The sequence below is a fragment of the Bacillus sp. EKM206B genome (assembly GCF_011066015.1).
GTDB classification, from domain to species: Bacteria; Bacillota; Bacilli; order Bacillales; family Bacillaceae; genus Bacillus; species Bacillus velezensis.
The window spans coordinates 227,944-559,347 of the sequence record NZ_JAAMNL010000003.1 but is presented as its reverse complement, the minus strand read 5'-3'; the positions used below and the strand labels follow the sequence as shown (position 1 = coordinate 559,347).

Here is a 331,404-nt window from a genome sequence, read left to right as displayed (position 1 = left end):
GTCTAATTTCGGATAACATTCATCCGTATTCAAACTTGAAGGTGTTTTTATTTGTCTCATCTTATGGGGTCAGTCCCGAAATACCGGGCTTTTTTATGCATTATGCTTTTTTGACGCGGGGACTTCTCGGTTTTTGGTATTTCTCCGCTTGTTTGATTCCTTTTCTTTCGCTCGCTAATGACTTGTACAGAGACACGATCATCAGAAGGATCACGACTGAAAACGGAACCGCGGCGAGAATGGCCGTGTTTTGCAGTGCGGCCAGACCGCCGGAATATAATAATACAGCTGCCACGGCGGACTGGATGACGCCCCAGATGATTTTCACCCGGTTTGACGGGTCCAAAGAGCCGTAAGACGTTTGCATTCCAAGCACAAATGTCGCTGAATCCGCTGATGTAATAAAGAATACAGCGATCAGAACAAGCGTTAATACGGATGTCACCATTGTCAGCGGATAGTGGCTGAGTGCGCCGAACAGCATCGTATCCGTTGACATACCCGCGACATTGAATACGCCTTTCTGCTGAAGATCCATCGCGGATACACCGAAAATCGCAAACCATAAGAAAGCCAATATACAAGGTGTCACCAACACCCCGATTAAAAATTCCCGGATCGTCCGGCCCCTTGATACACGGGCGATAAAAATGCCGACAAACGGCGACCAGGATATCCACCAGGCCCAATAGAAAATGGTCCAGCTGTTAATCCATTCGCGTTTTTGGGGATCATTCGGAGACAAGCGAAAGCTCATCTGCACGATATTTTGGATGTATTGGCCGATAGAATCGGTAAATGAGTTCATAATCAGCACCGTCGGGCCTGCAATGAGCATAAAGATCATTAAAATAGCCGCGAGCGCCATGTTGGTATTGCTTAAGTATTTAATCCCTTTGCCGATTCCGCTCCACGCAGAAATCAAAAATAACACGGTCACGACAGCGATCAGGATCAGCTGAATGGAAAATGTTTTCGGAATGCCGAATAAATAATGCAGACCGCCGTTGATCTGAGTCGCTCCGAGCCCTAAGCTTGTCGCCACACCGACAACGGTCGCAAACACCGCGATACAGTCAATTGCTTTGCCGATCGGCCCGTTTACTTTATCGCCCAAAAGCGGTGTCAGTGTGCTGCTGATCAAACCGGGCGCGTCTTTTCTGAATTGAAAATAAGCGATACATAAAGCGACGACCGCATAGATGGCCCAAGCGTGCAGCCCCCAGTGGAAAAACGTGTACCGGAGCGCATCACGAAATGCTTGGGGTGTTTCTGTTTCACCTGAGGGAGAGCTGATGGCGTAATGGCTGATCGGTTCCGCAGCCCCGTAAAATACCAAACCGATTCCCATGCCCGCGCTGAAAAGCATGGCAAACCATGATAATAAGCCGAATTCCGGTTTTTCCCCGGGTTTTCCGAGTTTTATTGTGCCGATCGGACTCACAATGAGAAAGAGACAGAAACCGACAAATATAGAAACGACCAGCAGATAATACCAGCCGAAAGAATCCGTAATAAATTTTTGTGCCGTATCAGTGACTTGCTGCAGGCTGTCAGGAGAAATGGCCCCCCATAAAACCGCAGCGGCTGTGATGACAATCACAATCCAAAAAACACTGGAGATGTTCTTCTTCAAACGTTCTCACCCTCTGACTATTTTTTTCAATACGCCACTTTTTAGTATGGTCGCACGATTGCAGATCATTCCTTTCTTCCTGTTCCCTCAATCAGGTGAAACAAAACGCAGAAAACTGTATCATGTTTTTGGTCAATTATCAACGGGGACGCTCAGGTAAATGCGCTTTAAACCATTTACAGCGAGCGTGAGAAACGTCCTGCATTCAAACCGGCGAGACGCCCCGTGACAAAGGCTGAAGTGATATTGTAGCCCCCGGTATAGCCGTGAATGTCGAGTATTTCTCCGCAAAAATATAAGCCTTCCATTTTTTTAGACGCCATTTGTTTCGGCTCAATCTCTTTTACGGAAACACCTCCGCCTGTGACAAACGCTTTGTCCAAAGAAAGCGTTCCGTCAGCGGCAACCGTAAATTGTTTGCAGTCTTTGACAAAAGCCCTGAATTGATCCTTCGGCAGTTCCGTAAAGCTTGTCTGCGGATCAAGACCGTTCCGTTCCAGAAGAAAAAGCAGATACCGTTCCTGCATCCACGGCTTCAGCGCGTTTTTGAGCGCTTTTTTCGGTGCGTCTTTCAGTTCCTTGTGCATCTTTTGAAATAACTCTTCCTCGTTGATGCCGGGAAACAGATCGATGCGTAATTTGACATCGGGCTGCTTTTTCAGTTCTTTGACGACAAACTGGCTGCAGCGGAGAATGGCGGGGCCTGACAAGCCGAAATGGGTAAACAGCATGTCCATCACGTGTGTGACGATAGGTTTGCCTTTTTTATTCAGGACGCTGACGGCCGTGTTTCTAAGGGACAGCCCCTGAAGTGTTTTTTGTTTAATAAACGGTTCTGACGACGTAACCGGCACTTCCGTCGGAAAGAGTTCGGTCACGGTATGACCGGCCGCTTCCGCCCATGCATAGCCGTCTCCGGTGCTGCCGGTATGCGGGACTGATTTTCCGCCGACCGCGATAATGACGGCGTCTGCGTTAATGTGTTCGTCATTGTTTGTCGTAATGCCCGCTGTCCTGCCGTTCTCGTACCGCACCTCTTTGATTTTTTCATTTGTGCGGATGGTGACATTCAGTTGTTTTAATCGGTTCAAAAGCGCATCGACAACGCTTTGCGCTTTGTCCGTCACCGGGAACATGCGCCCGTGGTCTTCTTCTTTCAGCTGAATGCCGAGTTTTTCAAAAAAGGCGATGATATCTTCATTATTAAATTCGGAAAACGCGCTGTATAAAAAGCGGCCGTTGCCGGGGATGTGTTTGATGATTTCTTCAACGGGGAGGCGGTTGGTCACGTTGCAGCGTCCGCCGCCGGAAATCGCCAGCTTCCGTCCCAGCTTGTTTCCTTTATCGATTAATAATACGTCCGCCCCTTCTTCGCCTGCGGCAATCGCAGCCATTAAACCGGAGGGACCGCCGCCGATCACAATGACGTCATAATGTTTCATATTTCATCAACAACTTTCTTTTTCACGTATAATAGGCGGAAATGTCCGCTTTCTGCTATTATAGCGAAAGAAAGGGAATCCTTAAACGTATTTTGTTTTTTAAAGAGCTTTCCCAAAAAGTTTCCCGCTGTAATTATTACCGTCTAATTGCCCAGTTGTGTTAAAATAGAAAAGTTGAATCTTCGTAGAAAATGGTGATGAGGAAACATGTCAAGCAAATTGTTAAGGGGCACGTTCGTGCTGACGCTCGGCACCTATATATCGCGGATTTTAGGGATGATTTATCTGATCCCGTTCGGAGCGATGGTCGGAGCGACGGGCGGAGCTTTGTTTCAATACGGATATAATCAATATACACTGTTTTTAAACATTGCCACGATGGGATTTCCCGCCGCGGTTTCAAAATTTGTCTCGAAATATAACTCCAAAGGAGACTATGAGACGAGCAGGCGGATGCTGAGAGCGGGAATGTCGGTTATGCTCGTAACCGGGATGATCGCTTTTTCAATTCTTTATATTTCGGCGCCGTTTTTTGCGGAAACATCTCTCGGCGGCACGAGTAACAACGGACTTACGATTGACCACGTCGTTTATGTCATCCGGATGGTCAGTCTGGCACTTTTGGTCGTGCCGATTATGAGTCTTGTGCGCGGTTTTTTCCAAGGTCATCAGATGATGGGGCCGACAGCCGTTTCACAGGTTGTGGAGCAGCTTGCCCGGATCATCTTTTTATTGGGCGCAACGTATTTGATTTTAAGAGTGATCAACGGCGGCCTTGTCATCGCAGTCGGATACGCGACTTTCGCGGCGCTGATCGGATCATTCGGAGGGCTTGTCGTCCTTTATATTTACTGGAATAAGCGGAAGGGCGATCTTCTGGCGATGAAGCCGAATCTCGTCCCGTCTGCGAACTTAAGTTATAAAAAAATGTTCATTGAGCTTTTCAGTTATGCCGCTCCTTACGTATTTGTCGGACTGGCGATTCCTTTGTATTCATATATCGATACGAATACGTTTAATAAAGCGATGATTGCGGCGGGCCATAAGGATATCAGCCAGGACATGCTTGCGATTGTCACCCTTTATGTGCCGAAGCTTGTGATGATCCCGGTTTCTCTGGCGACCGCTTTCGGTCTGACGCTGATTCCGACGATTACTGAATCGTTTACGAGCAGGAATTATAAGCTTTTGAACCAGCAGATTAACCAGACGATGCAAATTATTCTGTTTTTGGTTATTCCCGCCGTTGTCGGGATGTCCGTGTTATCGGGTCCGGCCTATACGTTCTTCTACGGCTCTGAAAGTCTTCGCCCGGATATCGGACAGGATATATTGTTCTGGTACGCGCCTGTCGCGATTCTGTTTTCTCTGTTTACCGTAAACGCCGCGATCCTGCAAGGGATTAATAAGCAGAAATTTGCTGTCGTGAGCCTTTTCATCGGCGTCATTATAAAAGTGGTGCTGAACGTGCCGCTGATCAAGCTGTTTCAGGGAGACGGGGCCATCTTGGCAACGGCGCTCGGTTATATCGCTTCTCTTCTGTACGGTTTTATCATGATTAAGCGCCATGCGGGCTATTCGTATACGGTACTTATAAAACGGGTCATTTTAATCGCAGTCCTGTCCGTCGTGATGGGAGTCGCGGTCAAGCTGACTCAATGGCTGCTCAGCTTCTTTGTAACATACCAAAGCGGCCAGGTGCATGCGGCGATTGTCGTCTTTGTCTGCGCCGCTGTCGGCGGTGCGGTGTACATGTTTGCCGCATACCGAATCGGATTTTTACAGAAAATGTTTGGAAACCGTCTGCCCCGCGTTTTGAGGAGAGGCAGGCATTCCGCCCATTGAGAAATAATGAATAGTCCGCTTATCGCGGGCTTTTCTTTTTAAAGGAGAGGATCAGGATGAGACTTGATAAGCTGCTTGCCAACAGCGGATTCGGCTCAAGAAAAGATGTGAAAAAAATCGTCAAGGCCGGGGCTGTCATGATTGACGGAGAGCCGGCGAAAGATGTGAAAACCCATGTCGATCCGGAAAAACAGGACATCACGGTATACGGAGAGCCGGCAGACTATCGTGAATTTATTTATGTCATGATGAATAAGCCGCAAGGAGTGCTGTCCGCTACAGAAGACAGCCGCCAGCAAACGGTGGTTGATCTGCTGACGCCTGAAGAACAGCGATTTGAACCGTTTCCGGCGGGACGTCTTGATAAGGATACGGAAGGCTTTTTGCTTCTCACCAATGACGGGCAGCTCGCTCATCGCCTGCTTTCTCCGAAAAAGCATGTGCCTAAAACATATGAGGTCCGGTTAACTTCACCTCTGTCACCGGAAGACATCGTTCATCTGGAAAGAGGCGTCGTCATTGAAGGAGGCTATAAGACGAAGCCGGCAGCCGTTGAAATTATTACAGAAAGCCCGGATGAAACGCTGATTCACTTGACCATTACAGAAGGCAAATATCACCAGGTGAAGCTGATGGCAAAGGCTGTCGGAAATGAAGTGGCTTATTTGAAGCGGCTTTCGATGGGGGCTGTTTCACTTGACCCGGATCTTAAACCGGGAGAATTCCGCGAGCTGACTGAAGAGGAGCTCGAAACGCTGAGAGGCGCAGAAGTGTAATCGATATCAGAAAAGCCCAAAACAGATTTGTTTTGGGCTTTTTATATAGAGGAACAAAAAACAAGGCAAAGACGCTGCTTTGCCTTGCAGCATGTCAGGCCGAAAAGGGCCTTATGTAATTGTTCGCTTAAGATGTAATTTTCACTTTTTTTCGTGTTGTCTCCCACTTGCCTCGGCTAGGACTATGAACAAGATCATTGTATGCTAACACATTTAAGTCTCGCTGAATGGTTCTAGGTGTAATGCCGAATTCATCAACCAGTTCCTGTGTTGTCACAAGGCCTTTTTCCTGGATGAACATGTAAACTGATTTAATCCGAGTCAGCATACGATTTGTTGAAGGTTTCAAAAAACCACTCCCTATCATAAGATCGGATGGACTTGATATACCACAACTTTCGACTCTAAAACTTCGTACGAATAAGCAACAAAGGATGACATTCTGTTTTTTCTCTTTTAACTGCCTCCATTATACACGATATGGACGACATGAATCTAGGAATAAGCGCAGGTAATTTTTTCAAATGGGTACAGCCTTGGTGCATTACTATGTCCGGCCCGCTTTTATTATTATGGAAACTGAAACTTTTTTTATACATGTCCGTATGAAAACGGGGGAGTGAGAAGTTTGGGAGAATTATTGAATGCAAACATTGTCTGCGCCGGTTATGCTGACAGGCCGAAGGTGATTTCGAATGTATCTCTGTCAGTCAACGCTGGTGAAATTTCCGGTTTAATCGGAGCGAACGGCGCGGGGAAAAGTACAGTGATAAAGGCGGTTCTCGGGCTGTCCCGGGATATAGAAGGCGGTATTGAGTGGAATGATTCATCTTATGCTTACATACCGGAGCGTCCGAGTTTTTACGATGAACTGACGCTTTGGGAGCACCTCGAGCTGACCGGGTCATTGCGGGGTATAGAAGGGGAAGAGTGCCGTGAGCGGGCAGGGCGGCTGCTTGAAGAGTTTTCGCTGACGTCTGTAAAACATGATTTGCCTTCCGGTTTTTCAAAAGGGATGCAGCAAAAGCTGATGCTCATACAGGCATTTTTGGCGAAGCCGGATATTTACATCATTGATGAGCCTTTTATCGGACTTGATCCGATCTCAACAAAGCTGTTTACCGACATGCTGATTGCTGAGAAAGAAAGGGGCGCGGGGATTTTGATGTGCACGCATGTTCTGGATACGGCGGAAAAAATCTGCGACCGATTTTATTTGCTGGATCAGGGCGCTCTGCTTCTTCAAGGCACGTTAGAGGAGCTTCAGGAAAAAACGGGGAGCCGTTCACTGCTGGATTGCTTTTATTCAGCGGTTCGGAGCAGTCAGCGATGACCGGGCGGGCTTTGTTTTTTCAAAGGCTGTTTCATTATTGGCGGTATCAATGGAAGGTGTTTCAGACGGTCATTGATTGGACGGTCGCGCTGTATATCGTTCTTCCCGCTGCCGCATTTGCTGTTTATCAATATGCTGAATGGCTGAACGGCAGGGGGCTTCTTAGTGGAGCGGCAGGAGTATTGGGATGGGGCTGGCTGTATGTATTCAGTGCCCTGCTGTTGTGCACGGGTTTTATTCATACCTTTTTGCTGGAAGCGGATCACGTGTTTTTGGTGCATGCAAAACATCTGATGCAAAAGCTGAAACGGTACGCGCTTTTGTATTCGATGTTCCTTTCCCTTATCAAATGGGGTGCGCTTGCCGTATTATTATTTCCCTTATGGCGCCAGTACGGTGACTGTACCTTACCGGCATATTCAGGTATGTTTTGCTGTCTGTTCGGCTTCCATACCGCGATATTAGCGGTGCACCGGCACAGAAAAAACAGCAGGCGGACATTCGGGAATCAGGCGGCGGGCTGGCTGAAAGTGATGGTTCTGACGGCGGGTGCGTTTTTTATGATCACCTTTGCCGCCGAATGGTATTGGCTTTGGCCGGCGGGATGTATATTGTTCATCTGTTCCGCTTTTTTGACTTGGAAAGGGACGGAGACATTATCAGCCTTTGAGGAAGAAGTGCTTGAGGAGAACAGGCGGAAGCTTTCACTCGCCGCCTCTGTTTTGATGCTCAGCCATGATGTGCAGCTCCCGAATGGTAAAAATAAAGGGCGGAACAAGCCGTTTTTATATCCCGGCTCAAAGCACATCTTTACAAAACGGTCGGCGTATACGGCGTGGAAAGAATTGTTTTTTAAAGTGCTGATCCGAAACGGCGGGTATCTCCGGCAGCTTTACCTTTTAACCGCGGCTTTTACGGCTCTTATTCTCGTTCTTCCGCTCTTAGTGAAGCCGGCAGTCCTTATTTTATTTGCGATCGTCAGCCGCTATGCCGCGTCACTTTTATTTGACCGGATCACGGATAAACCGGTTTTAAGCGGTATCAAGAGAGACAGTGATGACTATTTCCGGGCGCGAAACAGCGCATTAACCGTCATTCAAATCATCTGTTCCGCCTGGTGTCTCATTGCCGCGATTCTTTCCGTTCTTTATATGTAAAAATCCCTTTCCGAAAAGGAAAGGGATTTTTCTTAATGTCCGTTCAAAATAAAAAGCTGAATAAAAAACAGCACGGCGAAGATGATGACTAAAGGATGGATTTCGCGCCATTTTTTCTTAGCTGCTTTAACAAGCGGATATGAAATGAAGCCGAGTGCGATTCCGGTTGAAATACTGGACGTTAAAGGCATCGCCAAAATGACGAGAAAGGCCGGGAACGCTTCATCAAGCTCATTCCAGCGGATATTCGACACAGCACCCATCATCAGGCTGCCGACAATAATCAGAGCCGGTGACGTAATCGCGGACACTTCCGATAAGACGCTGACAAGCGGGCTGAAAAACATGGAAACGGCAAACATAACGGCAATCGTCAGCGCCGTCAGACCCGTTCTTCCGCCGGCCGCCACACCTGCTGAAGATTCAACGAACGCGGTCGTCGGGCTGGTGCCGAAGATGCTTCCCACCGTCGTAGCGGTCGAATCAGCCAACAGCGCTCTTCTGGCATTCGGCAGCTGATTGTTTTTGATCAGTCCCGCTTGTTCGGCGACACCGATCATGGTGCCGGTCGTGTCAAAAATCGTAACGAGAAGAAAAGAAAACACAACAGCGTACAGACCGTGATGCACGACATCCCCGAGGGCACCGAACGGATTTGTGATCAAAAGCCCCTCCGGCAGGTGCGGGAAGGACATGAATCCTTTCGCGAAATGGATCTGTCCGGTCAAAAAGGCAATGATAGCGGTCAGCGCCATTCCGATGAACAGAGCCCCGTTAACATTCAGCACCATCAGTACAATACTGATGATAAGTCCGATAAGCGTTAAAATGACGGCGGGCGAATGAAGATCGCCGAGTGCGACCAGATTAGATTTATCAGCCGTGATGATTCCGGATTGGCGTAAGCCGATAAAAGCGATAAATAAGCCGATGCCGGTCGTAATTCCGTATTTTAAATTGTCCGGAATCGCTTCTATAAGTTGTTTTCTTAAAGGCGTTAACGATAAAATAATAAAGATGACTCCCGCGATAAAAACGGCGCTGAAAGCCGTCTGATACGTAATGCCGCTGCCTGTGCCGACAACGTGAAAGGCAAGATACGCGTTTAAGCCCATGCCGGGGGCAATGGCGATCGGATAATTCGCAGCGAGAGCCATCCATAAAGTTCCGACAATGGAAGCGATAATCGTCGCGGTGAATACCTGGTCAAACGGAATTCCCGCATTGGAAAGGATCACCGGATTGACGACAATGATATACACCATTGTGAAAAAGGTGGTCAATCCCGCGGTAATTTCTCTTTTTATTGTCGTTTGATGCTTGTCGAGATGAAACATAAGTACCTCCAATGACGAACATTTTTTCAAAACATCATCTATATTATTCGTTTTATCGACATTTTGCAAGTCTTTATCAAGAAAGGGGATTTGTGATGAACTGGGAAGTTGAAGTCATCAGAAATAAAGAAGATCTGATCCGTGACACGCAGAAGTTTTTGCAGATCAACAGCGTAATGGACGAATCAACAGCCGGTCCCGGCCGGCCGTTTGGAGAAGGCGTCAATGCCAGCCTGACGTCACTGCTGGAATTCGGTAAAAAAGAAGGCTTCACCGTAAAGAATCTTGACGGCTATGCGGGCCATATTGAATGGGGAACGGGTGACGAAATCGTCGGCGTTTTGTGCCACGTCGATGTCGTTCCGCCCGGAGACGGCTGGACGAGCGATCCGTTTTCAGCCGATATCAGGGATGGCCGGATATATGCCAGAGGCGCCATTGATGATAAAGGGCCGACAATGGCGGCGTTTTATGCGCTGAAAATCGTCAAAGACATGCAGCTCCCTTTATCCAAACGCGTGAGAATCATCATCGGAACGGATGAAGAAAGTGATTGGAGATGCGTGGATCACTACTTCAAACACGAAAAAATGCCTGACATCGGCTTTGCTCCTGACGCAGATTTTCCGATCATTAACGCGGAAAAAGGAATTATAGATGCGTCACTGCGCATTGTAAAAAGCGCTTCTGACAAAGACGCAAAAAACGTGCTTCTGTCATTCCGTTCAGGACTGCGTTTGAACATGGTGCCGGATGCGGCTGAAGCGGTTATTGAAGGGAACGGTCTTGATGCCGTGCACGCGTATTTCAGCAAATGGCTTGAGCAGTCAAAAACACAAGGTGAAGCAGTTTCGGAAAATGGAAAACTGACGCTTCGGGTGTACGGAAAATCATGCCACGCGATGGAACCGGATAATGGTGTCAATGCCGGCTTAAAGCTTGCTGAATGCCTTAACGGAACAGAGCTGGATGGAGTCGGAAAGCACTTTGTCAAAACCATCAGTGACTATTTTTCAAATGATACACGAGGCAAAAAGCTGAAAATTGATTGCAGGGATGACATCAGCGGAGAGCTGACATTGAATGTCGGCACCTTTACATACAGAAAGGGTGAGGAAGGAGAACTCGGCATCAACATCCGTTATCCCGTCACTTCAGACAGCAAAGTCATCCGTGATGCTTTTACGTCTGCTGAAGAATTCCGGCTTGAAGAATTTAAAGACAGCAAACCGCACCACGTTTCTGCTGATCATCCGCTCGTAAAGACGCTTCAAAAGGTTTACGAAGGACAAACGGGAAAGAAAGCGGATCTGATTTCAATCGGCGGAGGAACGTATGCGAGATCCCTTTCGGCGGGCGTCGCGTTCGGGCCGCTGTTCCCCGGCCGGCCTGACAGCGCGCATCAAAAGGATGAGTACATTGAAATCGATGACCTTCTCAGGTCAACGGCTTTATATGCCGAAGCCATTTATGAGCTTGCCAAGTGATAATAAAAAGGGACGCCGAAAGCGGCATCCCTTTTTATCATTCAAATGACCATAAATCCGTTGATAAATAACGTTCTCCCGTATCGGCCGTCATACAGATGACGATCTGTTCGGAAGGGAGGCGTTTGGCGGTTTCAATGGCGGCGAAGCAGGCGGCGCCTGAAGACGGGCCGACGAGTATGCCTTCTTCCCGGGCCAGACGCCGTGTTGTCGTATACGCATCTTCATCAGATATTTTCATGATTTCATCGTAAACGTCCTGATTCAGTATGCCGGGAATAAATCCGGGGCTTGTCCCGACAAGCTTATGAGCGCCGGGTTTTCCGCCAGACAGGACGGGGGATCCCGCAGGCTCGGCGACATGAACAAGCATATCCGGAAAAAGCTCTTTAAGCGTTTCTCCGGTTCCGGTAATGGTTCCGCCCGTTCCCGCCGTTGCCACAAAAGCACCGAGCGGTCTGTTGAGCTGCTGAACGGCCTGATAGATTTCAATGGCGGTCGTTTTTCGGTGGGCATCTGGATTTGCGCCGTTATCGAATTGCATCGGGATAAAACTTCCCGGAATCTGTTCGGCGAGTTCTTTCGCTTTTTTGATGCTGCCGGGCATTCTTTCCGCCCCCGGTGTTAACACAACCTCCGCGCCGTACGCTTTCAGGAGGTTGATGCGTTCTTTCGTCATCGTGTCAGGCATGACGAGAATTGCCTTGTAGCCGCGCGCCGCCGCGTTCATCGCCAGGCCGATGCCTGTGTTGCCGCTTGTCGGTTCGATGATGACAGAGCCGGGTTTTAAATGCCCGCTGTTTTCCGCTTCAATGATCATATTGAAAGCCGCTCTGTCTTTGACACTGCCGCTCGGGTTAAACGATTCTAATTTTAAATAGACCTGTGCTGCATGTTCTGGCTGAAGGCGATTGAGCTTTACGATCGGTGTGCCGCCGATCAGCTCCGCCGTGCTGTTTGCGATTTTCAAGGCCGGCTCATTCCTTTCTGTATAAAACGTTCGGTACATAATATCCTATCATAATGAGCGGACAGGGTTCTCCTCTCCGCTTATCCGTTTTATAATAACACCATAACCAAAGAGGGAGAGATCCTCGTATGAAAGCTTCATTGCCGCATTATTTTATCGGCATTCCGATTCCGGCTGACATTGCTGAACCGATTTGGGAAGCAGCCAAAAAGGAGCCGGCGTTATCATTCAAAAAATGGGTGCACCCGCATGACTATCATATTACACTCATTTTTCTCGGAGCCGCGGATGAAGAACGGCTTGCGAAATTATCGTCTCTGCTCGCAGATGCTGCATCGGCAGCGCAGCCGTTTACCGTACAGTTTCAGCATCTGGATATTTTCGGCGACCGCAGACAGCCGAGAGTGCTTCACCTTGAGCCCGAACGGAATGAACTGCTCTTTGATTTGCGGGAAAAAACAAAACAGGCTGTTTTGAAAGCCGGTTTTCAAGTGGAAAAACGGCCGTATCACCCTCATATGACGATGGCGCGGAAGTGGGCGGGAGACCGGCCGTTTCCTGACGATGTGCCGTTTGAAAGCGGCAGGGTGCAAAGTGCCGTCAGCCGGTTTTCCCTGTTTCAGACCCATCTTGACCGGTCGCCTAAATACGAAGAAATCGCACAGTTTCAATTGACATAAACAAATATTCGGAGTGGAGAAATCACATGGCACAGATCATCAAAATTCACGACTGCATATCCAGATATGAACTTGATCCATACCATTATATGAACCAGTTTATCCGGCTGAAGAAAGAACGCTGGGAGGCGCTTCTTGAAGCGTTTGACCGGATGACGGAAGAAACGGAAACGGAAACGGCTGCCGGCGGGGAAACCGATCAAGCGCCGGCCAGGAAAAAATTTTCCTTAAAAAAGAGAAAAGAAGAAAATACGGCCGATATAAATGAAAAGAGGCACCAATGGTTTGATGAACCGGAGGGAGAAGAGGCGCTGTTCGGGAATCTTCCGTCTCAAAAGTCTGAGCTCGCGCCTTTTTTCAAAGATCAGCTGTATGACTTTCAATTAAAATGGGCGAGCTCCACGCTTTCTCAAAAGTCTGAGCTTTCGCAGGCGGTCAAAAGGGACAGGATGTTAAAAATGCTGGCTCAAAAGCTGCCCGATTCCTATTTTGTGATGTATCATCCGGTTCTGCAAATTCAGCAGGCGTCCGTCGAACTGAGCATTATCATCATCTCGCCGCTGGAGATTTTCTGCGCCGCTTTTATGGAAGCGGAAGAGGACAGCGTATATATCGGATCAAAACACCGTTTTTGGGAAGAAAGAGGCTCCGGCAGCACGCGCCAAGTATTGAATCCGTCTCTCAGCCTGCACCGGACGGGCTCGGTCGTTTCGCAAATCATAAAAGAAAAGCAGGCCGACATTCCCGTGCGGAAGCTTTTGCTCAGCAGAACGTCTTATATTGATTACCCGGAGCCGCCGTACGGGCTGGAAATAGCTGATAAACGGACTGCCGCAGGGTGGCTGGAAAAGCAGCAGAAAAATACGGCGCCGATCAAGCACCACCAGCTGAAGGCGGCGAAGGCTCTTTTGTCTTACGGCTTGAGCGATTCAAGCCGGAGACAGGAATGGCTTGATTAAAGCGGACGTTTGCCGGCTGTCTCTTCATCTATGAAGCAGGTGAGAACAAACGATGAGTCAATGGTTTTTTATTATTAATCCGGTCTCAGGAGGCGGGCGGGGACGGCGTGTCTGGAAATCAGTTCAAAAAGAGCTGACCAGGCGCGGGGTCAGCCACCGCTCTTTTTTGACCGGGCATCCCGGACATGCGGAGGTGCTGGCGAGACAGATTTCAATGATGCAGGATCATAAGCTTAAGCGGCTGTTCGTCATCGGCGGTGACGGGACGATGCATGAAGTCATTAACGGACTGAAAGGAACGGATCAGATTGAGCTGACCTTTGTGCCCGCCGGTTCGTACAATGACTTTTCCAAAGGGCTCGGTATTAAGAAGTCGGCGCTCCTCCAAGAAATCAAAAGTCTGCACCGCCCGCTCACACGGAAATTTTTTGCGGGAAACATCAACTTTTTTCATGACAAAGCGCAATCACTTTATTTTATTAACCACCTGTCTGTCGGTTTCGATGCCTCAGTTTTGAAGGCAGCCGTGAATTTTCCGTTATCGCGCATTCTTCGGTTTTTGCGTCTCGGTTTTGTGATTTACCCGCTCGCGCATTTACATACGGCCTCGGGGTTTCAGCCGTTCAGATTTGTTTGCACGGCAGACGGCCAGAGGCGTGAATTCCGCAATGTCTGGTTTGTCATTGCGGCTAATCATCCTTATTACGGAGGCGGCATGAAAGCGGCGCCTTCAGCAAATCCCCGTCAAAACCATTTTGATATTGTCATTGCAGAAAACCTGTCCTTTTTCTCGCTGTATCGTTTTTTATGGGCGATGAGCTTCGGCCGGCATATCAAAATGGACGGAGTGACGATGATAAAGGGGAAGGAATTCGTTTTTGAAACAGATGGGAAAATTCCGTTTCACGCTGACGGCGAGCTGATCGGAACGACGCCGTTTCGGCTTATGCCGGGCGACGCACCGTTGAAAATAAAAACATAATAAACAAATGAAACCCGTCAAATGATTCACGGCAAAGAGCGGTTCGCGGCATAAATCTTCAGAATTCACAGGTGTTCTTGCTAGTTTTGCTTGACGAAGTTTGTGCTGTAGCGCTAAAATTTATAGGACGGCTATTGATTAGCATATGAGACTCTCAATAGCTGTCTTTTTTATTCTCATGAAATTGTTTATGACAGGCCGCTCCGCCAATAGAGAAAGGCTGGAGGCCTATTCTAAAATATTTTAAGAAATGATGGGTTGAACATTGATATGAACTGGTTGGGACAATTACTAGGTAGCGATTGGGAGATCTTCCCCGCCGGAGGAGCTACAGGAGATGCATATTATGCGAAACATAACGGCCAACAGCTTTTTTTAAAACGTAATAGCTCGCCCTTTTTAGCCGTGTTATCCGCTGAAGGCATTGTTCCGAAGCTGGTTTGGACAAAACGGATGGAAAACGGAGACGTCATTACGGCTCAGCATTGGATGGCGGGCAGGGAGCTGAAGGCAAAGGATATGAGCGGACGCCCGGTGGCTGAGCTGCTCCGCAAAATCCACACATCAAAAGCTTTGCTCGACATGCTGAAAAGATTGGGAAAAGAACCGCTTGATCCGGGCGCCCTTTTGACGCAGCTGAAGCAGGCCGTCTTTGCCGTGCGGCAATTTTCGCCGCTTATTCAGGAAGGCCTTGCTTATTTGGAAGCTCATGTGGATCAGGTGCAATTCGGTGAAAAAGTCGTTTGCCATTGTGATGTGAATCATAATAACTGGCTTCTGTCAGAAGACAACCAGCTGTATTTAATAGATTGGGACGGCGCCATGATAGCCGATCCGGCCATGGATCTCGGCCCTTTATTGTATCATTACGTCGAAGAGCCAGCGTGGGACAGCTGGCTTGGGATGTACGGCATGAAGCTCACGGAAGGGCTTCGGCTGCGGATGGCGTGGTACATGTTATCGGAGACCATCACCTTCATCGCCTGGCACAAATCAAAAGGAAACGACAAAGCGTATCATGATGCCATGGAAGAGCTTCATGCCCTGATGAAGCGGATTGTCAAGTAGTCAGGAGTACGAATCCATCTGCTCCACCCATTGGGACAAATGGTTTTGGTGCTCCTGAATATGCGTGTCGATGGAATCGGCCGTGATGCCGGACTGGCTGTAGCGGTAGACGTCCTCGAGCACGTTTTTTATATTTGAATCAAGCCCGGTGTTGGCCATCAGTGATTTGATGACGCGCTCCAGCTGTTCATACTCGGCAACCGTGCCGCAGCAATCCAATTGATGGTCGGCCAATATGTCCTTTAATAACCGGACCTGATGTTCGCTTGTTAAGCCCATGATTCATATACACATCCTTTCTGTGTCATACATTGTGCAAAGCGGTGCGGTTTTATGCATCACATGAGTGTTCCGGACCGGGGGAGCCTCTTTTTTTATGCAGCCGGCGCCTTTAAAAGGCGCTTGCGGCTCTTTATGTTTCATGGTATGTTGTTACTCGAAATTATAGATAGAGGTGTCAATCATATGAGAATGCGCCATAAACCTTGGGCGAATGATTTTCTGGCAGAAAACGCTGACATCGCCATCAGTGATCCGGCCCAGTATAAAGGGCGGTGGAACACGGTCTTTGGCAATGACAACCCGATCCATATTGAAGTCGGTACGGGAAAAGGGCAGTTCATTTCAGGAATGGCCAAGCAGAATCCGGATATCAACTATATCGGGATCGAACTGTTTAAAAGCGTCATCGTCACTGCCGTCCAAAAAGTAAAGGACAGCGGGGCTCACAATGTCCGTTTGTTAAATATAGACGCGGAAACACTGAATGACGTATTTGAACGGGGCGAAATCAAGCGCGTATATTTAAACTTTTCTGACCCGTGGCCGAAAAACCGTCACGAAAAGCGCCGTTTAACATTTAAAACGTTCTTGAAAAAATACGAAGAAGTGATGGGCGAAACAGGTGAGATTCATTTTAAAACCGATAACCGCGATTTATTCGAATACTCTCTGAAAAGCTTTTCCGAATACGGCCTGCTTCTGACGGAAGTCAGTCTTGATCTGCACAACAGCGATCCGAAGGGCAATATTATGACAGAATACGAAGAAAAATTCTCCGCGCTCGGCCAGCCGATTTACCGGGCCGAAGTTGAATGGAGAACAAAAGACAGACTCTGATGCGGGAGTCTGTTTTTTTATGCCGCCATTTGCTACCATTACATCAGGAGGGATCAAGATGGAGACATTGAATATTGGGAATATTTCATTAACATGGCTGGACGGCGGTGTAACGCATATGGACGGCGGAGCGATGTTCGGCGTTGTCCCGAAGCCTTTATGGTCGAGAAAATACCCCGTAAATGACAAAAACCAGATTGAATTAAGAACAGACCCGATTCTGATCAGAACAAACGGCCTGAATCTATTGGTTGACGCGGGTATCGGCAGAGGGAAATTTTCTGATAAACAAAAAAGGAATTACGGTGTAACACAGGAATCCAATTTAAAACACTCTCTTCGTGAACTCGGGCTTTCCTGTGAGGACATTCATATTGCGGCGATGACCCATCTTCATTTTGACCATGCATGCGGCTTGACGGAATACAGCGGAGAGGAGCTTGTCTCTGTTTTCCCGAATGCCCGCATTATCACTTCTGCAACAGAGTGGCGCGAAATGAGAAACCCTAATATCAGATCGAAAAATACATATTGGAGAGAAAATTGGGAGGCGGTACAAGATCAGGTCGAAACCTTTGAGAACGAGTATCAGCTGACAGAAGGCATTACGATGCACCACACCGGCGGCCATAGCGACGGCCACAGCGTCATCGTCTTAGAAGACGGCGGGGAGACGGCTGTGCATTTTGCCGACCTGATGCCGACGAATGCGCATAAAAATCCGCTATGGGTGCTGGCATATGATGATTATCCGATGACCTCCATTCCGCAAAAGCAGAAATGGCAGACGTTCGCGGCAGAAAAAGACGCCTGGCTGATCTTCTATCACGATGCGATTTACAGAGCGGTAAAATGGGGAGAAGACGGCGAAGTGGCTGCATCTGTCAGACGGGAGAAAAAATAGGCGGATCGATGATTTACCTGTATGAATTTCGGGAATAAAAGCAAACCTAAGACAAATTGCTTTGAAAGGAAGAGACAGGTGAATCAATTTCAAGTGACGAAAGATGGAGAAATCAAAACAACTCTGCGCGGATTAGAAGTGCTTTCTACGCCTTTTTTAAATAAAGGGGTGGCCTTTACACAGGAGGAAAGAAAGGAACTCGGGCTCGAGGGATTTCTGCCGCCGAAAGTATTGACAATCGAAGAGCAGGCGAGGCGGGCCTACGAACAATTCAGTTCGCAGCCTGATGAGCTGAGCAAAAATGTGTACTTGACCGCTCTCCATGATCGGAATGAAACGTTATTTTACAGGCTGTTAAATGATCATTTAGGCGAAATGCTGCCGATCGTATATACGCCGACCGTCGGCACCGCGATCCAGCGTTACAGCCACGAGTACAGAAAACCCCGCGGTCTGTATTTGTCAATAGATGATCCTGAAGGAATGCGCGCCGCATTTCAGCAGTTCGGAAAAAATGAAAACATTGACTTAATCGTTGCCACAGATGCGGAGGGTATTCTGGGAATCGGTGACTGGGGCGTCGGCGGCATCGCCATTTCTGTCGGAAAACTCGCGGTGTATACGGCGGCGGCCGGAATTGATCCGTCACGAGTGCTTGCGGTCGTATTAGATGCCGGGACAAATCAAGAAAGCCTCTTAAATGACCCGCTGTACGTCGGAAACCAGCATTCAAGAGTGCGCGGCGAGAAATATGACCGCTTTATTGATGAGTATGTCTCGCTTGCCCGGGAAACATTCCCGAATGCGCTGCTTCATTGGGAGGATTTCGGTACGGCTAACGCCCGCGGCATATTAAAACGGTATAAAGATAAAGTCTGTACGTTTAACGATGACATTCAAGGAACGGGCGCGGTGTCGCTTGCAGCTGTTTTAGCGTGTGCGAAAGCATCAAAAGTGCCTTTAAAAGAGCATAAAGTCGTCGTCTTCGGCGCGGGAACGGCCGGTATCGGAATTGCTGAGCAGCTGCGCGAAGCCATGGTGCATGACGGATTAAGCGAAGAAGAATCATACAGCCGCTTTTGGTGTATCGACAGAAACGGATTGTTAACGGATGATATGAAGGACCTGCGTGATTTTCAGGTTCCGTACGCCCGCCCTGCTGATGAAGTGAAAGAGTACGGCCGCAGCGGTGAAGGCGGATCAATTGATCTGGCGGAGACGGTGCGTCAGGCCAAGCCGACGATCCTGATCGGCACATCCACCGTCTCAGGCGCATTTACGGAAGAAATCGTTAAAGAAATGGCCTCACATGTCAAACGGCCGGCTATTTTGCCGATGTCAAATCCGACGACATTATCAGAAGCAAAACCTGAAGATTTAATTAAATGGACGGAAGGCCGCGCGCTTGTCACAACGGGAAGTCCGTTCCCGCCTGTTGCGTATAACGGCGTTACCTACCATATCGGACAGGCGAACAACGCGCTCGTATTCCCGGGACTCGGGCTCGGCACGATTGTGACAAAAGCAAGGCTCATTACGGACAATATGTTCGTTGCCTGCGCGAATGCCATCGCCGGTATGGTGGACGTCGGCAAGCCGGGGGCGCCGATGCTTCCGAAAGTGGAGGATCTCAGGACGGTATCGGCAACAGTGGCGGTAGCCGTAGCTAAAGCTGCGATTCAGGACGGTGTAGCGGAAACGGAACCCGAGGATCTGATCCAAGCGGTGCAGGACGCGATGTGGAACCCCGTATATAAACGAATTCGGCCGATGTAACCGAATAAAGCCCAAAACGCTGATGGTTTTGGGCTTTATTTTTTGCTTGTCCGAATTATGAGGCGACAGAATCAATGACATCGACAATCTGGCCTGTTTTTGCATTGACCATAACTTCATATTGCTCCAGTTCGCCGAATGCCGAACGTGTCACGCCGGTTTTGTATACCTGGATGGTTTCTCCGTTTACCTGGTAGGGCTCGGGCTCTGTGTAAATCCATGATCCGTCTATCGGCCCGCGCTGTTTAAAAGCCGCTTTCACGATACGGAGCGCTTTTTCTGAAGAGATATAAGGTTTCATCGCATACTTTTTCACTGCGATGGCAGCGCATAATCCGACTCCTGCACCTAAGAGAAAATGACGTAATTTCAATATGAAGCACCTCCAATTATGTCGTAGTTTTTATTATACAGAAGATGCCAGACGGTGTTAAGTAAAGCGGCGGTTTTACAGCCCATTCAATCTGAGCGCTTGGAAAACAGTTGTTTTTCTAATAAAATAAAAGCATTACATAGAAATGAGGGGAAAATATGAATGAGGAAACGAAAACGCTTTTCCGGACGCTGACGCAGCTTCCCGGCGCACCGGGGAATGAACATCAGGTCCGCTCCTTTATGAAACGGGAGCTTGCGAAATATGCGGATGACATCGTGCAGGACAGACTCGGAAGTGTTTTCGGAGTAAGGCGCGGCGCTGAAGATGCGCCGACCGTTATGGTAGCCGGGCATATGGACGAAGTCGGGTTTATGGTGACACAGATTACGGATAACGGCATGCTGAGATTTCAGACGCTCGGCGGCTGGTGGAGCCAGGTGCTGCTTGCCCAGCGCGTCGAGGTGCAGACGGATAACGGACCGATTATCGGCGTCATCTCAAGCATCCCGCCCCACATTTTAACGGATGCCCAGCGCGCAAAGCCGATGGAGATCAAAAATATGATGATTGATATTGGTGCCGATGACAGAGAGGACGCGGTCAAAATGGGGATCAGACCGGGACAGCAGGTCGTGCCTGTCTGCCCGTTCACCCCGATGGCCAACGAGAAGAAAATATTGTCCAAAGCGTGGGATAACCGCTACGGCTGCGGGTTAAGCATTGAACTATTAAAAGAGCTGCACGGAAAAGACCTGCCGAACAATCTGTACGCCGGGGCCACCGTTCAGGAGGAAGTCGGCTTGAGAGGGGCGCAGACAGCGGCCAACATGACTCAGCCTGATCTCTTTTTCGCGCTTGATGCTAGCCCGGCAAATGATATGAGCGGCGATAAGGAGCTGTTCGGCCGTCTCGGCGAGGGGGTGCTGCTCCGCATTCTCGACAGAACGACGGTCATGCACCGCGGGATGAGAGAGTTCGTCCTTGATATGGCGGAAACGCACGATATCCCTTATCAATATTTCGCTTCAGGCGGGGGAACGGATGCCGGACGGGTCCACATATCAAACAGCGGGGTTCCGTCTGCCGTCATCGGCATTTGTTCAAGATACATTCATACAAATGCCGCTATCATCCATGTCGATGATTATGCCGCGGCGAAAGAAATGCTCATTAAGCTGGTCATGGCGAGTGACAAACAGACGGTCGAAACGATCAGAGAAAATGTGTAAAAAAATAAGCAGGACCGCATAAAGGCGGCCTGCTTATTCTGTTTCAAATAAATAAGAGAGTGCTTTCATCGCTTGATTGACGGTTTCGACCGTGATATTCGCTTTTCCGGAAAGCTCTTTCAGCGGATGATGAAGTTCTTTCGGACGGATGAGAATGAGCGGCTTTCCTTTTGCGATGGCATAAGAAGCATCCATCGCGGTATTCCACTGCTTATATTTCTCGCCAAACAGGGCGATCACAAAATCGGCTTTTTCCATCAGCACCTCTGTACGGAAATTGTTGATATCAGAAGCTCTGGCGTCTTTTAAAACAGAATCGGGCTGCACGCCCATAATCTCTTCTCCGATATTGTCTGAGCGTTCATGGTTTTCCATCGGGCCGACAAACGTAATCGGCAGGTCCAGCGATGTTGCTTTTTGTTTGATCTCGTCCCGCCAATTACTGTGGATTTCACCCGCTAAATACACGACAAACTGCATCTTTTGCCCCTCCTTATGTACATATTCAGATTTTCGTACGGCTACAAGCAAAATGGTAAACGAAACTTGCTTGATAATGCAAATGAAATATGATAATGATATTGCATATAGTTGGTCTTGCTGTAAACAGTCTGGTATGATCCAATTGGACAAACATCAGCATATAAAAAACTCATAATCCAGATGGAGGAATGACAATGAAAAAGATTGAAAGCACGGAAGAATTGCAAAAAGCGGTACAAGACGATTGGGCGGTATTTATGTTTTCAGCGGATTGGTGCCCGGACTGCCGCTTTGTGGAGCCGTTTCTCCCTGAGCTGGAAGCGGACTTTCCTGAATTCACTTATTACTACGTAGACCGCGATCAATTTATTGATACATGCGCGGAATGGGAAATTTACGGCATTCCGAGCTTTGTTGTGTTTAACGGAGGAAAAGAAGTGAACCGCTTCGTCAGCAAAGACCGTAAAACAAAAGAAGAAATTGAGCAATTTTTAACCGATTCCCTTGCTAAAGCATAAAGGAGGCCACGGGCTTTGAAAATGACGTCAAGGAAGCTGGCGGATTTATTAAAACAGCGCCTGCAGCACGAGAACCGATCCTTCTTTTTTGACAGAGAAAAAGACACCCTCCGTGTTGAGGATCAAACGACCAAAAAAGGCATCACATTGGAGCTCCCGCCTATCATTGCGAAGTGGGAGACGAAAAAAGAAGAAGCGATCGACGAAATCGTCTACTATGTGTCAGAAGCAATGGAGGCGATGGAAGGCAGCGGACAGGAGATGTCCGGAAAGGAAGCCGGAATCTATCCGGTCATCCGCTCCACATCATTTCCCGATCAAACGAGCGACGGCATTCCGCTCGTGTATGATGACCATACGGCCGAAACGAGAATCTACTACGCGCTTGACCTCGGCAAGACGTACCGCTTAATTGACAGCCGTATGCTCGAGAAAGAAAACTGGACAAAAGAACGGATCAGGGAGACGGCGTCATTCAATCTCCGCTCTCTTCCTTCAGTTGTGAAACAGGATACGGTTGCGGACAATTATTTTTATTTTTTCAGGGCGAATGACGGCTATGACGCCAGCCGGATTCTCAATGACTCGATTCTTCATGAATACAAGCAGGCCGCTGAAGGCGAATTGGCGATTTCCGTCCCGCATCAGGATGTATTAATACTTGCTGACATTCGAAATGAATCGGGTTATGATATTTTAGGGCAAATGTCCATGAGCTTCTTTGCAAGCGGCACGGTGCCGATTACGGCCCTTTCATTTCTGTATAATGAAGGCAGACTGGAACCTGTGTTTATCATGGCGAAAAGCCGGCCGAAAAAGGATTAGAAAGGATTTTTCTTATGAACGCTTTTTACAATAAAGAAGGTGTGGGAGATACGCTTCTGATCTCTCTTAAAGATGCGGCACGCGAAGAAATCGGCTATGAAAGAGAAGGCGATGTCGTCAGAATCTTTAACAAAGAAACAAAAGAAACGACGGGCTTTAACATTTTTAACGTGTCTTCTTACTTACAGATTGAGGACAACGGCCCCGTCGCTTTGTCTGAGACATTCGTTCAGGATGTGAATGAAATACTGAACAGAAACGGTGTTTCAGAAACGCTGACAGTTGACCTTTCTCCGAAATTTGTTGTCGGTCACGTTGAATCGAAAGAAAAACATCCGAATGCGGATAAACTGAATATCTGCCAAGTGAATGTGGGAGAGGAAACCCTTCAAATCGTTTGCGGCGCGCCGAACGTGGACAAAGGGCAAAAAGTCGTCGTCGCTAAAGTCGGCGCGGTGATGCCGAGCGGGCTTGTGATTAAAGACGCTGAATTAAGAGGCGTTCCGTCAAGCGGCATGATCTGCTCCGCGAAAGAACTCGCTTTGCCGGATGCGCCGGCGGAAAAAGGGATTCTTGTTCTTGAAGACAGCCGCGAGGCCGGCGAAGCATTTCAATTCTAACTCCCATAAATAAGCGCACAGAATCGAATGATGTGAGAGAAAGCCGTTAAGCAGGTCTGCTTAACGGCTTTCTTCAGTTGGGAGCTTAATCTTTTCTGAGCCGCCCGGCAATGGTATACTAAATATCGTCCCAGACTACTAAAAAGGGAGTTAGAGAGTGATTAAACATGAGTTGGCTGAATAAATTTTTCGACTTATTTTTAGGTGAAAAAGAAGAAGAGCATGAACGTGAACCAAACACGCATGCCCAAATCCCGAAACAGCAGATACCGGATCAGCCAGAAGGCAAATTCACGCGCATGGAAGATCCTAAAATATATTACGAATATCCGAAAGGGAATTTCCGCTTCCCTGTCGTTCCGGACGGCTATAAGCGAACGGAGCAAAACCAAAGACAGCGGGAAAGGCACGAACGCCGCCAGCCGTCCCGGGATTATGCCGCCGGGAAGGAGCAAACCGAGCGGAAACAGCATACACATAAAGAGCCTGATACGGTGAAAAAGCCCTTTAAACCGTCATCCATTCCTTCACCGGTTTACGGCTTTCAATCTCAGCACAGCATAAAAAAAGCGCCTATATCCGAAAAGCGGCGTGAAGAGAACGTAACACTGCTGTCAGAGGAGGAATTTGTTCCGCCAAAAGCCGGTCAGGAAACGGAAAAAGAGCCCGTCTTCACAACATCCGGCATAACAAAACAGACGAATGACCGGCCAGAACAGTTTACGAAACAAGAAACGGAAGAAATCCCGGCCGTTAAAAAAGAGGAGCTTCACACCGAGGCTGAGAATGCAAAAGAGCAAGTGTTTGCAGCAGCAGAACCGCAGCAGACTGAAGAGCGGGAGCACACGGAAAGCGCGGAGTCTGCCGGCTTTACAGAAGAACAAGAGCATGAACAAACCCGCCCGCAGCCTATTAAAGAGCCTGAGTATGAAGCATCCCGAACGGCTGAAAACACAGAGGAACAAGCGGCGCCGCAGGAGGAATATCAGGAGCCTGAGCCGGAAAAAGCACCGCCTTTTGAAACCGCAGAAGAAACGGTGTATACATACACAGAACCCGGATACGATGAGGAAGTTCAGCCGCAGTCTGAAGACAAGCCCGAATCAGCTGAAACCGACGCGGAACAGGAAGCAGACTCTCAGCCTGAGTACAATGCAGTCACGCGGCATTCAGACCCCGAGCCTGAACCTGCAAGCATCGAGACGGCCGATGCCCCGTCCCGGCCTGCCGAAGAAAAAACGGAGCATCACGGACAGCCTCAGACTGTGAGAAAAGCGGAGCGGCCGAAAGAGCGCAATGTACCGTTTAACGTCATGATGCTTAAAAGCGATAAACACAAGCAGGCGAAGACGCCAGAGGGCGGAGCGAGCTATGTCTTTCCGAATCTGTCGCTTCTGGACGTCCCGCCGGCGCAAAGACATGACGACCAATCGTGGATTGAAGAACAGCGCGAGCTTTTAAACGTTACACTGAAAAACTTTAATGTGCGCGCCCAAGTCGTTCATGTCACACAAGGCCCGTCCGTCACACGTTTTGAAGTGCATCCTGAGCCCGGAGTTAAAGTAAACAAAATTACAAACTTAGCAGATGATATTAAACTGAGCCTGTCTGCCAAGGATATTCGGATTGAGGCGCCGATCCCCGGTAAAAACACGATCGGCATTGAAGTTCCGAACCGCGTAAGCAAAGTCGTTGATTTAAGGCAGATGATCAGAAGCGCCGCTTTCAGGACGAATCCGTCTCCGCTTACAGCCGCGCTCGGTGTCGATATTTCCGGAAACCCGGTCGTCATTGATTTGAAAAAGATGCCGCACGGGTTGATAGCGGGTGCGACAGGATCGGGAAAAAGCGTCTGCATCAATACCATTTTGGTCAGTCTGCTTTATAAGGCGGATCCGAGTGATGTCAAAATGCTTCTGATTGATCCGAAAATGGTCGAGCTTGCGCCTTATAACCAAATTCCGCATTTGGTCAGCCCCGTCATCACGGACGCCAAAGCCGCGACCGCCGCGTTAAAATGGGTTGTGGAAGAGATGGAACGGCGATATGAACTGTTTGCCCATTCGGGTGTGAGAGATATCGGCCGCTTTAATGAATTAACCGCCGATCATAAGACAGGCGAAAAGCTTCCGTACCTCGTAGTGGTCATTGATGAGCTTGCCGATTTAATGATGGTCGCGCCGAACGATGTGGAAGAAAGCATTGCCAGAATCGCGCAGAAAGCGAGAGCCTGCGGCATTCATCTGCTTGTCGCGACACAGCGTCCGTCTGTCGATGTCATTACCGGAATGATCAAGGCAAACATACCGACGAGGATTGCATTCTCCGTCTCAAGCCAGGTAGATTCCAGAACAATCATCGACATGGCGGGAGCGGAAAAGCTGCTCGGAAAAGGCGACATGCTGTACTGGGAAAACGGTACCGGAAAACCGGTGCGCCTGCAGGGCAACTTTGTATCCGACAGAGAAATTGACCGCGTCGTCTCTCATGTCAGAAAGCAGCTGCCGCCTTCTTATTTGTTTGAACAGGAAGAACTGATCAGGCAGGGAACCGCCCTCAAGGAAGAAGACGAACTGTTTCCTGAGGCGTGCCAATTCGTCGTGGAGCAAAACAGCGCCAGCACCTCAAGCCTTCAAAGAAGGTTCAGAATCGGTTATAACCGCGCCGCGAGGCTGATTGACATGATGGAAGCCGAAGGCATGATCTCAGAAGCGAAGGGCAGCAAACCCCGTGAAGTGCTGATTACGGCCGCTGACATTGCTCAAGAATAAGAATATCGTTCATTTTTCTCACAAACATGGTATGATAGTGGATGGACCATCAAAACTGCATCACTGTCACGCGCTGAAATATCATGCGGCAGGTTTAATCAAAAAGAAAGTTACAGATACTGACGATAACGTAAAAATAAATGGAAGCGCCGCTGTGCGGGCTTTTTGCCCGCGGCGGTCGCAAAATGAAATGAGCGTCATATACTGGGGAACAGATAGACGTTTGTTGGAGGTACGATTATGACTGTTTATCATTTTGTTGGAATAAAAGGGACAGGTATGAGCCCGCTTGCTCAAATCCTGCATGATACAGGGTATCAGGTGCAGGGATCGGATATCGAGAAGCAGATTTTCACTCAGGCTGCCCTTGAAAAAAGAAATATCCCGATCTATCCGTTCAGCGCCGATAATATCAAACCGGGCTTAACGGTAATCGCCGGAAACGCATTCCCTGATTCTCATCCGGAAATCGCAAAGGCGCTCGCTGAAGGGATTCCTGTCATCAGATATCATAAATTTTTAGCTGAATATATGAAAAAATACACAAGTGTCGCGGTAACGGGCGCACACGGCAAGACGTCCACAACGGGCCTCTTGGCACACGTGATGCAGCAGGCGAAGCCGACTTCGTTTCTTATCGGGGACGGAACGGGCAGAGGAAATGAAAGCAGCGAATACTTTGTATTTGAAGCCTGCGAGTACCGCCGTCATTTCTTGAGCTATCAGCCTGATTATGCGATTATGACGAATATTGATTTTGACCACCCTGATTATTTCGCCAACATTGACGATGTGTTTGATGCTTTCCAAAACATGGCGCTTCAAGTCAACAAAGGCATCATTGCCTGCGGTGATGACGAGTACCTGCCGAAAATTCACGCCAATGTGCCTGTCGTGTATTACGGCACGGGAGAAGAAAATGATTTTCAAGCGAGAAACATCGTGAAAAATACGGAAGGCACGACATTTGACGTCTTTGTCCGCAATACGTTTTACGATACGTTCTACATCCCGGCATACGGGCATCACAATGTCCTCAATTCCTTAGCGGTTATTGCGCTCTGCCACTATGAAGAGATAGACGTGAACATGATTAAGCGCGGACTTGAATCATTCGGCGGCGTCAAACGCAGATTCAATGAAAAAGTGATCGGCAGCCAGGTACTGATCGACGACTACGCCCACCATCCGACTGAAATCAAAGTCACGATTGAGGCGGCGTGCCAAAAATATCCCGAACGTGAAATCATCGCGGTATTTCAGCCGCATACGTTTACACGGACGCAATCATTCCTTGATGAATTCGCAGAAAGTTTAAGCGCGGCCGATCGCGTGTATCTGTGCGACATTTTCGGCTCTGCCCGCGAGAACGTCGGCAAGCTCACGATCACGGATCTTCAGGAAAAAATCGCTAACGCAGAACTCATTGAAGAAAATGACACATCCGTGTTAAAAGCGCATGAAGGCGCAGTGCTGATCTTCATGGGCGCCGGAGACATTCAAAAATATATGAGAGCCTATGAAAACGTCATAGCGTAACGAAAAAGCAGTGGGGCTCTCACTGCTTTTTTGCGCGTGCTGCAAAGGGATTTACCGAGAAACGGAGAAATAGTATACATACAGATCTTTCATATATGTTTATCATTTTAAGAATTGGGTATATACCACTATATCCTGCATTAAGGAGGTATTAGATGATCATCATTCTTTACTTAAGCGTCGCACTCATTGCCGTTGCATTTCTCATCCTCGTCATCTATCTGTCCAAAACATTAAAGTCCGTGCAGATGACTTTAACAAACGTTGCCTCGACTTTAGACGGCCTTGAAGGGCAGATGAAAGGCATTACCGCAGAGACAACCGAGCTGTTACATAAGACAAACCGTCTCGCGGAAGACATTCAGGAAAAATCAGAGAAATTAAATACGGTTGTCCATGCTGTCCAGGAAGTGGGAACTTCCGTCCAGCAGTTTAATACATCCATAAAGCAGGCAGCAGGTTCCGTTACGGCCTCTGTAAGAGAGAATCAGGATAAGATCAGTCAGGTTGTCACCTGGAGCCAGGCCGCTATGGAAATATGGGACAAGTGGAAGCAAAAGAAAAAAACATCGCTTTAATCATAAGAAAAATCCACTAAGGAGGAATCATAATGAGCAAAGATGGAATCAATAGTAAGGATTTTTTAATCGGAACGCTGATCGGGGGAATTATCGGCGCGACAACGGCGTTGTTTCTGGCGCCTAAATCAGGTAAGGAGCTGCGCGACGATCTCGGCAGTCAGGCTTCTGCGTTAAAGGATAAGACGGACAGAATGACGGCCGACGCGAAAGAAAAAGGCTCTCAATATGTCAGCATCGCCAAAGACAAAACATCTAATATCACCCAGCTGGTAGCTGATCAGTCAGGCCAGATTATGAATAAAGTGAAGGATTTAAAAGACCGTTCTAAGAGCACACTAACCGAGAAAGCCGAAGAGACGAGAAGCGAAATGCAGGACACGGCCCAAAGCATCAAGGCCGAAGCGGAAAAAGCCGGTCAGGCAAATCGCTGATCCTCAATAAGGAGAGATAACCGACATGACAAAACAGCTGATATCGTCTGAAGAAGAGTTCAAAAATGCCGCTGAGAAAGAAAACACGCTCGTGTTTTTGAAACACAGCACAACCTGCCCGATCAGCCAAGCCGCGTTTCAGGAGTTTGACGCCTTTGCATCGGCGCATTCGGAAGTGCCTTCTTATTACCTGCAGGTGCAGGACAGCCGGCCGCTTTCAAACTATATCGCCGAGACATACGGCGTGAAACATGAAAGCCCGCAAGTATTCGTCATTGCAAACGGCGAAGTGAAATGGCACGCGTCTCATTCACAAATCACAAAAAACGCAATAGAGGAGCACCTTTCATAATTGCTGGCCGCCGGTTGATACCGGCGGTTTTTTTTTTGAAAAAAACTATTGATCATTTCAGCCGGATCATGTAGGATATCAATATATACTGCTTCAACGCATAAAAGCTTAAAAGCGTTTTGGTGATAAAGACGAATGTGAAAAAATTTATTATTTCATATTCCTATTTTCGCATAACTGTAGTAAGATGCATGTTAACCATTAAAATAAAACATAGCATAGAAGGGATGAAAAAGATGAGCAACAAGGAATTAGAGAGCCTAAGACAGCAGGCAGACGCACTAAACTTAGAAATCCTTAAATTAATCAATGAACGCGGAGCCGTTGTAAAAGAAATCGGTAAAGCAAAGGAAGCACAGGGTGTCAACCGATTTGACCCTGTCAGAGAGCGTACAATGCTTAACCGCATTATTGAAAGCAATGACGGCCCATTTGAAAACTCAACGATCCAGCATATTTTCAAAGAAATTTTCAAAGCCGGACTTGAACTTCAAGAAGAGGATCACAGCAAAGCGTTGCTCGTCTCCCGGAAGAAAAAAGCAGAAGATACGATCGTTGATATTAAAGGTGAAAAAATCGGTGACGGCGATCAGAGATTCATCGTCGGACCTTGTGCCGTAGAAAGCTATGAGCAGGTTGCCGAAGTAGCGGCCGCAGCGAAAAAACAAGGCATTAAAATCCTGCGCGGGGGTGCGTTTAAACCCCGCACAAGTCCGTATGATTTCCAAGGTCTCGGCGTAGAAGGCCTGCAAATTCTTAAACGCGTCGCTGATGAATATGACCTCGCGGTGATCAGTGAAATCGTAACGCCCGCCCACATTGAGCAAGCGATTGATTACATTGACGTCATTCAGATCGGCGCGCGGAACATGCAAAACTTTGAATTGCTGAAAGCCGCCGGTTCCGTTAAAAAGCCGGTATTGTTAAAACGCGGTCTTGCCGCAACAATTTCAGAGTTCATCAATGCAGCTGAATACATCATGTCACAAGGAAACGACCAAATCATTCTTTGTGAGCGCGGAATCAGAACGTACGAAACGGCAACGAGAAACACACTCGACATTTCTGCCGTGCCGATTTTGAAACAGGAAACTCACTTGCCGGTGTTTGTTGACGTCACACACTCAACAGGCCGCCGCGATCTCCTGCTTCCGACAGCAAAAGCGGCGCTTGCGATCGGCGCTGACGGCGTGATGGCCGAAGTTCACCCTGATCCTTCCGTTGCCCTTTCAGACTCTGCGCAGCAGATGGATATACCTGAATTCGAGAAATGGCTGAACGAATTAAAGCCAATGCTGAAAGTAAAAGCATAATACAACGTTCCGCTCTTTAAAGGCCGCCTCGCGCGGCTTTTTTTTCGTATCTTCATTTTATTTAATTATAAAATGAAAGTGAACGTTTTCATCACTGGGAAAAACGTGTATAATTTCATGAGAGATATTTAAATTTGATGAATAATGAAAAATAATGTACACTACTGACTTACGCTTACAATCATAAACGACAGAATGCGAAATCGTACGACATTTCTTTACATAAAGTGTTTATGCTATAGATAAGGATAAGTGTATCCAGTAAAAGGAGTGGTTTCAGTGAGCAACATTACGATATACGATGTGGCCAGAGAAGCAAATGTCAGTATGGCGACTGTTTCCCGCGTCGTGAACGGCAACCCGAATGTAAAACCGACGACCAGAAAAAAAGTATTGGAAGCCATTGACCGGCTCGGCTATCGCCCGAACGCGGTGGCAAGAGGGCTTGCAAGCAAAAAAACGACTACGGTCGGCGTCATCATCCCTGATATCTCAAGCATTTTCTACTCTGAACTTGCGCGTGGAATTGAAGATATCGCGACGATGTACAAATATAATATTATTTTAAGCAACTCGGACCAAAATCTTGAGAAAGAACTGCATCTGTTAAATACGATGCTCGGCAAACAAGTGGACGGTATCGTATTTATGGGCGGCAACATTACGGACGAGCATGTCGAAGAATTTAAGCGCTCTCCTGTGCCGATCGTCTTGGCGGCATCAGTGGAAGAACAGGGCGAGACGCCTTCTGTCGCCATTGATTATGAACAGGCGATTTATGATGCCGTTAAGCTTTTCATTGATAAAGGGCATCGGGATATTGCATTCGTCTCCGGACCGATGCAAGAGCCGATCAACCGTTCGAAAAAACTGCAAGGGTACAAACGGGCGCTTGAAGAAGCGGCGATTCCGTTTAACGAGCAATTCGTAGCGGAAGGCGATTACACCTATGATTCCGGTATGGAGGCGCTTCAAAGCTTGATGGGCCTTGACCGGAAACCGACGGCGATTCTTTCTGCGACGGATGAAATGGCCCTCGGCATTATCCATGCGGCCCAAGATCAAGGTCTTTCGATACCTGATGATCTTGATATTATCGGTTTTGACAATACGAGATTGAGCCTGATGGTCCGCCCTCAGCTTTCAACAGTCGTGCAGCCTACGTACGATATCGGCGCCGTGGCGATGAGACTTTTGACAAAACTGATGAACAAAGAGCCGGTTGAAGAGCAGGTCGTCGAATTGCCTCACCGCATCGAATTAAGACAATCAACCAAGTCATAAAAAAACGGAAAAGCAAGCTTCACTCTGAGGGGTGGAATCTTGCTTTTTTACTTGAGTAAGGAGAAGATATGAAACGTTTTGATTATCTGACGCCCGTTGGCTTTATGTTAGGCTGTATTATTGTCGCAATCGGTATTCTGTCAGGGACGGGACTGGCGGGAATCAGTTCATTTTTAGATCTGACTTCTTTTTTAATCGTCACAGGCGGCCTTGCTGCGGCGATCTTTATCAGCTTTCCGCCGAGGGATTTAAAGAAAATCCCTTCTGTTCTGAAACAGGTATTCTCCCGTCAGGATGACAATGTGAAAGAGCTTGTCAGAGTATTTGTCAGCCTTTCGGAGCAGGCGCGCAGGCAGGGGCTTCTGTCTCTGGATGACCAGGCGCGTGAGATCAAGGATCCGTTTTTAAAAAAAGGGCTTTTGCTTGCGATTGACGGCTGGGACGAGGAAACGATCCGGCTGGTGATGGATTCTGAGATCGCCGCGATGGAAGAAAGACACAGAAAAGGTAGACGCGTTTTTGAAAAAGCCGGTGATTTCGCACCCGCCTGGGGAATGATCGGGACGCTCGTCGGACTCGTTCTCATGCTCAAAAACTTAAATGACCCGCATACCCTCGGACCGAACATGGCTGTTGCGCTATTGACGACGCTGTACGGAGCGCTGCTTGCCAACTTGGTATTTATCCCAATCGCGGCAAAGCTTGAAGAAAAAACGGAAAGTGAAATTTTCATCAAACAGGTCATGATCGAAGGGGTTGTCGGCATCCAATCGGGCAAAAATCCCCGCAACCTCGAAAGTCAGCTCGTCGTCTTCAGCTCAAGAGAAGACTGGCGTAAAGGACAGCCTGCGAACAAGAAAAAGGGCGCTGTCCATGAAGCTTAGAAAAGAGCGTTTTGAAAGAAGAAACAAACCGGAACATTCCGGCGGTTCACCGAGATGGATGGTGACGTTCGCTGACTTGATCACGCTCATTCTCGTGTTCTTTATATTGCTTTTTTCGATGTCGCAAATAGACGCGGAAAAATTTCAATCTGCCGTTTCATCGATTCATACAAACGGCAGCGGGGGTGAACCGGCGTCATCAGACAAAGCAAACGAAAATAAAGAACAGGATTTGCTCCTGCAAAACGTGAAGACATACATAAAAGCGCATCATTTGAGTTCGAAATTGACGGCGAAGCGCGATGAGCGCGGAGTGGTTCTGGTGCTTCAGGAGGCCGTTCTGTTTCAGACAGGAAAAGCGGATGTGCTGAAAAACGCCGAGCCGGTTCTGCATCAGATCGCGGTGCTTTTAAAAACAATTCCGAATGACATACAGGTAGAAGGCCATACGGACAGCCGCCGGATTTCCACCTATCAATTTCCGTCAAATTGGGAGCTGTCGTCTGCAAGAGCGGCGAGTGTGATCCGGTATTTTACCGCGAATGAAGACTTTTCCGCCAAACGGTTTATCTCTGCCGGGTATGCGGATACGAAACCTGTGAAGGACAACAAAAGTCCCGGACATATGAAAGAAAACCGCCGTGTAGAAATTGTGATCAAAAAAACGACCTCCTCATAAGGTCGTTTTTTATTTAGTTTTATACCGCTGCTCAGACCGGATGGCAAAAAGTGCTTTTTCCACGGTTTGGGCATTTTTTTCTGAAATTTCTTCTTTGCGGGGAATCGGAGGATATAATTGTTCAGGATCACTCCAAAAAGCGGGCAACGTGCAGGGGGAGTGCTTCTGCCATTTATCAATCCATTTCTGCGGTATGCGCTCCCCGGGATCAATCCCTTTCATCTCAAGCCAAATACGGCTCCATGCTCTCGGGACGACTCTCCAAATATCGTATCCGCCGCCGCCGACCGCGATCCATCTGCCGCTGCAAAATTGATGGGCTAATGAATGAGCGAGCCGCGGGATCTCCTGATAAATGGAGATTGTATTGGACAGGTGTGTCAATGGGTCGTAATAATGGGCGTCCGCACCGTTTTGGGTAAGAATCACATCCGGCTTAAAAAAAGCCGCGATTTCTGAGGCGGCCGTATTGTAAGCGTGAAGAAAGGAATCGTCCTCTGTGAAAGCGTCCAGCGGAATGTTAAAAGAATAGCCGTAGCCCTGCCCGCTTCCTTTTTCCAGTACCTGTCCCGTCCCGGGAAATAAATAACGCCCGGTCTCGTGAAAAGAAACAGTGCAGACATCAGACCTGTCGTAAAACGTAAATTGAACGCCGTCGCCGTGATGGGCGTCTGTATCAATGTATAACACTTTTGCCCCGTAGTTCTTCTGGATGTATTGGATGGCCACGGCGCTGTCATTATAGATACAAAAGCCTGAGGCCCTGCCGCGGAAGCCGTGGTGAAGGCCGCCTCCTAAATTGCAGGCGTGGCTAGCTTGTCCCGTCATGACATAATCAGCCGCCGTTAAGGTGCCGCCCACCAGAAGTGACGCGGCTTCATGCATGCCGGCAAAAACGGGGGTGTCTTCCGTTCCGAGACCGTAGCTTTCTCCTTCTGCGGCAGGGAGCCGGCCCGCACCCGCTAGTTCCACCGCCTGTATATAATCCTCCGTATGAACGAGAGCCAGCTCTTCTTTAGCGGCCGTGCGCGGTGTGACGATATCTCCTTCGTCAAACGCACCCGCCGCCTGAAGCAGATCGTATGTTAAAAGCACACGACGCTGATTGAACGGATGTTCCTGATGAAATTGATACGTCTGATAAGAAGGCGAGTAAACAAAAACGCTGTCTCTCATGGCTGATCCCTCAAATGTTTCGGCCATAAGACATTGTATCCGGCTTCTTGAACGGAACGGATAAAAGGGAGCGGATTCATCGTCTTCACCCGGAAGACGAGAATGTTTGACCCGGCGGAATCATGGGGATAGACGAGCACACTCAGGATTTGCAGCTGAAGATCACGGCACATGCAGCTGAGATCAGCAAGACTTTTTGTCATATCCGTCACCAGGATTTCCACCTGTGATCCCGGCTGGGCCGCGCCTGTCAGGCTGACGAAAGTCCGGAGCACGTCGGTTTTCGTTAAAATGCCCGTCAGCTTATGGTTTACCGTAATCGGCAGACAGCCGATGCCGTGCTCATAAAAGGAAGCGGATATTTCTTCCACAAAGTCAAGCGGATGAGCGCAGATGACATTCCGCTTCATAATGGTCTCCACTTTGTTTGTCAGAAATGCGCCGCGTTCCTTTTGTTCGAAGCTGCCGGGGCCGGCCTGTTTAATGTCTCTGTCTGTGACAATACCGATGACGTGCAGCTCGTCGTCGATGACAGGGAGATGGCGGATATGATATATCTTCATTTTACGGACGGCTGTTTCAATGGAGTCGTGTTTTGAGACGGTGATGACGTCCCGTTTCATGATTTGTTCTGCAATCATCTTTTTATCCCCTTTGTATGTCAGTCAATACATAAATCGCTGATAAAAACGAAGCCTGTCGAACTGTTCAATTGACTCCTGACTGACGTGCCTGCCGATGCGGGCCATCAGACAATTGGCCGGATGAGAGCTGATTTCGGGTTCATCCGTTGCGAACCAGACAAGACCCCCGGCATTCATCATCTTTTCCATGATCTTTCTGTATTCCCACACATCTTTTTTCATTCCTTTTAAATCCCAATGCCAGTAATATTCCGTCGTCATGATGATGTACCGTTCCATCTGTTCATCCATCATGCTGACTGTCAGCAAAGTTTTTCCGACAGAACAGCCCCTGTAGCCGGGAGCGACCTCGATCGCCCCGAGTTCAAGGAGGTCTTCCATATTTCCGTCAGACCACCGTTCAAGCGGATCAGGATATAAATACGTCACATAGCCGATAATCGTCTGTCCGTCCCTGGCAATAATGATCCGACCTTCAGGAAGCCCGGCGATCTCGATTAACGCTTTGTGCTGTTCATGAGGAAGGCGAAAGGCTGTCAGGCCTTCATGAAACTCATACTGTGCTAGGTCCTCTGGAGGAACGGGCCCTTCTACCAAAAGAGGGCCGGCTGCTGTCTGAATTGATGAAGAATGATACGTTTTATGATGTTTCACTGATTCACCGCCTGTCGGTTCTTAATAAAAACACATCTCTTTTAAGCATAACAAAATATAAAGCGTTTTCAATAGTGTTGTAATTTATATTTTAAAAATTGAGAAAACTGTGAACATCTACTATAATTAGTCTATAGATAAGCAAAGGGGGATGTTGCATGAATTTGAAAGCGTTGCCGGCGGAAAAGGGGAATTATCATCTGCGAAATTATGAGGAAACGTACCGCAGCTTCGATTGGAAAGAGGTCGAAGCTGCATTTTCCTGGCATCAGACGGGGAAGCTGAATGCGGCGTACGAAGCGATTGACCGTCATGCCGAATCATTTCGAAAAAACAAAGTAGCGCTGTATTACAAGGACGCAAACCGGGATGAAAAATACACATTTAAAGAAATGATGGAGGAATCGAACCGGGCGGGAAATGTACTGAGACGGTATGGAAACGTGGAAAAAGGGGACCGCGTTTTTATTTTCATGCCGCGTTCGCCGGAGCTTTACTTTATCATGCTCGGCGCAATTAAAATCGGTGCGATCGCCGGTCCTTTATTTGAAGCGTTTATGGAAGGCGCCGTCAAAGACCGCCTCTTGAACAGCCAGGCAAAGGTTGTCGTGACAACACCTGAACTGGCCGAACGGATTCCGGCGGACAGCCTGCCCGACCTCGAGCATATTTTCATTGTCGGCGGCAGCAAAGAAGCGGGAGATAAAATCATTCATTATGATAAAGCGGCTGAGGGAGAAAGCACGAAACTTGATATTGAATGGATGGACAGAAGAGACGGCTACCTGCTTCACTACACATCAGGGTCTACCGGAACGCCTAAAGGTGTGCTCCACGTTCATGAAGCCATGATTCAGCAATACCAGACCGGCAAGTGGGTGCTTGATCTTAAAGAAGACGATATTTACTGGTGCACTGCGGACCCGGGCTGGGTGACCGGGACGGTGTACGGGATATTTGCGCCGTGGCTGAACGGAGCGGCGAATGTGATCGTCGGCGGCAGATTCAGTCCGGAAAACTGGTACGGCACGATTGAGAAGCTCGGTGTCAGCGTCTGGTACAGCGCTCCAACGGCTTTCAGAATGCTTATGGGCGCCGGAGATGAAATGGCATCCAGATTTGACCTTACTTCACTTCGTCACGTCCTGAGTGTCGGAGAACCTTTGAACCCCGAGGTCATCAAGTGGGGACATAAAGTATTCGGCAAGCGCATCCACGACACGTGGTGGATGACAGAAACAGGCGGACAGCTCATTTGCAATTATCCTTGCATGGAGATCAAGCCGGGTTCAATGGGGAAACCGATTCCGGGAGTGGAAGCGGCGATCGTTGACAATCAGGGAAATGAGCTTCCGCCGTACCGAATGGGAAATCTCGCCATTAAAAAGGGCTGGCCGTCGATGATGGATTCCATTTGGAACAACAAAGAGAAATATGATTCTTATTTCATGCCGGGCGGCTGGTATGTTTCCGGAGATTCTGCTTATATGGATGAAGATGGTTATTTCTGGTTCCAAGGCAGAGTCGATGATGTCATCATGACATCCGGCGAGCGTGTCGGCCCGTTTGAAGTCGAAAGCAAACTTGTTGAACATCCGGCGATTGCCGAAGCCGGCGTCATCGGAAAGCCGGACCCTGTCCGGGGAGAAATTATTAAAGCGTTTATCGCGCTCAGAGAAGGGCATGAGCCATCCGATCAGCTGAAGGAGGACATTCGCCTCTTTGTAAAACAGGGGCTTGCCGCGCATGCCGCACCGCGGGAAATTGAATTCAAAGATAAACTTCCGAAAACACGGAGCGGAAAAATCATGAGACGTGTGCTGAAGGCGTGGGAGCTGAACCTGCCGGCAGGCGACCTGTCCACAATGGAAGATTAAAGCCGGCGTTGACATCGTATCTTATTTATGTTAAAAATGAGTAAGCTTCATACGAAAAGGTTTTGATTGAGACAAGTAGGGTATCTGATTGTTCAAGAGAGCTGATGGCCGGTGAAAATCAGCACATAAGATATGCCGAATACACTCATGAACCGCTTTTGCGAACAAAGCCATTCCAAGGCTTTCAGTAGTGAAAGAACGGACACGGTCCGTTATCAAAAAGAGTGATAAAAGCTTTTTTATGCTTTTATTAGTAGGGTGGTACCGCGATTATATCGTCCCTTCGTTTTAAACGAAGGGGCGTTTTTTATTTTCATAAACAAAGGAGCAGACAAAATGACTAACTTATTAGAGGATTTATCATTCCGCGGCTTAATCCAGCAAATGACGGATGAAGAAGGACTGAATAAACAGCTGAACGAAGAAAAAATCCGTTTATACTCAGGGTTTGACCCGACGGCTGACAGCCTGCACATCGGACACCTTCTGCCGATATTGACACTGCGCCGTTTCCAGCTTGCAGGCCATCATCCGATTGCGCTTGTAGGCGGCGCGACGGGACTGATTGGCGATCCGAGCGGCAAAAAAGCGGAACGTACGTTAAATACTCAGGATATCGTTGTCGAATGGTCGCAAAAAATTAAAAATCAGCTTTCCCGATTTTTAGATTTCGAGGCCGGAGAAAACCCCGCTGTCATAGCGAACAACTTTGACTGGATCGGAAAGCTGAGCATCATTGAATTTCTCCGCGACGTCGGAAAGAACTTCGGAATTAACTACATGCTTGCGAAAGATACTGTAAGCTCAAGAATTGAAACCGGAATTTCTTACACGGAATTCAGCTACATGATCCTGCAATCCTACGATTTTCTGAATCTGTACAGAGAAAAGAACTGCAAACTCCAAATCGGAGGCAGTGACCAGTGGGGCAACATCACGGCCGGTCTTGAACTGATCAGAAAATCAGAAGAAGATGGGGCGAAAGCTTTCGGTCTTACCATTCCGCTCGTCACAAAAGCTGACGGCACGAAATTCGGCAAAACGGAAGGCGGCGCCATTTGGCTTGATAAAGAAAAAACATCGCCGTACGAATTCTACCAGTTCTGGATCAATACAGATGACCGCGACGTCGTCAAATACTTAAAATACTTTACTTTCTTATCAAAAGAGGAAATTGAAGCTTATGCTGAAAAAACGGAGACGGCTCCTGAGAAAAGAGAAGCGCAGAAACGTCTCGCTGAAGAGGTGACTGTTCTTGTACACGGCCGCGAAGCGCTTGAGCAGGCGGTTCATATCTCCCAGGCGCTGTTCAGCGGCAATATTAAAGAGCTCTCCGCTCAAGACGTCAAGGTAGGATTTAAAGATGTACCTTCGTTTGAAAAAGACCGCTCTGAAGAACTGTCTTTAGTAGACGTGCTTGTGGAATCTAAATTGTCGCCTTCAAAACGGCAGGCCCGCGAAGACATTCAAAACGGAGCTGTTTACATTAACGGCGAGCGCCAGACGGACATCGGGCATCTTCTGACTGCGGAAGACCGCATTGAAGATCAATTTACCGTACTGCGCCGCGGAAAGAAAAAATACTTCCTGATCACGTACTGAAAATAAAAAGCAGTCCGGCCGCTCAATGCGGCAGGCTGCTTTTTTATGTTTTGTGAATACTGCACGGGGAAATGAGTACAGTACATAGTATAAGCAAAACAGGGAAGGGGTGCTGCGCCGTGAATTTCATGTTTACCATCGCAAAAGAAAGATTGCAGCGGGATCATTGGGAACAGCAGCAAAGCATAAACGCCGAAGCCAAAGCCGAGGAATCAGAGACGGAAGAAGAAAATCCGACATCATAAAGGTAAAGCCTCCATTCTGCGGAATGGAGGCTTTTGATTGTCACCATATCAGCCTGACGGCGGCCATCAGCACGACTCCTGTGATGACCGTGATGGATAAGCTTTTTGTCCGCATCGCGCAAAGCAATGTCGGGATAAGAACGATCATTGCTTTCCAATCAAAGGTCAAAGCGCTGTTTGTTTTCACAATCATGCTTTCCGTTACCAGAGCCGTCAAAATGCAAAGCGGAATAAAGGAGAGCCATTTTAAAGCCAACTCAGGCATCTGAATGTTCCGGACAAATATAAACGGAACAATGCGCGGCACAAGTGTAACAATCATGCAGCCGAGTATAATCCAGATCATTTGTGTGCTGATGCTCATTTGTCCGTCACCACCCCGATCGTTGCCACAATCACGGTTGAGGCGATAACCGCGATGTGTGACGGGACGAAATACGATAACAAGACCATAAAAATGATCATATAGAGAATTAAGGAGAGGCTGTGCTTCAGCTTTTCCGAAGCGGACGACTGCAATTGCAGCACAAGCAGCGCCGCAAACATAGCGGGCAAAGCAAAGTCCAGGCCGAGCGCGTAAGGATCAGATATCCATTGTCCGAGAAGCCCGCCCATTACGCAGGAAATAACCCAGCACATGTAAGCGGTTATATTGAGGCCGTTCATCCACTTATCGTATAACCTGCCGTTCTGAGCCGCTTTGTTCACCGCTACCCCGAAAGATTCGTCAGTAAGCAAAGCCCCGAAGCCGATATTTTTCGCCAAAGAGTATTTCGTGAAATACGGCGCGATGGTCAGGCTCAGCAGAAGGTGCCGCAGATTGACGATAAACGTCGTTAAAATAATGGCGGAAATCGGACTCCCGGAAACAAGGAGCGAGCAAATAATAAATTGGGCGGCGCCGGCATAGACACACAAAGATAACAAACAAATTTCAAGAATGCTTAGATGAGAGGCAACGCCAACGATGCCGAAAGCAAAACCGATGCTCATATAGCCCAGCAGCGTAGGCACACAATCCCGCACCCCCTGTAAAAACGTATCGTTCATTTCCCGGGAAACGGCGGTTTTTTGCACTTCTGTGTTAATCATTTTTTATACTCCTTTCATAGAGATTATAATGATAACGACTAATGAAAAAATCAAAGAAAATACGGTTCACATTTATATGAACCGATTTCCGGTGACGACATGAAATAACGAATGGTTTTGTTTCATCAGGCCCTCAACTTTTTCAGCCCCTACTTCTTTCACAAGCTCCGCGAACATCAGATCGTGCCTCATATATTCCATGGCCACGAGAACGAGAGCGGGATCTTCTGATTTAATGGCCCAGGCATTCGTCTGCGGGGAAAAATTGGCGATTAAGACTTCTTTATTATCGCGGGCAGCTATCGTTAATCTCCCGCCCATCCGTTTCTCCGCCACTTCAGGAGACATATTATGATTTGTCGTATTTCCAAGCTTCACTTCTGGAGGGCCGAACACAATCGAAAAGACGGGCAATTGTTCGGCGGCGCGTTTGTTAGCGGCTTCTTGAATAAAGGGAATCTGCTGTTCCCAGACAGACAGCCACAACTCTTCCTCGGCTTTTTCAATCATATCCTTCATCTCATTGATGACATGATCATTCGTGCTGATGCGGCGGATGACATTCATCTCCTGCTCGCTTTCCAGAGCCAATAACTTTTCCTCAAGGTAGCCGAATGAGCTCTCGAAATCGTGCCGGAGCCGGTCGATTAATTCCTTTCCGGCCAGCGGGGCATATGTAACCGGATCAGACGGCACAATATGGACAGCGCCTTTATCAACTAATTTCCCCAATACTTCATAGATCATTGAGCGGGGGACGCCTGACCTTTTGCTGATTTCATATCCGGTAACAGGCGAGTGTTTCAACAAGCCGATATATGCTTTACATTCATATTGAGAAAATCCAAACTTCTGTAATTCTTTCAGAACATCCTCCATAAACATCCTCCGTAGTGGTTATTCATGAAACTACTATAATGTAAGCGATTATATCTTGTCAATGGGACTTGAGTGCTGAAAGAAAGGTGCGCCTGTTTTGTCGCTTTCCAACTTAGTTTATGGTGAGTTACATGTATGGCTTTTGTGAAAAACGTTGCCGTAGACCCACACGAATGCCGTTTGATACGATAAATTCAAGAAGTTAAAAAGAGGAGGATCACGGTGGAAAACACCTCTAAAATCGCTTTTTTATCGGTTATAAGCAATTCCCTGGTCGTCATGCTCAAAATAGTGGTGGGGATAATAACCGGATCTGTCGCGATACTTTCTGAAGCCATTCATTCTTTTTTAGATTTGATCGCCGCCTTCATCGCCTTTATCTCCGTCAGAATTTCAAAAAAGCCGGCTGATACAGGGCATCCGTACGGTCATGGAAAAGTCGAGAATCTGTCGGGGACTATCGAGACGATTCTGATTTTTGCGGCAGGGATTTGGATGATATATGAATGCGTTCAAAAACTGGTCAACCCGGCGCCGGTTCATCTGCCCGTATTGGGCATTGTTGTGATGCTTGCGGGGGCTCTCATTAATTTGATCGTTTCGAAGTTCGTAAAAAGAGAAGCCGAAAAGGTTAATTCCGTGGCAATGAAATCAAATGCCCTGCATTTACTGACTGACGTGTACACATCATTAGGTGTAGCGGCAAGCCTTTTGGTCGTTACCGTAACGGAGTGGTACATACTTGATCCCGTTATAGGTATGGTGCTGGCGATGTATATCATATATGAAGCGTTTAAGTTAATGAAAGAAGCATTCCCGCCGCTGATTGATACCCGTTTGTCGGAAGAGGAAGAAAAAACAATTTTAAAGATTATTGAAACATTTCAACAGGAATTTATTGAAATTCACGATTTTCGTACAAGACGCTCCGGCCCGCAGGAGTATATTGATTTTCACCTGGTCGTAGCCTCTCACGTGACGATTAAAGACGTGCACGACCTGTGTGACCGCATTGAAAGAGATATTACGAATGAATTCAAACAAGCACAGGTAATGATTCACCCCGAGCCGGAGAGCGAGAGGAAGAAATAAATCGATCTTATGTTTGCGTTTGTTCCCGGCAAAAGGCCCGTTCCCACGGGTCTTTTTGTTGTATAAATGACTATTTCTCGCTCATATGAGAGAGAAGCTTATACACGTGAGGGGTTCATTTCATACGTTATGTTGTAAAGAAAAAGGGAGGTGAACAGAATTGAACGCTATTTCTGTTAAAGAAATTGAACATGGAGTTGCCGTTGCGGAAAGAGAAGGTTTAGGGGAGTATTTATACCAAGAACCGGTTTCTAAAAAATGTTCGCGCCGTTCCCGCAGCAGAAAACGGACACACCGTTCCCGCAGCAGAAGACGGACGCATCACCGGACACACCGCTCCCGCAGCAGAAGACGGACGCATCACCGGACACACCGCTCCCGCAGCAGAAGACGGACGCATCGCCGGACACACCGTTCCCGCAGCAGACGGTCTCATCAAAAACGCACCCGCAAACGCTGTTTTAAATGCTGACTGCAGACTCTATTACAAGTAACGGGGATCTGCTATAATGGCAAGAGAACTGCATAAAAGATCCGGTATCATCATCCGCGGACACTGAACTGACAACATGGCGCTGTTTGTTCGTGTCCGTTTTTTATGTCAAAAAAGATGCCGGAGGATAAAAAGGAAGGGATGACGCCGAATGAAGCTGAATGAGGATTTTTATAACTCTGAAGGAAAGACAGTCTCTTTGCCAAACATAAGCAGCAAGCTTTTGCATATCACGGACAGCGGGCATATCAGCATTGACTTCATCAGCATAAGCAGGCTGCGGAAGGCTTCAAAAATCGCGATCTTAGGTGACAGCGTCGCCCGGGGGCTGCGTGCGGAATACGGCTTTGGTGACATTCTGAAAGACCGGACAAACGCTGAAATAACCAATCTGTCTGTCAGCGGCGTTAACATGAGCAACAACGGAAGCGGTAACATTTATCAGCAGGCGCTTAAAACAAAGGGACATGATGTCATCATTGTTCAGGGAACAGATGATGATTGGTGCAACCACATTCCCATCGGTACAGATGAAAAGGATATCACCACATTTTACGGAGGCTTCTGCCAAGTGATCCAGCAGTTGCGAAGCGGAAATAAAGGCGCGAGCATCATTGTGGTGACCCCAACGAGACAAGCAAAAATATCAAAAGGAAAAATCGTCCGCCGTGATACTGATAAAAATAAACTGGGTCTGAAGCTGGCTGACTATGTGAAAGCCCAAAAAGAAGCCTGCACACTCCTCTCTGTACCGTATGCCGATCTGTTTGATACTGATCTTATCGACCCGTATAATCCCGCTTTCCGCAGCATGTGCATGTCAGAAGGTCTTCATCCGAACGAGAAAGGGCATCAAATCATATTTCAGGAAATCTGCCGGAATTATTATTACTATTATGGGTAACACAGCGCTAACAGATTATTTTCGGCTTTGCTTTTCTAAAAGCTCAATTATTCTTTGAGATGCGTGTTTTTGCGCTCTCAAAAGCGAGACGATATTACCGGTAAAACCGACTAAAATGATAAGCAGCAAAATGATCATCCACATAAGTGAACCTCCCGTCGAGTGTTGAAAAACCCACTCTTTATTTTACTTATTATGGATGGGGGAGAGAATAGGTCTAACTATTGGTGTTTCTTTATAAATCCATAAAAAAAAGCACAGACTGAACGGGTCTGCGCTTTTTTCTCTTATTTCAGCAGGTTCAATGATTCGCGATTAAAGGCTTCCAAATCGTCAGGTGTTCTGCTCGTTACGATGTTATGGCTCACGACGACTTCTTCATCTTTATAATGTGCGCCGGCATTGATTAAGTCTTTGCGGATGCTGCGGAATCCCGTGATATCTTTTCCTTTAAGAAGGTCGGTATCAATCAGCAGCTGCGGGCCGTGGCAGATGGCGAAAACGGGTTTCTGATTTTCCACGAATGCTTTAGTGAATTCACCCGGGCGGTCATCTCCGCGCAGAAGATCCGGTGAAAAGCCTCCGGGAATCAATAACGCATCGAATTCCTTGGGGTCTGCGTCTGAGATCGCTTGATCGATCTTTACTTTCTCACCGTGCTTGCCCGTCACTTCTTTCCCTGCTTCCAAATCTATTGTCACCACACTGTGGCCCGCTTCTTTAAATGCTTCCGCCGGGCTTGTATATTCAATATCCTCAAATTGATCTGTCATCAGAACTGCGATTTTTTTGCTCATACATCATGCCTCCTGTGAATTTGTATATGACAAGAATATCAGGCGGATTCCCGCCTCACAACGTATTTGCTTATGAAAAAAGACCCCTCTGAAAAAGAGGAGCCAAAAGGTACGGAGGTTTGCTGAAACTTACGTGTTTAACTTGAGATAAGGCAAGAAATCGAACCAATTACTTTTTGCGTCTTTTTTTCTGCTTTTTACACCCGCATTTCCCCGGATCGCCCGGATCAATGACTTCGTGAATTGTTTCTTCCTTATAAACGTGGCGGGGAACATAACGGATATGCTCTCTGTTAATGTGTTTGATGGGATGGACGTAAACCACTTCTTTGTCAGTATACTTGTCAGTCACAATATACTTAGGGTCACAGTAATACACTTTCGATTTTTTACCCATTCATCTCACCTCCCGTACTTTATTAAATGCTGACAAGGAGGGTTTTGCATCGGACAAGTACACCATGGCAAGTCCACAATTTTTCAGCTGCAATTTCGTTTTTCTGATTTTTCCTGAATCCGCCTCAAATTGGAACGGCTAACCCTTTTTGAGCGGGGAAATCTATAAAAAAGAATTCAAAAACGATTATTTTCTCAGGTCAATCGAGATGCATACATCTTTAGGGGGATTTTTAGAATGCTCGATGAAAAAACGATTGAAATCATTAAAAGCACAGTGCCGGTCTTAGAAGAGCATGGTGAAGAAATCACAGGCCGATTTTATGACCTGCTGTTTCAGCATCACCCTGAGCTGCTGAATATCTTTAATCAGACAAATCAAAAGAAAAAAACACAGCGTACGGCCTTGTCGAATGCTGTGATTGCAGCCGCAGCCAATATTGACCGGCTGGAAAACATAGTCCCCGTCGTCAAACAAATCAGCCATAAACACCGGAGTATCGGTGTTAAGCCCGAGCATTACCCAATCGTTGGGAAGTACTTGTTAATCGCGATAAAGGATGTGCTAAAAGACGGGGCTGCTCCTGAGGTCATTCAGGCATGGGAAAAAGCATACGGCGTCATTGCAGACGCTTTTATCGGAATTGAGAAGGACATGTATGAACAAGCGGAAACGCAAAAAGGCGGCTGGAAAGACTATAAGGCGTTTCAAATTGATAAAAAGGTAAAAGAAAGCAAAGAGATAACGTCGTTTTATTTAAAACCGGAAGACGGACAAGTTCTCCCCGAATTCAAAGCGGGGCAGTATATCAGTGTAAAAGTATACATTCCGGACACGGGCTATACGCATATCCGCCAGTACAGTTTGTCGGATGTATCCAGTAAGGATTATTACAGGATTTCCGTGAAAAAAGACGGAATTGTTTCTTCATATCTGAATGACCAATTACACGAAAAGGATTCAATTGAGATCAGCGCTCCGGCCGGGGATTTCGTACTAGACTCTGATTCTAAAAAGAATCTGGTTCTCATCAGTGCCGGTGTCGGAATTACCCCGATGATCAGCATGTTAAAGACGGTTGCCAAAACCCAGCCGCAGCGAAACGTTCTCTTTATCCATGCGGCAAGGAGCGGAGAGTATCATGCGTTGCGGCATGAAGCTGAAGAAGCCGCGGAACACTCATCCGTTGACACCCTCTTTATTTACAGCGAGCCGTCCGAACAAGACCGTTCAGAAAACATTCGTTTTCGGGAAGGCCGGATTGACAAACAGCTGTTAGAAGAAGTGATGACAGATAAAGATGCTGATTTTTACCTGTGCGGATCACCGTCGTTCATTAAAGAAATGAAAAAGCTGATTTCTGAATTCAATACACCGCCGGAATCCATTCACTATGAATTATTTGAACCGCAGCTGAGTATGGTGTGATTGGAGAAGGAAGGGCGATGATTTTAATGCATCAAGCACCCGGGTTGGGTGCTTTTTTTATTCTCTTGCAAGGAAGGGCTGAATTAAGTGCCATATTGGTGTTATTGCACTCAGTCAGCTTTCACGGGGCGGTGAACAGCGGCAGGATAAACGACCGATGATGTCAGACATAAGAGAATCGGGACAAATTGAACAGGACGCGGATGTCATTGGGTTTCTTTATCGAGATGATTATTACGACAAAGAAAGCGAAAGCAAAAATATTATTGAGATCATTATAGGCAAGCAGCGAAACGGCCCGGTCGGAACTGTTTCACTGGCGTTCATCAAAGAATACGGGCTTTTTGTCAACCTGGAGCGGCGTTTTGACGATTAGAGATTGGTATGAGGCAGCGCTTCGACACAATTATTACTCACTTATCCTGCTGATCGAAATTTTTGGTGTACGAGAAAAAAACGGTACGGCTGCAGGATTCGGAAGAGGCGCTGAATTTTTATTTGCAAGAGAAATTTAAAGACAGGATGAACGCTTATTTGCTTGAATACGAGAAACTAAAGATCAGGTTAGGATAAAGACTTTTATTGCCGTAAGCGGTAACGACCGGATATTTAAAAGAAATTGATAGCCATTCCGCTTCCGGAAAGCTAAATGATTCAAAAGGAGGGCAACTATTTGAGACTAATAAAATTAGATTCTATAATAGAGAAGGATAAACTTATAATTGACATGGCAAAGTATGAAAATTTTGCTGTCATTGTTTCAAATGGAGAAGCAAAAATGACGCCGCTCCCTGAGCATGGAGAAACAAAAATTGTCACGAGTAAAGGAAAAGTAACCCGTGTTAAGTGGGATGAAGGCGAATTGTTTAGATAACTCAATAGGTTTAACTTAATTTTGAATATTTTCTATTTTATGAGAGGTTGATCTGCTATAATAATCCTAAAAACAATGGGGATTATTATTTTGTTGAATTTTTTATACCAAGTATTATTAATAATTATTACATCCATAGTCACAGCTTATTTTTCCAATAGAGGTCAATATAAAAGAGAGAAGAAATTACGTGATGGGCGATATTTAGAGGAGGCACTCAATAAAGTTTATTCGCCTTTATATAATATAATTATGACAGATGCTTATACACCAAAAGGATATGATGGTCTCTCACACGAACAGATTACAAAAATTAAAGGCATTATTGAAAGTTTTGTGACATTTTGTCCCATTGAGTTAGAAGTTATGGTAAATGATCTCTATGATACTTCAATTAGAATAAATGAAATGGCTAGGATGAATAACTACGAAAGTTCAAAAGTAGACGATGATAAAAGGCTTTATGATTATGTAACAAAAAAATTCACAGAAAAACGGAAGGAATTAGGAATTATTTAATATCTACGTCCAAGACGGAAAGCCTGCGGACACTGATCATTGTACGGATGAAAATCTGTACTTTGGTTGGTGTCCGTTTTTTGTGTTTTGGGAGAGAGCTGGAAAAGTATGCTGATAAAACCGCATAGGATTCATTCCAGAGCGTTTTTCCCCACTTTTGGGGATTAAAGGGTTACAAGACCGAAACGATCCGGGAGCGGCTTAAGGGGAAATAACAGCATATGCAAGATTTAATCATTGAATATAAAAACGCATTGAAAGATGTCAAAAAGACGTACCGGCAGTTATCGCAGGTTGCTGACAGTCTCTTAACCGCTGAACAAAAAAGCGATAAAAAGATCATTGGTGGCATGATTAGCGACCTTGAATATACAATTGAATGGCTGCAGAATGGGAGACAACCCGGTGCCCGCCGTGGTGCTGATCGTAGGGATGTGTATAAAAGGACAATCCTATCTGATCCTCGTTTAATTGATGCACTTCCGGAAGAGTATGCCATCATTCAGGAGCCTGATGGAGAGGTGAGTGATTGGGATAGGGAAAGAATAGAGGATGCTTTATCTGTACTGACAGACCGGGAGAAAGATATTTTTATCATGCACGCTGTGCAAAATTTGTCTTTTGAAGAAATAGCCGCTTTACTCAATATAAAAAAAGGAACCGTTCAAAAAAATATTGAACGATCCCGCTTAAAAATGAAAAATAGAGCAAATGCCAGCCTTTTTTGTTTAGCTTAAACAGGCTGTATTTTTTGATCTTTTATTAATGCCAAGCCGCTCACGTAATGCAAATTGAAGAAGCTGCGAAAAGTTTACACCTTCTTTTTCTGCTGCTTCCGCCAGCCATTTAGGTACAGTTAGTGTTTTTTCACCGCATTTATTTTGAAAAAAATCATTTTGTCTTACGGTTGAGATTAATTTATGAAAGGAACTTTTGTTCGACAAATTTCGCAAATGGCTCCATTATCACGTTCTTTTGCCGATAATAAGGTGGGAGGTGAAACTATTGACTTTTAATGTTGTTTTTAGTTTTGATAATGAAAATTCTAGATCAACTAGAATTGAAGCTGAATCTGCAAGAGCACTGATCGACGAAATTAAGGCATGTAAAGATTGGTACGAATATGAACATAATGGATCAGCCGTTGTAATAAATATGCAGCAGGTCACTTCTTTTAAAGTTAAAAAGAGATAAGTTGTTTTTTTGCACCCTACTGGGTGTTTTTTTATATTCTCTGTAAACTACTTCCGGTAAAATCGTTCGACAAATTTTGCAAACTGTTTCTTTGCTACTATCATTCACCGATAATAATCTGGGAGGTGAATGACATAGACATTATTTCATGGATTCCAGAAAATCTTAGACCAGCTACTTTAACTGCAACTACCACATTATTAGGTGGATTTGTGGGAGCCTGTGTTGCTCAATTTTTTTCACACCGTCTGACATTAAAAAGAGAAAGAAAGAATAGTGAAAGAGTAGTTTATAATGAATTGTTTGCTCCAATTTTATTGGAGATATATATGTATTATGACTATCAAACAGCTTTTAGAAAAGATCATTTTAAAGGTGAAGTAATACAAATATGGGAGAAAGAGAATCAATTAGATAAAATAAATGATCATATAGGAAATAATCTTAAATTTGCTTCTCCAAAGATTATAAGAGCATACAACGCTGTATTGAGATATGAAGCTATGGAGGATATAGCTGGTATTGGTAAAGATCAAGAACAACTAGCTCTTATAGAAGAATTATTGAATGAATTATTGAGAATTTCACCATTTGATAACGAATCTAAAAAAGAACTTTCTAAATATAGGACATATTATTTTTTATTTAGAATGTTAACAAGTTATTTTCATAGTATCGAAGATGCTAAAACGATTTTGACGAATGATTTTTATTTCCAAAACAGCAAATTATCAAGTAACAGAATATATAATAGACTTTTATCAAATACGAATCTGAGATACAAAAAGAGATATGTCCAAACCTTGTTCAGATACAAGAACGAGGAGGATTACTTTATAAAAGTTCTAGCACAAAAAAAGGATCGTAAACCACTTCAAACATTAATGAAGAGGGTACAAGAAGAGAAATGAAGGAGCAAGAGGATTAACCGTTTCAGAGGAAACGTTAAACTATTTCGCCAATGTTTTTTTGTTGAATTATCTCTCCAATTTTAGAAGTTGATTTGTAGGAGGACACAGTGAGAATCTTAAAGAAAATAATTTCTATCTTATGGGTTGGGATGAAAAAGATTTTTAAATTTTTGTTTATACCATCTCGGAATTATTCAGTTAAATATGCTCAATATCTTTTATGGGAATTTGCAATAGGAATAGGTTTAGCTATTATATTTAAACAAAACACGGAATTAATAATACAATATACAGTATTTTTATTCATGAATTTATTAATATTTTCATGTTTATTTTGGTGCCTTACTTTTTTGTATAAATTGCGATATAGAAAAAGCAGGGCTTTTGAAAGAGATCTAAAATATGAAGGATTTTTACATGATTGTTCTGATATAGATGATGTTATATCAGAAGTTGATAATCTCAAAGAATCAATTAATGATTGGGCTGGAACCGACAAGCACACAGCCTTACAAAAAGTTAAAACATTAAGAATATATTATAAGTCTAGTACTACCAAAAAAGCAGAAGACTTTTTAACTAACACATCCATTGGAGTGATTTTAGGATTAATATCGGGTTTAATTCTGAAACCAGAGGTAATGGATACTATAAAAAGTGTATATGGGAATACATTCAACCTTATTAGTAATGCTATGATTAATTACATTAACGCAATAACTCTACTCATGATGGGTCTGATGATAGCAAGTAAGATATTAATAGAAACTCACAGATTAACGAGATCTGCCCAACTGTACGAGGAAGTGTTGGAAAGTGTGGTGGCAGAACTTGAAGAAAAAATAAAAAATGAAAATAGTCTTGGCGCCTAAACTGCGCTGAGGCTATTCACTTTAGGCCGGGCATCTATCTTAGATGCCTTTTTATATTCTCTGTAAACTGAACCCGGTAAATCTCAGGGAGAACTATTGGCGGTTAACGGCTTGAGTGCGGGGGCAGTTTAGAAAGAATATGATTGGAGGGATTACATGAAAACAATTAGTCAAGCCTTTGAGGAATTAGGAAAGAATCTGAGGTGTGCGGCTGAAAGGATGCCAACGCCCAAGCCGCTTTCCACTGAAGCTTTTATTATGTTGAGTAAAGGAGATAGAGCATGGAAACAATTTATTCGCATCCATTGAGACGTTATGGGTTATTTCGCTCACGTTCTTATGCTTGTCGTGTGTAGTCTGTTCAGATAAATCAGAAAAGGAATAAGCATGGCAAGGCAACGTGACGAATTAGACAAAATCTATAATACAGCAAGCTGGAAGCGGGTAAGAAAAGCCGTTCTAATTAGGGACGGCTATTTGTGTTGTGAGTGACGTCGTCGTGGATTAATAGGAGGCAAATACGGTCCACAATCTCATCACATTAAGAGATGATCCAAATCATAAAACGATCTGTTTAAAGTGCCACAACAGGAGGAACCCGGAAAGAAGAGGTGGGGAGAAGGAAAAAACGATTATATGAAAGTAACACTTATAGCGGAAAATATGGAAGGGTTTTTCTCCATAATAGAGAATTTTTAGGGAAGGATATTAAAGCAGGTAAATCATATTCAAAGTCGTATTATCCTAAAAAGACAAAGTTTTTTATGTCCCAACATACTTCGGTAGCCGGCTGGAAAGGTTCACTTCCTGATACTTCAACTGGAACATTGGCTCCTGCTCTTGCGAATAAAATAGCAATGCTGTATCCAGAGATAATAAATACTCACAGCAAAAAAACAATGCCTTTACTGGCTAAAGCAAATTTCCCGGTTGTATCTGTCGATAAAAGAGCAAATGGGATAGCAGAACGGATCGAGGTACACCAAAATTTATTAAATCCTTGGTGGGATAAATATTAATAAGTAAGAGGTGGCTTAATGGCGGTTTTTGTTGAAAAAACGATCCAGGGTCTAAAAGAATTAATTGATGAAAAAGGCCGCTTGAAAATTTCAGGGAATGAAGGAACTCTTTTAGAAACAGAATGTACTTTTTCTAAAGGTGCAACAGATCTGGAGATTGAGAGTTTTGAGAAGAAAATAAAAGTCTCACTTCCTGAAGATTATAAAACCTTTTTAAAATTGCATAACGGAGCCAGAATATTTGATTTGTTGATTTACGGTGAGAATGTAGGTGGGGGGTTGCATATTCTTAATTTAGAAGAGATTGAAAAGTATATGCAAAATGGTTTTTTAAAGCCTCAGTTTATTCCCGTCGCACATCTGTTAGACGGATGTTATTTGTTAATTGACAAAACCAAAATATCCACAGATCCAAACTATTTATGGTTCCACGGATTTGTCGAGTATGAACCAATGCAACTTAATTTTGAGATATTTTTAGATAGGTATATTTTATCTCAGGGATCAAGTTTTTGGGAATGGAATATCTACACTGCTGAGAATTATTATAGGACTCACCAGGGTGATGAGGATTAACCTTTCCTACAGTTGGGTTGGTTCATTTTTACTATTAGACTTCGATTTGAACTTTTAAAAATAGGTTTAATTTAAGAGACGAACCGATTAATTGGTGTATAGAGGATTTATAAAAAGCGCAGATACTCTGCGCTTTTTTATTTAAGTATTTTCCTAATCATTCGCAGCCCGTTTTTGGAAGAAGGATAACGGAAAGCGAAGTCGAAGCGGTTCGTTTGTTTGACGACGCTTTTTTTGTGCGTAAACGTGTTAAAGCTGTCAAATCCGTGATAGCTGCCGATGCCGCTTTCCCCGACGCCGCCGAATGGCAAATACGGCGTCGCAACATGCATTAACGTATCATTGACACAGCCTCCGCCAAACGACAGATTCTCTAAAACAGCGCGCTCAGTTTCTTTGTTTGTGGTGAAGAGATACAGGGCGAGCGGCTTTGGGCGTGATTGGACTTTCTCAATGACTTCCCCGATATCACGGTATGTAAAGAGCGGAAGAATCGGCCCGAAAATCTCCTCCTGCATCACTGGAGAGTCATCCCTCACTTGTTCGAGAATGGTCGGCGCAATTTTATGATGAGCGGGATCAGATTGTCCGCCTGTGAGCGGGATGCCATCATGCAGAAAGCTGAGCAGCCGCTGATAGTGGCGTTCACTGACGATTTTGCCGTACTGCGGATTTTGTTCAGGCTGAGGGCCGTAAAATTCGCTGATCGAACGCTTCATTTCTTCTGTGAGCTTCGTTTTGATATCTTGGTGGACAAATAAATAATCCGGTGCGATGCAGGTTTGCCCTGCATTTGTAAATTTCCCGAAGACGATGCGTTTGGCGGCAAGCTGTATATCAGCATCCTTATGGACAATGCAGGGACTTTTGCCGCCGAGCTCCAAGGTAACGGGAATTAATTGTTTGGCGGCGGCCTCCATGACGATTTTTCCCACGGCAACGCTTCCGGTGAAGAAAATATAGTCAAAGGGCTGCTGTAATAACACAGTGCTGACGTCGGGTCCGCCCTCCGCCATAGCGACATAGTCACTCGGAAAAACGATGCTGATGAGTTTGGAAAGAACAGCGGAAACCGCCGGCGTATATTCTGACGGTTTAAGAACGACTGTGTTTCCGGCCGCAATGGCTCCAATCAAGGGTGAAAGCGCCAGCTGCAAGGGATAGTTCCAAGGCGCAATCACCAAAACGGTTCCATACGGCTCAGGGATGATGATGCTCTTGGAGCCTAGGTGAGTCAGAGGCGTTTTGGCTCGTTTCGGTTTGATCCATTTCCCAAGCCGCTTCATCACAAAACTGATTTCCTCCAGTACAATTCCGATTTCTGTTGTGTACGACTCCTGTTCGGATTTGTGGAGATCCTGATAGAGAGCGGCTGTTATATCGGCTTCTTGTGTTTTGATGGCTTGTTTCAGCTTTTGCAGCATGTTCAGTCTCGATTCTAGCTGTCTCGTATGCCCCGCCGCAAAATAGGCTTTGTGCTTGCTGACGATAGAGGGGATGCTGTTCATTCCGTCTCTCCTTTTTGTAAGGTATGATGATTCATTATGTAAAAAATCGCTTCTGCTTGTCAAATTGGGATTTTTCTAATGTACATGTAGCTGAAAAGCCAGTAGGCACATAAAAAAAGCCCCGGACAGGGGCTTTTTTAATAAAGAGAGGGAGCATCTGCCCATTATTCTGACAGCCCAAAAGAAAAACCCCGGAAACATTGTCATTACAACATGTCCAGGGTTTAATCCAATGCTCTTTAAAGAGCGTTTTACTTAACGAGAGTAGAACTCAACGATAAGCGCTTCGTTAATTTCCGGAGCAAGCTCAGAGCGCTCTGGAAGACGAGTGAATGTACCTTCAAGCTTTTCAGCGTCGAAAGTAAGGTACTCAGGAACGAAGTTGTTTACTTCTACAGATTCTTTGATGATAGAAAGGTTTCTTGATTTTTCGCGAACACCGATTGTTTGACCAGGTTTTACTTGGTAAGACGGAATGTCAACGCGGCTTCCGTCAACAAGGATGTGACCGTGGTTAACTAATTGGCGTGCTTGACGGCGAGTGCGTGCAAGACCGAGCTTGTACACAACGTTATCAAGACGTGCATCTAAAAGAATCATGAAGTTTTCGCCGTGTTTACCAGTCATTTTTGCAGCTTTGTCAAACAATGTGCGGAATTGACGTTCGTTTACACCGTACATGTGACGAAGTTTTTGCTTTTCTTGCAATTGCAAACCGTATTCTGATAGTTTTTTACGCTGTCCCGGACCGTGGGGACCTGGTGCGTAAGGGCGTTTTTCTAATTCTTTACCTGTACCGCTAAGAGAGATTCCTAAACGGCGAGACAGTTTCCAAGATGGACCTGTATAGCGAGCCATAATGTGACTCCTCCTTTGGTTTTATTTTGTGGAAAATAAAAACCGTCTGTTCGATCCGACCGTGCACATTTTGTTTTCATGTATCCTCGCTCCAGCAGCAGAGAGTTACACGATACACCTTACAGCTAAGGAACAAAATGCAAACACAGAAGCTGAACAAAAAGGCTGCAATATTTCACACAAAGAACATTATATGATTTTTCTCCGCCGCCGTCAACCATTTCTCCATGAAGAGTGCCGGTTTATGATATAATGTACAAAAATGAGTAGTACATGTTTAGGTGATAAAAATGAAAAAACAAACAATTGATGAAGTGACGGCCTTTCATCAGAAAATGCTTTCTTTTTTCTTAACGAAATCTGAATCCGTCTCATTATCCGACTCGCTGTTATGGCTGGCCTCAGCTCTAGAATCCTGCTTTACATCTCTTTCATTGACCCTTTCACCGGCAGAATCAACACGTTTCACCATAAAAACAGAAGATGAACCGCATTATGCTCCGCTGAAAGAGAGTGACGGCCGTTTTATGATCAGGAATCAGACCTCCGGCAGATCCTTTTATCTGTGCTCGGAAGGCGGGCTGCCGATCCCGGAATCATTGCCTGAGATCGTTACTCAGTTTATTAATCAATCTGTGAGACAAAGCGGGCTGTTTGACAAAACGAAGCATCAGCGGAAAATTCACAGAATGACAGAAATGTTCCATTCGCTTTTGGACCAAAATGAGGTTTTGGAAAAACTGCAGGCAAGTTTGAGTACGGCTTTCCGGTCTTTCCGCTTTTCACTGTTTATCACGCAGGATCAGGATACGGACAGACAGCTTCCCGCAAAAGAATTACATATGGACGGAAAAGATGCCGATCCGTCTGCCCTGAAGGTTTATTTATCGGGGAGACTGCTCAGAAAAGGCAGGTCATCTGCTTATCTGCCGATCAAAGGCCAGCAGGGGACTTACGGGGTTCTGAAGACGGAGGGGCTGCAGGATGCCGTTCTTTCGTGCAGTACTCTCAGTGAAATGCTGCTGCTTGCGGGCGCAGCGGGAAAAGCATTTGAAAATGCGCAGCTCTATGAGCAATCGAAAAAAAGCATTGCGAATCTGGAGCTCATTAATGAAACATCGCGCCAGCTGAATCAGCGCCTCAGACTCACTGATACGATGCGGGAGCTCGCCGCCATTATGACCCAATCGTTTCATGCGGAAGAAGTGGCTTTTTTTCATATTGATCATTTTGAGACGCAAAATCTGCTTCCGGGACATACCGCTTTTTTTAAGACAGAACGTGCGAACCCCTATATCAGCATTGTGAAAGAAAAGCTGTTCGAGGGAGAAAAGGGCGTGTTTATCGGCAGCGGAAAGACTGTATTCGGCGAAAACGGTTTCGGCTCGCTGATGGCGGTGCCGATGATCGAAAATGACACCGTCTTCGGGTTCGCGATTTTATTGAAAAAGGATTTGTATGCTTTTACGTTTGAAATGTATAAGCTTTTTCAAGCGCTCATTCACCATGCGACATTGGCGGTCACGAACTCCATGCTGCGCGACAGGCTTGAGCATCTTGTTCAGACAGACCAGCTGACGGAGCTGTATTCAAGAACCTATTTGGATGAGAAAATTCAATACAGCATGAAAATTCATAAACGGGGTGTATTCATCCTCGTTGATATCGATAATTTCAAAAATATTAATGATACATACGGTCATCAAACGGGAGATTCGATCCTGATTCAGGTGGCCTCCGTTATGAAGAACCATATTCGTGAGCATGATGTCGCTGCGAGGTGGGGGGGCGAGGAGCTGGCTGTCTATCTGCCGAATATCAACGTGTCATCCGGAGAACGCATCGCTAAAAGGCTGGTTCGCGCCATCCGGGAAAACACCGAGCCGCGCGTGACGATTTCCTGCGGCGTTTCCTGCTGGTCAAAGACCGGCCCGATGCCGTTGAAATTGCTCGTTCAGCAAGCGGATGAGGCGCTTTATATCGCCAAACGGAGCGGCAAAAACCGGCTGATCATCCATCAAAACAGCACGACGACATAAAAAAGGAGCCGGCCTGCCGGCCGGGCTCCTTTTTTTATCCTAATCGTTTTTCAAGCGTTTCAACAAACTTTGCTAAATAAGTTTCATCCGTTTCATCAAAACGGTTTTTCACGGGGCTGTCAATGTCCAGCACACCGATCACTTCACCGTTTACGCGGATCGGGAGGACGATTTCTGACTGGGAAGCCGCGTCACAGGCGATATGTCCCGGGAACGCATTCACATCGGCAATCCGCTGCACGTCGCCATTAGAGTAGGCAGTGCCGCATACGCCTCTGCCGAACGGAATGCGCACACAGGCAGGAAGTCCTTGAAACGGTCCGAGCACGAGCTCGCCCTCTTTAGCGAAGTAAAACCCCGCCCAGTTGACTTCATGTAATGAATGGTATAAAAGCGCTGACGCATTCGCGTAATTTGCGATCGCATCCGTTTCATCTTCTGTCATGGCTTCGAGCTGTTTAAGCAGAAGCTGATAACTTTTTTCTTTATCTCCGGATTGTTTTTCGACATGAAACATGGAAAACCCTCACTTTTTCTATAATATCAAACAAAGTTCCGGCCGTTCTGCCGGCATTTGTCGAGAAGTTCTTACAGGAACGGCGCCTTTCTGCTTGAATTGTTACACATAAAGGGGTGAGCCGTATGAAAGTAAGCACCAAAGACAAAATTATTAACGCCGCTGTCCAGCTGTTTAACCAAAAAGGTTATTCCGGCACGTCCGTCCGTGAAATCGCAAAGTCAGCTGATGTAAATGTTGCGCACATCTCCTACTATTTTAAAGGGAAAGGCGGATTAATGGAACATTTAGTTTCCGAGTTTTACGAAGGCTATACTGAAGCGCTGGAAAAAGCCGCCGTCAGTATGAACGGTGAAGACGCGCAGGAACGCATCCTGCGGGTGATTTTCGATATTTTATCCTATCAGCACGATAACCGTCAATTAACGCGGTTTGTATACCGGGAAGTGACGATTGATTCCGTGCTTATCAGGGAAATTATGTCTACTTACTTAATGAAAGAAAAATATATTTTCCAGCTGGTGATTGAAGAAGGGCAGTCACGCCATAGACGGCTGACGCTGCCCGTGCCGCATTTTATTCTGCAATTGAAATCCCTCTTGATGATGCCGTATCTCCAGCCTCAATATATTACGGAGGTGCTCTATATGCAGCCTCATGAGCCGTACTTTTATAAAAGGTATTTTGAAGAGGTGAAGATCTGGATCGAAAGCGTGTTCCGACGGCCTGATGCGGCGCTTATGAAGTAATGATGTTTTTGTACGTGTCGTAGGAACTGCCGACATCTTCCGCTTGATGGGCGTCCGACCCGAATATGAGCGGGATTTTTTTTTGCTTCGCCGTCTCAGCCATCCAATCCTCCATGTATACTTCCCCGGCAAACTTCTTTCTGAGCCCGGATGTATTCACATCCAGCTCCATTCCGTGTTCTTTCACGGCGTCAAGACAGCGGGCCGCAAGCTCTCTTATTTGAGGTGACATGCTGTAAGGGAAAAGGCGCGCGAATTTTTTGACGAGCGTGATATGGCCGACCCGTTTTGGCTTAAAGGGGCCGAGCGGTGTTACAATGGAAGAATACACAGTTTCATAGTATTGTTCATATACGGCTTCAACGCTTCCGAAGCGGTCGGCAAGCTGCTGAAAGGCGTGCTCGTCAAAATCTAGGCATATATAAGACGGGCCGGTTTTCAAAAAATGAACGGATAAAATGCCGTCATCCAGTGAGGGGCCGTACGTGTTCAGAAACGCCGCGGTTTCCTCTTCATACCCTGTGATAAAATCGGTTTCTAGCCCAGTCAGAATGCTGATTTGTCCATCGTATTCCTTTTTCAGCTGTGACAGCCGCTCCAAATAAACCTCCATCTGTCTGAGATCCATCGCGCTGTCCTGAAGCGGTACGGGATCTTGAAATGACGGAGGAAGGGGGGCGTGCTCTGTAAATGTGATCGAGTCAAAGCCTCTTTCCAGGGCCTTTTCGACATATTGTTTCAGCGCATCCTTCGAGCCGTGAGGGCAAAAAGGCGTGTGGATATGAGCGTCTCGTTTTTCCATTTGTGTCACTCCATTAAAAAATTGCAGAATCCTGCCGAAATTATGCAAAAAGTTTTTGATTTCTGGTCAAAAAATGTTGGTTACATGGTATCATAATAACAATGAAAACGACAGATTTTCTCAATACATATATTGAAATCTTTCTGAATACATAAAACACCCTGACAGATTAAGAGAACAACAAGGGGGCTCATTATGGAGTTAGTCATCGGATTATTGGTTATACTGCTCGCGCTCTTTGCGGCGGGCTACTTTTTCAGGAAAAAAATTTATACGGAAATTGACCGGCTGGAGTCATGGAAGATTGAAATTTTAAACCGTTCGATAGTGGAAGAAATGTCCAAGATCAAACATCTGAAAATGACCGGAGAGACGGAAGAGTTCTTTGAAAGATGGCGCGAGGAGTGGGATGAAATTGTCACAGCCCATCTGCCGAAAGTAGAAGAGCTCCTTTATGATGCCGAAGAGAACGCCGACAAATATCGGTTTAAAAAAGCGAATCAGGTGCTTGTCCACATCGACGACCTCCTCACTGCAGCCGAATCAAATATAGAAGGCATACTGCGTGAGATCAGCGACCTTGTGACGAGCGAGGAAAAAAGCCGCGGAGAGATTGAACAGGTGCGTGAGCGGTATTCAAAAGCGCGGAAAAACCTTCTGGCGTACAGCCATCTCTACGGAGAGCTTTATAACAGCCTGGAGACGGATCTCGACGAAATCTGGAGCGGCATAAAAGAGTTCGAAGAAGAGACGGAAAGCGGCAATTACATCAAAGCGAGAAAAGTGCTGCTTGAACAGGACCGCAGACTGGATCAGCTTCAGACATACATAGATGACGTTCCGAAACTGCTTGCGGACTGTAAACAGACCGTGCCGAACCAAATTGCCAAGCTGAAAGACGGCTACCGGGAAATGACGGAAAAAGGCTACAAATTGGAGCATATTCAAATCGAAAAAGAGCTGGAGACCCTCACAAATCAAGTGAAACGGGCCGAAAACGCGCTTTTGGAAGATTTGGATGTCGACGAAGCGTCCGCCATCCTTCAGCTGATTGATGAAACCATTCAATCGATGTATGAACAGCTGGAAGGCGAAGTGGAAGCCGGACAGTCCGTATTAAGCAAAATGCCTGAGCTGATCATCGCGTATGAGAAGCTTGAGGAAGAAAAAGACCGCACAAAAACCGAAACGGAGCTCGTCAAGGAAAGCTATCAGCTGACGGCGGGAGAAATCGGCAGACAGCATGCCTTCGAAAAACAGCTGGAAACGATCGGCCGGCTCCTTGAGCAGGCGAGAGAAAAGCTTGACGGTGAGCATGTCGCTTACTCGCTGCTGATTGAAGAAGTCGAGGCCATCGAAAAGCAGATGGAAGAGGCTCAGAAAGAACATGCCGAATACCGTGAAAATCTGCAGGCGCTCAGAAAAGAAGAACTGCAGGCGCGGGAAACGCTGATGAATCTTCGGAAAACCATTTCTGACACGGCCCGAATGCTGCAAAAAAGCAACGTGCCGGGAATTCCTGAACAAGTCAAGGACAAGCTCGAGACGGCAAATCATCATATAGAAGAAACCGTCAGCCAATTGGAAGAGCTGCCGCTGAACATGGAGGAAGCCGCCAAACATCTGGCTGAAGCCGAAAAGGTGGTTGAGGAAGTCAGCGAAGAGGCGGAAGATCTTGTGATTCAGGTGAAGCTGATTGAGCGGATCATCCAGTACGGCAACCGCTTCCGAAGCCAGAATCATATTTTATCCGAACAGCTGAAAGAAGCGGAACGGCTGTTTTATGCTTACAGCTATAATGAAGCTTATGAGATGGCGGCAGATGCTGTTGAAAAAGCAGCTCCCGGCGCCGTGAAAAAAATTAAAGCTGATCAATCTGCTTCATAGACGCATAAGCAAAAACTGCACCCTGATGGAAATCAGAGGTGCAGTTTTTTAGTTTCTCACGGAATATAAAAAGCGCCTGCGGCTGATATACATCAAACCGCAGGCGCTGAATGTTACGATTTTGCTTTATTTAATTCGATGGGCGGGCTGGTAAAAAACGTGATAATGCAGCCGATGATCGCTCCGGCAATGCCCGGAAGCACCCAGCCGATTCCCATGCTGTAAAGCGGAAGATTTGCGTTTAAGAATGAATCTAATGATCCGAGCGGAATGCCGGCTGCCTTCAAACCGTCCAGGATACTGAACAGCCCCGTTCCGATCAGGCAGGCGATATAGACTTCGCGTCTTTCCTTAAAGATTTTATCAATAAAGGAAAGGACGATAATGACAATCGCCAGCGGGTAAATGGCTGATAAAATAGGAACTGAAAATGCAATAATCTCGGCAAGTCCGAAATTTGAAATCGCCAGACTGAACAGCGTGACAATCGTAACCACCATTTTGTATGATAAAGCTGGAATCAATTTTGAAAAATATTCGCCGCAAGATGTGACAAGCCCGATGCTTGTCGTTAAACACGCAACGGTGATGGCGGCGCCGAGAACGATGTTTCCCAGTGAACCGAACAGGTAATCAGATGAAGCTGATAAAATCTTTGCGCCTTCGCCGAGCGGCCCCACAGCGTCCGTGCTTGTCGCTCCCAAATAGGCCAAAGATAAATAAATGAATGTCAAACCTGCCGCTGCAATCAGACCCGCTTTAATACAAGCGGCGGCGAGCGCTTTACGCTGGGTGACGCCCCTGCTTTTAACAGCGTTGACGACAACGACGCCGAAGACGATCGAGGCGAGCGCATCCATTGTTTTATAGCCTTCCAAAAACCCTTTGAACACCGGTGTTCCGGAATATGCCTGATGTACGGCGCCCAGCCCGCCCATCGGAGTGACAATCGCTTTTACGACGATGATTAAAATAATACCGAATTTAATAGGAGTCAAAATCTTTCCGACTCTGTCCACGATTTTGGAAGGATTAAGAGCTAAATAATACGTAATAGAAAAAAAGATCAACGTGAAAACAAATAAAGATAATCTTTCCGGAATGCCGCTTAAAAACGGAACTGCACCGATTTCATATGAAACGGTTCCGGTTCTCGGAATCGCGAAAAGCGGCCCGATTGATAAATAAAGCACAACGGTGAAAATAGTCCCGAATACCGGATGAGCTTTATCGGCAAGCCCTTTCGCGTCTTTGCCCGTTAATGCGATGGCGATAATACCCAAAAGCGGCAGACCAACGCCGGTCAGTAAGAAACCGCCCATCGCTTTCCAGACATTATGCCCCGCCGCTTGCCCGAGCTCCGGCGGATATATCATATTTCCTGCCCCGAAAAAAAGTGCGAAAAGCATGAAACCGATAATAACGGTATCTTTGACAGGTAGTGAGTGTTTCATAAAAATCCTCCTAAATACTATGTTGAAATATTCTGTCAATTAATTGTCAGATAATATAACAAAACGAACATTACTTATTATATGGCAATGTACAGAGAAGTCAATACTCGATTTATTGCGAATTTATATTTACTTTTGTTATGGTAGCATAAATATCATACGATGTACCGTTTTCATTAAAGGAGTAAAAAAATGATATATTTAGACAACAGCTCAACGACCGAGCCGTATGAAGAGGTTTTGGAAGTGTATAAACAGACGAGCAGCCGTTATTTCGGCAATCCTTCGTCTCTGCACCGGTTAGGAACTGAGACGGAACAGCTCCTTGAAGCGGCCGCTCAGCAAATAAAAAAAACCTTGCGTTTAAAAAATTATGATATTGTATTTACATCAGGCGCGACTGAGGCGAATAACGCGGCGTTAAAGGGAGCGGCCTGGGCAAACATGAGTAAAGGAAGACATATCATTGCTTCGGCGATTGAGCATCCTTCTGTGACGGAGACGCTTGATCAGCTGACAGAGCTGTTCGGCTTTGAAGTCACATATCTTCCGGCCGATCAAAACGGCTTCGTCTCTTTGAAAGACGTCAAATCGGCTATCAGGCCGGATACGATAATCGTCAGCGTCATGCATGTCAATAACGAAGTCGGCTCCATTCAGCCCGTAAAGGAAATCGGCGGGTTTTTGAAGCAGCACCGGAATATTCTGTTTCATGTTGATCATGTGCAGGGCATTCATAAAGTTCCGCTGTCTATAGAAGAAGCGGGCATTGACCTTTGCACCGTTTCAGGGCATAAGTTTCACGGCTTAAAAGGGACCGGAGCGCTTATCGTCAAAAAAGGAACGCGGCTCATTCCGCTTATCACGGGCGGCTCGCAGCAAAAAGGTGTCCGCGCCGGAACGGAACACACGGCAGGCGCCGTTTCCCTTGCGAAAGCGATCAATCTTTCCGCGCGTGATATGAATGAGCGGCTTTCTTCCGTGGAGGCTGCCAAGAATGCGCTCATGGAAAGGCTGAGCGGGACGGACGGGGTCGTTATCAACACCCCCGCTGAAAACAGCGCGCCGCATATCATTAATTTTTCCGTTCCGGGCGTGAAGGCGGAAGTGCTGCTGCACATGCTTGAGGAAAAAGGAATATATGTTTCCACAACCGCGGCATGTTCGGCAAGAGAGCACAAACCGAGCCGTGTTCTTCTGCAGATGAATAAAGGCGAACAGATTGCATCAAGCAGCATCAGAGTCAGCCTGAACTTCAGCCATACGGCTGACATCACAGAGCCGTTTATGGCCGCGCTGGCGCCGGCTGTTCAAAAACTAAAAAAAATGATGAGGTAGCATATGAATTACGATCATATTTTAATCCGTTTTGGTGAAATATCCACAAAAGGAAAAAACAGACGCAGTTTTATTGAAAGATTAAAACAGAATATCCGCCTGGTATTAAAGGATTATAAAAAAGTAAAATACTTTTCAAACCGGGACCGGATGTCAATTACACTTAATGGAGAAAACCCGGAGGAAATTTGTTCCTTATTAAAGAATATATTCGGCATTCAAAGCTTTAGTCTCGCAATTAAATGCGAAAGCAAGCTGGAAGACATTAAAAAAACGGCTTTAGCCGCGATAGAAGGCGAATATAAACCGGGGAATACGTTTAAGGTCGAGACCAAACGGGCTTACAAACAGTTTGAATTAGATACGAATGCGATGAACGCTGAAATCGGCGGCCACATTTTGAAAAACACGGATGGATTAACCGTCGATGTGAAACATCCCGATATTCCGCTTCGGATTGAAATCAGAGAGGAAGCGACGTTCCTGACCATTCGTAACGAAAAAGGCGCCGGAGGCCTTCCTGTCGGTTCCGCGGGTAAAGCGATGCTGATGCTTTCCGGCGGTTTTGACAGTCCGGTCGCCGGTTTTTACGCGATGAAACGGGGATTATCAGTTGAAGCCGTACATTTTTTCAGTCCGCCGTATACGAGTGAACGGGCAAAGCAGAAAGTCATGGATCTCGCGGGATGCCTCGCGAAGTTCGGCGGCAGTATGACACTTCATATTGTGCCGTTTACAAAGACGCAGGAACTCATCCAAAAACAAATCCCGGAGAACTATACGATGACGGCGACGCGGCGTCTTATGCTGCAAATCGCGGACAGAATCAGAGAAGAACGGAAAGCGCTCGCGATCATTACGGGAGAAAGCCTCGGGCAGGTAGCGAGCCAGACGCTTGAAAGCATGTATGCGATCAATGCGGTGACGGCAACGCCGATTTTACGCCCTTTAATCGGAATGGACAAAACAGAAATCATCGAGAAATCAAAAGAAATCGGCACTTATGAAACAAGCATTCAGCCGTTTGAGGACTGCTGCACCATCTTTACGCCGCCAAGTCCGAAAACACGCCCGAAAAAAGAAAAAATCGAGCACTTCGAAAGCTTCGTTGATTTTGAACCGCTGATTGCAGAGGCCGCTGCCGGCATCGAAACCATCACTGTTTACTCGGAGCAGGAAGCTCACGATAAGTTTGCCGGCCTGTTTTAAAACTGTATACAATTACCAAAGTTTTTTTGAATGAAGACATGTGTTTTATCACATTCTATACTCACAAGGAGGTGATACACATGTCACAACAATCAAACAGCGGAAACAGCAACCAGCTTTTAGTGCCAGGCGCTGCTCAAGCTATCGACCAAATGAAGTATGAAATCGCTTCTGAATTCGGTGTAAACCTTGGACCGGAAACAACTTCTCGCGCTAACGGTTCTGTCGGTGGAGAAATCACAAAACGTCTTGTCTCTTTTGCTCAGCAAAGCATGGGCGGAAGCAGCCAGCAGCAGTTTTAATCACAACTTCACATAATGGCTAAGAGAGCGGGGAATTCCCCGCTCTTTTTTCATGAGTATAGATAGAAGGCGGGAAGCAATTTATGCATATTTTTATTGTAATGGCCTATGTTTATGTATAATGGGGAAAGAAAGTGAGGAGTTGTTCGTGTTAAAACGAGAAGATTTAATCGCCCCAAAGAACTATAACCTTGTAAATGAAATCGAAAAGTTCAGCCGTTCCAAAGAGAAGAACGCGCTTATTTGGGAAGATCAAACAGGCGGCAAGAAAGTCTGGACGTATGAAAAATTGATGGAAGAAACGAATAAAATCGGAGCCCGCCTGAAAGGTCTCGGATTTGAAAAAGGCGATAAGCTGATTGTTATGGTTCCGAGAGTGCTTGAAGCGTATGCCGTTTATTTAGCGATCTTAAAAGCGGGGATGGTCGTCATTCCTTGCTCGGAAATGCTGCGCGCCAAAGACCTTGAATACCGGATCAAACACGCCGAAGTGAAAGGCGCTATCGTTTATCCTTCATTTATAAACGCGTTTGACGAGGTGAATACCGAGCAGCTGGTGACATTGTCAATCGGTGAAAATGATGCCGGCTGGAAAAACCTCCTAACGATTGAAGCGGACAGAGACAGTTTTCAAACAGCTGATACAACAAGAGAAGACATGGCGTTTTTGTCCTATACTTCAGGCACGACCGGCCAGCCTAAAGGCGTTGTACATACACACGGCTGGGCCTTTGCCCATTTAAAAACATCAGCCGGTGCATGGCTGGATATTTCTGAAGACGATACAGTGTGGGCCACCGCGGCGCCCGGCTGGCAGAAATGGGTGTGGAGCCCGCTGCTCGCAATTCTGGGAAGCGGCGCGACAGGAGTCATTTATCACGGCAGATTCAACGCCAAGACGTATTTAGAGCTGCTGGAGCGCCATCAAGTAAATGTCTTCTGCTGTACCCCGACGGAATACCGCCTGATGGCAAAAGTGGAGGAGTTGGACAAATATGATCTTTCTGCCCTTCACAGCGCAGTTTCTGCGGGTGAGCCATTAAACCGGGAAGTCATTGACGTATTCCGGAAGCATTTCGGCATTAAAGTGAGAGACGGATACGGCCAAACGGAGAGCACCCTGTTAGTCGGCGTCCTGAAGGACATGGATATTAAGCCGGGAAGCATGGGCAAACCGACCCCTGGAAATCAAGTGGAGATTATAAACGATAAAGGCGAAATATGTGAAACAGGCGAAACGGGCGATATTGCCGTGCATTTGAGCACACCGGCCTTATTCAAGGAATATTATAAAGATCCCGAAAGAACGAAAAAGCAGATTCGCGGAGATTACTTTCTTACAGGAGACCGCGCGAAAAAAGACGAGGACGGCTACTTTTGGTTTGAGAGCCGCAATGATGACATCATCGTCAGCTCCGGATATACAATCGGGCCTTTTGAAGTAGAGGACGCGCTCGTGAAGCATCCGGAAGTGAAAGAATGTGCCGTCGTGGCGAGCCCGGATGAAATCAGAGGTTCAATCGTAAAAGCTTATGTCGTTTTACAAGACGATGAAAAGCGCAGTGACGAACTTGTCAAAGAACTGCAAAACCACGTAAAAACGATTACGGCTCCTTACAAATATCCGAGAGAAATTGAATTTGTCGAAAGCCTGCCGAAAACGGCTTCCGCAAAAATCAGACGTGTGGAGCTGAGACAGCGTGAAGAACGGCTGAAGGCTGATAAAAAAGCATAATACAGGATAAAGGGTGAGCGGGGATGAAAGCGATTTGGCACGGCGGCACTATCTATACAATGCTGGGCAAGAATCATGTCACTGAAGCCATTTATACCGAAGAAGGCGTCGTCAGGCAGACGGGCAGCTTCCGGGAGCTCCAAGGAACATACGGTTCGCCTGATACGGAGGAAATCGATTTACATGGGGCTGTCATGTTCCCGGGGTTTACGGACAGTCATATGCATTTAATCGGACACGGGGAAAAACAGCTTCGCCTCGATTTGTCGCAGCTGACGTCAAAAGAAGCGATACTGCGGGCCGCAAAAGAAGCAGAGCGTGAATTGGAAGATGGCGAATGGCTGATCGGCGAAGGCTGGGATGAAAATCTGTTTGAACAGCCGGATTACGTCACGAAGCATGACCTTGACCCGCTCTTTCCCGACCGGCCCGTCCTGCTGAAGAGGGTATGCCGGCACGCCGCAGCGGTTAATTCGGCCGCATTGCGCGCGGCGGGAATTACAACCGAAACACCCGATCCAAACGGCGGAATTATCGTCCGGGACGGCACCGGTCCGACAGGCCTCCTGCTGGATAAAGCCCAAGAGCTTGTGACACAGGCCCTGCCGCCCGTCTCACTTCACTATGTCAAACGCGCGCTTCAAACGGCGATTACGGACTGCTGGTCAAAAGGCCTGACCGGCGGGCATTCAGAAGATCTGGCATACTACGGAGACGCGTCCGTTCCCGTTGCCGCGTACGAGTCATTAACCGGCAGCGGCCTTTATCCTTTTCGCGCCCATCTGCTCGTTCATCACGAAGCCGTCGACAGCTGGAGCGCTCTGGATAAATCGACCGGACCTTATCTGGAATACGGAGCGATGAAAATTTTTGCTGACGGCGCGCTCGGCGGCAGAACCGCTCTATTGAAAAAGCCTTACCATGATGATCCGTCTGTTTCCGGCGTTCAGGTGCATGATGACGAAACCCTTGCCGCTCTTGTTTATAAAGCGAGAGAGAAAGGGATGGAGATTGCCGTGCACGCGATTGGCGACCTTGCATTTGAAAAGGTGCTGGATGTTATCGAGAGATACCCGGCAAAGCCCGGACAGCTAGACAGGCTCATTCATGCGCAAGTATTAGATGACGGATTGATTGAAAGAGCCGCCCGGCTGCCGATCGGACTTGATCTTCAGCCGCATTTTGTGGCCAGTGATTTTCCGTGGGTGATTGACCGGCTCGGAGAAGAGCGGATGAAAACGGCTTTCGCCTGGAAAACACTGCTGTCAAAAGGGCTGCTGTGCGCCGGAGGTTCAGATGCCCCGATAGAACCGGCCGATCCGCTTCTGGGCATTCAATCGGCTGTGCTCCGTACGAGCAAACAGCACCCGGAAGGTCCGGCCTATTATGAAAAAGAGTGCCTGACCGTGTACGAAGCCATTCAGCTTTACACGGAGGGAAGCGCGGCCATCATCCATAAAGAACATAGCCGCGGCCGTATCGCCCCCGGCTATGATGCCGACTTTACCGTACTCAGCGGTGATCCGTTCAGGACGGACCCGAAAAAGCTTCATGAATTGGAAGCTGTCAAAACCGTCGTCGGCGGCCGTATCGTATATGAAAAAGAGGACAGGCAGTGATGCCCGTCCTCTTTTTTTATGATAAAAATGATCGTTTTACTTTTTCCCAGAAAGAATTGTCTTTCAGTTTCACCGTTTTGATTTTTTTATCGGATAGTGTAATCTCAACCTTTTTGACATTCCGCGTGCTGAGCGCTTCATTATCAAGCCCGATAATCGGATGCTCATTGCCGTCTTGCACCACCTGCAGTGTCAGCTTCCGGTCTGAGCTTAAAATAAACGAAGATCCGAGTGTACGGTATGTGTTGTTGTTCAACGACGCCAGTTCGGATACCTGCATGCAGGAAATCAAAGGATCAACAACGGCGCCTGAAACAGATTTATTGTAGGCAGTGCTGCCCGTCGGGGTGGAAATGATCATCCCGTCTCCTCTGAACGTCTCAAAATGAAGATCATCAATTAACACATCCATCACAAACGTTTTAATAATGCTTGAACGGATGGAAACCTCGTTTAAACAGTGAAAATGATTGCTGCCGTCCACCGTTACGTGAATGAGCGGGTATTTTCTGACCTCAAGCTGTTCCGCGGTCATGCTGGCCGCCATTTTTTCAGGTTCATCGCTGTGAAAATCACAGTACAAATGGGCTTTCCCTTTTTTAGCGATGCCGACATACAGGCAGTCATCACGGAATCCGGTTTTTCTGACGGCTTGCAGAAATGAGCCGTCGCTGCCGATGCTGGCGATAATTCCGGCATCCTCCGGTTGAGCCGCAACTGTAAAACCGTGCGATTCAGCAAGCTGCTTCAAAGAGCTGACTTGTTCTTTTGTTTCGTTGTTTTGTTTGTGAAAAAAATAAACATTGCGGCGAAGATCGGTCATATCCCCATTCCCCTTTGCTGTCATATTTACGTTTTTCTCCCAGCAGGTATTGTGTTAAAATACCTGTGGCAATAGTGTAACATGTTTCCTGTTTATCCGTTAAGGGAAAGCGCTTCATGAAAAAAATGAATCTTTTTTTACGGGGGAACGTACGAATATTGACAGAAAAGGAGGAGAACAAATGAATGCAAAAAGATGGATTGCGCTCGTCATCGCGCTCGGCATTTTCGGCGTATCAGTCATTGCAAGTGTGACCGTCGGGGTGCTGAAGAATATCGGAGATACAGGGTCTGACTTTGCATCACTGACAGATGACACAGAGGAAGTGACGCTGGATAAGGGCAGCCCCGGCAGTAAAATCGCCGTGCTTGAAGTGGACGGCACGATTGAGGATAACGGCGGGTCCGCTGGCCTGCTCAGCTCAGGCGGGTATGATCACAGATCATTTTTAAAACAGGTTGAGCGTGCGAAAGAAGACAAAAGCGTCAAAGGAATTGTGCTGAAAATCAATTCCCCTGGCGGAGGCGTGTACGAAAGCGCGGAAATACATAAAAAACTGGAAGAACTAAAGAAAGAAACGAAGAAACCGATTTATGTATCCATGGGCTCCATGGCGGCATCGGGTGGCTATTATATTTCAACGGCCGCCGATAAAATCTATGCTTCACCGGAAACGCTCACGGGTTCACTGGGCGTCATCATGGAAAGCGTCAATTATTCCAAGCTCGCCGATGAACTCGGCATCAAGTTTGAAACCATTAAAAGCGGCGCGCATAAAGACATCATGTCCCCGACCCGCGACATGACGAAGGAAGAAAGAAAGATCATGCAGACAATGGTCAACGATTCTTATGAAGGATTTGTCAATGTCATTTCAAAAGGCCGGCACATGTCAAAAGCGGATGTGAAAAAAATTGCCGACGGCCGTGTTTACGACGGCAGACAAGCGAAAAAAATCGGCCTCGTTGATGAGCTCGGTTTTTACGATGATACGATCAGCGCGATGAAAAAGGACCATAAAAATATGAAAAACGCTTCAGTCATCACATACGAGGAAGGATTCGGATTAGGCTCGCTCTTTTCCATGAGCGCAGCGAAAATGTTTAAAAGCGAAATTGATTTTCTGAATATGAAAGAACTCATTTCGCAATCCGGTTCGCCGCGGATGATGTATCTCTATGCAAAGTAGGGGGGAAGAAAGAATGGACGCGACTTACGAAGGCTTGCACGGCAAAGAAGAGGAAGCCGAACAACAGAGGGCGCCCGAGCAGGCATATGCGGGCTTTTGGATCAGGTTTTGGGCGTTTCTTCTTGATTGGCTGGTGGTCTGGGGACTTAACCATCTCATCGTTTCACCGATTTTCACGCTGATGAAGCTCCCGGCAACAAGCGGAATGTTTACAATCTCAGCTTATTCCGTCACAACCCTGATCGTCTACCTCGCCTATTTTGTGTTCATGACGAAATGGTTTCATCAGACACTCGGCAAGATGGTCTTCGGGTTAAAGGTCACTTCTTTGACGCCCGGAAAGCCGCTGACTTGGAGCACCGTCATTTTCAGAGAAGCGGTGGGGCGTTATATCGATAAAATCTGGATTCTCTATATCGTCATTGCGTTTACGCCCAAAAAACAGGGCATTCATGATCTGATCGCCGACACAACGGTGATTCACGAAGCGCTGTACCGCAAATAAAAGCAGTAAACCCGGAATAAACGTCCGGGTTTATTTTTTTTGATTTTGGCGATAATGCTGCTAAGGAAGTGAAGCTTATGGGATATGCCGCAGCAGCTGTTATTCTCATTCTCATTTTGGCCTGGCTGCTCATGAGGATGAAAATCCACCTGACTTTCGAATATCTTCACGATAAAGATAACGACAAACTGACGTTTAAAATCTCGGCCTTATACGGGCTGATCCGTATTAAAAAAACGCTGCCCGTCATTAAAGTAAACAGCGAAGACGCGTCAATTGATGTCAAACAGGACACAAAATCAGAAATGAAAGGTCAGAAAAAAGAGAAGAAAAAAATCACATATGAAGATGTCAAACAGAGCATTCACAGAATAGAAATGATTCTGCACCAAGTCTTTCAGATGCGCCAAATCGCCGCTTCATTTCTTGCGGGAGTCCGTGTTACGAAGTTCGAATGGGTGACGGTTATCGGAATAAAGGACGCCGCCGTTACGGGAATCGCCGCCGGCGGATTGTGGGCCGTAAAGGGAGGCCTTACGGCGATGCTGTATGATCATCTGCGTTTCATACATAAACCGGTGTGCGAAGTCATTCCGTCTTTTCAAGTGCCTGCATCCAAGACGCATTTGCAGTGTATATTCTTTTTTCGTTTTGGACATCTTATAGGTGCAGCTTTCAAATTGCTCAAATACGGGCGGAACGGACTTTCTATCATACGAAAGAAACAGCCGGTTCCGGTTGCTTCAAAGAATGATTCATCAGTTTAAGGAGGAGCGCATATGGCAGACCATCCCATTCAAGGTTTAATGAAAACCGCTATGGAAAATTTAAAAGAAATGATTGACGTGAATACAATCATCGGCGATCCTGTTGAAACGCCTGACGGCAGCGTAATCTTAACGGTTTCAAAGGTCGGCTTCGGATTTGCGGCGGGCGGAAGCGAGTTTGGAGGAAAGCCGGCTGAAAAAAGAACCGATGATGATGAAAGAAAAGAGCAGAAGCTCCCGTTCGGCGGCGGAAGCGGCGGCGGAGTATCCATTACGCCGATTGCGTTTCTGATTGTCGGAACAAACGGCGTGCGCATGCTTCATTTAGACGAAAACACCCATCTGATTGATAAACTGTTAGACTCCGCGCCTCAAACGATTGAACGCATCCAGCATATGTTTAAAAAGAATGAAAAAGGCCGGAACCAAAAAAGAACGGATATCGATTTATAACAGAAAAGTTAACTGCCGCCCGCAGTTAGCTTTTTTTACGATGCGGCATAACCTTTGCAGTTTGCATAAAACTCGACTATGATAGAGCTATACATAGATAAAGGGAGGAATCAGAATGGCTGAAATTACATTTAAAGGCGGAGCCGTGACGCTGATCGGACAAGAAGTGAAACCGGGTGACCAAGCTCCTGACTTCACGGTTCTGACAAACGGATTAGAAGAGAAGACATTAGCAGATATGAAAGGGAAAGTAACGATCATATCCGTTATTCCTTCCATTGACACAGGCGTATGTGACGCGCAGACACGCCGCTTCAACGAAGAAGCCGCAAAACTCGGTGATGTGAACGTTTATACAATCAGCGCCGACCTTCCGTTTGCACAAGCGCGCTGGTGCGGAGCGAACGGAATTGATAAAGTTGAAACATTATCGGATCATAAAGAGATGTCATTTGGTGAAGCATTCGGTGTTCACATCAAAGAACTTCGTCTTTTGGCGCGTTCCGTATTCGTCCTTGATCAGGACGGAAAAGTCGTTTACGCGGAATACGTAAGCGAAGCGACAAACCACCCGAATTATGAAAAGCCTATCGAAGCTGCAAAAGCGTTAATCAAGTAAAGAGAGAAAAAGAGCTCCGGGTGCTGCCGCGGAGCTCTTTTCATGGCAAGGAGGAAACAGCATGCAACACGACCATGTCGGTCAGATTTATGAACTTTTAGATGAAGCCGCCCAAGTGATAGCAGAAGGCCTTCAGATTTCTTATATTGAGGGGCTTGCGGAAGCGGGAGAAATGTATTTTCTTGAAAAGGCCGACCAGCTTCCGCTTCAGGAAAAGCAAACCGGCGAGCTTAACAGCCTGCTCGCGAAAGCAGACTTCAGAAAATGGGAGCATGAATGGATCCGCAAGGCGTTCCAGCTCGCCATTTTAAAAGGGCTGAAAGATAAGTCCCATCCGAACAGACAGATGACGCCTGATACGATCGGCATTTTCATCAGTTACCTCGTGAATAAATTTACGGGCGGCCGAAAAGGCCTGACATTGCTGGACCCCGCCTGCGGCACCGGAAATCTTCTGCTGACCGCGGCAAACCAGCTTTCTGACAAAGCGGCAAAAAGCTTCGGCATTGAAATCGACGATGTCCTTCTGAAGATCGCTTATGCTCAGGCGAATCTGCAGGAAAAAGAAATGGAGCTGTTCTGCCAGGACAGTCTTCAGCCGTTATTTATCGAACCGGCCGATGCGGTCATCTGCGATTTGCCGGTCGGCTACTATCCGAATGACGAAGGCGCTGAAGCGTTTGAGCTGAAAGCGGATGAAGGCCACTCTTTTGCTCACCACTTATTTATTGAGCAGAGCGTCAAACATACAAAACCGGGCGGATACTTATTTTTTATGATTCCGAACCATCTGTTTGACAGCGCGCAAAGCGATAAACTGAAGCGGTTTTTTGCGGAAAAAGTGTATATCAACGCCCTTCTTCAGCTGCCGGCTACTATGTTTAAAGACGAAGCGCAGGCAAAGAGCATTTTAATCTTGCAGAAAAAAGGCGAAGACGCAAAGCCGCCGAAACAAGCGCTTTTGGCGAATCTTCCTTCTTTTGCGAACCAGCAGGCGATGCGGGAGATGATGGCAAAATTGGATCAATGGATTCAAAAAGAAAAATAATGGCGAAAAAGCAGTGTGAGGTGCAAAATCCCGCGCTGCTTTTGCTTTTTAAAATGAATGGAAATCAGGACGATAACACAAATTAAGGAAAGAAAATAACATTCCGTAAGGCCGTGCCGTCCATTTGGCACAAATGAAATTTATCAGAAAATATCGACTTCATATTGTAAGCGGTACCAATGTGGATGTTGACTTGAAATGCTGAGTTGACAATGTTTAAATGGAAAAGTCAGATATTTTTTGGACTGCAGTTATGGTCTGGGAAAAAAGAACGAACAAACGAAGAAGAATTTTGATAGGAGCGTCATTTATGTCTAAAATTATTGCAATTAACGCAGGAAGCTCATCTTTAAAATTTCAGTTATTCGAAATGCCTTCAGAAAAGGTGCTAACAAAAGGTTTAGTAGAACGGATCGGTATCGCCGATAGCGTTTTCACAATCTCTGTTAACGGCGAAAAAAATACAGAAGTGACAGATATTCCGGATCATGCGGTTGCGGTGAAGATGCTGCTTCACAAGCTGACTGAATTCGGTATTATAAAGGATTTAAATGAAATTGACGGAATCGGCCACCGTGTGGTTCACGGCGGAGAAAAATTCAGCGATTCTGTTTTGCTTACGGATGAAACAATCCGTGAGATTGAAGAGATTTCAGAACTAGCGCCGCTTCACAACCCGGCTAACATCGTCGGCATTAAAGCCTTTAAAGAAGTGCTTCCGAATGTGCCTGCGGTTGCAGTGTTTGATACGGCGTTCCACCAAACGATGCCTGAACAATCTTACCTGTACAGCCTACCGTACGAATACTACGAGAAATACGGCATTCGCAAATACGGTTTCCACGGCACATCTCATAAATACGTGACACAGCGCGCAGCTGAGCTTCTCGGCCGCCCGCTTGAAGATTTGCGTCTGATTTCCTGCCACCTCGGTAACGGCGCAAGTATCGCGGCGGTAGAAGGCGGAAAATCCATTGATACGTCAATGGGCTTCACACCGCTTGCGGGTGTTGCGATGGGAACACGTTCAGGAAACATCGACCCTGCATTGATTCCGTACATTATGGAAAAAACGGATCAGACGGCAGATGAAGTATTAAATACGTTAAATAAAAAGAGCGGACTGCTTGGCGTATCCGGTTTCTCCAGCGACCTACGCGATATCGTAGAAGCTTCAAAAGAAGGAAACGAAAGAGCGGAAACGGCTCTTGAAGTGTTTGCAAGCAGAATCCATAAATATATCGGTTCTTACGCTGCGAGAATGAGCGGCGTTGACGCGATTATTTTCACTGCGGGTATCGGTGAAAACAGCGTTGAAGTCAGAGAACGCGTGCTTCGCGGCTTAGAATTCATGGGTGTATATTGGGATCCTGCGCTGAACAACGTGCGCGGCGAGGAAGCGTTTATCAGCTACCCTCACTCTCCTGTCAAAGTCATGATCATTCCGACTGACGAAGAGGTCATGATCGCACGCGACGTTGTCCGCCTTGCACAGTAATGATCGAAAAAAGCACATCCTTTAGGGTGTGCTTTTTTATTGAATGCCCCAGAATCAAACGTTACGATATGTTTAATACATAAACGATGAGGTGAAGCAATGAGTGTGCATGAACATAAACAAGAAGCCCCGTCAGCCGTGCGCTGCAAGGTGATTACAGTCAGCGACACGAGAACGAAAGAAACCGACAAAAGCGGGCGCGTCATGATGGACTTCCTCAGGGAAGCGGGATTTGAAACGGTCGCTTATGACATTGTTAAAGATGAAAAAGATGAATTGCAGAAAGCCGTTTTATCCGGCTGTATGGATGAATATACAGATGCGGTGCTGTTAAACGGAGGGACGGGCATTGCCGAAAGGGATGTCACAATTGAAGCGGTCGCGCCGCTGTTTTCAAAAGAACTCCCGGGATTCGGCGAGCTGTTCCGCATGCTGAGCTATACGGAGGACATCGGTTCCGCCGCCATTTTGTCCAGAGCGGCAGCGGGTGTGATCCAAAATACCGCAGTCTTCTGCACGCCCGGCTCCTCAGGCGCCGTAAAGCTTGCAATGAGTAAACTGATTATTCCTGAACTGCCCCATGTGCTCCGGGAAATCCGAAAAGATTTATAAATGTATAAAAAGGTTCTGCTCCGCTCAAAAAATTGGGTGGGGTTTTTTTTATAAAAGGCTTGAAAAAACAGAATTTACTTGTTACAGTGTATACATACAAAATGCATTTTTATTAATTAAAACTAATTTTTATACAAAAGGGAGCTTTTAACATGGCAAAACAAAAAAAGGTTGTATTGGCATACTCAGGAGGTCTTGATACTTCTGTAGCGATAAAATGGCTGCAAGAACAGGGATACGATGTTGTTGCCTGCTGCTTAGACGTAGGGGAAGGAAAGGATTTGGCATTCGTTCAGCAAAAAGCGCTGGAAGTAGGCGCTGTAAATTCCTATGTGATTGATGCGAAAGAAGAATTCGCCCGGGAGTACGCGCTCATTTCTATGCAGGCCCATACAATGTATGAAGGCAAGTATCCGCTCGTATCTGCATTATCCCGTCCATTGATCGCGAAAAAACTCGTTGAAGTCGCGGAAAAGGAAAACGCGGTGGCCGTAGCGCACGGCTGCACGGGAAAAGGCAACGATCAGGTGCGTTTCGAAGTATCCATTAAATCATTAAATCCTGATCTGGAGGTCATTGCTCCGGTCCGTGAGTGGCAATGGTCGCGTGAAGAAGAAATTGAATATGCTGCAAGCCGCGGCATACCGATTCCGATCAATCTTGACAGCCCGTATTCCATCGACCAGAACCTATGGGGACGCGCCAATGAATGCGGTATATTAGAAGATCCGTGGGCGGCGCCGCCTGAAGGGGCATATGACCTGACAGCATCTCTTGAAAACACGCCGGACGTTCCGGAAATCATCGAAATCGCATTTGAAGCCGGTGTTCCGGTTTCAATCGACGGCGTAACCTACCCGCTCGCTGATTTAATTCTCAAGCTGAACGAGACTGCCGGAAAACACGGCATCGGCCGGATTGACCATGTGGAAAACCGCCTGGTCGGCATTAAGTCCCGTGAAGTTTATGAGTGCCCGGGTGCCATGACTTTGATTACGGCTCACAAAGAGCTTGAGGATCTGACTTTAGTGAAAGAAGTGGCCCATTTCAAACCGGCAATTGAACAAAAACTGTCTGAAATCATCTATAACGGTTTATGGTTCTCGCCGTTAAAAGACGCGCTGCTTGCATTCTTGAAAGAAACCCAAAAACACGTCACCGGCGTCGTGCGCGTCAAGCTGTTTAAAGGCCATGCCATTGTAGAAGGACGTAAGTCGGAATATTCACTCTACGACGAAAAACTTGCGACATATACAAAAGACGATGCTTTTGACCATCACGCGGCAATCGGTTTCATTGAGCTTTGGGGGCTGCCGACAAAAGTAAACAGCATTGTGAAAAAGAAGGAGCAGATTGAAGCATGAAGAAGCTTTGGGGAGGCCGTTTTCAAAAAACACCGGAAAAGTGGGTCGATGAGTTCGGCGCATCCATCACATTCGACCAAAACTTAGTCAAAGAGGATATTACAGGGTCTCTCGCTCATGCGGCAATGCTGAAAAAATGCGGCATTCTGACGGAAGAGGAAGAAGGCGCCATCCGACAGGGGCTGCAGACCCTCCTGCAAAAAGCAGAGGAAGGGACGCTTGAATTCTCTGTTGATTATGAAGATATCCATTTGAATATTGAAAAAATGCTGATCGAAGAAATCGGCCCGTTAGGCGGCAAGCTCCATACCGGCAGAAGCCGGAATGACCAGGTGGCGACCGACATGCATTTGTATTTGAAAGATCATGTCTCACATATCATCGTGCTGATTGAACAGTTCCAAAAAGCGCTGATCGAAAAAGCGGAGGCCAATGTCGAGACCATCCTGCCGGGGTACACCCATTTGCAGCGGGCTCAGCCGATTTCTTTCGCCCACCATCTGCTTGCTTATTTTTGGATGCTTGAACGGGATAAAGAGCGTTTTCGCGATGCTATGAAACGGATTAACATATCGCCGCTCGGATGCGGGGCGCTTGCCGGAACCACGTTTCCGATAGACCGTAACTATTCGGCGGAGCTGCTCGGTTTTGACTCCATTTATGAGAACAGTCTTGACGGAGTCAGCGACAGAGATTTTATTCTCGAGTTTTTAAGCGGCAGCAGCATGCTGATGATGCACCTTTCGCGTTTATCAGAAGAAATCATTCTATGGTGCTCGCAGGAATTCAGATTCATTGAACTGGATGATACGTATGCGACGGGAAGCAGCATGATGCCGCAGAAGAAAAACCCCGACATGGCGGAGCTGATCCGCGGTAAAACCGGACGCGTATACGGTGATATGATGGGGCTTTTCACGATTATGAAAGGGCTCCCGCTCGCTTACAACAAAGACCTGCAGGAAGATAAAGAAGGCATGTTTGACACGGTGAAAACCGTTGAAGGAAGCCTTCAGATTTTCACGGGCATGATTGAAACGATGAAAGTAAACAAGGACATCATGAAACAAGCGACAAAACAAGATTTTTCAAACGCGACGGAACTTGCCGATTATTTAGCTAAAAAAGGCATGCCGTTCAGAGAAGCGCATGAAGTGGTCGGCAAGCTTGTGTACAGCTGCATTGAAAAAGGAATCTATTTAAGTGATATGGCATTTGAAGAATTCCTTCAAGCCAGCAGTCTCTTTGAAGAAGACATCTATACCGTGCTCGATCCGCATCATGCGGTTGAAAAAAGAATGAGCGCCGGCGGAACGGGTTTTCAGCAGGTAGAACAGGCGCTCGTAAAAGCAAAAGCCTGCGCCGGCATTTAATTTGCTGAAATTTCCTTCATATTTTCCCGTCATATCAGACACCCTACATCTATAAAGATGGGAGGTAGAAGGAATGCGCAAAGAACAAGACCGTTACATCTATGATGAAAAAGAAAGTGAAGAAACGGCCAGGCTCATCTCAGAGGCATACGAAAGCGGTTATGTCGGCATGGAGGAAGCCTCTGCTCCTTCAGAAAATTAAGCTGTCTGTAAAGACGGCTTTTTTTTCGTGCGGACGAAGTGCAAAAAAGTGATATTGCCGTTTGTTTATAGTAAAGTAGAGGGAGAAACGTCTTGATTTTATTGAAGCGGCAACGTTGCCTGGGGAGGGTATTCAATGTGCGACATGCTCTAATCACTGCCGGTACAAAGGGATTGGGCCGAAAAGTGACTGAAATGCTTCTGGAAAAAGGCTTTTCTGTCACAGTGAATTACAGACAAGACGAAGAAGCGGTCGCCTGTCTGAAGGCGGATTATCCCGGGTGCCATGACAGATTGCAATTCGTTAAGGGCGATGTAACCCGGAAAGAAGATCTCAAGCGGATCGCCGATGCAGCCCTTCAGCGGTTTGGAAGGATTGACATACTGATTAACAATGCCGGACCGTACATATTTGAGCGCAAAAAGCTTGCCGATTACTCCGATGACGAATGGTATGACATGCTTGAAGGGAATTTAAGCGCCGTTTTCCATCTGTTTAAAGCGGTTATCCCGGTCATGAGACAGCAGCGGTTCGGCCGGATTATTACATACGGTTTTCAAGGAGCGGACCATGCCCCCGGCTGGCTTCACCGTTCCGCTTTCGGAGCGGCTAAAGTCGGGTTGGCTTCGTTAACGAAAACCATTGCGATTGAAGAAGCTGAATCAGGCATTACGGCCAATATGGTCTGCCCGGGTGATATTGTAGGAGATATGAAAGAAGCGTCTATAGAGGACGCAAGACGGAAAATCGGCAAAGAAAAGACGCCGATCGGCAGGTCCGGAACCGGAGAGGACATTGCGAGAATCATCGCCTTTTTATGTGAAGATGATTCCGATCTTGTAACCGGAACGGTCATTGAAGCAACAGGCGGGCTGAATGTGATTAACAGGCATCAATCCCTGTAAGTTTTTTCGTTTGTCAAAAAGGGAACTTGATAAATATTAATTTTTTATGAGGTGAAAACGATGAAAGTGACTTATCACGGACATTCTGTCATTCAAGTGGAAACGAAAACCCATAACATTATTTTTGATCCGTTTCTGACCGGAAACAGTCTGACAAATTTGAAACCGGAAGAAGTGAAAGCGGATGTCATTCTGCTTACTCACGGACACAATGACCATGTCGGAGATACAGAGCAGATCGCTAAACAAAACGATGCGCTCGTTATTGCCCCGAATGAGCTGGCCGTTTATCTCGGCTTTAAAGGTTTAAAGGTCCACCCGATGCATATCGGAGGGGCGCGCCAATTTGATTTCGGTAAAGTGAAACTGACACAGGCATTCCACGGATCGGCGGTCACTGATGAAGAAAACAAAACCATTACGTACACGGGGATGCCGGCCGGGATTTTATTGACGATTGACGGCAAAACGATTTTCCACGCCGGGGACACGGCGCTGTTCTCTGATATGAAACTGATCGGGGAACTGAATCACATTGACCTGGCGTTTCTGCCGATCGGTGATAACTTCACCATGGGCCCTGAAGATGCGAAACTCGCGGCTGAGTGGCTGAGAGCGAAACAGGTCGTTCCCGTTCATTACAATACATTTCCTGTCATTGAACAGGACCCTGACGCTTTCGCCGAAAGTCTGCCCGGAGGCGTCGGCAAAGTCATGGCGGTCGGCGAGACCATTGAGCTTGCCTGACATATGTGTCAAAGACCTTCTGAATCAAGCATTCAGAAGGTCTTTTTGTGATGCCGCCTTTTTTCGGCGTCTCATTGCGAATGAATCCCCCGTACCCTTATAATAAAAGCAGAAGACTGTCCTTAGAGGTGAAACGCTTGGCAACAAAGCATGAACAAATCCTATCATACATAGATTCGCTTCCTGTCGGTGAAAAAATTTCGGTCAGAAGAATTGCGAAAGAAATGAAAGTCAGTGAAGGAACGGCTTACAGAGCCATTAAGGAAGCCGAAAACAAAGGATTCGTTTCCACTATTGAACGTGTGGGGACCATCCGGATTGAACAGAAGAAAAAAGAAAATATTGAAAAGCTGACATACGCCGAGGTCGTCAATGTGATAGACGGCCAGGTGCTCGGCGGAAAAGCCGGTCTGCATAAAACGTTGAATAAGTTTGTGATCGGCGCGATGGAGCTTGACGCGATGATGCGTTATACGGCGGCGGGGAACCTGTTAATCGTCGGGAACCGAATCAACGCCCACCGCCAGGCGCTTGAAGCGGGCGCGGCTGTTTTGGTAACGGGAGGGTTTAATACCGACGACAGCATTATCGAGCTGGCCGATATGCTTGAGCTTCCGATTCTCTCCACGAGCTACGATACCTTTACGGTAGCCGCGATGATCAACCGGGCGATCTATGATCAGCTCATAAAAAAAGAGATTGTGCTCGTGGAAGACATTTTGACGCCCGCAGATCGGACAGTGACGCTGTCCCCTAAGGATAAGCTGGAGAAATGGTACGAAAAAAACTATGAAACCGGACACGGCCGCTTCCCGGTGATCGATCAGCAGATGAAAATCCACGGAATCCTCACATCGAAAGATATCGCGGGGCATGACCGGTCAGTTCCGATTGAAAAAGTAATGACCAAAAACCCTGTCACGGTGATCGGGAAAACATCTGTCGCCTCAGCGGCTCAAATGATGGTTTGGGAAGGAATTGAAGTGCTTCCGGTGACAGACGGGCATCACAAACTGATCGGAATGATCAGCCGCCAGGATGTCTTAAAAGCGCTTCAAATGGTTCAAAAGCAGCCTCAGGTCGGGGAAAAGCTGGATGATATTGTTTCAAGGGGATTTAAAGAAGACGAAGATGACAAAACGCCGGCCGTTTATCAATATGAAGTCACGCCGCAAATGACCAATCAGCTCGGCACGATTTCTTACGGGGTGTTTACGACGATTTTAACCCAGGCTGCCAGCCGATTTTTACGCTCCCGCAAACGCGGCGAGCTGGTCATTGAAAGCATTACGATTTTCTTCCTGAAGCCCGTACAGATGGAGTCGGTCATTGAAGTGAAACCGCGCATTTTAGAGGCGGGCCGGAAATTCGGGAAAATGGAAGTGGAAGTGTCAAGCCAAAGCGGCATCGTTTCAAAAGCGATGCTCATGGTGCAGCTGATGGAGAGAAGTTAAGGGACGCACCCGGGTCCCTTGGCATTCATTATGCGTGGTCCCTCTCCGCTTCCTTTGCATGGATGGGCTCATAATGCTTATATGCTTTATACCCGGCCCATGCGCTGCCTGCTCCGATTAAAATGAAGACGCCGCCGATGACCAGGGTCAGGACGGAGTGAAACAGAATCATTTGGTTTACTCCGTACAAAAACACCAGCGCGCCTAATGCCATACTTGATTTAGCCGAAAAACATTCCTTCTCCAGCGCCCGTTTCGTCTGGATTCCTTTTACTTTGTAATACACGTAAAAGCAGGCAGAAAGCCCGATGAGAAAAACAAAAACCAGCATAAATGAAATCCTCCATTATATGAGTTTGCAAAACCGTTTATACCGTTGCTGAAAGATTTTCCTTTTCCATGGATAAAGAGTATGATTAAATGAATAAAAACGAAAAGGAGAAAGCGATGAAATCCGAACTGATCAGAACCATATCATTATATGACACCATTATCTTACATAGACATGTGAGGCCTGACCCGGACGCCTACGGTTCACAGTGCGGCCTTACGGAAATCCTGCGGGAAACGTATCCCGAAAAAAATATTTTTGCCGTCGGACAGCCTGAGCCGTCCTTGTCTTTTTTATATTCCCTCGATGAGGTGGATGACGAAACCTATAAAGATGCTCTTGTCATCGTGTGCGACACCGCAAACCAAGGCAGGGTCGACGATCAGCGCTACCATTCCGGCGCAAAGCTCATGAAAATAGACCACCATCCAAATGAAGATCCGTATGGCGATCTGTTATGGGTCGATACGAATGCAAGCTCCGTAAGCGAAATGATCTATGAGCTGTACCTGGAAGGAAAGCAGCACGGCTGGAAACTGAATACGAAAGCAGCTGAGCTGATCTACGCGGGTATCGTCGGTGATACGGGGCGCTTCTTATTCCCGAACACCACAAAAAAGACATTAAAATACGCGGGAGAGCTCATTGAGTTCCCATTTTCATCGTCAGAGCTGTTCAATCAATTGTATGAAACAAAATTAAATGTGGTGAAGCTTAACGGCTTTATTTATCAAAATGTGTCACTGTCTGAAAACGGCGTCGCTTCCGTTTTCATTAAAAAAGACATTTTGGAGACATATGGAACCACCGCTTCTGAAGCGTCGCAGCTTGTCGGAACACTCGGAAATATTTCGGGTATCCGCGCTTGGGTGTTTTTCGTAGAAGAAGACGATCAAATCAGAGTCCGGTTCCGTTCAAAAGGTCCGGTCATCAACGGAATTGCCCGGAAATACAATGGCGGCGGACATCCGCTTGCGGCCGGCGCATCCATCTTCAGCTGGGATGAAACCGATCAGATTCTTGCTGATCTGGAAGAGATATGTAACGAACACAAGTAGAGGGGAGACCCTCTTTCTTAGTGTTCATCTGTCACGGGGATGAACCAGCAGCCGAATTCAGTCAGGTCTTCGTAGACGCGGAGATTACAGATTTGGAGTTCTTTTTTTATGAGGGAAGCGAGTGTGTTTGTTTCTGCATATGCGGAATAGCCTTGTCTGATTCGGGCTGCATGATCTTTTGCCAAGCGTCGTTCACTAAAAACCTCCATTTTCCCTTCCTCCCTTCAGAATCATTGAAAATGTCTCATCTACAGTTTATAAAAAAGCGGAGAAAAAAGCGACAGATCTATGGAAAATTTTTAAAAATGACATAATTACGTCGCAAAAGAAATATGAATTTCGACAGACAATCTCGTATAAATCGTCAGTTCCTTTACTTCAGCTTTAAATTCCTTCTCATTTATGGTGTATATTTTGTTTTCGATCGTCCGTTTTAAAAGCTCCTTTGTTTTATACACGCTTTCAATATCCTTTGTGATGACTTCAGAAATATTATCTTTCACTTGTTCCTCAAATTTCATCTTGTCAGGCTGGGCGATTCTGTATTTTTCCCCATTGATCAGCTTCACATCAACACTTTGGATGAGCAGCCTTTGCTTATTATCCTCATTTAATTTATGAAGATCTTTCTGATAGATGGAGATTTGGTTTTTTAAATCCCGCGCGTGCTCCCGCTGCTTTTCAATTAACGTCACCTGTTCTTCCTGAAACGTTCCGTATGTAAACAGAAAGAACAGCCAGCTGACGATGGCTCCGCACATCATTCCCGCAAAAAAACGCTGCCATCCCGGTTTTTTATAATACTCGGGAATTCTCATGATGACATATTCTCCTGGGTCAGCCATGAAATAATCAGCCAGCCGGTCTGCGCGCCGCCCATTGCTGAAATAATTAAAAAAAGCTGTTTGAAGATGTCGCGCGTGTTGCCTTCCCACAGCCCCCGCTCGAAACTGTATACCGCGTCAAATGTTCCCCCGATGGCCGCGACAAGCGCCCAGATCTTCAGCCTGTTCGCCAATTTTGTGATCGCCGTCAGCGGAGGCTCGCCTGATAAATAAGCTCCGAGGCCGCCGATCAGCGCGCCGCCGAGCAACACACCGAGGGCGATAAAATAACTGCTGATGAAATTCGCCATAAATCCGGCTTCTTGATCCATATATACACCACCTCACTTTTCTATCATATTGAGCGAAACGGACAAGTATGATGATGAGTCAAAAAAGAACATTTGTTTCTTAAGAAAACCCGTCTTATAATGTAGAAAGGCAAAATGAACGTATGGGAAAGGAGTGGCGGCATTGTCTTTTGTTCACCTGCAAGTACATAGCGGCTACAGTCTGTTAAACAGCGCCGCTTCTGTAAAAGAGCTTGTTACACAAGCGAAGGAACTCGGATATTCATCATTGGCGCTGACGGACGAAAATGTGATGTACGGCGCCATTGAGTTTTATAAAGCATGCAAATCAAACGGAATTAAGCCGATTATCGGTCTGACGGCTTCTATATACACGGACGATACGGAGCTTGAAGCACACCCGCTCATTCTTTTAGCAGAGACAAACATCGGATATCAGAACCTGGTGAAAATCTCAAGTGCGCTGCAATCCATGGCAAAGGGCGGCATGAAGCGAAAATGGATGAAGAGCTATCATGAGGGGCTGATCGCCATTACGCCCGGTGAAAACGGCTACATTGAAAGCCTGCTTAAAGCCGGGAAGTTTGAAGAAGCGGTCTGGGCTGCCGAAGGATTCCGGGAGCTGTTCGGAGAGGGCCGTTTTTATTTAGGGTACCAGCCGTTTAAAGGACGTGAGACGTTATCAGAAGAGATTCTCCGCCTGTCAGCCGAGACGGAAATCGCTGTCTGCGCTGCGGGGGATGTCCGTTATATCAAGAAAGAAGATCAAGATGCGTACCGCTGTCTGTGCGCTATTAAAGCCGGAGAGAAGTGGGAGGATCAGAGCGGGGATCTGCCGGACTTATACTTGAGGGCGCCTGAAGAAATGGCAGAGCTTTACAAGCGGCATCCGGAAGCGATTGAAGCAGCCGCGCGTATCGCCCGGCAATGCCGGGTCGATGTCAGCCTCGGACAGACACAGCTTCCGTCTTTTCCGGCGCCGGACGGCAAATCAGCCGATGACTATTTGGCGGAGATCTGTCATGAGGGGCTGCGCCTCCGTTTCGGCACTCCTGATGAGCGCGCTGTCCGCCGGCTTGAATATGAGCTGGACGTCATCAGGCGCATGAAATTCAGTGATTATTTTCTCATCGTATGGGACTTTATGAAGTACGCGCATGAAAAGGGCATTGTGACAGGCCCGGGAAGGGGGTCCGCGGCAGGCTCGCTTGTCGCTTACTCCCTTTTCATTACCGACGTGGATCCGCTTAAACATTCTCTGCTGTTTGAGAGATTTCTTAATCCCGAGCGGATCAGCATGCCGGATATTGATATCGATTTCCCTGATACGAGAAGGGATGAGGTCATTCAGTATGTACAAAATAAGTACGGGGCCATGCACGTCGCCCAGATTATCACCTTCGGGACATTGGCCGCAAAGGCGGCGTTAAGGGATACCGGGAGAGTGTTCGGAATCAGCCCGAAAGAAGCCGACCAGCTTGCCCGCCTGATTCCGTCAAAACCGGGAATGACGCTTGAGGAAGCGAGGCGGCAGTCCGCTCAGCTGAACAGGCGGCTGTCCGAATCCGCCGTTCTTCATAAAGTGTTTCAGATCGCAAGGAAAATTGAAGGTCTTCCGCGGCACACATCAACACACGCGGCGGGGGTCGTTCTCAGTAAAGAGCCGCTTTCGGAAGTTGTCCCTCTTCAAGAGGGGCATGACGGCGTGTATTTAACGCAGTATGCGATGGATCACTTGGAAGATCTCGGTCTTTTAAAAATGGACTTTTTAGGTTTGCGCAACTTGACGCTTATTGAATCCATTAAAACGATGATTGAAAAAGAGACGAATACGAAAATTGATTTTTCCGAGATTTCTTATCAGGATGAAAAAACGTTCTCGCTATTGTCAAACGGTGATACGACGGGTATTTTCCAACTGGAATCATCAGGAATGAGAAACGTGCTGAAGCGCCTGAAGCCGTCAAGACTGGAAGACATTGTCGCGGTTAACGCGCTTTACAGGCCGGGACCGATGGAAAATATTCCGTTATTTATCGACCGGAAGCACGGGCGGGCGCGTGTGGAAGTGCCGCACGAGGACGTACGAAATATTCTCAGTGACACTTACGGCGTCATCGTCTATCAAGAGCAGATAATGATGATCGCCTCGCGCATGGCAGGGTTTTCATTAGGTGAAGCGGATCTGCTCAGACGGGCTGTCAGCAAAAAGCAAAAGGACATTCTGGACAGAGAGCGAAGCCATTTTGTTGAAGGGTGCTTAAAAAAGGAGTATTCTGTAGTCACTGCAAACGAGGTCTACGATCTGATTGTAAAATTCGCTAACTACGGATTCAACAGAAGCCATGCTGTCGCATACAGCATGATCGGCTATCAGCTCGCCTATTTAAAAGCGCATTATCCGTTATATTTTATGTGCGGGCTGTTGACGAGCGTCATCGGCAATGAGGACAAAATATCGCAATATCTGCATGAAGCGAAGGGGAGCGGGATTCAAGTCCTTCCGCCGTCAATAAACAAAAGCGGTTTTCCGTTTGCGCCGGAAAACGGAGCCGTCAGATACAGTTTGCGGGCCGTTAAAAACGTAGGCGTCTCGGCAGTGAAAGATATTTATAAAGCAAGAACACATAAACCGTTCGAGGATCTTTTCGATTTCTGCTTTCGTGTACCTGCAAAAAGCGTGAATCGGAAAACCATCGAAGCCCTTATATTTTCTGGCGCCATGGACGAATTCAATCAAAATCGCGCCGCCTTGCTGGCCTCCGTTGATGTGGCTTTAGAGCACGCTGAACTTTTTCGTGCAGACGATGACCAAATGGGATTGTTTTTGGAAGAATCGTTCTCCATTAAGCCAAAATATGTAGAGGCTGAGGAATTTCCGCTCGTGGACAAGCTTCGGTTCGAAAAAGAAGCTCTCGGTGTTTATTTCTCAAGCCATCCTTTGTCTGCTTTCAGGGATCTCCTGAAAAAACGGGGGGCGAAAGCGATCACAGCAGCGCGGCAGATGCCGAAGGGGCAGCTGTCAATCGGCGCTTTGCTCGCGGGCATTAAAACGATTCGGACAAAGACAGGTCAGCATATGGCGTTTCTCACATTAAGCGATGAAACGGGAGAAATGGAAGCCGTCGTGTTTCCTGACCAATATAGAAGGCTGTCTCCGCTGTTAGAAGAAGGCGCGCTTTTATTCGCCGCCGGAAAAATGGAAGAGCGTCAGGAGAAGACACAATTCATCATGTCATCCGCCTCTCTTCTTGAGCAGACGGAGGCAGACAGAGCGCCGTCTGTTTACATCAAAATCGAAGGCAGCCGGCACAATCAGGAGTTTTTGGAAAAGATGAAGCGTATTTTACTGGAGCATAAAGGGGAAACCGGCGTTTATCTTTATTATGAAAAAGACAAGCAGACGATCAGGCTGCCGGATACTTTTCATATTCAGGCGGACCATCAGGCGTTATACCGTTTAAAAGAGCTGCTGGGCCGCGAAAACGTCGTGTTAAAATAGTGGTAACAACAATCGTTTTGTTATACAATTGAAACAATTGTGCTATCTTATTTAAAGATTCTGAAATTTTTCACCTCCAGCGATTGTACCAGTCTATGCGGCAGAATATGTAACAAAGTACTTAAAAGGAGTGTTTAGAATGTCATTAAGAGAAGAAGCGTTACATTTACACAAAGTAAATCAAGGAAAGCTGGAATCAAAAGCAAAGGTAGAAGTCAGAAACGCGGACGACTTAAGCCTTGCCTACTCTCCCGGAGTAGCTGAGCCTTGTAAAGAGATTTATGACGATAAAAACAAAGTATATGATTATACAATGAAGGGGAACATGGTAGCAGTCGTAACAGACGGATCAGCCGTTCTCGGTCTCGGTAATATCGGGCCTGAAGCTTCACTTCCGGTCATGGAAGGGAAAGCGGTGCTGTTCAAAAGTTTCGCGGGCGTGGATGCATTCCCGATCGCGCTTGACACAAACGATGTGGACAAAATCATTGACACTGTAAAGCTGCTTGCACCGACATTCGGCGGTGTCAACCTTGAAGATATTGCGGCGCCGAACTGCTTCATTATCGAAGAGCGCCTGAAAAAAGAAACAAACATTCCGGTTTTCCACGATGATCAGCACGGCACTGCCATCGTAACCGTTGCCGGACTTGTAAACGCGCTGAAATTATCAGGTAAATCCATGTCATCCATTAAAGTTGTGGCAAACGGAGCGGGAGCGGCAGGCATCGCGATCATCAAGCTTCTTTACCATTTCGGCGTACGCAACATCGTAATGTGCGACTCTAAAGGGGCGATTTACGAAGGGCGTCCGGCCGGCATGAACGCAGTGAAAAACGAAGTGGCGAAGTTTACAAACCAAGACCGCAACGACGGTTCGCTTCAGGATGTCATTAAAGATGCAGACGTCTTTATCGGCGTATCAGTCGAAGGCGCGCTGACGAAAGAAATGGTGGAAAGCATGGCGAAAGATCCGATTATCTTCGCAATGGCCAACCCGAATCCGGAAATCATGCCTGAAGACGCGCGCGCAGCCGGCGCAAGCGTAATCGGAACAGGCCGTTCTGATTTCCCGAACCAGGTTAACAACGTTCTGGCATTCCCTGGAATTTTCCGCGGGGCGCTTGACGTTCGCGCGACTCACATCAACGAAGAAATGAAAATAGCTGCGGTTGAAGCGATTGCTTCCCTTGTTACAGAGGAAGAATTAAGCGCTGATTATGTCATCCCGGCTCCATTTGACAAACGTGTGGCTCCTGCCGTTGCGAAAGCTGTTGCGAAAGCAGCGATGGAAACGGGCGTCGCCAGAATTACGGTCGATCCTGAGGAAGTGGCTGAAAAAACAAGACAGCTAACAATCATCGGCGAATAATAACACAAAAATGAAATGGCAGCGCGTTGGAAAAAAACAACGCGCTGCTGTTCAATATACGGACTGCTGGCATTTTTTTAAGGGCAGGTCTTAAAAAAATTTCAGCAGAATCCTTATTTCTTTTGAAAACGCTGACAGATAAGGCTGAACAACGCTTTTTACGGTATGAAATCCGTCCGTTTCCGTCTGTTTTGCAGCAAAAAATGTCGAATGGAGGATGACACCGTTTGACAAAAAAAGTACAATAGTTTCGGTAAAGTTATTATTAAGTCTATCTAATCGGAAGACATGCAGTGAAGAGAACCCTTCACAAAAGGGAGGTAATCATTTGTTAAAGGATATATTCACAAAAAAGAAAAAATATGCTTCCGTGCCGTCTGAGCAGGCAAAACATGATGTTCCGGAAGGCATTATGACAAAGTGCCCCAAATGTAAAAAAATCATGCTTACAAAAGAGTTAGATAAAAACCTGCGCGTCTGCATGAACTGCGGGCACCATTTCCCGATGAATGCAAAGCAGCGCATTGAAAGCCTCCTGGATGAAGATTCATTCGAAGAATTCAACCAGGGAATGATATCTGAAAACCCGCTCGGTTTCCCGGAATACTTAGAAAAAATCGAAAAAGACCGTGAGAAAACATCGCTGAATGAAGCGGTGGTTACCGGAAAAGGAACCATCAGCGGATTCCCTGCCGTGATCGCGATCATGGATTCAACATTCCGAATGGGCAGCATGGGTTCGGTTGTCGGCGAAAAAATCACGCTTGCAATTGAAAAAGCAAAAGAGGAAAAAGTCCCGTTTATCATCTTTACCGCTTCCGGCGGCGCACGTATGCAGGAGGGGGTCTTAAGCCTTATGCAAATGGCAAAGACAAGCTCTGCATTAAAACTGTTCAGTGAGGAGCAGGGATTGATTATTTCTGTCATGACCCATCCGACGACAGGCGGCGTATCGGCCAGTTTCGCGTCTCTCGGTGATTATAATTTCGCTGAACCGGGCGCCTTGATCGGATTTGCCGGAAGACGTATTATTGAACAGACGATCGGGGAAAAACTGCCGGAAGATTTCCAGACGGCGGAATTTTTATTAAAGCACGGCCAGCTTGATGCGGTGATTCACCGAAACGACATGAAAGACAAACTCGCATTTCTGCTGGACATGCACCAAACAGGAGGTGAGCATGAGTGGCTGCAAGATTAGAATTTGAAAAACCAGTGATTGAACTGCAGACGAAAATCGCCGAACTGAAAAAATTCACCCAAGATTCGGAGATGGATTTAAGCGCTGAAATCGCAAGGCTTGAAGACCGGCTCAGCAAGCTTCAGGATGAGATTTATAAAAACCTGAAGCCGTGGGACAGAGTGCAGATCGCACGCCTTCCCGACCGGCCGACGACGCTTGATTACATTCAATACCTGTTTACCGACTTTTTTGAGTGCCACGGAGACAGAACATACGGAGATGATGCGGCGATTGTCGGCGGAGTCGCCAAATATCACGGCATGCCGGTCACCGTTATCGGACATCAGCGCGGAAAAGACACGAAAGAAAACCTTGTCCGCAATTTCGGGATGCCTCACCCTGAGGGCTACCGCAAAGCGCTTCGTCTCATGAAGCAGGCGGATAAATTCAACCGCCCGATTATCTGCTTCATCGACACGAAGGGAGCGTACCCGGGTAAAGCGGCGGAGGAACGGGGACAAAGTGAAGCCATCGCCAAGAACCTGTTCGAGATGGCCGGCCTGACAGTGCCTGTCGTTTGTATCGTCATCGGGGAAGGCGGCAGCGGAGGCGCGCTTGCGTTAGGTGTGGGCAACCGCATGCTGATGCTTGAGAACTCGACGTATTCCGTTATTTCTCCTGAAGGAGCCGCGTCCATTTTGTGGAAGGACTCCAGCCTTGCGAAAAAAGCGGCCGAATCCATGAAGATTACTGCGCCCGATTTATTAGAATTAGGAATTATTGACGATATGATTAAAGAAGTGAAGGGCGGAGCTCACCACGATATCAAGCAGCAGGCGGGCTACATTGACGGTATACTTAAAGAAACGTTAAAATCTCTTCTTCAATTGAACGCCGAAGAATTGATCTCACAGCGCTATGAAAAATATAAAGCAATCGGGAAAGTTTCGGTTGAAGATCAATATATCGGGGTAAACTGAATAGACGTGAAGCCTATGGCTCACGTTTATTTTTTGTGATTTTTGTGATATTCCTTAAATTTTATTTAAAAACAATTTATTTAATTGTATAATAGGTAAGGTTTCATGGGAGCTCAGGCGTCCCTTTTCATTGTTTTAGGGCAATGATCATGATATGTTTAACATATATATGTTGCTGAGGTGAATAGGAAATGAAGCGTATAGGAGTTTTAACGAGCGGCGGGGATTCCCCGGGTATGAACGCTGCGGTGCGCGCGGTTGTGCGGAAAGCTATCTACCACGACGTCGAAGTGTACGGAATTTATAACGGTTATTCAGGATTAATCAGCGGAAAAATAGAGAAACTGGAGCTTGGTTCGGTCGGTGACATCATCCACCGCGGCGGAACAAAGCTGTATACGGCCAGATGTCCTGAATTCAAAACAGTTGAAGGCCGTGAAAAAGGAATCGAAAATTTAAAGAAACTCGGCATTGAAGGTCTTGTCGTCATCGGCGGAGACGGTTCATACATGGGTGCGAAAAAATTAACGGAACACGGGTTTCCGTGTGTAGGTGTACCGGGTACGATAGATAATGACATCCCGGGAACTGATTTTACGATCGGATTTGATACGGCGTTAAACACCGTAATTGATGCGATTGATAAAATCCGTGACACCGCTACGTCTCATGAGCGTACATACGTTATTGAAGTGATGGGGCGCCATGCGGGCGACATTGCTTTATGGGCAGGTCTTGCAGGCGGAGCGGAATCAATTTTAATTCCTGAAGCGGACTACGATATGCAGGAAATTATCGGCCGTTTGAAGAGAGGGCACGACCGCGGCAAAAAACACAGTATCATCATCGTTGCAGAAGGGGTAGGCAGCGGGGTTGAATTCGGAAAACGCATCGAAGAAGAAACGAACCTTGAAACACGGGTATCCGTTTTAGGGCACATCCAGCGCGGCGGATCTCCAAGCGCTTCTGACCGGGTTCTTGCAAGCCGCCTCGGCGCTTACGCGGTTGAGCTTCTGCTTAAAGGAAAAGGCGGACGCTGCGTAGGTATACAAAACAACAAGCTTGTAGACCATGATATTATAGAAATTTTAGAATCAAAACATACTGTTGAACCAAACATGTATCAGCTTTCAAAAGAACTGTCTATTTAAGGCGGAAGAAGCTGAAGATTTCAGAAGGAAGTGAACGAGTTGAAAAAAACAAAAATCGTTTGTACAATCGGTCCGGCCAGTGAAAGTGTAGAAATGCTGACAAAATTGATGGAAGCGGGTATGAACGTTGCTCGTCTGAATTTTTCACACGGTGATTTCGAAGAGCACGGCGCAAGAATCAAAAACATCAGAGAAGCAAGCAAAAAGCTCGGCAAAAACGTGGGGATTCTCCTCGATACGAAAGGTCCGGAAATCCGCACGCACGATATGGAAAACGGCGCGCTTGAGCTTCAGGCGGGAAATGAAATTATCGTTTCTACGAAACAGGTGCTGGGAACGCTTGAAAAATTCTCAGTTTCTTATGAAGGCCTGGCAGACGACGTGTCAGCAGGGTCTATCATCCTGTTGGATGACGGTTTAATCGGATTGGAAGTGCTAGAATCAAATCCGGAAAAACACGAAATCAAAACAAAAATCTTAAACAGCGGCACGCTGAAAAATAAAAAAGGCGTAAACGTTCCCGGCGTCAGCGTCAACCTTCCCGGAATTACTGAAAAAGACGCCAAAGACATCGTATTCGGTATCGAGCAAGGCGTTGATTTCATCGCTGCGTCATTTGTACGCCGTTCTACGGATGTCCTGGAAATCCGCGAACTGCTTGAAGAGCATAACGCGTCTGACATTCAAATCATTCCTAAGATCGAGAACCAGGAAGGCGTGGACAACCTGGATGCGATCCTGGAAGTATCTGACGGCTTAATGGTAGCGCGCGGAGACCTCGGCGTAGAGATTCCGGCCGAAGAAGTGCCGCTCGTGCAAAAAGAAATGATCAAAAAATGCAACGCGCTCGGCAAACCGGTTATTACTGCGACACAAATGCTTGACAGCATGCAGCGCAACCCTCGCCCGACACGCGCTGAAGCAAGTGACGTTGCCAACGCCATTTTCGACGGCACAGATGCTATCATGCTTTCCGGTGAGACGGCTGCGGGACAATATCCTGTCGAGGCGGTTCAAACAATGTTTAACATCGCCACACGCACGGAAGAATCTCTGAACTACAAAGAAATTCTGTCTAAACGCAGAGATCAGGTCGGCATGACGATTACCGATGCGATCGGCCAATCAGTTGCGCACACGGCGATCAATCTGAGTGCGGCAGCTATCGTTACCCCTACAGAAAGCGGCCATACGGCGCGTATGATCGCGAAATACCGTCCGCAGGCTCCGATTGTAGCCGTTACGGTTAATGAGTCTGTATCACGCAAACTCGGCCTTGTATTCGGCGTATTTCCGGCAAGCGGCCAAAACGCGAATTCAACCGATGAAATGCTTGAAGACGCGGTTCAAAAATCACTTGACAGCGGCATCGTGAAACGCGGTGATCTGATTGTCATTACAGCAGGTTCTGTCGGTGAATCAGGCACGACGAATCTGATGAAAGTCCACACTGTCGGAAGCGTTATCGCGAAAGGGCAAGGCATCGGACGCAAATCTGCATTCGGTCCGGTCGTTGTTGCAAAAAATGCGAAAGAAGCTGAACAAAAAATGACAGACGGCGCAGTATTGGTTGCTTCAAGCACTGACCGCGACATGATCGCTTCACTTGAAAAAGCATCAGCGCTCATCACTGAAGAAGGCGGTCTGACAAGCCATGCAGCCGTTGTCGGTTTAAGCTTGGGCATTCCGGTTATCGTCGGTCTGGAGAACGCGACTTCAGTTTTAACAGAAGGACAGGTTATCACAGTTGACGCTGCCCGCGGCGCTGTGTATGAAGGCCGCGCAAGCGTTCTTTAAACAGCTTTAAAAAAGAGAGGGGGGTTCTCCCTTCTCTTTTGTCTTTAGGTTGATTTTCCTATTCCCATGCCGGCGGTGACGCGCTTTTAGAAGGGCAGGAGGGCAGAAAAATGAGAGTGTTATTCTTACTGTTTATCGTGTGTCCGGCAATTGAAATCGGTTTGTTTCTGCTGGCGGGAAAATGGCTCGGTATTTTTCCGACCTTCCTTCTCATCATTTTGACAGGCGTGTTAGGCGCCTTGGTGGCAAAAAGACAGGGAACCGATGTGTATCATCGGGTGATGCGCGACCTGCAGCACGGCAAAATGCCGGGGGAAGCGCTTCTTGACGGAATATGCGTCTTTTTCGGAGGCCTGCTTTTGATGCTTCCGGGTTTTCTGTCCGATATTGCAGGGGCCTGTCTTCTGATTCCGTTCACTCGGAACCGCATGAAGCCGCTTTTGTTCAAATGGCTGAGAGGAATGTCAAAAAACAAGCGGATCATTATCAAATAAAAACGGCAGCCTTCTTACAGGGCTGCTGTTTTTATTTGGGCTGAACAGTAATATAGGCCCATATTTCTTTTAAAGCGCCCGTTGTGATAAAGGCCTGAATGAAAACGAGCAGCGCGGGCCCCGCAGCCAGTCCTAAAATTCCGAACAATTTAAAGCCGGCAAACAGGGCGATTAAGGTCGCAAGCGGATCAAGTCCGATTGACTTGCTTAAAATTTTCGGCTCCGTCAGCTGGCGCTGAATGAGAACCACAATATATAAAACACCGAGACCGATCGCTTGAGGAAGCTGACCGGCAATGGCCAAATACATAATCCAGGGAACAAAGACCGACCCGGCGCCGAGATACGGGAGAAGGTCCACCAGGCCGATAAAAAAGGCGATGGTTGCCGCATGCTCAATCCCTAAAAGAAAAAGTCCGATAAAGACAATGATCATCGTGAAAAGTATGAGCACGGCCTGCGCCTTAATGAAACCTGCCATCGCTTTTTTCAGCTCTCCCGATACGGCCTTGGCGTTTGCCGAAACCCGTTCCGGAAGAATGGAATAAAGCAGCGCCTTCAGCTTATGCCAGTCCTTTGTCATAAAAAAAGTCGCCAGCATTGCGAAAATGAAGACGGCAGCTGTATTGGGAAGGAAGGCAATCCATTTCGGCACCAGCTCCAAAAGATGTGAAAGCATCAGCCCCGCATTTTTAGCGGCTGTATCACCGAGGGTCTGAATATGCGTCACGATGGATGCCTGCTGATTGGTTTCCAGCCCGTTAAATAGGACGGTCAGCTCGTGGTACAATGGCTGAATGCGGGAAGTGAACAGCTCTTCACAATACGTCATAAAGGCGCTGATATGAGGAGGGAGCGTTTTGGCCAGATAGGCGGTTCCCGAAATGATTTCCGCAACGAGAAATGTCGCCGCGCCGAGAAGAATAAGCAAAAAGAAGACCAGGACAATGACTGTATTGACTGACCGGGGCAGCCCCGTCAGTTTGTCCAGCCAGTCAACTACGGGAATGATCGCTGATGACAGAATAAGGGCGATCAGAAACGGATAAGTTAACGGAAATGAGGCGTAACCGGCCGCTAAAGCGCCGCCGGCCGCAGCGAGTACAAACAGCGCGCGGAAAAAAACAGTTGCATAGTGCGGATTCACATCGATCCTCCTCTCGGTCGGCACGTCCTATTACATTAGTTTATTCGTCAAAAAAAAGGATATGAATACAGATATGATGAAAGAAGGTGCTTTCAGGGTGTTTACACAAGCGAATTTATTTTTACTATTATTGCTGGCCATCGCATTGGTAGCCAAAAATCAGTCATTGCTTTTTGCCGTCGGCTTTCTCATTGTGATAAAAGCTGTCGGTCTTGATCAGAAACTATTTCCGGTTATTCAGTCAAAAGGCATCAACTGGGGGGTCACCGTCATTACAATCGCCGTTTTAGTGCCGATTGCCACAGGTGATATCGGTTTTAAACAGCTCGGAGAAGCGATGAAATCATATTATGCGTGGATCGCTCTCGGTGCCGGGATCGCGGTTGCCTTAATCGCCAAAAACGGTCTCACCTTATTGGAAAACGACCCTCATATTACAACGGCGCTGGTCATCGGCACGATACTTGCCGTCGCGCTTTTCGGAGGCGTCGCCGTCGGCCCGTTAATCGGCGCCGGAATCGCCTACTTGGCCATGCAAATCGTTAAAATATTCACCTCGTAAAGTAAAAAAAGCGGCGTAAAGCTGCTTTTTTTGTGGAGAAAATTAGAGTTTGCACTTGCGCATTTTGTAGTTCAGACAAATGCCATTTGCAATATTCCGATGAATGAAGCGGCTTACCATGTAACAAAGAACTTCGGGATTGACGGCGCACATGGAGCGAAAACAGCGATTGCAGTAATTCCAATGATGAATGGATGAAAAGCTGATGGAATTTATGCGCTGATACCAAAGCAAAACTTGAAGTGTTGTTAAAATAAGCAGAGACCCTTTCCTTCAATTTGAAAGTTTGTTAAATTTATAATGAGAATGAAAAAACACAATTCGGTTGGTAGTCCGGATGCATGATTTAAAATGTCAGTAACCTTCCCCTCCTCGGGATGTCCATCATTCTTCAGTAAATTTAGGAGGAGGGAATCGTTATGAAATTAACGGTTTACTACGATGGTCAGTTTTGGGTAGGAGTCATTGAAGTTGTGAATGATGGGAAATTAAGAGCAATTCGTCATTTGTTTGGACAAGAGCCAAAGGATTCAGAAATAATGCATTTTGTTAATAATCAACTTTTACAGACTCTCTCCCACACTGAACAAGAAGGGGTTTGTGTTAAAGCAAAATCTAAGAAATTAAACCCAAAAAGATTGCAACGACAAGCTTCTAAAGAAATGAAAAATATCGGGATATCAACTAAGGCACAAAAAGCGATAAAACAGGAGCTTGAAGCAAGAAAAGAAAAGAAAAAACAACTGAATAGAAAACAAAGAGAAAAAATAAAGGAACAAAAATATTTAATCAGAAAACAAAAAGCAAAAGAAAAGCATAGGGGAAAATAGTTGGAGAGCCCGATGAAGCCCTTCGATTGAAAAGTTGAGCGGCATCAGTTTGTTTCTTCGGAATGATTTAGAGAAAAAGAAGTATAAGTCAGAGCCCTTCTCGAGATGAGGAGGGTTTTTCTGCCATTTATTTAAATTCACTTATATCAGTAAATGAGTCAGTTTCAATTGATGAACGGTTTGATGAGGATATTTACAGCCCGAAAACAGCGCAAATGCAGTCAAACGATTCCAGTCCATGTGCGGCATGACTGCTGACGGCATTTATTGGCCAAAGACAAAGATGAAAATCAGCGTTAAAGAAACAGGAAAAATTAGATAAAGAACGAAAAAAATTTCTAAATATAGTTGGATTGGTATATTATTGAACCCTGCATATGTGCTAACAATAGCAGCTTTAAATAGGTGTAACAGGAGGTAAATTACTAAAGAATCTAAGGTTAGTATTTGGGTTCTAATATTTGGGTAGGGGGAAATAATGCTATCACTTAATAGAGCTTTAAAATTACGTGATTTAGAAGTTTTTCGTGTGCTGAAAGATGGTAACATTTTATCTTACGTAATAATTGAAGATACTCGAAAGCCATTTACAGAAGAAGACAAAAAATTAGAACCACTGTGTTATATGGACGAAGAAGATATTAATGCGATTTTAAACGTTTTTAAGATTTCAATTGTTAATGATGAAAAATTAAATGAAGATGATTCAATTTTTATAAGATCTTACTTTTCTGAATTTGTTAATCATACAAATTTAACGAATTTTATTATTAAAGAATATGTTCAAAAGAATTTATATGATTACGATGATGAAGATGACATCATTTTTTTTAATAGAATTTTACGTAGTATAGGATCAGATTATGTTATCAAAGAATTTGACGATATAAATTGGATTTATTTATCTCAAGATTGATTTCTTATTTAGATTTTGAAGGAGTACAGAAGATAATTTCTGTACTCCTTTTTAAGGCGAAAAGTAGACTTCTAGTTTCTCTTATAGCATAAATACACTTGACAAAATCGTAAGTTCAGCACGCGCAAGGGGTGTATATAAGTGCTTTATTGTCATGGATGTTCTATTTCCAAAATCGCTATCAATTTTTTGTTATTTTCGGTTAATTAGGAAAATTGCGGTATTTTTTCGTTTACAGAAAATAAGAAATTAGTGGAAAATAAATCAAAAGAGGAGGAGGGGAATGCATGGGGAGTCTCAACTTCAAATACAGCGGGGGGATTGTTTGTATGAATATTAAAAAAGCAATTTGTTTCTCTGTCTCTGCTTTCGCTATTACGTTCGGTGTAATTGCTTTTGTAGGAAACACGACTCACCTTCATCATAATGCAGCCAAAACTGATAACGAGGTAATACAACTAGCTGCGCGACTGCAAACATGATTTCGAAACAAAAAAGATGTGGCCTTTTTAGGGCTGCATCTTTTTTTGTCATGTATTTTCGTTTTTTCTCTTTTTAGGCGGGGCTGCGGCTGCTGCATTTATAAGCATGGTAACAGGTTATGTGAAGTCCGCAGAAAAATACAAATGGATCGTTATATACACAAAAGCGAAATACGAAGTAACAACAAAGATAAAAGATATATATAAGAAAATTTGAGCCAACTAAAACCAAGACATGGATTTCTGAAGCTGATCCGAACATTGATTCAGTCGAGTAAACAAAATAACCCTCTTCTCCGGTAAAGAAGGGGATTAAATTTGCGGTGAAGTTGTCGCGCCTGTCCTTTTAAAGTCTCCTCCAAAACTCCCCCAATTGAAAACATGAGAATACATGGTTTTACAAAGCGCCTGAAAGCTAGCGATTAAATTTATCAACGCAAAACCTTGATATATAGGGCTTTTAAAACATTTTTAGTTAAAAGTCTACAAATTAATCAGATTATTGTTTATAATAAGAATAGGCTTAAACTTAAATAAGCTTATAAGAATTTGTTATGTTCCTCTATAAGCATATCGGTTATGTAACCGCAATCAGTGAAATGTAAGCATTTTCTTAAAGGGGAAAGGGATTGTTTGCATGACTCATTTTAAGTAAGCCGTATGTTTTATATACTCTTTAAAGGGGAATTTTGATTGAAAAGGAGAGGTTGAATATGACAGCAACACGCGGTCTTGAAGGGGTTGTAGCAACAACATCATCTGTAAGCTCTATTATCGACGATACCCTTACATATGTAGGGTACGATATTGACGACTTGACAGAGAATGCAAGTTTTGAAGAAATCATTTATTTGCTGTGGCATCTGCGCCTGCCGAATAAAACGGAACTTGCTGAACTGAAAAAACAGCTTGCGAAAGAAGCTGCCGTTCCACAAGAAATCATTGAGCACTTCAAATCCTATCCCCTCAATAACGTACATCCAATGGCTGCGCTCCGGACGGCGATTTCATTACTCGGTCTGACTGACAGTGAAGCCGATGTTATGAATCCGGAAGCGAACTACAGAAAAGCCATCCGTCTGCAGGCGAAAGTGCCGGGCATTGTCGCCGCTTTCTCAAGAATCCGCAAAGGACTTGATCCTGTTGAACCGAAGGAAGAGTACGGAATCGCGGAGAACTTCCTTTACACCTTAAACGGTGAAGAGCCTTCTCCGATCGAAGTGGAAGCGTTTAACAAAGCGCTCATTCTTCATGCGGATCATGAGCTGAACGCATCAACATTTACGGCGAGAGTATGTGTCGCCACCTTATCCGATATTTACTCAGGCATCACTGCCGCCATCGGCGCTTTAAAAGGACCGCTTCACGGCGGAGCCAATGAAGCCGTCATGAAAATGCTGACAGAAATCGGCGAAGTGGAAAACGCCGAGCCTTATATCCGCAGCAAAATGGAGAAAAAGGAAAAAGTAATGGGCTTCGGACACCGTGTGTATAAGCATGGAGACCCGCGCGCCAAACACTTAAAAGAAATGAGCAAACGCCTGACGAATCTGACGGGTGAAAGCAAATGGTACGACATGTCAATCCGTGTCGAAGAAATCGTGACGTCGGAGAAAAAACTCCCGCCTAACGTTGATTTCTATTCCGCATCTGTATACCACAGTCTCGGCATTGATCACGATCTGTTCACGCCGATCTTTGCGATCAGCAGAATGTCAGGATGGATCGCCCATATTCTTGAACAGTACGATAACAACCGCCTCATCCGCCCGCGCGCTGATTACACGGGTCCGGATAAGCAGACTTTTGTTCCGATTGATGAAAGAGCCTGATCAAACGGGAGGCTGGTGATTTTCATGTCGTTAGCCTCTTGTTAATCAAGCCCGGATTGGTTTACAATTTTGATAGAATCTTGAGAAAAGTCATTTTATTTTCTATACAAGAAAAATAAAATGTTTTCTAAATATGAATTACATACTGGGAGGTAATATTGTGTCACAAGGTGAAAAAATTACAGTCTCTAATGGAGTATTAAACGTACCAAATAATCCGATTATCCCGTTTATTGAAGGTGACGGCACAGGCCCTGATATTTGGAACGCCGCTTCTAAAGTATTGGAAGCCGCTGTTGAAAAAGCATATAAAGGCGAGAAAAAAATCACGTGGAAAGAAGTTTATGCCGGTGAAAAGGCTTATAATAAAACAGGTGAGTGGCTTCCTGCCGAAACGCTGGAAGACATCAGAGAGTACTTCATCGCCATCAAAGGTCCTCTGACGACACCGGTCGGCGGCGGTATCCGTTCTCTGAACGTGGCGCTGAGACAGGAGCTTGATTTGTTTACGTGCCTGCGCCCTGTCAGATATTTCACGGGAGTGCCTTCTCCGGTCAAACGTCCTGAAGATACGGATATGGTCATTTTTCGCGAGAATACGGAAGATATTTATGCCGGAATTGAGTATGCGAAAGGTTCTGAAGAGGTTGAAAAGCTGATCAGCTTCCTGCAAAATGAAATGGGTGTTAACAAAATCCGTTTCCCTGAAACGTCAGGAATCGGCATCAAACCTGTTTCTGAAGAAGGCACAAGCCGCTTAGTCAGAGCTGCCATTGAGTATGCGATCGAAAACGGCCGTAAGTCTGTCACGCTTGTCCACAAAGGAAACATCATGAAGTTCACTGAAGGGGCATTTAAAAACTGGGGCTACGAGCTTGCCGAAAGAGAATACGGAGATAAAGTATTCACTTGGGCTGAATATGACCGCATTGTCGAAAAAGACGGAAAAGAAGCGGCTGATAAAGCGCAGAGCGACGCGGAAGCGGCAGGGAAAATCATCGTTAAAGACAGCATCGCTGATATTTTCCTTCAGCAGATCTTAACCCGTCCGAGCGAATTCGACGTCGTGGCGACAATGAACTTAAACGGAGACTATATCTCTGATGCGCTTGCCGCTCAGGTAGGCGGAATCGGAATCGCGCCGGGAGCGAACATCAACTATGAAACAGGGCATGCGATTTTCGAAGCGACTCACGGAACGGCTCCTAAATATGCCGGCCTTGACAAAGTCAACCCGTCATCCGTCATCCTTTCAGGAGTGCTTCTTCTTGAACACCTGAACTGGAATGAGGCTGCTGACTTGATCATTAAATCTATGGAAAAAACGATTGCTTCAAAAGTAGTAACGTACGATTTTGCTAGATTAATGGACGGTGCAACTGAAGTGAAATGTTCAGAGTTTGGTGAAGAGCTAATCAAAAACATGGACTGAACCTAAAGCAGACTTCTAATGAAGCCAAAAAAGGAGAAGAGAATCATGGGAAAAACACGCAGTAAAGTTTCTGTTATCGGAGCAGGATTTACGGGAGCGACAACAGCCTTTCTTACAGCTCAAAAAGAGCTTGCAGACGTTGTGCTCGTTGATATTCCGCAATTAGAAAACCCGACAAAAGGAAAAGCGCTAGACATGCTCGAAGCAAGTCCGGTTCAAGGATTTGACGCGAAAATCACAGGCACGTCCAACTACGAGGACACAGCCGGTTCTGATATCGTCGTCATCACAGCCGGAATTGCGAGAAAACCGGGCATGAGCCGTGATGATCTCGTATCTACAAACGAAAAAATCATGAGAAGCGTCACACGTGAGATCGTGAAATATTCTCCTGACTGCATTATCGTTGTATTGACAAACCCTGTTGATGCGATGACATATGCGGTGTACAAAGAATCAGGCTTCCCGAAAGAACGCGTCATCGGACAATCCGGAGTGCTTGACACTGCGCGATTCAGAACATTCGTCGCTGAAGAATTAAACCTGTCTGTAAAAGATGTGACCGGTTTTGTTCTTGGCGGACACGGTGACGACATGGTTCCTCTCGTCCGTTATTCCTATGCGGGCGGCATTCCGCTTGAAACGCTTATCCCGAAAGACCGTCTTGATGCGATAGTAGAACGCACAAGAAAAGGCGGTGGGGAAATCGTCAACCTTCTCGGCAACGGAAGCGCCTACTACGCGCCTGCTGCATCACTGACTGAAATGGTAGAAGCCATTTTGAAAGATCAGCGCCGCGTGCTTCCGACCATCGCTTACTTAGAAGGCGAATACGGTCATGAAGGCATTTACTTAGGCGTACCGACAATTATCGGAGGAAACGGCCTAGAGCAAATCATCGAGCTTGAACTGACAGACTATGAAAAAGCGCAGCTGAGTAAATCAGTTGAATCTGTCAAAAACGTGATGAAAGTATTGTCATAAGAAAAAAGGGAAGGCTTCCGAATCAGAAGCCTTCCTCTTTTTACAATTAATGAAAGCGTTTTCTTTTTCCCTGAGCGATCCTTTCTCTGAAAATGATCAAAAAGGCGAATTGTCTGAACGGGCAGTATTGGATAAAATGAAATCATAAAGTGATATGCAGCACATAAAATAGAGAAAATTGGATGTCGGGGAAAATAGACAGCGGAGGGCGCAGCATGAACAAAAAAATTTTAGTTGTAGATGATGAACAATCTATCGTTACTCTTTTACAGTATAATCTGGAACGGTCCGGCTATGATGTCATTACCGCATCAGACGGTGAAGAGGCTCTGGAGCTGGCAGAGAATGAAAATCCGGATTTAATCGTACTGGATGTCATGCTGCCGAAAGTGGACGGAATCGACGTCTGTAAACAGCTCAGACAGCAGAAAATGATGGTTCCGATCTTGATGCTGACAGCAAAAGATGAGGAGTTTGATAAGGTGCTGGGACTGGAGCTCGGAGCGGATGATTACATGACAAAGCCGTTCAGTCCGCGGGAAGTCACTGCGCGGGTGAAAGCCATTTTAAGAAGGGCTGACATTTCTTCGCTGTCACAAGGCAGAGAAGAGGAAAAGGACGGGCAGATCCTCATCGGCGAGCTGAAAATTCTTCCGGAGCATTACGAAGCGTACTTCAAGTCAGAACAGCTGGAATTGACGCCTAAAGAATTTGAACTGCTTCTGTATTTGGGAAAACATAAGGGAAGAGTGCTGACGAGAGATCTTCTGCTGAGCGCGGTCTGGAACTATGATTTTGCCGGGGATACCCGGATTGTTGACGTTCATATCAGTCATCTGCGCGACAAAATCGAATCAAATACCAAAAAACCCATCTATATTAAAACAATCAGAGGTTTGGGGTATAAACTGGAGGAGCCAAAAATGAATGAATAAAGTCCGTGTGCGTCTGTTCGCTTTACTCGTTGTATGTATCATATTGGTTTTCAGTGTTCTCGGCCTTTTTTTACAGCAGCTTATTTCTTCATCCGCTGAAGAAAGAACGGCGGATCAGCTGAAAAAGGAATCGGTATACATAGCGGGCCTTCTTGACACCGGCCGAATCGGCAATAAAAGCAATGAAACGGTAATCCGTGATGCCGGCCGCACCCTCGGTATAAACGTCGCCGTGCTCAACGAGAAGGGTGACGCCGTATATCATTCCGGCAGTCATGCTGATGATTCAGCCGTAAAGGAGTTCATTTCTCACAATAAAAGCGAGGAAGCCGTACAGTCGAAAAGCAAAGTCATCCGCGGCACTGCCGTAAAAAATGACGCCGGGAAAATTGCGGGGTATGTACTTGTTTCCTCTGAGATCAACGGCGGTTCAAGCGTTACCGGAGAAATGTGGGGCATGCTGGCAGCAAGTCTTTGTACCGCTTTTATCATTATCGTTTTCTTTTATACAAACATGACGTCCCGTTACAAAAAATCCATCGACGCCGCGACAAAGGTGGCGACGGAGCTGTCCAAAGGGAATTATGACGCCCGCTCCTACAGCGGTTACGCAAGGCGGTCGGACCGTCTCGGGCGTGCGATGAACAGCCTGGCGGTCGATTTAATGGAAATGACGAGAACGCAGGATATGCAGCGCGATCGTCTGTTAACCGTCATTGAAAATATCGGATCCGGTTTGATTTTAATAGACGGGCGAGGTTTTATCAATCTCGTGAACCGGTCATACACGAAGCAGTTTCATACAAAGCCTGAACGTCTGCTTCGGCGCCTTTACCATGATGCGTTTGAACATGAGGAGATCATTCGGCTTGTCGAAGACATTTTTATGACGGAGACGAAAAAATGCCAGCTGCTCAGACTTCCCATCAATATTGAGCGGCGCTACTTTGAAGTTGACGGCGTTCCGATCATGGGCCCTGACGATGAATGGAAGGGCATCGTCCTCGTCTTTCACGATATGACGGAAATTAAAAAATTGGAGCAGATGAGAAAGGACTTCGTCGCCAATGTCTCCCATGAACTGAAAACACCGATCACCTCGATTAAAGGATTTACGGAAACACTGTTAGACGGAGCGATGAAAGACGAAAAGGCGCTTTCAGACTTTCTGTCTATCATTCTGAAAGAAAGTGAGCGGCTCCAATCTCTCGTGCAGGATTTACTGGATTTATCCAAGATGGAGCAGCAAAACTTTACGATGCGCGTAGAGTCCTTTGACGCCGCAAAAATTCTGCATGAAATTGAGGCGCTTTTGCAGCATAAGGCTGCGGAAAAAGGCATCAGCTTTCAGCTCGATCTCCCGGAAGAGCCGATTTTTGTGACGGGTGATGCGCACAGGCTGAAGCAGGTATTTTTGAATCTGGCGAACAATGCCCTGACCTACACGCCTGAAAAAGGGACGGTGGGGATTTCGGTACATGTGAAAGAAACCGTTGTCGATATCAAAGTGTCCGATACGGGAATCGGCATTCAGAAGGAAGAGATCCCGCGGATATTTGAGAGATTCTACCGCGTGGATAAAGACAGAAGCCGCAACTCGGGAGGAACCGGGCTCGGCCTCGCCATCGTGAAGCACTTAATAGAAGCCCATGAAGGTAAAATCGAGGTCACAAGCGAGCCGGGACAGGGGACTGTATTTACCGTGACGCTGAAGCGGCAGCCGGAAGCGTGATCAGCTTTACAAAGGATTAACAATTTCTTCATGACCTGTTAAACCTATCTTGTTAGGATGTAACAGAACCCCTTCATCCAAGGAGCCAATTTTGACGGCGGGAACGTGTTTTCTTGTTCCCGTCCTTTTTTGCGTTTTCGCAGGGTTCGCTCATTTTCCTTTCAAATTGAACTTTGTTAAAATAAGAGAAGCTGTGAGATTAAAAAATAGAGGAATGACGAGCTTTTGCTCTTAGGAGGATATTGAATGACGGAACGAAAAAAATTAGTGCTTGTCGACGGAAACAGTCTGGCGTACCGGGCGTTTTTTGCATTGCCGCTTTTAAGCAATGAAAAAGGCATCCATACAAATGCCGTATACGGGTTTGCGATGATTTTAATGAAAATGCTGGAAGATGAAAAGCCGACCCACATGCTGGTAGCTTTTGATGCGGGAAAAACCACTTTCCGCCACAGCACGTTTAAAGAATATAAAGGCGGAAGACAAAAAACGCCGCCGGAGCTTTCAGAACAGATGCCGTTCATCCGCGAGCTCCTTGATGCCTACAAAATCAGCCGCTACGAGCTTCCTGAATATGAAGCGGACGATATTATCGGCACCCTTGCCGTATCTGCTGAAAAAGAAGGCTTCGAAGTAAAGGTAGTGTCGGGGGACAAGGACTTAACCCAGCTTGCAACCGGGAAAACGACCGTTGCCATTACGAGAAAAGGCATTACCGACGTGGAAGATTACACGCCGGAGCACGTGCAAGAAAAGTACGGTCTGACCCCTTTGCAAATCATTGATATGAAGGGATTAATGGGGGATTCATCCGATAACATACCGGGCGTCCCCGGCGTCGGAGAAAAAACCGCGATTAAGCTCTTAAAGCAGTTCCATTCGGTTGAGAAACTGCTTGATTCCATTGATGAAGTCAGCGGAAAAAAATTAAAAGAAAAGCTTGAAGAATATAAGGAACAAGCCCTGATGAGCAAAGAGCTGGCGACGATTATGACAAATGCGCCGATTGAAGTCAAGCCCGAAGATTTAGATTACAAAGGGTTTGACCGTGAACAAGTTGTTGCCATTTTTAAAGACCTCGGTTTTAATACGCTGCTTGAGCGGCTTGGTGAAGAAAGCGGCGAAACGGCGGAAGAAAATTTTGAAGACATCAATGTTGAAACGGCAGAAGAAATCACCGAAGATATGCTCGTTTCGCCGTCCGCTTTGGTCGTCGAACAAATCGGTGATAACTATCACGAAGAACCGATCCTCGGCTTTTCCATCGTGAATGAAACAGGTCTTTATTATATTCCGAAAGAAATCGCCATTCAGTCTGAAGCGTTTAAATCTTGGGCTGAAGATGAATCGATGAAAAAGTGGGTGTTCGACAGCAAACGTTCCGTCGTCGCTTTGCGCTGGCAGGGAATTGAGCTGAAGGGAACGGAATTTGACGCGCTTCTTGCTGCCTACATTATAAACCCGGGCAACTCGTACGACGATGTCGCGAGCGTAGCGAAAGAATACGGGCTGAATATCGTTTCAAAAGATGAAGCGGTATACGGAAAAGGCGCAAAGCGCGCCGTTCCGGCTGAAAAAGAGCTTGCCGATCATCTCGCGCGGAAAGCGTCTGCCGTTAACAGCCTCCGTGACAAACTGCTGCACGCGCTGGAAGAAAATAATCAGCTTGAATTATATGAAGATCTCGAACTTCCGCTTGCGCTTATTCTCGGAGAAATGGAATCAATGGGCGTCAAAGTGGATGTTGAAAGACTGAAGCGAATGGGCGAAGAGCTTAAGGCGAAGCTGAAGGAATATGAAGAAAAAATCCATGACATCGCCGGTGAGCCGTTTAACATCAATTCACCAAAACAGCTCGGCGTCATTCTGTTTGAAAAGCTCGGCCTGCCGCCAGTAAAGAAAACAAAAACAGGCTATTCCACTTCAGCCGATGTCCTGGAAAAGCTCGCAGACAAACATGATATCGTCGCTTACATTCTGCAATACAGACAAATCGGCAAGCTTCAATCGACTTATATAGAAGGGCTGCTGAAAGTCACGCGCAAGGATTCTCATAAGGTGCATACACGGTTCAATCAGGCGTTGACTCAAACCGGACGCCTCAGCTCAACGGATCCGAACCTGCAAAATATTCCGATCCGGCTGGAGGAAGGGCGGAAAATCCGTCAGGCTTTCGTACCGTCCGAACCGGACTGGCTTATTTTCGCCGCCGATTATTCACAAATTGAATTAAGGGTGCTTGCGCATATTTCAAAAGATGAAAATCTGATCGAAGCGTTTACGAATGACATGGACATTCACACAAAAACCGCCATGGACGTGTTTCATGTCAGTGAAGATGAAGTGACACAAGCGATGCGCCGCCAGGCAAAGGCCGTCAATTTCGGCATTGTTTACGGCATCAGTGATTACGGGCTGTCGCAAAACCTCGGCATCACCCGGAAAGAAGCGGGCGCTTTTATTGACCGCTATTTGGAGAGCTTCCCGGGCGTCAAGGCATATATGGAAGAGTCGGTGCAGGAAGCGAAGCAAAAAGGATATGTCACGACACTTATGCAGCGCCGCCGCTATATTCCTGAGCTGACCAGCCGCAACTTCAACCTGCGGAGCTTTGCGGAACGGACGGCCATGAATACGCCGATTCAGGGAAGCGCCGCCGATATTATTAAAAAAGCCATGATTGACATGGCAGCTGAGCTGAAAGAAAAAAACCTGAAGGCGCGATTGCTGCTTCAGGTGCACGATGAATTGATTTTTGAAGCGCCTAAGGAAGAAATTGAAATATTAGAGAAGCTGGTTCCTGAAGTGATGGAGCATGCTTTGGCATTAGACGTGCCTCTGAAGGCGGATTATGCTTCAGGGCCGTCTTGGTACGATGCAAAATAAACAGAGAAAAAGGAAGTGATGATTGTGCCGGAATTACCAGAAGTTGAAACGGTCCGGCGCACTCTGACCGGTCTTGTGAAGGGGAAAACGATTGAATCGGCGCATATCAGATGGCCGAATATCATCAAAAAACCCGCCGAGCCGGAGGAATTCGCGCGGCAGATTGCAGGAGAAACGATCCGATCCATCGGAAGAAGAGGAAAGTTTTTGCTTTTCCATCTGGATCATTATGTCATGGTGTCCCACCTTCGGATGGAGGGGAAATACGGTCTTCATCAGGCCGATGAGCCTGACGATAAACATGTGCACGTCGTGTTTCACATGACGGACGGAACACAGCTCCGCTACCGGGATGTCCGGAAATTCGGCACGATGCATTTGTTTGCGCCGGGAGAGGAACAGAATGCATTACCGCTTTCACAGCTCGGGCCCGAACCCGATGATGAAGCATTTACCGCTGCTTATTTAAAAGAGCGGCTTGCAAAAACGAACCGCGCGGTGAAAACAGCCCTGCTCGACCAAAAAGCGGTCGTCGGCCTCGGCAATATTTATGTCGATGAAGCTTTATTCCGGGCGCGTATTCATCCTGAGACAAAAGCGAACAGTCTGTCAGACGGGCAGATAAAAACGCTTCATACAGAAATTAAAGACACCCTTCAGGAAGCGATTGACGCGGGCGGGAGCACCGTCCGGTCTTATATCAATTCTCAAGGGGAGATCGGAATGTTTCAGCTCAAACATTACGTATACGGCAAAAAGGATGAACCGTGCAAATCGTGCGGCACGATGATTTCTAAAATCGTGGTCGGCGGAAGGGGTACGCATTTTTGCGCCCGCTGCCAAAAAAAATCATAAACTGAAGCGGTTCAAGAGGCGGCAGCAGAATGACTTTTTTCTAACACAGTTGATGACCTTTCTCCATATATATATTGTGATTCACCCAATAGGCATATGTCACAATTGCCGATCAAGAGAAAGGGAGAAACGGATATGGAGATTGTTTCTTTGCTGCTTTTGGCTTTTGCTGTCAGCTTGGACAGTTTTTCAGTCGGGTTTACGTATGGTTTGAGAAAAATGAAAATCCCGTTCAAAGCGATTGCCGTGATCGCTTGCTGTTCAGCCTCTGTGATGTTTATATCCATGCTGATCGGCCATTTTCTGACAAAGATTTTTCCCGTATCCGTCACGGAAAAACTGGGCGGACTGATCTTAATCGGAATCGGGTCATGGGTCATCTGGCAATTTTTCAAACCGGCTAAAGAGCCGGACTACTTATTGCATGAAAAAACGTTACTTAATCTTGAAGTGAAATCGCTCGGCATCGTCATTCATATTTTGAAAAAACCGACCAGCGCCGATATTGATCAATCCGGAACCATTAATGGAGTTGAGGCGCTTCTGCTCGGTATCGCCTTATCCATTGACGCGTTTGGCGCCGGGCTGGGAGCGGCCATTCTCGGCTTTTCTCCGGTTATGATGAGCGTGACTGTCGGGCTGATGAGCTCGCTGTTTGTTTCACTCGGCATAAACGCGGGGCATTTGCTTTCAAGATGGAATTGGATAGATAAAATGACATTTTTGCCGGGAGTCCTGCTGATTATCATCGGGATTTGGAAAATGTAAGAAGGAGTGGGCTTTTTGAGCTTGGTCATCGGTTTAACGGGAGGCATCGCAAGCGGCAAAAGCACGGTAGCGCGTATGCTGATCGACAAAAAAATAACAGTCATTGATGCGGATGTCATCGCAAAACAGGCGGTGGAAAAAGGAATGCCGGCTTACGGACAAATTGTGGAGGCATTCGGAAAAGACATCCTGCTGGAAAATGGCGGTATTGACAGAAAAAAACTCGGTTCTATCGTTTTCACTGACGAACAGAAGCGTCTGAAGCTGAATCAGATCGTTCATCCGGCAGTACGTGCGGAAATGCTGAAACAGCGGGATGAAGCCGTTGCGCGAAAAGAGCAGTTCGTCGTTTTGGATATACCACTTTTGTATGAAAGCGGGCTTGATTATCTTGTCGGCAAGGTGCTCGTCGTCACCGTACCGGCAGACATTCAGCTTAAACGGCTGATGAAGCGGAATTCCCTTACAGAAGAAGAAGCGATGAGCCGGATAACGTCGCAAATGCCTTTAGCGGATAAAACAAAAAAAGCTGACGCCGTCATTGATAACAGCGGCAGTCTTGAATATACAAAGCACCAGCTTGAGGAAGTATTGAGCGGCTGGGCATAAACAAACACCGTTCGGAAAGCCGAACGGTGTTTTTCTGGTTAAAAATCAAAATTGTCAGGGTCCGGACCGACACGGAGGTTTTCGTTCAGATCATCAATCCGCTTCATATCGTCAGCTGACAGTTCGAAATCAAAGACATTTGCATTTTCTTCAATACGGTGTTTTTTCGTTGATTTCGGAATGGTGATGACACCGTTTTGCAAATCCCAGCGCAAAATCACTTGAGCGGCTGATTTGCCGTACTTCTCAGCGATTTCCTGTAAGACGGTGTGATCAAGCAGCTGACCTTGCATCAATGGCGACCACGCTTCAAGCTGAATGCCTTGTTCAGTGCAGAAAGCAAGCAGTTCTTTCTGTGTCAGACGAGGATGGTACTCCACCTGGTTGATCATCGGCTTGATTTCCGTCTCTTTCATGAGATGTTTCAGATGGTGAATTTGGAAATTGCTGACCCCGATCGCCTTAATGCGTCCATCCCGGTAGAGGGTTTCGAGCGCCCGCCACGCATCGATGTACTTTCCTTCGACAGGCCAATGGATCAAATATAAATCCAAATAATCTAAACCGAGTTTTTCTAAGCTTGTGTCAAACGCTTTTAACGTTTCTTCATATCCTAAATCGGCATTCCATACTTTTGACGTGACAAAAATGTCTTCACGTTTTAATCCCGCTTCTTGCAGTCCTTGGCGGATGCCTTCGCCGACACCTTCTTCATTTCCGTAAATCGCGGCGGTATCAACGCTGCGATAGCCGTGCACCAATGCCGTTTTCACCGCGTTGACGAGTTCCGCGCCTTCCTCTACTTTGAAAACTCCGATGCCGAACCAAGGCATCTCTACTCCGTTATGCAATGTTGCTTTTGCTTGTAAATGTGTTGTCATGTATATATTCCTCCTATTAGTTGTCTGTTGAAACAATCAAAATGCGCTGAAGAAAAACTCACCTCCTTTCAAGGGCAGTGCGATCCCGCTTTTCAAGCTTCCTGCTCCATCCGGTTAATACGACCGCGCTGAGCACCATCAGCGCCCCGATCCAAGCGGTATGAATGATTCCGATTGAGTCTGTAATGATTCCGCCGGCAAATGAGCCGATCGCGATTCCGGCATTAAATGCCGCGATATTTAAGGCTGATGCTGTATCAACGGCGCTTGGCGCAAAACGTTCACTCAGCATCACAACATATACCTGAAGCCCCGGCACATTCATAAACGCCAACAGCCCCATGAAAATAATGGTGATCAGCCCGGCTGTTTTAAACGGTGCGGTAAAAGTCAGAACAAACAGCACAGCAGCCTGGACAATGAACATATAAAACAAGGCTTTCAGCGGATTTCGGTTTGATAAACGGCCGCCAATCATGTTTCCGATGGCAATCGCAATTCCGTAAACGAGCAGGATGGCCGCGACGGTTTCTTTCTGAAAACCGGTTACCTCCTGAAGAAGCGGAGATAAATACGTAAACACGACAAACGTTCCCCCGTAGCCTAACGCGGTAATGATAAATAAAAGCAATAACCGGCCGTTTGTGACGAGTTTGACCTGCTCGGAAAATGCGGTTTTCGTCCCTTTGCGCAAATGCGACGGAACGAGGAGCGCGTTTGTGAGGAATGCGATGATTCCTACCGCCACAATGACGGTAAATGCGATTCTCCATCCGAATTGCTGGCCGAGATAGGTGCCGAACGGAACGCCGGTCACCGTAGCCACCGTCAGCCCCGTAAACATAATAGAAATCGCGCTTGCTCTTTTATGCTCCGGCACGATATTGGCGGCGATTGTTGCCCCGATTGACATGAAAATGCCGTGGGAAAAAGCCGAAATAACCCGTGCCGCCAGTAAGACGCCGATTGAGGAAGCGCTCGCTGCGAGTGTATTTCCGGCGATAAAAATTAACATCACCCAGAGCAGCAGCGTTTTCCGCGACATGCCGGATGTGAGAGACGTTAAAACCGGCGCGCCGAATGTCACGCCCAGAGCATACATGGAAACGGTAAGTCCCGCCGTTGTCACAGGTATATGCAGATCTTGAGATATAAGCGGCAGCAGCCCGACGCTGATAAATTCGGTTGTGCCGATCGCAAAAGCGCTGACGGCTAATGCCAGCAGCGCTGGTAAATAGCTTTGGCGATGTGAAGACATCTGTTTTCCTCCTTGAACGATAATGTATGGTTGAAATGATGCCGGGTAAACGATATAAGTATAAGAGTACATTCCTTTTCAGCCGGCAAATGTCATTATGATCGATAGAAGTGTCATTGAAAAGAACGTACTTTTAAGTGCCATAGGCACTTTTTAGTTCCTATAGATGAGGAGGAATTACCGTTGCTGAAGAAAAAATACAATATATCCGTAGAGGCGGCGCTTGAAGTGATCGGCGGAAAATGGAAGTGTGTGATCCTCTGCCACCTCATGCGCGGGAAAAAACGGACAAGCGAATTGAAGCGGCTTATGCCGGACATCACCCAGAAGATGCTGACACAGCAATTGCGGGAGCTGGAAGCTGACGGCGTCATCAACCGGATCGTGTACAATCAGGTGCCGCCGAAAGTGGAATACGAGCTGAGTGAATACGGGCACAGTCTGGAAAGAATTTTAAACGCGCTGTGCGACTGGGGCGCGATGCATATTGCTAAACGGTACGGCGAGGTGTCTTCCGTTTTAGAGGACAGCATTTTAAATGACAAATTTAAAGAACCGGGACAAATATAAGAAAAAAGCAGGCAGCCTGAGACGCTGATCCTGCTTTTTTTATGGAAGAAAGATCATTTTATATGCAAAAAAACCGATTGAACAACATATTGATCGGTATAAGGGTGGATTTTTATCAAGTTGTACTGGCGGATTTCTTTTAATGTGTTATACTATATATAAATAAAGGTAAACTAGAGTGGCATATTAAAAAGGGGTGACCTGAGCATGAAGGTAAAAGTAGCAATCAACGGGTTTGGAAGAATCGGAAGAATGGTGTTCAGAAAAGCAATGGAAGATGATCAAATTCAAATAACAGCCATTAATGCAAGCTATCCCCCGGAAACGCTTGCTCATTTGATAAAGTATGACACAATTCACGGCAAATACGATCAAGAAGTTGAGACCTCCGACGACAGTCTGATCGTCAACGGAAAACATATTATGCTGTTCAATCGCCGGGATCCGAGAGAGCTTCCGTGGAAAGAATGCGGAATAGACATCGTCGTAGAGGCAACGGGGAAATTTAATTCAAAAGAAAAAGCGATGAGCCATATTGAAGCAGGGGCGAAAAAAGTTATTTTAACGGCTCCGGGCAAAAATGAAGACGTTACCATTGTCATGGGAGTAAATGAAGAGCAGTTCAATCCCGATGAACATGTCATTATTTCAAATGCATCCTGCACGACAAACTGTCTTGCGCCGGTCGTCAAAGTGCTTGATCAGGAATTCGGGATTGAAAGCGGCCTGATGACGACTGTTCACGCTTACACGAATGATCAAAAAAATATCGACAATCCGCATAAAGATCTGCGGAGGGCGAGAGCGTGCGGAGAATCCATCATCCCGACTTCTACTGGCGCCGCCAAAGCGCTGTCGCTCGTGCTGCCTCATTTGAAAGGAAAACTTCACGGTCTCGCTTTGCGTGTTCCCGTTCCGAATGTGTCTTTAGTGGACCTTGTCTGCGATCTGAAAACAGATGTGTCGGCCGAGCAAGTGAACGCCGCTTTCCAAAGAGCCGCAAAAACGTCGATGTACGGAATTCTTGATTATTCGGATGAGCCGCTCGTTTCTTCGGATTATAATACGAATTCACACTCTGCGATCATCGACGGTCTGACAACGATGGTGATGGAAGACCGAAAAGTAAAGGTGCTCGCCTGGTATGACAATGAATGGGGATATTCCTGCCGGGTCGTTGATCTTATCCGTCATGTCGCCGCGCGAATGAAACACCCGTCAGCTGTGTAGACTAAAGATCATGGACATTTGTTAGAAAAAAACCCTTAACGGCATATTCGCAAAAAACACACCTTGCAAAATAAACTTAAACACAGTATACTATCTTTCGTGAACTTCTTGCTCGTGACTGCTTCGGAATTACTTAAAGGGTTAGGACCTCTCCGGACTAACTTTCCCCCGTGGTAAATGGCCGGGTCAGTTCTCGGAAATTCACTTTTTTAATTCTTGTTAAGGGGGGTCCATGATTATGGAAACAATGGGGCGTCACGTCATCTCCGAGCTGTGGGGATGCGATTTTGATAAGCTCAATGACATGGATTTTATTGAAAAAACGTTTGTAAATGCTGCTTTGAAATCAGGAGCTGAAGTGCGCGAGGTCGCATTTCACAAATTTGCACCGCAAGGCGTAAGCGGAGTCGTTATTATCTCTGAGTCACATTTAACGATTCACAGTTTTCCTGAACACGGATATGCAAGCATTGATGTTTATACTTGTGGAGACCTGGATCCTAATGTGGCTGCGGATTACATTGCGGACGCATTACATGCAGATACAAGAGAAAACATTGAAATACCGAGAGGAATGGGGCCTGTACAGATTAAACAGGCACAAGCGAAAGTACTGTAATTTTCAAAACGCAAACACAAGGGAGCTAAGCTGAAAAAGCCATTACGCGCTTTGAAGCTGATGCTCCTTTTCTAATGTAAAAAAACAGCATTGCTTTTTCTTTAAGCATTTTTTTTGTAAAATAGAAAAGATAAGGCCGGTCTATCGGCTCTCCCAACAAATAGGCTCATCCTAGAAACGTTGGCGGGCATTTACCGGAAGCTTGCGAACCGCATTACAGCAACGAAACAGATGGGAGCTGATCCAATTTGAAATGTCCTTCATGCCAGCATAACGGTTCCCGCGTACTTGATTCACGGCCTGCGGACGAAGGGAAATCAATCCGCAGAAGGCGGGAATGCGAAGCCTGCCATTACCGCTTCACTACATTTGAGAAGTTTGAAGAGATGCCTCTGATCGTCGTGAAAAAAGAAGGCGTCCGGGAAGAATTCAGCCGTGAAAAAATGCTGCGCGGGTTAATTAAAGCTTGTGAAAAAAGGCCCGTTCCTTTAAAAACATTGGAAGACATGTGCTTTGATATTGAAAAAGAGCTGAGAAACCAAGGTGTATCTGAAGTCAAAAGCGAGCTTGTCGGAGAAATGGTAATGGACCGTCTGGCGAAAATCGATGAGGTGTCTTATGTCCGCTTTGCCTCCGTCTACCGGCAGTTTAAGGATATAAACGTGTTTATCGATGAATTGAAAGATTTAATAAAGAAAGAACGCTGAGAGAGCTAAGAGATTGTGTCTGGCTCTTTTCTCATGAGCAAAATTGGCATTTGATAGATCGCAGAAACGGTGTAAAATGAGAGTAGAAACATATCGGAAGGTTTGAGAATCATGGCTGACTATTGGAATGACGTATTGCCTGTAGATCCTTATACGGTCAAAAGCCGTTCGCTTCTTCAGGATGTCGACAGACAGGTTTTGACACATCTGTACCAGCCGCTGATCGGTTCTTTTGCATTCTCCCTTTATATGACCTTATGGGGGGAGCTTGAGCAGAACCGCTTGTGGGGAGCGGAATCCACGCACAGGCAGCTGATGGGCATGATGCAGTCAAATTTAAAAAAGATTCATCATGAACAGGGAAAGCTTGAAGGAATCGGGCTGCTGAAAGTGTATATCCGGGAGTCCGAGCAAAAAGAGCGGATGTTTATTTATGAGCTGCTGCCCCCGCTCAGACCGAATGATTTTTTTGAAGACGGCATGCTGAATGTCTTTCTTTATAACAGAGTCGGTAAAACGAAATACCAGCAGCTGAGACAATTTTACACGCACCCTTCCGTCGGCGCGGGCGCAAGGGAAATTACCCGTCCGTTTAATCACGCCTTTGCCTCTTTTCAGCCGAGTGAATGGAAAATGACGCCTGATATGGAAGAGGCGATGAAGCTCCCCGAGGACTATGAGACGGCGTCTGTCGGACAAGCGCCTTCCTATACGGTGACGGAGGAAGTATTTGATTTTGAGCTTTTCATGGCGGGACTGTCAGAAACGATGATACCGCGTAAATCAATCACGCAGGACGTGCGGGAGAGCATTAAAAAGCTTTCATATTTATACGGAATAGATCCTATCTCCATGCAGCACGTCGTCATGACCGCAATTAATGAACAGGATACGATAACGGCCGAAGCGCTGAGGAAAGCGGCCAGCGACTGGTACCAAATTGAAAGAAGCGGTAAGCTTCCGGAACTGATTGATAAAACACAGCCTGTCACCTTGAGAGAAAACCGGACGGAAAAGGACGATTCATTGAACGGCGAACTCATTGCACAGCTTGAGACCATATCACCGAGAAAGCTTCTTCAGGACATTGCGGACGGCACCGAGCCGTCAAAAGCCGACTTGCAGATTATCGCCGATATTATGTTCGAACAAAAGCTTGAGCCCGGCGTCACCAATGTGCTGATTTATTATGTCATGCTGAAAACGGATATGAAGCTGTCCAAAAACTATATCCAAAAAATCGCCGCCCACTGGGCCAGAAAGAAAGTCAAAACGGTACGGGAAGCAATGAAGCTCGCAATAGAAGAGCACAGGCAATATCTTGATTGGGCGGACGGCAAAACAAACGGCGCGGCGCGCGGCAAAAAAACCGTCCGGGAAGAAAAGCGCCCTGATTGGATGAAAGAAGAAGAAACCGGGAAGAAACAAGAACAGCCGGCTCTTTCCGCGCAGGATCTTGAAGAACAGAAGAAAAAAATGATGGAAGAAATGAAAAAACTGAAAAAATACTCTGCCTATTGAGACAGAGAAGCGGGGTGATATTGAATGGAACCGATCAGCCGATCATTAGAAGGCGTGACGAAAAGACCTGACTTTCAAAAACGCCTGGAACGAATGCAGCAGCAAGTCATGGCCGACGAAGACGTCCAGGCTTTTTTGAAGGAACAGAAAGATGTAATCAATCAAAGCATGATTGACAGAGGGTTAAATAAACTGTACGAATTCGTTCAGCAAAGCAAACAGTGCGCCTTCTGTTCGAAAGACAGCCGGACGAACAGCCTGCTTGAAGGCTATCATCCGAAGCTTGTGATCAACGGGCGTTCCATCGATATTGAATATTACGAATGTCCGGAAAAGAGAAAGCTCGACCGCCAGAAAAGGCAAAAGTCCCTGATGAAGAGCATGTATATCCAGCAGGATCTTCTCGGCGCGACGTTTCAGCAGATCGACATTACCGATCCGAGCAGAGTCGGCATTTTCCAGCATGTGACGGATTTTCTGAAGAGCTATAATGAAACGGGAAAAGGCAAAGGGCTGTATCTGTACGGAAAATTCGGAATCGGAAAGACATTTATTTTAGCCGCCATTGCCAATGAGCTGGCGGAAAAAGAGTATTCATCAATGATCGTATATGTTCCCGAATTTGTCAGAGAGCTGAAAAACTCGCTCCAGGATCAGTCGTTGGAGGCGAAACTGAATATGGTGAAAACGACGCCCGTACTGATGCTTGATGACATCGGAGCGGAGTCAATGACAAGCTGGGTCAGAGATGAGGTCATCGGCACCGTGCTTCAGCACAGAATGAGCCAGCAGCTTCCCACTTTCTTCTCGTCTAATTTCTCACCTGACGAGCTGAAGCATCATTTTACGTATTCACAGCGGGGAGAAAAGGAAGAAGTAAAAGCGGCAAGACTGATGGAGCGGATTTTATATTTGGCTTCGCCCGTCCGTCTTGACGGGGAAAACCGCCGCCGTTCATGATGCCGGCGTCCAATGGGAAGGATTTGAGGGAATGAGGAATAAGAAGGCTGTCACTTGGGCTGCGGCTGCGGCGGGAGCGGGCCTTTTGCTGTGGGCAAACCGCAAATATCTGAATCTGTCGCCTAAGGAGATCCGGCTGTGGGTGTTATCGTTCGGTGTTTTTGCGCCGCTTGTGTTTATCGGAATTTCCATCGTCAGGCCTTTTGTGCTGTTTCCCGTATCAATCGTTTCCGTCGCCGGAGGATTGGCGTTCGGCCCGTTTTTCGGCACCGTGTATACGCTGGCGGGCTCAATGGGCGCTGCCGCCGCGTCTTTTTTTGCGGCGGGGCTGTTTGCCTTTAATGAGAAAAGCCGTCATGGAAAAATGGAAGCCATTCAAAAGCAGATGAAAACCAATGGCTTCTTTTATATTTTTATCCTGCGTATTCTGCCTGTTAACTTTGATGTGATCAGCTATGCCGCGGGCCTATCGAAAGTCAGGCCGATGACGTATTTTTTGGCGACCGCAGCGGGCATCATCCCGGGGACGATCGTCCTGAATGTGCTCGGCGCGAGCTTTATGTCCGGCAATGTGCTGACCGTACTCGGCGTGATCTGTCTTTACATCGTATTTTTATCGCTTCCCGTTATATTTAAAAAGAAGGTGCGCCATTTGTTCGGCGGTGAAAGCTAACCTTTACGTCTATTTTAAAAACATCCCCCATATACTTGTAACAGATGCCGTAAGGGGGGACAAATATGCTTGAAGTGATCTTTGAAGATGACCACGATACCGCCGCTTTTTTACATCTCATTCAGCAATCGGACGACCGGAGACATTTTATTGTCCGTGAAGGCATAAAAAAAGTCGGAATCGCAAGGTCTGAAACGGCTTTTTGCGTTCAGCGCTTTATTGAGCCGATACTTGTCAGGTTTTTTTTGGAATGCAAAGAAGACGAGCATATGCTTTCGCTTATTGAGGATGCATACTGCTTCACCGATCAGGATGAACAGCAGCAAATCCTTCAGCTTGCACACAGCATTATGGAAGGAGAGCTTGATGATCATCCGTTCGAGCCGAAGAAAGAGCCGCGCACACAGTTTATTTCAGATGCGCTCCGGACGATTTCACTTGATGCGGGTGTTTTTTCCGTGCGTTCGTTTCAGACGTTCCGGCTCGGCAGATATTATGAGCGGCTCAGAGAATACGCGGAGGCCGCGATAGATGAATACCGGATGGAACAGGAATATCAAAACTTTATCCAGTCTCTGAGAGATTATGTGACATCCAATCCGCCGCGGATGAAGAAAGTCCGCATCGTACATGACCGGGCTTTTACGCTGTGGGAGCTGCGCTATTTGTCAGAACGGGAACAGAAAAAATACATAGACAGACGGTTTGTGCGGGAGCACCCGATGTATATAGATTCCCATCTCCTTGCGCCGCTGATCTCCATTGCGCCTGAGACGGTAGAACTGTATACGGACAAACCGGAGCATATGATGTCCAGAACGATTCAAAACGTGTTTCAGGAGAGGGTGCGCCTTTTTCCGCTGGGCGCGTTTGCAGCCGAGAAGACGGAAGGATAGCCGCACGGACGGCCTTGTGTAAGCGGCAGGGCTGTCTGTGCGAAATCAGACGGAAAACTGAGTTGCATTTTTCTCACAGACATTTTATAATACATAAAAGATTAATGATTGCTACACGTATTGATAAGGACATGAAGCATTGATACCGGCTTTATAAGAGAGGAGAGCCCAGGCTGAAAGCTTTCCAGCTATGGATCATTGTCTTTACCGCCTTTGAACTTCAGCTGTGAACGCCGGAAGAAGCGCCAGTAATAGCTGACGGGAACTCCCGTTACAGAGTTTAGAGCCGCAGGTGCCGAAACAATCGGCCGCGCGGAAAAAAGGGTGGAACCACGATTCCGTTTATTTAACCTCGTCCCTTTCATAGGGGGCGGGGTTTTTGATTTGCATAAAAAAAGGAGTGACGAAGATGTCAGATATGATCAACATCACATTTCCGGACGGAGCGGTAAAGGAATTTCCGAAAGGAACAACAACAGAAGATATCGCGGCATCCATCAGTCCGGGATTAAAGAAAAAGTCTTTAGCCGGAAAACTGAACGGACAGGAAATTGATTTAAGAACGCCGATTCAAGAGGATGGTGCCGTAGAAATCATTACAGAAGGCACAGAAGAAGGTTTGAACATCATGCGGCACAGCACGGCGCATTTATTGGCCCAGGCGATTAAACGCATTTATAAAGATGTGAAATTCGGAGTCGGTCCCGTCATTGAAAACGGGTTCTATTATGACGTTGAAATGGAGCAGGCGCTGACGCCGGATGACCTTCCGAAGATTGAAAAAGAAATGAAACGCATCGTCGGTGAAAATCTGCCGATTATCCGAAAAGAAGTGAGCCGTGATGAAGCAAAAGCCATGTTTGCGGAAATCGGCGATAATCTGAAGCTTGAACTGCTGGATGCCATCCCTGAAGACGAAACGGTCTCCATTTATGAGCAGGGCGAATTTTTTGACCTGTGCCGCGGCGTGCACGTGCCGTCTACAGGCAAAATTAAAGAATTTAAGCTGCTGAGCCTTGCGGGCGCATACTGGCGCGGCGACAGCAAAAACCAAATGCTTCAGCGCATTTACGGCACGGCCTTCTTTAAAAAGGATGACTTGAAAGAGCATTTGCGGATGCTTGAAGAAGCGAAAGAGCGTGACCACCGAAAACTGGGCAAAGAATTAAAATTGTTTGCCAACTCTCAAAAAGTCGGACAAGGCCTGCCGCTCTGGCTGCCGAAAGGCGCAACCATCCGCCGCGTGATCGAGCGCTACATTGTGGATAAAGAGCTGAGCCTCGGTTATGAGCACGTCTATACGCCTGTTCTCGGAAGCAAAGACCTGTACGAAACATCAGGGCACTGGGATCATTATCAGGATACGATGTTCCCGCCGATGGAAATGGACAATGAAACACTCGTGCTCCGTCCGATGAACTGTCCTCACCATATGATGATTTACAAACAGGACATTCACAGCTACCGCGAGCTCCCGATCCGCATCGCCGAGCTCGGAACGATGCATCGTTATGAAATGTCCGGGGCGCTTTCAGGTCTTCAGCGCGTACGCGGCATGACGTTAAATGACGCGCACATTTTCGTCCGCCCTGACCAGATTAAAGAAGAATTCATCCGCACGGTCCGTTTGATTCAAGACGTATACGAAGACTTCGGCCTGAATGATTACACATTCCGCCTGTCTTACCGCGATCCTGAAGATACGGAAAAATATTTTGATGATGATGAGATGTGGAACAAAGCGCAGTCCATGCTGAAAGCGGCAATGGATGAGATGGGGCACGACTACTATGAAGCGGAAGGCGAAGCGGCGTTTTACGGCCCTAAGCTTGACGTACAGGTGAAAACGGCGATCGGCAAAGAAGAGACATTGTCAACTGTACAGCTTGACTTCCTTCTTCCGGAACGCTTTGATCTCACTTACGTCGGAGAAGACGGCAAACAGCACCGTCCTGTCGTTATTCACCGCGGCGTCGTGTCAACGATGGAGCGTTTCGTTGCTTTCTTAATCGAAGAGCACAAAGGCGCCCTTCCGACATGGCTTGCGCCGGTGCAATTCCAAGTCATTCCTGTATCACCGTCCGTGCATCTTGACTATGCGAAAAAAGTGCAGGAGCGCCTGCAGCGTGAAGGCCTGCGTGTCGAGCTTGACAGCCGGGATGAGAAAATCGGCTATAAAATCCGTGAGGCGCAAATGCAAAAAATCCCGTACATGCTTGTGGTCGGTGACCAAGAAGCGGAAAACGGCGCGGTAAACGTCCGGAAATACGGCGAGCAGAAATCAGAAACCGTCTCATTGGACGATTTTGTGAAAAAGGCTGTAGCCGAAGCGAAAAAATAACCGGAAATACAAAAACCCCGTTCATTCAGAATGGGGTTTTTTTGCGTATAACATTATCTTTCTTTTTGTTTCTCTATAATCGCAAACAGCTCGTGAAGATCGCTGATCACGTAATCAGGCGCAATGTCCGTATCATTTTTCTTTTGCGTCCGGTTTACCCAGACTGTCGTAATGCCTGCCCGTTTCGCTCCCAATATATCAGTATTGAGGTTATCTCCGACCATAATGGCGTCTTCTTTTTTCAGGTTCAGGAGGCCGAGGCAATGTTCGAATATAAAGGCGTCGGGTTTCCCTTTTCCGAAAGCGCCTGAGATGACGATTTCATTAAAATAAGGCGCAAGCTCAGGAACGCCGGCGAGTTTTTCTTTCTGCAGGCTGGGATCGCCGTTTGTCAGCAGAAGCAATTCATAAACACCTTTCAGCTTATCAAGCACCGCAAACGTTTCGTCATACACGTACGGACGCTGTCTGCGTTCCGCCGCGAAAAACTCCGCCAAATATTCGCCGTAAGCCGCATCGTCTATACCGACGCTTTTTAAGCCGTTCGTCCAGGCGTTTCGTCTGTATTCCGGCGCAATCCGATTCAGCTGTTTAAATCCTTCGCTGACCGGCTCGGAAAAATTCGCCCACAATCCTTCAAACGGATTAATGCCGATCATGACCGTATAAGGATAGGTTTCGTATGACATATACAATTCCCGTGCCGCTTTCCGAACCGCATCTTCAAATGTATGCGGGTCAAGGCCATATTTTTTTTCCGCTTGTAAACATGTTTCCCTGAATGTTGTTCTGACGCTTTTTTCATCCCATAACAGTGTATCGTCCAAATCAAAAAATACGGCTTTCATGATCTTCTCCTCTTTGTTATATTCTGAAACTCTCTGCCGCAAGGCTCCCGTTTATTCTACAATAGATATATAGACTGTGAAAGATTTGTTTTCAGATGATTTGAAAAAAACAGGCAGGTTTGTGTCAGATTCTGTCTCAGGCTCTAAAACGTGATAAAATTAAATTTGAAAGAACAGGTGAAAAGTATGCTGCATTTGATCATCATGATGCTGGAAAGAGTCGGAATTATCGTCATATTGGGATTTGTTCTGGCTCATACCAGATTGTTCAGACAGGCGCTCCAGCAGCCTGAGAGCTATAAAGGCAAAGCGGTGCTGATTTCAATTTTCTCGCTGTTCAGTATCATCAGCAACTATACGGGAATAGAAATTCAGCGGAATACAATCATGAATAATGACTGGGTGTTTCAAATTAATCCGTCCGGTTCAATTGCCAATACAAGAATTATGGGCGTTGAAATCGGCGGACTCTTAGGCGGCCCGTATGTGGGGATCGGCGTCGGCATACTGGCCGGCCTGCATCGTTTATCACTCGGCGGCGCGACCGCAGTCAGCTGTGCCGTCTCATCCGTTTTAGCGGGCATTTTGTCCGGATGGATCGGACGGTATTTCAGAAAACGCTATGCGATGCCGACACCGCGGGTGGCCGCGCTTGTCGGACTCGGAATGGAATCGCTGCAAATGCTGCTCATCCTCTTGATGGCCAAGCCGTTTTCTGATGCTTGGACGCTTGTGAGCATCATCGGCATCCCGATGATATTGGTAAACGGGTCAGGGACTTTTATTTTTCTTTCGATCATTCAGTCGATTATCCGGAAGGAAGAACGGGCGAGAGCCCTTGAAACCCATAGGGTGCTGATGATTGCCGATCAGACGCTTCCGTTTTTCCGCCAGGGGCTGAATGAAAGCTCATGCAAAAGCGTCGCCGCCATCATTCACAGGCAAACAGGAACGGACGCGGTATCGCTTACGGATAACGAAAAGATTTTGGCGCACGTCGGCGCGGGTGCCGACCATCATATTCCGTCTGAAAGCCTGATCACCGGATTGTCAAAACGCGTCATTAAAACGGGTCATATTATGAAAGCGACATCAAAGGAAGAAATTGAATGCACGCACGATCCCTGTCCGCTGCATGCGGCGATCGTATTGCCGCTGACGTCAAACGGCAAAACGATCGGGACGCTGAAAATGTACTTTAAAAGCCCGTCAGGTTTAAGCCGGGTTGAAGAAGAGCTTGCAGAAGGACTCGCCATGCTGTTTTCCACCCAGCTTGAACTCGGCGAGGCGGAACTGCAGAGCAAATTGCTGAAAGACGCAGAAATAAAGGCGCTTCAGGCACAGGTCAATCCGCATTTTCTGTTTAATGCGATCAATACGATTTCTGCTCTTTGCCGTACGGATGTGGAAAAAACCCGAAAGCTTCTGCTGCAGCTCAGCGTCTATTTCCGTTCCAATCTGCAGGGGGCAAGGCAGCTGCTCATCCCGCTTTCTAAAGAACTGAACCATCTGCAGGCGTATTTATCATTGGAGCAGGCCCGTTTTCCCGGGAAATATAAAATCAGTCTTGAAATCGAACGCGGTTTGGAGGACATCGAAATTCCTCCTTTTGTGCTGCAGATTCTCGTCGAAAATGCGCTCCGCCATGCATTTTCAAGAAAGCAGGACAGCTGTGCCGTCAATGTCAGCGTGGTATCCTCCGGTCAGTCGGTTTTAATGCGGGTTGGAGATAACGGGCGGGGAATTGATCCGGAATTGCTGTCCGTGCTCGGAAACCGTCCGCTGCCGTCTAAAGAAGGGACGGGAACCGCGCTTTACAATTTAAATCAGCGGCTGATCGGGCTGTTCGGCCCCAAAGCAGCCCTGCGATTGGAAAGTGAGGCCGGCAAAGGTACGGACGTATCATTTGAGCTGCCTTTGAAACTGATGACTAAAGGAGAAGAACATGCTGAAGGTGTTAATCGTTGATGATGAAATGCTGGCAAGAGATGAATTAGCTTATTTGCTGAAACGGACGAATGAAGTAAGTGACATAAACGAAGCTGAAAATATTGAATCCGCTTTTGACAGTATGATGGATCAAAAACCGGATCTGCTGTTTTTGGACGTTGATTTGTCAGGAGAAAACGGATTTGACATTGCCAAACGGCTGAAAAACATGAAAAATCCGCCGGCCGTCGTTTTTGCGACGGCGTATGACCAATTTGCTTTAAAAGCCTTTGAAGTCGACGCGCTCGATTATTTAACGAAGCCTTTTGATGAAGAAAGAGTGCGCCAGACGATCAGAAAGTTTAAAAGAGTGAAGCGGGACAGGGCAGGAGCCGTCTCAGAGCAGCCGTCCGCAGCCGGAGCGCATAAACTGGCTGTATCAGCCGGTGAATCTATTGTCATTTTAGATACGAAGGACATTATTTTCGCCGGCATGGAGGACGGACACGTTTCCGTTAAAACGTTTGCCGCGTCTTATTCCGTTCACGAAACTTTGGCGGTCATTGAGAAAAAACTGCCTGATACGGGTTTCTTGAGAGTGCACCGCGCGTTCATCGTGAATACGGAGCATATTACAGAAATTCATCCGTGGTTTAATTCGACGTACAATCTTATCTTAAAAGACGGCTCTAAAATTCCCGTCAGCCGTACATACGCCAAGGACTTAAAAAAGCTGCTTCATATTATATGAGGCGGCTTTTGCATTTCAGCAGCCGTTTTTTGCATTTCAGAATGAATATTCAGCCGTTTGTTATGAAAGCGCTTTAAAAGGCGATTTCTCTTTTATAATGGACCTAACAAAGAGAAAGAGGTGAAGAAAATGAGTGCGAAAAAAGTGTACGGATTTCTGACACAAGCATTTATTTTTGCCGTAATTATGCTCATATCTAATGGGATTGCAGCGATTGTCCCCATTCCTATACCCGCTTCCGTAGTAGGTTTGGTGTTATTATTTGTCCTCTTATGCCTGAAAGTGATTAAGCTTGAACAAGTAGAAACGCTGGGAACATCATTAACGTCACTGATCGGATTTTTATTTGTCCCGTCGGGCATCTCCGTGATGAATTCACTTGGCGTCATGCAGCAGTACGGCGTGCAGATCGCACTCGTCATTTTACTCGCCACCATCATTCTGTTAGGGGCGACGGGCCTTTTTTCTCAGCTGATCTTGTCTGTCAGCCAAAAACGTCAGAAGGCAGCCCCTGAAAAACAAACGGTGCGCCGTTCCAATCAGGAAAAAGAACTTGTGCAGCATTAGGAGGGAAATCGGATGAGTCCATATTTCGGTATTGTCGTTTCACTTGCGGCCTTTGGCATCGGCACGTATTTATTTAAAAAAACGAGAGGCTTTTTCCTCTTCACCCCGCTGTTTGTCGCGATGGTGCTTGGAATCCTTTTTCTGAAGCTCGGCGGTTTTTCATATGAAGATTATAAAAGCGGGGGAGACATTATTAAATTCTTCCTGGAGCCCGCGACGATCGCTTTTGCGATCCCTTTATACAAACAGCGTGACAAACTGAAAAAATACTGGTGGCAGATCATGTCTTCTATCATTGTCGGCTCTATCTGCTCAGTCACGATTGTCTATTTGATCGCAAAAGGCATTCATCTTGACGCAGCCGTTATGAAAAGCATGCTTCCGCAGGCGGCGACAACGGCAATTGCCCTTCCGCTGTCAAAAGGAATCGGCGGCATCACCGACATCACCGCTTTCGCCGTTATTTTCAACGCCGTTATCGTCTATGCTCTGGGCGCTCTATTCTTAAAATTGTTTAAAGTGAAACACCCGATCTCTAAGGGACTGGCTCTCGGCACATCAGGACACGCACTCGGTGTTGCGGTCGGTATTGAGATGGGGGAAGTAGAAGCGGCAATGGCAAGTATCGCGGTTGTCGTCGTAGGAGTGGTGACGGTGCTGGTCATTCCGGTATTCGTTCAGCTTATCGGAGGATAAACCCGGCCATAGACCCGGGTTTTTTTATTGTGTTGGCACGTCCGCGTGCGGCAAAGAACGAAATTTCACATTTTTCCTTGCGCTCGCCCCGGCATCGTGTTAAAATGAAAAAGTTGATCCGGAGAAGTCATTCTTGACTAATGATCCGGTATTGTGTAGAATAGTTATTGAATTGAATATAAATCACAAGCAGAGGCACCCGCTTCTCACCTGATTGACACATTCATGTAGTTGGCAGGTTGACCGTACATTTTTATTTATGCAGATGTTCGTAGTGTGGGTGTGTTGTCATGCCCGCACTTTTTGTTTGCCTGCAGAATGCAGTCAACAAGCGTTGTGAATCAATTCGAAGAAACTATGGAGGTGGCTCATTATTAGCAAAGATCAATTGGTTAATGAGGGTATCCGTGCACGTGAAGTTCGTCTGATCGGACAAAATGGCGATCAGCTCGGCATCAAGTCCCGTCAGGAAGCACTTGAAATCGCCGGCCGCGCAAATCTTGACCTTGTGTTAGTTGCAGCAAATGCAAAACCGCCTGTCTGCCGCATCATGGACTACGGTAAGTTCAGATTCGAGCAGCAGAAAAAGGACAAAGAAGCACGCAAAAATCAAAAAATCATTAACTTAAAAGAAGTTAGATTAAGTCCGACGATCGATGAGCATGACTTTAACACGAAATTGCGCAATGCGATTAAATTCCTTGAAAAAGGCGATAAAGTGAAAGCTTCTATCCGCTTTAAAGGGCGCGCAATCACTCATAAAGAAATCGGCCAGCGCGTATTGGACCGTTTCTCTGAAGCATGTGCGGAAGTTGCGACAGTCGAAACAAAACCAAAAATGGACGGCCGCAGCATGTTCTTAATGCTCGCGCCGAAAAACGAAAAGCAATAAGGAGGAAATCCCATGCCAAAAATGAAAACTCACCGCGGATCTGCTAAACGTTTTAAAAAGACAGGTTCTGGGAAGTTAAAACGTTCTCATGCATACACAAGTCACTTATTCGCCAACAAATCCCAAAAGCAAAAGCGTAAGCTTCGCAAGGGTGCTATTGTGAGCGCAGGAGACTTCAAACGCATCAAACAACAGCTTGCTAACATCAAGTAATCGGACAAGGAACAATTAGGAGGGAAATATAATGCCAAGAGTAAAAGGCGGAACTGTGTCGCGTCAGCGTCGTAAAAAGGTTCTTAAATTAGCAAAAGGTTATTTCGGTTCAAAACATAGATTATACAAAGTAGCAAACCAGCAGGTCATGAAATCAGGAAACTATGCATTCCGTGACCGCCGTCAGAAAAAACGTGATTTCCGTAAGCTTTGGATCACTCGTATCAACGCTGCTGCACGTATGAACGGTCTTTCTTACAGCCGTTTAATGCACGGTCTTAAGCTTTCAGGCATCGAAGTAAACCGCAAAATGCTTGCTGATCTTGCTGTAAACGATCTTACTGCTTTCAATCAGCTTGCTGATGCTGCTAAAGCTCAGTTAGACAAGTAAGTTGAAAAAGCCGCTCTCTTTCCGGGAGCGGTTTTTTTACGTAAAGGGTGACAATCAATGGCTCTCTTCATTTACGCCGTATTGATAAACGGATACGGCTTTTGGATCATGGGCGCTGATAAAAGAAGAGCAAAGGCGCACAGGTGGAGAATATCAGAGAAACGAATATGGCTCACAGCCGCCATGTTCGGCTCACTCGGCGTATGGATCGGCATGCGCACCTTCAGGCATAAGACGAAACACAAATCCTTTTTATACGGGGTGCCGCTGCTTTTTCTCACTGAAGCCGCCCTTGTGCTGATGTATTTGGTGTATAAAACATAAAAAGCAGGAGAGCTTATCGCTCGCCTGCTTTTTTCGCTTTTTTGATGGGCTGGTCCCAATCAATCTTGCAATTCGGATACCGCTCCAATACCTTTTTTTCGACTTCTTCAAAATCACCTGCAGAAAAGCGGTTCAGCTTTTCCGGATTTTCGGTCCATACAAATATCGTATGAATAAACAGCGGATGATCTTTGGAAGGGATATGCTTTTCTCCTTCAAAGAGCACTCCTTTATAAGTAAGCTGGAGATTTTTTCGCGTGTTTTTCTGTTCGTCAATAAAATAAAAATTCTCTTTTGATTGCGCCAGTCTGAGCCTTCTTTTCGGGTTTGCGTAGAATTTGACGCCCATGTAAATAAAATAAATAAGAAGTGCAAGCAAGACAATCCTCAATACTGTAATGGCCATATGTGTGAAGGCACCTCCTCACCTTTGTCATGATCTGATGTAATACGAAAAACAAAACAAAAGGTTTCATTTTTTTAAAAGAAATAGATAAAAACATTTACCCGTTTTTCAGGCGAATTAATCGTATGCTTCAGCATTGGTTTTGTATAATAAGAAGGGTAGTGAAAAAAAGGAGGTTTATTGATGACAAAATTAGATGAAACGCTCACCATGCTGAAAGCGTTAACGGATGCAAAAGGGATACCGGGAAATGAGAGAGAAGTAAGACAAGTGATGAAATCATACATAGAACCATTTGCTGATGATGTCACAACAGACCGGCTGGGAAGCTTAATCGCCAAAAAAACCGGCAAAGAAAACGGTCCGAAAATCATGATCTCAGGGCATTTAGACGAAGTCGGTTTTATGGTGACGCAAATCACTGATAAAGGCTTTCTCCGCTTTCAAACCGTCGGCGGCTGGTGGTCTCAGGTCATGCTGGCCCAGCGCGTCACCGTCGTGACAAAAAAAGGGGACATCACGGGGATCATCGGTTCGAAACCGCCTCACATTCTGCCTCCTGACGCCAGAAAAAAAGCCGCCGATATTAAAGAGATGTTCATCGATATCGGGGCGTCCAGCCGTGAAGAAGCAATGGAATGGGGCGTTCTTCCGGGTGACCAGATTGTGCCGTATTTTGAATTTACAGTGATGAACAATGAAAAACATTTATTGGCGAAGGCATGGGACAACCGTATCGGCTGCGCGATTGCCATCGATGTATTAAAAAATCTGAAAAACAGCGATCATCCGAATGAAGTATACGGGGTCGGAACGGTTCAGGAAGAAGTCGGGCTTCGCGGGGCGAAAACAGCGGCACATACGATTCAGCCTGATATCGCGTTCGGTGTGGATGTCGGAATTGCCGGAGATACACCGGGAATTTCTGAAAAAGAGGCACAAAGCAAAATCGGTGAAGGGCCGCAAATTATTCTGTATGACGCGTCAATGGTATCTCACAAAGGGCTGCGCGACCTTGTCGTGAACACGGCGGAAGAAGCGGGAATTCCGTATCAATTCGATTCCATTGCCGGAGGGGGCACGGATTCAGGTTCCATTCATTTAACCGCAAACGGAGTGCCGGCGCTGTCCATTACGATTGCGACGCGCTACATTCACACTCATGCCGCTATTTTGCATCGGGATGATTATGAGAATACGGTAAAATTGATCACAGAAGTGATTAAAAAATTAGACCGGGAAACGGTTGACCGTATTACTTATCAATAAAGATACGGAAGAATCTGCTTTTTTAAGCAGATTCTTTTTTTTGTCTGTACAAATATGAGCCCTGCGTCTACAATAAGAGAAGACATAGAAAAATCTTACAACACGTTTTTGAAAGCGCTTTAAAAAAGGGGAGGGTTTACAAATGAAAAACAGATTCAGACGCATGATCCGCTTTTCATGCGCAGCCGTTACAGCCGGTCTGCTGCTGATGTCTTCATCTCCGGCATCTGCCGCGTTTTGGGGGGCATCAAATGAATTGCTGCACGATCCGACAATGGCGAAGGAAGGAAACACGTGGTACGCTTTCGGAACCGGTTTGGAAGGGGAGAGGGGGCTTCGCGTCTTAAAGGCGGGCAGCGGCGGCGTATGGACCGTTCAGAAATCAATCTTTACTTCCCCGCTGTCATGGTGGGGCAATTATGTGCCGAATTACGGGCTGAATCAATGGGCCCCCGATGTTCAATATTTTAACGGAAAGTATTGGCTGTATTATGCCGTTTCTTCATTCGGCAAAAATACCTCCGCGATCGGTCTTGCATCATCTACAAGCCTCAGTTCGGGAAACTGGAAGGACGAAGGGCTCGTCATCCGTTCAACAAGCGCCGATAACTACAATGCAATTGATCCGGAGCTGACAATTGATAAAGACGGAAACCCTTGGCTTGCCTTCGGTTCTTTTTGGAGCGGCATTAAGCTGACAAAGCTTGATAAAAATACAATGAAACCGACGGGATCACTTTATTCCATCGCTGCCAGACCGAATAACGGCGGAGCTCTGGAAGCGCCGGCCATCACCTACCAGAACGGCTACTATTACTTAATGGTGTCGTTTGATAAATGCTGTTCAGGCGTGAATAGTACGTACAAAATCGCTTATGGAAGATCCAAAAGCATCACCGGCCCATATCTCGATAAAAGCGGGAAAAGCATGTCAGAAGGCGGAGGAACGATTCTTGACTCCGGCAATGACCGCTGGAAAGGCCCGGGCGGCCAAGACATTGTGAACGGGAATATTTTAGTGCGTCATGCGTATGATGCCGAAAACAGCGGAATTCCGAAGATGCTCATCAATGATATTGATTGGAGTTCAGGCTGGCCTTCCTATTAATTGATCAGCCGGGCATGTGTGTCCGGCTTTTTACTTGCAATAAAAGATTGACAGTTTGATTCCTCCTTAACTATAATAAAATTGTTCGTACAAATAAAAGGATAAAAGTTTTATATTTTATATTCGTACGTATATTTTTAAAAATGCAAGCGCTTTATTTTGATGGGAAGGGGAAATGAATGTGCTTCAGAACAAAGAATATGAATTTTGGTTTGTAACGGGAAGCCAGCACTTATACGGAGAGGAAACGCTGCAGCTTGTCGATAAACACGCAAAGGGGATATGTGACGGCCTCAGCGGGGTGTCATCAAGATACAAGATCAGGCATAAACCGGTTGTCACGTCATCTGAAACGATCAGAGAGGTTTTGCGGGAAGCGCAGTATCAAGAAAACTGTGCCGGGGTCGTGACATGGATGCATACATTTTCCCCTGCGAAAATGTGGATTGAAGGTCTTTCCGCTTTTCAAAAGCCGATGCTTCATCTGCATACTCAATATCATCGCGACATCCCGTGGGAAACGATTGATATGGACTTTATGAACAGCAACCAATCCGCTCATGGAGACCGGGAATACGGGTATATCCAGTCAAGAATGGGGCAGACGAGAAAAGTCATCGCAGGCTATTGGGATGATGAGGAAGTCAAACATGACATTTCGCAATGGATGAACACTTCTGCCGCCTGGAATGAAAGCAGGAATATTAAAGTAGCCCGGTTCGGCGATAATATGCGGAATGTGGCGGTTACTGACGGAGACAAAGTCGGCGCCCACATCCAATTCGGCTGGCAGGTTGACGGGTACGGAATCGGCGATCTTACCGAGGTGATGAACAACGTCACCGACGCAGAAATTGAGGCGCTTTATGAGGAATACGACAAATTGTATGTCATCAGCGGCGAATCAAAACGGGATGAAGCAAAAGTTGCTTCCATTAAAGAACAGGCGAAAATTGAACTCGGATTAACGGCCTTTCTCGAACGGGGCGGATATACAGCGTTTTCGACCTCCTTTGAAGTTTTGCACGGAATGAAGCAGCTTCCGGGTCTTGCCGTTCAGCGTCTCATGGAAAAAGGGTACGGATTTGCCGGTGAAGGCGATTGGAAAACGGCTGCCCTTGTGCGAATGATGAAAATAATGGCGGACGGAGAACAAACCTCCTTCATGGAAGATTATACGTACCATTTTGAACCGGGGCGTGCGATGATTCTCGGATCACATATGCTTGAAGTATGTCCGACGATCGCCCTTGATCAGCCGAAAATCGAAGTCCATCCTCTCTCAATCGGAGGGAAGGAAGATCCGGCCCGGTTGGTCTTTAACGGAATCGGCGGTTCAGCCATCATCGCCAGCATCATTGATATCGGCGGGCGATTCCGTCTCATTCTGAATGAAGCGGAAGGCAGGGAAATTGATCATGATATGCCGAATCTCCCTGTGGCGCGGGTGCTATGGAAGCCGGAGCCATCGCTGAAAACAGCTGCGGAAGCATGGATTTTGGCGGGAGGCGCCCATCATACTTGTATGTCTTTCCGGCTTACGGCTGAACAGATGCTTGACTGGGCTGAGATGGCAGGCATTGAAAGCATCTTTATTTCCCGCAATACCGAAATACATGAGCTGAAAAAAGAGCTGAAATGGAATGACGTATTATACCGGTTGGGAGGGAATTGATATGGCGTATACGATTGGTGTTGATTTCGGCACATTGTCCGGCCGGGCGGTGCTTGTCAATGTCCGCACGGGCGAAGAAATCGCGTCTGCGGTAAAAGAATACACTCATGCCGTCATCGACCGCACGCTGCCGAAGACGGGTGAAAAACTCCCTCGGGACTGGGCGCTTCAGCATCCTGCCGATTATATCGAAGTTCTGGAAACGGCGATTCCGAACCTGCTTCAAGAGGCGGGCGCTGATCCAAAAGACGTGATCGGCATAGGAATTGATTTTACCGCCTGCACGATTTTGCCGATAGACGTCGCGGGGCAGCCGCTTTGTATGCTGCCGGAATTTGAACGGGAGCCCCACAGTTATGTGAAGCTGTGGAAGCATCATGCGGCTCAAAAACATGCAGACCGTTTGAACACGATTGCCGAAGACACAAAAGAAACATTCCTTAAAAGATACGGCGGTAAAATTTCTTCTGAATGGATGATCCCGAAAATCATGCAAATCGCGGAAGAAGCGCCGCATATATACGAGGCGGCAGATCGGATTGTGGAAGCGGCAGACTGGATCGTCTATCAATTGTGCGGTTCATTGAAGCGAAGCAACTGCACGGCCGGCTACAAAGCAATCTGGAATGAGGAGACGGGGTATCCGCCGGATCATTTTTTTGAAAAGCTCAACCCGTTAATGAAAACGATTACAAAAGATAAATTAAGCGGCACCATTTATTCAGTCGGGGGAAAGGCAGGAGGTTTGACCGAAAAAATGGCGGAGCTGACCGGGCTTCTGCCGGGGACGGCCGTTGCCGTCGCCAATGTCGACGCCCACGTGTCAGTGCCCGCGGTCGGTATTACAGAGCCGGGGAAAATGCTGATGATTATGGGAACGTCTACCTGCCATGTGCTGCTCGGCGAGGAAGAACATATCGTCCCCGGTATGTGCGGGGTCGTCAATAACGGCATCTTGCCCGGATATGCGGGATATGAAGCGGGACAGTCCTGTGTCGGCGACCACTTTGAATGGTTCGTCAAAACGTGCGTTCCGAGAGACTATGAGAAGGAAGCTGAGGATAAACACATAGACATTCACGAGCTGCTCAGCAAAAAAGCAGCTGTACTTGTTCCGGGGGAAAGCGGCCTTCTCGCGCTTGACTGGTGGAACGGAAACCGGTCAACCTTGGTGGACGCCGATTTGACAGGCATGATGCTCGGCATGACGCTGCACTCGAAGCCGGAAGAAATCTACAGGGCATTGATTGAAGCGACGGCGTTCGGAACGAGGATGATTATCGAAACGTTTCGGGAAAACGGCGTTCCGGTCGAGGAGCTTTACGCAGCCGGAGGAATCGCCGAAAAAAATCCGTTTGTCATGCAGATTTATGCAGACGTCACAAATATGGACATTAAATTATCCGGGTCTCCGCAGGCGCCGGCACTGGGCTCCGCGATTTTCGGAGCGCTCGCCGCGGGACGGGAAAACGGGGGATTCTCCAATATTGCTGAAGCATGTGCGCATATGGGGAAATTAAAAGACGGCTTTTATGCCCCGAACCGGGAAAGAGCTGAGATTTATGACAGCTTATATGCGGAATATAAAGAGCTCGTACACTACTTCGGCAAAGAAAACAATGTCATGAAACGCCTGAAAGCCATTAAAAACCGTGATTTTGCGAAAGGGGGGAGCCGCCATGCTTGAAGCGTTAAAAGAAGAAGTGCTCGCCGCCAATCTGAAGCTTGAGGAACATAACCTTGTCACGTTTACATGGGGGAATGTCAGCGGCATTGACAGAGAGAGCGGGAGAATCGTCATTAAACCGAGCGGTGTCGATTACAGTGAGCTGACCGCTGACAAACTGGTCGTCCTGAATGAGGACGGAGACATTCTCGAAGGCTCGCTGAAACCGTCTTCTGACACGCCGACCCATCTTTATCTGTATAAAGCGTTTCCGGCTATCGGCGGAATCGTTCATACGCACTCCCGCTGGGCGACGAGCTGGGCGCAGTCCGGAAGAGACATACCCGCTCTCGGAACGACTCACGCGGATTACTTTGAAAGCGCTATACCCTGCACGAGGGAAATGTATGAAGAAGAAATTGTGAAAGATTACGAATATCATACAGGCAAAGTCATAGCCGAAACTTTTCAAAACGAACCGTATGAACAAAATCCGGGTGTCCTCGTCCACAGCCACGGCCCGTTCTGCTGGGGAACGGACGCGCTGAATGCCCTGCATAACGCCGTTGTGCTCGAAACGGTAGCGGAAATGGCCTACCATTCGCTTATGCTGAACAAACAGCTCAGTCCGATCGACAGAGTGCTGCATGATAAGCATTTTTACAGAAAACACGGGGCGAATGCTTATTATGGCCAAACTTGACGCAGCCGGGTTTCTGATTGATTTAGACGGAACCGTATTCAGGGGGCGGGAGCTGATTGACGGCGCAAAAGAAGCCGTTCATACCCTTCAGTCACTGGGCAAAGCCGTTGTCTTTTTAAGCAACCGCGGCAATCTATCAAGAGCAATGTGCCGAAAGAAACTGCTGGGTGCCGGTATCCGCACGGATGAACGGAGCATCGTGCTGTCCTCCAGTGTGACGGCATCATTTTTAAAGAAGCATTATCCTTTGTCAAAGGTGTGGGTGTTAGGAGAGAAAGGGCTGACTGATGAACTCGCTTTAGCGGGTGTCGCCCTGGCGCAAAACCCGCAGGCGGCAGACTGGCTTGTCATCTCCCTGCATGAAACCGTCACCTATGAGGATCTGAATCTCGCTTTTAAGGCGGCTTCCTCCGGCGCGCGCATCATCGCCACGAACCGGGACCGCTCCTTTCCGAATGAAGGCGGCCATGCCATGGACGTCGCGGGAATGATCGGGGCTATTGAAGCATCCGCCGGAGCAAAAACGGAGCTTGTCATCGGCAAACCGTCTTGGCTGATGGCTGAGGCGGCATGTGAAGCGCTCGGACTTCCCCCTGAGGAATGCGCCATTATCGGAGACAGCCTCGAATCAGACATCGCAATGGGCAGCCTGTATGGGATGAAAAGCGTATTGGTTCTGACGGGGTCGGCCAAACTTGGGGAGCCCCGTCTATATGAACCTGACATCGTCCTTGATTCTATTAAAGACCTGACAGAATTAGCGAAGGAGGGAACCCTTTTATGAAACGTTCTCCTGAGGACATTCAATCCGAGTTTGACAAGGAAGGGGCCAGCCGCTCACCGATTCAAATAGAAGATATCGTGATCGGGGCGAATGCAAAAGAAGAGCTTCTCAGATTTCTGCAAAAAAAATGCTGGAATCATCCGGTCATCGTCTGTGACCGGAACACGTACGAGGCGGCGGGGCGTCTGCTTGCGGACGAATTGAGGGCAGGCGGGATCAAAGCGTCAAAAGTCATCATTCCGGAGCATGAAGCCGGGGCCGCCGCGGCTGATGAGAGGACATTGGTCTATACGCTGATCAATCTCGCGGAAGAGACGGATGTCATCATTGCGGCCGGTTCAGGAACGATTCACGACATTACGCGGTTTGCCGCCTACCAGCGCGGATTGCCGTTTATCTCATTCCCCACCGCTCCGTCAGTCGACGGTTTTACGTCGGCGGGAGCGCCGCTCATATTAAACGGAATCAAAACGACGATTCAAACGAAAGCGCCGATCGCCTTATTTGCGGATACGAATGTATTAAAAGAAGCGCCCCGTTCAATGACAGCCGCGGGCTTCGGAGACATGCTCGGAAAAATAACATCGCTGGCAGATTGGGAGATTTCCCGCAGGCTTGCGGGTGAGCCGTACTCAGAAGCCGGGGCGAAGCTTGTGAAAGACGCGCTTTGGCAGTGCATTGATCACCGCGCTGACATTGCCATGGGAACGGAGGCCGGCATTCAGATACTGATGGAAGCGCTGATCGTTTCGGGTCTTGTCATGCTTGCGCTTGACCACTCCCGCCCCGCCTCAGGAGGAGAACATCACATCTCGCATTGGATTGAGATGGAAATGCTGAAGGCAAAACAGCCTCCGATTCTCCATGGTGCGAAGGTCGGCTGTGCGTGCGCGGTGCTGAGTGATATTTACAAAGAACTGGCTTGTCACGAAAAGCTTGCTGAACTGCCGCCGCACTTTCGCGAGGCGATTCAATCTGCATATGAAGGGCTTCCCGACGGCAAGACAATTGCCGGGTGGCTCGCATCTGCGGGAGGTCCCGCCTGTTTCGATGAGATCGGTGTAAAACAGGACCTTGTCAGCGATGCGCTTAAGCATGCGCACACACTGCGAGACCGTTATACCGGTTTAACCATCATAAATGAAAATGCAGCGCTCTTTGCACATCATTTGCATCAATAGCCGCACGGCCTAAAGTGGAAGGGGTAATGACATGAAAAAAACGACCGCTGTATGTTTGGTGCTGATGATGCTCTTCTTGTTTACCGCCGGCTGTTCACAAGAACGGACTGCCGGCCGGCCGGGAGAAACAGAGCTGACGTTTTGGACGTTTAACGGTCTGCACGAACAGTTTTATCAGGAAATGGTCAAAGAATGGAATCAGAAATATCCGGATCGCAAAATCAAGCTGAATACCGTTGTTTATCCTTATGGACAAATGCATGATAATTTATCGGTTTCGCTGATCGCGGGTGAGGGGCTTCCCGATATAGCCGACGTGGAATTAAGCCGGTTCTCGAACTTTCTGAAGGGGAAGGATATCCCGCTTGCCGATCTGACGCCGCTGATTGAAAAAGACCGCGATAAGTTTGTGGAAGCGCGTCTGGCCTTATACAGCAAAAACGGAAAATTGTACGGCCTTGATACACATGTGGGGACGACCGTCATGTTTTACAACATGGATATCATGAAAAAAGCGGGCGTTGATCCCGCCTCCATTAAGACATGGGAAGATTACCGGCGGGCAGGGAAAAAAGTGCGTGAGACCGCTGGGAAACCGATGGGAACGGTTGAAACAAACGACTCCGCCACATTCCTATCCATGATTTCGCAGCAAGGGTCAGGCTACTACAGCAAAAACGGAAAATTGATTCTGAACAGCAAGACGAATACAGACACACTGAATTATGTAAAGGACATGGTAAATGATAAAACCCTTCTGCCGGCTCCCGGCGGCGGCCATCACAGCGAAGAATACTACGGTTTTATGAATCAGGGCGGGGCAGCCTCAGTGCTGATGCCCATTTGGTACATGGGACGGTTTATCGATTATATGCCTGATTTAAAAGGAAAAATGGCGATTTACCCTATGCCGGCCTGGAAAGAAGGCGGTGACAGATCAGCGGGTTTAGGCGGAACAGCCACCGTCGTGCCGAAGCAGGCTGAACATCTGAAGCTCGCGAAAGAATTTCTCGGTTTTGCGAAAGGTTCGAAGGAAGGGAATATAAAGCTTTGGACGGTGCTCGGCTTTGACCCGCTCCGCTGGGACGTGTGGGATTCAAAAGAATTGAAGAAGAAAAACAAGTACACGGATTTCTTCCGGAACGGTACGTCAATTTTTTCCTCGCTCCTTGAAATAAAAGATGAGATCAATCCGATTTATCTGCATGAAGACTTCTCTAAAGCGGCTGATCTCGTTGTCAGACAAGTGCTGTTCGATGCGCTGAAGACGCAGGAAAAAACACCTAAGGAAGCCTTGGACGAGGCGGCAGAGCAATTAGAGAAATAGGAGAAGCCGCCCTATTTAACAGTGAAAGCGGGGGAGCTTTTATGAGACCTGTAAAGACAGAGACAGCGCAAACCGTTTCTGCAGTCCGGAAGAAGCCGCGCCGGCGCAATGTGCTGTATTCAAAAAAAGCGGCGCCTTATCTTTTTACGGCGCCATTTATCATTTCGTTTCTCGTTTTCTTTTTGTATCCGATTATCAGCGTGTTTATCATGAGCTTTCAACGGATACTGCCGGAAGAAATTACATTTGTCGGGTTTTCCAATTATACCGCTCTTCTTAATCCAACCTTTTATACGGCATTATTTAACACATTGGAATATACCTTCTGGACGCTGATTGTGCTGATTCCGGTGCCGCTTCTTTTGGCGGTGATTCTGAATTCGAAGCTCGTCAGGTTCAGAAATGTGTTTAAATCGGCTCTGTTTGTACCGGCTTTAACATCGACGATCGTAGCGGGGATTATTTTCCGTCTGATGTTCGGAGAAATGAATACGTCGCTTGCAAACGAGCTGATGATGAAGCTTGGCGCATCACCCCAAAACTGGCTCAACAACAAAGGCACCGGCATGTTTTTAATGGTGCTGCTTGCGTCATGGAGGTGGATGGGGATTAACATTCTTTACTTTCTGGCGGGATTGCAAAACGTGCCGAAAGAATTGTATGAAGCGGCTGAAATTGACGGGGCGAGTACGTGGAAAAAGTTCCGGCATATTACCCTTCCATTTTTAAAGCCGGTGTCCGTTTATGTGTTAACGATCAGTATTATCGGCGGTTTCAGAATGTTTGAGGAAAGCTATGTGCTTTGGCAGAATAATTCCCCGGGCAATATCGGCCTCACGCTTGTCGGTTATTTATATCAGCAGGGGCTTGCATACAACGAAATGGGGTACGGGGCCGCAATCGGAATTGTCCTTTTGCTTGTCATCTTACTAGTCAGTCTTGTTTCACTGAAACTGTCCGGTTCGTTTAAAGGGGAGGGATAAGCGTTGCGTAACAATCACATGTCTTCCGTGTACAGAGTTGCGTTTACCTTGTTTTTTATCATGCTGAGCCTGTTGTATATCTTTCCGATGATCTGTCTATTGCTCGGTTCTTTAAAGCCGTCATCTGAGCTGATGCGTATCGGGCTGAATCTGCGTCTTGATCCGGATGTGATGAGCCTTGATAACTACACCTATTTGTTCAACGGGGGGAGCATTTATTTCAAATGGTTTTTTAACAGCCTGCTGCTCGGCGTTCTCACCACGGTTCTCACGCTGTTTTTTTCCTCTTTGATCGGCTACGGACTTGGTGTCTACGAATTTAAAGGCAGAAATATTATTTTCGTTCTTGTGCTGATCATTATGATGGTGCCTCTTGAAGTGATGATGCTTCCGTTGTTCAAATTGACGGTGGGTCTTCATTTGATCGATTCTTATACTGGGGTGATTCTGCCGTTTATTGTGTCGCCTGTCGCCGTGTTCTTTTTCCGGCAATATGCGCTCGGACTTCCGAAGGATCTGCTTGATTCAGCGAGAATGGACGGCTGCACCGAATTCGGCATTTTTTTCAGAATTATGGCGCCGCTCATGAAACCGGCATTCGGGGCAATGATCATTCTTCAATCTTTAAACAGCTGGAATAACTTTTTATGGCCGCTGATCGTGCTTCGGTCGAAAGAAATGTTTACGCTTCCAATCGGACTTTCAGGGCTGCTGAGTCCGTACGGCAACAACTATGACATGCTGATTTCCGGGTCCGTTTTTGCGATACTGCCGGTGATCATCATATTCTTGTTTTTCCAAAAATACTTCATTTCCGGACTCACAGTAGGCGGAGTGAAGGGATAGAGAGAGGGAGGAAATATAATGAAAAAAGCGGGGATTACAGCAGATAAAGAATATATCATCGGTGAAGTGGACAAACGGATGTACGGATCATTTATAGAACATATGGGCCGGGCGGTGTATGAAGGCATTTATGAGCCCGGACACCCGAAAGCCGACAAGGACGGTTTCAGAACAGACGTGCAGGAGTTAATCAAGGAGTTGCAAGTGCCGTTCATCCGCTATCCGGGAGGGAATTTTCTCTCGGGATACAATTGGGAAGACGGCGTCGGGCCGGTGAAGGACCGCCCGCGGAGGCTAGATTTGGCATGGCAGACGACAGAAACGAACGAAGTAGGGACGAATGAATTTTTAACGTGGGCGAAAAAAGTGAACGCCGAAGTGAATATGGCGGTCAATCTCGGGACGAGAGGGATCGATGCCGCCCGGAACCTCGTCGAATACTGCAACCATCCTGAAGGATCATACTGGAGCGACTTACGAAAATCGCACGGATATGAAAAACCTTACGGCATCAAAACATGGTGCTTAGGAAATGAGATGGACGGCCCTTGGCAGATCGGTCATAAAACGGCGCATGAATACGGACGGCTCGCCGCTGAAACGGCAAAGGTGATGAAATGGACGGACCCGACGATCGAATTGGTGGCTTGCGGAAGCTCAAACAGCGGCATGCCGTCCTTCATCGAGTGGGAGGCCGAGGTGCTTGAGCATACGTACGAGCATGTGGATTACATCTCACTGCATACGTATTACGGCAACCATGAAAATGATCTTGAGAACTATTTGGCGAAGTCGATGGATTTAGACCATTTTATTAAATCCGTCACAGCCGTATGTGATTATATGAAAGCGAAAAAACGCAGCAAAAAAACGATTCACCTTTCTTTAGATGAATGGAATGTGTGGTATCACTCAAATGAAGCGGATAAAAAAGTGGAGCCATGGATTACGGCCCGGCCGATTCTTGAAGACATCTACAATTTTGAAGATGCGCTGTTGATCGGTTCACTGCTGATTACGATGCTGCAGCATGCGGACAGACTAAAGATCGCCTGTCTCGCCCAGCTTGTCAACGTAATTGCGCCTATCATGACCGAAAAGGGCGGAGAAGCATGGAGACAGCCGATCTTTTACCCTTACATGCACGCCTCTGTATACGGGAGAGGGACTTCAATGAAGCTGCTGATCACCTCCCCGAAATACGACTCGGCGGACTTTACGGATGTGCCGTATGTTGATGCCGCGGCCGTTTACCATGAAGAGGATGAAGCACTGACCATTTTTGCCGTCAACAAAAGCAAGGAACTGATGGAAACGGAGATCAAACTGAGGGGGTTTGAAGATTACCGCATCATTGAGCATATCGTGCTGGAGCATCAGGATATGAAAGCGACCAATCAAAAAAACAGAAATGAAGTCACGCCTCACTCAAACGGAACGTCTTCGGCAAATGCTGAAGGGATAACGGCTCATTTTACTCCGCTGTCCTGGAATGTCATCCGTTTATCAGGCAAATAATGTTCCGAAAAGCCGGGCTGCGCCGCCGGCTTTTTTTTACGCAAAAATCATCTCCCGTTATCTGATAATTGTGATAATATTTAGAAAAAGAGAAAAGGGGCTGGGATTAAATGAATGCGATTACAATCGTCATAGCGTCTATATGTATTCTGGCGATCGCCTATCGGCTTTACGGTACCTTTATGATGGTCAAAGTATTAAAAATCAATGATCAGACACCGACTCCGGCCCATGTGCTTGAGGATGGGAAAGATTATGTGCCAACGAATAAGTGGGTGTCATTCGGCCACCACTTCGCGGCAATCGCCGCTGCCGGCCCGCTTGTCGGACCGATTCTGGCAGCTCAGTTCGGCTATCTGCCCGGGCTTTTATGGCTGTTAATCGGGGCGGTGATCGGAGGAGCCGTGCACGATATTGTCGTATTGTTTGCATCAATGCGGAAAAACGGGAAAACGCTTTCTGAAGTCGCCAAAGAAGAGCTCGGCCCGGTGGCGGGTTTTTGCACGGGTCTCTCGATGCTGTTTATCATTACGATCACGATGGCGGGGCTGTCCATGGTTGTGCTGCACGCGCTTGAGAAAAACCCGTGGGGAACGTTTGCGGTGGGGATTACGATTCCGATCGCGATGGGGGTCGGCCTCTACTATAAAAAAACGGGCAATCTCAAACTCGCATCAACTGTCGGGTTTCTTTTGTTAATGGCCGGTGTTGTCATCGGGCCGCGGCTGCAGACAACGGCTCTCGGGGACATGCTGACACTGGATGCGAAAACGCTTGCAGTGGCGCTTCCTGTCTATGCATTTTTCGCCGCGGCGCTTCCGGTTTGGCTTTTGCTGGCTCCGCGTGACTATTTAAGCAGTTTTATGAAAATCGGGGTTTTTGCCGCTTTGATCGCGGGCGTCTTTTTCGTCAATCCCGCCATTAAATTTCCGGCCGTAACGGAGTTTATTCACGGCGGAGGGCCGGTGATCGCGGGTCCTGTCTGGCCGTTTATTTCAATAACGATTGCCTGCGGCGCCATTTCGGGTTTTCATGCATTTGTCGGTTCCGGCACAACACCGAAAATGCTGGATAAATGGAGTGATATAAAGCCGGTTGCTTTCGGAGCGATGCTTGTGGAATGTCTCGTCGGAATTATGGCGCTCATTGCAGCTGCCGCTCTCGAGCCCGCCGACTATTTTGCTATTAACAGCACGCCTGAAATATTCCGCACCCTCGGGATGAATGTCGTCCATCTGCCTGAATTGAGTAAAGAAATCGGGCTCAGTCTGGAAGGAAGAACGGGCGGCGCTGTTACGCTTGCTGTCGGAATGACGTATATCTTTACGGAGATTCCGTTTTTCAGTCATTTGGCTTCATACTTTTTTCAATTCGTCATTATGTTTGAAGCGGTGTTTATTTTAACGGCGATTGATGCGGGAACCCGTGTCGCCCGGTACTTGATTCAAGAGTTTTTCGGAGAGGTCTATAAGCCGCTGAAAAAAACAGACTGGCTGCCGGGCTCGATTTTCTCAAGCGCGCTCGCCTGCCTGCTGTGGGGCTATCTTCTGTATTCGGGCGACATCAGCTCCATTTGGGCGCTGTTCGGCGTATCCAATCAGCTTATGGCGTCTGTCGGCTTAATTATCGGTGCGACCGTCGTATTAAAAATAGCGGATAAGCGGCGCTATATGCTGACATGCCTGATTCCTCTCGCTTATTTGTACGTGACCGTCAACTATGCGGGTTATTGGATGGTGCGGTATGTGTATTTGAACCCCGAAGCGGCGGGATACAACGTGCTGAATGGCGTTTTATCCATTATCATGCTCATTCTTGGGCTTGTGATTATCATTGCGGCTGTGAAAAAATGGGCGAATGTATGGCGTGATCCGAGTGCCAGACTGGAAGCTTCAATACCCGGATAAATCCGCGGCCGTCCGAACATTGCAGCATCATAAAAAAGCAGAGAGCCGATCGGTCTCTCTGCTTTCATCTTATGACAAATCCGCCGCTTCCAAAAGGTAATCCGCCAAATGAACCGCGCGGACACGGCCTGTTAATCCTTCGCGTAAAATGCCGAGTTGCATTTGCAGAAGGCATCCGGGATTGGCTGTCACGATGACGGCCGCCTCCGTTTTTCCGGCGGCTTTCATCTTACTGTCTAATATTTTCATAGACATCTCTGACTCTGTTATATTATAAATTCCCGCCGACCCGCAGCAACTGTCGGCCTTTTCCATTTCTCTGTACTCAGCCCCTTTAATGCTTTTCAAAAGCGTGCGCGGTTCCTCGGACGTATGCATCACATTGCGAAGATGGCAGGAGTCCTGATATGTGACGATATGAGGAGACTGCGCCCGCAGGTTTTTTTGATGGAACTTCAGATCAACCAGTACGGATGAAAAGTCTTTGAGCTTCCGGACGAATTGTTCGGCACGTTCCGCCCATCCAGGTTCATCTTTCAGTAAATGCGGATATTCCTGAAGAAAGGCGCCGCATCCGCCGGCGTTTGTAATGATATAATCAGCGTCAAGCGCCTCAAAAGCCGCGATATTCCGCTTGGCCAGTTCTTTTCCCATCTCTTTTTCTCCGCTGTGCCCGTGAAGCGCGCCGCAGCACGCCTGGCCGTCCGGAACCGCGATTTCACACCCGGCCGCCTGTAAAAGCGCCGTTGTCGCATGATTTGTCGCTAAAAACATCGTATCCATTAAGCAGCCCGAGAAAAAAGCGGCCCGTTTTTGGACGAGACCCGCGGCAGGAAGAAAACGCGGCCTTTCCTTCATGTCTTTCCGTTTCGGGGCGGGCGGGAGCACTTGTTCCATTGTGCGCAGATGTTCAGGCAAAACGCGCAGCATACCGGTTTTTCTGACGGCGGTCTGCAGTCCCGATCTTTGGTATATTCCGAGAAGATTCACGGCTGTCTGCATGCGGTTTTGATGAGGGAAAAGCCCGGTGAAGGCGGCTTTCCGCAAGAGGCGCACGCCCGGCTTATGTTTTTTATTTTGATGAATGATATCCCTCGCTTCTTCAAGCAGCTGTCCGTAATTGACCCCTGCCGGACAAACGGGCTCGCATGCCCGGCATCCGAGACACAGCGAAAGTGAGCGCTCGACATCTTCATCCGGCTCGATCAGTCCGTCAGTGACGGCTTTCATCAGGGCGATCCGGCCGCGCGGCGAATGGGATTCTTGAAATCCCGATTCAATATAGGTCGGACAGGAAGGAAGGCAGAAGCCGCAGCGCATACAGTTCAGCAATTCACCTTCATCCATGCGGTTTTTGAATTCTGTTTGAATTTGTTGCTGCTCTTTAGCCGTTGTCATTTCATCACCACCACGCGTTTCCTTGATGAATTGGCGAATATTTTTCCCGGATTCAGCAGATTTTGGGGATCAAGCGCTTGTTTGATCGCTTTCATGGCGGTGATGCCTTCTGTTTTCAGTTTCATTTCTAAATACGGCGCTTTTACGATGCCGACCCCGTGTTCACCTGTTATCGTCCCGCCCAGCTCAATCGCTTTTTCAAAAATGGCGGCAAAAGCTTTTTCGACACGTTCCATTTCCTCTGTATTTCGGATATCGGTGGTGCACGTCGGATGGAGGTTGCCGTCTCCGGCATGGCCGAATGTGCAGATGGACAGGCCGTATGTTTCTGCAATCTCGTTAATGGCTTTGACCATGCTCGCAATTTGTGATCTCGGCACGGTCGCATCTTCCAGAATCGTTGTCGGTTTCAGCCGGGCAAGGGCTGATAATGCGGACCGTCTGGCCTCTGTAAGCGCGAATGCCTCTTCCTCGGTTTCAGCCGTTTGGACGGATACGGCGGCTCCGTTTTTACAAATCGCTTCGATTTTTTCCATATCTCGTCTGACCGTGTCGATGTCACCGTCCTGTTCGATCAGCAGCACCGCTTTTGCGTCGGTCGGAAGCCCGATCTTGGCGTAATCTTCAATGACCTGCAGTGTCGGCTGATCCAGAAATTCGAGTGTCGCCGGAATGATTTTTTCAGCGATGATGGCAGAAACCGATTCCGCAGCCGCTTCAATATGTTCATAGAGTGCAAGCAGCGTTTTTTTCGTTTCCGGCTTCGGAACCAGCTTTAAAGTCGCTTCCGTCACAACGCCGAGCGTCCCTTCTGATCCGACGAAAAGCCGGGTCAGATCATAACCGGCGACATCCTTTGTCAGCTTTCCTCCTGTGCGGATGATATCGCCTGAAGCCAATACGGCTTCAAGGCCGAGGACATAATCCCGGGTGACGCCGTACTTCAAACCGCGCAGCCCGCCGGAATTTTCATTAATATTCCCGCCGATTGTCGATATTTTCATGCTGCTCGGATCAGGCGGATAAAATAAACCTTTTTGTTCAACCGCACGGATCATATCTTGCGTAATCACGCCCGGCTGGACGGTTGCCGTCAAATTTTCTTCATCGATTTCTAGAATGCGGTTCATATGTTTGAATAAAAGCACAAGCCCGCCTTCAGACGGACATGTGCCGCCGCATAAGTTTGTGCCTGAACCCCTCGGCACGATCGGAATGTCATGCCTGCTGCAAATCGTTAATATACGGGACACGTCATCCGCGCTGCGGGGGGCGATTACCGCATCCGGCATGGCTTGCAGCTGAGGAGCCGCATCATAAGAATACACAAGACGGCCCGCCGCCGAATCATCATAATTCTCCTTCCCGACCGTCCGGATGAACGCTTCTTTTGCCTCTCGTGAAATCATGTTCTCCCAACCTCCCTGATAAGAAAAGCGTTTTCATTTAATTGTAAAGAAAAACGATTCCGCATACTATGGAGAAACATATGAAAAATGATGATATGATTACGTGCTTTTTGTATGTTGATCTAAAAAGCGCAGCGCCAAATAAAAAGCCGTTATGTCTTCAGGGCGGTCCAGCTTCATATTTGTCAGTGATTCCAGTTTGGAAAGACGGTAGCGCAATGTGTTGATATGAATATGCATATCGTCGGCGGTGCGCTTTAACGATAATTGCCGGCCGAAAAAGGCGCGCAGCGTATCCAGAAGTTCTTCCCGGCCGAGTACATGCTCGAGAACCCGCCGTGAAAATTCCGACCTCGTGCGGGGTGTGATATCGGCAAGACACATATCCAGTTTTAAATCTTCTTCAAAGACGGCCTGCTTGTCACCGATTCCGGCTGAAAGTGCTTTATCTGCCTGTTCGTATGATTCCGTGAGGCGCTCTCCCGGAACGATCCGTCCGATGCCGGCGGTGACAGGCTGCCCAAAAACGGCGCCGATCTTTTTAATGAGCTGTGTTTTGGAAGCCGAATTTGCTTCATGATTAATGAGAATGCGTTCATTTCCCCAGCGGACAAACAGGTCTTCAGGGCATTCGTACTGCCAGAGCCGCCCGAGCTCCTCCGCTTTATATTGCTCATAACGGCCTTGAATGAGTATGATCCGGCGGTATGCATGAAGGTCTGCGCCGATGAGCTTTGCTTTTTCTAAAAAGCCCGGAGACCATTCTTTCAGCTGCAGCCAATCAACCATAAAGGATTCAAGCATTCTCGCACGCCACTGCGCTTCTTCCATATGGCGCGTTTCTTTAATAAACAGCTCCGTCATTTTTCTGAGCAATTCTCCGAAAGGCAGGATATCGTCAGGGTCTCCTGTCAGGCCGAATACTCCGATCACTTCATGGCCTGAAAAAACGGGGAGGTTCAGTCCTGCTTTTACGCCCTCGAGCCGTTTTTCATCTTCTTTCGTAATGATGACATTCCGTTTTTCGCGCGCGCAGATCAGTGCGCCTTCATGAAACCATCCGGCGCGCGCCTCGTTGGTGCCCGCGATGATCATGCCTTTTGTATCGGCAATAATCACTTCGCGGCTGTACATATGTTTGACTTCGGCAATCAATTTCTTTGCCAGTTCCGGCTGTAACTGCATGGCGATCCCCCTCGCCATTATTATACAAAAAAAACCGGGTGTCCCATCACCCGGTTCATGCTTATTGCGCAGGTTTTAATCCGCCTTCAAGTGTTTTGAGCATTTCATTTTTTTCTGAGTCCGACGCATGCTGCCAAAGAACTTCGAATAAGACGCCGAGGCCCGGAAGCATTTTTTCTTCACCGCTTTGGATGGCGTCAACGATAGTATGCTCCAGCTGATCCTGGTTATTGCCGGTTACATTGGCAATAACGGCGTTGCGTAAATTTAGATCCATTACAACCGCTCCTTTTTCTGAATGTGATACGCATATTCTTACCGCGCACGCGGTTTATTATGTGCTGTTCTTAAGATATAATAACAACATGCATGAAAAAAGGAGAGCACAGACATAAAGTGAAACGAATCGACTCTGCAAAAAACCAAAAAGTGAAGGACTGGAAAAAACTTCACACAAAAAAAGAGAGACTTAAAACGAATACATTTCTGATAGAAGGAGAGCATCTGGCAGAAGAAGCACTCAAATCAAAGGGAACGGTAAAAGAAATTCTCGTAAACGATGAGAGCGCCATCCCGGCCGATCTGGACATGAGCATTCCGTGCTACGTGCTGAGCGAAGACGCGTTTTCAGCCGTGACGGAAACAGAAACGCCGCAGCGGATCGCCGCGGTCTGCCATATGCCGGATAAGCAGCCTGATCAGCTGAAGCGGCTGCTTCTGATTGATGCCGTGCAGGACCCGGGGAATTTAGGAACAATGATCAGAACGGCAGATGCGGCGGGAATCGACGCCGTTGTCCTTGGTGAGGGAACAGCAGACCCGTACAATGGAAAAACGCTGCGTTCAGCACAAGGTTCTCATTTTCATATTCCCATTTTGAAACGTCCGCTTGATGAGTTTACCGCTGAGCTGAAATCACAAGGCGTCGCGATCTACGGCACGGCGCTTGAAAACGGTGCGGCTTATCAAAGCGTGAAGCCTGAAGAATCGTTCGCGTTAATCGTCGGGAACGAGGGGGCGGGAGTGGACGCCGGCCTTCTGCAAAAAACGGATCTCAACCTGTACGTTCCGCTGTATGGACAGGCGGAATCGCTGAATGTAGCGGTAGCGGCCGCCATCCTCGTTTATCATCTCAGAGGATAGGTTGCGAAAAGCCTTGGATTTCACTATAATAGATAGCAATAATGTAAAAACCGTGACAGAGGACGTCAATTTTTGCACACACTGCCTTCCAGGGAGAAAATGCCGCTGACTGAAAGCATTTTTATCGCAGCACAAAAATTGATTTTCACCTCTCGAGTTGTCACCGGGACCGCGCCAAACGCGCGTAAAGGTGAACCGGAACGATCGTTTCCGTTATGTCAATGAAGCTGTCGGCAGATGAAGTCTGCCTTAAAAAGGGTGGTACCGCGGCCACAACTCGTCCCTTCTCTCAAGGGGCGGGTTTTTTTGTTTTCTGAAAAAGGCATAGAACGGTTTGGTTTACATAAAAGGAGGATGCATGATGGAAGAGAAGCTTAAACAGCTTGAACTGGAAGCTGCAGAAAAAGTAGAAGCGGCGGGTTCATTAAAAGAAGTTAACGACATTCGGGTGCAATATCTCGGAAAAAAAGGGCCGATTACAGAAGTTCTCCGCGGCATGGGCAAACTGTCCGCCGAAGAGCGCCCGAAAATGGGAGCGCTCGCCAATGAAGTGAGAGAGCGCATTGCAGCAGCCATTACGGCGAAAAATGAACAGCTTGAACAAGAAGAGATGAATAAAAAACTCAGCAGCCAGACGATTGACGTCACATTGCCGGGCAGTCAGGTAAACATCGGCGGGCGCCATCCGCTGACGGTCGTTATTGAAGAAATTGAAGATTTATTTATCGGCATGGGATATACCGTCGAAGAAGGCCCTGAAGTGGAAACGGATTATTACAACTTTGAGGCGCTGAACCTGCCGAAGGAACATCCGGCCCGCGACATGCAGGACAGCTTTTACATTACAGAAGAAATGCTGATGAGAACGCAGACGTCACCGGTGCAGACGCGCACGATGGAAAAGCATAAAGGAAAAGGCCCCGTCAAAATCATTTGTCCCGGTAAAGTGTATCGCCGCGACAACGATGACGCGACACATTCCCATCAGTTCATGCAGATCGAGGGTCTCGTCGTGGACCGCAAAATCAGCATGAGCGACCTGAAAGGCACGCTTGAATTGGTCGCCAAAAAAATGTTCGGCCAAGACCGTGAAATCAGGCTCCGTCCGAGCTTTTTCCCATTCACAGAGCCTTCTGTCGAGGTGGATGTGACCTGCTTTAAGTGCGGCGGACAAGGCTGCTCCGTCTGCAAAAAAACAGGCTGGATCGAAATTCTCGGCGCCGGCATGGTTCACCCGAACGTGCTGAAGATGGCTGGATTCAATCCTGAGGAATACCAGGGTTTTGCTTTCGGAATGGGTGTGGAACGTATCGCGATGCTGAAATACGGCATTGAAGATATCCGCCATTTCTATACCAATGATGTCAGATTCATTTCGCAGTTTAAACAGGCGTAAGAGGAGGATACACATGTTTGTTTCTTATAAATGGTTAGAAGATTACGTTGACTTGCAGGGAATCGACCCGGCCGTGCTTGCAGAAAAAATTACGAGAGCCGGTATTGAAGTTGAGGGTATCGAGTATAAAGGGGAGGGCGTAAAAGGCGTTGTCATCGGACACGTGCTTGAGCGCGAACAGCACCCGAATGCCGACAAACTCAACAAATGCCTTGTTGATATCGGTGCGGAGGAACCCGTGCAGATTATCTGCGGCGCCCCGAATGTTGATAAAGGACAGAAGGTTGCCGTTGCAACGGTCGGAGCCGTGCTTCCCGGCAATTTCAAGATTAAAAAAGCCAAGCTGCGCGGCGAAGCGTCTCACGGCATGATCTGTTCCCTTCAGGAGCTCGGCATTGAAAGCAAGCTCGTGGCGAAAGAATATGCGGAAGGCATTTTCGTTTTTCCGAATGATGCTGAAACGGGAGCTGACGCAATGGCGGCCCTTCAGCTTGATGATGCGATTTTAGAATTGGGCTTAACGCCGAACCGCGCCGACGCGATGAACATGCTTGGCGTGGCTTATGAAGTTGCGGCTATCCTCGGCGCAGAGGTAAAGCTTCCGGAGGCTTCATATGAAAAAGCGGCAGAAAAAGCGGCGGATGCTGTTTCCGTTAAGGTTGAAGATACGCAGGCCAATCCGCATTATGCCGCAAAAATCATTAAAAACGTCAAAATCGGCCCGTCTCCGCTATGGATGCAGACGAAGCTGATGAATGCAGGCATCCGCCCGCATAATAACGTCGTGGACATTACAAACTTCGTCCTCCTTGAGTACGGACAGCCGCTTCACGCTTTCGATTACGACCGGTTCGGTTCAAAAGAGGTCGTCGTCAGAAAAGCGGCGGAAAACGAAACCATCGTAACGCTGGATGAACAAGAGCGCAAGCTGTCAAGCAGCCATTTGGTCATCACAAACGGAAAAAAAGCGCAAGCCGTTGCGGGAGTCATGGGCGGAGCTGAGTCTGAAGTCCGTGAAGACACCACTGCGATTTTACTGGAGGCCGCTTATTTCGACGGACAGACCGTCCGCAAAGCGTCGAGAGACCTCGGATTGAGAAGCGAAGCGAGCGCCAGATATGAAAAAGGCATTGATCCGGCACGCGTTTTGCTGGCGGCTGAACGGGCCTGCAGTCTCATTCAGGCATATGCCGGCGGAGAAGTGCTCTCAGGCACGGTTGAAGAAAACCATCTGAAAATCGAAGCAAACAATATTCACGTGTCTGTTGAAAAAGTGAACGCCGTGCTCGGCATGACAATCGCTAAAGAAGAAATCATCAGCATTTACAAGCGCCTCGGGTTTGCAGTCGGTGAAGCTGAAGACGTTCTCGTCGTAACGGTGCCGTCGCGCCGCGGAGATATTAGAATAGAAGAAGACCTGATTGAAGAAGCGGCGAGATTGTACGGGTATGACAATATTCCGTCCACGCTTCCGGAAACGGCCGGCACGACAGGCGGCTTGACACCGTATCAGGCAAAACGCCGGAAAGTGAGACGTTTCCTTGAAGGAGCGGGTCTTTCACAAGCGACCACTTATTCATTAACGAATGATAAAAAAGCGGCCGCTTTTGCGATCGAAAAATCATTCAACACGATGCTTGCTCTGCCGATGAGCGAAGAAAGAAGCATTCTCAGACACAGCCTCGTGCCGAATCTTCTTGAAGCCGTTTCATACAATCTGGCCAGACAGACTGATTCCGTTGCTTTATATGAAACGGGTTCTGTATTTCTGACGAAAGAAGAAAACACAAAACCGGTTGAAAAAGAACGGGTTGCCGGAGCTGTAACCGGATTGTGGCGCAAAAATTTATGGCAGGGTGAGAAAAAGCCGGTTGATTTCTTCGTCGCCAAAGGAATCGTTGAAGGCCTGCTGCATCAATTGAATGTGTCAGACCGTGTTGAATTTGTCCAGTCAGAACGCAAAAACATGCATCCCGGCCGGACGGCAAACATTCTATTGAACGGTTCGCTTGCCGGATTTATCGGCCAGGTGCATCCGGCAATGGAAAAAGAGCTGGATATCAAAGAAACGTATGTGTTCGAGCTTGATCTGCACGCGCTTCTGACCGAGGAAACAGAACCTGTCGTGTATACGCCGATTCCGAAGTACCCGTCCGTCACGCGCGATATTGCGCTTGTGGCAGATAAAACCGTTACAAGCGGACAGCTCGAAGCCGTGATCAAAGAAGCCGGCGGCGCGCTGCTGAAAGAAGTCACCGTATTTGATGTGTACGAAGGTGAGCATATGGAAGAAGGCAAAAAATCCGTCGCCTTCTCGCTCCAATATGTTAACCCTGAACAAACATTGACAGAAGAAGAAGTGACAAAAGTACATGAAAACGTGCTGAAAGCGCTGGAAGAAACGTATCAGGCCGTATTAAGAGGATAAAGAAAAAGCTTGCAGATCACTCTGCAAGCTTTTTTATTATGACCGCTTCCGTTCAACAAGGCGTTTCGCTTTTTGCGTATTGGCAAAATGAAGTTTGGTGAACGTTCTGAGCGCACCTTCTCCCTTATTGATGATCAGCTTGGCGGCAGCTTCATCGACGTGGGGCCCCGCGCCTTTCGGAATCGTCATCCCAGCCTCTCGGGAAAGCTTATCCATTTCAATTAAGAAAGAATATCGCGCAATAATAGAGGCTGCGGCGACGGAAAGATGTATGCTTTCCGCTTTCGTGCTGAAAAACGTTTTTTCTTTTACGATATCCCGTCCGGAAAGATGCTTAAAATAAATGCCGGGCTCTGCGAATTGGTCAATCAGAATCGCTTCCGGTTTAACGCCGTTCATTTTTCTCAGCAGATTGGAAATCGCCTGATTATGAAGGAGCGCCTTCATTTTTCCTTGGCTCATGCCTTTTTCCTGCATCTGATTGTATTTTTCGTTTTTTAACACAAGCAGGCTGTAAGGAATAGTTTTAATTAACAGTTTGGCGATTTCAATAATCTGCGGATCTTTTAAATCCTTCGAATCCTTCACACCGAGTTCTTTCATTAAAGAAAGCTTTGTTTTGTCGGCGTAGGCGCAGGCAACCGTTATCGGCCCGAAGTAATCGCCTGTTCCGACTTCATCAGAGCCGATTACTGACATGGAGGCAATGCCCGCCGGGGGAGCGTAGAGCGGATCGGCCGCTTTTTTGACGGTTTTCTTTGCTTTCGGCGCCTCAGCCGTTCCCCAGCGGGCCGCTTCTGTGCCGGCGTTTTTTCCTTGAAAGAGAACCTTGCCCGAGCGGTAGGCTGTAATGGTACAGCCCAGAGGCTTGGCCTGGAAGACGGCGCCCTGCGGAACGGCGGGAGTAAGGGAGCCGGCATAGGATTGTTTCATTTGTTCCATAGCGGAAGCGGATACTTTTATAACAGAATGGGACACGATATAATCTCCTTTTTTGGCACTTTTCACTGTATATACCAGTGTATCATAACAGCCCGAGGCTCGTCTTTCCATTCAAACGATAATCGTGGTATGATAGGAACTAGGATTCTCACGGAATGGAGGAGAAACGTTGTCTGACGGCAAAAAAACCAAAACGACAGTAAACATTTACGGCCAGCACTTCACCATTATCGGGGAAGAAAGCAAAGCGCACATGCGCCATGTGGCCGGAGTGGTTGATGATAAAATGAGAGAAATCAACGAGAAAAATCCATATCTTGATATAAATAAGCTCGCTGTATTGACTGCGGTCAATGTCGTGCATGATTATATGAAACTGCAAGAAAAATATGAAATACTGGAGCGGCAGCTTAAAGAAAAGGAATGAACACCATATGATAGATATCATCATCTTAGTTTTGCTCTTAATGGGCACATTGCTTGGATTAAAAAGAGGATTTATCCTCCAATTTATATATTTAACGAGTTTCATCCTCTCGATTGCGTTTGCGGCGCTTTTTTACAAAAATCTGGCCCCGCATCTGAGCTTTATACCCGCGCCTGATTTTTCCGGCGGGCAGGCGGCTCTGTCTTTTATTAAAGGAAACGTAGAGACGGCTTATTACAACGCGATCGCGTTTGTCATTTTGTTTATCATTGCAAAGATTCTGCTCCGGATTATCGGAGCGGCGCTTAATATCATCGCCAGCATTCCGGTCATTAAACAGATCAACAAACTGCTGGGCGGGGTGCTTGGGTTTCTGGAAGTCTATTTATTTGCGTTTATCCTGTTATACGTCGCATCCGTACTGCCAGTAAGCGCGCTTCAGGATATGCTCGCACAATCGACGCTTGCAAATATCATCACACATCATACGCCGTATCTGTCAGGGCTCCTGCAAGAACTGTGGGCCCAGTACGGGGCATAAAAAACTTCTCTTGACCGGAGAAGTTTTTTTCAAGCTCTGCGTCAGTTGTGCCGGAGGAGAAAAATTTGTATGATGAAAAGCAGGAAACGACTGGGGGTTAACAGTATGCATAAAAAAGATATCATCAGGCTGCTTGAAACGATTGCGGTCTATATGGAACTGAAAGGGGACAACCCGTTTAAAATATCAGCCTTCCGAAAAGCGGCAGCGGCGCTTGAGCAGGATGACCGCAGCCTGTCGGAAATCGACGACATGATGTCTTTATCCGGAATCGGAAAAGGCACCTACGGCGTCATTCGTGAATATATGCAGGAAGGTGTGTCCGGCACGCTTCTCCAATTGCAGAAAGAAGTTCCGGAAGGCTTGGTTCCTCTTTTGAAGCTTCCGGGCCTCGGCGGCAAAAAAATCGCCAAGCTGTATCAGGAACTGGGCGTTCATGACGCGGAATCGCTGAAAGAAGCATGCGAGCAGCAAAAAGTACAGGGGCTCGCCGGTTTCGGCAAAAAAACGGAGGAGAAAATCCTCCAGGCTCTCGGAGAAGCCGGAAAACAGCCGGAACGGTTTCCGATCGGCTATGCGCTCAGCATTGCTTCAGTAATTGAAGAACATTTGGCCCGGCTGACGGATATTCAGAAATATTCCCGGGCCGGCAGTCTTAGAAGAGCGCGGGAGACTGTAAAAGATCTCGATTACATTATCGCTACAGATCATCCGGAGGCTGTCAGAGAACAGCTTCTTTCCCTCCCGAACGTAAAAGACGTGATAGCGAGCGGGGATACAAAAGTATCAGTCATCCTGACCTTTGAATATGAGACGAGTGTGGATTTCCGGCTTGTGACAGAGGAACAGTTTGCCACCACACTGCATCATTTTACCGGTTCTAAAGATCACAACATTAAAATGCGCCAGCTGGCGAAAGAGCGCGGTGAACGGATCAGTGAATACGGAGTAGAAACCATAGAAACGGGAGACGTTAAAACATTCCCGAGCGAAGAAGCGTTTTACGCCCACTTCGGTCTGCCGTTTATTCCTCCTGAGCTCAGAGAAACCGGGCAGGAGGTCGACACGTACCGGGAAGAAACGGATCTTGTGGAGCATAAAGCGATAAAAGGCGATCTCCACATGCACTCAGCCTGGAGTGACGGCGCTTTTTCCATCAGAGAAATGGCAGAAGCGTGTATGGCAAAAGGCTATCAATACATGGCGATCACCGACCATTCCCAATATTTAAAGGTAGCCAACGGGTTAACGGCCGAACGGCTCAAAAAACAAGCGGAAGAAATTGACGCGTTAAATGCTGAATTTGAAAATTTTCATATTTTTAAAGGCGTAGAAATGGACATTCTCCCCGACGGTTCGCTCGATTATGATGACAGTGTTCTGTCGGAAATGGATCTTGTCATCGCGTCTATTCATTCAAGCTTCAGCCAGCCGGAGCATGTCATTATGAAACGGCTTGAACAGGCGCTGACGAATAAGCACGTGGACATTATCGCCCACCCGACGGGACGCCTGATCGGCAGACGGGCCGGCTATGAAGTCGACATCGACATGCTGATTGAACTCGCCGCTAAAACAAATACGGCGCTTGAACTGAATGCAAACCCCGCGCGCCTCGATTTACGGACTGAGCATCTGATCAAAGCAAATGAAAAAGGTGTGACTTTGGTCATTAATACCGATGCCCATAATATCGAGATGCTCGATGATATGAAAACGGGCGTGACCGCTGCGCGCAAAGGGTGGACGGAGACAAAACATGTGTTAAACGCCCGGCCGCTACACGAGGTCAAAGCATTTCTGACGCGCAATGATTAAGTAAGGAGGATCACAAAACCGTGCAGCAAAAAGTGTTATCATCACTTGAATTTCATAAAGTAAAAGAACAGATTACCGCACATGCCGCCTCATCGCTCGGCCGGGAGAAGCTTCTACAGCTGAAACCTTTGACGGATCTCTCAGACATCCAAAAACAGCTGGATGAAGTCGAAGAAGCATCCGCGGTCATGCGCTTGAGAGGCCATGCTCCGTTCGGCGGCCTGACCGACATAAGATCCGCTTTACGGCGGGCGGAAATTGGCAGTGTGCTGACGCCCGCGGAATTCACCGAATTGTCCGGGCTGCTGTATGCCGTTAAACAAATGAAGCACTTTATCAGCCAAATGACAGAAGACGGCGTCAGCATTCCGCTGATACAGGCCCATGCAGAAGAACTGATTACATTGGGCGATTTGGAAAGGGAGATTAACTCCTGCATTGATGATCACGGCGAAGTGCTTGATCATGCATCCCCCGCTTTAAGGGGAATCCGCACGCAGCTCAGGACGCTTGAATCAAGAGTCAGAGACCGGCTTGAATCGATGCTGCGTTCATCTTCCGCTTCTAAAATGCTGTCTGACACCATCGTTACGATTCGGAATGACCGCTTTGTCATCCCGGTCAAACAGGAATACAGATCAAGCTACGGCGGAATTGTCCACGATACATCTTCATCCGGTGCGACACTGTTTATTGAACCGCAGGCGATCGTAGATATGAACAACTCGCTTCAGCAGGCGAAAGTAAAAGAAAAACAGGAAATCGAACGGATTCTCCGGATGCTGACGGAGCATACGGCTGAACACACACAAGAAATCGCTCAAAATGTGGAAGTGCTGCAGACACTGGATTTCATTTTCGCCAAAGCGAGATACGCAAAAGCAATGAAGGCGACAAAACCACTTATGAACGGAGACGGCTTTATCCGTCTTAAAAAAGCGCGCCATCCGCTGCTGCCCCAAGATCAAGTCGTGGCCAACGATATTGAACTGGGCGGAGATTATTCAACGATCGTTATCACGGGACCGAATACGGGCGGTAAAACCGTTACGTTAAAAACACTCGGGCTGCTGACGATAATGGCGCAGGCGGGATTGCACATACCGGCTGATGAGGGATCGGAAGCAGCCGTATTTGACAATGTGTTTGCCGATATCGGCGATGAACAGTCGATCGAACAAAGTCTGAGTACGTTCTCATCCCACATGGTCAATATCGTCAATATTTTAAAAGACGTGTCTGAAAACAGTCTTGTGCTGTTTGATGAACTCGGTGCCGGAACAGATCCGCAGGAAGGAGCGGCGCTTGCCATGAGCATCCTTGACGAAGTTCACCGGACAAACGCCAGAGTGCTTGCGACAACCCATTATCCGGAACTGAAAGCATACGGATATAACAGACAAGGCGTCATGAATGCCAGCGTTGAATTTGACATTGAAACGCTTTCGCCTACCTATAAGCTTCTGATCGGAGTGCCGGGCCGAAGCAACGCATTTGAAATCTCAAGACGCCTTGGGCTTCCGGAGCATATCATCGGCCAGGCGAAGTCAGAAATGACCGCCGAACATAACGAAGTCGATCTGATGATCGCATCGCTTGAAAAAAGCAAAAAAAGAGCGGATGAAGAGCTTTCTGAAACCGAATCAATCAGAAAAGAAGCAGAAAAACTGCACAAAGATCTTCAGCAGCAAATCATTGAGCTGAACGCCCAAAAAGATAAAATGATGGAAGAAGCCGAGCAGAAAGCTGCGGAAAAACTGGAAGCCGCCGCAAATGAAGCAGAACAGATTATCCGCGAGCTCAGGTCCATCAAGCAAGAACACAGATCCTTTAAGGAACACGAGCTGATTGACGCCAAAAAACGTCTCGGAGACGCGATGCCGGCTTTTGAAAAATCAAAGCAGCCGGAAAGAAAAACAGAGAAAAAACGCGAGCTGAAGCCGGGCGATGAAGTAAAGGTGCTCACATTCGGACAAAAAGGGGCGCTGCTTGAGAAAACCGGCGAGAAAGAATGGAACGTCCAAATCGGCATCCTCAAAATGAAGGTGAAGGAAAAAGATCTTGAGTTTCTCAAATCGGCTCCTGAACCGAAAAAAGAAAAAGCAATCACCGCCGTAAAAGGGAAGGATTATCACGTATCCCTTGAACTTGACCTCAGGGGAGAGCGTTACGAAAACGCCCTCAGCCGCGTCGAAAAATATTTAGATGACGCGGTGCTTGCCGGCCATCCGAGAGTGTCCATCATTCACGGAAAAGGCACGGGCGCCCTCCGAAAAGGGGTGCAGGATCTTCTGAAAAACCACCGCAGCGTGAAAAGCTCGCGGTTCGGGGAAGCGGGAGAAGGAGGATCAGGCGTAACGATTGTCGAACTAAAATAAAAAGGGAGTAAACGTCATGAATGCTTTTTGGGAAAATGAGCTTGTTGAAATCGCGGCTTATTACAGTGTAGCCGTCTTGTGTCTCGTCATTTTTCTGACCGTGTTTGAATTGGTGACATCCTATAAGAACTGGGTGGAAATCCAAAAAGGCAATCTTGCGGTGGCAATGGCGACCGGAGGGAAAATTCTCGGTATCGCAAATGTCTTTCAGCACAGCATCGCCCAGCATAATTCGCTTTTGCAAATGATCGGCTGGGGCGTATACGGATTTATTATGCTTTTAATCAGCTATTTTATCTTTGAATTTCTGACGCCCCGGTTTAAAATTGATAAAGAAATTGAAAAAGATAACAGAGCTGTCGGCTTTATTTCATTTGTCATCTCAGTCGGCCTGTCATTTGTGGTGGCCGCCGGGATTTAAGGGGACGGGGAAAAATGGAGAAGCTTGCGAAAGTGCTGCTGTCGGCAGCGGGAATTTTTCTGTTCATCGGACTTATTTATCTGGTCATGACATCTTAATACTGAAAAAAGGCTGCCGAACTAAAATCGGCGGCCTTTTTTATTGAGAATACCAGTTTATGCAGGCCCTATCAGAGCAAATGCCGGCTTCCCAACTCATGGCGCGGATGACAGACGGCATGTCTTGATCTTCCATAAGAAAGAGTGTCGTAAAAGAATCATATATGCTCATAAAAGCGGCGCGCCGTTTTTCGTCAACATTGATCATGTCAGCCCGCAGCAGTCCGCATACGTCCGAAGCCGCCGTTTGATTGAGTGAAAATATGCCTTTCTCTTCGACCGGCTCATAATAAGTGCAGCGCTTTATGCCTTTTGAACGGAACACATCCAAAAGTCCCGGTATTAAAAATGGTGAAGTGACATCGTCGCTCGGCAAGTACAGATCGGGATGAAGCCGATTAAACAGCCTGGCGGATTCAGGATGTGCATATTCATCCCGAAGTGCCGTGGCAGCAGTCATAAGCGCAAGCGCTGTCTCTTTTTCAGAGCGCAATCCGCAAACGGTCATGACGGATTGCCAGGAAACGGGTCTGCCCATCGCGATGATCTCCTCATCACTCGGATACATATGTTCATAAGGCCGTTTGCGCTTTTGCTCTTTCCACCCATCCGGCATCCGGACAAAGGGATGGAGCAAAAAGGCGGCCGACGTAAACGGCTTCGGCAGCTGGCGCAGGATAGGAACTCCCTCTTCAAAATGCAGCGTTTCCAGCAAGCTCAACACCTCCTGAAACTCGAAATTTCACATGAAACGCTTTCCAATTCCAATCACCCTTCTGCTATAATAATAGCGTATAGGAAAACAGAAGGGAGAGGTATTATGCAGTCTGAAAAGCCATGGCTTTCTCAATATCCCGAAGAGATTCCGCATGAGCTTGAATTTACCGATCAAACCCTGCCATCCAATCTGACAAACTCCGCAGCTCAATTCCCGAACCATACCGCCATTTATTTTCTCGGAAAAAAACTCACATTCCAGGACGTTCTCACAGATTCGTTAAAGCTAGCCGCTTTTTTACGCAAAACAGGCCTGAAAAAAGGTGACAGAGCCGCCATTATGCTGCCCAATTGTCCGCAGTCGGTCATCGCTTTTTACGGTGTATTGTTTGCCGGCGGCATTGTCGTTCAGACCAATCCTCTCTACACGGAACACGAGCTTGAGTATCAGCTGAAAGACAGTGCGCCGCGCGTGATCATCACCCTTGATATGCTGTTTCCGAAGGTGATAAAAATGAAAACGTTATCACTCGTCGAACGCATTATTACAACGAGTATAAAAGATTTTTTGCCGTTTCCGAAAAATATGCTGTATACGCTCACGCAAAAACAACAGGTTCATATTGATTATGACGGATGCGAACAAATTCACAAATTAGCGGATATTTTAAAAAACGAAAAAGCGGAGGAAGCGGAGCCATTTGATATTGACCCTGTGCATGACATCGCCGTGCTTCAATACACGGGCGGAACAACCGGCTATCCGAAAGGCGTCATGCTCACACACCGGAACATTCAGGCCAATACAGAAATGTGCGCCGCCTGGATGTACAAAATGAAAAAGGGAGCCGAAAAGGTGCTCGGCATCGTGCCTTTTTTTCATGTGTACGGATTGACCGCCGTGCTCAATTTTTCCATTATGCAGGGATGTGAAATGATCCTTCTTCCCAAATTCAATCCTTTGGATACCCTGAAAACAATCGACAGGCTGAAGCCGACGGTTTTTCCCGGGGCGCCGACGATTTACATCGGGCTGTTGCATCACCCGGAGCTGAATAAATATGATCTGTCCTCCATTGAAAACTGTCCGAGCGGTTCAGCGCCGCTGCCGGTTGAGGTCAAACAGAAATTTGAAAAAGTGACCGGAGGAAAGCTTGTGGAAGGCTACGGATTATCCGAAGCATCACCGGTTACCCATTCAAACTTCATTTGGGGAAAAAATAAACCCGGCAGCATCGGCTGTCCCTGGCCCAATACCGATGCCGGAATCTATTCAGAAGAAAAAGGCGGGCTTGCGGGGCCGTATGAGCACGGCGAGCTGATCGTAAAAGGCCCTCAGATCATGAAAGGATACTGGAATAAGCAGGAGGAGACGGCGCGTGTCATCAGAGACGGCTGGCTGTTTACCGGAGATATGGGATATATGGATGAGGAAGGATTTTTCTACATCGCCGACAGGAAAAAAGACATCATCATTGCCGGCGGATACAACATTTACCCCCGGGAGGTGGAGGAGGCGCTTTATGAGCATGAAGCCGTTCAGGAAATCGTCGTAGCGGGCGTCCCTGATTCCTACAGAGGGGAAACGGTGAAAGCATTTATCGTTTTGAAAAAAGGCGCCGAGGCAGATGCCGATGAGCTTGATGCGTTTGCAAGAGAGCGGCTTGCGCCGTACAAAGTCCCGAAGCTTTACGAATTCAGAAAAGAGCTTCCGAAAACGGCCGTCGGAAAAATATTAAGAAGGCGTTTAGTCGAAGAGGAAGATGCTTCCCGTGAAAACAAGGTGCCTTAAAAGAAAAACTTGACAAAATCCGGATTCCTTTTTATCATGAAGTTATGAATGAATAGTCATTCATTTATCGAAGGAAGGAACGATGACATTGAACCAAAAACGGCCAAAGTATATGCAGATTATTGATGCAGCAGTAGAAGTCATAGCGGAAAACGGCTATCACCAATCACAGGTGTCCAAAATCGCCAAGCAGGCCGGCGTTGCGGACGGCACCATCTATTTATATTTCAAAAACAAAGAGGATATACTCATTTCTCTTTTTAAAGAAAAGATGGGCCAGTTCATTGAACGCATGGAAGAAGAAGTGAAAGAAAAAACGACGGCAAAAGAAAAACTCGCCCTCGTTATTAAGCAGCATTTCACACTGCTCGGCAACGACCGCCACCTCGCGATTGTGACGCAGCTTGAGCTCAGACAGTCAAATATCAAGCTGCGCCTGAAAATCAATGATATTTTAAAAGGTTATTTAAACATGCTGGACACCATTTTGACCGAAGGAATCAAGTCGGGGGAATGGAAAGACAATCTCGACGTCCGCCTCGCCCGGCAGATGATATTCGGGACGATAGATGAAACAGTGACAACATGGGTGATGAACGATCAGAAATATGATCTTCCGGATTTGTCAGACAAGGTATTGGAGCTGTTGGTGTCAGGAATTCATCAAAACTAAAGGGGGGTTGACGGATGAACAGCCTTTCGATGGCGGTAGAACAATCTGTTGCGGTGATCACCATTAATCATCAGCCGGCCAACGCGCTGTCCGGTGCGGTTTTAGACGAGTTGTCCGGTCTGTTCGACCGGTGTGAAACAGATGACAGCGTCAGAAGCATCATCATTCGCGGTGAGGGGAAATTTTTCTCGGCGGGCGCCGATATAAAGGAATTTACGTCGCTTGAAAATCTTGAGCAATCTTCTGCCATGGCGGATAAAGGCCAGCAGCTGATGGAAAGAATTGAAGGGTTTCCGAAGCCCGTTATCGCAGCGATTCACGGCGCTGCGCTCGGAGGCGGTCTTGAGCTAGCCATGGCCTGCCATATCAGAATCGCTACATTAGATGCAAAGCTCGGCCTGCCCGAGCTGAATCTCGGCATTATTCCGGGCTTTGCCGGGACGCAGCGGCTTCCCCGGTACGTCGGTACGGCGAAAGCGCTTGAAATGATCGGCACTTCAGAACCTGTGTCCGGAGAAGAAGCGCTCAGCCTCGGGCTTGTCACGATAGGCGCCGAACATGAGGAAGAGCTGCTGAAAAAGGCGAAAACGCTCGCGGGCAAGTTTGCGGAAAAAAGCCCGCAGTCGATGGCTTCTCTGCTTGAGCTCCTTTATTCAAATAAGATCTATTCTTATGACGGCGGCTTAAAGCTTGAAGCAAAGCGTTTTGGGGAAGCATTTGCAACAGATGACGCAAAAGAAGGCATTCAGGCATTTCTCGAAAAAAGAAAGCCTCAATTCGGTGGGCGAAGATAAAGGGGATAAGATTATGAATCTATTTGTACTGATGAAACGGACGTTTGACACAGAAGAGAAAATCGTCATTGAAGCAGGAAAGATTCAGGAGGACGGGGCCGAATTTATCATTAATCCGTATGATGAATACGCCATTGAAGAAGCCATTCAGCTGAAGGAAGAGCACGGCGGAACCGTTACCGCCGTAACCGTCGGCGGAGAAGATGCGGAGAAAGAACTGAGAACCGCCCTTGCGATGGGCTGTGACCAGGCGGTGTTAATCAATATTGAAGATGATCTGAGCGATCCTGACCAATACTCCATTTCAACTATCTTATATCATTATTTCAAGGACCGGGAATATGATCTGATTCTCGGCGGAAATGTCGCGATTGACGGCGGTTCAGGCCAAGTGGCTCCAAGGCTTGCCGAACTGCTGAACATTCCTTGCGTCACAACGATCACAAAACTGACAATCAGCGGCGATGAAGCTGTGGCAGAGAAAGACAATGAAGGGGATACCGAAATCATTAAAACCTCACTTCCTTTAGTCATCACGGCACAGCAAGGCTTAAACGAGCCGCGCTATCCGTCGCTTCCGGGCATTATGAAGGCGAAGAAAAAACCGCTGGAAGAACTTGAGCTCGATGACCTCGACATTGATGAAGATGATGCCGCACCGAAGCTCAAAACGATCGAACGTTTTCTGCCGCCGCAAAAAGAAGCGGGCAGACTGATCGAAGGAGAAGCCGCTGAGCAGGCGAAAGAGCTTGTGTCACTGCTGAGAAAAGAAGCCAAAGTCGTATAAACCGATATTAAAGAAACTGGGGGATGTCAGAATGGGAAAAAAAGTGATCGTACTCGGAGAAATTCGTGACGGCGCCTTACGGAACGTCACCTTTGAAGCCATAGCCGCAGGCAAAACCATTTCCGGCGGAGGAAATGTCATCGGCGTGCTGATGGGAAAAGGCACAGCTGATGCAGCACCAGAACTCATTCAGTACGGTGCCGACAAAGTATTTACGGCCGATTCGCCGGGGCTTTCTCAGTATACGGCGGACGGATATGCCGCGGTTCTCGGGGATTTGATCGAAAATGAAAAGCCTGATGCGGTTATTTTCGGCCACACTTCTATGGGAAAAGATTTGTCACCTAAGCTTGCGGCCCGGTTTGAAACGGGGCTGATTTCAGACAGCACGGATGTAAGCGTTACCGGAGACAACATCGTTTTTACAAGACCGATCTATTCCGGCAAAGCCTTTGAACAGGTGATTTCAACCGATCCTTTCATTTTGGCGACAATTCGTCCGAATAATATTCAGGCATTAGAAAAAGACGCGAACCGGACGGGTGATATTGAAGAGCTTGCGGCGCCTCCGGCAGATTTGCGGACGGTCATTGAAGAAGTAGTCAAAAAAACGGCGGACGGCGTGGATTTATCAGAAGCGAAAATTATCGTAGCAGGCGGCCGCGGTGTAAAAAGCAAAGATGGATTTGAACCGTTAAAAGAACTTGCCGACGTGCTCGGAGCAGCGGTGGGCGCTTCACGCGGCGCGTGTGACGCGGACTATTGCGATTATTCCCTTCAAATCGGCCAGACGGGAAAAGTCGTCACGCCGGATTTGTATATCGCCTGCGGCATTTCCGGAGCGATTCAGCACTTGGCGGGCATGTCAAACAGTAAGGTCATTGTTGCCATTAACAAAGACCCGGAAGCGGAAATATTTAAAATAGCGGACTACGGAATTGTCGGCGATTTGTTCGAAGTGGTTCCGCTTCTGACCCAAGAATTTAAAAATGCCAATATTCATTCATAATCATAAACCCTCTGGCTGATTTGTCAGAGGGTTTTGATTTGCGTTAATTGGTTCGTACAAATTAAAGGTTGATAAAATAAGAGATTGACATGTACGAACCAATATAATAAGCTTTTGTAAAGCGCTTACAAACTTATCCATTCAGCATACATCCCAGATACATAGATCGGCTGTAGTGCTTTCATTCTTATTAAGGGAAAGGAATGATCAAGTTTGTCTCACAATACGGCAGTCATTCAAACTGATATCACACGGGGAACCATTAATAAAAACATATACGGACATTTCGCGGAACACCTGGGAAGAGGCATATATGAGGGCATCTGGGTCGGAAAAGATTCCGATATTCCGAATACCGGCGGGGTCAGGACGGATGTCGCCGCCGCCCTCAAACAGCTTCAGATTCCCGTCCTCAGATGGCCGGGCGGCTGTTTTGCTGATGAATACCATTGGGCAAACGGCGTAGGGAAACGCAAAACCATGCTGAATACCCATTGGGGCGGGACAATTGATTCCAATGAATTCGGCACGCACGAGTTTATGATGCTTTGTGAACTGCTCGGCTGCGAACCGTACATCGCCGGAAACGTCGGCAGCGGAACGATTAAAGAAATGGCTGAGTGGATTGAATACATGACGTTTGAAGCGGGCACGCCGATGTCCGACTGGAGAAAAGAAAACGGGCGGGAAAAACCGTGGAAGCTGACATATTTCGGAATAGGAAATGAGAACTGGGGCTGCGGCGGAAACATGCATCCTGAGTATTATGCCGACCTTTACAGAAACTTTCAAACCTATGTCCGCAATTACAGCGGTAATGAAATCTATAAAATTGCCGGCGGCGCGAATGTCGATGATTACCGCTGGACTGAAACTTTAATGAAAAAAGCCGCTGATCTCATGGACGGGCTGAGCCTTCATTATTACACAATACCGGGCGATTTCTGGAAGGGGAAAGGATCTGCGACGGAGTTTACGGAAGATGAATGGTTCATCACGATGAAAAAAGCGGCGCATATGGATGAATTGATCACAAGGCACAGCGCCATCATGGATCAGTACGATCCCGAAAAAAGAGTCGGGCTGATCATTGATGAATGGGGCACGTGGCTTGATCCTGAGCCAGGCACGAATCCGGGCTTTCTGTATCAGCAGAATACGATCCGCGACGCCCTTGTCGCAGCCACGCATTTTCACATTTTTCATCAGCATGCAGACCGCATACAGATGGCCAATATCGCGCAAACCGTCAACGTGCTTCAGGCAATGATCCTGACAGAAGGGAAAGACATGCTGCTGACGCCGACGTATCATGTGTTTGATATGTTTAAGGTGCATCAGGACGCTTCTCTTTTGGCGACAGAAACAAAAGCAGCCGGGTACGAATGGAATGACGGCCGGCTCCCGCAAGTCAGCATTTCAGCGTCCAAACAGCAAAACGGAGACATACATATCAGCCTTTGCAATATCGATCATCTGCACAAAGCTGATGTGAAGATTGAACTGCGGGGCATGAAAAAGACAGGGAAGCCTTCGGGAACGATTCTGCACGCGGAAAAAATGAATGCCCATAATACATTCAGCAGTCCGGAAAACGTCAAACCGAAGCCGTTTTCCGGGTTTGCTCAAAAGGGCGGAAAACTTGAGGCGGAGCTTCCTCCGATGGCGGTTGTACTAATCACGCTGCCTGCGAATCCATCTTAAGTTTTGAACGCCTGCCGCCCGGTTATAATACACTGTATAAATAAGATTATTTCCGGCGGGTTCGGGAGAAAATAATATAAGCATTAAATTAGCATGAACGAATGGGAGATGCTATACTAAAAATCATCATTTGACAATTGGAGGAATAACAAATGGCTATCGTAAAAGCAACTGATCAATCGTTCTCAGCTGAAACAAGTGAAGGTGTCGTATTGGCTGATTTCTGGGCTCCTTGGTGCGGACCTTGTAAAATGATCGCGCCCGTTCTTGAAGAGCTTGATCAAGAAATGGGAGACAAACTGAAAATCGTCAAAATCGACGTGGATGAAAACCAAGAAACTGCCGGTAAATACGGCGTCATGAGCATCCCGACACTTCTCGTGCTAAAAGACGGAGAAGTCGTTGAAACATCTGTCGGTTTCAAACCGAAAGAAGCTCTTGAAGAGCTTGTAAACAAACATCTGTAAGCCGAAAGCTTCCGTTACGGCAGGGCGATTCCTTTGAAAGGGAATCGCCTTTTTTGATCTTCCAAAAGCTGAGAATGGAGAAAAACAAATGTTCGTGATACACTGAATGGACACGAGAAATGAATGTAAGGAAGGGTAACGTATGAATAAACAACTGAAAGAAAAACTGGCCCTCCTTCCCGATCAGCCGGGCTGTTATTTAATGAAAGACCGCCAAAAAACAGTCATCTACGTGGGGAAAGCGAAAGTCTTGAAAAACAGGGTGCGGTCTTATTTCACCGGTTCTCACGACGCAAAAACCCAACGGCTTGTGACGGAGATTGAGGACTTTGAATATATCGTGACTTCCTCCAATCTTGAAGCGCTTATTTTGGAAATGAATCTGATTAAAAAATACGATCCGAAATACAATGTCATGCTGAAAGATGATAAAACCTATCCCTTTATTAAAATCACCCATGAACGCCATCCGCGGCTGATTGTCACCCGGAATGTCAAAAAAGACAAAGGACGCTATTTCGGCCCGTATCCGAATGTGCAGGCGGCGCGGGAAACGAAAAAACTGCTGGACCGCCTTTACCCGCTCAGGAAATGCTCAAAGCTTCCGGACCGCGTCTGTCTCTATTATCATCTCGGACAATGCCTTGCTCCATGTGTAAAGGATATATCTGAGGAGACAAACCGCGAGATTGTTGAAGACATTACCCGTTTTTTAAAGGGAGGGCATAACGAAATCAAAAAAGAGCTCGAAGCGAAAATGGCAGAAGCGGCGGAAAAGCTTGAATTTGAACGGGCTAAAGAATTCCGCGACCAGCTTGCTCACATCGAATCGACGATGGAGAAGCAAAAAATGACCATGAATGACCTTCTGGACCGCGATGTGTTTGCATATGCCTACGATAAAGGCTGGATGTGCGTCCAAGTCTTTTTCATACGCCAAGGAAAACTGATCGAACGCGACGTCAGCATGTTTCCGATGTATCAGGAAGCGGATGAAGAATTTCTGACCTTCATCGGCCAGTTCTACTCTAAAAACAATCACTTTCTGCCTAAGGAAATTCTGGTGCCTGACAGCGTTGACAGGGACATGATCACCGAGCTGTTGGAAACCGCCGTGCATCAGCCGAAAAAAGGCCCGAAAAAAGAGCTGCTTTTGCTTGCGCACAAAAATGCGAAAATCGCTCTGCGGGAAAAATTCTCGTTAATCGAGCGGGATGAGGAACGGTCAATCGGTGCAGCCGAACGGCTCGGCGAAGCGCTGAATATTTATACGCCGCATCGGATTGAAGCGTTTGACAACTCCAATATTCAAGGCACAAACCCCGTATCGGCCATGATTGTCTTTATTGACGGAAAACCGAATAAAAAGGAATACCGCAAATATAAAATTAAAACCGTAACAGGGCCGGATGATTACGGCTCAATGAGGGAAGTCGTCAGAAGAAGGTACACGAGGGTGCTCCGCGAAAATCTTCCGCTGCCGGATTTAATCATCATTGACGGCGGAAAAGGGCAGATTAACGCGGCGCGCGACGTGCTTGAGAATGAGCTCGGCCTTGATGTCCCGGTAGCGGGATTGGCGAAAGATGATAAACACCGAACATCCAACCTTTTGATCGGCGACCCGCTTGAACCGGTGTTTCTGGAGCGGAACAGCCAAGAGTTTTACCTGCTTCAGCGCATTCAGGACGAAGTTCACCGTTTTGCGATCAGCTTTCACAGACAGATCCGGGGAAAAAGCGTCTTTCAATCCGTTCTGGACGATATCCCCGGAATCGGCGAAAAACGCAAAAAAATGCTCTTAAAACATTTCGGATCTGTCAAAAAGATGAAGGAAGCAAGCCTTGACGATATCAAAAAAGCGGGTGTGCCGGCCGCGGCGGCCCAGCTGCTGTTTGAAAAATTAAAAAAATAGTATTGTGCTTTTCTGAAAAATCTGCTAGAATGTGAACTAATTTCATAAGATCGTGTTATATGGTGAAGATAGAGGTGCGAACTTCAATAGTAAGCCTTTGGAGAATGATGGATTCTGCGAAAAAGGCTGAAAGGGGAGCGTCGCCGAAGTGTATCACATCCCATCGGTGTGATTCGCTGGCCTTGCATTAAATAAATGTAAGGCTGTCAAGAATTCATTTTCTTGGAGGGCTATCTCGTTGTTCATAATCAATCGTAATGATATGAAAAAGCAATGAGAGCTATTCCTCTCATTGCTTTTTTTATTGTGGACAAAACGCTCTTTTCTCCTCACCCGCACGAACCAAAATGTAAAGGGTGGTCTAGTATGGGTCTTATCGTACAAAAATTCGGAGGCACTTCCGTCGGCTCTGCCGAAAAAATTCAAAATGCCGCAAATCGCGCTATTGCTGAAAAGCAAAAAGGCCATGACGTCGTAGTCGTCGTTTCGGCAATGGGAAAATCAACCGACGCGCTCGTTAACCTCGCGGCTGAAATCACATCTGAACCAAGCAGACGCGAGATGGATATGCTTTTGTCTACGGGAGAGCAGGTCACGATTTCGCTTTTGGCCATGGCGCTTCAGGAAAAAGGATATGACGCCGTCTCTTATACGGGCTGGCAGGCGGGTGTCCGCACGGAAGCCGTTCACGGCAATGCGAGAATTACGGATATTGATATCACGGCGATTCGTTCGCAGCTTGCAGAAGGCAGGATTACAGTCGTTGCCGGTTTTCAGGGCGTAACGGAAGACGGCGGCATCACGACGCTCGGACGGGGCGGTTCCGATACGACGGCGGTCGCTCTTGCCGCAGCGCTGGAAGCGGATAAATGCGACATTTATACAGATGTTCCGGGCGTATTTACGACAGATCCGCGGTATGTCCGGTCAGCGAGAAAACTGGCGGGAATTTCTTATGATGAAATGCTGGAGCTTGCAAATCTGGGAGCGGGTGTTCTTCACCCGCGGGCGGTTGAGTTCGCGAAAAACTACCAAGTGCCTTTAGAAGTGCGGTCAAGTACGGAACATGAAGCGGGAACATTAATTGAGGAGGAATCATCAATGGAGCAGAATTTAATCGTCAGAGGAATTGCATTTGAAGACCAGATCACGAGGGTGTCCGTTACGGGCCTGACAAGCGGACTGACTACTCTTTCAACAATCTTCACCGCGCTGGCAAAACGGAACATCAACGTTGACATTATTATTCAGACACAGTCGGACGATGGGGAAGCGGATATTTCTTTCTCAGTGAAAACGGAAGATGCCGCGCAAACGGTCGCCGTGCTTGAAGAATATAAAAACGCGCTTGACTATGAAAAAATTGAAACCGAAAGAAAACTGGCGAAAGTCTCTATTGTCGGGTCGGGCATGGTTTCAAATCCCGGCGTCGCCGCGGACATGTTTGCCGTACTGGCGGAAAAAAATGTACAAGTCAAAATGGTGAGCACATCTGAAATAAAAGTATCAGCGGTTGTCAGCGAAAATGATATGGTGAAAGCGGTCGAAGCGCTTCATGATGCGTTTGAGCTTTCTAAACAGCCGTCTGCCGTATAAACGGGCAGGCAAAAAGGCGGGACTTGGAGTCACCGCCTTTTTTCAATTATACAGGGTCCTTCATATCCCATTTTACAGTCAGGACGACTTTATCCGCTCTCTTTTTTACCTGTTCATAAGATTCTGCGATCTGATCGTTCATCAATTGAATCTGTTCGGCTATAAAACCGGCTTCAAGCTGGAAACAAGGCTCTTTCTGATGTTTGAGCCTGCTGGATACGAGCGGTCCTTCCAGTTCAAATTCCAGTTCTTGTTTTTTTGATCCTGCGTTTGTCAAAGTTCCCCAGCCGGCTTTTTCAAAAAAGGCGGGGATTTCTTCCCACGATTGAAGAGGAAATTTGCGGGCGAGGCGTTTTCCCGCCCAATACATCATCGATGAATGTTCCGGGCCGAGGATATCCGGAAGTACGATTTCCCGGATTAATTCGTAGCCGTATGCGCTGACGTCGAGTTCAGTTAAAGGTTCTAAAGCTGCTTCATAATTATTCTTCATATTATGTATTCCCCTCTCTCCTTCGTTTATTATAGCTTAAACAGGGGGGAGGATTACAGGATGATCCTATAAAACACGCGAAAAAATGTGAGAAAGATATCGCAGGAAAATAAAATTTTCCCTCCAGATAATCAATTCCGAAAATTATAATTTATGTACACGTTTTCTTGACGCCCTTTTGAGGGAGGAGTAAAATGAAATTGTCAATAAATTTTAATAAAGTGCTTACAATTGAAACGAAGTGGGGGCAGAGATTTTAGTACATTTCGCACTTAAATCAAACAGGGGGTAAAGTAATGTCTGGGAACAGAGAGTTTTATTTTCGAAGATTGCATTCCTTGCTCGGTGTTATTCCGGTCGGCATCTTTTTGATCCAGCATTTAGTCGTCAACCAATTTGCCGCAAGGGGAGCGGATGCGTTTAACAAGGCGGCCGGCTTTATGGACAGTCTGCCGTTCAGGTATGCGTTAGAAATTTTTATTATTTTCTTACCTTTAATTTATCATGCGGTTTACGGTGTGTACATAGCATTTACTGCGAAAAACAACGCTGGCCACTACAGTTATTTCAGAAACTGGATGTTTGTGCTTCAGCGTGTCACTGGTATTCTCACCCTTATTTTCGTCAGCTGGCATGTATGGCAGACGCGGATTGCCGCGCAGATGGGCGCTGAAGTCAACTTCGATATGATGGCGAATATTTTGAGCTCGCCGTTTATGCTCGGTTTTTACATTGTAGGCGTTTTATCGGTCATTTTTCACTTTTCAAACGGCTTATGGTCTTTTGCGGTCACATGGGGGATCACGGTCACGCCGCGTTCTCAAAGAATTTCGACTTACGTGACGCTGATTATATTTTTAGCGCTTTCATACGTAGGTTTAAAAGCGATTTTTGCGTTTGTGTAAGAGAACTAGATTACTAGAGGGAGAGGGGCTATCATGAGTCAATCAAGCATTATCGTAGTCGGCGGGGGTCTTGCCGGCCTCATGGCGACAATTAAAGCAGCGGAATCAGGCACGGCCGTTAAATTGTTTTCCATCGTTCCGGTCAAACGCTCTCACTCGGTCTGCGCGCAGGGCGGGATAAACGGAGCTGTCAACACAAAAGGGGAAGGAGACTCTCCGTTTGAGCATTTTGATGACACGGTATACGGAGGCGACTTTTTGGCAAACCAGCCTCCTGTAAAAGCGATGTGTGAAGCGGCGCCGTCCATTATCCACTTATTGGACCGCATGGGGGTTATGTTTAACAGAACACCGGAAGGGCTCTTGGACTTCCGCCGTTTCGGGGGTACACAGCATCACAGAACCGCATACGCGGGAGCGACGACGGGTCAGCAGCTTCTTTACGCACTGGACGAGCAGGTGCGCAGATATGAAGTGGCGGGTCTCGTCACAAAATACGAAGGCTGGGAATTCCTCGGCGCCGTTCTTGACGATGAGCGCACGTGCCGCGGTATCGTAGCCCAAAATCTGACCAATATGCAAATCGAGTCATTCCGTTCTGACGCCGTTATTATGGCGACGGGAGGTCCCGGAATCGTATTCGGAAAATCAACAAACAGCATGATCAACACGGGATCTGCAGCATCAATCGTCTATCAGCAGGGCGCTTATTATGCAAACGGCGAATTTATCCAAATTCACCCGACAGCAATCCCGGGGGACGATAAACTGCGTCTGATGAGTGAATCGGCGCGCGGAGAGGGCGGAAGAGTCTGGACGTACAAAGACGGAAAACCTTGGTACTTCCTTGAGGAAAAATATCCGGCTTACGGAAACCTCGTGCCGCGGGATATTGCGACACGTGAAATCTTTGACGTGTGCGTGAATCAGAAACTCGGCATCAACGGTGAAAACATGGTGTATCTCGATCTGTCGCACAAAGATCCGAAAGAGCTTGACGTTAAGCTTGGCGGCATTATCGAAATCTATGAAAAATTCATGGGCGATGACCCGCGCAAGCTTCCGATGAAAATTTTCCCTGCCGTTCACTATTCAATGGGCGGACTGTGGGTTGATTATGATCAGATGACAAGCATCCGCGGACTGTTCGCAGCGGGAGAATGTGATTATTCAATGCACGGAGGAAACCGTTTAGGGGCGAATTCTCTGCTTTCCGCCATCTACGGAGGAATGGTGGCCGGACCGAATGCGGTGAAATATGTTTCCGGACTTGAAACATCAGCGGAAGACCTGTCTTCTTCATTATTTGATTCCTATGTGAAAAAAGAAGAAGAAAAATGGGCCGATATTATGAAGATGGACGGCGACGAAAATGCCTACGTGCTTCACCGTGAGCTCGGAGAATGGATGACGGCCAACGTCACGGTGGTCCGCCACAACGACAAGCTTTTGAAAACGGATGACAAAATCCAAGAGCTGATGGAGCGCTTTAAGAAAATCAATATCAACGATACGACAAAATGGAGCAACCAAGGGGCGATGTTCACCCGCCAGTTCTCCAATATGCTTCAGCTTGCCAGAGTCATCACGCTCGGCGCATATAACCGAAATGAAAGCCGGGGAGCGCACTATAAACCGGATTTCCCTGAAAGAAATGACGATGAGTGGCTCAAAACGACGATGGCGAAACATGCCGGTCCGTTTGAAGCTCCGGAATTTGAATATCAGGATGTCGATGTATCACTGATTGCGCCCCGTAAACGCGACTACTCGAAGAAGAAGGTGGCGAAATAATCATGAGTGAGAAAAAGATACGGTTTATCATTACACGTCAGGATACGCCCGAAAGCGCGCCATACGATGAAGAATTCGAAATCAATTACCGCCCGAATCTGAACGTGATTTCCGCCCTGATGGAAATCCGCAGAAATCCCGTGAATGCAAAAGGAGAGAAAACCACTCCGGTCGCATGGGACATGAACTGTCTTGAAGAAGTATGCGGCGCTTGCTCCATGGTCATCAACGGAAGACCGCGCCAGTCATGTACGGCGCTGATTGATAAGCTGGAACAGCCGATCCGTCTGAAGCCGATGAAAACATTCCCGGTTGTCCGTGACCTTCAGGTTGACCGCAGCAGAATGTTTGATTCACTGAAAAAAGTGAAAGCATGGGTGCCGATTGACGGAACTTACGATTTGGGGCCGGGGCCGAGAATGCCGGAAAAACGCCGCCAGTGGGCATATGAATTGTCTAAATGCATGACATGCGGCGTCTGCCTCGAAGCCTGCCCGAACGTCAACAGCAAGTCGAAATTCATGGGGCCTGCCCCGATGTCGCAAGTGCGTCTGTTTAACGCCCACCCGACGGGCGCGATGAACAAAGCAGAACGTTTAGAAGCGTTAATGACAGACGGCGGCCTCGGAGATTGCGGGAATTCACAAAACTGTGTTCAATCCTGCCCGAAAGGCATTCCGCTTACGACTTCAATCGCCGCTTTGAACAGAGATACCAATTTACAAGCATTCCGTAATTTCTTCGGAAGCGACAGAGTATAAGAAAGAGAAAAAGAGCCTCTTCCGCACGGGAGAGGTTTTTTTATAAGGAGCTGAAGGTGATGAAACAACCGCAATATATTGATATCCCGTTTGAAGAATGGAGACAGTCGTTTTCTTTTTTTACTGAAGTATCGGTTCGTTTTTCAGAAACGGATATGTTCGGCCATATGAATAATGTAACCCCTTTCATCTATTTTGAAGAAGCGCGGATCGCTTATTTCAAACAGCGAGGCATAACGGCGCAAAACTCGGAAACGATGACGGTCGTCGCAAGCCAGCAGTGCGACTATATGCGTCAGGTAATGCCGTATGAAAATCTGCGGATTTATGTGAAAGCAAGCGCTGCCGGAAATGCGTCCGTCACCCTTCATTACCTTGGAGAAAATGAGTCGGGCCTGCCGTGCTTTACAGGTTCCGTCGTTATGGTTCAAGTGTCGAAGAAAAGCGGCAAAGCGGTCAGCTGGACGGAGCGGGAGAAAGGCATTCTGCTCGCCTGAACGGATAACTATTTCTCTAAGAGACGTCACCTCCGAAGCGCCCTTTACATATGATATCTTGACTATATAAACCCATTCGTTTCAGATTCGCTCTCACCTTAGCAAGGAGGGTTACAATACTTGAAGGAGAAAGATTTTCAATCAAAGCCGCTGCTGACCAAAAGAGAAAGAGAAGTATTCGAATTGCTCGTTCAAGACAAGACAACAAAGGAAATTGCAAGCGAGCTATTTATCAGTGAAAAAACTGTACGGAATCACATTTCAAATGCCATGCAGAAGTTAGGTGTGAAAGGGCGTTCGCAAGCTGTTGTCGAGCTTCTTAGAATGGGTGAGCTAGAGCTCTGATTCTTGCCGGTTTTCCTTCTTTTCAAGAAGGAGCCGGTTATTTGCGTTGGCGCCCGGGCTGATGGGCATGCGGTGAAAATCCCGGTTTTTCCTTTTTCTCCGTCAGTCTTGCATTTTCTTAAAAAAAGAAGGAAAATAGACACGGAGCGCATAGCCCAGAAAGATCCTTGAGTGAGGGATGGACAAATGACATCAAAATCTGTAGAGCATGTTGCGGATATCGAAAAATCACTCCGCCATATCGCTGCGATCATTAAACAAAAAGGAAGAGAAATCCTTAACCAATATGCAATTACACCGCCGCAATTCGTGGGGCTTCAATGGCTTTATGAATTGGGGGATATGACAATAGGCGAATTATCAGGCAAAATGTATTTGGCTTGCAGCACGACGACGGATCTGATAGACCGCATGGAAAAAAATGAGCTTGTCGAGCGGGTGAAAGACCCGGCTGACAGACGGGTCGTCAGAATTCATCTTCTCGCTGAAGGAGAGCGCATTATCCAAGAAGTGATTTTGAAAAGACAGGCTTATTTGCGGGATATGTTTGCGACATTTTCCGAAGAAGAAACAGCCGCTTTCGAAAAATCATTATTGAAACTGCAGCATGAAATGAAAAGAAAATGAGGCGATTTTGTTGGAACAGCCGATAGGAGTCATTGATTCCGGGGTTGGCGGGTTAACCGTTGCTAAGGAAATCATGAGACAGCTACCGAAGGAAAATATCATCTATGTGGGAGATACAAAACGCTGCCCGTACGGCCCGCGTCCTGAAGAAGAAGTTCTTCAATACACGTGGGAAATGACCGATTACCTGCTGGAAAACCACCATATCAAAATGCTCGTGATCGCCTGCAATACGGCCACGGCCATTGCCTTGGAGGATATTCAGCGCAAAACGGATATTCCGGTTGTCGGCGTCATTCAGCCGGGTGCAAGAACGGCGATAAAGGTCACGAAAAACCAGCATATCGGCGTCATCGGCACGGTCAATACCATTAAAAGCAGAGCGTATGAGCAGGCGCTGCTCGGGTTAAACGCAGAACTTCAAGTTGAGAACACGGCTTGTCCGCTGCTCGTACCGTTTGTGGAAAGCGGACGGTTTCTTCAGGAATCAGCGGAGGAAGCGGTTGAAGCATCGCTTGAGCCTTTAAAAGGTACATCAATTGACACCTTGATTTTAGGATGTACGCATTATCCGATTTTAAAGGATCCGATTCAGAACTATATGGGAGAGCATGTGAAAATCATTTCCTCCGGAGACGAGACGGCGAGAGAGGTGAGCACCATCTTGTCTTATAAAGGTTTGTTAAACCAATCGAAACATGCACCGGAGCATCAATTTCTTACAACGGGAGAGCGGAACGGTTTCGCAAAAATTGCCGAAGACTGGTTCGGCCACGAAATCGGCCATGTCGAGTGCATCTCCCTTCAAGAGCCGGTCAGAAAATAAATCAAAAAAACCCGCTGTTTACGGCGGGTTTTTTTGCGCTTCCCGGTCTATTTCCCGGACAGGGCTCGTATACATCATAGTACAAACAGCCTTAGGAGGGAAAAGTATGCTGAAAAAAGGACCTGCAGTCATTGCTGCAACATGTCTTACTTCGGCTTTTGTGTTATCTGGATGCGGTTTGTTTCAATCCGATAAAACAGCCGGGGAAATTGACCCGCCTCAAGACATTTCATATGTAAAGGATGAAGCGGGAATTCAGGCAAAACCAAAGCAGTCAGAGAAAAACGGCACTTCTAAAGCCGACCAGCCGGCCAATACAGTCATGAGAGAGCTGTATCTGATTGATAAAAACGGCTATGTCGCAGCACAGACACTGCCTCTTCCGAACAGTGAGGGAACCGCAAAGCAGGCCCTTGAGTATTTGGTTCAGGGAGGGCCTGTGTCAGAAATCCTGCCGAACGGCTTCAGAGCGGTGCTTCCTGTTGATACGACGGTAAATGTCGATATTAAAAAAGACGGCACTGCCGTCGCTGATTTTTCGAAGGAATTTAAAAACTATAAAAAAGAAGACGAACAAAAAATCCTGCAATCGATTACATGGACGCTTACCCAATTCAGCTCAATAGATAAAGTCAAAATCAGAATCAACGGGCACGAGCTGAAAGAAATGCCTGTGGGCGGCACGCCGATTACGGGCGACTTAAGCAGAAAAGACGGGATTAATATTGAAACGGCCGGAGTGAATGATCTGACAGACACCCATCCGCTGACTGTCTATTATCTGGCGGAAACAGAGACGAGCGAATACTACGTGCCTGTCACAAAGCGGATTGACAATTCGGAAACAAATGACATCACCGCTGCCGTTGAACAGCTCGCCGACGGACCGGGCAAAGCAAGCGGGCTTTTGACGGACTTTAATAACGATGTTAAGCTTCTCAGCAAGCCGAAAGTAAAAGACGGCCAAGTTACACTGGACTTTAACAGCTCCATTTACGGAAGCGCCGACGAAAAAACAAAAATGGTATCATCGGGCGTACTGGACAGCATCGTTCTCACATTAACCGAACAGCCGTCGATTAAAAGTGTTTCTATAAAAGTAAACGGAAAATCAGAACTGGTGAATGAAAAAGGAGAATCCCTTTCAAAACCTGTTTCGAGGCCGTCACAAGTGAATACGGGTAGTTTTTAATTTGCGATTTTTGATATACTAATAAAAAAGAGGTTAGCGTTCCGGCTGCCTCTTTCTTTATTCACAATCCGGAACAAAAGGTTTATGTACATATAATCGGAGGTAAAATATGAGACACGACGGAAGACAGCACGATGAGCTGCGCCCTATCACATTTGATTTGGATTTTATCACTCACCCGGAAGGCTCTGTTTTAATTACAGCGGGAAATACGAAGGTCATCTGTAATGCATCTGTGGAAGACCGGGTGCCGCCATTTTTACGCGGCGGAGGAAAAGGCTGGATCACAGCGGAATACAGCATGCTTCCCCGCGCGACGAATCAAAGAACGATAAGAGAATCTTCAAAAGGAAAGGTCTCCGGCAGAACGATGGAAATTCAGCGGCTGATCGGGCGCGCGCTCCGGGCCGTCGTTGATTTGGAGAAGCTCGGCGAACGGACGATCTGGATCGACTGTGACGTCATTCAAGCTGACGGCGGAACAAGAACGGCTTCCATTACGGGCGCCTTCTTGGCAATGGCCATTGCGGCCGGCAAACTCGTAAAAAGCGGCGTTATCAAAACCTCTCCTGTGACAGATTATCTCGCGGCTATTTCTGTCGGGATGGATAAAGAAGAAGGCCTTCTTTTGGATCTGAATTATGAAGAGGATTCGGCGGCTGAAGTCGACATGAATATCATCATGACGGGAAGCGGACGTTTTGTAGAGCTTCAAGGGACGGGCGAAGAAGCCACATTCTCCCGTGAAGATTTAAACGGACTGTTAAGCCTTGCCGAAAAAGGAATCCAGACGCTTATTCAAAAGCAAAAAGAAGTGCTGGGAGAAACATTGCCTGAACTGAAATAAGAAAGAGAGGCCTGATCACCGTGAAAGAAGCCATTATTGCGACACACAATCAGGGAAAAGTGAAAGAATTCAAGGAAATACTCGAACCGAAAGGCTACAGCGTCTCTTCTTTGGCGGAAATCGGATTTACGGAAGAAATTGAAGAAACCGGACATACTTTTGAAGAAAACGCCATCTTAAAAGCGGAAGCCGTGGCAAAAGCCGTAAACAAAATGGTCATTGCAGACGACTCCGGTTTATCGGTGGACAACCTTGGAGGCAGACCGGGCGTTTATTCAGCCCGTTATGCCGGAGAAGCAAAAGATGATAAAGCGAATATGGACAAGGTGCTGTCAGAATTAAAAGGCATCGAAAAAGAGCAGCGCACGGCCCGTTTCCGCTGCGCCCTTGCCGTCAGCATGCCGGGGCGGGAAACAAAAACGGTCGAAGGTCATGTTGAAGGGTATATTGCGGAAGGACCCGAGGGGGATAACGGGTTCGGCTATGATCCCATTTTTATTGTAAAAGATAAAGATAAAACCATGGCCCAGCTGACAAGCGCTGAGAAAAACAAAATCAGCCACAGGGCTGAGGCGCTCAAGAAACTGTCAAAGCTGCTTGATTCATAAGGGGGAGCGTATGCAATGAAAGTGCTGATAATAAGTGACAGTCACGGCCTTGAAGACGAGCTGGAGACGATTGCAAAGCGGCACGAAGACGAAGCGGATCTGATGATTCATTGCGGTGATTCAGAGCTTGACGCCGCACATCCGGCGCTCACGCCGTATCACACGGTAAAAGGCAATTGCGACTTTGGCGGCGGGTTTCAGGATGAACTCCTTCTGGACGCCGGCTCAAAGAAAATTCTGGCCGTTCACGGGCATCTTCACGGCATTAAACAGTCACTTTTAACTGTTTTTTACCGGGCGGAAGAGCTTGGGGCGGATGTCGTCTGCTTCGGCCATTCACATATTGCCGGGAGTGAAGTGCTTCGGGGCAAGCTTTTGATTAACCCGGGCAGCATCCGCCTTCCGAGAGTCCGCAATGTGAAAAGCTATGCCATTCTTACTCTTACAGAAAGAGAAGGCGCCGTGACATTTTACGACGAAACGGGTCGGGAATTGAAGGACTTTGGGAATACAATCAGTTTTTAACAAGTGATGGGGGAGATTTCATTCTTCCCCATCAAAAGTTTTTAAAAAAATATTGACTTATGATTTGAACCTGTATATAATAAATCTTGTCGCTGATACATAAAGCAAAAGCTGTCCCAGTAGCTCAGCTGGATAGAGCAACGGCCTTCTAAGCCGTCGGTCGGGAGTTCGAATCTCTCCTGGGACGTACAAAAAAAGAGCTGGTGACATCAGAGTGAAAACTGATGCCGCTGGCCTTTTTTATCGGATGACTATATTGTCAATTCGCTGATATCATGGTAAAATGATCAGCAGAACAATTTGATTTTCATGTCCCAGTAGCTCAGCCGGATAGAGCAACGGCCTTCTAAGCCGTCGGTCGGGAGTTCGAATCTCTCCTGGGACGTTAATAAGTCGGGTGCTAAAGCCCGTCAAATCAACCTCTTATATCGTTTAGTGAAACGGTCAGTATAACGGTCACGCAAGAAATTACACCTGTTATTGGCTTATATCACTTTCGGTATAGGAGGTTTTTTGTTGTGACCAAGAAAAGGATTATTAGATATTGATGTAAAGTGATTATTAAATGGATTAACCATTACTAGTTCCACGGCTTCAAAAGAAAAAATAAAACAGTTTGAGGTCTTGGATAACTCAGTGTTGATTTCTGATGCTCTCGAAACCATCACTAGGCAAATGAAGGTGAACGGGAATAGAAGCCGTACAATAAGCGATTATGTCCTCCATGTAGAGCATTTTCAGAGTGTAACAAACGTGAACCATGTTGGGGATATTACAGCCGATACGGTCTATAAGTGGCTAGACGGTATGAATGTTAGCAATCAAACCAAATTAACACGATTGAAATGCCTAAAAGCCTTCCTCTCCCGCTGTTTTGATAACGGTTGGATTAAAATAAAGTTTTGGAAAACCATTAACATTAAAGTTGACCAAAAGGTTAAAGAAGGTGCTACAGAGCGTGATGTTAACATATTGCTCTTTTTACTGGACTTAAGCAACTTCATTCAGCTGAGGGATGCTACAGCTTTCCTTTCATAAATGAGAATGAAGCTGACTATGTGCTAAAACGCAAGGTGAATATCATGAAAAAGGCTGAGAAACGTCACACGCAAAGGCTTCAGGAATACAGGAACAGAAGATTGGATTTGCCACTGAGGAAGAGGAAATATTTATTAGACTTTTCTACACGCAGCAAGTACTTGAAGATATCTTTGCTGGCTATGACTTGGGAGTTAAGAGGTTACACTTGCAGAATCTATATATGGAGCGGATGCGGCAATTATTCGATTTATATAACCTAAAAGGCACAAACTTTGTAGGAGTCTCTTAATTGAGGCTCTTCTTTTTATCGATCAAATCTGATGTCGCAGCTCCGATATTTAAACAATAACTAATAAAACCCGTCTTTTATTCACTTGGTTAAAGAATGAACCTAAACTAAGGAGCAGAGTAGAAAAAAGAGCAATACATATTATTCCTAATTTTTGCATGATTATAGTATAATAGACACAAACAACCTTTTAGGAAAACGGTGATAACAATGAGTGGCAACTTTTCATTTTTTCAAGGGAAATGGGATGTACTTGCTAACTTGGGAGAGACAGCTGAGAGAAATGTATATCATGACCCCCATACAACAGTAATGAAACTGCGATTGTTCGCTGAAACACTAACTAAATTTATTCTTGCCGCTGAAAATATTAAAGAGGCATATGGTACAACACAAGTGGATCGCATTAACACTTTGCGTCGGGAAAGGTTACTTGAGCCTGAATTAATTGATATATTAGAGGCTCTTCGTCGCAAAGGGAATGTAGCGATGCATGAAGCGGATTATGGAAAAGCAGAAGAAGCAAAGGCTTTGTTGCAATTAACGTTCCGCTTGTCCATTTGGTTCATGGAGGTATATGGTGATTGGGATTTTCAAGCACCAGAGTATACAGAACTTCAAGAACAAGTAGAACAGAGTACAGAAACACTTCAGCGAGAATATGAGGAGAAAGTCAAAAAGCTTGAAGAAGAATTAGAGGCAATTCGTCGACAGGCGGAAGTGGAACAAGAAGAGGTAAAAATCGAGCGTAAAAAAATATCCAAAAACTTTATGCGTCGACAACAATTAACTGAAGCTGAAACGCGTACGATTATTGATGGAAAACTACGTGCTGTTGGATGGGAAGTAGACACAACTGTACTAAATCATCAAAAGAACGGAACGCTGCCAGAGAAAAATCGAAACATGGCAATTGCTGAATGGAAGGTCAATGGCGGCAGGATTGACTATGCGTTATTTATTGGCTTAAAGCTTGTTGGCTTTATTGAAGCTAAGGCAAAAAAGAAAACGATTCCTGGCGCATTAGAAAGTCAAACAAAAGTGTATGCAAAAAATGTGGCACAAGTCGAAGATGAAGTCATCACACCTACAACAGGTGAATATAAGGTGCCGTTCTTATACGCAACGAACGGCCGACCATACTTGAAACAACTTCAAGAAGAGTCGGGCATCTGGTTTTGGGATTCACGTAAACCGTTAGAACATGCTCGCCCATTAGAAGGCTGGCATTCACCTGACGACTTGCAGCTTCTTCTTAGTCAAGATGATAAGGATGCGAATAAACGGTTAGAAGAAGAGGATATTACGAAGTTTGGTTTGCGTCATTATCAGCAAAGAGCGGTACTTTCCGCTGAAGAGGGATTAAAAGAAGGGCAACGAAGAATGCTTATTGCGATGGCAACTGGAACTGGGAAAACTCGTACAGCTATCGCCCTCATGTATCGCTTAATTAAGTCCAAAAAATGTCGTCGTATTCTTTTTCTTGTAGACCGTAATTCGTTAGGAAAACAGACAGAGGATGCACTTAAGGATACAAAAATTGAAGGCTACTCATTTGCTGATATATACGATGTAAAGTCTTTAGAAGACATGTCTCCAGAAGTTGAAACGAAGGTGCAAATTGCGACGGTGCAGGGAATGGTTAGAAGACTTTTCTATAGCGATAACGAAAAGCTTCCAAGTGTCGGGCAGTATGATTTCATCATTGTAGATGAAGCACATCGTGGCTATACAAGTGACAAAGAAATGTCAGAGGAAGAATTGGAATTCGGTGACCAAAATGATTATATTAGCCAATATCGACGTGTAATTGATTATTTTGATGCGGCGTGTTTAGGACTTACTGCAACACCAGCTCTTCATACAACAGAGATTTTTGGTATGCCTATTTTTAAGTATTCTTATAGTGAAGCGGTTCTGGATGGCTACTTAGTTGACCATGAACCACCATATCTGTTTAAGACAGAACTTTCACAAGTCGGCATTACTCTTGAAAAAGACGAAGAAGTTGAAGTGTATGATGTTGATAAAGGCGAGATTCAACTAGAAAAAATGGAAGATACCATTCATTTTGAGGTTGAGCAGTTTAATAAACGGGTAATTACTGAACCTTTTAATCGGGCGGTTCTAAACAAACTGGTTGAATACATTGATCCGACAGGAAAAGAGAAAACTCTTATCTTTGCAGCCACTGACCAACACGCAGATTTGGTTGTTCGGTTATTAAAGGAAGCCTTTAAAGAACGTGGCGATGAAATTGAAGATGATGCTATTATGAAAATTACTGGCTATATCTATAAGCCATTAGACGCCATTAAAAGGTTTAAGAACGAGCGGCTGCCAAATGTCGTTGTAACGGTTGATTTACTCACCACAGGCATTGACGTTCCTCCAATAACAAATCTAGTATTCTTACGGCGTATACAGTCTCGTATTCTTTATGACCAAATGCTTGGACGTGCAACCCGTCTTTGTCCCGACATTGGAAAAACACACTTTAACATTTACGATGCAGTGGGCATCTACGATAAATTGCAAAGCTATACGGAGATGAAACCTGTTGTAAAGAAACAAAATTACAGTATCGGTGAACTATATGAATCACTTGCCAATGCTACTGCAGAAGATGAAGCTTCGTTTTATCGTGACCAATTGGCAGCGAAAATTCAGCGTCGCAAGCAAAGGCTGAATGAAGAAGGAAAACAAAAGTTTGAAGAATTGTCGAATGGAAAAAATGTGGATGAGTGGGCGAAAGAAATTCAAACGTATACGCCACAAGAAGCAAAACAGCACAACATGTTATTTGAATATATGGAAGCCTATCGGGTAAAAGGCGAGAAACGATATATCTCCAACAAAGAGGATGAAGTAACAGATGTGGTTCGGGGATATGGTGAAGGAAACAAGAGACCAGAAGATTATTTAGAAGGTTTCGTTCGTTTTATCCAAGAAAATATTAATGAAATTCCCGCTCTTCATCTTATTTGCACACGACCGAAAGATTTAACAAGGCAGGATTTACGAGAACTTATTACCATTCTAGAAACGAAAGGCTTTAAGCAATCGCATTTGCAGACAGCTTGGAAGCAGACAAAAAATGAAGACATTGCAGCAGACATTATTAGCTTTATTCGCCAAGCTGCATTAGGTGAAGCGCTAGTTGCCCATGAAGCACGTATTAAACAGGCGATGCAAAAAGTGTATTCACTGCATGATTGGACGCCAAGACAGAAGAAATGGTTAGAGAGAATAGAAAAGCAATTACTTAAAGTGCCTGTATTAGCACCGACTGCAGAAGAGGCATTCTCGGAAGAACCATTTAAAACTCCGGGCGGCTATAAATTGCTGAAGCGGGAGTTCGGTGACTATATTGATACGGTTGTTACCACTATAAATGAGAACCTTTATATTAGTTAACAATGTGCCTCTTCATAGGGGCACTTTTTAAGTTATAATAGATAAGTTACTTTATCTTTGATTTTCACTTTAATGAGGTTTGAATGAGAATCCAACATTAAAATATACTCGGAGTTAGCAGGAGGCTGAAAAATGAACAACCAAGAAATCGTTCAAAAACTATGGAATTTATGTAATGTGTTACGTGATGATGGGATTACCTATCAGCAATATGTAACAGAGTTAACCTACTTATTATTCCTCAAAATGATGAAGGAGCAGGAAACAGAAGGTGTGATTCCAGAAGGATATCGATGGGATGATTTGTTAGATAAAGAAGGTTTGGAATTAAAGACATTTTATCAGCGATTATTACTTGAATTAGGAAGCAGTGAAAATGAGCGGCTGCGTCTAATATACAGTGATGCTTCTACAAGTATTGCTGAGCCGAAAAACTTAGAGAAGATTATTAAATCGATTGATGCCCTTGATTGGTACAATGCAAAAGAAGAAGGACTGGGCAATCTTTATGAAGGATTGTTAGAGAAGAATGCCAGTGAAAAGAAATCGGGAGCGGGGCAATACTTCACACCTCGTGTATTAATTGATGTGATGGTTCAATTAATTGACCCGAAAATTGGTGAGCGGTGTGCTGACCCTGCAGCTGGAACATTCGGTTTCATGATTGCTGCAGACCAATATTTAAAGAATCAAACAGATGATTACTTTGATATAGAACCACAAGAAGCCGAGTTCCAAAAGAAATAAGCCTTTGTAGGGATGGAACTTGTTAAAGATACGCATCGTCTGGCACTCATGAATGCGTTGCTTCATAATATCGAAGGACGGTTGGAACAAGGCGATACTTTATCGGGCAACGGGAAATGGATGAAGAACTTTGATGTTATTTTAACAAATCCGCCGTTCGGTACAAAAAAAGGCGGGGAACGGGTATCCCGTGACGATTTAACGTTTGAAACATCGAATAAACAGTTGAATTTCCTGCAGTTGATTTATAACGCTTTAAAAGATGATGGAAATGCAAGAGCAGCGGTTGTCTTGCCCGACAACGTGTTGTTCGAAAGTGGTATTGGCGCACAAATTCGTCGTGACTTGATGAACAAGTGTAATCTACACACGATTTTACGCTTACCAACAGGAATTTTTTATGCGCAAGGTGTAAAAACGAATGTCTTATTCTTTACAAGGGGAACAACAGACCAAGATAACACGAAAGATGTTTGGGTCTATGACCTTCGTACAAATATGACTTCATTTGGAAAACGTAATCAGCTAACAATGGCTCATTTTGAAAACTTCATGAAGGCTTATGTAGCTGAAGACCGTTCTAAGATAGAAGATGAGCGTTGGAATGTGTTTACACGAGAAGATATCGCAAAAAAAGATGATAGTTTAGATATTGGATTAATTGCAGATGAATCATTATCTTCATACGACAACTTGCCAGACCCAATTGCATCAGCAGAAGAAGCGATAGTGAAACTTCAGCAAGCAATGGATTTATTAGGTGAAGTAGTTGAGGAGTTACGTGCTGTTGAAGAGGATGGGGTGGTCAGAAAATGAGTAAGACACAAAAGACCATCGAAGAGTTGATGGAAGAAGTGGTAGTGCCACAAGAGGAACAACCTTATCAAGTGCCAGAGAATTGGATGTGGGTTAATTCAGGACACATATTGAACTTCATAGGTGGGGGTACACCTTCGAAGAGTAATAGTGATTATTGGAATGGAGATATTCCGTGGGCTACAGTAAAAGATATTAAGAATGGGTATTTATCATCTACAATAGATTATATTACGGTTGAAGGTTTGGAAAACAGTTCGGCTACTATGGCATCACCAAATGAACTCTTATTAATTACAAGAATGTCTCCTGGTAAGAGTGCAATAACAAAGATATCGACAACCATTAATCAAGATTTAAAAATAGTCAGACCAAAAATTGAAATACTGCCTTATTTTTTGTGGTTATTTTTTACAATGAATACCCCGTTAATTGAATCGATGTCAACAGGCTCTACTGTTAAAGGTATACAAGTAGAGAAACTTAAAAAAATCACTTTCCCACTGCCACCATTTAATGAACAAAAACGGATTGCTGAGAAAGTGGAGCGGCTTTTAAGTAAAGTTGAAGAAGCAAAGCAGTTGATTGAGGAAGCGAAGGAAACGTTTGACCTTCGTCGAGCGGCTATTTTGGATAAGGCGTTTCGTGGAGAGTTGACGAGGAAGTGGCGAGAAAAAAATGCTGATATTGATATTTTTGAGGTACAAGAACATTTAGATAGGTTAAGGGCCGATAAAGAATCAAGTCCGATTAAATCCAATACTTTGAATGTTAAGTCTGTTAATGAGGTTGATGAACCTTTTAATTTACCTAGAGGATGGAAATGGGCTAGATTAGGTGAACTATCGTACTATGTAACGAGTGGTTCTAGAGATTGGTCTAAATACTATGCTGATAACGGTTCGTATTTTATCAGAACCCAAGATATTAATAAAAATAAATTAAATTTAACAAATGTTGCGTATGTACTTCTTCCAGAGAAGGTAGAAGGTAAACGAAGCCTAGTAGAACCTTTTGATTTACTAACAACTATTACAGGAGCAAATGTCGGGAAATGTGCAATCGTTGAAGAAACAATTCCAGAAGCTTATGTTAGTCAATCAGTTGCACTTACTAAGTTAATAGATAAAAGCATGGCTAAATATGTTCACTTAAGCTTATTATCGACCTGTGGAGGTGGAGGTGAACTAGAAAACAGAGCATATGGAATTGGAAGACCAGTCTTAAGTTTAGAGGATGTTAAAAATATTAGATTACCAATTGCTCCATACAGAGAAAGACAGGTTATGGTTAATATGGTGAAGAAATTATTAGATATGGAAGAAACAACAGGAAATTTGCTTTTGATTGAGGAGAAATTAGACCAATTAAAAAATTCTATTTTATCTAAAGCTTTTCGTGGTAAACTTGGAACAAATGACCCAACTGAGGAAAATGCGATTGAATTACTAAAAGAAGTGCTACAAGAACAAGTGAAATAGTTGTAAGAGGGCATCCAAATTAATTGGATGTCTTTTATGGTTACATACATTCACAAACTGACAATCGGTAAATTTCCGACACGACCGATTTAGCATAGTAAAGTAATAAGAATTGCAGTGAAACCCTATATTAAGTTCGACAATGGTATTGATATCAAAGGAAAGATACTGCAGCCTTTATTATGTTGTTTTCGATAGGTTGTGTGTGTCAGAAGGTTACACTTTTTGTAACGTATTCTGTGAAACGGTAGAATAAGGCTTCAGAGAGTCTCATATGGTATATGATTTGTTTTTGATACGTATCATAACCGTGATTGACCTTTTGATACAACGGCGTTGCGATTAGAGTATCAAATAACAAGGTGGAATCAATTATGGACAACAAAGAATTTGGATACGTTAGAGTAAGCAGCAAAGACCAAAATGAAGCACGACAACTGAATAGTGTGTATGCTCCTGGAATTGATGAGCGTGATATTCATATCGATAAGCAAAGCGTGTAAGACTTCAATAGACCTCAATACCAAGCTTTGAAATTGCGTTTGCGAAAAGGAGATACGTTATACATCCATCCATCCATTAGATAGGCTAGGTCGTAACAAAGAGATGATTTTAAACGAGTGGAAAGATATCACACAGAACATCAAAGCACATATTGTTGTAGTTAATATGCCATTGTTGGATACACGGAAATACAATGACTCCATCGGTTCTTTCGTGGCTGACTTGGTGTTACAGGTATTATCGTGGGTTGCATCAGCATCGCAATAGGGACAGCATTCTTTGTTATCTCTCATGAAACCACTTCTTTAAATAAATACCTATACCTTTTAACATAGCAGATTTAAGTACAACTGTATTACCTCTTCAATAGGGTTTTTTTCTACTATATGAATGCTTGAACTGTACAGTATAAGCAAATATAATAGAAAGTAAGTCAATCGGTCAAAGTTCGGAAAGTGACCGTTATACATGAACGTAACGATAGCGATATATAAAGGATGGAGGCCGGATAGAGCAACGGCCTTCTAAGCCGTCGGTCGGGAGTTCGAATCTCTCCTGGGACGTATAAAAAACCTCAAGCCCTGACAATGGGTTTGAGGTTTTTTTGTATTTATTTTTTTATTTTACGAAACAAAAGTTCCGTATTTGATGAAAAATTGTAAAGTAATTTTAATATAAATGAAACTTAATGTAATATTTACCGTAATAAATATATGTATAAAGATACTTAAGGCGCCCTTGAGTGATAAATTATCTAATTTCTATCATGCATTTTGTCAATGAATGATAGAAAGACAGCAGGAGGAATTAGCTTTTGAAGTACGCATTTGCATATAAAAATCACAATATAGAAACGATCTTTTGCGGAAAAGACGAGCTGTTTGAGGAACTGAAACAATTTTTAATCACTCAATGCGGTTTAATCATTGTTGAGGTTTCAAGGGCTGATTACTATATGGAGCAGGAAATGAATCAGTGGAATGACCGTTATACCCTGTGAATAAGAAAAGAAACCGGCCGTGGGAGGCCGGTTTTTGTATCATCTGAATCCGCTCGGAGCGCTGAAGCCCCCGGCATGGCCGCTGAAACCGCCCCCGAGCGCGCCGGGATGCGCCCCGGCGCCGAGGCTTCCGCCGACGTCACTGAAGGATTGGCCGTAGTACCCGGTTGTATAAGGGTACGGAACGAATTGCTGCCCGGCGAATGACAGCGTGCTTTGCGGGGTCTGCTGTCCGTAGCCGGATGACGGGAATCCCTGCTGAAAAGAAGGGCCGCCTTGATATGGTGCTGTATGCATCGGGGCCGGAGGATAGTAAGACTGCGGCGGTAAGACCGGTAAAGGCGGAAATCCAGGAGGCAGGCCCTGCATGCCTGATAACATCTTATTCATGACATCACTCATTTCTTACGAGATAAGAACAGTGTATGCGTATGTCTGTATAAAGAGCCTGTTCAATCGAACGGAATATCTGACAAGCATGCCGGAAGGACAGAGAAAAATCGTGTAATAAAATGTGACATATTCGTATATGAACGGAAAAATTTCATGTAATCTTGAGAGATTAATAAAAAAATGATAAAAACTTTTAATATTTACAGATCCCTTTGTACCAGTAATGAAAGCGTATACAAAGTAGATTGATTAATCTAAATTGTCTAATAATTATAAAAATGCTGTTGACACTGTCTGCAAACGGGCGTAATATGAGTTCAAACAAAAATAAATAAATGATTCACGCTAAAAAGAAAAATCATAAAACACTGAAAAAACAAACAAATGAAGGTTCTTTTTTAATAAAAGAGCTGCCATAATAAAAAGCGCAGAAGAGGATAAGTAGCTTTGCTGAAGTTTTTCACAGAGAGCCGGTAACGCTGAGAGCCGGTAAAACAAATCAAAGTGAACTCCCCTCAGAGTGCCGGTCTGAAATGTAAAGAGTAGGACTCGGCCGAGTGAACGCAATGTTTACTCGTTATCAAAACGGATAATCATTATCCATGAGACGGTCTGCATATGACCGTAAACAAGGGTGGTACCGCGGAGAGCAAAGCCTTTTCGCCCCTTTTGGCTATCGCATGAAATGCTTGGCTGAATGTGGGTGGGAAGGCTTTTTTATTTGCGTCAGCCGGCGCTGCGTTTTATGAATTGGATTTTAGAAGGGAACATTGAAAAGGAGGAACTGAAAATGGGCACAAATGTACAGGCGGATTCTTTGTCTGCCGATTGTACAAAAACAATGAACGGGGCTCTGATGCTGATTGAATCATTAAAGAAAGAAAATGTCGAGATGATCTTCGGCTATCCGGGGGGAGCCGTCCTTCCGATTTACGATAAACTGTATCAATCAGGATTGGTTCACATCCTGCCCCGCCACGAGCAAGGCGCGATTCATGCGGCAGAAGGGTATGCGAGAGTCTCCGGAAAGCCGGGGGTTGTGATTGCTACCTCCGGACCCGGAGCGACAAATTTAGTTACCGGTCTTGCGGATGCGATGATTGATTCACTGCCGCTCGTAGTGTTTACCGGTCAGGTGGCCACTTCGGTCATCGGCAGCGACGCTTTCCAGGAAGCCGACATTTTAGGAATTACGATGCCGATTACGAAACACAGCTACCAAGTCCGCCGTCCGGAAGATCTCCCCCGTGTGATTAAAGAGGCGTTCCATATCGCCACGACGGGAAGACCGGGCCCGGTATTAATTGATATACCGAAGGATGTCGCAGCATTTGAAGGAGAATTCAGATATGATCACGAGATCAATCTTCCGGGTTATCAGCCGGTAAAAGAGCCTAACTATCTGCAGATCCGAAAGCTCGTGGAAGCTGTCAGCAGTGCGAAAAAGCCGGTTATTTTAGCCGGAGCGGGTGTTTTGCACGGTAAAGCTTCAGAAGATTTAAAAAATTATGCCGAACAGCAGCAAATTCCGGTAGCGCACACGCTTCTCGGTCTGGGCGGTTTCCCGGCAGACCATCCTCTTTTTCTGGGAATGGCGGGGATGCACGGCACATACACAGCGAATATGGCGCTTTACCACTGTGACTTGCTGATCAGCATCGGAGCGCGGTTTGATGACCGCGTGACCGGAAATCTGAAGCATTTTGCAAAATCGGCCAAAGTAGCGCATATCGATATTGATCCTGCTGAAATCGGAAAAATTATTGAAACGCAAATTCCGGTGGTCGGCGACAGTAAAATCGTCCTTCAGGAATTATTGAAGCAAAACGGAAAACAGGGACAGACAGAGGAATGGAAACAGCAGCTTTCAGAATGGAAAGAAGAATATCCGCTTTGGTATACAGACAACAGAGAAGAGGGCTTGAAACCTCAAAAGCTGATTGAGTATATTCACCAATTCACAAACGGTGAGGCGATTGTGGCGACGGATGTCGGCCAGCACCAGATGTGGGCGGCTCAGTTTTATCCTTTCCGAAAGGCTGATAAGTGGGTTACCTCGGGGGGACTCGGCACAATGGGCTTCGGCCTTCCGGCGGCTATCGGAGCGCAGCTGGCCGATCGTAACGCCACGGTCGTTGCCATCCTCGGAGACGGCGGTTTTCAGATGACCCTTCAGGAATTAGATGTCATCCGGCAGCTGAATCTTCCTGTCAAAGTGGTTATCTTGAACAACGAATGTCTGGGCATGGTCAGACAGTGGCAGGAAATCTTCTATGAAGAGCGCTATTCTGAATCCAAATTCTCGGCGCAGCCTGACTTTGTCAAATTGTCAGAAGCCTACGGCATTAAAGGCGTCCGGATTTCATCGGAGGAAGAGGCGGAAGAAGAGCTTAAAAAGGTGCTTTCATCAAAAGAACCGGCCGTTATTGACGTCCGGGTCGCCAAAAGCGAGAAAGTATTCCCGATGATTGCGCCGGGTAAAGGACTTCATGAAATGGTGGGGGTGAAACCTTGAAACGCATTATCACATTAACGGTGGTCAACCGCTCGGGAGTATTAAACCGGATCACCGGCCTGTTTACAAAAAGACACTATAATATCGAAAGCATCACTGTAGGCCACACGGAAACAAGCGGTGTTTCAAGGATTACATTCGTCGTCCATGTGGAAGGCGAAAATGACGTAGAGCAGCTGACAAAGCAGCTTAACAAACAAATTGACGTCCTGAAAGTGACGGATATTACAAACCAATCGATTGTACAGCGTGAGCTGGCATTAATCAAAGTTGTTTCCGCACCGTCGGCCAGAACGGAAATCAATGGAATCATTGAGCCGTTCAGAGCTTCCGTCGTTGATGTCTCAAGAGACAGCGTCGTCGTTCAGGTTACCGGCGAATCTAATAAAATCGAAGCGCTCATAGAGCTTCTCAAACCTTACGGCATTAAAGAAATCGCGAGAACGGGCACAACGGCTTTTGCGAGGGGAACCCAGCAGAAGACGTCATCCAATAAAACAATTTCAATTGTATAACACAAAAAAGGGAGAGATTAAAATGGTAAAAGTATATTATAACGGTGATATCAAAGAGAACGTATTGGCAGGTAAAAAAGTAGCGATTATCGGTTACGGTTCACAAGGTCACGCACATGCGCTGAACTTAAAAGAAAGCGGAATTGATGTCATTGTCGGCGTCAGACAAGGAAAATCATTTACACAGGCCCAAGAAGACGGTCATAAAGTCTTTTCAGTAAGAGAAGCGGCTGCCCAGGCTGATATCATTATGGTTCTTCTTCCGGATGAACAGCAGCAAAAAGTATATGAAGCTGAAATCAAAGATGAATTGACGGCGGGCAAGTCATTAGTATTCGCACACGGATTTAACGTCCATTTCCATCAGATCGTGCCTCCTGCTGATGTGGATGTATTCCTTGTCGCCCCTAAAGGACCGGGACACCTTGTCAGAAGAACATATGAACAAGGCGCGGGCGTACCGGCATTGTTTGCCATCTACCAGGATGTATCAGGCGAAGCGAAAGATACGGCTCTTGCTTATGCAAAAGGAATCGGCGGAGCGCGTGCGGGGGTTCTTGAAACAACATTTAAGGAAGAAACGGAAACGGATTTGTTCGGTGAGCAGGCTGTTCTGTGCGGAGGTTTAACGGCGCTTGTCAAAGCGGGTTTTGAAACGCTGACAGAAGCCGGCTACCAGCCTGAACTCGCATACTTCGAGTGTCTGCACGAACTGAAGCTGATCGTAGACTTGATGTATGAAGAAGGATTGGCGGGCATGAGATACTCTATCTCCGATACGGCTCAATGGGGAGATTTTGTCTCAGGGCCGCGCGTAGTCGATGCGAAGGTAAAAGAATCGATGAAACAAGTATTAACGGATATTCAAAACGGTACATTCGCGAAAGAATGGATCGTGGAAAACCAAGTGAACCGTCCTCGTTTCAATGCGATCAATGCAAGTGAAAACGAGCATCAGATTGAAAAGGTCGGCAGACAGCTTCGTGAAATGATGCCGTTTGTCAAACAAGGCAAAAAGAAGGAAGCGGTGGTCTCCGTTGCGCAAAATTAATGTTTTCGACACGACCCTTCGTGACGGTGAACAATCCCCCGGGGTCAACCTCAATTCCCGGGAGAAACTGGCGATAGCCAAGCAGCTTGAAAGACTCGGGGTGGACATTATTGAAGCGGGATTTCCCGCTTCATCCCGAGGTGATTTTTTAGCCGTGCAGGAAATCGCAAGAACGATTAAAAATTGTTCGGTAACAGGGCTTGCCCGATCTGTCAAAAGTGACATCGACGCAGCCTGGGAAGCGCTGAAAGACGGGGCCAGCCCGCGGATTCACATCTTTATCGCCACTTCTGACATTCATCTGAAGCATAAGCTGAAAATGACGCGGGAAGAGGTTAAGGAAAAAGCGGTTGAAATGGTGAAGTATGCAAAAGAACGCTTTCCGATCGTTCAATGGTCAGCAGAAGACGCATGCCGCACCGAACTTCCGTTTCTGGCTGAAATCGTTGAAGAAGTGATTGATGCCGGCGCGAGCGTCATCAACCTGCCGGACACTGTAGGTTACCTGACGCCGGCTGAATACGGAAACATCTTTAAATATATGAAGGAACACGTTCCGAATATCAACCGGGTAAAGCTTTCAGCCCATTGCCACGATGATCTCGGAATGGCGGTTGCCAACTCACTTTCGGCAATTGAGAACGGCGCTGATCAAATTGAATGCGCCATTAACGGCATAGGAGAAAGAGCCGGGAACGCCGCGCTAGAGGAAATCGCCGTTGCGCTTCATGTCAGAAATGACGCGCATCAAGCCGATTCATCTCTTAATCTTCATGAATTGAAGCGGACGAGTGATCTTGTCAGCAAACTGACGGGCATGGCCGTTCCCCGCAATAAAGCAATCGTCGGAGATAACGCTTTCGCACATGAGTCCGGCATTCACCAAGACGGTTTCCTGAAAGAAAAATCAACATATGAAATCATTTCACCGGAACTTGTCGGCGTGACTGCTGATGCGCTGGTACTCGGAAAGCATTCCGGGCGCCACGCGTTCAAAGACCGCCTGAATACGCTTGGATTCCAGTTTGATAGTGATGAAATCAATAAATATTTTACGATGTTTAAAGAACTGACCGAAAAGAAAAAAGAAATCACCGATGATGACTTGATTTCTCTTATTTTAGAAGAAAAAGTGACAGACAAAAAAATCGGCTATGAATTTTTGTCTCTGCAAGTGCATTACGGGACGTCTCAGGTGCCGACTGCAACAGTCTCTTTGAAAAATCAGGAAAACGAACAGCTGATTCAAGAGGCGGCAACGGGGGCGGGCAGCGTAGAAGCCGTTTATAATACGCTCGGGCGCTGCATCGATAAAAATATTGAACTGACAGACTACCGCATCCAATCCAACCGGAAAGGCGAAGACGCGCTGGCTCAAGTTTTTGTCAGAGTGACCGTGAACGGAAAAGAAACATCAGGGCGGGGAATCGCGCAGGATGTTCTGGAAGCTTCTGCTAAAGCTTATCTGAACGCCGTGAACCGGCAGCTGGTGCTGGATTGCAATTTAGACGGATTAAAGAGACAGACTGCGGTCGGCTCGTAATAGAAAGGAGAACGTTTGATTTGAAAAAACGCATTGCTTTGCTGCCCGGTGACGGAATCGGACCGGAAGTGGCGGAATCAGCGGCAGATGTATTGAAAAGCGTTGCCGAACAATTCGGACATGAATTTGAATTTGAAAACGGACTGATCGGGGGAGCGGCCATTGACGCCCATCAAAACCCCCTTCCTGAGGAGACGGTGGCTCTTTGTGAAAGATCCGACGCCATCCTGCTCGGGGCAGTCGGCGGGCCGAAATGGGACCAAAATCCTCCGGATCTCAGACCGGAAAAAGGCCTGCTCGGCATCAGAAAAAAACTCGGCCTGTTTGCCAATCTGCGTCCCGTGACCGTATTTGAAAGCTTGTCTGAGGCGTCTCCGCTGAAAAAAGAATATATCAGCGGCGTCGACTTTGTAATCGTCAGGGAACTGACGGGCGGCCTCTACTTCGGAGAACCGAGCAGACAGTATGTCAATGAAGCGGGAGAAAAGGAAGCGGTCGATACCCTTTTTTATAAGAAAGAAGAAATCGCACGCGTTGTCAGAGAAGCCTTTAAGATGGCTGCCGGCAGAAAAGGAAAAGTGACGTCCGTTGATAAGGCGAATGTGCTTTCTTCAAGCAGGCTGTGGCGTGAAACAGCGGATGAAATCGCAAAAGAATTTCCTGATGTGACGCTTGAACATATGCTTGTCGATAATGCCGCGATGCAGCTCATCTACGCTCCGAGCCAGTTTGACGTCATCGTAACTGAGAATATGTTCGGCGATATTTTAAGCGATGAAGCCTCCATGCTGACAGGCTCGCTCGGCATGCTGCCGTCAGCCAGTTTATCAAGTTCAGGTCTTCACTTGTTTGAACCCGTGCATGGATCTGCGCCTGACATCGCCGGTAAAGGGATGGCCAATCCGTTTGCGGCGATTTTATCAGCGGCGATGCTTTTGAGAACATCTTTCGGGCTTGAAAACGAAGCGCAGGCGGTGGAAAAAGCGGTCGCAAAGGTGCTTGCAGATGGCAGCCGTACACGTGATATCGCCCGGGACGGCCAATATGCCGGAACGCATGACATTACTGAAAAAGTAAAAGCCGCATTAGCCGGCTCGAATACAAAATCTATAGTGTGACGCTTTAAAGAAAGCGGTCTTAGTTCATAGGTAGAGGGAGGAAACAAAGATGATGCCTCGAACAATCATCGAAAAGATTTGGGATCGGCATATTGTAAAAAGCGGTGAAGGAAAACCCGACCTTCTCTATATTGATCTGCACCTCATTCATGAGGTGACGTCTCCTCAGGCGTTTGAAGGGTTAAGGCAGAAGGGGAGAAAGGTCAGACGGCCGCAGAACACATTCGCGACGATGGACCACAATATTCCGACCGTCAACCGTTTTGACATTAAAGATGAAGTCGCAAAGCGCCAAGTAACCGCGCTTGAACGGAATTGTGAGGAGTTCGGCGTCCGTCTTGCGGATCTTCACAGCGCAGACCAGGGAATCGTTCACGTGGTCGGGCCTGAGCTTGGTCTGACACTGCCGGGAAAAACGATCGTTTGCGGAGACAGCCATACATCGACTCACGGCGCATTCGGAGCGCTTGCCTTCGGTATCGGCACAAGTGAGGTGGAACATGTTCTTTCCACTCAGACATTATGGCAGCAGCGGCCGAAAACGCTGGAAATCCGCGTTGACGGAACGCTCCAAAAAGGAGTGACCGCGAAGGATGTCATCTTGTCGGTCATCGGAAAATACGGGGTGAAATTCGGTACCGGATATGTCATTGAATACACCGGGGAAGTATTCAGAAACATGTCTATGGACGAACGCATGACGGTCTGCAATATGTCAATAGAAGCGGGAGCCCGGGCGGGACTGATCGCTCCGGATGACACGACGATTGAATATTGTAAAAACCGTAAATACGCGCCAAAAGGCGAGGAATTTGAAAAAGCCGCCGCAGAATGGAAAGCGTTAAAAACCGATCCGGGCGCCGTATACGATCATTCCATCGTACTAGACGGCAGCGAGATTTCTCCAATGGTAACATGGGGCGTCAATCCCGGCATGGTTCTTCCGGTCGATGCCCAAATACCGGCGCCGGAAACGATTGATTCTGAAGACGGTAAAAAAGAAGCCATCCGCGCGTACGAATACATGGGAATCGCACCGAATCAAAAAATTGAAGATATTAAAGTCGAGCATGTGTTTATCGGCTCCTGTACAAATTCGCGGATGACCGATCTTCGCCAGGCTGCGGATATGATCAAAGGCCGAAAAGTCGCTGACAGCGTCAGAGCCATTGTGGTGCCGGGTTCTCAAAGCGTGAAACAGCAGGCTGAAGAAGAAGGGCTGCACCGCGTGTTTCTCGAGGCCGGATTTGAATGGAGAGAATCAGGCTGCAGCATGTGCCTCAGTATGAACAATGATGTCGTGCCTGAAGGGGAACGATGCGCTTCCACTTCCAACCGCAACTTCGAAGGCAGACAGGGAAAAGGCGCGAGAACACACCTTGTCAGTCCGGCGATGGCGGCAATGGCAGCCATTCACGGGCATTTCGTCGATGTAAGAAAGTTTTATCAAGAAAAAACAGTTGTGTAAGGAGTGCGCGAAAAGATGGAACCTTTAAAAACACATACGGGAAAAGCGGCCGTCTTAAACCGGATCAACGTCGATACGGACCAGATTATTCCGAAACAGTTTTTGAAAAGAATTGAAAGAACAGGATACGGCAGATTCGCGTTTTTTGATTGGAGATACCTTGAGAACGGTGAGCCTGATCCTGAATTTGAATTAAACCGCAAAGTCTATGAAGGCGCGTCCATATTAATTGCCGGAGAGAATTTCGGCTGCGGATCATCCCGTGAGCACGCTCCTTGGGCGCTGGATGATTACGGCTTCAAAATCATCATTGCTCCGTCATTTGCCGATATTTTTCATCAAAACTGTTTTAAAAATGGTATGCTTCCCATCCGTATGCCGTATGATCAGTGGAAAAAACTCGCCGGTCAATATGAAAATCAGTCTCTTAACATGACGGTTGATTTGGAAAACCAGCTCATTCACGACAGTGAAGGCAAAGAGATTTCATTTGAAGTCGATCCGCACTGGAAGGAAATGCTGATAAACGGCTATGATGAAATTTCATTAACGCTTCTGCTGGAAGACGACATACAGCAGTTTGAATCGAAAAGAAGTTCATGGCTTCAAGCCTGAAAAAAGCCGCCCGGCATCTGTCCGGCGGCTTTTTGTACCGTGCGCACCATCCTTTCTTGTGTTTCATGACGCGTGTTGATACACTTGAACAAAATAGCGCCTGAAAGGAAATAAAGTATGACGCATGACAAGAAAAAAGCTGATATCATTCCTTTCCCCCGTCTGAAAGAACGCTTGGTTGATAAAGGGATGGCCGCCATGAAGGACAAACAGTATGAGGAGGCCCTCGAACTGTTTTCAGAGGCGGTAAGCCATGGCGATACCGAGTCCGACGTACATTTAGGCATGGCGATTTGTTTTCTGGAACTCGGGGAATTGGAAGAAGCAAAACAAGTTTGCGAGAAAATGCTGAATGAAGGGTACGGCCATTATTTCACCGTGCTGCAGGTGTACATGACCATTTTAATTCAGCTGAAACAATATGAAGAAGTCAAAAGCACAATTGAAGCTGTGCTGGAAGAAAACCAGCTGCCCGCAGAAAGTGCGGAGCAATTCTACCGGCTGCTCGAATTCAGCCGCAAAATGACCGATCCCGACCAGCAGGATGAAGCGTGGGAGGAGGAATACGAGGACATTCTTGATGCGGAAAAAGTGCTGAACAGCCCCGCTGAACAAATGAATCTGATTCATTCTCTCAAAGACCGCAATATTGCAAAATACACGGGTCTCTTAAAAACGATTCTTCAAGATCCGGGCGCGCATCCTCTTATCAAGACGATGATTTTGACGCTGATGGCGGACCATGACTACAGCAAGCCGGTCCATATTACAAAATTCGGCGATTCAATGACCGCGGTTCCGAGTGAAACGGTTCAGCCTGATGCGGCTCCGATTTTGCATCGCGTTCTCCGGGTGCTTGATGAAACGCTCGGCAATGAAAACCCTACATTATACGCTGCCGTCGAGGAGCTGTGGAGAAGGCATCTGTACGTCCTGCACCCTTTTATGCCGAAGTTTTTGAACGCAGATTTATGGGCGGCGGCGCTTCATAAGGTCGGTTACGAGATGCACGGCATTGACATTGAGCCGGAGGAACTTCATATGATGTACGAGTTTGACAGCCGCGAACTCGAAGAAGCCTGCACGATGATTAAGGATATTGAAGAAATTTCTTATTTGTAAATCACGCCATATAGTTGAAAGCGGTAGGCGTTATGTTATAATATAGTGGTTGTATTTATGTATAGCGGTTTAACTGAAATGAGAATTACGGTTGGACAGGCTGCCAGTTCATTACATAATGATTCTGATTCAAAGCGGTTTTTTCTTTGACAAAGCCGCGGATTGCTTTAGAATGGAAGACCGACACAACCTGAATAGATTTTTGGAGGGAAACACATGTCTGTAAAATGGGAAAAACAAGAAGGCAACGAAGGCGTATTAACGGTTGAAGTTGATGCCGATACGTTCAAAACAGCTCTTGATGATGCATTTAAAAAAGTAGTAAAACAGGTTTCTATTCCTGGATTCCGCAAAGGGAAAGTTCCCCGCGGTTTATTCGAACAGCGTTTCGGCGTTGAAGCTCTTTACCAGGATGCTTTAGATATTTTACTTCCTGTAGAATACCCTAAAGCGGTTGAAGAAGCCGGCATTGAGCCTGTAGACCGCCCTGAAATCGATGTTGAAAAAATCGAAAAAGGCGAAAGCTTGATTTTCACTGCAAAAGTGACTGTAAAACCGGAAGTGAAACTTGGCGACTACAAAGGCTTAGGAATCGAAAAAGATGACACTGCCGTTACTGACGAAGATGTACAAAACGAACTTAAAGCGCTTCAAGAGCGTCAGGCTGAGCTTGTCGTGAAAGAAGAAGGCGCTGTTGAAAACGGCGATACAGTCGTTCTTGACTTCGAAGGTTTCGTTGACGGCGAAGCGTTTGAAGGCGGAAAAGCTGAGAACTACTCACTTGAAGTAGGATCAGGTTCATTCATCCCGGGCTTCGAAGAGCAGTTAACAGGCCTTGAAGCAGGCGCTGAAAAGGATGTTGAAGTAACATTCCCTGAAGAGTACCACGCTGAAGAGCTTGCCGGAAAACCAGCTGTTTTCAAAGTGAAAATTCATGAAATCAAAGCGAAAGAGCTTCCTGAGCTTAACGACGAATTCGCAAAAGACATTGACGAAGAAGTTGAAACGCTTGCTGAATTAACTGAGAAAACAAAAAAACGCCTTGAAGAAGCAAAAGAAAACGAAGCTGACGCTAAATTGCGTGAAGAGCTTGTTCTGAAAGCATCTGAAAACGCTGAAGCTGATGTTCCTCAAGCGATGATCGACACTGAGCTTGACCGCATGCTGAAAGAATTCGAACAGCGTCTGCAAATGCAAGGCATGAACCTTGAGCTTTACACTCAATTCTCAGGCCAAGACGAAAACGCGTTAAAAGAGCAAATGAAAGAAGATGCCGCAAAACGCGTAAAATCAAACCTGACTCTTGAAGCGATCGCTCAAGCAGAAAACCTTGAAGTAACGGACGAAGAAGTTGAAGCTGAGCTGACTAAAATGGCTGAAGCTTACAACATGCCGGTTGAAAACATCAAGCAGGCAATCGGTTCAACTGACGCGATGAAAGAAGATTTAAAAGTTCGAAAAGCAATTGATTTTCTTGTAGAAAACCGTTAATATGGTTCATAATAATAGACATAATAAAACAGGGCGCGATTAATTCGTGCCTTGTTTTGTACAATTATGATATAACTCTTTTTCTTGGGGCAAGATAGTCATTGCCGGGCTGTTTTTCGTCATACATATAGAATGTGCAAGTGCGAAACACATTGTTACCGTCTTACTGGAAAGTATGGTAAAATGCAATACATACTCGATCGTAGCAAGAACCGTTTTCTTTTGCCCTTCAGGTAAAAGAAAAAGTGAGACAAGATTAAGGGGTGAAAGAATGTTTAAATTCAACGAGGAAAAAGGACAATTGAAATGCTCGTTCTGCGGAAAAACGCAAGATCAGGTTCGTAAGCTGGTTGCAGGACCGGGTGTATATATATGCGACGAATGTATTGAGCTCTGTACAGAAATCGTAGAAGAAGAGCTTGGTACAGAAGAAGAAGTCGAATTTAAAGACGTTCCGAAGCCGCAGGAAATCCGTGAGATTCTGAATGAATATGTCATCGGACAGGATCAGGCGAAGAAATCACTTGCGGTTGCGGTATACAACCATTACAAACGCATCAACTCCAACAGTAAAGTGGATGATGTCGAGCTTTCTAAAAGTAATATTTCTTTAATCGGACCGACTGGAAGCGGGAAAACACTTCTTGCCCAGACGCTTGCGCGTATTCTGAACGTGCCGTTTGCGATTGCGGACGCTACATCTCTGACTGAAGCCGGATATGTCGGTGAGGACGTAGAAAACATCCTCCTCAAGCTGATTCAGGCAGCAGACTATGATGTGGAAAAAGCAGAAAAAGGCATTATTTATATCGATGAAATCGATAAAGTAGCGCGAAAATCTGAAAACCCGTCCATTACACGCGACGTATCAGGCGAAGGCGTTCAGCAGGCGCTGCTGAAAATTCTTGAAGGAACGGTTGCAAGCGTGCCGCCTCAAGGAGGACGCAAACATCCTCATCAGGAATTCATCCAGATCGATACGACGAACATCCTGTTCATTTGCGGCGGTGCATTTGACGGCATCGAACAAATCATCAAACGCCGTCTCGGACAAAAAGTCATCGGCTTCGGCTCTGATAATAAAGCGGCAGACCTGGAAAAAGAAGAACTGCTTTCTAAAGTGCTTCCGGAAGACTTGCTCCGTTTCGGTCTGATTCCTGAATTCATCGGCCGTCTTCCTGTCATTGCAAGCCTTGAGCAGCTTGACGAAACGGCACTGGTTGAAATTCTGACTAAACCGAAAAACGCACTCGTCAAACAATACAAGAAAATGTTAGAACTTGATGATGTCGAGCTTGAATTTGAAGACGAGGCATTATCTGAAATTGCGAAAAAAGCGATCGAGCGTAAAACAGGCGCACGCGGCCTGCGTTCTATCATTGAAGGCATCATGCTTGACGTCATGTTTGATCTGCCGTCCCGCGATGATATTGAAAAATGTGTCATTACCGGAGCGACAGTCGCAGACGGTGAAGCACCGCGTCTTGTATTAAAAGACGGCACAGTTGTCGGCCAAGATAAAACATCAGCATAACATGACAAAACCTCCTGACTCGAATTGATCAGGAGGTTTTTTTTCTTGTCCTGACCCTTCTGAAAATGTTTATTCCGGGCTTTGCTGGGAGATACTAGCGGACAGAGGAATGAATTGGATACATAAATCGTTTTTTCAGGAGGGACCAGTATGAGTTGGACAGGGATCGCATTATTTGTACAGCTGTTTTTCGGGATAGTCATCGGATTATATTTTTGGAATCTGCTCAAAAACCAGCGTACACAAAAAGTGACGATAGATAAAGAATCAAAAAAAGAAATGGAACAGCTGCGCAAAATGCGCGCCATCAGTTTATCAGAACCTTTATCAGAAAAGGTGCGGCCGAAAAGCTTTCAGGACATTGTCGGCCAGGAAGACGGAATTAAAGCGTTAAAAGCAGCGCTTTGCGGACCGAACCCGCAGCACGTCATTATTTACGGTCCTCCGGGAGTCGGTAAAACGGCTGCGGCGCGGCTGGTATTGGAAGAAGCGAAAAAACATAAACAGTCACCGTTTCAAAAGCAGGCTGTATTTGTTGAACTTGATGCGACGACCGCGCGGTTTGATGAACGGGGGATTGCCGATCCGCTTATCGGTTCAGTGCATGATCCGATTTATCAGGGAGCGGGTGCGATGGGCCAAGCAGGCATTCCGCAGCCGAAACAGGGGGCTGTGACCCATGCTCACGGCGGGGTATTGTTTATTGATGAAATCGGCGAGCTTCACCCGATTCAGATGAATAAAATGCTGAAGGTGCTTGAAGATCGAAAAGTATTTTTAGACAGTGCGTATTACAGTGAAGAAAATACGCAAATACCGAATCACATTCATGATATTTTTCAAAATGGGCTTCCGGCAGATTTCCGTTTGATCGGAGCGACAACGAGAATGCCGAATGAAATTCCGCCGGCCATCCGTTCGCGCTGTCTTGAAGTATTTTTCCGCGAGCTGGAAAAGGATGAACTTAAAATCGTTGCGAAAAAAGCAGCCGACAAAATTCAGAAAGAGATTTCTGACGAAGCTCTCAGTGTGCTGACCACATATACGAGAAACGGACGTGAAGCCGTCAATATGATCCAGATCGCCGCCGGCATGGCGGTGACTGAGGACAGAAAAGAAATTACGACAGAAGATATAGAATGGGTTGTTCATTCCAGTCAGCTTACACCTAAAAATGAGCAGAAAATCGCCGATGAACCGCAAGTCGGCATCGTGAACGGACTTGCCGTCTACGGGCCGAACAGCGGCGCATTGCTGGAAATCGAAGTGAATGTCACACCTGCGCAGGACAAAGGAAGCCTGAATATCACGGGAATTGCAGAGGAAGAAAGCATCGGCAGCCAATCGAAGTCGATCCGCCGCAAAAGCATGGCGAAGGGATCTGTGGAAAATGTTCTGACGGTTCTCCGCACAATGGGCATCAAACCTTCAGACTATGATATTCACGTCAATTTTCCGGGCGGAGGCCCGATTGACGGACCTTCAGCAGGTATCGCGATGGCTGCGGGGATTTTTTCCGCGATTCACCGCATCCCGATCGACCATACGGTGGCGATGACGGGAGAAATCAGCCTGACGGGGCTTGTCAAACCGATCGGCGGCGTCATTCCGAAAATTAAAGCCGCAAAACAGGCCGGAGCAAAAACGGTCATTATCCCATATGAAAATCAGCAGTCCATTCTGAAACGAATAGACGGAATCACCATTAAAGCGGTAAAAACGTTCCAGGAAGTGCTGGACGTCATATTGGTTGACCCTCCTTCAGAACAAAAACCGTTTGATATCCAAATGAATAAAGAATCCGTATAAACCCCATTTTTATAATGGGGTTTTTTTATGGAGGACATCTTTTCCTTTTTCAGAACAGAAAGAAAGGGTATACTACGAAGAGACTGTTTTATATACAGGGCAGGCGGATAAGCCGATTTGCCCGATCCCGGAATTGTACAACGATGAAAAAGTTGTATTATAATGGTTCATACTAAAGTCACGGAGGTGTCAGTCACATGGCAGAAGATACAAAACGCAGCATCCCGCTCCTCCCTTTAAGAGGCTTATTGGTATACCCGACAATGGTTTTACATTTAGATGTAGGCCGTGACAAGTCGGTTCAGGCTCTTGAACAGGCAATGATGCATGATCATATGATTTTTTTAGCCACTCAGCAGGATATTTCGATAGACGAACCGGGTGAAGAGGATATTTTCGCCGTCGGCACTTATACAAAAATTAAACAGATGCTGAAGCTGCCCAACGGTACGATCAGAGTGCTTGTAGAAGGAATTCAGCGGGCGCAGATCCTTGAATACACCGAACTCGAAGATTATACTTCGGTCGATATACAGCTGATGCATGAGGATGATTCAAAAGACGTGGAAGACGAAGCGCTTATGCGGACGCTGCTGGACCATTTTGACCAGTACATAAAAATTTCTAAAAAAATCTCCGCAGAAACGTATGCGGCTGTGACTGATATTGAAGAGCCCGGCAGAATGGCGGATATCGTCGCTTCTCATCTCCCGCTAAAATTAAAGGACAAGCAGGACATTTTAGAAACGGCGGATATTAAAGAACGTCTGAATAAGGTCATCCGTTCCATTCATAATGAAAAAGAAGTGCTGGAGATTGAGAAAAAAATCGGTCAGCGCGTCAAACGTTCGATGGAACGCACTCAAAAGGAATACTACTTGCGTGAACAGATGAAAGCCATTCAGAAGGAGCTTGGCGACAAAGAAGGAAAAACCGGCGAAGTTCAGTCGCTCACGGAAAAGATAGAAGAAGCAGGCATGCCTGAGCGTGTCAAAGAAACGGCGCTTAAGGAATTAAGCCGTTACGAAAAAGTGCCGTCAAGCTCAGCGGAAAGCTCTGTTATCCGCAACTATATTGACTGGCTCATCGCCCTTCCGTGGTCGGATGAAACAGAAGATAAACTTGATATTAAAAAAGCCGGGGAAATCTTAGATAAAGAGCACCACGGCTTAGAGAAAGTGAAAGAGCGGATTTTGGAGTATTTGGCCGTGAAACAGCTGACGAAAACGCTGAAAGGGCCGATTCTTTGTCTGGCCGGACCTCCGGGAGTCGGTAAAACATCTCTTGCAAAATCAATCAGTACGAGCATGGGGCGCCGTTTTGTGAGAATTTCACTGGGCGGAGTGCGCGATGAGTCTGAAATCCGCGGGCACCGGCGTACATACGTCGGAGCGATGCCGGGCCGTATTATACAGGGGATGAAAAAAGCCGGTAAACAAAATCCGGTCTTTCTCCTGGATGAGATCGACAAAATGTCGTCTGATTTCAGAGGCGATCCGTCTTCGGCGATGCTTGAGGTGCTGGATCCGGAACAAAACAGCACATTCAGCGACCACTATATTGAAGAGACGTTCGATTTATCGAAAGTGCTGTTTATCGCGACTGCGAATAACCTTGCTTCCATCCCGGGCCCTCTCAGAGACAGAATGGAGATTATCAGCCTGTCAGGCTATACTGAAAACGAAAAGCTGGAGATCGTGAAGGACCACCTGCTTCCGAAACAAATCAAAGAGCACGGGCTCACAAAGAGCAACCTGCAGATTCGGGACCAGGCGATTACGGACATCATCCGCTACTACACGAGGGAAGCCGGCGTGAGAACGCTTGAACGCCAGATTGCTGCCATTTGCCGAAAGGCTGCAAAAGCCATTGTGTCTGAGGAGAGAAAACGCATTACCGTTACAGAGAAAAATCTGGCCGACTATCTCGGAAAACGGATATTCAGATACGGACAGGCGGAAACCGAAGATCAAATCGGGGTTGTCACGGGGCTCGCGTATACGACGGTCGGCGGAGATACGCTGTCAATCGAAGTGTCATTGTCACCGGGAAAAGGAAAGCTGATTCTGACCGGGAAGCTTGGAGATGTCATGCGGGAATCAGCGCAGGCCGCTTTCAGTTATGTCCGCTCGAAAGCGGAACAGTTCGGAATCGACCCGAAATTCCATGAGAAGTATGACATTCATATCCATGTCCCTGAAGGAGCGGTGCCGAAAGACGGCCCTTCTGCCGGAATTACGATGGCCACGGCGCTCGTTTCAGCATTAACGGACCGTGCGGTAAAACGCGAAGTCGGTATGACGGGAGAAATCACGCTGCGGGGCCGCGTGCTTCCGATCGGCGGACTGAAAGAAAAGGCGCTCGGCGCGCACAGAGCGGGCCTGACCACTATTATTGCGCCTAAAGATAACGAAAAAGATATAGAGGATATTCCAGAAAGCGTCAGAGAAGGACTGAAGTTTATATTCGTTTCTCACCTGGATGACGTTTTGGAACATGCCTTAGTAGGAGAGAAGAAATGAAAGTCACAAAGTCAGAAATCGTGATCAGCGCGGTCAAACCCGAACAGTACCCTGATGGGGGGCTTCCGGAAATCGCGCTGGCGGGAAGATCAAATGTAGGAAAGTCATCTTTTATCAATTCATTAATCAATCGGAAAAACTTGGCCAGAACGTCATCAAAACCGGGGAAAACACAGACCCTAAACTTTTACATCATCAATGATGAATTGCATTTTGTCGACGTTCCCGGGTACGGATTTGCGAAAGTTTCCAAAAGCGAGCGGGAAGCATGGGGGAGAATGATTGAAACCTATATGACGACCCGCGAAGAGCTGAAAGCCTGCGTGCAGATTGTCGACCTCAGGCACGCGCCGTCTGCTGAAGACGTGAACATGTATGAATTCCTGAAGTATTACGGCATTCCCGTCATCGTTATCGCGACAAAAGCGGATAAGATCCCAAAAGGAAAATGGGACAAGCACTTAAAGGTTGTCAAACAGACGCTTGATATGGATCCTGAAGATGAGCTGATTTTATTTTCCTCTGAAACGAAAAAAGGCAAAGATGAAGCATGGGGAGCCATTAAAAAAATGATCAGCCGGTAATGAAAAACCCAAAACGCAGTGCGTTTTGGGTTTTATCGTATAGTTTTGTTCCGCTTGATAAACAATAATAAAAGGCTGATTCCGATGAAAACATACGGCCAGTATGTTTTGAAGTGTTCCGTCGGAATATGGACGGACTCCAGCCACGCCGTAATTTGTTTAAAGAAGTATAAAAAGAGGGAAAAACCAATCATGGCAACCGCTTCGTATACATATTCTTTTCTGGCTGCCGCAAATAAGGAGAATCCGAAGACGAAGAGAATCATTTCAAAATCTCCCGGCCACCATGAGAGCTCAGGTTTGGCGAAAAAGTGTAAACCTATGCCGAAAAGAAGCATGCCGATCAGGACGTGAGGCCCGGCCGCTTCCTTTTTGCCCTGATACAAGAGCACAGCGCCCAAAAGCATAAGGAGCACCGGCCATTCCCCCTGATTCGCAAACAGGTGAACCTGTCCGCTCTGAAGCCATGCGAATAATGAAGCGGCAAGCAGAAGTCCCGGTAATAAAATTGATGTTTTTTTCATCCTGTCACCTACCCGCAGTAAAGGATTTTTAGTATGATGATTACAGTGGAAACGAGCTTTTTATACTATAGCATAACATTTTTGAAATCTGTTCACATTTTCCCGAAGAAACTATGTTATAATTATTATAAATAATAAATTCTATGTTAGAATGATTATAAATAAATTGCGATGTACGGGGGTGCATGAAAGCGATGCATATTCTTGTTGTGGGAGTAGATTATAAATCCGCCCCTATTGAAATACGCGAAAAAATAAGTTTTCAGCCGGATGAGCTTGCAGAAGCGATGCTTCGTTTAAAAGAAGAAAAAAGCGTTCTTGAAAACATTATCGTGTCAACCTGCAACCGCACCGAAATATATGCGGTGGTCGACCAGCTTCATACCGGCCGTTATTATATAAAAACATTTTTATCCGAATGGTTCTCGCTGCCGAAAGAAGAGCTGTCTCCGTTTCTGAAATTTTATGAGAGCGACGCGGCGATCGAGCATTTATTCCGTGTGGTGTGCGGCTTGGATTCCATGGTCATCGGAGAAACGCAAATACTCGGCCAGGTCCGCTCAAGCTTTAAAACGGCGCAGGCAGAAAAGACGATCGGCACCATTTTCAATGAGCTGTTTAAACAGGCGGTGACCGTCGGCAAACGCACGCATGCTGAAACCGATATCGGCGCCAATGCCGTTTCCGTCAGTTACGCCGCCGTTGAACTCGCGAAAAAAATCTTCGGCTCATTGTCAAATAAGCACATTTTGATTCTCGGTGCGGGAAAAATGGGCGAGCTCGCCGCAGAAAACCTGCACGATCAGGGCATCGGCAAAGTAACGGTCATCAACAGAACGTTTTTGAAGGCAAAAGCGCTTGCTGACCGTTTCTCCGGAGAAGCGCGCAGCTTAAACCAGCTTGAACATGCACTTGCTGAAGCTGATATTTTAATCAGTTCGACAGGCGCAAGTGATTTCGTCGTGTCTAAAGAAATGATGGAGAGAGCGGGCAGACAGCGGAAAGGCCGCCCGTTATTTATGGTGGATATCGCTGTGCCGAGGGACCTCGATCCGGCGCTGAACGATCTTGAAGGTGTTTTTCTGTACGATATTGATGACCTTGAAGGAATCGTTGAAGCCAACTTACAAGAACGCCGTGAAACCGCTGAAAAAGTCGAGCTGTTTATTGAAGCGGCAATTGTTGAGTTTAAGCAGTGGCTTAATACGCTCGGCGTCGTGCCGGTCATTTCGGCGCTGCGTGAAAAGGCGCTGTCCATCCAGTCTGATACGATGCAGAGCATTGAGCGCAAGCTGCCTCATCTGACGGTAAGAGAGAAAAAACTTCTCAGCAAACATACGAAAAGCATCATTAACCAAATGCTGCGCGACCCGATTCTGAAAGCGAAAGAGCTTGCGGCTGAAGCGGATTCAGATGAAAAGCTGAAGCTGTTTATGCAGATATTCGATATTGAGGAAGAGGCCGGCCGCCAGCTGGACAAAAGCCTGGATAACCGCCAGACGGTTCATTCGTTTCAAAAGGCAGAAGCAAAAACGGGCTTACGTCCGCTTGTAAGTGAGTGAGGGCTGTATGATTGATACAGCAATGGCAAGACTTAATGAAGCGACAATTGTTATTTATGCAGTAAGCGTCCTTTTTTACTTTATAGATTTTCTTCAACACAACCGGAAGGCTGGGAAAATGGCCTTCTGGTTGCTTTCTATTGTCTGGACTCTGCAAACTGTCTATCTTTCTTATTTCATGTGGCAGACGGGCAGATTTCCGGTCTTGAATATTACGGAGGCCCTTTACTTTTATGCGTGGGTGCTTGTCACGCTCTCACTTGTGGTCACGCAGATTCTGCGCGTTGATTTTATCGTGTTTTTCACGAATGTCATCGGTTTCTCGATGATTGCGATCCATACGTTTTCACCGACGGATCAGCATTCGGCCGCTTTTTCCGGCCAGCTGGTCTCGGAGCTTTTGGTCATTCATATTACAATGGCGATTCTGTCTTACGGCGCTTTTTCCCTTTCTTTTGTCTTTTCGCTTCTTTATCAGTTTCAATATTCTTTATTAAAGAAGAAAAAGTGGGGAAAATGGCTGTTGAGAATTGAAGATTTGTCAAAACTTGATTATATGGCTTACGTTTTAAATGTCATCGGGGTTCCGATGCTGCTGTTGAGCCTGATATTAGGCGTGATCTGGGCGTATGTGTCGCTGGAAACGCTGTACTGGTTTGATTCAAAAGTGCTCGGCTCGTTTATTGTGCTGCTTTTATACAGCTACTATTTATATATCAGAATGATTAAGGAACTGCAGGGAAAAGTGGCGGCGTTATGGAATTCAGCATGTTTTCTCGTGCTGATGATTAATTACTTCCTGCTCGGAAGCCTGTCGCAATTCCATTGGTTCAGTTAACGCACGCGCCCAAACAGATTCGGGAGGAAAGAAAATGAGAACGATTAAGGTAGGTTCCAGACGGAGCAAACTGGCTATGACCCAGACAAAATGGGTGATTAACAAATTGAAGGAATTGAACCCTTCCTATAACTTTGAAATCCGGGAGATTGTCACAAAAGGCGACCGCATCCTCGATGTTACGCTGTCAAAAGTGGGCGGCAAAGGTTTGTTTGTCAAAGAGATTGAACAGGCGCTGCTGCATCAGGAGATTGATATGGCGGTTCACAGCATGAAAGACATGCCCGCCGTTTTGCCTGAGGGTCTTGTCATAGGCTGCATACCGAAACGTGAGGATCCGCGTGATGCGCTGATTTCAAAGGGGCATCAAAAGCTGGACGACATAAAAGAAGGGGGCATCATCGGCACCAGCAGTTTAAGAAGAAGCGCCCAGATTCTTGCTGAACGCCCTGATCTTACAATTAAGTGGATCAGAGGCAATATCGATACGAGACTTCAAAAGCTTGAAACGGAAGATTACGATGCTATTATTTTAGCGGCTGCGGGACTTTCAAGAATGGGCTGGAAAGATGATGTCGTATCTGAATTTCTCGAACCGGACCGCTGTCTGCCTGCGGTCGGCCAAGGCGCTCTTGCCATTGAATGCAGAGAGTCGGATGAGGAGCTTTTGAAGCTGTTTGCGCAATTTACCGATGAGTATACGCAGCGCACGGTGGCAGCCGAACGGGCTTTCTTACACGCGATGGAAGGCGGCTGCCAAGTGCCGATAGCCGGGTATGCGTCCGTCAATGACCGGGATGAGGTTGAATTGGTCGGTCTTGTCGCGTCTCCGGACGGAAAGACGATTTATAAAGAAACAGCGGCGGGACATGATCCGGAAGAAATCGGAAAACGCTGTGCGGCGATGATGTCTGAAAAAGGAGCCAAAGCGTTAATCGACAGCGTGAAACAGGAGCTCGATCAGGATGGCAAATGACCTTCCTTTACAAGGAAAGACCGTGCTTGTCACTCGGAACAAAAGACAGGCCGCACCGTTCCGAAAAAAAGTGGAGGCGCTCGGCGGAACGGCTGTTTCCGCTTCTCTGATCGCTTTTCAGGAAGCGCTCCCGGATGAATGTGCGGACAGTCTCCGGGAAGACCTTTCTGAGCCGGGATGGCTTGTGTTTACAAGCGTAAACGGTGTCCGGTTCTTTTTTTCCTATCTTGATCGTCACGGTCTTGCGCTTTCGGGACGGAAAAAAATCGCAGCCGTCGGTGAAAAGACTGCGCGCGCCCTGAAAGAGCGGGGAGCCCGGACGGATGCGATGCCTGACGAGTATGTGGCGGAATGTCTGGCTGATACTTTAAAACGGCACGCATCAGCTGCCGAACCCATTTCAGTGATAAAGGGCAATTTATCACGCGATGTCATAAAAGCGGAGCTTGAGCCGCTTGGCTATCAAATAAGGGAATGGGTGTTATACAATACCATTCAGGATGAAAAAGGCATGGACGAGCTGAGACGGGCTGCATCCCGCTCTCATTTTGATTTTATTACGTTTACCAGCTCATCGGCGGTGCATACGTTTATGAACGCGGTCGGAGACGGAGAAAAAGCGTGGGAAAACAGCGGTGCGAGCTATATCAGCATCGGCCCTTTGACAGAGAAAGCGCTCTTGGAATACGGGATCTCATCCCATGTGCCTGACACTTATACGATTGAAGGCATGCTGGACGTCATGTGCAGCATGTCGGGAAAGGATTGATAATGATGAATCAAACATTTAACAGACACCGCCGTTTGCGCGCGAACGCTGCGATGAGAGATTTAGTAAAAGAAACACGTCTTCACCCCTCAGATTTTATTTACCCGTTATTTGTCGTTGAAGGACTCGAAGGAAAAAAAGAAGTTCCTTCCATGCCGGGGGTTTATCATGTATCACTTGATTTGTTAAAGGATGAAATGGCTGAGCTGATATCGCTCGGCATTAAGTCGGTCATCGTTTTCGGCGTGCCGGAAGAAAAAGACGCCTGCGGAACCCAGGCTTTTCACGATCACGGCATTGTGCAGAAAGGGATTGCTGAAATTAAAAAGCATTATCCTGAAATGATCGTAATCGCTGATACGTGTCTCTGTGAATACACGGATCACGGCCATTGCGGCGTCGTGAAAGACGGAGAAATCCTCAATGACGAGTCGCTTGAACTGCTGGCTCAGACAGCCGTCAGCCAGGCCAAAGCCGGCGCTGATATCATCGCTCCTTCAAATATGATGGACGGTTTTGTCACAGTGATCAGGGAAGCGCTCGACAAAGAAGGATTCACGAATATTCCGATCATGTCTTATGCCGTGAAATATTCAAGTGAATTTTACGGTCCGTTCCGCGACGCCGCTGACAGCACGCCGCAGTTCGGAGACCGAAAAACATATCAGATGGATCCGGCCAACCGCTTGGAAGCGCTCCGTGAGGCTGAATCAGACGCGGCAGAAGGCGCTGACTTTTTAATCGTCAAACCGTCTATGTCATACTTAGATATTATGCGTGATGTGAAAAACCGCCATCACCTGCCGCTAGTCGCATATAATGTGAGCGGGGAGTATTCCATGGTGAAAGCGGCAGCCCAAAACGGCTGGATTAAAGAAAAAGAAATGGTGCTGGAAATTTTAACGAGCATGAAACGTGCAGGAGCCGATCTGATTATGACGTATCATGCAAAAGATGCAGCAAGATGGCTTGCTGAGTAACGATTTCATTTGACGGGAGCTGAGGCAGATGAGAAGCTATGAAAAATCAAAAGCCGCTTTTAAAGAAGCGCAGAAACTGATGCCGGGCGGAGTGAACAGCCCGGTGCGCGCGTTTAAATCAGTCGATATGGACCCGATCTTTATGCAGCGCGGAAAAGGATCGAAAATTTTTGATATTGACGGCAATGAATATATCGACTACGTCCTGAGCTGGGGGCCGCTCATTTTGGGCCACACGAACGACCGGGTCGTTGAAAGCCTGAAAAAAGTAGCCGAGAACGGGACAAGTTTCGGGGCATCTACTGAAGTGGAAAACGAACTGGCCAAATTGGTCATTGACCGTGTGCCGTCTGTTGAAATCGTAAGGATGGTCAGCTCCGGCACAGAGGCGACAATGAGCGCCCTGCGTCTGGCAAGAGGATATACCGGCCGAAACAAAATTTTGAAATTCGAAGGCTGTTACCACGGCCATGGTGATTCACTGCTGATCAAAGCGGGATCCGGAGTGGCGACACTCGGCCTTCCGGACAGCCCGGGCGTGCCGGAAGGAATAGCAATGAATACGATTACCGTTCCATACAACGACTTGGAAAGCGTTGCACTCGCATTCCGTGAGTACGGTGAAGATATTGCCGGGGTCATTGTTGAACCGGTAGCAGGCAATATGGGCGTTGTTCCGCCGCAGGAAGGCTTTTTACAAGGACTTCGCGACATGACGGAACAGTATGGCGCGCTGCTCATTTTTGATGAGGTCATGACCGGTTTTCGCGTGGATTATAACTGTGCGCAAGGGTATTTCGGCGTGACGCCTGACTTAACGTGTCTCGGCAAAGTCATCGGCGGCGGTCTTCCTGTCGGTGCGTATGGCGGAAAAGCTGACATTATGGAACGAATCGCGCCGAGCGGTCCGATCTACCAGGCGGGAACATTGTCAGGAAATCCGCTTGCCATGACAGCGGGACTTGAGACGCTACAGCAGCTCACACCTGAATCTTACCAAGAATTTGTGAAAAAAGGCGATATGCTTGAAGAAGGCATTTCAAAAGCAGCTGAAGCACATGGCATTCCGCACACGTTTAACCGGGCGGGTTCAATGATCGGCTTCTTTTTCACAAATGAGCCTGTCATTAACTATGAAGCAGCCAAATCATCTGATTTAAAGCTGTTTGCTAAATATTATAAAGGGATGGCTGATGCAGGCGTATTTCTGCCGCCGTCTCAATTTGAAGGATTGTTTCTCTCCACTGCGCATACAATGGAGGATATTGAAAAAACCATTCAAGCCGCTGAGAAAGTGTTCCAGGCGATCAGCCGCTGATACAGAAAAGCCGATGCAAGCAAGACTTGTATCGGCTTTTTTCAATGCCTCCATTATCATATTTTTCCGGATTGCGGCATACACCTTTAGTGACATCTAATTGTATGGATTAGATGAAAGGAGGATATGAACTTGCCGCATAATCACCGATTGCAATTTTCTGTTGAAGAATCAATCTGTTTCCAAAAAGGACAGGAAGTTTCTGAATTACTTTCGATTTCATTAGACCCTGACATCAGGGTGCAGGAAGTAAATGATTATGTCTCAATTAAAGGATCATTAGAACTTACTGGCGAGTACAACATAGATCACAGCAGTCATTTTGAAGAGCTTAATAGGGAGCTGAGGCATGTAGAGGAAGTGAGGGCGAGGGAGGATGGCACGGCCGAGCTCATTCATTGTTTCCCGGTGGACATTACGATTCCGAAAAATAAAGTGAGCCACCTCAATGATGTTTTCGTATTTATCGATGCCTTTGATTATCAGCTGACGGATTCAAGGATCTTAACCATTCAGGCTGATTTGGCAATTGAAGGGCTGCTTGAGGAATCCGAGCCAAAAGAGCCGGAGATCCCTCTGTACGTGGCGCCTGAATTTGCCAGAGAAGAAATGATCAATCTTGCCGGACATCATTCGGAGGACGAAAACGAACCAGAATTAATGATACGCCATCAGCCTGAAATACCTTTGAGTGTATCAAAAGAAGCAGCACAAGAAACCGAGAAGAACGAGGAAGAAACCCCGCCTTTACTCAGGCAGGAGGAAGAAGAGCAGGAAACTGCCCCGATTCTGAGGGAACGGGAAGAAGAAGAGCAGGAAGCTGAACCGATTCTGAGGGAGCGGGAAGAAGAAGAGCAGGAAGCTGAACCGATTCTGAGGGAGCGGGAAGAAGAAGAGCAGGAAGCTGCCCCGATTCTGAGAGAGCAGGAAGAAGAAGAGCAGGAAGCTGCCCCGATTCTGAGGGAGCACAAAGAAGAAGAGGAAGAAACTGCCCCGATTCTGAGGGAGCACAAAGAAGAAGAGGAAGAAACTGCCCCGATTTTGAGGGAGCGGGAAGAAGAAGAGCAGGAGACCGCCCCGGTTCTGAGGGAGCATGAAGAGGTGCCGAAACCTGTTTCCTTTACTGAGCCTCCTCCTCCCGTTTCCTTCCAACACGAAGAAAAGCCGGAAGAAGCTGAGGAGCCTGCAATCATGTCGGCTGTGAGGAATGAACCTGTATTTGAGGATGATTCAGCAGAAGTGCAGGAAGAGCCGAAAGATGATAACGAGCCGGTTTTCCCTGCGTTCACTCTGACTCCGCATGCAGAAAAGCCAAAAATTGCGGAACAGCCCTTCCTTCAAAAAGAAGAGCAGCCAGAGGCCGAGCCGCTTCTCCGTCAGAGCGATCATGAGGCGGCAGAAGACGAAGATGAGCCTGCGGTTTTTCAAGAAGAGCAGGCGCCCGTTTATCGCGAGTTCGTTCCGGAACGGCAGGAAGAGGAGTTTTACAGCGCTCCTAAGCTGCTTGAAGAAGAGGCTCATGATGAAGAAGGGTTTGAAATTGAGGTAAGGAAGATGGCGCAGCCGGAGGAGGAAACCGGAAAGCCTCTCGATTTGTCTTTTCAGTTTTCCAAACTGTCGCCTGAGGAGCCGGCGCAAGCTGAACCGCCTGAGCCGCTTAAGTCTGAAAGAAAGAATGAAGAAGCGGCACCGGGAACCGAGCAGAAGGAAAATGACAACTCTCATTACTTGACAAAATTATTTACAAGGGAAGAAGAAAAGTTTTCAAGAATGAAAATTTGTATCGTACAGCAGCAAGATACTATCGACCGGGTGTGTGAACGATATGACATAACATCCCAGCAGCTCATCAGAACGAATGCTTTATCGTTTGATGACGAGCTTGAAGAAGGTCAGCTTCTGTATATACCTGAATATAATAACAGCCATGCGTAAGCACAAAGAGGCCGTAAAAATGTGGTGAATGGAATGGAAGCAGTCCAATCAGTGCTTCAGGAATACGGGCTGGCGGCTGAGTATATTGAGCCTGTCAGCCCGCATGTTTGGAAGGTCTACTCAAACTACGGCATTTTTGCTTTGAAACAGCTCAAGCCGGCCCGCAGCAGTGAATTTACGGATCTTATGATTGAGATTGAGGAGAAAGGCTACCGATCATTTGTGCCGATCTGCCGCACGTATGCCGGCGATTTTTTTGCGGGAAGACAGACGGAGAATTCTTATTATTTAATGCCTTGGCTTCAGTACGATCAGGAAGAGGAACGGGATCAAAAACATGTTTACCTTTTTAAAGAGGTCGCGAAGCTCCATTCTGCGACTGTGCGGGACATCCAAATCCGGACTGAAGATATCAGCGGCTTTTATGAAGCAACGAAAAGAGATTGGGAAAATGATAAGCTTGTCTATGAACAATTCGCCGACCGGGCGGAAAAAGAGTGGTATCTTTCACCTTTTGAACTGCAGGCTGTTACGTATCTTACAGAAACGGTTTCTGCCGTCAATTTTGCTCTGGAACGTCTGGAAGAATGGTTTGACGCGGCAAAGGATCATGACAAGACGAGAGCGGTGATCAACCACGGCAGCTTATCGAGCCGCCACTTTCTGTATAATGATGCGGGATCGGGCTTTTTCACGAATTTCGAGAAAGCTGCGCTGGGCCCTCCGCAAAACGACCTGCTCGGCTTTTACTCCAGAATGTTCAGAAGCTATCCGAAAGCATGCCCGGAGTGTCTGGACTGGTTTTATACGTATCACAAATCATTCCCGCTCCGTGAAGCGGAAATCAGTCTGTTTCTCAGCTATATGGCTTATCCGTCCGCCATGTACAAAGTGCTGAAACGGTATCAGACCGGCCAAAGGGGCTCTGAAAAAGAAGAGTGCACGCAATTATTAAGAGCGTTTTGGCAGATGAAAAATGTTGAGCCTTTTCTCATGAAGGTTCATCAGATTGAGCGGGAGAAAAAAATAAAAGCGGAAAACGAGTCCTCTTCATAACGGGACTCGTTTTTTTATATCCATTCCAAATGCAGGGCGCACGCTAAAAACAGCAGGATGGCAAGCAGCAGGACATCAAAAGTCGTCGGAAAGAAAATCGTCCTGATCCCCTGAAAGATCGTAATCGGGATAATGACTTGCACGGATACAAGGCGGACCTGTCTGGCCCACTGGGGGAGCGAATAAGAATTGAATTTTTTTCTCACGGGCAATTCCTCCTCACATTCGCCTTTCTATTTATCGTATGTAAGGGAAAGGGCGGGGTGCATGCCCATTTATGTATGACGGCAGCGGTTTTTGGAAAAGATGATTGACGAATCAAAAACACTTTTACTATAATAAAGAACATAATAAATAAGATCATGAGCTGATATAAATACACCTGCTTTGAACGGGAAGAGTACAAGAAAGACGCATGAAGAGAGAGAAGCTACTGTGCTGAAAGGCTTCTTATGCTGTCTCATTGGAAGGTCGCCCGGGAGCATAATTTCTTGAACATACAGTAGAGAAATTCGGGCCGCACCCGTTATCCGTTTAAGTGCATGAACAAATCTGTTCATGAAAAAAGGTGGTACCGCGAAAGAGCTTTTCGTCCTTTATCAGGATGAAGGCTCTTTTTTAGTTGCTCAGCCATTTCTAAACATGCTGGAGGGTTATCATGGATACAAATGAACAAACAATGCCGACAAAATATGATCCGTCTGCGATTGAAAAAGGCCGCTATGATTTTTGGCTGAAAGGAAAATATTTTGAAGCGGGCGGCGATCAAACGAAACAGCCATATTCTGTCGTTATTCCGCCGCCGAACGTGACGGGCAGGCTGCACCTCGGACATGCGTGGGATACGACGCTGCAAGATATCGTTACGCGTATGAAACGCATGCAGGGCTATGACGTGCTCTGGCTTCCGGGCATGGACCACGCCGGCATCGCCACTCAGGCAAAAGTCGAAGCGAAACTCCGCGAACAGGGCACGAGCCGTTATGACCTCGGCCGTGAAAAGTTTTTGGAAGAAACATGGAAGTGGAAAGAAGAGTATGCTGATTTCATCCGCAGCCAATGGGCCAAGATGGGACTCGGACTCGATTATTCGCGCGAACGTTTTACTCTTGATGAAGGGCTGAACAAAGCCGTGCGGGAAGTATTCGTCAAGCTGTACAAAAAAGGCTTGATTTACAGAGGCGAATATATCATCAACTGGGACCCTGCCACAAAAACGGCTTTATCCGATATTGAAGTAATTTACAAAGACGTACAGGGCGCGTTTTATCATTTGCGCTATCCGTTAGCAGACGGTTCAGGCTCAATTGAAATCGCGACCACCCGCCCGGAAACGATGCTTGGCGACACGGCTGTCGCGGTTCATCCTGAAGATGAGCGCTACAAGCACTTAATCGGCAAAACGGTGATTCTGCCGATTACAAACCGTGAAATTCCGATTGTCGGCGATGATTATGTTGATATGGAATTCGGATCAGGCGCCGTTAAAATCACGCCTGCCCATGACCCGAATGACTTTGAACTCGGAAACCGGCACAATTTAGAGCGGATTCTCGTCATGAATGAAGACGGAACAATGAATGAAAAAGCGCTGCAATATAACGGCATGGACCGCTTTGAATGCCGCAAAAAACTCGTCAAAGATCTTCAGGAATCCGGCGTTCTCTTTAAAATCGAAGACCATATGCATTCTGTCGGACATAGTGAGAGAAGCGGCGCCGTTGTTGAGCCGTACCTGTCCACACAATGGTTTGTCAAAATGCAGCCGCTGGCCGATGCTGCGGTTGACCTTCAGTCAAAAGAAGAGAAAGTTCACTTCGTTCCTGACCGGTTCGAGAAAACGTACCTGCACTGGATGGAAAATATCCGTGATTGGTGTATTTCCCGTCAGCTGTGGTGGGGCCACCGCATCCCGGCTTGGTATCATAAAGAAACAAAAGAAGTGTACGTCGGCCTTGAGGCGCCTGAGGACAGTGAAAATTGGGAACAGGATTCAGACGTGCTTGATACATGGTTCAGCTCCGCGCTTTGGCCGTTTTCTACAATGGGCTGGCCTGATGAAAACGCTGAAGACTTTAAGCGGTATTACTCAACCGATGTTCTTGTAACGGGATATGACATCATTTTCTTCTGGGTATCCCGGATGATTTTCCAAGGTCTTGAGTTTACCGGCGAGCGTCCGTTCAAAGACGTGCTGATTCACGGCTTAATCCGTGACGAGCAGGGCAGAAAAATGAGTAAATCCCTTGGGAACGGGGTGGACCCGATGGATGTCATCGACAAGTACGGAGCGGATTCACTGCGCTATTTCCTGGCAACCGGAAGTTCACCGGGACAGGATCTCCGTTTCAGCTATGAAAAAGTGGAATCCACATGGAACTTCGCAAATAAAATTTGGAACGCCTCCCGTTTTGCATTAATGAACATGGACGGCATGACGTATGACGAGCTTGATCTGTCCGGTGAAAAATCAGTTGCTGATAAGTGGATCCTCACAAGACTGAATGAAACGATAGAAGACGTAACACAGCTTGCGGATCGTTATGAATTCGGTGAAGTCGGACGCCACCTGTACAACTTTATCTGGGACGATGTGTGCGACTGGTATATCGAAATGGCGAAGCTTCCGCTGTACGGGGAAGATGAAGCGGCGAAGAAAACAACCCGTTCTGTTCTGGCATACGTGCTTGACCAGACGATGCGTCTTCTTCACCCGTTTATGCCATTCTTAACGGAAGAAATCTGGCAGCACCTTCCTCATGAAGGCGAGTCAATCACGATCAGCTCTTGGCCGGTTCCGGTGCCGGAGCATACGGATAAAGAGGCAGCGGCGGATATGAAACTGCTCGTTGAATTAATCCGTTCTGTCCGCAATATCCGGAGCGAAGTCAACACGCCGATGAGCAAGCAGGTTGAGCTTTATATTAAAACAGCTACCGAAGACATTGCCGGCCGCCTTGAGAAGAACCGTTCTTACGTTGAACGCTTTACGAATCCGAGCACGCTGAAAATCGGGACGGATATCACTGCGGCAGACAAAGCGATGACAGCGGTCGTCACCGGAGCGGAAGTCATTCTGCCGCTTGAAGGGCTGATTAACATTGATGAGGAGATCGCCCGTCTGCAAAAAGAATTCGACAAGCTGACAAAAGAGGTCGAACGCGTTCAGAAAAAACTCGGCAACGAAGGATTCATTAAAAAAGCTCCTGAGCATGTCATTGAAGAAGAACGCGGAAAAGAGAAAGACTACACGGCAAAACGCGAAGCTGTCCGGCAGCGGATTGCAGAGCTGAAAGGCTGATAAAACAGCGGGGCGGTTTCCTAAGAAACCGCCTTGTCGTATAAAAGAGGGGATTTCATTGTTTAATACGTACAAAGAAGCGATCAGCTGGATTCATGGCAGACTCAAGTTCGGCGTTAAGCCGGGCCTTCTCCGTATGGAAAAGCTGATGGAAAAACTGGAACACCCGGAAAAGAACATTCGCGCCATTCATGTGGCGGGCACAAACGGCAAAGGATCAACCGTCGCTTTTATCCGTTCCGTGCTTCAAGAAGCCGGTTATAAAGTCGGCACGTTCACATCGCCTTACATCATTACGTTTAATGAGCGTATCAGCGTCAACGGCACGCCGATTTCTGATGAGGAATGGAGAACGCTCGTTAATGACATAAAACCGATAGTCGATGAGCTTGATAAGACCGATGCCGGAACGGTGACAGAATTTGAAATCATTACAGCGTGTGCATTTTTATATTTTGCGAAGCGGGCTGATATCGATTTTGTCATTTTTGAAGCGGGGCTCGGCGGCACATTTGATTCAACCAATATTGTGAATCCGCTCCTGTCGGTCATTACAAGTATCGGACATGACCATATGGCGATTTTAGGCAATACCATCGAGGAGATCGCCGGGCAGAAAGCCGGTATCATTAAAAATTCCATTCCGGTCATTACGGGCGTCAATCAGCCGGAAGCACTCGGCGTTATTGAAGCGGAAGCCGAAAAAAAGCAGGCTCCGTATCAGTCACTATATAAAACGTGCAGACTGTTTAATGAAGCGGCGCTTCCGTCCGGTGAAAGCTTTTCGCTGGAAACGGAAACGAAATGCTATGAAAACATTCAAACGTCGCTGCTCGGCATTCACCAAAGGCAGAATGCGGCATTGGCGATATTGGCCGCTGAATGGATGAATCGTCTGGAAGCCGCAGCCATTTCTGAAGAAGCGATGCGAAACGGCCTGAAAAAAGCATCGTGGCCGGGCCGGTTTGAACGTCTTCAAAGCCGCCCTTTAGTGTTTGCGGACGGCGCACATAACGAAGAAGGCGTTGACACACTGACAGAAACGATCAGGCAGCGCTTTGCCGATAAAAACGTCCATGTCGTATTCAGCGCATTAAAAGACAAACCGTATCAGGAAATGATTAAAAAGCTTGAAGCCGAAGCGGACTCCATTCACTTTGTATCATTTGACTTTCCGCGTGCTTCAAGCGCCGAAGCCCTTTACAATGCAAGCAGTCTTGCGGCTAAGAGCTTCGATGAGAACCCGGACAGTGTGAAAGAATGGATAGAACAAAAAGACGGGGCGGATGATGTCATCATCATTACCGGCTCCTTATATTTTATTTCAGAAATGAGAAAGCGGCTTATCTGACAGCCCCTCGGATGCCCGGCGGACCATTTTACGGTTTTGCCGGGTGTTTTTATGCTGAAAATATATTTTCAGCCATTTCAGCCAAGGTGTTTTTCTTTGCTATAATCTGAGCCAGATTGATAGTAAAGGTGTGGTCTGAGTGCTTTTGATTCTGTTTTTTCTCGGTTTGATTTTCGGTTCTTTTTTTTATACAGCAGCGTGCCGTATCCCGTTTCGAATCTCGGTTATTTCGCCGCGTTCAGCCTGTTCGTTTTGCCGCTTGCCGCTCTCCTGGGGGGAGCTTGTGCCCGTCGTTTCCTATATTCTGCAAAGAGGCAGATGCAGAAACTGCCGTGCAAAGCTGTCGGTTATGTATCCGGCGGCGGAATGCTGGACGGCATGTTTATTCACGGCTGCAGGCATTCATTTCGGTTTCTCAAAAGAACTGTTAGTCGCGCTGTTATTTCTGTCTCTGCTCATGATTGTTACTATGACGGATCTGCAATATATGCTGATTCCTGACAAGGTTCTGCTGTTTTTTCTTCCGCTTTTTATCGCCGGCCGTATGTTTTCTCCGCTGGATTCATGGTATGCAGGGTTTGCCGGAGCCGTTTGCGGATTTTTTCTGCTTGTTTTTATCATGTTTGTCAGTAAAGGAGGCATCGGCGCAGGTGATGTGAAACTGTTTGGGGTGATCGGCCTGACGCTCGGCGTGAAGCTCGTGCTCATTGCATTCTTTCTTTCCGTTATGATCGGAGCCGTATACGGTATGTGCGCCGCAGCCCGGGGCAGGCTTGGTAAAAAGCAGCCATTTCCGTTTGCGCCGGCCATCTCAGCCGGGAGCGCTTTGAGTTATTTATACGGTGAAGAGCTGTTTTCGTTTTACATCAAGCTCGCTTCAGGCGGGGCTTGAAAAATTTGGCGAACGTTTTTTGGACAAGACGACAAAAGTCTTGTTCTTTTTTTTTTCGCCTATGCTAAAGTGTGAACCATGATCAGTTCAAGGTACGGCCAAGACGAATGCAAGGGGGAAGAGACGTTGAAAAAAAGGAAGAGCAAAAAGCACAGCAACGCAAAAAACAATGCCCTTAAAGTAACCATTAACGGACAAGAAGAAACGATGTATGGACAAGAAGATGTGAAAGAAGGCGGGGAGAAAACCGTCACATTTTCAAATTGGGAAGAAACAAAAAAGGCGGAGCAGGAGACCGCTGCATCCCATGAAGATCCGAAAGAAGAAGATTTCAATTGGGATCATGAGAAGAATTCTGAGGTATTTGAAGATGACCCGAAAGTCGTTCAGAAGAAAAAAAACGGCCCTCATTTTCCGAAAAAAAAGCAGCCGTCTTCTCCAGTTAAAAAAGCGGTTACGACAATTGCCGTTGCGGCTGTTTTAGGCACCGGGCTCGGCCTTGTCGCCTTAAATATGTCGGGAAGTAAAGAAGCCTCCGCTCCAGCATCAGCTGACAAAGGTTCACAAGGGCAGACGGCGAAAGCGGGAGATGTTTCTAAAGACAAATCTGAAACAGCCGGCACAGGAGATGCGGAATCTTCAGAGGGAAACTATAAAACATATGCGGTGCAGGCCGGAAAATTTTCATCAGAAAAAGGAGCGCAAACCCTTGTTGACCAGCTGACTGAAAAAGGATACTCGGCCGTCTCTCTGGCTAAAGAAGACGGATACACATACGTGATCGCCGGGCTTGCAGCGGAAAAAAGCCTATCACAGCAATTGGGTCAGACACTGATAGACCATGATTTTGAGGCTTGGGGCGGAAAAGAGCTCAGCTTTGCGGTCGATTCAGGGCTGAAAGATTCTTTTAAACAAGCATCTGAGCTCTCCGCCAAAGCGATTACCGGCAAAGATCTTTCAAAAACGGAAGTGGCTGAAGCGGCAAAAGCGGCAGACGGTGCAGACGCCGCTGACAAAAAGCAGAAAGAGGCCGTGCTTCAAGCGCTGAAAGAACTGGAAACGTCGGGTTCAGAATCCGGCTGGAAAGCCCAAAAAGAGCTTTTAAGTGTTGTAAAATAGTATCTCATTTCCCGTCATCCGGCGGGATTTTTTATTTTGTCATCAAAAAGTTATTTTTCTGAAATTGTGGTTGCCCGTTTGATTTGGTAGGATAGACAAGTATCTTTTTTTCTTAAGCAAACCCTGAAAGGATGACAATCATGACAAAACGCTTAATACTCGCATCACAATCTCCGCGAAGAAAAGAACTCCTTACTCTTCTTCAGATTCCTTACAGCATTATTGCAAGCCGCACAGAAGAAAAATTAAATCGAAACCTTTCGCCGGAAGAAAACGTCCAATGTTTGGCCGAGCAAAAAGCCGGAGCTGTATTGGCCGAAAATCCCGATGCAGTCGTTATCGGGGCTGACACGATGGTGTGCATAGACGGCGAGTGCCTCGGCAAACCGCATGACAGAGAAGAAGCGGCACACATGCTGCGGAGGCTTTCCGGCCGAAGCCATCAAGTCATTACGGCGGTCAGCATTCAGACGCATGACCGGAAAGAAACGTTCTGTGACACGACGGAAGTGACGTTTTGGCCGCTCAGTGAAGACGACATACAGCTCTACATTGAAACAAAAGAACCGATGGATAAAGCAGGTGCATACGGCATCCAAGGAAAAGGCGCGCTTTTAGTGAAAAAAATAGACGGTGATTTTTATTCTGTCGTCGGGCTTCCTGTCGCTAAAACAATGAGAGCCTTGAAAGAATTTAATATAAAAGCTTGATGTTCAAACCGGGAAGGGGAACAAGGAGGGGTTGATCATCCGTGATCTGCCGTTAAAATTAAGAGATTTCCCCGAAAAAGAAAAACCGAGAGAGCGGCTTCTGCACTTCGGAGCCGAACATCTGTCTAACAATGAATTGCTCGCCATCCTGCTGCGGACGGGAACGAAACATGAGTCCGTCATGAACCTCGCTCACCGGCTGCTGCGGACGTTTGACGGGCTGCGACTGTTAAAAGGCGCCTCTGCCCAGGAGCTTTCCAGCATTCCGGGAATCGGCACGGTGAAAGCCGTTCAGATTCTTGCCGCAATTGAGCTGGGGAGCCGCATTCATAAGACATCCGCCGGGGAGCATTGCGTCATCCGCTCTCCGGAAGACGGAGCGAAGTATGTGATGGAGGATATGCGCTTTTTATCCCAGGAGCATTTTGTCTGTTTATATTTAAATACCAAAAATCAAGTCATTCATAAACGCACCGTTTTTATCGGAAGTCTGAATTCATCTATTGTCCACCCGCGGGAGGTGTTTAAAGAAGCTTTCAAACGATCCGCCGCGTCCTTCATTTGTGTTCACAATCATCCTTCAGGAGATCCTACACCGAGCAGGGAAGATATAGAGGTAACCAGGCGGCTTTTTGAGTGCGGAAATTTAATCGGCATCGAGCTGCTGGATCATTTGGTCATTGGTGACAAAAAATTTGTGAGTTTAAAGGAAAAAGGATATTTGTAACACTTTTTTTTTCGTTGATTTAAGATATAATAGATTTTATGAGTTTTTCCCTTTAGGGTATTTTTGCTTTAAGAAAGGAAGATACATACATATGTTCGGAATTGGTACAAGAGACCTTGGTATAGATTTGGGAACCGCGAATACGCTTGTGTTTGTTAAAGGAAAAGGAATCGTAGTGAGAGAGCCGTCTGTCGTTGCTCTGCAAACGGATACGAAGTCCATCGTTGCGGTCGGTAACGATGCGAAAAACATGATCGGAAGAACTCCGGGCAACGTGGTTGCGCTCCGTCCGATGAAAGACGGCGTTATCGCTGACTATGAAACAACTGCGACAATGATGAAATACTACATTAATCAGGCTGTGAAAAATAAAGGATTGTTTGCGAGAAAGCCTTACGTTATGGTGTGTGTGCCGTCAGGTATTACGGCCGTTGAAGAACGGGCGGTCATCGACGCGACAAGACAAGCGGGCGCACGTGACGCTTATCCGATTGAAGAACCGTTTGCAGCAGCAATCGGCGCGAATCTTCCGGTATGGGAGCCGACGGGCAGCATGGTCGTTGATATCGGCGGCGGAACAACTGAAGTGGCGATCATTTCTTTAGGCGGCATTGTCACGTCTCAGTCAATCCGCGTAGCCGGTGACGAAATGGACGACTCAATCATCAGCTATATCAGAAAAACATATAATCTGATGATCGGTGACCGTACGGCGGAAGCTATTAAAATGGAGATCGGTTCAGCAGAAACCGGTGAAGAAAATGCGTCAATGGAAATCCGCGGCCGCGATCTTCTGACAGGTCTGCCGAAAACGATCGAAATCACGGGAACGGAAATTGCAAATGCACTGCGTGATACAGTTCTCTCAATCGTTGACGCGGTGAAGAGCACGCTTGAAAAAACACCGCCTGAGCTGGCCGCTGATATTATGGACAGAGGTATTGTATTAACAGGGGGAGGCGCCCTGCTCCGCAATCTCGACAAAGTCATCAGCGACGAAACGAAAATGCCTGTTCTTATCGCTGAAGATCCGCTGGATTGTGTTGCGATCGGCACTGGAAAAGCACTGGAGCACATCCATCTTTTCAAAGGAAAAACAAGATAATCAGGAGTTAAATAGAAGAGGTGTATCACGATGCCGAACAAACGGTTAATGCTATTACTTCTGTGTATTATCATATTGGTGGCTATGATTGGATTCTCGCTGAAGAACGGCCGTAATACCACCTGGCCTGAAAAGCTGATCGGTGATACGACGGGAGTATTTCAAAACATTTTTCACACGCCTGCCGAATATTTTGCAGGGTTCTTCGGGGACATAAAAGACCTGAAAAACACGTACAAGGAAAACGAACGCTTAAGACAAAAGCTGGACGGACAGACACAATATGAAGCGAAGCTCCAAGAACTCAAAGATGAAAACAAGAAGCTGCGTGATGAACTCGGGCATGTCAAATCAATTTCCGACTATGATCCGATTTTAGCAACCGTTATCGCCAGAAACCCTGATCAATGGTACAAGCAGATCATGATCAATAAGGGAACGAAGCAGAAAGTGGCCAAAGACATGGCTGTCACGAACGAAAAGGGTGCGCTGGTCGGGAAGATCAAAAGCAGCGGACTCAACAGTTTCACATCCGCCGTTCAGCTGCTGAGCGATGTTGACCGCAATAACAGAGTGGCCACCAAAATCTCCGGCAAAAAGGGAAGCAAAGGCTACGGTTTAATTGAAGGGTATGATAAAAAGAAACAGACCCTGAAAATGACCATCCTTGAACCGGATGAAAAACGTGAAGTGAAAAAAGGCGACCTCGTGGAGACCTCCGGAACGGGCGGCGTATTTCCTCAAGGGCTGACGGTCGGCGAAGTGACCGATGTAGAATCAGATGCTTACGGCCTGACGAAAATCGCTTACGTGAAACCGGCTGCCGACTTGTACGATCTTGACCATGTCATCGTCGTGAACCGAAGCGTAGCAACAGGGGAGGAAGGATCGTGAAACGTTTCCTTCTCCCTTTGATTATGATTTTGGTCTTTTGTGCGGAAAGCATCTATACCGATCTGGTGCGTTTTCCTTTCGTTTCCGTCGAGCAGCAGGTCGTTCCGCATTTTCTTTTGCTTGCGCTGATTTTTATGTCGGCTTATATCAACCAAAAGCATGCGGTGATCTACGGTTTCATTTTCGGATTTCTTTATGACATCAATTATACGGGTGTTTTAGGCGTTTATATGTTTGGTTTTGCCGGATTATGCTATCTGGCGGCCAAAGCGTTTAAAGTGCTGCAGACAAACGCCCTGATGGTTATTCTGGTCGCGGTGCTGAGCGTATGTGTGCTTGAATTTTACGTCTACGGCATTCAGACGTTAATCCGCAGCGGCACTATGACGTTTAACGATTTTGTCATTCAGCGGTTCTTGCCGACCGCTTTGCTGAATATCGCGGGAGCCGTTATATTAGTCCTGCCCTTCAGGCTGTTTTATATAAGTCTGAAGAAAGAATTAAGAGATGAGTAAAAAGGATTTTATCTTTTTTTGACGAAAAGAGTATGTTGTTGAGGTGAACATTGATGAAGACCAAAAAGCAGCAATATGTAACAATAAAAGGAACAAAAAACGGCTTAACATTGCATCTGGATGATGCGTGTTCTTTTGATGAGCTTCTCGATGGTCTTCAAAACATGCTGTCGATTGAACAATATACTGATGGCAAAGGCCAAAAAATCAGTGTTCATATTAAACTCGGGCATCGGTATCTGTATCAGGAACAGGCAGAGCAGCTGACTGATCTGATCGCGTCAAAGAAAGATTTAGTCGTGCATTCAATTGACAGTGAAGTCATCGCCAAAGAAGAAGCGCAGCGGATGAAAGAGGAGCAGGAAATTGTTTCGGTTTCCAAAATCGTCCGTTCGGGCCAGGTGCTTCACGTGACGGGAGATTTGCTTTTAATCGGAGATGTGAATCCCGGCGGTACGATCAGAGCCGGAGGAAATATATTTGTTCTCGGTTCATTAAAAGGGATTGCCCACGCGGGTTATAACGGAAATAACCGGGCTGTGATCGCCGCATCCGAAATGATGCCGACACAATTGAGGATCAATCACGTGTTAAATCGCTCCCCAGACCACATTCAAAAAGGGAACGACATGGAATGTGCTTATTTAGATACTGACGGAAATATGGTCATTGAACGCCTTCAGCAATTGGCTCATTTAAGACCTGATCTAACAAGGCTTGAGGGAGGAATGTGAAATTGGGTGAGGCTATCGTAATAACTTCGGGAAAAGGCGGAGTAGGTAAAACAACAACATCTGCAAACCTCGGTACCGCCTTAGCCATTTTAGGGAAGCGCGTCTGTTTGGTAGACACAGATATCGGACTGCGCAACCTTGATGTCGTAATGGGTCTTGAAAACAGAATTATTTACGACTTAGTAGATGTAATTGAAGGCAGATGCAAGACGCATCAGGCGCTTGTCAAAGACAAACGTTTTGATGATCTGCTTCATTTAATGCCGGCTGCCCAGACAAGCGACAAGACGGCTGTTGTCCCTGAGCAGATCAAATCGCTTGTGCAGGAGCTTAAGCAGGAATTTGATTATGTCATTATTGATTGTCCGGCCGGAATTGAACAAGGCTATAAAAATGCCGTCTCCGGAGCTGATAAGGCGATTGTTGTGACGACGCCGGAAATATCAGCGGTGCGGGACGCTGACCGCATTATCGGACTTTTGGAGCAGGAAGATATCGAACCGCCGCGCCTTATCGTGAACCGCATCAGAAATCACCTGGTGAAAAACGGTGACACGATGGATGTGGATGAAGTTGTTCATCATCTGTCTATTGATCTCCTCGGAATCGTTGCTGACGATGATGAAGTGATCAGGGCTTCAAATATCGGCGAACCGATTGCCATGAATTCCAAAAACCGCGCCAGCATTGCGTACCGCAATATCGCCCGGCGCATTTTAGGAGAATCCGTTCCTTTGCAGGTGCTTGAAGAGCAGCAAAAAGGGATGATGGCGAAAATCAAGTCATTTTTCGGCGTGCGTTCATAATATATACCAGAATACAAAGATCTGATGAAGCCCAGCTTATCAGGTCTTTTTTGTTTTTTAAGAGCGCATATTTGCAATGGACAAGACATAGGATGTACAAACCCAACGATTGCAAAGGATGATGGCGATGAGTCACAGAGCTGATGAAATTAGAAAAAGACTGGCCAAAAGAAGAAAACAGCGGCCTGAATCAAAACGGACTTTCGTTCAAAACGCTCAAATGCAGAATTTTCCCGCGTGGCAGACGGTCAAGGAGCAGGAAAAGCACAAGCTTCTTCCGGACTACGAATATCAAACGGAACACCCGCCCGAATTTAACGGGCGGCATCCATTGATCAGCGCTCATTCTATTATTTTAAAATGCCTGCTGGCCGCCTGTCTCGTACTGATCTCCGCTATTGCCTATAAAACTGACAAACAGCCGCTGAGTCAGATCAAACCGGCGATCGCACAAACCTTTCAAAAAGAATTTCAGTTTGCTGCCGTAAGCAATTGGTTCGTATCTTCCTTCGGAAACCCGCTCGCTTTTCTTACGCCGGGAACGAAAAAGAAGGACGGTCAGGTGGCGGTCAGTCAGGATATGGCCGTTCCTGCCGCGGGGAAAATCCAGCAGGACTTTCAAAATAACGGAGAGGGCGTCGTCGTCGAAACCGCCAGTGAAGCCATTGACAGCGTAAAAGAAGGCTACATTATGGAAGTGAGCAAAGATAAAAAAACAGGGCTGACGGTGAAGGTGCAGCACGCCGACAATACAAGCAGCATTTACGGCCGGCTAAAAGATGTTAACGTTTCATTGTACGACTTTGTCGATAAAGGGAAAAAGATCGGTTCGATCAAGCTTAACGATAAAAGTAAAGGCCAGTACTATTTCGCGATCCAGGATGGCGATAAATTCATAGATCCGATCCAGGTGATCACTTTTGATGAATAAATGGCTCATCCTCCTTTTTAAAATTCATGTCCATCCTTTTCTTTGGATTATTATGGGGCTCGGTCTTATGACGGGGCACATCAAAGCGCTGCTGTGTCTTTTGCTGGTCGTATCCGTTCATGAGCTGGGGCATGCTGCTCTGGCTGTGTTTTTTTCGTGGCGCATTAAACGCATCTTTCTGCTCCCTTTCGGCGGGACGGTTGAGGTGGAGGAGCACGGAAACCGGCCGCTAAAAGAGGAATTCGCGGTCATTTTGGCGGGCCCGCTTCAGCATGTGTGGCTTCAGGCGGCAGCCTGGCTCTTTTTCATGTCAGGCTTTGCAAGTGAGCAGACATTTGAGATGTTTACCTTTTATAATCTCTCCATTCTTTTCATCAATCTTTTGCCGATCTGGCCGCTTGACGGCGGCAAGTTCGTGTTTTTATACTTCTCTAAACAAATGGCTTTTCAAAAAGCGCATCTCCTCAGCCTGCAGACATCGGCCGTTTCCGCTCTTTTGCTCTGCTGCTGGATTGTGCTGGCCGTCCCCCTTCAGGTCAGCGCATGGGTGCTGTTCGTCTTTCTCGCCGCTTCTTTATGGGATGAATACCGGAAGCGGCATTATATTCAGCTGAGGTTTCTTTTGGAGAGATACTACGGCAAAAACCGCGATGTCGCCATGCTGCATCCTTTGACGGTCGCGGCCGATGCCAAAGTAAAGCATGTCATGGCCGAATTCAAACGGGGATGCAAGCACCCCATTATCATTGAAAAAGCCGGAGAAAAGCTCAGCCAGCTCGATGAAAATGAAGTGCTTCATGCGTATTTTGCCGATAAACGGACAGATTCCTCTATGGAAGACCTGCTGCTGCCTTACTAGAAATAGATTGACATATCCTTTTGGTTCTGATATATTTTTTAATGTTATGGATGTAGCACCAATGCTACAACCGCTCGGGACAGGTGATAAGAGCTTTAAAGCCCCCTGTTGCTGGCGAGTCTTAGTCTAATAGGAGGTGCAGAGAATGTACGCAATCATTAAAACAGGCGGAAAACAAATCAAAGTTGAAGAAGGTCAAACTGTTTACATCGAAAAACTTGCTGCTGAAGCAGGTGAAACAGTGACGTTTGAAGACGTATTGTTTGTTGGCGGAGACAGCGTGAAAGTCGGCAACCCAACAGTTGCAGGCGCGACAGTTACAGCTAAAGTTGAAAAACAAGGCCGTGCGAAAAAAATCACTGTTTTCCGTTACAAGCCAAAGAAAAATGTTCATAAAAAACAAGGTCATCGTCAGCCTTATACTAAATTGACAATCGAAAAAATCAACGCGTAAGCATGATTGAGGCAACAATTCGAAGATCCCGGGATGACGGGGGCATTTTGTCCTTTGAAATGACGGGACATGCCGATTTTGCTGAACATGGACGAGATCTCGTTTGCGCCGGGGTCACGGCTGTCGTTTTCGGAGCGGTCAATGCGGTTATCGCGCTGGCTCCTCTCGAACCGATTCTTGATATAGGCGAGGACGGGGGTTATTTCTACTTTGAATTCCCTGAAGCCGCTGATCAGGAAGCTTTGCAAAAAGCGCAGCTGCTGATTGAAGGCATGATTGTTTCTCTTGAAACGATCGAGCGGGATTACAGTGAACACTTACGGTTGAGTGCAAACCAAATATAGGAGGTGAGTTACATGCTTAGATTAGATCTTCAGTTTTTCGCTTCTAAAAAAGGTGTAGGTTCTACAAAGAACGGACGTGACTCTGAATCTAAACGTTTAGGCGCTAAACGTGCAGACGGTCAATTCGTAACAGGCGGATCTATCCTTTACCGTCAACGCGGAACGAAAATCTACCCAGGTGAAAACGTGGGCCGCGGAGGAGATGACACTCTTTTTGCTAAAATCGACGGAACTGTTAAATTCGAACGTTTCGGCCGTGACCGCAAAAAAGTGAGCGTATATCCTGTAGCTCAATAATGACACAAAAAACTCCGGTCGTTGACTGGAGTTTTTTTTGCAGTAAGCGGAGTAACATCAAGAATGAAAAGCAGAGGATGCGTGAGTGAACCCCGCCTTGAATGAGGACATCAGCTTCTCATACCCACTGGATATGTTCCCCAAGCAGTGATACCAAAAATGTTTCTGCCTGGCATCCGCATTGTATGCGATCCGAAAAAGGAACATGATGAACCAGGAAAAACAAGTGTTTTTTTAACAAAGCCTTCTCTGTTATAATTCATAGTACACACTTATCAAGACTCCTAAAAAGAAATTAAACGATTGGGAGTGCGAAAATGAAGGATGTATCGAAGAAACAAGAAGAACCTGTAAGCGATGCGGCTCTGATCAATGAACTGATCCAATTAATGGGCCATTTCCGTCATGATTGGATGAATAAGCTGCAGCTGATAAAAGGAAACTTAAGTTTGCAGAAGTATGACAGGGTCGTTGAAATAATCGACGAAATGGTCATAGATGCAAAACACGAGTCAAAGCTCTCAAACCTGAAAACCCCGCACTTGGCGTTTGACTTTCTGACATTTAATTGGAAGTCCCGTTATATGAGGCTCGAATACGAAGTGCTCGGAGAAATTAAAGATTTATCGGCATATGATCAAAAGCTGTCGAACCTGATGAGAAAACTGTTTCATCTGTTCGGTCTGGCGGTAAGCAATGAAAGTGAAAATCATCTGACCGTATCGCTGCAGACAGATCACCCTGACAGACAGCTTATTGTATATCTCGATTTTCATGGAACGATTGCAAATGCAGATGTGTTTGATGAATTTCGCAAATCGCGGTATGAGGACTTTGATGTCATGCAATTTGAGCTGACCGGCCATGAATGTGTGGCCGAAATTGGAATGAACTAGCGGTTTTTTACGGTTTAGAACGGAGGATATTATGTTTGTAGATCAGGTGAAAGTATATGTAAAAGGCGGCGACGGCGGTAACGGAATGGTTGCGTTCCGCCGTGAAAAATATGTGCCGAAAGGCGGGCCTGCCGGCGGTGACGGAGGTAATGGAGGCGACGTCGTTTTTGAGGTTGATGAAGGACTGCGCACGCTTATGGACTTCCGGTACCAGCGCCATTTCAAAGCGATACGCGGCGAGCACGGCATGTCTAAAAACCAGCACGGCAGAAATGCGGACGATATGGTTGTTAAAGTTCCGCCCGGCACAGTCGTAACGGATGACGATACAAAACAGGTCATTGCCGATCTGACAGAGCACGGGCAGCGCGCCGTCATCGCAAAAGGCGGACGCGGCGGACGCGGAAATACCCGCTTTGCGACCCCGGCCAACCCGGCACCGCAGCTGTCAGAGCACGGAGAGCCCGGAAAAGAGCGCTATATCGTGCTTGAACTGAAAGTGCTTGCAGACGTAGGTCTCGTCGGCTTCCCGAGCGTCGGAAAATCTACGCTTCTGTCTGTCGTTTCATCGGCAAAGCCGAAAATCGCCGATTATCATTTTACGACGCTTGTTCCGAATCTGGGCATGGTGGAAACGGATGACGGAAGAAGCTTCGTCATGGCGGATCTGCCCGGTTTGATTGAAGGAGCGCACGAAGGAGTCGGCTTAGGCCACCAATTTCTCCGCCATATCGAACGGACGCGCGTCATCGTTCACGTTATTGACATGTCAGCGATGGAAGGCCGTGATCCGTATGAGGATTATGTGACCATTAATCAGGAGCTCAGTGAATATAATCTGCGGCTGACGGAGCGTCCGCAAATTATCGTTGCGAATAAAATGGACATGCCCGAAGCGGCTGAAAATCTTAAAGCGTTTAAAGAAAAGCTTCAGGATGACCATCCTGTCTTCCCGATCAGCGCGGTGACGAGAGAAGGGCTCCGCGATCTTCTGTTTGAAGTCGCCAACCAGCTGGAAACAACGCCTGAATTCCCGCTGTATGATGAAGAAGAACTGGCGGAAAACCGCGTAATGTACACGATGGAAGATGAAGAAATTCCATTTGACATTACCCGTGATCCGGACGGCGCGTTTGTGCTTTCAGGTGACAGTCTGGAACGTCTCTTTAAAATGACTGACTTCTCCCGTGACGAATCCGTCAAGCGTTTTGCAAGACAGATGCGCGGTATGGGCGTTGATGAAGCGCTCAGAGAACGCGGTGCTAAAGACGGCGATATCATCCGGCTGCTGGAATTTGAATTTGAATTTATTGATTAAAAAGACGGAGAGCTTGCAATGCAGGCTCTCTGATGTAAAAGGGAGGGGTGCAGGTGAAAGAAGAGACATTTTATTTAGTGCGTGAAGACGTTCTGCCTGATGCGATGCGGAAAACCCTTGAAGTCAAAAAACTGCTGGACAGAAAAAAGGCTGAATCGGTAGCAGATGCCGTGCAGAAAGTTGATTTAAGCAGAAGCGCTTTTTATAAATACCGAGATGCGGTTTTCCCTTTTTACACGATGGTTAAAGAACAAATAATCACACTTTTCTTTCATTTGGAGGATCGGTCAGGCGCGTTATCCCAGCTTTTGCAGGCGGTGGCTGACTCAGGAAGCAACGTGCTTTCCATTCACCAGACGATTCCGCTTCAGGGCAGGGCGAATGTCACGCTCTCAATCAGTACGTCCGCAATGGAAGAAAACATTCATACGTTAATGAATAAACTGAGAAAATTTGATTTTATAGAAAAAGTTGAGATCTTAGGGTCAGGCGCGTAAGGAGAGAAGAGACATGAAAGTCGGTTATTTAGGGCCAGAAGCCACATTTACACATCTAGCAGTCAGTTCCTGCTTTCAAAACAGCGTGACACAAGCACCTTATCAAACAATACCGGCATGCATGGATGCGGCGGTTGCGGGAGAAGTTGATCTTGCATTTGTTCCTTTGGAAAACGCGCTGGAGGGCTCGGTTAACTTAACGATTGACTACTTGATTCATGAGCAGCCTCTTGCGATCGTGGGGGAAATGACGCTGCCAATTCACCAGCATCTGCTCGTTCACCCTTCGAGAGAAAATGAGTGGAAAAAGCTTGAGAAAATTTATTCTCATTCCCATGCGATTGCGCAATGCCACAAATTTCTTCACCGGCATTTTTCGTCCGTTCCTTATGAGTATGCGAAGTCAACAGGTGCGGCTGCCAAGTATGTCAGTGAGCATTCGGACCTTCCGATCGGCGTGATTGCAAATGAAATGGCGGCCGCTACATACGGATTGAGCATCGTGAAGCGGGATATTCAGGATTATCAGGACAACCACACGAGATTTGTCATTCTTTCGCCTGAAAAAGACGTCTCATTCGAAGTGAATGCGAAACTGTCTTCACGGCCGAAAACGACGATGATGGTAACGCTTCCCCAAGATGACCAATCAGGCGCGCTGCACAGGGTGCTGTCCGCTTTTTCATGGAGAAACCTGAATTTATCAAAGATTGAATCGCGCCCGACAAAAACGGGTCTCGGCAACTATTTCTTTATTATTGATATTGAACAGGCGATGGATCAGGTTCTCATTCCCGGTGCCGTTCAAGAGATGGAAGCCCTCGGCTGCCGGGTCAAGCTTCTGGGAACATATCAATCCTATTCGATATAAAAAAAGCCCTTCAGGGGGCTTTTTTTTTAATCTTTTATTAAAATACCCGCGTCGTCCAGCGCTTGGCAGGCTTGGTCAATCCGCTCTTCTGTCGGGGCGCTTAACGTATGGAGATGCACGCCTCCGGTCAGCTGTGAAAGGTAAGCGGCATTTGTCGAGTTAATGTGATCCATGAATTGTTTGACTTCTTTCCGTGTGCTGACTCTTATGGCGGCGGTTAAATCGCCGTATACGGGGTGTTCAATAATGACGTCCTTTATGGTGACGCCTTCATCGACAATGAGTTCAAGCTCTTCTTCCGTCCGCTCCGGGCCGTGCAGGCAGGCGATAATCCGTTCGGCGTTTTTTTCGCCGCCGGCATTCATGCTGATGTATAAATAGCCTTGGCTCGTCGCGATAATCGGTTCGCTTTTTGCTTTCAAGAGCGATATGTCCTGCACGATCACCTGTCTTGAAACATTTGCTTTTTTGGCCAATTCGCCTCCTGTTAATGGCGAGCCGGCTTCTTTCAGCCAATGAAGCAGCATGTCGCGTCTTTTCGCCCCAGTAAGCTTCGTTCCTTCTGTCAAATTGCTGATTCTCCTTTCTTTTGCTCCCATAGCGCCGTAAATGTATGTATCAGCATATCGAGCTGTTCACATGTTGTTTCGTTTCCGAATGAGATCCGGAAAAACTGCCGCGCTTCCCGTTCGGTTTTTCTCAGCGCCTTCATAGCTGAAGAAGGGCCGTGGCTGCCGGCGGAACATGCGCTCCCGGTTGAGATGCAAATATCGTTACGATTACATTCTAACATAATATATTGTCCTTCAAAGGAGGGAAAAAAACACCCGACAATGTGGGGCAGGCATTCACCGTCGGTTTCTTCCTCTGAAAATGAAATGGGGAGGCCTTGACGCCGAATTTGGTCATACAAATAATTCCTCAGCCTGTCAGCATGCTCACGGTGTTCCTCCATATGTTTCACTGCGTACTCTGCAGCAGCGGTAAAAGCGCCGATGGCCGGCACATTCACCGTACCGGGCCTGAACCCGTTTTCATGCACGGTATGCGGATAAACCGGATTCCAGCTGACACCGGGCCGAATGTAAACAGCCCCGGTGCCTTTCGGGCCGTATACTTTATGACCGGAGACGGAAAGGGCGTCGATTCCCGCCTGATCCGCATCAATCGGCAGTTTGCCGAAACTTTGAACACAATCGCAATGCAGCAAAATGTTTCTCTGGTGAAGAAAAGCGGCCAGACGATTCACAGGCTGGATGAGGCCGGTTTCTGAATTGGCGTGCTGTATGGATACGAGCCCCGTGTCAGGACGGATATGAGCCGCCAGTATGTCCTCGGTTATAAGGCCGTTTTCGTCGGGATATATGATGGTGACATCAATTCCCCGGTCAGCTAAAAACGCCGCGGCATTATGGATCGAGTGGTGTTCCATTGCGGTCGTAATAAAATGTTTTTTGTGGTCGGGCAGACCGTGCAGCAACGATTGGACGGCCAAGATGTTCGCTTCCGTTCCGCCGCTTGTAAAGTAAATGCCGTCTGCCGCTCCGCCGATCAATTTTCCTGCAGAATGTCTGCAATATTCCAGCACGTCCGCCGCTCTTCCTCCGGCGTCATGAAGGCTGCTTGCATTGCCGTATACCTCTGTGCTGAGATGCTGAAAGACTTTCGCGGCTTCTTTGCTTAAAGGCGTTCCCGCCGCGTAATCAAGATAAATCATACAGCCCGTCTCCTATCCGTTTATGTTAAAAAAAGCTTGAGTTTATTTTATCGTTGTGTAAATATAGGTGTCAAGACAGGTGTAAATATAACAGGAGGGTGATGTATGTCTGAAAAAACAATTATCGTCATTGGTTCGGGGACGGCGGCCCTTGCCTGTGCTTCCTCATTTCCTCCGTCATACCAAGTAACCGTCATCACAAAGAGAAACGTAACGAACAGCAATTCGCATTATGCTCAAGGCGGGATTGCTGTTTCATACGCAAAAGATGACTCGATAGAATCCCATGTGAACGATACACTGTATGCGGGATGCGGACACAATGACGTGACAGCCGTGCGGCATTTGCTGCAAAGCGGACAGAGCATGATAAAGAGGCTGATAGAAGGCCATTTCCCTTTTGATACGAAGTCGGACGGAACGTTTTGTCTCGGCAGGGAAGGCGCTCATTCCAAAAGGAGGATTCTGCACGCCGGGGGAGATGCGACCGGACGGATGCTGGTTGAGTTTCTGGTTCGGCAGCTGAGGGACGGCATTCGGATCATTGAACACGAGACGGTTGTCGATCTGCTGATTGAACAAGGGCGATGCGCAGGCGTTGCCGTAAAGGATGCTTCAGGCGCCGTTTCTTACAGAAGGGCGGATTGTGTAGTGCTTGCTTCAGGCGGCTGCGGCAGTCTGTACCAATATCACACAAATGATTCCGCCATAACGGGAGACGGCATCGCTCTTGCCTTCCGTGCGGGAGCTGAGATCACGGATATGGAGTTCACCCAGTTCCACCCGACCCTCCTTGTGAAAAACGGGACTGTGTACGGTCTGATTTCTGAAGCAGTGAGAGGAGAAGGCGGATATTTAGCGGATCGCTTCGGGCGCAGGATCATGGCTGACAGACACGCGCTTGAAGATTTGGCGCCCCGGGATGTGGTTTCACGGGCGATTTATGAAGAAATGATGAAAGAAAATCCTGTTTTTATAAATTGCAGCCGAATAGCCGATTTTAACAAACGTTTTCCGACCATAACAGAAATTTGTCAAACAGCCGGCGTTGATCTTGAAAGCGGGATCCCCATAGCACCCGGAATGCATTTTTTAATGGGCGGAGTAAAAGCCGATACATGGGGGAAAACGTCCGTGCCTGATTTGTACGCTATAGGCGAGACCGCCTGCACAGGCTTGCACGGGGCGAACCGCCTTGCGAGCAACTCACTGCTGGAAGCGCTGGCAAGCGGGCAACGATGTGCTGAACATATCATTCAAACACCGTTAAACGGAAGATATAAAAAAACCCCGAAGAAAACTGATGTCATCTTACAAGTGCCGGACACAACGCTTCATGTGCTTCAAGCCAAAATGACAACCGGAGCGGGTATCGTCAGGGAAAAAGAAAACCTGCAGGCGCTGGCATCCTGGCTTAACAACGTATCTGTGCGTCATATAAATGTGAAGGATATCACAATGGAACAAGCCGAGCTATCCTGCCTATGGAAGACTGCGCAACTTGTTGTCACCTCAGCCCTTATTCGGGAAGAAAGCAGAGGCGCTCATTTTCGCACTGATTTTCCCGGGACGGAGAAAGAGTGGCACGGAAAACAAATCATTCATTCAACATCTGGAACAGTTATCAGAAAAAACGAAAGGATTGGGGAACTATGGACATTCTGCAGCTGAAACAAATGCTGACTCATTTTTTTCAGGAAGATATCGGAACGGGTGATGCGACGTCACAAGCGATTTTTTCTGATCAGCAATGTAAAGCGCGAATCATCGCAAAAACAGACGGCGTGTTTGCCGGAGAAGCCGTTATCCGTGAAGGATGGAAGCTTTTACACGATGATATCCGCATCCGCTCCCTGAAAAAAGACGGAGAACGGATGAAAAAAGGAGACGTGCTCGCGAAAATGGAAGGCCAGGCGGCGGCACTTCTTACGGGGGAGCGGGTCATTCTGAATCTCATACAAAGAATGTCAGGCATTGCGACAATGACGGATGAGGCCAAAAGGCGTCTTGATGATCCGACTATCAAGCTTTGTGATACGAGAAAAACGACACCCGGGCTCAGAATGCTGGAAAAATACGCCGTTCGGGTCGGAGGCGGCTTTAATCATCGTTTCGGCTTATATGACGGCATCATGATAAAAGATAATCATATTGCCGCCTGCGGATCGATAAGGGCGGCCATGGAGCGGGCAAGAAAAACGGCGGGGCAGATGCTTGCGGTGGAAGTCGAAATCGAATCCGAACAGCAGCTGCTCGAGGCAATAGAAGCGGGTGCAGACGTTATTATGTTTGACAACTGTCCGCCTGAGTCCGTCCGGCGTTTTGCAGGCATGACACCGGGCCATATCAAAACGGAAGCATCCGGAGGCATAACGCTCGGCACGTTGCCCGCTTATAAAGGAACGGGGGTCCAATATATTTCACTCGGATTTCTGACTCATTCAGTAAAAAGCGCCGACATCAGCATGGATGTTGAGGCAGCGGAACAGGGGGATTTTTAAGATGTCTATTTTTGACGTGCTAACTGCATCAGCCGAAATGATGCCGAGCCATTATAAAGACATGAGCACAGGAGAAATGGAAAAGCGGGTCGCCGCCATTAAACGGGCTTTCGGAAAGCGCCTGTTCATTCCGGGGCATCACTATCAAAAAGACGAAGTGATACAATTCGCCGATACGGCAGGTGACTCCCTGCAGCTTGCTCAAGTGGCAGAAAAAAATAAAGAGGCGGAATATATTGTGTTTTGCGGCGTGCATTTTATGGCGGAAACCGCTGATATGCTGACTGATGATAACCAAACCGTCATTTTGCCCGACATGCGCGCCGGATGCTCGATGGCTGATATGGCAGATATTCAGCAGACGGACAAAGCATGGCAAGAGCTTCAAGAACTGTACGGTAACACCATCATTCCGTTAACATATGTTAACTCGACGGCGGAAATTAAAGCATTCGTCGGACGGCACGGAGGAGCGACCGTCACCTCTTCGAATGCCCGGAGTGTGCTGAAATGGGCTTTTAAACAAAAAGAGAGAATTTTATTTTTGCCGGATCAGCATTTAGGCAGAAATACGGCCTATGACCTCGGCATTCCGCTGACAGAAATGGCTGTATGGGACCCGGGACAGAACCGATTGCTTACTGACCATCCGGAAAACATTAAGGTTATCCTTTGGAAAGGGCATTGCTCCGTACACGAAAAGTTTACAGCGGAAAATATTTCTCAGCTGCGGCAGCGGGATTCCGGCATCCGCATTATCGTTCATCCGGAATGTTCGCGGGAAGTGGTCTCGCTCAGTGACGACAGCGGGTCTACCAAATACATTATTGATACGATCGAACAGGCTGAACCGGGAAGCAAATGGGCGATCGGCACGGAAATGAATCTTGTCCAGCGCCTTATTCACTCGCATCCGGATAAACAGATTGAATCATTGAATCCCGATATGTGTCCGTGTCTGACTATGAACAGAATCGACCTGCCGCATTTATTGTGGTCGCTTGAGCAGCTTGAAAAAGGCGAGCCGAAGGGTGTCATTAAAGTTCCGGAAGCGGTTCGGACAGAAGCGCTTCGTGCTTTGAACAGAATGCTGAGTCATACGTAATTATAAAAAATTCCCCTCCTTCCCAAATTTTTTATCATCATGCCCAGTCCATCGGCATATAGTGTGAAGAAACGTATTGTAATGACAAATGTACCGTTCACGTTTTGTGCATAGGAGGGGAAAACGTTGAAAATTCATATCGTTCAAAAAGGCGATTCGCTCTGGAAAATAGCTGAAAAATACGGAGTTGATCTTGAAGAGTTAAAAAAACTGAATCATCAGCTTAGCAATCCAGACTTAATTATGCCTGGAATGAAGATAAAGGTGCCTTCCGAAGCCGTTCCGGTCAGAAAAGAACCTAAGGCCGGCTTCGGAACGTCTGCGCATAAGCATGAGCATCCATATGCCAAAGAAAAACCGAAATCAGTTGTGGACATTGAAGACACCATACCAGAAGAACCAAAGCCGTCAATTCCGTATGTGCCGCCAATCCCTGAAAAGCATGAAAATGTGCTGCCGGAAGCTGATATGAACCAATATTACCCGTCCAATCAGCTGTTTCAGCCGTGGTCGCCTCCTAAGCCGGAGGAACCGGTGACACATTTTGTCGAGCCGAAAGAAAAAGAGCATGACAATAACATTCCACAACAGGAGGAAATGATCAACATGGAAAACGCGAATTACCCGAATATGCCAAAGGCGCCTGAAGCCGGAAAGATGGAAGAAGAAAACGCCGCTTATCATCTGCCGAATATGCCAAACATTCCGAATGTCCCGTTTCCGAATATGCCGGCCGTTGAACCGCCTTTTATGCATTACCCGATGCCGTGCATGCCTTGTCCTTGTCCGGTTCCGGTGACACCGATGCTGCCGGGTTCGGGACTATGCCATCCGTGCTTCCCGGTAGGCGGAGGTTTCGGCGGTTTTGGAGGAGGTTTTGGAGGCTTTCCGGTCATGCCGATGCCGTTACCGTACGGATTCCATCATCCGGGATTTGGGCCGCATGCGGGTTACGGTGAATTTGAAAACCAGGCCCATGAAAATGCAGAGCATTATGATGGTTCTGCATCTGGTTTCGGCGGTGCTCCGTACGGTCAAATGCCGTATTACGGCGGATATTCGTCACATTACGCAAACGCGCCTCATCATGATGGGAAATATAAGGATGATGATTGCGGCTGCCATGATTCACATCATCACCACCACCATCACCACGGTTCACATCACCATCACGCAAATATACCTGTGCAGCCGTATCCGAATATGGGTGCAAACGCCGGATATTTTATGCCTTACGGCGGAGCAAATCCTAATGCCGCGCCGAATCAGCCGAGTCCAAATCAAGTATTCGGACGGCCGGAGGAAGAAGAAGATTAATGTTTCGGGACGATGTATGTCGTTCCTTTTTTTATGTCCAACTGAGGAATGGACATAACTGACAAGCTTAAACCCGCCGCCCGCCGCGCATCCTAAACATGAGCGGAAAACGCTCAAAACAGCGATGAATCCACGGGGGGTTTTTCCATTGGGTAAAAAACTGATGACGATCGCGGGCGTTTTAGCCGTGACGGCAAGCTTAACGGCATGCGGAGCAAATAATGCCATGAATGACGGACGCTACAACCAGTCAACACGTCCGGTCGGATATTATTCGAATGATAATGGTAACGGCAGAGGCCAGTACGGCATGGACCATCAAGGACCCGTTTCTGAAATGATGGAAAACCGAAACGGCCGTCATAATACGACAAACGTGTCCGATCAGTACGCGCCTAATGACGGGGTTCCGTTAACGACGGACGGCACATATAATGGCCGAAATGCCAATACGCCGCCGACAGCAATGTCTTATAATGGGTATGACAACGCCGAAAACATCAGGTTGGCGGCAAAAGTTGCAAACCGCGTGAAAAAAGTAAAAGGCGTACAGGATAGTCAGGTTATCGTGACTGACACGAGAGTCGTCATTGCCGTCAGAACAAATCATCCTTTTACGAAAACTGATGATAAACATGTCAAACATGCGGCCAAAAAATTCGCGGACGGCCGTACAATTCAAGTGTTTACCGACAACGCTACTTTTACAAAGCTGCAAGACATGAACAGAAACAGCCGTTAAACGGGACTGCCGGATGATTTCATCCGGCAGTATTTTTATGAATAAAGCTTCATCATTTCTTTACATATTCTTAAAACGCTCTTTATATTGCGGTGTTAACATAAAAGTAATAAAACGTAACGGAGGGGCCGGAATGAAAAAAACGGAGCATGACAAAAGCCGCGGAGCAAAAACTGTGTATCTGACCGTAAGGGGATACCGGCTCAAACTGACGCCCGGACAAATGAAACTGATTTCAGCCGGCCGGGCATAATCATCGCAGCAGCCCTCATTTAGAGAGCTGCTTTTTTTTCGGCTGAAACAGACAAATGAAAGAAAACGATTAAGCACCGGCATCTTTGGTCAAACTAGCATCAAGAGTTTGATTGAATAAAGAGGTGTTATTGGTGAAACGAATTTGCGGTGCTCGTCTATTGTTTATGCTTGTCTTATCGGCTGCAGTCCTGATTTGCGGAGGAAAAGGCGCATACGGGGCGGAGGTTGAGCATTACGGGCCGCTTCGGGTGCACGTCCAGCTGGAAAAGGTCTATCTTGACGGTGATGTCGGCATTGAACATACGGATGAAACCGTTTTAGCGATGGAGGATTTTTGGGCCGCATATGCCGGCTGGACGCTCGTTGAGCAGAAAAAAGGCTTCGTCCTTTTCCGTAAGCATGTTGATGACATTTCTCCGCTCAGTAAGGTTAACGGTTATATCGGGGTCACGGACGGGGGCGTCATCTCCACTTTTCACGGCCGTCCCGGATCGCTGGCCGAGCCGATTCAGTCTTTCTTCCAGATTGATATAGAAAGGCTGGAAAGCCGATTGCAAAAGCACTTGGAACACGGCATACCGTACAGGACAAAAGCGGAGTTTGAGAGCGTGATCGATCATATTAAGACTTACAGCGGCTGACTTTGACGCAAGACATGTGACACATGTCTTTTTTTTTCTGAATGGAAGGTGTCAAAGCGAACATACGTTAACTTTTCTATAAGACTTTGGCTGTTTTTGTGTTACAATGATAAGCAGTCAAAGAGGTGAATAGGTGTGATTGAATTCGTGAAGGGGACGATTGATTATGTATCTCCCCAATACATCGTGATTGAAAACGGCGGAATCGGCTATCAGGTCTTCACTCCGAATCCGTTTATTTATAAGGTAAGCAATCAAGAGACCATTTTTACGTATCATCATATAAAAGAAGATGCCTTTTCTTTGTACGGTTTTTCAACCCGGGAAGAAAAAGCGCTTTTCACAAAGCTGCTGAACGTCACCGGCATCGGGCCGAAAGGGGCGCTCGCCATCCTCGGTTCCGGTGATCCCGGAGCCGTCATCGAAGCGATCGAACAGGAAGATGAAGCCTTTTTGGTGAAATTTCCGGGTGTGGGCAAAAAAACGGCGCGGCAGATTATTCTTGATTTGAAAGGCAAACTGGCCGACGTCGTGCCTGAAATGATTGACAACCTGTTCAATCATGAAGCGCGCATTGAAAAACAAGAGGCTGAAACGGCGCTTGACGAGGCGCTTGAAGCGCTCCGGGTTCTCGGCTACGCCGAAAAAGAAATTAAAAAAGTGCTTCCTCACTTAAAAGAGGAAACGGCGCTTTCAACAGATCAATATGTGAAAAAAGCATTGCAAAAATTATTAAAGTAAGGTGATGTTCATGGATGAACGGCTCGTTTCAAGTGAAGCAGACAGCCATGAATCAATAATCGAGCAAAGCCTCAGGCCGCAGAATCTCGCCCAGTATATCGGCCAAAAGAAAGTGAAAGAAAATCTGCGCGTGTTTATCGATGCGGCGAAAATGAGGCAGGAAACGCTGGACCACGTTCTTTTATACGGGCCTCCGGGTCTCGGGAAAACAACGCTTGCGTCTATCGTGGCCAATGAGATGGGTGTGGAGATGCGGACGACGTCAGGTCCCGCCATCGAAAGACCGGGGGATTTGGCAGCCATTTTGACGGCGCTCGAACCAGGGGATGTGCTGTTTATAGACGAAATTCACAGGCTGAACCGCTCAATTGAGGAAGTGCTGTACCCGGCGATGGAGGATTTCTGCCTTGATATCGTCATTGGAAAAGGCCCGTCCGCCCGCTCCGTCCGTCTCGACCTTCCCCCTTTTACGCTTGTAGGAGCGACGACAAGGGTCGGATTATTGACCGCACCGCTCAGAGACCGGTTCGGGGTGCTGTCGCGCCTTGAATACTATACGCAGGAAGAGCTGACAGATATCGTGTCAAGAACGGCTGACGTTTTTGAAGTGGATATCGAAAAAGCCCCGGCTCTGGAAATCGCCAGACGGTCAAGGGGAACGCCGCGGGTTGCAAACCGTCTGCTCAGAAGGGTGAGAGATTTTGCCCAGGTGCTCGGCGACAGCCGCATCACGGAAGAAATCGCTCACGACGCGCTCGAACGTCTTCAAGTCGATGCGCTCGGCCTTGACCATATCGACCATAAGCTGCTGATGGGCATGATCGAAAAATTCAGCGGCGGTCCTGTCGGCCTTGATACGATTTCCGCGACAATCGGCGAAGAACCGCATACAATAGAGGATGTGTACGAACCGTATCTGCTGCAGATCGGATTTCTCCAGAGGACGCCGAGGGGACGGGTCGTGACTCCGGCTGTGTATGAACATTTTCGATTGGAGGCGCCCGCCCGTGACTGACTTTCCGAAGGTTCTCATGGTTCTCGGTGCCGTTTTGCTTATTGCCGGCGCAGTCTGGCACTTTGTCGGAAGGCTGCCCGGAGATATTTTCGTTAAGAAGGGAAATGTTACATTTTTCTTTCCCGTTGTTACTTGTATTGTGATCAGTGTGATACTATCCATTCTGCTTAATTTTTTCGGCAGAATGAAATAACAATAGACAGAATTAAGGTGAAATGATGAAAGTCGATTTATTTGATTTTGAACTGCCTGAACGCCTCATTGCCCAAGTGCCGCTTAAAGAGCGTGACGCATCGCGGCTGATGGTGCTCGACAAACAGACGGGCGGGCTGACGGACAGTTCATTTAAAGAGATTGTAAGCTTTTTTAATGAAGGGGATTGCCTCGTCTTGAACAATACCCGTGTGCTGCCTGCAAGATTATTCGGCACAAAAGAAGATACGGGAGCGAAAGTGGAGCTTCTGTTATTAAAACAGGAAGAAAATGATACATGGGAAACGCTCGTAAAGCCGGCGAAACGCGTAAAAAAAGGAACGGTCCTGACATTTGGCGACGGCCGGCTGACAGCGGTCTGCACGGAGGAGCTTGATCACGGAGGCAGAAAAATAGAATTCCGGTATGACGGGATTTTTTACGAAGTGCTTGAATCACTCGGTGAAATGCCGCTGCCTCCTTATATTAAAGAGCAGCTTGATGATAAAGAACGGTATCAGACCGTCTTTTCAAAAGAAATCGGATCTGCCGCAGCTCCGACGGCCGGACTTCATTTTACGGAAGAGATTCTGGACGAGCTGAAGCAAAAAGGTGTGCGGATTGAATTTATCACACTTCATGTGGGACTCGGCACATTCCGCCCGGTCAGTGCGGATGATGTGGAAGAGCATAACATGCACGCGGAATTTTATGAAATGACGGAAGAAACCGCCGCCTCTTTAAACGAGGTCAGAAAGGCGGGAGGGCGTATCGTGTCGGTCGGGACGACATCAACGCGCACCCTGGAAACCATTGCCGGCGAGCATGACGGCGTATTTACCGCTTCAAGCGGCTGGACGTCCATCTTCATTTATCCGGGATATGAATTTAAAGCGATTGACGGCATGATCACCAATTTTCATCTGCCGAAATCTTCCCTTATTATGCTCGTTTCTGCGCTTGCCGGCAGAGAGCATGTTCTTTCCGCCTACCGTCATGCGGTAGAAGAGGAATATCGTTTCTTCAGCTTTGGCGACGCCATGCTGATTATCTAATTTGAATGACAGGAGGCCTCATACAAAGTGGCTGAACAACCGATACGTTATGAATTTATAAAGGAATGCAAACAAACGGGAGCGCGCCTGGGCAGAGTCCATACGCCCCACGGCTCCTTTGAAACGCCTGTATTTATGCCGGTCGGCACGCTTGCTACGGTAAAGACGATGTCTCCGGACGAGCTGAAATCTATGGATGCGGGCATTATTTTAAGCAATACGTACCATTTATGGCTCCGCCCGGGACATGACATTGTAAAAGAAGCGGGCGGGCTTCATAAGTTTATGAACTGGGACCGCGCGATTTTAACGGATTCCGGCGGTTTTCAGGTCTTTTCATTGAGCAAGTTTCGTAATATAGAAGAAGAAGGCGTTCATTTCCGCAATCACTTAAACGGAGACAAGCTGTTTTTATCTCCGGAAAAAGCGATGGAAATTCAAAACGCCCTCGGCTCTGATATCATGATGGCGTTTGATGAGTGTCCGCCGTATCCGGCAGAGTATGATTACATGAAACGCTCTGTGGAACGGACCAGCCGCTGGGCGGAACGCTGCCTGGAGGCGCACGGGCGCTCAGATGAGCAGGGGCTGTTCGGAATCGTACAGGGCGGAGAATACGAAGACCTGCGGACACAAAGTGCAAAAGACTTGGTTTCGCTTGATTTTCCGGGTTATGCCATAGGCGGGTTATCTGTCGGCGAGCCGAAGCACGTCATGAACCGAGTGCTTGAGTTTACAACTCCGCTTTTACCGAAGGACAAGCCGAGATATTTAATGGGTGTGGGTTCACCGGATGCCTTAATTGACGGCGCCATTCGCGGCGTGGATATGTTTGACTGCGTACTGCCGACCCGGATTGCCCGAAACGGCACGGTGTTTACGAATGAAGGGCGTCTGAATATGAAAAACGCCAAATATGAGCGTGATTTCCGTCCGATTGATGAAGAGTGCAGCTGCCATACATGCAAAAATTACTCCCGCGCTTACATCAGACATTTGATCCGCTGTAATGAAACGTTTGGAATTCGATTAACAACTTACCATAACCTTCATTTTCTGTTACACTTAATGGAGCAGGTCAGACAAGCCATCCGGGAGGATCGTCTTGGTGATTTCCGAGAAGAGTTCTTTGAGCGTTACGGCTATAATAAGCCAAATGCGAAAAGCTTCTAAATAAAACCATTCTTGAAGGGAGGGAAACAGATGGGTACTTTAGGTACAATCGTTCCTATTATTTTAATGTTTGCAGTGCTTTATTTCCTGCTCATCCGTCCGCAGCAAAAGCAGCAGAAGGCCGTACGCCAGATGCAGGAAGAGCTGAAAAAAGGGGATACAGTGGTGACAATCGGAGGATTGCACGGCACTGTTGATTCAATTGATGAAAGCAAGGTCGTCATTAAAACAGGTGATAACACCCGTTTAACATTTGACCGCCGCGCAATCAGAGAAGCTTCCGCTGAATAACAGCGAAGCTCATACATACAAAAAAAGAGCGGAGAATCCGCTCTTTTTTTATTACGCTGATCTGCTTCCTTTCAAATTCACTCCGAAAATGCCGCCCAGCATACTGACTCCCAAAAAGCCGAGATGAAACAAAAGCTGACCGGATGTAAACGTTTTTCCGAACCCTAAATATTGAAACAGCAAGATGATTAATGAAAAACAGACGGCGGTTAACGCTCCGATCATCCAGCCTTTTTCTTTCGCTTTGCCGCCCGATATAAAACCGCCCGCAAATAAAGAAAGAAAGGAAAGCGCGGTGATCAGCCAGCTGAAAGATGACTCTTCCATTGAGGTAACCGTCAGTAAAAGCGAAATCGCCAAACTCGTAAGAAGCATCACCGCAAAGATAGCCACTAAGCCGTACAAGACGCCTCTTCCCACTTGTTTCGTTTCTTCCATTTTTATCTCCTCTCCGCTCTGCGGCCTGATATATGACAAGCCGGAGCCTGTCTTTTTCTAAATGTATTCTCTGAATGTTCGAATTAGACGTAAATGCATGATGTTCAGCCCGTTTCTTACATAATTCAGAGCCGATGGCAAATGCTATGACCGTTGGAGGTGCGATATGGAAGATATTTTCATTATTACGTTTCGTACGATTGTGCTTTATTTTATCATTCTTGTGATTTTCAGACTGATGGGAAAACGGGAAATCGGAGAACTGAGCATTTTAGACCTTGTCGTCTCCATTATGATTGCCGAGATTGCCGTATTGGCAATTGAAAATGTAAAAGATAAGCTTTTGCATACAATTGTGCCGATTGTCGTTTTAATGATTATTCAAGTAAGCCTTGCTTTTATTTCGCTCAAAAGCCAAAAAATACGGCAGCTGCTTGACGGAAAACCCACCATTATTATCAAACAGGGAAAAATTGATGAACGGGCGATGAGATCGCAGCGCTACAATTTTGACGATCTTCTTATGCAGCTGAGGGAGAATAACATCGATAGAATCTCTGACGTGTCATACGCCATTCTGGAGTCTTCAGGCAAACTGTCGATCGTCAAAAAGAAAAACAATAAGGATAAGCAGATGGAAACATCGCTTATCGTTGACGGGGTCATTCAGAACGAGCATCTGGACAGAATCGGGAAAGATAAACACTGGCTCGAAAAAAATTTAGCAAAAAGAGGATATCGCGATCTTTCGGTTATATCATTCTGCACGTTTACGGACGGCGCTTTTTTTATTGATCTTAAAGATGAAAAAGGGGAGCCATGAATCGGTTTCACCGCGTCACGAACTTGCCGATGACCGGAATCCGGATCAGCTCTTCCCTTTTAATCAGCCTGAATAACAGAAGAAGCGCTATATACAAAATCGCGGTCATTGCAATCCAGCCTGTGAGATTAACAGCCTCTGACCCTGAAAAATGAACGGCGTGCTTGATGATGCGGCTGACATAGCCGCAAATGAATATGACGGCAAAACAGAGCGCGTATTCTTTTATTTTAATGCTGATCGGAAGCACCTTGCTTACGGTGGCTGCATGCAGCAGGGTGACAAGGACCATCCCCGTTACAATCGCAAGTGCGGCGCCCATGATGCCCAAGGAAGGCCTGGTCGCCAAAACAAAAATTAGACCAGTTTTGACAGCGGCGCCGATAAAACTGTTCATCATGGCGGCTCCGGCTAAATTGAGAGCCTGCAGCACCGCCTGAAGGGGCCCCTGAAAATAGTAAAGCAGAAAAAACGGCGCCATCACTTTAACAAATACCGCCGCATTCGTTGATCCGTACATGACGGACATCAGTTCATCAGCGAAAGAGAATAAAATAACCACCGAAATGCCTCCGCTTAAAAGACACAGCCGCATCGCCTGTTCCAGACGGTATTCGACAACTTGCAGCTTTTTTTGCTCCATTCCTTCACTGATCGCAGGAACAAGTGCCGTTGACAGAGAATAGGTTATAAAGCTGGGCAGCGTCAAGACCGTCATGGCAAATCCGGTCAGCTCCCCGTACTGGCTGGTGGCGGCAGCGGTGGCCACTCCTGCAATCGCAAGGCTTTGCGCGACGACAATAGGTTCAAAAAACCAAGATAAATTTCCGATGAAGCGGCTTCCGGTTGTCGGGAGCGACACGCTCATCAGCTGGCGGAATGTTTCTTTTCCATTTGCGATCGACTTGAAAAATTGTTTTCTGATTCTGATTGTTTTATTTGCTTTAAAACAAATGAATAAATAAATAAGAGAGGCAAGCTCCCCGATGACAGACGAAATCATGGCTCCGGCTGCGGCATATTCAATCCCGTACGGCAGAAACACCGTCGTGCAGACCGCGACAAGTGAAATCCGCACGATCTGCTCAAGTACTTGGGAAAACGCCAGCGGGTTCATATTCTGCCTGCCCTGAAAGTAACCGCGCAGCACGCTGGAGATCGCGATAATCGGCACGACGGGCGTAATCGCCAGAAGCGGGTAAACCGTGCGCTGATCCGTCAGCATCGTTTCGGACATAATCGGCGCAAAGCATAAAAACAGTGGCGTGAAGATGAGACTTAATATCCCGGTGACGGTAAGCGACATCACTAAAATATGTTTCATTTTCTGCCGGTCCCCCCGCGCGCTCGATTCAGCGACAAGTTTGCTGATGGCAACGGGGAGGCCGAATTGAGTCAAAGTGGTGGCCAAGAAAAATGTCGGGGCAGCCATCATGTATAAACCGACCCCTTCTTCACCGATAAACCGGGCGATAACCACCCGGTTGACAAAGCCGAGCATTCTCGTAATCATCCCGGCTGCGATGAGAATAAGAGTGCCCCTTAAAAAAGTCTGTTTTGCCATTTTATAAACCCCTGCCTTCTCAAACTACCTGGAATCATATACAATAAAGATATGCGCCGATGTCGTCCGAGCATGACAAGTCTTCGAGAAAAATGGAAAAAGGAGCGAGCGCCCAGTGGAGAAACATCCCGCCGAAATGTACAAAGATCATTTGCGGCCTTTCTTGTACAGTAAACTTGAAGAGTTCAAAATCCTCGGATACGATGATGTTGAGCACGAGAGTTTATGGTCATACTTAATACATAAAAAGTGGAAACAGAAAAAGGAACTGCCGCTGCATGAATTGGCCGGTCATATTTTATCAGTTAAAATTGGCGATTTTATGAACTATGCAACCGTTGAAGCTTTTAAGTCGTCTAATTGGCTGGAAAGCGATGAGGGTCAGGAAGCTTTAGATGAACTGCTGAGATAATGATTTGACGGCATAGGTTTAAGGAGGAAATACATAATGAAAAAAGGACGCTTGATTGCGTTTTTCCTGATTGTATTATTGATCGGCACAGGGCTGGGGTATTTTACAAAACCGGCTGCCAATAATATTACGTTAGGATTGGATTTACGCGGCGGGTTTGAAGTTCTGTACGATGTGCAGCCCGTCAAAAAAGGCGATAAAATCACAAAAGACGTGCTCGTCAGCACGGTGCAGGCGCTGAACCGCCGGGCTAACGTTCTCGGCGTAAGCGAGCCGAACATTCAGATTGAAGGAAATAACCGCATCCGCGTACAGCTGGCGGGCGTCACGAATCAGAACAGGGCGCGCGAAATTCTGTCAACGGAAGCGCAGCTCTCGTTCAGGGATACGAATGATAAAGAGCTGTTAAACGGCTCTGATCTCGTGGAAAACGGCGCGAAGCAAACCTTTGATCCGACGACGAACGAACCGATTGTCAGCGTTAAGCTGAAGGATGCGGATAAGTTCGGCGAAGTGACGAAAAAAGTCAAGAAAATGGCGCCTAATAATCAGCTTGTGATCTGGCTTGATTACCAAAAAGGCGATTCATTTAAAAAAGAAGTCGGCAAAAAACATCCGAAATATGTATCCGCTCCGAATGTGAGCCAGGAATTAAACACGAAGGATGTCACGATTGAAGGCCAGTTTACCGTTCAAAAAGCGAAGGATTTGGCCAATATTTTAAACGCGGGCGCGCTGCCTGTGAAACTGACCGAAAAATACTCTACTTCAGTAGGGGCGCAATTCGGACAGCAGGCTTTGCATGATACGGTAGAGGCCGGCATCATCGGTATTGCAATTGTTTTCTTATTTATGCTGCTTTATTACAGACTGCCTGGACTCATAGCGGTAATTACGCTTTCTGTATACGTGTATATTACGCTTCAAGTGTTTGACTGGATGCAGGCGGTGCTGACGCTTCCGGGTATTGCGGCGCTCATTTTGGGTGTCGGGATGGCGGTTGACGCCAACATCATCACCTATGAACGGATAAAAGAAGAACTGAAACTCGGCAAATCCGTCCGCTCAGCTTTCCGTTCAGGGAACAGACGGTCATTCGCGACGATCTTTGATGCGAACATCACAACGATCATCGCAGCGGTCGTGCTCTTTATTTTCGGGTCAAGCTCTGTAAAAGGGTTTGCGACGATGCTGATTTTGTCAATTCTGACAAGCTTTATTACAGCTGTCTTCCTTTCAAGATTCCTGCTCTCCCTTCTCGTGGAAAGCAGATGGCTTGACCGGAAAAAAGGCTGGTTCGGCGTCAAGAAAAAACACATTATGGATATTCAGAAGACCGACGAAAATACTGAACCGCATACGGCATTCCAAAAATGGGATTTCACGAGCAAGCGAAAATATTTCTTTATTTTCTCAAGCGCTGTAACCGTTGCGGGAATTATCATCTTACTGGTCTTTAAACTCAACCTGGGAATCGATTTTGCAAGCGGCGCGCGGATTGACGTGCAGAGCAATCATTCTTTGACGGCGCATCAGGTTGAAAAAGATTTTGATTCTCTCGGCATGGAGCCGGAAAACATCGTGCTTTCTGGTAAAGAGAACCATGTTGCCGCGGCCCGGTTTGTCGGAGAGCCATCTAAAGAAAAAATCGCTGAAATCAAAACGTACTTTAAGGACAAATACGGATCTGAACCGAACGTCAGCACGGTATCGCCGACAGTCGGAAAAGAACTGGCCCGTAATGCTTTATATGCTGTCGCCATTGCATCAATCGGCATCATTATTTACGTATCAATACGTTTCGAGTACAGAATGGCTATCGCCGCGATTGTATCCCTGCTGTATGACGCTTTCTTTATCGTCGCGTTTTTCAGCATTACAAGGCTGGAGGTTGACGTAACCTTTATCGCCGCTATTCTCACCATAATCGGTTACTCGATAAATGATACGATCGTTACATTTGACCGGATACGCGAGCAGATGAAAAAACGCAAGCCGAAGTCATTTGCCGATCTGGAACATATCGTGAATCTGAGCTTGCAGCAAACCTTTACACGTTCGATCAATACGGTCTTGACCGTTGTGATTGTTGTCGTCGTGCTGCTCATTTTGGGCTCATCGTCAATTACAAACTTCTCCGTCGCCTTATTGGTCGGTTTATTGACGGGCGTTTATTCCTCTCTTTACATCGCCGCGCAGCTGTGGCTTGTATGGAAAGGTAAAGAATTTAAAGGGAAAAAATCAATCGAAGAGTAAAATGGGAACAGGCTGTCTTGCAGAAGGCAGCCTGTTTTTTTAGGCCGCATTGAACTTAAAACCTGCATTTGCTATAATGACATACGCTTACATAATCAATCATCATTGTAAAAACATGTAGGAGGGTTCTTATGAACGTTCGTGAGTCGGAGCTTCCGGGCATCGGCCAGAAAGTAGAAGTCATTACGAAAAATCACGATAAAATCAGTATTATTCTTCATGATGACGGCAGAAAAGAGCTCTATTACTTCGATGAGAATGATCATGACGAATGCTTGGCATCCGTTGAATTTAACGACGAAGAGGCGAGGCAGATTTCCGCTATTTTAGGCGGGATGATGTATAAGCCGAAAGCGCTGGAATCTGTGGAAGTCGCGCTTGATGACCTCGTCATTGAGTGGTTTAAAGCCGAATCTCATGCACCGGCTGTCAGCCGTACAATCGGAGATTTGGAGATCAAGAAACATTACAACGTCCAGATTATTGCGATCGTAAAGAAAAACCGGCAAAAACAGCTGAGCCCCGGCATTGATACCGTAATTGAAGAAGGGGACACCCTCGTCATATCGGGAGAAAGAAGCGGACTGAAAAAGCTGGTCCGCGAGCAGTTGACGGCCCGGATTTCCTGAGGGCCGGGGTTTACTCCCGGGAAAATGGGGGAAAAGATAAGAAAATAATTGGGGGCAGACGCATGAATAAACAATGGACTATTATATTCGCTTTACTATTTACTCTGATTGTCGCCATCTTTGCTGTCATTAACGTGCGGGCGGTTGAGGTTGATTATCTGTTCGGAACCGCTGAATGGCCGCTGATTTTAGTCATTTTAGGCTCTGTGTTAATGGGAGCGCTGATCGTGTTTTCAGCCGGTATCTTTCAAGTGATGAAACTGAAGCGCGAAATTAAAATGCTGCGGAAAGAAAACAGATCCGCAGGTGAATTGACGGCTGATTCGGACGGCAAAAAAACAGCCGCGCCGCCGGAAGAAATGCTTGAAGAGAAAAAAGGATCAGAATAACATTTGAAACCCCTCAGTCCGCTCTAGTATAATAGGGTGGTTGAGGGGTGAATTTATGTTAGCGTCAAAAATGCGCTGGGAAATCCAGCAGCCGGATCAGGAAAAAGTCAAATCACTCACAGAACAATTGGACATAACACCTCTTGTGGCATCACTGCTTGTAAAAAGAGGTTTTGATACTGCCGAAAGCGCAAGGCTGTTTTTACATACAAAGGATGCAGACTTTTATGACCCGTATGAATTAAAGGGAATGCGGGAAGCAGTTGATCGGATAAAACTGGCGGTTTCTCAAGGGGAACCGATTATGATTTACGGAGATTACGATGCAGACGGCGTTACAAGCACGTCAGTGATGCTGACGGCACTCAGACAGCTGTCGGCGGACGTTGACTTTTATATTCCCGACCGTTTTACAGAAGGCTACGGCCCGAATGAACAAGCTTTCCGCTCCATAAAAGAGCGGGGATTTTCGCTGATCATTACAGTGGATACGGGAATCGCCGCCGTCCATGAAGCTGAAGTCGCAAAAGAGCTGGGCTTAGACGTCATTATTACCGACCACCATGAGCCGGGACCCGAGCTTCCTGACGTATTTGCGATCATCCACCCGAAGCAGCCGGGATGCGGCTATCCGTTTAAAGAATTGGCCGGCGTCGGTGTGGCGTTTAAGCTTGCCCACGCGCTTACGGGTTCTTTGCCGGAAGCTATGCTGGACTTGGCGGCAATCGGTACGGTTGCAGATCTGGTGCCTCTTCATGATGAAAACAGATTAATTGCGTCACTCGGAATTGAAAGGCTTCGGACGACAAATCGGCCGGGCCTCAAAGCTCTGATTAAGCTTTCCGGCGGAGATATCGGACAAGCTGATGAGGAAACGATCGGATTTCAGGTCGCACCGAGGCTCAATGCCGTCGGAAGAATAGAACAGGCCGATCCCGCCGTTCACCTGCTGATGACCGAAGATCAGTTTGAAGCGGAGGAACTGGCTTCGGATATTGACCGGCTGAATAAAGAGCGGCAGAAAATGGTGAAAACCATGACCGAAGAGGCTGTTGAAATGGTTCAGCAGCAAGGCGGAAACCCGTCTGCCATTGTAGTGGCAAAAGCCGGCTGGAATCCGGGAGTCGTCGGTATTGTCGCATCTAAGCTGGCTGAACGTTTTTACCGTCCCGCTGTTGTGCTTGGAATAGATGAGGAGCAGGGAATCGCTAAAGGGTCGGCGCGAAGCATCAGGGGCTTCAACCTTTTTACGAGCCTTTCACAGTGCAGAGACATTCTTCCTCATTTTGGCGGGCATCCGATGGCGGCCGGAATGACGTTGAAGGCTGAAGATGTGGCGGAATTAAGGGACAGGCTGAATCAAATGGCTGAAGAAACCCTGACGGAAGAGGATTTTATTCCCGTTCAGGAGGTTGATCTTGTCTGCGGCGTTGAAGACATAACCGTTGAAAGCATTACAGAATTGAATATGCTGTCGCCGTTCGGCATGCTTAACCCTAAACCGCATGTGATGGTGAAAAATGCCGTGCTTGATGATGTGCGCCTGATCGGAGCGAATAAAAACCACGTAAAAATGACGGTGAAAAGTGATTCCGCCGTCCTTGACTGCGTCGGCTTTAACAAAGGAGAGCTGGAAGCCGGAGTTGTTCCCGGATCAACGATTTCCATTGTCGGCGAGATGTCCATTAATGAATGGAACAACAGAAAGAAGCCCCAGCTGATGATTAAAGACGCTGCGGTGCCGGAATGGCAGCTTTTTGATATCAGGGGCAAGCGGACGTGGGAAGACACGGTCACCGCGCTGCCGAAGGAAAAACGGGTGCTCATCAGCTTTAACGAAAAAACCGCTCAGAAGCTCCGTGCAAAAGAGCTGTCGGGCGAGCTGGCCGGGATCACATCGGAATCCGAGGCGGAAGCTCTCCAGCTTGACGGAAAATATGCCGTTTTTCTGGATGTGCCGCCGTCAGCGGATCGCCTGCAGCATTTGCTTGACGGAAAGAAGCCGGAACGGATTTATTTTGTTTTTATCAATCATGAAGAACATTTCCTGTCCTCATTTCCATCGCGGAATGATTTCAAGTGGTTTTACGCATTTCTCTTGAAAAGGGGCGCTTTTGACTTCGGCAAGCATGGTTCAGAGCTTGCGAGACACAGAGGATGGTCAATTGACACAATCAATTTCATGACAAAGGTGTTTTTTGATCTCGGTTTTGTTAAAATAGAAGATGGTGTGCTGTCTGTCGTGAGCGGCGCGAAAAAACGCGACCTGGCAGATTCGCAAACCTATCAGGTAAAACAGCAGCTGATGGAATTAGACCAGAAGCTCAATTATTCCGCAGCCCATGAGCTGAAGGAATGGCTGAATAAGCTGATGAACCAAGGTTCAGAAGCTTATGAAAGTACGAGGAGGACATAGAACAGATGGATCTTAAAAAATACGTAACAATTGTGCCCGATTACCCGAAAGAAGGCGTACAATTTAAAGATATTACGACATTGATGGACAAAGGCGATGTATACCGTTACGCCACTGACCAAATTGTTGAATATGCAAAAGAAAAAGAAATTGATTTAGTTGTCGGGCCTGAAGCGCGCGGCTTTATTATCGGCTGTCCGGTTGCATACGCTCTCGGAGTGGGCTTTGCGCCGGTTCGGAAAGAAGGAAAACTTCCGCGTGAGGTCATTAAAGTCGATTACGGTTTGGAGTACGGAAAAGACGTACTGACGATTCATAAAGATGCAATTCTGCCGGGACAGCGCGTGCTGATTACTGATGACTTGCTTGCAACAGGCGGCACGATCGAAGCAACAATTAAGCTGGTCGAAGAACTGGGCGGCGTCGTAGCCGGTATTGCGTTCTTAATCGAGCTTTCTTACCTTGACGGCAGAGACAAGCTTGACGATTACGATATTTTAACATTAATGAAATATTAACCGCATATGGAAAAAAGCACTCGTGTCAGGGTGCTTTTTTCCTATTATTTCATCATCCTGACAGATTCTTTAGGTGTTTTGAACTTCTGCCCTTTACATCTCTCGTTTTTTTCTTGATAATAAACTAATACAGTTTACATTTAAAAAAGGTGATTCCATGGCGAACGAACAAGTATTGACTGCCGAGCAAGTAATAGATAAAGCGCGCACTTATCTGCCGGAGGAGCAGATTGCGTTTGTTGAGAAAGCTTACCTGTATGCGCAAAACGCGCATCGCGAACAGTACCGCAAATCAGGTGAGCCGTACATCATTCATCCGATTCAGGTGGCGGGGATCCTCGTCGATCTGGAAATGGACTCTTCCACAATTGCGGGCGGATTTCTGCATGACGTGGTAGAGGACACGGATGTCACCCTCGACGACCTGAAGGAAGCATTTTCTGAAGAAGTGGCGATGCTTGTCGACGGCGTGACGAAGCTCGGTAAAATTAAGTATAAATCTCAAGAGGAGCAGCAGGCGGAAAACCATCGAAAAATGTTTGTCGCTATGGCTCAAGATATCAGAGTCATATTGATCAAGCTGGCGGATCGCCTTCACAATATGCGGACGTTAAAGCATCTTCCGCAGGAAAAGCAGCGGAGAATTTCAAATGAGACGCTGGAAATTTTCGCTCCGCTGGCCCATCGGCTCGGGATTTCAAAAATCAAATGGGAGCTGGAAGACACCGCTCTCCGTTATTTGAATCCTCAGCAATATTACAGAATCGTCAATCTCATGAAGAAAAAGCGCGCGGAACGCGAACTTTATGTCGAAGAGGTTGTCAATGAAGTGAAAAAACGCGTCGAAGAAGTGAATATCAAAGCGGACTTTTCAGGACGTCCGAAGCACATCTACAGCATTTACCGCAAGATGGCGCTGCAAAATAAACAGTTTAATGAAATATATGATCTGCTCGCCGTCCGTATTCTTGTCGGAAGCATTAAAGACTGCTACGCCGTCCTCGGCATTATTCATACGTGCTGGAAGCCGATGCCGGGCAGATTCAAAGATTATATTGCGATGCCTAAGCCGAATATGTATCAGTCGCTGCATACGACCGTAATCGGGCCTAAAGGCGATCCGCTGGAAGTGCAGATCAGAACGTTTGAGATGCATGAGATCGCTGAATACGGGGTGGCCGCACACTGGGCATATAAAGAAGGCAAGGCTGCAAACGAAGAAGCGACATTTGAGAAAAAACTGTCCTGGTTCCGTGAAATTCTGGAATTCCAAAACGAGTCTACCGATGCGGAAGAATTTATGGAATCGCTGAAAATCGATCTGTTTTCTGACATGGTATACGTATTTACGCCAAAAGGCGATGTCATTGAACTGCCATCAGGCTCTGTGCCGATTGATTTTTCCTACAGGATCCACTCGGAGATCGGCAACAAAACAATCGGGGCGAAAGTGAACGGAAAAATGGTGACGCTTGACCATAAGCTCCGGACGGGCGACATCGTCGAGATTCTGACGTCCAAGCATTCATACGGTCCGAGTCAAGACTGGGTCAAACTGGCGCAGACGTCCCAGGCGAAACACAAAATCCGCCAATTCTTTAAGAAACAGCGCCGTGAAGAAAACGTCGAAAAAGGCCGTGAACTTGTCGAGAAAGAAATTAAAAATCTTGATTTTGAAGTGAAAGATGTTTTAACACTCGAAAATCTTCAAAAAGTTGCCGACAAGTTCAATTTCTCAAATGAAGAGGATATGTACGCGGCGGTCGGGTATAACGGCATTACCGCTCTTCAGGTGGCCAACAGGCTCACCGAAAAAGAACGGAAGCTGCGTGACCAGGAAGAGCAGGAAAAAATCGTTCAGGAAGTCACTTCCGAGCCAAAACATTATCTGCAAGGGAGAAAACGGGAAGCGGGTGTGCGCGTAAAAGGCATTGACAACCTTCTCGTCCGCTTGTCGAAATGCTGCAACCCGGTGCCGGGCGACCATATCGTCGGTTTTATTACAAAAGGGCGCGGTGTATCCGTTCACCGGGATGACTGTCCGAACGTCAAAACGAATGAAGCGCAGGAACGTCTGATCCCCGTTGAGTGGGAGCATGAATCACAGGTTCAAAGACGCAAAGAATATAACGTTGAGATTGAGATTTTGGGGTATGACCGTCTCGGGCTTTTAAATGAGGTGCTCCAAGCCGTAAATGAGACGAAAACCAACATCTCCTCTGTCTCCGGCAAATCCGACCGCAATAAAGTCGCTACGATTCATATGGCGATTTTTATTCAAAACATCAATCATCTGCACAAAGTGGTCGAGCGGATTAAGCAGATCAGAGACATCTATTCAGTCCGCCGGGTAATGAACTAAAAGGAGCTTGCTATGAAGTTAGTTGTTCAGCGTGTAACAGAAGCGAGTGTGACGGTTGACGGCGCTGTCGCCGGCCGGATCGGACCCGGTATTATGGCGCTTGTCGGCATCACTCATGAAGATACAGAAGAAGATGCCGCTTACTTGGCGGATAAAATCGTGAATCTTCGGATTTTTGATGATGAAAGCGGCAAGATGAATTTATCGCTTTTGGATACGGGCGGGGAGATTTTATCCGTTTCCCAGTTTACGCTTTACGGCGAAACGAAGAAAGGGAGACGCCCGAATTTTATGAATGCGGCTAAACCGGATCAGGCTGTGCTCCTTTATGAAAAGTGGAACGAACTCCTTCGGGAAAAAGGAGTCAAAGTGGAAACCGGAATATTCGGAGCCATGATGGATGTTCAGCTGACGAATTCCGGGCCGATTACATTGATTATGGATTCTAAACAATAAAAAAGCTGCCGTTCGGCAGCTTTTTTTTATGATTGAAAATAATGTTCCAATCCGCTTTCAATTCCGTCTGTCACTTTTTCCTGATACGAGCCGCTATGTATGATTGTTTCTTCTTGCGGTTGACTGAGATAGCCGAGCTCATACAGCATGGCAGGCCGTTTATTTTCCCTCAGGACGTAATAATCGCCAAACAGAACGCCGCGATCCGGGATAGGGGAACGCTTCACTACTTCAGAATGGACGTCTGAGGCAAGCTGGCGATCCTTAGACGGGCTGTAATAATAAGCCGTGCTTCCCCGTGTTGACGTATCGGCATAGCTGTCATAGTGAATGCTGATAAAGGCATCCGCATTCCGGTAATGAGAGGTTGAAACCCTAGCCTGCAGGCTGATAAAAGTATCATCCTGTCTGGTGATATACACGTTTGCACCGGCCGCTCTCAATTTTCCGGCTAACAGCTTAGCTGTTTTAATCGTTACGTTTTTTTCAAACTTTCCGGAGTAGCCGATCGTTCCGCTGTCTTTTCCTCCGTGTCCGGGATCAACGACGATCGTTTTGTTTTTAAGTGAGCCGCTGCCGCCTGACGTGTTGGGAGAAGGTGCTTCGCCTGTTTCCTCACCGCTTTTTGACGTTTGTACGACCCAGTCTGCCACATATGCGGTTTGTCCGTTCTCAAGCCGGACTTCATACCATTTGCCGCTTGAGCGGACAATCGGGTAGGCTGCGCCTTTATCTGCTCTTTTTACGATAGAAGCGGAAGTCGAGGCCGAGCTCCTTAAGTTGGTGCCGCCGTAAACAATATACGCTTTTTTCGAGGAGCCTGAGCCCGCAGAACCGTCTCCCGAGCCGGATGCGCTGTCCGATGAGTCAGAATCCTTTATGATGTAGTGGCTTGCTGCCCAGCCTTTTTGCCCGTTTGCTTCAATTTTCAGCCAGCCGTGGTCTTCACTTAAGATGGAAACCTTTGTTCCGCGTGATAATTTAGTCATAATCGCTGAATCATGTGACGCTGCACTTCTGACATTCAATGAAGAAACGCCGACAGTCCCGTTTTTTGACCCGCTTCGGGCCGAAGTTGCTTTCGTATCCGATCCGCCGCTGTCCGCGGTGACGTATTCGGAAGAAACCCATCCGGTTGTGCCTTGATAAGAAATGTTCACCCATCCGCTGTTCTTGTCCAGCACGGATGCATGTGCGCCTTGCGGAAGTTTGCCGATGACTTCATATGATGTCCCCGGGCCTTTTCTGATGCGGAGGTCAGGATCGGTGGAAGTGACCGTTCCGCTTGTTGCGGATGAATGGTCTGCTCCTCCGGCTGTTTTTGATATCAGCCAGGAAACGACCCATCCGGTTTTACCGGGGCTCAGCTGAAGCTGCACCCAGTCTCCCTCTTCTTTAGCGATCGGGTATCTTTCCCCTTTTTTTACTTCAGCCTTAATTCCATAGCTCAGGCCGGGACCGCCTCTGACATTGATCTTGTCTGTCGCGATGACCGCTTCTCCCTCTGCGGCGATTGCGGTGTGGAATGACGGAAGAAGCGCTGTGATGATGACGCCGCATAAAATAAGAGCAAGAGTTCTCTTCTTCATGGCTGTCCTCCTTTCTGAACTAACTAAAATACATTCTTGTATAATATCGTATTTTCCTTGCTGAATGTTAAATAAAAATAAAATGGTTTGTTTATACTAGTCATAAATACAGCGAAAAGGTGTGCAAATCATGAAATATCAACCAAAAATGGGACGCGCGCTGCACGATGCGGAAGGAAATCTGCACTTCAGTGATCAGAGCGATAGAGAAAAGGCGGGTTTTCTTGAAGAGACGGCGACGGAGTTCGGTCTTTTATCGAAAGATGCGGTCGCAAGGAAAAACAGACGGAATAAAACTTGACAGGGGAGTGCAATCCCATTATTATAATAGAAATTGATGTACATAAGTCATGATAACGATTTTGAACCGATAATGGAGAAGAGTAGGTCAGAATGCATGGAGAAGAGAGGAACCGTCCCGGGCTGAAAGCGGATCCGCACTGCATCTTTCTCGAAACAACACTCCGGAGGTTCCCTGCTGAACGCTTTTGCAAGTCATTAGGCAGCGGACGTGAACCTGCGTTAAAGGTCAGAGCGGGGATGCTTCGGCATTCCAACTAGGGTGGCACCACGGGTATAACTCTCGTCCCTACTATACATGTATAGTAGGAGCGGGAGTTTTTTTATTTGAAGAAAGACATTAAGGAGGCCTGTAACATGGCATATCACATTCCAAGAGGCACACAGGACATACTGCCGGGTGAATCAGACAGATGGCAGTTCGTCGAACAAATTATGAGGGAGACGTGCCGCACTTATCAATATAAAGAAATCCGCACGCCGATTTTCGAGCATACGGAATTGTTCGCAAGAGGCGTCGGTGAGTCTACAGATATCGTGCAGAAAGAAATGTACACGTTTGAAGACCGTAAAGGGAGAAGCCTGACGCTTCGGCCGGAAGGAACAGCCGCCGCGGTCCGCGCGTTCAATGAAAATAAATTATTTGCGAACCCGGTGCAGCCGACGAAGCTTTATTATGTCGGACCGATGTTCCGTTACGAACGTCCGCAGACAGGGCGTTTCCGCCAATTCTATCAATTCGGAATCGAAGCGATCGGCTCCAAAGATCCGGCCGTGGATGCAGAAGTCATTGCGCTTGCGATGAGTATTTACCGTAAAGCCGGTTTGAAACATGTCAAGCTTGTGCTGAACAGCCTTGGTGACCAGGAGAGCCGCAAATCCTACCGGGAAGCGCTCGTCAAACATTTTGAACCGCGCATCGGAGAGTTTTGCTCAGACTGCCAGTCGCGCCTGCACACAAACCCGCTCAGAATTCTTGACTGCAAGAAAGACAGAGAGCATGAACTGATGAAAACGGCTCCGTCCATTCTTGATTACTTAAATGAAGAATCAGCCGCTTATTTTGAGAAAGTAAAACAATACTTAAACGATCTCGGCATCCCGTTCGAAATAGATCCGAACCTTGTCAGAGGGCTTGATTATTATAACCATACCGCTTTTGAAATTATGAGCAATGCCGAAGGATTCGGAGCGATTACAACCCTTGCCGGCGGGGGCCGCTATGACGGGCTTGTTGAACAGATCGGCGGACCTGAAGCGCCGGGTATCGGATTTGCGATGAGCATCGAACGTCTGCTGGCAGCCATTGACGCTGAGAAAACAGAGCTTCCCGTCAATCAGGGGATTGACTGCTACATCGTGACGCTCGGAGAAAAAGCGAAGGATTATTCCGTTTCCCTCGTGTACAAACTGAGAGAAGCGGGCATTTCAAGTGAAATCGATTATGAAAATAAAAAGATGAAGGGCCAATTTAAAACAGCTGACCGTCTCGGCGCACGTTTTATTGCGATTTTAGGGGAAGATGAGCTTGCCCAAAATAAAATCAATGTAAAAGACGCGGAAACAGGAGAGCAGCGTGAAGTGGTGTTAGACGAGCTGATACAAGTGTTAAAGGCAGATCAAAAGCAGTGAAGGAGAGGAACGCTATGTTTGGAAGAACATATTATTGTGGCGAGATAACTGAAAAAGCGATTGGCGAAACCGTCAAACTGAAAGGGTGGGTGCAGAAGCGGCGCGATCTCGGCGGCTTGATTTTCATTGATTTGCGCGACCGCTCGGGTATTGTGCAAGTTGTGTTCAACCCTGACGTATCGAAGGAAGCCCTTGCCGCAGCGGAAGCAATCAGAAACGAATATGTGCTTGATATCGAAGGCACGGTTTCTGCCCGTGAAGAAGGCACGGTGAATCCCAACCTGAAAACCGGTAAAATTGAAATCAAAGCTGAAGCGGTGACGGTGCTCAGTACGGCGAAAACGCCTCCGTTTCCGATCAGTGACCAGGCGGCTGACGTTTCTGAAGACGTCCGGTTAAAACACCGCTATTTGGATTTGCGCCGCCCGGCGATGTTTCAAACATTGCAAATGCGCCACCAAGTCACAAAATCCATCCGCCATTTCTTGGATGAAAACGGATTTCTTGATATTGAAACACCGATTTTAACAAAAAGCTCTCCCGAAGGCGCCCGTGATTACTTAGTGCCGAGCCGGGTGCATGAAGGAGAATTTTACGCCCTTCCGCAATCCCCGCAGATTTTTAAACAGCTTCTGATGGTGTCGGGCTTTGAACGGTATTATCAAGTGGCCCGCTGCTTCCGCGATGAAGACTTGCGTGCCGACCGCCAGCCGGAATTTACGCAGATTGATATCGAAATGTCCTTTATGAGTCAAGAGGACATCATGGCTCTGGCGGAAGAGATGATGGCGAAAGTCATGCTTGAAACAAAAGGTGTTGAAGTACCGCTGCCGCTTCCGCGAATGACATATGAAGAAGCGATGAACAGCTACGGTTCCGATAAGCCTGACACCCGCTTCGGCATGCTGCTGACGGACGTGTCAGACATAGTGAAAGATACTGAATTTAAGGTGTTCTCATCAGCCGTGGCAAACGGCGGCGTTGTAAAAGCGATCAATGTCAAAGGCGCTGCCGGCGACTATTCCAGAAAAGATATCGATGCGCTCGGCGTTTTTGCCGGAAATTACGGCGCGAAAGGTCTCGCTTGGGTGAAAGTTGAAGCTGACGGCGTAAAAGGCCCGATTGCGAAATTCTTTGATGAAGAGAAGCAGGCAAAACTGGCTGAAGCGCTTGATGCTTCTGAAGGCGATCTGCTCCTGTTCGGCGCTGATAAGTTTGAGGTTGTGGCTCAATCCCTCGGCGCGCTTCGCTTAAAGCTCGGCAAAGAACGCGGCCTGATTGACGAAAGCCTCTTCAACTTCCTGTGGGTTGTGGACTGGCCGTTACTGGAGCATGACGAGGAAGAAGGCCGTTTCTATGCGGCTCACCATCCGTTTACAATGCCTGTCCGTGAAGATCTTGACCTGATTGAAACGGCGCCTGAAGATATGAAAGCGCAGGCTTACGACCTTGTCTTAAACGGCTATGAACTCGGCGGAGGCTCAATCCGTATTTTTGAAAAAGACGTTCAGGAAAAAATGTTCGGGCTTCTCGGCTTTACAAAAGAAGAAGCGGAGGAGGAGTTCGGATACCTTCTTGAAGCCTTTGAATACGGCGCCCCTCCGCACGGCGGAATCGCGCTCGGCTTAGACCGGTTGGTTATGCTTCTTGCAGGCCGCACAAACTTAAGAGATACGATCGCTTTCCCGAAAACGGCAAGCGCAAGCTGCCTTCTTACGGAAGCGCCCGGCGAAGTGAGCGATGCCCAGCTTGAAGAACTTCACCTTTCTGTCAAAAGAAAAGTGAAACAGTAAAGATCAGCAGTTTGTTTCTTGAAAATCAAAATCTGCTGTGATATGATTTTGACAAGTTAAATAAAGTCCTGATGTGTTAGTTGTACACCTAGTTTTGACCGAACATTTTTTTGATTTGGGAGCCCGCATTTTTAAATGGCGTACATGCCTCTTTTCATTCGTTAAGAGGACTTACAAGATTTAAAAAAGGGCACCCACCTGCTGAGAGCGGGTTCAAAACGAAGGAAAGCTGCAACGGCACAATTGGGACTTTATTTTTTGTGCGCTAAAACCAGCGGCTTTTTGACAAGCCGAGTTTATAAAACCAGAATGTGGAGTGAGGTTCTTGTTACATCAGTTTTCCAGAAATGAGCTAGCGATTGGAAAAGAAGGGCTGGACACGTTAAAAAACAGCACGGTGGCCGTTCTCGGCGTCGGCGGCGTCGGTTCATTCGCAGCCGAAGCATTGGCGAGGTCCGGAGTGGGGCGGATCGTGCTTGTCGATAAAGATGATGTTGACATTACAAACGTAAACCGCCAGCTGCATGCGCTCTTGTCGACGGTGGGACAGCCGAAAACAGACTTGATGAAAGCGCGGATCGCGGATATTAATCCGGATTGCGATGTCGTCGCCTTAAAAATGTTTTATACAGAAGAGACATATGAGCAGTTCTTTGAGCATCCGCTTGATTACGTCATTGACGCGTCGGATACGATTCATTATAAAATTCATCTGATGAAAGAATGTCTGAAACGGAATGTTCCGCTGATTTCAAGCATGGGAGCGGCGAATAAAACAGACCCGACACGCTTTCAGATTGCTGATATTTCAAAAACCCATACCGATCCGATTGCCAAAGTCGTCCGCACAAGGCTTCGCAAAGAGGGCATTAAAAAAGGCGTACAGGTCATTTTTTCTGATGAAAGCCCGATCGTCATCCGTGAGGACGTCAGAAAAGAAGTCGGGAATGATGAAGCGAAAATCCGCAAAGCGCAAATGCCGCCGTCTTCCAACGCCTGGGTTCCGTCAGTGGCCGGTCTGATTATGGGCGGACATGTTGTCATGGAGCTCTTAAAGGACATCGACATTAAACGGGTTAAAGATAAATAAAAAGAAAAACAGCCTTCTTCAGGAAAGGCTGTTTTTTTATTTGAATCCTCCGTTTACACGAAAGATCTTGGTCGGTATCAAAAAAGACAAGCACACATAGGGTGTCCTTGTCCGGTTATTTTTTCTGCTTCATCAGTTTTTCATACACTTGCTTTATGGCGGCTTCAAATTTCCCAGTTTGTTTCGGTTTATAGTATTGCTTGTTTTTTAACGGATCAGGCAAATATTGCTGTTCGACCCATCCGTTCTCGAAATCGTGAGGATATTGATAGCCGATCCCGCGTCCGAGCTCTTGGGCCCCTTTATAGTGGGCGTCTTTTAAATGTTTCGGTACATCGCCGATTTTACCCGTCCTGATGTCTTTGAGCGCCTCATCAACGGCTGAGATGGCGGAGTTTGATTTTGGCGAGAGGCATAATTCGATTACTGCATTGGCCAGCGGAATTCTCGCTTCCGGAAAGCCGATCCGTTCTGCGGTCTGAATCGCGCTCAGCACCCGGGGGCCTGCCTGCGGGCTTGCGAGGCCGATATCTTCATAGGCGATCACGAGAAGCCTTCTTGATATGCTTTCAAGGTCTCCGGCTTCGATCAGACGGGCCAGATAATGAAGGGCGGCGTTTACGTCCGAGCCTCGGATCGATTTTTGGAAGGCAGATAAGACGTCATAATGCGCATCGCCGTTTTTATCATGAGTATAGCTTTTTTTCTGCAGACATTCTTCCGCCGTCTCCCGTGTAATCCGGATCGTGCCGTCGCTTGATTCCTTTGTGGAGAGCACGGCAAGCTCAAGTGCGTTCAAAGCGGAGCGGACGTCTCCTCCGCACCCTTGCGCGAAATGATCCATCGCGTCGTCGTCCACCGAAACGCTGTAGGAACCGAGCCCCCGGTGTTCATCTGTGAGCGCTCTTTTCAATGCCTGCTTGATCAGATCGGGTGTTAACGGTTCAAGCTCAAATATCTGGGTCCGGCTTCTGATGGCCGGGTTAATGGCATGATAAGGGTTGGCGGTCGTCGCGCCGATTAAAATAATCATGCCGTTTTCTAAATAGGGCAGCAGAAAATCCTGCTTTCCCTTATCAAGCCTGTGCACTTCGTCAAGGATTAAAATGACCTGGCCTGACATTTTCGCTTCCTGTACGACAATCTCCATGTCTTTTTTATTATGAATGACGGCATTCAATTTCCTGAATGCGATGCTTGTCGATCCTGCGATCGCTGTGGCGATGGACGTTTTTCCGATGCCCGGCGGTCCGTACAGGATCATGGATGATAAGTGCTTTGCACGCACCATTCTGCCGATGATTTTATCCTCTTTGACCAAATGTTCCTGGCCGATAATGTCTTCGATATTGGCAGGCCGCATCCGATACGCCAATGGTTTCATGAACATCTCTCCTTACATATACAGGGTAACGGAAAACGGACGATTAGAAAAGCGAATTGCGGCGGGCCCCGTGTTTCAATGAAAATTAGGATAAGTTATGTTATAATAACAGTTGGTCTATAAGATACTAAACAGATTATTCATATCCATTTACTTGTATAAATTAACAATTAGAATTGACTGGGGTGTTCATATTGAAAATATCGACAAAGGGAAGATACGGGCTCACCATTATGATTGAATTGGCGAAAAAGCACGGAGACGGTCCGACGTCGCTCAAAAGCATCGCCCAAACAAACAGCCTTTCTGAGCATTACTTGGAACAGCTTGTATCACCGCTCAGAAACGCCGGACTCGTAAAAAGCATCAGAGGCGCTTACGGGGGGTACGTACTCGGGGGCCAGCCTGAAGAGATAACGGCCGGAGATATTATCAGAGTGCTGGAAGGGCCGATCAGCCCGGTAGAAGTGCTTGAGGATGAAGAGCCTGCCAAGCGGGAGTTATGGATCCGCATCCGCGACGCTGTAAAAGACGTGCTGGACAGCACGACGTTAGAAGACCTTGCGAGCTACACGGACGGCGAGCAGGAAGCTTATATGTTCTATATTTAAACCAGAGGTGTACAGACAATGGAACGGATTTATTTAGATCATGCCGCGACTTCCCCGATGGATGAGCGTGTGCTCGAAGAGATGAAGCCCCATTTCTTCGGCAGTTTCGGCAACCCGTCAAGCATTCATTCATTCGGGAGAGAATCCCGGAAATGGGTCGATGAAGCGAGAGCGGACATCGCGCGCGAAATCAGTGCGAAAGAACAGGAAATTATTTTCACAAGCGGCGGCACAGAGGCTGATAATTTAGCGATTTTCGGAACGGCTGCCGCCCGGAAGAATGAAGGAAAGCATATCATTACGACCGCTATTGAGCATCATGCTGTATTGCACGCCTGCGAAAAGCTGGAAGAAGACGGCTTTGAGGTGACATACCTCATCCCCGGCCCTTCAGGACGGATCAGTGCAAATCAGGTGAAAGAAGCGCTCCGTGATGATACAATCCTTGTTACCGTCATGTATGGCAATAACGAAGTCGGTACCATTCAGTCGATTGACGAAATCGGAGAGCTGTTAAGCGGGCATCAGGCCTATTTTCACACAGATGCCGTCCAGGCATTCGGTTATATGCCGATTGACGTGAAAAAAAGCAGAATTGACATGCTGTCTGTTTCCGGTCACAAGCTTAACGGGCCTAAAGGGACAGGCTTTTTATATGTAAATCAAGAGGTGAAGCTGTCACCGATTCTTCTCGGGGGAGAGCAGGAACGAAAGCGCCGCGCGGGGACGGAAAATGTACCGGGCATCGCCGGCTTAAGAGAAGCGGTCGTCCTTTCAAACCGTGAGAGGGAAGAGAAAACAGCGAAGTATAAGGAGTTTAAGAACATCATCATGACAACGCTGGAAAAATCCGGCGTCACAGCGGAGGTGAACGGAGATGCCGAGAAATGCCTGCCTCATATTTTAAACCTTTACTTTCCCGGCGTGCCGGTGGAAGCGCTGCTGGTCAATCTTGACATGGAAGGCATTGCCGTCTCCAGCGGATCTGCTTGTACAGCGGGATCCGTTCTTCCGTCCCATGTGCTTACGGCCATGTTCGGAAGTGAGAGCGGCAGGCTGACTTCGTCAATCCGCCTCAGCTTCGGCCTCGGCAATACGGCGGAACAAATCGAAACAGCCGCCGAAAAGCTTGCCGCCGTCGTTAAACGGCTTGCTTAAAACGGCGGACTTACGTTTTTAATGGAGTGAATGCAAATGGAAAAACGGCCGGAGGATACAAGAGTCGTAGTCGGCATGTCCGGCGGCGTGGACTCTTCCGTGGCGGCCCTTCTGCTGAAGGAGCAGGGCTACGATGTAATCGGAATCTTTATGAAAAACTGGGATGATACGGACGAAAACGGTTTTTGCACGGCGACGGAAGATTATGAAGACGTCATCCGGGTCTGCAACCAGATCGGAATTCCGTATTATGCCGTCAATTTTGAGAAGCAATATTGGGAAAAGGTATTTCAATATTTCCTTGATGAATATAAAGCCGGAAGAACCCCCAATCCGGATGTCATGTGCAATAAAGAAATTAAGTTTAAGGCTTTCTTGGATCATGCTCTGTCACTCGGCGCGGATTATCTTGCGACGGGCCATTACGCCCGCGTGGACAGAAGCGCAGGTACAGTGCGCATGCTCCGCGGTCTGGATGAAAACAAGGACCAGACTTATTTTCTGAATCAGCTCAATCAGGAACAGCTCAGCAAAGTCATGTTCCCGATCGGTGATCTGCAAAAAAGCCGCGTGCGGGAAATCGCCAAAGAAGCGGAACTTGCGACAGCTGCGAAAAAAGACAGCACGGGAATCTGCTTTATCGGCGAACGCAACTTCAAAACGTTTCTCAGCCAATATCTCCCCGCTCAGCCGGGCGATATGATGACAATGGACGGAGAAGTAAAAGGGCGTCATGACGGTCTGATGTATTATACAATCGGACAGCGCCACGGTCTTGGAATCGGCGGAAGCGGCGAGCCGTGGTTCGCCGTCGGTAAAGATCTTGAAAAAAACATTCTGTATGTTGATCAAGGATTCCATAATCCGCTTCTGTATTCTGATAAGATCACGGCGACAAATGTCAGCTGGACGCGTCCCGGTCTGATGGACGGCGGCGAAATGACATGCACGGCGAAATTCCGCTACCGTCAGGAAGATCACAAAGTAACGGTGAAAATGACGGGTGATGATGAAGCGGAAGTCATTTTTGACGGGCAGGTACGCGCCGTTACGCCGGGACAAGCCGTCGTTTTTTATGACGGAGAAGAGTGCCTCGGCGGCGGAACGATAGATGACGTTTATAAAGACGGAACAAAACTGTGGTACGTATAACACATGTAAAAAACCTCAACTCGCATGTTGGGGTTTTTTAGCGAAAGGAAGTTAAAAATGGATTATAATAAAATCGGGATTGACGCCATGCAGGAGGGCGATTTTGAAAAAGCGGCAGAGGCTTTTACGAAAGCGATTGAGGAAAACGGGCAAGATCCGGTGCCATATATCAACTTCGCAAATCTGCTTTCTTCTGTGAACGAACTCGAACGGGCGCTTGCATTCTATAACAGAGCGCTCGAATTGGACAATTCGGCGGCAGCCGCTTATTACGGTGCGGGAAACGTATATGTGATGAAAGAATCGTTTTCCGAAGCGAAGGATATGTTTGAAAAAGCGCTTCGCTCCGGAATGGAAAACGGAGATTTGTTTTATATGCTGGGGACCGTTCTCGTTAAATTAGAGCGGCCGAAGCTTGCACTGCCATATTTGCAGCGTGCCGTTGAATTAAACGAAAATGACACGGAAGCACGCTTCCAGTTCGGAATGTGCCTCGCAAACGAAGAAATGCTGGATGAAGCTCTGGCGCAGTTTGAGACGGTGATCGAGCAGGACCCAAGCCACGCGGACGCATTTTATAATGCCGGGGTCGCTTACGCGTACAAAGAAAATCGTGAAAAGGCGCTTGAGATGCTGGAAGGCGCAATCGGCATACAGCCTGATCATATGCTTGCGCTTCATGCGAAACAGCTTATCACCCAGTCATAACAAAAGGAGGGAAGGCTCGTGGATCAGCTGAACATCGAAGAACAGCCGTATGTAAAAGGCGTCATTCATACGGTCATTTATCATAATGACACCAACCTGTATACAGTGCTGAAAGTCAAGGTTGCAGAAACGTCTGAGGCGATCGAAGACAAGGTCGTATCCGTAACGGGCTACTTCCCTCTGCTGCAAGAAGATGAGACCTACACATTTTACGGAAAAACCGCCACGCATCCTAAGTTCGGCCTGCAATTTCAGGCTGAACACTTTAAAAAAGAAATTCCGACCACAAAAGAAGGGATCATTCACTATTTATCAAGTGATCTGTTTGAAGGAATCGGAAAAAAAACAGCGGAAGAAATCGTCAAAAAGCTCGGAGACGGCGCGCTCAATAAAATTCTGACGGATGCGTCGGTGCTTTACGATGTGCCGAAAATGTCGAAAAAGAAAGCGGATAAGCTTGCCGGAGAGCTGCAGCGGCATCAGGGGCTTGAGCAGATTATGATCTCTCTGAACCAATACGGTTTCGGGCCCCAGCTATCCATGAAAATATATCAGGCCTACGAAACGGAAACACTGGAGAAAATTCAGGAAAATCCTTATCAGCTTGTAAAAGACGTTGAAGGCATAGGCTTTGTGAAAGCTGACGAGCTGGGCGGAAAAATGGGTCTGTCAGGAAACCACCCGGAGCGGATCAAAGCGGCTATCTTATATACAATTGAATCGACCTGTCTTTCAGAGGGCCATACGTACATAGAAACAAAGCAGCTGATAATCAATACGCAAACGCTCCTGAATCAGTCAGCTGAAGGCGGCCGCGTCACGGAAATGGATACGGCTGACGGCATCATCGCCCTCGGGGAGAGTAAGGATATCGTCATAGAAGGAGAACGCTGCTATTTTCCGTCCTTGTTTTACGCGGAACAAAACGTCGCAAAACGCGTGCTCGACATTGCGGCTCAGACGGAGTATGCCGATCAATTTCCTGAATCGGAATTTCTGCTTGCACTCGGTGAACTGGAAGAACGGATGAATGTTCAATACGCACCAAGCCAAAAGGATGCCATTCAAAAAGCGCTGTCTTCACCGATGCTTTTACTGACCGGAGGACCCGGGACGGGGAAAACGACCGTTATTAAAGGAATCGTGGAATTATACAGTGAACTGCACGGAGTATCGCTTGACCCCGGTGATTATAAAAAAGACGAGGCGTTCCCGGTGCTGCTTGCCGCGCCGACGGGAAGAGCCGCAAAACGGATGAGCGAATCTACGGGTCTGCCGGCTGTTACGATACACAGGCTGCTCGGCTGGAATGGCGCTGAAGGCTTTACCTACAATGAAGATCAGCCGATAGAAGGGAAACTGATCATTATAGACGAAGCGAGTATGCTCGATATCTGGCTCGCCAGCCATTTGTTTAAGGCGCTTCCTAAGCACATTCAGCTCATTGTCGTCGGTGATGAAGACCAGCTTCCTTCAGTAGGACCGGGGCAGGTGCTCAGAGACCTTTTGGCTTCTGAGGTGCTGCCGACCGTGCGCCTGACAGATATTTACCGTCAGGCTGAAGGATCATCCATTGTGGAACTTGCGCATGATATGAAAAAAGGACTGCTTCCAAAGGGGCTGACCGCGCCGACAAAGGACCGCTCATTTATCCGCTGTAATTCTTCACAGATTAAAGAAGTCGTGGATCAGGTCGTCTCGAACGCGTTAAAAAAGGGGTATACCTCCAGGGATATTCAAGTGCTGGCCCCGATGTACAGGGGAAAAGCGGGAATTAACGAGCTGAATATGCTTCTTCAAGACATCATGAATCCGCCGAAAGAAAAAAGGCGGGAGCTGAAATTCGGAGATGTCGTCTACAGGACGGGCGATAAAATATTGCAGCTTGTCAACCAGCCGGAAAACAATGTGTTTAACGGCGATATTGGCGAAATCGTATCCATTTTTTATGCCAAAGAAAATACGGAAAAAGAAGACATGGTCGTCGTCTCATTTGACGGCAACGAAATCACCTTTACGAAAAAGGATTTCAGCCAGTTTACCCACGCTTACTGCTGTTCGATTCATAAGTCGCAGGGAAGCGAATTCCCTATTGTCGTCCTGCCTGTCGTCAAAGGCTACTATCGAATGCTCAGGAGAAATCTGCTTTATACCGCCATAACAAGGGCGAAAAAATTTCTGATTCTTTGCGGAGAAGAAGAAGCGCTTGAATGGGGCGTCAAAAACAATGATGCCACCGTCAGACAGACGTCGCTTAAAAACAGGCTCACAGAGCAGACTGAAGAGATGGATGCAGAACTGGCCGCCCTGCAAAAAGAGCTGCCGTTCAGTGTATATGATGCGAACATCGGAATGGAAGGCATCACGCCGTTTGACTTTATGGAAGAAAAAGCGTAAATAAAACCCGGAGCATAAACATGCGCCGGGTTTTCGCCTGTGGAAGTCATTTCAAAGTATGCTGCCCGGCTTCTTGGCAAAACCTATACGTGTTCAACAAAAGGTGGTTGATCACACTTTGAGAACATGCCATGCAGCTGAAGGACGAACAGTATATGACGAAAACACCGGGCGCAGTCTCGGGATGATATCGGATGTATGTTTCTCTCTGGACGGCCGGTTTCTCGGTTTCGTGCTGGAGCAGAAACGCCTGTTTCATAACCGCCATCTTTTTTTAGAGGCAAGTGATATAAAAGAGATGGATCAAGAAGCCGTAGCTGCCGGTCATGCTCATTTGCAGCCTTTGCCGAAGAGCTGTTTCACCTTTGAACAGATTAAGATGCAGCCGGTGAAATCGCCTGATGGTGAAATGTTCGGTTTGCTGGAAGATGTATACTTTTGTTTGGACAGGGGCATAATCGTAGCATATGAACTCTCGGACGGCTTCTTTTCAGATCTGGCTGGCAGACGCCAAGTGCGCCGCGCCGCCGATACGCTTATTGAAGCGGGGAAAGAAGGCATCGTCCTGAACGGATAAGAGGTGTAGTCTGTGCTTGTATGTCCGAACTGCAAAAGTAAAGATATCGGCAAAATCGGCGTAAACCAATACTATTGCTGGGGCTGCTTCATTGAGCTGACGGTAGCCAAAGGCAAAATTGCGACACATCAAGTAGAGGAAGACGGCACGTTAAGCAGTCTTGATGATTTGTTTTCTGAAGACGAACGCAGTATCAATTTTTAAAGTTGAAAGGAGATACGCGCGATGGGCAGAACAATGACCTCTCTGTTGGCTTTAGGAGCTGGAGCCGTTATGTATCGTATGGCTTCTCAGTCCGATATGCTGAATAAAAAAGGTATGAAACGGATGAGAAGACGAGTCATGAAAATGTTTTAAGCAGAAAAAAGGATACTTCTCCGGAAGTATCCTTTTTACGTTTGTCTCGCTTCCAGCCGTCTGGCTGCGAGAGACAGGCAGTAATTGACCGCGAAATACATCAGGGCCGCCAGCAGAAAGATCGGGAAAAAATATCCCCCGTCAGCGCTTTGTCCGTTTAAAATCTGCGCGTTATGAATCAGTTCGGGCAGAGCGATGACGACCGCAAGTGACGTATCCTTTAATAAGGAGATAAACTGGCTCACAATCGGAGGAACCATACGCCTGAGCGCCTGCGGCATGACGACGAGAAAAAGAGTCTGCGTGTACGTCAGTCCTGAAGAACGCGCCGCTTCAATCTGTCCTTTGTCAACGGATTGCAAACCGCTTCTGATGATTTCTGACAGCATGGCCGATTCAAAAATCGTCAGCGCCGTGATGGCGGCCGCGGTAATTTCCAGTTTGATCCCGATTTCCGGTAGGGCAAAAAACGTAAAGAAAATGATTAATAACAGCGGCAGGTTGCGGATGGTTTCCACAATGGCCGCTATAATGCCCGAGACGATAGGAATTTTCGCATAGCGCAAAGTGCCGGCGGCAAGCCCGAAAATAAAACTCAGGACAATGGAGATCAGCGCAACATAAAGTGTGACCAAAAAGCCGTCCCATAAAAACAGCAGATGGTCAGGTGTATAGGCGCCGCTAAAATCCATGTTTTTCACTCTCCTTCTCTAATAACTCTTTCCGAGACGTCTTTCCAAATAGTGAACCCCGATGCTGAGCGGGATCGTTACTATCAAATAAAAAAGCGCGACGAAAATATAGACATCAAACACGACAAGAGTGCTTGAGGAAACGAGATCCGCCTGATACATCAAATCGAGTCCCGCCACCACTCCGAGTATTGATGAGTTTTTGACAAGGTTGAGAAATTGGTTTCCGAGCGGTGGAATCACGATTTTTACGGCCTGAGGAAGAATGACGTATCTCATCGCCTGACTGTAGGTGAAGCCTGACGATCTGGCCGCTTCCATCTGCCCTTTGGAGACAGTCTGAATTCCGGCTCTGATGGCTTCTGCGATAAAGGCCGACGTGTATATCGTCAGCGCAATCGTTCCCGCCTGAAAGCCGTCCAGTCTCAGCCCGGCGTTCGGAAGTCCGAAATAAAAAACGAATGTGATGAGGAGAAGCGGGATGTTGCGGATAAATTCCACATACGCAGTGCCGATCCATTGAAGGGGTTTGAAAGCCATGATTCTCATGACTGCGATCAGAACGCCCAGCGCAAAGCTGCCTGCCAGCGCGATGAAGCTCGCAAGCAATGTGTGCAGGAAACCGTCCATATACATATCGAAGTTTTCCGTTAAAATTGAAAAGTTCATCTATGTCACTCCTTATAAAACGGGGATGAGCATGCCTGCTCATCCCGCGGTCCTTTCTATTTTGCCGGTTCTTCTTTAATCCATTTTTTATAGATTTTTTCGTACCTGCCGTCGGCTTTCATTTTTTTCAAAGAGGCGTTGATTTCCTTGATGAGTCCGGATTGGCCTTTTTTGACGGCGATTCCGTAAGGTTCATCGGTGAAGGTTTCGCCTGTCAGCTGATATTGTTTATTTTCATCTGCCATGCCGTATAAAATCGCATTATCGGTTGTGAGCGCATCTCCCTGTCCTGCTTTAAGCGCAGTGAACGCTTCGGCGTAATTTTCAAATTCCAGCACTGAGGCGTCAGGCGCTTTTTCTCTGATGTTTTGTGAGGAAGTAGAGCCTTTTACCGCCAATACTTTTGAGCCTTTTCCCAGGTCTTCGGTGCTTTTGATGCTGCTTCCTTTTTTGACGAGCAGGGATTGCCCCGCTTCAAAATAAACATCTGAGAAATCAACTTCTTTTTTCCGCTCATCCGTTATCGTCATCGTGGCGGTGATGGCATCGATATCGCCGTTTTGCAGCATCGGAATTCTCGTTTTTGACGTCACTTCTTTAAATTCCGCTTTCTTCTCATCCCCCAGAATATCTTTTGCGAGCTGTTTTGAGATATCAATATCGAAGCCTTCAATATCACCGGAGCTTGGGTTTTTCAGCCCGAATAACCTCGTGTCGGTTTTGACGCCGAAGATGATTTTGTCTCTGTCTTTAATAGAGGCTAACGTGTCTTTTCCCGTTCCTTTTGAATCTCCGGACGTTTCTTTCCCTCCGCAGGCGGCCAGCATAAAGACGGCCAGCAGTGATATCAATCCGAATGACAGCCATTTTGTTACGCGTGACATAAGCGCTCCTCCGTTTCTTTTCAGTGATTTAAAATACGGCTTAAGAATAAACGCGCCCTCTCTTCACAGGGGCTTTCGTAAAATTCAGCCGGTGCAGCTTCTTCTAAGATGGCTCCGCCGTCGATAAACACGATGCGGTCCGCCACTTCTTTTGCGAATCCCATTTCATGTGTGACGACTGCCATGGTCATGCCTTCCTTTGCGAGTGTTTTCATGACATCCAGCACTTCCCCGATCATTTCCGGGTCAAGCGCGGATGTGGGTTCATCAAACAGCATAATTTCGGGCTTCATCGCAAGCCCCCTGGCGATGGCGACACGCTGCTGCTGGCCGCCCGAAAGCTGTGAAGGATAAGCGTCCGCTTTTTCCGGTATACCGACTTTTTTCAAATAGTATAAGGCCGTTTCTTTTGCTTCTTCTTTTGATTGCTTAAGCACTTTGATCGGTGCGAGCATGATGTTTTGCAGAACGGTTTTGTGCGGGTACAGATGAAAATGCTGGAACACCATGCCGATATTGCGGCGGACCTTATTTATATCCGTTTTCTTGTCATGGATGGAGACGCCGTTTACCGTTAAGGCGCCTCCATCAACTGTTTCCAGCTGATTAATGCAGCGGAGAAGCGTGCTTTTTCCCGATCCTGAAGGTCCGATGATAACGACGACTTCCCCTTTTTTAATGTGCAGATTAATGTTTTTCAGCACGTGGAAATGTCCGTAGTGCTTATTTACATCCTGAAATGAAATCATGGCCATCCTCCTTAAAAAACATGAGTCATATTGACTGGACAGTTTTTGAAATCCTTTAACACATTACGATGGTTATACAGATTTTTATGAATATTATTTAGATTATTTCGTAATTTCTGATAATTATTTCCGTCAAGAGGTCTGCGTCATAAGGCGGAGTTTATGAAACGGGAATAATTCCGGCTTTCTGTCAAAAGATAAAGCAAGAGGTGAAACGTCATGCTTCAAAAACCGCTGCAGCTCTTAATGTGGACGGCTGTATGTCTGCTCGTTTTGTTAACAGTGTATGTCTTTTGCATGCTCGATATGTTATGGTCTCCCATTTGGCTTGTTATAAAATCTCTCTTTATTCCTATATTCATCGCAGTATTTATTGCTTATCTTTTACTTCCGATTACTGAATGGCTTCATAGAAAAGGGATGCCTAGAACTTTAAGCCTGCTTCTGATTTATTGCCTGTTTTTCGGCGGAATCGGCTGGGGGGTTTATAAAGGGGTTCCTGTTTTAATTGAACAGCTGCAGGATCTGTCTGAGAGCATTCCCGGTCTTGCCAAAAACTACAACAGCATGCTGAAGCACCTGCATAATCACACGGATCATTGGCCTGACGGCATGCACCACCGAATGGACAAAATGATTCAGCAGACAGAAACGTTTCTTGCCGGCACGATTGAAAGCACGATCAGAAGCATCCGTTTCGTGCTTGATTATATCCTGATCGCGGCGACGATTCCTTTTCTCGTGTTCTATATGGTGAAGGATATAGACGTCATGAAAAAGACAGTCTGGTATTTGACGCCGAAGTCCTGGAGAAAAAGGGGGAGTGAATTTCTGCGGGATGTGGACGACTCTCTCGGTGATTACATCCGCGGTCAGCTTCTCGTTTGTTTTTTGCTCGGGCTAATAGCCGGCGTTTCATTTTGGCTGTTCGGGCTTCCTTACCCGCTGATTTTGGGCCTTGCCATCGGGATTACGAATGTCATCCCGTATTTCGGTCCGTTTATCGGCGCTGTACCGGCGCTGCTCCTTTCGCTGGCGATTTCTGCTAAAGCTGTGATCATCGTAATCGTCACGATTTTTATTCTGCAATTTATAGAAGGAAACATTTTGAGCCCGCTTATTGTCGGGCGCAGTCTCAGAATGCACCCCGTCGTGATCATGCTGGCGCTCCTTGCCGGCGGAGAGCTCGCGGGCATTCCCGGCATGATTCTCGCTGTTCCGGCGGCAGCCGTTTTAAAAGTGACGGCCATACACTTTTTGCGGATCAGGACGGAACATTGACATTCGGGTTCTGCTTGTCTATAATTTCGAGTAGAATACATACGAATCTCGAGTGACGGATATGAGTACGCCGAAGCCCTGTTTAAGAGAGAAGCTCCGATACGCTGAAAGGAGCTTCAGCAGAAGATCGGCGGAAGCTAATCCTGAGTGCAGTTAAAGGCTGCCGCAGTCCTGCGTTACGGGATGAAAGGTGACAGGCCTTTTTCGGCCTGTAATCAGGGTGGTACCGCGAGACAGCTCTCGTCCCTGTGTGAACGCATGGTTTGCATAGGGAGAGAGCTTTTTTGCTGTCGCAAAAGAGAATTTCGGGTAGTGATAAGGAGGAATATAGATGAAACACTTAACTTCTGCTGAAGTGCGTCAAATGTTTTTAGATTTCTTTAAAGAAAAAGGCCATGCCGTTGAACCGAGCGCCTCATTGGTTCCGCATGAAGATCCGTCTTTATTATGGATCAACAGCGGCGTTGCGACGCTGAAAAAATACTTTGACGGCCGCGTTGTGCCGGAGAATCCGAGAATTGTAAACGCGCAAAAATCAATCCGAACAAATGATATTGAAAATGTGGGGAAAACGGCGCGCCACCACACGTTCTTTGAGATGCTCGGAAACTTTTCCATCGGTGATTATTTTAAAGAAGAAGCGATCACGTGGGCATGGGAATTTTTAACGAGCGAAAAGTGGATCGGCTTTGATCCGGAGCTGCTGTCTGTAACGGTTCACCCTGAGGATGAAGAAGCTTATACGCTATGGGCGGAAAAAATCGGCGTTCCGGAAGAAAGAATCATCCGTCTGGAAGGGAACTTCTGGGATATCGGCGAAGGCCCGAGCGGACCGAATACGGAAATTTTCTATGACCGCGGCGAGAAATACGGCAATGACCCGTCAGATTCTGAATTGTATCCGGGCGGCGAAAATGATCGCTATCTTGAAGTGTGGAACCTGGTATTCTCAGAGTTCAACCACAACCCGGACGGCACATACACACCGCTTCCGAAGAAAAACATTGATACGGGCATGGGGCTTGAACGGATGGTCTCCGTGATTCAGGATGTCCCGACAAACTTTGACACTGATTTGTTTATGCCGATTATTGAAGCAACAGAGCGCATTTCCGGAGATGCTTACGGAAAGGATGCAGTGAAGGATACGGCCTTTAAAGTGATCGCCGATCATATCAGAACGGTCGCATTTGCGGTAAGCGACGGGGCGCTGCCTTCGAACGAAGGGCGCGGGTATGTACTGAGACGCCTCTTGCGCCGGGCAGTGCGATACGCGAAAACCATCGGTATCAGCCGTCCGTTTATGTACGAGCTAGTACCGACTGTTGCAGGAATTATGGACGCTTTCTATCCGGAGGTGAAAGAAAAGCAAGAGTTTATCGCCAAAGTCATCAAAACGGAGGAAGAGCGCTTCCACGAAACATTAAACGAAGGTCTGGCCATTTTATCCGACGTGATAAAGAAAGAGAAGGAGAAAGGCAGCGGCATCATCTCCGGAAAAGACGTATTCAAACTGTACGATACGTACGGATTCCCGGTTGAATTGACGGAGGAATACGCGGAAGATGAGCAAATGACGGTTGACCATAAAGGCTTTGAAGCCGAAATGGAAAAACAGCGTGAACGGGCGAGAAATGCGCGCCAAGATGTAGGAAGCATGCAGGTTCAGGGCGGCGCATTGCGCGATATTACCGCAGAAAGCACATTTGTCGGCTACAGTGCCGTAAAAGCTGAAGCGAAGGTAATCGAGCTTCTTCATGACGGGCAATTAATCAGTGAGGCGCATGAAGGGGATACCGTCCAAATCCTTCTTGACAAAACGCCTTTCTATGCTGAAAGCGGCGGACAGATCGGTGACAGAGGAGTGCTGAGAAGCGAGCAGGCTGTCGTAACCATTAAAGACGTGAAAAAAGCTCCGAACGGTCAGCATGTACACGAAGGCACGGTGGATAGCGGCACGATTCAAAAAGGTGCAAGCGTGACGGCTGAAGTTGAAGATCAAATGAGAAGCGGCGTGGTGAAAAACCATACGGCTACCCACCTTCTGCACCAAGCGCTGAAAGACGTTCTCGGCACACATGTCAACCAAGCGGGTTCACTCGTTACCGAAAACCGTCTGCGTTTTGACTTCTCTCATTTCGGTCAAGTGACGAAAGAAGAACTTGAACGCATTGAAGGAATCGTCAACGAAAAAATCTGGGAGAGCATTCCGGTAGCGATTGATTTGAAACCGATCAATGAAGCGAAAGAAATGGGCGCGATGGCCCTGTTCGGCGAGAAATACGGCGATATCGTCCGCGTCGTACAAGTCGGAGATTACAGCCTTGAGCTTTGCGGCGGATGCCATGTCACGAATACGGCAGAAATCGGCCTGTTTAAAATCGTATCCGAATCAGGGATCGGCGCAGGGACGCGAAGAATTGAAGCCGTAACAGGAAAAGGCGCTTATCAGGAAATGAACAGCCAGCTCAGCCTTCTGCAGCACGCTGCGGACGAGCTGAAATCAAACGTAAAAGACGTACCGAAGCGAATTCAGTCTCTTCAAGCGGAGCTGAAGGAAGCGCAAAGAGAAAATGAATCATTGCTCAGCAAACTCGGCAATGTGGAAGCCGGAGCCATTCTGTCTAAAGTAAAAGACATCGGCGGCGTAAAAGTGCTGGCTGAAAAAGTAAATGCGAAAGACATGAACCACCTTCGCACTATGGTGGATGATCTGAAAGCGAAGCTCGGTTCTGCGGTCATCATTCTCGGCGCCGTGCAAAATGAGAAAGTCAACCTTTCAGCAGGCGTGACGAAAGACCTGATCGAAAAAGGCCTTCATGCCGGCAAAATGGTCAAACAAGCGGCTGAAGTCTGCGGAGGCGGAGGCGGAGGCCGTCCGGACATGGCGCAGGCCGGCGGAAAGCAGCCTGAAAAATTGGAAGAGGCGCTCGCATCTGCGGAAGATTGGATAAAATCCGTTTTATAATCCTTTCAAGTAGTGTAGAATGATGATAAGATGAGGACCTCAGGCTGAACTTTGCCTGCGAATTTGGGAAAGAGGTGCAAAACGGTGAGCTCGTTTGATAAAACGATGAAATTTAATTTCTCCGATGATTCTGCTGAAACAAACGTCGAAGAAGTGCTGATTACGGTATATGATGCGCTTCAGGAAAAGGGGTACAATCCTATCAACCAGATTGTCGGATACTTGCTGTCTGGAGATCCTGCATACATTCCTAGGCATCGCGACGCCCGGAACTTAATTCGCAAACTGGAACGTGACGAATTAATCGAGGAATTGGTAAAATCCTATCTAGAACAGCATAAAGAGGCGTAAATACATTCATGAGAATATTGGGACTTGATCTTGGAACGAAAACACTCGGCGTAGCTTTAAGCGATGAAATGGGCTGGACCGCTCAAGGCATTGAGACGATAAAAATAAACGAGGCTGAAGGAGATTACGGTCTGGACCGTTTATCCGAGCTGATGAAAGACTATAATGTAGAGAAGATCGTGCTCGGTTTTCCGAAAAACATGAACGGGACGATCGGTCCGAGAGGCGAAGCCAGCCAAACATTTGCGAAACTGCTTGAAACAGCGTACAATGTCCCTGTTGTGCTGTGGGACGAGCGTCTGACGACGATGGCGGCTGAAAAAATGCTGATCGCGGCTGACGTCAGCAGGCAAAAACGAAAAAAAGTCATTGATAAAATGGCGGCTGTCATGATCCTTCAAGGATATCTGGACAGTTTAAACTAAGAGGTGAAAAAAATGGAACACGGCGAAAAACACATTACAATTGTCGATGATCAAGGCAACGAACAGCTTTGCGAAGTGCTGTTCACATTTGAAAACGACACATTCAACAAATCTTACGTACTTTATTATCCGATTGATGCTCAAGACGATGATGAAATCGAAATTCACGCTTCAAGCTTCGAACCGAACGAAAATGGTGAAGACGGCGAACTGATGCCGATTGAAACCGATGAAGAGTGGGAAATGATCGAAGAAACGCTGAACACGTTTTTAGCGGAAGAAGACGAAGAATAAAATGAACGGAAAAAGCCGGAGCGCATATGCGCTTCGGCTTTTTTTTGTAATAAATTGCCGAATGGACATGAATCATGTAGTATAAGAGCTGTTGGGAGGAAAATACTTGTATGAATATCAATCAGACTAAACATTCATTTCCGCGTAAAAACAAAAAAACGACGATAATACTGTCCTCCGTGATCGCTCTGCTTATCATCATTTGCGGTGCTTTTTTCTATGGAAAATCTTTGCTGTCTCCGGTTGACAAAGGCAGCAAAACGGCAGTCAATATTAATATTCCGAGCGGTTCTTCCGTTTCGGCAATCGCTGAAATTCTTGAGGATCAGCATGTCATCAAAAGCAAAAAAGCATTTCAGCTGTATGTGAAGTATAAAGGCGCTTCCGGGTTTCAGGCGGGATTTTACCACCTGAATAAAGGAATGGATGCGGATGCGATTATCAAAAAACTGACCGCGGGATCAACGGGATATGCCTTTCAGATCTCCGTTCCTGAAGGAAAACAGCTTACACAGATTGCGGATGCGATCGCAAAAGAAACATCATATTCAAAAGAAGAGATCATGGCGAAACTGGATGACAAAACATTCATCGGCAAACTGAAGAAACAGTTTCCTGATACGATAACGGACGCACTTTCAAACAAGAAGCTCAAGCATCCGCTCGAAGGCTATCTGTATCCGGCCACATATCCGTTTAATGATCCGGATGCATCGCTTGACACGATTTTGACGGCAATGGTTCAGGAAACAAACACCCGTATCGAAACGTATAAATCTGAACTGGAAAAAAAGAAACTTTCCGTCCATAACGCGCTGACAATGGCATCGCTAATTGAAGAAGAAGCCACCGCCAAAGCCGACCGTCACAAAATCGCCAGCGTTTTTTACAACAGGCTCGAAGAAAAAATGCCGCTGCAGACTGACCCGACGGTATTATATGCGGCCGGTAAGCATAAAAGCCGGGTCTACTACAAAGACCTGAAAATTGATTCTCCGTTTAATACGTATAAACATAAGGGGCTGCCGCCGGGACCGATTGCAAATGCCGGTGATTCATCATGGGAAGCGGCTCTCCGCCCTGACAAAACGGATTATCTCTATTTCCTTGCAAAATCAAACGGCGAGGTTGTTTTCACCAAAACATTAAAAGACCATAATAAAGCGAAGGAAAAGTATATTTCCAAAAAAGACAGCGAATAAAAGGAGGGCAAAAGCTCTCCTTTTATTCCATTCTGAAAGGTTTTATGATAAAATATATCGGGTTGTTTACTTATGGATAAAGAAGTGTCTTAAGAGAGTGTCCCCGCGGATTCGTCAGGGGCACTCCTTTTTAGAACGGAGGCTGTTTGCCGTGAATGATCGGTATGAACAAATAAACGAGTATATAAACGCGATGCTGAAGCCTCGGCCTGATAAAGTGAAAAAGCTTGAAGCCTATGCAAAAGAGCACCATGTTCCGATTATGGAAGAAGCGGGCATTGAAGTGCTGCTTCAAATGCTGTCGATTCAACAGGCGAAAAACATTTTGGAAATCGGCGCGGCAATCGGATATTCCGCCATACGGATGGCGCTTGAGCTTCCGGATGCGAATATTTACACGATTGAACGGGACGACAAACGCTATGAAGAAGCTGTGAACAATATAAAAGACTTTGAAATGGAAAACCGGATTCACGTAATGCACGGGGATGCGCTGGAACTTTCTGAGTCTGTCCGTGTCACGGCTCCTTATGATGCCATTTTTATCGACGCGGCCAAAGGCCAGTACACGAACTTTTTTGAGCTCTATGAACCGATGCTTGCGCCGGATGGAGTCATTTTTACGGACAATGTTCTGTTTAAAGGGCTGGTGGCACAAAATCACTCGGACATTGAGCCGAAAAGAAGACGGAAGCTTGTTGAAAAAATTGATCAATATAACCAATGGCTGATGGACCGGCCTGACTATCAAACGGTCATACTGCCGGTCGGAGACGGCATCGCCATCAGTAAAAAGAAGAGGTGAAGGATCATGAAAAAACCTGAACTTTTGGTGACTCCGACTTCTGTACAGGATATTCTTCCGCTCATTCAAGCGGGCGCAACGGCCCTGTTAGTCGGAGAACAGAGATACGGCCTGAGACTGGCCGGTGAATTTTCAAGAGAAGATATAAAAGAAGCCGTAAAGACAGCTCATCAGGAAGGCGCGAAAGTGTACGCCGCCGTCAATGCTATTTTTCACAACGAAAAAGTGGACGAGCTGAACGGCTATCTTGCCTTTTTGCAGGAGGCCGGCGTTGATGCGGCTGTTTTCGGTGATCCGGCCGTTTTAATGGCGGCGCGTGAAGCGGCTCCCGAGCTTAAGCTGCATTGGAGCACGGAAACAACGGGAACCAACTACTATTCCTGCAATTACTGGGGACGCAAAGGCGCACGGCGGGCAGTGCTGGCTAAGGAATTAAATATGGATAGCATCATTGACATAAAAGAAAACGCCGAAGTGGAAATTGAAATTCAAATCCACGGCATGACGTGCATGTTCCAATCGAAGCGTTCTTTAGTGGGCCATTACTTCGAATACCAGGGTAAAGTCATGGACATCGAACAGAAGAAAAAAGAAGCGGGGATGTTTCTGCATGACAAGGAACGGGGCAATAAATACCCGATTTTTGAAGATGAAAACGGCACGCACATCATGAGCCCGAACGATGTGTGCATGATTGATGAATTAGAGGACCTGATGGACGCCGGCATCGATTCTTTCAAAATCGACGGAGTTTTGAAGTCTCCTGAATACTTAACTGAAGTGACCCGCATGTACAGAGAAGCAATCGATTTGTGCTTCGAAAGCCGAGAGACATACGAAGAGAAAAAAGAGAGCTGGATAGAGCGGATTGAAAGCATTCAGCCTGTGAACAGAAGCATCGACACAGGATTCTTCTTTAAAGAAACGGTCTATTAAAAAGGAGGGTGCAACGGATGACAGCCGTAAATCAAACCATTTCCAAAGTCGTAAACGGAAAACGCGTCATTACGAAAAAACCTGAACTCCTTGCTCCGGCAGGAAACCTTGAAAAATTAAAAATTGCCGTTCATTACGGAGCGGACGCGGTTTTTATCGGAGGACAGGAATACGGACTCCGCTCAAATGCGGATAACTTTTCAATAGAAGAAATCGCAGAGGGCGTAGAATTTGCCAAAAAATACGGGGCAAAAATATATGTGACAACAAACATTTTCGCCCATAATGAAAATATGGACGGTCTGGAAGAATACTTAAAAGCGTTGGGAGACGCAAAAGTTGCCGGAATTATCGTCGCTGATCCGCTGATTATTGAAACATGCCGGAGAGTGGCCCCGGACGTAGAAATTCACCTCAGCACACAGCAGTCCCTTTCCAACTGGAAAGCGGTGCAGTTCTGGAAAGAAGAAGGGCTTGACCGCGTGGTGCTTGCCCGTGAAACGAGCGGACTGGAAATTAAAGAAATGAAGGAAAAGGTGGATATTGAAATCGAAACCTTTATCCACGGCGCCATGTGTATCGCTTATTCAGGCCGATGCGTGCTGAGCAATCACATGACGGCCCGGGATTCCAACCGCGGCGGCTGCTGTCAGTCCTGCCGCTGGGATTATGATCTGTATCAGACAGACGGTGCAAACGCGGTCGCGCTCTATGACGAAGAAGACGCTCCGTTTGCGATGAGCCCGAAAGATTTAAAATTGATTGAATCCATTCCGCAAATGATCGAGATGGGCATCGACAGCCTGAAAATTGAAGGCCGGATGAAATCAATTCATTACGTTGCGACGGTTGTCAGCGTGTATCGCAAAGTCATCGACGCATACTGCGCTGATCCTGAAAACTTTGTCATTCAAAAAGAATGGCTGGATGAGCTGGACAAATGTGCAAACCGGGATACCGCGCCTGCTTTCTTTGAAGGCACGCCCGGGTATGAAGAGCAGATGTTCGGTGAACACGGAAAGAAAACAACATTTGATTTTGCCGGTCTCGTGCTCGCGTATAACGAGGAAACTCAAATGGTGACGCTCCAGCAGCGCAATTTCTTTAAACAAGGTGACGAAGTGGAATTTTTCGGTCCTGAAATCGACAATTTCACATTCACAATCGGCACTATTTGGGACGAAGACGGAAACGAGCTTGATGCTGCCCGCCATCCCCTGCAAATCGTTACATTTAAAGTAGACAAAAAGATTTATCCGAGCAACATGATGAGAAAGGGGAAGTAATCACCAATGGGTAAGAGTCCTGTAGTTATAGGCATCGCAGGAGGTTCCGGATCAGGAAAAACAAGCGTCACCCGTTCCATCTATGAACAGTTTAAAGGACACTCGATTTTAATGATCCAGCAAGACCTTTATTATAAAGACCAAAGCCATCTTCCGTTTGAAGAAAGGCTGAACACAAACTATGATCACCCGCTCGCATTTGATAATGACTATTTAATCGAGCATATTCAGGAGCTTTTGAATTACCGGCCGATAGAAAAGCCGATTTATGATTATAAACTGCATACGCGTTCTGAGGAAACCATTCCGGTTGAGCCGAAGGATGTCATTATTCTGGAAGGCATTCTCGTTCTCGAAGATAAAAGACTTCGCGACCTCATGGATATGAAACTTTATGTCGACACGGACGCTGATCTCCGTATCATCAGACGGATTATGAGGGATATTAACGAAAGAGGCCGCTCGATCGATTCTGTCATTGAGCAGTATGTGTCCGTCGTGAGACCGATGCACAATCAGTTTGTTGAACCGACGAAACGCTACGCGGACATCATTATTCCGGAAGGCGGGCAAAACCACGTCGCAATTGATCTGATGGTCACGAAGATTCAAACGATCCTTGAACAAAGCTTGATATAAAAGGGTTGTGGGCATGCGTATCAGCTTTATAAAATGCGCATGCCCACAATTTGCCCACGTTTTTTTAAAAGATTTCATTCGCCATAGCGTTAAATTGGACGATAGATGCAGTTTTTTTATCTTTCATGATATGCGAATAAATGTCGAGCGTTGTTTTTGCAGAGGAATGTCCTAGGCGTCTTTGAGCTTCTTTAATATCAATCCCAGCATCAATCATCAAAGCTGTATATGTGTGTCTTAAATTATGCGGAGTGATTTTTTTCACTCCTGCTTTTTTTATATAAGTGGCCATTCGATAATTGAAGTTTCTTGCCGGTTCGGGCTGACCTGTATGATCAGCGAAAACAAAGTCTTCATCAACGTAATTGCCTCGTTTCTCCTCTTTTATTCGTTCTTGTACATGCTTCAAAACACGTAATTGATTAATGACTTGAGGCGGAACCGGTACGTTACGGATAGATGATTGAGTTTTAGGCGGCATCATTTTATATTTCCCTCTTAACCCATTCTTTTGGAACAAAGTGAATCTGACCCGGATAATAGACTCTTCAAAGTCAATTTTGTCCCATTTGAGGGCCACAGCTTCGCCTATACGCAAACCGGAATACACCAGTAGCAAAAACATCGCTAAATCTTGAGGCCTCCCTTTCCGTTTTACAGCGTTCAGATATGCTGTTATCTCCTCCTTTTCCCAAAATTTTATATCTGCAAGATCTTCATCAACTTGTTTTGAAGAGGTGTCTTTTGTGGTTTTAGGAATTTTCACTTCTTTAATTGGGTTATATCTGAAGTAGGAGTCTTTAACAGCTTGATCCATAACCATCTTAATTACGTGATGAACCCCAATAAGTGTGTTCTTTGCATATTGCGGCGCTATATCATTCAGAAAATTACGGTATATTTTTTCATTGACGCTCTTTAATTTATAAGCCCCTAAGTGCTTCTTTAAAATGATTAAACTATCATGTCTTGTTTTCCAAGAGCTTTCTTTGACGGTGGGCTTATAATCTTCAAACCATTTATCAAGGTAAGTGGCCAGTCTAATATTATCATCCTTTTCAAAAAAATCTTGATCAATGTTGATTTCAGCTTGAGCGGCTGCAACCATAGCTTCTTTTTTAGTCCTGAAGCCTTTCTTTGTTTTTTCGCGTCTTTTGTTCGTGATGGGATCATAGTATGTAATTCTGTATTCCCAATTGTCTCCGCGTTTTCTATAACTCGCCATTGATCCTATCCTCCATTTTTACTTAAATTCACTTTATTAATATTATTATGCAACTCAATCGGATATTTTTGTAGAGTAAAGTTATTTTCACTCGTGATTAGTTCAATTAAATTAAAAGCTTGTTGCCATGTGATAACCTGTAAAAATTCTTACTGAATATATAACTTTAGTAAGAATTATGGTATAATAGAGAAAAATATGAATATTATTCTTATTCGAAATTATCGTTCTTTTTTTGATGCTTTCGTCAATTATCGACAATGTTTTTCTTCTGGACGTGATATATTAATTTGAAGTGGTGATTAATATGAATAGATATAAATTTGATGTTAGAGGGCATTTGAAGAATATAATTGAGTCAAAGGAAGAACCGCAAAAACAAATTGCTGATAAAATTGGAATCAGCGCTTCGCATCTCAGTAAATTCCTTAATGGGCAAGAAATCGCCTTGTGGATGGTACTGGAAATCGTTCGCTATCTTGATAAGGATAATGAAATTGAAATAATGCGCCAGTGCTGCTATGAAGCAACAAAAAAGAATATAAAAACTGCATTTGAATATGCACACTCAAAAAAACTCGATTCGATGACTACTCATTTGATAGGGGAAACAATTAATGGTAGCAATCGAGAGCTGAGGGAATGGGCTTTAGTTTATGGCTGGCAGCTTGAGTCAAAGTATTCCCGTGTCTATAGTGAAGTTGAATATCTTGAGAAGTTAAAACCATTGAAGCCTAGTTCACAAGATTTAAAAACCCTCTTGTTAATTTTAGAAATGCTATGTTTTTATTATAGTGGAAAATTTGATCTTTCTTTGCATTATGTCGAGAAGATTCACGATATGCTGCCAGAAATAAAAGACCCTTTTATTCAAAAGGCATTTTTAAGTAGGACGGATGAAGCTCTTGCTAACATGTATCTTAAATTTAGAAATAATAAAGAACAGGCCCGGGAAAGAGCCGCGAAATTAATCGAAAGAAACTTCAGTGTGAATTCAGTAACAAATGGATTTTTCATTTCAGGGTTATCGTACTTCTATGAGTCTTATGACAATGCAGCTTATTATTTTAAAAGAGGGATAGAACTTAATAACTCTCGAGATAGGTATTTTGTTGCCAATGATCTAAGAGAGCAACTGGCGATTTTAAACATGTTTTGGGAAAGACCTGTGTCAAAAAAGCTTATCGTATCTGAATTCATAAAAAATGTAGTTAGACAGAATAACTTGGAACAATATTATGATTATGAGGTATACTCTGCATTAGCTTTTTACTTTGATGGAAAGAAAGAGAAGAGCATAGAGAAATTGCTCCTCTCATTACATATATTCTGTGATAAAAAAGACTACTTCAGAGCAAATTTACCAAAAATAGAGTTGCTAAAATTGGGGGTTGATTATAATATTATAAAGAGGGAGGTGAATATTAGTGAAAAAGACTGTCATAGGGATAGCAATAACATTAGTGATAGTATTAGCCTTTGCTTTTAGTACAGCAAATTCTAATACTGAACACAATGAACCACAACCTTTGCAGAATCCTGGAAACACCAAACAGTTAGCTGATCCACCGGTGGGCATGAGTTACAAAGTTGTAGAGCCGAAAATCACAAAAACTGAAAAAACTATATTTTATTAAAAAAGACGTTGCCAAAATTATAGGCATCGTCTTTCGTGTTTTTAAGAAGGATTTCCTGTTTTCAAAAAATGAAAAACAGGAAATCCTTAGTTGCCGATTTATTTTTAATCATCAATGCATTATAATAGAACAAAAGTTCGCATAAAGGGGATTGCATAAAATGAAGACAGATATTTCACTCGATGAATTTTTGGAGAAAATAAAGCAATTAGCCGACCAAGAATCAATCAGTATCAGAACTGCCCTTTGATTTTCTGTATGCTTTTAGGACTTCTAACATCACATTTATTTCGTCGTCGGAAACTTCTTTGCCATCAAGAGTTATATTATAATTTTTCCTAAGGTTTTCAATTGACAAGTCTTTTTCAAACGCTAATTGTTTTTCTTCTTCCGAGAAATGTTCTATATTATCTAAGTCTGTAAAAAAATAAGAGCGATCAACAGAAAAAAAGTCTGCAATTATATCCAGCTTTTTCATTGAGGGGTCTTGCAATCCTCTTTCGAGTTTGGATAGATAGCTTTTAGAGATACCTATTGCTTCAGCGGCTTCAACTAATCCAAGACCTTTTTTTTCACGCAAGATTTTTATATTTTTTCCTATGTTTTTATTCAAAAAATCACCTTATTTCTCCCGTTTATTAACGTATAATCACTATAGTCATTATACCATCGAGAGTTGACAAATAATACACAAAAAACTATAAAGGGGGTTGCAAAGGAGAAAACAAGATGTTATATTTTATTTAGTTTCCTGACGGGAAACCAAGAGAGAGGTGAAGAAAATGAATTTCTCTAAATTTAGAAGTAAGATTAAAAGCATCAGAGGTGAACAGACTGTAAGGGAGTTTGCTTCTCATTTGGGTTTTTCTCCATCTTTCATATCTAAAATCGAAAATGGGAAAGTTAATCCAAGTCTTAATAGCATTGAAAAAATTTCTAAAAAGCTCGACATTCCAATGAGCGATTTTTTTTGAAATTAGGTTTCCTGAAAGGAAACTAGAGGAGGTATAAACATTGAAAATCGAACTTGAACAATCAGATATCGACACAATTACAAGCGAAGTAATCACAAATGTCAGCGCAGCGCTGGTTCCTAAAATTCAAGAAATGATCATGGTACTGTCTGCACAGGATCAGTTGCTAACAAAGAAGGAGGTTTACGAAGGGATACTTAAATGTACTGCTGCTACCGCGGAAGAGTTGTATTTCAGTAGGCCGGACTTTCCTTCGTTTGAACCACCTCAGCGCCCAGGCGGGGCAAAAACCCAGCGAAGATTTTCGCGACGTGCTGTTGAGGCTTGGATCGCAAAGAACTGCATTTCGAACGCATAAGGAGGGGGAGCAAATGGCTAATTTCCGACAAGTTTATGTGGAATTTTGGCAAGACCCAAAAGTATTAGAAGAATTAACACCGGAGGATAAATACTTTTATTTGTATCTTTTAACTAACCCAAACACCACCCAAATAGGTGTTTACCGTATTACCAAAAAGCGAATGGCTTTTGATATGGGGTATTCACCCGAATCAGTAAACAGTCTTTTGGACCGGTTTCAACATCATCATAAGTTAGTCGTTTATAACTCAGAAACCAGAGAAATAGCGATTATCAAATGGGGAAAATACAACCTCAAGAAAGCCGGAAAGCCCATGATGGACTGCATCGAAAAAGAGTTAAAACAGATCGAGGATAAAACATTGCTTGAATTGATTTTTCCTCACATTCCTAATGACGCTATCAGAGAAGCATTTTCACGTTACGTGAACGATACGTACGACGATACGTCGTCGTGTAGTGGACAAGAAAAAGAAAAAGAAGAAGAAGAAGAAAAAGAATTAAAAGATATATTGTCGGGTAAACCCGACGACGCATCTTCTTCCAAAAACGAAAAGGACGAGATTCCTTACAAACTGATCATTGATTTGCTGAACAAAGTAGCAGGTACACGATACCGATCTAACACAGAGAAAACAAAAAAAGACATCAAAGCACGCTGGAACGAAGGTTTTCGTTTTGAAGATTTTAAACATGTCATTCTTGTAAAAACAGAGGAATGGCTCAATGATCCTGCTATGAATAAGTTTCTACGTCCTCAAACATTGTTCGGTACAAAATTTGAATCTTACCTAAACCAAAAAGGAGGATCGGCGCATGGAGGATTTTACAAAGGAGCGAGCAGCCGCAGTCCAGGGCGAAATATCTCGCAGGATGACATTCCATACTGATGAGCACGGTAACCCTGTTTACTGCGACAAACACACCCGGATAATCGGCGGAGAGGAAAAACCGTATCCAGTTCAGCTCATGGAACTTCGGGACGGCTCTGTAAAGTGTCCTATGTGCGAAAGGGAACAGCGCAACAAGGAGATTGAGCAAGAAGCTGAGGTTTGGCGCCGTCAGGTAGAGAGAAGGGTTCTTTCTACACACTCACTCATTGCCGATCCAACTCTGGAAAAGGCAACGTTTGAAACATATCACTGTTACAACCAAGAGGATGAACAGAACAAACGCCGGATGCTTGAACTGGTTGATCAGATCAAAGCGGGCGTAATCATGAACATATTTATAACCGGTGCGTCCAATGCCGGCAAAAGTCATCTGGCAATATCAGCGCTTAAAGAACTGAACAAAAAGAGTCAAGAAGCATATGCAAAATCAGCCCTTTTTGTTAATAGTGACGCGCTCATGCGGCGCATAAAAAATTCTTTCAACGATGATTCTGAAAAGCTTACGGAGTCCAAGGCAATCGAACTGCTTACACGAGTCGATTATCTCGTCATCGACGACTTGGGGAGCGAAGTGGGCGACACAGATAACGAGAAAAGGACAGCGCCTGATTTCATTCAGAGGGTCTGGTATGGGATCTCTACTGGCAGGCAAGGCAAGGTGACGATTGTAACAACAAACCTTACCGGATTGGCTTTAGCAAAGCTTTATGACAAAAAGACCGTCAACCGCCTTACAGCCCATCTTGAACAAATTGAGTTTGAAGAGGCGCAAAAAGGCAAAGGGCGCAAAACACCGGCTTCGCTGGTTTAAGGAGGTGAAAATAGTTGATACAGGCAATCATGCCCGGCGTGCTGCAGATCGTCCCTGAACGCAAATTAACGGATGATCAGCGTAAAAAAGAAATAGACGAGCTTATCAGGGTTCTTGATCAAAAAATAGCCGACTATCAGAACTTTAGGGGGAATGCAGTATGAAACGAGGTAAATCTCCGACTCGTGCGCAAAAAGCAATCATTAAGGCAAACGGCCTGACCATTGAGAACTGGCTCGTCTTGGAGCATCTACAGCACGATCATCGTCTCATATTGGTTCACCGCTATATGAATTATAAAAGGGAGTGTTTAGCATGAGTCAGGCGGTCAATGCCGAACCGTTCGAACTGGCTTTGGAGGATATGAATTATGAATGGTCAATGGTCCAGCTGAAAAAGGTCGTTCAATACTGGCATGATGGAAAATCAATTCTTGATATGTCGGAATTATTAAACAGGGATTCGGACGAAATCATTTTGCTGGTCATGGACTTTGCAAGAAAAAATATCCTACCCGCCCGTAAAAACGGTTTACGCGCTAACAAAAGAATAAAAATATCTGAGAAAACTATGAAAGATAAAATGTATCGACTGCGCTATTTGTTTGAAGAAAGCCCGGTGTATATCCCATTTCAGGAGCTAAACTTCATGTTTTATGACAGCGAAATCAGGCGTTTCCGGGAGCTATGGGCGGCAAATGAGTCATATCTCAACATAGCAAAAGAGCTGAAACGAAATGAAGACGAAACGTTATTCCTTATCATCGACCAGGCAAAGAAAGACCTCATAGAGCCTCGGGAATCCGGATTGCTCGGAAAGGAAGCGTCAGAAGATGAACGCAACAAGCAAAAGCTTCCGTTTTGAAAAAGCAACGGTCCAGCAACTTATGGTCATCGTGCGTTATGAAGACTGCGCCCCGGAGGTACGGAACGCGGCTTTACAAATGCTGATTATGAAGGGAGTGGCAGACGTTTTGGGACAGGCAGAACGAAAGCATTTAATGGAATGGCTTTTGCTTATCGGCTCCTATGGCAGAGATTTTTTAAACCGCCAGACAGATGAAGAGCTTGAGCGCTTATATAATCTTCAAATCAAAGGCATGAACAAAGAATAGGAGGACAGCACCATGACAGAAAACAAAAACTTGCGTCGGCACGGCGAAGTCACAACGCGGGTGATGAGCGAAGAAGAACGCCTTGAGTATATAAAAAAACACCCAATTATTTCGACGGAAAAACCAAAGGTTGGCATACAGCTATTCCCGTCAAACTATTGGATGTAAGGACGGCCGCTAAAGCAACCGCCACCGTATAGAAAATAAAAACTAGACACTTTTATTATACCATACGGAGGCTTTGAACATGCAGCCAAAACATATATCCATCAATCAAAATACAAGTGTTTCTCAATTTATTGAGCCGGGAAAGGTGTCCGTCATCGTGTTAGACGGCAACCAAAACGCCGCGTATGTCGTTGAGGCTCCCGAACACGGTAAAACAATCATTCAAACAGTAAAAGGCGGCCTGGCTCGTTGTGATTACGAGATCGGCCATAAATTCAATTAGCAGGGGTTTTCCCCTGCGGGGGAGGAACGGAAAATGTATCAAAACGAAATTGCCCGCAAGTGTGAACGCTGCGGAAAAATATATTATTCAGCTCTATGGGTTGTATGCAAAACATGTCTTTTAGACCGGGAGGCCCGGGCATGAAAGAATTCAAAATCAACTTATCACAAGGTGAGGTTTTATATACCGGTTCTTACATTTGCACCCTTTCAAAAACGGCGGACAGTACACCGGAGCCAATTTCTTTGGAAGCAGCAGCCGAAAAGCTCGCGGAAGAGTTAATCATGCAGCAGGCTATGAATCGGGAGCACCAGCGGCAGCAGGATATTGCGGCCAATCAATTCCGGCAGGCACAGAAAGATATTAAGTTGCTGCAGGCGGAGAACAAGCGTTATAGAAACGCATTAGAATTTTACGCTGATGACACGACATACACAAATGAATTTGAAGACTGTCCGCCCGCTATTGATATGGATTGGGGCGCCGTTGCCAAAACAGCATTGGAGGGGGCTGCGGAATGAAAGTGAAACATGTTGATCAAGGTGGTTTGAAAAGTAACTGGCGGGAATTTGTTGATTTTGTTAAAGCCAATGGCTTTGACATTTGGGAAGATTATTTCTTTGTCTTTCATGAGAATGAATGTGATGAGGCTTATATTTTTGATGGGAATACAGAATTAGATGAATGGTTAGAACAAGAATTTTGGGAGGGTTGCCATTACGAGAACAGCGACCTGGAAGACTCAATGAATGAGTGGAAAGTCTGGAGACTTGTTTCGGCTTCTGATGTCGAGAGTTATCCTAGCCTTCACGAGAAATCAAAGAAAACTTCGATTGTTATTGATGGCGAGACACTTTATAGAGAACCGGTATTCATAAGCGTCGAGCAGACAATTTCAGTATCGGCTTCAGTCGTGTAGGAGGGAAGAAAAATGATGCCATTACAAGTAGAACTGCAACGGAATGTGAAGGCCACGAAGGACGAAGCAATGACCGTCGAGCAGGCGGCCGAGCTTTTGAAGGTTCACCCGGACTACATCCCGACGCTTGTCGCTCGGTCTGACGATCTGAAAATGATCGGCGATACCATTATCGCTAAACGGGATAAAACAAATATCTGGCTGGTCGGGGCATGCGTGGGGCTTTTCTTCTTCGCTGTCGCTGTCCTGCCGGGTTTGATGGGGTGACGGGATGATCAAGCAACAACTGGGACTTTTCAGAGAAATCATTGTCGATAACTTCGCAGGTGGAGGCGGGGCCAGTACCGGAATTGAACTGGCTACCGGGCTATCGGTGGACATAGCGATTAACCATGATCCGGCGGCCATCGCCATGCATCAGGTAAACCACCCTGATACAGAACATTATTGTGAGTCTGTTTGGGAAGTAGACCCGAGGGAAGCAGCCAAGGGGCGGCCGATTGGTTTAGCCTGGTTCTCCCCGGACTGCAAGCATTTTTCAAAAGCCAAGGGCGGCAAACCCGTCGAGAAGAGCATCCGGGGGCTTGCATGGGTAGCGGTCAGGTGGGCGGCAACGGTAAGCCCGCGGGTCATCATTCTTGAAAACGTGGAGGAATTTCAGACGTGGGGGCCTCTTGGGAAAGACGGAAGACCGGACCCGGACAAAAAAGGATATACGTTCCGTTCTTTTGTCAGAGCGTTAAACAGACACGGATATAAAGTTGAATGGAAAGAGCTGAAGGCTTGCGACTACGGCGCCCCAACAATACGGAAAAGGCTGTTCTTAATCGCCCGACGGGACGGGCGGCCGATCATATGGCCCGAGCCGACACATGGCGATCCAAAAAGCGCAGCAGTGAAATCAGGAAAGCTTAAACCGTGGCGGACTGCCTCCGAGATCATGGACTGGTCATTGGAAACACCGTCGATTTTCAACAGGAAAAAGCCTCTTTCTGAAAATACAATGCGGCGCATCGCTCGAGGCATACAACGTTTTGTCATTGACAGTAAAAAACCTTTTGTAATAGGGGAGCGCGGTAATTCACTCATTCAAATGGGATACGGCGATCCGGAAGGCCGACGGGTGCTCGATCTGAAAAAACCACTCGGCACCATAACGGCCGGCGGCAATAAATTCGCTATTGCCACAAGTCACCTGATCAAGCTCCGCGGCACATGCAGAGACGGCCAAACGGTGACGAACCCAATGCCTACAATAACGGCGGGCGGCCTGCACGTTGGCGAAGTCAGGGCTTTCCTGACGAAATATTACGGATCAGATACGGGGCAGGCTCTCAGTGATCCTCTGCATACAGTCACCACAAAAGACAGATTCGGCCTGGTCACGATTAAAGGCGAAAACTATCAGATCGCTGACATTGGGATGCGGATGCTTCAGCCTCATGAATTATTTGCGGCTCAGGGATTCCCAACTAATTACGTGATTGATAGGGATATAAACGGCGTAGCGTATTCGAAAAAGAAACAGATTGAGCGATGTGGCAACGCAGTTCCGCCGCCATTCGCCGAGCAGCTTGTCAGGGCAAACCTTCCTGAATTCTGCGTAAGTGAACATATGACCAAGTTTACAAGGCTAAAGGCTAATTAGGAGGGAATCTCATGCCAACAGCAGAGCAATTGAAACGAATGAACGACATAAACGACTTGATCAAGCTTATCGCAAGCATTGATAGACGTACTTTCTACCGCAAGTCAAAGGATCGTATAGCGTATTTCAGATTTAAGAAAAAACTGTTCTTCGTTGATGATTACACGGGCGCTGACGTTTACCCGTATGAATTGGGATACGGGCGTGCAAACGGCTTTTCGCATGGAGGCAACATGTGGCAACTGGTCAACAGCTTCAGAAAATTCATCATAACAGGGAAATCTGGCGAGCTGAGGGATTATAAAGAAATATGGGCTTACAGCTATGAAGGATGTATGAAAATCCGTCAGAAGGCGAAGGAGATCGGTTTCATTGAAAGTGTTGATTACCCCTACAGCTTTGATGAATGGGCGAAATAGTAAATGATCGAATACCATTGCCCGGACTGCGATTATAAAAAACTTGATTTAGAAATCCGCGCAGGTGCACGTACCCGCATTGCGGGCGTGTCATGGGCGCCGAGGAGGAAATAGTGTGAAAGATAAAAGAGAAATTGACCGATTGATTGCTGAAAAGGTGATGGGTTGGCAGACTCAAACGTTTCCAAACATCGGTGTTACATCTGCCTACACAGAGGCTGGAGAATTGACCATTCCGGAGCAATTTTCTCCGACTAAAAACCTTGATCAAGCTTGGTCGGTAGTGGAGAAATTCAAACTTATGAAAATTGAAAGAGATTCAAATAGAAGTTACGCCCCATACCTCGCAGTAATACCAACAGAGAAACACGTTTTCACAGCTATTGCCGAAACGCCTCAGATGGCAATTTGTATAGTGGCTTTAGAGGCCTGCGGCACCGAGGTAAAACAGTGAAACAGGATTACAGGCAGGCTTTCGAACAAGCATTGGCTGTCTTCCGTGAAAAGCACGGACCGGAAACAGGCGGCATGCTGCTTATGTGTCATGTGCATGAATTTCTACAAAATACCGTCGGCGGGCGGAAATAAGGGAGCGGAAACAATGAATCTACAAAAAATGTTTGAAATGCAAAAGGTGCTTGATGATCGGATCATCAAAGAAAAGGGGCTTGAGGGACAGGACTTGCTGCCGAACCTCATCCTTGCTCTACAGGTCGAGCTTGCCGAGTGTGCGAATGAATGGCGCGGCTTTAAGCATTGGAGTAATAATCAAAAGCCAAGAACAAAATTATCAACAACTGTTGGCGCAACTCCTGAAAATGCATCCTTTTTCCGATGTGAAAATCACTATTGCGGAGAATATTTAAACAAAGATGATTTTAAACACTTATTAGATCCGGATTATGAAATATGTCCTGTTTGCAACGCGGGTTATGTAACGGCTTTTCGTGATACAAACCCACTGCTTGAGGAATACGTGGACTGCCTGCATTTTATCTTGAGCATTGGCAATAGAATTGGATTTGATAATGGCGCTACGATTCAGCAGATCATGAGACGGGCAGAAGAAAGGGAATTAGAAACAAATATCGGTATTGTAAAAGCATTTTCACGTTTAATGTCACTTGTGTTCGGTTTCTATTTTTGGATTGAGAATCCGGGAACTTATGTAAGGTTTTTTGAACGCTTTTTGAATTTGGGAGAAGCTCTAGGCTTCACGCCCGACCAAATCGAAGCTGCTTACATGGACAAGAACGCCGTCAATCACCAGCGGCAGCAGGAGGGGTATTGATGAACCACACTGATAACCCGATCATTTCAGCCGTCATAAGCAAACTAAACGCACAACAGGAAAAGGGGCTTGCCAAGTACGGCCAGCCCGTCCAAGTTAATGCGTATGATCTGCGCGGCTGGTTGCAACATGCACTTGAGGAAACTCTTGATCATGCAGTCTATCTGGAGGCGGCTATCCAAACGATCCAAACGCTGGACGACAATCCAAATATCAAAGAAGTCATCAAAGGGTTCAATGAAATGGAAGCAGGTAGGGAAGACATCAAGAGGCTAAATCGTCCCTGTCATTACGACGGTTGGGACCATGCAATGTCACATTTTAAACAGATTCTCAAATCAGCTCAATTATTGAAGGGGGAACAATCATGAAAGCATACAAATTTGAAGGTAAAGTGACTGCGGATGTAATGTTTCAAACGGTGGCATCGTCGGCAGTTGAAGCATACGAGCAATTTAACAAGCATCTCGTTCTCTGGTCGGAAGGCAAGCGGCACGGATTTGTTATCAGTCAGGATGTCGCTGGTGAACCAAAAGCAACAAGCAGACTACTGCCAGCTCATCTTACAGCGGATCATTTGGAACTCATCCAATTTGGATATGACATAGACGAGGTATTGAGATATTCCGCCGAGGACGCAGAAGCAGAAATTGATGCTATCAGATCGGGGGCTGCAGAGTGAACGAATATACCGAATGCCCGGAATGCGGGAACAGCAGCATTAAAATAAGGACTCAAGAAGCGTGGATAGCTGAATTTTCCGTGAAGACGAGGAAGTGCCTAAATAGGAGGTATCTTGAACCGACCTTATTTCAATATTTCTGTAAATGCGGATGGTTAAGCGGAAGTAATATCAATGATTTTGAGGACGAAGAGGGGAATGAACAATCATGAAAAATGAAAAACCTAAATTCCAAGTTATTAGCGGGAAAATGAGTTTCCCTAAATTAACTATGAAGCTTTACAAAGATGATCCAGCTCAATACAGCATGAGAATTGCTAACGTATGGATGAACATGTTGAACGAGTTAAAGCGGCCAAGCAAGTTTTTAAAACCGACGCGCCGCGGAACCCAAGTTGAATACGATTATATTCGGGAGCAAAAAGATTACGATAGCGGACTCAAAATGTTAACGGAATATGTGGATGAAATTAACCGAACATTCGATCTAGGAATTAAAATCGGGACAAAGGAAGAGGTCGAAGAATTTAAGGCGAACAGACAAAAAACAGAAAAGGGGAATGGCGATGAAAAAGCTATTTAAATCAATTATTCTATCGGCAGTATTACTTACGGGAGCCGCGGCCGTTGCGCCGTCTGCTTCCGCAGCATGGTCCGGCTGGCAAAACGAATCCGGTTACAGCGGGCGGGTGTTTACGGATGCCGCGACATACACGGCCGGCGCCTCAACAGTGGACTGGAAAGCCGAGAAGAAAGGCTCAAGCACTCTTTATTACACGGCTGGCGTATACAAAAAGCGCAGCGGCGGCGGGCTGACTGATACGAATCTGGTACAGCGGGGCAGCTTCAAAACGGCAACGCCTCTGAAATCATTCAACGTGAAAACGATCCGGAATAAGACCGGGAAAGGAACCTACGTCATCCAGCTGGACTGCTATTCTGATTCCAGCAAGCGGAACTACATCGGAACATTTGAATCAGCTAAATTTCAAATCAAATAAGGGGGATTCGATGGCGCTGAGAATAGTTTTTATGCTGATGGGGTTAGGTTTCTGGTTTTATTTCCAGTACGAATACAGGCCGGACATGAAAGCAAACATCACGTTAATAGGGGCAATCATCGCATTCACGGCCGCGGCGTTTTTTCAAGATATTGATAAGTATAGAGAGAAGAGGGAAGACGAGTGTTAATAGCTTTTAAAATAGTCCTGCTGCTGGTCCTGATAGTCTCTCTTATGGGAGTTATAGGAGAGGATAAGGATTCACAGCTGAGAAATCACTTAACTGCAATTTGTATAGCGGCGATCATCGGGAACATTGCTACATATGTGCTGCTTTAACTGAATAAGTCCAAGACGGAAAGCCTGCGGACACTGATCATTGCACAGAATCACTGTGCTCTGATTGGTGTCCGTTTTTATTTGAATGGAGGTTAAAGGATGAAAACAATGCAACGGGCGTGTGAAGAACTAGGGGAAAACCTAAGAAAATTCGGAACGCGTTTACCCAAACCTAAGCCGATTGTTAATAAAGAACGTTGTTTAAAGCCATCTAAAAAGTCTCAGAAGCTCAGTAAGCGCGATTTAGAAGACCTAATGGGGGTAAACAGACCGACATACAAAAGAGGCCGTGGCGGAGCTTTTAGACAGAAATAATAACAGGAGGGATTTTTGATGAATCAAATGACACTGAACATACCTCAAATTGACGAAGAAGCAACGAAAACGAAGGCAGAAGAGCTGCTCGAAAAATATCGCATGTACTTGCTACAAGTGCCGGAAGATTTTTTGCCGAAAGTGACCGCAACATATAGCCTTGTCCCTCCCAGCTTTTCGAATGAATTTCATTCCTCCACAGAAGACGCAGCATTAAAACGCATGGATTGGGGGATTGAAAGAGAACGGTTTTTAAAGAGAATGCAAAGAGCGGTTAACCGGCTTTCTCAAAAGGAGCGGCAAATTCTTGTCATGCTCTACATGCAGAATGAAGAGATGTATGATTATGAAGTCTATGCAGAAATGAGAATCAGCCAGCGCAGCTACTACCGGACGAAAGCAAAAGCGTTTTACCGGTTGGCCTTTGCCCTTCGTGCGGAAGTCTATAAGGATGGGGGCGCGTCGTAATGAATTTTGTTCAACCTATAAGGGATTTAGATCAGATTTATTATATTAAAAAGTACCTGAAAGAACGGAGCGAACGGAATCACCTTCTTTTTGTGGCCGGAATTAATTCAGGTCTGCGTATATCAGACTTGCGGCTTTTAAGGGTTAGGGACGTGAAGCGCATGTATATCGACCTGCGGGAGCAAAAGACCAGTAAACAAAAGCGAATCAAAATCAATAAAGCATTAAGGAAGGCTTTTGCCGATTATATCAAGGACAAGGATGATCAAGAATTCTTATTCAAAAGCCGCGAAGGACTAAATAAACCGATAAGCCGCAGTATGGCATATAATATTTTAAGGGAAGCGGCTGATTATGTTGGTCTTGATGGTATCGGGACTCATACAATGAGAAAAACCTTCGGATACTGGCACTATAAGAAATTCAAAGACGTTGCCTTGCTGCAGGAGATATTTAATCATTCAAGCCCTGACATTACGCTCAGATACATCGGAATTACTCAAGACACCATGGATCAAACAATGGATGCATTCAGCTTATAAGCTCATCTGTTTAAAAAACAGACGGGCTTTTTTTATGTCTTTTCCTATGAATAAACCATATTGAGAAAATGTCAAACTCATTTTAGAGAAATGAATTAAACATAGCGGTGGCAAAGGATTCAGCGATTCGGGGAATTGGACACAATATAAGTTATGATTAATTGGGTTATGTGGAAAATCTTGTCCGTTTCCGTGGTATCATTAATAAGAAATGAGGGAGGTTGTTGCGAAGTGAAACATTGTCCGGAGTGCAACCCAATTACTGAAATGAAGCTGCTCGTTGCACATGAAGAAATGAGATATAGTCTTTATCGCTATGTATGTCCAGTATGCAAAACGACTGACAATGAAAAAGGCCTAATTAGAATCGAACATGATCATTTGTAAATTGTGGGATAAATAGAAAAATTCGAAGTTTCTCGCGGTATCAATTTTTAGGAGGTGAGCGGGATGACTGCGGTAGAGCAAAAAGGAATGTACTAAAAAGATTTTGGCAGAAAGATGGCACGATAACGGCACACCATTTTGTTTTAGATAAGGTATTATGGTAATAGGTAATAAATCAAAGGAAGCGGCACTGCTGATGAGCGGGGTCGCTTTTTTATGTTCTCTGTAAACTGTGTCCGGTAAATCTCAGGGAGAACAATTGGCGGTTAACGGCTTGAGTGCGGGGACAGTTTAGAAAGAATATACCAAGCGCTTTCCCAATCGGGAGGGCGCTTTTTCTATTGGAGGGATTAACCATGACCGAAGATAATTTATATGTCGATCAATTTAAAGCGTGGCGCACTGAACAAGAGCTTCTTTTGAAACAGATTAATTATGACATTGAAATCAGTCAAAGGAAAATCGAATTGAACGAGAAACAAAAGCAGTTGCACCTGCAACGCGTCAATATAGGAATTCAGGAGTTTAATAATTGGGCAGAAACTTCTAATCGTGACGAAAGACTGGAACTATTAAAGGGGGATCAAATAGATGGCATTTGACTTGAACCTTGCACATATGAGTATTTCTGATTTGTTGGAAAAAGCAGCAGAAAGCAATGAGGTCATTCATGTCAAACCAGGTCGGCAAAGGTGTATAGGGAAAACATCTGCACTAATTGATTTTGCACGAAAAAACAAAGCTCCTGTCCTTACGAATCGAGCAATGGCAGATCACTATAAAAAGATCCATCCAGACTTAATCTTTATTGGGTATTGGGATGGAAAGGACCTATCAGAATATGAAAGCATTGTGTGTGACGAACTCATTCCTTTAGAGGTTGCAGAGGAATTACATAAGGACGGAAAATTATTAACCGGCTTTGTGAATCTAGGAAACCATATGAGCACCCAATTTTAAGGAATAGAGGGATAAATCATGAAACCTTTTAGCAAATGCGAACAATGCGGAGCAAATCACGAGATCGAATTATTTGAGTGTAAAGAAGCAAATAGTGTCGTTGTGGGGTTCATTCAATGCCCAGCTTGCCATCATAAAACGGTTTACTCTGTAACAAATCCTCATATCAGATCTCTTCTAAAGAGGATAAGAACAATAAGAAACCAATACAGAAAAGCAAAAAGAGTAAAGAAAGCTGCCAGTCTTCTTACTGAATATGAAAAGGTGAAGGCGCAGATTGAAGTTCTTATGAAACCGTTAATTGATCAAAAGAATAAAAGCATTAATCAGTAGCGCCTTTCTGCTCTTTGGAAAGGTGTTTTATTTTTTTAGGAGGTCACCATGCAATTTGATGAGGATTTACGCGTGCAAGCTTATAACACTGCCACAAAGCACAATATAACTACAGCAATGATACATGAGGGTTTATACCAATTGCGTGTCTCAGGTTGCCCTTGGCAGGATGCTGATGTCGTAGAGGCTTTAGGGTACCTTGGTGACTATGGATTGCATAACCTATTAGCAGTTGAACGTATTGCACGTATAAGCGAAATGCATCCATACAGTAAGGTTAAAGGATTATTGCATCTTCCATATGAGAGTTTAGGGGTTAAAGATAGGGATGAGAAAGGGGAATTCATACCACCGAGGCTATTGTGGAAAGAGAACTTTTATAACAGGAATGAGCGAGGTGGAAGGGATGCCCCTTAAACCTCTAAGGATATGCGCTGCTCGCGGATGCTCCAGTCTCACCCGTGACCGGTACTGTGATACACACAAGACACAACAACAGGAAGAAATAAAACATTACAACAAACATTCAAGAAACAAAACAATAACAAGTTTTTATAAATCAACTGAATGGAAACGAACAAGACAACTTGCTTTGATACGAGACAATTATCTCTGTCAGCATTGTTTGAAAGACCATTGCTTCACTCCGGCTGACATGGTGCATCATATTGTGGAAGTAAAGCAAGATTGGTCGAAACGGTTGGACATAAAGAACCTTGAAAGCTTGTGTAACGCCTGTCACAACAAGGCTCACGGCAGTAAGGGCAAGTGACCCTCCCCCCTAACAAATCTCTGGAAGGGAAACGAACGGAGAACGGCGATCCCTCTTCTGCAAACAAACACCGCTTTTCAAAGTTCCGGAAAAACAAAATACCCTCCCGGCGAAATTGCCGAGAGGGCTTGGTACGACTGGTTTTGTTGTTAATTCCATCGTATCACGATTGGTGAAAAAAACAAGTGAAAAATGCAACTTTTTTAAAGAGAAATGAGGTGAGAACATGCCGAGACCTGCAAAATCCGCGACGCTTCAATTGATACAGGGCAACCCAAATAAAAAGAATACGGAAGAGCTGGCCGCCCGGGCAGAGCACGAGAAAAAGCTGAAAATGCGATCCGATAATATAAAACCGCCAACGTGGTTGGATAAGGTCGGAAAAAAAGAATTCAAGCGGGTTGCTGCTTTATTAACAGAAGTCGAAATCATAACGGAAGCGGACATCAGCATGTTGGCTGCCTATTGTAATGCCTACTCTCAGTATATCTCTATATCAAAAGTGATTGAAGAAGACGGGATTATGGTTCATACAGAAGGCAAGGATGAAGAGGGCAATCCTATCAAGTTAATAGGGGAAGAACATCCTTTATTAAAGCGGCAAAAAAACTATTATGATCAGATGAAATCGGCTGCTAATGACTTCGGCCTGACTCCGTCTGCCCGGGCAAAGCTTGCTATCACTCGTACACAGGAAGAACGGGAGAAAACAGCTGCAGAAAAGGAGTTTAAAAATGTATGAAGACAATCAAACAGTTTCTACTTGATTACTCGCGCGATGTGATATCGGGTGAGATTGTGGCATGCGAAAAACACATATGGGCTTGCCAGCGCTTTTTAAATGATGTGAGTAGGGAAGGTACAAGAGAATTCCCATATGTGTTTGATGACGAAAAAGCTCGTCGGTTCCTTTACTGGATGACACAATTTAAACATACGAAAGGGCCATTACAGGGTGAAAATATTGTTCCTGAGCCTATTCAAATTTTCATCTTTGGTAATGTGTACGGCTGGGTGCATAAGGATACCGGCTACCGCCGATTTAAAAAGGTATATTGGCAGGTCGGCCGTAAAAACACCAAAACCCAGAGCCTGGCCTGTGTTGGTTCCTATGAGACAATGGCCAACGATGAGTATATGTCCGAGGTATACATTGGGGCTACAAAAACTGAACAAGCAAAAATCTGTTGGAATGAAATTAAGGCGCAGATCATGCAAAGCGACCTTTTGAACAAGCCGGAAAAGAAATATCGGATTGCTTATGGGAAAATTGAGCATCCCAAAACACAGTCGAAAATTGAGGCGCTTTCTAAAGATGCCGGGAAGACCGGAGACGGATTCAACCCGCAATGCGGCATCATCGACGAATATCATGCCCATAAAACCTCAGAAATTTATGACGTCCTGGCCTCTGGTATGGCCGCCCGCGCCCAGCCATTAATGTTAATTATTACGACGGCCGGCTTTGAATTAAATAATCCTGCTTATCGTGTGGAATATGACTACGTGTCTCGTATACTGGACCCGAATAAGGTCGAACAGAACGAGCAATATTTTGTAATGGTCAATGAGCTTGATAAAGGCGATGACGTCAAAGATGAAAAGAACTGGATTAAAGCTAATCCGATTGTTGCTGCCAATGAGCACGGTTTGAATTATTTACGTGGGGAATTGGAGGTCGCGCTTGCTGTCCCGGAGAAAATGAGAAATTTCATGACAAAAAACATGAACATCTGGGTAAACATGCGAGAAAACGGCTATATGGATATGCAGGCCTGGGCTGACTGCGGTTCTGACAAAATTCCGGATCTGAAAAACAGGGAGTGTTACGTCGGAATTGACTTGTCAAAAACAATTGACTTAACCGCAGCATCTTTCGTTTTTCCTTTGGATGATGGGCGGTTTGCTGTGGAAAGCCACGGTTTTATGCCGGAGGATACTTTTTTTGAGCGAATGAAAACCGACAACGTCCCGTATGACACATGGAAAGATAGGGGATGGCTTACGACAACTGACGGCGCTGTTGTTGATTATGATTACATCAGGGCTTACATCAAAAAGATGGAGCAGGAAAATGGCTGGTGTATCAAAGAAATTGGATATGATCCATACAATGCGACGCAGTTTGCTCAGCAGATGGAGGCGGACGGATATGTAATGATTGAAATTCGTCAGGGTGTTGCTACTCTATCGGAACCGACTAAAGGCTTCAGAGCTAAGGTGAAATCAAAAAAAGTCATTCATCCGAAAAATTCACTGCTAACCTGGGCGATGGGGAACGCAGTAACCAAAGTAGATGCTCAAGAGAATATCATGCTGGATAAATCCAAATCAACACAACGGATTGATCCTGTAGCCGCATTGATTAATGCTTATGTACGAGCTTCTCAAACTGATAATGAAGTAGACCTGAACTCATATATCAAATCAGCGTCATTCTCTTTCTAAGGGCGGTGTAATCGTGAAAAAAATATTCGCATTCATGCTGCTTCTGTTAAACGATTTTCTTTTTATCACAGGTGCAGCATTTATAGCGTGCGCCGCATATCGCTTGCATACAAACATCGGTCTTTTGACGACGGGTGTCTTTTTTATATTTTATGCGGTGTTAATTAGCAAAAAAAGGGGGTGATTGATTGTTTTTGGAAGGGCTGTTTTCAAAAAGATCAAATGAATCAGAGACTTGGAACCTTGCGAACCCTCCTGACTGGATCATTGATATGTTCGGCGGCTCAAAGACGGCCAGCGGTGAACGTGTGAGCGAATCAACCGCCTTAATTCATCCTGATGTCTATTCATGTGTGAATGTATTGTCTGATGACATTGCTAAGCTTTCAGTCCATACGTTCAAAAGTCGCCAAGGTGATATTATCAGCAGCATGAAACATCCTGTTGCTCAATTACTCTATTTGAAGCCTAATCGTTACATGACGGCTTTCACATGGAAAAAGCTAATGATGATTCACGTCTGTCTTTGGGGAAATGCCTACTCTTATATCAAAGTAGATAAAACAGGTAAAATCATAGCATTATTACCGTTAAATCCAGCCAATACACAGGCCTATGTAAATCCGAACAACGGTCTACTGTGGTATGAAACGGTCATTAATTCAAAAAGTGTTGAATTATATGCGGATGAGGTCCTGCATTTCAAGGGTATGACAGAAGACGGGATTAACGGGAAAAGTCCGATAGGCGTCATAAGGGAACATATCGGTGCTCAGTCTGCTGCAACCAAATTTAATGCGAAATTGTATAAAAATGATGCTACTCCCCGGGGAATATTGAAAGTCCCAACCTTAATTGATGAAGACGCAAAAAATCGGGCTAGAGATGAATGGGAAAAAGTCAATGCGGGCCGCAACATCGCAATTATTGATGCCGGTCTTTCATATGAATCAATTTCAATGCCTTTACAAGAAGCGCAATTTGTGGAGTCGATGAAATTCAACAAAGCACAAATTGCGTCTATCTATAAAGTCCCTCTGCACAAAATTAATGAACTGGATCGTGCTACTTTCAACAATATTGAGCACCAGTCCATTGAGTATGTGAAAAATACGCTGCATCCTTGGCTGGTATCCTTTGAACAGGAAATCATCACAAAGCTTTTTACTGATGGTGAAATAAATGAAGGATTTTACATCAAATTCAATGTAAACAGCGAGCTGCGCGGTGATGCAAAATCAAGGGCCGAGTATTACGAAATTATGGAACGGATCGGCGCCTTAAATATCAATGAAATTCGTGCACTGGAAGAGAAAAATGCGATTGAACACGGTGATAGGCACCTTGTGTCGCTTAACTATACCTTCCTTGACTCATTGGAGCAGTATCAAATGAACAAAGCTGGCTCAAGTAAAGGAGGTGATGGCAAACATGAGCAAGGAAGTACGTCATCTGACAACGAAAATTGAGTTGCGCTCTGCCGGTGAAGGCGAAGAAAAAAGGCATTTTATTGAGGGGTACGCTTTGAAATTCGAAAAATGGTCCGAGCCGTTGGGAGGATGGTTTAAAGAAATCATCAGCCGGAATGCCCTGGATTCCGCAGACCTTTCTAACGTAGTCGCTCTTTTTAACCACCGTCAGGATTATCCCTTAGCGAGAAATACCGTTTCTGAGGACGTAGGGAGGCTGGAGCTAGAAACAGACGCAATAGGTCTCAAGTTCCGTTTTATCCCTACAGACACGTCATACGCGAAAGATTTAATGGTGAATGTTAGAAGCGGAGTCGTTAATCAGTGTTCTTTTGCTTTTTCTTTGGATTACAGTCAAGGAGATCCGGACGAATGGCGACATAATGATGAAGAGGACATTTATGAACGCCGCATCAATAATATCGAACGTATCTTTGACATTTCTCTCGTAACGACGCCTGCTTATAGCGATACGGAGGCAGTGATTGGTGAACGCAGTTTAGAAAAAGTGGAGCAGTTAAAAGAAATGCGGACTGCCCCAATTGAAAAATTGAAAATGGAACTTGAGCTTTTAGACCTCACATTGTAGGTCTATTTTTATGTTCAAATATAAGGAGGATACCTGAATGCCAGTAGCAATGACAAAAAAAGAACGTGAATTAAGACAAAAATTCACACAGAAAAAACAAGAGGCATCCAATCTTTTGGATGAAGGAAAGTCCGAAGAAGCCCGCAGCATGCTTGATGAAGCGAAGGCGCTGCAAAGACAAATCGAACTGATGTCAGAAGAACGCGACTTGGAACTGCCGGCTTTGGATGAAGAGCGAAACTTTGTACCGGAACTTGAACGAAAACCTGATGAGGAACCGGAACAGCGCGACATCTTAACAGCCACAAATGAGTACCGGGATGCTTGGTTTAAAGTGTTAACCGGACGCAGTCATGACCTCGGAGAAGAAGAAAGAAGTATGATGCAGCGTGTTCTGAAGGAAAATCGCTCGTTGTCTTCTGGAAGTGATAAAGATGGGGGATACACTGTACCGGATGACATTTCAAAAGAAATCTTGAAGTCCATTCAGGAGCTAAACTCTGTTCGTAATCTGGTTCGTGTTGTGCCTAAAACAGCTCCGTCGGGGAGTTATACAGTTCGAAAGGGTGTAGCTGGAAAACTCTATAATACAGCCGAAAAAGAACAAATTAAAGAATTGAAAAACATGGAATTCGATCAAGTCTGGTACAACGTCAAAAAATTCGCCGGATTTATGCCTGCTCCCAGCGAGCTATTAAATGATTCATTTGTAAACTTCGTTCGTGAGATTGTAGACTGGCTCTCTGAATCTGCCATCGTAACAGAAAACGATGAAGTCTTTTATGGAAAAGGCGGGGAGACGAATGTTGAAGGCATCATTACCAGCGGAAAATACAAAACGCTTAAAGCGCCATCTGTAATTACGATTAAATTTCTACGCAAGGTTAAAAACCAAATTAACCGCGGTTATCGCCGCAGCGCAGTTTGGGTGATGAATACGGAGGCTTTTGAAACGCTGGCTAATATTGAAGATAAAAACGGTCGTGGCATTTTAGCAGAAGATCCGAGAAACGAGGACAACTTTTTGCTCTTCGGCCGTCCTGTTGAAGTCTATGACGAAATCCTTACGGATGATAAAACCCAGAAAACGCACATTCTATTTGGTGATTTTAAGCGCGGCTATTTCATGTTTGACCGTCAAAAATTCGAAATCAAATCAACTGACGTAGGCGGAGACGCTTTTCTTACGGATCAGACATATTTCCGTGGTATTGAACGTTTCGACGGAAAAGTAGTAGATCCGGAGGCAGCCGTCATTGTCACTGATCTTGTCGTCGGGGAAGACGCAAAGGTAGAAACGCCTGAACAGTCTGCTGATCTTGGAAAATAAAAATAAAAATTGAAATTGAAAGGATTGATCGACATGGCGAAATTAGACAATATTCTGAACGAAAGTAACGGTGTATTAACTTCTGCGAGGGACAACGGTAAAGGAGTGCCGATCACTGACATTTCGGTTGCTGATAACAGCGAAGAAAATCCTCTCTACGTAAAAGGCCTAAAGGGTGATCCGGGTGAACCAGGACCTCAAGGTGAACCGGGACCTCCAGGACCCCAAGGCGAGCCAGGCGAACCAGGCCCCAAAGGCGAACCGGGCGAGCCGGCAGTCATTGAAGAGGGGAGTATTGCACATGAAATGCTGGCCGAAAAATCAGTTCGCAGCAAAAATGTTGGGTCTGGCAGCATCATGTTGGATCATCTGAACAGTGAAGTGAAGGCTGTGCTTGATGGTATGCAAAAACAAATTGATGAACTGAAATCCGCCACTCCTGCAGAATGAAAGGCAGGTGATGCCAGATGACAGAAGCAGAAAAAATAGAATTAGAGAAAGTGAAAAAATTCCTCCGGGTCGATGGTGATCTGGAGGATGATTTGATTTTAGACTTTATCGCATCAGCAAAAGAACATATAACAGGTGCTACTGGCCTTACATTTCCGAATAACTCAGCACGAGCAGCTATGTGTGTAAAAGCTTTTGTGACGCATTGGTATGAAAACCGGGAGATTGCCGGCACGACATCCAATCTTGATGGGGTGCTGACTATGATGATCAATCAGTTGAAATATGTAGTTCCAGAGGTGAAGGCTAATGCTGAATGATATGCGGTATCGCATTCAATTTCAAAAAAAGAAGCCCGGCGGCCGTCTGCCTGTGGAGGGAAATGATAGCTGGGAAACAGTTATTGAATGCTGGGCAAAGGCGGAAGGCTTAAAAGGCCGGGAATATTATGCTGCAGCGGCCATACAAAAAGAAAAAACAGTTCAATTTACAATCCGGCACCGGGAAGATATCAATGAACATATGCGAATCGTCTTTCAGGGCGATTCATATGAAATTGAGGCTATCTTGCCGAATTATTCGCGGCGGCATTTCATTACGATTAAAGCGAATGTGGTGAGCCGATGAACTTTGAACTGGAATTGAAAGGGTTTAGAGAGCTTGAATCTACTTTCGCTGATCTGGCCCGTAAGGATGAAAAGATTCATAAAGCAGCAGTGAAAGCCGGAGGGGCTGTTTTGGCTGCGGAAATTAACGAGGAAGCTCCACGCTCTTCCATTGGCGGAAGTCATCCGCACATTGACGATGATATTATAGTCGGCAGCCGTATCAGGCGGGATGAAGACGGAGAGATATACGCAGTTGTAGGCCCTACAAAAGATACAAAATTCCGTGTTCACTTGCCGGAATTCGGCACGCTCCATCAAGCTGCCAATCCATTTATTCACCGGAGTATGGTAAAGGCGAATGGCAAGATGCTTGATGCTATGGAAAAAGTCATAAAGGCGGGATACAAGCTGTGAATCTTATCGAACGAGCTGAACAATTGAAAAACAGTTTAATTGAAGCGCTGGAAGCCCATCCGGCGCTTTTATCATTGGTTGACCCCGGCAATATCTATGAATTGGCAGTGCCGGAAGGGATAAAAAGCCAGCCGCCTTATATTGTCGTACAAGAATTAGATTATCGAACAACCAAATGGGCAGACGGTAAGCCTATCCAGGACAGCACGCTATATCAGATTGATGCGTACCACAATCAGTCTTGTGAATCCGTAATGGCTGCTGTCGTTGATGTAATGGGAAGTTTTGATTTCCAGACTTATGGTCCTATTAATGAGTTTTTACAATCTGAGCGCCTCATTCGAAAAGGTTATCGGTTTGAGGCCAATATTTTATTATAATTGGAGGTTTTATCATGCCCGAATACAGTTCTATGGTGGGATTGGAAGGCGTTAAGTATTCACCATTAATCAAAAAAGAAGGCTTGTGGATCGCCAGCAAGATCATTGATTATCCACATGCTATCAACGCAAAGATGGCAACCGATTCATCTACAGAAAAACAGTACGCAGATAACAAAGTAGCTGATTTAGCTGTCTCGACTGGCTCAACGAAACTCGACTTAGAAATGCGAGACGTACCGCCGGAACACCTTGTCAATTTATTTGGGATAGAGGAAACCAAAGACGGTCTATATCTTTTCAAGAAAAACGTTACTCCGCCGTGGATCGCGATTACCTTCTTTGGTGTCAAAGCAAACGGAAAAAAACGTCATGTAGGCTTAGTTCAAGGTCGATTTACTTTGCCGGATGATGACTGGAGTACAAAAAAAGAAAAAATAGACTTCCAGACCTCTAAATTGTCCGCGGAGTTTCTTGAAAGAGAGCAGGATGACGTGTATAAAATCATCGCAGATGAAGACGCGCCTAATTTCGATTTAGACAAGTTTTATGAAAAGGTATACGGCAACGCCTACACTTCATCTAAAGATGAACCCAAAGCAAGTAAAAGCACTGATCTTGGCGCTTAAAAAGGGAAGCAGAGTGCTTCCTTTTTAATTTCTATAACAATTAAAAGGAGGAGTCGACATGGCTCAAAAACATATTTCAATCAAACTATGGTTCGAAGATGAAAAGAAATTGAAAACATTTATTGCACCTCGGACAAATACGAAAACACTTATTGAAGCATTACGGTTGAACGCAGAAGCTGAAAAAACAGCAGAAAATTTGGAGAAAAGCATCAAGATTCTTGAAAAACAGCTGCAATTTATTGTTGGGCTATTCCGGAACCAATTTACTTACGATCAATTATTTGAGGGGCTGGAATCTTTTGAAGTGACTAAGGAAATAAGCCGCATTCTCTCGGAAGTTGCCGGCTATAAAAAAATTGAGGATGCTGATCAGGATTTTTTGCCGGAACAGACGGAGAAGAATACACCTACGAGCGCGGAATAGAGCAGATAAATGAAATTTACGCCACTCTCCTACAACAAGGGTGGAGTATGAGTGCAATTGACGAGATGGACATATATCACTATTTAGAGATATTGACCGAAACTAATAAACCAGAAGAAGTGAAATTTGAAGATGTCTTCTTTTAGACGGGCTTTTAGCCTGTCTTTTTTTGTTGAATCTTTGCCAGGAAAGCGGGGTGGATACATATGGCTCAACCAATAGGAAATATGGTCGTTAAGGTCGGCCTTGATGATACAGGATTTAACCGGGGTATTGAAGGCTTAAAAAGGCAGATGCGTCTGGCCAATTCAGAAATGAAGGCAGCCGGAAGCATCTATAAAAATGCTGGTGATCAATCAAAGCTCCTGCAATCGCAGATGGAGGGCTTGAGTAATAAGTATAAGATTCAAGGCCGGTTGGTCCAAGAGCACCGTCAGCGGTATGAAGAACTGGTCAGACAAAAAGGAAAAGACAACCGAGAGACACAGATTCAGGCGCGGCGTTTGAATGATGCTATTGCGGTTCATGAGAATCTCGGCAAAGAGCTGAATAAAGTCAGCAAAGAGTTTCAGACCATGTCAGACAGCAGCGGTCGGGCTGCAGGAATTTTTTCTGTTTTTAAAAAGGATTCAAAGGATGTATCAAAAGAGCTGAACGCTGTTTATAAATCTGCAAAAGCCACAGGAAAGGCATTAGCGGGAATTGGTGCCGCCGGAGCGCTTGGGATCGGTGCAACCGTTAAGGCCGCAGCGAGCTTCGAGAAAGATATGAGCCGTGTCGCCGCCTTGGCGAACGCAACAAACGATCAATTGGCATCATTAACAGAAACAGCCCGTCATCTTGGCGCCGTCACACAGTATACGGATGGGCAAGTAGCCGAAGGCATGCAGTATTTAGCGATGGCCGGCTATAAGACGAACCAAATTATCGGCGCTATGCCCGGCTTGCTTGCGACGGCAGCCGCCGGACAAACCGACCTCGGCGTAACGGCTGATATCGTTTCTGACATCTTAACCGAATTTCATATAAAGGCAGAGGACACAAACCGTGTTGCCGATGCAATGACGTATACGTTCACGAACTCCAATGCCACTTTGCAGGAGATTGGCCAAACGATGAAATATGCGGCTCCGGCTGCTAAAACAGCAGGTCTCAGTATGGAAGAATTGGCCGCGGCAACCGGTATTCTTGCAAACAGCGGAATAAAGGCAGACATGGCGGGTACAGCACTTCGATCGACGCTTACTCGTTTAGCGGCTCCGCCTAAACCTGCGGCTTCGGCTATTGAAGAATTAGGTTTAAAAGTGACAGACTCTACCGGAAAGATGCGCCCGCTGGCCGACATCATGGGGCAGATCACAGAGAAAACAAAAAATTATACTGAAACAGAACAGATCCGGATCGCTAAACAGCTGGCCGGACAACATGCTATATCTGGATTTATCACGCTCATGCATGCAGGTAAAGATAAGCTGGAAGAATTCACAAAGGAAATAGAAAACAGCGGCGGTATTGCTGAAAAAGTGGCTGACACGCAGATGGACAACCTGGCCGGATCTGTAGAATATCTGAAATCTGCAACAAACAATGCCGTCATCACCATGGGAAACCAGTTTATACCGATCATCAGAGCTGCTACTGACGGCCTGACTTCATTAGTGACATGGTTCGACGCCTTACCGAAATCCGTCGCAAGCACAATTGCTATTACGGCCGGAGCTGTAACAGTATTTTCTCTTTTTGGCGGGGCTGCCTTGCTGTTAATCGGGGCATTACCGAAGATCGCAGCAGGATGGAACATGCTCCGTACGGCGGGGGGATATTTAACCGGTAACGTCAATCGGGCATCAACAAGTCTCGGCGTTTATACGACTGAAGCCGTTGCGGCAGGCGCCGCATCCCGAACAGCGGCAGCTGGTATTGCGACAACTTCCACTGCCGCAACGGTAGCAGCTACCCGAATGGAAAGGCTCAACCAAACAAACACCGTGGCAACGACACGAGTTGGCCGGCTGGAGCAATCGGCAAATAAAAGCTCGAAAGCGATGCGCGGGCTTGGCGGCGCCTCTCGTGTGGCCGGTACTGGGCTTACTCTTTTCGGCGGTCCAATCGGGACAATTGCCGGCCTCGTTCTCACCTTTGCCCCTGAACTGTTAAAGTTCGGCGCCGGAATTATCAAAACAGGATTAAGTGCAGTAAAAGGAGCGGGCGGATTTACGAAGCTTGCAAAAAGCGGTTTCGGCCTGTTTAACATACTTAAAAAAGGCACTGCTGTTGTCGGTCTTTTACGTGGCGGACTTGGATTGTTAGGCGGACCAGTCGGCGCGCTCATTACGGGTGTGACCCTTTTAGCTGATGCAGGATTTAAGTATTATGACAATTTAAAGAAACGAGTGCTTCCGGCGACAATTGATTTTGGAGACGGTGTATCAAAATCCACAGCAAAAGCCGTCAATGCCTATGAAGACATGAACATTGAGGTTACGGCCAAGCTGAACACCCTGAAAGCGACCAATGCTACCATCACGAACGATATCGCAGATGACATGTCAAAGCGCTTTAAAGACATGGGAGATTCTTTGAAAAACGGATACAAAACCAGCGCGACCAATGCAACTAAAGTGCTAAAAGAATTTTATGCTTCTAATAAAGGGATGTCTGATAAAGAAGAAAATAAAATCATTGGCAAAATTGATGCTTATAACGAGAAAAAACAAAAGAAGATCCAAAAGTATGTTGATCGAGTAGATGAAATTTATAGGACTGCCGCCCGTGAAAATCGAAAAACCACGGAAAAAGAAAATAAAGAAATAGCTAAAATTCAAGGCAAAATGCTTGCTGAAATGGAGACTGCACTCTCACGTAGCAAGGACGAGCAAACCAAAATCTCCAAAAAATTAAAAGAAGAAACGTCTAATCTTTCTGCAAAGCAAGCGGCGGCCGTAGTAAAAGACAGTAACAATGCAAAAGAGAAAACGATTAAAGCAGCTAAGAAACAACGTGATGCCGTTATTGATGCCGCTGATGAACAGTATTATGTGAAAGGTTCAATTTCTAAGAAAGAACACGATAAAACCGTTAAAAATGCAAAGAGTCAGGCTAAAAAGACAATTAGTGAAGCGGAGAAAACTCATAAAGGTGTCGTAGAAGAGGCAAAAAAACAAGCTGAAGGCCATATCAGTCAAGTTGATTGGGAAAAAGGTGAAGTGCTTGGTGTCTGGGATCAGTTAAAAGTAGATTTAGCAACCAAAGTAAACGCTATAACTGACGGTATAAATACAGTTTTGGAATTTATGCACATTCCTACAATTCCCCAGTGGAAGCCGGCAGGTTACGACAGTCGCCAGTCTTCTACAATGCAAATCGCACCGGGGTTAGCCTATGCCAAAGGAACAGACTTCCACCCCGGCGGCCGGGCATTAGTCGGAGAGGAAGGATGGGAGCTTGCTCACACGCCCGGTATCGGCACTTACATTGTCGGAATGGGCGGCCCACAAGTGTGGGATCTTCCGCGCGGCACGTCTGTTCTTCCGCACGCTCAGTCGAAAGAAGCAACTGCCACAGGGCTTCCCGGTTATGCAAATGGGGTCGGAAACTTCTTCAAAAATGCGTTTGAGGGATCAAAAAAGCTGGTGAAAGGCGCTGTCTCTGTCGGGAAGAATGTCATTGGCAAAACGAAGGATGTCGCTTCTAACGTTATGGAAATGATTATGAAAGGGCCGCAAAAGATAATCAGCAGCATTTTCAAAGGCATGATCCCGTTTAAAACAGGAACCGGAATTGACGGGTTAGGGACTGGTATTCTCAAAACGCTAAAAAGCGGTGCCCTTCAATTCTTAAAAGGGGTCTTGCCGGATGTGGGATTTTTTACGGCAGATGCCTATAAAGGCGCAACCGGATCTGCCCAGGTCCAAAAATGGGTAACAGAAGCCGTCGGCATCGCTGGCGTCCCGTTTTCATGGGTTCCCGGCTTGATCACGATTGCCATGAAAGAGTCAGGAGGGAATCCAAATGTCGTCAACAGGTGGGACTCTAACTGGAAGGCAGGTAATCCTTCACAGGGACTAATGCAGACGATTCCAAGTACGTTTGCCTCAAATGCATTTCCGGGTCACAACAACATTTTGAATCCCGTAGATAGTGTTTTGGCTGCTATTAATTACATTAAGGGGCGATATGGAGACATATCAAATCATCCCGGCTTGAAATCAATGGCGCGTGGCGGCCCGTACGTAGGGTATGCAAAGGGAGGTACTTCTCCGGGGCGTGGCGGCTCCAAGCTCGCCGTTCTCAACGAACGAGGATACGATGAAACCACCATTACGAAAGATCCGGCATACCGCGAAAGGAATATCGGATTATGGGCGCGGGTTGGGCGTGAGCTTGGCGTCTTGCCTTCTCTGCAGGAAGGGATGATCTCGAAGGCTTTACTATTGCTTCAAAAAGCATCCGCGGCACAGCCTGAAAATGATAAAAGCGTCAATATTGATATGACTCGGGTCGTGGAAAATCAAGAAAGGCAAATCAGTATGATGGGGCAGCAGATCGACGCTCTCCAGCAGAACATTCAGCTACTGCAACAGCTGGTCTTAAAAGATAACAACACCTATATTGATGGTGCCCGAGTAGATCAAACGAGTGCTGACCGATATAAAAGAAAACAATATAGAAACGGGGGTAAGCCGGCTTGGTAAAGCTATTTTTGGATTTTAATAACGGCTTGGGGGAGCAGAGCCTTGACAGCTTGCTCCCTCAATTTGAAGTGTTGAGTTTTTTGGCGGAAGCGCCGATTATCAATCGGGAAACGATCACGATCCCGCGGCGACATGGTGTTATCTCAGCACAGCACCCACGTGACGTGACCTATTCATCAAGAAAGGTTACTGTAGAAATATATTTGAATTCGAAAATTCACAATAATTTTTACATGCTTAGGCATCAGCTTTATGCTTTATTGGTGAAGCCATTTGCCTATTATATTTCCACTGACTTATGGCCGAATCGCCGTTTCCTTGTTATGTGTGATGGGAATTTCAGCATTTCCAAAGAAAAGGAGAAAACACATGCTGTTTTTTCGGTCGAGTTTACTAATATTACTGGGATTGCAGAATCTAAACATTCAACCAAAACAGCGCAAACTCAGTCAGGAGAGAACTGGAACATTGGTATGAACCTGCAATCGAATGACAACCTGTCCTATTATTTTAGGAATCAGAAACGTTTCTCTGTCTTTAATTCCGGAGACGTCCAAATCAATCCACTTGATCATGCGTATAACGTCCTGTTGAACGCCAAGGGGAAGAATGTAACGCTAATCAATCATACCAATGGCGAGAAATTAACGATTGAACAAGAATTGAAGAAGTCACAGCAGGTATCATTTTTAAAGCAGTACGCGCTGCTCAATAATAAACCAATAAAAACATCTGGACGTCTGCCGAATCTCGAAATTGGCTGGAATGAGTTTGAAATTCAAAATGCTGATGATTTTGTCATAGAATTTGACACACGGTTCTACTACTTGTAAGGCAGGCGGATTATATGGCGAATACAGATTTTATTAAAGAGATTGCCGGAGAGGCCCAGCAAATATATAAAAAACACCGTATTCTCGCATCACTAATCATTGCGCAAGGGTGCTTAGAAAGCGCGTGGGGCACAAGTGAATTGGCGACAAAAGGGCATAATCTTTTCGGTATGAAGGGCGAATACAACGGCCAATATGTCATTATGCAAACATGGGAAGTTATCAACGGAGAAAACGTACAAGTTCCGGCTAAATTCAGGAAGTACCCTTCATGGAAAGAATCTATACAAGACCTAGCAAACCTGTACTTGAATGGCCTCAGCTGGGACAAAAACCATTATAAAGCTGTCGTCGGGGAAACAGATTATCAGAAAGCAACTGCGGCTCTCGTCAAAGCCGGGTATGCTACCGACCCAAATTACGCAACAAAATTGAACAGCCTCATTTTCACCTATAAATTAACGAAATATGATACAACCGAGGGAGTACCAGACGAACCGAGTAATCCGAGTACACCAGATCCTGAGCCGGACATACCAAGTAAGGAATATAACGGTAAAGACATTACGCTGAATCAAAACTTGCCAAAAGACGTTTATTTCCCTCAACTGCATGTTTCCAGTCAAGACGGAAATCAAGTTGTCGAAGTCATTGGTGCCGATCCGGATCTGCTAGATGACACCACTGGAAAAAAAGATATTGAGTTTACGATCACTCGAACTGCTGATAATGGCATTGAATATGACTTGCTTATAAATGACAATATTCTTTACCTGGATGAAAAGAAATTTAACCATCAAAAATACTTTATCACGATGATCGAAGTCGATCAGGAAAAGACACTCAGCAAGAAAGTTTCTGCAAGCCATGTTTTCGTTGCCGTTTTGAATAACCATTATGTAGAAGAGACAATCAGCGGTACACTGACTGTACGAAAAATGCTTGATTTCACATTGAAGGGGACGAAATTCTCTTATATTTTCAAAGACAAGGAAAGTGAATTTGAAAGTGTAGAGCAGGAGAATTTTGGTGACAAGTTTGCGAACGAGCTGATAAGCGAAATTGTGGAAGACTACGGTTTAGAACTGGATGTAGATAATTACAAGATTTACATCTATAAAAAGATGGGAAAGCGTATCAATCACACTCTCGACTCTCGTTATAATATGCCTGGTATTAAAATTAAAACATCGACAGAAGGCTGCTCTACCCGGGCGCGGGGGTTCGGTGCGATTAAGGAAAACAGCAGCACAGACAGCAAAAAAACGGAGTACGTTTTTGATCCAGTCCTTTACAAGCACCCTGACGAAGATAAGTTCCTGCTTGATGGCATGCCGCGGTGGGCTGAGCCACTGCGCAACGAGCGTTATAAAAAAGAGTCCAGCATGATGACGGCGCTTAAAAAATACGTGAATCCTTACCCGAAGATGGAGATCGAAGTGGATTATGAATACATCTATGAGCCGAAGCTTCTTGAAATACAAGATGATTTTTGGAAGGGAGACACACTTCATGTGTTGGCTGATACAGCATACGGTGTGACTTATGAAGACGATGTCAGGCTGCTTTCCATTCAATACAAGCCCTTAAATCCATATGCAAAGCCAACATTGAACTTTGCTAATTTCCGTAAAGATATCCAGGATATCCGCATGGAGCAAGAAAAACGATTGAAAGATCAAAAACGTTATGTTCAGAAATTAAGAATGATGATTTAAAGCACCTCTATTGGGGTGCTTTTCGTTTTAGTTGAAAGGAGCGTTCTAAATTGGTCAGGCTTACCAAAGACTATGATACCACCCGAAATGCCCGGTATACATCTCAAATAAGGGATGACATGGAAACTATAGAAAATGGAATAAATAAAATTGATGATGATCTTAAAAGGCACCGAGCAGGAATTGCCGTTCATGATTCTTCACAGATTACACATGATGGGTACACCGTCGAAAACCGTTTAAAAAATCTGTTTGCGCGATTTACTAACCTTGTACTGAATCATGATGGTAAAGACGTGAAAGAAGTCGTGGATTCCCGCGTAACGACGGATGGGGAGATTGCCGCAACATTGAAAGACAGGCTTGATAGGGAATTCAGCAAGCTTGACAGGAAAATCAAACGCGTTGTAAACGTTGATGACTTCGGGGCTGACCCGACGGGAAAAACGGACAGCACGGAAGCATTTAAGAAGGCATTCGGAACCGGTAAGGTGCAGGTGGTTATGTCAGCTGGCATTTACGTCGTGAAAGGTTTGAAAATCCCTTCCTGGGTTCGTCTCGTCGGTCAGGGAATCGGCGTTACATTCTTAATTTTGAATGATGAGACACCCGCCTCAGAATGGGTCATTACGAATGCGGACTACGAAAAAGGGAATCGAAATATTCACATTGAAGGATTCTCAACAGACTGGAATCAAGAACGGCAGGGTGGTTTAAGGGCGACAGGCGGGCAGCATTCCACATGCGTTGCCTTTGCGAATTCAAAATTCATCTGGATTAAAAATATAGAAAACATTAACCCCGCACTTCACGGCATTGATATAACAGCGCCAACGTATGACCATCTGCCAGATACCGAGTATACAAAAGATGGCTGCAGATATGTATGGATTGACGGCTGCGTTAACTCAGGGTATGGGGATGACGGGATAACAACCCATTACAGTGAGTATATTTTCATATCAAACTGCCATTGCACAAACCCGACAGGCATCGCACATGCCGCGGGAAAGGCTAACTCTAACGGCATTGAGATTGATGACGGTTCTAAACATGTATGGCTGCTCAACAACTATACAGAAGGAAACATCCGAGGCGTTGAAGTTAAGGCGCATACCGAATGGCCGGCTTCCCAAAATGTTCATATCCTCGGCCACGTTTCATATCGGGACGTGCGGGCTTATGATTTGCGGCATATCGGCCACCATAAAGCAAATGATCCTGAGAGTACCACAGCTTATGATGTGACGTTAACGGACTGCACTGCAATAGAACCGGTTTTTAATGATCTGTATGAGGAAATTACCCCACGTGCTCTTGTTGTATCCGCATATAAGAACGTGCAGATTGTCAATTTTACCGCAATCGGAAATCCCAATTACGATTATAAAAACAGTCCGGTGGTTGCTTTTCAGTATCGCTGCAGAAATATCACCGTAAACGGTATTAAAATGAGAGGGTTCAGAAAGGCTTCTCATGATATTCGAGTGTACGGAGGCCCACAAAAAGCTGATTACGTGAAGATCTCAAATTTTGATATTTACAACTCGGCTCCTGCAGCTTTCGGTTTAGGCGGCGGGGTTTATCATTCAAGCATTATGAATGGAACGATTATAGGTAAAAACGGAACTGTCGGAATTGGTTCGCCGAATAATCAAACAACTATTGTAGGTGTAGAAGCAGCCGGGTATAAGATATCTGCTCAATTGGCCGGGAGAGAGTACAGCACTATCCCGACAAGAGTAAAAGGCGGCTTTATGGGCGGTAACACTTCCGGATCTGCACTGCATGAAGCAAGTGCCATTTTAGGCAGTACAGGTGACAACATCGCAAAAGGCCCGGCCAATGTTCTGCTGGGTGTCCGGGGCGGCTCAACAACTGAGGGGTCGCGTCAAGCGCTAATAGCCGTCAATAACTGCCACACAAAAGGTGACGGCAACTCAAGGGCTATTCTTGCAGCTCAGGGGGTTATCAACGATAACGGATACAGCGTTAGAGGCGGTTACGGGACAGGAACTGCCTCAACAAAAAATACGAGATGGGAGTTGGATTCGACTGGCGGTCATATTCGCGGCACAGGGCGAGTCGAGAGCGTCTCAGATTTCAAAGACTTCGCTGAGTATTTTGAGTCTGCTGACGGCAAGAAAATTGATTCTAGTTATCTCGTTGCACTAGAAGGCGAAAAGATTCGAAAAGCGGAAAAAGAGGACAAGATTCTCGGAGTTGTTTCGGAAACTGCGGGCGTGGTGCTCGGCGGTGCTGCGTTCTATTGGAACGAGCAGTACGAAAGAAATGAATTCGGCGGGTTGGTCTACGAGACAGTTTCCCGCGGCGGCGAAGAAATCCGTCTCCCCAAACTTAATCCAGACTACGACCCTTCTCTCGAATATGTGCCGCGTGACTCTCGGGAAGAATGGCATGTCATCGGCCTGATCGGTCAAGTCTTTGTCAGGATTGACGAAACAGTGGCCGTAGGGGATAGCGTATCAGCAATTGGCGGAATCGCGACTAAAGCGGAAAGCGGAGGCTATGGAACTGTTATGAGAATCAAGTCTCCGTATGATGCGGAAAAAGGATACGGTGTAGCTCAAATGATTGTTACGCCGCAGCACTAAGGAGGAAAAGGAATGTACAAAACGGGGGGCGTCGCATTTGACATCAATGCGAACCGGACAAACGGGCGAACCACGAACATCCAATTCATGACGCAGGACACGGGCAGCGCGAAGCTGTCTTTTTCTTTTACAAAGGATGGCACGCCGTTGCCTCTGTCTGCTGTAGACGCGAAAATCGTTCTATTGTATGAAGATGGGTCATTTTACAAAAAGAGCCTTGCCATCACCGACAAGGTGAACGGAAATGCGGAATATATGCTTTCAGATGAAGAGCTTAAGCACTATGGAACGGTAAAGGCTGAAATCAAACTTTACTATTCAAACGGGCAGGCGCTGGCGACTTCATTTTTTGCCTTCTCTATCGCCAAAACGTTAGAAGATCAGAACATCATTCCGACAGCTGACTATTACATTGACGATTTTGAAACGCTGAGAGACGGGGTAAACCACATTGTCGAAGAAATCAGCCAGACCGTCGAGGAATTACAGAAGAAATTCGCCGATCTGGAAGCTATTGAAACAAAAGAGGGCGCGCAGCAGAAGGCGGATGATGCAGAGGAAAAGGCCAGAGCTTATACGGATGAACATGCGAATGACGAAGAAAAGCACATTACAGTTGCCGAAAGAAAGGCGTGGAATGCCAAGGAAACTCCCTCCGGCGCGCAAAAGAAAGTAGACGCCCATGCGAACGATCAAGAAAAGCATGTTTCTTCAGCAGATCGGAAGGCTTGGGACAGTAAAGAAACAGAAAGCGGGGCGCAAGAGAAGGTAAATACTCACGCCAATAATACGGACATTCATGTTACCAAACCTTTCAAAGATACATTAGAAGAATTATCAAAGCTATTCACAGCGGGTTTTAAAGATGAGCTGGAAGAATTATTACGTCAGTTCACGGCCCATAATTACAACCAAGAACGGCATATTTCTAAAGCTGAACGGAAGACATGGAACGGAGCTGCCACCTATGCCAACATCATGCTGAAGAATGGAGCCGCTGCAGGGACGCGGACACCGATGTACGCAAAGTGGGGGGCGTTTTTAATCTTACGGGGGCATGTGAAAACAGACGCCGAAATTATATTTGGCTCCGTCCCCGCGGAATACGCACCTGCTGGCGGTTCCGTTATAACAGTTCCGTTAAGTGGTACAGGCGGCACAGCCAATTTGATCATTTATGATAATGGGGATTTAAAAATAAAATACCCGGACCCGGCGGACTCAAGTAAGATGGGCGGAGGCTACTATCTGGATGTGGTCGTCGGCTTTCAGGAAGGAGGGACAGCATGATTCAGGTTTATGAATATGATGAAAATTTCATTTTGACCAAACCCATTCCGATTGAGCCTGACGAAGAAGGTAACTATACAATCCCTGAGAATTGTACAACCGTTCAGCCTCCATCTTTCATAAAGGCGATGTATCATCCCGCTGAGAAGACATGGACGGAGGCGGCCACCCAAGAAGAAAAAGAAGCCCTGGAAAAGCAAATTGAAAGTGGACGGGTACCTTCTCCCGTCGATGAATTGAAAGCTCAGAACGCGGCCATTACAACACAGCTTGCGGAAGCGCAGAGCCTGGCCGAGTCACAAGCGCAAATGATAGCCAATCTTTATCTAGTGCTGGCGGAGGGAGGGAAAGGGGTATGATGGATTGGTTTAAAAGCGTTAAAACCATCTACGGATGGGGGCCGCAGTATTACAGTAATGCAGACGTGGCCCATTTTGTTGAGTGGGGAAGAATTACAGAAGACGAATACAAACAAATAACCGGCTTGACCTATCCGATGACAAAACAGCCTGTCAGTGTGGATTTAGGCGGCGCCGCAAACTGATCAACACCCGGAGAGGTGTTTTTTATTTTGCCTCGAAGGAGGTGATAACAATTGGAGGGAATATACGTGTGGATGAATTTTGAAACATTGGATTTAGCGAGAGTTTACCTGTTTGGGGGTGTGAAGTACCTTGATTTACTGCTAGTTTTCAGCATTATTGACGTCCTGACAGGCGTAATTAAGGCATGGAAATTTAAGAATCTACGAAGCCGTAGTGCTTGGTTTGGTTACGTCCGGAAAATGCTCAGCTTCCTTGTGATCATTGTGGCCAACATTGTAGATAAAATTCTCAATCTGAACGGCGTCCTGACATTTGGAACCGTTCTTTTTTATATCGCCAATGAGGGGCTTTCCATTACGGAGAACCTTGCACAGATCGGCGTTAAGATTCCGGGATTTATCACAGACCGTTTACACGTAATTGAAAATGAAAGCGAAAAAACAACCAATAAAGACGATCAAGCAGCTGGCTAATCCGGCTGCTTTTTTTATTACTCAAAAGGAGACGATGAAACATGGTGAAAATCACTAAAGACTTTATTCCAGTGGGGCACAATAACAGACCGGGATACGCAATGAACCCGACATACATCACAGTTCATAACACGTCAAACACGACACAAGGGGCAAGCGCAGCCATGCACGCCCGTTATGAGAAAAATCCGGAAACACCCACCAGCTGGCACTTTACAGTAGACGACAAAGAGATTTATCAACACCTACCCTTGAATGAAAGCGGTTGGCACGCGGGCGACGGAAACGGCACCGGCAACCGGAAATCTATCGGCATTGAAATTTGTGAGAATAGTGATGGGGATTTTGAAAAAGCCGTGGCAAATGCGCAATGGCTGATCAAAAAGCTCATGAAGGATCAGGGTATTTCCCTTGCAAACGTGGTCCCTCACCAGCACTGGTCCGGCAAGTATTGTCCGCGCAAGCTGCTTGATCGATGGGACTCCTTTAAAGCCGGTATCAGCGGCGCCCCGTCTAAAACGGTAAATTCTCCTGTTGATAAAACAAAAGAATCTTATATTAAAAATACAGTTGTTGCTGACAGCCTTAATGTGAGAACTCAGCGCAATGCCAACTCGTCTATTGTGCTTGCTCTTCCTAAAGGTTCGACTGTCCAATATAAAAAAGGATCGACTCAAAATGGTTGGGGTTACATTAAATATACCAATTCTAAAGGAGCCACATACAGCGGTTACGTTAACGTAAGATATATCAAGAGCGATGCAGAGTTAGGGAAAACCCCTTCAAAATCTGCTCCTGCTAAATCTTCAAACAAGACTAGCGGGGGGATTAAGTCTGTAGGCAAAATTAAAATTGTTGGTGTTAAAAGTGCAGCCATTATTATGGACAAACCAGACCGTAAAAACGCCAAGAATGTGGATACAATTGGTCTCGGCAAGACAATTAACATCTCAGGTTCTGTTAAAGGTTCAAACAACTCTAAGGGCTATTGGGAAGTCATCCACGACGGCAAACGGCGGTATGTGTCTGGACAATATGGAAAAATGGTTTAAGTAAGTTGTCCCTTGTCAAAGGGGAAAAAAGCCCCTCTGATCATGAGGGGCTTTTTTTAATTGCTGCGCGAACCGATAACGGCCCTTCCCGCCAATTCAATTAATACGTAAACCACGAAGAAAATGACGAGCCAGCTAAAAAAATCAGCCCACACATTTTTCAAGTTCAATACTCCGACATTGTCTAATCCCGTTTGTATAAACATAGAAATCACAGTTGCAATCAATACATAAAGAAACCACAGTTTCATTTAATCACTCCTAGATGTCATCCTATGAATTTGCAAACATATTTCGTGACACTGTTATAGTTTTTCCATCTCTTACAGAACTCATATCCGCCCATATCCAATAACTTTTTAGCCGCCCACCCAAGGCCGGCCGTCGCCAATATTCTTGCGGCCCATAAAATAATCGGTAAAACTTGCGGTTGGTTCTCCCCGTCCTTTACTGCAGCCATTTGCTGATCATGAATGTCTTTCGCTTGAGCTGGTGAAAGGGATTCAAGGTAATTCTTCATTTGGACAGCATCACTTAAAGTAACCCCCGCCGCGATAGCTTTATCAACATCAAATGAATATCTGTTATTCTCGATGTCATAATTTGATGCTTCATAAAGGGCGATAGCAAGACGTTCAGCTTCTCTTTTGTCTTGGTACTTATCCTGCTGTGCAGCTTGAGCGGATGGCGTTCCGAAAACAGACGAAAAGCCCAGAGCCAAAACTAAAGCAAAGACAATTGACATTCTTTTTTTGAAGCTCCCTAATACACTATTCATTTAGTTTCTCCCTTCATGGAATCATACTTATAACAATTCGAGCGTAACACGCAAACAATAACGTTTCCATAAAAATGGTAAAAATAGTTAAGAAGTTGGATGGAAGGCTTTTGTGAGCAGAGTCTTTAGTTTCAGACGTGTCAGTTGGATTGTTATATCTGTCGCAGAAAGAAGAAACGAAACACACAAAAAGCCCTGTGTAATCAGCAGGGCCTTTGAAGATAATTTTATCTAAACAAACCTTCTTGCAATCAATCATAAATCTAATGTGATTTCTTTTCCATACGCAATAAAATCACTCTTTGAATTATCATCTTTTAAAACATCAGCAGCTTTAAGTCGTATTCTCTTTTCATTTTTGTCAATGGGTACCCACACCATATTATTATCTAATTTCGATTTGGACATCATTTTGATTGATGATGGGTTTGGCAAACCTAAATCCAAATTGAAATCCAAATCAACTTGTTGTTTTTTTTCATTTACTGCCTGGAGAAACCCTCTCCAAGAAATATCATCGTTACTGGTATTTGCAGTCTTGTATTTAATCTGGGCATATGTAAATTCTTTTGGTTGAACACCAAAAACTTGTTCTAATTTTTCTTTAAAGACAACCGAGATATTAGTGACAGTTATCACTTTAGCGTCAACGAATGTTATACTTAAGTCTCCAATTGTTAATTTCTTTTCTCTTAGATCTTTGCTTGAATTTAAAGTGACAGTGCCTGTGTTTGGATCGTATAAGTTATCCCCGACAGAATCCAGCGTCTTTTTGTTTGATT

The 331,404-nt window shown here is 46.5% G+C and carries 342 protein-coding genes, 2 tRNA genes, 1 other RNA gene, 6 pseudogenes, 1 riboswitch and 7 other annotated features (1 of these 359 only partly in view); of the genes and pseudogenes, 292 read left to right on the top strand and 59 right to left on the bottom strand.

Annotated features, from left to right (window positions below):
• Nucleotides 1–100: 100 nt before the first annotated feature.
• Nucleotides 101–1,636: a glycine betaine transporter OpuD gene (gene opuD, locus G9F50_RS08840; RefSeq protein ID WP_012118228.1), complete on the bottom strand. Its 1,536-nt coding sequence runs from the start codon at nucleotides 1,634–1,636 to the stop codon at nucleotides 101–103.
• A 176-nt stretch (nucleotides 1,637–1,812) separates the two neighbouring features.
• Complete coding sequence (locus G9F50_RS08835) at nucleotides 1,813–3,078, bottom strand: BaiN/RdsA family NAD(P)/FAD-dependent oxidoreductase (RefSeq protein ID WP_060562756.1); 1,266 nt, start codon at nucleotides 3,076–3,078, stop codon at nucleotides 1,813–1,815.
• Nucleotides 3,079–3,285: 207 nt separating this feature from the next.
• On the opposite strand from G9F50_RS08835, the gene G9F50_RS08830 reads away from it, so the two are divergent.
• Nucleotides 3,286–4,923, top strand: a complete 1,638-nt coding sequence (locus G9F50_RS08830) for a putative polysaccharide biosynthesis protein (protein ID WP_003152313.1) — start codon at nucleotides 3,286–3,288, stop codon at nucleotides 4,921–4,923.
• A gap of 56 nt (nucleotides 4,924–4,979) precedes the next feature.
• Nucleotides 4,980–5,699: a pseudouridine synthase gene (locus G9F50_RS08825; RefSeq protein ID WP_060562755.1), complete on the top strand. Its 720-nt coding sequence runs from the start codon at nucleotides 4,980–4,982 to the stop codon at nucleotides 5,697–5,699.
• A 127-nt stretch (nucleotides 5,700–5,826) separates the two neighbouring features.
• Here the strand turns inward: G9F50_RS08825 and G9F50_RS08820 are convergent, their stop codons facing one another.
• Entirely contained in the window at nucleotides 5,827–6,048 is a 222-nt protein-coding gene (locus tag G9F50_RS08820; protein ID WP_003152337.1) for a DeoR family transcriptional regulator, read from the bottom strand.
• A 279-nt stretch (nucleotides 6,049–6,327) separates the two neighbouring features.
• Between G9F50_RS08820 and G9F50_RS08815 the strand changes: the two genes are divergently transcribed.
• Complete coding sequence (locus G9F50_RS08815) at nucleotides 6,328–7,032, top strand: ABC transporter ATP-binding protein (RefSeq protein ID WP_003152339.1); 705 nt, start codon at nucleotides 6,328–6,330, stop codon at nucleotides 7,030–7,032.
• Nucleotides 7,029–8,189 (top strand): ABC transporter permease, encoded by a 1,161-nt coding sequence (locus G9F50_RS08810; protein ID WP_060562754.1) that lies wholly within the window; start codon nucleotides 7,029–7,031, stop codon nucleotides 8,187–8,189. The genes G9F50_RS08815 and G9F50_RS08810 overlap by 4 nt, the downstream gene beginning before the upstream one ends.
• Nucleotides 8,190–8,221: 32 nt before the next feature.
• Here the strand turns inward: G9F50_RS08810 and G9F50_RS08805 are convergent, their stop codons facing one another.
• On the bottom strand, nucleotides 8,222–9,526 hold the full coding sequence (locus G9F50_RS08805; RefSeq protein ID WP_060562753.1) for an NCS2 family permease: 1,305 nt from the start codon (nucleotides 9,524–9,526) through the stop codon (nucleotides 8,222–8,224).
• 95 nt (nucleotides 9,527–9,621) lie between these two features.
• Between G9F50_RS08805 and pepV the strand changes: the two genes are divergently transcribed.
• The gene (gene pepV / locus G9F50_RS08800) at nucleotides 9,622–11,013 is read left to right on the top strand and encodes a dipeptidase PepV (RefSeq protein WP_060562752.1); all 1,392 of its coding nucleotides are present in this window, start codon (nucleotides 9,622–9,624) and stop codon (nucleotides 11,011–11,013) included.
• A gap of 37 nt (nucleotides 11,014–11,050) precedes the next feature.
• On the opposite strand, the gene cysK is transcribed toward pepV, so the two are convergent.
• Nucleotides 11,051–12,022, bottom strand: a complete 972-nt coding sequence (gene cysK, locus G9F50_RS08795; RefSeq protein WP_101536299.1) for a cysteine synthase A — start codon at nucleotides 12,020–12,022, stop codon at nucleotides 11,051–11,053.
• 89 nt (nucleotides 12,023–12,111) lie between these two features.
• On the opposite strand from cysK, the gene thpR reads away from it, so the two are divergent.
• From thpR to G9F50_RS08775, 4 genes are all read left to right on the top strand, one after another.
• Nucleotides 12,112–12,663, top strand: coding sequence for an RNA 2',3'-cyclic phosphodiesterase (thpR, locus tag G9F50_RS08790; RefSeq protein ID WP_012118221.1), 552 nt, complete (start codon nucleotides 12,112–12,114; stop codon nucleotides 12,661–12,663).
• A 26-nt stretch (nucleotides 12,664–12,689) separates the two neighbouring features.
• Nucleotides 12,690–13,622: a hypothetical protein gene (locus tag G9F50_RS08785; protein ID WP_060562751.1), complete on the top strand. Its 933-nt coding sequence runs from the start codon at nucleotides 12,690–12,692 to the stop codon at nucleotides 13,620–13,622.
• A 52-nt stretch (nucleotides 13,623–13,674) separates the two neighbouring features.
• Nucleotides 13,675–14,604 carry a YegS/Rv2252/BmrU family lipid kinase gene (locus G9F50_RS08780; RefSeq protein WP_060562750.1) on the top strand — a complete coding sequence of 310 codons (930 nt, stop codon included), beginning with the start codon at nucleotides 13,675–13,677 and terminating at the stop codon, nucleotides 14,602–14,604.
• Between the two features lie 270 nt (nucleotides 14,605–14,874).
• A complete protein-coding gene (locus G9F50_RS08775) occupies nucleotides 14,875–15,672 on the top strand; it encodes a phosphotransferase family protein (protein WP_060562763.1) in 798 nt (265 codons plus the stop codon).
• On the opposite strand, the gene G9F50_RS08770 is transcribed toward G9F50_RS08775, so the two are convergent.
• On the bottom strand, nucleotides 15,673–15,951 hold the full coding sequence (locus tag G9F50_RS08770) for a YtzH-like family protein (RefSeq protein ID WP_003152357.1): 279 nt from the start codon (nucleotides 15,949–15,951) through the stop codon (nucleotides 15,673–15,675). It lies immediately after the preceding gene.
• 186 nt (nucleotides 15,952–16,137) lie between these two features.
• Here G9F50_RS08770 and trmB point away from each other — a divergent pair, with 186 nt between their 5' ends.
• The 3 genes from trmB to G9F50_RS08755 all read left to right on the top strand — a co-directional run bounded on the left by trmB (nucleotide 16,138) and on the right by G9F50_RS08755 (nucleotide 19,471).
• Nucleotides 16,138–16,791, top strand: coding sequence for a tRNA (guanosine(46)-N7)-methyltransferase TrmB (gene trmB, locus G9F50_RS08765; RefSeq protein ID WP_060562749.1), 654 nt, complete (start codon nucleotides 16,138–16,140; stop codon nucleotides 16,789–16,791).
• Between the two features lie 58 nt (nucleotides 16,792–16,849).
• Nucleotides 16,850–17,695: a YtnP family quorum-quenching lactonase gene (locus G9F50_RS08760; protein ID WP_060562748.1), complete on the top strand. Its 846-nt coding sequence runs from the start codon at nucleotides 16,850–16,852 to the stop codon at nucleotides 17,693–17,695.
• 78 nt (nucleotides 17,696–17,773) lie between these two features.
• Nucleotides 17,774–19,471, top strand: coding sequence for an NAD-dependent malic enzyme (locus G9F50_RS08755; protein WP_024085698.1), 1,698 nt, complete (start codon nucleotides 17,774–17,776; stop codon nucleotides 19,469–19,471).
• A 55-nt stretch (nucleotides 19,472–19,526) separates the two neighbouring features.
• On the opposite strand, the gene G9F50_RS08750 is transcribed toward G9F50_RS08755, so the two are convergent.
• The gene (locus G9F50_RS08750; RefSeq protein WP_003152366.1) at nucleotides 19,527–19,844 is read right to left on the bottom strand and encodes a PepSY domain-containing protein; all 318 of its coding nucleotides are present in this window, start codon (nucleotides 19,842–19,844) and stop codon (nucleotides 19,527–19,529) included.
• A 158-nt stretch (nucleotides 19,845–20,002) separates the two neighbouring features.
• Between G9F50_RS08750 and G9F50_RS08745 the strand changes: the two genes are divergently transcribed.
• A complete protein-coding gene (locus G9F50_RS08745; RefSeq protein ID WP_060562747.1) occupies nucleotides 20,003–21,076 on the top strand; it encodes a M42 family metallopeptidase in 1,074 nt (357 codons plus the stop codon).
• 33 nt (nucleotides 21,077–21,109) lie between these two features.
• On the opposite strand, the gene G9F50_RS08740 is transcribed toward G9F50_RS08745, so the two are convergent.
• The gene (locus tag G9F50_RS08740) at nucleotides 21,110–21,556 is read right to left on the bottom strand and encodes a YtoQ family protein (protein WP_012118214.1); all 447 of its coding nucleotides are present in this window, start codon (nucleotides 21,554–21,556) and stop codon (nucleotides 21,110–21,112) included.
• A 197-nt stretch (nucleotides 21,557–21,753) separates the two neighbouring features.
• Here G9F50_RS08740 and G9F50_RS08735 point away from each other — a divergent pair, with 197 nt between their 5' ends.
• From G9F50_RS08735 to motS, 12 genes are all read left to right on the top strand, one after another.
• Complete coding sequence (locus G9F50_RS08735) at nucleotides 21,754–22,077, top strand: thioredoxin family protein (RefSeq protein WP_003152373.1); 324 nt, start codon at nucleotides 21,754–21,756, stop codon at nucleotides 22,075–22,077.
• A gap of 15 nt (nucleotides 22,078–22,092) precedes the next feature.
• The gene (locus tag G9F50_RS08730; RefSeq protein ID WP_012118213.1) at nucleotides 22,093–22,902 is read left to right on the top strand and encodes a DUF1444 domain-containing protein; all 810 of its coding nucleotides are present in this window, start codon (nucleotides 22,093–22,095) and stop codon (nucleotides 22,900–22,902) included.
• A gap of 14 nt (nucleotides 22,903–22,916) precedes the next feature.
• The gene (gene ytpR, locus G9F50_RS08725; protein WP_003152375.1) at nucleotides 22,917–23,522 is read left to right on the top strand and encodes a YtpR family tRNA-binding protein; all 606 of its coding nucleotides are present in this window, start codon (nucleotides 22,917–22,919) and stop codon (nucleotides 23,520–23,522) included.
• A 167-nt stretch (nucleotides 23,523–23,689) separates the two neighbouring features.
• Nucleotides 23,690–26,293, top strand: a complete 2,604-nt coding sequence (locus G9F50_RS08720; protein WP_060562746.1) for a DNA translocase FtsK — start codon at nucleotides 23,690–23,692, stop codon at nucleotides 26,291–26,293.
• Nucleotides 26,294–26,533: 240 nt separating this feature from the next.
• Nucleotides 26,534–27,832, top strand: a complete 1,299-nt coding sequence (gene murC / locus G9F50_RS08715; protein WP_165406538.1) for a UDP-N-acetylmuramate--L-alanine ligase — start codon at nucleotides 26,534–26,536, stop codon at nucleotides 27,830–27,832.
• A gap of 155 nt (nucleotides 27,833–27,987) precedes the next feature.
• Entirely contained in the window at nucleotides 27,988–28,410 is a 423-nt protein-coding gene (locus tag G9F50_RS08710) for a DUF948 domain-containing protein (protein WP_007408777.1), read from the top strand.
• Nucleotides 28,411–28,442: 32 nt separating this feature from the next.
• Nucleotides 28,443–28,844, top strand: a complete 402-nt coding sequence (locus tag G9F50_RS08705) for a YtxH domain-containing protein (protein ID WP_060562745.1) — start codon at nucleotides 28,443–28,445, stop codon at nucleotides 28,842–28,844.
• 25 nt (nucleotides 28,845–28,869) lie between these two features.
• Nucleotides 28,870–29,196 (top strand): bacillithiol system redox-active protein YtxJ, encoded by a 327-nt coding sequence (gene ytxJ / locus G9F50_RS08700; RefSeq protein WP_060562744.1) that lies wholly within the window; start codon nucleotides 28,870–28,872, stop codon nucleotides 29,194–29,196.
• 236 nt (nucleotides 29,197–29,432) lie between these two features.
• The gene (locus tag G9F50_RS08695; RefSeq protein WP_003152383.1) at nucleotides 29,433–30,509 is read left to right on the top strand and encodes a bifunctional 3-deoxy-7-phosphoheptulonate synthase/chorismate mutase; all 1,077 of its coding nucleotides are present in this window, start codon (nucleotides 29,433–29,435) and stop codon (nucleotides 30,507–30,509) included.
• Between the two features lie 279 nt (nucleotides 30,510–30,788).
• Nucleotides 30,789–31,793 carry a catabolite control protein A gene (ccpA, locus tag G9F50_RS08690; RefSeq protein ID WP_060562743.1) on the top strand — a complete coding sequence of 335 codons (1,005 nt, stop codon included), beginning with the start codon at nucleotides 30,789–30,791 and terminating at the stop codon, nucleotides 31,791–31,793.
• 68 nt (nucleotides 31,794–31,861) lie between these two features.
• Nucleotides 31,862–32,677 (top strand): flagellar motor protein MotP, encoded by an 816-nt coding sequence (gene motP, locus G9F50_RS08685; RefSeq protein WP_052827732.1) that lies wholly within the window; start codon nucleotides 31,862–31,864, stop codon nucleotides 32,675–32,677.
• A complete protein-coding gene (gene motS, locus G9F50_RS08680; protein ID WP_003152387.1) occupies nucleotides 32,667–33,356 on the top strand; it encodes a flagellar motor protein MotS in 690 nt (229 codons plus the stop codon). The genes motP and motS overlap by 11 nt, the downstream gene beginning before the upstream one ends.
• Before the next feature lie 9 nt (nucleotides 33,357–33,365).
• Here the strand turns inward: motS and G9F50_RS08675 are convergent, their stop codons facing one another.
• The 3 genes from G9F50_RS08675 to G9F50_RS08665 are packed head-to-tail and all read right to left on the bottom strand — an operon-like array spanning nucleotide 33,366 to nucleotide 35,830.
• Nucleotides 33,366–34,532 (bottom strand): acetoin utilization protein AcuC, encoded by a 1,167-nt coding sequence (locus G9F50_RS08675; RefSeq protein ID WP_060562742.1) that lies wholly within the window; start codon nucleotides 34,530–34,532, stop codon nucleotides 33,366–33,368.
• Nucleotides 34,529–35,173 (bottom strand): acetoin utilization AcuB family protein, encoded by a 645-nt coding sequence (locus tag G9F50_RS08670; protein WP_060562741.1) that lies wholly within the window; start codon nucleotides 35,171–35,173, stop codon nucleotides 34,529–34,531. Before G9F50_RS08670 ends, G9F50_RS08675 begins: the two co-directional genes overlap by 4 nt.
• 24 nt (nucleotides 35,174–35,197) lie before the next feature.
• Entirely contained in the window at nucleotides 35,198–35,830 is a 633-nt protein-coding gene (locus tag G9F50_RS08665; protein WP_015240397.1) for a GNAT family N-acetyltransferase, read from the bottom strand.
• Nucleotides 35,831–35,988: 158 nt separating this feature from the next.
• Between G9F50_RS08665 and acsA the strand changes: the two genes are divergently transcribed.
• From acsA to sr7p, 3 genes are all read left to right on the top strand, one after another.
• Nucleotides 35,989–37,707, top strand: a complete 1,719-nt coding sequence (gene acsA / locus G9F50_RS08660) for an acetate--CoA ligase (RefSeq protein WP_060562740.1) — start codon at nucleotides 35,989–35,991, stop codon at nucleotides 37,705–37,707.
• Nucleotides 37,708–37,760: 53 nt separating this feature from the next.
• Nucleotides 37,761–37,993, top strand: a binding site (T-box leader).
• A 50-nt stretch (nucleotides 37,994–38,043) separates the two neighbouring features.
• Nucleotides 38,044–39,309, top strand: coding sequence for a tyrosine--tRNA ligase (gene tyrS, locus G9F50_RS08655; RefSeq protein WP_060562739.1), 1,266 nt, complete (start codon nucleotides 38,044–38,046; stop codon nucleotides 39,307–39,309).
• Nucleotides 39,310–39,428: 119 nt separating this feature from the next.
• Complete coding sequence (gene sr7p / locus G9F50_RS20570) at nucleotides 39,429–39,554, top strand: small protein SR7P (protein ID WP_007408768.1); 126 nt, start codon at nucleotides 39,429–39,431, stop codon at nucleotides 39,552–39,554.
• 40 nt (nucleotides 39,555–39,594) lie between these two features.
• Here sr7p and G9F50_RS08650 read toward each other — a convergent pair whose 3' ends face one another.
• The 3 genes from G9F50_RS08650 to G9F50_RS08640 form a co-directional block, all read right to left on the bottom strand.
• A complete protein-coding gene (locus tag G9F50_RS08650) occupies nucleotides 39,595–39,918 on the bottom strand; it encodes an AzlD domain-containing protein (protein ID WP_007408767.1) in 324 nt (107 codons plus the stop codon).
• On the bottom strand, nucleotides 39,915–40,646 hold the full coding sequence (locus G9F50_RS08645) for an AzlC family ABC transporter permease (protein WP_038464177.1): 732 nt from the start codon (nucleotides 40,644–40,646) through the stop codon (nucleotides 39,915–39,917). The genes G9F50_RS08650 and G9F50_RS08645 overlap by 4 nt, the downstream gene beginning before the upstream one ends.
• Nucleotides 40,647–40,718: 72 nt before the next feature.
• The gene (locus G9F50_RS08640; protein ID WP_007408765.1) at nucleotides 40,719–41,525 is read right to left on the bottom strand and encodes a TrmB family transcriptional regulator; all 807 of its coding nucleotides are present in this window, start codon (nucleotides 41,523–41,525) and stop codon (nucleotides 40,719–40,721) included.
• Between the two features lie 222 nt (nucleotides 41,526–41,747).
• Here G9F50_RS08640 and G9F50_RS08635 point away from each other — a divergent pair, with 222 nt between their 5' ends.
• From G9F50_RS08635 to G9F50_RS08625, 4 genes and pseudogenes are all read left to right on the top strand, one after another.
• Nucleotides 41,748–42,617, top strand: coding sequence for a cation diffusion facilitator family transporter (locus G9F50_RS08635; protein ID WP_021494460.1), 870 nt, complete (start codon nucleotides 41,748–41,750; stop codon nucleotides 42,615–42,617).
• 160 nt (nucleotides 42,618–42,777) lie between these two features.
• Nucleotides 42,778–42,828, top strand: a pseudogene (locus G9F50_RS20770) (hypothetical protein); the annotation flags it as partial.
• Nucleotides 42,829–42,875: 47 nt separating this feature from the next.
• Nucleotides 42,876–43,082, top strand: a complete 207-nt coding sequence (locus G9F50_RS08630) for a hypothetical protein (RefSeq protein WP_165417727.1) — start codon at nucleotides 42,876–42,878, stop codon at nucleotides 43,080–43,082.
• Nucleotides 43,083–43,261: 179 nt separating this feature from the next.
• Nucleotides 43,262–44,014 carry an SGNH/GDSL hydrolase family protein gene (locus tag G9F50_RS08625; RefSeq protein ID WP_014418647.1) on the top strand — a complete coding sequence of 251 codons (753 nt, stop codon included), beginning with the start codon at nucleotides 43,262–43,264 and terminating at the stop codon, nucleotides 44,012–44,014.
• 15 nt (nucleotides 44,015–44,029) lie between these two features.
• On the opposite strand, the gene G9F50_RS20565 is transcribed toward G9F50_RS08625, so the two are convergent.
• The 4 genes from G9F50_RS20565 to G9F50_RS20765 form a co-directional block, all read right to left on the bottom strand.
• The gene (locus tag G9F50_RS20565) at nucleotides 44,030–44,158 is read right to left on the bottom strand and encodes a hypothetical protein (protein WP_256683608.1); all 129 of its coding nucleotides are present in this window, start codon (nucleotides 44,156–44,158) and stop codon (nucleotides 44,030–44,032) included.
• A 143-nt stretch (nucleotides 44,159–44,301) separates the two neighbouring features.
• Nucleotides 44,302–44,811 carry a type 1 glutamine amidotransferase domain-containing protein gene (locus tag G9F50_RS08620; RefSeq protein WP_025285115.1) on the bottom strand — a complete coding sequence of 170 codons (510 nt, stop codon included), beginning with the start codon at nucleotides 44,809–44,811 and terminating at the stop codon, nucleotides 44,302–44,304.
• Nucleotides 44,812–44,980: 169 nt separating this feature from the next.
• Entirely contained in the window at nucleotides 44,981–45,208 is a 228-nt protein-coding gene (locus tag G9F50_RS08615; protein ID WP_007408759.1) for a hypothetical protein, read from the bottom strand.
• Between the two features lie 5 nt (nucleotides 45,209–45,213).
• Complete coding sequence (locus tag G9F50_RS20765; protein ID WP_141137932.1) at nucleotides 45,214–45,285, bottom strand: SWIM zinc finger family protein; 72 nt, start codon at nucleotides 45,283–45,285, stop codon at nucleotides 45,214–45,216.
• A gap of 160 nt (nucleotides 45,286–45,445) precedes the next feature.
• Between G9F50_RS20765 and hmpA the strand changes: the two genes are divergently transcribed.
• The 6 genes and pseudogenes from hmpA to G9F50_RS08585 all read left to right on the top strand — a co-directional run bounded on the left by hmpA (nucleotide 45,446) and on the right by G9F50_RS08585 (nucleotide 48,766).
• Nucleotides 45,446–46,636: an NO-inducible flavohemoprotein gene (hmpA, locus tag G9F50_RS08605; protein ID WP_060562738.1), complete on the top strand. Its 1,191-nt coding sequence runs from the start codon at nucleotides 45,446–45,448 to the stop codon at nucleotides 46,634–46,636.
• A gap of 94 nt (nucleotides 46,637–46,730) precedes the next feature.
• Nucleotides 46,731–47,012: pseudogene (locus G9F50_RS08600) on the top strand (DnaB-like helicase C-terminal domain-containing protein); the annotation flags it as partial.
• Nucleotides 47,002–47,151 (top strand): hypothetical protein, encoded by a 150-nt coding sequence (locus G9F50_RS20465; RefSeq protein WP_231945404.1) that lies wholly within the window; start codon nucleotides 47,002–47,004, stop codon nucleotides 47,149–47,151. The pseudogene G9F50_RS08600 and the gene G9F50_RS20465, both read left to right, overlap by 11 nt.
• A gap of 158 nt (nucleotides 47,152–47,309) precedes the next feature.
• Nucleotides 47,310–47,510, top strand: coding sequence for an XtrA/YqaO family protein (locus G9F50_RS08595; RefSeq protein WP_012118197.1), 201 nt, complete (start codon nucleotides 47,310–47,312; stop codon nucleotides 47,508–47,510).
• Nucleotides 47,511–47,600: 90 nt separating this feature from the next.
• A complete protein-coding gene (locus G9F50_RS20560) occupies nucleotides 47,601–48,029 on the top strand; it encodes a hypothetical protein (RefSeq protein WP_012118196.1) in 429 nt (142 codons plus the stop codon).
• A gap of 221 nt (nucleotides 48,030–48,250) precedes the next feature.
• Complete coding sequence (locus tag G9F50_RS08585) at nucleotides 48,251–48,766, top strand: sigma-70 family RNA polymerase sigma factor (protein WP_060562737.1); 516 nt, start codon at nucleotides 48,251–48,253, stop codon at nucleotides 48,764–48,766.
• Here the strand turns inward: G9F50_RS08585 and G9F50_RS20760 are convergent.
• Nucleotides 48,758–48,910: pseudogene (locus G9F50_RS20760) on the bottom strand (type II toxin-antitoxin system HicB family antitoxin); the annotation flags it as partial. The gene G9F50_RS08585 and the pseudogene G9F50_RS20760 sit on opposite strands and share 9 nt — an antisense overlap.
• A 124-nt stretch (nucleotides 48,911–49,034) precedes the next feature.
• Here G9F50_RS20760 and G9F50_RS08580 point away from each other — a divergent pair.
• From G9F50_RS08580 to G9F50_RS08555, 6 genes are all read left to right on the top strand, one after another.
• On the top strand, nucleotides 49,035–49,223 hold the full coding sequence (locus G9F50_RS08580; protein ID WP_023357081.1) for a hypothetical protein: 189 nt from the start codon (nucleotides 49,035–49,037) through the stop codon (nucleotides 49,221–49,223).
• 125 nt (nucleotides 49,224–49,348) lie between these two features.
• Nucleotides 49,349–50,134, top strand: a complete 786-nt coding sequence (locus G9F50_RS08575; protein WP_012118193.1) for a hypothetical protein — start codon at nucleotides 49,349–49,351, stop codon at nucleotides 50,132–50,134.
• A 107-nt stretch (nucleotides 50,135–50,241) separates the two neighbouring features.
• Nucleotides 50,242–51,006: a hypothetical protein gene (locus G9F50_RS08570; RefSeq protein WP_012118192.1), complete on the top strand. Its 765-nt coding sequence runs from the start codon at nucleotides 50,242–50,244 to the stop codon at nucleotides 51,004–51,006.
• A 156-nt stretch (nucleotides 51,007–51,162) separates the two neighbouring features.
• The gene (locus G9F50_RS08565; RefSeq protein ID WP_163094420.1) at nucleotides 51,163–51,315 is read left to right on the top strand and encodes a hypothetical protein; all 153 of its coding nucleotides are present in this window, start codon (nucleotides 51,163–51,165) and stop codon (nucleotides 51,313–51,315) included.
• Nucleotides 51,316–51,617: 302 nt separating this feature from the next.
• Nucleotides 51,618–52,025, top strand: coding sequence for an HNH endonuclease (locus G9F50_RS08560; protein ID WP_076983735.1), 408 nt, complete (start codon nucleotides 51,618–51,620; stop codon nucleotides 52,023–52,025).
• Nucleotides 52,026–52,043: 18 nt separating this feature from the next.
• Nucleotides 52,044–52,601, top strand: coding sequence for an SMI1/KNR4 family protein (locus tag G9F50_RS08555; RefSeq protein ID WP_163094419.1), 558 nt, complete (start codon nucleotides 52,044–52,046; stop codon nucleotides 52,599–52,601).
• A gap of 137 nt (nucleotides 52,602–52,738) precedes the next feature.
• On the opposite strand, the gene G9F50_RS08550 is transcribed toward G9F50_RS08555, so the two are convergent.
• The gene (locus tag G9F50_RS08550) at nucleotides 52,739–54,109 is read right to left on the bottom strand and encodes an aldehyde dehydrogenase (protein ID WP_165406536.1); all 1,371 of its coding nucleotides are present in this window, start codon (nucleotides 54,107–54,109) and stop codon (nucleotides 52,739–52,741) included.
• Between the two features lie 255 nt (nucleotides 54,110–54,364).
• Nucleotides 54,365–54,967: a 30S ribosomal protein S4 gene (rpsD, locus tag G9F50_RS08545; RefSeq protein WP_003152406.1), complete on the bottom strand. Its 603-nt coding sequence runs from the start codon at nucleotides 54,965–54,967 to the stop codon at nucleotides 54,365–54,367.
• Between the two features lie 290 nt (nucleotides 54,968–55,257).
• Here rpsD and G9F50_RS08535 point away from each other — a divergent pair, with 290 nt between their 5' ends.
• Nucleotides 55,258–57,006 carry a sensor domain-containing diguanylate cyclase gene (locus G9F50_RS08535; protein WP_165406535.1) on the top strand — a complete coding sequence of 583 codons (1,749 nt, stop codon included), beginning with the start codon at nucleotides 55,258–55,260 and terminating at the stop codon, nucleotides 57,004–57,006.
• Between the two features lie 34 nt (nucleotides 57,007–57,040).
• Here the strand turns inward: G9F50_RS08535 and G9F50_RS08530 are convergent, their stop codons facing one another.
• On the bottom strand, nucleotides 57,041–57,523 hold the full coding sequence (locus G9F50_RS08530; RefSeq protein WP_007408037.1) for a GAF domain-containing protein: 483 nt from the start codon (nucleotides 57,521–57,523) through the stop codon (nucleotides 57,041–57,043).
• A 125-nt stretch (nucleotides 57,524–57,648) separates the two neighbouring features.
• Here G9F50_RS08530 and refZ point away from each other — a divergent pair, with 125 nt between their 5' ends.
• Nucleotides 57,649–58,272 (top strand): forespore capture DNA-binding protein RefZ, encoded by a 624-nt coding sequence (refZ, locus tag G9F50_RS08525; RefSeq protein ID WP_007408038.1) that lies wholly within the window; start codon nucleotides 57,649–57,651, stop codon nucleotides 58,270–58,272.
• On the opposite strand, the gene hisJ is transcribed toward refZ, so the two are convergent.
• On the bottom strand, nucleotides 58,262–59,074 hold the full coding sequence (gene hisJ, locus G9F50_RS08520) for a histidinol-phosphatase HisJ (RefSeq protein WP_060562734.1): 813 nt from the start codon (nucleotides 59,072–59,074) through the stop codon (nucleotides 58,262–58,264). The genes refZ and hisJ overlap by 11 nt on opposite strands.
• A gap of 195 nt (nucleotides 59,075–59,269) precedes the next feature.
• Here hisJ and ezrA point away from each other — a divergent pair, with 195 nt between their 5' ends.
• Nucleotides 59,270–60,961 carry a septation ring formation regulator EzrA gene (gene ezrA, locus G9F50_RS08515; RefSeq protein ID WP_165406534.1) on the top strand — a complete coding sequence of 564 codons (1,692 nt, stop codon included), beginning with the start codon at nucleotides 59,270–59,272 and terminating at the stop codon, nucleotides 60,959–60,961.
• Nucleotides 60,962–61,074: 113 nt separating this feature from the next.
• Here the strand turns inward: ezrA and brnQ are convergent, their stop codons facing one another.
• Nucleotides 61,075–62,415, bottom strand: coding sequence for a branched-chain amino acid transport system II carrier protein (brnQ, locus tag G9F50_RS08510; RefSeq protein ID WP_015240382.1), 1,341 nt, complete (start codon nucleotides 62,413–62,415; stop codon nucleotides 61,075–61,077).
• A 192-nt stretch (nucleotides 62,416–62,607) separates the two neighbouring features.
• On the opposite strand from brnQ, the gene G9F50_RS08505 reads away from it, so the two are divergent.
• From G9F50_RS08505 to G9F50_RS08485, 5 genes are all read left to right on the top strand, one after another.
• The gene (locus tag G9F50_RS08505) at nucleotides 62,608–63,753 is read left to right on the top strand and encodes a cysteine desulfurase family protein (protein WP_061046562.1); all 1,146 of its coding nucleotides are present in this window, start codon (nucleotides 62,608–62,610) and stop codon (nucleotides 63,751–63,753) included.
• 3 nt (nucleotides 63,754–63,756) lie between these two features.
• Nucleotides 63,757–64,962, top strand: coding sequence for a tRNA uracil 4-sulfurtransferase ThiI (thiI, locus tag G9F50_RS08500; RefSeq protein WP_007408042.1), 1,206 nt, complete (start codon nucleotides 63,757–63,759; stop codon nucleotides 64,960–64,962).
• Between the two features lie 80 nt (nucleotides 64,963–65,042).
• Nucleotides 65,043–65,264 (top strand): alpha/beta-type small acid-soluble spore protein, encoded by a 222-nt coding sequence (locus G9F50_RS08495; RefSeq protein ID WP_007408043.1) that lies wholly within the window; start codon nucleotides 65,043–65,045, stop codon nucleotides 65,262–65,264.
• A gap of 148 nt (nucleotides 65,265–65,412) precedes the next feature.
• Nucleotides 65,413–66,999: an acyl-CoA synthetase MbcS gene (gene mbcS / locus G9F50_RS08490; protein ID WP_060562731.1), complete on the top strand. Its 1,587-nt coding sequence runs from the start codon at nucleotides 65,413–65,415 to the stop codon at nucleotides 66,997–66,999.
• A 23-nt stretch (nucleotides 67,000–67,022) separates the two neighbouring features.
• The gene (locus G9F50_RS08485; RefSeq protein ID WP_060562730.1) at nucleotides 67,023–68,618 is read left to right on the top strand and encodes an amidohydrolase; all 1,596 of its coding nucleotides are present in this window, start codon (nucleotides 67,023–67,025) and stop codon (nucleotides 68,616–68,618) included.
• Nucleotides 68,619–68,634: 16 nt separating this feature from the next.
• Here G9F50_RS08485 and G9F50_RS08480 read toward each other — a convergent pair whose 3' ends face one another.
• Nucleotides 68,635–69,441 (bottom strand): NAD kinase, encoded by an 807-nt coding sequence (locus tag G9F50_RS08480; RefSeq protein ID WP_015240378.1) that lies wholly within the window; start codon nucleotides 69,439–69,441, stop codon nucleotides 68,635–68,637.
• Nucleotides 69,442–69,622: 181 nt separating this feature from the next.
• Between G9F50_RS08480 and sppA the strand changes: the two genes are divergently transcribed.
• The 14 genes from sppA to G9F50_RS08415 all read left to right on the top strand — a co-directional run bounded on the left by sppA (nucleotide 69,623) and on the right by G9F50_RS08415 (nucleotide 82,177).
• A complete protein-coding gene (gene sppA / locus G9F50_RS08475) occupies nucleotides 69,623–70,630 on the top strand; it encodes a signal peptide peptidase SppA (protein ID WP_003152419.1) in 1,008 nt (335 codons plus the stop codon).
• Nucleotides 70,631–70,643: 13 nt separating this feature from the next.
• A complete protein-coding gene (locus G9F50_RS08470) occupies nucleotides 70,644–71,135 on the top strand; it encodes an RDD family protein (RefSeq protein ID WP_060562729.1) in 492 nt (163 codons plus the stop codon).
• A gap of 77 nt (nucleotides 71,136–71,212) precedes the next feature.
• Nucleotides 71,213–71,902: a DUF2953 domain-containing protein gene (locus G9F50_RS08465; RefSeq protein ID WP_007408049.1), complete on the top strand. Its 690-nt coding sequence runs from the start codon at nucleotides 71,213–71,215 to the stop codon at nucleotides 71,900–71,902.
• A 12-nt stretch (nucleotides 71,903–71,914) separates the two neighbouring features.
• Nucleotides 71,915–72,355 (top strand): GerW family sporulation protein, encoded by a 441-nt coding sequence (ytfJ, locus tag G9F50_RS08460; protein WP_003152423.1) that lies wholly within the window; start codon nucleotides 71,915–71,917, stop codon nucleotides 72,353–72,355.
• Nucleotides 72,356–72,470: 115 nt separating this feature from the next.
• A complete protein-coding gene (gene tpx, locus G9F50_RS08455; protein ID WP_007613091.1) occupies nucleotides 72,471–72,974 on the top strand; it encodes a thiol peroxidase in 504 nt (167 codons plus the stop codon).
• Between the two features lie 61 nt (nucleotides 72,975–73,035).
• The gene (locus G9F50_RS08450) at nucleotides 73,036–74,022 is read left to right on the top strand and encodes a class I SAM-dependent methyltransferase (protein ID WP_015240376.1); all 987 of its coding nucleotides are present in this window, start codon (nucleotides 73,036–73,038) and stop codon (nucleotides 74,020–74,022) included.
• Nucleotides 74,023–74,332: 310 nt separating this feature from the next.
• Nucleotides 74,333–75,520: an acetate kinase gene (locus G9F50_RS08445; RefSeq protein WP_007408053.1), complete on the top strand. Its 1,188-nt coding sequence runs from the start codon at nucleotides 74,333–74,335 to the stop codon at nucleotides 75,518–75,520.
• A 99-nt stretch (nucleotides 75,521–75,619) separates the two neighbouring features.
• Nucleotides 75,620–76,132: a MogA/MoaB family molybdenum cofactor biosynthesis protein gene (locus G9F50_RS08440; RefSeq protein WP_060562728.1), complete on the top strand. Its 513-nt coding sequence runs from the start codon at nucleotides 75,620–75,622 to the stop codon at nucleotides 76,130–76,132.
• 152 nt (nucleotides 76,133–76,284) lie between these two features.
• Nucleotides 76,285–77,496, top strand: a complete 1,212-nt coding sequence (locus G9F50_RS08435; protein WP_043021559.1) for an argininosuccinate synthase — start codon at nucleotides 76,285–76,287, stop codon at nucleotides 77,494–77,496.
• Entirely contained in the window at nucleotides 77,493–78,869 is a 1,377-nt protein-coding gene (argH, locus tag G9F50_RS08430; RefSeq protein WP_003152429.1) for an argininosuccinate lyase, read from the top strand. Before G9F50_RS08435 ends, argH begins: the two co-directional genes overlap by 4 nt.
• 73 nt (nucleotides 78,870–78,942) lie before the next feature.
• Nucleotides 78,943–79,071 carry a hypothetical protein gene (locus tag G9F50_RS20555; protein ID WP_007408056.1) on the top strand — a complete coding sequence of 43 codons (129 nt, stop codon included), beginning with the start codon at nucleotides 78,943–78,945 and terminating at the stop codon, nucleotides 79,069–79,071.
• Between the two features lie 137 nt (nucleotides 79,072–79,208).
• A complete protein-coding gene (locus G9F50_RS08425) occupies nucleotides 79,209–79,976 on the top strand; it encodes an SDR family oxidoreductase (RefSeq protein WP_060562727.1) in 768 nt (255 codons plus the stop codon).
• A gap of 60 nt (nucleotides 79,977–80,036) precedes the next feature.
• The gene (locus G9F50_RS08420; RefSeq protein WP_007408057.1) at nucleotides 80,037–80,723 is read left to right on the top strand and encodes a metal-dependent hydrolase; all 687 of its coding nucleotides are present in this window, start codon (nucleotides 80,037–80,039) and stop codon (nucleotides 80,721–80,723) included.
• Nucleotides 80,724–80,860: 137 nt separating this feature from the next.
• Nucleotides 80,861–82,177 carry a CBS domain-containing protein gene (locus tag G9F50_RS08415; protein WP_012118175.1) on the top strand — a complete coding sequence of 439 codons (1,317 nt, stop codon included), beginning with the start codon at nucleotides 80,861–80,863 and terminating at the stop codon, nucleotides 82,175–82,177.
• Nucleotides 82,178–82,205: 28 nt separating this feature from the next.
• Here G9F50_RS08415 and G9F50_RS08410 read toward each other — a convergent pair whose 3' ends face one another.
• Nucleotides 82,206–82,508, bottom strand: coding sequence for a YtpI family protein (locus G9F50_RS08410; RefSeq protein ID WP_007408059.1), 303 nt, complete (start codon nucleotides 82,506–82,508; stop codon nucleotides 82,206–82,208).
• A gap of 116 nt (nucleotides 82,509–82,624) precedes the next feature.
• On the opposite strand from G9F50_RS08410, the gene G9F50_RS08405 reads away from it, so the two are divergent.
• Nucleotides 82,625–83,566, top strand: a complete 942-nt coding sequence (locus tag G9F50_RS08405) for a DHH family phosphoesterase (RefSeq protein WP_014418624.1) — start codon at nucleotides 82,625–82,627, stop codon at nucleotides 83,564–83,566.
• Between the two features lie 17 nt (nucleotides 83,567–83,583).
• Here the strand turns inward: G9F50_RS08405 and G9F50_RS08400 are convergent, their stop codons facing one another.
• The 3 genes from G9F50_RS08400 to ytrH form a co-directional block, all read right to left on the bottom strand.
• Entirely contained in the window at nucleotides 83,584–83,775 is a 192-nt protein-coding gene (locus G9F50_RS08400; protein ID WP_017418354.1) for a YtzJ family protein, read from the bottom strand.
• 105 nt (nucleotides 83,776–83,880) lie between these two features.
• Entirely contained in the window at nucleotides 83,881–84,384 is a 504-nt protein-coding gene (ytrI, locus tag G9F50_RS08395; RefSeq protein ID WP_007408062.1) for a sporulation membrane protein YtrI, read from the bottom strand.
• Nucleotides 84,381–84,722, bottom strand: a complete 342-nt coding sequence (ytrH, locus tag G9F50_RS08390; RefSeq protein ID WP_165406533.1) for a sporulation membrane protein YtrH — start codon at nucleotides 84,720–84,722, stop codon at nucleotides 84,381–84,383. The genes ytrI and ytrH overlap by 4 nt, the downstream gene beginning before the upstream one ends.
• A 142-nt stretch (nucleotides 84,723–84,864) precedes the next feature.
• Between ytrH and dnaE the strand changes: the two genes are divergently transcribed.
• The 7 genes from dnaE (at nucleotide 84,865) to G9F50_RS08355 (ending at nucleotide 95,180) form a co-directional block, all read left to right on the top strand.
• Nucleotides 84,865–88,203, top strand: a complete 3,339-nt coding sequence (dnaE, locus tag G9F50_RS08385) for a DNA polymerase III subunit alpha (RefSeq protein WP_060562725.1) — start codon at nucleotides 84,865–84,867, stop codon at nucleotides 88,201–88,203.
• 139 nt (nucleotides 88,204–88,342) lie between these two features.
• A complete protein-coding gene (gene ystJ, locus G9F50_RS08380; protein WP_060562724.1) occupies nucleotides 88,343–89,575 on the top strand; it encodes an NADP-dependent malic enzyme in 1,233 nt (410 codons plus the stop codon).
• A gap of 328 nt (nucleotides 89,576–89,903) precedes the next feature.
• Nucleotides 89,904–90,776 (top strand): acetyl-CoA carboxylase, carboxyltransferase subunit beta, encoded by an 873-nt coding sequence (accD, locus tag G9F50_RS08375; RefSeq protein WP_003152441.1) that lies wholly within the window; start codon nucleotides 89,904–89,906, stop codon nucleotides 90,774–90,776.
• Nucleotides 90,761–91,738 (top strand): acetyl-CoA carboxylase carboxyl transferase subunit alpha, encoded by a 978-nt coding sequence (gene accA / locus G9F50_RS08370; protein ID WP_025285100.1) that lies wholly within the window; start codon nucleotides 90,761–90,763, stop codon nucleotides 91,736–91,738. Before accD ends, accA begins: the two co-directional genes overlap by 16 nt.
• Before the next feature lie 191 nt (nucleotides 91,739–91,929).
• Nucleotides 91,930–92,889 (top strand): 6-phosphofructokinase, encoded by a 960-nt coding sequence (pfkA, locus tag G9F50_RS08365; RefSeq protein WP_007408068.1) that lies wholly within the window; start codon nucleotides 91,930–91,932, stop codon nucleotides 92,887–92,889.
• A 39-nt stretch (nucleotides 92,890–92,928) separates the two neighbouring features.
• Entirely contained in the window at nucleotides 92,929–94,686 is a 1,758-nt protein-coding gene (gene pyk, locus G9F50_RS08360; protein ID WP_007408069.1) for a pyruvate kinase, read from the top strand.
• A 110-nt stretch (nucleotides 94,687–94,796) separates the two neighbouring features.
• Nucleotides 94,797–95,180, top strand: a complete 384-nt coding sequence (locus G9F50_RS08355; protein ID WP_012118168.1) for an FxsA family protein — start codon at nucleotides 94,797–94,799, stop codon at nucleotides 95,178–95,180.
• Nucleotides 95,181–95,211: 31 nt separating this feature from the next.
• On the opposite strand, the gene ytvI is transcribed toward G9F50_RS08355, so the two are convergent.
• A complete protein-coding gene (ytvI, locus tag G9F50_RS08350) occupies nucleotides 95,212–96,327 on the bottom strand; it encodes a sporulation integral membrane protein YtvI (RefSeq protein ID WP_060562723.1) in 1,116 nt (371 codons plus the stop codon).
• Between the two features lie 97 nt (nucleotides 96,328–96,424).
• Here ytvI and G9F50_RS08345 point away from each other — a divergent pair, with 97 nt between their 5' ends.
• From G9F50_RS08345 to coaE, 14 genes and pseudogenes are all read left to right on the top strand, one after another.
• Nucleotides 96,425–96,889 carry a DUF441 domain-containing protein gene (locus tag G9F50_RS08345; RefSeq protein WP_003152447.1) on the top strand — a complete coding sequence of 155 codons (465 nt, stop codon included), beginning with the start codon at nucleotides 96,425–96,427 and terminating at the stop codon, nucleotides 96,887–96,889.
• Nucleotides 96,890–97,308: 419 nt separating this feature from the next.
• Nucleotides 97,309–97,719 carry a YjdF family protein gene (locus G9F50_RS08340; protein ID WP_015240369.1) on the top strand — a complete coding sequence of 137 codons (411 nt, stop codon included), beginning with the start codon at nucleotides 97,309–97,311 and terminating at the stop codon, nucleotides 97,717–97,719.
• 185 nt (nucleotides 97,720–97,904) lie between these two features.
• A pseudogene (locus tag G9F50_RS20460) lies at nucleotides 97,905–98,041 on the top strand (peptidoglycan-binding domain-containing protein); the annotation flags it as partial.
• Between the two features lie 156 nt (nucleotides 98,042–98,197).
• The gene (locus G9F50_RS08335; protein ID WP_015240368.1) at nucleotides 98,198–98,635 is read left to right on the top strand and encodes a hypothetical protein; all 438 of its coding nucleotides are present in this window, start codon (nucleotides 98,198–98,200) and stop codon (nucleotides 98,633–98,635) included.
• Between the two features lie 287 nt (nucleotides 98,636–98,922).
• Entirely contained in the window at nucleotides 98,923–99,117 is a 195-nt protein-coding gene (locus G9F50_RS08330; protein ID WP_060562722.1) for a hypothetical protein, read from the top strand.
• Between the two features lie 713 nt (nucleotides 99,118–99,830).
• Entirely contained in the window at nucleotides 99,831–100,949 is a 1,119-nt protein-coding gene (gene citZ, locus G9F50_RS08325) for a citrate synthase (protein WP_060562721.1), read from the top strand.
• A gap of 160 nt (nucleotides 100,950–101,109) precedes the next feature.
• The gene (gene icd / locus G9F50_RS08320; protein WP_007408075.1) at nucleotides 101,110–102,381 is read left to right on the top strand and encodes an NADP-dependent isocitrate dehydrogenase; all 1,272 of its coding nucleotides are present in this window, start codon (nucleotides 101,110–101,112) and stop codon (nucleotides 102,379–102,381) included.
• A 45-nt stretch (nucleotides 102,382–102,426) separates the two neighbouring features.
• Complete coding sequence (gene mdh / locus G9F50_RS08315; RefSeq protein ID WP_003152455.1) at nucleotides 102,427–103,365, top strand: malate dehydrogenase; 939 nt, start codon at nucleotides 102,427–102,429, stop codon at nucleotides 103,363–103,365.
• Nucleotides 103,366–103,580: 215 nt separating this feature from the next.
• Nucleotides 103,581–104,300, top strand: coding sequence for a response regulator transcription factor (locus G9F50_RS08310; protein WP_003152457.1), 720 nt, complete (start codon nucleotides 103,581–103,583; stop codon nucleotides 104,298–104,300).
• Entirely contained in the window at nucleotides 104,293–106,032 is a 1,740-nt protein-coding gene (gene pnpS, locus G9F50_RS08305; protein ID WP_021494433.1) for a two-component system histidine kinase PnpS, read from the top strand. The genes G9F50_RS08310 and pnpS overlap by 8 nt, the downstream gene beginning before the upstream one ends.
• Nucleotides 106,033–106,278: 246 nt before the next feature.
• Nucleotides 106,279–108,918, top strand: a complete 2,640-nt coding sequence (gene polA / locus G9F50_RS08300; RefSeq protein WP_060562720.1) for a DNA polymerase I — start codon at nucleotides 106,279–106,281, stop codon at nucleotides 108,916–108,918.
• Between the two features lie 24 nt (nucleotides 108,919–108,942).
• A complete protein-coding gene (mutM, locus tag G9F50_RS08295) occupies nucleotides 108,943–109,773 on the top strand; it encodes a DNA-formamidopyrimidine glycosylase (protein ID WP_101287783.1) in 831 nt (276 codons plus the stop codon).
• 135 nt (nucleotides 109,774–109,908) lie between these two features.
• Nucleotides 109,909–110,541 (top strand): sporulation membrane protein YtaF, encoded by a 633-nt coding sequence (gene ytaF, locus G9F50_RS08290; protein ID WP_060562719.1) that lies wholly within the window; start codon nucleotides 109,909–109,911, stop codon nucleotides 110,539–110,541.
• Between the two features lie 15 nt (nucleotides 110,542–110,556).
• Nucleotides 110,557–111,150 carry a dephospho-CoA kinase gene (coaE, locus tag G9F50_RS08285; protein ID WP_060562718.1) on the top strand — a complete coding sequence of 198 codons (594 nt, stop codon included), beginning with the start codon at nucleotides 110,557–110,559 and terminating at the stop codon, nucleotides 111,148–111,150.
• 38 nt (nucleotides 111,151–111,188) lie between these two features.
• On the opposite strand, the gene G9F50_RS08280 is transcribed toward coaE, so the two are convergent.
• Both G9F50_RS08280 and G9F50_RS08275 read right to left on the bottom strand, forming a co-directional pair.
• Nucleotides 111,189–112,031: an aldo/keto reductase gene (locus G9F50_RS08280; RefSeq protein ID WP_007408081.1), complete on the bottom strand. Its 843-nt coding sequence runs from the start codon at nucleotides 112,029–112,031 to the stop codon at nucleotides 111,189–111,191.
• Between the two features lie 58 nt (nucleotides 112,032–112,089).
• Nucleotides 112,090–113,289 (bottom strand): MFS transporter, encoded by a 1,200-nt coding sequence (locus G9F50_RS08275; RefSeq protein WP_060562717.1) that lies wholly within the window; start codon nucleotides 113,287–113,289, stop codon nucleotides 112,090–112,092.
• Between the two features lie 183 nt (nucleotides 113,290–113,472).
• Here G9F50_RS08275 and G9F50_RS08270 point away from each other — a divergent pair, with 183 nt between their 5' ends.
• The 9 genes from G9F50_RS08270 to thrS all read left to right on the top strand — a co-directional run bounded on the left by G9F50_RS08270 (nucleotide 113,473) and on the right by thrS (nucleotide 122,806).
• Nucleotides 113,473–113,859, top strand: coding sequence for a winged helix-turn-helix transcriptional regulator (locus tag G9F50_RS08270; RefSeq protein ID WP_003152469.1), 387 nt, complete (start codon nucleotides 113,473–113,475; stop codon nucleotides 113,857–113,859).
• A 207-nt stretch (nucleotides 113,860–114,066) separates the two neighbouring features.
• Nucleotides 114,067–115,089, top strand: coding sequence for a glyceraldehyde-3-phosphate dehydrogenase (locus G9F50_RS08265; protein ID WP_007408083.1), 1,023 nt, complete (start codon nucleotides 114,067–114,069; stop codon nucleotides 115,087–115,089).
• Nucleotides 115,090–115,327: 238 nt separating this feature from the next.
• Nucleotides 115,328–115,708 (top strand): adenosylmethionine decarboxylase, encoded by a 381-nt coding sequence (gene speD / locus G9F50_RS08260; protein ID WP_003152471.1) that lies wholly within the window; start codon nucleotides 115,328–115,330, stop codon nucleotides 115,706–115,708.
• 248 nt (nucleotides 115,709–115,956) lie between these two features.
• The gene (gene nrdR, locus G9F50_RS08255; RefSeq protein ID WP_003152473.1) at nucleotides 115,957–116,415 is read left to right on the top strand and encodes a transcriptional regulator NrdR; all 459 of its coding nucleotides are present in this window, start codon (nucleotides 115,957–115,959) and stop codon (nucleotides 116,413–116,415) included.
• Between the two features lie 111 nt (nucleotides 116,416–116,526).
• On the top strand, nucleotides 116,527–117,936 hold the full coding sequence (dnaB, locus tag G9F50_RS08250) for a replicative helicase loading/DNA remodeling protein DnaB (protein WP_012118158.1): 1,410 nt from the start codon (nucleotides 116,527–116,529) through the stop codon (nucleotides 117,934–117,936).
• A gap of 24 nt (nucleotides 117,937–117,960) precedes the next feature.
• Entirely contained in the window at nucleotides 117,961–118,896 is a 936-nt protein-coding gene (gene dnaI, locus G9F50_RS08245) for a primosomal protein DnaI (protein WP_012118157.1), read from the top strand.
• 31 nt (nucleotides 118,897–118,927) lie between these two features.
• On the top strand, nucleotides 118,928–119,569 hold the full coding sequence (locus G9F50_RS08240; protein WP_007408086.1) for a TVP38/TMEM64 family protein: 642 nt from the start codon (nucleotides 118,928–118,930) through the stop codon (nucleotides 119,567–119,569).
• 65 nt (nucleotides 119,570–119,634) lie between these two features.
• On the top strand, nucleotides 119,635–120,465 hold the full coding sequence (ytxC, locus tag G9F50_RS08235; RefSeq protein ID WP_015240356.1) for a putative sporulation protein YtxC: 831 nt from the start codon (nucleotides 119,635–119,637) through the stop codon (nucleotides 120,463–120,465).
• Between the two features lie 409 nt (nucleotides 120,466–120,874).
• A complete protein-coding gene (thrS, locus tag G9F50_RS08230; RefSeq protein ID WP_012118154.1) occupies nucleotides 120,875–122,806 on the top strand; it encodes a threonine--tRNA ligase in 1,932 nt (643 codons plus the stop codon).
• Nucleotides 122,807–122,859: 53 nt separating this feature from the next.
• On the opposite strand, the gene G9F50_RS08225 is transcribed toward thrS, so the two are convergent.
• On the bottom strand, nucleotides 122,860–123,654 hold the full coding sequence (locus tag G9F50_RS08225) for an HAD family hydrolase (RefSeq protein WP_165406532.1): 795 nt from the start codon (nucleotides 123,652–123,654) through the stop codon (nucleotides 122,860–122,862).
• Between the two features lie 186 nt (nucleotides 123,655–123,840).
• On the opposite strand from G9F50_RS08225, the gene G9F50_RS08220 reads away from it, so the two are divergent.
• The 8 genes from G9F50_RS08220 (at nucleotide 123,841) to G9F50_RS08185 (ending at nucleotide 129,417) form a co-directional block, all read left to right on the top strand.
• Nucleotides 123,841–125,622 (top strand): sensor histidine kinase, encoded by a 1,782-nt coding sequence (locus G9F50_RS08220; RefSeq protein ID WP_060562716.1) that lies wholly within the window; start codon nucleotides 123,841–123,843, stop codon nucleotides 125,620–125,622.
• Nucleotides 125,600–126,334, top strand: coding sequence for a LytR/AlgR family response regulator transcription factor (locus G9F50_RS08215; protein WP_007408091.1), 735 nt, complete (start codon nucleotides 125,600–125,602; stop codon nucleotides 126,332–126,334). Before G9F50_RS08220 ends, G9F50_RS08215 begins: the two co-directional genes overlap by 23 nt.
• A gap of 129 nt (nucleotides 126,335–126,463) precedes the next feature.
• A complete protein-coding gene (gene lrgA, locus G9F50_RS08210) occupies nucleotides 126,464–126,901 on the top strand; it encodes an antiholin-like murein hydrolase modulator LrgA (RefSeq protein ID WP_007408092.1) in 438 nt (145 codons plus the stop codon).
• A 12-nt stretch (nucleotides 126,902–126,913) separates the two neighbouring features.
• The gene (gene lrgB, locus G9F50_RS08205) at nucleotides 126,914–127,597 is read left to right on the top strand and encodes an antiholin-like protein LrgB (RefSeq protein ID WP_007408093.1); all 684 of its coding nucleotides are present in this window, start codon (nucleotides 126,914–126,916) and stop codon (nucleotides 127,595–127,597) included.
• A 181-nt stretch (nucleotides 127,598–127,778) separates the two neighbouring features.
• Nucleotides 127,779–127,909, top strand: a sequence feature (ribosomal protein L20 leader region).
• A gap of 58 nt (nucleotides 127,910–127,967) precedes the next feature.
• On the top strand, nucleotides 127,968–128,489 hold the full coding sequence (gene infC / locus G9F50_RS08200) for a translation initiation factor IF-3 (RefSeq protein WP_071543361.1): 522 nt from the start codon (nucleotides 127,968–127,970) through the stop codon (nucleotides 128,487–128,489).
• Between the two features lie 12 nt (nucleotides 128,490–128,501).
• Nucleotides 128,502–128,702 carry a 50S ribosomal protein L35 gene (gene rpmI, locus G9F50_RS08195; protein WP_003152493.1) on the top strand — a complete coding sequence of 67 codons (201 nt, stop codon included), beginning with the start codon at nucleotides 128,502–128,504 and terminating at the stop codon, nucleotides 128,700–128,702.
• Between the two features lie 31 nt (nucleotides 128,703–128,733).
• Entirely contained in the window at nucleotides 128,734–129,093 is a 360-nt protein-coding gene (gene rplT / locus G9F50_RS08190; protein ID WP_007613019.1) for a 50S ribosomal protein L20, read from the top strand.
• A 57-nt stretch (nucleotides 129,094–129,150) separates the two neighbouring features.
• On the top strand, nucleotides 129,151–129,417 hold the full coding sequence (locus tag G9F50_RS08185; protein WP_060562715.1) for a DUF1294 domain-containing protein: 267 nt from the start codon (nucleotides 129,151–129,153) through the stop codon (nucleotides 129,415–129,417).
• A gap of 13 nt (nucleotides 129,418–129,430) precedes the next feature.
• Here the strand turns inward: G9F50_RS08185 and G9F50_RS08180 are convergent, their stop codons facing one another.
• On the bottom strand, nucleotides 129,431–129,823 hold the full coding sequence (locus tag G9F50_RS08180) for a hypothetical protein (RefSeq protein WP_007408095.1): 393 nt from the start codon (nucleotides 129,821–129,823) through the stop codon (nucleotides 129,431–129,433).
• A 183-nt stretch (nucleotides 129,824–130,006) separates the two neighbouring features.
• Between G9F50_RS08180 and G9F50_RS08175 the strand changes: the two genes are divergently transcribed.
• From G9F50_RS08175 to cstA, 12 genes are all read left to right on the top strand, one after another.
• Complete coding sequence (locus G9F50_RS08175) at nucleotides 130,007–131,092, top strand: M42 family metallopeptidase (protein ID WP_007408096.1); 1,086 nt, start codon at nucleotides 130,007–130,009, stop codon at nucleotides 131,090–131,092.
• Nucleotides 131,093–131,234: 142 nt separating this feature from the next.
• Complete coding sequence (gene abnA, locus G9F50_RS08170) at nucleotides 131,235–132,200, top strand: arabinan endo-1,5-alpha-L-arabinosidase AbnA (protein WP_012118149.1); 966 nt, start codon at nucleotides 131,235–131,237, stop codon at nucleotides 132,198–132,200.
• Between the two features lie 181 nt (nucleotides 132,201–132,381).
• On the top strand, nucleotides 132,382–133,875 hold the full coding sequence (gene araA, locus G9F50_RS08165; protein WP_165417726.1) for an L-arabinose isomerase: 1,494 nt from the start codon (nucleotides 132,382–132,384) through the stop codon (nucleotides 133,873–133,875).
• 1 nt (nucleotide 133,876) lies between these two features.
• Complete coding sequence (gene araB, locus G9F50_RS08160; protein ID WP_060562713.1) at nucleotides 133,877–135,562, top strand: ribulokinase; 1,686 nt, start codon at nucleotides 133,877–133,879, stop codon at nucleotides 135,560–135,562.
• Nucleotides 135,555–136,244, top strand: a complete 690-nt coding sequence (gene araD / locus G9F50_RS08155; protein ID WP_003152509.1) for an L-ribulose-5-phosphate 4-epimerase — start codon at nucleotides 135,555–135,557, stop codon at nucleotides 136,242–136,244. Before araB ends, araD begins: the two co-directional genes overlap by 8 nt.
• Nucleotides 136,222–137,028 (top strand): sugar-phosphatase AraL, encoded by an 807-nt coding sequence (locus tag G9F50_RS08150; protein ID WP_373859655.1) that lies wholly within the window; start codon nucleotides 136,222–136,224, stop codon nucleotides 137,026–137,028. The genes araD and G9F50_RS08150 overlap by 23 nt, the downstream gene beginning before the upstream one ends.
• Nucleotides 137,025–138,209, top strand: a complete 1,185-nt coding sequence (locus G9F50_RS08145; protein ID WP_060562711.1) for a sn-glycerol-1-phosphate dehydrogenase — start codon at nucleotides 137,025–137,027, stop codon at nucleotides 138,207–138,209. Before G9F50_RS08150 ends, G9F50_RS08145 begins: the two co-directional genes overlap by 4 nt.
• A 31-nt stretch (nucleotides 138,210–138,240) precedes the next feature.
• Entirely contained in the window at nucleotides 138,241–139,536 is a 1,296-nt protein-coding gene (araN, locus tag G9F50_RS08140) for an arabinooligosaccharides ABC transporter substrate-binding protein AraN (RefSeq protein ID WP_060562710.1), read from the top strand.
• Nucleotides 139,537–139,577: 41 nt separating this feature from the next.
• Nucleotides 139,578–140,519 (top strand): arabinooligosaccharides ABC transporter permease AraP, encoded by a 942-nt coding sequence (araP, locus tag G9F50_RS08135; RefSeq protein WP_060562709.1) that lies wholly within the window; start codon nucleotides 139,578–139,580, stop codon nucleotides 140,517–140,519.
• 18 nt (nucleotides 140,520–140,537) lie between these two features.
• On the top strand, nucleotides 140,538–141,365 hold the full coding sequence (araQ, locus tag G9F50_RS08130) for an arabinooligosaccharides ABC transporter permease AraQ (protein ID WP_032871724.1): 828 nt from the start codon (nucleotides 140,538–140,540) through the stop codon (nucleotides 141,363–141,365).
• 18 nt (nucleotides 141,366–141,383) lie between these two features.
• A complete protein-coding gene (arfA, locus tag G9F50_RS08125; RefSeq protein ID WP_060562708.1) occupies nucleotides 141,384–142,883 on the top strand; it encodes an arabinosylfuranosidase ArfA in 1,500 nt (499 codons plus the stop codon).
• A gap of 110 nt (nucleotides 142,884–142,993) precedes the next feature.
• Complete coding sequence (gene cstA, locus G9F50_RS08120; protein ID WP_012118141.1) at nucleotides 142,994–144,790, top strand: carbon starvation protein CstA; 1,797 nt, start codon at nucleotides 142,994–142,996, stop codon at nucleotides 144,788–144,790.
• A gap of 69 nt (nucleotides 144,791–144,859) precedes the next feature.
• On the opposite strand, the gene G9F50_RS08115 is transcribed toward cstA, so the two are convergent.
• From G9F50_RS08115 to sspI, 4 genes are all read right to left on the bottom strand, one after another.
• Nucleotides 144,860–146,188 (bottom strand): (Fe-S)-binding protein, encoded by a 1,329-nt coding sequence (locus G9F50_RS08115; protein ID WP_060562707.1) that lies wholly within the window; start codon nucleotides 146,186–146,188, stop codon nucleotides 144,860–144,862.
• Complete coding sequence (gene glcD / locus G9F50_RS08110) at nucleotides 146,185–147,597, bottom strand: glycolate oxidase subunit GlcD (RefSeq protein ID WP_015417962.1); 1,413 nt, start codon at nucleotides 147,595–147,597, stop codon at nucleotides 146,185–146,187. Before glcD ends, G9F50_RS08115 begins: the two co-directional genes overlap by 4 nt.
• Nucleotides 147,598–147,696: 99 nt before the next feature.
• Nucleotides 147,697–148,782 (bottom strand): CdaR family transcriptional regulator, encoded by a 1,086-nt coding sequence (locus tag G9F50_RS08105; protein WP_060562706.1) that lies wholly within the window; start codon nucleotides 148,780–148,782, stop codon nucleotides 147,697–147,699.
• A 61-nt stretch (nucleotides 148,783–148,843) separates the two neighbouring features.
• Nucleotides 148,844–149,059: a small acid-soluble spore protein SspI gene (gene sspI / locus G9F50_RS08100; RefSeq protein WP_003152527.1), complete on the bottom strand. Its 216-nt coding sequence runs from the start codon at nucleotides 149,057–149,059 to the stop codon at nucleotides 148,844–148,846.
• Nucleotides 149,060–149,178: 119 nt separating this feature from the next.
• Between sspI and G9F50_RS08095 the strand changes: the two genes are divergently transcribed.
• The 3 genes from G9F50_RS08095 to pheT all read left to right on the top strand — a co-directional run bounded on the left by G9F50_RS08095 (nucleotide 149,179) and on the right by pheT (nucleotide 153,749).
• Entirely contained in the window at nucleotides 149,179–149,925 is a 747-nt protein-coding gene (locus tag G9F50_RS08095; protein ID WP_007408111.1) for a TrmH family RNA methyltransferase, read from the top strand.
• A gap of 361 nt (nucleotides 149,926–150,286) precedes the next feature.
• Entirely contained in the window at nucleotides 150,287–151,321 is a 1,035-nt protein-coding gene (gene pheS / locus G9F50_RS08090; RefSeq protein ID WP_003152530.1) for a phenylalanine--tRNA ligase subunit alpha, read from the top strand.
• 13 nt (nucleotides 151,322–151,334) lie between these two features.
• Entirely contained in the window at nucleotides 151,335–153,749 is a 2,415-nt protein-coding gene (gene pheT, locus G9F50_RS08085; protein ID WP_012118137.1) for a phenylalanine--tRNA ligase subunit beta, read from the top strand.
• A gap of 36 nt (nucleotides 153,750–153,785) precedes the next feature.
• On the opposite strand, the gene rnhC is transcribed toward pheT, so the two are convergent.
• A complete protein-coding gene (rnhC, locus tag G9F50_RS08080) occupies nucleotides 153,786–154,727 on the bottom strand; it encodes a ribonuclease HIII (RefSeq protein ID WP_060562705.1) in 942 nt (313 codons plus the stop codon).
• A 133-nt stretch (nucleotides 154,728–154,860) separates the two neighbouring features.
• Here rnhC and zapA point away from each other — a divergent pair, with 133 nt between their 5' ends.
• From zapA to G9F50_RS08055, 5 genes are all read left to right on the top strand, one after another.
• Nucleotides 154,861–155,118, top strand: coding sequence for a cell division protein ZapA (zapA, locus tag G9F50_RS08075; RefSeq protein WP_007408114.1), 258 nt, complete (start codon nucleotides 154,861–154,863; stop codon nucleotides 155,116–155,118).
• Between the two features lie 7 nt (nucleotides 155,119–155,125).
• The gene (locus tag G9F50_RS08070) at nucleotides 155,126–155,659 is read left to right on the top strand and encodes a CvpA family protein (protein WP_007612958.1); all 534 of its coding nucleotides are present in this window, start codon (nucleotides 155,126–155,128) and stop codon (nucleotides 155,657–155,659) included.
• Between the two features lie 105 nt (nucleotides 155,660–155,764).
• On the top strand, nucleotides 155,765–157,477 hold the full coding sequence (polX, locus tag G9F50_RS08065; protein WP_043021588.1) for a DNA polymerase/3'-5' exonuclease PolX: 1,713 nt from the start codon (nucleotides 155,765–155,767) through the stop codon (nucleotides 157,475–157,477).
• Nucleotides 157,478–157,497: 20 nt separating this feature from the next.
• Complete coding sequence (locus G9F50_RS08060; RefSeq protein ID WP_060562704.1) at nucleotides 157,498–159,855, top strand: endonuclease MutS2; 2,358 nt, start codon at nucleotides 157,498–157,500, stop codon at nucleotides 159,853–159,855.
• A 16-nt stretch (nucleotides 159,856–159,871) separates the two neighbouring features.
• Entirely contained in the window at nucleotides 159,872–160,276 is a 405-nt protein-coding gene (locus tag G9F50_RS08055) for a DUF350 domain-containing protein (RefSeq protein WP_003152541.1), read from the top strand.
• 138 nt (nucleotides 160,277–160,414) lie between these two features.
• Here the strand turns inward: G9F50_RS08055 and G9F50_RS08050 are convergent, their stop codons facing one another.
• Nucleotides 160,415–161,089, bottom strand: coding sequence for a DUF2711 family protein (locus G9F50_RS08050; RefSeq protein WP_060562703.1), 675 nt, complete (start codon nucleotides 161,087–161,089; stop codon nucleotides 160,415–160,417).
• A 105-nt stretch (nucleotides 161,090–161,194) separates the two neighbouring features.
• On the opposite strand from G9F50_RS08050, the gene G9F50_RS08045 reads away from it, so the two are divergent.
• The 9 genes from G9F50_RS08045 (at nucleotide 161,195) to G9F50_RS08005 (ending at nucleotide 171,828) form a co-directional block, all read left to right on the top strand.
• Nucleotides 161,195–162,883 (top strand): AMP-binding protein, encoded by a 1,689-nt coding sequence (locus G9F50_RS08045; RefSeq protein ID WP_060562702.1) that lies wholly within the window; start codon nucleotides 161,195–161,197, stop codon nucleotides 162,881–162,883.
• A gap of 88 nt (nucleotides 162,884–162,971) precedes the next feature.
• Nucleotides 162,972–163,556, top strand: coding sequence for a fatty acid metabolism transcriptional regulator FadR (locus G9F50_RS08040; RefSeq protein ID WP_007408119.1), 585 nt, complete (start codon nucleotides 162,972–162,974; stop codon nucleotides 163,554–163,556).
• A 14-nt stretch (nucleotides 163,557–163,570) separates the two neighbouring features.
• Complete coding sequence (locus G9F50_RS08035) at nucleotides 163,571–164,350, top strand: enoyl-CoA hydratase (protein ID WP_060562701.1); 780 nt, start codon at nucleotides 163,571–163,573, stop codon at nucleotides 164,348–164,350.
• Between the two features lie 13 nt (nucleotides 164,351–164,363).
• Nucleotides 164,364–165,137, top strand: coding sequence for an electron transfer flavoprotein subunit beta/FixA family protein (locus tag G9F50_RS08030; protein WP_007408121.1), 774 nt, complete (start codon nucleotides 164,364–164,366; stop codon nucleotides 165,135–165,137).
• Between the two features lie 31 nt (nucleotides 165,138–165,168).
• Nucleotides 165,169–166,146, top strand: a complete 978-nt coding sequence (locus G9F50_RS08025) for an electron transfer flavoprotein subunit alpha/FixB family protein (protein ID WP_060562700.1) — start codon at nucleotides 165,169–165,171, stop codon at nucleotides 166,144–166,146.
• A gap of 213 nt (nucleotides 166,147–166,359) precedes the next feature.
• Complete coding sequence (locus tag G9F50_RS08020) at nucleotides 166,360–167,850, top strand: alpha-N-arabinofuranosidase (RefSeq protein WP_060562699.1); 1,491 nt, start codon at nucleotides 166,360–166,362, stop codon at nucleotides 167,848–167,850.
• A 152-nt stretch (nucleotides 167,851–168,002) separates the two neighbouring features.
• A complete protein-coding gene (trxA, locus tag G9F50_RS08015; RefSeq protein WP_003152560.1) occupies nucleotides 168,003–168,317 on the top strand; it encodes a thioredoxin in 315 nt (104 codons plus the stop codon).
• Nucleotides 168,318–168,459: 142 nt separating this feature from the next.
• Nucleotides 168,460–170,232, top strand: a complete 1,773-nt coding sequence (gene uvrC, locus G9F50_RS08010; protein ID WP_025285072.1) for an excinuclease ABC subunit UvrC — start codon at nucleotides 168,460–168,462, stop codon at nucleotides 170,230–170,232.
• Between the two features lie 61 nt (nucleotides 170,233–170,293).
• Nucleotides 170,294–170,473, top strand: a riboswitch (Lysine riboswitch).
• A 125-nt stretch (nucleotides 170,474–170,598) separates the two neighbouring features.
• Complete coding sequence (locus tag G9F50_RS08005; RefSeq protein WP_007408127.1) at nucleotides 170,599–171,828, top strand: aspartate kinase; 1,230 nt, start codon at nucleotides 170,599–170,601, stop codon at nucleotides 171,826–171,828.
• A gap of 46 nt (nucleotides 171,829–171,874) precedes the next feature.
• Here the strand turns inward: G9F50_RS08005 and G9F50_RS08000 are convergent, their stop codons facing one another.
• Nucleotides 171,875–172,321, bottom strand: coding sequence for a YslB family protein (locus G9F50_RS08000; RefSeq protein WP_007612940.1), 447 nt, complete (start codon nucleotides 172,319–172,321; stop codon nucleotides 171,875–171,877).
• A 296-nt stretch (nucleotides 172,322–172,617) separates the two neighbouring features.
• Between G9F50_RS08000 and sdhC the strand changes: the two genes are divergently transcribed.
• The 19 genes and pseudogenes from sdhC to G9F50_RS07905 all read left to right on the top strand — a co-directional run bounded on the left by sdhC (nucleotide 172,618) and on the right by G9F50_RS07905 (nucleotide 190,543).
• Entirely contained in the window at nucleotides 172,618–173,226 is a 609-nt protein-coding gene (gene sdhC / locus G9F50_RS07995) for a succinate dehydrogenase cytochrome B558 (RefSeq protein ID WP_003152571.1), read from the top strand.
• Nucleotides 173,227–173,259: 33 nt separating this feature from the next.
• Nucleotides 173,260–175,020, top strand: coding sequence for a succinate dehydrogenase flavoprotein subunit (gene sdhA, locus G9F50_RS07990; RefSeq protein WP_003152573.1), 1,761 nt, complete (start codon nucleotides 173,260–173,262; stop codon nucleotides 175,018–175,020).
• Nucleotides 175,021–175,022: 2 nt separating this feature from the next.
• Nucleotides 175,023–175,781, top strand: coding sequence for a succinate dehydrogenase iron-sulfur subunit (gene sdhB, locus G9F50_RS07985; protein ID WP_003152575.1), 759 nt, complete (start codon nucleotides 175,023–175,025; stop codon nucleotides 175,779–175,781).
• 59 nt (nucleotides 175,782–175,840) lie between these two features.
• A complete protein-coding gene (locus G9F50_RS07980; RefSeq protein WP_012118126.1) occupies nucleotides 175,841–176,278 on the top strand; it encodes an acyl-CoA thioesterase in 438 nt (145 codons plus the stop codon).
• A 120-nt stretch (nucleotides 176,279–176,398) separates the two neighbouring features.
• On the top strand, nucleotides 176,399–176,623 hold the full coding sequence (gerE, locus tag G9F50_RS07975) for a spore germination transcription factor GerE (protein ID WP_003152579.1): 225 nt from the start codon (nucleotides 176,399–176,401) through the stop codon (nucleotides 176,621–176,623).
• 186 nt (nucleotides 176,624–176,809) lie between these two features.
• Nucleotides 176,810–177,250, top strand: a complete 441-nt coding sequence (locus G9F50_RS07970) for a MarR family winged helix-turn-helix transcriptional regulator (RefSeq protein WP_060562698.1) — start codon at nucleotides 176,810–176,812, stop codon at nucleotides 177,248–177,250.
• Nucleotides 177,251–177,257: 7 nt separating this feature from the next.
• Nucleotides 177,258–178,076: a glutamate racemase gene (gene racE / locus G9F50_RS07965; RefSeq protein WP_012118125.1), complete on the top strand. Its 819-nt coding sequence runs from the start codon at nucleotides 177,258–177,260 to the stop codon at nucleotides 178,074–178,076.
• A gap of 106 nt (nucleotides 178,077–178,182) precedes the next feature.
• The gene (locus tag G9F50_RS07960; RefSeq protein WP_007612936.1) at nucleotides 178,183–179,268 is read left to right on the top strand and encodes a GerMN domain-containing protein; all 1,086 of its coding nucleotides are present in this window, start codon (nucleotides 178,183–178,185) and stop codon (nucleotides 179,266–179,268) included.
• 109 nt (nucleotides 179,269–179,377) lie between these two features.
• Nucleotides 179,378–180,115: a ribonuclease PH gene (rph, locus tag G9F50_RS07955; protein WP_060562697.1), complete on the top strand. Its 738-nt coding sequence runs from the start codon at nucleotides 179,378–179,380 to the stop codon at nucleotides 180,113–180,115.
• A gap of 11 nt (nucleotides 180,116–180,126) precedes the next feature.
• Complete coding sequence (locus G9F50_RS07950) at nucleotides 180,127–180,723, top strand: XTP/dITP diphosphatase (protein WP_101536298.1); 597 nt, start codon at nucleotides 180,127–180,129, stop codon at nucleotides 180,721–180,723.
• Between the two features lie 15 nt (nucleotides 180,724–180,738).
• Nucleotides 180,739–181,248 carry a YfcE family phosphodiesterase gene (locus G9F50_RS07945; RefSeq protein ID WP_060562696.1) on the top strand — a complete coding sequence of 170 codons (510 nt, stop codon included), beginning with the start codon at nucleotides 180,739–180,741 and terminating at the stop codon, nucleotides 181,246–181,248.
• 113 nt (nucleotides 181,249–181,361) lie between these two features.
• Nucleotides 181,362–181,435, top strand: a tRNA-Arg gene (locus G9F50_RS07940).
• 124 nt (nucleotides 181,436–181,559) lie between these two features.
• Nucleotides 181,560–181,633: transfer RNA gene (locus tag G9F50_RS07935), tRNA-Arg, on the top strand.
• Between the two features lie 368 nt (nucleotides 181,634–182,001).
• The gene (locus G9F50_RS20455; RefSeq protein ID WP_220086944.1) at nucleotides 182,002–182,286 is read left to right on the top strand and encodes a hypothetical protein; all 285 of its coding nucleotides are present in this window, start codon (nucleotides 182,002–182,004) and stop codon (nucleotides 182,284–182,286) included.
• A gap of 502 nt (nucleotides 182,287–182,788) precedes the next feature.
• The gene (gene hsdR / locus G9F50_RS07925) at nucleotides 182,789–185,995 is read left to right on the top strand and encodes a type I restriction-modification system endonuclease (protein ID WP_060562694.1); all 3,207 of its coding nucleotides are present in this window, start codon (nucleotides 182,789–182,791) and stop codon (nucleotides 185,993–185,995) included.
• A 132-nt stretch (nucleotides 185,996–186,127) separates the two neighbouring features.
• Nucleotides 186,128–187,558 (top strand): annotated as a pseudogene (locus tag G9F50_RS07920) (class I SAM-dependent DNA methyltransferase).
• On the top strand, nucleotides 187,555–189,039 hold the full coding sequence (locus G9F50_RS07915; RefSeq protein ID WP_060562692.1) for a restriction endonuclease subunit S: 1,485 nt from the start codon (nucleotides 187,555–187,557) through the stop codon (nucleotides 189,037–189,039). Before G9F50_RS07920 ends, G9F50_RS07915 begins: the two are co-directional and overlap by 4 nt.
• A 374-nt stretch (nucleotides 189,040–189,413) precedes the next feature.
• Nucleotides 189,414–189,795: pseudogene (locus tag G9F50_RS07910) on the top strand (recombinase family protein); the annotation flags it as partial.
• 562 nt (nucleotides 189,796–190,357) lie between these two features.
• A complete protein-coding gene (locus G9F50_RS07905) occupies nucleotides 190,358–190,543 on the top strand; it encodes a hypothetical protein (RefSeq protein WP_060562691.1) in 186 nt (61 codons plus the stop codon).
• A 39-nt stretch (nucleotides 190,544–190,582) separates the two neighbouring features.
• Here the strand turns inward: G9F50_RS07905 and G9F50_RS07900 are convergent, their stop codons facing one another.
• Nucleotides 190,583–190,933: a hypothetical protein gene (locus G9F50_RS07900; RefSeq protein WP_015417942.1), complete on the bottom strand. Its 351-nt coding sequence runs from the start codon at nucleotides 190,931–190,933 to the stop codon at nucleotides 190,583–190,585.
• A gap of 422 nt (nucleotides 190,934–191,355) precedes the next feature.
• Nucleotides 191,356–191,607: a binding site (T-box leader), on the top strand.
• A gap of 119 nt (nucleotides 191,608–191,726) precedes the next feature.
• Between G9F50_RS07900 and ilvB the strand changes: the two genes are divergently transcribed.
• From ilvB to yihA, 13 genes are all read left to right on the top strand, one after another.
• Nucleotides 191,727–193,451 carry an acetolactate synthase large subunit gene (ilvB, locus tag G9F50_RS07895; protein WP_060562761.1) on the top strand — a complete coding sequence of 575 codons (1,725 nt, stop codon included), beginning with the start codon at nucleotides 191,727–191,729 and terminating at the stop codon, nucleotides 193,449–193,451.
• The gene (gene ilvN, locus G9F50_RS07890) at nucleotides 193,448–193,966 is read left to right on the top strand and encodes an acetolactate synthase small subunit (RefSeq protein ID WP_012118120.1); all 519 of its coding nucleotides are present in this window, start codon (nucleotides 193,448–193,450) and stop codon (nucleotides 193,964–193,966) included. Before ilvB ends, ilvN begins: the two co-directional genes overlap by 4 nt.
• Nucleotides 193,967–193,988: 22 nt before the next feature.
• The gene (ilvC, locus tag G9F50_RS07885) at nucleotides 193,989–195,017 is read left to right on the top strand and encodes a ketol-acid reductoisomerase (protein WP_003152600.1); all 1,029 of its coding nucleotides are present in this window, start codon (nucleotides 193,989–193,991) and stop codon (nucleotides 195,015–195,017) included.
• On the top strand, nucleotides 195,004–196,560 hold the full coding sequence (locus tag G9F50_RS07880) for a 2-isopropylmalate synthase (RefSeq protein WP_060562690.1): 1,557 nt from the start codon (nucleotides 195,004–195,006) through the stop codon (nucleotides 196,558–196,560). Before ilvC ends, G9F50_RS07880 begins: the two co-directional genes overlap by 14 nt.
• Before the next feature lie 20 nt (nucleotides 196,561–196,580).
• On the top strand, nucleotides 196,581–197,678 hold the full coding sequence (gene leuB / locus G9F50_RS07875) for a 3-isopropylmalate dehydrogenase (protein WP_060562689.1): 1,098 nt from the start codon (nucleotides 196,581–196,583) through the stop codon (nucleotides 197,676–197,678).
• Between the two features lie 49 nt (nucleotides 197,679–197,727).
• Complete coding sequence (leuC, locus tag G9F50_RS07870) at nucleotides 197,728–199,146, top strand: 3-isopropylmalate dehydratase large subunit (protein WP_017418294.1); 1,419 nt, start codon at nucleotides 197,728–197,730, stop codon at nucleotides 199,144–199,146.
• 15 nt (nucleotides 199,147–199,161) lie between these two features.
• Complete coding sequence (gene leuD, locus G9F50_RS07865) at nucleotides 199,162–199,761, top strand: 3-isopropylmalate dehydratase small subunit (RefSeq protein WP_007408146.1); 600 nt, start codon at nucleotides 199,162–199,164, stop codon at nucleotides 199,759–199,761.
• Between the two features lie 117 nt (nucleotides 199,762–199,878).
• A complete protein-coding gene (gene ddcA, locus G9F50_RS07860) occupies nucleotides 199,879–200,883 on the top strand; it encodes a DNA damage checkpoint antagonist DdcA (protein ID WP_014305521.1) in 1,005 nt (334 codons plus the stop codon).
• 216 nt (nucleotides 200,884–201,099) lie between these two features.
• Nucleotides 201,100–202,374, top strand: a complete 1,275-nt coding sequence (tig, locus tag G9F50_RS07855; RefSeq protein ID WP_003152618.1) for a trigger factor — start codon at nucleotides 201,100–201,102, stop codon at nucleotides 202,372–202,374.
• Between the two features lie 271 nt (nucleotides 202,375–202,645).
• Complete coding sequence (gene clpX / locus G9F50_RS07850) at nucleotides 202,646–203,908, top strand: ATP-dependent protease ATP-binding subunit ClpX (protein WP_007408149.1); 1,263 nt, start codon at nucleotides 202,646–202,648, stop codon at nucleotides 203,906–203,908.
• 150 nt (nucleotides 203,909–204,058) lie between these two features.
• Nucleotides 204,059–205,717 carry an ATP-dependent protease LonB gene (gene lonB, locus G9F50_RS07845; RefSeq protein ID WP_012118116.1) on the top strand — a complete coding sequence of 553 codons (1,659 nt, stop codon included), beginning with the start codon at nucleotides 204,059–204,061 and terminating at the stop codon, nucleotides 205,715–205,717.
• A 197-nt stretch (nucleotides 205,718–205,914) separates the two neighbouring features.
• The gene (lon, locus tag G9F50_RS07840; RefSeq protein ID WP_007612896.1) at nucleotides 205,915–208,239 is read left to right on the top strand and encodes an endopeptidase La; all 2,325 of its coding nucleotides are present in this window, start codon (nucleotides 205,915–205,917) and stop codon (nucleotides 208,237–208,239) included.
• A complete protein-coding gene (yihA, locus tag G9F50_RS07835) occupies nucleotides 208,236–208,823 on the top strand; it encodes a ribosome biogenesis GTP-binding protein YihA/YsxC (protein ID WP_003152626.1) in 588 nt (195 codons plus the stop codon). The genes lon and yihA overlap by 4 nt, the downstream gene beginning before the upstream one ends.
• A gap of 32 nt (nucleotides 208,824–208,855) precedes the next feature.
• On the opposite strand, the gene G9F50_RS07830 is transcribed toward yihA, so the two are convergent.
• On the bottom strand, nucleotides 208,856–209,347 hold the full coding sequence (locus G9F50_RS07830; RefSeq protein WP_015240316.1) for a hypothetical protein: 492 nt from the start codon (nucleotides 209,345–209,347) through the stop codon (nucleotides 208,856–208,858).
• Between the two features lie 194 nt (nucleotides 209,348–209,541).
• Between G9F50_RS07830 and hemA the strand changes: the two genes are divergently transcribed.
• The 8 genes from hemA (at nucleotide 209,542) to ysxE (ending at nucleotide 218,781) form a co-directional block, all read left to right on the top strand.
• On the top strand, nucleotides 209,542–210,909 hold the full coding sequence (gene hemA, locus G9F50_RS07825) for a glutamyl-tRNA reductase (protein WP_165417729.1): 1,368 nt from the start codon (nucleotides 209,542–209,544) through the stop codon (nucleotides 210,907–210,909).
• Between the two features lie 7 nt (nucleotides 210,910–210,916).
• The gene (locus tag G9F50_RS07820; protein ID WP_007408154.1) at nucleotides 210,917–211,747 is read left to right on the top strand and encodes a cytochrome c biogenesis protein; all 831 of its coding nucleotides are present in this window, start codon (nucleotides 210,917–210,919) and stop codon (nucleotides 211,745–211,747) included.
• Between the two features lie 34 nt (nucleotides 211,748–211,781).
• Nucleotides 211,782–212,723: a hydroxymethylbilane synthase gene (hemC, locus tag G9F50_RS07815; RefSeq protein ID WP_007408155.1), complete on the top strand. Its 942-nt coding sequence runs from the start codon at nucleotides 211,782–211,784 to the stop codon at nucleotides 212,721–212,723.
• Nucleotides 212,713–213,492, top strand: a complete 780-nt coding sequence (locus G9F50_RS07810) for a uroporphyrinogen-III synthase (protein WP_060562688.1) — start codon at nucleotides 212,713–212,715, stop codon at nucleotides 213,490–213,492. The genes hemC and G9F50_RS07810 overlap by 11 nt, the downstream gene beginning before the upstream one ends.
• Before the next feature lie 5 nt (nucleotides 213,493–213,497).
• Complete coding sequence (hemB, locus tag G9F50_RS07805) at nucleotides 213,498–214,472, top strand: porphobilinogen synthase (protein ID WP_095352892.1); 975 nt, start codon at nucleotides 213,498–213,500, stop codon at nucleotides 214,470–214,472.
• Between the two features lie 28 nt (nucleotides 214,473–214,500).
• Nucleotides 214,501–215,790, top strand: coding sequence for a glutamate-1-semialdehyde 2,1-aminomutase (gene hemL / locus G9F50_RS07800; RefSeq protein WP_060562686.1), 1,290 nt, complete (start codon nucleotides 214,501–214,503; stop codon nucleotides 215,788–215,790).
• A gap of 132 nt (nucleotides 215,791–215,922) precedes the next feature.
• Nucleotides 215,923–217,725 (top strand): LysM peptidoglycan-binding domain-containing protein, encoded by a 1,803-nt coding sequence (locus G9F50_RS07795; RefSeq protein ID WP_165406530.1) that lies wholly within the window; start codon nucleotides 215,923–215,925, stop codon nucleotides 217,723–217,725.
• A 33-nt stretch (nucleotides 217,726–217,758) separates the two neighbouring features.
• Complete coding sequence (ysxE, locus tag G9F50_RS07790) at nucleotides 217,759–218,781, top strand: spore coat protein YsxE (protein ID WP_012118110.1); 1,023 nt, start codon at nucleotides 217,759–217,761, stop codon at nucleotides 218,779–218,781.
• Between the two features lie 14 nt (nucleotides 218,782–218,795).
• Here ysxE and G9F50_RS07785 read toward each other — a convergent pair whose 3' ends face one another.
• Nucleotides 218,796–218,987: a hypothetical protein gene (locus G9F50_RS07785; protein ID WP_003152639.1), complete on the bottom strand. Its 192-nt coding sequence runs from the start codon at nucleotides 218,985–218,987 to the stop codon at nucleotides 218,796–218,798.
• A gap of 172 nt (nucleotides 218,988–219,159) precedes the next feature.
• Nucleotides 219,160–219,381 (top strand) — a binding site (T-box leader).
• A 58-nt stretch (nucleotides 219,382–219,439) separates the two neighbouring features.
• Between G9F50_RS07785 and G9F50_RS07780 the strand changes: the two genes are divergently transcribed.
• The 20 genes from G9F50_RS07780 to pheA all read left to right on the top strand — a co-directional run bounded on the left by G9F50_RS07780 (nucleotide 219,440) and on the right by pheA (nucleotide 237,402).
• On the top strand, nucleotides 219,440–222,082 hold the full coding sequence (locus tag G9F50_RS07780) for a valine--tRNA ligase (protein ID WP_020956152.1): 2,643 nt from the start codon (nucleotides 219,440–219,442) through the stop codon (nucleotides 222,080–222,082).
• A 58-nt stretch (nucleotides 222,083–222,140) separates the two neighbouring features.
• Nucleotides 222,141–223,433, top strand: a complete 1,293-nt coding sequence (locus G9F50_RS07775) for a bifunctional folylpolyglutamate synthase/dihydrofolate synthase (protein ID WP_060562684.1) — start codon at nucleotides 222,141–222,143, stop codon at nucleotides 223,431–223,433.
• Between the two features lie 139 nt (nucleotides 223,434–223,572).
• On the top strand, nucleotides 223,573–224,325 hold the full coding sequence (locus tag G9F50_RS07770) for a prepilin peptidase (protein ID WP_060562683.1): 753 nt from the start codon (nucleotides 223,573–223,575) through the stop codon (nucleotides 224,323–224,325).
• 126 nt (nucleotides 224,326–224,451) lie between these two features.
• Nucleotides 224,452–225,444: an SPOR domain-containing protein gene (locus G9F50_RS07765; RefSeq protein ID WP_060562682.1), complete on the top strand. Its 993-nt coding sequence runs from the start codon at nucleotides 224,452–224,454 to the stop codon at nucleotides 225,442–225,444.
• 140 nt (nucleotides 225,445–225,584) lie between these two features.
• On the top strand, nucleotides 225,585–226,154 hold the full coding sequence (locus G9F50_RS07760) for a Maf family protein (RefSeq protein ID WP_007408164.1): 570 nt from the start codon (nucleotides 225,585–225,587) through the stop codon (nucleotides 226,152–226,154).
• Nucleotides 226,155–226,185: 31 nt separating this feature from the next.
• A complete protein-coding gene (radC, locus tag G9F50_RS07755; protein WP_007408165.1) occupies nucleotides 226,186–226,881 on the top strand; it encodes a RadC family protein in 696 nt (231 codons plus the stop codon).
• Between the two features lie 91 nt (nucleotides 226,882–226,972).
• Nucleotides 226,973–227,986, top strand: a complete 1,014-nt coding sequence (gene mreB, locus G9F50_RS07750) for a cell shape-determining protein MreB (RefSeq protein WP_003152647.1) — start codon at nucleotides 226,973–226,975, stop codon at nucleotides 227,984–227,986.
• 30 nt (nucleotides 227,987–228,016) lie between these two features.
• Nucleotides 228,017–228,880, top strand: coding sequence for a rod shape-determining protein MreC (mreC, locus tag G9F50_RS07745; protein ID WP_007408166.1), 864 nt, complete (start codon nucleotides 228,017–228,019; stop codon nucleotides 228,878–228,880).
• Nucleotides 228,877–229,395 carry a rod shape-determining protein MreD gene (mreD, locus tag G9F50_RS07740; RefSeq protein WP_003152650.1) on the top strand — a complete coding sequence of 173 codons (519 nt, stop codon included), beginning with the start codon at nucleotides 228,877–228,879 and terminating at the stop codon, nucleotides 229,393–229,395. The genes mreC and mreD overlap by 4 nt, the downstream gene beginning before the upstream one ends.
• Nucleotides 229,396–229,448: 53 nt before the next feature.
• Nucleotides 229,449–230,129: a septum site-determining protein MinC gene (gene minC / locus G9F50_RS07735; RefSeq protein WP_003152653.1), complete on the top strand. Its 681-nt coding sequence runs from the start codon at nucleotides 229,449–229,451 to the stop codon at nucleotides 230,127–230,129.
• A gap of 2 nt (nucleotides 230,130–230,131) precedes the next feature.
• The gene (minD, locus tag G9F50_RS07730; protein ID WP_003152655.1) at nucleotides 230,132–230,935 is read left to right on the top strand and encodes a septum site-determining protein MinD; all 804 of its coding nucleotides are present in this window, start codon (nucleotides 230,132–230,134) and stop codon (nucleotides 230,933–230,935) included.
• Nucleotides 230,936–231,062: 127 nt separating this feature from the next.
• Nucleotides 231,063–231,866: a M23 family metallopeptidase gene (locus tag G9F50_RS07725; RefSeq protein WP_060562681.1), complete on the top strand. Its 804-nt coding sequence runs from the start codon at nucleotides 231,063–231,065 to the stop codon at nucleotides 231,864–231,866.
• Nucleotides 231,859–232,725 (top strand): M50 family metallopeptidase, encoded by an 867-nt coding sequence (locus G9F50_RS07720; protein ID WP_003152659.1) that lies wholly within the window; start codon nucleotides 231,859–231,861, stop codon nucleotides 232,723–232,725. Before G9F50_RS07725 ends, G9F50_RS07720 begins: the two co-directional genes overlap by 8 nt.
• Before the next feature lie 58 nt (nucleotides 232,726–232,783).
• Nucleotides 232,784–232,857 (top strand) — a sequence feature (ribosomal protein L21 leader region).
• Nucleotides 232,858–232,870: 13 nt separating this feature from the next.
• Nucleotides 232,871–233,179 carry a 50S ribosomal protein L21 gene (gene rplU / locus G9F50_RS07715; protein ID WP_003152660.1) on the top strand — a complete coding sequence of 103 codons (309 nt, stop codon included), beginning with the start codon at nucleotides 232,871–232,873 and terminating at the stop codon, nucleotides 233,177–233,179.
• A 2-nt stretch (nucleotides 233,180–233,181) separates the two neighbouring features.
• Nucleotides 233,182–233,523: a ribosomal-processing cysteine protease Prp gene (locus G9F50_RS07710; RefSeq protein ID WP_060562680.1), complete on the top strand. Its 342-nt coding sequence runs from the start codon at nucleotides 233,182–233,184 to the stop codon at nucleotides 233,521–233,523.
• Between the two features lie 12 nt (nucleotides 233,524–233,535).
• Nucleotides 233,536–233,820 (top strand): 50S ribosomal protein L27, encoded by a 285-nt coding sequence (gene rpmA, locus G9F50_RS07705; RefSeq protein WP_003152662.1) that lies wholly within the window; start codon nucleotides 233,536–233,538, stop codon nucleotides 233,818–233,820.
• A 317-nt stretch (nucleotides 233,821–234,137) separates the two neighbouring features.
• Nucleotides 234,138–234,716: a sporulation initiation phosphotransferase B gene (locus G9F50_RS07700; RefSeq protein WP_003152664.1), complete on the top strand. Its 579-nt coding sequence runs from the start codon at nucleotides 234,138–234,140 to the stop codon at nucleotides 234,714–234,716.
• A gap of 31 nt (nucleotides 234,717–234,747) precedes the next feature.
• Nucleotides 234,748–236,034, top strand: a complete 1,287-nt coding sequence (obgE, locus tag G9F50_RS07695; protein WP_003152665.1) for a GTPase ObgE — start codon at nucleotides 234,748–234,750, stop codon at nucleotides 236,032–236,034.
• Between the two features lie 53 nt (nucleotides 236,035–236,087).
• Nucleotides 236,088–236,531: a transcriptional regulator ThrR gene (gene thrR / locus G9F50_RS07690; RefSeq protein ID WP_007408173.1), complete on the top strand. Its 444-nt coding sequence runs from the start codon at nucleotides 236,088–236,090 to the stop codon at nucleotides 236,529–236,531.
• Nucleotides 236,532–236,544: 13 nt separating this feature from the next.
• Nucleotides 236,545–237,402, top strand: a complete 858-nt coding sequence (gene pheA / locus G9F50_RS07685) for a prephenate dehydratase (RefSeq protein WP_003152668.1) — start codon at nucleotides 236,545–236,547, stop codon at nucleotides 237,400–237,402.
• A gap of 26 nt (nucleotides 237,403–237,428) precedes the next feature.
• On the opposite strand, the gene G9F50_RS07680 is transcribed toward pheA, so the two are convergent.
• Nucleotides 237,429–237,971: a transcription repressor NadR gene (locus G9F50_RS07680; RefSeq protein ID WP_060562679.1), complete on the bottom strand. Its 543-nt coding sequence runs from the start codon at nucleotides 237,969–237,971 to the stop codon at nucleotides 237,429–237,431.
• A complete protein-coding gene (locus tag G9F50_RS07675; protein WP_060562678.1) occupies nucleotides 237,968–239,119 on the bottom strand; it encodes an IscS subfamily cysteine desulfurase in 1,152 nt (383 codons plus the stop codon). The genes G9F50_RS07680 and G9F50_RS07675 overlap by 4 nt, the downstream gene beginning before the upstream one ends.
• Nucleotides 239,120–239,224: 105 nt before the next feature.
• Here G9F50_RS07675 and nadB point away from each other — a divergent pair, with 105 nt between their 5' ends.
• The 13 genes from nadB to yajC all read left to right on the top strand — a co-directional run bounded on the left by nadB (nucleotide 239,225) and on the right by yajC (nucleotide 250,147).
• Nucleotides 239,225–240,790: an L-aspartate oxidase gene (gene nadB / locus G9F50_RS07670; protein ID WP_060562677.1), complete on the top strand. Its 1,566-nt coding sequence runs from the start codon at nucleotides 239,225–239,227 to the stop codon at nucleotides 240,788–240,790.
• Nucleotides 240,772–241,620 carry a carboxylating nicotinate-nucleotide diphosphorylase gene (nadC, locus tag G9F50_RS07665; RefSeq protein ID WP_060562676.1) on the top strand — a complete coding sequence of 283 codons (849 nt, stop codon included), beginning with the start codon at nucleotides 240,772–240,774 and terminating at the stop codon, nucleotides 241,618–241,620. The genes nadB and nadC overlap by 19 nt, the downstream gene beginning before the upstream one ends.
• Nucleotide 241,621: 1 nt before the next feature.
• On the top strand, nucleotides 241,622–242,725 hold the full coding sequence (nadA, locus tag G9F50_RS07660) for a quinolinate synthase NadA (RefSeq protein ID WP_025649684.1): 1,104 nt from the start codon (nucleotides 241,622–241,624) through the stop codon (nucleotides 242,723–242,725).
• 126 nt (nucleotides 242,726–242,851) lie between these two features.
• On the top strand, nucleotides 242,852–244,042 hold the full coding sequence (gene safA / locus G9F50_RS07655) for a SafA/ExsA family spore coat assembly protein (RefSeq protein WP_060562675.1): 1,191 nt from the start codon (nucleotides 242,852–242,854) through the stop codon (nucleotides 244,040–244,042).
• Between the two features lie 148 nt (nucleotides 244,043–244,190).
• Nucleotides 244,191–244,784 carry a YhcN/YlaJ family sporulation lipoprotein gene (locus tag G9F50_RS07650; protein WP_060562674.1) on the top strand — a complete coding sequence of 198 codons (594 nt, stop codon included), beginning with the start codon at nucleotides 244,191–244,193 and terminating at the stop codon, nucleotides 244,782–244,784.
• A gap of 133 nt (nucleotides 244,785–244,917) precedes the next feature.
• The gene (locus tag G9F50_RS20755; RefSeq protein ID WP_007612850.1) at nucleotides 244,918–245,037 is read left to right on the top strand and encodes a hypothetical protein; all 120 of its coding nucleotides are present in this window, start codon (nucleotides 244,918–244,920) and stop codon (nucleotides 245,035–245,037) included.
• 133 nt (nucleotides 245,038–245,170) lie between these two features.
• Nucleotides 245,171–245,680: an intercompartmental signaling factor BofC gene (locus G9F50_RS07645; protein WP_025285052.1), complete on the top strand. Its 510-nt coding sequence runs from the start codon at nucleotides 245,171–245,173 to the stop codon at nucleotides 245,678–245,680.
• Nucleotides 245,681–245,815: 135 nt separating this feature from the next.
• Nucleotides 245,816–246,421 carry a Holliday junction branch migration protein RuvA gene (gene ruvA, locus G9F50_RS07640; RefSeq protein WP_003152683.1) on the top strand — a complete coding sequence of 202 codons (606 nt, stop codon included), beginning with the start codon at nucleotides 245,816–245,818 and terminating at the stop codon, nucleotides 246,419–246,421.
• 10 nt (nucleotides 246,422–246,431) lie between these two features.
• Nucleotides 246,432–247,436, top strand: coding sequence for a Holliday junction branch migration DNA helicase RuvB (gene ruvB, locus G9F50_RS07635; protein ID WP_007408185.1), 1,005 nt, complete (start codon nucleotides 246,432–246,434; stop codon nucleotides 247,434–247,436).
• The gene (locus G9F50_RS07630) at nucleotides 247,429–247,629 is read left to right on the top strand and encodes a DUF2905 domain-containing protein (RefSeq protein WP_003152687.1); all 201 of its coding nucleotides are present in this window, start codon (nucleotides 247,429–247,431) and stop codon (nucleotides 247,627–247,629) included. The genes ruvB and G9F50_RS07630 overlap by 8 nt, the downstream gene beginning before the upstream one ends.
• Before the next feature lie 25 nt (nucleotides 247,630–247,654).
• Nucleotides 247,655–248,683 (top strand): tRNA preQ1(34) S-adenosylmethionine ribosyltransferase-isomerase QueA, encoded by a 1,029-nt coding sequence (gene queA, locus G9F50_RS07625; protein WP_003152692.1) that lies wholly within the window; start codon nucleotides 247,655–247,657, stop codon nucleotides 248,681–248,683.
• Nucleotides 248,684–248,710: 27 nt separating this feature from the next.
• On the top strand, nucleotides 248,711–249,856 hold the full coding sequence (gene tgt, locus G9F50_RS07620) for a tRNA guanosine(34) transglycosylase Tgt (protein ID WP_007408186.1): 1,146 nt from the start codon (nucleotides 248,711–248,713) through the stop codon (nucleotides 249,854–249,856).
• Nucleotides 249,857–249,886: 30 nt separating this feature from the next.
• Entirely contained in the window at nucleotides 249,887–250,147 is a 261-nt protein-coding gene (gene yajC / locus G9F50_RS07615) for a preprotein translocase subunit YajC (RefSeq protein WP_007408187.1), read from the top strand.
• Nucleotides 250,148–250,198: 51 nt separating this feature from the next.
• On the opposite strand, the gene G9F50_RS07610 is transcribed toward yajC, so the two are convergent.
• Nucleotides 250,199–250,585 (bottom strand): TIGR04086 family membrane protein, encoded by a 387-nt coding sequence (locus tag G9F50_RS07610; RefSeq protein WP_003152697.1) that lies wholly within the window; start codon nucleotides 250,583–250,585, stop codon nucleotides 250,199–250,201.
• Nucleotides 250,586–250,751: 166 nt separating this feature from the next.
• Between G9F50_RS07610 and G9F50_RS07605 the strand changes: the two genes are divergently transcribed.
• Complete coding sequence (locus G9F50_RS07605; protein ID WP_003152699.1) at nucleotides 250,752–251,408, top strand: DUF421 domain-containing protein; 657 nt, start codon at nucleotides 250,752–250,754, stop codon at nucleotides 251,406–251,408.
• Between the two features lie 7 nt (nucleotides 251,409–251,415).
• Here the strand turns inward: G9F50_RS07605 and spoVB are convergent, their stop codons facing one another.
• Entirely contained in the window at nucleotides 251,416–252,972 is a 1,557-nt protein-coding gene (gene spoVB, locus G9F50_RS07600; protein ID WP_165417725.1) for a stage V sporulation protein B, read from the bottom strand.
• 115 nt (nucleotides 252,973–253,087) lie between these two features.
• Here spoVB and G9F50_RS07595 point away from each other — a divergent pair, with 115 nt between their 5' ends.
• From G9F50_RS07595 to dtd, 8 genes are all read left to right on the top strand, one after another.
• Complete coding sequence (locus tag G9F50_RS07595) at nucleotides 253,088–253,384, top strand: post-transcriptional regulator (RefSeq protein WP_007408189.1); 297 nt, start codon at nucleotides 253,088–253,090, stop codon at nucleotides 253,382–253,384.
• Nucleotides 253,385–253,420: 36 nt separating this feature from the next.
• Nucleotides 253,421–255,640, top strand: coding sequence for a protein translocase subunit SecDF (gene secDF / locus G9F50_RS07590; RefSeq protein ID WP_060562673.1), 2,220 nt, complete (start codon nucleotides 253,421–253,423; stop codon nucleotides 255,638–255,640).
• Nucleotides 255,641–255,771: 131 nt separating this feature from the next.
• Nucleotides 255,772–256,269: a cation:proton antiporter regulatory subunit gene (locus G9F50_RS07585; RefSeq protein WP_165406529.1), complete on the top strand. Its 498-nt coding sequence runs from the start codon at nucleotides 255,772–255,774 to the stop codon at nucleotides 256,267–256,269.
• 62 nt (nucleotides 256,270–256,331) lie between these two features.
• A complete protein-coding gene (locus G9F50_RS07580; RefSeq protein ID WP_003152709.1) occupies nucleotides 256,332–256,658 on the top strand; it encodes a LapA family protein in 327 nt (108 codons plus the stop codon).
• Nucleotides 256,659–256,713: 55 nt separating this feature from the next.
• Nucleotides 256,714–259,074 carry a single-stranded-DNA-specific exonuclease RecJ gene (gene recJ, locus G9F50_RS07575; protein WP_031378915.1) on the top strand — a complete coding sequence of 787 codons (2,361 nt, stop codon included), beginning with the start codon at nucleotides 256,714–256,716 and terminating at the stop codon, nucleotides 259,072–259,074.
• Between the two features lie 5 nt (nucleotides 259,075–259,079).
• On the top strand, nucleotides 259,080–259,592 hold the full coding sequence (locus G9F50_RS07570) for an adenine phosphoribosyltransferase (protein ID WP_003152714.1): 513 nt from the start codon (nucleotides 259,080–259,082) through the stop codon (nucleotides 259,590–259,592).
• A 157-nt stretch (nucleotides 259,593–259,749) separates the two neighbouring features.
• Nucleotides 259,750–261,954: a GTP diphosphokinase gene (gene relA / locus G9F50_RS07565; RefSeq protein ID WP_060562669.1), complete on the top strand. Its 2,205-nt coding sequence runs from the start codon at nucleotides 259,750–259,752 to the stop codon at nucleotides 261,952–261,954.
• Between the two features lie 12 nt (nucleotides 261,955–261,966).
• Complete coding sequence (gene dtd / locus G9F50_RS07560) at nucleotides 261,967–262,410, top strand: D-aminoacyl-tRNA deacylase (protein ID WP_007408194.1); 444 nt, start codon at nucleotides 261,967–261,969, stop codon at nucleotides 262,408–262,410.
• A gap of 26 nt (nucleotides 262,411–262,436) precedes the next feature.
• Here the strand turns inward: dtd and G9F50_RS07555 are convergent, their stop codons facing one another.
• Nucleotides 262,437–263,999: an N-acetylmuramoyl-L-alanine amidase family protein gene (locus tag G9F50_RS07555; protein WP_060562668.1), complete on the bottom strand. Its 1,563-nt coding sequence runs from the start codon at nucleotides 263,997–263,999 to the stop codon at nucleotides 262,437–262,439.
• Between the two features lie 130 nt (nucleotides 264,000–264,129).
• Here G9F50_RS07555 and G9F50_RS07550 point away from each other — a divergent pair, with 130 nt between their 5' ends.
• The 5 genes from G9F50_RS07550 (at nucleotide 264,130) to G9F50_RS07530 (ending at nucleotide 268,814) form a co-directional block, all read left to right on the top strand.
• Nucleotides 264,130–264,300, top strand: a complete 171-nt coding sequence (locus G9F50_RS07550; protein WP_020956141.1) for a YrzK family protein — start codon at nucleotides 264,130–264,132, stop codon at nucleotides 264,298–264,300.
• 60 nt (nucleotides 264,301–264,360) lie between these two features.
• Nucleotides 264,361–264,593: a binding site (T-box leader), on the top strand.
• Nucleotides 264,594–264,656: 63 nt separating this feature from the next.
• The gene (hisS, locus tag G9F50_RS07545; RefSeq protein WP_007612829.1) at nucleotides 264,657–265,931 is read left to right on the top strand and encodes a histidine--tRNA ligase; all 1,275 of its coding nucleotides are present in this window, start codon (nucleotides 264,657–264,659) and stop codon (nucleotides 265,929–265,931) included.
• A 14-nt stretch (nucleotides 265,932–265,945) separates the two neighbouring features.
• Nucleotides 265,946–267,724 (top strand): aspartate--tRNA ligase, encoded by a 1,779-nt coding sequence (gene aspS, locus G9F50_RS07540; protein ID WP_007408199.1) that lies wholly within the window; start codon nucleotides 265,946–265,948, stop codon nucleotides 267,722–267,724.
• 62 nt (nucleotides 267,725–267,786) lie between these two features.
• Nucleotides 267,787–267,978, top strand: a non-coding RNA gene (gene ssrS, locus G9F50_RS07535) — 6S RNA.
• Nucleotides 267,979–268,049: 71 nt separating this feature from the next.
• Nucleotides 268,050–268,814, top strand: coding sequence for a tRNA threonylcarbamoyladenosine dehydratase (locus G9F50_RS07530; protein ID WP_015240289.1), 765 nt, complete (start codon nucleotides 268,050–268,052; stop codon nucleotides 268,812–268,814).
• Between the two features lie 115 nt (nucleotides 268,815–268,929).
• Here the strand turns inward: G9F50_RS07530 and G9F50_RS07525 are convergent, their stop codons facing one another.
• Nucleotides 268,930–270,198, bottom strand: coding sequence for a replication-associated recombination protein A (locus tag G9F50_RS07525; protein WP_060562667.1), 1,269 nt, complete (start codon nucleotides 270,196–270,198; stop codon nucleotides 268,930–268,932).
• A 194-nt stretch (nucleotides 270,199–270,392) separates the two neighbouring features.
• Here G9F50_RS07525 and cymR point away from each other — a divergent pair, with 194 nt between their 5' ends.
• The 8 genes from cymR to G9F50_RS07485 all read left to right on the top strand — a co-directional run bounded on the left by cymR (nucleotide 270,393) and on the right by G9F50_RS07485 (nucleotide 277,158).
• Nucleotides 270,393–270,809 (top strand): cysteine metabolism transcriptional regulator CymR, encoded by a 417-nt coding sequence (gene cymR, locus G9F50_RS07520; protein WP_003152730.1) that lies wholly within the window; start codon nucleotides 270,393–270,395, stop codon nucleotides 270,807–270,809.
• Nucleotides 270,810–270,827: 18 nt separating this feature from the next.
• Nucleotides 270,828–271,967 (top strand): cysteine desulfurase family protein, encoded by a 1,140-nt coding sequence (locus tag G9F50_RS07515; protein ID WP_060562666.1) that lies wholly within the window; start codon nucleotides 270,828–270,830, stop codon nucleotides 271,965–271,967.
• 36 nt (nucleotides 271,968–272,003) lie between these two features.
• A complete protein-coding gene (gene mnmA, locus G9F50_RS07510; protein WP_012118077.1) occupies nucleotides 272,004–273,119 on the top strand; it encodes a tRNA 2-thiouridine(34) synthase MnmA in 1,116 nt (371 codons plus the stop codon).
• A gap of 87 nt (nucleotides 273,120–273,206) precedes the next feature.
• Nucleotides 273,207–273,827 carry a tetratricopeptide repeat protein gene (locus G9F50_RS07505; RefSeq protein WP_088461189.1) on the top strand — a complete coding sequence of 207 codons (621 nt, stop codon included), beginning with the start codon at nucleotides 273,207–273,209 and terminating at the stop codon, nucleotides 273,825–273,827.
• An 18-nt stretch (nucleotides 273,828–273,845) separates the two neighbouring features.
• Complete coding sequence (gene recD2 / locus G9F50_RS07500) at nucleotides 273,846–276,224, top strand: SF1B family DNA helicase RecD2 (RefSeq protein WP_060562665.1); 2,379 nt, start codon at nucleotides 273,846–273,848, stop codon at nucleotides 276,222–276,224.
• Between the two features lie 118 nt (nucleotides 276,225–276,342).
• Nucleotides 276,343–276,801 carry a PRC-barrel domain-containing protein gene (locus tag G9F50_RS07495; RefSeq protein ID WP_007408205.1) on the top strand — a complete coding sequence of 153 codons (459 nt, stop codon included), beginning with the start codon at nucleotides 276,343–276,345 and terminating at the stop codon, nucleotides 276,799–276,801.
• A 12-nt stretch (nucleotides 276,802–276,813) separates the two neighbouring features.
• Nucleotides 276,814–277,005 carry a hypothetical protein gene (locus G9F50_RS07490; RefSeq protein ID WP_003152738.1) on the top strand — a complete coding sequence of 64 codons (192 nt, stop codon included), beginning with the start codon at nucleotides 276,814–276,816 and terminating at the stop codon, nucleotides 277,003–277,005.
• Between the two features lie 21 nt (nucleotides 277,006–277,026).
• The gene (locus G9F50_RS07485) at nucleotides 277,027–277,158 is read left to right on the top strand and encodes a YrzQ family protein (RefSeq protein ID WP_003152741.1); all 132 of its coding nucleotides are present in this window, start codon (nucleotides 277,027–277,029) and stop codon (nucleotides 277,156–277,158) included.
• A gap of 35 nt (nucleotides 277,159–277,193) precedes the next feature.
• On the opposite strand, the gene G9F50_RS07480 is transcribed toward G9F50_RS07485, so the two are convergent.
• Genes G9F50_RS07480 through G9F50_RS07465 form a run of 4 tightly spaced genes read right to left on the bottom strand, consistent with a single transcriptional unit; the run spans nucleotide 277,194 to nucleotide 280,152 of the window.
• Complete coding sequence (locus G9F50_RS07480; RefSeq protein ID WP_012118075.1) at nucleotides 277,194–277,850, bottom strand: amino acid ABC transporter permease; 657 nt, start codon at nucleotides 277,848–277,850, stop codon at nucleotides 277,194–277,196.
• Between the two features lie 18 nt (nucleotides 277,851–277,868).
• Nucleotides 277,869–278,519, bottom strand: coding sequence for an amino acid ABC transporter permease (locus G9F50_RS07475; RefSeq protein WP_032866635.1), 651 nt, complete (start codon nucleotides 278,517–278,519; stop codon nucleotides 277,869–277,871).
• A gap of 56 nt (nucleotides 278,520–278,575) precedes the next feature.
• Entirely contained in the window at nucleotides 278,576–279,403 is an 828-nt protein-coding gene (locus G9F50_RS07470; RefSeq protein WP_007408208.1) for a transporter substrate-binding domain-containing protein, read from the bottom strand.
• A gap of 20 nt (nucleotides 279,404–279,423) precedes the next feature.
• The gene (locus G9F50_RS07465; RefSeq protein ID WP_060562664.1) at nucleotides 279,424–280,152 is read right to left on the bottom strand and encodes an amino acid ABC transporter ATP-binding protein; all 729 of its coding nucleotides are present in this window, start codon (nucleotides 280,150–280,152) and stop codon (nucleotides 279,424–279,426) included.
• Between the two features lie 219 nt (nucleotides 280,153–280,371).
• On the opposite strand from G9F50_RS07465, the gene G9F50_RS07460 reads away from it, so the two are divergent.
• The 10 genes from G9F50_RS07460 (at nucleotide 280,372) to udk (ending at nucleotide 290,339) form a co-directional block, all read left to right on the top strand.
• Nucleotides 280,372–281,433 carry an AI-2E family transporter gene (locus G9F50_RS07460; protein WP_007612803.1) on the top strand — a complete coding sequence of 354 codons (1,062 nt, stop codon included), beginning with the start codon at nucleotides 280,372–280,374 and terminating at the stop codon, nucleotides 281,431–281,433.
• 43 nt (nucleotides 281,434–281,476) lie between these two features.
• Nucleotides 281,477–281,684, top strand: a binding site (T-box leader).
• 80 nt (nucleotides 281,685–281,764) lie between these two features.
• Nucleotides 281,765–284,401 carry an alanine--tRNA ligase gene (alaS, locus tag G9F50_RS07455; RefSeq protein ID WP_060562663.1) on the top strand — a complete coding sequence of 879 codons (2,637 nt, stop codon included), beginning with the start codon at nucleotides 281,765–281,767 and terminating at the stop codon, nucleotides 284,399–284,401.
• An 84-nt stretch (nucleotides 284,402–284,485) separates the two neighbouring features.
• Complete coding sequence (locus tag G9F50_RS07450) at nucleotides 284,486–284,752, top strand: IreB family regulatory phosphoprotein (protein WP_003152749.1); 267 nt, start codon at nucleotides 284,486–284,488, stop codon at nucleotides 284,750–284,752.
• An 8-nt stretch (nucleotides 284,753–284,760) separates the two neighbouring features.
• Nucleotides 284,761–285,177, top strand: coding sequence for a Holliday junction resolvase RuvX (gene ruvX / locus G9F50_RS07445; protein ID WP_003152750.1), 417 nt, complete (start codon nucleotides 284,761–284,763; stop codon nucleotides 285,175–285,177).
• Nucleotides 285,178–285,189: 12 nt separating this feature from the next.
• Nucleotides 285,190–285,471, top strand: coding sequence for a DUF1292 domain-containing protein (locus G9F50_RS07440; protein WP_003152751.1), 282 nt, complete (start codon nucleotides 285,190–285,192; stop codon nucleotides 285,469–285,471).
• Nucleotides 285,472–285,581: 110 nt separating this feature from the next.
• Nucleotides 285,582–286,673: an endolytic transglycosylase MltG gene (mltG, locus tag G9F50_RS07435; RefSeq protein WP_007408212.1), complete on the top strand. Its 1,092-nt coding sequence runs from the start codon at nucleotides 285,582–285,584 to the stop codon at nucleotides 286,671–286,673.
• Between the two features lie 151 nt (nucleotides 286,674–286,824).
• A complete protein-coding gene (locus G9F50_RS07430; RefSeq protein ID WP_007612793.1) occupies nucleotides 286,825–287,478 on the top strand; it encodes an O-methyltransferase in 654 nt (217 codons plus the stop codon).
• A 6-nt stretch (nucleotides 287,479–287,484) separates the two neighbouring features.
• Nucleotides 287,485–288,414 carry a peptidase U32 family protein gene (locus G9F50_RS07425; RefSeq protein WP_007408214.1) on the top strand — a complete coding sequence of 310 codons (930 nt, stop codon included), beginning with the start codon at nucleotides 287,485–287,487 and terminating at the stop codon, nucleotides 288,412–288,414.
• 17 nt (nucleotides 288,415–288,431) lie between these two features.
• Nucleotides 288,432–289,700 (top strand): peptidase U32 family protein, encoded by a 1,269-nt coding sequence (locus tag G9F50_RS07420; protein ID WP_003152759.1) that lies wholly within the window; start codon nucleotides 288,432–288,434, stop codon nucleotides 289,698–289,700.
• A 6-nt stretch (nucleotides 289,701–289,706) separates the two neighbouring features.
• The gene (udk, locus tag G9F50_RS07415) at nucleotides 289,707–290,339 is read left to right on the top strand and encodes a uridine kinase (RefSeq protein WP_099566984.1); all 633 of its coding nucleotides are present in this window, start codon (nucleotides 289,707–289,709) and stop codon (nucleotides 290,337–290,339) included.
• 64 nt (nucleotides 290,340–290,403) lie between these two features.
• On the opposite strand, the gene G9F50_RS07410 is transcribed toward udk, so the two are convergent.
• A complete protein-coding gene (locus tag G9F50_RS07410; RefSeq protein WP_053574415.1) occupies nucleotides 290,404–291,564 on the bottom strand; it encodes a site-specific integrase in 1,161 nt (386 codons plus the stop codon).
• 307 nt (nucleotides 291,565–291,871) lie between these two features.
• On the opposite strand from G9F50_RS07410, the gene G9F50_RS07405 reads away from it, so the two are divergent.
• Nucleotides 291,872–293,053, top strand: coding sequence for an AimR family lysis-lysogeny pheromone receptor (locus G9F50_RS07405; RefSeq protein ID WP_165417724.1), 1,182 nt, complete (start codon nucleotides 291,872–291,874; stop codon nucleotides 293,051–293,053).
• A gap of 371 nt (nucleotides 293,054–293,424) precedes the next feature.
• Here G9F50_RS07405 and G9F50_RS07400 read toward each other — a convergent pair whose 3' ends face one another.
• The gene (locus G9F50_RS07400; protein ID WP_015387909.1) at nucleotides 293,425–293,814 is read right to left on the bottom strand and encodes a helix-turn-helix domain-containing protein; all 390 of its coding nucleotides are present in this window, start codon (nucleotides 293,812–293,814) and stop codon (nucleotides 293,425–293,427) included.
• A 169-nt stretch (nucleotides 293,815–293,983) separates the two neighbouring features.
• Between G9F50_RS07400 and G9F50_RS07395 the strand changes: the two genes are divergently transcribed.
• The 52 genes from G9F50_RS07395 (at nucleotide 293,984) to G9F50_RS07140 (ending at nucleotide 329,844) form a co-directional block, all read left to right on the top strand.
• Nucleotides 293,984–294,175: a helix-turn-helix domain-containing protein gene (locus G9F50_RS07395; protein ID WP_041481796.1), complete on the top strand. Its 192-nt coding sequence runs from the start codon at nucleotides 293,984–293,986 to the stop codon at nucleotides 294,173–294,175.
• Nucleotides 294,176–294,215: 40 nt separating this feature from the next.
• Nucleotides 294,216–294,533 (top strand): hypothetical protein, encoded by a 318-nt coding sequence (locus G9F50_RS07390; protein WP_041481795.1) that lies wholly within the window; start codon nucleotides 294,216–294,218, stop codon nucleotides 294,531–294,533.
• 13 nt (nucleotides 294,534–294,546) lie between these two features.
• Complete coding sequence (locus G9F50_RS07385; RefSeq protein WP_165417723.1) at nucleotides 294,547–295,425, top strand: conserved phage C-terminal domain-containing protein; 879 nt, start codon at nucleotides 294,547–294,549, stop codon at nucleotides 295,423–295,425.
• Nucleotides 295,409–296,239: an ATP-binding protein gene (locus tag G9F50_RS07380; RefSeq protein ID WP_165417728.1), complete on the top strand. Its 831-nt coding sequence runs from the start codon at nucleotides 295,409–295,411 to the stop codon at nucleotides 296,237–296,239. Before G9F50_RS07385 ends, G9F50_RS07380 begins: the two co-directional genes overlap by 17 nt.
• Before the next feature lie 14 nt (nucleotides 296,240–296,253).
• Nucleotides 296,254–296,403 carry a type VI secretion system contractile sheath protein TssC gene (locus tag G9F50_RS07375; protein ID WP_165417722.1) on the top strand — a complete coding sequence of 50 codons (150 nt, stop codon included), beginning with the start codon at nucleotides 296,254–296,256 and terminating at the stop codon, nucleotides 296,401–296,403.
• Complete coding sequence (locus G9F50_RS07370; RefSeq protein WP_165417721.1) at nucleotides 296,400–296,558, top strand: DUF6906 family protein; 159 nt, start codon at nucleotides 296,400–296,402, stop codon at nucleotides 296,556–296,558. Before G9F50_RS07375 ends, G9F50_RS07370 begins: the two co-directional genes overlap by 4 nt.
• Complete coding sequence (locus tag G9F50_RS07365; RefSeq protein ID WP_151280832.1) at nucleotides 296,555–297,103, top strand: hypothetical protein; 549 nt, start codon at nucleotides 296,555–296,557, stop codon at nucleotides 297,101–297,103. Before G9F50_RS07370 ends, G9F50_RS07365 begins: the two co-directional genes overlap by 4 nt.
• Entirely contained in the window at nucleotides 297,072–297,353 is a 282-nt protein-coding gene (locus G9F50_RS20550; protein WP_044801653.1) for a BH0509 family protein, read from the top strand. Before G9F50_RS07365 ends, G9F50_RS20550 begins: the two co-directional genes overlap by 32 nt.
• A 12-nt stretch (nucleotides 297,354–297,365) precedes the next feature.
• On the top strand, nucleotides 297,366–297,521 hold the full coding sequence (locus tag G9F50_RS07355) for a hypothetical protein (RefSeq protein WP_014721585.1): 156 nt from the start codon (nucleotides 297,366–297,368) through the stop codon (nucleotides 297,519–297,521).
• A 79-nt stretch (nucleotides 297,522–297,600) separates the two neighbouring features.
• On the top strand, nucleotides 297,601–297,804 hold the full coding sequence (locus tag G9F50_RS07350; RefSeq protein WP_032859650.1) for an XtrA/YqaO family protein: 204 nt from the start codon (nucleotides 297,601–297,603) through the stop codon (nucleotides 297,802–297,804).
• A gap of 140 nt (nucleotides 297,805–297,944) precedes the next feature.
• Nucleotides 297,945–298,325, top strand: coding sequence for a hypothetical protein (locus G9F50_RS07345; protein ID WP_165417720.1), 381 nt, complete (start codon nucleotides 297,945–297,947; stop codon nucleotides 298,323–298,325).
• Nucleotides 298,322–298,723, top strand: coding sequence for a hypothetical protein (locus G9F50_RS07340; RefSeq protein WP_099566820.1), 402 nt, complete (start codon nucleotides 298,322–298,324; stop codon nucleotides 298,721–298,723). The genes G9F50_RS07345 and G9F50_RS07340 overlap by 4 nt, the downstream gene beginning before the upstream one ends.
• Before the next feature lie 12 nt (nucleotides 298,724–298,735).
• Nucleotides 298,736–298,990, top strand: coding sequence for a hypothetical protein (locus G9F50_RS07335; RefSeq protein ID WP_063095655.1), 255 nt, complete (start codon nucleotides 298,736–298,738; stop codon nucleotides 298,988–298,990).
• Between the two features lie 4 nt (nucleotides 298,991–298,994).
• Nucleotides 298,995–300,371 (top strand): DNA cytosine methyltransferase, encoded by a 1,377-nt coding sequence (locus tag G9F50_RS07330; protein ID WP_139885672.1) that lies wholly within the window; start codon nucleotides 298,995–298,997, stop codon nucleotides 300,369–300,371.
• An 11-nt stretch (nucleotides 300,372–300,382) separates the two neighbouring features.
• Entirely contained in the window at nucleotides 300,383–300,790 is a 408-nt protein-coding gene (locus tag G9F50_RS07325) for a hypothetical protein (protein WP_165417719.1), read from the top strand.
• 115 nt (nucleotides 300,791–300,905) lie between these two features.
• Nucleotides 300,906–301,244, top strand: a complete 339-nt coding sequence (locus tag G9F50_RS07320) for a BC1872 family protein (RefSeq protein ID WP_165417718.1) — start codon at nucleotides 300,906–300,908, stop codon at nucleotides 301,242–301,244.
• The gene (locus G9F50_RS07315) at nucleotides 301,241–301,378 is read left to right on the top strand and encodes a hypothetical protein (protein WP_016938691.1); all 138 of its coding nucleotides are present in this window, start codon (nucleotides 301,241–301,243) and stop codon (nucleotides 301,376–301,378) included. The genes G9F50_RS07320 and G9F50_RS07315 overlap by 4 nt, the downstream gene beginning before the upstream one ends.
• Before the next feature lie 13 nt (nucleotides 301,379–301,391).
• Nucleotides 301,392–302,081 carry a dUTP diphosphatase gene (locus tag G9F50_RS07310; protein ID WP_165417717.1) on the top strand — a complete coding sequence of 230 codons (690 nt, stop codon included), beginning with the start codon at nucleotides 301,392–301,394 and terminating at the stop codon, nucleotides 302,079–302,081.
• Nucleotides 302,081–302,452, top strand: a complete 372-nt coding sequence (locus G9F50_RS07305) for a hypothetical protein (protein WP_165417716.1) — start codon at nucleotides 302,081–302,083, stop codon at nucleotides 302,450–302,452. Before G9F50_RS07310 ends, G9F50_RS07305 begins: the two co-directional genes overlap by 1 nt.
• Nucleotides 302,449–302,763, top strand: coding sequence for a hypothetical protein (locus tag G9F50_RS07300; RefSeq protein WP_165417715.1), 315 nt, complete (start codon nucleotides 302,449–302,451; stop codon nucleotides 302,761–302,763). Before G9F50_RS07305 ends, G9F50_RS07300 begins: the two co-directional genes overlap by 4 nt.
• A gap of 208 nt (nucleotides 302,764–302,971) precedes the next feature.
• Complete coding sequence (locus G9F50_RS07295) at nucleotides 302,972–303,346, top strand: hypothetical protein (protein ID WP_165417714.1); 375 nt, start codon at nucleotides 302,972–302,974, stop codon at nucleotides 303,344–303,346.
• Nucleotides 303,330–303,764: a hypothetical protein gene (locus G9F50_RS07290; protein WP_165417713.1), complete on the top strand. Its 435-nt coding sequence runs from the start codon at nucleotides 303,330–303,332 to the stop codon at nucleotides 303,762–303,764. The genes G9F50_RS07295 and G9F50_RS07290 overlap by 17 nt, the downstream gene beginning before the upstream one ends.
• A 10-nt stretch (nucleotides 303,765–303,774) precedes the next feature.
• Nucleotides 303,775–303,954, top strand: coding sequence for a hypothetical protein (locus tag G9F50_RS07285; RefSeq protein WP_044802090.1), 180 nt, complete (start codon nucleotides 303,775–303,777; stop codon nucleotides 303,952–303,954).
• 248 nt (nucleotides 303,955–304,202) lie between these two features.
• The gene (locus G9F50_RS07280) at nucleotides 304,203–304,418 is read left to right on the top strand and encodes a hypothetical protein (protein WP_099566814.1); all 216 of its coding nucleotides are present in this window, start codon (nucleotides 304,203–304,205) and stop codon (nucleotides 304,416–304,418) included.
• A gap of 18 nt (nucleotides 304,419–304,436) precedes the next feature.
• Nucleotides 304,437–304,886, top strand: a complete 450-nt coding sequence (locus tag G9F50_RS07275; protein ID WP_165417712.1) for an ArpU family phage packaging/lysis transcriptional regulator — start codon at nucleotides 304,437–304,439, stop codon at nucleotides 304,884–304,886.
• Nucleotides 304,886–305,428: a site-specific integrase gene (locus G9F50_RS07270; RefSeq protein WP_017417279.1), complete on the top strand. Its 543-nt coding sequence runs from the start codon at nucleotides 304,886–304,888 to the stop codon at nucleotides 305,426–305,428. The genes G9F50_RS07275 and G9F50_RS07270 overlap by 1 nt, the downstream gene beginning before the upstream one ends.
• 743 nt (nucleotides 305,429–306,171) lie before the next feature.
• A complete protein-coding gene (locus tag G9F50_RS07265) occupies nucleotides 306,172–306,417 on the top strand; it encodes a hypothetical protein (protein WP_069007366.1) in 246 nt (81 codons plus the stop codon).
• Nucleotides 306,407–306,775, top strand: a complete 369-nt coding sequence (locus G9F50_RS07260) for a hypothetical protein (protein ID WP_069007365.1) — start codon at nucleotides 306,407–306,409, stop codon at nucleotides 306,773–306,775. The genes G9F50_RS07265 and G9F50_RS07260 overlap by 11 nt, the downstream gene beginning before the upstream one ends.
• Nucleotides 306,776–306,793: 18 nt before the next feature.
• The gene (locus G9F50_RS07255) at nucleotides 306,794–307,108 is read left to right on the top strand and encodes a hypothetical protein (protein WP_069007364.1); all 315 of its coding nucleotides are present in this window, start codon (nucleotides 306,794–306,796) and stop codon (nucleotides 307,106–307,108) included.
• 48 nt (nucleotides 307,109–307,156) lie between these two features.
• Nucleotides 307,157–307,525, top strand: coding sequence for a hypothetical protein (locus tag G9F50_RS07250; protein WP_069007363.1), 369 nt, complete (start codon nucleotides 307,157–307,159; stop codon nucleotides 307,523–307,525).
• The gene (locus G9F50_RS07245; protein WP_165417711.1) at nucleotides 307,515–307,880 is read left to right on the top strand and encodes an HNH endonuclease; all 366 of its coding nucleotides are present in this window, start codon (nucleotides 307,515–307,517) and stop codon (nucleotides 307,878–307,880) included. The genes G9F50_RS07250 and G9F50_RS07245 overlap by 11 nt, the downstream gene beginning before the upstream one ends.
• 226 nt (nucleotides 307,881–308,106) lie before the next feature.
• Nucleotides 308,107–308,622: a phage terminase small subunit P27 family gene (locus tag G9F50_RS07240; RefSeq protein ID WP_071181895.1), complete on the top strand. Its 516-nt coding sequence runs from the start codon at nucleotides 308,107–308,109 to the stop codon at nucleotides 308,620–308,622.
• Nucleotides 308,619–310,328 carry a terminase large subunit gene (locus tag G9F50_RS07235; RefSeq protein WP_071181894.1) on the top strand — a complete coding sequence of 570 codons (1,710 nt, stop codon included), beginning with the start codon at nucleotides 308,619–308,621 and terminating at the stop codon, nucleotides 310,326–310,328. Before G9F50_RS07240 ends, G9F50_RS07235 begins: the two co-directional genes overlap by 4 nt.
• A 188-nt stretch (nucleotides 310,329–310,516) precedes the next feature.
• Nucleotides 310,517–311,797: a phage portal protein gene (locus G9F50_RS07230; protein ID WP_015387940.1), complete on the top strand. Its 1,281-nt coding sequence runs from the start codon at nucleotides 310,517–310,519 to the stop codon at nucleotides 311,795–311,797.
• Entirely contained in the window at nucleotides 311,760–312,386 is a 627-nt protein-coding gene (locus G9F50_RS07225) for an HK97 family phage prohead protease (RefSeq protein WP_015387941.1), read from the top strand. Before G9F50_RS07230 ends, G9F50_RS07225 begins: the two co-directional genes overlap by 38 nt.
• A 37-nt stretch (nucleotides 312,387–312,423) precedes the next feature.
• Nucleotides 312,424–313,716 carry a phage major capsid protein gene (locus G9F50_RS07220; RefSeq protein WP_165417710.1) on the top strand — a complete coding sequence of 431 codons (1,293 nt, stop codon included), beginning with the start codon at nucleotides 312,424–312,426 and terminating at the stop codon, nucleotides 313,714–313,716.
• Nucleotides 313,717–313,749: 33 nt separating this feature from the next.
• Nucleotides 313,750–314,166: a phage protein gene (locus tag G9F50_RS07215; protein WP_043867125.1), complete on the top strand. Its 417-nt coding sequence runs from the start codon at nucleotides 313,750–313,752 to the stop codon at nucleotides 314,164–314,166.
• Between the two features lie 17 nt (nucleotides 314,167–314,183).
• Entirely contained in the window at nucleotides 314,184–314,486 is a 303-nt protein-coding gene (locus G9F50_RS07210; protein WP_100001500.1) for a head-tail connector protein, read from the top strand.
• A complete protein-coding gene (locus G9F50_RS07205) occupies nucleotides 314,476–314,793 on the top strand; it encodes a phage head closure protein (RefSeq protein WP_025852580.1) in 318 nt (105 codons plus the stop codon). Before G9F50_RS07210 ends, G9F50_RS07205 begins: the two co-directional genes overlap by 11 nt.
• Nucleotides 314,790–315,188, top strand: a complete 399-nt coding sequence (locus tag G9F50_RS07200; RefSeq protein WP_014305139.1) for an HK97-gp10 family putative phage morphogenesis protein — start codon at nucleotides 314,790–314,792, stop codon at nucleotides 315,186–315,188. The genes G9F50_RS07205 and G9F50_RS07200 overlap by 4 nt, the downstream gene beginning before the upstream one ends.
• Nucleotides 315,185–315,568, top strand: coding sequence for a DUF3168 domain-containing protein (locus G9F50_RS07195; RefSeq protein ID WP_165417709.1), 384 nt, complete (start codon nucleotides 315,185–315,187; stop codon nucleotides 315,566–315,568). The genes G9F50_RS07200 and G9F50_RS07195 overlap by 4 nt, the downstream gene beginning before the upstream one ends.
• A gap of 14 nt (nucleotides 315,569–315,582) precedes the next feature.
• The gene (locus tag G9F50_RS07190) at nucleotides 315,583–316,197 is read left to right on the top strand and encodes a major tail protein (protein WP_014305137.1); all 615 of its coding nucleotides are present in this window, start codon (nucleotides 315,583–315,585) and stop codon (nucleotides 316,195–316,197) included.
• A 58-nt stretch (nucleotides 316,198–316,255) separates the two neighbouring features.
• Entirely contained in the window at nucleotides 316,256–316,624 is a 369-nt protein-coding gene (gene gpG, locus G9F50_RS07185; RefSeq protein WP_061890675.1) for a phage tail assembly chaperone G, read from the top strand.
• 206 nt (nucleotides 316,625–316,830) lie between these two features.
• On the top strand, nucleotides 316,831–321,318 hold the full coding sequence (locus tag G9F50_RS07180) for a phage tail tape measure protein (RefSeq protein WP_165417708.1): 4,488 nt from the start codon (nucleotides 316,831–316,833) through the stop codon (nucleotides 321,316–321,318).
• Nucleotides 321,312–322,151: a phage tail domain-containing protein gene (locus tag G9F50_RS07175; RefSeq protein WP_165417707.1), complete on the top strand. Its 840-nt coding sequence runs from the start codon at nucleotides 321,312–321,314 to the stop codon at nucleotides 322,149–322,151. Before G9F50_RS07180 ends, G9F50_RS07175 begins: the two co-directional genes overlap by 7 nt.
• A gap of 14 nt (nucleotides 322,152–322,165) precedes the next feature.
• A complete protein-coding gene (locus G9F50_RS07170; protein ID WP_165417706.1) occupies nucleotides 322,166–323,869 on the top strand; it encodes a phage tail spike protein in 1,704 nt (567 codons plus the stop codon).
• A 119-nt stretch (nucleotides 323,870–323,988) separates the two neighbouring features.
• Nucleotides 323,989–326,484: a peptidase G2 autoproteolytic cleavage domain-containing protein gene (locus G9F50_RS07165; RefSeq protein WP_260399191.1), complete on the top strand. Its 2,496-nt coding sequence runs from the start codon at nucleotides 323,989–323,991 to the stop codon at nucleotides 326,482–326,484.
• Between the two features lie 12 nt (nucleotides 326,485–326,496).
• A complete protein-coding gene (locus G9F50_RS07160; protein WP_165417704.1) occupies nucleotides 326,497–327,774 on the top strand; it encodes a phage baseplate upper protein in 1,278 nt (425 codons plus the stop codon).
• Entirely contained in the window at nucleotides 327,771–328,133 is a 363-nt protein-coding gene (locus G9F50_RS07155; RefSeq protein ID WP_165417703.1) for a hypothetical protein, read from the top strand. Before G9F50_RS07160 ends, G9F50_RS07155 begins: the two co-directional genes overlap by 4 nt.
• Nucleotides 328,130–328,318 (top strand): XkdX family protein, encoded by a 189-nt coding sequence (locus tag G9F50_RS07150; protein ID WP_044802499.1) that lies wholly within the window; start codon nucleotides 328,130–328,132, stop codon nucleotides 328,316–328,318. Before G9F50_RS07155 ends, G9F50_RS07150 begins: the two co-directional genes overlap by 4 nt.
• Nucleotides 328,319–328,369: 51 nt before the next feature.
• Nucleotides 328,370–328,792, top strand: coding sequence for a phage holin family protein (locus G9F50_RS07145; protein WP_154303293.1), 423 nt, complete (start codon nucleotides 328,370–328,372; stop codon nucleotides 328,790–328,792).
• Between the two features lie 41 nt (nucleotides 328,793–328,833).
• The gene (locus G9F50_RS07140; RefSeq protein WP_165417702.1) at nucleotides 328,834–329,844 is read left to right on the top strand and encodes an N-acetylmuramoyl-L-alanine amidase; all 1,011 of its coding nucleotides are present in this window, start codon (nucleotides 328,834–328,836) and stop codon (nucleotides 329,842–329,844) included.
• A 56-nt stretch (nucleotides 329,845–329,900) separates the two neighbouring features.
• On the opposite strand, the gene G9F50_RS07135 is transcribed toward G9F50_RS07140, so the two are convergent.
• The 3 genes from G9F50_RS07135 to G9F50_RS07125 all read right to left on the bottom strand — a co-directional run.
• Nucleotides 329,901–330,095 (bottom strand): hypothetical protein, encoded by a 195-nt coding sequence (locus G9F50_RS07135; RefSeq protein WP_063095592.1) that lies wholly within the window; start codon nucleotides 330,093–330,095, stop codon nucleotides 329,901–329,903.
• 17 nt (nucleotides 330,096–330,112) lie between these two features.
• The gene (locus G9F50_RS07130; RefSeq protein WP_165417701.1) at nucleotides 330,113–330,622 is read right to left on the bottom strand and encodes a hypothetical protein; all 510 of its coding nucleotides are present in this window, start codon (nucleotides 330,620–330,622) and stop codon (nucleotides 330,113–330,115) included.
• 255 nt (nucleotides 330,623–330,877) lie between these two features.
• Nucleotides 330,878–331,404: the 3' portion of a hypothetical protein gene (locus G9F50_RS07125; protein ID WP_165417700.1), read on the bottom strand. The gene runs 133 nt beyond the window's last position; 527 of the gene's 660 nt are visible here — the last part of the coding sequence; its start codon lies beyond the right edge, outside the window — the gene reads right to left on this strand; the stop codon is at nucleotides 330,878–330,880.

Excerpts from the sequence above, each read along its gene's own strand:
- G9F50_RS08835 (WP_060562756.1), bottom strand. The coding sequence starts at position 3,078 with ATGAAACATTATGACGTCATTGTGATCGGCGGCGGTCCCTCCGGTTTA.
- G9F50_RS08830 (WP_003152313.1), top strand. The coding sequence starts at position 3,286 with ATGTCAAGCAAATTGTTAAGGGGCACGTTCGTGCTGACGCTCGGCACC.
- G9F50_RS08825 (WP_060562755.1), top strand. The coding sequence starts at position 4,980 with ATGAGACTTGATAAGCTGCTTGCCAACAGCGGATTCGGCTCAAGAAAA.
- G9F50_RS08810 (WP_060562754.1), top strand. The coding sequence starts at position 7,029 with ATGACCGGGCGGGCTTTGTTTTTTCAAAGGCTGTTTCATTATTGGCGG.
- G9F50_RS08805 (WP_060562753.1), bottom strand. The coding sequence starts at position 9,526 with ATGTTTCATCTCGACAAGCATCAAACGACAATAAAAAGAGAAATTACC.
- pepV (WP_060562752.1), top strand. The coding sequence starts at position 9,622 with ATGAACTGGGAAGTTGAAGTCATCAGAAATAAAGAAGATCTGATCCGT.
- cysK (WP_101536299.1), bottom strand. The coding sequence starts at position 12,022 with ATGTACCGAACGTTTTATACAGAAAGGAATGAGCCGGCCTTGAAAATC.
- thpR (WP_012118221.1), top strand. The coding sequence starts at position 12,112 with ATGAAAGCTTCATTGCCGCATTATTTTATCGGCATTCCGATTCCGGCT.
- G9F50_RS08785 (WP_060562751.1), top strand. The coding sequence starts at position 12,690 with ATGGCACAGATCATCAAAATTCACGACTGCATATCCAGATATGAACTT.
- G9F50_RS08780 (WP_060562750.1), top strand. The coding sequence starts at position 13,675 with ATGAGTCAATGGTTTTTTATTATTAATCCGGTCTCAGGAGGCGGGCGG.
- G9F50_RS08775 (WP_060562763.1), top strand. The coding sequence starts at position 14,875 with ATGAACTGGTTGGGACAATTACTAGGTAGCGATTGGGAGATCTTCCCC.
- G9F50_RS08770 (WP_003152357.1), bottom strand. The coding sequence starts at position 15,951 with ATGGGCTTAACAAGCGAACATCAGGTCCGGTTATTAAAGGACATATTG.
- trmB (WP_060562749.1), top strand. The coding sequence starts at position 16,138 with ATGAGAATGCGCCATAAACCTTGGGCGAATGATTTTCTGGCAGAAAAC.
- G9F50_RS08760 (WP_060562748.1), top strand. The coding sequence starts at position 16,850 with ATGGAGACATTGAATATTGGGAATATTTCATTAACATGGCTGGACGGC.
- G9F50_RS08745 (WP_060562747.1), top strand. The coding sequence starts at position 20,003 with ATGAATGAGGAAACGAAAACGCTTTTCCGGACGCTGACGCAGCTTCCC.
- G9F50_RS08740 (WP_012118214.1), bottom strand. The coding sequence starts at position 21,556 with ATGCAGTTTGTCGTGTATTTAGCGGGTGAAATCCACAGTAATTGGCGG.
- G9F50_RS08735 (WP_003152373.1), top strand. The coding sequence starts at position 21,754 with ATGAAAAAGATTGAAAGCACGGAAGAATTGCAAAAAGCGGTACAAGAC.
- ytpR (WP_003152375.1), top strand. The coding sequence starts at position 22,917 with ATGAACGCTTTTTACAATAAAGAAGGTGTGGGAGATACGCTTCTGATC.
- G9F50_RS08720 (WP_060562746.1), top strand. The coding sequence starts at position 23,690 with ATGAGTTGGCTGAATAAATTTTTCGACTTATTTTTAGGTGAAAAAGAA.
- murC (WP_165406538.1), top strand. The coding sequence starts at position 26,534 with ATGACTGTTTATCATTTTGTTGGAATAAAAGGGACAGGTATGAGCCCG.
- G9F50_RS08710 (WP_007408777.1), top strand. The coding sequence starts at position 27,988 with ATGATCATCATTCTTTACTTAAGCGTCGCACTCATTGCCGTTGCATTT.
- G9F50_RS08705 (WP_060562745.1), top strand. The coding sequence starts at position 28,443 with ATGAGCAAAGATGGAATCAATAGTAAGGATTTTTTAATCGGAACGCTG.
- ytxJ (WP_060562744.1), top strand. The coding sequence starts at position 28,870 with ATGACAAAACAGCTGATATCGTCTGAAGAAGAGTTCAAAAATGCCGCT.
- G9F50_RS08695 (WP_003152383.1), top strand. The coding sequence starts at position 29,433 with ATGAGCAACAAGGAATTAGAGAGCCTAAGACAGCAGGCAGACGCACTA.
- motP (WP_052827732.1), top strand. The coding sequence starts at position 31,862 with ATGAAACGTTTTGATTATCTGACGCCCGTTGGCTTTATGTTAGGCTGT.
- motS (WP_003152387.1), top strand. The coding sequence starts at position 32,667 with ATGAAGCTTAGAAAAGAGCGTTTTGAAAGAAGAAACAAACCGGAACAT.
- G9F50_RS08675 (WP_060562742.1), bottom strand. The coding sequence starts at position 34,532 with ATGAGAGACAGCGTTTTTGTTTACTCGCCTTCTTATCAGACGTATCAA.
- G9F50_RS08670 (WP_060562741.1), bottom strand. The coding sequence starts at position 35,173 with ATGATTGCAGAACAAATCATGAAACGGGACGTCATCACCGTCTCAAAA.
- acsA (WP_060562740.1), top strand. The coding sequence starts at position 35,989 with ATGAATTTGAAAGCGTTGCCGGCGGAAAAGGGGAATTATCATCTGCGA.
- tyrS (WP_060562739.1), top strand. The coding sequence starts at position 38,044 with ATGACTAACTTATTAGAGGATTTATCATTCCGCGGCTTAATCCAGCAA.
- G9F50_RS08650 (WP_007408767.1), bottom strand. The coding sequence starts at position 39,918 with ATGAGCATCAGCACACAAATGATCTGGATTATACTCGGCTGCATGATT.
- G9F50_RS08645 (WP_038464177.1), bottom strand. The coding sequence starts at position 40,646 with ATGATTAACACAGAAGTGCAAAAAACCGCCGTTTCCCGGGAAATGAAC.
- G9F50_RS08640 (WP_007408765.1), bottom strand. The coding sequence starts at position 41,525 with ATGGAGGATGTTCTGAAAGAATTACAGAAGTTTGGATTTTCTCAATAT.
- G9F50_RS08630 (WP_165417727.1), top strand. The coding sequence starts at position 42,876 with ATGTTCGCGCCGTTCCCGCAGCAGAAAACGGACACACCGTTCCCGCAG.
- G9F50_RS08625 (WP_014418647.1), top strand. The coding sequence starts at position 43,262 with ATGAAGCTGAATGAGGATTTTTATAACTCTGAAGGAAAGACAGTCTCT.
- G9F50_RS20565 (WP_256683608.1), bottom strand. The coding sequence starts at position 44,158 with ATGTGGATGATCATTTTGCTGCTTATCATTTTAGTCGGTTTTACCGGT.
- G9F50_RS08620 (WP_025285115.1), bottom strand. The coding sequence starts at position 44,811 with ATGAGCAAAAAAATCGCAGTTCTGATGACAGATCAATTTGAGGATATT.
- G9F50_RS08615 (WP_007408759.1), bottom strand. The coding sequence starts at position 45,208 with ATGGGTAAAAAATCGAAAGTGTATTACTGTGACCCTAAGTATATTGTG.
- hmpA (WP_060562738.1), top strand. The coding sequence starts at position 45,446 with ATGCTCGATGAAAAAACGATTGAAATCATTAAAAGCACAGTGCCGGTC.
- G9F50_RS08585 (WP_060562737.1), top strand. The coding sequence starts at position 48,251 with ATGCAAGATTTAATCATTGAATATAAAAACGCATTGAAAGATGTCAAA.
- G9F50_RS08565 (WP_163094420.1), top strand. The coding sequence starts at position 51,163 with ATGAAAACAATTAGTCAAGCCTTTGAGGAATTAGGAAAGAATCTGAGG.
- G9F50_RS08555 (WP_163094419.1), top strand. The coding sequence starts at position 52,044 with ATGGCGGTTTTTGTTGAAAAAACGATCCAGGGTCTAAAAGAATTAATT.
- G9F50_RS08550 (WP_165406536.1), bottom strand. The coding sequence starts at position 54,109 with ATGAACAGCATCCCCTCTATCGTCAGCAAGCACAAAGCCTATTTTGCG.
- rpsD (WP_003152406.1), bottom strand. The coding sequence starts at position 54,967 with ATGGCTCGCTATACAGGTCCATCTTGGAAACTGTCTCGCCGTTTAGGA.
- G9F50_RS08535 (WP_165406535.1), top strand. The coding sequence starts at position 55,258 with ATGAAAAAACAAACAATTGATGAAGTGACGGCCTTTCATCAGAAAATG.
- G9F50_RS08530 (WP_007408037.1), bottom strand. The coding sequence starts at position 57,523 with ATGTTTCATGTCGAAAAACAATCCGGAGATAAAGAAAAAAGTTATCAG.
- refZ (WP_007408038.1), top strand. The coding sequence starts at position 57,649 with ATGAAAGTAAGCACCAAAGACAAAATTATTAACGCCGCTGTCCAGCTG.
- hisJ (WP_060562734.1), bottom strand. The coding sequence starts at position 59,074 with ATGGAAAAACGAGACGCTCATATCCACACGCCTTTTTGCCCTCACGGC.
- ezrA (WP_165406534.1), top strand. The coding sequence starts at position 59,270 with ATGGAGTTAGTCATCGGATTATTGGTTATACTGCTCGCGCTCTTTGCG.
- brnQ (WP_015240382.1), bottom strand. The coding sequence starts at position 62,415 with ATGAAACACTCACTACCTGTCAAAGATACCGTTATTATCGGTTTCATG.
- G9F50_RS08505 (WP_061046562.1), top strand. The coding sequence starts at position 62,608 with ATGATATATTTAGACAACAGCTCAACGACCGAGCCGTATGAAGAGGTT.
- thiI (WP_007408042.1), top strand. The coding sequence starts at position 63,757 with ATGAATTACGATCATATTTTAATCCGTTTTGGTGAAATATCCACAAAA.
- G9F50_RS08495 (WP_007408043.1), top strand. The coding sequence starts at position 65,043 with ATGTCACAACAATCAAACAGCGGAAACAGCAACCAGCTTTTAGTGCCA.
- G9F50_RS08485 (WP_060562730.1), top strand. The coding sequence starts at position 67,023 with ATGAAAGCGATTTGGCACGGCGGCACTATCTATACAATGCTGGGCAAG.
- G9F50_RS08480 (WP_015240378.1), bottom strand. The coding sequence starts at position 69,441 with ATGACCGATCTTCGCCGCAATGTTTATTTTTTTCACAAACAAAACAAC.
- sppA (WP_003152419.1), top strand. The coding sequence starts at position 69,623 with ATGAATGCAAAAAGATGGATTGCGCTCGTCATCGCGCTCGGCATTTTC.
- G9F50_RS08470 (WP_060562729.1), top strand. The coding sequence starts at position 70,644 with ATGGACGCGACTTACGAAGGCTTGCACGGCAAAGAAGAGGAAGCCGAA.
- G9F50_RS08465 (WP_007408049.1), top strand. The coding sequence starts at position 71,213 with ATGGGATATGCCGCAGCAGCTGTTATTCTCATTCTCATTTTGGCCTGG.
- ytfJ (WP_003152423.1), top strand. The coding sequence starts at position 71,915 with ATGGCAGACCATCCCATTCAAGGTTTAATGAAAACCGCTATGGAAAAT.
- tpx (WP_007613091.1), top strand. The coding sequence starts at position 72,471 with ATGGCTGAAATTACATTTAAAGGCGGAGCCGTGACGCTGATCGGACAA.
- G9F50_RS08450 (WP_015240376.1), top strand. The coding sequence starts at position 73,036 with ATGCAACACGACCATGTCGGTCAGATTTATGAACTTTTAGATGAAGCC.
- G9F50_RS08445 (WP_007408053.1), top strand. The coding sequence starts at position 74,333 with ATGTCTAAAATTATTGCAATTAACGCAGGAAGCTCATCTTTAAAATTT.
- G9F50_RS08440 (WP_060562728.1), top strand. The coding sequence starts at position 75,620 with ATGAGTGTGCATGAACATAAACAAGAAGCCCCGTCAGCCGTGCGCTGC.
- G9F50_RS08435 (WP_043021559.1), top strand. The coding sequence starts at position 76,285 with ATGGCAAAACAAAAAAAGGTTGTATTGGCATACTCAGGAGGTCTTGAT.
- argH (WP_003152429.1), top strand. The coding sequence starts at position 77,493 with ATGAAGAAGCTTTGGGGAGGCCGTTTTCAAAAAACACCGGAAAAGTGG.
- G9F50_RS20555 (WP_007408056.1), top strand. The coding sequence starts at position 78,943 with ATGCGCAAAGAACAAGACCGTTACATCTATGATGAAAAAGAAAGTGAA.
- G9F50_RS08420 (WP_007408057.1), top strand. The coding sequence starts at position 80,037 with ATGAAAGTGACTTATCACGGACATTCTGTCATTCAAGTGGAAACGAAA.
- G9F50_RS08410 (WP_007408059.1), bottom strand. The coding sequence starts at position 82,508 with ATGCTGGTTTTTGTTTTTCTCATCGGGCTTTCTGCCTGCTTTTACGTG.
- G9F50_RS08405 (WP_014418624.1), top strand. The coding sequence starts at position 82,625 with ATGAAATCCGAACTGATCAGAACCATATCATTATATGACACCATTATC.
- G9F50_RS08400 (WP_017418354.1), bottom strand. The coding sequence starts at position 83,775 with ATGGAGGTTTTTAGTGAACGACGCTTGGCAAAAGATCATGCAGCCCGA.
- ytrI (WP_007408062.1), bottom strand. The coding sequence starts at position 84,384 with ATGAGAATTCCCGAGTATTATAAAAAACCGGGATGGCAGCGTTTTTTT.
- ytrH (WP_165406533.1), bottom strand. The coding sequence starts at position 84,722 with ATGGATCAAGAAGCCGGATTTATGGCGAATTTCATCAGCAGTTATTTT.
- ystJ (WP_060562724.1), top strand. The coding sequence starts at position 88,343 with ATGTCATTAAGAGAAGAAGCGTTACATTTACACAAAGTAAATCAAGGA.
- pfkA (WP_007408068.1), top strand. The coding sequence starts at position 91,930 with ATGAAGCGTATAGGAGTTTTAACGAGCGGCGGGGATTCCCCGGGTATG.
- G9F50_RS08355 (WP_012118168.1), top strand. The coding sequence starts at position 94,797 with ATGAGAGTGTTATTCTTACTGTTTATCGTGTGTCCGGCAATTGAAATC.
- G9F50_RS08340 (WP_015240369.1), top strand. The coding sequence starts at position 97,309 with ATGAAATTAACGGTTTACTACGATGGTCAGTTTTGGGTAGGAGTCATT.
- G9F50_RS08335 (WP_015240368.1), top strand. The coding sequence starts at position 98,198 with ATGCTATCACTTAATAGAGCTTTAAAATTACGTGATTTAGAAGTTTTT.
- G9F50_RS08330 (WP_060562722.1), top strand. The coding sequence starts at position 98,923 with ATGGGGAGTCTCAACTTCAAATACAGCGGGGGGATTGTTTGTATGAAT.
- citZ (WP_060562721.1), top strand. The coding sequence starts at position 99,831 with ATGACAGCAACACGCGGTCTTGAAGGGGTTGTAGCAACAACATCATCT.
- mdh (WP_003152455.1), top strand. The coding sequence starts at position 102,427 with ATGGGAAAAACACGCAGTAAAGTTTCTGTTATCGGAGCAGGATTTACG.
- G9F50_RS08310 (WP_003152457.1), top strand. The coding sequence starts at position 103,581 with ATGAACAAAAAAATTTTAGTTGTAGATGATGAACAATCTATCGTTACT.
- pnpS (WP_021494433.1), top strand. The coding sequence starts at position 104,293 with ATGAATAAAGTCCGTGTGCGTCTGTTCGCTTTACTCGTTGTATGTATC.
- polA (WP_060562720.1), top strand. The coding sequence starts at position 106,279 with ATGACGGAACGAAAAAAATTAGTGCTTGTCGACGGAAACAGTCTGGCG.
- ytaF (WP_060562719.1), top strand. The coding sequence starts at position 109,909 with ATGGAGATTGTTTCTTTGCTGCTTTTGGCTTTTGCTGTCAGCTTGGAC.
- G9F50_RS08280 (WP_007408081.1), bottom strand. The coding sequence starts at position 112,031 with ATGACAACACATTTACAAGCAAAAGCAACATTGCATAACGGAGTAGAG.
- G9F50_RS08275 (WP_060562717.1), bottom strand. The coding sequence starts at position 113,289 with ATGTCTTCACATCGCCAAAGCTATTTACCAGCGCTGCTGGCATTAGCC.
- G9F50_RS08265 (WP_007408083.1), top strand. The coding sequence starts at position 114,067 with ATGAAGGTAAAAGTAGCAATCAACGGGTTTGGAAGAATCGGAAGAATG.
- speD (WP_003152471.1), top strand. The coding sequence starts at position 115,328 with ATGGAAACAATGGGGCGTCACGTCATCTCCGAGCTGTGGGGATGCGAT.
- dnaB (WP_012118158.1), top strand. The coding sequence starts at position 116,527 with ATGGCTGACTATTGGAATGACGTATTGCCTGTAGATCCTTATACGGTC.
- dnaI (WP_012118157.1), top strand. The coding sequence starts at position 117,961 with ATGGAACCGATCAGCCGATCATTAGAAGGCGTGACGAAAAGACCTGAC.
- G9F50_RS08240 (WP_007408086.1), top strand. The coding sequence starts at position 118,928 with ATGAGGAATAAGAAGGCTGTCACTTGGGCTGCGGCTGCGGCGGGAGCG.
- ytxC (WP_015240356.1), top strand. The coding sequence starts at position 119,635 with ATGCTTGAAGTGATCTTTGAAGATGACCACGATACCGCCGCTTTTTTA.
- thrS (WP_012118154.1), top strand. The coding sequence starts at position 120,875 with ATGTCAGATATGATCAACATCACATTTCCGGACGGAGCGGTAAAGGAA.
- G9F50_RS08225 (WP_165406532.1), bottom strand. The coding sequence starts at position 123,654 with ATGAAAGCCGTATTTTTTGATTTGGACGATACACTGTTATGGGATGAA.
- G9F50_RS08220 (WP_060562716.1), top strand. The coding sequence starts at position 123,841 with ATGCTGCATTTGATCATCATGATGCTGGAAAGAGTCGGAATTATCGTC.
- G9F50_RS08215 (WP_007408091.1), top strand. The coding sequence starts at position 125,600 with ATGCTGAAGGTGTTAATCGTTGATGATGAAATGCTGGCAAGAGATGAA.
- lrgA (WP_007408092.1), top strand. The coding sequence starts at position 126,464 with ATGAGTGCGAAAAAAGTGTACGGATTTCTGACACAAGCATTTATTTTT.
- lrgB (WP_007408093.1), top strand. The coding sequence starts at position 126,914 with ATGAGTCCATATTTCGGTATTGTCGTTTCACTTGCGGCCTTTGGCATC.
- rpmI (WP_003152493.1), top strand. The coding sequence starts at position 128,502 with ATGCCAAAAATGAAAACTCACCGCGGATCTGCTAAACGTTTTAAAAAG.
- rplT (WP_007613019.1), top strand. The coding sequence starts at position 128,734 with ATGCCAAGAGTAAAAGGCGGAACTGTGTCGCGTCAGCGTCGTAAAAAG.
- G9F50_RS08185 (WP_060562715.1), top strand. The coding sequence starts at position 129,151 with ATGGCTCTCTTCATTTACGCCGTATTGATAAACGGATACGGCTTTTGG.
- G9F50_RS08180 (WP_007408095.1), bottom strand. The coding sequence starts at position 129,823 with ATGGCCATTACAGTATTGAGGATTGTCTTGCTTGCACTTCTTATTTAT.
- G9F50_RS08175 (WP_007408096.1), top strand. The coding sequence starts at position 130,007 with ATGACAAAATTAGATGAAACGCTCACCATGCTGAAAGCGTTAACGGAT.
- abnA (WP_012118149.1), top strand. The coding sequence starts at position 131,235 with ATGAAAAACAGATTCAGACGCATGATCCGCTTTTCATGCGCAGCCGTT.
- araB (WP_060562713.1), top strand. The coding sequence starts at position 133,877 with ATGGCGTATACGATTGGTGTTGATTTCGGCACATTGTCCGGCCGGGCG.
- araD (WP_003152509.1), top strand. The coding sequence starts at position 135,555 with ATGCTTGAAGCGTTAAAAGAAGAAGTGCTCGCCGCCAATCTGAAGCTT.
- G9F50_RS08150 (WP_373859655.1), top strand. The coding sequence starts at position 136,222 with ATGCTTATTATGGCCAAACTTGACGCAGCCGGGTTTCTGATTGATTTA.
- G9F50_RS08145 (WP_060562711.1), top strand. The coding sequence starts at position 137,025 with ATGAAACGTTCTCCTGAGGACATTCAATCCGAGTTTGACAAGGAAGGG.
- araN (WP_060562710.1), top strand. The coding sequence starts at position 138,241 with ATGAAAAAAACGACCGCTGTATGTTTGGTGCTGATGATGCTCTTCTTG.
- araP (WP_060562709.1), top strand. The coding sequence starts at position 139,578 with ATGAGACCTGTAAAGACAGAGACAGCGCAAACCGTTTCTGCAGTCCGG.
- araQ (WP_032871724.1), top strand. The coding sequence starts at position 140,538 with ATGTCTTCCGTGTACAGAGTTGCGTTTACCTTGTTTTTTATCATGCTG.
- arfA (WP_060562708.1), top strand. The coding sequence starts at position 141,384 with ATGAAAAAAGCGGGGATTACAGCAGATAAAGAATATATCATCGGTGAA.
- cstA (WP_012118141.1), top strand. The coding sequence starts at position 142,994 with ATGAATGCGATTACAATCGTCATAGCGTCTATATGTATTCTGGCGATC.
- G9F50_RS08115 (WP_060562707.1), bottom strand. The coding sequence starts at position 146,188 with ATGACAACGGCTAAAGAGCAGCAACAAATTCAAACAGAATTCAAAAAC.
- glcD (WP_015417962.1), bottom strand. The coding sequence starts at position 147,597 with ATGATTTCACGAGAGGCAAAAGAAGCGTTCATCCGGACGGTCGGGAAG.
- G9F50_RS08105 (WP_060562706.1), bottom strand. The coding sequence starts at position 148,782 with ATGCAGTTACAGCCGGAACTGGCAAAGAAATTGATTGCCGAAGTCAAA.
- sspI (WP_003152527.1), bottom strand. The coding sequence starts at position 149,059 with ATGGATCTAAATTTACGCAACGCCGTTATTGCCAATGTAACCGGCAAT.
- pheS (WP_003152530.1), top strand. The coding sequence starts at position 150,287 with ATGGAAGAGAAGCTTAAACAGCTTGAACTGGAAGCTGCAGAAAAAGTA.
- pheT (WP_012118137.1), top strand. The coding sequence starts at position 151,335 with ATGTTTGTTTCTTATAAATGGTTAGAAGATTACGTTGACTTGCAGGGA.
- G9F50_RS08070 (WP_007612958.1), top strand. The coding sequence starts at position 155,126 with ATGATAGATATCATCATCTTAGTTTTGCTCTTAATGGGCACATTGCTT.
- polX (WP_043021588.1), top strand. The coding sequence starts at position 155,765 with ATGCATAAAAAAGATATCATCAGGCTGCTTGAAACGATTGCGGTCTAT.
- G9F50_RS08055 (WP_003152541.1), top strand. The coding sequence starts at position 159,872 with ATGAATGCTTTTTGGGAAAATGAGCTTGTTGAAATCGCGGCTTATTAC.
- G9F50_RS08045 (WP_060562702.1), top strand. The coding sequence starts at position 161,195 with ATGCAGTCTGAAAAGCCATGGCTTTCTCAATATCCCGAAGAGATTCCG.
- G9F50_RS08035 (WP_060562701.1), top strand. The coding sequence starts at position 163,571 with ATGAACAGCCTTTCGATGGCGGTAGAACAATCTGTTGCGGTGATCACC.
- G9F50_RS08030 (WP_007408121.1), top strand. The coding sequence starts at position 164,364 with ATGAATCTATTTGTACTGATGAAACGGACGTTTGACACAGAAGAGAAA.
- G9F50_RS08025 (WP_060562700.1), top strand. The coding sequence starts at position 165,169 with ATGGGAAAAAAAGTGATCGTACTCGGAGAAATTCGTGACGGCGCCTTA.
- trxA (WP_003152560.1), top strand. The coding sequence starts at position 168,003 with ATGGCTATCGTAAAAGCAACTGATCAATCGTTCTCAGCTGAAACAAGT.
- uvrC (WP_025285072.1), top strand. The coding sequence starts at position 168,460 with ATGAATAAACAACTGAAAGAAAAACTGGCCCTCCTTCCCGATCAGCCG.
- G9F50_RS08005 (WP_007408127.1), top strand. The coding sequence starts at position 170,599 with ATGGGTCTTATCGTACAAAAATTCGGAGGCACTTCCGTCGGCTCTGCC.
- G9F50_RS08000 (WP_007612940.1), bottom strand. The coding sequence starts at position 172,321 with ATGAAGAATAATTATGAAGCAGCTTTAGAACCTTTAACTGAACTCGAC.
- sdhC (WP_003152571.1), top strand. The coding sequence starts at position 172,618 with ATGTCTGGGAACAGAGAGTTTTATTTTCGAAGATTGCATTCCTTGCTC.
- sdhA (WP_003152573.1), top strand. The coding sequence starts at position 173,260 with ATGAGTCAATCAAGCATTATCGTAGTCGGCGGGGGTCTTGCCGGCCTC.
- sdhB (WP_003152575.1), top strand. The coding sequence starts at position 175,023 with ATGAGTGAGAAAAAGATACGGTTTATCATTACACGTCAGGATACGCCC.
- G9F50_RS07980 (WP_012118126.1), top strand. The coding sequence starts at position 175,841 with ATGAAACAACCGCAATATATTGATATCCCGTTTGAAGAATGGAGACAG.
- G9F50_RS07970 (WP_060562698.1), top strand. The coding sequence starts at position 176,810 with ATGACATCAAAATCTGTAGAGCATGTTGCGGATATCGAAAAATCACTC.
- G9F50_RS07960 (WP_007612936.1), top strand. The coding sequence starts at position 178,183 with ATGCTGAAAAAAGGACCTGCAGTCATTGCTGCAACATGTCTTACTTCG.
- rph (WP_060562697.1), top strand. The coding sequence starts at position 179,378 with ATGAGACACGACGGAAGACAGCACGATGAGCTGCGCCCTATCACATTT.
- G9F50_RS07945 (WP_060562696.1), top strand. The coding sequence starts at position 180,739 with ATGAAAGTGCTGATAATAAGTGACAGTCACGGCCTTGAAGACGAGCTG.
- hsdR (WP_060562694.1), top strand. The coding sequence starts at position 182,789 with ATGAGTGGCAACTTTTCATTTTTTCAAGGGAAATGGGATGTACTTGCT.
- G9F50_RS07915 (WP_060562692.1), top strand. The coding sequence starts at position 187,555 with ATGAGTAAGACACAAAAGACCATCGAAGAGTTGATGGAAGAAGTGGTA.
- G9F50_RS07900 (WP_015417942.1), bottom strand. The coding sequence starts at position 190,933 with ATGAATAAGATGTTATCAGGCATGCAGGGCCTGCCTCCTGGATTTCCG.
- ilvB (WP_060562761.1), top strand. The coding sequence starts at position 191,727 with ATGGGCACAAATGTACAGGCGGATTCTTTGTCTGCCGATTGTACAAAA.
- ilvC (WP_003152600.1), top strand. The coding sequence starts at position 193,989 with ATGGTAAAAGTATATTATAACGGTGATATCAAAGAGAACGTATTGGCA.
- leuC (WP_017418294.1), top strand. The coding sequence starts at position 197,728 with ATGATGCCTCGAACAATCATCGAAAAGATTTGGGATCGGCATATTGTA.
- leuD (WP_007408146.1), top strand. The coding sequence starts at position 199,162 with ATGGAACCTTTAAAAACACATACGGGAAAAGCGGCCGTCTTAAACCGG.
- ddcA (WP_014305521.1), top strand. The coding sequence starts at position 199,879 with ATGACGCATGACAAGAAAAAAGCTGATATCATTCCTTTCCCCCGTCTG.
- tig (WP_003152618.1), top strand. The coding sequence starts at position 201,100 with ATGTCTGTAAAATGGGAAAAACAAGAAGGCAACGAAGGCGTATTAACG.
- clpX (WP_007408149.1), top strand. The coding sequence starts at position 202,646 with ATGTTTAAATTCAACGAGGAAAAAGGACAATTGAAATGCTCGTTCTGC.
- lonB (WP_012118116.1), top strand. The coding sequence starts at position 204,059 with ATGAGTTGGACAGGGATCGCATTATTTGTACAGCTGTTTTTCGGGATA.
- lon (WP_007612896.1), top strand. The coding sequence starts at position 205,915 with ATGGCAGAAGATACAAAACGCAGCATCCCGCTCCTCCCTTTAAGAGGC.
- yihA (WP_003152626.1), top strand. The coding sequence starts at position 208,236 with ATGAAAGTCACAAAGTCAGAAATCGTGATCAGCGCGGTCAAACCCGAA.
- G9F50_RS07830 (WP_015240316.1), bottom strand. The coding sequence starts at position 209,347 with ATGAAAAAAACATCAATTTTATTACCGGGACTTCTGCTTGCCGCTTCA.
- hemA (WP_165417729.1), top strand. The coding sequence starts at position 209,542 with ATGCATATTCTTGTTGTGGGAGTAGATTATAAATCCGCCCCTATTGAA.
- G9F50_RS07820 (WP_007408154.1), top strand. The coding sequence starts at position 210,917 with ATGATTGATACAGCAATGGCAAGACTTAATGAAGCGACAATTGTTATT.
- hemC (WP_007408155.1), top strand. The coding sequence starts at position 211,782 with ATGAGAACGATTAAGGTAGGTTCCAGACGGAGCAAACTGGCTATGACC.
- G9F50_RS07810 (WP_060562688.1), top strand. The coding sequence starts at position 212,713 with ATGGCAAATGACCTTCCTTTACAAGGAAAGACCGTGCTTGTCACTCGG.
- hemB (WP_095352892.1), top strand. The coding sequence starts at position 213,498 with ATGAATCAAACATTTAACAGACACCGCCGTTTGCGCGCGAACGCTGCG.
- hemL (WP_060562686.1), top strand. The coding sequence starts at position 214,501 with ATGAGAAGCTATGAAAAATCAAAAGCCGCTTTTAAAGAAGCGCAGAAA.
- ysxE (WP_012118110.1), top strand. The coding sequence starts at position 217,759 with ATGGAAGCAGTCCAATCAGTGCTTCAGGAATACGGGCTGGCGGCTGAG.
- G9F50_RS07780 (WP_020956152.1), top strand. The coding sequence starts at position 219,440 with ATGGATACAAATGAACAAACAATGCCGACAAAATATGATCCGTCTGCG.
- G9F50_RS07760 (WP_007408164.1), top strand. The coding sequence starts at position 225,585 with ATGACAAAACGCTTAATACTCGCATCACAATCTCCGCGAAGAAAAGAA.
- mreB (WP_003152647.1), top strand. The coding sequence starts at position 226,973 with ATGTTCGGAATTGGTACAAGAGACCTTGGTATAGATTTGGGAACCGCG.
- mreC (WP_007408166.1), top strand. The coding sequence starts at position 228,017 with ATGCCGAACAAACGGTTAATGCTATTACTTCTGTGTATTATCATATTG.
- minC (WP_003152653.1), top strand. The coding sequence starts at position 229,449 with ATGAAGACCAAAAAGCAGCAATATGTAACAATAAAAGGAACAAAAAAC.
- G9F50_RS07725 (WP_060562681.1), top strand. The coding sequence starts at position 231,063 with ATGAGTCACAGAGCTGATGAAATTAGAAAAAGACTGGCCAAAAGAAGA.
- G9F50_RS07720 (WP_003152659.1), top strand. The coding sequence starts at position 231,859 with ATGAATAAATGGCTCATCCTCCTTTTTAAAATTCATGTCCATCCTTTT.
- rplU (WP_003152660.1), top strand. The coding sequence starts at position 232,871 with ATGTACGCAATCATTAAAACAGGCGGAAAACAAATCAAAGTTGAAGAA.
- G9F50_RS07710 (WP_060562680.1), top strand. The coding sequence starts at position 233,182 with ATGATTGAGGCAACAATTCGAAGATCCCGGGATGACGGGGGCATTTTG.
- rpmA (WP_003152662.1), top strand. The coding sequence starts at position 233,536 with ATGCTTAGATTAGATCTTCAGTTTTTCGCTTCTAAAAAAGGTGTAGGT.
- G9F50_RS07700 (WP_003152664.1), top strand. The coding sequence starts at position 234,138 with ATGAAGGATGTATCGAAGAAACAAGAAGAACCTGTAAGCGATGCGGCT.
- obgE (WP_003152665.1), top strand. The coding sequence starts at position 234,748 with ATGTTTGTAGATCAGGTGAAAGTATATGTAAAAGGCGGCGACGGCGGT.
- pheA (WP_003152668.1), top strand. The coding sequence starts at position 236,545 with ATGAAAGTCGGTTATTTAGGGCCAGAAGCCACATTTACACATCTAGCA.
- G9F50_RS07675 (WP_060562678.1), bottom strand. The coding sequence starts at position 239,119 with ATGATTTATCTTGATTACGCGGCGGGAACGCCTTTAAGCAAAGAAGCC.
- nadB (WP_060562677.1), top strand. The coding sequence starts at position 239,225 with ATGTCTGAAAAAACAATTATCGTCATTGGTTCGGGGACGGCGGCCCTT.
- nadC (WP_060562676.1), top strand. The coding sequence starts at position 240,772 with ATGGACATTCTGCAGCTGAAACAAATGCTGACTCATTTTTTTCAGGAA.
- nadA (WP_025649684.1), top strand. The coding sequence starts at position 241,622 with ATGTCTATTTTTGACGTGCTAACTGCATCAGCCGAAATGATGCCGAGC.
- G9F50_RS20755 (WP_007612850.1), top strand. The coding sequence starts at position 244,918 with ATGAAAAAAACGGAGCATGACAAAAGCCGCGGAGCAAAAACTGTGTAT.
- ruvB (WP_007408185.1), top strand. The coding sequence starts at position 246,432 with ATGGATGAACGGCTCGTTTCAAGTGAAGCAGACAGCCATGAATCAATA.
- queA (WP_003152692.1), top strand. The coding sequence starts at position 247,655 with ATGAAAGTCGATTTATTTGATTTTGAACTGCCTGAACGCCTCATTGCC.
- yajC (WP_007408187.1), top strand. The coding sequence starts at position 249,887 with ATGGGTACTTTAGGTACAATCGTTCCTATTATTTTAATGTTTGCAGTG.
- G9F50_RS07610 (WP_003152697.1), bottom strand. The coding sequence starts at position 250,585 with ATGGAAGAAACGAAACAAGTGGGAAGAGGCGTCTTGTACGGCTTAGTG.
- G9F50_RS07605 (WP_003152699.1), top strand. The coding sequence starts at position 250,752 with ATGGAAGATATTTTCATTATTACGTTTCGTACGATTGTGCTTTATTTT.
- spoVB (WP_165417725.1), bottom strand. The coding sequence starts at position 252,972 with ATGGCAAAACAGACTTTTTTAAGGGGCACTCTTATTCTCATCGCAGCC.
- secDF (WP_060562673.1), top strand. The coding sequence starts at position 253,421 with ATGAAAAAAGGACGCTTGATTGCGTTTTTCCTGATTGTATTATTGATC.
- G9F50_RS07585 (WP_165406529.1), top strand. The coding sequence starts at position 255,772 with ATGAACGTTCGTGAGTCGGAGCTTCCGGGCATCGGCCAGAAAGTAGAA.
- G9F50_RS07580 (WP_003152709.1), top strand. The coding sequence starts at position 256,332 with ATGAATAAACAATGGACTATTATATTCGCTTTACTATTTACTCTGATT.
- recJ (WP_031378915.1), top strand. The coding sequence starts at position 256,714 with ATGTTAGCGTCAAAAATGCGCTGGGAAATCCAGCAGCCGGATCAGGAA.
- G9F50_RS07570 (WP_003152714.1), top strand. The coding sequence starts at position 259,080 with ATGGATCTTAAAAAATACGTAACAATTGTGCCCGATTACCCGAAAGAA.
- relA (WP_060562669.1), top strand. The coding sequence starts at position 259,750 with ATGGCGAACGAACAAGTATTGACTGCCGAGCAAGTAATAGATAAAGCG.
- dtd (WP_007408194.1), top strand. The coding sequence starts at position 261,967 with ATGAAGTTAGTTGTTCAGCGTGTAACAGAAGCGAGTGTGACGGTTGAC.
- G9F50_RS07555 (WP_060562668.1), bottom strand. The coding sequence starts at position 263,999 with ATGAAGAAGAGAACTCTTGCTCTTATTTTATGCGGCGTCATCATCACA.
- G9F50_RS07550 (WP_020956141.1), top strand. The coding sequence starts at position 264,130 with ATGAAATATCAACCAAAAATGGGACGCGCGCTGCACGATGCGGAAGGA.
- hisS (WP_007612829.1), top strand. The coding sequence starts at position 264,657 with ATGGCATATCACATTCCAAGAGGCACACAGGACATACTGCCGGGTGAA.
- aspS (WP_007408199.1), top strand. The coding sequence starts at position 265,946 with ATGTTTGGAAGAACATATTATTGTGGCGAGATAACTGAAAAAGCGATT.
- G9F50_RS07525 (WP_060562667.1), bottom strand. The coding sequence starts at position 270,198 with ATGAAACCATTGGCGTATCGGATGCGGCCTGCCAATATCGAAGACATT.
- G9F50_RS07515 (WP_060562666.1), top strand. The coding sequence starts at position 270,828 with ATGGAACGGATTTATTTAGATCATGCCGCGACTTCCCCGATGGATGAG.
- mnmA (WP_012118077.1), top strand. The coding sequence starts at position 272,004 with ATGGAAAAACGGCCGGAGGATACAAGAGTCGTAGTCGGCATGTCCGGC.
- G9F50_RS07505 (WP_088461189.1), top strand. The coding sequence starts at position 273,207 with ATGCAGGAGGGCGATTTTGAAAAAGCGGCAGAGGCTTTTACGAAAGCG.
- G9F50_RS07485 (WP_003152741.1), top strand. The coding sequence starts at position 277,027 with ATGGGCAGAACAATGACCTCTCTGTTGGCTTTAGGAGCTGGAGCCGTT.
- G9F50_RS07480 (WP_012118075.1), bottom strand. The coding sequence starts at position 277,850 with ATGGATTTTAGCGGCGCCTATACACCTGACCATCTGCTGTTTTTATGG.
- G9F50_RS07475 (WP_032866635.1), bottom strand. The coding sequence starts at position 278,519 with ATGAACTTTTCAATTTTAACGGAAAACTTCGATATGTATATGGACGGT.
- G9F50_RS07470 (WP_007408208.1), bottom strand. The coding sequence starts at position 279,403 with ATGTCACGCGTAACAAAATGGCTGTCATTCGGATTGATATCACTGCTG.
- G9F50_RS07465 (WP_060562664.1), bottom strand. The coding sequence starts at position 280,152 with ATGATTTCATTTCAGGATGTAAATAAGCACTACGGACATTTCCACGTG.
- G9F50_RS07460 (WP_007612803.1), top strand. The coding sequence starts at position 280,372 with ATGCTTCAAAAACCGCTGCAGCTCTTAATGTGGACGGCTGTATGTCTG.
- alaS (WP_060562663.1), top strand. The coding sequence starts at position 281,765 with ATGAAACACTTAACTTCTGCTGAAGTGCGTCAAATGTTTTTAGATTTC.
- ruvX (WP_003152750.1), top strand. The coding sequence starts at position 284,761 with ATGAGAATATTGGGACTTGATCTTGGAACGAAAACACTCGGCGTAGCT.
- G9F50_RS07440 (WP_003152751.1), top strand. The coding sequence starts at position 285,190 with ATGGAACACGGCGAAAAACACATTACAATTGTCGATGATCAAGGCAAC.
- mltG (WP_007408212.1), top strand. The coding sequence starts at position 285,582 with ATGAATATCAATCAGACTAAACATTCATTTCCGCGTAAAAACAAAAAA.
- G9F50_RS07425 (WP_007408214.1), top strand. The coding sequence starts at position 287,485 with ATGAAAAAACCTGAACTTTTGGTGACTCCGACTTCTGTACAGGATATT.
- G9F50_RS07420 (WP_003152759.1), top strand. The coding sequence starts at position 288,432 with ATGACAGCCGTAAATCAAACCATTTCCAAAGTCGTAAACGGAAAACGC.
- udk (WP_099566984.1), top strand. The coding sequence starts at position 289,707 with ATGGGTAAGAGTCCTGTAGTTATAGGCATCGCAGGAGGTTCCGGATCA.
- G9F50_RS07410 (WP_053574415.1), bottom strand. The coding sequence starts at position 291,564 with ATGGCGAGTTATAGAAAACGCGGAGACAATTGGGAATACAGAATTACA.
- G9F50_RS07405 (WP_165417724.1), top strand. The coding sequence starts at position 291,872 with ATGAATAGATATAAATTTGATGTTAGAGGGCATTTGAAGAATATAATT.
- G9F50_RS07395 (WP_041481796.1), top strand. The coding sequence starts at position 293,984 with ATGAATTTCTCTAAATTTAGAAGTAAGATTAAAAGCATCAGAGGTGAA.
- G9F50_RS07385 (WP_165417723.1), top strand. The coding sequence starts at position 294,547 with ATGGCTAATTTCCGACAAGTTTATGTGGAATTTTGGCAAGACCCAAAA.
- G9F50_RS07380 (WP_165417728.1), top strand. The coding sequence starts at position 295,409 with ATGACATTCCATACTGATGAGCACGGTAACCCTGTTTACTGCGACAAA.
- G9F50_RS07370 (WP_165417721.1), top strand. The coding sequence starts at position 296,400 with ATGAAACGAGGTAAATCTCCGACTCGTGCGCAAAAAGCAATCATTAAG.
- G9F50_RS07365 (WP_151280832.1), top strand. The coding sequence starts at position 296,555 with ATGAGTCAGGCGGTCAATGCCGAACCGTTCGAACTGGCTTTGGAGGAT.
- G9F50_RS20550 (WP_044801653.1), top strand. The coding sequence starts at position 297,072 with ATGAACGCAACAAGCAAAAGCTTCCGTTTTGAAAAAGCAACGGTCCAG.
- G9F50_RS07355 (WP_014721585.1), top strand. The coding sequence starts at position 297,366 with ATGACAGAAAACAAAAACTTGCGTCGGCACGGCGAAGTCACAACGCGG.
- G9F50_RS07350 (WP_032859650.1), top strand. The coding sequence starts at position 297,601 with ATGCAGCCAAAACATATATCCATCAATCAAAATACAAGTGTTTCTCAA.
- G9F50_RS07345 (WP_165417720.1), top strand. The coding sequence starts at position 297,945 with ATGAAAGAATTCAAAATCAACTTATCACAAGGTGAGGTTTTATATACC.
- G9F50_RS07340 (WP_099566820.1), top strand. The coding sequence starts at position 298,322 with ATGAAAGTGAAACATGTTGATCAAGGTGGTTTGAAAAGTAACTGGCGG.
- G9F50_RS07335 (WP_063095655.1), top strand. The coding sequence starts at position 298,736 with ATGATGCCATTACAAGTAGAACTGCAACGGAATGTGAAGGCCACGAAG.
- G9F50_RS07330 (WP_139885672.1), top strand. The coding sequence starts at position 298,995 with ATGATCAAGCAACAACTGGGACTTTTCAGAGAAATCATTGTCGATAAC.
- G9F50_RS07325 (WP_165417719.1), top strand. The coding sequence starts at position 300,383 with ATGCCAACAGCAGAGCAATTGAAACGAATGAACGACATAAACGACTTG.
- G9F50_RS07310 (WP_165417717.1), top strand. The coding sequence starts at position 301,392 with ATGAATCTACAAAAAATGTTTGAAATGCAAAAGGTGCTTGATGATCGG.
- G9F50_RS07305 (WP_165417716.1), top strand. The coding sequence starts at position 302,081 with ATGAACCACACTGATAACCCGATCATTTCAGCCGTCATAAGCAAACTA.
- G9F50_RS07300 (WP_165417715.1), top strand. The coding sequence starts at position 302,449 with ATGAAAGCATACAAATTTGAAGGTAAAGTGACTGCGGATGTAATGTTT.
- G9F50_RS07295 (WP_165417714.1), top strand. The coding sequence starts at position 302,972 with ATGAAAAATGAAAAACCTAAATTCCAAGTTATTAGCGGGAAAATGAGT.
- G9F50_RS07290 (WP_165417713.1), top strand. The coding sequence starts at position 303,330 with ATGAAAAAGCTATTTAAATCAATTATTCTATCGGCAGTATTACTTACG.
- G9F50_RS07285 (WP_044802090.1), top strand. The coding sequence starts at position 303,775 with ATGGCGCTGAGAATAGTTTTTATGCTGATGGGGTTAGGTTTCTGGTTT.
- G9F50_RS07280 (WP_099566814.1), top strand. The coding sequence starts at position 304,203 with ATGAAAACAATGCAACGGGCGTGTGAAGAACTAGGGGAAAACCTAAGA.
- G9F50_RS07275 (WP_165417712.1), top strand. The coding sequence starts at position 304,437 with ATGAATCAAATGACACTGAACATACCTCAAATTGACGAAGAAGCAACG.
- G9F50_RS07270 (WP_017417279.1), top strand. The coding sequence starts at position 304,886 with ATGAATTTTGTTCAACCTATAAGGGATTTAGATCAGATTTATTATATT.
- G9F50_RS07265 (WP_069007366.1), top strand. The coding sequence starts at position 306,172 with ATGACCGAAGATAATTTATATGTCGATCAATTTAAAGCGTGGCGCACT.
- G9F50_RS07260 (WP_069007365.1), top strand. The coding sequence starts at position 306,407 with ATGGCATTTGACTTGAACCTTGCACATATGAGTATTTCTGATTTGTTG.
- G9F50_RS07255 (WP_069007364.1), top strand. The coding sequence starts at position 306,794 with ATGAAACCTTTTAGCAAATGCGAACAATGCGGAGCAAATCACGAGATC.
- G9F50_RS07250 (WP_069007363.1), top strand. The coding sequence starts at position 307,157 with ATGCAATTTGATGAGGATTTACGCGTGCAAGCTTATAACACTGCCACA.
- G9F50_RS07245 (WP_165417711.1), top strand. The coding sequence starts at position 307,515 with ATGCCCCTTAAACCTCTAAGGATATGCGCTGCTCGCGGATGCTCCAGT.
- G9F50_RS07240 (WP_071181895.1), top strand. The coding sequence starts at position 308,107 with ATGCCGAGACCTGCAAAATCCGCGACGCTTCAATTGATACAGGGCAAC.
- G9F50_RS07235 (WP_071181894.1), top strand. The coding sequence starts at position 308,619 with ATGAAGACAATCAAACAGTTTCTACTTGATTACTCGCGCGATGTGATA.
- G9F50_RS07225 (WP_015387941.1), top strand. The coding sequence starts at position 311,760 with ATGAGCAAGGAAGTACGTCATCTGACAACGAAAATTGAGTTGCGCTCT.
- G9F50_RS07220 (WP_165417710.1), top strand. The coding sequence starts at position 312,424 with ATGCCAGTAGCAATGACAAAAAAAGAACGTGAATTAAGACAAAAATTC.
- G9F50_RS07215 (WP_043867125.1), top strand. The coding sequence starts at position 313,750 with ATGGCGAAATTAGACAATATTCTGAACGAAAGTAACGGTGTATTAACT.
- G9F50_RS07210 (WP_100001500.1), top strand. The coding sequence starts at position 314,184 with ATGACAGAAGCAGAAAAAATAGAATTAGAGAAAGTGAAAAAATTCCTC.
- G9F50_RS07205 (WP_025852580.1), top strand. The coding sequence starts at position 314,476 with ATGCTGAATGATATGCGGTATCGCATTCAATTTCAAAAAAAGAAGCCC.
- G9F50_RS07200 (WP_014305139.1), top strand. The coding sequence starts at position 314,790 with ATGAACTTTGAACTGGAATTGAAAGGGTTTAGAGAGCTTGAATCTACT.
- G9F50_RS07190 (WP_014305137.1), top strand. The coding sequence starts at position 315,583 with ATGCCCGAATACAGTTCTATGGTGGGATTGGAAGGCGTTAAGTATTCA.
- gpG (WP_061890675.1), top strand. The coding sequence starts at position 316,256 with ATGGCTCAAAAACATATTTCAATCAAACTATGGTTCGAAGATGAAAAG.
- G9F50_RS07180 (WP_165417708.1), top strand. The coding sequence starts at position 316,831 with ATGGCTCAACCAATAGGAAATATGGTCGTTAAGGTCGGCCTTGATGAT.
- G9F50_RS07170 (WP_165417706.1), top strand. The coding sequence starts at position 322,166 with ATGGCGAATACAGATTTTATTAAAGAGATTGCCGGAGAGGCCCAGCAA.
- G9F50_RS07165 (WP_260399191.1), top strand. The coding sequence starts at position 323,989 with ATGGAAACTATAGAAAATGGAATAAATAAAATTGATGATGATCTTAAA.
- G9F50_RS07160 (WP_165417704.1), top strand. The coding sequence starts at position 326,497 with ATGTACAAAACGGGGGGCGTCGCATTTGACATCAATGCGAACCGGACA.
- G9F50_RS07155 (WP_165417703.1), top strand. The coding sequence starts at position 327,771 with ATGATTCAGGTTTATGAATATGATGAAAATTTCATTTTGACCAAACCC.
- G9F50_RS07150 (WP_044802499.1), top strand. The coding sequence starts at position 328,130 with ATGATGGATTGGTTTAAAAGCGTTAAAACCATCTACGGATGGGGGCCG.
- G9F50_RS07140 (WP_165417702.1), top strand. The coding sequence starts at position 328,834 with ATGGTGAAAATCACTAAAGACTTTATTCCAGTGGGGCACAATAACAGA.
- G9F50_RS07135 (WP_063095592.1), bottom strand. The coding sequence starts at position 330,095 with ATGAAACTGTGGTTTCTTTATGTATTGATTGCAACTGTGATTTCTATG.
- G9F50_RS07130 (WP_165417701.1), bottom strand. The coding sequence starts at position 330,622 with ATGAATAGTGTATTAGGGAGCTTCAAAAAAAGAATGTCAATTGTCTTT.